Consider the following 457,027-nt stretch of genomic DNA (forward strand, 5'->3'; position numbering starts at 1 on the left):
CAGCACGGTGCCGTCGTAATCGCCGATCACCTCCTGCAACAGGTCGAGCGTCTCGAGATCGAGATCGTTGGTCGGCTCGTCGAGCACCAGCAGGTTGGACGGCTTGGCGAACTCACGCGCCAGCAACAGCCGCGAGCGCTCGCCACCTGAAAGCGAGCCGATCTTCGCGTCGACCATGTTCGGGTCGAACAGGAAGTCCTTCAGATACCCGTGGATGTGTTTCCGAACGCCGAGCACGTCGATCCATTCGCCGCCATCGACGACGACCTCGCGGACCGTCTTTTCGGGCGCCATCAGGCTGCGTTGCTGGTCGATCACCACCGCATCCAGCGTCTGGGCCAGCTTGATCGAGCCGCTGTCGGGCTGGATCTCGCCGGTCAGCAGCTTCAACAGCGTCGACTTGCCTGCGCCGTTGCGGCCGACGATGCCGATGCGGTCGCCGCGAGTCACCCTCAACGTCAAGTCGCCGATGATCGTGCGGTCGCCGTACACCTTGGTGACGTTCTTCGCGTCGATCACGACCTTCGATTTGGTGTCGTCGCTTGCGGTCGTCAGGTTCGCCGAGCCCTGCGGCCCGATCATCGAGGCGCGTTCGGCGCGCATCTCGTGCAGCTTGGTGAGGCGGCCCTGGTTGCGCTTGCGCCGGCCGGTGACGCCGCGGAGCAGCCAATGCTCCTCCAGCTTCAAGCGCGCATCGAGCTTCTCAGCCTGGCGCTGTTCCTCGGCATAGACCTGCTCGGTCCAGGCCTCGAACCCGCCGAAGCCGATCTCGGCCCGCCGGATTGCGCCGCGATCGAGCCACAAAGTCTGCTTGGTCAGTCGCGTCAGGAAGGTACGGTCATGGCTGATCACGACGAACGCGCCGCGGAACCGCTTGAGCCAGTCCTCGATCCATTCGATCGCGCCGATGTCGAGATGGTTGGTCGGCTCGTCGAGCAGCAGCACGTCGGGGTCCTGCGACAACGCGCGGACGATTGCCGCGCGGCGGCGTTCGCCACCCGACGCGGAGGCTGCCTCGCGCGACAGGTCGATGCCGAGCTGGTCGGCGATCGAATCCGCCTCGTAGTTCACCGGCGCATCGTCGCCCGCCATCACGTAATCGCGCAGCGTCGCGAAGCCGCGCAGATCGGGCTCCTGCTCCAGGATCACGACGCGGGTGCCGGGGACGATCGTCCTGCGTCCCTCGTCCGCCTGGACGCTGCCGCCGAGCAGTTTAAGCAAGGTCGTCTTGCCGGCGCCGTTGCGGCCGATCAGCGCGAGCCGGTCGCGCGGTCCGATATGGATGTCGAGATTGCGAAAGAGCCATCCCGAGCCCTGGACGAGTCCGAGGCCTTCGAATGCTAAGATTGGTGCTGCCATGTTCGCGCCACGTAGGGGCGGCGGGTGATGCAGGCAAGTTACACCGTGATGCTAACCTGCGTCAGTACCTTGCGCGGGGCCATTCACTGGCTGTTCAATGCCGGGCCGCTATGCCACGGCCATGAAGATGTTGCTCCTCCTTGCGACCCTGACCTCGGCGCCGTTACTGATGGCTGCGGCACCGATGATAGCGGGCGCGGACCAGCGCCGTAGCGACCAGATGTCCGCGTTCCAGGCACGCAAGACCGGCGGGCTGTCGCTGCGAGAAATCGAGGGACGCGTGATCCCGACGATGAAGGGTGCGCAGTATCTCGGTTCCGACTATGATTCGGGCAGCGCCATTTACACGCTGAAATTCCTGCGCGATGGAACCGTCATCTGGGTCGACGTCGATGGCCGGAGCGGCCAGATCGTCGGCCGCACCGGTCGCTGACCCCTTAATCGAGAGGACTATCATGCGCGTTCTGATCGTCGAGGACGAGCCGAATCTCGGCCAGCAACTGAAGAACACCCTTGAGGGAGCCGGCTACGCGATCGATCTCGCGGTCGATGGCGAGGAGGGGCATTTCCTCGGCTCGACCGAGAATTACGACGCGGTCGTGCTCGATCTCGGCCTGCCGGAGATCGACGGGCTGACCGTGCTCGATCGCTGGCGGAAAGAGGGCAAGACGATGCCCGTACTCGTGCTGACCGCGCGCGACAGCTGGTCCGACAAGGTCGCCGGCCTCGATGCAGGCGCGGACGACTATGTGGCGAAACCGTTCCAGAGCGAGGAACTGATCGCGCGTCTGCGCGCGCTGATCCGCCGTGCGTCGGGCAATGCCTCGTCCGAGCTGACTGCGGGCGACATCCGCCTCGACACGCGCAGCGGCAAGGTCACGCGCGCCGGCGAGCCGGTCAAGCTGACTGCGCAGGAGTACAAGCTGCTGAGCTACCTGCTCCATCACAAGGGCAAGGTCGTCAGCCGCACCGAGCTGATCGAGCATATCTACGACCAGGATTTCGATCGCGATTCGAACACGATCGAAGTGTTCGTGACGCGCATCCGCAAGAAGCTCGGCCAGGACGTGATCACGACGATCCGCGGCCTCGGCTACAGCCTCGAAGACCCGGCCGCCTGATCGGCTGACGATGGATACCGCGCCGCCGACAGACCCACTCAAGACCGACACGCCGATCCGCGTCCCGGCGGCGGTGAAGGGGTCGCTGTCGCGGCGCATGATCCTGATTGCGGCGGTATGGATCGGCGTGCTGCTCAGCGGCGGCGGGTTCGCGCTCGATAGGGTGCTGTCGGCGGCGGTGACGCGCAATTTCGACGACCAGCTCGAATATGTCCTGCGCTCGCTGCTGAACTCCTCCGAGATCGGCCCCGACGGCGAAGTGATCTTCACCCGCGACGCCGCCGCCGATCAGCGTTTCGTCGAGCCCTATTCGGGTCTGTACTGGCAGGTGTCGGGCAAGGGGCACGAAGATTTTCCGTCGCGGTCGCTGTGGGACCGGCATCTGGCGTTCGGCGGGACGCATGACGACCGCAACGCGCATTTCTACGACAGCTCGCAATTCCCCGACGAGCAGCTGCGGATCGTCGAGCGCGACGCGGTCATCCCGGGTTCGAAGGTGCATTGGCGGTTCCAGGTCGCGCAGAGTCGCGACGGGCTGAACGCGCAGATCACCACGTTGCGGCGTACGCTCGTCCGCAGCTTCGCCTTGCTCGGGCTGGGGTTGATCGTACTGGCGGCGCTCCAGACGTTCTACGGTCTCTGGCCGTTGCGGCGGGTGCGCGAGGAGATCGCGCGGATGCGTGCGGGGCAAGCGAACCGCGTGTCGAGGGCGATGCCGGTCGAGGTCGCGCCGATGGTCGAGGAGCTGAACGCGCTGATCGAGCATAACGAACGCCAGGCGGAGGAGGCGCGGCGGCATGCCGGCAACCTCGCGCATGCGCTCAAGACCCCGCTGACGGTCATCATGAACGCCGCCACCGCGCAGTCCGACGACCTCGCCGACACGGTCATCCGCGAGGCGCGGACCATGCGGCGCCAGGTCGATCACCACCTCGCGCGCGCGCGCGCTGTCGGGCGTCGCGGGTCCGCGCACAGCCGTGCGGAGGTATGGCCGAGCCTCGAATCGGTCGAGCGTGCGGTCGGGCGGCTGTATCGCCACGTCCGCATCGACGTGACCGGGCCGCGTGGACTTCAGGTCCATGTCGAGCGGCAGGATCTCGACGAGATGCTCGGCAATCTAATCGAGAACGCGGCAAAATATGGTGGCGGCAGCGTGTTCGTGACGGTCGGCGCGCAGGCGGGCTTCGTAGAGTTCCTGGTCGAGGACGACGGCGTCGGTATTCCGGAAGAGGAGCGGGTGCGTATCTTCGATCGCGGCGTGCGGCTGGATACGGGGAAGCCGGGGACCGGGCTTGGGTTGGCGATCGTGCGCGACGTGGCGGAGATCTACGAGGGGACCGTGGCTCTCGAGGAGAGCGAGGATCTTGGTGGGTTGCTGGTCCGGCTGCGGTTGCCCGCGGCGAATTAATCTTCCCCTCTCCCTGAAAGGGAGGGGCTGGGGGTGGGTAGGCCAGCTTGAGTCACAACGGTTCGGCCATGCGGAACCCGACCCACCCCCAACCCCTCCCTTCCAGGGAGGGCGAAAGCAGATGGCTACCCCCGCGAGCGCGCCTGGCGATACGTTCCCAGCACCCGCAGCCATTTCGAATGGAACCCCAGTTCCTCCAGCGCATGGTCGAGGTTCGCGTCGCCCGGCTTCCCCACGACATCGGCATAGAATTCCGTCGCGGAGAAGCTGCCGTTCCGCTGGTAGCTCTCCAGCTTGGTGATGTTCACGCCGTTGGTCGCGAAGCCGCCGACCGCCTTGTACAGCGCGGCGGGGACGTTCCTGACCTCGAAGATCAGCGTCGTCATCCATTCGCCGCCGACCGGCTCTTGCGCCGCGGGAGGCTTGCTGCCGCGTGCCAGTACGACGAACCGCGTCGTATTGTGGTCCGCATCGGCAATGTCGGTCGCGAGCAGGTCCAAGCCGTACAGCCCGGCCGCAGCAGGGGGCGCGAGCGCGGCGATTGCCGGATCGGCAAGCTCGGCGACCTTGGCGGCGGCCCCCGCGGTGTCGGGATAGCTCACCGGCTCGATCTCGTGCGCCTTCAGCCAGTGCCGGCACTGCCCGAGCGCCTGCGGGTGGCTCATTGCCTGACGAATACCGTCGCGCGGCCCTGCGCCCATCAGCGCATGGCGGATCGGCAGGAAATGCTCGCCGGTGATGACCAGCCCCGATTCGGGCAGCAGGAAATGGATGTCGGCGACGCGGCCATGCAGCGAATTCTCGATCGGGATGATCGCGCAATCGGCGCGGCCGTCCTTCACCGCGTCGATCGCGTCGGAGAAATCGAAGCAGGGCAGGGGCAGGCCGTCGGGGAACGCCTCGACCGCGGCGACGTGGCTGTTCGCGCCCGGTGCCCCCTGGAACGCGACGGCGCGCGCTGGCTCGGCGGCGGCGGCGACGGTCATCCGCGCGACGATCGGGCGGGCGGGTGCGGCGAAGTTTTCCATGCGCTGGCCGCGTAAAGGGCCGCCGTCCGCCATACAAGCGCGGCTTGCGGTGCGCGCCTGCGTTTTCTATGGCTATCCCAAACAGAACAGGGCGGATGCACAAGATGGACAATCGGACCAATACGATCGCCGGCTGGGTGCTCGCAGGCTGTGGTGCGGCGCTCGGGTTGTCGATCGTCGGCGGGATGATGTTCCACGGCGAGCGCCCCGAGAAGATGGGCTATGCGATCGAGGGTGTCGTCGCCGAGGGCGGCGAGGGTGCCGCCGCCGACGTGCCGATCGCCTCGCTGCTGCCGACCGCCGACGCCGCCAAGGGCGCCGAAGTGTTCAAGAAGTGCGCCGCCTGCCACACCATCAACCAGGGCGGCGCGAATGGTGTCGGCCCGAACCTGTACGGCACGGTCGGCGAGGAGATCGCCAAGGGCAAGGCCGGGTACGCGTTCTCGTCGGCGCTGGCCGGGATCGGCGGCAAGTGGGACTTCGACAAGCTGAACGCGTGGCTGACGTCGCCGCGCAAGTTCGCTCCGGGGACGAAGATGACCTTTGCGGGGCTCGGCAATGCGCAGGACCGGGCGAACGTGATCCTGTATCTCAACCAGCAGGGTTCGAACCTGCCGTTACCGGCGGCACCTGCGGCTGGCGCTGCTCCGGCGGCTGGCAAGGATGCGGCGGCGAAGGATCAGCCGGCGACGGCGAATGCGGCGGAAGCTGCGGCGACCAAGGGTGCGCCGACTGCGGACATCGCCAACACCGGAACGCCCGCGTCGGGTGCGCCATCGGTGGATCCGGAAGCAGCTCGCAAGGGCGCCCGCTCGGAGAAGTAATCTTCCTACTCCCTCTCCCCTCCGGGGAGAGGGTCGGGGTGAGGGGCTGCCAAGCAGTGCGGCGCCTGGAACAGCCCCTCACCCCAGCCCTCTCCCCGGAAGGGGGAGAGGGAGCAGAAGGGTTCCCCTCTCCGGATGGCTCAGCCCTCAGCCGCTTCCTTCTCCGCCCGCTCGCGGTAGAACGACTGCACCGCGTCCCATGCCTCGTCGGCGGTCTCGACGTAGCGGAAGATCCCGAGGTCCTTCTCGCTGACGACGCCTTCCTCGACCAGCGCGTCGAAACTCACGACCCGCTCCCAGAACTGGCGGCCGAACAGCAACACCGGGATCGGCTGGATCTTGCCCGTCTGGATCAGCGTCAGCAGCTCGAACAGCTCGTCGAACGTCCCGAACCCACCCGGAAACGCCGCCAGCGCGCGGGCGTGGAGCAGGAAGTGCATTTTCCGCAGCGCGAAATAGTGGAACTGCACGGACAGCGACGGCGTGACATACGGGTTCGGCGCCTGCTCGTGCGGCAGGACGATGTTAAGCCCGATCGACTCGGCACCGACGTCGTCCGCGCCGCGGTTCGCAGCTTCCATGATCGACGGACCGCCGCCCGAGCACACCACGAACTGCCGCCAGCCACGCTCGTCGCGCGGCAGCACGCTGACCTTGGCGGCCAACTCGCGCGCCACATCGTAATATTTCGATTTTTCGACCAGCCGTTCGGCGATCTTCTTCGACTTCTCGTCGGTGGCCAGCTTCAGCAGCGCCTGCGCCTTCGACGGCTCGGGAATGCGTGCTGACCCGTAGAATACGAACGTCGAACCGATCTTCGCTTCGTCGAGGACGAGTTCGGTCTTCAGCAGTTCGAGCTGGAACCGCACCGGCCGCAGGTCTTCGCGCAACAGGAAATCCATGTCCTGGAAGGCGAGCCGGTAATGCGGGTGCTGCGTCTGGGGGGTGGAAACGGAGTCGCGAGCGGACTCGGCATCCTGGCTGGCGTTCGGAAAAACGCGCGATGGTACTCGTGTATCGGTCATTCAGGCGCGATTAGAGGAAACGCGAGGGGAGGGCTAGAGCGGTGCGCTAGCGGCAGAAATTGGCGTGATCGTCTTCGAGGTGGAGGTGGTTGCGGTGCGCGGCGTTGTAGTCGGGGCTGAGCACCGTGCCGAACCGCTTGCACGCCGACGCGCGGATCGTCTGGAGGAATTGGCGGACCTGCGGGTCGGACGAGTTCCAGTCGTTGAGCACCGTGATCCGCCGCCCGTCCTTCAGCACGAACCCGCCGATATCGATCGCGTTGGCGATCGCGTGACCCGAGCGGCGGGTGGGACCGCGCGTGGAGCCGACGATGTTGCGGCAGGCATAGCTCCCCATGCTGTCGACCCGCGCCAGTTCGCTGCCGAGCATCTGGTACGCGGCGGGCGCCACCGCGTTGCGCGTCCAGCCGATGAACGCGCGCGCTTCGCCGCAGCGGACTGCGGTGAGGTTGGCCACGGGGACGCCGATATCGACCAGCTTCACGGTGCCGTTCAGCCCGCAACCGGGCCCCGTTTCGCGGTCGGGCAGGACCTGGAACGAGACGTAGAGTTCGCGCAGGTCGGCGAGACACTGCGCCGTTTCGCGATTGCTCGGGACGGAGAGATTGGGGCGGGTCTTGGTTGGCGCCGTGGGGCGATCGGAGCGTCCGCAGCCGGCTAAAGTCAGTGCGAAAGTCGCTACTACCACCCACTCCGTCATGCCGGGCCTGTTCCGGCATCCACTCATCGTCTTGTCCCCCATGCCTAAGGCCGTGCGGCACGGTGGACCCCAGGACAAGCCCGGGGTGACGGAGCGAGTTTGGTGCACGGTGGGGCGAGTCCCGTCGCCACGCGCTCGCAGTCGAACGCGGTTGACACCCCCGTGAACGCCGCTAGGGCCGGCGACGGGCCACGCGGTCCCAACGCCGCGCGTGCTCTCTGTGAGGAGAGATACATGACTGATACGACCTACGCACCCGCTACAAATGCGCCTTCACTGCCCGCTACGAAGCCGGCACGTCCCTTTTTCAGCTCCGGTCCCTGCGCGAAACCTCCGGGTTGGTCCGCGGACAAGCTCGCCACCGCCTCGCTCGGTCGCTCGCATCGCTCTAAGATCGGCAAGACCCGCCTCCAGTACAGCATCGACCTGATGCGCGAACTGCTGAAGCTCCCGACCACGCACCGCATCGGCATCGTCCCCGGCTCCGACACCGGCGCGTACGAGATGGCGATGTGGACGATGCTCGGCGCCAAGCCCGTCACCGCGCTGGCGTGGGAAAGCTTCGGCGAAGGCTGGGTCACGGATGCGGTCAAGCAGCTCAAGATCGACCCCACGGTGGTGCGCGCCGATTACGGCCAGCTGCCCGACCTCGACGCGGTCGACTGGTCGAACGACGTGCTGTTCACCTGGAACGGCACCACTAGCGGCGTGCGTGTCCCCAACGCGGACTGGATCCCCGCCAACCGCGAAGGTCTCTCGTTCGCCGATGCGACGTCGGGCGTGTTCGCCTACGACATCGACTGGACGAAGATCGATGTGGCGACCTTCTCGTGGCAGAAGGTGCTTGGCGGCGAGGGCGCGCACGGCGTGCTGATCCTCGGGCCGCGTGCGGTCGAGCGGCTTGAGACCTACACGCCCGCGTGGCCGCTGCCGAAGGTGTTCCGCCTCGTCTCGAAGGGCAAGCTTACCGAGGGCGTGTTCAGGGGCGAGACGATCAACACACCGTCGATGCTGGCGGCCGAGGATGCGATCTTCAGCCTCGAATGGGCGAAGTCGCTTGGCGAGGACGGCCTGATCAAGCGGTCGGATGCGAATGCTGCGGCGTTGGACAAGATCGTTGCGGAACGCGATTGGCTTGGTCATCTGGCGGTCGATCCGGCGACGCGGTCGAAGACCAGCGTGTGCCTCACGGTCGAGGGTGCGGACGAGGCGCTGATCAAGGCGATGGCTTCGGCGCTCGAAAAGGCTGGCGCGGCGTATGACGTGGCGGGTTACCGCGATGCGCCTCCGGGCTTGCGTATCTGGTGCGGCGCGACCGTCGACACCGCCGATATCGAAGCGCTCGGCCCCTGGCTCGACTGGGCCTACGCGACCGCCAAGGCGGCCTAACCAGCTACCGCGTCTTTTACGTCTTCCTTCCAACAACCACCCCCATTCCGTCATCCCGGCGCACGCCGGGACCCATGGACACGGAGCGCCCGCTCATGATGCGGACCGCAACCGTGGGTCCCGGCTTCCGCCGGGATGACGGGGAGGGGGCAGGATCGGAACGGAAGGCGGCACCCCAATTCACCGAATTCCCAGGAGCAATCCCATGCCAAAAGTCCTTATTTCCGACAAAATGGATCCCCGCGCTGCCCAGATCTTCCGCGAGCGCGGCGTCGAGGTCGACGAGATCACCGGCAAGACGCCCGCCGAGCTGATCGCGATCATCGGCGAGTATGACGGCCTCGCGATCCGCAGCTCGACCAAGGTCACCAAGGAAATCCTCGAGCACGCGACCAACCTGAAGGTCGTCGGCCGCGCGGGCATCGGCGTCGACAACGTCGACATCCCCGCCGCGTCGGCAAAGGGCGTGGTCGTGATGAACACGCCGTTCGGCAACTCGATCACCACCGCCGAGCACGCGATCGCGCTGATGTTCGCGCTCGCCCGGCAACTGCCCGAGGCCGACGCCTCGACCCAGGCCGGCAAGTGGGAGAAGAACCGCTTCATGGGCGTCGAGTTGACGTCGAAGACGCTTGGCCTGATCGGCGCGGGCAATATCGGTTCGATCGTCGCCGACCGCGCGCGCGGCCTCAAGATGAAGGTCGTCGCGTTCGATCCGTTCCTGACGCCCGAGCGCGCGATCGAGATCGGCGTCGAGAAGGTCACGCTCGACGAACTGCTCGCGCGCGCCGACTTCATCACGCTGCACACGCCGCTGACCGACCAGACGCGCAACATTCTCTCGGCCGAGGCGCTCGCCAAGACCAAGAAGGGCGTGCGGATCATCAACTGCGCGCGCGGTGGCCTGATCGACGAGGTCGCGCTGAAGGCGGCGCTCGACTCGGGGCAGGTCGGCGGTGCCGCACTCGACGTGTTCGTCGAGGAGCCCGCCAAGGCATCGCCGCTGTTCAATACGCCGAACTTCGTCAGCACGCCGCATCTTGGCGCGTCGACGACCGAGGCGCAGGTCAACGTCGCGATCCAGGTCGCCGAGCAGATGGCCGATTTCCTGATGTCGGGCGGCGTCACCAACGCGCTCAACATGCCGTCGCTGTCGGCCGAGGAAGCGCCGAAGCTGAAGCCGTACATGGCGCTGGCGGAGAAGCTCGGGTCGCTGGTCGGTCAGTTGACGACGGGCGCTGTGTCGCGGATTTCGGTGCATACCGAGGGCGCGGCGACCGACCTGAACGCGAAGCCGATCGTGAGCGCGGTGCTCGCCGGGTATCTCCAGACGCAGACCGCGACCGTCAACATGGTCAACGCGCCGGTGCTGGCGCGCGAGCGTGGTCTCGAAGTTCGTGAAGTGCGTACCGAGCGCGAGGCGGATTACCACACGCTGCTGCGCGTCGCGGTGAAGACCGAGGATGGCGAGCGGTCTGTCGCGGGTACGCTGTTCGGTGATTCGGCGCCGCGTCTGGTGGAACTGCTCGGGATCAAGATCGAGGCCGATCTGGCGGGGCCGATGCTGTATGTCGTCAACGAGGATGCGCCGGGGTTCATCGGGCGTCTTGGGACTGCGCTGGGCGAGGCTGGGGTGAATATCGGGACGTTCCACCTCGGGCGTCGGTCGGCGGGCGGTGAGGCTGTGCTGCTGCTGTCCGTCGACGAAGCGGTGACGCCTGACTTGTTGACCAAGGTCCGCGCGCTGCCAGGCGTGAAGACCGCAATGGGCCTCAACTTCTAACCCTGCTACGCTCTTCTAAAGCCCTCTCCCCTCCGGGGAGAGGGTTGGGTGAGGGGCAGTTGGGAGGGGCAGCGCTCGCGGCGCCCCTCACCCCGACCCTCTCCCCGGAAGGGGGAGAGGGAGCAGTGAAGGTCGACGACCTACTCTTGGATCGCGCAAAGCGGATGCGGCGCGAGCCTACCCCCGCCGAAGCGAAACTCTGGCGCCATCTCCGTGATCGCCAAATCTCAAACACCAAATTCACCCGGCAACTCGTCGTCGGCCCCTACGTCGCCGACTTCGCCGCACGCGACGCGAAACTGATCATCGAGGTTGACGGCGATACTCATGTTGACCAAGCGCGCGACGGAAGCCGAACGGATTGGCTGCAACGACAGGGATATCGCGTGATACGGTTCAGCAACGCCGACATCATGTCCGAGATGGACGGGGTCTGGCAGGTCATATCTGCAGCCCTCACGGCGGAGTCTGCGAAGTGACCGCACTCCTCCCCGAAGGTTTCCGAGATCGCCTCCCCCCGTTCGCCGATTCGGCCGCGGCGCTGGAAGCCCGCGTACTCGAAGCTGCTCGTCTCCACGGCTACGAGCGCGTCGATCCGCCGCTCGCCGAATTTGCCGATGGGCTTGAGATGCGCCTCAAAGCCGGTGGCCTTCACGACGCGGTGCGCTTCGTCGATCCGGTGTCGCAACGCACCCTTGCGATCCGCCCCGACATCACCGCACAGGTCGCGCGGATCGCCGCCACGCGGATGGGGCATCACCCTCGGCCGGTCCGGCTGAGCTATGCTGGCTCCGTGCTGAAACTACGCGCGTCGCAGCTCGCGCCCGCCCGTGAGACCCGGCAGATCGGCTGTGAGTTGATCGGGCTCGACTCAGTCGCCGCTGCGCAGGAGCTCGTCGCAGTAGCAGTCGACATGATCGCCGCCGCCGACGTTACCGGTGCGTCGATCGACTTCACGCTGCCCGACCTAGTGCCGACGCTCGCCGCCGGCCCGCTTCCCGTCGCACCTGAGCAGATCGCCACCCTGCGCGATCGCCTCGACGCCAAGGACGCCGGCGCCGTCGCCGCACTCGCGCCCGCCTACCTCTCCCTGATCGAAGCCGCCGGCCCGTTTGACCAGGCAATGGACCGCCTCCGGGCGTTCGACACCACCGGCGCTCTCGCTTCGCGCCTCGACGGCCTCGCGCGCATCGCCGAAGCACTCGACGGCCGCGTCGCGCTGACGCTCGACCCGACCGAGCGTCATGGCTTCGAATACCAGACCTGGCTCGGCTTCTCGCTCTTCGCCGACGGTAGTGCGCGCGAAGTCGGTCGCGGTGGCACCTACACCATTGTTCACGAAACCGGCGCCGAGGAAGCTGCTACCGGCTTCTCGCTGTTCGCCGACGCCTTGGTCGAGCGTGTCGCCACCGTCGATCGCCGCCGCCTCTTCCTCCCGTTCGGTACCGCTGCCGGCGAAGGCGCAGCGATGCGCGCGCAAGGCTGGGTCACCGTCGCCGCTCTCGACGCCGGCGACACCCCCGAAGCACAAGTCTGCACGCATCTATGGGTAGCAGGCGAGCCCCGCGCGCTGTAGGCGCTGCGCGTAATCTCAGGAGATAGAGTTTGGCCAACGTAGCAGTCATCGGCGCGCAATGGGGCGACGAAGGCAAGGGCAAGATCGTCGACTGGCTCGCCGAGCGGGCCGACATGGTCGTGCGCTTCCAGGGCGGCCACAATGCCGGCCACACGCTGGTCGTCGGTGACAACGTGTACAAATTGTCGCTGCTGCCGTCGGGCATCGTCCGCGGCACGCCGTCGTTCATCGGCAATGGCGTGGTGCTCGATCCGTGGGCGCTGAAGGACGAGATCGCGCGGCTCGGCGCGCAGGGCGTCGTCGCGACGCCGGAGACGCTGCGGATTGCCGATACCTGCGCGCTGATCCTGCCGTTCCACCGCGACCTCGACGGTCTGCGCGAGGACGCCAGCGGTGCCGGCAAGATCGGCACCACGCGTCGGGGCATCGGTCCTGCGTATGAGGACAAGGTTGGTCGCCGTGCGATCCGCGTCTGCGATCTCGCGCATCTCGACGATCTGGGGCCGCAACTTGATCGCCTTACCGCCCACCACGACGCGCTGCGCGCCGGCTTCGGCGAGTCGCCGATCGACCGCGCCCGCCTGATCGCGGAGCTGCGCGAGATCGCCGGCTTCGTGCTGCCGTTCGCCAAGCCTGTATGGCGCGATCTCAACGCCGCGCGCTCGGCCGGCAAGCGCATCCTGTTCGAAGGAGCGCAGGGCGTCCTGCTCGACGTCGACCACGGCACCTATCCGTTCGTCACCTCGTCGAACACGATTGCGGGCGCAGCGGCTGGCGGGTCGGGCCTCGGACCATCGGCGGTCGGCTTCGTGCTCGGTATCGCCAAGGCGTACACGACGCGCGTCGGCTCAGGGCCTTTTCCGACCGAGCTAGAGAACGAGACCGGGGAACGCCTTGGCGTACGCGGCCATGAGTTCGGCACCGTCACCGGGCGTAAGCGCCGCTGCGGCTGGTTCGACGCGGTGCTGGTGCGCCAGGCGGCGGCGGTCGGTGGCATCACCGGGATCGCGCTGACCAAGATCGACGTGCTCGACGGGTTCGAGACCGTGTCGATCTGCACCGGCTACAGCTTGCGCGGCGAGACGCTCGATTATTTCCCGGCGCATGCGGCGGACCAGGCGCTGGTCGAGCCGATCTACGAGACGATGGAAGGCTGGCAGGAGACGACTGCCGGTGCGCGCAGCTGGGCCGACCTGCCCGCACAGGCGATCAAGTATATCCGCCGGATCGAGGAGCTGATCCGCTGCCCGGTGACGTTGGTGTCGACCAGCCCGCAGCGTGCCGACACGATCCTTGTCCGCGATCCATTCTCGGACTGAGCGGACACGAAAAAGCCGGGCGATCGCTCGCCCGGCTTTTCAGTTATCCCAAGACGGTGGGATCAGCGCGGAGTGGTCGTGCCGGTCGTCCCGCCCGTGGTCGAGCCCATCGTCCCAGTGCTCGTGCCACCCATCGTGCCGGTGGTGCCGCCCATGGTACCCGTGGTGCCGGTCGTACCACCCATCGTGTCGGCACCCATCGTGCTGCCGGTCGTGCCCGACATCGTGCTGCCCGTCGTGCCGGTACCGCTCATCGTGCCCGACGTCGTACCGCGCGTACGGCTACGCGCTTTTGTGCCACGCTGGGTGCGCGTCGTCGTGGTCGATTGGGTGCTGGTCGAGGGGCTCGCCTGATCCATCGTACCGGTCGACATGCCGCCGGCCGTGCCGCCCGCGGTCGAGCCGCCCATGGTGCCACCGCTCATCGTGCCACCGGTAGTGCCACCCATCGAGCCGCCGGTGCCCGTCTGTGCCAGTGCCACGCCCGGGATGATCAACGCTGCTGCTGCGATTGAAGTCAGAATACGCATTTCGCTCTCCTATGTTATTGAAGAGCAAGCGCTTCAGTCCTGCTTATGTTCCGTCGTCAGCCGCACTGGCCCCGATGCAGCAGCGCCTGGTCGGCCAGCACGAGAGCGACCATCGCCTCGACCACGGGGACTCCGCGTATGCCCACGCACGGGTCGTGACGCCCCTTGGTGGCGATCGTCGCGGCCTCGCCGGTCGGGCTGATCGTCTCGACCGGGGTGAGGATCGAGCTGGTCGGCTTGAACGCGACGCGGAGACGTATCGGCTGGCCGGTCGCGATTCCACCGGCGATCCCGCCAGCATGGTTGGCGAGGAACTCCGGACCGTCGACGCCCGGTCGCATCGGATCGGCGTTGGCCTCGCCCGACAACGCGGCGGCGGCGAACCCGTCGCCGATCTCGATGCCCTTGACCGCGTTGATGCTCATGCACGCAGACGCGAGTTCGGAATCGAGCTTGGCGTAGAGCGGCGCGCCCCAGCCAGCGGGTACGCCGGTCGCCTCGCACGCGATCACCGCGCCGAGCGACGAGCCCGATTTCCGCGCGGCGTCGACGAGTATCTCCCAGCGGGCGGCGGCGGCGGCATCTGGACAGAAGAACGGGTTCTGATCGATCTGCGCGTCGTCGAAACTCGCCGGATCGATCGCATCGCCACCGATCGCCTCGACCCATGCGCGGACACGGACCTGCGGGACGACGAGGCGTGCGACCGCACCAGCGGCAACGCGGGCGGCGGTCTCGCGCGCTGACGAGCGCCCACCACCCCGGAAATCGCGAAACCCGTATTTCGCGTCATAGGCATAGTCGGCGTGGCCGGGGCGATAGGCCTTGGCGACGTCCGAATAATCCTTCGAGCGCTGGTCGACATTCTCGATCATCAGGCTGATCGGCGTCCCTGTGGTGCGCCCCTCGAACACGCCCGAGAGGATGCGGACCGTATCCGGCTCGCGCCGCTGCGTCGTGAAGCGCGAGGTGCCGGGGCGGCGCTTGTCGAGCCAGGGCTGGATGTCGGCCTCGGTCAGCGGAATGCCAGGAGGACACCCGTCGACGATCGCCCCTAGCGCAGGCCCATGCGACTCGCCCCAGGTGGTGAAGCGGAACAGCCGTCCAAACGTATTGAAGCTCACTTATCCCTCTCCCCAACGGGGAGAGGGAGGGGCCCGTGCGAAGCATGGGAGGGTGAGGGCACGCACGTAAGTCCATCAAGGATCGCGGCGAGCACGCCGTCCATCCGCTGCATTACGTCGTTGTTCCAGACACGGATCACACGATATCCCTTGGTCGCGAGGAAGGCGGTTCGGTCGTCGTCATAGGCGACGTCCTCGATATGTTGGCTGCCGTCTACCTCCACGACCAGCCTCGCGTCCATGCAGAGGAAGTCCGCGATGAAGGGGCCGATCCAGACTTAGCGGCGGAACTTGAAGTTGCCGAGACGACGACTGCGGAGGCGGTACCAAAGCCGGTCCTCCGCTTCGGTCGCATCGCGACGTAGCTCTCGGGCTCGGTTCAGTGCTTCGGTACCGTCGCGTTGCCTCACCTTGCCCTCACCCTCCCATGCTTTGCATGGGCCCCTCCCTCTCCCCGAAGGGGGAGAGGGGTTTAGACCAACGCGATATCGGGGGCGTCTTCGGCCTTCATGCCGATCACGTTGTAGCCAGCGTCGACGTGGTGCGTCTCGCCCGTGACCCCCGAAGCCAGGTCGCTCAGCAGGTACAGCCCCGCGCCGCCGACGTCGTCGATCGTCACGTTGCGCTTCAGCGGCGAGTTCAGCTCGTTCCACTTCAGGATCAGGCGGAAATCGCCGATGCCGCTTGCGGCCAGCGTCTTGATCGGCCCCGCCGAGATCGCATTCACGCGGATGTTGTCGCGGCCGAGGTCGACCGCGAGATACTGCACGCTCGTCTCCAGCGCCGCCTTCGCGACCCCCATCACGTTGTAATGCGGGATGACCTTCTCCGCGCCATAATAGCTGAGCGTCAGCATCGCGCCGCCCTCGGTCATCATCTTGGCCGCGCGCTGCGCCACCGCGACGAACGAATACACCGAGATGTTCATCGTCATCAGGAAATTGTCGAGGCTGGTATCGACGAACCGCCCGCGCAGCTCGTTCTTGTCCGAAAAGCCGATCGCGTGGACGACGAAGTCGATCGTCGGCCATTCCTCGGCGAGCTTGTCGAAGGTCGCATCGAGCGCACCCATGTCCGACACGTCGCAATCGAACAGCCGCGCCACGCCCAATTGCTCGGCGAGCGGGCGGACGCGCTTCTCCATCGTCTCGCCCTGGTAGCTGAACGCGAGCTCGGCGCCCGCTTCGGACAGCTTCTTGGCAATCCCCCAGGCCAGCGACTTGTCGTTCGCCAAGCCCATGATCAGCCCACGCTTGCCCGCCATCAAACCGTTCACGCCGTCCCCGCCTATACCTGCATATCCGTAGCAGGCTGCTCTAGCGTTGTTTCGGGTGGTTCCGCCAGTGCTGCGTTCAGATGCGCACCGAATACGAGACCGAGCCCGATGACATAGAAAAACAACAGCATGATGACGACACCCGCCAAGCTGCCATAGGTGAGGTCGTAGCCGCCGAGCCGCGACAGGATCACCGGGAGCAACGCGGTCGCGCTGACCCACCAGGCAGTGGTGAACAATGCGCCCGGCCATTTGCGGCATTTCGAATAGCGATAACGCGACGGCGTCACCGAATAGAAGAGCAGGTACAGCGCGCCGAACATCAGCAGGCCGGGGATGAGGCGAGAGAGCCCGACCCAGCCGGCTGCGTCCTGCGCGAACGGCACGAGCCGGTAGATGAACTGCTCTGCGGCGGTGAGGATACCCTGGACAAGGAACGACAGCAGCGCGATTACCACCGACAGGATGATCACGGCGGATGACCCTAACCGCGATTTCCAGAACGGCGCGGTCGCCTTGATCCCGTAGGCGCGGTGGAAGATATCGCGGATCGTCTCGACGAAGCTGCCGACCGTCCACAGTCCGACCAGCGCGCCGAGCCACAATAGCGACCCGGTCCGCGCGGCAAGCACGTCGGCGATCGGCTTGCGCAACAGGTCGCCGACGTTGGGCGGCAGGACGTTCAGGAACGACTCGACCGCGCGCAAAGTCTCGACGCTCTGCCCGAAGATCGACAGGATCGCCGCCGCAACGATAAAGAACGGAAACACCGTCATCAACGCGAGATAGGCGAGGTTTCCCGCGTGGATGAAGCCATCGTTGAACACGCCGACGGCTGCACGTTTGAAAACCTCGAACGCGTAACTGCCTGGCCTGACCTTCGCCATGCCACGAGTGAGACGGGCGCGCGTCGCACTATGATCATGCGCGCGCGCTTCGGGCGTTAGGGTATTATCATTCACAAGGCGTTCAGACGCCCATGGCCCCCCGCGGGTTCCCCGCGTTGCGCCCATCCCAGCTTTCGACGAACGCGGTAAGCGCCGCATCGCTCGCGGGAATGTCGATCATCAGCGTGACCAACTGATCGCCCCGCGTGCCGCCCTTCTTGTGGAAACCCTTGCCCTTGAGGCGCAGCGTCTTGCCCGACGTCGTACCCTTGGGGATGGTCAGCATCACCGGCTTGTCGACCGTCGGAGCCTTGACCGAGCCGCCCAGCACCGCTTCGGCGAGCGTGATCGGCAGGTCGAGGCGGACGTCGTCGCCGTCGCGCGTGAAGAACTTGTGCGGCTGGACCTCGATCGTCAGGATCGCATCGCCTGCGCCGCCCGGACCCTGCTCGCCCTTGCCGGCCAGCTTCATCTGCGTGCCGGTCTCGACCCCGGCGGGGAGCTTGAGATCGAGCGTCTTGCCGTCCGCGAGCGTCACGCGCTGCGGCTCCAGCGTCGCCGCCTCGACGAAAGGCACCTGCAGGCGATACGCGGCATTCTCGCCCTTGGGCTGCGGCCTACGACCGAAGCCGCCGGAGAACCCGCCGCCACCGCCACGCTGCGCGCCGCCGAACAGCCCTTCGAAGATGTCGCTCATGTCGGCCCCGCCGGCGCCGCTTTCATAGCCCTCGCTGCGGAAGCCGCCACCGGGCTGGGGTCGCCCGCCGCCGCCGCCGCCGAACCCGAACGGCGACGCGGGATTGCCGTCGCCGTCGATCTCGCCGCGATCGAACCGCGCGCGCTTGTCCTTGTCGTTCAGCAGGTCGTACGCGTTGGTGACCGTGCTGAACCGCTCCGACGCCTTCGGGTTGTCCTTGTTGCGATCGGGATGAAGCTCTTTCGCGAGCTTGCGGTACGCCTTCTTGATGTCGGCTTCGGTCGCGTCGCGCGCTACACCCAGAGTCTTGTACGGATCGGCCACTTACGTCCCCATTCTAACTTGCGCGTCTATGTGGGGCGGTGCGCAGCGCAACGCAATTGCGCGCGGGGTGTTTGGTTGCACGAGAGGAACGATCATGACCAAACAACCGATGCAGGGCGTGCCGAAGAACGACGATGGCGCGAAGGAGAAGGACGGCGAAAGCGGCGGCGGCTCGTACCCGAACCCGCACGACGAGAAGTAAGGCGCGTTCCGTCATTCCCGCGCAGGCGGGAACCCATACTGGCAGGCCTGCGAGATAAGCGCGAACGTCTGCCTATATGGGTCCCCGCCTCCGCGGGGATGACGAACGTGGTCCATGCTACCTAGCGATCGGCGGCTCCGTCTCGTCCAACGGCGCAACATCGACGCTGACGTCCATATTCTGCGCCCCTGACCCGAGCACCACCCCGTCCACTGGCGCAATCTCGGCATAATCCCGCCCGACCGCCATCACGATGTGATCGCTCGCCATCCAGATTCCGTTGGTCGGATCGACCCCGACCCAGCCGCGCACCGGCCCGCACCACAGCAGGACCCACGCATGCGTCGCATCCGCCCCGACCAGCCGCGGCTGACCCTCGGGTGGGATCGTCCGGATATACCCCGACGCATACGCCGCGGGCAGCCCCGCCGCGCGCAGGCCCGTGATCATGATCTGCGCGAAATCCTGGCACACGCCCTTGCGCTGGAAGAACGCCTCGTGCGGCGGCGTATCGACCAACGTCGCGTCCGCATCGAATTCGAACTCAACCTGGATCCGGCGCGCAAGCGCGATCCCGGCTTCCAGTGCGCCCCGGGAAGGATCGAGATCCACCGCGCAATAGTCCGCGATCGCCTGGTCGAGCGGGATCAGCGGCGAGGGATAGATGTAATTCGCCGGGCTCGCCGCGGAGAGGTCGGTGCTCGCCCGCGCCATCGCCGCGATTTCACCCAGCGTCGGATCGCTCGCGTCGGGCACGGGCACGAGGCGATCCACCGTCATCCGCGACCGGCTCTCGATCGTCAGGTGGCGGACCGGACTGTCGACCACCAGCCGCGTGACATTGGCGAGCCCCGCTTCAGCGCGCGCCGGACTGGTACGCCCAGCCGGATGTACCGACAGCGCGTAGCTATCCAGCCGCTGACCCGGCCAGTCGATCGGCTTCAACCGCAGATTGCACCGCGCGAACTTGACGCTCGCGCCGTAATCGAACGTCGTGACGTGGCGAATATCGTAGATCATGCAAATCCTCCCCGGCACGGGGAGGGGGACCGCCAGCTTGCTGGTGGTGGAGGGGGGGCGCCACGAACGGTGCGCTGGTGGAGAGCCCCCTCCACCATGCGCTGCATGGTCCCCCTCCCCGTACCGGGGAGGATTTGCACGGTCACGCCCCTCACGCCAACGTCAGCCCGCTAGTCCGCAACGGCTCAGCACCCTGCAGGAAATACCGCCGCGCCAGCGCATCCGACACCGCGCCAAGCCGCCGCTCGATATCCCCCAAGGTCTCCGCGTCTAGCTCCGCCGCCGTTGCGGTCATCACGATCGCCTGCAACCCGGTCGCTTGCGCCTGTTGCGGCTCCGCCATCTCGTCGTCGCTCAGTACCGGCAACTCCGCCAACCGCGCCGCGATCCGCTCTGCCGAAAAGGCGAGACTGCGCGGATTGCCCGGATCGAGCGCCACCAGGTCCATCACCGGCACCCGCGCGATCCCGGTCGGATAGCGCTGGCGATAACTGATCTGGCTGTCGGCAAGGTCGAGCAGCACCGACAGATCGTCCGGCGACGCGCCCGGCATCCCGAACAACCGGATCGCGCGCGCCATCGCCATCGCCCGCTCGATCCGCCGCCCGAGATCGTGAAAGCGCCACGCCGCCGTCCGCCCCATATGCTCCGCCGACAGCCCGGCGATCGCCGCATAGCGCCGTTGCAGCGAGCCGGCCCGCTCCAGCATGCCACGGTGGGTGGGGAAGGGCGCCTCGAGCAGCCGCACCATGTCCGCCGACAAGCGATCGCGCGAGCCTTCGCCGATCTCACGCGCGTGGCGGTTGAGCGTCAGGATCGACTGCCAGCGCTCGTCCTCCATTGCGGTCCGGGCGAGCGCGGTCAGATCGGCGCGGCGGAGCGACGGCGGGTGCGGCGCGCTGCCCGCCCCGACGATCAGCCCGACCAGCTTGCCGACCGTAGTCGGCGACAAGACTGCACCCCCGTCGACGTCGATCGAATTGCCGAGCATCACGCGGATCGCGCCGAGCAGCGCTTCGCCGCGCTCCAGATACCGCCCGAGCCAGTAGAAATTGTCCGCCACCCGGCTCGGCAACGTCCCCGGATTGCGCCGCACCTGGAGCGAGTCCGCGGCGGTCAGCAACGACACGGGCGCGACCGGCTCGGCACCATAGATGCAGACGTCGGCGGACCAGATGCCTTCGCCCATGACGGCCGCCCGCGCGTCGGGATGCTCGCCGATCCGCGCGAACCCGCCGGGGAGGACGGTCCATTCGCCATCGCCGTTACGCGCCGCGAAGACGCGCAGGGTGAAGGGGCGGGGGACCAGCGCATCGCCGACCACGACCGGCATCGTCGAGAGCTGGACCAACTCCTGCCCGACATAATCCTGCGGCCGGTTCGCCATGTCGGCGAGCAGACGCCCCCTGTCTCCGCCGGTGATGTCGGCGCCTGTGGTCGGTGCACCGGTCATGCCGAGAGGCCGCGCGTGGAACGCCGGACCGATCAGCAGACGGTCGAAATTGGCTTCGACCTGCGCGCGCGCGCCGTCCTGCCCGCACCACCACGTCGCGATGTTGGGGAGCAGCAGCTCCTCTCCAAGCAGCGACTTCGCGAGTTGCGGCAGGAACGCCGAGAACGCAGGCGCTTCCAGCACGGCCGAGCCCGGCGCGTTCGACAGCACGACGTTGCCCGCCGCGTAGGCGTCGATCAGCCCTGGCACGCCGATCTGCGAATGCGTGTCGAACGCCAGCGGATCGAGCAGCCGCGGGTCGAGCCGCCGCCACAGCGCATCGATCCGCTTGAGCCCACCGATCGTGCGGACATAGACCTTGTCCTCGAGCGCGGCGAGATCGGCGCCCTCGACCAGCAGCAGCCCGAGATAGCGCGCGAGATGCGCCTGTTCGGGATAACTCGGGTTGAACCGGCCGGGCGTCAGCAGCCCGATCCGCGGGTCGGTCCGCTTGCACATCGCCGCGATCCCGGCGCGGAAGGCTGCAAAGAACGGCGCATGTCGCTGGACGTTGAGCCGGTCCTGCAACCCGCCGAGCGTGCGGCTGACCGCGATGCGGTTCTCCAGCGCATAGCCGGCGCCGGCGGGTGCGCGAAGGTGATCGGCGAGCACGCGCCATTCGCCGGTCGGCCCGCGACCGAGATCGATCGCGATGAAATCGAGATGGCGGCCGCCGGGCGGGTCGAGCCCGACCATCGGCCGCAGGAAGAACGGGCTGCCGGTGACGAGCGCGGCGGGGATATGGCCGTCCGCGACCAGCTTGCCCGCGCCGTAGAGGTCGGCGATCACCGTCTCCATCAGCGTCGCGCGTTGGATCACGCCGCGCTCGATTTCCGCCCATTCGCCGGCCTCGATCAGCAGCGGGACGGGCGAGACGGGCCAGGGGCGCTCATCGGGTTCGTCGGCGATCCGGAAACCGGTGCCGATATCGACCGCATGCCGCTGGACGCGTTCACGGATGTGGCCGAGGTCGTCCGAGGCGACCATCGCGAGTTCGGCGAACATCGCGGCCCAAGCCGGATCGGCGCTCCCGTCATCGGCTGGGCACAGCACGTCGGCGCCGGTGGTGCGCGCGCAATAGTCGGCGATCCAGCGCTCGGCATGGATCATCGCGTCGAAAAGGGGCGCGGTGTGCGTCGCCGTGTCCAATGCCTCAAGCCCCCGAATGCAGGCGGCGGTGTTTCACCTTTAGACGCGGCGGTGCAACATAAATTGTCGCGAAGGCCGCGCGTTACTCCTGTTCCCTCGCGAAGGCGGGGGAGCAGTAAGGGGGCGAGCTGTCGCCTCCACGAACCACCACCCCGGCGGAGGCCGGGGCCCAATTGGGGGACGGCGCTAATGACGGGCATCGCGCCGTTACCGCCACCTTCCCAATTGGGCCCCGGCCTTCGCCGGGGTGGTTACGGTTGTGATTGTGGGGAGGGGGAATGGCTCACAAATCCGGCAGCACCTGATTCGCCACACCCCAACCCGCCAGCGCCCGCGACTCAGCCCGCGCGATCAATTCCGCCCCATCCTTCACACCCCACCGCGCGGCCATCTCGATATCCCGCAACTCGGTCCAAGACACCGGTGCCGCCACCGGCGCGCCCGCTCTCGCCCGCGCCGAATACGGCATCACCGCGGTCGCCCCGCGCTGGTTCCGCAGCCAGTCGATGAAGATTCGCCCCTTGCGCTTGGCCTTCGCCATCGTCGCGACGAAGCGGTCGGGATCTGCGCCCGCCATCGCCCGCGCGAAGCGATCCGCGAAGTCCTTCACCGCAGGCCATTCCGCCTCCGGGGTCAGCGGCACGACCACGTGCACGCCCTTGCCGCCCGAGAGCATCGGGAAGCTGACCAGCCCCAGTTCGGCCAACTGGTTCTTCAGATGCTCCGCCGCCTTCTTCGTGTCGCCGAAATCGAGCCCCTCGTCTGGGTCGAGATCGAATATCAGTCGGTTGGGCTTCTCCAAGGTCGCGTTCGACGACCCCCAGCCGTGGAACTCGATCGTCCCCATCTGCACGCACGCGACCAGCCCGTCCGCATCGTCGACATACAGATAGTCCTCGGTCGAGCCGTCCTTCTCGCGGATCGGCACTTTGTGGACCGCGTCGCCGAAGCTCCCCGCGTCATGTTTCTGGAAGAAGCACGCGCGCGATCGACCTTGCGGACACCGCACGAGGCTGATCGGGCGGTTGCCCGCGACCGGCAGCATGATCCCCGAGACCGCGACGTAATAGTCCGCGAGATCGCCCTTGGTGACGTCCGACTTGTCGAAGATCACGCGGTCCCGGCTGCTGACCTTGATACTGGTTGCCGGCGCGGCGCTGTCCTCCACATCGGGCAATGGCGCGGGCGTCTCGGCGACGACGTCCTTCGCCGCCTTGTCCTCGCGGAGGCCGATGAAGCTCGAATGCCGCAGCACACCGTCGGGCGTGACTTCGGCGAACGCGACCTCCGCGACCAGTTTCGGCGTCACCCATTTCGCGCCGCGGACCGCTGCCTTTGGCGCCTCGACCGTTGGCGTCTTGCGATCGAGCGCGACGAGCTTGTCGCGAATCTCGTCCATCAGCGCCTGGTCGAAACCGGTGCCGACTTTCCCGGCGTACCGATAGCCCTTGCCCTCGTGGACGCCGAGCAACAGCGACTTGAACCCGCGTTTTTTGTCGGACGGCAGCCAGCCGACGATCACGAATTCCTGGCGGTGCGTGCATTTGACCTTGAGCCACGCCTTGGTCCGCTTGCCCGCATAGGGTGCGTCGGCGCGTTTCGAGACGATGCCTTCAAGGCCTTCGCGGCACATCGTCTCGAACAGTTGCTCGCCCGCACCGATGACGTGGTCGGAATAGCGGAGGCGATCCTCGTCCTCGGGGATCAGCGGTTGCAGCCGCGCCTTGCGGTCGAGGTTGGAGAGGCCGGTCAGGTCTTCGCCGTCGAGTGCGAGCAGGTCGAACGCGAACAGCGTCATGTCGCCGCCCGCGGAGATCGCATCCTTCAGCGTCGAGAAATCGGGATGGCCGTCCTTGAACGCGACGATCTCGCCGTCGATCAGCGCGGATTTTACCGGCAGTTTGGCGGCGGCGTCGGCGATCGCGGCGAACTTGTCGGTCCAGTCGAGGCCTGTGCGGGTGAAGACTTTCGCCTTGCCGTTGGCGACGGAGATTAGCGCGCGGTAGCCGTCGTATTTTACCTCGTGCAGCCAGGCGGAGCCGGTGGGGACGGCGTCGACGAGGGTGCAGAGCTGGAGGTCCTGAAATTCCTCCCCGGCACGGGGAGGGGGACCGCCGCGACTTTTCGCGGGGGTGGAGGGGGGCTTGGCACTGGCGATACCTTTACGGCTGGCGGTTCTCTTGCGGGCCGCCCCCTCCACCAGCTTCGCTGGCCCCCCTCCCCGTGCCGGGGAGGATTTGCCTTCCTCGATCTCTACCATCGTTCGGCCGGTCGCGACGCTGGTGAGCGCTTCTTCGACCAGCGTGTCGGTGCCGCCGGCCGCGGCGTCGTCGATCTTCCGCAGCAGCCAGTTCTCGCGCTTCTCCTTCGCGCGGGGCTTAAGGCGGATGAGCAGCCATTCGCCCTTCATCCGTTCGCCGTCGAGGACGAAGTGGAGGTGGCCCTTATCGAGATCCTTGGCCGACTTGCCCTTGATCGGCGACCATGTGCCGCGGTCCCACAGCATCACCGTGCCACCGCCATATTCGCCCGCGGGGATGGTGCCTTCGAAGGTGGCGTAGCTTAGCGGGTGGTCCTCGGTGCGGACCGCGAGGCGCTTCTCGTTGGGGTCGAGGCTGGGGCCGCGGGTGACCGCCCAGCTTTTCAGGACGCCGTCGGTTTCGAGGCGGAAGTCCCAGTGGAGGCGGGTGGCGTCGTGCTTCTGGACCATGAACGAATTGCCGTTGCCGGGGGCTAGCGTGCCCGCGGGTTCGGCGGTCTTCGTGAAGTTTCGCTTGGAATTGTAGAGGGCTAGCGGGTCTGGGGGCGTGGCCATCAATAGCGTCCCGTCTTCGTCATCCCGGCGAAAGCCGGGACCTCGCGCGGCAGGGGTACGGTCTGCAAAGGGGAGATCCCAGCTTTTGCTGGGATGACGGGGTAGGGGGTGGTGACCTCAACAAGTTTGTTCTCCCCCGAAGGCGGGAGTCCAGTCTGGGCCCCCGCCTTCGCGGGGGAACAAGGGAGGGGGTTACGCACGTTTTTTGGCTGGTGCTTTGGCCGCCGTCTTTGCCGGCGCGCGCTTGGCGGGGGCTTTCTTCGCTGATGCCTTCTCCGCCGCCGCACCCCCACTCTTCTCCATCGACTTCTTCAACGCCGCCATCAAATCGACCACGTTCGACCCCGTCTTGCCGCCCGTATCCTTATCCTCGATGATCTTCTTCCCGTTCGACTTGCGCTTGCGCTCGATCAAGTCCTTCAGCGCATCGACATAGCGATCGTGGAACTCCTGCGGGTGGAAGTCGCCACTCCGTTTCCCGATCAGCGCCTCCGCCAGTTCGAGCAGTTCTTCCGACGGCTTGTCGTCGGGAATATCGCGGAAATAGCCCTGCGCCTTGTGCACCTCGTCGGCATAGCGAAGCGTCTCCAGCACCATCCCGCGCCCGCACGGCTTCAGGCTCACGACATATTCGCGCCCGCGCATCGCAAGCTGGCCGAGCCCGACCTTCTTCGTCCGCTTCAACGCCTCGCGCAAAACGATGAACGCCTCCTCCGCCAGATCATCGGCAGGCACCACGAAATACGGCTTCTCGTAATAGAGCACGTCGATCTCGCTCGCGTCGACGAACTGCGTCAGTTCCAGCGTCTTCTTCGACTCGAGCTTCACCGCATCGATCTCGTCCTGCTCGAGCAAGACATATTCGCCCTTCGAGACCTCGTATCCCTTCATGATCTCGTCGGCATCGACCGGCCCCACCCCAGTGACGACCTTGTCGTAATGGATCGGCTGGCCCGACGGCTCGTGGATCTGCTTGAAGGACACCGCGGCGCCGGACTTGGTCGCGGAATAGATCTCGACCGGGATCGAGACGAGGGCGAGACGGATCTGCCCCTGCCAATACGCGCGCGCTGCCACCTTGGGTGTTCCTTCGTTGCGGAAACGATTCGATTATCTGGATCAATCATCGGCGAGGGCGAGTCGTTCCAAAGTTTCGTTCCGCGCCAAATCCCGCTAAGGCGCGCGCATGTCAGACGATCCCTTCACGCTGTTCGATAGCTGGTACGCCGAAGCCAAGCAGTCCGAGCCGAACGACCCGAACGCGGTCGCGCTCGCGACGGCGGATGCCGAGGGGCGGCCGTCGGTGCGCATGGTGCTTTTGAAGGGGCACGGCCCAGACGGCTTCGTGATCTACACCAACCGCGAAAGCCGCAAGGCGGGCGAACTCGCCGCCAATCCGCAGGGTGCGCTGCTGTTCCACTGGAAGTCGCTGCGCCGCCAGATCCGGATCGAGGGGCCGGTATCATGGGCGACGGACGAAGAGTCGGACGCCTATTTCGCCTCGCGTGGTCGTGATTCGCAGCTTGGCGCCTGGGCGTCGGAGCAGTCGCGGCCGCTCGACAGTCGCGAGACGTTCGAGCAGCGCTTTGCCGAAATGACCGCAAAGTTCGACGGGCAGGACGTGCCAAGGCCGCCGCATTGGGGTGGCTACCGTGTCACGCCGACGCGGATCGAGTTCTGGCAGGACCGTGCGCATCGCCTCCATGAACGGCGGCTGTTCACGCGCGAAAGCGGCAACTGGAACGAAGGGCTGTTGTTCCCATGACGCAGGACGAACGGCGCAGGGTCATACCTCTCGCAACCCGTGCGGCGCTCGCCAGCGTCGCGATGGCGTGTTTCCTGCTGTTGCTGAAGGGCTTTGCCGCCTGGTCGACGGGTTCGGTGGCGATGCTCGGCTCGCTCGCCGATACCGCGCTCGATCTGCTCGCGTCGCTGGTCACGCTGTACGGCGTGCGGCTGGCGGCGACGCCGGCGGATCACGATCACCGCTTCGGCCACGGCAAGGCGGAGGCGCTCGCCGCGCTGTTCCAGGTCATGCTGATCACCGCGTCTGCGGTCGGGATCGCGTGGCGCGCGATCCTTGCGTTCGGCGATCCGCAGCCGACGACCGGCGCTGATTTCGGTATCGGCGTATCGGTGATCGCGATCGTCGCCACGGTGTTTCTGCTATCCTATCAGCGTCGCATCATCCGTCAGACCGGCTCGGTCGCGATCCTGGCGGACAACGTCCATTACCAGTCCGACGTCCTGCTCAACGGCTCGGTGATCGTCGCGCTGGTGCTCGATCAATATGTCGGGTGGAGCGGTGCGGATCCGATCTTCGGCATCGTCATCGCTTTGTGGCTCGCTTGGGGCGCGTTCCAGGCATCGTCGAACGCGATCGACCAGTTGATGGACAAGGAATGGCCGGAGGATCTGCGCACGCAATTCCTCGACGTCGCCGCGCGCCAGCCCGGCATCCGCGGCATCCATGATTTCCGCACACGGCGCTCGGGCAGCCACGATTTCGCGCAGTTCCACATGGAGGTCGCGCGCGACCTGACCGTCGAACACGCGCACGACATCGTCGAGGCGGTCGAGCGCAACCTGCGCACCGCGTTCCCCAAGGTCGAGGTGCTGATCCATCTCGATCCGGAGGGTCATGTCGACACCGACAATCCGCTGGTCGAGGCGGACGTGACGCCGCATTGGTTCGGTAAGCGGGTATAGTCCGCTCGAGATTCGGCAAACGCGTTTGAGGATTTAGGCATGAGAATACCGTTCGCGCAGATCGATGCGTTTTCCGACACGCCGTTCGGCGGCAATCAGGCGGCGGTAATGCCTCTGTCGGCGTGGCTCGACGACGCTGTGTTGCTCAACATCGCGCAGGAGAACAACCTCAGCGAGACTGCGTTCATCGTCGCATCGGATGACGAGGGCGTCGATTTCGACCTGCGCTGGTTCACGCCGGGGGCAGAGGTGGCCTTGTGTGGGCATGCGACGTTGGCGAGCGGGCATTTCGTGCTGTCGTCGGATACCGCGCTCGACCGGGTGCGGTTCCGGACGCGGCAGGCGGGGATACTGGAGGTCGCTCGGGCGGACAGCGGCTACACGCTCAAGTTGCCGGCATGGGGACCAAGCCCGAAGACGATCCCGGAAATCGTCGCGGCGCTGAATGTGACCGAGCCCGTCGAAACCCTGTGGCACGACAAGGGCTATGCGCTCGTGATCGTCGAGAACGAGGCCGTCGTGCGCAACCTCAAGCCGGATTTCGCCGCGCTAGCTGCCTTCCCGATCGTCGCGATCGTCGCCGCGCGGGGCGAAGCGACCGACATCGTCAGTCGCGTATTCACGCCCTATTACGCGATCAACGAGGATTCTGTGACGGGTGCGGCGCACGCGGTGATGGTGCCGTATTGGGCGCCCACTTTGGGGAACAGCTTCACCGCGTATCAGGCGAGCGCGCGGGGCGGGAAGTTGACGTGTCGGCTTGAGGGGGACCGCGTGGTGCTCGGCGGATCATGCGTGACGACGATCGAAGGCACGTTCCTGCTGCCGTAAACGCGGCCAAATTATCTCCGTCATCCTGGCGAAAGCCAGGACCCAGAGCCACGAGCGTCGTCGGTTGTTACCCTGGATCCTGACTTTCGTCAGGATGACGTGGACTGAGGGGACCTACCGCTTCCGCCCCTTGGTCATCGGATCGGGCTTCTTCGGCTTCACCCAGCCGGGCGGTGGCGTCATCCGCTGCTGGCTGGTGCCAAGCCCCATCGCCCCCGGCTGCTGACGGGTCAGACCAGCCGTGTCCGCCACTTCGCCACCGCCGCGCAAAACGCTGATCTGATCGCGCAGCCGGCCTGCGGTCTCGAAATCCATCGCCGCGGCGGCGGCTTCCATCTGGCGGCGTAGATCTTCGATATCCATGCCGCCCCAACGCGTCAGGCGGCGACGAGTGCCGCTTCGGTCTCCGCAATCCAGCCGCCGCCGAGCACGCGCTCGCCTGCGTAGAGTACCGCCGCCTGGCCGGGCGCGACGCCGTATTCTGGCGCATCGAACACGATCCGGTCGCCGACCAGACGGGCAGGGGCGGGCTTGGCCATCGACCGGACCTTCGCGGTAAGCGGCCCGGTGAAGTCGCCGCCGAGCCAGTTGATGTCCGTCATCCGCGCCGCCTCGACCGCGAGCGCACGCCGCGGACCGACGACGACCCGCTTCGTGGCGGGCTCGACTCGCACGACATAAAGCGGCTCGGGACTACCGCCGATCTCCAGCCCGCGCCGCTGGCCAACGGTAAAGTGGATCAGTCCGCGATGCTCGCCGAGTTTGGTGCCGCCGAGATCGACGATGTCGCCCGCCGTCTCCGCCGCCTCGGGCCGTAGCTTCTTCACCAAGCCTGCATAATCGCCGTCGGGTACGAAGCAGATATCCTGGCTGTCCGGCTTGGCCGCGACGCCGAGCCCAAGTTCGGCCGCGATCTCGCGTACCCGCGCCTTGGGCAGCCCGCCCAAAGGAAAGCGGAGGTAATCTAGCTGCGTCTGCGTGGTCGCGAACAGGAAATAGCTCTGGTCGCGCGCCGGATCGGCGCCGCGGTGGAGTTCGGCACTATGTACGCCTTCGACTCGCCGGACATAATGCCCCGTGGCCAGGCAATCCGCGCCGAGATCGCGCGCGAGCTTCAGCAGGTCGGTGAACTTCGGCCCCATGTTGCACTGGACGCACGGGATCGGCGTGCGGCCGGCGAGGTATTCGTCGGCGAACTTGTCGACGACCTGCTCGCGGAAGCTGGTTTCGTGATCGAACACGTAATGCGCGATGCCGAGTCGGTCGCACACCGCGCGGGCGTCGCGGATATCGCGGCCGGCGCAGCACGATCCCGCGCGGCCGACCGCCTCGCCGTGATCGTATAGCTGGAGCGTCACGCCGATCGTCTCGGCACCGGTGGCATGCGCGAGTGCGGCGACGACCGAGCTGTCGACGCCCCCCGACATCGCCACGACGATGCGCTTTCCGGCGGTGTCCCGCCCGAGCTGAAAATCGGTCTGATCCATCGCCATCACATAAGCGCGACGGCGTGCGGTTGCAAAAAGATGCGGCGATTGACGTGGATCAGGGTGAAGCGAACGGAAAACGCGACCAGCGATTGGAAAAAAGCGACAGGTTCACGAAGTCTTTCACGACGTTTTACGGTCCATTCACCCCCTTGCGCTACACCGGGCTTCCCAGACGTTGTCGTGAGTATCCCGTTGGACCTGAGTTTCTCCCGTTTCGATCGCGATGCCGAGCTTACCGTTCTCCCCGGTGAGCTCGCTGTCCTGATCGTCGGCATCGCCGCCCGCCAGGCGGCGAGCCCGACGGCGGCGGTGCAGGCGGGGTTCGTGCGGACGACCGTCGATGCGACGCTGTTCGCGCCGCTCCACGGGGCCTTCAACGGTCCAATGGCAAAGGCCTTAATCCGGTGGAAGGACGAATGAAGATGCTGTTTACTGCGGCGTTTCAGCCGATCTTCAAATCTAGCGACTATCTTTCGCGTGTGCGTATCGAGAGGGGGCCCCCCGCCCCGATCAGAGGTTTCAAATGATCGAGAACCAGAAAATCCGTCCCGGCAAGGTCATCGGGCCGCTTGGCGAGCAACTCACGTTGGATACGCTGCCGCCGCCCGGTACCACGCGCTGGGTGGTGCGGCGCAAGGCCGAGGTGGTCGCCGCGGTGAATGGCGGGCTGCTCAGCGTCGACGACGTCTGCGCCCGCTACGGCCTGACCGTCGAGGAGTTCGCCAGCTGGCAGCGCGCGATCGATCGCTCGGGGATGCCCGGCCTGCGCGTCACCCGCATCCAGCACTATAAATCGCTGTACGAGCGCCAGCAGAAGTATTGAGCGGCAAAACTCAAAACGCGGGCGGAACAAATATCGCCGCTCGCACGTCTTTCCGCCATCGCCCCGGCAACGGGATAAACGGAGGGAAATACAATGGGTCTCATTCTTTGGCTGATCATCGGCGGCGTCATCGGCTGGATCGCTAGCATGATCATGCGCACCGACGCGCAGCAGGGCATCCTGCTGAACATCGTCGTCGGCATCGTCGGCGCGTTCATCGGCGGCCTGATCCTGTCGGGTGGGTCGATCAACAGCGCACCGCTGACGCTGACCTCGTTCCTCGTGTCGCTGGTGGGTGCCGTCATCCTGCTCGCGATCGTGAACCTCGTCCGTCGCGGCAGCGTTCGCTAAGCTTCGCTCTCGTCACGCGAAACGAAGGGCCGTCCGGGCAACCGGGCGGCCCTTTTTCGTGGGCGGCGATCGTCGCCGGATCGGTCGCGATCCTCCCCCTGGCGAGGGAGGATCGCAGACCTTCAGTTCAGCAGGAACCGCACCGACACCGTCACGGTCACATCCTTCTCGCCAGGCGCGATCTGCGTGCTGTCCTTGGCCATCGACGCGCGGGCCATCATGAACATCGGCTGCGCCGGGCCGCCCGCATCCTGGCCCGATTCGGCGATCGAGACGATCCGCGACACCCGCAGCCCCGCCGCCTTGGCGTACAGATCGGCGCGGCGCTTGGCCTGCGCGATCGCATCGGTCCGCGCCTCGTCGAGCGCCGCGTCGGGCTTGTCGATCGACAGGTTCGGCCCGTCGATCTGGTTCGCACCCTGCGCCACCAGCGCGTCGAGGATCGTGCCGGACTTCGCCACGTCGCGGAAGCGGATCGAGACGGTGTTGGTCGCCTGATAGCCGGTGATCACCGGCGGCTGGTTGTCCGCGTAGCGATACTGCGGCGAAAGCTGCACCGACGACGTCGCGATATCGCGCGGCGCCACGCCCGCGCGCTTCAGCGCGGCGAGAACCTTCGCCATCCGCTGCGCATTGTCGGTCAGCGCCGCCGCGGCGGTCGACGACTGCGACACGACGCCTGCGCGAATCGTCGCGAGATCGGGCACGCGCGTCGTGCGGCCCTCGGCGGTCACGTCGAGCACGGTGCCCGCGGCCGGCACCATCGGCTCGACCGTGGTCGGCGCGGCCTGCGCGAGCGCGGCGCATGGCAGGACAGCCCCCGGCAAGGCGACGACGGCGAGGGCGGCAAGGAACGAGGCGGTCTTCATGAAATCTCTCCCGGGTAACTACTGGTGTGCGTGTCGCGCGGATCAGGTCAACGCAAGCTGAACGTCGCGCAAACTCTTTGCACCGCCAACTCTTCGCACCGCATTGCGAATAGATCGAATTCGAAGCATGTCTTCGTTCCATGCTCGTCGAAGGGCTTGAGCATGGTGACTTATTCAGATAACACAGCGTGCGAACGGCGAAGCGGGTCGAGACAAGACCGGTCGAAATGGGGATTGTGACGCGCATGAATTACGAGACGAAGATGGCGGGTCACCTCGGCGCCAGCGAGAGCGAAGAGCAGCTGGCCCTGCCGGATTACACCGCGCCATCGCATCGCCGTCGTAACATCATCATCGCCGTCCTCGCCGTGCTGGCGATCGTCGCCGCCGTGGTCGCATTCAAGTCGGGGAAGAAGGAGGCCGCCGCCGGTCCGGTGATCGAGCAGGTGCCGACCGTCTCGGTGGTCGTGCCCGGTCGCAAGATCGTCGACCGGACGATCTCCGCCACCGGTACGATCGCGGCGCGTCGCGAGATGCCGGTCGGAGTCGCGGGCGAGGGCGGGATGATCACGCGCGTGCTGGTCGAGCCGGGCCAGTGGGTCGCGGCGGGACAGGTGCTCGCGACGGTCGATCGCTCGGTCCAGACCGAGACCGCCGCGTCGCTGGCGGCGTCGGTCAACGTCGCGCGTTCGGACGAGACGATCGCGCAGGCCGAACTCGATCGCGCGCAGCAGTTGGTCGATCGCGGGTTCATCTCGAAGGCCGATCTTCAGCGCAAGGCCGCGACCCGCGATGCCGCCGCCGCGCGCGTGAAGGTCGCGCAGGCGTCGCTCGGCGAAGCGCGCGCGCGCAACGGTCGGCTCGACATTCGCGCGCCTGCCGCCGGGTTGGTCCTGACCCGCGGCGTCGAATCGGGCCAGGTCGTCGGCGCCGGGACGGGCGTGCTGTTCCGCATGGCCGCGGCAGGCCAGATGGAGATGCGCGCGCAGTTGAGCGAATCCGATCTCGCGGGTCTGCATCCCGGTGCGCGCGCGACCGTCGTGCCCGTAGGCACGACCCAGGGTTTTCCGGGTGAAGTGTGGCAGGTGTCGCCGGTAATCGACCCGCAGAGCCGCCAGGGCATCGCGCGGATCGCGGTAAAATACGATCCTGCGCTGCGTCCTGGTGGTTTCGCGGCGGCGACGATCGTCGGCGGGGCGACCCAGGCGCCGCTGCTGCCCGATTCGGCGTTGCAGAGCGACGAGAAGGGCAGCTTCGTGTATATCGTCGGCGCCGACGACAAGGCGGTGCGACGCGCGGTCAAGATCGGTCAGGTCTATGACGAGGGCGTGACGATTCTCAGCGGGCTCGACGGGTCCGAACGCGTGGTTTTGTCCGCCGGCGGATTCCTCGCCCCCGGACAAAAGGTGAAGCCGGTCACGAAGAAAGCGAGCTGATCGCATGAACTTCCGCAACATCTCGGCTTGGGCGATCCGCAACCCGGTGCCGCCGATCGTGCTGTTCCTGGCGCTGACACTGGCCGGCATCGTCAGCTTCATGCGGATGGACGTGAACAACGATCCGGACATCGATTTCCCGATCGCGATCGTCGTCATCAGCCAGCCGGGCGCGGCGCCGACCGAACTCGAGACGCAGGTCACGCAGCGCGTCGAAGCCGCGGTGCGGTCGATCCAGGGGATCGACGAGATCACCTCGACCGTGACCGAAGGCCAGTCGCAGACCGTCGTCCAGCTCAGCATCGGCACGCCGATCGACCGCGCCGTCACCGACGTCCGCGATGCGATCGCGCAGATCCGCAGCAACCTGCCCGAGGGTATCCTCGAACCGCAGGTGTTCCGCGCGAACACCACCGACAACGATCTCGCGAGCTATTCGGTGATCGCCAAGGACATGACGGTCGAACAGCTCAGCTGGTACATCGACAACAACGTCGCCAAGGAACTGCTGTCGGTCCCCGGCATGGCCGCGGTCAACCGCAACGGCGGCGTCAGCCGCGAAATCCGCATCATCCTCGATCCGCTCAAGCTCCAGAGCCAGGGTCTGACCGCGAGCGAGGTCAATAATCAGATCCGCCAAGTCAATCTGAATGCAGCCGGCGGTCGCGCGGAAATCGCCGGGTCCGAGCAGTCGGTTCGCGTGCTCGGCAACGCCAAGGACGCGGTCGCGCTTGCCCAGACCCAGATCAGCGTCGGCAACGGCCGCACCGTGCGCCTCGCCGACATCGCGCAGGTCCGCGATCTCTATGCCGAACAGCGCAGCCGCGCCGCGATCGACGGTCGCCAGACGATCAGCTTCGATTTCCAGCGCTCGAAGGGCTCCTCGGACGTCACCGTCTTCAACGAGGCGGTGAAAAAGCTGGCGGCGATGGAAAAGCGCAACCCGAACGTGCATTTCGTGCTGCGCTCGAACAGCGTCAAATACACCGAAGAACAATATGAGAGCGCGATTCATGCGATGATCGAGGGCGCTGTGCTCGCGGTGATCGTGGTGTTCCTGTTCCTGCGCGACTGGCGCGCGACGGTGATCTCGTCGCTCGCGATCCCGCTGTCAGCGATCCCCGCCTTCTGGTTCATGGACCTACTCGGCTTCAACCTGAACCAGATGACGCTGCTCGCGCTCAGTCTCGTCGCGGGCGTGCTGGTCGACGATGCGATCGTCGAGATCGAGAACATCGTCCGGCACATGCGGATGGGCAAGTCCGCCTATCAGGCGTCGATCGATGCCGCGGACGAGATCGGTCTCGCGGTGCTGGCGACGACGATGGCGATCGTCGCGGTGTTCCTGCCGGTCGGTCTGATGCCGGGAATCTCGGGACAGTTCTTCAAGAATTTCGGCCTCACCGTCGTCGCATCGGTGCTGATGAGCCTCGCGGTCGCGCGGCTCGTGACGCCGATGCTCGCTGCCTATTTCCTGAAGTCCGCCGGCCCCGCCACGCACGGCGAGGGCATGCTGATGGACGGCTATATGGCCACGCTCAAATGGACGCTGGAGACGGGCATGGCAAAGGCATCCGCCGCTCGGGGTGGTTTCCGCCGCCTTACCAGCCGTGTCCTCGACCACCGGTTCTGGGTGCTCGGGCTCGGCGTCTTCGCGTTCCTGCTGACGATCGTCATGTTCGGCGTCCTCCCGATGACGTTCCAGCCGGCGCAGGACAGCGACACGTCGATGGCGGTGATCGACATGGTCCCGGGCACGACGCTCGCCCAGACCGAAGCCGTCGTCACGAAGGTTGCCGCGCTGATCGGGTCGCAGCCCGACGTCCAGTCGGTCTATGCGCGCAGCGGCGCCAACGGCTCGGTCAATGCCGGCCGCGTCACCGCGACGCTCAAGGACGACCGCAAGATGAAGAGCACGGAGTTCGAGCGCAGCCTCGCGCCCCAGCTCGCGGCGATCCCCGATGCACGCGTGTCGTTCCGTTCGCAGAATGGCTGGGGGGGCAGCACGCGCGACATGAGCGTGACGCTCGGTGGTGACGATCCCAAGCTGCTCGACGAGACCGCGCAGAAGATCGTGACCGAGATGTCGCGCCTGCCGACGCTGGTCGCGCCGCGCGTTGCCGGCAATCTGCAGCGTCCGGAAATCGTCATCAAGCCACGCTTCGATCTCGCCGCCAACCTAGGCGTGACGACGCAGGCACTGTCGTCCGCGATCCGGATCGCGACGCTTGGCGACATCGACCAGAACTCGGCGCGCTTCTCGCTATCGGATCGCCAGATTCCGATCCGCGTCGCGCTCGATCAGGGTGCGCGCAGCGAGCTGTCGACGATCCAGAACCTGCCGGTGTCGACCGCGACGGGTGGCTCGGTGCCGCTCAACCTGGTCGCCGAGATCACGCTCGGTTCTGGCCCGACCAAGATCGACCGCGTCAATCAACAGCGTCAGCTGACGATCGGTGCCGATCTCGCCCCCGGTATCGTTTCGGGTGTCGCGCAGAAGCAGATCGACGCGCTGCCGACGATGATGAACCTGCCGACCGGCGTGAACAGGCTCGTGCTCGGCCAGTCAAAGTTCCAGGCGGAGATGGTCAACAACTTCATCCTCGCGGTGATCGCGGGCACGTTCCTCGTGTTCGCGGTGCTGGTGCTGCTGTATCGCCGCGCGCTGCCGCCGTTCGTCAACATGGGGTCGCTGTTGCTGGCCCCGCTCGGCGGTCTGCTGGCGCTGTGGGCGACGGGTAATCCGGTGTCTATGCCGGTATTCATCGGCATCCTCATGCTGCTCGGGATCGTCGCGAAGAACTCGATCCTGCTGATCGACTTCGCGCTGGAGGAGATGGGCAAGGGCGTCGACGTCTGGACCGCGGTGGTCGATGCAGGCCACAAGCGCGCGCAGCCGATCGTGATGACTACGGTGGCGATGGTCGCAGGCATGATCCCGACCGCCCTCTCGCTCGGCGGCGACGGATCGTGGCGCGCGCCGATGGGCATCGTCGTGATCGGCGGGCTCGTCCTGTCGACCATCCTGACGCTGTTGATCGTCCCCGCGGCGTTCAGCCTCGCGGTCGGGATCGAGCGGTATATCGGGCCGCGGTTGGGCCGCAGCCTGCTCACCTATCGTCCCGGCGACGACGGCAGCGAGGTCATCGGCCTGGCCGATCCGCATCCGTCGGGCCCGCCCTTGTCCGGGCCGCATTCGCCCGGACCGCGGCTCGGGCCGGCAACACCCAAGCTCGGCGACGGCACGCAGCCGGCCGAGTGACGCGCCCGCTCCGTTCGTGCTGAGCGAGGTCGAGCCATCGAACGCCGGGATGGCAGTGCGACCTTGCCCGGCACGAACGCTGGCACCGATGGCGTCTGACGGACCGGATTTGCGGCGATCGTGCCGCACCTGGATCCGGTCGGCGAAACCGACTTGAACTATCCCCGTGTTGAGGGATTGTTTCGGGTATGACGCTTTTACCCCGCACGCGCCCGATCGGCGAAGCTCCGCCGGCTGCTCTCGTCCGTATGCGGATCGTCGCCACCGGCCTGCTCGTGCTGATGGCCGCGACGTTCTTCGTCAGCCGCGCACTGATCCCCGTGCACCCCGCGTTCGCGTTCGTCCGCGCGTTTGCCGAAGCGGCGATGGTCGGTGGCTTGGCCGACTGGTTCGCGGTGACCGCGCTGTTCCGCCATCCGCTCGGCCTGCCGATCCCGCACACCGCGATCGTGCCGCGCAACAAGGACCGGATCGGCGACACGCTCGCGCAGTTCCTCCGCGCGAATTTCCTGATCCCCGTCGTCATCGCCAGGCGAACCCGCCGGCTCGACGTGGCGGGCGCGATCGCCCGCTGGCTGACCGATCCGCCGGAGGGGGCAGGGGGGCGCTTTCGCCAGGGCGCGTCGAAGCTGGTCGCACAGGTGCTCGAGGGTCTCGATCCGGCGCGGCTCGGCGGGATGGTCAAGGCCGGGATCGGTGCCCGGCTGCGCGCGACGGAGGTGTCGCCGATCCTCGGCCAGTTGCTCAAGGCCGCGATCGCCGAGCGTCGTCACGCGCCGTTGCTCGAAAGCGCGATCCGCTGGGCGGCAAAGACGCTGGCGGCGAACGACCACCTCGTCCGCGCGATGGTCCACGACAAGGCCGGCTCGATCCTGCGCTGGACCGGGCTCGACACGACCGTCGCGGACAAGCTCATCAGCGGTTTCGACCGGCTGCTCGCGGAGATGGCCGAGGACCCCGAGCATCCGCTGCGGCTGAAGGCGGAGGAGGGGCTCGATCGGCTCGCCTGGGACCTGCAATATGATCGCCGGATGCGCGAGCGCGTCGAGACGATGAAGAACGACCTGCTCGACAATCCGGCGATGCAACGCTGGCTCGACGGTCTGTGGGAGCAGGCGCGCGGTGCTTTACTCGCGATCGCGCGCGATCCGGAGCGCGCGATGGCGGGCAAGCTCGGCGACATCCTGCGTCAATTAGGCGAGACGTTACAGCATGATCCCCGCATGTCCCGCACCATCAACCGCTTCGTCCGGCGCGCCGCTGTCGGTGCCGCCGCAGACTACGGCGACAACATCGTCAAGCTGGTCTCGGAAACGGTCCGCAGCTGGGACGCCGACACGATCACTAGCCGTTTGGAGAACGCCGTGGGCCGCGACCTGCAATATATTCGCGTGAACGGGACGATCGTCGGCGGGCTGGTCGGGCTGGTGATCCACAGCATCGATGTGCTGTTGTGATGGGGACTGCGTAGGACGCTTCCTTTCGGTTGCCCTTGCTAAGAGCAGCCACATTTGCGATCCTGTCTCATCAGCGAAAGCACTTCTAGGGTGCGAGGCTAGACTAGATAATCGGGTGGGCTTTGCTTGATAACCAGAATTGAAATTGACGGTTTTAAAACCTTCAGAAAGTTTTCTGCTGATTTAAAGCCATTTATGGCTGTCATTGGTCCAAACGCCACTGGCAAATCGAACCTATTTGACGCGCTGAAATTTCTCTCGAGGCTTGCGCAGGTTGATGTGCGCCAAGCCATGCAAGAACTGCGAGGAGAGCCGGAGGAGCTTTTTCGTCAAACTTCTTCTGGTCATGAGACTGTGATGGCCTTTGCGGTCGAAGTTCTATTGCCTGTTCGAGGAGTGGACGATTTCGGCGCCGACTTTGAGACCCCAGCCCAGCGTCTTCGTTATGAGATTACCGTTGAAATGAGGGATAATCCTCAAGGTATATTTGTGACGCATGAGGACTGCAGGGTAATTCGCGCTGAAGACGACAAAATGGATTTCCGAGCGACAGCAAAAATCAGTCGCTCAAGCCGGAAGACGCCATTTTTGGAGACAGAGAAGGACGCACAAGGACGCTCAAGGGTTTTCACCATAAGACAAGACGGTGTTGCAGAGAGCGGAACTTCCAAAAGAGGAAATCCGCTTCAACTTCCCGCGGCTGAGGCAGCGCGCAGCGCCCTCTCAACTATTGCCACCTCTGAATTTAGGCATTTGTACGCGTTAAAAAAGTTAATCTCTGGCCCACAATTTCTTGAGATTAATCCGTCTGAAGCTCGCAGAGCAAATGATCGTTTCGAAGATAAGCGATTGCGGAGTAATGCTTCCAACCTTGCCGCAAGCCTTTCCGAAATTCAAAGGCTTTCAGCTACATCGAATAGGCCTACGGGAGCGATTGCCGACATATCCGCGGATTTAGCTTTGCTAATTCCGCAGGTTCGAACGGTAAGAGTTTTAGATGATGCGCGAAGTCGAGAATATGCCTTTGACGTGCAAGTAAGGGATGGAACAGCTTTTAGTTCTAGGGTTATCAGCGACGGTACTATTCGCCTGTTGGCACTTCTAACTGTAATTGACGACCCAAACCGCCGAGGTATTCTATGCTTTGAGGAGCCGGAAAATGGTGTGCATGAGGGAAGAATTCCTGATCTACTGAATTTGTTACGCGAGGCCACCGAAATTCAAGATTCTCAAGGCGACTATTTTCAGGTCCTTATTAATACTCATTCTCCCGCAGTCATGCGGACGTTAAATCCCGAAGAAGTTCTATTTGCTGATATGGTTCGCGGCGTGCCCGTCGATGGGACAATATCTGAAGCTCGTACTCGAATGAGGCGGATAGCCCCTTCAAAGGGACTTTTTGATGATGAGCACCACTTATACCCGGAGAAGATTGAGGAAATACTGCGGAATAGAGCGGGTGGTATCTAATGTATTTGTCTTGGTCTGCCTACTATGAGGGTGCAAGTGACGCGCAGTATTTCAATGTTCTTATTCCTCGGTTGTTGGACGAAATAATCCGGGATACTGGGAAAAGGCCTTGCGATGTAGGTGAATATCCTACGCTGGAATTAGGGATTGGAAATCGATCATTCGATGATGTTGCTGCTAAAATCTGCGAGCGGAAGAACGAATTCCATATCATATTTGTCCATGCCGATCTCGGTGGGCGCGGACAGGCTGCAAACGTAGAGCGGCGTAGGGAGCAACTCATCCAGAAGGCGCAGGAGATATGCGGCTTTGATCCGCGAATTGCTGTCATGCTATCTCCCGAGAAAGAACTCGAAGCTTGGGCGTTGGCAGACCATTCCGCAGTCAAGGCAGCGCTAGGGGTTAATGTGATTTCGGCGGACCTAATGCCTAATACGCCCATTGCGGCCGAAAACCTCGCAGATCCGAAGGCGAGTCTTGATGCAATAGTCAAAAGCGTAACAAATCGAAGATCTGCTGCGCGAAATATATTAGTAAGGATCGCGCAGGAGCAAAGTATTGACGAACTCCGTCGAGCAAATTCATTTCAGGCGTTTGAGGCCAGCCTGCGGAATGCGCTCGGTCATGCCGGTTTTCTTCAATGAATTGATAACGATGGTTGTGAGGGTGGCTAGGTTTTGCGCGCAATGCTGATGAGTCGAAAGCTGAATGCCCCGCACCCGGACCAAGCGTGCTCTTGCGGAATGGAGATCTCCGAAGTTCCTGTAATATCAGCTCCTGCCAATACCTGACATTCACTGTCGAGCCTGAGGACTACATCTTAGTTCCAATCGCAAGCGTCGCGAACATATGAACCAAAGACGGCTTCTGAGGCGACGGTCAATTGAATTGATGGCGAGGATTGGGCGATCGCTACCGGATAGGGTAGCTTAACTTGGCGCTCGTCGCGCAACGGAGCTACCGCTCCCAATCCGGCATCGGCCAGCCTTTCGCCTTCGCCAGCAGCCGCAATGGGCCATGTGCATTCACCGCGAAGGGTTCGTCGGCCCACTCGAAGGTCGGGGCGTCCGAAACATGGTCGGAGTAGAAGCGGATGTGGGCGTGGTCTCGCGCGATGCCTTCGCGGTCCATCCAGGCCTGTATCATGCGCAGTTTGGCCGGGCCGTAGCAATTCTCGCCTTCGATGCCGGCGAGCAGTACGCCGTCGCGGTCGCGCAGGCTCTCGGTGCCGATCACCGCGTCGAAATCCAGTCGCCGCGCTATCGCCTCGACGTAGAACCGGTACGACGCGGTCGCCATCACCAGTCGGTAGCCGGCGGCGCGGTCCGCCTCGATCTGCGCGCGGGCGCTGGCGAAGACGCCGTCGCGCATCACGCGGTCGGCGAAGGCTTCGGCCGCCCGGCGTTCCTCGGCGGCCGTCATGCGCTTGCCGAGCATCATCCGCTGCATCAGATATTTGAGCCGGCCGCGGCTGATCAGCTTGCCGACATAGCCGAGCGCCGCCACTCCCGCGAACGGGACGAGCGCCAGCCGCCACGGCGCGCCGCCCTTCTTCGCGGTGTGGAGCAGGAACGGCGTCCAGGTCGGCGCGTGCGTGATCGTCTTGTCCATGTCGTAGATCGCGAGACGGATCGCCGGCGTGCTCGAGGGCGCGATCGCCGGCATGGTTGCCGGTTCGGCCGAGGGGGAGGGACTGGCAGTCGAGGGGGCGGTCGAGTGCCCGGTCGATGTGGCGGGCGAGGGGGCCGGGGAAGAAATAGTCATCGTCGCGACTTACGCCGCATTCACCTTGCCGATCCAGTCGGTTTGCCGCAAAGGTGCGGCCGATGAGCGCGATGGCCGATTTCGAACAGGACGGTGCCGATACCGGCACGCTTCGGTTTACCGGCGATCTGTCGCTGGCCACGATCGGCAATCTGCCCGATCGACTCGAAAAGATCGATGCGTCGTCCGTCCGCCACGTCGATCTTAGCGGAGTCGACCGGATCGATACGATCGGTGCCTGGGTCGTTCACCGCTTCGCCGCGCGCAACGATGCGACGATTGACGGGCTCGACCCGGATGACCAGACGCTGTTCGACCAGGTCGTCGCCTCCGACCAGCCGATCGCGGCGAAGCCCGCCAAGGTCAGCGCGCTTTCCCGTGTGGTCGGCGAGATCGGCGACGCGGTCGTGCTGTCGGGCAAGACGATGTTCGGTCTGCTTGGGTTCCTCGGCGCGACGACGATCGCGTTCGGCAGCGTCATCCGCCACCCGCGCCGCTTCCGGTTCAATGCCGTGGTCCAGCGGTTCGAGGTCGTCGGCGTCGCCGCGCTCGGCATCGTCGGGCTGATGAGCTTCCTGATCGGCATGGTCATCGCGCAACAGGGCGCGGTCCAGCTGCGGCAGTTCGGCGCGGAGGTCTTCACGATCAACCTCGTCGGCCGCCTGACGATCCGCGAGCTCGGCCTGCTGATGACCGCGATCATGGTCGCGGGACGTTCGGGCTCGGCGTTCGCGGCGCAGCTCGGCACGATGAAGCTCACCGAAGAGATCGACGCGATGCGGACGATCGGTGTCTCGCCGATGGAAGCGCTGGTGTTGCCCCGCGTGCTCGCCGCGATCGTGATGATGCCGCTGCTCGGCTTCTACGCGTCGATCATCGCGATCATCGGCGGGGGGCTTTTGTGCTGGATCCAGCTCGGGATACCGCCGGTGACGTTCATCGCGCGCATCCGCGAGGTCGTGCCGATCACCGATCTGTACATCTCGCTGATCAAGGCGCCGGTGTTCGGTGCGATCATCGCGATCGCCGGGTGTTTCCAGGGCATGCAGGTCGAGTCGGACGCCGAACAGGTTGGTCTTCGTACGACGTCGGCGGTGGTCCAGGGCATCTTCCTGGTGATCGTGCTCGACGCGTTCTTCGCGGTGTTCTTCACCTGGTTGGGTTGGGACTGATGCCCCGCAAGCAAGACGATATCATCATCTCCGTGAAGGGGCTGAAGAACGCGTTCGGCGACTCGGTCGTGCACGACGGGCTCGATCTCGACGTGCGGCGCGGCGAGATCCTCGGCGTGGTCGGCGGCTCGGGCACCGGCAAGTCGGTCCTGATGCGCTCGATCATTGGCCTTCAGATGCCGGTCGCCGGCGAGGTTACCGTGTTCGGCGAGCCCAATATCGGCCGCGAGGAAACCGAGGCCACCGAGATTCGCAAGCGCTGGGGCGTGCTGTTCCAGGGCGGCGCGCTGTTCTCGACGCTGACGGTCGCGGAAAACGTCGAAGTGCCGTTGCGTGAATTCTATCCCGATCTGTCCCCGGCGCTGTTGGCCGAGATCGCCTCGTACAAGGTGGTGATGACGGGGCTGCCAGCGGACGCCGCGAACAAGTTTCCCGCTGAGCTGTCGGGCGGCATGAAGAAGCGCGCCGGGTTGGCACGGGCACTGGCGCTCGATCCGGAACTGCTGTTTCTCGACGAGCCGACCGCGGGGCTCGACCCGATCGGTGCGGCGGCGTTCGATGGCCTGATCCAGTCGTTGCAAAAGACGCTGGGGCTGACCGTGTTCCTGATCACGCACGACCTCGATACGCTGTATGCGATCTGCGACCGGGTCGCGGTGCTGGCCGACAAGAAGGTCATCGCGGTCGGCACGATCGACGAACTGATCGCGCTCGATCATCCGTGGATCGAGGAATATTTCAAGGGGCCCCGCGGTCGTGCCGCGGTCGCGACGCAGGAGGCGCATGAACGCGCCGACCAAGAAGCTGCCCAACATCCTACCGAAGTCCAGTCCAAGCAGTCCGCGCCGGACGACGCCGACGCGACATACGCCGAGAAAGAAGCAAGGACGCGCTGATGGAAACCCGTTCGAACCACGTCCTAGTCGGCGCCGTCGTGCTGATCCTGCTGGCCCTGCTGGCGCTGTTCACCGTGTGGATCGCGCGGCTGGGCGGCAAGGAAGAGAAGGAATACGACATCTTCTTCCGCCAGTCGGTCGACGGGCTTGCGCGCGGGTCCGCGGTGACGTTCTCGGGCGTGCCGTCGGGCCAGGTGAAGACGATTTCACTGTGGAAGAACGATCCGCAGTTCGTTCGCGTCCGGATCAGCGTCGATGAAGCCACGCCGGTACTGCAGGGTACGACCGCGTCGATCTCGGGCGTCGGATTTACTGGCGTGAGCCAGATCTCGCTCGACGGTGCACGCAAGGGTGCGCCGGCGATCGGCTGCCCGGAGACCAAGACGCCGACCGAATGTCCGTACGGCGTGCCGGTGATTCCGACCAAGCTTGGTGGCCTCGGCGCGATCCTGAATTCCGCGCCGCAGCTGCTCGAGCGGCTCTCGACGCTGACCGAGCGGCTGACCGGCTTGCTCACGGACAAGAACCAGGCGTCGATCGCGGGCATTCTTGCGAATACGAACCGCCTGACCGATGCGCTCGCCGATCGCGGTCCGGAGATCGCGGCGACGCTGGCGCAGACGCGGATCGCTATCCAGCAGGCCGGCGATGCCGCACAGCAGTTCGGGGTGCTCGCCAAGACCACCAACGGCGTGCTCTCGGAGGACGTGAAGCCGGCGATGGCGAACCTGAACAAGGCGATCGTTTCCGCGCAGCAGAGCGCCGACACGCTGAATTCGGCGATCGGCGATGCGCGGCCGGGGTTGCAGGCGTTTTCGAAGACGACGATTCCCGAGGCCAACCGTCTGGTGCACGATCTGCGGACAACCGCGGCAGCGCTGTCGTCGGTCGCCGAGAAGGTCGACCAGCAGGGTGCGAGTTCGCTGATCGGGCAGCAGAAGCTCCCGGATTACAAGGGTAAGTGAGGCACGCCATGAAGACACCGCTCATCCTGATCGCGATGCTGCCACTTGCCGGGTGCATCAGCTTCGGCGCGAAACCGCCCCCCACATTGCTGACGCTGACGAGTGCATCGTCGGTGCCGGTCGGCCAGAACCAGGATTCGGCGACTGCGAAGTCGATCACGATCCAGGTCCCGGTCGTGCCGCAGGCATTGGCGACCGCGCGCGTGCCGGTGCAGGCGACGCCGACCTCGATCGCGTACGTGACCGACGCGCAGTGGGCGGAACCGCCGGCGCGGCTGTTCGCGCGACTGGTTTCGGATACGGTGGCGGCGCGCACCGGGCTGGTCGTGTTGTCGACGGCGCAGTCGGTCGGTGATCCGGGTGCGTCGCTGGGTGGCGAACTGCGCAACTTCGGGCTCGATGCGACGGCGCGGCAGGCGGTCGTGACGTTCGATGCGTCGCTGACGCGCGCGGGCAAGGCCACGGTCGAGAAGCACCGCTTCGAAGCGCGCGTGCCGGTATCGACGATCGATGCGGCGTCGGCGGCGGCGGGAATCAACCAGGCGGCCAACCAAGTCGCGACCGAAGTGGCGGACTGGATCGGTCGATGAACGCCCCTTCGTTCTGAACGCGGGGTCGGCCTGAGCGTTGACGCTCTCTGATAAGGAGAGCGACGATGCCACAGGGCGACAAGAGCGCGTATACCGACAAGCAGAAGCGCAAGGCCGCGCATATCGCGGACGGCTATGAAGAGCGCGGCGTTCCCGAGAAGGAGGCCGAGGCGCGGGCCTGGGCTGCGGTGAACAAGGATTCGGGCGGGGGCAATCTGTCCGGCTCGGGTCGCGGCAAGCCCGATACGCATGCGTCGTCGCACGAGGGCGGGGAGCGGGCGGCTGGGCGTAGCGATGTGGCGAAATCGGCGGCTGCGAAGAAGGGTTGGGAGACCCGGCGGAAGAACGCGGGGTAAAGCCGGAGCGCATCATCGAAGCGATCCGTCATCCTGACGAGCGTCAGGATCCAGGGTAACGCTTGGTGCGCTTCATGGCTCTGGATCCTGACTTTCGTCAGGATGACGGACTGTATCTGTGGGCCGTTCTTGTCGGGGCTTCAGCGAGCCAGCGTTGCTTCAGCCTCGGCTAGATGCAGGCGCTCCACCATCTGGCCATTGAGGCGGATGGCGCCCTTGTCGGCATTCTCCGGTTTCGCGAATGCGGTGACGATCGTGTGTGCCCATGCCAACTCTTCCTCGCTCGGCCCGAAACCGGCGTTGGCCGCATCGATCTGAGAGGGGTGGATCAGCGTCTTGCCGTCGAACCCCAGCGTTGCGCCTTGGGTGCATTCTGCGGCGAAGCGGGCCGGGTCGTCCAGCGCGTTGCAGACGCCGTCGAGCGCGACGATCCCGGCAGCACGGGCGGCCATTATCGTTGCCGTGAGCGCCGGGATCAGCGGCATGCGATCGGCTCCGAGCCGGCAGCGCATCTCCTTGGCAAGGTCGTTGGTGCCGGCGATCAGTGCGGTGAGGCGCGTTTCGGCTGCTGCTGCGGAGAGCGAGGGGAGCGCGAGGATCGCCGCGCAGGTCTCGATCATCGCCCAGATCGGCGGGCCGTCTTCGCCGAGCGATGCGCGGACTCGCGTAAGGTCAGCGACCGACGAGACCTTGGGGACGAGCACTGCATCGACGCCGCTCGCGTGGATCGCGGCGATGTCGTCGGCATACCAGGGGGTGTCGAGACCGTTGACGCGCACGACAAGTTCGCGCGCGCCGAACCCGCCTTCGCGCACTGCCTCGCCGACGCGGTCCCGCGCCGCGGCCTTTTCGTCGGGGGCGACGGCATCCTCCAGATCGAGGATGACGACGTCGCACGCTAGCGTTCTAGCCTTGGCGATCGCGCGCGCGTTCGAAGCGGGCATGTAAAGCGCGCTGCGGCGGCGTCGGAGCGTCATGGCCGACCGGCCATCAGCGCTCGCGTCACCCCGTTGGTCCAGCCGAAGCCGTCTTGGTTGGGATATTCGCCGCCGCCGCCTGGCTTGCGCTCGACGACGTCGTATTTCTCGAGCAGCTTGCCGCTTGCCTTATATTCGCGGTCGACCGACGCGAGCCAGGCCTTGGTGATCTGATCTGCGAGGGCTGTTTCGCCGTAACCGCGTAGGCCTTCGATCGCGATCCACTGGAGCGGGGCCCAGCCGTTGGGGTCGTCCCATTGCTGGCCGCTACCGATCAGCGTCGTGCGGAGGCCGCCTTCGCCGACGAATGGGCGTAGGGCGGTGGCGGTCGCCTTGGCCTGATCGGGCGTGGCGACCTTGGTGAATAGCGGGAACGCCATCGCCGCGCTCGCGAAGTCGTTCGCACGGTTGGCATCGAGGTCGTAGTCGGCGAAGAAGCGGCCGTTCCACAAATGCTTGCGGATCGCGGCGGTGCGGGCGGTCGCCTGGGCGGTGTAGGACGTGGCGCAGGCTGTGTCGCCGAGCGTGCGGCAATTCGCGGCGATCGCCTGTTCCATGCCCACCATCAGGCTGTTGAGATCGACCGGCGCGAACCGCGTGGTGCGGATGGTGGCCAGCGTGCGGCCGTCGGCGAGCCAGCGCGAGGAGAAGTCCCAGCCGCTCTCCGCCGCTGCGCGCAGGTCGCGGAAGAGTTCGCCGCGGTTGCGCGACGATGTGCGGTCGGCGAGTTCGGCGTCTTCGCGATAGCTCTCGTCGCGCGGATCGGCGCGATCATCCCAATAGCGGTTGAGCAGCGCGCCGTCGGGGAGGCGGACGGCGCGGCGCGATTGCTGGCCGGGCTTGAGCGTGTCGGCGCCGGCCATCCAGAACGCGTGTTCTGCCCGGAGCTGGCGGGTGCGGGTGGCGAGCGTGCTGGGATCGCGTGACAGGCCGGCGATCAGGTAGAAGACCGGCGGTTGCGAGCGGCTGAGATAATAGGTGCGCGTGCCGTTGGGGATGTGGCCGTAGCGGTCGATCAGGCTGCCGAAATCGACGACCATGTCCTCGACGAGATCCTGCCGCCCGGATCGCTGGACGCCGAGCAGCGTGAAATAGCTGTCCCAGTAATACATCTCGCGAAAGCGACCGCCGGGAACGACGTAGCGTTTCGGCAGGGTCAGCGCGGAGGAGCCTGCCGGGACGCTGGTCTGCGTGCGCGTGAGTTGCGGCCAGAGCGCATCGATATGCGCTGTGAGGGTAAGGCGCTCGGTGGAAGGGCGCGCGGCTGGCGTGGTCGGGATCGCGAAGTTCTGATCAACAAATTTGCGTAGTGCCGGTTCGGCATCGCAGCGACATTTGGCGTAGTCGGCCAGGATCGCCTTCGCCGGACGCTTGGGTGTCGCGTCGGCGAAGGTCTTCGAGTCCGGGAACAGCCCGCGCATCTGGACGGCTTTGTAGAGCGGACCGAACAGTTGCGCTGGCGATTGCGGCGCTGGCGATGCCGCGACCAGCACTGTCGACAGCGCGAGCAGGCCGTACCGCATCAGGTGACGACGTCCGGCGCGCTACGGCCGGTGTGCTCGGCGATTCCCGCGATCGACTCCGCTGCGGCGACGATGCTGGCGAGCATCTTGCCGGTGTCTAGGTCGAGGTCGCCGCCGACGGGCTCGTAGCGTTCCAAGTACACGCGGAGCGTCGCACCGGTGGTGCCGGTGCCCGAGAGGCGGAACACTACGCGGCTACCGCCTTCGAACAGGATGCGGACGCCCTGGTTGCGGCTGATCGAGCCGTCGGTCGGGTCGGTATAGGCGAACTCGTCCGCAGTCTCGACGGTGAGGTCGCCGAATTGCTGGCCGGGGAGGGTGGCGAGGCTGGCGCGCAACGCCGCCATCAACGCGTCGGCGCGCGGGGTTTCGATGCCCTCGTAATCATGGCGCGCGTAGTAGTTGCGGCCGAACTTCGCCCAGTGATCGCGGGCGATCGTGTCGACGCTGTCGCCGCGGACCGCGAGGATGTTGAGCCAGAGGAGGACCGCCCACAGGCCGTCCTTCTCGCGGACGTGGTCGGACCCGGTACCCGCGCTCTCCTCGCCGCAGATCGTCGCCATGCCGGCGTCGAGCAGGTTGCCGAAGAACTTCCAGCCGGTCGGGGTTTCGTAGGCTGGGATGCCCAAGGCCTCAGCAACGCGGTCGGCGGCGGCGCTGGTCGGCATCGAGCGGGCGATGCCCTTGAGGCCGGCTGCGTAGCCGGGTGCGAGGTGCGCGTTCGCGGCCAGCATCGCGAGGCTGTCCGAGGGGGTGACGAAGCGGTGCTTGCCGATGATCAGGTTGCGGTCGCCGTCGCCGTCCGACGCTGCGCCGAAATCGGGCGCATCCGGCGCCATCATCGTCTCGTACAAGGCGTGCGCGTGGACGAGATTGGGGTCGGGGTGATGACCACCGAAATCGGGCAGGGGCTCGCCGTTGCGGACGGTGCCGGGCGCGAAGCCGAGGCGGCGTTCGAGGATCTCGGTCGCGTAGGGCCCGGTGACGGCGCTCATCGCGTCGAACGCCATCGTCAGCTTGGCGGCACGGATCGCGTCGAAGTCGAACAGCGTCTCCATGAGCGCGGCATAATCCTCGACCGGGTCGACGACCTCCACGGGCATCGTGCCGACCGTGATTTCGCCGTCGGTGTCGAGGTCGATGTCGTCGGCGTCGACGGTCAGCCAGCGGTCGATCTCGAGCGTGCGCGCATTGATCCCGTCGGTCACGGACTCAGGGGCGGGGCCGCCATTGGCGATGTTGTACTTGATCCCGAAATCCTCGTCGGGGCCGCCGGGGTTGTGGCTTGCCGAGAGGACCAGCCCGCCGATCGCGCCACGCTTGCGGATCATGTGGCTCGCGGCCGGCGTCGATAGGATGCCGCCGCGGCCGACGATCACGCGGCCGAAGCCGTTGGCCGCCGCCATGCGGATCGCGACCTGGATGACCTCGCGGTTGAGGAAGCGGCCGTCTCCGCCGATGACGAGGGTCGCCCCGCCCTTGTCTGAGACCACGTCGAACACGCTCTGGACAAAATTCTCGGCATAGTTCGACTGCTGGAAGACCTTTACCTTCTTGCGCAGCCCCGAGGTGCCGGGCTTCTGGTCGGTATACGGCGTGGTCGATACGGTGCGGATCATGCGGTCCCCGTCAGGCTTGCGTAAAGGTCTGCGTAGCGGCGGCCACTCTCGTCCCACGAGAAGTCCGCGCGCATCGCGTTGCGCTGCAACATGGACCAGCGATCGGAGCGTGCATAGAGGGCCATCGTTCGGCGTAGCGCGTGGCTGAGCGCTTCGGGCGTGACGCCGTCGTGCTGGATGCCGGTAGCGACACCCGCCGCGATCGCGGCTTCGTTGGCGTCGATCACGGTATCGGCGAGCCCGCCGGTCCGCGCGACGACGGGGATGCAGCCGTAAGCGAGGCCGTAGAGTTGCGTCAGGCCGCAGGGTTCGAACCGCGACGGGATCAGGATCGCGTCGGCACCGCCTTGGAGCAGGTGCGAGACGGGTTCGTCATAGCCGATGCGGACGCCGATCCGGCCGGGGTGACGCTCGGCGGCGGCGAGGAAGGCGAGTTCAAGCTCGGTGTCGCCCGAGCCGAGCAGCGCGAGACGGCCGCCGAGCGCGACGAGCTCGTCGAGCGCACCGGCGAGGACGTCCATGCCCTTCTGCCAGGTGAGGCGGCTGATGACGGTGAAGATCGGGCCGTCGCTGGCGTCGAGGCCGAACAGGGTTTCGATCGCGCGCTTGTTGGTGCGGCGGCGGGCTAGCGTGCGCGCGGTGTAGCGGGCGGGGAGGGACGCGTCTGTCACCGGGTTCCAGACGGCGGGGTCGATGCCGTTGACGATGCCGGTCACGCGGCCGGCGCGGTCGTTGATGAGGCCCTCGAGGCCCATGCCGAATTCGCCGCGGCGGATTTCTGCGGCGTAGGTCGGGCTGACGGTGGTGATCGCGTCGGCGGCTTCCAGACCCGCCTTGAGGAAGCCGACGCCGCCATAATATTCGATGCCGTCGAGCGCGAAGGCTTTGTCGGGGAGTGCGAGGTCGGCGAAGATGTCGTGGCCGTAGCGCCCCTGGAACGCGATGTTGTGGATCGTGACGACTGTCTTGGCGGGGGCGCCGGGGCCGGGGGCGTAGCGGAGGTACGCGGGGGCCATCGCCGCCTGCCAGTCGTGCGCGTGGAGGATGTCGAACGCGTAGCCGGGGACTGCGCCAGAGGCGAGGTCGGCGGCGGCGCGGCTGAACGCGGCGAAACGGCGCCAGTTGTCGGACCAGTCCGCGCCGGTCGCGTCACCGTACGGGCCGCCGCCTCGGGCGAACAGCGCGGGGGCGTCGAGGACCAGCAGCGGGTGGTCGCCGATTTTTGCCTTCAGGATGCGGGCTTCGGTGCCGAGCAGGTCTGTGTAGCGATGAATTACCTTCGCGCGCTTGGTGACGGCGGCGAGCGCGGGGTAGCCGGGGAGGAAGGTGGTCAGCGCGACGTTATGCGGCGCGAGCGCGGCCGGGAGCGCGCCGACGACGTCTGCGAGACCGCCGGTTTTTATGAGGGGGTAGGCTTCCGAGCCGACAGAGAGGACGCGCATCAAATCCTCCCCGGCACGGGGAGGGGGACCATGCACCGCATGGTGGAGGGGGGCTTCCGCAGATGGTACGCGTTCGATCGTAGACGGTATGCTCGAAGGCGGTACGCTTGCGGTCGCAGACGGTACGCTTGCCGTGAGCCCCCTCCACCCTTCGCCGATGGCGAACGGTCCCCCTCCCCGTGCCGGGGAGGATTTGCGTTGGTCTTCACGCGGTGAGCCGGTCGATCATGGATTTGGTTACCAGCACCACGCCGTTGTCGGTGCGGCGGAAGCGTTGGGCGTCGGATTCTGCGTCCTCGCCTACGACCAGACCGTCGGGGATTTCTACGCCGCGATCGACGACCACCTTCGACAGGCGCGCGCCGCGGCCGATCACGCAGTGCGGGAGGATCACCGCCTGATCCAGCATCGAGTAGCTGTGCGCGCGGGTGCCGGTGAAGATAAGGCTGCGGTGGATCGACGAGCCGGAGATGATGCAGTCGCCCGACACGAGGCTCGACACCGCCTCGCCGCGGCGGCCGTCGTCGGCGTGGACGAACTTCGCCGGTGGTGTGACCTCCGAATAGGTCCAGAGCGGCCAGCTCCGGTCGTAGAGATCGAGCTTGGGCACGACGTCGGTGAGGTCGATATTTGCCTCCCAATACGCGTCGACCGTGCCGACGTCGCGCCAATAGGCGTCGACTTCGCTGCCCGAGCGGACGCAGCTGTCGGAGAAGCGGTGCGCGACCGCCTTGCCGTGCTTGACGAGGTACGGGATGATGTCCTTGCCGAAATCACGCGACGACCCGGGCGTCTCGGCGTCGCGGCGGAGTTCGTCGAACAGCAATTTGGTGTGGAAGACGTAGATCCCCATCGACGCCAGCGCGATGTCCGGGTTGCCGGGGATCGCGGGCGGATCGGCAGGTTTCTCGACGAACGCGGTGACGTTGTCGTGCTCGTCCACGGCCATGACGCCGAAGCCGACGGCCTCCATCCGCGGCACTTCGAGGCAGGCGATGGTGACGTCCGCGCCGGTCTCGCAATGCTGTTGCAGGATCAGCTCGTAATCCATCTTGTAGATGTGGTCGCCAGCCAGGATGACCATGTATTCGGGCGCGTGGCTCTCGATGATGTCGATGTTCTGGTAGACCGCGTCGGCGGTGCCTTCGTACCATTGGAACTCGCTGATGCGCTGCGACGCGGGCAGGATGTCGAAGCTCTCGTTGCGTTCCGAGCGCAGGAAGTTCCAGCCGCTCTGGAGATGGCGGATCAGCGAATGCGCCTTGTACTGCGTCGCGACGCCGATCCGGCGGATGCCCGAGTTGATCGCGTTGGACAGCGCAAAATCGATGATGCGCGCCTTGCCGCCGAAATACACCGCGGGTTTCGCGCGCGTATCGGTCAGCTCCATCAGGCGACTGCCGCGGCCGCCGGCCAGCACATACGCCATCGCGTCGCGCGCCAGTGGCTGTCCTCGCCGTTCTACCATCGTAATCTCTCCATAATCGTCGGTGGTATAACCTCCCGGCACCCGCGGGTTGTTCCGTCGTTGCGCCGGATCGGTCTTGGAACTCGATCAGCCTTCGTATTCGAGCATGATCGTCGCGAGCGGCGGCAGCGTGACCCAAGCCGCCCCGTTCTCGGCGACGACGCCACCGAGATTGCCGAGGCCGCTGCCCCAATAGTCGTGCGCGTCGCTGTTGATGATCTCGCACCACCGGCCGTCAAGCGGCAGCGGTACGCGGTAGGGCGCGCGGGCGATCGGCGTCATGTTGGCGACGATCGCGATCGGCTTCGCGCCGGGGGCCTTGCGCAACCACGCGAACACCGAATTGGCGGCGTCGTCGGCGACCAGCCATTCGAAGCCCTCCGCCTCGCAGTCGCGCGCGTGCAACGCCGGCTTCTCGCGGTAGACGGTGTTGAGGTCGCGGACGAGGTTGCGGATGCCCTCATGACTGCGGGAGTTGCGCAGGTCCCAGTCGAGCGCGCGCGCTTCCGACCATTCGCGACGCTGCGCGAACTCCTGCCCCATGAAAAGCAGCTTCTTGCCCGGATAGCCCCACATGAACGCGTAATAGGCGCGCAGGTTTGCGAATTGCTGCCAGTCGTCGCCGGGCATCTTGGTCAGCAACGAGCCCTTGCCGTGGACGACTTCGTCATGGCTGAGCGGCAGGACGAAATTTTCACTGAACGCGTACACCAGCCCGAAATTGATCTCGCCGTGGTGATGCTTCCGATGCAGCGGATCGCGCGCCATGTACTGGAGCGTGTCGTGCATGAAGCCCATGTTCCACTTGAACCCGAACCCAAGCCCGCCGCTCTTGCCGTCGTCGCTCACCGGCGCGGAGACGCCCGGCCAGGAGGTCGACTCCTCGGCGATCGTGAAGACGCCGGGATGCTGGCCGTAAATTTCGCGGTTCATGTCGCGCAAGAAAGCGACGGCCTCCCAGTTCTCGCGGCCGCCGTCTGCGTTGGGGATCCATTCGTCGGCTTTGCGCGAATAATCGCGGTACAGCATCGACGCGACCGCATCCACGCGCAGGCCGTCGATATGATAGCGCTCGGCCCAGAACAGCGCGTTGTTGACGAGGAACGACGCGACTTCGCGCCGCCCGAAATTGTAGATCGCGGTGTTCCAGTCGGGGTGGAAGCCGAGCCGCGGGTCCTCGTGCTCGTACAGCGCGGTGCCGTCGAACTTGGCGAGGCCGAACGCGTCGGTCGGGAAATGCGCAGGCACCCAGTCGAGCAGCACGCCGATCCCGGCCAGATGTGCGCCATCGACGAACCGCGCAAAGCCATCGACGTCGCCGAAGCGCGCGGATGGCGCGTAGAGGCCGGTGGTCTGGTAGCCCCAGCTCGGGTCGTACGGGTGTTCGCTGATCGGCAGGAATTCGATGTGCGTGAAGCCCATCTCGACCACGTACGGTATCAGGCGATCGGCGAGCGCGTCCCAGGTCAGGAACCAGCCGTCGGCGTCGCGTTCCCACGATCCGGCGTGGACCTCATAGATGCTGATCGGCACGCGACGCGGATCGACCGAGGACCAGTGCTTGCGGTGATCGGTGTCGGCCCAGTCGTGCGCGAGTTTGCGCGTGATCGAGGCGTTGGCGGGGCGGAGTTCGGACGCGAACGCGAACGGGTCGGCCTTGAGCGGTTGTAGCTGGCCGTCGGGGCCGACGATCTCGAACTTGTACGCGCGGTATTCGGCGATGTCGGGGATGAAAATCTCCCACACGCCGACGTCGCCGCGCTTGCGCATCGCGTGGCGGCGGCCGTCCCAGTCGTTGAAGTCGCCGACCACCGACACGCGCTGCGCGTTGGGGGCCCAGAGCGCGAAGTGGACGCCGTGCGCGCCTTCGTGCTCGATGAGGTGCGCACCCATCTTGTCGTGGAGGCGGCGGTGCGTGCCCTCGGCCATCAGCAGGTCGTCGATCGGGCCGAGCACGGGGCCAAAGCTGTAGGGGTCGGTGACCCACCACGACGTGTCGCCCGCCTCGGCGTGGTATTTGACCGGCTGTTGCGTGCCGTCGATCGGCCCCTCGAACAGGCCGCGGTCATCGATCCGGGGCAGGGTGCCGAGCGCGGTACCGTCGAGCGCATGTGCCTCCGCCGTGTCCGCGCCGGGCAGCCAGACACGTGCGAACACGCCGGTCGGGCCGCTGTGGACGCCGAGCAGCGAGAACGGATCGTCGTGACGCCCTTCCAGCAGGGCAACGATGGCGCCTTCGGGTGGCTTCACATCACCGTCCAGATTTCCCGCGCATATTCGCGAATCGTGCGGTCGGACGAGAACCAGCCGACGCGCGCGACGTTGCGGACGGTCGAGGCGACCCATGCGTCGCGGTCGTTCCAGCGCGTGTCGACCGCACGCTGGGCGGTGGCATAGCTGTCGAAATCGGCGGCGAGCATGAACCAGTCGCCCTCGTACAGCCCGCCCATCAAGCCGGCGTAGCGCGTCTTGTCGTCGGGCGAGAACACGCCGGACGCGATCGCGGACACCGCCTGGCGCAGTTCGTTCGAGCCATCGATGACGCTGCGCGGATCATAACCGTTGGCGCGCTTCGCCTCGACCTCGTCCGCGGTCATGCCGAAGATGAAGATGTTGTCGTCGCCGACGCGGTCCTTGATCTCGATGTTCGCGCCGTCGAGCGTGCCGATCGTCAGCGCGCCGTTCATCGCGAACTTCATGTTGCCGGTACCCGACGCCTCCAGGCCGGCGGTCGAGATCTGTTCGCTGAGGTCGGCGGCGGGGATGATCTTCTCCGCCAGCGACACGTTGTAATTGGGCAGGAACGCGACCTTGAGCAGGCCGCCGACCGATGGATCGGCATTGATCCGGCGCGCGACGTCGTTCGCCAGCTTGATGACGAGTTTCGCGTTGTGATAGCTCGACGCCGCCTTGCCCGCGAACAGCTTCACGCGGGGCGTCCAGTCTCGCTCCGGATGGCTGCGGATCTGGTCGTAGAGCGCGACCGTCTCGATGATGTTGAGCAGCTGGCGCTTATACTCGTGGATGCGCTTGATCTGGACGTCGAACATCGCGTCGGGGTCGATGCGGAGCCCCATCGTCTCCTTGATGTGATTAGCCAGTGCCACCTTGTTCGAACGCTTCACGCTCGCAAAGCGCTCCCTGAAACCGGAATCGTCCGCGAAAACATCCAGATCGACCAGCTTTTCGGCGTCGTCGAGGAAGCCGTCGCCGATCGCATCGCGGATCAGCGCGGTGAGGCCGGGGTTGCACTGCTGGAGCCAGCGGCGCGGCGTGATGCCATTCGTCTTGTTGTTGATCCGCGTCGGATACAGCTTGTGCAGATCGGCGAAGACCGTCTTCTTCATCAGCTGCGTGTGGAGCGCGGCGACGCCGTTGACGCTGTGCGAGCCCGCAAAGGCGAGGTTCGCCATCCGCACGCGCCGCTCTCCGCCCTCGTCGATAAGGCTGATCGCCGAGATCGCGCGGTCGTCGATACCGTCCGCCCCGCGCGCCTCACGCAGCAACTTGGCGTTGATCGCGTAGACGATCTGCATGTGCCGCGGGAGCAGGCGCTCGAACAGCGGCAGCGGCCAGCTCTCCAGCGCCTCGGGCAACAGCGTGTGGTTGGTGTAGCCGAAGGTGGCGCGCGTGATCTTCCACGCCTCGTCGAACGCGAATTCGTGGTGGTCGATCAGCAGCCGCATGAGCTCTGCGACGGACACCGCGGGGTGCGTGTCGTTGAGCTGGATGGCGGCCTTGTCGGGTAGCGTGCGGATGTCGCCGAAATACTGGATGTGGCGGCGGACGATGTCCTGGATCGACGCGGACGAGAAGAAATACTCCTGACGGAGACGTAGTTCCTGCCCCGCCGCGGTGGAATCGTTGGGGTAGAGGACGCGGGTGAGCGTCTCGGCGCGCGTCTGATCGGCCAGTGCGCCCGAGAAATCGCCAGCGTTGAAGCGGTCGAGCTTGATCGGATCGAACGCGCTGGCGGTCCACAGGCGGAGTGTGTTGACGTGCTTGCCGCGCCAGCCGACGACGGGGGTGTCGACTGCGGTGGCCTCGACCGCCTCGGACGGGCTCCAATGGACCTGGCCGTTGTCGGCCGCCGTGACCTCGCCGCCGAAGCCGACGAAATACGCGCTTTCGCGGCGTTCGAACTCCCAGGGGTTGCCGTGCGCGAGCCAGTTCTCGGGCATCTCGACCTGCCAGCCATCGTCGATCCGCTGGCGGAACATGCCGTTTACGTAGCGGATGCCGTAGCCATAGGCGGGCAGCGCGAGGCTCGCCATGCTCTCCATGAAGCACGCGGCGAGCCGGCCGAGGCCGCCATTGCCGAGCGCCGCGTCGGGCTCGATCTCTTCGAGTTCGGCGAGGTCGACGCCGTGGAGCTTCAGGGCCTGCGTGACTTCGTCGTTACGCTGGAGATTGGTCACCGCGTCGCGCAGCAGCCGGCCGATCAGGAATTCGAGGCTGAGATAATAGACGCGCTTGGCGCCGGCCGCGTGCGCCGCCTTGGTCGAGGCCATCCACCGTTCGACGATGTCGTTGCGGACGGTCAGGATCGTCGCGGCGAGCCAGTCGTGTGGCCTCGCGGCCTGCGCATCCTTGCCGATGCGGTGGACCAGCGTGTCGAGGATCGAGTCGGCCAGATCCTGGATGACGGGTGCTGGAACGGGCGGCTGTACGGCAGGATCTGAGGTCACGCGGTTTCCGAAATCGTTACGGTCGCGGCGATCCTAGCCGTCCGCGAGCCGATGTCACGCGGACTTCCTTCCCGTGACGGAAAAGAATGTTGCCGATCAATGCTTTGAATTTGGGATGATCCATCACCGCGCTGGGGCGGTGGTGGACAGGGTAGGGTTCGAACCTACGTAGGAGAAACTCCGGCAGATTTACAGTCTGCTGCCTTTAACCACTCGGCCACCTGTCCAGGCCGCTTTTGCAAGCGCCGCTCTTTCAAGCGAGGCGGCTCAATGGCGAAGCGCGCCCGGTGTGTCAACGCAGGTTTTGCGAAGTTTCGCGCTTCGGTGTTGCCGCGCAGGCCGAATGCCGACAAGGACGCGGCATACACAGACACGATAGAGAGCGAATATGGCACGCAAGGGACACAGGCCGAGCAAGGCACCGGCAGGCCGCCCCCGCTTCTGGGGCAAGCACGCGGTGGGCGCGGCGCTCGCCAATCCGGAGCGCACGGTGCGCAAGATCCTCGGCACCCGCGAGGCGCTGGCCGGGTTCGACCTGCCGGCCGACGTGCCGGTGACCTATGCCGAGGCGATGGATCTGGCGCGGCTGGTGCCGGGCGATGCGCCGCACCAGGGCGTGGTGATCGAGGTCGAGCCGCTCGAGGACATGTGGCTGGCCGACCTGCTCGAGCACGGCAAGGACGACAACCGCCCGCTGGTGATCCTGGACGGGGTGACCGATCCGCATAACGTCGGCGCGATTTTGCGTTCGGCGGCGGCGTTCGATGCGCTGGGGATCATCACGCCGGATCGCAACGCGCCGCCGGAATCGGGGACGATCGCGCGGGCGGCTTCGGGTGCGCTTGAGTCGGTGCCTTGGATCCGGGTGGTGAATCTGGCGCGCGCTCTGGAAGAGATCGCGGCGGCGGGGTTCTGGCGGATCGGGCTTACGGGCCACGCGACGCAGACGCTGTCGGAAGCGATGGGCACGCAGCGGATCGCGATCGTGCTCGGCGCCGAGGGCGAGGGCATGCGCCAGAATACCGAGCAGCATTGCGACGAGCTGGCGAAACTGCCGATCTCGGAGAAGGTGGAGAGCCTGAACGTGTCGAATGCCGCGGCGATCGCGTTGTACGCCATCACCACGCGGTAAAATTGCTCCCTCGCCCCTACGGGGAGAGGGAAGGGGCCCGCCGCCCTTGCGGTGGGAAGGGAGAGGGGCGTGAGGCTCGGGACTTGGATCCCAACGCCCCTCTCCCTTCCGGCGCAAGGGCGCCTCCCTCCCTCTCCCCGTAGGGGCGAGGGACTCGGGAAATCAGTCCTCTTCGGCGATTCTTACCTTCAGGCCGTCGAGCCCTTCGGTCAGCTCGATCTGGCACGACAGGCGTGAAAACTCATCACGATCACTCGTCGAATCGAGCAGATCATCCTCATCCGGCCCCATCGGCTTCAATTTGGCCGCAAAGTCCGGGTCGACATGGACGTGGCAGGTGGCGCACGAGCAGCAGCCGCCGCACAGCGCCAGGATCTCGTCGATCCCGGCGTCGCGGATGACTTCCATCACCGAAAGGCCCGCCTCGCCGATGATCTCGCGTTCTTCCCCTTCGCGCGTCACGACGATAAGCTTGGGCATGTCATTCTCCGAAAAATCTTCGTGCGTTCATGCCGTTGCGCGAGCCAGGGATCAAGCATCATGGGCCTGAGCGCAGAGCAACTCGAAACCGCGATGGCGGCATTGTGCGAAATCGAGCCGGCGTTCGCGGTCGCGGTGGGCAATGCCGGCCACCCCGCGCCGCGGATCAGCGAGCGCGGCTTTGCGACGTTGTTGCGGACGATCGTCGGGCAACAGGTGAGCGTCGCCTCGGCCGCGGCGGTCTGGAACAAGCTCGACGCGGTGGTCGGCGGTGCGGGTGATCCGGCGAAGATCGCCGCTGCCAGCGACGAGTTGCTGAAGAGCGCCGGACTGTCGCGCCAGAAGCTCGGCTATGCCCGCAGCCTCGCCGACGAGGTTACGAGCGGGCGGCTCGATCTGACCAACCTGCCCGAGGACGACGAAGAGGCGATCGCCGCGCTGGTCCGGGTGAAGGGGATCGGTCGCTGGTCGGCAGAGATCTACCTGCTGTTCGCGGAAGGTCGGACGGACATCTGGCCAGCGGGCGACCTCGCGATCCAGATCGAGGTTGGGCGGATATTGGGCCACGAAACCCGCCCGAGCGAGAAACTGACTCGCGAAGTGGCGGAGGCATGGCGCCCGCACCGCGGCGCGGCGGCAATCTTCGCGTGGCATCATTATCAGGCGGACATGAAGGTGATCTGACCTCCTTGCTCCCCTCCCTGGAAGGGAGGGGGCGGGGGATGGGTCGGTTTCCACATGTTCGGACATTGGTGGCTCAAGCGGGCCGACCCACCCCCAGCCCCCCGTCTTCCAGAGAGGGGAGAACGTTCCCATATATTCCTTACGCACACCCGCACTCGTCATCACGGCGAAAGCCGGGATCTCTCCATTCGAATGGCTACACCCGCCAACCGGAATACCCGAGTTATCGCTGGAGTGACGGGCCGGAGGTGAACGCATTGTCACCCGACTCGCCAGCCACGCCTTGTCCCCTCTCCCTCGTTCCGGCAAAGCACCCCCCGATGTCAGCCCCCAATCTCCCCGCGTCCGGCTTCGCCAACTCGCTCGCCGAGAGCCACCGCACCGTAGTCGTCCCCGAGGGCGCGTCGTTCTGGCGTCGCCTGTTCGCGTTCGTGGGGCCCGGCTACCTCGTCGCGGTCGGCTATATGGACCCCGGCAACTGGGCGACCGACATCGCCGGTGGCTCCGCGTTCGGCTATACATTGCTGTCGGTCGTGCTGCTGTCGAACCTGATGGCGATGGTGCTGCAGGCCCTCTCCGCTCGCCTCGGCATCGTCGCCGGGCTCGACCTCGCGCAAGCCTGTCGCGCGCATTATTCGAAGCCGGTCTCGGTCGCGCTCTGGTTCCTGTGCGAGATCGCGATCATCGCCTGCGATCTCGCCGAAGTGCTCGGCACCGCGATCGCGCTGAAGCTGCTGTTCGGTCTGCCACTCGTCTACGGCGTCGTCCTCACCGCGCTCGACGTGTTCCTGATCCTTGCGCTGCAACGCTTCGGCTTCCGCAAGCTCGAAGCGTTCGTCGTCGCCTTGCTCGTGATCATCGCGGGCTGCTTCATCTTCGAGCTGTTCCTCGCGCGGCCCGAATGGGCGGGCGTGCTTGGCGGCCTCGTCCCGACGACGCAGATCGTCACAAACCCGGCGATGCTCTACATCGCGATCGGCATCCTTGGCGCGACCGTGATGCCGCACAATCTCTACCTCCACTCGTCGATCGTCCAGACCCGCGCCTTCGCTAAGGACACCGCGGGCAAGCGCGACGCGATCACGATGGCGACGATCGACGGCACCGTCGCGCTGGGCCTGGCGTTCTTCATTAACGCGGCGATCCTGATCCTCGCGGCGGCGACCTTCCACGTCGCAGGGCGGACCGACGTTGCCGAGATCGACCAGGCGTACCAGCTGCTCGCACCGATGCTGGGGATGGGCGCGGCGAGCGTATTGTTCGCGGTCGCGCTGCTGGCGTCGGGGCAGAACTCGACGGTGACTGGCACGCTCGCCGGTCAGATCGTGATGGAGGGCTTTCTCAACCTGCGCATGCCGGTCTGGGCGCGGCGGCTGGTGACGCGGTTGCTGGCAATCGTGCCCGCGGTGTTCGTGGTCGGTGCTTCGGGCGATGCGGGGGCGACGAAACTGCTGGTGCTGAGCCAGGTCGTACTCAGCCTGCAACTCCCGTTCGCGGTGGTGCCGCTCGTCAAGTTCACCGGCGACCGCACGATCATGGGCGACTTGGTCAGCCCGGTCTGGCTGAAGATCCTCGCCTGGGTAATCGCCGCGGTGATCATCGGGCTGAACGGTACGCTGCTCTACGGCATGCTCTAGGCGACCGGCGCACCCGCGTTAGGCAGGGAGGGGGCGTCGGCCTTCGGCTTCTTGGCGAACAGCGCGCGGTCGGCTGGGCCGAACGCGTATTTCCACAGGATGTAGAGATAGGTCGCGGCGATCGCGGGTTCGCCTATCGCGAGTTCGACCCATTCGTAGCGCTTGGGAAGCGCAGTGAAGGCGCCGCCGACGATGATCGCGGCGAGCGCGGCCCACACCAGCGGCCAGCGCCACGGCGACACGTTCGCGCCGAGCAGATGGCCGAGCAGCTTCGACTTGATGATCGAGGTTAGGCCTACCGACAGCATCAGCGCGATGGCCGGGCCGGCCGCCTGGTAATTGACCGGATAGCCTAGCGCGCGGATCGTGAAGATCAGGGCGAAGCTCAGGCCAACCTGGAACGCAAGCATTGCGGCCGAGATCATCAGGTTGCGGTGTCGGGCGATGTAGACGAGTGCGGATTCGCTGACCGCGCCGGTCGAGGCGAGCACTTCGGCGGTGAGCAGGAACGCGAGCGCGGCGGTGCCGGCGACGAACTGCGGGCCGACCACGCCCATCACAGCTTCGCCGGGGATCGAGCCCATCAGCGCGAGCCCGCCTTGCGCGGCCATGATCCAGAACGCGACTTGCCGTACCTGGTTGGCGATCGCCGCGCGGTCGTTGATCGCGAGGCTGTGGGTGATGACGGGGCCGAGGATCGGGTCGAAGCTGGTCTTGAGTTTCTGCGGAAGGCTCGCGACCTGCTGCGCCATGTAATAGATGCCGACGATCTTGGGCTCGAACATCACGCCGAGGATGAAGCGATCGACGTTGCGGCTGCCCCATTCGAGGATGTCGGCGCCGGCCAGCGGCACGTTGGCGCGGGCGAGTGCGTATAGCGGGCGGAGCTGGGGTTTCCAGCCGCGCGGCACGCCATAGCTGCGCAGGAACGGCACGAGGCTCGCGATCAGCGCCGCGGTCATCGAGGCGACGTAGCTGAGGACGAGGCCGTCGCGGATCGTGAAATACGAGAACGCCCAGGCGGCGATCGATATCGTCCAGGGCTCGACGACGGCGCGGGCGGTGACGGCGGCCTTGACGTTCAGCCTGTACGCTAGCGCTGCGAGGCTGACGTCGGACCAGGCGATCGCGACGATGATCAGCGGCAGGAACCGGTCGAGCCCGGTAATCGCGCTGTTCGGATACATGATCTGCGGGAAGGTGCATAGCACGGCGCTGGCGATGAGCGAGGCGACGAACGCCACGGCCATGGCGTCCCAGACGACGTTGGCGTGCGGACGGTCGGCGCTGCTGAGCGCTTGGGCGAGCCCGCGCTTGAGGCCGAGCGTGGCGAGGAGTGCGGCGAGTTCGACGACTACGACGGCGATTGCGAAGCGGCCGACGAGGTCAGGGCCGTAGATGCGGCCGGCGATGAACAGGAACGGGATTCGCGCGGCGAGGCGGAGGACGAAGCCCGCGATGTTGGTCCGACCGCCCTTGGCGAGCGTATCGATATCCTGCGTGGCTTCGGTCACCGCCAATAGCCTCCGTCACCCCGGACCAGTTCCGGGGTCCACGGTTCCGCGCACTCATAGGCCGGCGAGTACGCGGCACGGTGGATGCCGGAACAAGTCCGGCATGACGGGGGGGGCTGGCTCAATGCGCTGCGCCCCAGCTGAGCCCGGTACCGATTTCGATGCCGAGCGGCACGTCTAGCGTCACCGCGGGTTGCGCGGCGTTGGCCATCACGCGTTCGATCACAGGCTTGGCTGCCCCCACGTCACCTTCCGGTAATTCGAACACGAGTTCGTCGTGGACCTGGAGGAGCATGCGGACGTTCGGCAGCCCCGCTTCGAGCAGCGCCGGTCCCATCCGCACCATCGCGCGCTTGATGATGTCGGCGCTCGTCCCCTGGATCGGCGCGTTGATCGCCGCGCGCTCGGCGCCCTGCCGCTCGTGCTGGATCTTCGAACGGATGCGAGGGAAGTGCGTTTTGCGCCCGAACAGCGTGGTGGTGAAGCCGCTCGCGCGAACGCTTTCCGTGGTCTCGACGATGTAGTTCGAGATACCGGGGAAGCGGTCGAAATAGCGGTCGATCATCGCCTGTGCTTCGTCCGCCGACACGTCCAGACGCCCTGCGAGGCCCCAGCGTGAGATGCCGTAGAGGATCGCGAAGTTGATCGTCTTCGCACGGCCGCGGGTGTCGCGGTTGACCTCGCCGAACAGTTCCTGCGCGGTGAGGCTGTGGATGTCGTCGCCGTTCGCGAACGCGGCCTTCAGCGCGGGGACGTTCGCCATGTGCGCGGCCAGCCGCAGTTCGATCTGCGAGTAATCCGCGGCGAGGATTACGTTGCCGGGCTCGGCCACGAACGCGTCGCGGATCTGGCGGCCGATCTCGGTGCGGATCGGGATGTTCTGGAGATTGGGATCGGTCGACGACAGCCGCCCCGTCTGCGCGCCGGTCAGCGAGTAGGACGTGTGGACGCGGCCCGTCGCCGGGTTGATCTGCGCCTGCAACGCGTCGGTGTAGGTCGATTTCAGCTTCGACAACTGGCGCCAGTCGAGCACCTTCCGCGCGATCACTGCGCCGGGCGAATCCTTGTCCGCCGCGATCCGCTCGAGTTCGTTGACGTCGGTCGAATAGACGCCGGACTTGCCTTTGCGGCCGCCCTTGATGCCCATCTTCTCGAACAGCACGTCGCCCAGTTGCTTGGGGCTGCCGATCGTGAAGGGCGCGCCGGCGAGCGCGTGGATCTCGGTCTCCAGGCTCGCCATCTGACCGGCGAACTCGGTCGAGAGCTTAGACAGTTTGGCGGCATCGACCTTGATCCCGTGCATCTCCATCTGCGCGATGACGGGGACGAGCGGACGATCGACCATCTCGTAGACGCGCGTCGAGCCTTCCGCGGGCAGGCGGCGCTTGAACCGGCGCCAGAGGCGGAGCGTCACGTCGGCGTCCTCGGCCGCATAGCGCGTGGCGGCCTTGAGGTCGATTTCGTTGAAGGTCCGCTGCGTCTTGCCGGTGCCGACGACGTCCTTGAACGCGATGCAGCTGTGCGAGAGGTGCGTGGCGGCGAGTTCGTCCATGCCGTGGCCGTGCAGCCCGGCGTCGAGATCGAAGCTCATCACGATCGTGTCGTCGAACGGCGCGATTCGCACGCCGCCGGTCGACGCATAGGCGCGGCCGAGGACGATCATGTCGTATTTAAGGTTGTGGCCGATCTTCAGGACGCTCGGGTCTTCCAGCAGTGGCTTCAGCTTCTCTAGCACGAGCGCGCGATCGAGCTGGACCGGGTTTTCTGCGAGCAAATCCGTCCCGCCATGCGCGATAGGTACGTAGCAGGCGAGGTTCGGATGCAGCGCCATGCTCACCCCGACGAGATCGGCGCGCGTCGCGTCGATGCCGGTGGTCTCGGTGTCGATGGCGATCCAGCCTTGATGGCGGGCGACGGTGATCCAGCGATCGAGTGCGGCTTCGTCGACGACGGTTTCGTAGTCGTCGTGCTTGCAGGGCTCGTCCTCGTCGAACTCGGCTGTGCTTGCCGGTTCGGCAACAGGCGCTTCGGCGACCGCAGAGAGCTTGGCGATCAGCGACTTGAAGCCGTGGTGCTCCAGGAATGCCCGCAACGGCGCATCCGGGATGCCCTTAAGTTCGAGATCTTCGAGCGGCTCGGGCAGCGCAACGTCGCATTTGAGCGTGACGAGCACCTTCGACAGCCGCGCCATTTCGGCATGCTCGATCAGATTGTCGCGGAGCTTGCCCTTCTTCATGCCGTCGGCGGCGGCGAGCACGGATTCGAGATCGCCGTGTTCGAGGATCAGTTTTGCCGCAGTCTTCGGGCCGACGCCGGGGACGCCGGGGACGTTGTCGACGCTATCGCCCATCAGCGCGAGCACGTCGCCAAGCTGCGCGGGCGAGACGCCGTGGAATTTCTCCGCGACATGCTCCGCGCCGAGCCGGCGGTTGTTCATCGTGTCGTACATGTCGAGACCGGGCTCGATCAGCTGCATCAGGTCCTTGTCGGACGACACGATCGTGACTTCCCAGCCTTGGGCTAGCGCGGCTTTCGAGTAGCAGGCGATGATGTCGTCGGCTTCGAGCCCCTCGGTCTCGATGCACGGCAGCGAGAAGGCACGCGTGGCGTCGCGGATCATCGGGAACTGGGGGACGAGATCCTCGGGCGGGGGCGGACGCTGCGCCTTGTACTTGTCGTAGAGATCGTTGCGGAAGGTCTTCGACGACTTGTCGAGGATGACCGCCATGTGGGTCGGGCCGTCAGCTGCGTGGACCTCGTCGGCGAGCTTCCACAGCATCGTCGTATAGCCATAGACCGCGCCGACCGGCTCGCCATGCTTGTTGGTGAGCGGCGGCAGCCGGTGATAGGCGCGGAAGATATAGCCGGAGCCGTCGACGAGATAGAGATGGGGCATCGCGCGCGGTCTAGCGGATGCGGGGGCGGGCTCCAATGGGCGAAGCGTGGTTGTTGGGTATCAGGTGGGGAGAAAAGCGGTGGGGTGTTTTGCTCCGCTTTAACCGATCAGAACAGGCTCCACTCCGGCGGAGGCCGGGGCCCAACTGGAAAGGTGGTCGTAACGGCGCGCTGCGCTTCGTTATCACCGTCCCCCAATTGGGCCCCGGCCTTCGCCGGGGTGGGGGCGGTGGTAGCGGAGGTTTGAGGCGTGCCCGTCTTCTCAATCCTCCCCCGCCAGGGGGAGGTGGCACCGTAGGTGACGGAGGGGGAGGATACGGAACGTCGGTTCCTCCTTTCCTCCCCCGCCGTCTGGCAAGGGCCAGCCACCTCCCCCTGGCGGGGGAGGATTAATAGGGCCGGCCTACTTCTTGATCAGCCCGATCTCGACCAGCCGCTCGTACAGATAATCATGCGCGGTGATCGGGTTGGGATAGCGGTTCGCATTGTCCGGCGTGATCGTGCCCGGCAGCGTCTCGATCAGGAAGTCCGGCGCGGGGTGGAGGAAGAACGGCATCGAATAACGCGAGTGGCCGCGGCGTTCGGGGGGCGGGTTGACGACGCGGTGCGTGGTGGAGGGCAGCACGTTGTTGGTCAGCCGCTGGAGCATGTCGCCGACGTTGACGACCATCGCGCCTTCGGGCGGCTTGATCGACAGCCAGCGGCCGTTGGCGCGATCGAGCAGCTCGAGCCCGGCTTCCTCGGCACCGAGCAGCAGCGTAATGAGGTTGATGTCCTCATGCGCACCGGCGCGGACGCCTTCCGCATCGGCGGGGATGGGCGGGTAGTGGAGCAGACGAAGTATGCTGTTGCCGTCCTTCACCGCCGGGTCGAACCAGTCCGGCTTGAGCTTCAGGTGGCGTGCGATCGCCGAGAGGAGCTTGTCGCCGGCGCGGTCGAATGCGGCGAACAGTTCCAGGAAGACCGGCTTGAAGCCCTCGGGGCGCGTCGGCCAGACGTTCGGCGCCATCGTGTCCGCGTAGCGATGTCCCTCGGGGAGTTCGCGACCGACGTGCCAGAATTCCTTGAGGTCGACGACCTTGGCGTCCTTGGCGATCTCGGTCTTGAACGGCGTGTAGCCGCGCGCGCCGCCGCCGCCGGGGATGTGATAGCCACGCTTCTCGTCTTCGGGGAGGTCGAACAGGAGCTTGGTCTCGGCCCAGGCGCGCTCGATCAGGTCGGCGGGGATGCCGTGGTCGGCGACGATCGCGAAGCCGTACCGCTCGAACGATTCGCCGAACGCGGCGGCAAAGCCATCGGGGTCGGTGTCCTGCGTGGCGAGGCTAAGCGTCGGGACCTGAGCGGCGGGCGTATCGAGCATGGGGTGCGTGTCCGGTTTGGGGGATGCCCGATATAGGCGATCGGGGGTGGCGTGCCAAATGCCTGGGTTAGGGTGGGGCGAGATTTCAATCCTCCCCTTGGCGGGGGACGATCGTAGACTAGCCGCTGATGACGATCGTGCCGGTCGCCTTGTCCTTGCCGTCGGGGGCGAGTTCGAGGCGGAAGGGTTTGTTCTCGTCGGTGGTGCCGATCAGGTTCGCGCCCTCGGGATGGACCTGGTAGCCGACCTTGCCGAGCCGCTGTGCGAACCAGTCGCGGACGATAGTGGGTGTTGCCGGGCTGGCGAAGGCGACGCGCAACCCGCCCGCCTTGTCGTCGCCGACGATGTTGAGCGTCTTGATCGACGACCCCGGATACAGGCGCACGCCGTTGAGATCGAAATTGCTCGTGTCGATCTTGATCTTCGGCAGCTTCACCGAGCCCTGGAAGCCGGGCACGTCGATCTTCATCTCGCCGGTCTCGCCGTTGATCGCGCCGAGGACGTTCCCGCCATCGGCGTTGATCGAGACCGATGCGCCCTCGTTCGAGCGATCGCAGGCGGACAAGGCGAACACGCTGGTAAGGCCGACGGTGGCGAAAAAGAGCGTACGGATCATGACTGTCTCCGAAGTGTGTTGTTCTGACAATACAGATAGGGGGCGTCGACCTGTCGCGCAATCATCTCCGAACTGAGCCGGTTAGCGGGTTCCGCAAGACCGGCCGAGCGGGTAAAGGCGCTCGCATCATGCAGACCCAGGATCCCCAATCCGACGCGCCAGCGATGCGCGGCGCGCCGATCGGTTTCGTCGAGTTCGTCGCGCTCGTCGCCTCGCTGATGTCGCTGACCGCGCTCGGTATCGACTCGATGCTGCCAGCGTTGCCGGCGATCGGCGACTCGCTCGGTGTCGCGACCGAGAACGGCCGGCAGTTCGTCGTGACCGCGTTCGTGATCGGGTTCGGCGTGGCGCAGCTCGTCCACGGGCCGCTCGCGGATCGGTTCGGGCGGCGGACGGTGCTGCTGTGGTCGCTGGTGCTGTACATCATTGCCAATGTCGCCTGCGCGACTGCGGGAAGCTTTACGCTGTTGCTGGCCGCGCGCGCGTTCGGTGGCGCGGTGATCGCCGCGGCGCGGGTCGCGACGATCGCGCTGGTGCGTGACTGCTATCACGGGCGGGCGATGGCGCGGGTGATGTCGATTGCGTTCATGGTGTTCATGATCGTCCCCATCCTCGCGCCGACGTTCGGTTGGACGGTGCTGCAGTTCGGTGACTGGCGCGCGATCTTCTGGACAGTTGCGGTGCTGACGCTGGGCGTGCTGGTCTGGTTCTACCTGCGGATGCCCGAGACGCTCGCGCCGGAGAACGTCCTGCCGATCACGCCGGGGCGCATCGTCAGCGATTGGCGGCAGACGCTGAGCGATCGCAATTCGCTGGGCTATACGCTCGCGTCGACCGCGCTGATGGGGGCGCTGTACGGCTATCTCAATTCGATCCAGCAGATCATGGCGGATGTGTTCCACAAGCCGACTTTGCTCGCGCTGATCTTTGCGACGACGTCGGTGACGATGGCGGCGTGCAACCTGCTCAACTCGCGGATCGTGATGCGGCTGGGGACCCGGTTGATCAGCCACGGCGCGCTGTCGGTGCTGATCCTCGTGTCGCTCGTCCACCTGTTTGCGATCGAGATCGGGTTCGAGACGCTGGTCAGCTTCGCGGTCTTCCAGGCGCTCACGCTCGGCTGTTTCGGGCTGGCGACGTCGAACTTCTCGGCGATGGCGATGGAGAATATGGGGCGGATCGCGGGCACCGCGTCGAGCGTGCAGGGGTTCCTGAGCGTCACGGTCGGCGCGGTGTTCGGTGCGCTGATCGGGCAGGCGTTCAATGGTACGACGGTGCCGCTGGTCGCGGGCTTCCTGCTCGCGGGTCTCGCCGCGCTCGTCGCCATCCTAATCACGGAACGAGGTCGCCTGTTCCGGCCGGCGTCGACGGCGGCCGTCCGCGCTTGAAGGAACCACCGCGCACGTCCACCGTTCGCATCCGGTAGGCCCGCATTATGCGGGCGTCGTTGACGAGGGAGTGTGACGATGGGCGGACATCAGGTGCCGAGTGCCGGTTCGGGCGACGACGGCTATGACGAAGAGGGCTATGACGAGAGCCAGCGTGCCGAGATCCTCGAAGCGACGCGGAGCGGCCCGACCGACGGCATCATCCTGACCGATCTCGATCCGGATCTGGGCGAGGACGATATCGACGACGAGTCGATCGACGAGACCAAGATGGACGCGGAAGAGGTCGGTGAGAGCGATGCCTCGGTCACGATGGACGAAGACGACATGGACGAGGACGACGTCCAGGACGAACTCGACGATGGCAGCATCGACGACGACGAGGACCTGAAGGACGCCGACGATGTCGCATTGAAGCCCTGACCAAAGCGCGGGATGGCGGCGCTGGATCGTCCGGTACCGTCAGTCCGCGTTGGCGAGAATTTGCAGATCGTGCATATCGAACGCCGAGCCGGTCGCGTCTTGAGCGTCTGGCCTGGCGTTGCCGGCGCGGGCCGCGGCCGAATTCGGCGGCGGGGTTTCGGTGACCGCCGATGGGGCGGCGCCGGCGACGTCGTACGCCGTCCATAAGATCCCGGCCGACCAGAAGAGGGCCGCCCATCGACTGCGGAAGAGACGCGCGAAGCCCATGGCCTCGCCTATCCAGTCGTGATTACCACGACGTCGACGCACGCGGTTAATAGCGAAGACACGCTTGGCGCGGCTGCATTTTCGCCACTATTGCCTTGAGATTGCCGGTATTTGTTCATCTCGGCGACAGGAAGCGTTGCTGCATTGCAACACCTTCCGGAGGTTCCGAGGTCTGCGGTCTTTTTGGTGCAACAAAGCGGACGCCCACCGGTTTCGACTTGCCTGGACCAAGCCGTCGCATCGTGCGGCCGGGGGCCACGTAATCAACGATAGAAGGTCTGTTTCTCCATGCGTACGCTTTCCCTGGCCCTCGTCCTCGCGGCCACCGCATTCGCAGCCCCTGCCGTCGCGCAGGACATGGCCGCCCCCGCCCCGACCGACAACAGCGCAGCCCCCGGCGAAGCGGCTGCACCCGACGGCTCGAAGGCGTTCGGGATCGAGCCTTATGTCGGCATCATGGGCGGTTGGGAGCAGTTCGACAACGTCGGCAACCACGGCATCCCGCGCGCGCTGAACTCGGATGGCTCGGTCCGTAACAACTACCGCGCRGACGGCGCGCTGGTGCAGGGCGTCGTCGGCGTCAACGTGCCGCTCGGCCCGGTCTTCGTCGGCGTCGAAGGCAACGTCATCAAGGGCGTCGATGGCAACATCGATTGGGAATATGGCGCAGCAGGCCGCTTCGGCTTCCGCGCCGGCGCGCTGGTGCAGGGCGTCGTCGGCGTCAACGTGCCGCTCGGCCCGGTCTTCGTCGGCGTCGAAGGCAACGTCATCAAGGGCGTCGATGGCAACATCGATTGGGAATAYGGCGCAGCAGGCCGCTTCGGCTTCCGYGCCGGCGACAGCGGCATCTTCTACGGYAAGGTCGGCTACCAGTGGGTCAATTTCGACCACTTCGCGCAGTTCTCGACCAATGGCGGCCGCACCAACCGTGACTACAACGCGGTGACCTACGGCATCGGCGCAGAAGTCGGTCCGCAGAGCATCGGCCTCAAGGGCATCACCGGCAACGCCGGCTTCCGCATCCGCGCCGAGGTCAACACCTTCGGCACGGCGCAGAGCTTCCGTCCGATGCTCGGNCGAAGCCGCGCGTTGGTGCGCCAGAACAGATATGAGTCGGTCCGCAGAGCATCGGCCTCAAGGGCATCACCGGCAACGCCGGCTTCCGCATCCGCGCCGAGGTCAACACCTTCGGCACGGCGCAGAGCTTCCGTCCGATGCTCGGTATCATCACGCACTTCTGAGCCTTGCGCCCGTCACCGGGCATGAGTTGAACGCGTAACGGGGGCGGGGAGTGGCAACACTCCCCGCCCTTCGTGTATCTGGCGTTTTCAACGGGTTGGGCGCTGGAAGTGCACGAAGTGCAGACGCTGGCGCGATACCGTGCATGTCCTGCACACGGTGTGGATCGGTTAGGGGTCGATCCGGTTGGGGAGGGTGCGGGGCCATGCGCCGATTTGCGCACGGTCGCGCGGTGTAGGACAGCAAAACCTCGTCACGCACAGGGGGCGCCGATGCCTCTCGGTGTGTCGATCGCTTTCGTGGCCGCCACGATGCGCTCGCCATGTCGAGCTACCTCTCGCAGATCGTCCCGCAACCTTTCGGCGTCGTTGCTAGTGTAGATCGGGGCCAGCCGGAGAGCGTGACTGGCCCGCGCGCTGTCGTCGCCGGCACCGTTCGCACACTGGACGCGGATCCTTGCCAAGCGGATTCACGGGGGGCGCAAGACGTCATTTCCTAATCGCGACCGCACTTCCCTGATTTTCTCGTATCGTGCCCCCCGTGAAGCGTGGAGGCGGTTTCGCGATATGCCTCCCCCCGCGTTGGTGCCCGGCGGCTTCCCGCCTTGACGGGCGCTTTCGGCGAGCATGGCAAGGGGCCGGACGGGATGCTCGCGAAAAGCCATGAGGAGCGATCTCGGAAGGTGTGGCGGGAGCGGTTTGCCGTCGGTGACGGGCAGCGCGCGATGTTCACGATGCGTTCGCCTCGTTTCCGACTCCGCTCGGCGCAATGCGACGGGGGGTGAGGGTGACATCCTCGCGCGCGCGCGTACGCGCGACGGACGATGGAGTATGTGTTTGATTTCATGCGGTTGCTCAGTGGCGATCGTGGCGGTGCCACGCGCCGCGGCGGCTCGGGCCGCAGTGCCGCGCCGGGGGTGCTGCTGCAGCTTCGCCTGGTGTTCTACGGCGTGCTGCTCGGGCTTATGATGCCGGTGATCCGCCAGATCGACTGGTCGGCGCTGGTGCCGCCCGGATTGAAGATCGAATGGCCGACCGGGTTCGGCATCGCCTGGCCCGCCGGACATCTGCGTGTGCCGGGTGGCTGGAGCAAGGCTGCGGATGCGGCCAAGGCGGAGGCGTCGTCCGCTGCGGCGGCCGCTGCCGGCGCCGCGACCAATGCCGGGGCCGCCACCACCGCTACCGGAGCGCTCGCCACCGCGGCGGGCGTCGCCAGCGCGGCGTCGACCGTTGCGGCGGCGGCGTCCGCGCTGTCGGGCGGCAAGGCGGTCTCCGCGCGCTTCACGATCTGCGGGCACGCCAAGCGGATCGACTGCATGGTCGACGGCGACACGTTCTGGATGGCGGGCACCAAGATCCGCATCGCCGACATCGACACGCCGGAGACCCACCCGCCGCGCTGCGCCCGCGAAGCGCGGCTGGGGCAGGCGGCGACGGTGAAGATGCAGGCGCTGCTCAACGCCGGCCCCTTCACACTGGCCCCGATCAAGCGCGACGTCGACCGCTACGGGCGGAAGCTGCGTCTGGTGGAGCGGGATGGGGTGTCGCTGGGCGCGGTATTGGTCCGCCATGGACTCGCGCGCCGTTATGGTGGCGGCAAGCGCTCGCCTTGGTGTGGATGGAGTTAGGCTTACCGAAAAGCCGATATTGCGCTATGATCTTCCTATGGCCACGCACGTCGATGAATTCGAAAAGCTGGAAGCCGATCACGGTACGGTCGACCATGGCTATGAAAGCTGGAAGCGCGCGAAGATCGAGCGTGGCCTGAGGCAGGCGCAGGACCGGTCGTCGATGATCCCCGTCGAACAGGTGCTACGCGACCTGACGATTGATCGTTAACTTCACGCCGCAAGCGCGCGATGACCTTCGCGCTATCCGCGATTGGATCGCCGAAGATGACTCCAGAGCCGCGGAACGAGTGGTTGTGCGCATCGTCCAGACGGCGATGATGTTCGGGCAATTTCCGCTTTTGGGTCGTGCGGGGCAGGTCAGCGGAACGCGAGAGTTTTCGGTCGTCGGATTGCCGTATCTGATCGTGTATGCACTGACCGCCGATGGGGAGGTCGACGTGGTGACTGTGCTGCATACGCGTCGACGGTATCCTGCCGATTGAAGGACGGGGTCTTTCGGGGTCAGGTGGCGGAGAGGGCCTGTTCGTCCGTCAGACTCAGTCGGCGATGGAGGCTGTCGGCCGACAATTCGAACCCGTTGGGCCAAGCGAGCGCGCCGCCTTCGATGATGGCGCGGGCGAAGTAGTCTGGGTCGGAAAGAGGGCGCGTCATGACCGTGTCGCGTGCGATGAGATCGGCGGCCGACCAGAGCGCCGCAGCGCCATCCGAGAATACGAGCTGCAGGGCGTCGTCACCGACCGCGGCGAGGCGAACGAGTTTAATCATCGAGGTCTGCACCGGCGATCATCTCTAGCGGCAAAAGGTCTGCGCAGCCTTTGGCATGAAGCTCATGCTGCCTTCGCGGTGAGTTCGAGACCGAGCGCCTTGAGCGTTCGAATGACCGAGTCGAGCGCAATGTCGGGTTGGGGTGTGGGCTGTTCGGCGATGCCGCGGACGTTGGATATGTCGGCCAGCGCGGCGGCGATCAGTGCGGGGTCGCCGTCTTCGAAGACCGCTTCGAGATAGGCGAGGATTGCGGCATCGCTGTCGAGATGGTCGGTGGCGTTCCAGCCGATTGTTTCAAGGGCCATCAGTTAGACTCCCAAGCCTTGGCGATTTCGCGGGCATGCTGAATATCGCGCTTTGCCGGGATTTGTCACCTCCCGTCAGCGAGACGCTGGCGGGAGGTTGATCTGCAATGAGTAAACGACCGCGGCTGGACTATCCGCTGAACGTCCAATCCTCCAATTAATCAGTGGCTTTCTATCCGCCCTTTTTGGGAGGTGGCGGTGGCATTGTCGGGGCTGCCGATCTTGTGACGGAGCCCAGAGCTTTGTCCATGGAGAGGTTGGTCTGAAGCGGCGGCGGCGGCGGCGGCGGCGGCGGCGGCGGTGGCGGCGGCGGCGGTGGCGGTGGCGGCGGCGGCGGCGGTGGCGGCGGTGGCGGCGGCGGTGGCGGCGGCGGTGGCGGTGGTGGCGGCGGCGGTGGCGGCGGTGGCGGTGGCGGGATGTTGTTCGGCATTTCTTTTCGCTCCTGCTTCAAAAATTGCAAATGTGCTCAACGAAAGCAGGGAGGCGACAAATAAGGCGAAAGCCGCAACTTGCGATCGCCTTACGTTTTTATTTGAGGGCGCGTCCGCGAATTCGCTTATATATTTCCCATAAAAATCCTCAAGCGTTCTTTGCTGTTCTTGATAGGCCTTCGACGAAAAGAACTGTTCCGCAAGGCCGCAAAGTATCGCGAGCGTAAGAGAAATTATTGAAAAAGAAAATAGCGTTTTAGGCAGTCCAATTATATCGACTTTAGATTGCGTAATAAATCCGGCCATTAAAACGATTAGCGCAGATGAAAGCTGAATTATAGTTTTTATAAGGTTGTCTTCGGAATCCCGTCGCGCGGTTATCAAAATAGTTCGCTCGGCCATCATGACTTCGTAGCATTTGTCCTCATCGCAACCGTCGTTTGGATGAGGCGAAATCCGTGGCCGAGCAACCATTAAGTTATTCCTTGAGTTATTCAGCCGCGACCTGCGTATCGCTGAACATATCCCGAACCTCACTCAAGTCCACATTAGCAATCGGCCCCTTCTTCGCGGTCTGGCGCTTGTCGAACGAGTCCCAGACGTCGTTCCACTGGCCCTTGGTCGCGGCCTTCGAATATTCGGTCGCGCGCTGTTCGAAGAAGTTGGCGTGCTCGACGCCGTTGAGCATCGGGGCGAGCCAGGGCAGCGGGTGCTCGTCGATCATGTAGATCGGCTTCAGGCCGAGCTGAGTCATGCGCCAGTCGGCGATGAAGCGGATGTACTTCTTGATCTCCTTGGGAGTCATGCCGTTGACCGGGCCCATCTCGAAGGCGAGGTCGATGAAATTGTCCTCGAGGCGGATCGTCGTCTGGCAGACGTCGGCGATGTCGTCCTTGACCGCCTTGGTCAGGCACTGGCGCTCCTGACAGAAGGTGTGGAACATCTTGATGATGCCCTCGCAGTGCAGGCTCTCGTCGCGGATCGACCAGGTGACGATCTGGCCCATGCCCTTCATCTTGTTGAAGCGCGGGAAGTTCATCAGCATCGCGAACGAGGCGAACAGCTGCACGCCCTCGGTGAAGCCGCCGAACATGGCGAGCGTGCGGGCGATGTCCTCGTCGTTGTCGACGGTGAACTTCTGCATGTAGTCATGCTTTTCCTTCATCTCGGCATATTCGAGGAAGGCGCCGTACTCGCTCTCGGGCATGCCGATGGTGTCGAGCAGATGGCTGTAGGCGGCGATGTGGACCGTCTCCATGTTGCTGAACGAGGTCAGCATCATCTTGATCTCGGTCGGCTTGAACACGCGGCCGTACTTTTCGTGGTAGCAATCCTGCACCTCGACATCGGCCTGCGTGAAGAAGCGGAAGATCTGCGTGAGCAGGTTGCGCTCGTGATCGCTGAGCTTCTGCGCCCAGTCGCGGCAATCCTCGCCGAGCGGCACTTCCTCGGGGAGCCAGTGGAGCTGCTGCTGGCGCTTCCAGAACTCGAACGCCCAGGGGTATTCGAACGGCTTGTACTGCTTGGAGGCGTGAAGGAGGGACATGGTAGGCCTTTCGGGGAATTGGTTTTATATCGGGAAACTGGTGGGATCAGGTCGCGCGTTTCATGTCTCGGTGCTCCATTGCCACATCGCGGCGGCGGACATCGCTAGGACGATCGCGCCCGAGGTGAGCATGATGCCGATCATGCGGAACGCGTAGGTCTGCGGTTCGGAGATGGTCGGGCTGCGCAAACGAAGCAGCAGCGCGACGCCGACGATTCCGAGCACGCCCGCGACCACGAACATGATAGCTGAACCATACGTCATGCGACCAACTCGCCCGGCGCGCGTTCAGCACCCGAACCCCAAACAGGAGAACGACCATGGTCGATGCAACCAAGATCCAGGAACATGCCGAAGTCATCGGTGCGGACGGCGTCCATGTCGGCACCGTCGACAAGGTCGAAGGCAACCGCATCAAGCTGACCAAGAAGGACTCGGGCGCGCAGGTCGTCGAGGGCACGGGCAGCCATGAAGGGCATCATCACTTCATCTCGCTCGGGCTGGTTGCGGATATCGAGGACGGCAAGGTCCGGCTTTCCGCCAACGCCGACGTGGCGGTGACGTTCGAAGAAGAGGCCTGAACTCTTAGCGGCGCGTGCAGAACGCGCCGCCGAGTCTGCCCGAACCCCGGTCCGCTTCGCGCGGGCCGGGGTTTTTGCGTCAGGCGTCCCCCGGTCCGTATTTCACGGGCCGGGGTCACGCTTGAACGCCGAGAGGCCTTACTGGCAGGCAAGGCACTCATCGTAATCCTTCGACTCGACGTCGATCTGGCGCAGGTCGATCGTGTTGTCCGCCTCGACGCCGCCGGCGAAGCCCGCGCGCTGGACCGACTTCGAACGCAGGTAGTAGAGCGACTTGATGCCGAGCTCCCACGCGCGGAAGTGAAGCATGAGCAGATCCCACTTCTCGACGTCCGCCGGGATGAACAGGTTCAGCGACTGCGCCTGGTCGATGTACGGCGTACGATCCGCGGCGAGTTCGAGCAGCCAGCGCTGATCGATCTCGAAGCTCGTCTTGTAGCAGTCCTTTTCCTCGACCGAGAGGAAGTCGAGATGCTGGACCGAACCGCCCTGCTCGAGGATCGAGTTCCACACGGCGTCCGAGTTCTTCGACTTCTCGCTTAGCATCTTCTCGAGATACGGGTTCTTGATCGAGAAGCTGCCCGACAGCGTCTTGTGCGTGTAGATGTTCGCCGGGATCGGCTCGATGCACGCCGACGTGCCGCCGCAGATGATCGAGATCGACGCCGTGGGCGCGATCGCCATCTTGCAGCTGAACCGCTCCATCGCGCCGACATCGGCGGCATCGGGGCAGGGGCCGCGCTCGATCGCGAGCTGCATCGAGGCTTCGTTCGCCTGGCTGCTGATGTGCTTGAACATGCGCAGGTTCCACGACTTCGCCATCGCGCCCTCGAACGGGATGCCGCGCGCCTGGAGGAACGAGTGGAAGCCCATCACGCCGAGCCCGACCGAGCGTTCGCGGCCCGCGCTGTAGGCGGCACGCTCCATGCCGGGTTCGTGGCGATCGATGTAATCCTGCAGCACGTTGTCGAGGAAGCGCATGACGTCCTCGATCAGGCCCTTCTCGTCCTTCCACTGATCCCACGTCTCGAGGTTCAGCGACGACAGGCAGCAGACCGCGGTCCGCTCGTTGCCGAGGTGATCCTTGCCGGTCGGCAGCGTGATCTCGGAGCACAGGTTCGAGGTCGAGACCTTGAGGCCGAGTTCGCGGTGATGCTTCGGCATCGCCTTGTTCACGTGATCGGCGAAGACGATGTACGGCTCGCCGGTCTGGAGGCGCGTCTCGACGAGCTTCTGGAACAGCGAGCGCGCGTCGACGGTGGCGCGGATCGCCTGGTCCTTCGGCGAGCGGAGATGCCATTCCTCGCCGTTGCGGACGGCTTCCATGAAGTCGTCGGTGATCAGCACGCCGTGGTGGAGGTTCAGTGCCTTGCGGTTGAAATCGCCCGAGGGTTTGCGGATCTCGAGGAATTCCTCGATCTCGGGGTGCGAGACGTCGAGATAGACCGCGGCCGAGCCACGGCGGAGCGAGCCCTGCGAGATGGCGAGCGTCAGCGAATCCATGACGCGGACGAACGGGATGATGCCGCTGGTCTTGCCGTTGAGGCCGACCGGCTCGCCGATGCCGCGGACGTTGCCCCAATAGGTGCCGATGCCGCCGCCGCGCGAGGCGAGCCAGACATTCTCGTTCCAGGTGTCGACGATGCCGCCGAGGCTGTCGGGGACCGAGTTGAGGTAGCACGAGATCGGCAGGCCGCGGCCGGTGCCGCCGTTCGACAGAACGGGGGTGGCGGGCATGAACCAGAGCTTCGAGATCGCGTCGTAGAGACGCTGTGCGTGACCGGCGTCATCGGCGTAGGCCGACGCAACGCGGACGAACAGGTCCTGATAGCTTTCGCCCGGGAGCAGGTAGCGATCCTTGAGCGTGTCCTTGCCGAATTCGGTCAGCAGCGCGTCGCGGCTGTGATCGACCTCGACCGGGTAGATCTGCGCGCGCACGGAGTGGCTGTCCTGCGCCTGGCGCGGGGCCTTCGGAGCCTCGGCTTCAGGCGTTGCGATGGTCTGTTCGATCGTGTTCGTGGTCATGTCGCTATCCCGGCTGCTGTCTCTGAAATCCATCGAAACCGCTCCTAGTGTTCTGTATTCGTTCGAATCGGCGTCATGTCACCATGCTACCATCGGACGGCCCCTAACGGGAGAACAAAAAGTGACCATCGCGGCGGTGGAAGGCGCGCTTACGGTCATATCGCATATGACTATGCGAGGGTTGTTCTACCAGCGATTGGGTCCGCCCCCGAACGCAACCCCAAGAGATTGTGCCAAAGCGCGAAGAGACGCAAGGGGGTGCGGGGATGGTCGGGGGCTCGGTTCGTCGTGTTCGGGTGCGGGTTGGGCGAGCGGGATATTCGCGACGCGTGGACTTCTGCGGGGTTCGCGAAGCGCAAGGGGGCGAAGCGGGAACGAAAATTTATTTAGAGCGGAAAGATGGCAAATGTTGCTCGCGGGATCTGCGCGCGCTGTCTGAGGCTCTAGGCTCCGACGAGGCGGTCGGCGAGCGCTGTAATGCTGGTGGCGGCATGATCCCAGTCCTGTGCCTGATCCGCGTCGGGTGCGGGGCGGCCGCCATATTCCATCGGCCGATCGATATACGCGGTCACCAACCCGCAGGCGCGCGCTGCGGCGAGGTCGCTGTGATGCGCGGCGACGAGGCAGAGTTCACCGGGATCGAGGCCGAGCAAGCGCGCGGTGGCCAGGTAGGCTTCGGGTAGCGGCTTGTAGACGCGGCTGACCTCGGCGCCGAGGATCGCATCCCAGGGGAGCGCCGCACGCCGCGCCATCTCGACCATCAGCGCGATGTTGCCGTTGCTGAGCGTGACGATCGGAAACCGCGTCTTGAGGCGGGTCAGGCCCTCGACCGAGTCAGGCCACGGATCGAGCCGGTGCCAGGCCTTGGTCAGATGCACCAGTGTCGCCTCGTCGATCGTTGTCGGATCGATCGCGTACTCACTCAGCAGATCCTCGAGCGCCTCTCGGTGGAGCGTGTCGAGGATGACGAACGGTCGCCGCCCGCTGCGGACCTGTTCGAGCGCTGGCTGATAGCGATGCCGCCAGCCGTCCGCGAAGCGATGCGGGTCGATATCGGATCGGCCGAGAGCTGCCAGAACTGGGCCTGCATCGCGCGCGATCCCCGAACGCCAGTCGACCACCGTGCCGAACACGTCGAAGGCCAAGGCTTTGATCGGCATGGGCAATCTCCTTCGGCACCTGTACCGTTCGACCCTGTATCCGTCATTCCCGTGCAGGCGGGAACCCATACGGGCATGCCTCGCGGTTAAAATGCTGGCGCTACAGAATATGGGTTCCCGCCTCCGCGGGGATGACGATGGGTTACATATCCGACGGCGACCGGCGCCGTTTCCTTCAAGGCATATGGGGCACCCGCAGTTCCGCCTTCGGGTTGCGCGGCCGGCTTACCCTGTCCGGCGCAGACGGAAGCCCTGCGTCTGGTTCAGCTTCGCGAGATTGAATGCTTCGTGAAACTCGATCCCGGCCTTGCCGTTATGCGCCCAGCGGATCCGGGCGGGCACCATCTGATCCTCGACCAGTTCGATCAGCATCTCGAGACCGTCGGGATCGCCATCGACCGCGATGCCGTCGATCATCGCGCCAGAGGTCGAGATATCGCGGATGCGGACGTCGCCGCGGACGCCGTCGATCAGGATGCCGGCCGAGCGCAGCATCTTGGTCCGCGGCGCGCGACTGACCTTGAAGCCGCTCGGGGTGGCGATTCCGTTTTCCGCGGCCAACTGGAGCAACGCGTCCTCGGCGCTGACCGGGCGGCCATAGACATAGCCCTGGATATGGCTGCACCCGAGGTCTCGGATCAGATCGATCTCGTCCTGGATCTCGACGCCTTCCGCCGTCGTCTCCATGCCGAGCGTGTCGGCGAGCGTGACGATCGCCTTGATGATCGCGGCGTTGCGATTGCCGGGTTCGGCGGCGCCCTTCACGAACGACTGGTCGATCTTGATCTTGTCGAAGGGCGCGTTGCGCAGGTAGCCGAGCGACGAATAGCCGGTGCCGAAATCGTCGAGCGCAAGCCGGACGCCGATCCCCTTCAGCGACTTGAACATCTGTTCGGATGAACTGGTCTCGTCGAGGAAGACGCCCTCGGTGATCTCGAGTTCGAGGCGGTTGGCGGATATCCCCGACCGGGCGAGCGCACTGGTGACGAGCGCGGGCAGGATCGGGTTGGCGAACTGGATCGGCGACACGTTGACCGCGACGCGTATGGCGTCGGGCCAGCGTGCGGCCTCGATACAGGCGGTGCGCAGCACCCATTCGCCGATCGCCTCGATCAGCCCGCACTCCTCGGCGACCGGTATGAAATCGGCGGGGGAGACCAGGCCGCGGGTCGGATGGTTCCAGCGGATGAGCGCCTCGTAACCGACCACCCGGGTCGTCTTCGTGTTGACGACGGGCTGGTAACAGAGGTGGAACGCGCCGGTCGCGACGGCGGTGCGCAGATCGTCTTCGAGCAGTTTGCGCGTCTTGGCGCCCGCGAGCATGTCGTCCGAAAAGAAGCGATGGACGCCGCGGCCGTCGGCCTTGGCGGCATACAATGCCAGATCGGCATTGCGGACGAGCGTTTCGGTATCGTTGCCATCGCCGGGTGCGATCGCGATGCCGATCGAGCATCCGATCGTGACGGCGGTGCCGGCAACCGAATAGGGCTGCGACAAGGACGCGATCAGGTCGCGCGCCAATGCCGCCAACGTGTCGCGATTGTCCATGCTGGGCAGCACGACCTCGAACTCGTCGCCGCCCAGACGCCCGACCAGACCGGCATCGCCGACCCCGCGCTGGAGCCGTTGCGCGACCAGCTTGAGCAGCGCGTCGCCGGCCTGATGACCCAGCGTGTCGTTGACAGCCTTGAACCGATCGAGATCGATCAGCAGCAGCGACGTGGCGCGGTACGGCCCGGCCAGCTGCGCCAGCGTCTTGTCGAGCGACAGCCGCATCCGCTGGCGATTGGCGAGCCCGGTCAAGCCGTCGAACAGCGCGAGCCGCGTGATCTCGGCTTCGGACCTGCGCTTTTCGGTGAGGTCGCTGCCCGAGCCGATGAACCCCTGGAAGCGGCCGAGTTCGTCGACCACCGGGCGTCCCGAAATCGACCACCATTGCTCGCCGTCCGAGGTCGCCGAACGCACCGAATAGTCGGAGAACGAGGTTCGCGATGCGATGTGGAACGCCAGCGTGCGTTCGGTGCCGGGGGCATCGCTGTCCATCTTGAACAACCCGGTGAGCGGCTGGCCGATCGCGCCGCCGGCAAGACCCAGATCGTCGACGACCTTGGCCGACAGATAGGTGATCTTGCCCTGGCGGTCGGCTTCCCAGAACCAGCCGGTGCCTTCGCCCTCGAACTCGGCGATCATCCGGACCGCGAGATCGCCGGCGCTGGCCTGTTCGGCGCGATCGAGTTCGCGATCATGGTCGACCTGTGCAAGCTTGCGGGTGACGATCGTGAGACCGACGAGGCCCAGCAGCGCCATGACGAGCGCAACGCCCGGCCCGGTCAGCGCCGCCACCGCGAGGACCGCGCCGACACCGAAGCCGAGGGTCGCCGCGCGAACCGCGTGAATGCTCACCGCGGAGACGAGGATCGTCCCGGCGACCGCGGTGAAACAGGCGATCTGAAGCGGGCCTGACGGCATCCGCATGGTGGTCCAGAGCAGCGACGCCAGCAGCGCCGACATCGCGACGACGCCGAGCGTGATCATCCGGTTGCGCCGGAACGGGCGCCATCGCCGCAGCGCCGGAACGCGCAGCACGCACAATAGCGCGACCGACACCGTAGCGACGACCGCCACGTGGATCCCGACGAGGGAAGCGAACGCGGCCAACCCGGCGCCGGCGGGTGCGCAGACGCAGGTGGCGATCAGGATCGCGCCCGCGACCACCTGCGTCGCCAGCGTATACGGCCACACTGCGGCGACCTGATCGATCTTGCGATCCTGCAATGCGGCGATCTGTTCGCGCGTCTCCTCCGCCAGACCGAACAGCGCGGTCGCAGGTGCTCGATCTCGAGCGCGGCGATCGGCAACGGGGAGGGGAGCATACATAGCCCCGGTATGGCGTGGATACCTTGCCGAGATGGTCTGCGATCTAGGTTAACGAACCATTCGCGATCGGCGCCGGACCGCCGCCAACTGTATGCCGATGTGAGGGCCATGGGATAGCTATCGCGGCTGCCGCGTTGAGCGGGGGACTCCCAGCATCACGAGGTATCCCCATGACTACGGTTTCGACGATCGCGTCCGCACTCGGTCTCGGCAAGAAGAAGGTCCGTTATGCGATCGTCGGGCTCGGCGATATCTCGCAGGCGTCGATGATGCCCGGCGTCGCGCATACCGGCAATTCGGAGATCACCGCGCTCGTCACCGACGATCCGGAGAAGGCGCGGGAGCTGGCCAAGATGTACGGCATCGATGCGACCTATCGCTACGACCAGTTCGACGAGCTGCTTGCCTCGGGGCTGATCGATGCGGTCTATCTCGGGACGCCGAACTGGCGGCATGCCGAGTTCGCGATCCCTGCGCTGAAGGCGGGAATCCACGTGCTCTCGGAAAAGCCGTTGGAGATTTCGGTCGAGAAGGCCGAGGCGATTCGTGACGCCGAGCGTGCATCGTCGGCCAAGCTGATGACCGCGTACCGGCTGCATTTCGAGCCGTCGACGCTCGATGCGATCCGCCGCGTCCGGGCCGGTGAACTGGGCGAGCTGATCGCATTCACTTCGTGCTTCACACAGAAGGTCGATCCGGCCAACCACCGCGTGAAGAACGGCGTCATCGCCGGGCCGCTGTTCGACATGGCGCCGTACCCGATCAATGCGACGCGCTATCTGTTCGGCGCCGAGCCGACCGAAGTGGTCTCGGCGGTCGCGACGCGGCATCCCGACCTGGGGCTGGGCGATCTAGACGACACGTTCGCGGTGACGTTGCGCTTTCCGGGCGACCGCCTCGCGCAGTTCACCGTCTCCTACGCGGCCAACAACGTAGACAGCCTGACGATCTCGGGCACCAAGGGCAGCATCCACATGGACCCTGCGTACGGCTTTGGCGACGCGATGGAACAGCGCGTGACGATCGGCGAGAAGAAGAGCCATGAGAGCTTCAAGCCGACCGACCAGTTCGGCGGCGAGATGCGCTACTTCTCCGATTGCATCCTCGAAGATCGCGATCCCGAGCCCGATGCGGAGGAGGGGCTTGCCGATCTTCGCGTGATCGAGGGCGTGCTGGAGGCGTTGAAGACGCGCGGGCCGGTGACGTTGCCGCCGTTCGTGCGCTCGCGCCGGATTTCGGCGGATCAGGAGCAGACCTTGTCGCCGATTAAGGAGCCCGAGCTCGTCAACGCCGCCAGCCCGACCGGCTGAGCGCGATGCTCGTCTTCCTCGATTTCGAAGCGTCGTCGCTGGGGAAGAAGAGCTATCCGATCGAGGTGGCGTGGGTGTTCGAGGACGGGTCGTCGGAGAGCCACCTGATCAAGCCTGCGCCGGAATGGACCGACTGGGACCCGGCGGCGCAGGCTATTCACGGGATCGAGCGACGGGTTTTGGAGGAGGAGGGCGAGGATCATGGCATCGTGGCGGCGCGGATGGTCGAGGTGCTGGTCGGCCACGATCTGCTGGCGAGCGCGCCGTCCTGGGATGGGAAGTGGCTGAGCACGCTGTTGCGTGCCGGCGGCCAGCCCCGGCGTGTGCTGCGGTTGCGCGATAGCGACGAGGCGCAACTGGAGGCGGCGCGGGCGTGTCTTTCGGGTGTCGAGCCGGCGGCGGTGCGCGAGGCTCTGACGCGCGAGGTGGTCGGCGTGGTGTCGCAGCGGCGGAACGGGCGGGTGCCGGATCACCGGGCGCTGGCCGATGCTATTGAGGAGCGAGAGCAGTGGCTGGAGGTGCAGGCTGAGGCTTCGCGGCGGGCGGGGTTATGGGTTTCGCCGGACGCCGAAGCGCTAAATGCAACCTAACGCTTGTTTCCCCGCGAAGGCGGGGACCCAGACTGGGCTCCCGCCTTCGCGGGAGAACAAGGAGGCGGTTGCCACGATTATCAGGACCATTACGCCACCCCGGCGAAGGCCGGGGCCCTGTTGGGGGACGTTGCTAACGAAGCGCGGTCCGTCGTTACTGCGACCTTTCCAACTGGGCCCCGGCCTCCACCGGGGAGGTGGCAGTTGGCCGACGGCAACGAGGCCCGACGGGCGCCGGTACCTCTACGCGATACCCTTGCGTCAATTCGTCTCCGCGCGCGGTGCGCCGCTCATCGTTACCGGTTGCGGTCCGCCGGCGGTGGTTTCCAGCGTCGAGTCCCCGCCAAGCACCCGGTAGAGCGTCACGCGGTTGCTCGCACCGACGAGCTGCGTCGCGACGAGGTTTCGCTGCGCGGTGTAGAGCGAGCGTTGCGCGTCGAGCGAGTTGAGGAAGGTGTCGATCCCGCCGCGATAGCGCGCATCCGACAGTCGGTAGGTGTCTAGGGCCGCTTCGGAGAAATTCTGGTTCGCCTTCAGCTGGTCGGCGATCGTGCCCTGCCTGGCCAGTGCGTCGGCGGTCTCCTGGAACGCGGTCTGGATCGTCTTCTCGTAGGTCGCGAGCGCGGCGTCGCGTTGCGCCTTCGAATAGGCGACACCGGCGATCCCGGCACCGGCGCGGAAGATCGGATAGCTGACCGAGGGCGCCACCGAATAATTGAACGCGCCGCCGCTGAACAGCGAGGTCAGCGACGTGCTGGCGAACCCGAGGATGCCGGTCAGTGAGATCTTCGGGAACAGTTCCGCGCGCGCTGCGCCGATCTCGGCGTTGGTGGCGCGGAGTTCGTACTCGGACTCGACGACGTCGGGACGGCGCAGGAGAATGCTGCTGTCGAGCCCGGCCGGCAGCGTGGCGACGGTCGGTAGCGCCTGTTCGATCGAGGCGGGCAACAGCGTGGCGTCGACCGGTGCGCCGACGAGCAGTTGCAACGCGTTGACGTCCTGCGCGAGCGCGGTGCGCTGTTGGGCGAGGTCGGATTGCGCGGTGAACAGGATCTGTTGCGCCTGGCGGAGATCGGTGCGCGGCGCGACACCGCCGCGCAGCCGCGCGTTGGTCAGCGTGACGCTGCGCTGCGAACTCGCCACCGTATCCTGCGCGATCTTGAGCAGGCTCTGGTCCGACGCGTAGGTTAGCCACGCGTCGGCGATGTCGCCGACCAGCGTCAGGCGCGTGGCGCGCGCGGCGGCTTCGGTCGCGAAATAGCGATCGAGCGCGGCGCTGGTGAGCGAGCGGATGCGGCCGAACAGGTCGAGCTCGAACGCGGTCGTGCCGAGGTCGACCGAGAAGGCGCTGTTCGAGCTCGACGAGCTGACGACCGATCCGGTGCCGGTGCCGGTGCCGGTGCCTGTACCGCCCGCACCAGTACCGGTTCCCGTATTGCCGGTTACCGTTCCAGTTCCAGTTCCAGTTCCAGTGCCTGTGCCACCACCCGTGCCGCTCGTAACGGTGTTGCGCGTACCTCTGCCGCCGCCCGAATAACTGTAGCGGCCGCTTGCATCGACCTGCGGCAACAGGTCGGCGCGCTGGATGCGGTACTGCGCGCGGGTCGACGCGATGTTGGCGGCGGCGACGCGGAGATCGCGGTTGTTGGCGAGCGCCTGGACGATGATCTGCTGGAGCCGCGGATCCTTGAAGACGTCGCGGTAGGTGATCGCGGGCAGCGTCGCCTCGGACTGGCGCAGATACGCGTCGCCGACCGGGAGCGACGGCGGCACGGGGAGTTCGGTCCGCGCGTATTTGGGCGCGAGCGAGCAGCCGGCGAGCGCGGTCGAGGCGGCGAGGATCAGGATTAGCGAGCGCATCATGCGGGCTCCGGCCGGTTAGGGCCCTGTGGTTCGGGCGGGCCCAATGGTTCGTTGTGATCGCCATCGGATCCGTGGCCGTCATGGCCCTGGAAGCCGGTCGGCTTGCCACGCAGCTTGGCGATGCCGTCGCGCGCGCCGCGGCGGACGAGGACGAAGAACAGCGGGATGTAGAAAATGGCCAGGATCGTCGCGGTCAGCATGCCGCCGACCACGGCCGTCCCGATCGCGATGCGGCTGTTCGCGCCCGCACCGGTCGACAGCGCCAAGGGCAACACACCGAGGATGAACGCGAACGACGTCATCAGGATCGGGCGCAACCGGATCTTCGCCGCGGACAGTGCCGCCTCGATGACGCGCTTGCCCTTCTTTTCCTCCTGCTCGGCGAACTCGATCATCAGGATCGCGTTCTTCGCGGCCAGACCCATCGTCGTCAGCAGACCGATCTGGAGATAGACGTCGTTGATGAGGCCCCTCAGCGTCACCGCGAGGATCGCGCCGACGAGGCCGAGCGGGATCACGAGCAGCACCGCGATCGGGATCGACCAGCTTTCGTACAGCGCGGCGAGGCACAGGAACACGACCAGTAGCGACAGGCCATAGAGGAACGGCGCCTGGCCCGAGGACAGGCGTTCCTGATACGACAGGCCGGACCAGGCGATCGAGGTCCCCGGAATCTGGCCGGCGAGCTGCGCGATCTTCTCCATCGCGTCGCCGGAGCTGACGCCGGGCGCGCCCGAGCCCTGGATCTCGTACGAAGCGATGCCGTTGAAGCGCGACATCGTCGTCGGTGCCTGGCCCCAACTCGTCTTCGCGAACGACGAGAACGGCGCCATCTGGCCGTTCGAACCGCGCACGAACCATTGGCTCAGGTCGGAGGGCTGCGCGCGGAACTGGGCGTCGCCCTGGACATAGACGCGCTTCACGCGGCCGCGGTCGATGAAGTCGTTGACGTACTGGCCACCCCAGGCGGTCGACAGCGTCGAGTTCACGTTCGCCTGAGTCAGGCCGAGCGTCGATAGCTTCTGCTGATTGGTATCGACGTGGAGCGTGGCGACATCGGGCAGTTCGGTGAGGCGGATCGCGGTGAGCGACGAATCCGCTCGGGCAAGCGCGAGCAGCTTGTCGCGCGCGGCGTTGAATTCGGTCTGGCTGAGGCTGCCGCTGTTCTGCAACTCCATCGTGAAGCCGTTCGACGAACCGAGGCCGCGCACCGCCGGGGGCACGAGCGAATAGACCTGCGCGTCACGGAAGCCGGCAAAGGCCTTCGACGCGCGACCGGTGATCGCGTCGGCGGTGTTTTCCTTGCCCTTGCGGTCGTCCCACGGTGCGAACGCGATGAAGCCCTGGCCGGTGTTCTGGCCGCTCGCGCCGCCACCGCCGCCGCCGCTGACGGTGAACATCGTGGCGACGTTGGCCTTCTCGTTGGTGTAGTAATATTGCTCGATCTGCTTCTGCAACGCGAAGGTGCGGCCTTGCGTGGCGCCCGCGGGAAGCTGGAACTGGACGATGCCCGAGCCCTGGTCCTCGGTCGGCAGGAAGCCTGTCGGCAGTCGCAGGAACAGCACCGCGAGCACCGCGACGATCACCGCGTAAATGAGCAGGAACAACCACTTGCGGTCGATCACCGACTGCACGGCATTGGTGTATTTCTGCGTGCCCTTCTCGAACCCGCTGTTGAACTTGTCGCCCGCGCGCGTGAAAAAGTGCGCGACCTTGGGGAATTCACGTTCGCCCCAGCTCTTCTCGGTATTGCCGTCCGCGTCCTTCTTCTTCTGCTTGAGCAACGTCGCGGTGAGAGCGGGCGAGAGGATCAGCGCGACCAGCACCGACAGGACCATCGCCGACACCATCGTCAGCGAGAACTGGCGGTAGATCACGCCGGTCGAGCCGCCGAAGAACGCCATCGGCAGGAACACCGCCGACAGCACCAGCGCGATCGCGACCAGCGCGACGGTGATCTCGTTCATCGACTCGATCGTCGCCTCCCGAGGCGTCATCTCGGGATTTTCCTCCATCAGGCGCTCGACGTTCTCGACCACGACGATCGCGTCGTCGACCAGCAGGCCGATCGCGAGCACGAGCCCGAACAGCGTCAACGTGTTGATCGAGAAGCCCGCGAGATAGAACACGCCGAACGTGCCGAGCAGCACGACCGGGACCGCGATCGTCGGGATCAGCGTCGCGCGCCAGCTTTGCAGGAACACGAACATGACGATGACGACGAGAATGACGGCCTCGATCAGCGTCTTGACGACCTCGTCGATCGACAGCTTGATGAAGTCCGTCGTGTCGTTGGCGTAGGCGAACTTCAGGCCGGGTGGGAAGCTCTTGGCGGACTTGGCGACGAACGCCTTGACCAGCTCGGCGGTCTTGAGCGCGTCGGCGCCTGGTGCGAGCAGCACGGCGATACCGGCGCCGGGATGCGCGTTGACGCGGCTGCGCGCGTTGTAGTTCTCGGCACCCAGCTCGATCCGGGCGACGTCACGCAGCTTGACCACGGCGCTGTCGTTGGTCGTCTTCAGGATGATGTTGGCGAACTGCTCGGGCGTCTGGAGGCGCGACTGTGCGGTGACGGTCGCGTTGAGCATCTGCGTGTCGGGCTGAGGTTGCCCGCCGAGTTCGCCGGCGGCGACTTCGGTGTTCTGCGCCTGGATCGCGGCGGTCACGTCGCTCGGGATCAGCTGGTAGCTCGCCAGCTTGTTCGGGTTCAGCCAGATCCGCATCGCGTATTGCGCGCCGAACACGTTGCTGTCGCCGATGCCCGGAATACGGCCGAGCGGGTCCTGCAGGTTGGAGACGAGATAGTCGGAGACGTCCTGGTTGGTCAGCTTGTCGGTCTCGTCGTAGACGCCGACGATCAGGAGGTTGTCCGGGTTCGATTTGCGGACCACGAGGCCCTGCTGCTGCACCTGCGTGGGGAGGCGGGAGAGCGTCTGCTGGACCTGGTTCTGGACCTGGACCTGCGCGATGTCGGGATCGGTGCCCTTCTCGAACGTCACGGTGATCGTCACCGAGCCGCGCGACGACGAGGACGAGCTGAAGTAGATCAGCCCGTCGATGCCGGTCAGCGATTGCTCGACGACCTGCGTGACGCTGTTCTGGATGGTCTGTGCGTTGGCACCCGGGAAGGTCGCGCGGACGGTCACCTGCGGCGGTGCGACGTCGGGGTACTGCGCGATCGGCAGGCTCATGATCGCGCCGATGCCGCCAAGCATCACGATGATCGCGAGCACCCAGGCGAAGATCGGGCGATCGATGAAGACACGGGACAACATAAGGGCTTAGCCGGCCTTTTTCTGGCTGGAGTCGCCACCGGAGGACCCGTCATCAGAGGTGCCCTTGGGCGCTTCGATCTTTTGCGCGGTGTTTTCCGGCACCGGCTTCACGCCCTGGTTCGGCGCGATCTTCGACAGGCCTTGCGTGATGATCCGATCGCCGGGGTTGAGCCCACTGGTCACAACCCAGAACGCGCCCTGCGTGCGGTCTGCCTTGATCTTCTTCTGTACCGCCTTGTTGTTCGCATCGACGACGTAGACCGTCGCATTGCCCTTCGCATCGCGCGAGACGCCCGCCTGCGGCACGAGGAACGCGCGCTGGTTGATCGCCTGCGCGAACTTGGCCTGGACGAACATGCCCGGGAGCAGCAGCCCCTGCGGATTGGGGAAGCGCGCGCGCAGCGTCACGGTGCCGGTCTCGGTATTGACCAGCGCTTCGGCGAACTCGACGCTGCCGGTCGCGCCATATTCGCTGCCGTCCTCAAGCGTCAGGCGGACTTCGGCGCGGGTCGCGACGATGCCGTTCTGGCCGAGCGAGCGGCGCAGCGCGAGCAGGTCGCCGGACGACTGCTGGATGTCGACGAACATCGGATCGAGTCGCTGGATCTGCGCGAGCGGATCGGCCTGCGTCGCCGAGACGAGCGCGCCGACGGTGAACAGCGAGCGGCCGATGCGCCCGGTGATCGGTGCGGGGACGGTGGTGAACTTGAGGTTGATCTGCGCGGTCTCGAGCGCGGCGCGGGTCTGCGCGACCGAGGCTGTCGCCTGGCGCGAGGTGGCGACCGCGTTGGTGTAATCCTGCTTGCTGATCGCTTCCATCTCGGCGAGCGGCTTGTAACGCTGCGCGAGGATGGTCTGTGCCTGCTGGTTGGCGCGCGCGCTCTGGAGGTTGGCCTGCGCCTCGTTGGCGGCGGCGCGGTAGAGGCGCGGGTCGATCTCGTAGAGCGGCTGGCCCTTCTTGACGAGCGTGCCCTCGGTGAAGAAGCGGCGGCGGATGATGCCGGTGACCTGGGGGCGGACGTCCGAGCTTTCGAACGCAGTGGTGCGGCCGCTGAGTTCGGTGGTCATCGCGACGCTGGTCGGCTGGACGACGACATAACCGACGGTCGGTGTGCCCTGGCCCGGTTGGCCGCCGCGGCCGGCCTTGCCTTGCGCCTTGTCGTCGCCGCCGGAGCAGGCCGCGAGTGCCAGTGCGGGCACCAGCAGAATGGCGCACCGCCGCGCAGAAAATCGTGTGGCTATCAAGTTTGGTAATCCGCGATCATGTGTTGGCCGGGCTAAACCACGAGGATGTACCAGAAGTATGTCAGTTGAAAAGCAGGGGTGAGAAATAGGGAAGAAAGAGTAACCTGTTTGATTGTGTGGGGGGTGAAGCGCTCGGCAAACCAAGAAGATTCTTTCCCCGCGAAGGCGGGGACCCAGACTGGACTCCCGCCTTCGCGGGAGAACAAGGAAGAGTGCGCTCCCGCAACCACACGGACTACCATGCAGCCACCGTACGTGCCCTGAGCCACGGTGCCACCCCGGCGGAGGCCGGGGCCCAATTGGAGAGGTCGTGGTAACGAGGGACTGCGCTTCGTTAGCGACGTTCCCCAATTGGGCCCCGGCCTTCGCCGGGGTGGTGCTTTGTGTGCGAGTCCTCCAAACCAAATTGTCGCGAGGGCGTTGAGCAGTGGTTGCCGGAACGAGCCCGGCATGACGGATGGGGTGGGCTGATGGCTTCGATCGACGATGACAAGAAGACCGCCGCCGTTGCTGCAGTGGCGGAAGTTCGGGACGGGATGCTGGTTGGACTCGGGACTGGCTCGACCGCGGCGTTCGCAATCCAGGCGCTCGGCGAGCGGGTCGCCCAAGGGTTGCAGATCCGCGCGGTCGTGACATCGGACGCTTCCGGCAAACTCGCCCGCGAGCTCGGCATCGAGATCCTCGACTTCGCCGCCATCGCCCAGGTCGACCTCACGATCGACGGCGCGGACGAGATCGACTCGCGCTGTTTCGCGATCAAAGGCGCAGGCGGCGCGATGTTGCGGGAGAAGATCGTCGCCGCAAGCTCGGCACGGATGGTCGTGATCGCCGACGGCTCCAAGCGCGTCGACCGGATCGGCGCCGCCAAGCTGCCGGTCGAGGTGCTCCCCTTCGCCAGCGCCTACGTCATGCGCGTTCTCACCGACATCGGCGCTGCGCCTGTCATCCGCGACAACTACCGGACGGACCAAGGCAATCTCGTCGTCGACTGCCACTTCGCGACCCTCGAAGACCCCCGCGCAATCGCCGCCACTCTCGCCGCGATCCCCGGTATTCTCGGCCACGGGCTGTTCCTCGACGAGGTCGATGCCGCGTATATTGCTACGAACGGCGTCGTTACGCGACTGGAACGGACGGGTGCATCCGACTAAAGGCATCCTATGTTGGCAACCAGATCGGATGCGCGGCGTTCGGTCACCGTCTAGAGCGAGGCTTCTTCCATGACCGATACCGCAACCGCCGCCCCCAAGGCGGACCCCATGCTGCACGAGGACGGCTCCCCCGAGCGTCTGGCGATCGATACCATCCGCACGCTGTCGATGGACGCGGTGCAGAAGGCCAATTCGGGCCATCCCGGCACGCCGATGGCGCTCGCGCCGGTCGGCTACACGCTCTGGTCGAAGTTCCTGCGCTACGATCCCAAGCACGCCGACTGGCCCAACCGCGACCGCTTCGTGCTGTCGGTCGGCCATGCGTCGATGCTGCTCTATTCGCTGATCCACCTCGCCAAGATCGAAGAGATCGACGCCGAGGGTAACAAGACCGGCAAGGAGGCCGTCAGCCTCGCCGACATCGAGCAGTTCCGCCAGCTGTCGTCGAAAACCCCCGGTCACCCGGAATATCGTCACACCACCGGCGTCGAGACCACGACGGGTCCGCTCGGCCAGGGTTGCGGCAATTCGGTCGGCATGGCGATCGCCGAGCGCTGGCTCGCGGCGCGCTACAACAGGGACGGCTTCACGCTGTTCGACCATGACGTCTACACGATCTGTGGCGACGGCGACATGATGGAGGGCGTCTCGGCCGAGGCGGCGAGCCTCGCCGGCCACCTCAAGCTCAGCAACCTGTGCTGGATCTACGACAGCAACCACATCTCGATCGAGGGCGCGACCGATCTCGCATTCGACGAGGATGTCGGCCTGCGCTTCGACGCCTATGGCTGGAACGTCATCCACATCGACGACGCGAACGACACTGCTGCGCTGAGCCGCGCGATCGAGACGTTCAAGGCGACCACCGACAAGCCGACCTTCATCGTCGTGCATTCGGTGATCGGTTACGGCAGCCCCAAGGCGGGTAGCGAGAAGGCGCACGGTGAGCCGCTCGGCGAGGAGAATATCCGCCTCACCAAGCAGGCGTATGGCTGGCCCGAGGACAAGTCGTTCTACGTGCCGGACGGCGTGATCGAGCATTTTAACGGTGCCATCGCCGAGCGTGGCGCCAAGCTGCGCGACGAATGGGTCGCGCTGACCGACAAGTATCGCGGTGCCTATCCAGAGCTTTCCGCGGAACTCGATCTGCTGCTCAAGGACGAGCTGCCCGAGGGCTGGGATGCCGACATCCCGACCTTCGAGGCGGACGCCAAGGGAGTCGCCAGCCGTGATTCGGGCGGCAAGGTGCTCAACGCGATCGCGGCGAAGGTGCCGTGGCTGATCGGTGGTTCGGCCGATCTCGCGCCGTCGACCAAGACCGACATCAAGGGCCAGCCCTCGTTCGAGGCGGAGAATTACGCCGGCCGGAACTTCCATTTCGGCATCCGCGAACACGGCATGGGCGCGATCGTCAACGGCATGGCGCTGTCGCACCTGCGCTCCTACGGCTCCACCTTCCTGGTGTTCGCCGACTATATGCGCGCGCCGGTGCGCCTGTCGGCGATCATGGAGGTCGGCGCGATCTGGGTGTTCACGCACGATTCGATCGGCGTCGGCGAGGACGGCCCGACGCATCAGCCGATCGAGCATCTTGCCACGCTGCGCGCGATTCCCGGCCTCGACACGATCCGTCCGAGCGACGCGAACGAAGTCGTCGCGGCATGGAAGGCGGTCCTGAAGGACGCCAGCACGCCCGCCGCGCTGATCATGTCGCGCCAGGCTTTGCCGACGCTCGACCGGACCAAGTACGCAAGCGCCGATGGGCTCGAAAAGGGCGGCTATGTCCTCGCGGATAGCGACGGCACGCCCGACGTGATCCTGATCGCGACCGGCAGCGAAGTGTCGCTGGTCGTCGAGGCGCACGAGAAGCTGACCGCGGACGGTGTGAAGAGCCGGGTCGTGTCGATGCCGAGCTGGTATCGCTACGAACTGCAGGATGCCGCGTACAAGGAAAGCGTGCTGCCGCGCGAAGTGCGGGCGCGCGTTGCGGTCGAGATGGCCGGGTCGATCGGTTGGGACCGCTATGTCGGGCTCGACGGCGCGACCGTGACGATGTCGACGTTCGGGGCTTCGGCACCGCTCGCCAAGCTGCAGGACAAGTTCGGGTTCACCGTCGACAATGTCGTCAAGGTCGCCCGCCAAGTGATGGAGACCAAGTGATGGGTGCGCTCAACGATCTCGAAGGCTTCGGCCAGGCGGTATGGCTCGATTTCGTCGACCGGAAGTTCCTGGAGGCCGGTGGTCTCCAGAAGCTCGTCGACGAGGACGGACTGACCGGCGTCACGTCGAACCCGTCGATCTTCGAAAAGGCGATGGGTCACGGCGATGCCTATGACTCGACGCTGGCCGAATACGACAAGCAGCATGCCGGCGCGGCGACGATCGACCGTTACGAGCATCTGGCCATTCAGGACATCAAGGCGGCGGCAGAGACGCTGAAGCCGGTCTACGACAAGCTCGACGCCAAGGACGGCTATGTCAGCCTCGAGGTGTCGCCGTATATCTCGGACGATACCGACGCGACGATCGCCGAGGCGAAGAAGCTTTGGGCTGCGGTCGACCGGCCGAACCTGATGATCAAGATCCCGGGTACGCTTGCGGGCGGTCCGGCGATCTCGTCGACGATCGCTAGCGGCATCAACGTCAACGTCACGCTGCTGTTCGCGCTCGACGCGTATATCCGCGTTGCCGAGGCCTATGCCGCAGGGCTTGAGGAGCGCGTCAAGCAGGGGCAGCCGATCGACAAGATCGCCAGCGTCGCCAGCTTCTTCGTGAGCCGGATCGACTCGTCGATCGACAAGGAGATCGATGCACGCCTCGAGAAGGGCGATGCCGAGGCCGAGGCGCTCAAGGCGGTGCGCGGCAAGGTCGCGATCGCCAACGCGAAGATGGCGTATCAATGGTATCTCGACTTCCTGAAGTCGGATCGCTGGCAGGCGCTTGCCGCCAAGGGCGCGCAGCCGCAGCGTCTGCTGTGGGCGTCGACCGGGGTGAAGGATCCGAGCTATCCCGACACGCTCTACATCGACACGCTGATCGGCAAGGATACGGTCAACACGATGCCGCCAAAGACGATGGACGCGTTCCGCGACCACGGCACCGCGGCGGAGACGATCACGCAGGACGTCGAGGGTGCGAAGCATATTCTGGCGGAAGCCGAGCGGCTTGGGCTCGACCTCGACGGCGTGACCGGCAAGCTGGTCGAAGAGGGCGTCGCGTCGTTCGTCAAGGCGTTCGACGACCTGCTCGGCTCGATTGCCAAGAAGCAGCCCGCGACGGCGTAAGTCTACGTCATGCCGGGCTTGTTCCGGCATCCACGTTCCGCGAATCCGACAGGTTCGATTTCGCGGAACGATGGACCCCGGAACAAGTCCGGGGTGACGGGATTTGGCGTTGCACCCCCTACACAAGGAATTCCCCATGAAGATCGGACTGATCGGCCTCGGCCGGATGGGCGGCAACATCGCGCGCCGGTTGATGAAGAACGGCCACGAAGTCGTCGCGTTCGACCGCGATGCCGAAGCCGTGAAGAAGCTCGCCGCGGACGGTGCGATCGGTGCGGACTCGCTCGACGACATGCGCGAGAAGCTCGACACGCCGGCAATCTGGTGGGTCATGGTCCCGGCCGGCGAGCCGACCGAGAGCACCGTCCAGGCGATCGCCGCGAAGTCGAACTCGGGCGATATCATCATCGACGGCGGCAACAGCTTCTACAAGGACGACGTCCGCCGCGCGAAGGAACTGGCCGAGAAGGGCATCCACTATGTCGACGTCGGCACGTCGGGCGGCGTGTGGGGCCTCGAGCGCGGCTATTGCATGATGATCGGCGGCGACAAGGAAACGGTCGACCTGCTCGATCCGATCTTCGAGACGCTCGCGCCGGGCATGGGAACGATCGTCCGCACGCCGGGCCGCGTCGAGGGTCAGGCCGATCCGCGCGCCGAGAAGGGCTATATCCACGCTGGCCCCTCGGGCGCCGGGCACTTCGTGAAGATGGTCCATAACGGCATCGAGTACGGCCTGATGCAGGCCTATGCCGAGGGCTTCGACATCCTCAAGGGGAAGTCGGGCGAGCATGTCGTCGAGGAGGAGCGCTTCGACATCAACCTGACCGACGTCGCCGAAGTCTGGCGTCGCGGCAGCGTGATCTCGTCATGGCTGCTCGACCTGTCGGCGATCGCGCTGGCGAAGGACGGCACGCTCGAAGGGTTCAGCGGCAGCGTCGCGGACTCGGGCGAGGGGCAGTGGACGATCGATGCGGCGATGGAGGAGAAGGTGCCCGCCAACGTGCTGAGCGCGGCGCTGTATGCGCGCTATCGCAGCCGCGTGGACCACACGTTCGGCGACAAGCTATTGTCGGCGATGCGCTATGGCTTTGGCGGTCACGTCGAGATGCCGCAGTGAGCGGTGGCATGAGCGATATCAAGCTCCTCGTCTCCGATGTCGACGGCACGCTCGTCGACAAGGAGAAGAAGGTCACGCCCGCAACCGTCGACGCGGTCAAGCGGCTGAAGGCGGCGGGCCTCGGCTTCACGATCATCAGCGCGCGGCCGCGCTCGGGGATGATGCCGATCGCGGACTTGCTCGGCATCGACGAGCCGATGGGCGCGTTCAACGGCGGCATCGTGTTCAAGCGCGACGGCACCGTGATCGAGCACCACATGATCGACGTTGACGTCGTCCGCGGCGCGATGGAGATCATCGGCGATGCGCCGGTCGATACGTGGTTCTTCGCGGACGACGTCTGGTACGCCAGCACCGACCAGGGCGGCCATGTCGGCAGCGAGAAGAAGGCCTCCGCGCAGGATCCGGTGATCGTCTCCGACTTCACCGAGCTGCTCGCCAAGGCGGACAAGGTGACGTTCGTCAGCGATGACGAGGACCTGTTGCGCGACCTGCACGCGAAGGTCGCCGCGAAGTTCGATACCAAGGCGACGATCGTCCAGTCGCAGACCTATTATCTCGATATCACGCCGGTGGCCGGCAACAAGGGTAGCGGGATCGAGGAACTGGCGGACGCGTTCGGCATCAGCTTGACGCAGACCGCGGCGATCGGCGATCAGGCTAACGACATTGCGATGCTCAAGCGCGCCAAGCTGGCGATTGCGATGGGCAACGCGCCGCAGACTGTACGCGACGTCGCGCACGAGATCACCAGCGCGAACGATGCCGACGGCGTCGCGCACGCGATCGACACGTTTATCCTTACTGGAGTTTCCGCATGAAAGACCTCGTTGCCTTCGACCTTGATGGAACGCTGGCCGAGAGCAAGCAGCCCTTGCAGGAGCCGATGGGCGAGGCGTTGGCGAACCTGCTCGACGTCGCGCATGTCGCGGTGATCTCGGGTGGCGACTGGCCGCAGTTCGAAAAGCAGGTCGCGTCGCGCCTGCCCGAGCGCGCGGACCGCACCAAGCTGTGGCTGATGCCGACGACCGGCACCAAGCTGTACCGGTTCGATGGCGAATGGCGCGCGGTGTATGCCGAGCTGTTCGAGGACGACGAGAAGCAGAAGATCCTCAAGGCGTTCGACGAGTCGCTTGAGGCGACCGGCTTCGTGCCGGAGAAGACCTGGGGCGAGCGGATCGAGGATCGTGGCAGTCAGATCACGTTCTCTGCCTTGGGCCAGGAAGCACCGATCGATGCCAAGCACAGCTGGGATCCGGACTTCGCCAAGCGCAAGGTGATCCAGGCGGATCTGCAGAAGCGCCTGCCGGGGCTGTCGATCAACATGGGCGGCGCGACTTCGATCGACATCACGCGTGAGGGTGTCGACAAGGCTTACGGGCTGAAGAAGCTCAACGAGGCGAGCGGCATCGCGCTCGACAAGATGATGTTCATCGGCGACGCGATCTTCCCGGGTGGGAACGATTATCCGGCAGAGCAGCTTGGGCTGGACGTCGTGAAGGTGAAGAACGTCGACGGCACGCTGGCGGCGATCGCCGGGATCGTTGCGTGCCTGAAGTGATGGCATGAGCGTCGCGTTTCGTCGCGAGAGTGACGAGGAACATCTCGAACCCAAGTTCGAACAGCCGATCGCGCCGGGGCCTAATCTGGTCACGGCGCGTGGGCTGCGGTTGCTCGGCGAGCGCGTGACCGAGATCGAGGCTGCGGTTGCGGCGGAGACGGACGAGGAGGCGCGCAAGCTGCTGTTGCGCGACCTGCGCTATTGGCACACGCGCCAGACGACCGCCGAACTCGCGCCTTCGCCGGAGGATGATGAAGTCGGAATCGGTTCGCGCGTCCGTGTTCGGATGAACGGGGCGGAGCGGGTTATCGCGATCGTCGGTGGCGACGAGGCCGAGCCTGGCGAGGATCGGCTGGCATTCTCGGCACCGCTGGCGCGTGCGCTGATGGGCACGGCGGTTGGCGAGACGGTCGCGTTTGCGGACAAGCCGGACGCGATCGAGGTGCTGGCGATCGATAAGGATGATGGCTGATGGCTGAAGCGAAATTCGAGCGGCATCGGCAGGCGTGGACGCAGGACGAGATCCAGAAGCTGCATACGCTGGCGAAGAAGGGCATGGCGTTGAAGGCGATCGCCAAGGCGCTGACGCGGAGCGAGGAATCGGTGAAGGTGCGGGCGAAGGAAGATTCGCTGAATATCGCCAAGCTGCGGTGAGGTGACGAAGAGCCCTCTTCCTCCGGGGAGAGGGTTGGGTGAGGGGCTGTTCTTGGCGGTGCATTGCTTGGCTGCCCCTCACCCCGACCCTCTCCCCGGAGGGGAGAGGGAGTAGAAAGGCCCGCAGCAACCTTCGCCATATCGTCGGAAAATTCGGCCCCCAATGGCACCACCCCGGCGAAGGCCGGGGCCCAATTGGAAAGGTCGTGGTAACGGCGCGTGACGTGCGTCATTTCCATCTCCCAATTGGGCCCCGGCCTTCGCCGGGGTGGTTCTGGTGTTGGACGCGGTGTGGCCAACAGTTATGCGGGGCACTCCCTATGTGGCACACCCCGAACACGCTACAGCGACCACCCCTTCTTGTTCTCCCGCGAAGGCGGGAGCCCAGTCTGGGTCCCCGCCTTCGCGGGGAAACACTCTTAATTGGCGGCTGCTGACCGAAGCAGCACGGAGCTACACTTGTCCGACTACGACGCGATCATCCTCGGCGCAGGCGCAGCCGGCCTCATGTGCGCCGCCGTCGCCGGGCAGCGTGGGCGGAAGATCCTGCTCGTCGATCACGCCGACCAGGCGGGCAAGAAGATCCTGATCTCCGGCGGAGGACGGTGCAATTTCACCAACGTCCACACCGCCGCCGACCGCTACATCTCCGCCAACCCGCATTTCGCCAAGTCCGCGCTCGGCCGCTATACCGCGCAGGATTTTCTCGCGCTCGTCGAATCCTACGGCATCGCGTGGCACGAGAAGACGCTCGGCCAACTCTTCTGCGACGGCTCCGCAAAGCAGATCGTGGAAATGCTGCTCGACGAATGCGACAAGGGCCGCGTCGACCTGTCGCTCGGGCGGGCAGTCACAAGCGTCGAGCATGCGGACGGCCAATACCGCGTGTCGCTCGACGGCCGCACCGTCACCGCACCCGCGCTGGTGATCGCCACCGGGGGGCCGTCCATCCCGAAGATGGGCGCGACCGGGTTCGCATATGACCTCGCCCGCCAGTTCGGCCTGAAGGTCGTCGAGCCACGCCCCGCACTCGTCCCACTGACGCTCGGCGGCGACGAGACGCTGTTCCGAGAATTGTCCGGAGTCGCCGCCGAAGTCGTCGCGACCGCCGGCAAGACCGCGTTCCGCGAAGCCGCGCTGTTCACGCACCGTGGCCTGTCCGGCCCCGCGATCCTCCAAGTGTCGTCCTATTGGCGCAACGGTCAGCCTGTCGGGATCGATTTTCTCCCCGACCGCGAGTCCGGCTGGCTGCCCGCCGCCAAGCGTACCACGCCGCGCGCGACTCTCCGAAAACTGCTCGGCAACACGCTCCCGGACCGACTCGCGGAGACTTTGAGCGAGCGTTTGGGCATGACGAACGAGATTTCCACGCTCACCGACCGCAAGCTCCAGGACGCCGAACGTGCGCTAAGCCATTGGCAATTCACGCCAAACGGCTCCGAAGGCTATGCCAAGGCCGAGGTCACCGCGGGCGGAATCAGCACCGCGGAACTCTCTTCGCAAACAATGCAAGCCAAACGCGTACCAATGCTGTATGCAGTCGGCGAAGCGGTCGATGTCACAGGGTGGCTCGGCGGCTACAACTTCCAATGGGCATGGGCGAGCGGGTGGGCCGCGGGTCAAGTCCTGTAGGGACCACCACGCCAGTGCCTTGCCGTTGCGTAAGCCGGCCACCAATTAGGACGTACATGCCTTTTACAAATATTCCGTCGCTTCTTTCCGAGGCGCTCGAAGCGCGCGGCTATACCGCGCTCACCCCCGTCCAGGCTCATGTGATCGAGGACAATGCGATCGGTCGGGATCTCGTCGTGTCGGCGCAGACCGGCTCGGGCAAGACCGTGGCGTTCGGCCTGGCGATGGCTGGCGAGCTGCTCGGTGAAGCCGGCGAGGACGGCGTCCAGCGCCTGCCCGCGCCGCACAAGCCGCTCGTGCTCTGCATCGCGCCGACTCGCGAGCTCGCGCTCCAGGTCAGCCGCGAGCTGATGTGGCTCTATGCCAAGGCCGGTGCGCGCATTTCGACCTGCGTCGGCGGCATGGACGCCTCCAAGGAGCGTCGTTCGCTCGCGCACGGTGCGCATATCGTCGTCGGCACGCCGGGCCGTCTGCGCGATCACCTTGAGCGTGGCGCGCTCGACCTGTCAGCCCTCAAGGTCGCTGTGCTCGACGAAGCCGACGAGATGCTCGACATGGGTTTCCGCGAAGACCTCGAGCAGATTCTCGACGCGTCGCCTGAAGCGCGTCGCACTTTGCTGTTCTCGGCGACGATGCCGCGGCCGATCGTCGCGCTCGCCAAGCGCTATCAGAAGGACGCGCTGCGGATCTCTACCGTCGGCGAGGATCGCGGTCATGGCGATATCTCGTACCAGGCCGTCACGGTCTCGCCGTCCGAGATCGAGCATGCGGTGATCAACCTGCTGCGCTTCCACGAGGCGGAGACGGCGATGCTGTTCTGCGCCACGCGCGACAATGTGCGTCACCTGCATGCGAGCCTCGTCGAGCGTGGCTTTGCCGCCGTCGCGCTGTCGGGCGAGCATTCGCAGAACGAGCGTAACGCGGCGCTTCAGGCTCTGCGCGATCGTCGTGCGCGCGTCTGCGTCGCGACCGACGTTGCGGCTCGCGGTATCGATCTGCCCACGCTGAGCCTCGTCGTTCACGTCGAACTGCCGCGCGATGCCGAGACGCTCCAGCATCGCTCGGGTCGTACCGGTCGTGCGGGCAAGAAGGGCACCGCCGTCCTGATCGTGCCGTTCCCGCGTCGCCGTCGCGTCGAGATGATGCTCCGTGGTGCGAAGATCAACGCGGAGTGGGTCAACGCCCCGACCGCGGAGGACATCCGCAAGAACGATCACGAGCGCTTGATCGGCATGCTGTTGCAGCCGGTCGAGGTCGAGGAGGAGGATCGCGCACTCGCCGTCCGCCTGATGGCCGAGAAGACGCCGGAGGATATCGCCGCCGCGCTGGTGCACATGCACCGCGCGACGATGCCGCAGGCCGAGGATCTGATCGACCAGAGCAAGCAGCCGACGCAGGACGAGCGTTCGCAGGGGCCGCGCGCGGGCTTCGAGGACACCGTCTGGTTCCGCATGGACATCGGTCGTCGCCAGAATGCCGATCCGCGCTGGATCCTGCCGCTGATCTGCCGTCGCGGGCATATCACCAAGTCCGAGATCGGGGCGATCCGGATTGGGCCGAACGAGACCGCGTTCGAGATTCCGCGTGCGGTTGCGTCGCGGTTCTCGGCGGCGATCCAGCGTACGGCGCAGGCTGGCGAGGAAGAGAGCGGCGTGGCGATCGAGGCGATGCAGGGTGCGCCCGAGAGCGGCGCTCGGCATGACGGCGGCGGCGGTGGTCGCAGCAATGCGAGCGGTCCGCGCTCGACGCTGCACCGTGCGGCCCCGCGTGGCGGCCCGGCTCCTGCTCGGAAACCCCCGTACCGCGGTAATCGCGAGCGGAGCTGAGGACCTCGGCGCGTGCTTCCCACTAGGGGAGAGCGCGTCGCCCTCCAGAACTCCGTCATCCTGACGAAAGTCAGGATCCAGAGTAACGAACGCCGCCCTGCTTGATCCTGGATCCTGACTTTCGTCAGGATGACGGGAATGAGTGGGGCGGTTTGGGATGTGTACGATGACGAACGTATCTTCCAGCACGATCCGCATTCTCGTCGATGCCGACGCATGTCCCGTCAAAGACGAAATCTACAAGGTCGCGTGGCGCCACGAAGTGCCCGTGACGATCGTCGCGAACAGCCATTTCCGTATCCCCGTCCATCCGCTGATCTCGCGCGTCGTGGTCAGCGACGGCTTCGACGCCGCCGACGACTGGATCGCCGAACAGGCCGATGCGAAGTCGGTCGTGATCACCGCCGACATCCTGCTCGCCGATCGCTGCGTGAAGGCGGGCGCGACCGTGCTCGCCAACACCGGCAAGCCCTTCACCACCAGCTCGATCGGCGGCGCGATCGCTACCCGCGCGATCATGGCCGACCTACGCGCGGGCGGTGACATCATCGGCGGGCCGTCGCCGTTTTCTAAAACCGATCGCTCGGCGTTCCTGTCCGCGCTCGATTCCGCGCTTGTGCGGCTGAAGCGGCGCTAGCCATACCGCTTCTATCGCTCGACTTATCGGAGCGGTTTGGGCAGGTATCCCAGCATGCAATCGCATCTTCTCGACCGTGACGAATTGCTGGCACGGCAGGCGTTTCAGCTGGCCCTGGTCGATCTGCTGCGCGGGCTCGACGGCCCCGACCTGATCATGGCGGCAGCCGCGGCGACGCTCGGGTCGCATCTCGGCGTGGCGCGGTGCGGCTATGGCGAAGTGGTGCCGGACGGCACGGCGATGCATATCGCTGGCGACTGGACGAGTGGTGCGCTGCAAAGCCTGGCGGGCGAGACGCGTCTGCTGAGTGCGTTCGGTACGGGGCTGCTCGACGATCTGCGTGCGGGCAAGACGGTGATCGTCGACGATTGCCATACCGATCCGCGATCGAGCGATCCTGATTACGGCGCGGCGTGGACGAGCATCGGTGCGTGCGCGCTGATCGTGTTTCCGCTCGTGCGGCACGACGAACTGACCGCGATCCTGTACGTCCATGAACCCGCCCCGCGGATCTGGACGCCGGCCGATATCGCGCTGGTCGAGGATGTCGCGCTGCGGACCGCGGATGCGGTCGAGCGGAGTCGCGCCGATGTTGCGCTGAAGGCGAGCGAGGAACGCTTCCGGTCGCTGTTCAATTCGCTGGACGCCGGGTTCTGCCTGATCGAGCTCGTGTTCGAGGGCGATCGTGCGGTCGACTATCGGTTCATCGAGACCAACGCGGCGTTCGAGCGCGAGACCGGGCTCAGCGACGTCGTCGGCAAGTGGATGCGCGATCTCGTGCCCGATCTCGAGGAACGCTGGTACGCGATCTATGCGCGGGTCGCGATTACCGGCGAACCGGCCAGGTTCGAAGATCATGTCGAAGCGTTCGACGGACGCTGGTACGATGTCCACGCCTACCGCGTCGATGAGTCCGGGACCAACCGGGTCGCGGTGCTGTTCAACGATATCAGCGAGCGTCGTCGCAAGGATATCGCGCTCGCCGAAAGCCAGAACGAACTCGAGCTGGCGACCCGGGTCGCGCAGCTTGGCCGGTTCGACTATCGGCCGATTGAGGGCACGCTGACCTGGGACGACCGCTGCCGCGCGCTGTTCGGGATCTCGCCGGGCAAGCCGGTCGACTATGCGTCGTCCTTTCTCGACAATCTCCATCCCGACGACCGGGTCGCCGCCAACGCCGCAGTCCTCGCGTCGCTCGATCCGGACGGCACGCGCACGTTCGAGGCCGAATACCGCACGATCGGGCAGGAGGACGGTGTGGAGCGTCATGTCTCCGCGCACGGTGCCGCGTTCTTCGACGACGACACGCCGATCCGGTTGATCGGCACGGTGCAGGACGTCTCGCGCGATCGGCAGGCGCAGGCGGCGCTGCGCGAGACGAGCGAACGGCTGCGGCTTGCTGCGCGCGCGACCAACGATGCGATCTGGGACTGGGATCTGCGCCGCAATTACGTGTTGTGGAACGAGGCGCTGACCACCGCCTATGGCCATGATCTTGCGAGCGTCGACCCGACCGGCGACTGGTGGATCGACCACATCCATCCCGAGGATCGGGGGCGGATCGATCGCAGCATCCATGCGGTGATCGACGGCGGCGGCACCGAATGGACCGAGGAATACCGGTTTCTGCGCGCCGACGGCCACTATGCCGACGTGCTCGACCGCGGCTATCTGATCCGCGACGAGGCCGGCCAGCCGCTGCGGATGATCGGTGCGCTGCTCGACCAGTCCGCGCGCAAGGCCGTCGAGCGACAGCTGCGCGCGGTCAACGAGGGGCTCGAAGAGGCGGTCGTGGCGTCGAAGGCGGACCGCGACCGGCTGTGGGACCTGTCGACCGATATTATGCTGCGCGCGGAATATGACGGTACGATCGTCGCGGTGAACCCGGCCTGGACCGAGATGCTCGGCTGGGAGATGGAGGAGATCATCGGGCGGCCGCTATTCGCGCTGCTCCATCCCGACGACGTGGACCATACCAGCGAGGGCGCGGCGGGGATCGCGCGCGGCCAGATCATCACGCGGATCGACAATCGCTATCGCTGCAAGGACGGGAGTTACCGCTGGATCAGCTGGGCCGCGCAGCCGGGCGACGGGATGATCAACGCGGTCGGCCGCGACATCACCGAGGAGAAGGAGAACGAAGCCCGGCTCGCGCGCGTCGAGGATGCGCTCCGCCAGGCGCAGAAGATGGAGGCGGTCGGCCAGCTCACCGGCGGGATCGCACACGACTTCAACAACATGCTGACGGGGATCATCGGCGGGCTCGACATGGTTCGCCGCAATCTTCCCGAGGTCCGGCATGAACGCGTCGATCGGTATATCGAGGCGGCGACGGTGTCGGCGAACCGTGCCGCCGGCCTGACGCAGCGGCTGCTCGCGTTCTCCCGCCGGCAGTCTCTCGATGTGAAGGCGGTCGATGTCGGCGAGCTGGTCGACGGGATGGAGGATCTGCTGCGGCGGACGCTTGGCGAGAATGCCGGGCTGGAGGTGCGGCGCACGCCGGGGATATGGCCGGCGCATACCGACGCAAACCAACTCGAAAGCGCGCTGCTCAACCTGGCGATCAACGCGCGCGACGCGATGCCCGAGGGCGGGTTGCTGACGATCGAGACCGAGAACGCGCATCTCGACGCGCATTATACCGAGACGATCGAAGACCTCGAGCCGGGCGATTTCGTCGTGATCGGCGTGTCGGACACCGGCACGGGCATGAGCGCATCGGTGATCGCCAAGGCGTTCGATCCGTTCTTCACGACCAAGCCGATCGGGCAGGGTACCGGGCTCGGCCTGTCGATGATCTACGGTTTCGCGCGGCAATCGGGCGGGCATGTGCGGATCTATTCGGAGGAAGGGCAGGGCACGACCGTCAAGCTGTACCTGCCGCGGTTCCGCGGCACGGTGGAGGCGCCGGTCGAGATCGCCGATGCCGAGCTGCCGCGTGCCGACGGCGAGCAGGTGCTGCTGGTCGAGGACGATCCGGCGGTGCGGATGCTGATCGTCGACGTGTTGCAGGGGCTGGGGTACGGCGTGCTTGAGGCCGCGGACGGGCGCGCCGCGGTGCCGTTCCTGGAGAGCGAGCAGCGGATCGACCTGCTCGTCAGCGATGTCGGACTGCCGGGGATCAACGGCCGGCAGGTCGCCGAGATCGCACGCGTGCATCGGCCCGGGCTCAAGGTGCTGTTCGTGACGGGCTATGCGGAGAAGGCGGCGGTGCGCGGCGATTTCCTCGGCGAGGGGATGGACATGATCACCAAGCCGTTTGCGCTGGATGTGCTGGCCAACCGGATCCGGGCGATGATCGGGCGGTAGTCGGAACGGGTTGATACGATGTGTCGGCGTACGACCATACCTCCCCGGCGGAGGCAGGGGTCCAGTTGGGAGGCGATGCTAACGGAGGCCGACCCGTCGTCATTGCCACCTTTCCACCTGGACCCCGGCCTCCGCCGGGGAGGCGCTTTGGGGACGGCGGCGAGGTTATTTGGGTGCATTGGGGATTGGCTTTGGGCGGGTAGAAGTGGCCCGAAACCGACTTTACCGGTTGCCATCCCGCCCTCCGCATCGGCATAGGCGCGCGTTCATTGAAGGACGACGCATGCAGATGGACGCTGGCGGCCCCGCCTTGGGGCTGGACTTCGGCACGACCAACAGCGTCGTGGCACTTGGGACTAAAGGTGGTTCGCCGGAGCTGGTGACCTTCGCGGCCCCCGCCGAGACGAGCCCGGTGTTCCGCTCGGCGCTGTGCTTCTGGCAGGACGACAGCGGCAAGGGGCTCGCGTCGGATGCGGGGCCGTGGGCGATCGCGGAATATATGGAGTATCCGCTCGACAGCCGGTTCATCCAGTCGTTCAAGTCGGTCGCGGCGATGAAGACGTTCGAGCAGGCCTCGGTGTTCGACAAGCGCTATCGCTTCGAGGAGATGGGCCAGCTGTTTCTCGAAAAGCTGATTTCGCATGCGGGCGGCAAGCTCGACACGCGGCCGCACCGGATCGTCGTCGGCCGCCCGGTCGAATATGCCGGTGCGCGGCCCGATGAGGCGCTGGCGCGCACGCGGTACGACGCGATGTTCAAGGGTTTTGGGGCGGAGATCCATTACGTCTACGAACCGCTCGGCGCGGCCTACAGCTATGCGACGCGGTTGACCGAGCCGGCGACGATCCTTGTGGCGGATTTCGGTGGCGGTACGAGCGACTTTTCGGTGGTGCGCGTCGCGGAGCCGGGCACGGCGCGGCGGTGTACGCCGCTCGGGCATGCCGGTGTCGGGATCGCGGGCGATCGGTTCGATTACCGGATCCTCGACCGGCTGGTGCTGCCGATGCTGGGCAAGGGTGGCGCGTACAAGTCGTTCGGCAAGGAACTGGAGATTCCGCGCGCGTATTTTGCCGATTTCGCGGACTGGTCGCGGCTGGCGTTGATGCGCAACCGCAAGACGATGACCGAGCTCGAGCGGTTGCAGAAGACCGCGGTCGATCCGGACGCAATCGGGCGGATGATCGCGGTGATCGAGAACGAACTCGGCTATCCGCTGTACGATGCTGTCGGGTCGCTCAAGCGCGCGCTGTCGAGTGGCGAGGATGCGCATTTCCACTTTGCGGGTGCGGGGCTGGAGATCGAGGCGGACGTGACGCGGGCGCAGTTCGAGGGCTGGATCGCCGACGATGTCGTGCGGATCGAGGCGGCGGTCGACCGGGCCTTGGAGGTGGCGAACGTCGGTGGCGACGAGATCGACCGGGTGTTCCTGACCGGCGGATCGTCGCTGATCCCGCGCATCCGGCAAATCTTCGTCGAGCGGTTCGGCGAGGCGGCGATCATGAGCGGCGGTGAGCTGACCTCGATCGCGCACGGGCTCGCACTGATCGGCGAGCAGGACGATATTGCGGCTTGGTCGGCATGATCCCTCGGGTTCTGCTCGGAACGGCACAGGTGCCGGGTGGGGGTGAGCTTCGCTTGCTCCAGCGTGGTGCCGAGTTCTCGATCATGCTCGGTGCGAACGAGCTGATGAACAGTCGGCTTAGCGGGTCGGAGGAAGCGCTGGCGGAGCAGGCTTGCGACCGGATCGGTGGGCGGCCGGGCGTGCGGATGCTGATCGGTGGGCTTGGGATGGGGTTTACCCTCCGCGCGGCGCTGGCCCGGCTTGGCGCGGACGCGGAGGTGGTGGTTGCGGAGATCGTGCCGGCGGTGATCGAATGGGCGCGGGGACCGATGGCGGCGCTGCACGGGGACAGCCTGACCGATCCGCGGACGCGCATTTTCGAGGGCGACGTCGCCGCGGCGATCGCGCAGAGTGATTGGGATGCGATCCTGCTCGATGTCGATAACGGTCCGGACGGGATCTCGCGGCCAGGGAACGATCGGCTTTACGGAGCCCGCGGATTGTCTCTGGCGCGTGCGGCTTTGCGGCCGGGCGGGGTGCTTGCCGTGTGGTCTTCTGCGCCAAGCAAGCCTTTCGCTACCCGGCTTGCCGAAGCAGGATTCGCGGTCGACGAAGTGATCGCGCGGGCGACGCGGAAGGGCGGCGCGCGGCACACGATCTGGTTCGCCACCAAGTCATGATCTGGCGCTGGGCCGTCTTGATCGCGCTGTCGGCGGTGATCGCCGCGCTGCTCGAAGTCGTCGGGCTGCCTGCGGGGTTGCTGCTCGGGCCAATGGTCGCCGCGGTCGTGCTGGCGGTGCGGGGGTGGTCGCTGAGCGTGCCGACTTCGGCGTTTCGGGGTGCGCAGGCTGCGGTCGGGACTTTGATTGCAGGGTCGATTACCACGGGGATCGTCGCGACGGTGGCGGATCACTGGCCGGTGTTCCTGATGGTGAATTTCGTCACGCTCGCGGCAAGCAGCGTGCTCGGGTATCTGCTCAGCCGGTGGCAGGTGTTGCCGGGGACCGTCGCGGTGTGGGGATCGACGCCGGGCGCGGCGAGCGCGATGGTGTTGATGGCGCAGGCGTATGGCGCGGACTCGCGGCTGGTCGCGGTGATGACGTACACGCGGGTCGTGAGCGTGGCGGTGGTCGCTTCGGTGCTGGCGGCGGTGATGGTCGGTGGCGGGAGCGGACATCACGTTGCGGGCACGTGGTTCTCCTCCGTGGACCCGATCGCCGTGCTGCGGACGATCGCGATCGCCGGGGTCGGCGCAACCGTCGGGGTTGTGCTGAAGCTTCCCGCCGGCGCGCTTCTCGGGTCGCTGGTCGCGGGGGCTGCGCTCAACGTTACCGGCGTGGCACAGCCGGTGTTGCCGCAGTGGCTGCTGGCGATCAGCTATGCGGTGGTCGGGTGGCGGATCGGACTGTCGTTCACGCGCGATACGCTGCGGGTGGCGGGTAAGGCGATGCCGCGGATACTGTTGTCGGTGGCGTTGCTGATTGCGTTCTGCGGCGGCATCGCGGCGGCGTTGACGCGGTGGTGGGGGATCGATCCGGTGACCGCGTATCTGGCGACCAGCCCCGGCGGGATGGATTCGGTCGCGATCATCGCTGCGTCGAGTCCGGTGGATGTGCCGTTCGTGATGGCGTTGCAGGTGTTGCGGTTCCTGGGGGTGCTGTTGATCGGGCCGCCGCTCGCGAAGTTCGTGGCGACGCGGCAGGGCGGTGTGCCGCCGCCGGTCATTCCGACTTAGCGCGGCGCTTGCCGCCGTAGCCAAGTCGTGATCCTCCCCCGCAAGGGGAGGTGGCTGGCACTTGCCAGACGGAGGGGGAGGCATACGAAACCACTGTTCCGTGTCCTCCCCCTCCGTCACCTTCGGTGCCACCTCCCCCTGGCGGGGGAGGATTGAGAGTTAGCTCTTGGTCGGGCGGTAGGCCTCGACGTCGATGTCGTGGCGCTTGAGCTTGTCGTAGAACGTCTTTCTCGGGATGCCGAGTGCGGCCAAGGCCGAGCGGACGTCGCCGCTGACCTGTTGCAGCACGGCGCGGATCGTCGCTTCCTCGAATTTGTCGACGCGGGCGGGGAGGGGGATGTCGCTGTCTTCGTCGACCGCCTCTTCCGCCTCGACCCGGAGCACGAGACGCTTGGCGAGGTTGTCGAGTTCTCGGACGTTGCCGGGCCAGTCGTGCTGGCCGAGATACGCTAGCGTCGCGGTGTCGATCGTCGGGACCTCGCGGCCGAACCGTTCGGCGGCCTGGTGAAGCAGATGGCCGAACAGCAGCGGAATGTCGTCGCGGCGTTCTCTGAGCGGCGGGATGCGCAGGCGCACCGCGTCGAGGCGGAAGAGGAGGTCGGCGCGGAACCGGCCTTCTTCGACTGCCTGTTCGAGACCGGGTTTGGCGGCGGCAATCACGCGGAGGTCGAGCGCGCGTGGGAGGTCGCCACCGACCGGCATCACCTCGCGCTCCTCCAGTACCCGGAGCAGTTTCGCCTGGAACGCCGGCAGCGTGCTCTCGATCTCGTCGAGGAACAGCGTGCCGCGGTTCGAGGCTTCGATGCGGCCGGTGCGGGGGAGGCGGGAATCGCCGTCGTGGCCGAACAGCTCGATCTCCGCGACCGCCTCGGGCAGCGCGGCGCAGTTGACCGCGACGAACGGGCGGGAGCGGCGGTTGCTCCAGCGGTGGAGTAGGACGGCAACAAGTTCCTTGCCGGTGCCGGTCTCGCCCTCGACGAGCACGTCGATGTCGGCCTGAGCGATCTGGCGCATTGTTTCGCGGAGGCGGACCATCACTGGGGTCTCGCCGATCAGCGGTTCGGCGCCGATCGTTTCCTCCGCCGCGGCGCGGAGGCGGCGGTTGTCGAGGACGAGGCGGCGCATTTCGAGCGCCCGGCGCGCGCCGGCGATCAAATGGTCCGTCGCGAAGGGTTTCGGGATGAAGTCGAATGCGCCGTTCTTGAGCGCGGCGACCGCCATCGCGACGTCGCCGTGGCCGGTCATCAGCAACACCGGAATCTCGTGGTCGATCGCGGCGATCCGGCGGAAGAGCTCGAGGCCGTCCATCTTCGGCATGCGGATGTCGGACACCACCGCGCCGTCGAACCCTGCGGTCACGCGAGCGAGCGCGACGGTCGGGTCGCGCTCGGCGATCACCGCGATGCCGGCGAGTTCGAACGATTGCTCCAGCGCCCCGCGGAGGACGTCGTCGTCGTCGACGAGCAATACCGCCTGCTCGCTCATGCCTTCACCAGGATCATACGGAAGATGGCGCCTTCTGGAGCAGGGACGAGGTCGAGCGTGCCGCCGAACTCGGTCATGATGTCGCGCGCGATGCCGAGGCCGAGCCCGAGGCCGTCCTTCTTGCTCGTCGCGAACGGGGTGAAGAGGTGGTCGGCGATGTCGGCCTCGATACCGGGACCGTTGTCGGCGACGGTCAGCACGACGTCGCGGCCTTTCCGCCCGACCGTGACGCTCACACGGGCATCGCGGCGGTCGGCGACCGCGTCGAGCGCGTTCTGGAGGAGGTTGACCAGCACCTGCTCCAGGCGGACGCGGCCGGCGATCACCGTCAGTCGCGCCTCGGGGCCGTTCGGCAGGTCGAGCGTAACGCCCTTGGCGCGGAAGCGGTCGCCGATCAGCAGGCGGACGCCGTCGATCGCCTCGTCGAGCGCGACGGGGCCGATCGATCCTGCGCCGCGCCTTGCATAACGGCGGAGGCCCGCGGTGATCGTTCCGATCCGGCTGGTGAGGTCGACGATCGACTGGAGGTTGGTCGCCGCGCGCGCCGGTTCGCCGCGGTCCAGGAAGGCGGCGGCATTGTCGGCGAAGGTGCGGATCGCGGCGACGGGCTGGTTGATCTCGTGCGCGACGCTGGCGGTGATCGTGCCGATCGAGCCGACGCGGTTGGCGTGCGCCAGTTCCTCGCGCGCCTGGCGGAAGCGCTGGTCGGACGCTTCGCGCTGTTCGACCTCGATCTGGAGGCGATCGGCAGTGGCGCGGAGTTCGGCGGTTCGGCGCGCGACCTCCGCCTCCAGTTCCGCCCGCGCGCCGACGTTGCGCTTGCGCCGTTCGTACAGCCACCACGCGCCGAGCATCGCCGCGATCGTCAGCATCGCGGCGATCGCGGTGGCCCAGCGCGTGCGCGCGGCGGCGGTGCGCAGGGCAGCGTCGAGCGGTTCCATATGCACCAGCCGCCAGCCCGAGATCGGTACCGGCAGCGACACCGTGATCGCAGGCGATCGGTCGGGCAGTCGTGAAACCCCCTCGGCAAGCGTCAGTGGGGCGGGGGCCAGCGGCGACGATCCGAACTGGCGCGTCTCGACCAGCTCAGCGCGCCGCGAAGGCGAAAGCCGGCGGGTGGTCCGGAATTCGAGCTTCGGATCGCTGGAGATCAGGATGACGCCGTCGGGATCCGTGACGAAGGTCGCCATCCGGTCCTGGATCCACGCGCGCGCGATCTTCTCGAACTCGACCTTGACCACGACCACGCCGAGCGGTCGACCGGCGCGGTCGATCCTCCGCGAGAGGTACAGGCCGGGCCGCCCGCTGACGCTGCCGAGCGCGAAGAACTCGGTTGCGCCCGACGCCATCGCCTTGGTGAAATAGTCGCGGAACCGGTAGTCGTGGCCGAGGAAGCTGTCCGGACGCCCGGCGTTCGAGGCGGCGATCGTCATGCCCTGCGTATCGAGTGCGTAGATGACCGGTGCGCCGGTGCGCTCGGCCAGCAGCGCGAGCTTGGTGTTGAGCGCGGGGTCGACCTTGCCCGACGCGAGTGCCGCGCGGACGTCGGGATATTCGCCGAGCATGATCGGCAGCAGGCGATAGGTCTGCAACTCGGCTTCGAGCAGGCGAAGGTTGCTGCGCGTCTGCTGGACCGCGCGCATCCGCACGCCGGCGCGCGCGTCTTCAGCGGCGCGCTGGCCGTAGATCGAGGCGACTCCTGCGACGATCGTGCCAAGCGCAGCGAACGCCATCAGCACCGTCAACGCCGTGACGAAAAGGGGGGATCGGAGTCGCGTCATTTTGTGCGGATTATCACACACCCAACGGCCGCGCCATTGATGAAACGCGGCAATTTCCGCACGTCCGAACAATGGGTACGCTGATAAATGGCTAAAAACCAACGTTCTAAGCGCTGGAGGCGCTGCTCTTGTAGTCCTGGGTTCGGCCCGGCATTACCGTCGCACACAACGTCCCGCGTGAGTGGACGAGAATACCAGGAGGCGATGTTGACCCTACCCACCCAGACATATGGCGTCGGGGAAACGCCCGCGCGGAAGCGCTGGAGCGGCCAGCTCTATATCCAGGTCCTGATCGCGATCGCGCTCGGCGCGGCGCTCGGGCATTTCTATCCGACCTATGGCGCGGCACTGAAGCCGCTCGGCGATGCGTTCATCAAGCTGGTGAAGATGATCATCGCACCGGTGATCTTCCTGACGCTCGTCACCGGTATCGCCGGGATGAAGGAGCTCGGCTCGGTCGGCCGCGTCGCGGGCAAGGCGTTCGCCTACTTCCTATTCTTCTCGACGCTCGCGCTGATCGTCGGGCTCATCGTGGCCAATGTCGTCCAGCCGGGCGCGGGGATGAACATCGACGCCGCCACGCTCGATACCAAGGGCATCGCCGACTACACCGTGAAGGCGCACGAGACGACGATCACCGGGTTCCTGATGAGCATCATCCCGGACACGATGGTCAGCGCGTTCACCGAGGGCAACATCCTCCAGATCCTGCTCGTCGCGATCCTGTTCGGCATCTCGCTGAGCCTGGTCGGCGAGCCTGCCAAGCCGGTGCTGAACTTCCTCGAGCGCCTCAGCCTCATCGTCTTCAAGCTCGTCGGCATCCTGATGCGCGCAGCCCCGCTCGGCGCATTCGGCGCGATCGCGTTCACGATCGGCAAATACGGGATCGGCAGCCTCGCCAATCTCGGCGCGCTGGTCGCGACCTTCTATCTGACCGCGGCGCTGTTCGTGGTCGTCGTGCTCGGCACGGTCGCACGGCTGACCGGCTTCTCGATCTTCAAGCTGATCCGCTATCTGAAGGCGGAACTGTTGCTGGTCCTCGGCACCTCGTCGTCGGAAGCTGCATTGCCGAACCTGATCCAGAAGATGGAGGCGGCAGGCTGCGAGAAGTCGGTGGTCGGGCTGGTCGTGCCGACGGGGTATTCGTTCAACCTCGACGGTACCAACATCTACATGACGCTGGCGGCGCTGTTCATCGCGCAGGCGACCAACACGCACCTGACGCTCGGTCAGGAATTGCTGCTGCTGGTCGTCGCGATGATCTCTTCGAAGGGTGCGGCGGGCGTGACCGGCGCGGGCTTCATCACGCTCGCCGCGACACTGTCGATCGTGCCGACCGTGCCGATCGCGGGCATGGCGCTGATCCTTGGCGTCGACCGGTTCATGAGCGAGTGCCGCAGCCTCACCAACTTCATCGGCAACGCGGTCGCGACGATCGTCGTCGCCCGTTGGGAAGGTGGTCTCGACCGCGACAAGCTCGATGCTGCGCTGTCGGGCAAGCTTCCCGAGTTCGTGCCGGCGGCAATCCCCGCCGCTGCTACCGCCCATTGATGCCGGCGGGGACGGCCAGTCCGTCCCCGTTCGCCAGTACCGGAACTTGCTTATGACTTCGATGACGATGCGCCGCTTGCGGCACGCGGCTGGCCTTGCCACGTCCGCGCTCTCGATCTTCGCGTTCGCGAATGTCGCCACCGCGCAGGCCGAGGCGCCGCCTTCGCGCCCGGCCAATATTGGCGCCAAGGACGTGTCGAGCACCGCCGAAGCCTCGCCGATCGCCGAGAGCTATCCCAATGCCGCGGTCGGCGACGGCGTGACGGCGGGCGGCTACAACCAGTCGCGCTGGGCAGAGGACTGGTCGAAGCTGCGCGATCCGAAGAAGCGCAAGGATATCGTCGACCAGCTGAAGTTCATTTCGCTGGCGGGCGACGGCGACGTCTATCTGACGCTGTCGGGCGAGGCGCGGTTGCGCGTCAACGAGACGACCAACCCCAATCTGCGCGATGCCGAAGCGCAGCGACAGGATATCCTTCGCCTGTTCGGGGGTGCCGATCTGCACGTTGGCAAGCATCTCCGCTTCTATGGCGAACTCGCGCACGGCACGCTGGAAGGGCAGAATCTCGGCACCGCGCTGCCGAACCTGCGCAACAAGCTAGCCGTGCAGCAGGCATTCGTCGATCTGACCGGGACGGTCGCCGATGTCGATGTCGGCGTGCGCTATGGCCGCCAGACGTTTGCGGACGGTCCCAACCTGCTGGTCGTGCCGCGCGACAACAACACGTTGTTCTTCGGCTTCAACGGCTTCCGCGCCTGGGCGCGTGCCGCCGGCGTCCGTGCCGACGTGTTCGACTTCAAGCCGACCGCGTATGGCAATGGCGGTACTCAGGATGACAATGCGGAGAGCGCGCGGCGGTTCTCGGGCATCTCGACGGGCATCGTCGTGCCGGAGACGCTGTTCGGGGGCTCGAAGCTGTACGTCGATCCGTTCCTCTGGCGCCTGCGCAATCGCGCGGCGGTATGGGGCACGGACAATGCACGCGAAGTCCGCAATTTCTACGGCCTGCACGTCTGGGGCGATGCCGGGCCGGTCAATCTCGACTGGACGATCAATTACCAAGGCGGTTCGTACGACAATCGCTCGATCAAGGCGTGGCTGATCCTGCTGGCGCAGACCTACAAGCTCGGAGAGGGCAAGTCCGCGCCGCGCGTCGGTTTCCACGCCGATTATGCGAGTGGCGGTGGCGCTTACGGCAAGGGCACGCTGCGCAACTCGTTGGCGCCGTTCGGCAACAACATCTATTACAGCTATCAGCTGTTCGCGACGCCGACCAACCTGATCGCGCTGGCGCCGAACGTGACGTTCAGCATGTTCGACAAGCTGCGGCTGACCGCGGAATATCAGCGCTCGTGGCGCGATTCGACGAGCGATGCGGTGTATCGCGCGAACGGCTCGGCGTTTGCCGGCACGCAGAATTTCGGGGGCAAGAAGATCGCCGATACGCTGCGGTTCCAGGCGGTGTACCCGTTCACCTCGCGGCTGTCGTTCACCGGGCGCTACGAGCATCTGATCGCGGGGCCTGCGCTGACGAATGCGGGGTACAAGAACTCCGACTTCCTCGCCGGCTGGATCAGCTATCGGTTCTGAAGGGGCGATCGCCCCACTCCACTCCGTCATCCTGACGAAAGTCAGGACCCAGGGTCACGGGCGCTAACGTTCCTGGCTCTGGGTCCTGACTTTCGTCAGGATGACGGGAGGGGCCGCGATACCGTCCGGATTAACCTGCGTCGTTCGGCACTGCGTTTTCTTCGTTTCGGACCATACCGGTCCTTCAATTCCGCGATCGACTGTGGCACACAGGCTCCAACATCAGGAGTCACATGGTCATGGATCTCAGCTTCACGCCCGAGGAAGAAGCTTTCCGCGAGGAAGTCCGCAGCTTCTTCCGCGACAAACTGCCCGCCCGCCTCTCGACGCTCGTCCGGGAGGGCAAGCGGCTGCGCAAGTCGGACATGGAGGAATGGCACGCGATCCTCAACGAACGCGGCTGGCTGGCGAACCATTGGCCAGAGGAGTGGGGCGGTCCGGGCTGGAGCGTGATCCAGCGCTTCATCTTCGACAATGAATCCGCACTCGCGCACGCCCCCCGCGTGGTGCCATTCGGCGTGAACATGCTCGGGCCGGTGCTGATCAAATACGGCTCCGAAGAGCAGAAGAAGCAGTGGCTGCCGCGGATTCTCGGTGGCTCCGATTGGTGGTGCCAGGGGTATTCCGAGCCGGGCGCGGGCTCCGATCTCGCCGGCCTGAAGACGACTGCCGTGCGGAAGGGCGACGTCTATGTCGTCAACGGCCAGAAGACCTGGACGACGCTCGGCCAGCATGCCGACATGATCTTCTGCCTCGTCCGCACCGACGCGACCGCCAAGAAGCAGGAGGGCATCTCGTTCCTGCTGATCGACATGAAGTCGCCCGGCATCGAGGTCCGCCCGATCACGCTGATCGACGGCGAGCAGGAGGTGAACGAGGTGTTCTTCACCGACGTCGAGGTGCCCGTTGCCAACCTCGTCGGCGAGGAGAATTTAGGCTGGACCTACGCAAAGTACCTGCTGACCTATGAGCGGACCAACATCGCCGGCGTCGGCTTCTCGATCGCGTCGTTCGAGCGGCTGAAGGAAGTCGCGCAGATGCAGAAGAAGGGTGGGCGTGCGCTGGCGGACGATCCGCTGTTCGCGGCGCGGATGGCGCGGGTCGAGATCGATCTGGCGAACATGCAGACGACCAATCTGCGCGTGCTGGCGGCGGTCGCGGGTGGCGGTGCGCCCGGCGCCGAGAGTTCGATGCTCAAGATCAAAGGCACCGAGATCCGCCAGGAGATCACCTCGCTGACGCGTCGCGCCTATGGCTCGTACGCGGCGCCCTACATACCCGAAGCTCTGGAGGCCGGGTGGAACGGCGAGGATGTCGGCCCGGAGGACGCGGCGATGGCGGCGCCGAGCTATTTCAACAACCGAAAGCTGTCGATCTTCGGCGGGTCGAACGAGATCCAGAAGAACATCATCTCCAAAGCCATTCTGGGTCTGTAATACCATGAACTTCGAACACACCGACGACCGCCGCATGCTGGCCGACACGCTCGTGCGGGCGTTGCGCGACGGCTATCCGATCGAAACGCGCAACGTGGGCGCGTATGGCGAGACGGGGTATGACCCGGCAGTCTGGAAGCAGTTGAATGAGCTTGGCATCGTGTCGGCGCTGTTCGACGAGGCGGCGGGTGGCTTCGGCGGCAGCGGGTTCGACATCATGGTGGTGTTCGAGGCGCTCGGCCGCGCGCTGGTGGTCGAGCCGTTCCTCGGCGCGCTGATGGCCGGGCGGGCGCTGGCCAAGGCTGGCGGGCATGACGAGACGCTGGCCGGGATCGTGTCGGGCAAGACGATCGCCGCGTTCGCGCATGAGGATGGCGCGACGCCGGTGACCGCGACGAAGAGCGGCGATGGCTGGACGCTCAGCGGGACGAAGGCAGTTATTTCGCAGGCAGGAGCGGCATCGGTGTTCGTCGTGACGGTCGAGCAGGATGGCGATCCGCTGGTGTTGCTCGTGCCGGCGGATACGGCCGGGGTGTCGGTTCGCAGCTTCAACGTCGTCGAGGGCGGCGCTGCTGGGGACGTGACGTTCGAGAACGTGGCGCTCGGCACCGATGCGCGCGTTGGTGGCGAAGGGCAGGGGCAGGCGATCGTCGATGCGGCGGTCGGGGCAGGGCTGCTCGCGCTGTCGGCCGAAGCGGTCGGCGCGATGGAGTTCGTCAAGGAAGCGACGCTCGGCTACCTTCGCGACCGGAAACAGTTCGGCGTGCCGATCGGCAAGTTCCAGGCGCTCCAGCACCGCATGGCGACGGTGTTGCTCGAGATCGAGCAGGCGCATTCCGCGGTGATCAACGCGGCGTCAGCGTTCGACGGCGATGATGCGAAGGCGCGCGAGCGGGCTTTGGCGGCGGCGAAATACACGATCGGGCGGACCGGAGCGCTCGTCGCGGAGGAGACGATCCAGCTCCACGGCGGCATCGGCATGACGTGGGAGTACGCCGTGTCGCACTACGCCAAGCGGCTCGTGATGATCGATCACCAACTCGGCGACGAAGACTATCACCTGCAGCGGTACATCGCGCTGGGCTGAGCGCCCGTTACCCTGACGCGCTCCGTCACCCTGACGAAAGTCAGGGCCCAGGGTTACAAGCGTTGTCCTCCTCGGCTCTGGATCCTGACTTTCGTCAGGATGACGGTCGGGGGATGGCGCGAGTTATCGCCGGCGCTTCCCGATCATCGGCCGCAGCCGCACGCCAAGGCAGATCACCGTCGGCCACAGCAGCGTATTGAGGATGTCGAGCGAGGTATCCTCCCACCGCCACGACCCGAACGTCAGGCGGTCCATGATCTCGTTGAACGCCTCGCCCGCGACGACCACCCACCACGGAATGAACGTCCCGAACGACCGCCGCGTCACCAGTCGCGCGAGCATCAGCAACGCCATGCCGGCATGGATATGGAGGATCGTGTCGGGCAGTCCGGTGCCGTCGCCGATCCAGTCGATCATCTTGTGGTACAGGGTCGGGGTCACGCTGTTGCTCCGGACGAGCGGAATGCCGCCGCCGCGCGCTATAGGTGCGTCACTCCGGCGCGGCAAACGAGCGGGAGGCGCCGCCCAGCATCAGCGGCTTCAACTCGCCGATGGTCGCGTCCAGCCAGCCGATGAACCGATCGATCCGCGCGATCCGCCGGACGTCGCGGTGGACGACGAGCCAGAACGAGCGCTGAATATCCACCGCTTCGGGCAGCACGCGCACCAGTCCTGGCATTTGGTCGCCGATGAAGCACGGGAGTATCCCGCAGCCCGCCCCCGCCGCGATCAGCTCGGCCTGCGCGACGATGCTCGAACTGCGGATGGACGCATCGAGCCGCCCGTCGATTTCTGCGAGATAACGGAGTTCTGGAGCATAGATCATGTCCGGGACGTAGCCGATCAGCCGGTGCCGCATCAGGGCCGAGGTGGTCGTGATCGGCCCTGTCCGCGCGAGGTGGTCGGGATGCGCGTAGAGGCCGAGGTGATAATCGGTAAGTTTTCGCGCGACCAACGGTCCGCTTTTCGGGCGCGCGAGCATCACCGCGATATCCGCCTCTCGCCGTGAGGGATTGAGGAAGCCGGTCGATGCGATCAGGTCGACTGCAATCCGCGGATGCTGGTTGGTGAACGACGCGAGCCGCGGGGCGAGGATGCGGCTGCCGAAGCCTTCCGAGACGCTCAACCGGATCGGCCCCGCGAGCACGCCTGCGTCGGTGCCGACGACTTCCTGGATGCCGAGCGCGGACGCCTCCATCGTCTCGGCATGGTCTAGCAGCGCCGCGCCACGCTCGGTCAGCGCGTATCCCGCCACGGTCTGCTCGAACAACGTCGTCTGGAGTCGTCGTTCCAACCTTTGCAACCGTCGCGAGACCGTCGTCGCGTCTTGCCCGAGCAGTTTCGCGGCTGGCCCGAGCCTGTGCGTGCGTGCCAGAGCGAGGAAATACCGGACGTCGTCCCAATCCATGAACGCCTCACCCCATGCTGCACATTTGCAGAGCGTATCTGCAAACAGCCCCACTTGGCTGCGAAACGCTTATGGCGGACGATGCGGGCAACTAGAAGAGGATGCCCATGCGAACGATCGAGAATTTCGTGAGCGGTGCGGCCAGCACGGCCGAGCGCTTTGGCGACGTGTTCGACCCGAATTCGGGCGAGGTTCAGGCGCGCGTGCGGCTGTCGGGCGCGACCGATCTGGATGCGGCCGTCGCCGCCGCGCAGAAGGCGCAGCCGGGCTGGGCCGCGACCAACCCGCAGCGTCGCGCCCGCGTGATGTTCGAGTTCAAGCGGCTCGTCGAAGCGAACATGGACGAACTCGCGCGGCTGCTGTCGTCCGAGCATGGCAAGGTGATCGCGGATTCGAAGGGCGACATCCAGCGTGGGCTCGAGGTGATCGAGTTCTGCTGCGGCATCCCGCACATCCTCAAGGGCGAATATACGCAGGGCGCAGGGCCAGGCATCGATGTCTATTCGATGCGCCAGCCGCTCGGCATCGGCGCGGGCATCACGCCGTTCAATTTCCCGGCGATGATCCCGCTGTGGATGTCTGGCGTCGCGATCGCCACCGGCAATGCTTTCATCCTCAAGCCGAGCGAGCGCGATCCGTCGGTGCCGGTGCGGCTCGGCGAATTGTTCGTCGAGGCGGGGCTGCCCGAGGGCATCTTCCAGGTCGTCCACGGCGACAAGGAAATGGTCGACGCGATCCTCGATCACCCGGCGATCTCGGCGGTCAGCTTCGTCGGATCGTCCGACATCGCGCATTACGTGTACCGCCGCGGCGTCGAGGCGGGCAAGCGCGTCCAGGCGATGGGCGGCGCGAAGAACCACGGCATCGTCATGCCCGACGCGGACCTCGACCAGGTCGTCGCCGACCTGTCGGGCGCGGCGTTTGGCTCGGCGGGCGAACGCTGCATGGCGCTGCCGGTCGTGGTGCCGGTCGGCGAGAAGACCGCGATCGCGCTGCGCGAGAAGCTGATCCCGGCGATCGCGGCGTTGCGCGTCGGCGTGTCGACCGACAACGACGCGCATTACGGGCCGGTGGTGAACGCGGCGCATCGTACCCGGATCGAGAACTGGATCCAGACTGGCGTTGACGAGGGCGCGGAACTGGTCGTCGACGGGCGTGGGTTTGCATTGCAGGGGCATGAGAAGGGCTTCTTCATCGGGCCGTCGCTGTTCGATCACGTGACGACGGAGATGTCGGCGTACAAGGAAGAGATCTTTGGGCCGGTGCTGCAGATCGTCCGCGCCGCCGATTTCGAAGAGGCGGTGCGCCTGCCGAGCGAGCATCAATACGGCAACGGCGTCGCGATCTTCACGCGCAACGGCCACGCGGCGCGCGAGTTCGCGGCGCGGGTGAACGTCGGGATGGTCGGCATCAACGTGCCGATCCCGGTGCCGGTGGCGTATCATACCTTTGGCGGGTGGAAGCGCTCGGCGTTTGGGGACACCAACCAGCACGGCATGGAGGGCGTGAAGTTCTGGACCAAGGCCAAGACGATCACGCAGCGCTGGCCGGACGGGTCTGCATTGCCGGCGATGGCCGAGGATGGCGGCCCGGCGCGGAATAATGATGCGTTTGTTATTCCGACGATGGGGTGATTGGGGTGCGGTCTGCCTCCTCCGTCATCCTGACGAACGTCAGGACCCAGAGCCACGGGCGTAGGGGCTCGTGGCTCTGGGTCCCGGGTCAAGCCCGGGATGACGGCTGGGGGAGCGGATCGAAGCCCCAGTCCTCTGCCAGATCGCGCCACGTCGGATTGTCAGCTTCGATCAGTTCGATTTTCCAGGCGCGGTGCCAGTTCTTCAACTGCTTCTCGCGAGCTATGGCCCACTCCATCGTGTCCGCCATCTCGAACCAAACGAGCCGTTTGACGCCGTACATTCGCGTAAAGCCGCCAAAGGATCCGGCACGATGCTGAACGATCCGCGCCATCAGGTTGGACGTGACGCCGATGTACAACGTCCCGTTGCGCCAGCTGGCGAGGATGTAGACAGCCGGTTGCCGATCCACGTCATTTCCCCCAATCGTCATCCTGACGCAAGTCAGGACCCAGAGCCACGAACACCGGCGTCCGTGGCTCTGGGTGCCGGGTCAAGCCCGGCATGACGGAGATAGGACCACGATGAACCAGTTCACCTCCAACCAGTTCGACCTCACCGACGACCAGCGCGAGATCCAGGAGCTGGCGCGCCGTTTCACTGCCGACCGGATCACGCCGCATGCGGCCGAGTGGGACGAGAAGCACATCTTCCCGCGCGAGACGATCAAGGCGGCGGCCGAGCTCGGCTTCGCGGCGATCTACGTCAGCGAGGAAAGCGGCGGGATTGCGCTGGGGCGGCTCGAGGCTGCGCTGATCATGGAGGCGATGTCGTACGGGTGTCCTTCGACGTCCGCTTTCATCAGCATTCATAACATGGCGGCGTGGATGATCGATCGGTTCGGATCGGCCGCGGTGAAGGACAAGTATCTGCCCGATCTGGTGACGATGGATCGGCTCGCGAGCTATTGCCTGACCGAGCCCGGCTCCGGCTCCGACGCCGCGGCTCTGAAGACCCGCGCGGTTCGCGATGGTGACGACTGGATCGTGACCGGCTCGAAGCAGTTCATCTCGGGTGCGGGCGAGAACGAGGTGTATGTGACGATGGTCCGCACCGGTGAGGACGGGCCCAAGGGCATCTCGTGCCTCGTGATCGAGAAGGACATGCCGGGCGTGTCGTTCGGCGCGAACGAGAAGAAGCTCGGCTGGCATTCGCAGCCGACGCGGCAGGTGATCTTCGACGGCGTCCGCGTGCCGGCGGCGAACATGGTCGGGGGTGAGGGCGAGGGCTTTCGGATCGCGATGATGGGGCTCGATGGCGGGCGGCTCAACATCGGTGCGTGCTCGCTTGGTGGTGCGCAGCGGTGTCTCGACGAGGCGATTGCGTATACCAAGGATCGCAAGCAGTTCGGGAAGGCGATCGCGGACTTCCAGAACACGCAGTTCATGCTGGCGGACATGGCGACCGAGTTGGAGGCGGCGCGGGCGCTGCTTTACATGGCAGCGGCGAAGGTGACGGCGAACGCGCCCGACAAGACCAAGTTCGCGGCGATGGCGAAGCGGCTGGCGACCGACACCGGCTCGTCGGTGGTCGACCGCGCGTTGCAGCTGCATGGCGGCTACGGGTATCTGCAGGACTATCCGATCGAACGCTTCTGGCGCGACCTGCGTGTGCATTCGATCCTCGAGGGGACGAACCAGGTGATGCGGATGATCGTCGGTCGCGAACTGACCCGGCAGTGAGTCCGCGCAGCTACAAGTCTTTCTTCTGCTCCGCGCCTCTGCGCCTCTGCGCGAAAAAGAATCTTGTTCGCGCAGAGGCGCAGAGGCGCGGAGATGATGTTCGGGAGGTGAACGCGTGACCGATGATCTGATCGTCGAGAGTGAAGGGCCTGTCGGCCGTATTCGGTTGAACCGACCGAAAGCATTGCACGCGTTGAATTTGGCGATGTGCGAAGGCGTGCTTGAGGCACTGGAGGCATGGCGGGGCGATGCGGCGGTCGAGGCGATCGTGGTCGATCATGCCGAGGGGCGTGGGTTCTGCGCTGGCGGGGATATCCGCATGCTTGCCGCGTCCGGCGCGACCGATGGCGTCGAGGCGCGGGCGTTCTTTCATGCCGAGTACCGCATGAACCATCGGCTGTTCACCTATGCCAAGTCGATCGTGGCGTTCATGGACGGCATCACGATGGGCGGCGGCGTCGGCCTTGCGCTGCCGTGCCGGTTTCGCGTCGCGACCGAGAACACCAAGTTCGCGATGCCGGAGACGGGGATCGGGCTGTTCCCGGATGTGGGCGGCGGCTGGTATCTGTCGCGATTGCCGGGGCGGATCGGGCAGTATCTGGCGCTGACCGGGCACCGGCTCGACGGCGCGGAGTGTCTCGCGCTCGGGTTGGCGACGCATTTTCTCACGAGCGATGCGCTCGATACGGCCAAGGCGCGGATTGGGGAGACGCCGCAGGATATTGCGGGCGTGCTCGACGCGTTGGCGGTGCCGGCGCCCGACGCGAAGATCCTCGCGCGGAAGGACCAGATCGACCGGCTGTTCGCGTCGGACGTGCTGGAGGAAATCTACGCCGCGCTCGAAGCCGATGGCGGCGAGTGGGCAACGCAGACGCTCGCGACGCTGAAGACCAAGTCGCCGCAGACGATGAAGGTGTCGCTCCGGTTGCTCCACGAAGGGGCGGCGATGGCGAGTTTCGCGGACGAGATGCGGCAGGAATATGCGGTCGGCGCGCATGTCGTGCAGCGGCATGACTTTATCGAGGGCGTGCGGGCGGTGATCGTCGACAAGGACAATGCGCCGCGCTGGGATCCGGCGACGCCCGAGGATGTGACCGATCACGTGATCGACCAGATCTTTGCGCCGTTGCCCGAAGATGAGGCGTGGACGCCGGGCTGATCTAACGATGTTCTCCCGCGAAGGGTTTCCCTTCAAAGTATTACTTTGAAGGGGCCTTGAAGGCGGGAGCCCAGACTGGGTCCCCGCCTTCGCGGGGATACAAGGAGTAAGCGAATGACCTACGAAACGATCCTGGTCGAGCAGCGCGGTGGCGTTACGCTCGTCACGCTGAACCGGCCTCAGGCGCTGAACGCGCTCAATTCTCAGGTGCTCGCCGACCTAATCGCCGCATTCGCCGCGTTCGATGCGGATGCGTCGCAGGGCTGCGCAGTGCTGACCGGCTCGGCCAAGGCGTTCGCGGCGGGGGCGGACATCAAGGAGATGCAGTCGCAGGGCTTCGCGGAGATGTACGCGAGCAACTTCTTCGCGGGCTGGGAGAATTTCACGCGCACACGCAAACCCGTGATCGCGGCGGTCGCGGGCTATGCGCTCGGGGGCGGGTGCGAGCTGGCGATGATGTGCGACTTCATCCTCGCCGCCGATACCGCCAAGTTCGGGCAGCCCGAGATCAAGCTCGCGGTGTCGCCGGGCATGGGCGGATCGCAGCGGCTTACGCGCGCGGTCGGCAAGGCCAAGGCGATGGAGATGTGCCTGACCGGGCGGATGATGGATGCCGAGGAAGCTGAGCGCGCGGGGCTGGTCTCGCGGATCGTGCCGGCGGACGAGTTGGTCGAGGAGGCGGTTAAGACGGCGACCACGATCGCTGCGATGGCGCCGCTGGCGGTGCTGGCGAACAAGGAAATGGTCAACGTGGCGTTCGAGACGGGGCTGGCGATGGGCGTCCAGTTTGAGCGGCGGCTGTTCCACGGGTTGTTCGGGACCGCGGACCAGAGCGAAGGTATGGCGGCCTTCGTCGAGAAGCGCGCCGGGACCTGGACGGGGAAGTAACGAATTCCCCTTCCGCTTGCGGGAGGGGTCAGGGGAGGGGCGTGCCGCGACCACGCGCGACGTGTTTGCGCCACGCCCCTCCCCCAACCCCTCCCGTGAACGGGAGGGAGCAAGATTAGGAGAGAGAACATGGCACGGATCGGTTTCATCGGGCTCGGCAACATGGGCGGCGGCATGGCGGCGAACCTTGCCAAGAAGGGTCACGACGTCCGCGCGTTCGATCTGAGCGCGGACGCCTTGGACAAGGCGAAGGCCGCTGGCTGCCTGCCGGTCGCGTCCGCTGCCGAAGCCGCCCATGGCGCCGAGGCGATCGTGACGATGCTCCCCGCCGGCAAGCATGTCGCCGAGGTCTACGACGCGCTGTTCGGCATCGCGTCGCCGTCCGCTATCCTGATCGACTGTTCGACGATCGACGTCGCCACCGCCAAGCAGGTCGCCGCCGCCGCGCAGGCCAAGGGCCTTGTCGCGGTCGACGCGCCCGTCTCTGGCGGGATCGGCGCGGCGAATGCGGGGACGCTGACCTTCATGGTCGGTGGCTCGGCGGAGGCGTTCGACCGGGCGCAGGCGATCCTCGCCGACATGGGCAAGGCGGTCATCCACGCGGGTGCGAACGGCGCGGGGCAGGCAGCGAAGATCTGCAACAACATGATCCTCGGCGCGACGATGATCGCGACCTGCGAGGCTTTCGTGCTGGCGGAGAAGCTCGGGCTCGATGCGCAGGCGTTCTACGACATCGCCAGCGTGTCTTCGGGGCAGAGCTGGTCGATGACGACGTATGCGCCGCTGCCGGGCATTGGTCCCGATACGCCCGCCGATCACGACTATCAGGGCGGCTTCGCGGCGGCGCTGATGCTGAAGGACCTACGGCTCGCAATGGCGGCGGCAAAGGACATCGGCGCGGATACTCCGATGGGCGCGAAGGCGGCCGAGCGTTACGAGGCGTTCGCCGAGGCCGGGCAGGGTGGCCTCGACTTCTCGGCAATCATCCGTACGCTCTGAGCCTCAGAGGAAGCGGATCAGCATCAGTAGCAGACCGAGAATCGAGCCTAGCCAGCACAGGCTGCGGACGTACTTAATTCCGAACAGATAGAGCGGGATGTAGGCGATCCGCGCACCGAACCAGACCCATGCACCGATCGCACCGATACCGCCGGTGCGACCGGTCACGGCCAGCCCCAGCGCGAGCGCGATGAAGACCGGGTAGGTTTCCTGGAAATTCTTGAGCGCGCGTTCGGCGCGGCCGGCCATCTCGCCGAGCGGTTTCTGATCGCCGTCGCGGGGCCCCGCGTTCCAGTCGAGCCCGCGGTCGCGCGTCGCGGTCTGCCCCTGGATCATGACGTAGGCGAACAGCAGGACCGTCGACCAGCCCAGCAGCAGCATTTCGGTAGGCAGCGTCATGATCGATCTCCGCGGGGCAGCGGGTCTCGAACGCCGCTATGCGCGCGAGGTTGCGCTCTGTCGCAAAGGAATGGCAAGCTGCTGCGCATCGCGGGCGCGGTGGAAGGCTCGGTCTGCATCGTCGATCGCACCGAGCAGGCTGCCGAAGCACGGCATCTCGTCGATCGGATAGACGCGCGACAGATCATGGCCGAGCGCGAAGACGTCGCGCTGCGTGAGCAACCCGATCGCGACGATGCGGTCTTGATCAGGCATATGTCACGCTCCTATGGTTTAACACATGTTAACACATTCGCGCGATTATGTATCCTTATTGTCGGACAAAGAGGCCAGTCGAGCCTTAGCCGAGGCCAAGTCGTTCGCGCGCCTGCCAACGGGCGATCATCAGTACCGATACCACCGCCAATCCGGTCGCGAGCCCGGTCCAGATGCCGACTCCACCCCAGCCTCTGCCGAACGCGAGCCATGCGCCGACGCCGATGCCGATCCCCCAATAGCCGATCGCGGCGAACAGCATCGGCACCTTGGTATCGCCCAGCCCGCGCAACATGCCCGCGCCGATCACCTGCGCGCCGTCGACCACCTGGAACACGGCGGCGACCGCGAGCAGCGAAATCGCGAGCGCGACGACCGGCGCGTTGGCGGGCGCGTCGACGTCGAGGATGATGCCGATCAGCATTTGTGGTGCCAGGATCAGCAACGCTGCGGTTAGCACCATGAAGCCTTCGCCGATCGCGAATGCCGCCCAGCCTGCACGGCCGATCCCCGCACGGTCGCCGCGTCCGGAGGCGAGACCGACGCGGACGGTGGCGGCTTGGGCGATGCCGAGCGGGACCATGAACGTGACGCTGGCAATCTGGATCGCGATCGCGTGCGCGGCGAGCGGCACGGTGCCGAGCAGCCCCATCAGGAACACGGCGGCGATGAACACGGTGGACTCGAACCCGAGCGTGATCGCGATCGGCAGGCCAAGCTTCCAGACCGCGCGGTATCGCGGCCAGTCGCTGCGCCAGAACCGGCCCAGCAGGTGGTAGCGGCGGAACGGCCTGGCATAGACGATGACCGCCGCCATCGCGACGAAGCTGAGGCCGTTGGCGATGCTGCTCGCCATGCCCGAGCCGAGCAAGCCGAGCGCGGGGAGGCTGGCGTGGCCGAAGATCAGCAGCCAGTTGAGCCCGGCGTTGACGACCAGCAGCCCGACCATCACCACCAGCGACCAGGCGGGCTTCTCCAGTGCAGCGACGAATGCGCGGAGAACCAGGAAACACAGGCTCGGGAGCATTCCCCACATCACGGCGCGGACGAACCTCGCCGCCTCGTGCGCGAGCAGCGGGTCCTGATCGAGCAGGTGGACGAGGATCGGTTCGGCGTTCCACAGTACGATCCACGACGGGACGCAGAGCGTGGCGGCGACCCAGATCGTCTGGCGCACGGTCCGCCGGATATCGCGCACCGCATGCGGCCGCGCGCCGCGCTCGCGCGCTATCATCGGGACGGCGGCGGTGGTGAGGCCCATGCCGAAGATCAGGAAGACGAGGTACAGGTTGAGGCCGAGCGTCGCCGCTGCCAGCGTGTCCGACCCGAGGCGCCCGAGCATCGCCACGTCGGTCGCGCCTACGAGTGCCTGGGCGAGATTGGTCGCGACCAGGGGCCAGGCGAGTTTCAGCGTGGCGGCGAACTCTGTGCGCCAGGGGCGGGGCGGGGTGGACGTCATGCTCTGGCTTTAGCCGGGTTGGGTGGCTTGTCGATGATCCGTCTATCCTCCTCCTGCTAGGGAAGGCGACGCATGGGAGGAGATGCAACGGATGCCGTCCATGCCGCCCCCTCCGTCAGGCGAAGTGCCTGCCACCTCCCCCTAGCGGGGGAGGATCAGGGCGCGATGCGGTGTGAACGGGCTCTGGCCGCGCGACCTTTCCCAACCACTCCGTCATCCTGACGAAAGTCAGGATCCAGGGTAACGGATGGTGGTCCATATGGCTCTGGATCCTGACTTTCGTCAGGATGACGGGTGGGAGTTGGCGGGAGTGCACCCAACAGCTAGCCGATGCCTATCCTACCGCATTAAACCGGCCGCCCGGAGCGCGTTCTCGATCGTCGCTTGGATACCGGTGGGCGCTTCGGCGCGTGGCCTCGCCGCAGGCTTTGGCAGCACGGGTATTGCGATCTTGGCGACGCGTTCGACCGGGGCCGGCTTGGCCGCAGTCGCCGTCCTCCCAGCCGCAACCAAGCCCCAGGACTTCGCGATCACCGCCGTGCTCGAAAGTCCGACGTCGAGCATGAACGGCCCTGCGGCGCCCAAGCGCTCGCCGTGCAACGGATTGATCGGCGTGCCGTGGCCCATGCCCGGCACGGTCCAGTCCTCGACGACGTCACGCCCGTCCGCGTCGGACCAGATCCGGTGGACGGCGGTGCCTACCCGCTCCGTCCGCACGGCCTTCGCATCGACGTCGTGGATGCCGCGCCATTGCCGCGCGATCGTGTCCGCGTTCGCCACGCTCACCGTCGCGTCCGCGCCGCCGTGCCAGATCGCGAGCGTCGGCCAGCGCCCGTTATGGCCACGCGCGCCGCTGCGGACCAGATCGACCAGCGCTGTGTCGCTGGTATCGCCGTGCCCGCGCATCCGGTCGAGTGCCTGCGACACGCCGGTGGCGGTGCCGTAGGCGAGGCCGCCGATCACCGCGCCACCCGCGAACAGGTCCGGCCGCGTGGCGAGCATCGCCATCGTCATCGCGCCGCCCGCCGACAGGCCGGTAACGTACACGCGGCTGCGGTCGAGGCCGTGGTGCGCGATCATCGTCTCGGTCATCTGCGCGATCGATTCGGCCTCGCCGCCGGCTTGTGCAGTGTCCTCCGATGCGAACCAGTTGAAGCAGAGGTTAGGGTTGTTCGCACGCGTCTGCTCGGGGAAGACCAGCGCGAAGCCCGCGCGATCGGCGAGCTTCGACCAGCCTGCACCGTGGTCATACCCGGCCGCGGTCTGCGTGCAGCCGTGCAGGACGACGACCAGTGGCGCGTTCGCTGGTAGGTTGGCGGGAACGTAGCTGAAGCCCAGCAGGGCACCCGGGTTGGTCCCGAACTCCACTAGTGGCGTCAGGCGACTCTGTACGGTGTCGCGCGGGGTCGGTGCTCCGGCGCGCGCCATGCGGGCGAGGGTATCGGCGATGTTTCTCACGTGACTCGAGCCTTTCGTCGCCAGCGTACTCGGCCGCGATCTTATCTCAACGTTGCATGTACATCATTTGTTGCTGCAATGCAGCAATAGCGTCAGGAGTCTTGCCTGATCGTGTCGCATGCTTCGGCGATCGCCGCGTAGATTCGGTCGAGATCGGAATCGTCGATGCAATAGGGCGGCATGACGTAGACGGTGTTGCCGAGCGGGCGGAGCAGCAGGTCGCGGTCTCCGAAGAACGCGAGCAGGCGCGGGCCGATCTGCGACAGATAGCCGTCCTCGCCGCGGAGTTCGACCGCGGTGATGGTGCCGATCTGGCGCGCGTTGGCGATGCGGGGGTGGCGAGCGAGGGTTTCCAGGCGCGAGGCCTGGCGTGTGCCGAGGTCGGCGATCCGCTCGCGCACCGGTTCGTCGCGCCAGATCGCGAGGTTCGCATTGGCGGCGGCGCAGGCGATCGGGTTGGCGGTGTAGCTTGACGAGTGGAAGAACATCCGCGCGCGGTCTGTGCCGTAATGCGCCTGGTAGATCGCCTCGGTCGCCATCGTCACCGCGAGCGGGATCGCGCCGCCCGTCAGCCCTTTTGACAGGCAGAGGATGTCGGGCACCACGCCCGCCTGCTCGCACGCGAGCAAGGTGCCGGTGCGGCCCCAGCCGGTCATCACCTCGTCGGCGATGAACAGCACGTCGTGGCGCGCGCAGATCCTCCGCATCTCGGCGAGGATGTGCGCGGGATAGATGTGCATTCCGCCGGCGCCGAGTAGCATTGGCTCGACGATGAACGCGGCGGGGTGTGCGGCGCAGGCTTTCTCCAGCGCGTCGAGCGTTGCTTGCGCGCATCCGGCGGCGGGGAAGGGGATCGTGCCGACGTCGAACAGCAGCGGCGCGTAGGCACGGTTGTAGACGCCGCGCGCGCCGACCGACATCGCGCCGATCGTGTCGCCGTGATAGCCGTGTTCGAGCACGAGGATGCGGTGGCGATCCTCGCCGCGATCGAGCCAATAGCCGAGCGCCATCTTCAGCGCGCACTCGACGCTGGTCGAGCCTGAGTCCGAGAAGAAGACTCGCGTAAGGTCCGGCGGCATGATCGCGGTCAGGCCGCGTGCAAGGTCTTCGGCAGGCTGGTGCGTCCAGCCGGCGAAGATGATCTGGTCGAGCTTGCCCGCCTGTTCGGCGATCGCCGCCATGATCTTCGGGTTGGCGTGGCCATGCGTGGTGACCCACCAGGACGAGATCGCATCGACGATCCGCCGTCCGTCCGACGTGTAGAGCGCGGCGCCCTCGGCATGCGTGACGAGCGGGATCGGCTCGCGCAGGCCGTGCTGCGTGAAGGGATGCCAGACGGGGGAGTCGATCATCGGAACGCTTCCAGGTCGAAGTTCGCTGCGAACGCTTCGGCCAGGGTGGCGGCGTTCAGCGGATCGAGGCGGGGCAGGCGGCCCAGCCGACGGACTTTGCCGAGCGTGGCGATCGTCGCCTCGCTATCCTCGACCGCATCGCCGACGAAGGCGATGCCGAGGATGGGGACAGCGCGGCTGCGCAGTGCCTCGATCGAGAGCAGGCTGTGGTTGATCGTGCCGAGCCCGGTGCGCGCGACTAGCACGACCGGCGTGTTCCACCGCGCGAACAGGTCTGCGAAGATCAACTCGCGTGTGACGGGGACCATCACGCCGCCCGCGCCTTCGACCACCAGCGGACCATCGACCTGGGGTAGCGCAAGCCGGTCCGGATCTATCGTCACGCGGTCGATCTCGGCGGCGAGATGCGGCGAGCATGGCGTCGTCAGCCGGTATGCTTCCGGCAGGACCCGGTCCGCGGGGACGCCGAGCGTTACGACCGAGGCTGCATCGCTGCCATCGGCGAGCCCGGCCTGCACGGGCTTCCAGTAGCGTGCGCCGAGTGCGGCGGTGAGCCCGGCGGCGAACACGGTCTTGCCGATATCGGTGTCCGTTCCGGTAACGACGATCGTCATTGCAATGCCTCTTCCATGACCTCGGCCAAAGCCTCGATATCCGCGACCGTGGCGTTGAGCGTCAACGAAATCCGCAACCGCGATCCGCCCTCGGGCACTGTCGGCGGCCGGATCCCGCGCACGTCGAACCCGGCCGCCTGAATCGCGCCGGCGACGCGCATCGTCCGCGCGGCATCGCCCAGCACCAGCGGCAGGATCTGCGATCCCGTCGCCGCGACGCCGTAGGGTGCGAGCACGCGCTCCGCCGTGGCGATCAACGTCCAGAGCCTCTCCCGGCGCGCCGGTTCGTCTGCGACGATCCGCAGTGCCTCGCCGACCGCCAGTGCCATCAGCGGCGACGGTGCGGTCGAGAAGATGAACCCGCGGCCGCGATTGACGATGAACTCGCGCATCACAGCGGGCCCGCACAACAGGGCACCCTCGCACCCCAGCGCCTTGCCGCAAGTCCTCAAGGTGATGACGTTCTCTCGGCCGTCGAGCGCTTCGGCCAGTCCGCGGCCGTCGGTGCCGAACACGCCTGTTGCGTGCGCTTCATCGATCAGCAGGACGGCGTTGTGCCGATCCGCGATCTTGGCGAGCGCTGCGAGCGGGGCTTGGTCGCCGTCCATGCTGTAGAGGCTCTCGACCGCTATCCACACGCGACCTGTGCCGCCCGACGCGCGCCACGCGGCGATCGCATCCTCGAACGCATCGGCATCGTTATGCGCAGCGGCGACGCAGGTCGCTCGCGTGAGACGCATGCCTTCGTGCGCGCTGGCGTGGATCAGCGCATCGTGGACGATCAGGTCGCCGCGCTGCGGGAGCGTCGCGAACAGGATCGTGTTGGCGACATAGCCGCTCGCGAAGAACAGTGCAGCCTCGGTCCCGAAGAACCGCGCGGCGTCCGCCTCCAGCGCCTCATGCTCGGGCGCATTGCCGCGCAGCAACCGCGACCCACCCGAGCCGACCGGTACGCCGCGCGACAGGGCCTCGATCATCGATGCCCGCAGCCGGTCCGATCCGGCGAGACCGAGATAGTCGTTCGAGGCGAAATCGATGCCGCGGCGGGGGGCGAGCGTTCGGCGACGATCCGCTGCGGCGAGGTTGGCAAGGTCTCTGACGTGGTCCGCGAACATCATCGTGTCGCCCTAGTCGCAACGTCGGCCGAAGACGATCCCGCGATGCGCACGTCGGCGCAAATCACGCTCGCGCAATCGCCTGACGTAGTTTATCCGATAAATAAACCGGGAGAGACTGATTGCCACATCCTACTCGCCGTGCGGTGCTCGGCCAGAGCGCCGCTGCGCTCACCGTTGCCGCCACGCCAGCATTCGCGGGCTCGGCGGCGCAAGCGCCTGTACCGCGCTCGCCACGATCGACGGAGCGGCTCGACGTCTGGCGTTTCCATCTTGGCCATGCGGCGGATCTCGACCGCGATTTCGGGTTCGGACGCAACCAGCGGACCTTCGCCAAGGCAGGCGCGGCGACCGCGGATGCGGCGATGCCGGCGTTCGACGACGGCGCGTGGCAACAGGTGCGCGTGCCGCACGACTGGGCGGTGGCGCTCCCGTTCGCACCGCCTGCAACGCCGGCGTCGAAGGATACCGAGGATGCCGTCGCCGCGCACGGGTTCAAGGCGATCGGCCGCAACTTTCCTGCCAACAGCATCGGCTGGTATCGCTGTCCGATCGCGGTCACCGCACGGGATCGCGGACGTCGGCTATGGCTCGAATTCGACGGCGTGTTCCGCGACTGCCTCGTCTTCGTGAACGGCCACATCGTCGGGCGCAACGAGAGCGGCTACGCGCCGTTCCGCGTCGAGATCGACGATTTCCTCGATTATGACGGCGGCCGCAACGTCGTGACCGTCCGTGTCGACGCGACGTTGGGCGAGGGCTGGTTCTACGAAGGCGCGGGGATCTATCGCCACGTCGACCTGGTCCGCGCCGATCCGGTGCATGTGCCGCAATGGGGGACCGTGGTCCGTGCCGAGGTGGGGTCGGACGGCGCGCAGGTGTCGACCGCGACCGAAATCCTCAACCGCGGCGATGTGGCGGTCGAGGGCGTGGTGCGCCAGCGGATCGTCGGCCCGGATCGCCGCCCGGTCGCGGACTTGCCAGAAACCCGCTTTACGCTGCTGGCAGGCGAGCGGCGCGTGCTCGACCAGCAGGCGCACGTCGCGACGCCGGTGCTGTGGTCGGTCGAGACGCCTAAGCTCTATACCGTCGAAGCCGAGATCGTCATCGGCGGGCGGGTGGTCGACCGGTACGACACGCACTTCGGTATCCGCACGATCCATTTCGACGGTGCGCGTGGGTTCCTGCTCAACGGCATGCCGGTCAAGTTGCTCGGCAGCTGCAATCATCAGGATCATGCGGGGGTCGGCACCGGCATTCCCGATGCGCTGCATGCGTGGCGCGTCGCGCAACTGAAGGACATGGGCTCGAACGCGTGGCGGAGCGCGCACAACCCGCCGGCGTCCGCGCTGCTCGACGTGTGCGACGCGGCGGGCATGATGATGATCGTCGAGGCGCGGCTCAACAGCAGCGACGACGAGGCGATGGCGCAACTCGACCGGATCGTCCGCCGCGATCGTAACCGGCCGAGCGTGATCGCCTGGTCGCTCGGCAACGAGGAGCCGCAACAGGGCTCGGCCAAGGGCGCGCGGGTTACGTCCGAGATGCAGGCGGCGGTGCGGAAGCTCGACCCGACCCGGCCGACGACGTTCGCGTTCGACAATAGCTGGGACAGTGGTGCGGCAAAGGTGGTCGACGTGATCGGCTTCAATTACCGCACCGACAAGATCGAGGCGTTCCACCAGCGCTTTCCCGACGTACCGACGATGGGCACCGAGACCGGTAGCACCGTCAGCACGAGGGGGGCGTATTTCAACGACGCGGCCGCTCACGTGGTACGCGCGTACGACACCGAACATCCGTGGTGGGCGTCGACGGCGGAAGCGTGGTGGTCGATCGCGGCGACGCGGCCGTATATTGCGGGTGGGTTCATCTGGACCGGCTTCGACTATCGCGGCGAGCCGACGCCGTTTGCGCAGTTCCCGAGCATATCGAGCTATTTCGGCGTGCTCGACACGTGCGGCTTTCCGAAGGACAATTTCCATTACTACCGCGTATGGTGGCGACCGGATCTGCCGCAGGTCCATCTGTTGCCGCATTGGAGCTGGCCCGGTCGGGAGGGCCAGCCGATCGAGGTGTGGGCGCACGGCAATTGCGAGGCGGTCGAGCTGTTGCTCAACGGGCGATCGCTCGGGCGGAAACCGATGCCGCGCAACGGGCATCTCGCGTGGAGCGTCCCCTATGCGCCGGGCAGACTCGAGGCACGTGGCTTCAGCGCGGGGCGGCGCGTGGCGTCTTCGGTGCGGGAGACTGCGGGGGCGGCGACAGCGGTGCGGCTGACCGCGGATCGGCGCCTGGCGAAGGCGGACGGCAACGATGTCGTCATGCTCAAGGCGGAGGTCGTCGATGCGCGCGGTCGGCCGGTGCCCGATGCGGATACGCTGCTGCGGTTCGAGACCAGCGGCGGCGCGGCGGTGATCGGGGTCGGCAACGGCAATCCGACCAGCCTGGAGCCCGACGTCGCGACGCAGCGCCGTGCGTTCCACGGGCTCGCGCAGGCGATCGTCCGGGTCGGCGAGCAGCCGGGGCCGTTTGCGGTTCGCGTGAGCGGCGAGGGGATCAAGCCCGCTTCGCTGCGGATCATGGCGATGCCCGGGGGAGACCGTTGATGCGTCGTATCGCTCTCGGCCTCGTGCTGTTTGCCTCGACCGCGACCGCGCAGCCGCTTGCGCCCAAGCCGGCGCACGGACTCTACCTCGGTGCAGACCTGTCCTACGTCAACGAGATGGAGGATTGTGGCGCGGTCTATCGCGCGCAGGGGAAGCCGGTCGGTCCGTTCGTCCTGATGAAGGCGAAGGGCGGCAACATCGTCCGCGTCCGGATCTGGAACGACGCGAAGTGGACTAAATACAGCGATCTTGCCGATGTGACGAAGACGATCCGGCGCGCGAAGGCGGCGGGGATGCAGGTACTGCTCGACTTCCATTATTCGGACGATTGGGCGGACGGCGAGAAGCAGATCGCGCCGGCGGCGTGGGCGACGCTCGACACTGCGGCGCAGGCCAAGGCGCTCTATGCGTACACGCGCGACGTGCTCGGCAAGCTCAATGCCCAGGGACTGATGCCGGAGATGGTGCAGGTCGGCAACGAGACGAATCCCGAACTGATGGGGGGCGTGAAGGACCGCACGATCGACTGGACGCGCAACGCGACGTTGCTCAACGCCGGGATCAAGGCGGTGCGCGATACGGGGAAGGTTGCGACGATTAACCCGCGGGTCATGCTCCACATCGCGCAGCCCGAGCATGTCGCGGCGTGGTTCGACGCGGCGGCGAAGGCGGGCGTGCGCGATTTCGACGTGATCGGGATCAGCTATTACCGCAAATGGTCGACGCGGACGCCCGCCGAACTGGGCGCGACGATCGCGGCGGCGAAGGCGCGGTACAAGGCGGACGTGATCGTCGTCGAGACCGCCTATCCGTTCAGTCCGGCTGGCGAGGACGCGTCACCCGATCTGCTCGGTGCGGATTCGCTGCTGCCGGGCTATCCCGCGACGCCGGTCGGGCAGCGGGACTATCTCGTCGACCTGACGCAGACGGTGGTCGATGCGGGCGGGATCGGCGTGGTGTATTGGGAGCCGGGCTGGGTCTCGACCGGGTGCAAGACGCGCTGGGGGACGGGGTCCAACTGGGAGAACGCGGCGTGGTTCGGGCTGAAGCGCCACGAGGCGCTGCCCGCGTTCGAGTTTCTTGGGCGGCGGTATGTGAAGCGGGGGAAGTAGGGTTACCCTCTGTAGGGTTACCCTCTGCAGGGTTATCCTTTTTCCGTTCGTCCCGAGTAGCCGTCGAGTAGCTCCGTAAGGAGCGCATCGAGACGGCGTATCGAAGGACAGGTTGGCGCGCGGAACCTGTACCTCGATACGCGCCCTCGATACGCCCTTTGCAGGACTACTCGATCCCTACTCGGCACGAACGGGGGCGGGGGCGGAAGGCGGAAGGCGCGTTACTCGGCCTTCAACGCCGCGATGAAGCCCGCCGCCCGTTCGCCGACGTCCGCCGCGGTCATTCCCGGTGCGTACAGGGCGGAACCGAGCCCGAACCCGGCTGCGCCCGCCTGAGTCCACGCCGCCATGCCTTCCGGCACGATTCCGCCGACCGGCAACACGCGCGTATCCTGGGGGAGGACGGCGCGCATCGCCTTCAGGACGGTCGGGCTGGCGGCTTCGGCGGGGAACAGTTTCAGCGCGGCGGCGCCTGCGTCTAGCGCGGCGAACGCTTCGGTCGGCGTGGCGATGCCGGGCAGCGCGACATAGCCGCGCTCGGCCGCCGCGGCGATCACGCGCAGGTTCGCGTTGGGGGCGATGATCAGCGTGCCGAACGCCGCGCCAACGGCTTCGACGTCTTCGACGCGCAGCACGGTGCCGGCACCGACCACCGCGCGACCCTCGAGCTTACGCGCCAGCCGGGCGATGCTGTCGAGCGGATCGGGCGAGTTCATCGGCACTTCGAGGATCGTGAACCCGGCCGCGACCAGTGCCTCGCCGATAGCCTCGACCTCGTCGGGCTTCACCCCGCGCAAAATCGCGATCAGCGGGCATTTGGCGAAGGCGGCGTCGAAGGCCTGGCGGTGGTCGGTCATGCGGCAAGGTCCTGGATGCGAGTGATGCCGGCTACGAATGCGGCCTGGCTATCTATATGGTGTGCGGTGCCGCCGAGCGCATCGATCGCGCCGGCATACAGCGCGCCGAGCGCGGGATCGGCGAGGATATGGACGGTCGCGCCGGGCTCGATCCGCGCGGCGGTATCCGCGCCGATCAGCAGTCCGCTCGCGAACGAGGCGGCGTCCGCGTCGTCGGCCAACCCGAGCACGCCGCGCGCGCGGATCGCGAACAGGCTGGCGGCGAGATCGCGTTTCGCGCCTTCCGCGACGCCGTCGAGGAACGCCGCGCCCGGCTCGACCGGGTGGCCGAGCTGGCGCGAGAGGACACCGTGCGCGCGGAGCAGTGCGAACAGTTCGCCGGTCATCGCGGTGGTGAACCGGACGATCGCGCCAGCTTCGACGGTCGCCCATTTGCAATGCGTGCCCGGCTGGCACAGCAGAGCGTCGGGCGGGACCAGCCCGGCGGCGACCGCGCCGAGCAACTGGACTTCCTCGCCGCGCATCACGTCCGCGTGCAGGCCGTCGCGGTACGACAGGCCCGGCACGATCGCGGTGCGCGCGTCGATCCGGTCGAGCGCGGCGGCGATCTGCGGCAGGCCCGCGGGCGCGGCGACATAGGGTACGCTGCGCCAGCCGATGTTCGATCCGACCATCCCGGCGAGCAGCATCGGCAGGTCGCCGAGCCGGTCGCGAATGCCCGCGACCTCCGCGTCATACTCGTCGAACGCGACGTTCGCTGCGCCGCGATCGTCGCGTTCGGTCGCCACCACGCTGCCGTTCTCGATCCGGAATGCACGCCGATTGGTCGTGCCCCAGTCGACGGCGATAAATGGGCTCATGGTCACGTTCTCGATTCTAGCCCGATCTTGCGATCGCATCTGGCCAGATATTTATACGATAATAGGAGCAAGTCCAGTAAGGAGCCTGGAAACGTGACAGCAGGGGCATGTTGCGTCAGAACCCGGGCGATGGCTACCGACATGACAGACAGCGAGACATTTCCGCCCGGCGCCGTCGCGGGTCGCAACCTCACCCACGGCATGCTTGATACGCTGGGGCGGGCGATCGTGACCGGGCGTTACGAGACGCGGCCGTTCCCGACCGAGGCGGAGATCGCCAAGACGCACGGGGTCAGTCGCTCTGTCACGCGCGAGGCGGTCAAGATGCTGACCGCCAAGGGTCTGGTGAGCGCGCGGCCGCGGCAGGGGACGGTGGTGCAGCCGGCCAGCGCCTGGAACCTGTTCGATACCGACGTGCTGCGCTGGACGCTGGAGCGCAAATTTTCGGTCGAACTGCTGCGGCACTTCAACCAGTTGCGCGTCGCGATCGAACCCGAGGCGGCGGCGCTGGCGGCCCGGTTCGGCGACGCGGCGGACCTGCAGGCGATCCGCGGCGGGCTGACGCAGATGGAGGCGGGCGAAGCGGGGCTGACCGATCCGCTGGAGGCCGATATCGCGTTCCATGTCGCGATCCTGCGCGCGTCGAAGAACCCGTTCTACGCGCAGTTCCAGTCGGTGGTGTCGACCGCGCTACGCACGTCGATCCGCTTTACCAACCGCATCAAGGGGCGGTCGGCGAACATTGCCGACCATGCCGCGGTGGCCGACGCGATCATCGCGCGCGATCCTGCGGCGGCGAGAGTGGCGATGACGCGGATCATCGGCGACGTGCTGGTGCTGATCGGCGAGGACTGAGGCGTATCGACGTTCGGTTTTAACCGCCAACTCCGCTTTTTCTTTGCCATGCCGGACCATTCGGGTTTGCTTGGGAGAGGCTGAACCCGGCATTCGCGGTGCTGCGAAATCCATGAGATTTGGCGTATGGAACGGACCCCGGAACTCGTCGACAGGTATACCTCTCCGACATCCCATGCTCCGTCATCCCCGCGGAGGCGGGGATCCATAAGCTCAAACGGTCGCGATTCTATCGCGAGGCTTGCCAGTATGGGTTCCCGCCTCCGCGGGAATGACGGTTACATGTTTGACGGGAATACGCGTCGAGCCAGTTCGAGGTGACAAAGTGTTAGGACGGCGCGCCCAACGCGCTGCATGTCGGTCCGTACTGGCGAAAACCTTGGTGAAAGCGTTTCACCAAGGCGTGACGTTTCGCAAGACGGAGCGATGCGGGTTACCGTTGATCGCCGACCTCCTGCCCCCTATGAAAAGTAAGACAAATCTTAGAGGATTCCTGCATGGCTGTTGACCCGTCGTCCCCGAAGCCGATCCGCCTCGCCATCGTCGGGGTCGGCAAGATCGCGCGTGATCAGCATCTGCCGGCGATCGCGCAGGATCCCCGGTTCGAACTGGTCGCGGCGGTCAGTCGCAACGCGGTGGTCGACGGCGTCGCGAACTACCGCGATATCGCCGAACTGGTGGCGGCAGGGCATGACCTCGACGCGGTGTCGCTCTGCACGCCGCCGGTGGGTCGCGCCGAGATCGCGATGGCGGCGATCGATGCCGGGCTCGATGTGATGATGGAAAAGCCGCCCGCCGCGACGCTGTCGGAGGTCGCCCGGATCGAGGCGCATGCGGTCGCCGCGAGCCGCACGCTGTTCGCGACCTGGCACTCGCGCGAGGCGGCGGGCGTCGCGCCGGCGCGCCAATGGCTCGAAGGACGGCGGGTCGAGCGGGTCACGATCGACTGGCGCGAGGATATCCGCCGCTGGCATCCTGGCCAGGACTGGATCCTGGAGGCTGGCGGGTTCGGCGTGTTCGATCCGGGGATCAACGCACTGTCGATCGCGACCGAGATCCTGCCCGGCGGCTGGACGGTCGACGATGCCGAGATGCACGTGCCCGAGGGGCGGATGTCGCCGCTCGCTGCCGATCTGCGCCTGTCGTGCGACGGGGCGGCGGGGGCGCGTGTGCCGGTGACTGCGACGTTTGATTTCCTCCACGAAGGACCGCAGCAATGGGACCTCGTCGTCGATACCGATGGCGGTCGACTGACGTTGCGGATGGGCGGATCGGTGCTCGAGGTGGACGGCGACGTCAGCAAAGCGCCCGATGCCGAATATGCGCGATTGTACGGCAAGTTCGCCGAGCTGGTGCGGACCCGGTCGAGTGCGGTGGACGTCACGCCGCTGCGGCTCGTCGCGGATGCCTTCCTGGTCGGCCGCCGTACGATCGTTCCTGCGTTCGCCTGGTAATTGCGCGCGGAAGATCGATTTCCGCGCGCCAAGTAACGCAGGATACAAATGCCTTGATCGACGATAAGCGGTCAGGAACGCGCCGATAGGCCCCACGTTCTGTCCTTATGCGAGCCCGGCAAGGGCCGAGGATAAGGATGCGTATCGGTGCTTCAGGTCAGTCCGCAGATCGAGCAGGAATACGGCATCGCGATGGAGGCGATCGCGGTGGCGCCACTGGCAACCGCGATCGCCGAGCGATTGGCGGACGCTAACCTCGTCTACATCGCGTCCGACGATCGGCGCGCGACCGAGATCGCCGCGATCGTCGCTGCGCTTTCGCCGGCCGCGCTGGTGGTCCATCTGCCGTCGAGCGACGCGCTGCCCGGCGATGACGCCCCCGCCTCACCGGCCAATGTCGGTCTGCGCGTGGCGGCGTTGCGGCGGTTGCGCGCCGGCGTCGAAGCGGGGCGCGCATCGATCCTGCTGGTGACGACCGCGGAGGCCAGCGCGGTGCGCTATCCGGCGCCTGCGATGTTCGACGTCGTCCCGCCGAGGCTCGCGCCCGGCGATACGATTGATCTCGATGCGTTCGCCGCGACCACCGCGGAGATCGGCTATGTCATCGACGATCGCGTCGACGAACCCGGCGAGATCGCGGTGCGCGGCGGTGTCGTCGACATCTTCCCGGTCGATCGCGACCTGCCCGTTCGCGTGGAATTCGCCGATGGCAGGATCACATCGCTGCGCCGCTACGATCCCGTCTCGCAGTTGAGCCAGGGCGACCTGGATGCGATCGAGATCGGTCGCGCGACCGAGCCCGCCGTCGAACAGGGCGCGACGATCCTCGCGCATCTGCCCGGCGCGGCGGTTGCGCTCGATCCCGATTCCGGACGTCGTCGCGAGCGTTTTCTTGCGGTCGCCGCCGATGGTCTGCCGCGGCGCAAGGCGGCTGCCGAACTGGTCCTCGACAAGGCCTGGGCTGCGGCGATGGCCGAGCGCGAGACGACCGCGTTTCGGATCGCCGACGACCTGCCGCCGCGCTTCATCGAGCGTCGCGATCCGACCCGCGCCTTTGCCCGGTTTGCCAAGGATGTGCTCGCTGACGGACGGCTGGTGATCGCCGGGTCGTCGCGCGACCTGCGGTTCCTGCGGCCTCGGCTGGAGCGCGCCGCCAAGACCGCGTTCGAGCCGGTCGACGAGTGGGCCGGTGTGCTCGCCGCCAAGCCGGGACACGCGCTGCTGCTCGACGCGCCGATCGATCGCGGGTTCGTCGTCGGCGGGATTACCGTCGTCGCGGCCGCCGATCTGCTCGGCGGGCGGGCCGGCAGCCATGAGATGTCCGACGGTCGTGTTGCGCAATCGATCCTGTCGAGCGAGCTGCGGTGTGGCGACGTCGTCGTCCACGAGACGTTCGGGATCGGGATCGTCCGCGGGTTGCAGGCGCTTTCAGACAGCGACGGCGATGCGATCGTTCTCGAATATGCCAAGGGCGGACGCCGGCTCGTGCCGGTCGCGGAGGCCGACCGGATCTGGCGCTATGGTGCCGACGAGGACGCGGTGACGCTCGATACGCTCGACGGCGCGTCGTGGCAGAAGCGCCGCGGGGCGATCGACGCGACGATCGCCGAGAGCGCGCGCGATCTGGCCACGCTGGCCGCCGAACGCGATGCGCGGACGACCGATCCGATCGAGCCGGACCGGGCGGCGTATGAGCGCTTCGCTGCCGGGTTCGCCTTTACCGAGACGCCCGATCAGGCGCGGGCGATCGCGACGACACTGTCCGATCTCGCGAGCGGGAAGCCGATGGACCGGCTGGTGATCGGCGATGTCGGCTACGGCAAGACGGAGGTCGCCTTGCGCGCGGCCGCCGCCGTCGCGCTCGCCGGGCGGCAGGTCGCTATCGCCGCGCCGACGACGGTGCTGGTCCGCCAGCATATCGAGACGTTCACCAAGCGGTTCGAGGGCACCGGGATCGTCGTCGCCGGCCTGTCGCGGCTGTCGAGCAGCGCGGACAAGGCGCGCGTCCGTGCAGGCCTGGCCGACGGATCGATCGGCGTCGTGATCGGGACCGGTGCGATCGCCGGCAAGGGCGTGACCTACCGCGATCTCGCGCTGGTGGTGATCGACGAGGAACAGCGGTTCGGGACCGCGGACAAGGCCAAGCTCCATGATTTAGGCGCCGGGCATGTCCTGACGCTGAGCGCGACGCCGATCCCGCGCACGCTGCAATCGGCGATGGTCGGTCTGCAGGGCCTGTCGATCATCGCGACCCCGCCGGCACGTCGCCAGCCGATCCGCACCGCGGTCTCCAGCTTCGACGACAGCGTCGTCCGTGCAGCGTTGCGGCGCGAACGCGCGCGGGGCGGCCAGAGTTTCGTCGTGGTGCCCCGGATCGAGGATATGGCGCCGCTCGCGGCCAGGCTCGCCAAGCTCGTACCCGAACTCGGGCTGGTGCAGGCGCATGGCAAGATGCCCGCGGCCGAGATCGACGAGGCGATGGTCGCGTTTGCCGCGGGCGATGGCGATGTGCTGCTCGCGACCAACATCATCGAGGCGGGGCTCGACGTGCCGCGCGCGAACACGATGATCGTCCATCACGCCGATCGTTTCGGCCTGTCGCAGCTCCACCAGTTGCGCGGGCGGGTCGGTCGCGGCGGGCGGCGCGGTCAGGTGATGCTGTTGACCGATGGCGATGCGACGATCGCGCCGGCGACCCTGAAGCGGCTGAACACGCTCCAGGCGTTCGACCGGCTGGGGGCGGGGTTCGCGATCAGCGCGCGCGATCTCGATCTGCGCGGCGCGGGCGATCTGGTCGGCGAGGCGCAGGCCGGGCACATGAAACTGATCGGCATCGATCTGTATCAGCATCTGTTCGCGCGGGCGTTGCAGCAGGCGCGGATCGATCAGGACGGCGGGGAGCCGATCGACGACTGGGTGCCCGAACTGCATCTCGAACTGGGCGGCAGCCTGCCCGAGGACTGGATCCCCGAGGAGGAGGTCCGGCTGGCACTGTACGGGCGGCTCGCGCGGATCGCCGATGTGGCGACGCTCGATCGGTTCGAGGCGGAACTCGACGACCGCTTCGGCGCGATGCCCGATCCGGCGCAGCGCCTGCTGCACGTCGCCCGAATTCGGATGCTCGCGCGGCAGGCTGGTATCCAGCGGATCGATGCAGGGCCGGCGGCGATCGCGTTCACCCCGCATGATCGACACGCAGCGAAACCGCTGGAGGAGCTGGTCGAGAAGACCGGGCGGTGGATCGCGCGCGAGACGATCGCCGATCCGGTCGAGCGCGGCGCGAAGATCGCCGATCTGCTGGGCGCGATGACCGACTGAGGGGGCTATTCCGCGGCGAAGGCTAGCGGCGCGAGGCGGGCTTCTTCCGCCAGTGCGTCCAGCATGACGCGGACGAGGTCGACGACGCGGGCGAAACCGGCGCCCGGCGCATGGTGCTTGCGATCGAGATATAGCGTGCGGTCGAGCTCCAGCTGGATCGCGTGAATTCCGGTGCCGGGCGCGGCGTGCCGTTCGAGGATATGCCCGCCCGCATACGGCGCGTTGCGCGCGACCGAAAAGCCGTGTCCTACGCAGGCCGCTTCGACGACTTCGACGAACCGACCGTCCGCCGCATGGCCGAAGCGGTCGCCAATCACGATGCGGGGACCGCCGGGCGCGAGTGGCGGCATCGAATGCACGTCGAGCAGCACCGCGATCCCGAACCGTGCGCGCGCCGCCTGGAGCGCGGCGCCGACCGCGTCGTGATACGGGCGATGATCCTCGACGATCCGCGTGGTGATCTCGGCATCGGTGAACCGCCGCGCCCAGAGATCGCCGGCAGCCGATGTCCTGCGGGGGACGAGGCCTAGGCCGCTGCGCAGCTTGGCGGATTGCTGCGCCAGCGGAGTCGTCGTCGCCCCCTCGTCGATCAGCGGATCGCGTTCGTCTTCGCGGCGGTTCAGATCGATCCACGCGCGCGCGCGCGTCTGGACGATCGTGGTCTGGTGCGTGCGTGCCGCCTTGGCGACCGCATCGACGAGCCGATCCTCCAGCGGCAGCAGCCCGGCCAACGGCACGCGCAACGCGGTCTTCAGCGCGAGCGGATAGTCGCGGCCCGCATGCGGCACGGAGATCACCACCGGGCTCGACGGGGGCGTCGTGCCGAAGCGTTCGAACGGGAGCGAGGTAAACGGGGCGGATGGCATCGATCCACGCTAGGGCGACCGCGCGATGCGGGCAATCGATCTGGAAATCTTAACCGCTTTGCGGCTAGGTCGGCTGCAACGATGCTGTGCGAAAACGGGACTTTAGATCGATGTTGCGAATCCTGCTGGCCGAAGACGATCAGGTCATGCGTGAATATCTGACGCGTGCGCTCGAACGGTCGGGCTATGCCGTGACCGCGGTAGACCGCGGCACCGCGGCCATCCCGCTGCTTGAAACCGAGACGTTCGACCTGTTGCTGACCGATATCGTCATGCCCGAGATGGACGGGATCGAGCTTGCGCAGAAGGCGGGGGAGATGTGCGCGGACCTGCGCGTGATGTTCATCACCGGCTTCGCGGCGGTCACGCTGAAGGCCGGGCGGGCGATGCCGAACGCCCGCGTCCTGTCGAAGCCGTTCCATCTGCGCGATCTCGTCGCCGAGGTCGATCGGCTGTTCGAGATGGATAATGCGACGGGCATGCATTGAACGCTTGCACGCCGCGATAACCGCGGCTAGTGGAGCCGTCCGGCGGGCGTGTAGCTCAGTGGTAGAGCACTGTGTTGACATCGCAGGGGTCGCAAGTTCAATCCTTGCCACGCCCACCATAGAAAGCCCTGGTAGCTCGATGAGTTACCAGGGCTTTTTTGCGTCTGGCGGGATTGGCCTCGGCGCCCATCATCGACGCGATCGGCTGATCCCCGGCATAATCGCGCGTCCGGACGCCAACTATACGCCAGCTATATGCGAAAGGGGGCAATCGCTCTCGAATTGCTACGCGTCCTGCGCCTAATCGCCAGGCTCCACGGCTTCCGCGCATCATTCGCGGGGCGTCTTCGGTTGGGGTGTAGTGATGAAGCGTTTATATTCGGCGGTCGCAGGGGTTTTGCTGGCGGTTCCGGCACTGGCGATCCCGGCGGCAGCGCAAGCACAGTCGGCGCCCGACGACACGACCCCGGCGGCCCCGGCTGCAGCCAACCCGGCCGCGCCGCCGTCGGCAATCACCGTCAGCGGATCGGTCGCGATCGCGTCGGACTATCGGTTTCGCGGCGTGTCGCAATCCGACCGCCAGATGGCGGTGCAGGGCGGTCTGACGATCGCGCACGAGAGCGGCTTCTACGTCGGCACCTGGGCGTCGAATCTCGCCGGCTGGGGCACGTTCGGCGGCGCGAACATGGAGCTCGACCTGATCGGCGGCTACAAGGCCAAGCTGGGCAATGGCGCCACGCTCGATACCGGGCTGACGTGGTACATGTACCCGGGCGGCGCCAACAAGACCGACTTCGCCGAGCCCTATGTCAAGCTGAGCGGCACCACCGGTCCGGCGACGCTGACCGCGGCGGTCGCCTATGCGCCCAAGCAGCAGGCGATCGGCAAATGGTACGCGACCGGCGCCGACGCGGCCGCGGGCGTCTACACCCGGCCGGGCGCGAAGGACGACAACCTCTATCTGTCGGGCGACGGCGCGTTCGCGATCACGGGCACGCCGATCACCGCCAAGGCGCATATCGGGCATAGCTGGGGGCAGGACGGCCTTGGTCCGAACGCGACCGCAGTCACCCCGACCGGCAACTATTGGGACTGGTCGCTGGGTGCCGACACGACCTGGCGCACCCTGACGTTCAACGTGTCGTACGTCGACACCGACATCTCTCGCCGCGACTCCGCCTATCTGCAGCCCAGCTTCAGCAAGGGGCAGGACGGTACCGGCACGATCGCCGGCGGCACCGTCGTCGCTTCGCTCACCGCCGCTTTCTGACGCCGCCAACTAACAAGGATCAACCGATGGAAGACCTGTTCTGGATCCTCGTCATGGTCGGGCTGGTGGCGGCTACGCTTGCTTATGCCCGCCTGTGCGACAACGCATGAGGGGGATGCGATGACTCTCGATCTCTGGCTCGCGGCACTGACCGCACTTGGCCTGCTCATCTACCTGGTGGCGGTCCTGATCCGCCCCGAACGCTTCTGAAGGAGGCGGCATCATGACATTCCAGGGCTGGTTCCTGATCCTCGGCTTCGTCGCCATCCTCCTCGCGCTGACCAAACCGGTCGGCCTGTGGCTGTTCGCGCTGTACGAAGGCCGCCGCACCCCGCTCCACGTCGTCCTCGGACCCGTCGAGCGCGGTTTCTACAAACTCGCCGGGGTCGATCCGCAGGCCGAGCAGGGCTGGCGGCGGTACGCGCTGCACATGCTCGTGTTCAACGTCGCGTTGATGGCGTTCACCTATGCGGTGCTGCGTCTGCAAGGTGTGCTGCCGGGTAACCCGCAGGGGCTCGCCGGGCTGTCGCCGAACCTGGCGTTCAACACCGCGGTGAGCTTCACCACCAACACCAACTGGCAGAGCTATTCGGGTGAGTCGACGATGTCGAACCTCAGCCAGATGCTCGGGCTGACGATCCACAATTTCCTGAGTGCGGCGACCGGCATTGCGCTGGCGTTCGCGCTGTTCCGCGGGTTCGCGCGGCGTGAATCGAAGGCGATCGGCAATTTCTGGGCCGATATGACGCGCATCACGCTGTATCTGCTGCTGCCGTTGTGCGTCGTCTATACGGTGTTCCTGATCGCCAGCGGCGTGCCGCAGACGCTGGCCGCGACCGTCAACGTGACCACGCTCGAAGGCGTCAAGCAGGTCCTCGCGATCGGGCCCGTCGCCAGCCAGGAAGCGATCAAGATGCTCGGCACCAATGGTGGCGGCTTCTTCAACGCGAACTCGGCGCATCCGTTCGAGAACCCGACCGCACTCGTCAACCTGATCCAGATGCTGTCGATCTTCCTGATCGGCTTCGGCCTGACCTGGACGTTCGGCAAGGCGGTCGGCAACACCAAGCAGGGCTGGGCGATCCTGTCGGCGATGGTGATCCTGTTCCTCGCCGGCGTCACCGTGACCTATTGGCAGGAAGCCGCCGGCAACCCTGTGCTGCATCATCTCGGCGTCGCGGGCGGCAACATGGAGGGCAAGGAGGTCCGCTTCGGGATCGCCGCGTCCGCATTGTTCTCGGTCGTCACCACCGCGGCCTCGTGCGGCGCGGTCAATTCGATGCACGACAGCTTCACGGCGCTCGGCGGGATGATCCCGCTGTTCAACATCCAGCTGGGCGAGGTCGTGATCGGCGGCGTCGGCGCCGGCATCTACGGCTTCCTGCTGTTCGCGATCCTGGCGGTGTTCGTCGCCGGGCTGATGGTCGGTCGTACGCCCGAATATGTCGGCAAGAAGATCGAGTCCCGCGAGGTCAAACTCGCGGTGCTGGCGATCGCGGTGCTGCCGTTGATGATCCTCGGGCTCACCGCGCTGTCGTCGGTGCTGGCGCAGGGGCTGGCGGGGCCGCTCAACAAGGGGCCGCACGGCTTCTCGGAGATCCTCTATGCCTTCACCAGCGCGGTCGGCAACAACGGGTCGGCGTTCGCCGGGCTGAGCGCCAACACGCCCTATTACAACGGTCTGCTAGGCGTTGCGATGTGGGTCGGCCGGTTCTTCATCATCGTGCCCATGCTGGCGATCGCCGGCAGCCTGGCCGCGAAGAAATACACGCCGGAAAGCGCGGGTTCGTTCCCGACGACCGGCGGCCTGTGGGTCGGCCTGCTCGTCGGCATCGTGCTGATCCTGGGCGGCCTGACCTTCCTGCCGAGCCTCGCGCTCGGTCCCATCGCCGATCATCTCGCGATGATCCGCGGCACTTTGTCCTGACGGGGGCGCCATCATGGCCCAGAATTCGCAAAGCCGTTCGCAGAGCAAGAGCCTGTTCACCGCCGATCTGGTGGTGCCGGCGATCACGGCGTCGTTCGTCAAACTCAACCCGAAGGAGCTGATCCGCAACCCGGTGATGTTCGTCACCGCGGTCGTCGCCGCGCTGATGACCGTGCTGCTGGTCGTCGGCCATGACAGCCTGAGCATCGGCTTCAAGCTGCAGCTCGTCATCTGGCTCTGGCTGACGGTGCTGTTCGGCACCTTCGCCGAAGCGCTCGCCGAAGGACGCGGCAAGGCGCAGGCGGCCTCGCTGCGTGCCACCAAGGCGGACCTCGTTGCCAAGCGCCTGAAGGGCGACGGTCGCGAGCATGAGAGCGTGCCCGCCAGCGCGCTGAAGGTCGGCGACGTGGTGCTGGTCGAGACCAACGACCTGATCCCGTCCGACGGCGAGGTCGTGTCGGGTGTCGCGTCGGTCAACGAGGCGGCGATCACCGGCGAGAGCGCGCCGGTGATCCGCGAGGCGGGCGGCGATCGCTCGGCGGTGACCGCGGGGACGCGAGTCATCTCCGACGAGATCCGCGTCAAGGTGACGGTCGAACCGGGCAAGGGCTTTCTCGACCGCATGATCGCGCTGGTCGAAGGCGCCGAGCGGCAGAAGACGCCGAACGAGATCGCGCTGACTCTGCTGCTGGTCGGCCTGACGATCATCTTCCTGATCGCGGTCGGCACGATCCCCGGCTTCACCAGCTATGCGGGTGGCTCGATCCCGGTCGCGATGCTCGCGGCGTTGCTGATCACGCTGATCCCGACGACGATCGCCGCGCTGCTGTCGGCGATCGGCATCGCGGGCATGGACCGTCTGGTTCGGTTCAACGTGCTGGCCAAGTCGGGTCGTGCGGTCGAGGCGGCGGGCGACATCGATGTCCTGCTGCTCGACAAGACTGGCACGATCACGATCGGCGACCGCCAGGCGAGCGAGTTCCGCGCGGTCGGCGGCGCGAGCGATGCCGAGATGGCGGAAGCCGCGCTGATCGCCAGCCTCGCGGACGAGACGCCCGAGGGCCGTTCGATCGTCGTGCTGGCACGCGAGCGGTTCGGCGTCACGACGAGCGTGTTGCCCGATGGCGCGGAAGTGATCCCGTTCACCGCGCAGACGCGGATCTCGGGCGTACGGACCGCGGACATGCTAGTCCAGAAGGGCGCGGTCGACTCGATCCTGAAGGCCAATCCAGGGGTCGGCCAGACCGCGGCGGCGACCGAACTGCGCCGCATCACCGACGAGATCGCGCGTGCCGGCGGGACACCGCTGGCGGTCGCGAAGAACGGCCGGTTGCTCGGTGCGATCTTCCTGAAGGACGTCGTCAAGGCAGGGATCCGCGAACGCTTCGGCGAGCTGCGGACGATGGGCATCCGCACGGTGATGATCACCGGCGACAACCCGCTGACCGCGGCGGCGATCGCGGCCGAGGCGGGGGTCGACGACTTCCTCGCGCAGGCCTCGCCCGAGGACAAGCTGGCGCTGATCCGCCAGGAACAGCAGGGCGGCAAGCTCGTCGCGATGTGCGGCGACGGCACCAACGACGCACCCGCACTGGCACAGGCCGATGTCGGCGTGGCGATGAACACCGGCACGCAGGCGGCGCGCGAGGCGGGCAACATGGTCGATCTGGACAGCGATCCGACCAAGCTGATCGAGGTCGTCGGCCTCGGCAAGCAGCTGCTGATGACGCGCGGCGCGCTGACGACCTTCTCGGTCGCCAACGACGTGGCGAAATACTTCGCGATCATCCCGGCGATGTTCGTCGTGCTGTATCCGGGGCTCGGCGTGCTCAACGTGATGCGGCTGGGGTCGCCCGAAAGCGCGATCCTGTCGGCGATCATCTTCAACGCGGTGATCATCCCGTGCCTCGTGCCGCTCGCGCTGCGCGGCGTGAAATACACGCCGATGGGGGCGGGCCCGCTGCTCGCGCGCAACCTCGCAATCTACGGACTGGGCGGGCTGATCGCGCCGTTCGTCGGCATCAAGATCATCGACCTTGTGGTCGGTGGCCTCGGCCTCGCATAAGGACAATAATATGGGCAAGGATCTCACCTCCGCACTGCGACCCGCGATCGTCATGACGATCCTGTTCGCGGCACTTCTCGGGCTGGCGTACCCGCTGGCGATGACGGGGATCGGTCAGGCCGTGTTTCCGTCGCAGGCGAACGGCAGTCTGGTGACGCAGAACGGCCAGGTGGTCGGCTCGACGGTGGTCGGTCAGGCGTTCGTCGGGGACAAATATTTCCAGACGCGCCCGTCCGCCGCGGGCAAGGGCTATGACGGGCTGGCGTCGTCGGGGTCCAATTTCGGCCCCGCCTCGCACGCGCTGGTCGACCGGGTGACGCCCGACATCGCCAAGCGCCGTGCCGAAGGGGTGACCGGGCCGCTGCCCGCCGACCTCGTCACCGCGAGCGGATCGGGGCTCGATCCCGATCTGTCGCCGGCCGCCGCCGCCGTCCAGGCACCGCGCATCGCGCGGGTCCGCGGCATCCCGGTCGACCGGGTGAGGACGATCGTCGCCACCGCGACCGAGACGTCAATCCTGGGCGAACCGCACGTCAACGTGCTGGCTATGAACCGCGCGCTGGACGCCCTGCCGCGCTGATGCCGGTCAGCGATCCGGGCAACAGCGACAATCGTCCGGATCCGGATGCCCTCCTGCGTCAGGCCGAGCAGGAGGGAAGGGGGAAGCTCAAGATCTTCCTCGGCGCGGCACCGGGGGTCGGCAAGACCTTCGAGATGCTGTCCGAAGGCGCGGCACGGCGGCGCGACGGTGTCGATGTCGTCATCGGCATCGTCGAGACACACGGCCGGGTCGAAACCGAACGGCTGACCCGCGGACAGGAAATCGTCCCGCGTCGCGACGTCGCCTATGAAGGGCGCGTCCTGGCGGAAATGGACATCGACGCGATCCTGGCGCGTGCGCCGCGGCTCGCGCTCGTCGACGAACTCGCGCATACCAATGCCCCCGGCAGCCGCCATCCCAAACGCTATCAGGATGTCGAGGAACTGCTGGCGGCGGGGATCGACGTCTACTCGACGATCAACATCCAGCACGTCGAGAGCCTCAACGACATCGTCGCCAGTTTCACGCGGGTCCGGGTGCGCGAGACGGTGCCCGACCGGATCCTCGAACTCGCCGAGATCGAGGTCGTCGATATCCCGCCCGACGAGCTTATCGAGCGGCTCAAGGCGGGTAAGGTCTACCTGCCGCACGAAGCGACCCGTGCGCTCAGCCATTTCTTCTCCAAATCCAACCTGTCGGCGTTGCGCGAACTCGCGTTGCGCCGCGCCGCGCAGGCGGTCGACGCGCAGATGCTCGATCATGTCCGCGCGATCGGCATCGGCGGGACATGGGCGGGCACCGACCGGATCGTCGTCGCGATCAACGAACTGCCAGGCGTCGACGGCTTGGTCCGCGCGGCCAAGCGGGTCGCGGACGGGTTGCACGGGCCGTGGACGGCGTTGTTCATCGAAACGCCGCGCACCGCGCACTTCACCGATGTCCAGCATCAGCGCGTCGCTGCCGCCATGACGCTGGCGACGCAGCTCGGGGCGGCGGTCGCGACGGTGCCGGCCGCGTCGGTGGTCGAGGGTATCCAGGGCTTCCTGATCCACGCGCGCGCGACGCAGCTCGTCGTCGGCAAGTCGCGCCGCTCGCGTGCGTTCGAATTCATCCACGGATCGATCGTCGACCGGTTGATCCGCGGTACGAGCGGCGTGACCGTCCACGTCCTGCCGATGGAAACCGAAACCAGGACGTCGGCGCTGGCATGGCGGCGGTCGAAGGCGGGCTGGGGCTCGCCGACCGGCTATGCCATCACGCTCGCGCTGGTCGCGGCGATCACGACGGTCGCCAGCGCGTTGTTCCATATCCTCGATCTCGGCAACGTCGCGCTGTTGTACCTGCTGCCGGTGATGGCGGCGGCCAGCCTGTTCGGGTTGCGCACCGGGCTGTTCGCCGGAATCGCGTCGAGCCTCGCCTACAACTTCTTCTTTCTGCCGCCGGTCGGCACGCTGAGCATCAGCAATCCCGAAAACCTGATCTCGATCTTCGTCCTGCTCGGCGTAGCGATCGCGACCAGCCAGCTCACCTCGCGGGTGCGGGCGCAGGCCGACCTCGCCGCGGCGAGCGCACAGACCAACGCGACGCTGGCGGGGTTCCTGCGACAACTGAGTGCGATCAACGATCCGGCGGTCGCCGCGCGGATGATCTGCGACGACGTCGCGCAGGTGTTCGCGGTGCAGTCGGTGCTGCTCGCCCCGACGACGGGCGCCGGGCTGACCGTGCAGGCCGCGAGCACCGCGGATTACCGGCTCGACACGATGGATCTGGCCGCCGCGAACTGGGCGTTCGATGCCGGCGCGGCGGCGGGCAAGGGGTCGGCGACGCTGGCCGCGTCCGAATGGCTGTTCCAGCCGGTCAAGGCGGGCGGGCGGACGCTCGCGGTGCTCGGAATCGCGCGCGAGAACAGCGGCGATCCGGTTCGTGCCGATCAGCTGCCGCTGCTCACCAGTCTGGTCGATCAGTCCGCGCTGGTGCTCGAACGGCTGCGGCTGGAGACCGAGATGCGCGATGTCGATGCGGTGCGGACGCGCGATCGGCTGCGCGCGGCGCTGCTCTCGTCGGTCAGCCACGACCTGCGCACGCCGCTGACCGCGGTGATCGCCGCGGCGAACGAACTCGACCACGGCGCCACTCCCGACCTGATCGCGACGATCAAGACCGAGGCGGCACGGCTCAACCGGTTCGTCGCCAATCTGCTCGACATGGCGCGGGTCGAGGCGGGGGCGCTCAAGCTCAACATCGAGGCGACCGATCTCAGCGATGCGGTCGCCGGTGCCGCGCACGACGCGCGCCGGGCGCTGGAGGGACATGCCGTCCGGCTCGACGTGCCGCCCGACCTGCCGCTGGTCCGGGTCGATCCGCAGCTACTGCATCACTGCCTGCTCAACCTGCTCGACAATGCCGGGCGCTACGGCGATCCCGGTACCGAGATCGTCGTCGAGGGGCGGCATCGCTACGGCGAACTCAGGCTGGCGGTGCTCGACCACGGTGCGGGCCTGCCCGCGGGCCGCGAGGCCGAGGTGTTCGAGACGTTCCGGCGGCTCGAAGGATCGGACCGCGAGATCGTCGGGACCGGGTTGGGGCTTGCCATCGTCAAGGCCTTCGCCGAGGCGATGGGGATGATGGTCGAAGCCGGCAATCGCGTCGACGAGCCCGGCGCCGCGTTCACGCTGGTGTTCCCGTCCCCTCTCATCGTGCGCAACGTCGCACCCGAAAGCGCGATCTGATGCCTGCCAAGATCCTGGTCGTCGACGACGAAATCTCGATCCGCCGCCTGCTCCGCAACACGCTGGAGCGCGCCGGCTATGCGGTGGTCGAAGCGGTCGATGCGCGCAGTGCGATCACCTGCGCGGCGGCCGAGCACCCGAGCGCGATCCTGCTCGACCTGGGATTGCCCGACCGCGATGGCCTGAGCCTGATCCCGGTGCTGCGACGCGATGGCGATGCGGTGATCCTGGTGGTGTCCGCGCGCGACGCGACCGACGAGAAGGTCGCCGCGCTCGATCTCGGTGCGGACGATTTCGTCACCAAGCCGTTCGACAGCGACGAGCTGCTCGCACGGTTGCGCGTCGCGCTGCGGCATCGGGCCACCGCCGACACCGCGCCCAAGCTCGTGCGGAAGGGTGGCCTGACGATCGATCTCGATCGCCGCGTCGTCACGCGCGACGGCGAGGAACTGCACCTGACGCGCAAGGAGCACGAGGTGCTTGCGGTGCTGGCGCGGCACAGCGGGCGGGTCGTCACGCACGACAAGATCATCGCCGCAGCATGGGGTGGCGACGAGGATCCGCGGATCGAATATCTCCGCATCGTGATCCGCAACCTGCGCCAGAAACTCGAGGCGCCGGATCCGGTCGGCAGCGTGATCGCCAATGAATTGGGGGTCGGCTATCGCCTGCGCACCGATAGCTGAACGGCGATCGGGCCGGTCTGCCCGCTTTCCAGACACGGGGTAAAGCTGCCATGCGCCGGCGATGATTCGCCTCCCGATCTCTGCACTCGTTTGCGTCCTCCTGTCGTCCGGCGCTGCCATCGCGCAATCGACCCCCGAACCTGCACCCGATATCGTCGTGACCGGGCGCGGGCTGGCGCCGGCACCGGGCGATCGCGCCTACGACATCGTCACGATCGAGCGCGACCGGATCGACGCCAATGCCAGCAACCGGCTGGAGAGCGTGCTCGCCGATGTCGCCGGTCTGCAGCAGTTCCGCCGCTCCGATTCGCGCAGCGCCAACCCGACCAGCCAGGGCATTTCGCTCCGCGGAATCGGCGGCAATGCGTCGAGCCGCGCGTTGCTGATCCTCGACGGCGTACCGCAGGCGGATCCGTTCGGCGGGTGGGTCGCGTTTCCCGCCTATGCGACCGGGCGGCTGGGGCGCATCCGCGTGACGCGCGGCGGCGGCAGTGGCTATCAGGGGCCGGGGGCGCTGGCCGGCACGGTCGAACTTGAAAGCGCGACGCCTGGCGACCTGACGCCGTTCCAGGGCAGTGTCGCCTATGGCAGCCGGGACTCGGTCGATGCGCAGGGTTCGGCGGCGTTGGTCCGTGAGGGCGGGTTCGCGACGCTGTCGGGCGCGTATGCGCGCGGCGACGGTTTCACGCCGACGGTGGCCGACAGTCGCGGGATCGTCGATCGGCCTGCGCCGTACGAACAGGCATCGGGCGCGATCAGAACCGTCGTCGGGATCGGCGCGAAGACCGAGTTGCAGATGAACGCCAGCGCCTTCACCGACCGGCGCGATCGTGGGTCCGATTTCACCGATAATACAAGCGAGGGCGCCGATGCGAGCATCCGGCTCATCGGGCGCGGCGACTGGGGCTATTCAGCGCTCGCCTATCTCCAGACGCGCGCGTTCGCGAGCAGCTTCAACAGCATCAATGCTACGCGCACGACCGCGATACAGTCGCTCGACCAGTATAATACGCCTGCCACCGGGCTGGGCGGGCGGATCGAGATCCTGCCGCCGCTGGGCGAGAGCATCACGCTGCGGCTGGGTGCGGACCTGCGCGACGTCAGCGGCAAGACGCAGGAACTCTACACCTTCGTCGCGGCGGTCCCGACGCGGCGCCGCGAGGCGGGCGGGAGCACGACGACGACGGGCGTCTTCGCGGACGGCAGCCTGGTCGCGGGCGACGTGACCTTCAGCCTGGGCGGACGCGTCGATTGGTGGTCGATCGACGGCGGCTATCTGTCCGAACGGCCGCTCGCCGTCGGACCTGCGCTTACCAACCAGCGCTATGCCGATCGCGACGACAGCGAGACGACCGGCCGCGTGGGTATCGCCTACCAGCCCGCTGACGCGATCACGTTGCGCGCCGCGGGGTATCGCGGGTGGCGGTTGCCGACGCTCAACGAACTGTATCGCCCGTTCCGCGTCGGCAACGACGCCACCGCCGCGAATGCGCTCCTGTCGCCCGAGCGGCTGACCGGGGTCGAGGGCGGTGTCACGCTGACGCCCATTGCCGGTGTCAGCGTCGCCGCAACCTATTTCTACAACCGGCTCAAGGATGCGATCGCCAACGTCACGACCACCAGCCCGGCGCAGGTGTTGCCCGGCGTGACGACCTACCGCGTCCGCCAAAATCTCGATGCGATCCGCGCGCACGGGTTCGAACTCGATGCGGCGTATCGTCCCGGCCCGTTCGGCGTGCAGGCGTCGTGGTCGCATACGAATTCGACCGTCGAGGGATCGGGGATCACCGCGGCGCTCGACGGATTGCGGCCGGCGCAGACGCCGCGCGACGCGGTGTCGGGAACGGTCGACTGGCGCCGCGATGCCGCCGCGCTGTCGCTGACGGTGCGCCATATCGGCCGGCAGTTCGACGACGACCAGAATACGCGGGTGCTCGCGCCCGCGACCACGCTCGACGGCTATGCGGCACTGCCGATCCTGCGGTCGCTGGTGGCCGAGTTGCGCGCCGAAAATATGGTGAACGAGCGGGTCGAGGCGGGGATCAGCGGCGCCAACATCGTCGAGCGCGCGACGCCGCGGACGATCTGGGTCGGGCTCCGCTATGGCCTGCGTTGACCCGTGTCTGGGCTGCGACTAATGGCGGTGACGTGAAGGGTTCCCGGCGACGGGATCAAAAGGGAAGTCGGTGCGCGGGAAGGTCGTCATGACCAGAGCCGCAAGACCGGCGCTGTACCCGCAACTGTGACCGGATAGCGGCCACCCCGAATAGGCCACTGGGTGACAGCCTGGGAAGGCGGGGTGGGTGCGAAGACCCGGAAGCCAGGAGACCTGCCTCTCACGGTCGATCCACTGCGCGGGCGGGTGTCCGGCGCGGACGAGAGGCCCCCATGGGGCATCCTCGAGCGAGAGACGTCTGGCCGCTCTGCGAATGGTCGCAGGCGGTTCTGTTCAGGACGTGCCCGATGACGAAAACATTCCTACTTCTGAGCGCGGCGGCGGCGATCGCGTCGCCCGCCTACGCACAATCGATTCCCGATGGCGATACGCCCGAACTGGTGGTCACCGCCGCCCGCGTCGCGCAGCCGGCGAGCGAAGTCGGTCAGGCGGTGACGGTGATCGACCGCGCCGAGATCGAGCGCCGCCAGACCACGGTGGTATCCGACCTGCTCGCGACCACACCGGGCGTCACCGTCACGCGCAACGGCTCGGTCGGCGCGCTGACCGGCGTGCGGATCCGCGGCGCCGAATCCGACCAGACCTTGGTCGTGATCGACGGCGTCCGCGTCAATGATCCGTCGTCGACCGGTGGCGGTTTCAACTTCGCCAACCTGTTGTCGAGCTCGGTCGAGCGGATCGAAGTGTTGCGCGGGCCCAATTCGGTGCCGTGGGGCAGCCAGGCGATCGGCGGCGTCGTCAACATCATCACCGCGACGCCGACCGAAGGCGTGCAGGCTCGCGCCAATGCCGAATATGGCTATGCCGACAGCGTGTTCGCGAGTGCGGGCGTGTCGGGCGCGAAGGGGCCGGTCTCGGGCTCGCTGACCGGCGGTTACCTCAGGACCGATGGCATCTCGTCGGCGGCGAGCGGCACCGAGCGCGACGGCTATCGCCAATATGGCGCGGCCGGGCGGCTGGGCGTCGAGTTCGCGCCGGGGATCGGCCTCGACCTGCGCGGCTATTATGCGGACAGCAAGGTCGACATCGACGGGTTTCCGGCACCCGCTTTCGTCCTGGCGGACGACCCCGAATATTCGAAGACGCAGGAGATCTATGGCTATGCCGGGCTTCATGCGAACTTCGCCGATGGCCGGTTCAACAACCGCGTGGCGTTCACGATCGCCGACATCAACCGCGACAATTACGATCCGACCTTCGGCACGGACCCGAGCTTCATCGGTCGCGGCCGCAGCGAACGCTACGAATATCAGGGCGACTTCCGCCCGCTCGACCAGGTTCGCGTCGTCGCGGGCGTCGAGCGCGAGAACAGCCGGTATAACGACGGCTTCAGCTCTGCCGACACGGGCATCACCAGCGTCTATGGCCAGCTGATCGTCAAGCCGATCGACATCCTCACGCTGACCGGCGGCGTCCGCAACGACGATCACGACGATTTCGGCAACCACACGACGTTCGGTGCCAATGCCGCACTGGCGTTGCGGACCGGCACGACGCTCCGCGCGAGCTACGGCGAGGGCTTCAAGGCACCGACCTTGTACCAGCTGTTCTCCGACTACGGGAACCGCGGTCTCGATCCCGAGACCGCGCGCAATTTCGACGTCGGCGTCGAACAGGCGTTTCTCGGTAATCGTGCCCGCGTCGGCGTTACCTATTTCAATCGCCGCTCGCGCAACCAGATCGACTTCCGCGATTGCAGCCCGACCGAGCTGACGACGCCCAATTCGATCTGCGCCAATCGTCCGTTCGGCGTGTACGACAACGTCGCGCGTGCCGAGGCCGACGGCGCCGAGTTCACGCTGGCGCTGCGCCCGGTCGATGCGCTGACGCTGACCGCGAACTACAGCTATATCCACACCGAAAACCGGTCGGTCGGCGACGATTTCGGCAAGACCCTCGCGCGGCGACCCGAGCAGACCGCGAGCGTCAACGCGGATTACCGATTCGCGTTCGGGCTGTCGATCGGCGGTACAGTGACGATGGTCGGCGACAGTTTCGACGACTCCGCCAATGCGGTGCGGCTCGATGGCTATGCGCTCGGCGGCGTCCGGGCGGAGTTTCCGATCGGCGAGCGGTTCGCCGTCTATGGCCGCGTCGATAACATCACCGACGCGTCGTACCAGACCATCGCCGGCTACGGCACCTATGGTCGGGCGGCCTATGGCGGCGTGCGGTTGCGTCTGAAGTGAACCGCGCGGCGATCCTCCTTGCGCTGCTGGTCGCGTCGACGCTTGGGGGCTGCTCCGTGCCGCCGGGCGGACGCGGCGGCGGGGGGATCGTCTCGACCAATCCGTGCGTCGATGCGGTGCTGGTGCGGATCGTGCCCGCATCACGGATCGCGGCGATCAGTCATTATTCGCAGGATCCGGGGGGGACCTCGATCCCGCTGGAGGTCGCGCGGCGGTTTCGCGCGACCGCCGGCACCGCGGAGGAAGTGATCGCGCTGCACCCCGATCTCGTCATCGCCAGCACCTACACGCCCGCGGCGACGCAGGCGGCGTATGCGCGCGCCGGGTTGAAGACGTTGCTGCTCGGCATTCCCGATTCGATCGCGGAGAGCCAGGCGCAGGTGACGCAGATCGCCGATGCGGTCGGCGCGCCGTCGGGTGGCAAGCGGATCAATGCCGATATCGATCGTGCCGTCGCCAGATGGACGCGGCACAGCGCCAATCCGCCGAGCGCCCTGCTCTATATCACCGGCGATCTGGCGACTGGCGACGGTACGTTGCTGACCGACATGATGACCCGCGTCGGGTTGCGCAATGCGGCGGTGCGCTACGGCCTGACGCATACCGGCACACTGTCGGCGGAGACGATCGTCACGCAGCCGCCCGATGTCGTCATCGCCTCGGAGCGGGTCGGGCGGGGGGCGGCACTACGGCACCGGCTGTTGCCGACGACGCCGCAAGCGGTGTTTCCGCGTGTGCTGATCAATTGCGGCGGCCCGACGATTCCGCCGGCGCTCAAGCGGCTGGCTGCGATAAGGGCGGGGCTGTGATGGCCTACGTCTACCACCCCGGAGAAGGCCGGGGCCCAATTGGAATGGCCGAAGTAACGGAGCGCTGTGCGCAGTCACGATCGTCTCCCAATTGGGCCCCGGCCTTCGCCGGGGTGGTGGAATTGGGTACGAGCGGGGATGCGCGGCGGTGACTCGCACGCTGAAACTGCTCGCGCTCGGCCTGCTCGTGATCGCGCTGTTCGGTGTTTCGCTCGGCTGCGGGAAAGTCTCGGTGCCGCCGTCCGCGTGGTTCTCGGCCGATCCGCGCTGGTGGATCATCCTCGAACTGCGTCTGCCGCGTGCGGTGCTCGGGCTCGCCTTGGGGGCGACGCTCGGTCTGTCGGGTGCGGTGCTGCAAGGCTATCTGCGCAATCCGCTGGCGGACCCGGCGGTGGTCGGGGTATCATCGGTCGCAGCGCTCGCCGCGGTCGCCGCGATCGTCTTCGGGGTCGGCACCGGACCCGGCATCTTCGTCGCGGCGATGCTCGGGGCAGGGGGCGCGGTCGCGCTGCTCGCCGCACTGACCTGGCGATCGTCGAGCGCGATCACCTTCATCCTCGCCGGGACCGTGCTGACCAGCCTTGCCGGCGCGCTCACCGCGTTCCTGATTTCGATCGCGCCGAACCCCTATGCGGTGGCGGAGGTCATGGACTGGCTGATGGGTGCATTGACCGATCGCGGGTGGACCGACGTATATTCCGCGCTGCCGCCGATGCTGCTCGGGACGATCCTGTTGCTGACGACCGGGCGATCGCTCGATTCGCTGTCGCTCGGCGAGACGGCGGCGCGGTCGTTGGGCGTACGGATGGGCCGTATCCGCGTCCTCGTCGTGCTGGGGACCGGCCTCGTCGTCGGGGCGGGGGTGGCGGTAACGGGCGTCATCGGGTTCGTCGGTCTGATCGTGCCGCACCTGCTGAGACCGCTATTCGGGCACCGGCCGGGCGCGCTGCTGCTGCCGTCGGCGTTGGGCGGCGCGGCGCTCGTGCTGGCCGCGGACAGCCTCGTGCGGCTTGCGCCCGGCGCGGGCGAAGTGCGGTTGGGCGTCGCGATGGCGATGATCGGCGCGCCGTTCTTTCTCGGGCTGCTGTTCAGGGAGCGAGGACGCGCATGGATCTGATCGTAGATGTTCTGAGCGTGAAGCTCGGCAAGCGCACCGTCCTGCACGACATATCCGCGCATCTGCGCCCTGGTCGCGTGACCGCGATCCTCGGGCCCAACGGTGCTGGCAAGAGCACGCTGGTCAAGGCGGCGGCCGCGCTCGTCGGCTATGCGTCCGGCAGCGTCAGGCTCGGCACGCAGGAGGTCCGGGCGATGGACCCGAAGGTGCGGGCGCGCGCGATCGGTTATCTGCCGCAGGATGCGACGGTGCATTGGAACATCGTCGCGCGCGACGTCGTGGCGCTCGGTCGGCTGCCGCACCGGGGCGCGCATGCCGGCGCGTCGCCCGCCGATCACGCGGCGATCGCACGCGCGCTGCACGACACCGAAACGACGCATCTCGCGGATCGCCCGATCGCCGAACTGTCGGGCGGCGAGCGCGCCCGCGTCCTGCTCGCGCGCGTGCTGGCGGGGGAGCCGCGTTGGCTGCTGGCCGACGAACCGCTCGCCAGCCTCGATCCGTCGCACCAGATCGACCTGCTTGCGCGCCTGCGTACCTATGCGGCGGGTGGGGCGGGCGTGGCGATCGTCCTCCACGACCTCGTCCAGGCCCAGCGCACCGCCGATGACGCTCTGCTGATAGCGGACGGTCGGGTCGTGGCGTTCGGCCCGGTCGCCGACGTTCTCACCGCCGGCACGTTGGGCCGGGTATTTGGTGTTAGCGTCGCGACGTTGGAGGACGAGGACGGTCGCCTGTTCGTGCCCGTCGGCCGCATCGAACCGGCATAGACGGTCGACGGGCCCCGTTCGGCGCACTATCCCGCACCCGGTGATCGACATTCCTGCCCCGCTCCGTTTGCGCCTCGACGCCGATGCCCTTGTCCAGAACTGGCGCACGCTCGACCGCATGAGCGGGCGCGCCGCCTGCGGTGCCGCGGTCAAGGCGAACGGCTACGGCCTCGGCGCGATCGAGGTCGCGCGCCGCCTCGCCGATGCAGGCTGCCGCGATTTCTTCGTCTCCAATTGGCAGGAAGCCGCCGAACTCGCCCCGCTTGGGCTGACGGTATCGGTGCTCCACGGCGTCCGCGACGAGGACATGGCGGCGGCGTCGGCCGGGTTCGCCCGCCCGGTCCTCAATACCCCCGGGCAGGTCGCGCGCTGGAAAGCCGCGGACGGCGGCGCTTGCGACGTCATGGTCGACACCGGCATGAACCGGCTCGGGGTGTTCACCGATGACATTGCCGCGGGTCTGCTCGACGGCCTCAAACTCGAAACGCTGATGAGCCACCTCGCCTGTGCGGACGAAGAGTCGGCGATGAACGAGGTCCAGCGTAATCGCTTCGCCGCGCTTGCCGGTCGCACGTCGGCGCGTCGGCTGAGCCTCGCCAATTCGGCGGGGATCGGCCTGGGGACGGACTATGCGTTCGACCTGACCCGGCCTGGGCTGGCGCTGTATGGCGGCGTGCCGCGATCGAGCCTTGCCGCCGCGATCGAGCCCGTCGCGACGGTCGAGGCGCAGGTGTTGCAACGGCGTCGCGTGTCGGTCGGCGAGACGGTCGGGTACAACGCGACCTGGACGGCAGCCACGGATACCGACGTCGCGATCGTCAACCTCGGCTATGCGGATGGATATTTCCGCGGGTTCTCGGACCGCGGCACGGCGTGGGCAGGGACGATCGAGCTGCCGGTGATCGGCCGCGTCTCGATGGATCTGCTCGCGGTGCGCGTCGACGACGCTGCCGGGCTGGTCGAAGGCGACTGGATCGCAGTCGACCGCGATCTGTCACGGGCTGCGACGCGGTCGGGCATGTCGCAGTACGAGTTGCTGACCTCACTCGGCCGACGGCTCGACCGACTATGGTCGGACGCGTGATCAGGCCTGTGTTTCCGGCCCCGTCCAGGCATCGAACGGCCGTTTGCGGATCCACCGCGTCGCCAGCCATTTGACGCCCTGCACCACGGGAAGTCCGGCGTGCAGCGACTGGGGATCGGTCGTATCGTCCGCCAGCGTGTTGGTGAAGGACACCGCATCGCCGGCCTTCGGGCGGATCGTGACGCCGAGTTTGGGGAAGTGCGTCTCGCCACCGGCAAAACCTTCGTTGAGGTAGATCAGCACGGTCTTCGTGCGCTGGTTGCGAGCGTTGCCGATGGCGTCGAAATGCGGGCGGAACTGTTGTCCTGGGCGATAGCGGAGGATCGTCAATGCCTCGCCCTGGGCGATATCCGTCGCGGTGATGGTCGCGAGCCGCTGGTTGATCGCGCGCACGACGAGGCTCTCGCGCATCGGCCCGATCACCGCGGCATCGGACGTGCGGACGGGGTGGGTAATGGCACGCCCGGTACGCGGATCGACCACGCCGGCGGGCAAAAGCAGATCGTTTGCGGCGTTGGCCAGATGTGCGCATTCCTCCCTAGTCAGCAGCGCAGGAAAATGGCGGATTTTCGGCTGCGTGGCGAGTCGAGCCGATGCCGGTTCGGCGGCAGGGTGGCCATCTGCGGTCAGGCGCATCGCGTCGAGCAGGGCTATGTGCTGCGCGGCGACGGGATCGGAACGTGCAGCGACTGCCAATAGCGTCCGCGCGGCGTGCCACGACGCGGGCGAACCCGATCCGTTCGCGGTCAGCGCGATTTCCAGCAAGGCGGCATCGACATGGCCGATCGCCACCGCGCGACGCAGGATTTCGCGTGCCCGGCGAAGATCGCGCGGCACCGGGCCGCCGGTCAGGTTCCAGCTTGCAAGCCGGAACAGCGCGTCGACGTCGCCCTGTTCCGCCGCGGCTGCGACGATCGACACGGCTTGCACGGCCTGCCCGGCGGCGAGCAACCGGTCGGCTTCGATCAGGAGCGTTTCGCTGTTCATCCAGCGGGTTATATCCGCAATGGCCCGGGGCGGGCAAAAAAAAGGGGCCGGCGACATCGCCGACCCCAAGAGTGATCATCGCAAAACGGCGATCAGAACTTCGCGGTGAAGCCCGCATAGAAGCGACGGCCGACCGGCTCGTAGATGCCGGTGCCCGCACCGATACCCGTCGAGCTGAGCGGCGGGCGCGTGTTGGTGAGGTTGTCGACGCCGAGATAGAAGTTCGAACCACCATCGACGTTCATGCCCAAGCGCAGGTCGTGATAGGTGACCGACTTGTAGTACAGAATATCGGCATAGTCGGCGTTCTCAGGCGGACGACCCTGCAGCGAATTGACGTCCTCATACGTGTTGAGGTTCATGCGCGACAGATACCGGAACTGATAACCGACATACACCGTCCCGGCGCTGGCGTTCACGCTGACGTTGAAGGCGTCCTTAGGCTGGCCGACTTCGCCGAGCAGACGGTTTGCCCGGTTAGGATCGGTCGGGTCGAGGAACGAGTCGTTCTGGAGCGCGTGGGTCCAGATGAAGTGGGCCGTGACGTTCTTGTTGTCACCGAAACGACGCGTGTAGCTAAGGTCGGTGTTGATGCCGCGAACCTTCAGCTTGGCGTAGTTCAGCGTCGTCTGCTGAAGGCTGCCTTCGATGATCCGGAAAGCCTCCTCACCGCCGGGACCGGTCGCGCCCGCTGCGACGCGCTGGAACAGACCGCAGAACTGGTTCTGCAGGTTTGCCGCGTCGTAGCAGCCATTGACGATCTGCTGCGCGCTTGGCGCGGTGATCACGTCGTTGACCTGAATGTTGTAGTAATCGACCGACAGCGTCAGGCCTGGGACGTAGCTCGGCTGGTACACGCCGCCATATGTGTACGAGTCGGACTTCTCGACCTTCAGCGTGGGGTTACCGCCACTCTGGATCTCCAGCGACTGCTGGTAGATGTAGTCGTACGCACCAGCACCCGTGGTGGGGATACCAGCCGCCGCGCAGTTCGCTGCACGCGTCGAAGACCCCGTGCCGATCTGACGCGCCGCGCAAGGATCGACGAAGAGAGGCGCGAAGTTCTGACCCAGTGGCGAGTACAGATCCTGCAGGTTCGGCGCCCGCACAGCCCGCGCATATTGCGCACGGAAGCGAAGATCGGCGATCGGCGAGTAATCGATGCCTGCGTTGTAGGTATAGTTGGTCCCTGCCGCACCCTTGTAGTCGGAAACGCGACCAGCACCGCTGAGCGTCAGCTCCTTGATCAGCGTGATGTCGGCCAGCAACGGCACGCGAAGCTCGCCGTAAGCTTCCTTCACGGTGAACGACGTCGGATTAAACGCGGCGATTGCATTGTAGAAGGTGTAGCCGGATGCCACCAGCGGATCGGCCTGGAAGGACGCGGTCTCACGACGATATTCGCCGCCGACCGAGAACCCGACAGGACCGCCCGGCAGGGTCAGGAACTGGCTCGTGTCACCCGAGATGTAGCCGATCAGATCGAGCTGCGTGATCTTGCCGACCGATACCGTGTCCTGAAGAACGTAGTTCTTCGCAGCCTGCGAGATGTTGCCCTGGCCGAACGGATTGACCGGCTGGCACGCAGCGATGTCTGCGGCGAGCACCGCCGGATTACCCCCGACATCGGTGCCGCCGGTCAGGCCGAGATTGGCGCGGGTCGGATCGATCTGCGAACCGCAGACGATCTGGCCGGCCGCATTGCGGACCGCGTCCATGCCCAGCAGGAAGCGCTGGGTGTTCAGGTTGCCGAGGACCTTGGTGCGCTCCTTGAACTGACCATAGTTGCCCGACAGCTCGTACTTCCAGTCGCCGTTGAACGTGCCACGCACGCCGCCGACGATCCGGTAGGTTTCGCGCTTGGCCTCCTCGGTGCGAACGCCGAGATCGAGCAGGTTGCGACGGAGAGGAATGCGCGTTGCGGCCGTCAGCGGCAGCCCGGCTGCAGCATATTGCTGGGCAATGACACCACGTGCCTGATCGGTCAGATACGGGTTGTCGTAGCGAGGGCGCTCATAAAGGGCATCGATCGTCGAGCCCTGGAAGAAGGCCGGGCCGCTATTGCCGGAACCGACCGAATTGGTCCGAACGTACTTCGCTTCGATAAAGGGGATGAATGCATCCGAAACATCGAAGTGCGCGATCAAGTTAGCCGAATAACGATCGAGCTGCGGCAGGATTTGGACGTTCTTGCCTTCACGTAGCGTATCGCCGTTGCCACCGATCAACGAGCCATTCGGCGACAGGCCTGCGCGCGCGCCGGTCTGCTGAATGAGCGTGCCGTCGGGCTGGAAGAAATAGGGGCAGTCGAACGCCGCGTTGGTCGAGTCGCGACCGCAGCGACCTGCGCCGGCGCCGGCACGGCCGTTGAACAGGATCGTCCCCGAGTTGGAGATCGTGACCGGGCGGACATCGCGGTAGAAGACGCGATCGGGAATGCCGTCGCTGCCGTTCGGCGTGCCAGCGGGGTCGGTATCGACGACGACGAAGTTGTTGACGGTGCGCAGATCCTTGCGCTGCGACGCGTAGAGGCTGTTCTGGCGGGCATATTCGAGGTTGACCGCGACGTTGCCGCGACCGTCGGCGAAGTTCTTGCCGGCCAGGATGCTGCCGTAATACGAGCCCGCGTCACCCTTCTGGCTGATGCCACCCTGGCCGTGTGCGACCAGACCTTCGTAGTTCTGCTTGAGCTTGAAGTTGACCACGCCCGCGATCGCGTCCGAACCGTAGATTGCCGAGCTGCCGCCGGTGATGACGTCGACGCTGTCGATCAGGTCGGTCGGGAACGTGTTGACGTCCGGCGACACGGCGTTGTTCAGGATGTCCGCGCCGACGTGACGACGACCGTTGACGAGCACCAGCGTACGCTGCGTGCCGAGGCCGTAAAGGTCGACCAGGCTCAGGCCCGACGTGCCGAGAAAACGCGTCGAGTTCTGCTGGCTGAACGTGTTGGCGAGCGCTGGCAGGTTGTTCAGGACGTCGCCGACCGAGATGTTGCCGGTCTGCTGCAGTTCCACGGCGCTGATCGAGGTGATCGGTGCAGTCGAAACGCCGTTGGGGTTCGAAATGCGCGAACCCGTGACGGTGATTTCCTGGGTATTGGTATCTTCAGCGGGCGCGGCCTGCGGCGCCACGGTGGGCGAAGCCGTAGCGGTGTCGGTCGCCGTTTGCGTCGTGGTATCCGGCGCGGTCTGCGCTGCCGCGTAGCACGGAAGGCCGGCCAGCACGCTCACGAGCGCCGTGGCGCCGAGAAGACGATACATGTTCATGGTTAAAGTTGCCCCGTTTGTAATTTTGATACCGAATACAAACGGGTATGAAGTGTTAGTGCAAGCTCCGGTTCATGTTGACGTCATTCGCACACTGTTTTGTCGAGCAATGTGACATAAGCGTCACATTGCTACCAAAGTGGTTTTAACGCTCGACGCACATCGCGATGCCCATGCCGCCGCCGATGCAGAGCGTGGCGAGCCCCTTCTTGGCATCGCGCTTCTGCATTTCGTAGATCAGCGTCGTCAGGACACGCGCGCCGCTGGCGCCGATCGGGTGGCCGATCGCGATTGCGCCGCCGTTGACGTTGACCTTGCTCGCGTCCCAGCCGAGTTCCTTGCCGACCGATAGCGCCTGGGCGGCAAACGCCTCGTTCGCCTCGATCAGGTCGAGGTCGGCTAGTGTCCAGCCGGCTTTCTCCAGCGCGCGCCGGGTGGCGGGGACGGGGCCGATGCCCATGACCGACGGGTCGACGCCGGCCGAGGCCCAGCTCCTGATCGTTGCGAGGATGGTCGAGCCGCGGCGTTCGGCTTCGTCGCGGCGCATCATGACGAGAGCTGCGGCGCCGTCGTTGAGGCCGCTGGCGTTGGCGGCGGTGACCGTGCCGTCCTTCTTGAAGGCGGGCTTCACGCCCGAGACGCTCTCGATCGTCGCGCCGGAGCGGATGTATTCGTCGTCGGCCACCACCGTGTCGCCCTTGCGGCCCTTGATCGTAACCGGGGCGATCTCGTCCTTGAACCGTCCTGAGCCGCGGGCGGTCTCGGCCTTGTTCTGCGAGGCGACCGAGAAGGCGTCCTGCTCGCCGCGCGTGACCTGGTATTGCTCGGCGAGGTTCTCGGCGGTGATGCCCATGTGATAGCCGTTGAAGACGTCGGTCAGGCCGTCGCTGACCATCGTGTCGACTAGGCTCAAGTTGCCCATCTTCTGGCCGCCGCGGATCGACTGCGCGTGGGCGGAAAGCGACATCGATTCCTGGCCGCCCGCGACGACGATGGTCGCGTCGCCGGTCTGGATCGCCTGTGCGGCAAGTGCGACTGCACGGAGGCCGGAGCCACAGACCTGATTGACGCCCCAGGCGGGGATTTCCTTTGGCACGCCGGCGGCCATAGAGGCCTGGCGGGCGGGGTTCTGGCCTTGGGCCGCGGTGAGGACCTGGCCGAGGATGACTTCGGAGACGTCTTCGCCAGCGACGCCGGCCTGTTCGAGCGCGGCTTCGATCGCGATGCGGCCGAGTTCGTGTGCGGGTGTGGTGGCGAACGCGCCAAGGAAGCTGCCGACGGGGGTGCGCTTGGCGGCGGTGATGACGACGTCGGTGGGAAGCTGGTCGGTCATGTCGGGATCCTCTTTGTTTGGACCCCATGTAGGTCAGTCGAGTGCGGCGATCCAGTTGGCGAGCGGTTCCCAGAGGCGCGCGCGGGCGGAACGGCCGACGATCATGCCGACATGGCCCGCGCCGAGATCGCGGCGGTCGACGAGGCCGATCGCGGTCGCGGCGGGGACGATGCGGTCGCTGAGCGAGACGAACTCGACGGTGGGGCAGGCGAGCGCGCGCGGATCGACGGGGGTGCCGGCGATGACCCAACCACCTTTGCCGGGCAGGTCGTTGGCGATGCAGTCCTCGAACAGCGACGCGGCGGCGGCGTAGGGCAGGGGGGCACCGGCGTTGGCCCAATCCTCGAGCCGGACGAACGCGCGCGCTGCGTCGCTGTCGGGGGGGAGGTCGGCGAACGTTTCGTATTTGGCGATGGTCCGTGCCGGGTCGAGTTGCCAGAAGCCGGCTTGCAGGACTTCCATCGGCAGGACGCCGAGCATCGCCGCGGCGGGCTGGACCGCGGCCCAGGTCGCGGCGAGGGTGGGACGGCCTTCGCCGTAACCCGCGAAGTGCCACGGCGCGGCGATCGTCGCGACTCCGGCGGTCGGCGTCATCGCGGCGGCACTGAGCGCCAGCGTGCCGCCGAGGCAATAGCCGACCAGCACCGGTGGTTCGGGGAGTGCTTGGAGCAGCGGGACCAGCAACCGTTCGACATGCGCCGCCAGATCGAGATCGCGATCCTCGCCGCCGGGCGATCCCCAGTCGACCAGCCAGACGTGAAACCCCTGCGCGGCGGTCCATTGCACCAGCGAAGACTCGGGCGAATGATCGAGAATGTCGGGGGGGTTTATCAGCGACGGGACGAACACCACGGGGCGGCCAATGCCTCCGTAGTCGCGCAACGACACTCGCCCAGAACGGTGGATCGCGGGCATCGCATCGGCGCGTTGCTCTCGCGGCGCGCCTTGATACGCGCGCAATCCCGCTAGCGCGCGGGCCATCCGGTCGGGCGATGCTGCGGTCTCGCTGCGCAGCACGGACAGGAACAAGGGTAAGGGCCTCGGACCTTGTTGCGGTGCGTCATCAAAGACTGTAGCCTCCGTTTCAAACATAAGACGGGGGATCCATGAAGAAGCAACCGGCTGCCGACGGAATCGTCATCATCAAGAAGTACGCCAACCGGCGGCTCTATAACACCGAGTCGTCATCCTACATCACGCTGGATCATCTCGCGACGATGACCCGCGAGGGGCGCGACTTCAAGGTGGTCGATGCGAAGACCGACGAGGACATCACGCACAACGTCTTAACACAGATCATCATGGAGGAGGAGAGCCGCGGCGAGACGATGATGCCGGTGAACTTCCTGCGTCAGCTGATCTCGATGTACGGCGATTCGATGCAGACGATGGTGCCGGGGTATCTTGAGGCGTCGATGGACAGCTTCCGCCGCAACCACGACCAGTTCAAATCCGCGGTCGAGGGCGCGTTCGCGAACTCGCCGTTCGCCGATATCGCCAAGCGCAACCTCGAGATGTTCGACGTCGCGACCCAGGCGTTCAAGCCCGGTGCCGCGGGTGGCGTCGCACCGGCGGCCGCGCCCGCCAGCAAGGACGACGAGATCGCCGCGCTGCGCAGCGAACTCGCCAAGTTGCAGGAAAAGGTCGAGAAGCTCGGCTGACTGATGGCGCCGGCGTTGTGGGGTGCGAGTGGCGGGCTGGCCGCGCTCGCCATCGTCGCGGGATTCGGGGAACGGCGCAGGCGACGGCGGCGCGATCCGGACGCGGTCGGCTGGGTAGACTGGCCGAGGGTGCAGATGCTGGCGCTGATTGCACTTGCGGTGACGGTGGGGCTGGCGTTCAAGACCTGAACGCGCGGTCATTCCGGAGATAGACAACGGTGTGCCAGCTGTTCCGCGGAGTCGAGAGGACGGGGCGGTAACCGCGCGCGAGCGCCGCCTTGACCGCGCGCAGACTGCCCCGGTTCCAGATCGACAGGCGCCGGTCTGACGTGACGATGACCGGTGGTCGCCTGGCGAGGATGCGGCGGACTTCGGCGGCTTCGTCGATCCCGGTCGCGCCCTGTTCGGTGTCGTAGGCGAGCAGATTGGGGAAGGCATAGGCGGTCGGCAGGCACGCGTGCGCGAGATGATAGGTGACGGTGTCGCCGATGAAGACGTACGGGCATTCGCGGCCGCTGTTCGCTTCGACGACATGCGCGACCGCGTAGGCGCCGGCAGCGTCGCTGGGATGGAGCAGGCGTTTGGCGATCAGGATCGCGATCGCCACGCCCAGAGTCAGGATCAGCAAGCGGATCGAACGCCCGAGTGTCGGCGCGGCGAGGATCGCCAGGGGCGCAACCAGCGGTAGCGCGTAATGGTCGAAGAACGTGCCGATCGCGAAGAATCCGGCGAGCGCGAAGCCGAGCCAGGCGTAACCGACCAGGATCGTTTCGCCTGCCACGCCGCCCCGCGGTCGTGTCCGCCAGGTTAGGACGGCGCCGAGGATCAGCGGCGACAGCTCTGCTGTGATGCCGAGCAACCGCATCGCGAGATCGCTGGCCGAATAGCCCCTGCGCAGCGCGATCGACGTGACGTTGGCGAACCAGAACGCATCGAACGCCGCCGGCCCCTGCGCGCGATACCAGCCGATCGCGGCGAGCGTCGGTGCCAGACCCATCACCGCCCACACCGTCGCCGCCAGCATGACGTGCCGCCATTTTGCGCGGGCGCGCGCGAGAAACCAGATGTGCGCGAGGCCGAACGCTGCGCCTTCGAACATCGGCGTGTATTTCAGCTGGATCGCGATTCCTGCGAGCAGGCAGGCGGCGATACCGCTGACGACGATCGCGCGGGTGCGGCTGGCAGCGGCTTGCGCAGGGAGCTGGAGCGTCAGCAGACCGGCGACCGCCATCGGCAGATTGTAGAAGACGGGGGCCTGCCCACCGATGCCGCCTACCAGCGCGATGACCAGCAGGTAGGCGGTCCCTGCACCCAGCGCGCCGCGATCGCTTGCACCGAGAGTTTTCGCCGCGCGGCCGACGACGACCGCGGTCGCCCAGGCGCACAAGGTCGCCATCAGCTGGTAGGCTAGGATGCCGTTGCCAGGGAGCGTCCGGATGCCGGCGAACAGCAGGAACAGCCCGATCGGCTTGCGATCCCAGATGTCGATATACGGCACCGCGCTGTGCAGCAGGCGATCGCCGACGAGCAGGTAATATTGCTGGTCGGGATCGATCACCGGATTGCCGAAATCCCATGCCCGGACCGCCAGCGCGACCAGCAGCAGGATCAGCGCCTGCACCCACCGATTGCGCGGCATCAGTAGAAATTCCGCAGAGTAAGGGCGCGCGTCGAACCGTCGCACAGCCCGAGGCGGACGACACGTCCGGGCGCACCGGCAGACCAGGCGGCGATCGGATTTGTCGCGTAATCTCGGGGTACCGCCGCGCCATCGATCGTGCAGATCATCTCACCGTCCTGCCAGCTAGCGGCTGCGGGGCCGCCGCGCATGACGTGGAGCACCTTGAGCCGATTGTTCTCAATGCCGACGAGCAAGCCGCTGGTCGAACGCAGCGGCGGCCGGTTGGCGCGCGGGCCTCGGCGGAGGATCATGCGGCGTGCGCCGGGATCGAGCAGCACGCGGTAGTTCTGGAGAAAGCCCGAGCCGATCCGGCCGGCGGTGCCGATCGCCTGGGAAAATCCGCCTGCGGGCTCGATCCGCACTTCGGTTTCGCGCGCGACCAACGCGCCGACGCGCAGGTCGGGGACGATCGCGAGGCCGCTGACGGTGGGGCCGGCCAAGCCGAACGCGATCGCGGTGGTGGTCGGCAGCGCCTTCAGGTTCGCGGCGTGCCATCCGGCGGCGGTGACGGTGATCGACGAGCCATCGCCGGTATCGACGACGATCGGCGCAAGGCGTCGGCCGCCGAGCGTGATCGCGCTCTCGTAGACGGTGCGCTGTGTGGAAATTCTCAGCGGTGCGGTCTCGCCCTTGAACGGCATGCGGCCCGAGCGGAGCAGGCGAAAGCGGTGCGCGGCGTAATCGATATCGAGCGCATACCCCGCGAGCAGGTCTGCGCCGACCAGCAGGTCGACCGCGGCGGCGCTGCCGGTGGCGATCGCAGGAAGGCTCGCGACGGTCACGCCGCCGCCGGTCCGCGCGAGCCCGCCGAGTGCCATCGAGCGCGTTGGCATCCAGCCGAGCGCGACCGATCCGCCGATCGCGCTGGCGCTGCCGCCGGCGACTAGCTTGGCGGTGTCGACCGCGGGGGAGGCCTTGGCGAGCAAGGTATAGCTGACGCCGGTATCGAGGATCGCGGTGACCTTGCGGCCTTCGAGCTGCATCGTGAAGCGGATCTGGTTGCCGGGGGTGAGATCGAACGGCACCCAGCGCGCCTCGGCATCGGCGGCGAGGTGGTAGACGCCGCGGTCGCGCGCCTCGGGGGAGATGGCGGGTGTGGGCACGGTCGGCTCGCGTGCGGAAACGGTGAAGACCGCGAGGAGCGGGACGAGCGTGAGAAGAGCGCGACGCATGTGGGGGTGTCCGTAGCGGGTCGGTGGCGGCGTACAAGCTGGCGCTTCGCCGGGCGGGGTGGCGACCGGGTGTGCGCTGCGCTGGTTATGTGGATTTGATCCTGCCAATACGATGGAACACTCCTCCGCGAAGGCGGGAGTCTAGGGTTACGGGCGGCGGCGTTCGGGATCCTGGCCCCCCGCGTTCGCGAGGGAACAGTAGAAGGCGGGCGAGCCTTCCGAAGCTAACCCTGCGAAACTGGGTCGATCAAAATTAGGCTGATGCGGAGCGATCCGCGATACGCGCAACGCTCGCAAAGCCCACCACCCCGGCGAAGGCCGGGGCCCAATTGGGGGACGGTGCTAAGCGGTCGCAGCACGTCGTTACTGCCACCTTTCCAATTGGGCCCCGGCCTTCGCCGGGGTGGTGGCGGGGAAGGTTAGCGATGTTTTCTATAGGCACGCTTCCAACATTACAGACACGCCTCAAGATATGCCTGATCGAACCCGAACTGCTTGGCCTTCTCCAGCGTATACGGCCTCAACCCCATCGAGCGGTACTCGCCCAGGATCTTCCCGTCCGCCGACTCGTCCATATATTCGAACTTGAACAGCTCCTGCGTGACGATCACCGGGCCTTCCATGCCGATCACCTCGGTGATGTTGGTGACGCGGCGCGAGCCGTCGCGCAGGCGCTTCACCTGGATGATCAGCTCGACCGAGTCCGCGATCTGGCGCGAAATGGCTTCCTTCGGCACCTTGATGTCCGACATCATCACCATGTTCTCCATACGCGCCAAGGCTTCGCGGGGAGAGTTGGCGTGGAGCGTGCACATCGAGCCGTCATGACCGGTGTTCATGGCCGCGAGCATATCGAAACACTCGGACCCACGAATTTCGCCCAGGATGATCCGGTCAGGCCGCATACGCAGTGCGTTCTTGACGAGATCGCGAATCGAGATCTCGCCCTGGCCCTCCAGATTGGCCGGGCGCGTTTCGAGCGGGAGCCAGTGGGGCTGCTGCAGGCGAAGCTCGGCGGCGTCCTCGATCGTCAGCACGCGTTCGCCGGGATCAATCATTTTCGACAGCGCGTTGAGCATCGTCGTCTTGCCCGAGCCGGTACCGCCCGAGATCACGACGTTGAACCGCGACGCGCCGGCAATCTTCAGCGCGGTCGCCATCTTCGGCGACATCGAGCCGAAGCCCGCCATCATGTCGAGCGTGATCGGTTTCGCGGAGAACTTACGAATCGAGATCGCGGTGCCACGAAGCGACAGCGGCGGAACGATCACGTTGACGCGCGAGCCGTCCTTCAGGCGCGCATCGGCGAGCGGCGAGGTCTGGTCGACGCGACGACCGACCGAATTGACGATCCGCTGCGCGATCTGGAACAGATGCTCCTCGTCGCGGAACTGGATCGGCGCCAACTCGAGCTTGCCCTTGCGCTCGACGTACGTTTGCTCGGGGCCGTTCACCATGATGTCGGTGATGTTCGGATCCGCCAGCAGCTCCTCCAACGGCCCGAGCCCGAGCAGTTCGTCGACCAGCACTTTTTCCAGCGCGAATTGTTCGCGGCGATTGAGCGTCAGCTTCAGTTCGGCGAGCACTTCGCCGATGATCGGGCGGAATTCCTCGGCCAGCTCGTCCTTGTTGAGCGTCGCCGCCGCTTCCGGGTCGACGCGTTCGAGCAGGCGCGGGAGGACCTGTTCCTTGATTTTGTGGATCGACTGTTCGAAGCCCTCGACGCGGCTGTTGCCCGCCTCGCCGCTCGCATTCTGGCGATCGGACAGGCGCTGCATCGCGTCCAGCTGTCCGGCGGGCATCGTACCGGGGCCGAAGCCGTCGCTTTCGCCGGGCATCGGCAGCGAGTCTATCGGCGGAAATTGCGCGCCGCCTTCGGGCTCGGGCCGCGGCGCGGGGCCGCTACCCTGCATGGGACGGGCGACGCCGAATGCGGGACGCACCGCTTGCGCCCCGTTCTGCCCCCCGCTCATGCCACTACGACGCCCGAATGCGCTCATGCCCAAATCCCCGGATGATTGCCTAAGGGGTTACGCGCCAAGGCTTGATAATTCGCTAACCAAACCGGACTTGCGGGGAGCGGCCTATAAGAGCCGAGGGTTGATCGCCGCGCATAACTCCCCGAAGGCTGGTGCATGATCCGCCTGCTCCTCCTTCTCGCGCTGACTTTCGGGTTGGCGAGTTCCGCGTCTGCGGACGACATCGCCGCCACCGGGCGCGGCGTCGTGCGCGTCGTGACGATCGCGGTGGTCGATGATCAGGTGGTCGGCTTCGGACATGGCAGCGGCTTTGCGATCGCGCCCAACCGGATCGTCACCAACGCGCACGTCGTCGATCTCGCCGAACGCTATCCCGACAACGTCGTCGTCGGCATCGTACCGACGGAGGGCAGCAAGTCGTACCAGGGCAAGGTGATCGCGTATGATTCGCAGCGCGACCTGGCGCTGATCGAGTTCACCGGCGCACGCCTGCCGCCGAGCGCGCTGTATACCGGGCCGATGACCGAGGGCGATGCGGTGGTGTCGCTCGGCTTCCCGGGGAACGTCGACCTGGCGACGGCGCGGTCGGCGGCGGATTATATCCGGCCGATGACGCCGGTGCGGTCTGAGGGCGTGCTTTCCGGGCGCCGCGTGTTGAGCGGCGTCGAGGTGCTTCTCCATACCGCCAGTATCGCGCGCGGCAATTCGGGCGGGCCTTTGCTCGACCGGTGTGGGCGGGTGATCGGGGTGAACTCGGCGATCACGCGCGGCGAGGAGGGCGATTCGACGTTCGGGTTCGCGATCGCGGATACCGAGCTTGCCGGGTTCCTCCACGATGCGAAACAGCCTTATGCGTCGATCGGGACGGGGTGTACGTCGATTGAGGATCGCTTGCGGCAGGACGCCGACGCGGATGCGCGGGCGACCGCCGATGCGGCGTCCGCCAAGCGCGATGCTGCGACGCAGGATGCGATGACCCGCGAGGTTGCGCTGGAGAAGGCGCGGACCGAGGCGTCGCGCAGCCGCGAGAATGTGATGGCGCTCGCCGGGCTGCTGCTGGTCGCCGGGGCGCTCGTGATCGGGAGCGCGGGGCTGCTCGAATCGCGCGGGCAGCGGCGGCAGGCGGTTTGGGCGCTGGGCATCGGCGGGCTGAGCGTGCTGGTCGCTATCATCGTGTTCGTGCTGCGGCCTTCGGGTGAGGTCGATGTGCCGCTGTCGGCGCTGCCGAAGACGCGGATTTCGACGCCCGATGCCGCGCTTGGGAAGCTGATGTGCACGCTGATTCCCGAACGCAGCCGGATCACGATCTCCTCGAGCGAGGACGTGCCGATCGACTGGGGCGCGAAGGGGTGTGTGAACGGCAAGACGCAATATGTCGCCGCGAATGGTCGCTGGGATCGCGTGCTGGTGCCCGATGCCGAGCAGACCGTGTCCGTATTGTCGTTCGATCCGGCGACGCGCGTCTATTCGAACACGCGTTACCTGATGTCGGCGGCGGGGATGGAGGCGGCGCGGACCGCGCGGGGCGTCGTGCCGAACGTGTGCAATATGGACGAGGCGGCGTTGGGTCGGTTGGCGGGGCAGCAGGCGGCGGTCCGGGCGGTGTTGCCGCCGTTGCCGAACGAGAAGCTGGTTTATTCCTGCAAGTCTGCGCGCTGAGCTTCGGTCGCGAGTAGCGCGCGCTTGCGGTCCAGCCCGTAGGCATAGCCGCCGAGCGCGCCGCCGATCCGCTGCGCACGGTGGCAGGGGATGACGATCGATACCGGATTTTGCCCGCAGGCGGTGCCGGCGGCGCGGACTGCGGCGGGGCGGCCAGCCAGGGCCGCGAGTTCGCTGTAAGTGCGGGTTTCGCCGATCGGGATGGTCCGCAAGGCTTGCCAGATCGCTTCCTGGAAGGCGGTGCCGCGGACGTCTAGCGGGAGGTCTTGGTCGCGGTCGGGGGACTCTACGGCTGCGACCACTTGCGCCGCCAGGTCCGCGAGGGCTTCGTCGCCGGGTTCGATCGTGGCGTTGGGGAAGCGGCGGCGGAGTTCGTCCGCGTCTTCGTCGAACGATACGCGACACAGGCCTTTTTCGGTGGCGGCGACGAACAGTGCGCCGAGACTCGTATCGGCGACCGTCCAGCGGATCGTGACGCCTTCGCCGCCGCGCGCCCAGGCGCTGGGGGCCATGCCGAGCCGTTTCGCGTCGGCTTCGTAGAAGCGGCTGGGGGCGGAATAGCCGGCGTCGTAGATCGCTTCGGTCACGGTCGAGTCCTCCGATAAGGCGTTGGCCGCGCGGCTGGTGCGGAGCGCCCGCGCGTAGGCGGCGGGGGTGACGCCGGTGGCGCGCTTGAACAGGCGGTGGAAATGGTGCGGGGCGTAGCCAACTCTGGCGGCGACCTCGTCCAGCGAGAGGCGGTCTTCGGCCGCTTCGAGCAGCGCGACCGCGGCGGCGACGGCGATGCGGTCGCGGCCGACTTCGTCCGGGGTGCAGCGCAGGCATGCGCGGAAGCCGGCGGCGCGCGCGCTTGGCGGGTCGGGGTGGAAGGTGACGTTCTCGCGCTTGGGGTGACGCGCGGGGCAGCTTGGCTTGCAGTAGATGCCGGTGGTCTTCACGCCGACCACGAACCGACCGTCCCACGCGCGGTCGCGGGCTTCGAACGCTGTCCAGGCAATATCGGTGTCGGGGGCGATGCTCATTGGATCGGTATAGCCGGTCGCGACGTGCGCGCATCCCGTGGCTTGCGCTCAAAGCGGGAGCCAATCGGCGGTCCGGCCGTTCTTCCGTGCATACCCCATAACGAAAGACGTCTCATGGCCTCCGACACGCCCGTCTGGTTCATTTCCGGCTGCTCGACCGGTTTCGGTCGCGAACTCGCCAAGCTCGTGCTTGCGCGCGGCTGGCGTGCGGTCGTGACTGCGCGGGATGCGGATCGTGTCGCCGATCTGGCGGAGGGTGCCGAGGATCGTGCACTCGCGCTGTCGCTCGACGTGACGGAGCAGGCGCAGATCGACGATGCGGTCGCGCAGGCCAAGGCCAAGTTCGGGCGGATCGACGTGCTCGTGAACAATGCGGGCTACGGCTATCAGGCGTCGGTCGAGGAGGGCGTCGAGTCCGAGATCCGTGCGCAGTTCGATGCGAACGTGTTCGGGTTGTTCGCGCTGACCCGCGCGGTGCTGCCGATCATGCGGGGGCAGAAGACCGGCCATATCATTAATATCACGTCGGTTGCCGGTCAGGTCGGGTTCCCGGGGTCGGGTTATTACGCCGCGTCGAAGCATGCGGTCGAGGGGTGGTCCGACGCGTTGCTGGCCGAGGTGAAGCCGCTTGGAATCGACGTGACGTGCGTCGAGCCGGGGCCGTTCCGGACGGACTGGGCTGGGCGGTCGCTGAAGCAGACGCCGGTGAAGATCGCGGACTATGCGGATACGGCGGGCAAGCGGCTGGACGGGACGCGGGAGGTTAGCGGGACGCAGGCGGGTGATCCGGTGCGGGCCGGCGAGGCGATGATCGCGCTGACCGAGCATGCGAACCCGCCGCGGCATCTGGTGCTGGGGGCCTGGGGGTATGATGCTGTGACGACGAAGCTGGCGGCGCGGCTGAAGGAGATCGAGGCGCATAAGGCGGACAGCCTTGGGGCTGATTTTCCGGCGGAGTAATCTAGGAGGAGCGAGAGAGAGTTGTTTCCCCGCGAAGGCGGGGACCCAGACTGGGCTCCCGCCTTCGCGGGAGAACAAGGAAGTAAGGGGTGGCCTTCGCGTCTGAAGTGCCGGCCTGCGCCGAGGCCTTCGACTGTCCTTTAGCCCCTCTACCAGAGCCACCACCCCGGCGAAGGCCGGGGTCCAATTGGGGGACGTTGCTAACGAAGCGCATCCCTCAATTATTGCCACCTTTCCAATTGGGCCCCGGCCTTCGCCGGGGTGGTGCCAAAGGGAATGAAGTGGCTCAGCCGCCGTTGGCGCGGAACAGGTCCAGCGTGCGCTGCTTCGCCAGATCCGCACTCGGCTCGTGATAATCCTTCCGCCGGTCCGAGTTGAACCCGTGGCCGGCCTCGTAGACGTACACCGTCGCGTTGGGCCAATCCTTGGCGATGACCTGCTCGACGCCCTCCATCGGGATGCCGTGATCGTGGCGACCGAAGTGAAGGATGACCGGCACCTTCGGTTCCTCGTCCGCCGCCGCCGGGATCATGCTGCCGTAATAGCCGCTCGCCGCCGCGACGCCGGTGAGCTTGGTTGCGGCGAACCACGCGACCGAGCCGCCATAGCAATAACCAACCACGAACACCGGGCCGGCGGGGGCGAGCGTGTCGATGCAGGTCTGGACGTCCTTCAGCGACAGGTCGAACGGGTGGAGTTGCCGTGCGAGTTCGACGCCGCGCGCGAGACCTTCCCCCGAATAGTCCGCCTCAAATCCCGGATGCTCGCGATCGAACAGCGCGGGGGCGAGGACTTCGTAGCCGTCGGCGGCGTATTCGTCGCAGAGGTCACGGATGTGGTCGGTTACGCCGAAGATCTCCTGCACCAGCACGACGCCGCCGCGACGCTCGCCGGTCGGCTGCGCGTGATAGACCGCGACGCTCGCGCCGTCGGACATCGTCATCGTTTCCATCGTGCCGGTCATTCTCTCGTCCTCGTCCTATGATCCCATGCCTGCCCATTATCGTCATTCCCGCGGAGGCGGGAACCCATACTGGCAGGCTGTGCGATGAAAGCGCCGGGTCCGGAGAATATGGATCCCCGCCTGCGCGGGGATGACGAGTTAAGGTAAGGATACCGATCAAGGCGAGGATGACGCGGAAGGAGAATCGAGGCCTCCCAACCCTCGATCAATGACAAAACAGTCACAAACCCGTCCCCACGATCCTCCCGCCGGGTTGCCAATCCGACAACCCGATGCTAACCGCGCCGCGTCCCAGGAGAGGTGCTTTCGCGCCCTCTCTTCCTTTGGGTCGGTTATTCGTTGCAGGCGAGGATAGAGGTTCCGTGGAGACATCCGGCGGTATTCAGGCGAGCTTAGGCGGGCGTTATGCGCTGGCCCTGTTCGAACTCGCGCGTGACGCGAAGACGATCGATGCGGTCGAGTCGAGCCTGGCGAACGTGCGCGACGCACTCGCCCAGTCCGAGGACTTCCGCAATCTGACGGTGAGTCCGATGGTGTCGCGTGGCGCCGCGGTGAAGGCGGTCTCCGCGGTCGCCGACGCGCTCGGTGTCGATGCGACCACCAAGAGCTTCCTCGGCGTCCTCGCCGAGAACCACCGGCTGGGCGCGCTGCCGAAGATCATCAAGGCATTCCGGACACTTGCCGCGCAGCATCGCGGCGAGATCGCAGCCGAAGTGACGTCCGCGCATCCGCTGACCGACGAGCAGGTGATCGAGCTGAAGCATCAGCTCCGCCAGCGCGTCGGCCGTGAAGTTTCCGTCGACCTCAGCGTCGACCCATCGTTGCTGGGTGGACTCGTCGTCCGCGTCGGCAGCCAGATGATCGATTCGTCGATCAAGACGCGTCTCAACACTCTCGCGCACGCGATGAAGGGCTAAGCTAATGGATATCCGCGCCGCAGAAATCTCGAAGATCATCAAGGATCAGATCGCCAATTTCGGCACCGAGGCCCAGGTCAGCGAGACCGGCCAGGTGCTGAGCGTCGGCGACGGCATCGCGCGCATCTTCGGCCTCGACAACGTCCAGGCCGGCGAGATGGTCGAATTCTCGAACGGCGTGCAGGGCATGGCGCTCAACCTCGAGGCCGATAACGTCGGCGTCGTGATCTTCGGGAGCGATTCCGAGATCAAGGAAGGCGACATCGTCAAGCGCACCGGCACGATCGTCGACGTGCCGATCGGCAAGGAGCTGCTCGGCCGCGTGGTCGACGGCCTCGGCAACCCGATCGACGGCAAGGGCCCGATCCACACGACCGAGCGCAGCCGCGTCGAAGTGAAGGCGCCGGGCATCATCCCGCGCCAGTCGGTCAGCGAGCCGGTCCAGACGGGCCTGAAGGCGATTGACGCCCTCGTTCCCGTCGGCCGTGGCCAGCGCGAGCTGATCATCGGCGATCGCCAGACCGGCAAGTCCGCCGTCGCGATCGACGCGTTCATCAACCAGAAGATCGCCAACGCCGGCGACGACGAGTCGAAGAAGCTGTATTGCGTCTATGTCGCGATCGGCCAGAAGCGCTCGACCGTCGCACAGCTGGTCAAGACGCTCGAAGAGAATGGCGCGATGGAATACACCATCGTGATCGCCGCGACCGCGTCGGACCCCGCACCGCTCCAGTATCTCGCGCCCTACACCGGCGTCGCGATGGGCGAGTATTTCCGCGATCGCGGCATGCACGCACTGATCTGCTACGACGATCTGTCGAAGCAGGCCGTCGCGTACCGCCAGATGTCGCTGCTGCTGCGTCGTCCTCCGGGCCGTGAGGCGTATCCGGGCGACGTGTTCTATCTGCACAGCCGCCTGCTCGAACGTGCGGCGAAGATGTCGGACGCGAACGGCGGCGGCTCGCTGACCGCGCTGCCGATCATCGAGACGCAGGCGGGCGACGTTTCGGCGTACATCCCGACCAACGTGATCTCGATCACCGACGGCCAGATCTTCCTCGAGACCGACCTGTTCTTCTCGGGCGTGCGTCCGGCGATCAACGTCGGCCTGTCGGTGAGCCGCGTCGGTTCGGCCGCACAGACCAAGGCGATGAAGAAGGTGTCGGGCTCGATCAAGCTCGAGCTGGCGCAGTACCGCGAGATGGCGGCGTTCGCGCAGTTCGGGTCGGATCTCGATGCGTCGACGCAGAAGCTGCTCAACCGTGGTGCTCGGTTGACCGAGCTGCTGAAGCAGGCGCAGTTCTCGCCGCTGCCGTTCGAAGAGCAGACCGTGTCGATCTTCGCCGGCACCAGCGGCTATCTCGACAAGGTGCCGGTCGCTGACGTGACCCGCTACGAGCAGGCGCTGCTGGCCGACATGCGTGCGAACCATGCCGACGTGCTGAAGCTGATCCGCGATACCCGCGATTTGGGTAACGAGGCGAAGGACAAGCTGAAGGCAGCGCTCGAAGCGTTCGCTAAGACGTTTGCATAAATAACTTGTGTCCCCGCGAAGGCGGGGACCCAGACTGGGCCCCCGCCTTCGCGGGGGAACAAGGGAACGAGAATGGCGAGCCTTAAGGCCCTCAAGATCCGCATCGGCTCGGTGAAGTCGACGCAGAAGATCACCAAGGCGATGAAGATGGTCGCCGCCGCGAAGCTGCGCCGTGCGCAGGACGCGGCGGTTGCCGGGCGTCCGTATGCCGAGCGTCTCGAAGCGGTGATGGCGAGCCTCGCGGGGCGCGTCGGCATCGCGCCGGGCGCGTCGCCGCTGCTCGCGGGGACCGGCAAGGACCAGGTCCACCTGATCGTCATCGCGACGTCGGAGCGCGGCCTCGCGGGTGCGTTCAACACCAACATCGTCCGCGCGGCGCGTCGCAAGGCCGAGGAGCTGATCGCGGCCGGCAAGACCGTGAAGTTCTACGTCGCCGGCAAGAAGGGGCGCGTGATCAAGCGCTTCTTCCCGAACGACATCCTCGCCGATCACGAGATGGGCCAGATCAAGCGGCTCGCGTTCAGCGATGCGCAGGAAATCTCCGAAGACCTGATCAAGCGCTTCGGCGAAGGTCAGTTCGACGTCGCACACCTGTTCTACGCGAAGTTCGTGTCGGCGCTGGTGCAGGTCCCGACCGGTATCCAGATCGTCCCGATTCCGTTGTCGACGATCCCGGGTGCCGAGGCCAAGCCGAACGCGCCCGCCGAAGCCGTGGTCGAGTATGAACCCGATGAGGAAGCGATCCTCGCCGATCTCCTGCCGCGCAACGTCGCGATCCAGATTTTCCGCGCGCTGCTCGAAAACGCCGCGTCGGAGCAGGGTTCGCGCATGAACGCGATGGACAACGCCACGCGCAATGCCGGCGACATGATCACGCGTCTCTCGATCCAGTATAACCGCACGCGTCAGGCTGCGATCACGACCGAGCTGGTCGAGATCATCTCGGGTGCCGAAGCGCTGAAATGAAGGTCGCGGTCGCCCTGACCCTTACCGTGATGCTGGCTGGCTGCGGCAAGCCGGCACCGTCGGTGCGCGAGCAGGAGGCGGCGCAGACCGCGTCCGTCGCGACGCTGTCGGGCTGGGATCGGCTGTTCGGCGCGCCGCAGGAAACGGTCGGCGCGATCAACCAGGCGGGTTTCGCGCTGGGCGAGTATGCGGCGAAGGACGGTGGCTTCATCGCGACCGGCCAGCCGCGAATGTTCTCCAATTCCAACGCGGCCAAGCCCAACACGACCTCGGTCGCTGTTACCGGCAAGACCGCTGCGGCGATCGAGACCGTGGCCTACACGTTGACGCTGACCGACCCGGTCGACGCGACCACCGCACGGATGCGGCTCGCGCAGACCGTCGGCGAGTTTCTCGGCCGCTTCAAGATCAAGGCGTCGCCCGACCTCTTGCGGGCGATCCGTCTCGGCCAGCCGCTCGATGCGGCGCCTGCCAAGGTCGCGATCGTCCCTGCTACCAACACCACGCCGGCGCGCGTGGACGTGACTTTTACCCGTTCTCCGGCTACCAGCCCGGCCAACAACAAGACCCAAGGATAGTGTGATGGCAACCGCCGCTGAAGACATCCGCCCGACCGAGGGCAGCTCGAAGGCCACGAACAACACCGGCCGCATCTCGCAGGTGATCGGTGCCGTCGTCGACGTGCATTTCCCCGACAATTTGCCCGCCATTCTGTCGGCGCTCGAAACCGACAATAACGGCAACCGTCTCGTCCTCGAAGTCGCGCAGCATCTCGGCGAAAACACGGTTCGCACGATCGCGATGGATGCCACCGAGGGTCTGACCCGCGGCCAGACCGTCACCGATACCGGCTCGCAGATCCGCGTGCCGGTCGGCCCGAAGACGCTCGGCCGCATCCTCAACGTCATCGGCGAGCCGATCGACGAGCGTGGCCCGGTCGGCGCAGAGACGACCGCCCCGATCCACGCTTCGGCACCGCTGTTCGTCGACCAGTCGACCGAGAGCGCGATCCTCGTCACCGGCATCAAGGTCATCGATCTGCTCGCGCCGTATGCGAAGGGCGGCAAGATCGGCCTGTTCGGCGGCGCCGGCGTCGGCAAGACCGTGCTGATCCAGGAACTGATCAACAACATCGCCAAGGGCCACGGCGGCACCTCGGTGTTCGCAGGGGTAGGCGAGCGTACCCGTGAGGGTAACGATCTGTACCACGAGTTCCTTGACGCGGGCGTCATCGCCAAGGACGCCGACGGCAATCCGCAGTCGGAGGGTTCGAAGGTCGCGCTTGTGTTCGGCCAGATGAACGAGCCGCCAGGCGCACGCGCCCGCGTCGCGCTGTCGGGCCTGACGATCGCCGAGTATTTCCGCGACGTCGAAGGCCAGGACGTGCTGTTCTTCGTCGACAACATCTTCCGCTTCACGCAGGCGGGCGCAGAGGTTTCGGCACTGCTCGGCCGCATCCCGTCGGCGGTGGGCTATCAGCCGACGCTGTCGACCGACATGGGCGCGCTGCAGGAGCGCATCACGTCGACCAACAAGGGGTCGATCACCTCGGTGCAGGCCGTGTACGTGCCGGCTGACGATCTTACCGATCCGGCGCCGGCGACGTCGTTCGCGCATCTCGATGCGACGACCAACCTCAACCGTGCGATCTCGGAGCTGGGCATCTACCCGGCGGTCGATCCGCTCGATTCGACCTCGCGTCTGCTCGAGCCACGTGTCGTCGGCCAGGAGCATTACGACACCGCGCGCGCCGTTCAGTCGACCTTGCAGAAGTACAAGTCGCTTCAGGACATCATCGCGATTCTCGGCATGGACGAGCTGTCGGAAGAGGATAAGCTCACCGTCCAGCGTGCGCGTAAGATCCAGAAGTTCCTGAGCCAGCCGTTCCACGTCGCGGAGGTCTTCACCGGCATCAGCGGCAAGTTCGTCCAGCTGGAGGACACGGTCCGGTCGTTCAAGGCGGTGGTCGAGGGCGAGTATGATCACCTCCCCGAGGCCGCGTTCTACATGGTCGGCGGCATCGACGAAGCCGTCGCCAAGGCCGAGAAGATGGCTTCCGAGGCTTAAGCCTTTTTAGCTCCCTCTCCCCKMCGGGGAGAGGGAGAAGGCGAACAAGATGCTGCATTTCGAACTCGTCACGCCAGAAAAGCTCGTCCGCTCGGAGGAGGTCTACATGGTCGTCGTCCCCGGCACCGAAGGCGATTTCGGTGTCCTCGAAGGCCACGCGCCCTTCATGTCGACGGTCCGCGACGGCGGCGTGCAGGTATACCGCACGCAGAACGGCACTCCCGAGGTCATCGCGATCAAGGGCGGTTTCGCCGAGGTCAACGCCAAGGGCTTGACGGTGCTTGCCGAACATGCAGGCGAGTAAGCGTACCTAACAAACGTGTTTCCCCGCGAAGGCGTGGGTCCAGACTGGGCACCCGCCTGCCGCCTTGTCCGTCATCCTGACGAAAGTCAGGATCCAGAGCCACGCAACGCCACCCTCTGTTACCCTGGATCCTGACTTTCGTCAGGATGACGGGAGGGGGGGCGCGACCGCCAGCCGCTACAAGAAGTTGTACGGGTCGACGTCCACCGTCACACGGACCTTCGACGGCCAGTCCAGCTTCCCCAACCATTCCCGGATCACATCCTGCACATCCAGCGCGCGCCGCGCATGGACCAGCAGCCGATACCGATGTCGCCCCCGCAACATCGCCAGTGGCGCCGGCGCGGGGCCGTAAACGTGCATCCCCTCGACCTCGGGTGCACTCCGCCCCACCAGCTTGGCGGTATCGTGCGCGCAAGACTGGTCCTCCGACGACACCACGATCGCCGCGTACCGCCCGAACGGCGGCGCGCCTGCGTCCTTCCGCGCGTCCGTCTCCGCCGCGTAGAACGCATCTGCGTCGCCGGTGATGAGCGCCTGCATGACCTGCGCGCCGGGGCTATGCGTCTGGATGAACACGTGCCCCGGCTTCTCGCCGCGCCCCGCGCGCCCCGACACCTGCCGGATCTGCTGGAACGTGCGCTCCGCCGCGCGCAGGTCGCCGCCGTCCAGTCCGAGATCCGCATCGACAACGCCCACCAAGGTAAGGTTCGGGAAGTGATAGCCCTTCGTCACGAGCTGCGTGCCGACGACGATGTCGATATCTCCCGCCTCCATCCGCCCGACGAACTCCGCCGCCTTGGCGGGCGACCAGATTGTGTCCGAGGTCACCACGGCCGTCTTCGCCTCGGGAAACAGCGCGGTCACCTCGTCGGCGATCCGTTCGACTCCCGGCCCGCAGGCGACGAGCGTGTCCTCGCCCTTGCACTCTGGACAGACGCGCGGGGTCGGTTCGATGTGGCCGCAATGGTGGCAGGCCAGCCGCCGCGTCAGGCGATGCTCTACCATCCACGCGGTGCAGTTCGGACACTGGAACCGGTGGCCACAGGTCCGGCATAGCGTGAGCGGCGCATAGCCGCGGCGGTTGAGGAACAGCAGCGATTGCTCGCGCCGCTCCAGCGTTTCCTGCATCGCCTTGACGAGCCGCGGGGCGAGCCAGCGGCCGCGCTCGGGCGGTTCCTTGATCAGGTCGATCGGCTCGATCGTCGGCATCTCCGCCGCGCCGAACCGACCGGGCAGCTTCAGCTCCGCATACCGCCCGGTCACGACCTGTTGCCGAGTCTCGATCGCGGGCGTGGCGGAGGCGAGGATGACAGGACACCCCTCGAACTTGCCGCGCATCACGGCGACGTCGCGCGCGTGATAATGCACGCCCTCTTCCTGTTTGAAGCTGGTCTCGTGCGCCTCGTCGACGACGATCAGCCCGAGATCGCGGTACGGCAGGAACAGCGCGGAGCGTGCACCCACCGTCACCAATGCCTCGCCGCTCGCGATCGCTCGCCAAGCCCTACGGCGCTGGGTCGAGCGCAGCCCCGAATGCCACGCGATCGGCTCGCAGCCGAACCGATCATGGAAGCGCTTCAGGAACGGCTCGGTCAACGCGATTTCGGGTAGCAGGACGAGTGTTTGGCGACCGTCGCGGATCGCCTGCGCGACCGCCTCGAAATACACTTCCGTCTTGCCCGAGCCGGTGACCCCGTCGAGCAACGTCGGGTGGAACGCATGTTCCGCCACCCCCGCGACTAGCGCGTCCGCAGCCGCGCGCTGATCGTCCGACAGCGTCGGCTCGTGATGCGCTGGATCGGGCACGGGGTAGGGGCTATCCAGGCTGACCTCCACCGCCTTGATCGCACCCACCTTCACCAGCCCCCGGATCACCGCGTCGCTGACGTCGGCGGAGGTGGCGAGTTCGCGGATCAGGCCCTGGCGATCGCCGATCCGCTCCAGCGCCTGCTCGCGCTGCGGGGTCAGGCGGGGCGGCACGACGCCGGTCGCACGATACTCGACAGCGGTCCGCGCGCCTTCCAGTGCCGACGTTGACGCCAACGTCATCCGCAACACCGACGCCGCGGGCGCGAGGTAATAATCCGCCGTCCACTCCACCAGCCGCCGCAGCGGTGCACCCAGTGGCGGTACGTCGGCAACCGCGAGCAGGTTGCGCAGCCGATTGTCGCCGACCTCGGCATCGGACGGCATCCGCTCCGCTTCCCACACCACGCCGAGCAACTGCCGTGGCCCCAGCGGCGCGACCACGACCGAACCCGGCTCGACGCTCATGCCGGCGGGCACGCGGTAGTCGAGCGGCCCGAGGGCAGCGTTGAGGATCAGGACACGGGCGCGGGACGACATCGTACCCGTATATGGGGACAGATCGACTCCACGTGAACCGTCTAAGCAGGTACCGACTTGATGGCGTCAAGTGTCAGGCGGCAGCCCGGCGATCGCCGCCCCGGCGGCGTTCGCCGACCCGCGCGCGCTTCGCCTTGTAGAGGATCGTATCGGCCTTGTGGATGAAGTCGCGGATCGCATGGCAATCCGGCTCCAGCGCGGTGATCCCGACCGTCCCGGCGCTGATCATCGCCAGACCGTTCAGTGCAATCGGAAAGCGCAGCGCTTCCTCCAGTCGCGCACTGATGTAGCCGGGCGTTGCGGTCAGACCCGGATCCTCGATCAGCAGTCCGAATTCGTCGCCGCCCAGCCGCGCGGCAAAGCTCTGCTTGAGCCAGGGGGCCTGCAATATCTCGCCGACCGCACGCAGCACGTCGTCACCCGAGGTGTGGCCGAGCGTGTCGTTGATCGCCTTGAACCCATCGAGGTCGATGAGTGCGAGCAGCAGCGGCGTGCCGTCGGTGTGCGAACGGGTCATCGCGGCGTCGAGCGCCCGATCGAATGCCGCGCGGTTGGATATTCCGGTGAGCGAATCGGTGTCGGCGGATCGGCGCAGGTTCAATTCGAGCGCATAGCGTTCGGTCACGTCCTGGAAAACGCCGACGAACCCGATGGTCGTACCCGCGTCGTCCTCGAGTTCGCCCAGCACGCGGACGCGTCGCGGCTCGCCCTGGGCGGTGGTGAAGTCGACCTCGATGTCGAACGGTATGCCGGTTTCCAACGTCGTCGTGAGACACGCGCTCAGTATGTCCCGGGCATGGGGCGGATAGAACGCCATCGCGACCTCCATCTCCGGCACCGGGCCGACCGGCAGGCCGTAGATGTGAAAGACGCCGTCCGACCAGTCCAGATGCTGGTGATCGAGCGAGGTCCGCCACGATCCAATCGCCGCCATCCGCTCGGCCTGGCGAAAGATACGATCCTGCCGCGCGAGCGTCGCGGCCTGTCGGTCCGCGGTGGTCGCGATCGCGATCGCCTGATGCGCGGCCGACCGTGCCGCGACGGTCACCTCGGCCAGCGTCGCGAGATGCGTGAGCGCGCGACGGCCTGCGTCGTTCAAGCTGCGCGGCACCGAATCGATGACGCAGATCGAGCCGATCGCATGACGCTCGCCGCGATCGTCGACCGCATGGATCGCCGCTCCTGCGTAGAAACGCGCGCCGTGATCCGCCAGCACCAGCGGGTTTTCCACGAACCGCGAATCGGTGTCGAGGTTTTCGATCACGAGGGGGGCTTCGTTCTGGATCGTGTACGCGCACATGCCGATGTCGCGGCTGATCTCGCCGCGTTCGCCGCCGGCCGCGGCCTTGATCCACAGCCGGTCGCTATCGACGAGGGTCATCAACGCGGTCGGGCATCCGAGCATCTCGGCGGCGAGTTCGACGAGCGCATCGAACTCGCGTTCGGGTGCGCTATCGAGCAGCGCTAGCGCATGGAGTGCGGCAACGCGCCGTTTTTCGTCTGCGAATGCGTTTGTGACGAGGTCTTTCGGCGACATGGCTGTTGGATACCCAAGGTATGTTAATTTTCCTTTGCTGCTGGAGCAGGTTAGTGTCGATCATGGGGACCACGACAGACCTGCCGCCGTCGATGCTCTGGGCGGATCATTTGACGCGAGATCGGCGACGGTCGGTGCACACGGTGCGGGCCTATCAGGCGTCGGCGGAACGCCTGACGGCATTTCTGATCGATCATTGGGGCCAGCGTGTCGAGCGCGCGACGCTGGCGCGCGTGACCGCCGCCGATCTGCGCGCGTATCTGGCATATCGTCGGGACTCGGGGCTCGGCAACGCATCGGCGGCGCGCGAGTTGTCCGCGGTGCGGGGCTTCCTGGCCTGGGCCAACGACGGCGCGGAGCAGCCGCGGATCCGGGGGCCGCGCGTGAAGAAGGGCCTGCCGCGACCGATCTCTCCGGGCGAGGCGATCGCGCTTGCCGAAGACGTCGCCGAGGATGCCGCCGAGCCGTGGATTGGCGCGCGGGATTGGGCGGTGCTGTTGCTGCTATACGGTGCGGGGCTGCGGATCGGCGAGGCGCTCGCGTTGCCGGGAGCGATTGTGCCGCTCGGCGAGACGCTGGTGGTCACGGGCAAGCGGTCGAAGGCGCGGATGGTGCCGCTGCTGCCCAAGGTGCGCGCGGCGATCGAGGCGTATGTCGCGCAGACGCCGTGGCCGATCGCCCCCGACGCGCCGCTGTTCCGGGGCGCGAAGGGCGGGCCGCTGTCGGCGGTGGTGGTACGGCGCTCGGTGCGCGGCGCGCGCGCGCGGCTCGGGCTGGGCGATCGGACGACGCCGCATGCGCTGCGGCATAGTTTCGCGACGCATCTGCTGGGGCGGGGGGCGGACCTGCGCGCGCTGCAGGAGTTGCTGGGGCATGCGAGCCTGAGTTCGACGCAGATCTATACGCAGGTCGATGCCGCGCATTTGATGGATGTGTACCGCAACGCGCACCCGCATGGCGGCGTTTAGCCCTTGGGTTTCCAGGTCAGCACGCGCCAGCCATAGCCGATGATGATTACGACGAAGGTGGCGACCGCGACGGGCCCGACATAGCGATCGAGTTCCTCGAAATGCGAGCCCAGCAGGATGCCGGCATAGGCTAGTACGGTGTTCCAGATCGCGCTGCCGGCTGCCGTCCAGATCACGAACTGCCAGATCGGCATGCAAGTCATCCCCGCGGGCAGCGAGATGACCGTGCGGAACGTCGGCATGAACCGGAACACGAAGATCACCCAGCCGCCGCGCTTCATGAAGAAGCGGTGGATCTTCTCGACGTCGGACCATTCCATCGTCAGCCAGCGGCCGTTGCGCTCGATGAACGGGCGGAAGCGCTCGTAGCCGATGTTGCGGCCGATATAATACCAGAAGTAGTTGCCGACGACCGAGCCCGCGGTGCCCCAGGCGATCAGCGGCACGACGCTCATGTCGCCGCGCGCGACGGCCATGCCGCCTAGCCCCATGATGACTTCGGACGGCACCGGCGGCACGATATTCTCTAGTGCCATCAACAGGAAGATACCGAAATATCCGCCCCAGGCGATGAGATCGAGGATGAATTCGGTCATGGGTATCACATACTGCCGGGATGCCGGATGTGTTCCGTCGACATCACACCACCCCGGCGAAGGCCGGGGCCCAATTGGGGGACGGTTATCACGGAGGACGGCGCTCCGTTACCGCGACCCTGCCAATTGGGCCCCGGCCTTCGCCGGGGTGGTATCCTGTCCGCCTACCGCGCCGCGACCTTCGCCTCGATCGCATCCCAGATCATGCCGGCAACATCGGTCCCATCGAAGTTCGAGATCGCGACTATCCCGGTCGGCGAGGTCACGTTGATCTCGGTAAGCCACGTGCCACCGATCACGTCGATCCCCACGAACAGCAGCCCGCGCTTCTTCAGCTCCGGCCCGAGCACCGCGCAGATCTCGCGCTCCTTGTCGGTCAGCACCGACTTCTCCGCCGAGCCGCCGACCGCGAGGTTCGAACGGATCTCGCCTTCGCCGGGCAGGCGATTGATCGCACCCGCGACCTCGCCGTCGATCAGCACGATCCGCTTGTCGCCCTTCGCGACGTCGGGGAGGAACGCCTGCACCATGTGCGGCTCGCGCCACGTCATGTTGAAAACCTCCATCAGCGCCGACAGGTTCGCGCCGTCCGACTCGACCTTGAAGATCGCCTTGCCGCCATTGCCGTGCAGCGGCTTGATGACGATCGCGCCGTGCTCGGCGAGGAATTTCCGCGCCTCGTCGAGCGAGCGCGTGACGAGCGTCGGCGGCATGAACTGCGGATAGTCGAGCACGAACACCTTCTCGGGCGCATTCCGGACCTGCGCGGGGTCGTTCACGACGAGCGTTTTGTCGGCGATCCGCTCGAGCAGGTGCGTCGCGGTGATATAGCCGAGATCGAACGGTGGATCCTGGCGCATCAGCACGACGTCCGCCTCGTCGCCGAGATCGAGGTTGACGGGTTCGCCGACGCTGAAGTGATCGCCGACGACGCGCTGCACGGTGACCGGATGCGCCTTCGCCCAGACCTTGCCGTCGCGGTAGTTCAGGTCCTCGGCGGAGTATTGGAAGAGCTTGTGGCCACGGTCCTGCGCGGACAGCATTAGCGCGAAGGTCGAATCGCCGGCGATGTTGATGCTGTCGAGCGGGTCCATCTGGACGGCGACGGTGATGCTCATGCGTCTTCCTTCTGTTCGGTCGAGCGCATGTAGGCGCGGGCGGACGTGAAGTCACCGGGCGGCGTCGCTTCAATCAGCCCCGTCATCCTGACGAAAGTCAGGATCCAGGGTAATTGAGGGCATGCCTTAGTGGCTCTGGATCCTGACTTTCGTCAGGATGACGGAAGCTTTGCGAGGTTTCGCCACGAACGGTCGAGGCATCACCCGATCCAGGCATTCTCGATATGGCGCGGGCGGGTGCCGGGGGCGAGCAGGATCACGTCGACGCGGATGTCGTCGCCGGGTCCGGCATAGCGCGGCATCAGATATTCCGCCGCCGCCGCGACACGGGCGAGGCGGCGTTCGTCGATCGCGAAGTCGAGTTCGGCGGCGGTCGCGCGGGTTTTTACCTCGACGAAGGCGACGAGGTTTCCCTTTCGGGCGACGAGGTCGACCTCGCCGGCGGGCGTGCGGACCCGGCGATCGAGGATGCTCCAGCCCTTGAGGCGCAACCACCATCCGGCGAGGCGCTCGCCGCGACGGCCGGTAGCTTCCGCAACCTGGCGGTCGAGCGTGTTCCCCTTCCGCTTGCGGGAGGGGCTAGGGGAGGGCGGGGGCGGCACGTCCATGGCATGCCCTCCCCCGACCCCTCCCGCAAGCGGGAGGGGAGATCAGGGCTTGGGCTTCAACTCCAGCGCCCGAGCGTAGAGCGCCTTGCGATCGAGCCCGAGCTTCTTCGCCACCTCACTCGCAGCCTGCCCGGTCGACAAACGCGTTAGCGCTTCGATCAGCGCCGCGTCACCGTCCTCGACACTAGCCGGCGGCGCCTCCCCCGGCGGTGCGACGACGATCACGATCTCGCCCCTGGGCGGCGCATCCGCATAGCGCGCGGCAAGCGTCGAGAGCGTCCCCGTCACCGCCTCCTCGAACTTCTTGCTGATCTCGCGCGTCACGGCCGCCTCGCGGTCGCCGAGCCCCTCCGCCAGCGCCGCGAGGCATGCCCCCAGCCGCGGCCCCGACTCGTACATCACCAGAGTCGCGCGGATCGTCGCCACCTCCGCGATCGCCTCCGCCCGCGCGTGCATCTTCGACGGCAGGAATCCCACGAACAGGAACCGGTCGGTCGGCAGCCCCGCCAGCGTCAGCGCCGCCACCGCCGCACACGGCCCCGGAATCGTCACCACCAGATGCCCCGCCGCCCGCGCGTCGCGCACCAGCTTGAACCCCGGGTCCGAGATCAGCGGCGTCCCCGCATCCGACACCAGTGCCACCGCCTGCGTCGCCATCCGCGCGATCAGGGCGGGTCGGACCCCCTCCGCGCTGTGATCGTGATACGGCACCATCGGCGTCTTCGTGCCGATGTGGCGGAGCAGCCCGGCGGTCACGCGGCTGTCCTCGACCGCGATCACGTCGGCGCGGCGGAGGATGTCGGCGGCGCGCGGCGACAGATCGCCAAGATTGCCGATCGGGGTCGCGACGATGTAGAGGCCGGGATCGAGAAGAGTTTCAGGGTTCATGGGGACGGTCATGGCAGACGCGACGACGATAGGGCAATCGACACGTACCATGCGACGAGGGGCCATCGGTCGTTGGGCGACGCTTGCCGCAGCGTGTCTGCTCGGCGCGTGCCAGACGATCGTGCCGCGCGGCCCCGTCGAGCCGTCGCAGCAGCGCCCGACCACGCGCCCTGCCGATCACCCCAACATCGGCGTCGAGACCGGTATTCCGCGCGATGCCGAGCGTAACCGCGTCGCGCTGCTAGTGCCGCTGTCGGGCAGCAACGCGGGCGTCGGTACCTCGATCGCCAACGCGACGATGCTGGCCCTGCTGGATACGCAGAACCAGCGCGTCCGCATCACCAACTACGACACCGCGACCGGTGCCGCCGCCGCCGCGCAGCGCGCGATCGCCGAGGGCGCGCAGCTGATCCTCGGGCCGCTGCTCGCCGACGACGTCCGCGCCGTCGCGCCGATCGCGCGCGCCGCGAACATCCCGGTGCTGAGCTTCTCCAACGATCTCGGCGTCGCGGGCGACGGTGCGTATCTGATGGGCTATGTCCCGACCCAGTCGATCGCGCGCGTCGTCGATTTCGCGAAGGAGCGCGGCGTCAGCAACTTTGCCGGGCTCGTCCCGAACGGGCTGTACGGCGAACGCGCATCGACCGCGTTCCTCCGCGCGGTCGAAGGTGCGGGCGGTCAGGTCGTCTCGCTTCAGACCTACGCGCGGGGACCTGGTGGCATTTCCGGCGCGGTCACGCGGCTCGCGGCGAAAGCGCCTTATGACGCGGTCCTGATCGCCGACGGTGGCGCCACCGCAGCTTCGGCGGCGGCGATGGTCAAGCGCGGCAGTGGCGCGACGACGCGCATCCTCGGCACCGAACTCTGGAACTCCGACGCGGGGATCGCCGCCAAGCCAGCGCTGTCGGGCGCATGGTACGCCAGCGTCTCCGATACGCTGTACCGTCAATACGCGGCCAAATACCGCGCGCGGTTCGGGGCAGGGCCATACCGCTTGTCGAGCCTCGGCTATGATTCGGTGCTGCTGACGGTCCGCATCGCGCGCGACTGGAAGCCCGGCACGCCGTTCCCGGTGAAACGCCTGCGCGACGGCGATGGCTTCGCCGGCATCGATGGTGCCTTCCGCTTCGGCAAGGACAACGTCGCCGAGCGCGCGCTGGAGGTGAAGGAAATCCGAGGGGGTACGACGACGGTGGTTTCGCCCGCGCCGGCCGGGTTCGGGAAGTAAACTTGTTCACCCGCGAAGGCGGCTGCCCAGTCTGGGCACCCGCCTTCGCGGGTGAAAAAATTAGGCGGTAACGATCTCCGGCAGGATCGCGTCGAGGAGTAGGGCGCCGGCCTCGGTAACCCGCAATCGGCTCGGCGTGTGTGCGATCAGCCCCAACTCCTCAAGCCGAGCCACCGCAGCCAGATTCACCGGCATGACACCCGCGTTCAGCGCGGTAATCCGGTCGAGGTCGACCCCTTCGGCAAGCCGCAATCCCATCAACAACGCCTCGGTCGCTCGCGTCGAGGGGGTCAGCGGGTCCTCGACCTCCATGCCGTGGCCATTGCGTTCGATCGCCGCCAGCCAGTTCTCCGGCTTTTTCCGCCGCACCGTCGCCAGTCCGCCGCGACGCCCATGAGCGCCGGGGCCGATCCCCGCGTAATCCTGATAGCGCCAGTATGCGAGATTGTGGCGGCTCTCCGACCCCGGCCGCGCGTGGTTCGACGTCTCGTACGCCGGCAGCCCCGCGGCTGCGGTATCCGCGCGCGTCGCCTCGAACAGGTCGGCCGCCGAGTCGCCGTCCGGGATCACGATCCGGCCCGCGAGCGCTTCGGTCGCGAACCGTGTGCCCGCTTCGATCGTCAACTGGTACAGCGATAGATGCTCGGTCCCGAGACTGAGCGCGCGCGCGAGTTCGGCGCGCCAGTCGTCGAGCCGCTGGCCCGGCAGCGCATAGATCAGGTCGAAACTGACGCGGGGAAACACGCTTTGCGCGGTGGCGAGCGCGGCCTGTCCCTCGTTCACATCATGCGCGCGGCCGAGAAACTTCAAAGCCTGGTCGTCGAGCGATTGCAGTCCTAGCGACACCCGGTTCACCCCGGCGCGCGCCAGGTCGGCGAACCGCGCGGCTTCAACCGAGGAGGGGTTCGCCTCCAGCGTGATCTCGATTCCTTCCGCGAACCCCCAAGCCTTTTCCGCCGCATCCAGCACCGCAGCGACGGTCGACGGCGGCATCAGCGACGGGGTGCCGCCGCCGAAGAAGATCGACTGCAGTTTCCGCCCCGGCAATACCCTCGCCTCGTGTGCGAGATCGGTCAGGAGTGCGGCGCGCCACGCAGCCTGATCCACCTCCTCGCGAACATGGCTGTTGAAGTCGCAATACGGGCATTTCGATACGCAGAACGGCCAATGGACGTAGAGCGCGAGATCGCCCGCTGGAGGAGCGTCGGGGCTTGGTGTTTCGAAGACGGGCATTATCTGGCGCATATGGTCGCACGGGGCGGCCGAAGGAAGCGCAATGACTGCACGGTTGGGTTGGGCGCTTGCCGCGATGCTTGCGATCGCGGGGTGTGCACAGGGTCCGGAACGCGTCGTCGAGCGCCGCGATACGATGAAGCCGGCCCCCCGCGGGGCGGCGCTGCTCAAGGCGGCGATGATCGACGGCCACAACGCCGCGCGGGCCGCGGTCGGCGTTGCGCCGTTGACGTGGAGCGATACGCTGGCGACTACCGCGCGTGTCTATGCCGAGCAGATGGCGCGGACCCGGAAGTTCGCGCACGCACCGCAGCCGCAGGGCATGACGCGCGAGGGCGAAAATCTGTGGACCGGCACGCGCTATGCGTACGCGTACACCGAGATGATGGGCCACTGGGTCGCGGAGAAGCGCGATTTCATTAACATGCCGACCCCCGGGTTCAGCCGCACCGGCAATTTCGAGGACGTCGCGCACTACACGCAGATCGTCTGGCGCGGCTCAACGCAGGTCGGCTGCGCGATGGCGAGCAACACGACCGACGACTATCTCGTCTGTCGCTATTCACCGCCGGGAAATGTCGTTGGCGAGCGTGCGTATTGATCTGGAGCAAGCGATGACCGCGGTGGCGGTCGCACTTTCTTAAGTGGACCTAGGTTAACCTGGCTTAATGACCTCACCATCTCATTCTGATGTGCCGCGTTCCGGTGGTTGTGCCGGTTGCCGCGACGGCGCTGGCCTGACCTTCGGCTTCTCGATGGCGTTCCAGCCGATTGTCGATATCGAGACCGAGACCGTCTTCGCCTATGAAGCGCTGGTGCGCGGGCCCGAGGGGCAGTCGGCGGCGAGCGTGCTCTGCCAGGTCGATGCGGAGAACCTCTACGCGTTCGACCAGCAATGCCGGGTGCGTGCGATCGCGGCGTCGGTGAAGGCCGGGCTGCTCGATACGCCCGCGCGGCTGTCGATCAATTTCCTCCCGAACGCAGTCTATTCGCCGGCGGCGTGCATCCAGCTGACGCTGAAGACGGCGCGCGCGGTCGGGTTGCCGACCGATCGCCTTATCTTCGAGTTTACCGAGAACGAGGAGATGCTCGATCCTGTGCATGTCGCGAACATCATCGCGACGTATCAGAAGATGGGCTTCGGGACGGCGCTCGACGATTTCGGTGCGGGGCATGCCGGGCTTAATCTGCTCGCGCGGTTCCAGCCTGGCATCATCAAGCTCGACATGGAGCTGATCCGCGACATCGATACGAGCCTGCCGCGGCGGATGATCGTCGAGGGCATGCTGCGGATGTGCACCGCGCTGGGGATCACGGTGATCGCCGAGGGGGTCGAAACGCTCGGCGAGTTCGAGGCGCTGCGGGGGCTCGGTGTGCGGTACATCCAGGGGTATCTGCTGGCGAAACCGGCGTTCGAAGCGCTGCCTGCGGTGACGTGGCCGGTGAAGCAGGCGATCGCAGTCTGATCCGCACACCTCCTCCGTCATCCTGACGAAAGTCAGGATCCAGAGTAACGGGCGGTGCCCTTAATGGCTCTGGATCCTGACTTTCGTCAGGATGACGGGACGGCGAGGGGCTTCCCCCGCCTGGCCGCTCAGAACACCGCGGCTTCGAGCAGCTTGAACGCCTCGTTTCGATGGCTGATCGCGTTCTTCGCCTCGTGCGGGAGTTCGGCGTAGGTCTGGTCGTAGCCCAGCGGCACGAACACGGGGTCATAGCCGAACCCGACATTGCCGCGCGGCGGCCAGGTCAGCGTGCCCTCGGCGCGACCTTCGAACCATTCGACGTGACCATCGGGCCATGCCAGCGCCAGCACGCTGACGAAGTGCGCGCCGCGCGTTGCGTCCGGACCCTTGGCGACGACCGCGTCCTCGACCTTCTGCATCGCCATCATCCAGTCGCGGCCGTTGGGGGTTTCTGCCCAATCCGCCGTGTAGACGCCTGGGTCACCACCCAGCGCATCGACGCAGAGCCCGCTATCGTCGGCGAGCGCGGGATAGCCCGACAGGTCAGCGGCCGAGCGCGCCTTCAGTTCGGCGTTCGCGAAGAAGGTCGTGCCCGTCTCGACGGGCTCCGGCAGATCGAGCTCGGCGGCGGAGACGACTTCGAGTCCCCGTCCTTCCAAAAGCGCCGCAATTTCGCGAACCTTGCCCTTGTTGTGGCTGGCGATGACCAGTTTGCCCGGCTGCAGCTTGCGGATCGCCTGCGGTTCCTTGCCCTCGCCGCTCACTTGGCGACGGCTTTCGCCTGCGCCGCGAAAATGTCGGTGCAACCGATCCGCGCGAGACGCAGCAGGCGGAGCAGCGCCTCCTCGTCATAAGTCGCGCCCTCGGCGGTCGCCTGCGCCTCGGCGATGTTGCCGTTCTCCAGCAGCACGAAGTTCGCGTCCGCATCCGCGCCCGAATCCTCGATATAGTCGAGGTCGAGTACCGGATTGCCCTGGTAAATCCCGCAGCTGATCGCCGCGACCTTCTGCGTCAGCGGGTCGGCGGTCAGCTTGCCGCTCGCGAGCAAGCCATCGATCGCGAGCCGGAGTGCGACCCAGCCGCCCGAGATCGACGCGGTGCGCGTGCCGCCATCCGCCTGGATCACGTCGCAGTCGATCACGATCTGGCGCTCGCCGAGCAGCTTGAGGTCGACGACGGCGCGAAGGCTACGCCCGATCAGCCGCTGGATCTCCTGCGTGCGGCCCGACTGCTTGCCCTTGGCGGCTTCGCGGTTGTTGCGCGTGTTGGTAGCGCGCGGGAGCATGCCGTATTCGGCGGTCACCCAGCCTTCGCCCTTGCCGCGCATGAACGGCGGGACCTTCTCCTCGACGCTGGCGGTGACGAGCACCTTGGTGTCGCCGAAGCCGATCAGGACGGAGCCCTCGGCATGCTTGGTGAAGCGCGGCTCGATCGTGATCGCACGCATCTGGTCTGGGGCGCGGCCGGATGGGCGCATAGTCTTATCCTAACGGGAGTGAGTGGTTGCCCGCTGCCTAGCCTTTCGTTTGGTCGCTCGCCAGCCTTCCCCGTCATCCTGACGAAAGTCAGGACCCAGAGCCACGAAGGATAGCCCTCGGTTATTCTGGATCCTGACTTTCGTCAGGATGACGGGTGAGGAGGGTGCATTCCTCTTTGTCCGTCCGTCGATCCGCCCTAGATCAAAGCGATGGCCACGCCCCCCGTCACCGAACTGACCGATCGCGCGCGCGACATTTTTCGCGCCGTCGTCGACAGCTATCTCGCCAGCGGCACGCCGGTCGGGTCGAAGACGATCGCGCAACTCACCGGTCTCAGCCTCTCGCCCGCCTCGATTCGCGGCGTGATGGGCGAGTTGGAAGGCCTTGGCCTGCTTGCCAGCCCGCATACCAGCGCCGGCCGGATGCCGACCGACAGGGGCTTGCGGCTGTTCGTCGACGGCATGATGCAGGCGATGGAGCCGTCGTTCGAGGAGCGCCAGACGATCGAGGCCCGCGCCGGCGTCGGCGGTCCGGTCGAGGAAGCGCTCGCCGCGACGACGCTCGCGCTGTCGGGGCTGTCGGCCTGCGCAGGGCTGGTGATGGTCCCCAAGCGCGAGCTGAAGCTGCGCCAGATTGCGTTTGTGGCTTTGTCGCCCGAACAGGCACTGGCGGTACTGGTCAGCGAGGACGGTTCGGTCGAGAACCGCGTGATCGCGCTGCCTAAGGGCATGTCGCCGTCGGCGCTGGTCGAGGCGGGAAATTACATGTCGGCGACGCTCGGCGGCCTGACGCTGGCGGATGCGCGGACCCGGATCGAGCGCGAGCTGGCGGACGGGCAGGCGGCGCTCGACGGCGCGGCGCGGACGCTGGTCGAGCGCGGCATCGCGGTGTGGAGCGAGGATGCGGATCGTCGCCCGGTGCTGATCGTGCGCGGGCAGGGGCGGCTGATCGACGCCGCCGCCGCCGCCGATCTCGACCGGGTCCGCGACCTGCTCGACGATCTCGAGGGAAAGCAGGAAGTCGCATCGCTTCTGGACAGCGCGCGGGCCGGGGATTCGACGCGGATTTTCATCGGCGCGGAGACCAAATTGTTCGCGTTGTCAGGGTCTTCGGTGATCGCCAGGCCGTTCCGCGGATTGGACGGGCGGGTGGTCGGCGTGGTCGGTGTCATAGGCCCGACGCGGTTGAACTATGCGCGCGTCGTGCCCATGGTGGATTTCACGGCTGCAACGCTCGCCCGGTTGATGGGTTGAGCCGGCCCAAATTATAGGGAAAACCATGTCCGACATCGACCAGAACACGCCTGCAGACCTGCGCGAAGAGACCGGCCTTCGTGAGGAAACAGCCGGGGCCGCGCCCGAAGTGGCCTCGAACGACCGCGTCGCCGAGCTCGAGAACCAGCTGGCGGAAGCCAAGCAGAACGTCCTCTACGCGCAGGCCGAGATCCAGAACGTCCGCCGCCGCGCCGAGAAGGAAGCCCAGGACGCCCGCGCCTATGCCGCGACGGCGTTTGCGCGCGACGTGCTGTCGGTTGCCGACAACCTGTCGCGGGGCCTGTCGGCGATCCCGGCCGACTTGCGTGCGGACGACAAGATGAAGGGGCTCGTCACAGGGCTCGAGGCGACCGGTCGCGAGCTGGAGAGCGTGTTCCAGCGCCACGGCATCACCAAGATCGTCGCGGAGGGCCAGATGCTCGACCCGAACAAGCACCAGGCAATGCTGGAAGTCCCGAGCGATCAGCCCGCGGGTACGATCGTCCAGGAGATGCAGGCGGGCTACATGATCAAGGACCGCCTGCTGCGTCCCGCCATGGTCGGCGTCGCCAAGGCCGGCTAATCCTCCCCGGAACGGGGAGGGGGACCGCCACGCGCTTGCGTGGTGGTGGAGGGGGTTCACCTCCCACGTACCATCTGCGGCCGGGGCGCTGTTACGTCGAGCGTTACGAACGCGGCACGCCCCCTCCACCAGCTGCGCTGGTCCCCCTCCCCTTGCAGGGGAGGATTTGAAAGTCAGTTCATGAACCAGAACCTCACCGCTGATCGCCAGACCTTCGTCACGCATCTCGAATGCTCGATCACCGGCGAGCGGTATGAGGCGGATCAGCTTCATGGGCTGTCGCGCGCCGGGCGGCCTTTGCTCGTCCGCTACGACCTCGACGCGGTGCGGTCCGCGGTTTCGCGTGACACGATCGAGGCGCGGCCGACCGACCTGTGGCGCTGGCGCGAGCTGCTGCCGGTTCGCCACACGTCCAACATCGTCAGCCTCGGCGAAATCGAGACGCCGCTGGTGCCGCTCACCAAGTCCGGCGGCCCCAACGTACTGGTCAAGGACGAAGGCCGCCTCCCGACCGGCTCGTTCAAGGCGCGTGGCCTCGTCATGGCGGTCGCGATGGCGAAGGAACTGGGCGTCACCAAGATCGCGATGCCGACCAACGGCAATGCGGGCGCGGCGCTCGCCGCCTACGCCACCCGCTGCGGGATCGAGACGATCGTGTTCTGCCCCGACGACACGCCCGAGATCAACGTCCGCGAGATCGCGATGCAGGGCGCGCGGGTCTGGCGGGTCAACGGCCTGATCGACGATTGCGGCGCGATCGTCGGCAAGGGCGCCGCGGAAGGCCGCTGGTTCGATTTCTCGACGTTGAAGGAGCCCTATCGGATCGAGGGCAAGAAGACGATGGGGCTCGAACTCGCCGCGCAGTTCGGCTGGAAACTGCCGGATGCGATCTTCTATCCGACCGGTGGCGGCACCGGGCTGATCGGCATGTGGAAGGCGTTCGACGAACTTGAGAAGCTTGGCTGGATCGGCTCGGAGCGGCCCAAGATGTTCGCGGTGCAGGCAAGCGGCTGCGCGCCGATCGTCCGCGCGTTCGAGGCGGGCGAGGAGCATGCCGAGCGCTGGGAAGACGCCAGCACCGTTGCCGCCGGCATCCGCGTGCCGAAGGCGGTCGGCGACTTCCTGATCCTCCGCGCGGTACGCGAGAGCGGAGGGCAGGCGCTCGCGGTCGGCGATCCGGCGATCCTGAAGGCGGTCGACGCGGCGGCGAAGCAGGACGGGCTGCTGCTGTGCCCCGAGGGCGGCGCGACGCTCGCGGCGTATCATCAGGCGCTGAACACCGGGTTGGTCGACGAGGACGACAAGGTCGTTCTTTTCAATTGCGCGACCGGCTTGAAATATCCGATGCCCGAGGCGCCGCAAGCGCTTGATAGAACACGACCTATCGATTTCGACGCGCTGTAAACGGCGCATTTCTGCCGATCGGGTGGTCTCGATATACCAGATCGGTGGTTGAAATTGATCCATGTTGGCTGCAACGGGGCGCCCTTATTTACAAAAGGGGTTCCCAATGCAGAAAATCATCCAGGTCGTTTGTGTCGTGCTCATCGCCGCCGCGGTGATGTTCGGCGGGCGTTGGTACATGTACGTCGCGCGCGGTTCGAGCCCGTATGACGAGGTCGGCATCGCGTTGAACGGCTATGCACCGGGGCCGATGCGCGCTTGGGGCTGCCACAAGATGCAGGCGCGGTTCTCGGGCCAGTTGCCGCCTTACGGGTGTGCCGGGCCGGATGGTCGTAGCTGGCTGTAACGTTAGGCCCGTCATCAAATACTCCGTCATCCTGACGTAAGTCAGGATCCAGAGCCGCAGCCGTCGCGCTTAGTTACTCTGGATCCTGACTTTCGTCAGGATGACGGGCGGGTTTGAGGTTACGCGCAGGCGTGAAGGGCAGCACCGTCTCGTATTGCGCGAGCGGCGGTGCGCCCGCCACCTTCGCGCCCGCACGCAGCAGGAAGGCATGCCGCACGATCTCGCCCTGTTGCTCGATACCGTAGCGGTGCAGCGCCACGCCCGGCCGGAACGCGTAGTCGTACCGACACCAGGGATGCCGCGCCAAGGGCAGGAACACGCCGCGCTGGTGCTGCCAGATATGCGTCATCTCGTGGACGAAAAGCCCCTGCAACGTCAGGTTCGCGTGCGCGAAGTCGTCGCACCAGAGGTCGCCCTTGGGGTGGAAGTGGATGCAGCCGCGGGGCGCCATCACCGTATCGCGCGGCTGAAAGAACGCCCATTTGCTGCGCGCCAGACTTACCGAAGAGTAATCGATCGCACCCCCGAACACCGATGCCGCGAGCGCCGTCTCCCCCTCGGTAAGCCCGCGCCTTGAACCCACTCGGGTCACTTACCCGCCGGGGTCCCCGCCGCGACCACGGTCGCGTTGTTCAAGATCCGCGTCCCGTCTGCGAACGCGAACGTCAGCATCACGCGATCGGCAGGCTTGATCCCGGAATTCATGTTGAACAGCATCACATGCCGCCCACCCGGCGCGAACGCTACGTCCGTGTTCGCCGGAATCTCCACGCGGGTCAGCGGCGTCATCGTCGACAGGCCGCCCTTGTCCATCGTCTCGTGCATCTCCGACTTGATCGCGACGTCGGTGGTGGCAGAGATCAGCGTCGTCGGAACCGGCCCGCCATGCACCGTGAAATACGCCGCCGCCGGTCGGCCCGTCACCGCGCCAAGCCGCACCCAGGCCCCGTCCACGGCGAGTTCCTTCGGCTGCGAACACGACGCCAGTGCCATAGCGGCAACACCCAGTCCGAAAACGATACGCATAGGTTAACTTTCCCCGGGGGTTGCCTCTTGTGCATCCTATGACCGGTACAATCTTGCGGCAAGCGCGAGGCCACCTATATCGCGCCCATCATCAGAAAGGTTCCGCCTCCGAAACGGGGTGGAGCGGATTTCGTATTTTCGTTTCAAGTGAGGGGCTAATCAGAACTCATGGCTAAAGTAATCGGTATCGATCTCGGCACGACCAACAGCTGCGTTTCCGTCATGGAAGGCGGCAAGCCCAAGGTCATCGAGAATTCCGAGGGCGCGCGCACCACGCCGTCGATCGTCGCGTTCGCCAAGGACGGCGAGCGACTGGTCGGCCAGCCGGCCAAGCGCCAGGCAGTGACGAACGGCGACAACACCATCTTTGCGGTGAAGCGCCTGATCGGCCGTCGCTTCGACGATCCGATCACCAAGAAGGACACCGAGCTGGTCCCGTACAAGATCTCGCGTGGGCCGAATGGCGACGCTTGGGTCTCGGCCGGCGGCAAGGATTACTCGCCGTCGCAGATTTCGGCGTTCACGCTGCAGAAGATGAAGGAAACCGCCGAGTCGTATCTCGGCGAGACGGTCACGCAGGCGGTCATCACCGTTCCCGCGTACTTCAACGATGCCCAGCGTCAGGCGACCAAGGACGCCGGCCAGATCGCTGGCCTCGAAGTGTTGCGCATCATCAACGAGCCGACTGCGGCGGCGCTGGCTTACGGCCTCGACAAGCAGGACGGCAAGACGATCGCGGTCTACGATCTCGGCGGCGGCACGTTCGACATCTCGGTGCTCGAGATCGGCGACGGCGTGTTCGAGGTGAAGGCCACCAACGGCGACACGTTCCTGGGTGGTGAGGATTTCGACAACAAGATCGTCCAGTATCTCGCCGACGAGTTCAAGAAGGCCGAGGGCATCGACCTCGCCAAGGACAAGCTGGCGCTGCAGCGTCTGAAGGAAGCCGCCGAGAAGGCGAAGATCGAGCTCAGCTCGGCGCAGTCGACCGAGGTCAACCTGCCCTTCATCACCGCGGACCAGAACGGCCCGAAGCATCTGGTGAAGTCGATCACCCGCGCCGACCTGGAGCGGATGGTCGAGGACCTGGTCAAGCGTACGCTCGAGCCTTGCCGCAAGGCGCTTGCCGATGGCGGCCTGAAGCCCGAGGACATTTCCGAAGTCGTGCTGGTCGGCGGCATGACCCGCATGCCGCGCGTGCGTGAAGTCGTGAAGCAGTTCTTCGGGAAGGAGCCGCACACCGGCGTCAACCCGGACGAGGTCGTCGCGATGGGCGCCGCGATCCAGGCCGGCGTGCTGCAGGGCGACGTCAAGGACGTGCTGCTGCTCGACGTGACGCCGCTTTCGCTCGGCATCGAGACGCTGGGTGGCGTGTTCACCCGGATGATCGATCGCAACACGACGATCCCGACCAAGAAGTCGCAGACCTATTCGACCGCCGACGACAACCAGGGCGCGGTGACGATCCGCGTGTTCCAGGGCGAGCGCGAGATGGCCGCCGACAACAAGATGCTCGGCAATTTCGATCTCGTCGGCATCCCGCCCGCACCGCGCGGTGTGCCGCAGATCGAGGTCACGTTCGACATCGATGCCAATGGCCTCGTCAGCGTTTCGGCCAAGGACAAGGGCACCGGCAAGGAGCAGCAGATCCGCATCCAGGCTAGCGGCGGCCTGTCGGACAACGACATCGACCAGATGGTCCGCGACGCGGAGACCTTCGCCGAGGAGGACAAGAAGCGTCGTGCGGGCGCCGAGGCGAAGAACAACGCCGAGTCGCTGGTCCACACCACCGAGCGTCAGCTGGCGGATAACGGCGACAAGGTCGACGAGTCGCTGAAGACCGAGATCCAGGCTGCGATCGACGCGACCAAGGCTGCGGTCGAGAGCGGCGATGCGGACGCGATGACCGAGAAGAGCACCGCGCTCGCTCAGGTCGCGATGAAGCTTGGCCAGGCGATCTACGAGAAGCAGGCCCAGGCGGACGCATCGCCGTCGGCCGACGGTGACGCGGCGAAGAAGGACGACGACGTCGTCGACGCCGAGTTCTCGGAAGTCGACGACAACCCGAAGGCGTAACCGACGTCCCCCTCTCCCCGTCGGGGAGAGGGTCGGGGTGAGGGGCAGTACCGAGAGGGGCCGCGTGTGGCGCCCCTCTCCCAACCCTCTCCCCGGAGGGGAGAGGGCTTGAGATCATGAGTACCCAGACAGATTATTACGAACTGCTCGAATGCGAGCGGACCGCGGATGCGGGGACGATCAAGTCGTCCTACCGCAAGCTCGCGATGAAATATCACCCGGACAAGAACGCCGGCTGCAAGGATTCCGAAGCGCAGTTCAAGGCGGTCAGCGAGGCGTACGAGTGCCTCAAGGACCCGCAGAAGCGCGCGGCCTATGATCGATTCGGCCATGCCGCGTTCCAGAACGGCGGCGGCGGTGGTCACGGTGGCGGCGCGCAGGATTTCGGCGGCTTCAGCGACATCTTCGAAAGCGTCTTCGGCGAGTTCATGGGCGGCGCACAGCGCGGCGGTGGCCGGTCTGCGGCACGACGCGGTGCGGACCTGCGCTACGACATGGAAGTCAGCCTGGAGGAAGCGTTCCATGGCAAGACGACCGAGATCACGATCGACGTCTCCGCGCTCTGCGACACCTGCGACGGGTCGGGCGCCAAGGCCGGGACGCGCGCGAAGACCTGCCAGCATTGCGGCGGGCATGGGAAAGTCCGTGCGCAGCAGGGCTTCTTCGTGGTCGAGCGTGCCTGCCCGGTCTGCAACGGCGCGGGCGAAGTCATCGCCGACCCATGCCCGGATTGCCGCGGCGAAGGTCGCGTCGAGAAGACCAAGACGCTGTCGATCAACGTCCCCCCCGGCGTCGACGAAGGCACGCGGATCCGCATGTCGGGCGAAGGCGAGGCGGGCGCCCGTGGCGCACCGTCCGGCGATCTCTACATCTTCCTCCACGTGACCAAGCACAATCTGTTCGAGCGCGAAGGCACGACCTTGTTCGCGCGCGCACCGATCAGCTTCACGGTCGCGTCGTTGGGTGGATCGCTCTCGATCCCCGGCCTCGACGGTCGCACGCACGAGGTGAAGATCCCCGCCGGCATCCAGTCGGGCAAGCAACTCCGCCAACGCGGCGCCGGCATGCCCGTCCTGCAAGGCCGCGGCCACGGCGACCTCGTCGTCCAGATCGACGTCGAAACCCCCACGCGTCTCAGCAACCGCCAGAAGGAACTACTCGAGATGTTCCGCGAGACGGAAACAGGCGACGAATGCCCGGCCAGCCAAGGCTTCTTCGCCAAGCTGAAGGGCGTGTTCGCGGGGGAATAAGTTAGACTAGGATACTGAACTAAAGGGGGGCGCAATGCTGGCATGTCTTTTCACCGCGATCACCTGTTGGCTGGTCATGGCCACCGCCCCCCAGACGCCGATCGGCAAGGCACTGCGCCAAGCGCTGATCGATAGGCCTGCGGCGCGGTTGGCACGGTGCACGCGGGGCGATGCTGCCGTCATGTTCCTGCTCATGTTGACCGCCGCGATGGTCACGCTCGTCGGCGAAGGCGACGGTATCAGGCTGCTCACGCTGGCCGCCCCCGATGTCGCGATCTGGATCACGACGTTCGAAATTTCAGCCTATGTCGACATTCTCATGGCGCTGGCCGCTGCAGCATCCAGCTTGCGTTTCCGGAGCTTCATGACCCGCCAACTCAGCGTATTCACTCGCCGCCCGGCTGCAAAAGCGCACAAGCGCGCGATCCGCTCGCGGAAAACGCGATCGACGAATGCAGACAACGACGAAGACAGACATTGGCGTCAAACCGCGCTCGCCGCCTGACGTGGGGAATGAGTTCGGGCTTGCCTCATCCGCATCATCCGCCAAAATGAATCCCGAACACCGAGGAATGATATGCGCGGACAGGTTTTAGGCGTCGATCCCCGCACGGGCGAAGGGCTCGTCGCAGGACAGGACGGACAACGTTACCGGTTCGCTCGCGAGGATTGGGCGCATCGCGGCGAACCCGCAATCGGTCTGGAAGTCGATTTCGAGGCTGCCAACGATCGCGCGCTCAGCGTCTTCCCGATGCCGACTGCGCCGGGCCCGAGGCGCGCCGTGCCGCCCGAGACACTCCCGACCAACGATCGCAACAAATACGTCGCGGCGGTGATGGCGTTCGTGATCGGCACGCTGGGCATCCACCGCTTCTATCTCGGCCGGACCGGCTCGGGAATTGTCATGCTGGTGCTCACCATCACGGTGATCGGTCTGGTCATCAGCGCGCCCTGGGCGCTGATCGACATGATCCGCTACCTAATGATGTCCGACGAAGAGTTCGCCGCGCGCTATCTGCGCAAGCGGTAATTATGCGCGGGTCTTGAAACTGCCGGCCTAGCCGCGCCCCCTTGGAAGGGGGCGGGCGGGCCGATGGATCAGAAGGCGGTAATGACCACCCCGACCACCAGCGCTTGAGCCGCGATCGCCAGCATGGTGCTGGTCACGGTTTCGAACATGCGCATGGGTAGGTCTCCGATGCCGGAACAATATCCGGCAAGCGGCATATGGGCTTAGTTGCGCGTTGTCGCAATTTTGTAACACGTAATCGCAATTGCGTTGCGTGCACTTTGGCGCGGATCGGTTACCGTCCAGCTTCATCCGTCATCCTGACGAAAGTCAGGATCCAGAGCCAAGCAGGACGGTGTTTCGTTACTCTGGAACCTGACTTTCGTCAGGATGACGAGGGGAATCAGGCCGCGCCGAACACCCGGGTGAAGATCGTGTCGACGTGCTTCAGGTGATAGCCAAGGTCGAACTTGTCCTCCAGTTCGACATCGCTCAGCGTCACTTCCGGATCCGCCTTCAGCAGTTCGAGCAGCGACAGCGCGCCGTCCGAATCCCACACCTTCATCGCATTGCGCTGGACCAGCCGATACGCGTCCTCACGGCTCACACCCGCCTGAGTCAGCGCCAGCAGCACGCGCTGCGAATGGACGAGGCCGCCCATCTTGTTGAGGTTCTTCAACATCCGCTCGGGGTACACGACCAGCTTGTCCATCACCCCGGTCAGCCGCGCGAGCGCGAAGTCGAGCGTGATCGTCGCATCCGGGCCGATGTAGCGCTCGACCGACGAGTGCGAGATATCGCGCTCATGCCAGAGCGCAACGTTCTCCATCGCCGGCGTCACATACCCGCGGACCATCCGCGCGAGGCCGGTGAGGTTCTCGGTCAGCACAGGGTTGCGCTTGTGCGGCATCGCCGACGAACCCTTCTGGCCGGGCGAGAAGAACTCCTCCGCCTCGAGCACTTCGGTACGCTGCAGATGGCGCACTTCGGTCGCGAGCCGCTCGATCGAGCTGGCGATCACGCCCAAGGTCGCAAAGAACATCGCATGGCGATCGCGCGGGATCACCTGCGTCGAGACCGGCTCGACCGACAGCCCGAGTTTGCCCGCGACATACTCTTCCACGAACGGATCGATGTTCGCGAACGTCCCCACCGCGCCCGAGATCGCACACGTCGCGACATCCTCGCGCGCCGCCACCAGCCGTGCGCGGTTGCGCGCGAACTCGGCGTGCGCCTGCGCCAGCTTCAGCCCGAACGTCACGGGTTCTGCGTGGATGCCGTGGCTGCGGCCGATCGTCGGCGTCATCTTGTGCTCGCGCGCGCGGCGTTCGAGCACCACCAGCAACGCGTCGAGATCAGCGATCAGGATATCGCTCGCCTTGGCCAGCTGCACCGCGAGGCACGTGTCGAGCACATCGGACGAGGTCATGCCCTGGTGCATGAAGCGCGCTTCCGGCCCGACATGCTCGGCGACGTTGGTCAGGAAGGCGATGACGTCGTGCTTGGTCTCGCGCTCGATCTCGTCGATCCGGTCGACTTCGAACGCACCCTTTTCCCAGATCGCGGCGGCGGCGTCCTTGGGGACTACGCCGAGTTCGGCGAGTGCGTCGGTGGCGTGCGCCTCGATCTCGAACCAGATCTTGAAGCGCGCTTCGGGCGTCCAGATCGCGACCATGTCGGGGCGGGAATAGCGGGGGACCATCGGGTTTCCTCGGTGCTGATATCGGGCGTGAAAGCGATGCTGCGGTGGCGGTCCCCGTTACGAGGCCTCGCCGATGCAGGCTGAAAACGCGGTAGCAGGACGCAGGAAAAGGTTCAAATACCCCTCGCTGCGTAGCAAGCCGGCGATCGTGCGCGTATAAGGTTGGTGAGTGGTTCGCGGTGCGGAGTATATATAAGGCTCGGTCGTCGAACGACTTAGTAGATGCGTAGAACAGTACCGGAGAGACGCAATGTTGAAATATGCTATCCTGGCTGGCGCGGTGATGCTTGCTGCACCCGTATTGGCGCATACCGCTGCAACATCCCCACAAGCGCCCGCGTCCGGTGGCGGTGTTGCTGCGCAGGCGGCGCAGTCTGATCCGATGGCGACTCCGCAGTCCGGTACGCCGACCGACCCGGTGCCGATGCAGTCCGCCGCACGCGAGCAGCCGGCGACGGGGAGTCAGGTCGCCCAGGTCGTCGACACCGAGTTCCCGACCTATGACAAGAACGGCGACGGCAAGCTCAGCGCGGCGGAATTCGCTGGCTGGATGGTCGCGCTGAAGACCAAGACCGATCCCTCGACCAAGCCAGATGCGCCCGAGACCAAGAAATGGGTCTCCGCCGCCTTCGCGCAGGCCGATACCGACAAGAACAAGTCGCTGACTAAAACCGAAGTGACCAGTTTCCTGACGCAAGGCTGATCGATACAGCGGATCAGGGGGCGACTTTCAACAATCCCTGATCCGCCAAGGCCGCAAGACAGGCCTGCCGATCAACTCGATTTGCGAGCCGCGCGTTCCTTTTCGGCCTGCGCCTCGATCAGGATCTGGCCTTGCGCTTCGACCGCGGCATCCAGCAGACGATCGGAGGTCTCGACGGCGGCATCGGGCGTCAGCGATACCGCGACGCCGTCCGGCCCATCGACCAGAACCTGACCGTGTTCCGCGGTTACGGTCGAGGCTTCGTCGTGTAACTTGTTGTCCACATGCAATTCCTTCGATGAGACAACGAAGGCGCGCGCGAAACGGCCCGGACTTTGAAGGAACTTACACGCTTATCTAGTTGCGTCAGATCAACCCCTGCGCGCGCAGGCTGACATGGCCGCCGGTGCCCATCACGATATGGTCGTGGACGGTGATGCCGAGCCGTTTGCCTGCCTCGGCAATCGTCCGCGTGATGTCGATGTCGGCGCGGCTGGGGGAGGGGTCGCCGCTCGGGTGATTGTGAACGAGGATGATCGACGCGGAGCCGAGGTCGATCGCGCGCCGGATCACCTCCCGCACATACACCGCGGCCTGGTCGATCGAGCCCTTGCTCATCACCTCGTCGCGAATCAGCATGTTCTTGGTGTTGAGATGGAGCACGCGAAAGCGCTCGATCGCGTGGTGCGCCATGTCCGCGCGAAGATAGTCGAGCAGCGCCCGCCAGTTGGCGAGCACCGGCCTATCGCTGACGTGCGATTGCAGCAGGCGGATCGCGGCGGCATGCGCGATCTTGATCGCCGCGGTCGAGATCTCGCCCATGCCCTTAACCCGGCCGAGCGCCTCGGCATCCGCGGTCAGCACGCCGCCGATCCCGCCGAACTCGCGCATCAGCGCCTTGGCGAGCGCCTTGGTGTCGCCGCGGGGGATGGCGATCGCGAGCAGGTATTCGATGAGTTCGTGGTCAAGCAGCGCGTCGCCGCCGCCTTCGAACAGGCGTTTGCGGAGGCGACCACGATGTCCCTTCAGATCGTCCCCCCGGACGTCAGCGTCTTCGTCCGGATCGGCCATTTTGCGATGCTAGCACATCCCTGGGCAATTGCATGACGCCCTCGCTCCCGCCTATGCAGGCCGCGAAAGCGTAGCGGAGTGAGTGGGTGACCGAGACGAGCGAGACGGGGGCCGACCCCGGGGCCCATCCTCGCCGTCCTGCGACTGCTCGCCGCGTCGCGCTGGGGATCGCGTTGCTGCTGATCGCCGCGCTGGTCGTGCTGTGGCTGGTACGGAAGCCGATCGCCGAGGGGTTCATCGACCGCGAACTCGCCAAGGCGGGCGTGCCTGCGCGCTACGACATCGCCGACCTTGCGCTGGGCGGACAGCGTCTGACGAACGTCGTGATCGGCGATCCGGCGCATCCCGATCTGGTCGCCGACTGGGTCGAGACGCGGACCGGCGTCGGCTTGTCGGGGCCGTATCTGGAGGGCGTACGCGCGGGGAAGGTCCGGCTGCGCGGGCGACTGGTGGACGGCAAGGTCTCGCTCGGCGCGATCGACAAACTGCTGCCGGCGCCATCGGGGAAGCCGTTCGCGTTGCCCGCGCTCGACGTGTCGGTTGCCGATGGGCGGATGCGGTTGGAGACGCCGCAGGGGATCGTCGGGTTGAAGCTGGCAGGCTCCGGCAAGCTCGACGACGGGTTTCGCGGGTCGTTGGCAGCGATCAGTGAGCGGCTCGATGTCGGCGGGTGCGTGATCAACCGGCTCGCGGCGACGATGAAGTTGCGGATCGATGCGGCGAAACCGACGATCACGGGGCCGGTGCGCGTGTCGCGGTTCGCCTGCGGGACGACGCAGGCGGAGCGGATCGTGGCCGATCTGGACGTCGGACTCTCTGCGGCGCTCGATCGCTGGCAGGGCAAGGCGACGCTCAAGACTGGCGCGGCACGGACGCCGGGTGCGACTTTGGCCGGCGCCGGGGGCACGATTGACTTCACCGGAACCGCGGCGGCGACCGGGGGCAAGGCAGACATCGCCGCCGATACCGTTCGCACCACCGAGGGCGGCGCGCGCCGGGTGGCGTTCGCGGGTACCTACCGGATCGGTAAGCAGATCGCGTTCGACGGGCGCGTCCAGGCGAGCGGTGCCGCGGTGGCGCAGAAGCGACTCGCGGGGCTAGCGGGCATCGGCGGTGCGGCCGCGGGGACGCCCGTCGCGCCGTTGGCGAGTGCGGTGACACAGGCGATCCAGAAGGCCAGCCGCGGATTTGCCGCGGACGCCGACCTTCGCGTGCGGATCGATGGCGGACGCGGCAAGGCGATTCTGTCCCGTCTCGCGCTGGCCTCCGCCAGTGGTGCGCGCGTGGCGCTTGGCGGCGGGAGCGGGGTCGCGTTCGGCTGGCCGAACGGCGGCGTGCGGCTCGATACGGTGCTCGCGATGCGCGGCGGCGGTTTGCCCGAGGCGCGCGTGTCGCTGGCGCAGGCGAAACCCGGCGCGGCGATCCGCGGCGTTGCCACCATCGCGCCCTATGCGGCGGGCGGCGCGCGACTGGCGCTGACGCCCGTCACCTTCAGCGCGACGCCGGGCGGGGCAACCTCGATCGCGACGCGCGTCACGCTCGGGGGACCGATCGGTGCGGGCGGTTCCGGCAACCGGGTCGATGGTCTGTCGATGCCGGTTGCGGCGCTGTGGGATGGACGCGGACGGCTGGTCGTCAACACCGATTGTGTGCCTTTGGCAGTCCAGCGCTTCGCGATATCCGGGTTGGTGCTCGATCCGTCGCGGCTGACATTGTGCACGCTTGATGGCGCGCTGGTGCAGGTCAATGGCGCGCGGGTCAGCGGCGGCGCGAAGATCGCCGCGGCCAAGCTGGGTGGGCGACTCGGCACTACCCCGATCACGCTTGCGACCGCGGGAGCGACCGTGCGGCTGGCGGATCGCGGCTTTGCGATAGACGGCGTGCAGACCCGGATCGGCGCGCCGGAACGTGTCACGCGACTCGATTTCGCCACCGTCACGGGCCGCATTACCGGTCAGGGCGTGACGGGCGCGTTCACGGGTGGCTCGGGACAGATTGCCAACGTGCCACTGCTGCTCGGCGAAGCCGCCGGCGACTGGACGCTCGTCAAAGGCGCGCTCAACCTCACCGGCGCGATGGGGGTATCCGATGCCGCGCCGACCCCGCGCTTCAAGCCGCTTGCTGCCCGCAGCGTTACGCTGGCGCTCGTCAATGGCACGATCACCGCGGCGGGCACGCTGTTCGAACCGACCACCAACACCAAGGTCGCCGACGTTACGCTGACCCACGCTCTGGGTGCCGGCGCAGGCAAGGCCGACCTCGCCGTACCCGCGATCGCGTTCGCCAAGGACAGGCTGCAACCCGACGCGCTGACCCCGTTGACCTTCGGCGTGATCGCCGACGTCAACGGATCGGTCAGCGGCGAGGGGCATATCGCCTGGAACCCCGACGGCGTGACCAGCACGGGCGTGTTCCGCACCGCCGGCACCGATCTCGCCGCTGCGTTCGGCCCGGTCACGGGAATCGCCACCGAGATCCGCTTCACCGACCTGCTCAACCTCCAGAGCGCGCCGGGGCAGGTGGCGACTATCCGCACGCTCAACCCCGGCATCCCGGTCACCGACGGCACGGTCCGTTACCAGACGCTGCCCGGCGCGCGCGTGCAGGTCGAGGGCGGGTCGTGGCCGTTCGCGGGCGGATCGCTGACGCTCGACCCGACGCTGCTCGATTTTTCCGCGCCGAAAGAGCGGCGGATGACGTTCCACGTCGTCAACATGGCCGCCGACCAGTTCCTGCAACAGTTCGATTTCAAGAATCTCGATGCGACCGGGATCTTCGACGGCGTGCTGCCGATGATCTTCGACGAAACGGGCGGCCGGATCGAAGGCGGCGATCTGCAGGTGCGCAAAGGCGGCGGCACGCTCGCCTATGTCGGCGATCTCAGCCAGAAGGATCTCGGCATGTGGGCGAACATCGCGTTCCAGGCGCTGAAGTCGCTGCGGTATCAGTCGTTGCGCGTCGGCATGAACGGGCCGCTCGCGGGCGAGATGGTCACCGACGTGCGCTTTGCCGGGATCAGCCAGGGTGAGGGGGCGAAGTCGAACTTCATCGTCCGCCGCCTGCAAAAGCTGCCGTTTGTGTTCAATATCCGGATCAAGGCGCCGTTCCGCGGGCTGCTCGACTCGGCGCAGAGCTTTTACGACCCGAAGCGGCTGATCCAGCGCAACCTGCCGGCGTTGTTGCAACAGCAGGCCGCGCCGCCGCCGCCCAACCCAACGCCCAAACTTCCAACCATTCAGCCTCCCGCAAGCAGGATCGTGCCATGACCGAAACAGGATTGAAGAAGCTGGAGCAAAGGCCGATCTTGCGCAGGATGACGAGGACGATCGCGATTTTCGGGCTGACGGCGGCCTTGCCGGGCTGCATCAACGTGTCGGCGCCCGACAAGCCGATCGAGATCAACCTCAACATCAACGTCACGCAGGAAGTGGTCTATCGCCTCGATGGCGAGGCGAAATCGTTGATCCAGCAGAATCCGGGGATATTTTGATATGAAGAAGGTCATTGCCATGATTGCCGCAGCCGCGGTTCTCGGCGGCCTTTCGGTAGCGGCGTCGGCGCAGCGCGATCCGGCTTACGCGGCGGCGCGTGCGGGTGGCGAGGTCGGCGAGCAGCCCGACGGCTATCTCGGCCTGGTCGGTGCGGCGAGCGGCGACCTGCGTGCGCTGGTCAACAACATCAATATCCAGCGCAAGTCGGCTTACACGGCGAAGGCGCAAGCGAGCGGCGCGACGGTCGAGCAGCTTGCGTTCACGAGCGGCTGCAACCTGATCCTGCAGACTAACCCCGGCGAGAAGTACAAGACGCCCAACGGTGTCTGGAAGACCCGCACCGCCGGCGCCCCCGAACGCGATTCGCGCTGCGTTTGAGCTGAAGTGCTCCCCTCCCTGACAAGGGAGGGGCTGGGGGTGGGTAGGCTGCTTGGGATCCGTGACGCCAGCCAACCGGCCGACCCACCCCCGGCCCCTCCCTTCCAGGGAGGGGGGAAGAAGTCGGCTTCCATCTAACCGGAGCCGTCGCGGCAAATCCCATCCGTCCTCCCATTAATGACGCCCGTGTCACACCGGTTGACTTGCACCCCCCCCTTTTCTAAACGGACCGCGCCTTGGCGGGATCGCTCGTCGCTGCTTGCTTCCTCCCCGATGCGTAATCAGGTGGAGGAATGTGCGTGGCGGAGATCGAACCCGGACAGGACCCCCAGGGTGTTGAAGATCCGCGACTTTCCGCGCTCGATGAGCGATTGCGAGAGGCGCAGCATCGGGAAACGCTCGCAAAGGGGCAGAAGGGGGCGGATGCCGAGCGGGGTTACTCGCAAGGCAATCGCGTCATTTCCGCTCTCATCGGGAGTCTTGTCGGCAGTGCGCTGATCGGGTGGTTGATAGACCATTGGTTCGGCACTGGCCCTTGGGGGCTGATCGTGCTGCTGTTCCTCGGGATAGCGGTCGCGTTCAGGCAGATCATTCGAATTTCAGGCGAACGCCCGGAGTAACCGGGCGTTTGTCGTATCAAGACGGCAGGGATTCCACGTGGCGGCAGAACAGGGCGGCAAGATCGATCCGATGCACCAGTTCCTGATCGAGCCGGCGTTCGGCTCGCACTGGATCGTTGGTGGCTATGACCTGTCGTTCACCAACTCCGCATTGTGGATGGTGGTGACGCTGGTCGCGCTTTGGGCGTTCATGATCGGTGGCATGAAGCGCGAGCTCGTGCCCGGTCGCTGGCAGATGGCGGTCGAGGGCTTCACCGGCTTTATCTCGGGCATGCTCGAGCAGAATGTCGGCCCCGGCGGCAAGCGCTTCGTGCCGTACGTCTTCTCGCTGTTCATGTTCATCCTGTTCGCGAACATCATCGGGCTCCTGCCGTTCGGCATCGTCCCCGGCGTGCACCCGTTCACCGTGACCAGCCACATGACCGTCACCGGCGTGCTGGCGCTGATCAGCTTTGCGATCGTGTTGCTCGTTGGCTTCGGCAAGCACGGCTTTCACTTCTTCTCGCTGTTCGTGCCGAGCGGTACGCCCGCACTGATGATCCCGCTGATCTTCGTGGTCGAGCTGATGTCGTTCCTGGTGCGTCCGTTCTCGCTCGGTCTGCGACTGTTCGTGGCGATGACCGCGGGGCATATCCTGCTCAAGGTGCTGGCCGCGTTCGTGATCAACGGCCTGAACCTCGGCGGGATGTATATCGGCCTGGTGAGCGCGCCGAGCATGCTGCTGATGATCGGCATCACGCTGCTCGAGCTGCTGGTTGCCGCGATCCAGGCATATGTGTTCGCGTTGCTGACGTCGGTATATCTGAACGACGCCGTAAACCTTCACTAAGTTTTCTATTTACCTAACTGATTTTCAAAGGGAATTTATCATGGACGTCAACGCAGCAAAGATGATCGGCGCCGGCCTCGCAGCGATCGGCATGGGCCTCGCGGCACTCGGCGTGGGCAACGTGTTCGCTCAGTTCCTCGCCGGCGCTCTGCGCAACCCGGGCGCAGCCGACAGCCAGCAGGGCCGTCTGTTCATCGGTTTCGCAGCAGCCGAGCTTCTGGGTCTGCTCGCATTCGTCACCATGATCATCCTGGTGTTCGTCGCCTAACCACTCGCTGATTTGGCCGGGCAACCGCGCCCGGCCGGATTAACGCAGGACAGACCAATGCCCCAGATTGCCCAGATAGCCGCCACCTACGCTTCGCAGATCTTCTGGCTGCTCCTCACCTTCGGCATCCTGTATTTCGGGATCGGCAAGGGAATGGTGCCGAAGATCGTGTCCAACGTGGACTCGCGCGAAGGCAAGATCGCAGGCGATCTGGCGGCGGCGGTCGCTGCCCGTACGCAGGCCGATACGGTCCAGGCGAACTGGCAGGCCGAAATGGACGCGGCCCGCGTTGCGGCGCAGGCCGAGACCGCGGCAGCAGCCAAGCGTGCGGCGACCGCGTTCGAGCAGCAGGTCCATGCGGCCGATGCCGAACTCGCCGAGCGTCTGGGTCATCACGATCTGGCGGTCGCGAACGCAAAGGCCGAGGCACTCTCGAACTTGCAGGGCGTAGCGGCCGAAGCAGCACAGCAATTGGCCGCCAAGGTCGCCGGCCTCCAGGTCAGCCTGGACGCGGCGACCGACGCGGTACGCAGGACGACGGCGCATGGCTAATCCAGATTCGGCCGCAAAGGTCATCCACGAAGAGGGCATGGCGCCCGAAGGTGCGATCGACAACCAGGGCCTCCAGGGTCACACGACCGCGCCCGGCGGCGTCGAGCATGTGCCCGATCCGACCGCGCTCGGCCTGACCTCGACCGGCTGGGTCGCGGTGGCGATGATCGTCGTCATTCTGCTGATGATCTGGAAGAAGGTTCCAGGCATGATCGGCAAGATGCTCGATACGCGCATCGCCGGCATCCGCACGCAGCTCGACGAAGCCAAGGCGCTTCGTGCCGAAGCCGAAGCGATCCGCAGCGAATACGAGGCGAAGGCCAAGACCGCGCACGTCGAGGCTGAGGCGATGAAGGCCCATGCGCACCACGAAGCCGCGGCGATCATCGCCAAGGCCAAGGCTGGCGCCGAAGACCTCATGACCCGCCGCGCGAAGATGGCCGAGGACAAGATCGCCGCCGCCGAGCGCGCCGCGATCGCCGAAGTCCGTGCGCGGGCCGCCGATGCCGCGGCCAAGGCTGCCGGCATCCTCATCGCCGAGCATCACGACGCCGCCGCCGACCGAATGATGGTCGACCGCTCGATCTCCGGTCTCAGCCGCCTGAACTAATCCTGCTCCTCTCCCCTTGGGGAGAGGAAGGGGCCCGCTGCGAAGCAGGGGGAAGGTGAGGGCACGCCCCTCCCACGACCATCATTATTGACGGCCGTCTCTTCCCGGGTTTCCGGCGGCCGAGTCTCCAATCTGAGCCCGTTGGAGAATACCTATGTCCTGGCTCATCCTGGCGGTCGCCGTCGTCACCGAAATCTGCTGGGCGCTCAGCCTGAAATGGGCGGCCACCGTCGCCACGTGGCAGGCCTCCACCGTCCCGATCATCCTCAGCTTCGTCAACATGGGCCTGCTCGCGCTCGCGATGCGCGGCCTCCCCGCCGGCACCGCCTACGCAATCTGGACCGGCGCGGGCGCGATCGGCGTCATCATCGGCGGCGTCATCCTGTTCGGCGACAAGGTCAGCGGCATCCAGGCCTGCTTCATGGCCCTGACCGTCGTCGGCATCGTCGGCACCAAGGTCTTCGCCCAAACCTAACTCTCGTTGCCCGTAGGGCATGAAGAAGGTTGATTCACGCGAAGGCGCAAAGGCGCGAAGAGAAGGTGGGTTCACGCAGAGACGCGGAGACGCGGAGGTGTTGGACACGGGGCTGACGGACCGGCTAGCTTTAAGCCGATACAAGCCTTCGGCAGTTTGAGAGCGACCGCCGCACTGCTCGAATCTTCTCTCCGCGGCTCCGCGTCTCCGCGTGAACGAACTGCTCCTTTCTCTTCGCGCCTTTGCGCCTTTGCGTGAACATCACTGCCTTAAGCTGGCATAACCCCCTCGCACTCCCTAGATTCCTTCGCGATGTCCTCCCCCAATTCCCCCGACCGGTTCAACGAAGACAAATCGACTTTCGCCGTCCGCGGTGGTGGTGAAGCGCCAGACCTCGCGGCCGGCGTTGCGGCGATCCGCAACGTGCTCGACACGCTGCCGATCCGCCCCGGCGTCTACCGCATGCAGGACGCGCGGGGCGACGTGCTGTACGTCGGCAAGGCGCGCGCGCTTCGGAACCGCGTGGCGAACTACGTCCAGGTCGAGCGACTGACGAAACGCCTACAGCGAATGGTGTCGCAGACGCGGTCGATGACGATCGTTACCACCAATAACGAGGCCGAGGCGCTGCTGCTCGAATCGCAGCTCATCAAGCGGTACCGCCCCGCCTACAACGTGCTGCTGCGCGACGATAAGAGCTTCCCGTTCATCCTCCTGCGCGACGACCACGCCTTCCCACGTGTCCAGAAACACCGCGGCGCGCGCCGGGCGAAGGGCAATTACTACGGCCCGTTCGCCAGCGCCGGGTCGGTCAACAACACGCTGAACGCGCTCCAGAAGCTGTTCCTCCTGCGCAGCTGCACCGACAGCTTCTTCAAGACCCGCGACCGCCCGTGCTTGTTGTATCAGATCAAGCGCTGCTCCGCGCCGTGCGTCGGCCGGATCGACGAGGCCGCGTACAGGGAACTGACCGAAGATGCGAAGGCGTTCCTCGGCGGCAAGTCGACCGGCGTGCAGGCCAAGCTCGGCGCGCAGATGCAGGCCGCGGCCGAGAACATGGACTTCGAACTCGCGGCACTGCTCCGCGATCGTCTTCGCGCGCTCACCTTCATCCAGGGCACGCAGGCGATCAACGCGGAGGGCGTGGGCGACGCCGACATCTTCGCGATGGCGTGCAAGGACGGGCTGATCGGCATCCAGGCGTTCTTCATTCGCGGCGGCCAGAACTGGGGTCATCGCAGCTTCTTCCCGCAGCATACCAACGACGTCCCCGAGGACGAGGTGCTGACAAGCTTCCTCGGCCAGTTTTACGAAGAGGTCCCGCCCCCCAAGCAGATCCTGCTCGACCGCGAACTGACGGAAGGCGCACTGCTGGCCGAAGCGCTAGGCGAGCGCGCCGGCTACAAGATTGCGTTGCAGGTCCCGCAGCGCGGCGATCGCCGCCGCCTGATGGACCAGGCCAAGCGCAACGCGATCGAGGCGATCGAGCGCCGCCAGGCCGAATCGACCACGCAGGCGAAACTCCTGCGCGAAGTCGCCGACCTGTTCGACCTCGCCGAGCCGCCAGAACGCATCGAGATCTACGACAACAGCCACATCCAGGGCACCGCCGCGACCGGCGCGATGGTCGTCGCGGGTCCCGAGGGGTTCCGCAAAGGCCAGTATCGAAAGTTCAACATCAAGAACAAGGATACCGCGCCGGGCGACGATTTCGCGATGATGCGCGAAGTCTTCACGCGGCGGTTTTCGCGCGCGCAGGCCGAGGACCCCGATCGCGATTCGGGCGACTGGCCGGATTTGGTCCTGATCGACGGCGGCAAGGGACAACTCAATACGGTCAAGGCCGCGCTCGAGGAGATCGGCGTCGAGGACGTGTGCCTGGTCGGGATCGCCAAGGGCCCCGAACACGGTCGCGATGGCCGTGAGGTGTTCCACATGCTCGACGGTCGCGAGTTCCAGCTCCCCGTCAACGCGCCGGTCCTGTTCTACCTCCAGCGTCTTCGCGACGAGGTCCACCGGTTCGCGATCGGCGTCCACCGCGACAAGCGCAGCAAGGCGATCGGCGCCAGCCCGCTCGACGAAGTGCCCGGCATCGGTCCCGCACGGAAGAAGGCGCTGCTGATGCACTTCGGCACCGGTCGTGCCGTGCGCAACGCGAGCCTCCAGGACCTCCAGCAGGCGCCGGGCGTCTCGGCTGGGGTCGCGCAACAGGTCTACGATTTCTACCATTCGCGCTGACCTCAGTTGAGGATCGGGCGCCGCTCGACCGGGCTAAACCTAATCTTCATCATGAAGTGTTACAGGCTGCGGCAGTGACGACATCCGTTTTCCTCACCGTCGATACCGAGTTCGCCTGGCGGCATCACGCGGCGGGTCTGGACTGCGAGGCGATCTACGCGAAGTCGCTCGAACCCGCGGGGGTCGGGCTCGGCTATCAGCTTGCCGAGCTGGCTCGGCACGATCTGAAAGCCTGTTTCTTCGTCGATCCGATGCCCGCGATCACCTTCGGGATGGCGCCGGTCCGCCGGATGATCGAGACGATTCTCGAGGCGGGGCAGGAGGTTCAGCTTCACATTCACCCCAACTGGACCGGCGCCAAGGCGGGCGATCGCGGGGCCGCGCATGCGCGCTTCGAACTGTTCGACTACAGCCTGACCGAACAGCTCGACCTTCTCGGTCAGGCGAGAGATCTGCTGATCGACGCCGGCGCGCCCAAGCCGATCGCCTTTCGCGCCGGAAGCTACGCCGCGAACGACGATACGCTGACCGCGTTGGCGATGCTCGGTTTCAGCTATGACAGCAGCCATAACGGGTCGGAAGCGCCGAAGACGAGCCGGATTTCGCTGGCGGCGGAACAGATCGCGCCGGTCGCGTGGTGCGTGGAGGACGAAACCGGCAGCGGCGAACGCTGCATCGTCGAAGTCCCGGTGACCGTGATCGAGGATGTCCGTGGGCGGGTGCGGACGTTCCAGCTCTGCGCACTGTCGGCTGGTGAAAGTTACGACGCGCTGGAGCATGCGGCGGTGGCGGGGCATTCGGCGGTGACGATCGTCAGCCACGGCTTCGAACTCGCCAACCGGCGCGGCACGCGGCCGAATGCGGTCCATGTCCGGCGTTTCCAGGCGCTGTGCGGCACCTTGTCGGAGATGCGCGAAGTCCTGCCCACCATGCACTTCGCCGATCGCCCGACTCTGGCGCTGGGGCGCGCCGACCTCCCGCTCGGTCCGGATGCGCTCCGCACGCGCTGGCGGCAGGCCGAACAGCTCTGGTCGAACTGGGTCGAGGAGCGACCGGGATCGATGCGTCGGGGATGACGCCGCGTATCGCGCTTAAGTTTCAGGTTGGTGCGCGGACTCTGGCGACGATCCCGCGACGGCTGGTGCGCGTGGCGTTCTCGCTCGAAGCCGTGCTGGCGCCGGCGGCGGCAGCGACAAGGCTGGTCCTGCCGCCGCTGCCCGACGATGCCGACGGATATATGGTGACGTCGTTGCCCGAACCGATGCTTGCCGGTCTCGATAGCCGCGGCCTGCTCGCGTTCGTCCGGCAGCGATACGTGCGGTATCATGTCGATCTTGCGGCGGGCGAGGCGGCGTGGCTGGCTGGTCTGTCCGGCAGCGCAAGATCGGGGATCAAGCGCAAGGCGAAGAAGCTGGCGGTGGCGAACGGCGGCCTGCTCGACATCCGCCGCTATCATGATGCCGCGGCGTTCGCCGAGTTCCATCCGCTCGCGCGCGCCGTGTCGGCGACGACCTATCAAGAGAGGCTGCTGGGTTCGGGGCTGCCCGACGATGCGGCTTCGGTGCGCCATCTCGAGTTGCTCGCGGCGCAGGACGGATTGCGCGCCTGGCTCATGTTTATCGCGGACACCCCGGCCGCCTATCTGTGCTGCACGGCCGACGGCGAGTCGCTGTGCTATACCTATGTCGGGCATGATCCGGCGCATAACGACCTGTCGCCGGGGGCGGTCTTGCAGGTCGAGGCGATGCGCGAGCTGTTCATCGAGAGGCGGTTTGCGCGGTTCGATTTCACCGAGGGCGAAGGACAGCACAAACGCCAATTCTCGACCGCGGGGACGGCGTGCATAGATGTGCTCCTGTTGCGGCCGACGCTGGCGAACCGCGTGACGGTGGCGGCGCTGCGGGGGTTCGATAGTGCGATAGCCTCGGCAAAGCGCGCGGCGACCCATCCCGCCCTAGCCAAGCTCGCGCAGAACATCCGACGCTAGGGTCGGACTAGTTTCTCGTCATCTACGCCTTGGACCGCACTCTTCTAACGACCCACCACCGTTCTAAAGACCCACCACCGTCATCCTGACGAAAGTCAGGATCCAGAGCCCCGCAGGGTGGCAATCGTTACTCTGGATCCTGACTTTCGTCAGGATGACGGGGCAGGCGGAACAAGAGGCCTCCCACGCACCGCAGGAGAGGCTAAGAACACCCCATGCACCTCCGCGCAGCCGCCATCGTCGTCGCCGTCCGCCAACATGGCGAGCATGGCGCGATCGTGCGGGCGCTCACCCGGAACGATGGTGTCCAGCCCGGCTATGTCCGCGGTGGACGGTCGCGAGCCATGCGCCCGGTGCTGCTCCAGGCGAACGTCATCCAGGGCGAGTGGCGCGCACGCACCGGCGAGCAACTCGCCTCGCTGACCGCCGAACTGATCCACAGTCGCGCGCAGATGCACGGCGAGCCGCTCGCCGCGGGCGCGCTCGAATGGGCCACCGCGCTCACCGCCGCCGCGCTGCCCGAAGCGCAGCCCTATCCGCACATCCACGATGCGCTGGAGGGGGTGCTCGGCGCGATCGAGGCGGCGCCGTCCGCGCGCGGCTGGGCGGCGGCGCTGGTCCGATACGAATTGCTGCTGCTCGCCGAACTTGGTTTCGGCCTCGATCTGGATCGGTGCGTTGCCAGCGGCATCGAGGACGATCTCGGCTTCGTCAGCCCCAAAAGCGGCGCGGCGGTCTCGCGTGGGGCGGCGTTCGGCTATGAGGCCAAGCTGCTGAGATTGCCGCCCTTCCTCAAGGCCGGGGGTGAGGCTGAGTGGTCCGACATCTTCGACGGGCTGCGGCTGACCGGCCATTTCCTCGCGCGCGACATCCTCGTCGACCGTCGCGCCGACCCGTTGGCGGCGCGCGACCGGCTGGTCGATCGACTCAAAAGGGCGGTTGCGTGAGCGCGCCTCGCCCGGCAAGGCCCGCGCAGGAGGAACGCACATGCCTTTGATTGCGATACTGGCCGGCGACGGCATCGGACCCGAAGTCACCGCGGAAGCGCGGCGGGTGCTCGATACGCTCGGTCTCGACCTCACCTACGAAGAAGGCCTCGTCGGCGGCGCCGCGTACAAGGCCGCGGGTCATCCGCTGCCGCCCGAGACGCTCGACCTCGCCCGTCGCGCCGACGCGATCCTGTTCGGTGCGGTCGGCGATCCAGACTGCGATGCGCTCGAACGCCAGTTTCGCCCCGAACAGGCCATTCTCGGCCTGCGCAAAGAACTCGGCCTGTTCGCCAACCTTCGCCCTGCCAAGCTGTTCGCGGGTCTTGAGGATGCGTCCGCGCTCCGTCCCGAGATCGCCCGCTCGATCGACATGGTGATCGTCCGCGAGCTGACCGGCGACGTGTATTTCGGCGCGAAGGGCATCCGCACGACCGCCGATGGCCTTCGCGAAGGCCATGACGAGATGCGCTACGACGAGACCGAGATCGTGCGCATCGCCCGCGTCGGCTTCGAGACCGCGCGCACCCGGAAGGGCAAGCTGCTCTCGGTCGACAAGGCCAACGTGCTGGAGACCTCGCAGCTCTGGCGCGACGTCGTGATCGAAGTGTCGGCCGACTATCCCGACGTCGCGCTCAGCCACATGTACGTTGACAATGCGGCGATGCAGCTGGTGCGTAATCCGGGGCAGTTCGACGTGATCGTCACTGGCAATTTGTTCGGCGACATCCTTTCGGACGAAGCGTCGATGTGCGCGGGCTCGATCGGCATGCTGCCGTCCGCCGCGCTCAACGACTCGAACAAGGGTATGTACGAGCCGATCCACGGTAGCGCGCCGGACATCGCCGGGCAGGGCAAGGCCAATCCCTGCGCCGCGATCCTGTCCGCGGCGATGATGTTGCGCCACTCGCTCGACCTGCCAGACGCCGCCGACCGGATCGAGGCCGCGGTCGCCGCCGCGATCCTGAAGGGCGCGCGCACGCCCGATCTCGGCGGCACGCTCTCGACCTCTGCGATGGGCGACGCCGTTCTCGCCGAACTCGGCTGACCCGGTGATCGCCGACCTTCTCGAACTTGCGATCGTCATCCCGACGTTCAACGAGAAGGCCAACGTTCCGACGTTGATCGCCAAGCTCGACCAGGCGCTGGCCGGGCGCAACTGGGAGGCGATCTTCGTCGATGACGACAGTCCCGACGGTACGGCGGATGCCGCGCGCGAGATCGCCCGGCTCGACAAGCGCGTCCGCGTGATCCAGCGGATCGGCCGCCGGGGGCTGTCGTCGGCCTGCATCGAGGGGATGTGCGCCACAGCCGCCCCGATCGTCGCGGTGATCGACGGCGATCTCCAGCACGACGAGACGCTGTTGCCGGCGATGCTCGACCTGTTGAAGGTCGGCGAGACCGATGTGGCGATCGGCTCGCGCTTCGTCAGCGGCGGCGGCACCGGCACGTGGGACAGCGACCGTGTCGCCAAGTCGGCGCTCGCCACCAAGCTGTCGCGCCGCGTGCTGAAGTGCGACCTCAACGATCCGATGAGCGGCTTCTTCATGATCCGCACCGACATCGTCCGCCGCCTCGCACCGTCGCTGTCGGCGATCGGCTTCAAGATCCTGCTCGACCTGCTTACCGCGTCGCCGATGCCGCTGCGTTTCGTCGAGGTACCCTACACCTTCCGCTGCCGCACCGAGGGCGAGAGCAAGCTCGATCACGTCGTCGCGATGGAATATCTGATCGCGATCTACGACCGGATGTTCGGGCGGGTCGTGCCGGTGCGGTTCGCGATGTTCTCGGCGATCGGCGTGTTCGGCGTCGGCATCCACATGGCGGTGCTGACCGCGTTGTTCGTCGGGTTCGGTGCGAATTTCCTCGTCGGCGAGATCGTCGCGACCTTGGCCGCACTGACCTTCAACTTTTTCCTCAACAATGCGCTGACCTATCGCGATCGGCGTCTGAAGGGGTGGCGGCAACTGGTCGACGGCTGGGTATCGTTCGCGGTGATCTGCTCGGTCGGCGCGATCGCCAATGTCGGCATTGCCGCGTTCCTGTACGAGATGCGTGACGGGGCGTGGGCGGCATCGGCGCTGATCGGCGTGCTGGTCGGCGCGGTGTGGAACTACGCGCTGTCCTCGAAATTCACCTGGGGACGGTACTGAGCGAACTCTCGATCCTCCCCCGCCAGGGGGAGGTGGCTGGCGCTTGCCAGACGGAGGGGGAGGAAAAGGTAACCGCGGTTGCGTGGTCCTCCCCCTCCGTCGCCTTCGGCGCCACCTCCCCCTGGCGGGGGAGGATCGAAACGTTCGTACCGCCCTCCGACACCCGTAAGGCTTGTCATCGCGGCTCCCCCCCGGCAAAGCGGCGCGCATGAAGCGCAAGACCGGCCAGGATCGTTCGATCACTCAGCATTGGCGTCCCGCGACGCGCGCCATCCGCGGCGGCACCGCCCGCAGCGAATATGGCGAGACGTCGGAGGCGTTGTTCCTCACCTCGGGCTATTGCTACGACAAGGCGGGCGACGCCGCGGCGCGCTTTGCCGGCGAGCAGGAGGGGATGACCTATTCCCGCCTGCAGAACCCGACCGTCCAGATGCTCGAGGAGCGGATCGCGCTGCTGGAGGGCGCAGAGGCGTGCCGGACGATGGCCACCGGCATGGCGGCGATGACCGCGTCGCTGCTGTGCCAGCTGCAGACCGGCGATCATCTCGTCGGCGGCCGTGCGGCGTTCGGGTCGTGCCGCTGGCTCACGGACACGCTGCTGCCGAAGTTCGGGATCGCCACGACGATCGTCGACGCGCGCGATCCGCAGGCGTTCCTCGATGCGGTCCGCCCCGAGACGAAGGTGTTCTTCTTCGAGACGCCCGCCAACCCGACGATGGACATCGCCGACCTCAAGGCGATCTGCGACATCGCGCGTGAGCGCGGGATCACGACGGTGGTCGACAATGCGTTCGCCACGCCCGCCTTGCAGCGGCCGATGGAGTTCGGCGCCGACGTCACCGCCTACAGCGCGACAAAGATGATGGACGGGCAGGGCCGCGTGCTTGCCGGCGCCGTCTGCGGGACCGAGGATTTCATCACCAACACGCTGTTGCCGTTCACGCGCAACACCGGCCCGACGCTGTCGCCGTTCAACGCGTGGGTGGTGCTCAAGGGCCTCGAGACGCTCGACCTGCGCATTAATCGCCAGTCCGAGAACGCGATGAAGGTCGGCGAATTCCTTGAAGGCCGCGTCCCCCGCGTGCTGCATCCCTTCCTGCCGAGCCATCCGCAGCATGAGTTAGCCAAGCGCCAGATGGACGCATGCGGGCCGATCTTCGCGTTCGAGGTCGAGGGTCGCGAACAGGCGCACGCGTTGCTCGACGCGCTGGAACTGGTCGATATCTCGAACAACATCGGCGACTCGCGCTCGCTGATGACGCATCCCGCCTCGACCACGCACGCGAGCGTTTCGCCCGACAAGCAGATCGAGATGGGCGTGACCGAGGGGCTGTTGCGGATCAACGTCGGACTTGAAGATGCGCAGGACGTGATCGACGATCTCGACCAGGCGCTGCGCCAGGCGGGTCTATGAAAGCGCTGTTCCCCAACGCGGCGACGACCGATGGGGTGACGGTGCGCGTGTCGGTCAGCTATTTGCCCGAACAGTCCGAGCCTGAACGTGGCCGCTGGTTCTGGGCCTACCATATCCGCCTCGAAAACGAGGGCACCGATACCGTCCAGTTGCTCACCCGGCACTGGGTCATCACCGACGGCCGCGGCGCACGCCATTCGGTCGAGGGTGAAGGTGTGGTCGGCGAACAGCCGGTGATCGAACCGGGCGCGAGCTTCGATTACGTCTCGGGCTGCCCACTCGCCACCCCATCGGGTGCGATGCAGGGGAGCTACCAAATGGTCCGCGAAGACGGCGCCGTGTTCGCAGTCGAGATTCCCCGCTTCTCGCTGTTCGCCCCCGCGGTGCTCAATTGAAGCGCACGCATCTCCCGCTCAACGGCCTGCGCGTGCTCGACGCGGCGGCGCGGCATCTGTCGTTCACGCGCGCTGCGGACGAGTTGGCGGTGACGCCGGCGGCGGTCGGGCAGCAGATCCGCGCGCTGGAGGATACGCTCGGTGTCGTGCTGTTCCGCCGCACCACGCGCGGGCTCGAACTGACGCCCGAGGCTGAGGCAGGCTTGGGCGCGCTGCGCGGCGGGTTCCTTCAGTTCGAGGAAGCCGTGCGCGCGATGCAGGCGGGGCAGTCGTCGAAATCGCTGACGATCGCCGCGCCGCGCGACCTGACCGAGAAGTGGCTGATGCCGCGTCTCGCGCAGATCGCCGAGGCCGATCCCGAACTGCGTTTCGTGCTGATCACGGCGGACGAGAATGTCGACTTCACCGAAGCCAATCTCGATCTCGCGATCCGCTGGGGCGATGGCCCGGGCGAGCACGAGGGCGAGGCGCTGGAATCGGAGGGCATGGTGACGATCGCCAAGCCCGGCACCGATAGCGAAGCCGCGATCGCATGGTCGGGCGAGGACGGCGTCGCGCTGGTCCGCGTCACCGATGCCGGGCTCGCGATCGACGCGGCGGCGGCGGGGCTAGGCCGCGCGACCGTGCCCGAACTGCTCGCTCGTCGCGATCTCGCGCAGGCCCGCGTCCGGCTCATCGGCGAGTCGCAGCCGTCGAAGGGGGGGTATTGGCTCGTCGCCCCGCTCCCGCAGTGGCGCCAGAAGAAAGTCCGCGCGCTCGTGGATGCCCTGACCGCGTGAGGCAACCCGGGCGCAGACCACGGCGCGCCGGCGTATCGCCGGTGCTGAAGACGCGTCGGCTGCGCCTGCGGCCGCTCGTCGAGGGCGACGCGACCGCGTTGCACCCGATGCTCGCCGATGCGGAGCTGATGGCCTATTCTGCGGACGGTCCCCTGGGCTCGGTCGACGACGTCCGCACCTACCTCGCCGAAGAGGCCGCGCCGGGCAACCAGCGTACCTGGGCGATCACTCGCACCGGCGACGACCGCGCAATCGGCTGGGTCTCGGGGAGCGAGGCGGACGGCGCAGGGGTGACGGAGATCGGTTTCATCCTCGCGCGGGAGGCCTGGGGGCGAGGGATCGCGCGCGAGGCTGTGTCGGCAGTGATCGATCGGTTGTTCGCGGAAGGCCGGAGTAGGGTGTTCGCCGACGCGGACACTGAGAATACTGCGTCGATCACGTTGCTGGAACGTCTCGGTTTCCGCCGCGAGCGGCTGCTGCGCGACGAGTGGGAAACGCATCTGGGGTTGCGCGACAGCCTGATCTACGGGCTCTGCGCTGATAGCTGGCAGGCGACTGCGCGGGCCTGAGCCACCGCCGCTATCCCCTCTGATAACACCACCCCGGCGAAGACCGGGGCCCAATTGGGAAGGTGGAAATAACGAGGCGCTACCCGCCGTTAGCAGCGTTCCCCAATTGGACCCCGGCCTTCGCCGCGGTGGCGGCCCTTGATATGGGGCGGGGCAGCGAACCCTACCGCGCCGCCAACAACGCCAGCGCCCGCCCCATCAGCCCCGCGAACCGAACCTCGTTCACGCCATCATCAGCCCGGTGCCAGTTCCCGGTCGCCGCATACCAGCGCCCGTCCTTCGCCTGCACCAGATAGTTCAAGGTCAGCACGCCAGGCTCGCCACCACCCTTGAACCCGACATACCCAAACCGCTTGGCGATAGCCGGATCGACCCCGGCATTGACCGCCATCACCGCGTGGGTCGTGACGTCCGCCCGTCGCAACCGATCCAGCAGCCCCGCCATCGCCGAAGGACTTGCGAACCATTCGACGCTGTCGATCGCTACCGGCTTGCCGGCGAACACGGTCGGATCGAGCTTGGCGGTGGAGATCTTCACCGCATTGTCGACCAGCAGCGCTCGCCGCTCGTCCACCGACCCCGCCGCCCAAGCCTTGGTCAGCGCCGGATCCCCCTTCAACGCGAACATCTCTCGCGTAGTCATCACCGGCGCGCTCCCGCCCGCCGTCTCCGCCATCGCATCCACCTTCGCGCGTCCGAGCGTCGTCAGCAGCGTATCCGTCGCGGTGTTGTCGCTGATCGAGATCATCATCGTCGCGAGCGTCTGCACCGTCACCGGCGATCCGGCGGGCCAGGTCTGCAACACGCCCGACGGCAAGGACGGCGCTCCGACCTTCACGACGTCCTCCCAATGCCGCTCGCCGGCTGCAACCTGACGCGCCAACTCCGCCAGCACCCAGAGCTTGAACGCCGACCCAAGTGGCGCCGCCACATCCGCTCGATATTCCAGGATCGGGGTCGGTCTGCCGTTGCCCAGCGCGTAAAGCCCGAACCCGCTAGCCCCCGGCAGCGCGCGAAACTCCGCTTCGAGCTTGGCGAGGCTGTCGTCACGCGGCGCTGTGCCGGTAATCAGCAGTCCGGTCGCGGCATGCGGCGGGGCGGGATCGATCACCAGGCGGACGCTCGCCGTACCGCGCGCGTAGCCAACGGTCAGGTCCGCCGACCATGCCGAGGTCGCGGTCAACGTCTCGATCTTCTGCGGGGCGCCGAGCGCGGTCTTCAATTGCGCAGCGATGACCGACAGTTGCGCCGCGGGGACCTTGTCGCGGAAGCTCGCCGCGAAATATGTTTCGTACGACCCCCGACCGTCCAGTATCGCGACCAGCGCGTCCGCCTTGGCGCGCAACGCCGGGTCTGGCGCTATGCCCTGCGCCGCGACCCCGACCGGCAGTACCGCCAGCAGGAGCGCGAACAGCCGGAGCGCCAGTTTCTTCATTAGTTCTTCAGCTTCCAGCCGCTCTGCAACAGTCGGTAGCACAGCGTCGCCAGCACAAGATCGATCACGAGGATCACGATCCCGCCGATCATCACCGGCGAGTCGGCGATTCCGAGGAACCCGTATCGGAACCCCGAGATGATATAGAAGAACGGGTTGGCATGGCTGAACGCGCGGAACGCCGGTGCGAGCTTGTCGACCGAATAGAACGTCCCCGACAACAGCGACAGCGGCGCGATCACGAAGTTGGTGACCGCCGCGGCATGATCGAACTTGTCCGCCCAGATCGACGTCAGCACGCCGAGCAGCGCGAGGAACGTCGCGCCCAGCAACCCGAACCAGACGATCGCGAGCGGTGCATGCGGCGTCACGTGCACGCCCGGATACAGCGCCATCGCCGCCCAAACGACGATCCCGACGATCACCGCACGCGTGATCGCGCCACCGACCAGCGCGGCGAGCAACTCACCCGTCGACAGGGGCGGCTGGAGATAATCGACGATCGTCCCCTGCATCTTGCCGGCGAGCAGCGAGAAGCTGGCATTGGCGAACGCCGGACCCATCATGCCCTGCGCGATGATCAGCCCCGGCGCGATGAAATCGGCGAAATCGACGATCTGGCCATCGACCGGTACCGGGCTTTTCGCGCCCGTCGCAATGGTGAACACGATCAGAAACAGCAGCGTCGTGATCGCCGGCGCCCACACCGTCTGAAGCTGCACCTTGAAGAACCGGCGCACCTCCTTGATATAGAGGGTCCGCAATCCCTCCCAGTTCACGCTCTTGATGACGGGAACGCCGGGGGCGGAGTGCACCGCCGAATGGATTTCACCGATTGGGGGCTGGCTGCTCATAGGCGTTGCGGGTAATCGCTGCCGCTGCCGCCCGCAACCCGGCTGACGTAGACTAAGGAACGAACATGTCCTGGACCGACGAGCGCATCGCGACGCTCAAGACGATGTGGGAGGCCGGCCAGACCGCCAGCCAGATCGCCGAAGCACTGGGTGGCGTCAGCCGCAACGCCGTCATCGGCAAGGCGCACCGCCTCGAGCTACAGGCGCGCCCGTCGCCGGTGAAGCCGAACGATCCCGAGGCGAAGGCGGCGGCTGCGGCCGACGCATCGGCGTCGGCAGCAGCGGCGGCGCCCGAGCCGGTCGCGGCACCGGAGCCGGTCGAGGTCGAGGCCCCCAAGCCCGCGCCGGTCGCACCGCCCGTCGTAGCGGCGGCCAAGCCTGCGGCACCGGTCGAACCAGAGCCGGTCGCCGAAGAGCCTGAGGACGACGAGGATGAAGACGAGGACGAGGCTGCTCCGGCGGTCGCTGCGCCCGTCCGCGCGCCGCAGCCAATCCTGCGCTCGGTCGGCCCAGGCGGGTTCCTCCGTCAGGCTCCCGGTGAACAGCAGCCGCCAAGCACGCCCGCCCCGCCGCGTCGCCTCGTGCCTGCCAAGCCGTCGGCCGAGATGGCGAACAAGACGAGCCTGCTCGAGCTGAACGACCGCATCTGCAAATGGCCACTCGGCCATCCCGGCGAGCCCGACTTCCACTTCTGCGGCAAGGCGGTGAACCCCGGCTTCCCGTATTGCGTCGACCATTGCGGCCACGCGTACCAGGCACAGCTGCCACGGCGTGACCGCCGCCCGACTCCGCCGCTTCCGTTCGGCGGTCCGCGGCCCAGGTGAGGCGAAGGGCGGCCTGCGCCAACCTGGCGCAGGACTCGCCCAAGCCCGGCCGGCGCGGCTAGCCGCGACCGACGACATGGGCTTTGCCCATGGCTAGCTTGGTATAGAAAAGGCCGTTTCCTCGGGCGAGGAAGCGGTCTTTTTTCCAACAGGCTCCACCCCGGCGAAGGCCGGGGCCCAATTGGAAAGGTCTCGGTAACCGAGCGCTGCGCCCGTTTGGCAACGTTTCCCAACTGGGCCCCGGCCTCCGCCGGGGTGGTGCTCTATAGCTCAGCGCCTACCGCCCCTTCCTTGTTCTCCCGCGAAGGCGGGAGCCCAGTCTGGGCCCCCGCCTTCGCGGGAGAACAAACTTTGCATGGAATCAAAAAAGGCCGCTTCCCGTGTGAGGAAGCGGCCTTTTTTCATATCACGCTAGCCATGGGCAAAGCCCATGTCGTCGGTCGCGGCGGGCCGCGCCGGCCGGGCTTGGGCGAGTCCGCTGCCAGCGTGGCAGCGGCCGCCCTTCGCCTCAAAAACGGAACGCCGCCGTGGCGCGCAGGCTGTGCCAGCGGAAATAGTCGAAGTTGCGACGGAAGTCGGTGCCCGAGGCATTGCCGCGCGTGAACGGGCCGCCGGCGGGGCCGCCCGACGCGCGGACGCGGTAATCGTCGTCCTTGTAGCGGTGGAACAGATATTCGAGACCGATCGAGAAGTTCTTGCCGAGCTTTTGCTCGATGCCGCCGCCGCCGACGAGGCCCCACTGCTTGCTGTCGCCGTTGGTGGTGAAGGTGTTGGCGGTGTTGCCGGTCGTGAAGCTGTTGTCGATGTTGGCGTAGCCGCCGCCCGCCGTGCCGTAGAACAGCGTGGTGTTCGCGGCATAGCCTGCGCGAACGCGGGCCGAGGCTTCCCATTTCAGGTCGCGGGTCATCGTGTAGAACGCCGGCGTCGTGCTGAACGCGGAGACGCTGTCACTGATCTCGCTCTTGCCGAACTCACCGACCACGCCGAACACGATGTTGCCGCGCTGGATGTCGGCGCCGACACGACCGTAATAGGCGATGCCGTCCTTGTCGTTGCGGCACCCTGGGCCACCTCTGCTGGGGGCGACGTTGTTGGTCGCGCGACCATTGCAGAAGCCCGGCGAGAAGGCGTTGGCGACGGTCGCAGTCGAGATGGTGTCGGTGAAGACGCCGTCCAGATTGCGATCGAACTCGATCGTCTCGCCGACATCGTTGGGCTGCACGTCATAACCGAACGATCCGCCGATATAGACGCCGCTGAACGGCGCATCCGCGGTCGTTTCCTGTGCGGCAGCCGGTGCCGCCAGCCCGAGGGCCGCACCAAGCGCCGCTGCACCAGCAAGGGCCGCCTTCATCGTTTCGTTCATAGTCCACTCCCGGAAAGTTTCATGACAGGTTTGTTAGAAACGGCGGATGCAGAGAAAATTATCCTGCGTTCCCAACAATAAACGGTAGCGTGACTTTTTTGTAACAGGTGGAACAAACAGAGGCTGTGGCTTTGTCCGACGGCTGCGGCTACGCTTGCGCCATGGCTGAAGATCTGTTCGCGTCTCCGGGCGCACCCGGCGCCGGCAAACCCGCCGCCAATACCTATGACGCCTCCTCGATCGAGGTGCTCGAAGGCCTCGAGCCGGTCCGCCGCCGCCCCGGCATGTACGTCGGCGGCACCGACGAGCGCGCGCTGCATCACCTCGCCGCCGAAGTGCTCGACAACGCGATGGACGAGGCGGTCGCCGGCCACGCGACGCGTATCGAAGTCACGCTGGAGGCGAACAACCGCCTGACGATCGTCGACAACGGCCGCGGCATCCCGGTCGATCCGCACCCGAAGTTCCCTGACAAGTCCGCGCTCGAGGTTATCCTCTCGACGCTCCACTCGGGCGGCAAGTTCGCCGGCAAGGCCTATGCGACATCGGGCGGCCTGCACGGCGTCGGCATCAGCGTCGTCAACGCGCTGTCGTCCGACACCGTCGTCGAGGTCGCGCGCGATCGGCAATTGTACCGCCAACGCTTCGCCAAGGGCTTGACGCTCGGCCCGATCGAGCATCTCGGCCCAACGCCCAATCGGCGCGGGACCAGCGTCGCGTTTACGCCCGATACCGAGATCTTCGGCACCGAACTGAACTTCAAACCGCAACGCCTCTACAAGCTCGTCCGCTCGAAGGCGTATCTGTTCGCTGGCGTCGAGATCCGCTGGCACTGCGCGCCCGACCTGATCGGCGACGACACCCCTGCGCAGGCCGTGTTCCAGTTCCCCGGCGGCCTCGCCGACCACCTCCGCGACCAGATCGCCGGCCGCGAATGCGCGACCTCCGATTTCTTCTCCGGCTCGCAGGACTTCCCGAGCGCGAACGGCGAAACGCAGGGCCGCGTCGAATGGGCGGTCGCGTGGCCGCTGTGGAGCGACGGTTCGTATAGCTGGTATTGCAATACCATCCCGACCCCCGACGGCGGCACGCACGAACAGGGCCTCCGCCAGGCACTGGTCCGCGGCCTGCGCGCATTCGGCGATCTCGTCGGCAACAAGAAGACCAAGGATATCAGCGCGGACGACGTCATGGTCGGCAGCGAACTGATGCTGTCGGTCTTCATCCGCGAACCGCAATTCCAGAGCCAGACCAAGGATCGCCTCACCAGTCCCGAAGCCGCGGGCCTCGTCGAAAAGGCGGTGCGCGATCATTTCGACCATTTCCTCAGCCACAACATGGAGCGCGGCAAGGCGCTGCTGAACTATGTGCTAGAGCGGATGGACGAGCGCCTGCGCCGCAAGCAGGAGCGCGACGTCAAGCGCAAGACCGCCACCTCCGCGCGCAAACTCCGCCTGCCTGGCAAGCTGACCGACTGCTCCGCCAACTCGCCCGAAGGCACCGAACTCTTCATCGTCGAAGGCGACTCGGCTGGTGGCTCGGCCAAGCAGGCGCGTGACCGGAAAACGCAGGCGATCCTCCCGATCCGTGGCAAGATCCTCAACGTGGCGTCGGCGACCAGCGCGAAGATCTTCGCTAACCAGGAAATCGCCGACCTGACGCTCGCGTTGGGCTGCGGCACCCGGAAGGACTGTACGCCGGATACGCTGCGCTACGAACGCATCGTCATCATGACCGACGCCGATGTAGATGGCGCGCATATCGCCACGCTGTTGATGACGTTCTTCTTCCAGGAGATGCCCGAACTCGTCCGCCGCGGGCACCTCTACCTCGCGCAACCGCCGCTCTACCGCCTCACCGTCGGCACCAAGAGCGTCTATGCGAGGGATGACGCGCACCGCGCCGAACTCGAGCGCACGGTGTTCAAGGGCAAGAAGGTCGACGTCGGCCGCTTCAAGGGCCTCGGCGAGATGAACCCGAGCCAGCTGCGCGAAACCACGATGGACCCCGCCACCCGCGGCATGCTCCGCATCACGCTCCCGCAGGAATACGAGGAGCGCGCGCAGGTGAAGGACCTCGTCGACCGCCTGATGGGCAACAACCCCGCGCACCGCTTCGCGTTCATCCAGGAGAATGCGGGGCGGATGGACGAGGAAGCGATCGACGCATGATGGTTTGGCTGCTGTTGCTGGCGCAGGCCGCGCCCTCCACCATGCCCGTCCAGGGCGCGCCGCCGATCGGGCCGCAGGCCCGGTCCGTAGCGCCGGATACGGACCGTGCGATCGTCGTGGTCGGGCGTCGTCTGGAGGAGACGCGATCTGCGCTGGACGCGTGCCTGGCGCGAAAGTGTCCGCCTATGGACGATATGCGCGCGACGCTAGCGCATGCCGATAACCAGTTCGTCAAAGGCGATATCGCGGGATCGCGCGAGACGCTGATGAAATCGATCGGTCGCAATCGTCGATTCGCCAAGACCTATCCGATCGCGGTGGCCGGGTTGTTTCGGGCGAACGGTCGGATCGCGGCGCACCTCGGCGAGGGCGACAGTTACCGCATGTCGACGCTCGACGGTTACAGCGCGTTGAAGGCGGGACTGCCCGATACCGATCCGCACGTGCTGTCGGGGAGTCTCGAGCTCGCCGACATGTTCGCGCGGCTGGGGCAGACCGATACCGCGCTCAGTCGCTATCGGTCGGTCGTCAAGACCGCGCATCAAAGCGGCAATCTGGTCGTCGAAGGCTTTGCCCGCTTCCGGATCGTGTTGCTGCTCGATGCGCAGGATCGCGAGACCGGGCTGTACGGCACGGCGCTCAAGACCGCGATCGGCGATCTGGCGAGCACCACGGAGCCGGCGTTGCAGCCGTTTCGCGATGCCCTGCAGTCGGTTACGGCGCTGCGGGCGGCGCGCAAGGGCGATATGTCGGTCGTCGACGGGGTCGTCGCCAAATACAGGTCGCTCGGCTTGAGGACTCCGTTGCTAGTGTACGCACCGACGCTCGACATGATCGATGCCCCGGTGAGCACGTCCGCCAATCTTCGCAGCAGCGCGCGCGACGTGGACGGTCAGTGGGTCGACTTCAGCTACTGGATCAAACCCGATGGCACCGTGGGCGACATCGATATCGTCCGGGAAAGTCCGAGATTGCAGCGTTGGTGGGTCGGCCCGGTGCAGAAGATGCTGGGCGGACGTCGCTATGCCGCGCTGGCCTTGCCGGCGACCGATCCGGGGTTGCTCCGGGTCGAGCGGTTTTCGCGGACGGCGTTCTGGGTGACAGGGTCGGACAGCCGGATGCCCGTTCGCGCCGCGCAGTCGAGACTGGAGTCGCTCGACCTGACCGAGCCCGACGCCAAGCCGACCACATTAGCCGAGCCCAAGTCCTAAGGTCATCAGCCCGCCATTCCGCACGCAAGCGGTGTTGCCCCGCGCGTCGTGCGCTCGTATTAGGCCTTCCGGGCGGCCAGTTGGTCGCCCGTCTCGTTTCGGAAAGGAAGCGCTTGTGACCATCACCCCGCTCATGCCCGTCTACCCGCGGTGTGGCGTGCGTCCGGTCCGAGGCGAGGGCGCGTACCTCTTCGGCGAGGACGGCCAGCAGTATCTCGATTTTGCGAGCGGCATCGCGGTCAACGCGCTCGGCCACGCGCATCCACGCCTGACCAAGGCGATCGCGGATCAGGCGGCGACGCTGATGCACGTGTCGAACCTGTACGGGTCGCCGCAGGGCGAGCACCTCGCACAGCGCCTCGTCGACAATACCTTCGCTGACACCGTGTTCTTCACCAATTCGGGCGCGGAGGCGGTCGAGTGCGCGATCAAGACCGCGCGGCGCTATCACTTCGCCAACGGCAACCCGCAGCGCCACACGCTGATCACGTTCGACACCGCGTTCCACGGTCGTACGCTCGGCGCGATCTCGGCGACCAACCAGGCGAAGATGCGCGACGGGTTCGAACCGCTGCTGCCGGGGTTCGCCTATGCGAAGTTCAACGATCTCGAAGGCGCGCTGGCGCTGATCGACGACAACACTGCCGGTTTCCTGGTCGAGCCGATCCAGGGCGAGGGCGGTATACGCCAGGCGAGCCACGAGTTCCTGACGGGCTTGCGGAAAGCGTGCGACGAGCACGGCCTGCTGCTGGTGCTCGACGAGGTCCAGTGCGGCTATGGGCGCACCGGCAAGTTCTTCGCGCACGAGCTGTACGGCATCACGCCGGACATCATGGCGGTCGCCAAGGGTATCGGCGGCGGCTTCCCGCTGGGCGCGTGCCTGGCGACCGAGGAAGCGGCCAAGGGCATGGTCGCCGGCACGCACGGATCGACTTATGGCGGCAACCCGCTGGCGATGGCGGCGGGCGAAGCGATTCTGGACGTGATGCTCGAGGACGGGTTCCTCGAGAACGTCACCGCGATGGGCGATCGGTTGCGGCAGGGGCTCGAGCAGATGATCCCGAACCACGATCATTTGTTCGACAGCGTCCGCGGCACCGGGCTGATGCTCGGGCTGAAGCTGAAGAGCGACAGCCGCGCGTTCGTCGCGTTCGCGCGCGACAACCATAATCTGCTGCTGGTGTCGGCGGGCGAGAACGTCGTCCGCATCCTGCCGCCGCTGGTGATCGACGAGAGCCACATCGCCGAGTGCATCGACAAACTGTCGACCGCCGCGCGCGTCTACGTGCCCGCTGCCGACGATTGAACTGATCCTCCCCGGTACGGGGAGGGGGACCATGCGAAGCATGGTGGAGGGGGCTTTCCCCGCAGCGTGGCGCCCGTGGAGGTCCCCCCTCCACCCCGCTCTGCGAGCGCGGTCCCTCTCCCCGTGCCGGGGAGGATATTATGACCCGCCATTTCCTGAATCTCACCGACGCCGGAGCCGACGGCATCGCCGCGATGCTGTCCGATGCACTCGACCGCAAGGCGGCGCGCGCGGGCTTCCCCAAGGGCCGCGCCGACGCCGACGCGCCGCTCGCCGGCCACACGCTCGCGATGGTCTTCGAGAAGAGCTCCACCCGCACGCGCTTCTCGTTCGACATGGCGATCCGCCAGCTCGGGGGTACGTCGATCGTGTCCGACGGCGGCTCGATGCAGCTCGGCCGCGGCGAGTCGATCGCCGACACCGCGCGCATCCTGTCGGGCTATGTCGACGCGATCATGATCCGTACCGACGATCATGCCAAGACCGAGGAGATGGCGCATTACGCCTCCGTCCCGGTCATCAATGGCCTGACCGACGCGTCGCATCCGTGCCAGATCATGGCCGACCTGCTGACGATCATCGAGAGCGGCAAGACGCTGCCCGGCCTCAAGATCGCATGGCTCGGCGACGGCAACAACGTCCTCGCCTCGATCGTCGAGGCCGCCGGGCTGATGCAGTTCGACGTCGTCGCGGCGTGCCCGCAGGGGTTCCAACCGGAAGAAGAGGCGATCGTCCGCGCGTCGGGCCGTGCCCGCGTCGTGGCCGACCCGCGCGAGGCGGTCGAAGGTGCGGACATCGTCGTCACCGACACCTGGATCTCGATGGGGCAGGCCCACGCCGAGGCCAAGCTGAAGGCGCTCACCCCGTACCAGGTCGACGCCACGCTGATGGCGCTTGCCAAGCCCGATGCGAAGTTCCTCCACTGCCTGCCTGCGCACCGCGGCGAGGAGGTCACGCCAGAGGTCATCGACGGCCCGCAGTCGCTGATCTGGCAGGAGGCCGAGAACCGCCTCCACGCGCAGAAGTCGGTCCTGCGCTGGTGCTTCGGGCAGATCGGTTGACCTGAACGGGCAGGGTCACCATTTGGCGGACGATGAACGATACGCCAAAATTCGATCCCAACGTGACCGATCTCGACCGTGCGCTGGCCTTCGCGATCCCCGCGCGCAGTGCGCGCGGCCGGATCGTCCGGCTCGGCACCGCGCTCGACGAAGTGCTTGCCGCGCACGCCTACCCGCCCGCGATCGAGAAGCTGCTCGCCGAGGCGCTCACGCTCGCGGCGCTGATCGGTTCGACGCTCAAGGATTCGAGCGGCCAGCTGACGATGCAGACGCGCACCGACAACGGCGTCGTCCAGCTGCTCGTCTGCGATTACCGTGGCGGCGAAGTGCGCGGCTATATCGAGTACGACGCGGACAAGCTTGCCGAGGCCCCCGCAGAGCCCTCGCTGTTCGCACTGTTCGGCGCCGGCTATCTCGCGATCACGTTCGACATGGCGACCAGCAACGAACGCTATCAGGGCATCGTCCCGCTCGACGGCGACACGCTGTCGCAAGCCGCGCAGAGCTATTTCACGCAGTCCGAGCAGATCCCGACGATGATCCGCACCGGCATGGCGAAGGGCGCCGACGGTCGCTGCATTTCCGGCGGGCTGTTCCTCCAGCATCTCCCCGAGGGCGAGGACGGGCGCGAGCGCCTGCATACCAAGCTCGATCATCCCGAATGGGAGCATGTCGCCACGCTCGGCAACACGATGGGCGTTGACGAACTGACCGATGCGACGCTGCCGCTCGAGACGCTCGTCTGGCGCCTGTTCAACGAGGAGGAGGACGTCCGCATCCTCGCGGATATCCCGATCACGCGCGGGTGCCGCTGCGATCCCGAGTACATCAAGGGCGTGATCTCGAAATTTCCGATCGAGGAGCGGCGGTCGATGGCTGACGAGACCGGGTTCATCATCGTCGATTGCGCGTTCTGCGCGACGAAATTTCCCGTGCCGGTCGACGAATGATACACTTTTGCCGGTCGATCGAGCCGCTAACGTAAGGAATTAACGCCCCATTTACTTATGTTAGGTATAGATCGGGCTGTGCTTTTTATTCAGCACGTTTTTCTCCCTTGTGGCGCGATCCGCGCCAACCTCAGGGGCTGCCTCACCGGGCGGCCCCTTTCTTTTTGCGCGCCGCTGGCCTAGCGCACTCCGCATCATGACATCCCCTGCTCCCTTTGCGGTCGCGCTCGTTTCGGGCGGGCTCGACTCGATGATATCCGCCGCGATTGCGCGCGAAGCCGGCCAGCGGCTGCTCGCGCTGTCGTTCGACTACAACCAGCGCCACCGCATCGAACTCGATGCCGCGCGTCGCGTCGCCGCTGCGCTCGGGGCCGAACGCCATATCGTCCTGCCGATGGACCTGTCCGCGTTCGGTGGCTCCGCGCTGACCGCAGATATCGACGTGCCGAAGGACGGCGCAGGCACCGAAGACGGTGGCGGCATCCCCGTCACCTATGTGCCCGCGCGCAACACGATTTTCCTCAGCCTTGCGCTCGGCTGGGCCGAGGCGGCGGGCGCGCGCGACATCTATATCGGCGTCAACGCGCTCGATTATTCTGGCTATCCCGACTGCCGTCCCGAGTTCATCGCCGCGTTTGAAGGCCTCGCCGAACTCGCCACGAAAGCTGGCGTCGAGGGCGAACCGTTCCGCATCCAGGCGCCGCTCCAGCATATGACCAAGGCGGATATCGTCCGCGAAGGCACGCGGCTCGGGCTTGATCTCGGGCTGAGCTGGTCGTGCTACGATCCGACGCCCGACGGCAGGCATTGCGGCGAGTGCGACAGCTGCCGGCTGCGCGCGCGGGGCTTCGACGAGGCCGGGATCGCAGATCCCACCGTCTATGCCGTGAAGCCCACCTGACATGAGCTATGCGGTCAAGGAGATGTTCCTGACGCTGCAGGGCGAGGGCGTGAACGCCGGTCGCCGCGCGGTGTTCGTACGGTTCGCCGGCTGTAACCTCTGGTCGGGCCGCGAACAGGATCGCGCGACCGCGGTATGTCGGTTCTGCGATACCGAGTTCGTCGGCACCGACGGGCTCGGCGGCGGCAAGTTCGCCGACGCACAGGCGCTGGCGGCGGCGGTCGCCGGCTTCTGGGGCGAGGGTGTGCGCGACCGCTTCGTCGTGCTGACCGGCGGCGAGCCCATGCTCCAGATCGACCAAGCAATCGTCGATGCGCTGCATGAACACGGGTTTCGGATCGCGATGGAGAGCAACGGTACGATTCCGGCGCATCCCGGGATCGACTGGGTGTGCATCAGCCCCAAGGCCGGCAGCATCGTCGTCCAGCGCACCGGCGACGAACTGAAGCTGGTCTGGCCGCAACCGGGGACCGATATCGAGGATATCGAAACCTGGGACTTCGCCAACCTGCTGCTCCAGCCGCTCGACGATCCGCGGGCCGACGCCAATCGCGCGGCGTGCGTCAATCTGGTCATGCAGCGGCCGCAGTGGCGGTTGTCGTTGCAGACGCACAAACTGCTCGGGTTGCGCTGAGCGGCGCGGGGTCGGCGGTTCGTATCCCGTGATCCCGGCGTAGGTGGGGGTGGGTTTGACGTCCATCGCCCCTTGACATCGGGACAGGAAGGTGAGGGCGGCTACCGGGGTTCAGCCGATATCCCTCGCCGATATGTGCCCGTCATCCCCGCGGAAGCGGGGACCCAGATGGTCAAACGGTCGCGGTTATGTCGCGACCGTTTGCCACTATGGGGTCCCACCTGCGCGGGAATGATCATATCTTCGGGGATAGGGTCCCGGTCTTACTGCCCGGCCATCCCTACGCCCGCTGGCGGCCAGTTCTGCGCGCCGCACTTCTTCTGGACCCACTCGCCCTTCTTGTTCCAGCAGATCGCGTCGAGCCGCGGCATCGTCGCGCGGTCGCGGCCGATATAGCGCGGGAAGCGCTGTTCGCCCCACGGGATCAGGCTGTTGCGCAACTCGCGCGAGCGCGCCAGCGCGACCTCGAACAGGTGACCACGCGGCGCGAAGACCGCATCGCGACCGATCGACGAGGCGGTCTTGCAGAAGCCGAACTGTGCGGCGACCGTGGCGAAGCTGGAATAGGTGCGCGTGCCGAACTGGTCGAGCGCAGTCTGGCCAGCCTTGACCCCGGAGGCCTTGTTCACGCGCGCGAAGTATTTGGTCAGCGTCGTGAACGAGTTCTTCAGCTCTTCGCTGTGATCGGAGATCATCGCGTTGTAGTTGGGCACGGTCAGCAAGGTCGGCTCGAACTGGCATTGCAGCGCCGCCACGTTGAGCGCGGCGCGCATGTGCCACACCAGTGCAGCGCGTATTTCGTCCTGCGTCGCGCCGGGCAACACTTGGCCGAGATCGGCTTCGTCGCCGACCACCGCCGCACCCGAAAAATCGCGCGACTGCAAGAAAAACTGCGCCGACGCCGACTGGGCTACAGCCAGTCCACTCGTCGCCACGCATAGCGCAAGCGCGGTACGCAACACCTTCATTCCAACCTCCCCGGGATCTTCAAGTTATCGATTCTAAAGCGTTTCGACGCCGCTCCCAAGTGAATTTAACTATAGAAGGCGGGCGGCAGCGTCCATGTTTGCCGATCGCGTCAGTTTTTCGTCGCAGGCGAAATGATTCCGCGGTCGACGGCGGGTATATGACCTGCCTGATCGGTCGGCGTGGCCGCGTGTCTATCCCGCGGACCGCGCGAGCAAACGCGAGGAGCCCGCAAACGCAAAGGGCCGCCCGGTCGCCCGGACGGCCCTTTCGCAGCACGACGTCCCTTCCGGGCATGCCGTACCGCAGCAGTAATTTCCTTGCGGAAATTACATTGCGTTGTTGGTCACCGCGGTGTCGTTCGACATCATCGTGTCGTTCGCCATCATGGTGTCGTTGGCCATCATGCCACCGTTCGACGCACCGTCGACTGCGGTCATGTTGTCGGTCATCGTGTCCATGCCTTCGCTGGCATTCATGTCGGTAACCATCGTGTTGTCGGTCGTCGTCTCGGTCTTCGGACCGCATGCCGAAACGGCAAGTGCTGCGCTGGCGATCAGCGAACCGGTCAGGACCTTGGAAATGAGTGCACGCATGTGGAAGCTCCCTAGATAGAGGATTTGGCTGGCTGCTCGCCCTTAATACCCAAATCGTAGTGGACATTAATCCGATAACGCTTTGCCCTCAAGCCTCGTTTTCTCAAGGACAAGAAACTGTTTCAAGGAAAGCATCGGCGGTCAACGCCAGGGCGGCGTCGAAGGTTGCAAGGTCGGCCGGAATACCCAGCGATTGCAGGCTGGTAACGCCGTACTCCGGCAGTCCGCACGGGACGATGCCACCAAAATGGGCCAGATCGGGTGCCACGTTCACCGAGAAGCCGTGGAGCGTCACCCAGCGCCTGACCCGCACGCCGATCGCGCCGATCTTCGCCTCGCGGCCCCCCGGAGCATTGGGATCGAGCGTCCATATGCCGACCCGGCCATCGACTGCGAACGCCTCGACGCCCAGTTCGCCCAGCGCCGCGATCACCCAGGATTCGAGCGCGTGGACATAGCGGCGGACGTCACGCCCGCGCTTGGTCAGGTCGAGCACGACATAGCCGATCCGCTGCCCCGGCCCATGATAGGTGTATTTACCGCCACGCCCGGTCGGGATCACCGGAAAGCGCGCATCGATCAGATCGCCTGGTTCTGCGCTCGTGCCCGCGGTGTAGACCGGCGGATGTTCGAGCATCCACAGCAGTTCGCGCGCCTCGCTCGCGCCGACCGCCGCCGCGCGCGCCTCCATCTCGGCCAGCGCGTCGGCATAGGGGGTCAGGCCGGCGCTGGTCCGCCATTCGATATCGTCGGGCAGGGGGATCGTCACCGACCCCAATTGCGCACCCGCACCCCGACTTGCAAGCGGGCGTGCAACCTGTGGTCAAGCGCAAGGGCTTCGGCTAACCCGCGCGCTACAGGAACCCGGGGGAGTTTGGCGCATGGTGAAGATGGGGACGGTCTGGGATCGCACGATCGAGGTGCTCAACGGGCGCACCGGCATGATTGCGCCGATCGCGCTGCTCGGCATGCTGCTGCCCAGCGTAATCCGTGACGGCTATGTCGCGTTCGCTGCACAGGGCACGATGAGCTTCGCGCTGATCGGCAGCATTTTGGCGATCGGGACGCTGGTCGCGATGCTCTGGTCGCAGCTCGCGATCGTCGCGATCGCCACCGATCCGGCCACCGATGCCGCGTCGGCGCGCCGAGACGCGGGCGCGCGCGTGCTCCCGGCGCTCGGCATCACCGTCCTCATCACGCTTGTCGCGGCGCTCCTCGTCGTGCCGCCGATAATCGTCCTCAGCCAGTCGGGGTTCGATTTCACGGCTGCCGCCAATGGCCGCAGCGCGCAGATGACTCCGCCGAGCGCTGGCGTTGCGGGTTTCATCGCGCTGTACAGCCTCGCATATCTCCTGGTCGCGATCTGGGTCGGCGCGCGGCTGGTGCTGCTCAACCCGGTCATCCTCAACGAACGGCTCGGGATCGGCGCGATCCGCCGCTCGGTCCAGTCGACCAGGGGGCTGACGTGGCGGATCATCGGCGTGCTGATCCTGTTCGCGATCGTCATGCTCGTCTCGACCTGGGCCGCGCAGTCGGTGACCGGGATCGTCTTCCGCCTCGCGCTTGGCGCTGATGGGATCGCCACAGCGACCTTCCTGTCGGGTGTCGCCGCGACGGTCGTCACCACCGCCTTCACCGCGCTCGCCGCCGTCTTCACCGCGCAGCTCTACGTCGCGACCAGAGAGAAACACGCCGTTCCATGAAGCTCGATTTCGCGACCGTCCTCACCGACGCCTGGACGCTGTTCAAGCGCGACCGCGACCTGCTGCTGCGGATCGCCGCACCGTTCCTGTTCCTGCCCGCGTTCGCGCTCGCGCTGGTCGTACCCGATCCGCCGATGCCCGATGCCGCGGCGGGCAACAACGAAGCGCAGGCGATGGTCTGGGCCGACGCGGTGCAGACCTGGGCGGCGGCGTATGGCGGCTGGTATCTGCTCGCCTATGTGATGAGCTTCTTCGGCACGTCGCTGTTCTACGCGCTGTATCTCGATCGCGAGCAGCTTGATCTGCGGCAGGCACTGACCCGCTGCCTGCGGATCTTCCCGCGCTTCCTGCTGGCGATGGTGATCGTGTCGCTGCCGGCCGGGGCGGGGCTGCTGCTGTACGCGATCCCGGGTCTCTACATCCTCGGCCGGACCATGCTGACGGGGCCAGCGCTGTTCGCCGAAGCCCCGCTCGGAGCGTTGGGCGCGATCCGCCGCAGCTTCGCGCTCAGCCGCGGTTCGGGGCTGCCGCTCATGGGGCTAGCCGCGTTCAGCTACATCAGCGGCTGGCTCGTCGGTGCCCCCTTCATGATGGCCGACAAAGCGTTGCGCGACGCCGGCGAGGCCAACCCGGTCGCGCTCGCGATCGTCGACGCCGGCGCCGCGGTGGCGGCGATGGCGGCAGGCATCGCGATGGCCCTGATCGCGATCTCGGCCTACCGCCGCTTGGCTAGGTAGGGGGGCCGGGCCGCCGAATAGAAAAGCACCTCCCCGGCGGAGGCCGGGGCCCAGTTGGAGAGGTCGCAGTAACGGCGCGCCACCTTCGTTAGCAACGTCCCCCAACTGGGCCCCGGCCTCCGCCGGGGAGGTGAACATGGTCGAACGGCATCGGTAACAAGTCGGCTCAGTTGCCGAGTGGGTTAGGCCCCACGCCCCTTAGCCAAATACGGGATCTGCGGCGCCGTCTCCGGCGGCAGCAACCCGGAAGCCCGCGGATCGGGAAACGTCTCGATCGTCCGCTTCACCGCCACGAACCCCTGCGCCCGATAAAACCCCAGCGCGCTCGGATGATCGAGCGTGCAGGTATGCAGCCACACCCGCTCGACCCCCTTGGCCCAGGCCCGCGCGCACGCCTCCGCCATCAGCCACCGCCCATGCCCTTGCCCGGCAAGCTCCGGGATCAACCCGAAATACGAAATCTCGCACGCCCCCGCCTCGCGGAAATCGAGTTCGAGCATCCCGATCTCGATCCCCGCCGGATCGAGCACCGCATACACCGCGATCCCCGGATCATGCACGATCGCCGCCAGCGCATCGTCCGCCATCACCAGCCGCGAGAACCACAGCCACGGGCTCCCCACCCGCCGGAACAGCGCGCGATATTTCTCCAGAGCGGGCCGCTCCCACTTCACCAGCCGCAACCGCGATCCCGGGCTCGGCCGCAGCGGCGGTCGCTTGCGCATTTCCAGCGTCGTGACGATCGTCGCGAGGACGTCGTCGGCAACCGGGATCAGCGCCACGTTAGGACCAAGTCGCGCGTGGCGGCAGGCTCATCAGGATCGCGTCGATGTTGCCGCCGGTCTTCAGCCCGAACAAAGTCCCCCGGTCATAGACGAGATTGAACTCGGCATACCGCCCGCGCCATTCGAGCATCTGCGCCTCGTCGGCCGCATCGAACGGCGTATCCATCCGCCGCCGCACGATCCGCGGATAGGCGTCGAGGAACGCCTCGCCGACATCGCGCGTGAAGGCGAAATTGGTCTCGAAATCGCCATCGAGATGGTCGAAGAAAATTCCGCCTGCACCGCGGCTCACTTTCCGGTGCGGGATGTAGAAATAAGTCTCCGCCCAGTCCCTGAACCGCTCGTAATGCGCCGGATCGTGCGCGTCGCACGCCGCCTTCATCGTTGCGTGAAAGTCGGCCGTATCCTCCTCGATCGGCAAGGGCGGGTTGAGATCGCCGCCGCCGCCGAACCAACGCTTGGTGGTGTTGAGGAAGCGGCAGTTCATGTGCACCGCGGGCACATGCGGGTTGGTCATGTGCGCGACCAGACTGATGCCCGTCGCGAAGAACCGCGGATCGTCGCCGGCGCCGTGGATCGACTTGGCGAAGTCGCCCTCGAACGTGCCGCCGACGGTCGAGACGTTGACGCCGACCTTCTCGAACACCTTGCCCTTCATGACGCCGCGGACGCCGCCACCACCCGGTTCACCCGACGGATCGATCCGGTCCCAGGGCGCGTACTCGAAGCTCGCGTTGGAACCCGCCTCCCGCTCGATCGCGACGAACTCCGCACAGATGCGATCGCGCAGGGATTCGAACCAGGTTCGGGCGGCGGCTTGCTGGGGGTCGAGATCGGTCATGAGCGGGTCCCTACCAAATCCTCCCCGGAACGGGGAGGGGGACCGTTCGGCTACTTGGCCGAAGGGTGGAGGGGGAGTTCCGCGAGCGTTACGGTTGCGATGACGAAGCGGGACGCTCGCGGTGAACCCCCTCCACCATGCTTCGCACGGTCCCCCTCCCCGCGTGCGGGGAGGATTAGCTGGGCCAGCCGCCCGTCTGCCGCAACGCCTCGGCCGCGACGATCCCCGTCGCCACCGAAATGTTCATCGACCGCAGCCCCGGCCGCATCGGGATCAGCACGCGCACGTCGGCGCGCGCATGCACGTCCTCCGGCACCCCCGCCCCCTCGCTTCCCATCAGCAACACGTCGTCCTCGGAAAACTCGGCGACATCCAGCCGCACCGCGCCCTTCGTCGTCAGCAACACGATCCGCCCGCTCACTTGGCGCAGGAACGCATCCCAATCGACATGCCGCACCACGTCGACCGCGCCGACATAATCCATCCCCGAGCGCGCGACGGCCTTCTCGCTCCAGGTGAATCCCATCGGTTCGATCAGGTCGACGCCGATCCCCATGCACGCGGCGGTCCGCAGGATCGCGCCGACATTTCCGGCAATATCGGGCTGATAGAGAGCAATACGCATACCCGATCCTCTAGCGCCCCCAGGGTCCGGAGGTAACCCAAAGCAAAATGCAGTTGGCAAACCCGCGCCCCGCCGTCTATCAAAGCACAGCCTCCGTGGGGACGGTCGGACGGATTGGGGATATGGTTTCGCGAAACCGAAAGCCCAGCCCGTCACGAAAAAAATAACGTGCAAGGGCGAGATGAATGGCGACAGTCGACGACATGGTTCCCCCCGGCGAATCGCCAGAGCCGTTTCACGAAGAGGCCCATGATCCTCGCCGCCGTGATTTCATCAACATCGCCGCCGTGTCGTTCGCCGGCGTCGGCGCGATCGCGATCGTCCTGCCGCTCATCAACCAGATGAATCCCTCCGCCGACGTGCTCGCACAGTCGACCACCGAGATCGACCTGTCGAAGATCCTCCCCGGCCAGGCGATCAAGACGTCGTTCCGCAAACAGCCGTTGTTCGTGCGCAACCTGACGCCGAAGGAAATCTCGGAAGCCGACGCGGTCGACATCTCGACGCTGCGCGATCCGCAGACGCTGGAGCAGCGCACCAAGGCGGGCAAGAAGAACTGGCTGATCACGCTGGGCGTCTGCACGCACCTCGGCTGCGTCCCGCTCGGCGCGGGCGAGGGCGAAAACAAAGGGCCGTTCGGCGGCTATTTCTGCCCGTGCCACGGCTCGGCCTACGACACCGCCGCGCGCATCCGCAAAGGCCCTGCTCCGTCGAACCTCCACGTTCCGGACTATGCCTTCAACTCCGACACCGTCGTCACGGTAGGCTGAGGAACGACCATGAGCTTTCCCTGGGCCAAGCAATACGAACCGAAGCTGCCGCTGACGCGGTGGCTGGATGAGCGGCTTCCCGTTCCCCGGCTCGTCTACAATTCACTCGGCGGCGGCTATCCCGTCCCGCGCAACCTCAACTATTTCTGGAACTTCGGCGTTCTCGCCGGTGCCGCGCTGGCGATCCAGATCGTCACCGGCATCGTGCTGGCGATGCATTACGCCGCCAACGGCTTGGTCGCATTCGACTCGGTCGAGAGTATCATGCGCGATGTCAACGCAGGCTGGTTCCTCCGTTACGCGCACGCCAACGGCGCCTCGATGTTCTTCATCGTTGTCTACACGCACATCTTCCGCGGGCTCTATTACGGCTCGTACAAGGCACCACGCGAGATGGTGTGGCTGCTCGGCGTCGTCATCTTCCTGCTGATGATGGCGACCGCGTTCATGGGCTACGTGCTTCCCTGGGGCCAGATGAGCTTCTGGGGCGCACAGGTCATCACCGGGTTCTTCTCGGCGATCCCGCTGGTCGGCGACACCATCCGCATCTGGCTGCTCGGCGGATTCGCGCCGGACAACGCCGCGCTCAACCGCTTCTTCTCGCTGCATTACCTGCTTCCGTTCGTGATCGCGGGCGTCATCATCCTGCACATCTGGGCGCTGCACATCCCGGGCTCGAACAACCCGACCGGTGTCGACGTCAAGGGTGAGCAGGACACCGTCCCGTTCCACCCCTATTACACCGCGAAGGACGGCTTCGGGCTCGGCATCTTCATGCTGATCTTCGCCGGCCTGCTGTTCTTCTTCCCGAACTATCTCGGCCACCCGGATAACTACATCCCGGCGAACCCGCTCTCGACGCCCGCGCACATCGTCCCCGAATGGTATTTCTGGCCGTTCTACGCGATCCTGCGCGCCTTCACCGCGGACTTCATCCTGCCGGCCAAGCTCTGGGGCGTGCTGGCAATGTTCGGCTCGATCCTGCTGCTGTTCTTCCTGCCCTGGCTCGACAGCTCGCCGGTCCGTTCGATGAACTATCGGCCCAAGGCGCGGATCGCGTTCTGGGTGCTGGTCGCCGACATCCTGATCCTCGGCTATTGCGGCGGTGCACCGGCGACGGCGACCTATGTGATCCTGAGCCAGATCTGCGCGGCGTACTACTTCGCGCATTTCCTGATCATCCTGCCGCTGATCTCGCGCTCCGAGCGTCCGCGGCCGCTGCCCAACTCGATCACCGAGGCCGTCCTGGCCAATCACGGTGGCACGAGCCCGGCCCAGACCGCGCTGTCGACGGCTTCTGCGCCGCACACCGCGCACTGATACGAACTAGAGGACACACACATGGTTCGTCTCATCGCATCCCTGGTCGGCGCGGCCTTCGTGCTGGTGCTCGGCATCGCGCTGTTCGGCAGCGTCTACGGGGCCATCACCGACCCCGTCGCACCGACCGCCGAGAGCGAGTATCATCTCCATCCGAAGGAGCTGGACCTCGCCTCGAACGGCGTGTTCGGCAAGTTCGACCGTCGCCAGCTCCAGCGCGGTTTCCAGGTCTACAAGGAAGTCTGCGCCGCCTGCCACTCGCTGCGCCTGGTGGCGTTCCGCGACCTGCAGAAGATCGGCTATTCGGAGCCCGAGGTTAAGGCGATCGCCAACCAGTGGGTGATCGAGCAGCCGTCGATCAACCCGGAGACGGGCGAAGCGGCGACGCGGAAGAACATCCCTTCGGATCACTTCCCGCTGCCGTTCGCCAACGACGTCGCTGCCCGCGCCGCGAACAACAACGCGTTGCCGCCCGACCTGTCGCTGATGACCAAGGCGCGTCACGATGGCGGGGCGTACATCCACTCGCTGCTGACCGGCTATCAGCCGCAGTCGGCTAAGATGCTGAAGGAATTCCCGGACATCAAGACGCCAGAGGGTCTGCACTACAACCCGTATTTCGCGAACCTCAACATCGCGATGCCGCCACCGCTGACCTCCGATGGCCAGGTCGGCTACGCGGACGGCACGAAGGCGACCAAGGAGCAGATGTCGACCGACGTTGCGGCGTTCCTGACCTGGACTGCCGAGCCCAATCTCGAGGCGCGTCATGCCGCCGGGTTCGCGTCGATCATCTTCATCCTGATCTTCTGCGGCCTTGCCTGGGGCGCGTACCAGAACGTCTGGCGCGACGTTAAGCATTGATGACGGCCCGGCTCCCGCGGTAAGGGCGCACGGATACAGGGAGCGGCGGACGGGCGAACAGCCTGATCCGCCGCTTTCGTTTTGGCCGTCGCGCAGCACCGCGTCTCGGCACGTCTGCCGCCGCTGCGCGGAGAGAAGGGAACGCCCATGTCCGATACCGACGCGCGCAACGCCGACCTGAAGGCCCTGATCCGCACCATCCCGGACTTCCCCAAGCCAGGCATCCAGTTCCGCGACATCACGACTTTGCTGCTCGACCCGCAAGGTTGGGCGACCGCGATCGAGCGGATGGTCGCGGCGGTCTCCGGTCCCGTCGACCTGGTCGCCGGTATCGAAGCCCGCGGCTTCCTCTTCGCCGCCGCGCTCGCCGCACCGCTCAAGGCCGGCGTCCTGCTGATCCGCAAGGACGGCAAGCTCCCCGGCGCCACCATCGCCGAAGACTATGCTCTGGAGTACGGCACCGACCGCATCGCAATCCACGCCGACGCCTTCGCCCCCGGCGCTCGCGTCCTGCTGGTCGACGACCTGATCGCCACCGGCGGCACCGCCCGCGCGGCGGTCCGCCTGCTCCACAAGGCCGGCGCGGTCGTCACGCAAGCCCAGTTCCTGGTCGACCTCCCCGACCTGGGCGGCGCAGACGCGCTTCGCACCGATGGCATAGAAGCAACCGCCCTGATCCACTTCCCCGGCCACTGACCGCCTGCCGACACTCACTGCCTAATAGAGGTCACACGTACCCCAATACGGCACCACCCCGGCGTAGGCCGGGGCCCAATTGGGAAACGCTGCTAACGGATGACTGCGCGCCGTTACTTCTTTCATCGCTATTGGACCCCGGCCTTCGCCGGGGAGGTAGTAGGTTAGCGGTTTGCTTCACGGATTAATCCCCGCCGACTGCGAGGCCTGGTCGGATTGAACAGATCGCGCGCGCGCCAACCCCAAACCGCGTCAGACCCCATTCATGGAACTCGCGATACACCGACTCCGTTGTACGACGAATAGGGGCGCGTTGGGTCCGCTCTCCACGTACGGGAGACTCTCCATGTTCATGAAGCGCTTCGGCATCATCGGCCTAGCCTTGGGCCTCGGACTCGGCGTCGCGGGCTGTACCGACGGGTACGGCTATGGCGGCGCGGGCGTCGGTTACGCCAGCGATCCCTATTACGGCGGCGGCGGTTACGGCGACGGCTATTACGGCGCGGGCTATGGCGGACTCGGCGGCGGGTATGGCGGCTACGGCCTTGGCGGGCTGAACTCCTACTACGGCTGGAGCGGCGATTATTATTATCCCGGCTCGGGCGTCTACGTCTACGATCGCTATCGCCGCCCGCATCGCTGGAACGGCAACCAGCAGCGCTATTGGCAGGGTCGCCAGCAGTATCGCGGCAACGGCTTTGACGGGCGCGGCAACTGGGGTGGGTTCGCCAACCGCGGTGACCGCGGCAATCGTGGCCGAGACGGCGGCTGGCACGGTAACCGCCCGGGCAATCCCGGCACGCCCGGTCAGGGCCAGTTCGGCAACCGCGGTCCCGGCCGCGGCTGGGATCGTGGGCGTGGTCCCGATAGCGGCCAGTTCGGTCAACCCGGCCAGCCTGCGCAGCCCGGACAAGTCGCCAGCCCCCAGCAGCCACAAGCGCAAGGCGGCTTCCGCGGCAATCGCGGCGACGGTGCGTTCCGAGGCAATCGTGGCGGCGGAGGCCAGCGCTTTGGCGGCGGACGGCAGGGCGGCGGTAACCGCGGCGGCGGTCGTCCGTCGCGATAACTGGGAAACGTTGGGTTCACGCGAAGGCGCAATGGCGCGAAGAGAAGGGTTAGATTTCGCGCAGAGGCGCAGAGGCGCAGAGGGTTGTTTGGGGCTAGGGCGGCGAGCCTTCGCGGTGGCAGCGAAACTCACCCGAGGCTCTGCCATGCAAAAATCTCTCCGCGCCTCTGCGCCTCCGCGCGAACAAACCTTCTCTTCGCGACTTAGCGCCTTCGCGTGAATCAATACTCGATGACAGCCCGTCGCCCCTCAGGGCCAAAGCTCGCCAATCAATCGGCCCGCGCATCCGTGGGGCGCGTCGCAACGAGGCCGTTCGATACGAACGTCATCACCATCACGTCGTCCTGGTTGAACACCCGCATCCGGCTCTTGAAGATCCCCATCTCCGGCCGGCTCGCCGACACGCGCTTCTCGAGGATCTCGGTCTCGCAGCGCAGCGTGTCCCCCGGATACACCGGCTTCACCCACTTCAATTCGTCGATCCCCGGCGACCCGAGCCCCGCCTGCCGGTTCTCCTTCAGATGTGCGACCAGCATCGACATCACCATCGCGCACGTATGCCAGCCGCTCGCCGACAACCGCCCGAAATGCGTCTGCGCCGCCGCTTCGTCGGACAGGTGAAACGGCTGCGGATCGTATTTCGCGGCGAAGTCCATCACCTCCTCGCGCGTGACCGCGTAGGAGCCGAACGACGCGGTCCGACCGACCTCGATATCCTCGAAATACTGCATAGCCTATCCTCTTATCGTTGCAGCACCTTCTGGAAGGGTGCGTCGGTGCCGTCCAGCCCCGCTTCGGCCGGCAACCCGACCAAGTCGCGCAGCAAAGGCTCGATCGCCACGTTGTCGAAGCTCGCAATCGTCTTGCCGCGCGCAAACGCCGGCCCGTTGGCGATGAACAGCGCGCGCATCTCCGGCGCCATATTGTCATAGCCGTGCATTCCGCCCACCGAAGCCTTGGTCGGCGCGCTCGGATCGACCCGCCAGCCGACATCGGCAAGGCACAGATAGCTCGGCACCCGCGGATTGCGCCCATAATGGAACCGCGCCGGGATCTCCCCCTTGCGCCAGCATTGCAGATGATCGTGAGGCTTCAGCAACCGCGCCTCCAGCGCCGCCTCATGCCCCGGCACCGCGAACAGAGTCGCATACGGCCCCGTCTCGACGGTCCGATAATCCGCCTTGTCCGCGATCGCATCGAGCGCCACCACCCGCGTGCTGCTCGTCGCCGCCATGCCGTGATCGGCGACGATCACCAGGTTCGCCCGCTGCCCCAGCACGGCAAGCCCATCGACCAGCGCGCCAATGCTCGCATCGACATCCGCCACCGCCTGAGTCACCCCAGCGCTGTCCGGCCCACCCGCATGACCCGCACTGTCGACCGTATCGAAATACAGTGTCACGAGCTTCGGGCGTATGGCGGCCGGCCGCCGCATCCAGTCGAGCACCGCGTTGACGCGCTGCGTCCCCGACACCTGCTGGTTGAACTGCTGCCAGTCCTCCGGCCGCGTCCCCCCCTCGATCGCCCCGTGGCTGTCGGGCTTCACCTTGCCGCCGACCGCAACGTTCGCGCCCGGCCAGAACATCGTCGCCGTCCGAATGCCCGCCTTCTCCGCATCGACCCAGATCGGCGAGCTCTCGCTCCACCAGAACGGATCGTCGGTCGCCATCGTGAACGTCTCGCCCGGCCGCGCGGGATCCTCCATCCTGTTCCCGACGATCCCGCTGCGATCGGGCCGCAGCCCGGTCACCAAAGTCCAGTGATTGGGAAAGGTGATGCTCGGAAACGACGGCCGCATGCTCGCGAACACGCCGCCCGCGCGCAGCCGGTTGAGGTTCGGCGTCACCCCCCGATCGAGATAATCCGGCCGGAAGCCATCGATCGACACGAGGATCGTAACCGGCGCGCGAGCCTCTTCGGGCATCGCAGTTGCTGCCGTGGTGGTCGGAGCAGGCGCAGTGATCGGCGCGAGGGCAGGGGGCGTGTAGGGATACGCGCATCCAGTGAGCGTCAGCCCGAGTGCAGAACCGAGGAGAGCCAGCGCGTTCTTCATCATAACCGTTCGTCCCGAGCAGGTGGCGACTTCGCGCGATCCCTACTCGGCACGAACGGTGAGCGAAACCCATCCAGGGCTCCTCTCCCGCTTCCTTGTTCTCCCGCGAAGGCGGGAGCCCAGTCTGGGTCCCCGCCTTCGCGGGGAAACAAGCTTACCTACAACCCCGCCGCCAGCTTGCTGAACAAGGTCCAGCTCACCGGCGTCTTCCCATACGCCGCCTCCAGCGCCGCCGGCTTGGCATACGCCGCGACGGTCCCGCCAAGCGCCAACCCCAGTGGTCCGACGATCGGCAGCCGGTACGCGTATCCGACCTCCGCCTTCGTCACCCGGAACTTGGTATCGTGCAGCGAATCGTCCTCGTCCGGAAAAAGCTCGTCGTTCGCCACGTTCTCGACCCGACCGAACACCGCATGCCGCGCCGAAAGCTCATACGTCGCCTCCGCTAGGAACGCGCTGAGCTTCTCCCCCGGCACCCGGTCCTTGAGGCTGTACGCAAACATCGTCGCCAGCCCGCCCCGCGCATATTGCACGCTCGCGGTCGAGCGGTTCTCGTCCTCCCCCGGATGCTGCGCCTCGGGTTCCTTCAACCGCCCATGGCTAACCTGTACCGCCCAGAACGGCGACGGCGTCCACGTCCCCCGCACGCTCCACGAATCGAGCCGCGGCGTCTCGATATTCCAGCGATGCTCGTCCGGCTCGCGCCCCTTGAACGCCGACGCCTCCAGCTGGAACGCGGGGGTCGCATACCCCGCCGTCACCACGCCGTAGGTGATGTGAGTCGAATCGAACCAGTGATGCGTGATCGGCGACATCGGCTGATACCGCGCCGACCCGCGGTGCATGAACGCGCTCGGCCCCAGCGCCGGCTCGCCGACCGGCCCGCCATACAGGAACACCGTGTTGCCGTTCCCCAGCCGGTAATCGACCTTCGCGGCAAGCTCCATAAACAGGTCGTGCGGATGCTGCCGATCGACCAGCGGCCGGTCGTTCGCCAGTTCGCCGGTCGCAAACAAGTTCGTGTAGCCGCGCGCGCCCATCAGCGGCTCGAGGCTGTTCATCGTCCGCAGCTGGATATGGAACCGCTCGCCCAGATCGCGGTCCGCCATCAGCATCGCCATCGACTCGACGAACGCCTCGCTTTTCCCGCGCGGCCCCCCCTGGTCGGTCGCGACGCCCCACGCATAGCCATGCGCCATCAGCATCCACTCGCCCGCCTGGACCATATACCCGCGCATCGGCCCCTCGGCCGCCGGCAGCCGCGACGTCCCGCTACCCTGGCTGTAGAAGCCCGCCGACGTCCCCATCGCCATCCCCGACCCCGCCGGTATCTTCGACAACGCCGCATCCGACGCTGCTCGATAGGCCGGATCGGTGATCATCATGTGACCCATAGCGCCATGATCCATCGCGCCATGATCCATCGCGCCATGATCCATCGCGCCATGATCCATCTGGGCATGGTCCATGGCTGCATGATCCGTTGGAGCGTCAGGCATCGGCCCCTGATCCATCGGCATCATGGACATGGACGGCGTCGCGCCCGGTGCCGATGCGGCCTGTTGGTCGACCGCTCCAAGCTCTTCGAAGACGTGTCCGTGTGTTGCCGGCGTCGGCTTGGCAGCCCTGGGCTTAGTCATACGCTGGGTGGGCGTCGTCTTCTTGGTCTTATTGGGACGCACGCGCGCGTCCGGCATCGGCATGGTCATGCCTGCACCATGTTGCGCAGCCGCGGCATGGGGCAGGCACAGCGCCGCGGCACTCGCCGCGAGCAGCATCGATCGTGTCATCGTCTGAAATCCCGATAAAGCATGAAGGCCAGGGTGCGGTTGCACCCGACGATCATGCGGTTCGGGGTGGTGGCAGCGCTGGGGCGGCGGTCATGCCGATGTCGAATACCGCGGCTCGCTCGACCGGTATGGCGGCCGCGGCCGGCAGGGCGTGGTCGATCTGGGCTGCGGTCCAAGCCGAAGGTGGAATGCAGCCGATGCAGCCGTGCGGCGCGACCGCTTTGTGATCGGCCTCTTGGCCCATGCTCTCCGTCAGCGCGCCTGCCATCGCCGGCATCGCATGCGGAGTTGCCGTCGACCTGCCATGACACGCCGCGGGCGCTGCGGCGGGAAGCGCGAATGCGGCAAACAGAAGCACCAAGAAAAACCGCATCAGCATATGATCCGGGTAAGGACGCACCGCCGCGCGATCAACCCCGTTGCACGGTGGCGTGTCCGATCCGGCTGTGCTTGGCTTGCCACCGTTTTCAGCAAGCGCGACCGCATCGGTATCATGATCGTGTCATCCGAATGCCGTACGCACCTCCTGCCCTGCGCTGTCTTGCGTGCCTGCATTCATCCGAAATATCCGCTAATCGGCCGGATACACGGGCCCGCCGGACTGCGCGGACTTGAACGCGGTACAGCGTATGCGGCAGGAGTAATGGCATGACTCGTCCTCTCGAACTTCATCCCGACCGGCTGTTTCCCGCCGATCCTGCCACCCGCAACATCGCCCGCGCGCTGTACGCGGAGATCGCCGACCTGCCGATCGTCAGCCCGCATGGCCATACCGATCCGACGTGGTTCGCCGACAACCGCAACTGGACCGACGCGACCTCGCTACTGCTCGCGCCCGATCATTACCTGTTCCGGATGCTCTACAGCCAGGGCGTCGATCTCGATGCGCTGATGATCCCGCGCAAGGATGGCGCACCGACCGCCGATCCGCGATCGGCATGGCGGACGCTCGCCGCGCATTACCCGCTGTTTCGCGGTACGCCGTCGCGGATGTGGCTCGATCATGTGTTCGCCGAGGTGTTCGGGTTCGACGTCGCGTTCGAGCCGGCCACCGCGGACCTGTATTTCGACACGATCGGCGAGAAGCTCGCGACCGAGGCGTTCCGACCGCGCGCGCTGTTCGACCGCTTCCGGATCGATTTCCTCGCCACCACCGAAGGCGCGCACGACAGCCTCGACGCGCACCACCGCATCCAGGCCAGCGACTGGAACGGCCGCGTCGTGACGACCTATCGGCCCGACGGCGTGATCGATGTCGAACACGAGCAATTCGCCGGCGCGCTGCGGCGGTTCGGCGAAATCACCGGCGAGGACGTGTATGACTGGCAGGGCTATCTCGCTGCGCACCGCAAGCGTCGCGCCGATTTCCGCGCGGCCGGCGCTACTGCGACCGATCACGGCCACCCGACCGCCGCGACCGCGAACCTGTCGATGCCCGAGTGCGAGGCCTTGTTCGCGCGCATAACCGGCAACGCCTGGACCGCAGCCGACGCCGAACTCTTCCGCGCGCAGATGCTGACCGAAATGGCCGGCATGAGCATCGACGACGGCATGGTCATGCAGATCCATCCCGGCTCGGTCCGCAACCACAATGCCGGGCTGTTCGCGAGCCACGGCCGCGACAAGGGGGCGGATATCCCCGGCCGCACCGATTACGTCCACGCGCTGAAACCGCTGCTCGACCGGTTCGGCACCTCGACCGCGCTGTCGATCATCCTCTTCACGCTCGACGAGAGCGTCTACGCGCGGGAGCTGGCGCCGCTCGCGGGTCATTATCCGTGCCTGAAGCTGGGGCCGAGCTGGTGGTTCCACGACAGTCCGGAGGGCATGCGACGGTTCCGCGAGATGACCACCGAGACCGCAGGCTTCTACAATACCGTCGGCTTCAACGACGATACGCGGGCGTTCCTGTCGATCCCGGCGCGGCACGATGTCGCGCGGCGGGTCGATTGCGGCTTCCTCGCGCGGCTGGTCGCGGAGCACCGGCTGGAGGATTGGGAGGCGGCCGAACTCGCGCACCAGTTGACGAGCGACCTCGTGCGCAAGGCGTACCGGCTGTGAGGCTGTCCCGCGCCACCCTGACCGCACTCGCCAAAAACGTCGCGCAGCCCGCGGCATCGGATGCGCCCGTGCGGCGGCCCGTGCGGCGGATCGTCCATCTCGGGATCGGCGCGTTCCACCGCGCGCACCAGGCGGTCTACACGCAGGATGCGATGACGCCCGACGATGGCTGGCGGATCACCGGCGTGTCGCTGCGCTCAGCCCAGGTCCGCGATACGCTCGCGCCGCAGGACGGTCTGTACACCGTGACCGAGCGATCGAACGGTGCGACCTCGACCCGGCTGATCACCGCGATCGACACGGTGCTGGTCGCCGCCGAGGACCCACGAGCGGTGATCGCCGCGCTGGCGGACCCAGACACGCATGTCGTCACGCTGACCGTGACCGAGAAGGGCTATTACCGGCATCCGGCAAGTGGCGCGCTGCTGACCGACGATCCCGCGATCGCCAACGATCTCGGCGGCGGCGTGCCACGGACGATCTTCGGCTATCTCGCGGCGGCACTCGAGCGGCGGCGCAGCACCGGGGCAGGGGGGCTGACGCTCGTCTCGTGCGACAATCTGTCCGGCAACGGCGCGCTGTTGATGAGCCTGCTAACCGCGTTCGTCGACCACCGCGATCCCGATCTGGGCGCGTGGGTCCGCGCGCATGTCGCCGCCCCCGATACGATGATCGACCGGATCGTGCCGGCGTCGACTCCAGCTGAGCGCGCGAGCGTGGCGAAGGCGATCGGCGTCGACGACGCCGCAGCGATCGTCACCGAGCCGTTCCGCCAATGGGTGATCGAGGACCGCTTCGCCGGCCCGCGCCCGGCCTGGGAGACCGCAGGCGCGCAGATCGTCGACGACGTCGCGCCGTTCGAACTCGCCAAGCTGCGGCTGTTGAACGCGAGCCATTCGACGCTCGCCTATGTCGGGCTCCAGCTCGGCCACGGCTTCGTCCACGAGGCGATCGCCGATCCGGTGCTGCGCGCGTTCGTCGTCGCGCAGATGCGGGAGGAGGCGGTGCCGAGCCTGACCGCCGCGGCGGGGCTCGACCCCGACGCGTATATCGACGCGATTCTTGATCGCTTCGCCAACGCCGACCTGCATCACCGGCTTGATCAGATCGCGATGGATGGATCGCAAAAGCTGCCGCAGCGCTGGATCGCGACCGTGACCGACCGGCTGGCACAAGGACTGGACAGCCCGCGGCACAGCCTGAGCCTCGCCGCATGGATCGCCTACACCGCCGACGCCCCAGGTATCTCGGACGATCCGCTGCGCGATCGCTTCGCCGCGATCTGGGCGGAGTCGGCAGGCGATCCGCGCCAGGTCGTCGCGCGCTTCGTCGCCGAGCTCGGCATATTCCCCGCACAGTTCGACGCCGCGATCGTCGATTCGCTCGCCCAGTCCGTTGCGACATGGCGTGCGGAAGGTCCACGGGCCGCGCTGCTAGCAGCGGTAGGGGAGTTCGACGCATGACCGGCACGGTGCTCTGTTTCGGCGAGATGCTGTTGCGTCTCGCCGCACCTGATCGCGGGCATCTGTTCCAGGAAGCGCGGCTCGACGCGCATTTCGGCGGTGCGGAGGCCAATGTCGCGGTCGCACTCGCGCGGCTCGGCGAATCCGCCGCGGTGATCACGACGCTGCCGCAAGGAACGCTTGGCGACGCCGCGCTCGAATCGGTCCGCGCCGCCGGTGTGGATGTCGCGCGCGTACAGCGCACCGACGGCCGGTTGGGGCTGTATTTCCTGTCGCCGCCGAGCGGTCCGCGCGGCGCGCACATCGTCTACGACCGCCTCGACAGCAGTTTCGCGGTGGCGCCGTCCGACGTCTATGACTGGCCCGCGCTACTCCAGGGCGTGGCCTGGCTGCACCTGTCGGGTATCATTCCCGCGATCGCCCCCGAGGCGGCACGGCTGTCGCTCGACGCGATCGCCGCGGCGAAGGCAGCGGGCGTACAAGTCTCGTTCGACGGCAATTTCCGTGCGAGCATGTGGGCGCGCTGGTGCGTCGATCCGCAGCAGATCCTGCTCGATCACGTCGCCGGCACGGACCTGTTGTTCGGCAGTCACCGCGATATCTCGCTGTTGCTCGGCGAGGACTTCGCCGGCGACACCCCCGACGCCCGGCGGCGCGCGTGCGAGGCAGCGTTCGCGCGGTTCCCGAGCCTGACCTGCATCGCCTCGACCGCGCGCCGGGTCATCGATGCCGACACGCACGAACTGTCCGCCCGCGTCGATCGTCGCGACGCCGCGTTCGAGACCGAGACGATCCTCGTGACCCAGATCGTTGACCGGATCGGCACCGGCGACGCGTTCGCCGCGGGCGTGCTGTCGCGGCTGGACGAGGGTTGCGAGGCTGCTGCCCACTGCGGTCTGGCGATGGCGGCTTTGAAGCACGCGACCGCCGGCGATCACAGCCGGACGACGCCCGCCGATCTCGCAGCGTTCACCGGAGCGCCCGCCGACGTTCGACGCTGACCTCAGCCCGGGTTCGGCGTTTCCGAAACCGGGGTGAGCGCCTTGCCGGTGTCGAACCAGGCGCGGATATTGTCGACGACGAGCTTCCCCATCCCCTCGCGCGTGTGCTGCGAGGCCGAACCGATATGCGGCAGCAACACCGTGTTGGGCAGTGCGCGCAGGCTGTCCGGCACGTTGGGCTCGTCGGCATAGACGTCGAGGCCGGCCGCCAGAATCGTCCCGTCCTGCAACGCCGCGATCAGCGCGTCCTGATCGACCACGCTGCCACGCGCGACGTTGATGAAGATACCGTCCGGGCCGAGCGCGGCGAGAACGGCGGCATCGACCAGATGCTGCGTCCCCTGACCGCCGGGCACGATCGCGATCAGCACGTCGCAGGCGGCGCCCAGCGCGACCGGCGTCGCGTGATACGCATAGCCGATGTCCGACTGCCGCGAGCGGCCGTGATAGGCGACCGCGACGCCGAACGCCTCGAGCCGCCGCGCCACCGCCTTGCCGATCGCGCCGAGCCCGAGGATGCCGATCCGCCGCCCGCGCAACGTCGGTGACAGCGGAAAGGGACCTTGCGCCCATGCACCGGTGCGGACGTGGCGATCGGCCTGTGGGATTCGGCGCAGCGTCGCGAGCAGGAGTCCGAGCGTCAGGTCGGCGACCTCCTCGTCGAGCACGCCGGGCGTGTTGGTAACGACGATCCCGCGCTCGGCGGCGGCGTTCGCATCGATGCCGTCATAGCCGACGCCGAAATTCGCGACGATCTCGAGCGCGGGGAGCTGGTCGAACCAGTCGCTGCCGATCCGCCCCGCCAGCGAACTCGCCGCGAGGCCGCGAATGCGGGGCGCGACGGTCGCCAGGAAGGCGTCGGGATCGGCATGGTCGCGCAACTGGTGGACGACGAATCGCTCGCTCAACGCGGCGGCGACGCTCGGAAGCATGGGCGCGGGTATCAGTATCTCTGGTCGGGTCATGCCGTGGCTTTAGGCGTTACCCGGCGCGCCGGCATCCCCTTTTGCAGCGCCAATCGTTCAGCCGGGGATGCCCCAATTGGCTTCCTCGTTGGCCGCCGCCGCGGTCTTGACGAGATGCTCGACATAGTTCTGGAAGATCGGGACGGTGAACGTCACCAGCGTCGGCTCGCCCTTGGGCTCCTTGAACGTCAGGATGACGAACCGCTGGCCGTCTTCGTCGAGCACGAGGCCCGCTTCCATCGCGCCGGGGCCGCTGGGGGTGATGACGGTCGCTGCCATGTGTCTCGCCTTTACGAAATGTCCGTGGTTATCGCCGAGCCCTTAGCGGTGCTTGCCGCCAAGCAGAAGGATCACACGCGGTAGCGCGCTTCGAGCAGATCCAGCTCGCGCATCATCTTCTGCGCGGTGGCGCTGCCGATCCGCCGGTCGCGGACCCGCTCGACGACCGAGGCGCGTTCGGCCTTGATCCCGGCCAGCCTGAACGTCCGCTCGAGCTGGTCCTGGAGCCGCGCCTCCGCGGACGCCTTGGCCGATCCGGTGCGGCTCTCGATCCGTTCGCGGTACAGGTCCATCACCCGGGTCCCCGCCGCGGAATAGAAGTCGGCGTTGCCGTCGCGCTCGGCCAGATCGTGTTGCGCAACCTCGATCGCGCCGATCGCCGCTTCGGCCGCCGCGACGCGGGCGGCATCCTCCTCGGCCTGCAACGAGGGTTCGGGTGGCATGGTCAGGCCGTTGAGCAGGATCGGCAAGGCGATGCTGGCGACCGCGAGCGATACGATGATCACCCCGGCGGCGAGGAAGATCGCGAGATCGCGCGCCGGGAACGCGGTGCCGTCGGTCATCGTGAGCGGGATGGTCAGGACACCCGCCAGCGTGATCGCGCCGCGCACGCCGGCCAGCGACATCGCCGCCACCAGCCGCAAGTCGGGGCTGTATTCGGGCTTCTCCGAGCCGCGATGACGCCGCCGCAGCAGCGTCAGTCGCAGCGAAACCCACACCCAGCCGAACCGCAGCGTCGCCAGCCCCGCGACGATCGCCAGCACATACAGGCCGAGCCACCACGTGCCGTGATGCCCGGTCAGCAGCACCGTCGCCTTGGCCCCGGCCAGGATCGCGGGAAGCTGTTCGCCGAGCAGCACGAAGATGATGCCGTTGAGTGCGAACTGGATCGTGTCCCACACCGAGTTCCGGCGCATCCGGGTGGCGGCCAGCGCCTGCCGCGAGATCTCCGCGAAGGTCATCGTCACGCCTGCCGACACCGCCGCGAGGATACCCGAGGCGTGCAGGTGCTCGGCCATCAGATAGGACCCGAACGGGATCAGCAGGCTGACCAGGATCTGCGACCCTGGCTCCTCGCCGAACCGTCGCGATACCCACGCCTTCGCGCGCGTCGCGGCGAGTGTGACGAGGACGCCGACCGCCAGGCCCACGCCCGCGACCCACGCGAAATTCGTCGCCGCCGCGGACGCGGAGAACGTACCCGTCAGCGCCGCGGCGATCGCGAAGCGCAGGCACACCAGCCCCGACGCATCGTTCAGCAGCGATTCGCCTTCGAGGATATGCATCATTCGCTTGGGGATCGGCACGCGCGCGGCGATCGCCGAGACCGCGATCGGATCGGTCGGGGACACCACCGCCGCCAGCGCGAACGCGACCGCCAGCGGCATCGCCGGGATCATCCAGTGGATGAAGAACCCCATCCCGACCACCGTCAGCAGGACGAGCCCGAGCGCGAGTTCGACGACCGTCGACAGATCCTTGAGCAGTTCGTCCTTGGGGATTCGCCAGCCATCGAGAAACAGCAGCGGCGGCAGGAACAGCAACAGGAACAGCTCGGGCTCGAGCTCTACGCGATACGAGGTCGACAGCCCGATGACCGCGCCGAGCAGGATCTGCACCAGCGGGGTCGGCACCGACACCGGCACCATGCGCGACACCGCGCCGCTCATCACCACGGCGAGCAACAGGAACAGGACGATCGATACGGCTTCCAAACGGCACTCCCAGCGTTGGCTCACACGTCAGTACCGGGCGCGGTCGGGGTAGAACAACCCCGCACGGACCGAAGCTGCCGGCCAACTGGGCAGGAACGCGTGGCCTTCGATGCGGCGTTAGGGCACAACTCCGCGATCCAGCACCCGCTGGCCGCACGCTTTGGGATCGGGACGACGCATGGGCGACAGCGAGGCAGGCGAAGGGTCGAGGAAGACGGGGCCGCTCGCCGGCGTCGTGGTCATCGAGTTCGATGCGATCGGGCCGGTACCCTTCGCCGCGATGATGCTCGGCGACATGGGCGCGGACATCGTCCGCATTGTCCGGCCGGGCCGCACGTACAGCGCCAGCGCAGATGGGCCGGCCTTGGGGCGGGGAAGGCGGACCGTCGAACTCGACCTCAAGACGCAGGTGGGGCGCGCCGATGCGCTGGCGCTCGTCGCGACCGCCGATGCGCTGCTGGAGGGGACGCGGCCGGGCGTGATGGAACGGCTCGGGCTTGGCCCCGCGGACTGCCATGCCGCCAATCCGACGCTGGTCTACGGCCGGATGACGGGCTGGGGGCAGACCGGACCGCTGGCGCAGGAGGCAGGGCACGACATCAATTATCTCGCGCTGACCGGCGCGCTGCACGCGATCGGCCCGGCGGAGCGTCCGATACCGCCGCTCAATCTAGTCGGCGATTATGGCGGCGGGGCGATGATGCTCGCGCTCGGCGTCGTCGCGGGCGTGCTGGCCGCGCGCGGCGGCGGGCCGGGCCGGGTGGTCGATGCGGCGATGACCGACGGCGCCGCGTTGCTGTCGAGCCTGTTCTACACGCTCGGCGCAGTGGGGCAGTGGGACGACCGGCGCGCGGCCAACCTGCTCGACGGCGGCGCGCCCTTCTACCGCTGTTACGCATGCGCGGACGGCAAGCATGTCGCGGTCGGCGCGATCGAGCCACAGTTCTTCGCCGCCTTGCTCGCCGGGCTGGACGTCGCGGACTGGCGCACGGTGCAGCACGATCGCGCCCGCTGGCCCGACATGACGGCGGCGTTCGAAGCCGCGTTCGCCACGCGTCCGCGCGATGCCTGGGCGGACCATTTCGCCGGCACCGATGCCTGCGTCACCCCCGTCCTCGATCTCGCCGAAGCACCACACCACCCGCACAACGTCGCGCGTGGGACCTTTGTCGATGGCTACCCGGCGCCGGCGCCCCGCTTTGCCGCCGCGGTCTCGAACCAGCGCTAGATCATCGGCCTGCTCACGGCGTGCCGACCAGCGCCTGTCGGATCGGCTCGACCCAGCGGTCGCGATCGATATCGTAGACGATGAAATCGCTGTCGAACTGCCAATAGGCCCAGGGGAAGCCGTGTGCTTCGGCGGCCTTGCGGACGATCGCGGCATAGCGCGCGCGATCGGCGATCGGCGTGCCGCTCTTGTCGTAGGCGCCGAACTCGCCGAGCAACACCGGCCGCGCGTGGGCCTTGCTCCACGCCGCGACGGTGTCGATGTCGGCGCGGATCCGGGTCTCGTCGGCGGGCGTCAGCGGAATGCCGTGCAGATCGCGATTGTCGGACCACGCGGCACCCTGGTGGGTAAACCGGAACGGCTCGTAATAATGGAACGTGACCAGGATATTGCGATCATCCGCTGGCAGCGTCAGCGTGTCGAGCTTGCCCAGATTGTTCCAGTTGGTCGGCCCGACCACGAGCGTACGATCCGGGTTGCTGGCGCGCACGACCGGGATGATCTGCGCGAGCAGCGCGTTCCAGCCGTCGGCATCGAGCTTGCCGTGCGGTTCGTTCAACAGTTCGAACAGCACGGTCCGCGGCGCGGTCCGATAGCGGTCGCCGATCTGCTGCCAGAACGCCTTGAGCTTCGGCGCGCAGGCATCGGGGTCGTCCGAGCACAGGTTGAAGTCGTGCTCGTCGATGATGACCGACAGCCCGGCATCGGTCGCCTGCTTCACCACGCGGTCGAGCGTCGCCAGCCAGCGCGGATCGAGCCTGTTGGCGGTGTCCATATGGCTGAAGGCTTGCAGGACCAGCCGGATGAAATCGAAGCCGCCTTTGCGGATGATCGCGAAATGACGCGGCTGAAAGCGTGCGCGCGACGGGTCCTTCCACAGGGGATCATAGCCGAGCACGTTGACCCCGCGGTGCAGCCGGGCTGCGGTCGCGAACGCGTCCCCGGCAGGGGCCGTGCGGGAAGCGGCCGATGCGCTGACCGTACACGCCATGCTCGCCAACAGCGCCGCTGCCATCGCAGCCAACGGTTTCCACCTGATCATCGCGCTCTCCCGATCCGCCTGCGACTCAGCGCGCCGACGTCGGTGCGGGGTGGTCTGGCGATCGTATCACACAGGAGCCTGCCGAGGCTGTCAACGCACTGTCGTCGCGCGTTTGCAGCCGCTATCGTCCCGGACGATGTCGTCCGTCCCACCGCCCGCAACCGATCGCTCCGCCACGGATCGCCCCGCGACCGATTGCCGCGTCGCGGAGCGCCCTGCCGTCGATGCAGCCGTGTTCGCCAGCGAGGTGGTGACGGCGTTCCAACCCGTCGTCCTGCGCGGACAGGTGCGCCATTGGCAGGCGGTCGCGGCCGGGCGCGGCGGCGACCGCGCGATGGCGGAGTATCTCGCCGCGTTCGGTGCGCCCGGCGGCAAGCCGCTCGACGTGATGATCGCGCCGCCCGAGGTCGAGGGTCGGTTTTTCTACGCCGACGAGACGCTGACGCGCTTCAACTTCCACCGCCAGCAGGTCCCGATCGGCGCGCTGGTGGCGGAGCTTCTGCGCTACGCCGAGACCGACGCGGCTCAGCCGCACACGCTGTACGCCAACGCGGCGACCGCGCCCGAGCATCTGCCCGGCTGGGAAGGCGCCAATCCACTCGATCTCGGTATCGATGCGTCCGCGCGGTTGTGGATCGGCAACGCGACGCGGATCGCGACGCATTACGACACGTCGATCAATATCGCATGCGTGGTGGCGGGGCGGCGTCGCTTCACGCTGTTCCCGCCCGACCAATTGCCCAATCTCTATGTCGGGCCGCTCGATCATACCATGGCCGGCCCGCCGTCGAGCATGGTCGACCCCGATGCTCCCGATCTTACGCGCTACCCGCGGTTCGCCGATGCGCTCGCGCACGCGCAGGTTGCCGAACTCGAACCCGGCGACGCGCTTTTCATTCCGCCGACCTGGTGGCATCACGTCCGTGCGTTCGGCCGGCTCAACGTGCTGGTCAACTACTGGTGGGAGCATCGCTCGGGTGCTGCGTTCCTTGCGCTGGTCCATGCGATCGGCGCCGTCCGTGATCTGCCGGTCGCGGAAAAACAGGCGTGGCATAGCTGGTACGAGCATCTCGTCTTCGCACCGGACGCCGCGCAGGCCGCCGATCATCTGCCGCCGTCCGCGCGCGGCATTCTCGGACCGGACAGCACGGACCGCACCGGCAGGATCCGTCAGTTCCTGATCAACATGCTGCAACGGCAGTAGTGCACGTCAGGACCGGTTGAGGCTCTGTCGCAAGGCTGCGCGCATCTGTTCCAGCCCGTCGCGGTCCGGCTCGCCGAGCACGCCCCTGACGTGGGGCGGCAAATGCGCGGCGGGATCGCCTTCGGTACGGAACACGAGATGGTCGAACATGGTCCGCCACACCCGCCGCTGGTCCTCCGGCAGCGTCCGCAGCGAGAACAGCGCGAGCAGCAGCGCGTCATAAGGGTTCGCCATGCCCTGGGGTGCGGGATCCCACCAGTAATTGCACAGCATGTTGACCGGCGCGAGCGATGCGACCGCGTGCCACCAGTGGAACGGGATATACAGCGCGTCGCCCGGTTCGAGTGTCGCTTCCCAGGCGTTCTCCATCGCTTGGGTGAACTGCGGATAGCGCTCCAGGTCCGGCGAGTCCGGGTCGACCATGCTGACCGGCGTGCCTGCGGGCGTCAGTTCGTACGGACCCATGTACAGGTTTGCGACCTGATCGGGCGGGAAGAGCGTGAAGCGGCGGCGACCGGCGATGACGACCGCGATGTTCTCCATCAGATCGTAATGCGTCGCCACCCGGATCGCGTTGCCGAGCCAGAGCCGCGGCACGACCTGCGTATCGACCAGGTCGATCCCCTGCTCGGCGACAAAGCCCGGCAGCAGGTCGGGGGCGGGGATCGACTGCACCGCCATCGCGTACGGTTGCGGCACCGTGCGATCGCGCAACAGCCGGTCGAGGAACGGATCGAGCGGCGAGCGTCCGCGGGTGAAGTTGAGTGCGGTCATGTCAGGCTGGTAGAAGAAACGCCCTTCGATTTCGGGCGGCCCGACGATCGCGCCTACCGGCTCGGCATGGCTGAAGGTCTTGAGATAATCGACCAGCGCCTCGTCCGAGGTCCGGGCGGCGCGAACCGCGGGCCAGTCGGCGGCCAGACCGCGCAGGACCACAGGCTGCGCGGCGGGGCGTATCTCGGCGTCGAAGCGCGCGCGGTCGATGCCGTGCAGTTCGGCGATCGGGGAAGGGGTGGCGAGACGCGTCACGCGTGGGCAAGCTCCGTGGTGCGCCAAGGTGCCGCTCGCTCATAAGTCTGCATCACAACGGCGAGCCCCCGCCGCCGACATCGAAGGGCGACTCCGCGGTAAAGGCAAAGAACGGAAGGTCGTCGGACGAGGTCGGGGCCGGGGCCGAAGCAGGCGTGGTGGGGGGAGATGCAGCCTGCGCGGCGAGCGGGGACAGCGCGGTCCGCCGCAGGAACTCGCCGTGCGTCGGCAGGCGCTGCGCGGTGTCGAGATACCCGCGCCGCATCTGCTCGAGCGCGCTTGCGACCTTCTGCTCGTCGAGCGCATCGGCGGCGGGTTCCCAGCCTTGCGGCGTGATTCCCTGGCCGAGACAGACCGCGACCCAGCTCGGGTTGCTGAACAGGTCGTAGCCTTCGCGGAACAGCCGACCCTTGCCGGCGAACAGGTCGATCTTGCGTTGCAGACTCTCGGGCACGTCCATCGTCCGCACCTGGTTCCAGAACGGCGAATCGTCGCGGCGCGTCGCCTTGTAGTGCAGGATGATGAAATCGCGGATGTCTTCGTACAGATCGTGCATCTGCCGGTTGAACTCGTCGCGTTCGACCGGATCGAAGCGCTTGTCGGGAAACAGCGCGATCAACCGCTGGATTCCCGCCTGGACCAGATGGATGCTGGTCGATTCGAGCGGTTCGATGAACCCGCTGGACAGGCCGAGCGCCACGACGTTGCGGTTCCAGCAGTCGCGGCGGCGACCGGCGGTGAATTGCAACCGTCGCGGCTCGGCGAGCTGTTCGCCTTCGAGGCTCGCGAGCAACTGTGCTTCGGCCTCGTCGTCGCCGAGATATTTGCTGCAATACACCAGGCCATTGCCCATCCGGTGCTGCAACGGGATGCGCCATCGCCAGCCCGCCTTGTGTGCGGTCGAGCGCGTGAACGCATCGGGCTCGCTCGGGTTGGGCAATGCGCAGGGGACCGCGATCGCACGGTCGCACGGCAGCCACTGCGCATAGCTCTCATAACCGGTGTGCAACGTTTCCTCGATCAACAGGCCCCGGAAACCCGAGCAGTCGATGAACAGGTCGCCCTCAATCCGGCGCCCGTCCTCAAGCGTGACCGCGGCGACATAGCCGTCCGCGGGGCGCTGGTTCACTTGGGCGATCTTGCCTTCGATCCGGACGATGCCGGCGCGCTCGGCATAGTCGCGCAGATATCGCGCATAGAGCGATGCGTCGAAATGGAACGCGTAGAACAGCTCGCGCACGGGCGATCGCGCGTCGCCGGTCGCGCGCCCAAACTTGCCGTTCGCGGCGGCCATCGCGCTCATCGACCAGGCCGAAATGTCGTCGATCGGCCGCCGGGCCTTCTCGCGCAGCCAAAGCTGGTGGAAATGGACGCCTTGCAGATCGTGGCCGTAATTGCCGAACGGGTGGAAATAGCGTTCGCCGAGCGCGCCCCAGTCGACGAACTCGATCCCGAGCTTGAACGTGCCCGACGTCGCCGCCAGGAACGCGTTCTCGTCGAGCCCGAGCATCTGGTTGAAATTGATCAGCGGCGGGATCGTCGCCTCGCCGACGCCAACCGTGCCGATCTCCTCGGATTCGACCAGCGTGATCTCGGTATACCCGTTGTTGAGAAACCGCGCGAAGGCCGCCGCGGCCATCCAGCCGGCGGTGCCGCCGCCGACGATGACGACGCGTCGGATCGAATGCTCGTTCATGGCAGGAGATGTCTCGTCTGGGCCGCACGATACGCGGCGTGGGTGGGAATATGCGGCAAGGCGGCGGCAATCTCGGTGGTCAGTCGTGCCATCGCGGTCTGCGCGGCAGCGGCCGGGACCGCCGCGACGAGCGGATCGATCCGTCGTGGCAGGACGCCCTGACCGATCAGGACGGCAGCCCAGCTATCGCGCGCGAACGTTTCCTCTTCATAGAAGGGAAGCCGGCCACGCTCGGTGAACTGCGCGAGCGTGTGCGAAAGGCTGGCGGGTGGCACGGCAGCGGCGGCGACCGCCTGCCACAGCGGATCGTCACGCTGCGCAACACGATAGTGCAACGCCAGGAAGTCGCGGACGCGTTCGGCCTCGGCCAGCGTCTGGCGGTTGAACTCGGCCGCTTCACCTCGGGTCGGCGTGCGACCGGGGAGCATCGCGATCAACCGGTCGATCGCGCTGAGCGCGAGGTGGAGGTTGCACCATTCGAGCGGTTCGACTTCGGTCGCGGCGTCACCGATCGCGATGCAATTGCCCAGCCACGGGTGCGGCCTCGTTCCCGGACGAACCCGGATCGGCTCGCCGGGCGCCGTGCCTGCGGCATTGCGCAACACGCGCGCGGCCTTTGCGTCGCTGATCTCCCCCGACGCATAGGCAAAGCCGCTTTGCGCGCCGCTGCTCCAGCGCCAACCCGCCGGATGCGCGACCGCAGTGGTGAGCACCAGCGGTTCCGCGCTACCCTCGGCGAGCAGGACGCGGTCGCACGGCAGCCATGCACTCCAGTCGTCCCTGACGTCGTCGAGTGCGCCGCGTAATTTTGCGTCGGGGCCGGTCGCGTCGACGAACAGGTCGGCGACGATGCGTGATCCGCTCGCAAGCTCCACCGCGGCGATTCCGTCGCCGGTATCGCGAACGAAGTCGGCTATTTCGCCGACGATCTCGCGCACGCCGACATGCAGCGCGAAGGCCCGCATCATCGTCTGATACCGCGGAAGGTCGAGCGTCAGCCCATATTCGTGATCCGCAAACGGCGTCTCGGGCATCGGCGGCGCGAACCGCCCGGCGCGGGCGAGCGCTGCGGCGGGCGAATGGCTGTCGAACGGTGCTGCGCGCGCGCCCTCCAGCACGGACCGGACCCAGTGAAGATGGAACGCGGTCGGACCCAGCGATCGGCCATAACGGCCATAGGCATGGACATAGTCGGGCAATACCGTCGCCCAGCCGCTGAACAGCGTCCCCAACCGATAGCCGCTCGCGGTCCGGGCGATGCCATCGGCGGCACCGATGCCGAGATCGTCGTGGAATCCGAGCAGCGACGGCAGCGTGCACGCGATCCGGTCCGCCAGCGCGTCGCGTGACGGCGTGCAGCGCAGGATAGCCACGTCGAGGAACGGCGCGCGGCGTTTCAGCGCGGCTGCCGCGCACCACGCGGTGATGCCGCCGCCCGCGACCAGGACGCTCCGGAGCTGCTCCTGCCGCATCAGGCCGCCTGTGCCATCGCGCAATAGCGTTCGATGAAGCTGCGGTGATCCGGGCGTCGCGCGACGTCGCTGGCGATCTCCCCGCGCAGTGCGTCGAGGCTGCGCGCCAGCGCGTCCGACGCGACCGGATCGGCGCGCGGGTCCCAGCCTTCCGGAACGATTCCCTGGCCGAGATACACCGCCACCCAGCTCGGATCGAGAAAGACGCCCTCGCGGTACTTCACGATCCGTGCGCGCGTGCGCCACAAGTCGAGCTTTTCCGACAGCGTGTCGGGGATCGGCATCGTCCGGACATAGTCCCAGAACGGCGAATCGCTGCGCGTCGTGGCGTGGTAGTGGAGGATCAGGAAATCGCGGATCCGATCATATTCGAGGTCGATCACGCGGTTGAACTCGTCGCGGTCGGCCGCGGCGATGCGGGGTTCGGGGAACAGCTCGATCAACGTCGTGATCGCCTGCTGGACCAGATAGATGCTGGTCGACTCGAGCGGTTCGAGGAACCCGCTCGCGAGCCCGATCGCGACGCAATTGCCGACCCAACTGCGGCGGCGGCGCCCGGCCTTGAACCGCAGCACGCGTGGTGCGGCCAGCGCCTCCCCCTCGACCGCGGCTTCGAGTGCGCGGCGCGCATCGTCGTCGGCAACGAAGCCGCTGGCATAGACATAGCCGTTGCCCGTGCGATGCTGCAGCGGGATCCGCCAGCGCCAGCCCGCGGGCATCGCGATCGCACTCGTATACGGCGTGACCGCGGTGCGCGTGCGGCACGGCATCGCCACCGCACGGTCGGTCGGCAGCCAGTGCGACCAGTCGACGAACGGTTCCGCCATTGCCTCGCCGAGCAACAGCGCGCGGAACCCCGAGCAGTCGACGAACAGGTCGCCTTCGATCCGTTCGCCGGTGTCCAGCACGATCGCGGCGATGTCGCCACTGTCGCCGTCACGCTCCACCCGGACCACGACCCCCTCGGTCCGGCGGGCGCCCATGCCCTCGGCAATCTCGCGGAGATAGGGTGCAAAGAGCAGCGCATCGAACTGATAGGCATAGCCGAACGTGCCGGCGAGCCGGTGCGGATCGGTCTCGGGACGATCGAACTTGCCGGCGCGTGCCAGCGCACACGCGTAGGACACAGTATCGAGCGACGGCAGAGGCGCGCCTTCGCGCAGCAAGCGCGCCCAGTAATGCTGGAAATCCACCCCGGCAGCGCCGCGACCGAACGTGCCGAACGGATGGATATAGCTGTCGCCGAGGCGGTTCCAGTCGCGAAACTCGATACCCAGTTTGAAGGTCGCCCGGGTGCGCGCCATGAAGTCGGCCTCGTCGATGCCGAGCCGCTCGTTGAACGCGCGGATATGCGGCAACGTGGCCTCGCCGACGCCGACCACGCCGATCGCCTCGGACTCGATCAGGTGCACCGAACACTGGCCCGGCAGCAGGCGCGATAGCGCTGCCGCGGTCATCCATCCGGCCGTGCCGCCACCAACCACAACCACGCGTGTTTTTGGTTTTGCCATGACCGGCACTCGATACCCCCCCGACGCGCCTTATGGTGGCGCTCTCACACGATGCTCCCTCATTCGACCCGTTGCGTCAACCGCGGATGGATTGTTGTGACGGCGTTGCTGGATTGTCACATTCTAAGTATTTACCGTTTGATTTCCGCACTATGTTACCGCAAACACACGCTGCACGCCGAGGCCCGGGACACTCGGCGGCGACAGGGAATCAGGCGCGATTACAGCGCTGCGTTTAGGAGGGGTCATAATGCGCCGCATTGCGCCGTCGAACACTGCCGTTCGTCATCTTGTTCGTTTTTTACATAGCGCGTCGGCGACGACGTTGTGCGTAGCCTTGGCTGGAGTCGCGCAGGCGCAGGCCGGTCCGGACCCTCAGCAGACTGCTGCAACCGCCGCCAATCAGACGTCGCCGACCGGCGCGAAAACCGGGCAGGGCACCGCCGGGTCGGCCAGCCCCGCGACCGCAACGGCCGATCCGTCCGCGACCGATACGCAAAGCACCGCCGCCGCCGATACCAGTGATGCGCCAGGCGAGATCGTCGTTACCGGAATTCGCCAGAGCCTTGCCAACGCGCAGAACATCAAGCGTAATTCCGATACCGTGGTCGACGCGATCACCGCGACCGATATCGGCGCCTTGCCCGATCGGTCGGTGACCGAAGCCTTGCAGCGCGTACCTGGCGTGTCGATCAGCCGCTTCGCCGGCGCCAACGACCCCGACCATTTCTCGGTCGAGGGTTCGGGCGTCGTGATCCGCGGCCTCAACTTCGTCCGGTCGGAATTCAACGGCCGCGACGCCTTCGCCGCCGGGATCGGCGGGCAGGCGCTCAACTTCAGCGACGTCCCGGCCGAACTGCTGGGGTCGGTAGAAGTCTACAAGAACGTCACCGCCGCTTCGATCGAGGGCGGGCTCGCCGGAACGGTCAATCTGAACACGCGCAAGCCGTTCGACAATAACGGCTTTCATATCGGTGCCGATGCCGAAGCGAACTACGGCGATTTCGCGAAGAAGTGGACGCCGACCGGGTCGCTGCTCGTCAGCAACACCTGGGATACGCCGATCGGTAAATTCGGCCTGCTCGGCGACGTGTCCTATTCGCGGATCCGCAGCCGTGCGGATGGCGTCCAGATCACCAATTTCCAGGCCCGTGACAACAGCCAGGTACCGTATCAGAACGGCAACGGCGTGCTTGTCTGTCGCAACCCGCTGCCGAGCAGCTCCGACACCACCACGCTGCCCGCCGCTGGCGCCGCGTGCAACGCCGCCTCGACCCCCGGGGCGGACGGCTTCGCCGATCTGTCGACGGGGCAATATTCGCCGCTCGGTGGCCAGTATCGGACGCAGACCTTCGATCGCAAGCGCGACGGCGTCGCCTTGGCCGCGCAGTTCGAGTCGACTGATCGCTCCTTCCTGCTGACCGGGCAATATCTTCGCTCGCACACGACGAACTCGACCAGCGAGCATACGTTCGAAGCGGCTCCGGATCTGTCCGAATACAGCACCTTCCCCAACGGCTGTCAGCAGAACAGCAACGGTCCGCTCTACAACAACAACGGTACGACGCGGGCGGAATGCCCGGTCGGCGGGTTCACGAACTATACCTACGATGCGAACGGGCTGTTCAAGAGCGGCTATATCACGACGCCGGGCACCGGTTTTCGCACCAACCGCAGCGGCGCGCCATCGACCACGTCGATCCCGACCGGCGGCGCGCCGATCTCCCTGTCGCGCGGCCAGACCTATGAGCGGAACCTCATCAACGATTACGGCCTGAATGCGGAAATTCACCCGACCGAACGGCTGACGATCGCGCTGGACGCGGACTACACCCGCTCGGAGCACGAAACGTTCAGCCTGAACATCTTCGGCGAGACGTTCGCTGACCAGGAACTGGATCTGTCGGGGAGCGTGCCGAACGTCATCTCGCACAAGCCGAGCACGTTGTCGGCGGCATGGGCGACACCGGCGAACGCCGTCCTCGCCGGCCAGACCGACAGCCAGTATTTCGCCGATCCGAGCACGACCTTCTGGCGCGCCGCGATGGATCATGCCGAGCACAGCGTCGGCAAGGAGTTCCAGTTCAAAGGCGATGCGACGTACGACTTCGCCGATGGCGGCTTCTTCACCAAGGCACGGTTCGGCGCGCGCTATGCCGACCGCGATCAGACGGTGCAGTATTCGACCTACAACTGGGGCATGGTCAGCGAAGTCTGGGCAGGGTACCCGGTGACGGTGAACCAGTTCGGTGGCGACCGGGCGGACTATTACACGTTCCCGAACTTCTTCCGCGGCGCGACGAATTCGCCACCAGGCGCGTATTACTACAATGGCGACATGATCAAGGACTATAACGGCGCCGTTGATTTCATCAAACAAGTCGAGTCCACCGCGCAGACGCAGAACGGCAACACCCAACAGCAGTGGCGGCCGCTCGCCGAGCGCCCTGGTGTCGTGGCCGGGACGAATTACCTGCCCAGCGAGATCCAGCGCGTCCACCAGCGCGACTTCTCGGCCTATGCGATGGTGTCGTTCAAGACCGAGTCCGACAGCAACGGGCTGAACTTCAGCGGCAATGTCGGTGCGCGCTATGTACGGACCGGGCTGGACTCGTTCGGCACGAGCACGATTCCGAACCAGGCGACGTTGAACATCACCAACCCCTATGACACACGCTGCGCCGTTTCCGCGGTGCCGGCGGGTGCACCTCCCGGTACGAACCCAACGCGTCCTGGGGGTGTCTGCAATCTCGGGGCAACCGGCTATGCCCAGCTGCAGCAATTTGCCGGTGTGGATACGGCCAATCTCTTCAACCAAGCCAAGAACAACTACAATTACCTCCTGCCGAGCGTAAACCTGAAGCTTGGCATCACGCCGAAGCTGCTCGCTCGCCTGTCGGGATCGAAGGTGCTGACCCGCCCGGATTCCGCGCTGATCCGCAATTACCAGCAGATCTCGATCGACGGGAACGGCAACTTCCTGAGCACGGTGGGCAACCCGTATCTGAAGCCCGCGACGGCGTATCAGTTCGATCTCACCGCGGAATGGTACTTCTCGAAGGTCGGCTCGCTGACGATCGACGCGTTCTACAAGGACGTGAAGAACTTCTTCTATCAGTCGGTCGTCAACCTGCCGCTGCAGAACAACGGGATCACCTTCCCGCTGCTGACGCGCGGCCCTGCCAACTACAACGGACACGGCAAGATCAAGGGTGTCGAGGTCGCGTATCAGCAGACCTTCGATTTCCTGCCGGGTGTTCTGAGCGGCCTTGGCTTCACCGGGAACTATTCGTTCATCCAGAGCTCGGGGCTGCCGAATTCGTTCCTGAACGGGGGGACGCCGGTCGGTAACGTCGCGCCGCAGACCAAGACCGGCAGCCTGCCGCTCGAGGGTCTGTCCAAGCACAACGTCAACGCGACGCTGTTCTACGAGAAGGGGCCGGTCTCGGTTCGTGCCGCGTATAACTGGCGGTCGAAATACCTGCTGACGGCGGCCGACGTGATCTTCCCGTATACGTCGATCTTCCAAGCCGCTGCCGGGCAGCTCGATGCCTCCGCCTTCCTCAACGTCAACAAGTACATCAAGGTCGGCGTGCAGGGCGTGAACCTGACCAACTCGGTGACCAAGACGCTGCAGGCGTATAGCGGTGACCCGAGCGCGCTCGCACCGCGGTCCTACTTCGTCAACGACCGCCGCTTCTCGTTCATCCTGCGCGGCAATTTCTAAGCTCCCCGGGGGGAGGGCGATCCAACGCTCGCTTTCCCCAACGGCGTTTCATCAGGGTGCGTCGCTGCACGCAGGACGGCATATCGGATAGCGGCCGTAACACGGCAAAGGCGACGATCCGGTTATGACGGGCCTTGTTCCCAAATGGGCACGATCACCGCGGCCCAGGCGGGGCAGCGACGTTCTGATCGAAGTTTTGGACCTTCTATTCCCATGACACGCGACGACAGCGTCAGTTTGCCGGCCATTTTCGCAACTAAGGCGACCAGCGACCAGCGACCAGCGACCAGCGACCAGCGATCAGCGATCAGCGAGCGTCGGCGAGGTGGCGTGCCGGTCGGTCGGAGTTCGTGTCGGTGGGACGGACTGAAACGATCTTCGGGACGCACCCGCTCATCAGCTGCTCGGCGACGAGCGGCCAGCCGGTGATCCCCCAGTCGACCGGGGACTCTTCCCGAACGATCTGATCATGCCCGAGATCATCGTCGAGGACGAGGTCCAGCAGCGGCAGTTGGGTGCGTTCGCGTGCACAGAAAAAGACGCGGACCTTTGGCCGTGACGTTCGGCGGTCATTGGGCATGGTGACGGCCAGCCGGTTGGAGCTGAGATACACGAGCAGACCGGGCGGGTAGACGCCGATCGTCTTCATGAACCCCAGAAGCAGTTCGCGATCGAAATTCCCGTCCCAGTCGTACATGCGGCCGATGGCCTCCTCGGCTTTCCAGGCGGCCTTGTAGCTGCGGTTGGAGGTCAAGGCGTCGTAGACATCGCAGATTGCAGCGATGCGGGCGGCCCGGCTGATCTGATCGTCCTTGAGCCCAAATGGATACCCCGAACCGTCGAGCCGTTCGTGATGGTGACGACACACGTCCAGGACGACGTCCGACGCACCGGCATGTCGGGTGAGCAGCCGATAGCCATGTTCCGGATGAGTGCGGACGAGCGCGAATTCGGCGTCGGTCAGCGGACCCGGCTTCTGCAGGATCTTGTTGGGGACGACGATCTTGCCGATGTCGTGCACCATGCCGGCAACACCATAGTCGAAGACCTCGCTCTCCGGCATGTCGAGATGACGCGCAAAGCTCGTCATCAACGCGCTCACCGCGAGCGAATGCACATACGTGTATTCGTCCTGCTTCTTCAGTCTCGTGACGGCGATGAGCGCGTAGGGATTGCGCGCCACCGAGGCCATCACCTCCGCTACCAGCGGCGCGAACGCAGTCAGCCGGACCTTCTCGCCGGCATGCGCTTCGGCGAACAGGCGCTTAATCTCACGCGCGGAATGCTTGACGAGCGCTACGGCGCGTTCCCGTTCCTCCGCGAAACCGTGCCGTCGTTGAGCGGGGAGCAGCGATGGAGACAGCAGCTCGTGCCCGGCGACCGAGGCGGCGCCATCCTCGGCGGCGGCCCCGCTATCGGCGCTATCGAGCGCCAAGCCCCGTCCTTCGTCGATAACGACGCCGGTGACGGAGCTTTCGCGAATGCGTGCGAGATCTTTCGCGTCGGTCAGGTGAAAACGCGGAAGCCAGAAGGGATGGTCGAGCCAGGATCCTTCGAACCGGTGCACGAACATGCCAAGCGTTACCTGGTCGCGCCGAATGCGTCGCAACACGTCCTGTCTCCTTTCAAGCACTTCTGGGATACAGGCATGAAGGAAGCGTTATGCCGTTACCGGCAGCCTTACGCGATTTACTTACAATCGTGTCGCTGGTCTGATCGATCGGGCGTGTATTCCAGTATTGCGCCGAACCTGGTTCCGCGCGCTCGTGCAGACGGGCCCTCCACCGCCGATGCGACTGCAGTGCTAGCTAGAAGGCACGATCGCGATCATCGGCGAGGAACCCGTCGAGCCTTGTGACCGACCGCCGCTCAGTGAGCAGCATCCCGCGGATCAGAAGAGTTTCGCGTATCCCCATCCGTCCCCGTGCAGGCGATCCGTCACTCGGTGTCCTCGAACGTGACCCTTGCCGTGAAGGCGAGTTGCAGCACCTGCGCCACGGTCCGGAGCTTGAGCTTCGTCATCATCTTGGCGCGGTGAATCTCGACGGTGCGGGGGCTGAGCGCGAGCCGGCTGGCGATGATCTTGTTCGGCCAGCCGCCGATCAGGCCATTGAAGACCGAGCGTTCGCGGGGCGACAAGCTGTCGATCCGCGCGCGCGCAAGGCGCGTCGCGGCCCCGACGTCGTCACGCTGCTGCGTGCGTTCGACCGCGGCGGCGAGCGCCCGCAGCAGTTGTCGGGCATCGACCGGCGACTCGAGAACGTCGGTCGCGCCGGCTTTCATCAATTCGACGGCAAGATTGGTTTCGCAGGTGTCGACGATAACGATCGGGACGACCGCGGACTGGCGTTCGACGATGTCCTTCAGGATCGCGAACTCGTCGACGGCCGGCCGGCTGACGTTGATCAACAGGATCGCTGCCAGCGCCGGGTCGTGATGCATCGCAAAGGTCTTGAGATCCGCCGCGATCGCCGAAAGGCCCTGGAGCGGCAACGCGATGGCATCGCCTGCGACATAGATCGGCAGGGCAGCGTCGGCGCCGAACGGGCTCAAGATCGGGGGTCCCAAGGGATCTCCCCCCTTGCTGCACGGTGTGGGCAAAACACAATCGATTGTGGCCGCGGCTACGGGAATGGCCGAACAGTCAGTGGTACCGTCGTCTGAACAATCGGTCAGGCGGACGGTAGCAGCAGTATTACGCATCGCCGGTTCCCCTTTGTGCCCCGCATCTAACGGAAATCCGGCGTTTATGTCATCAGATCACTATAAGATATCTAATTTATGTTATTAACATAGGTTGTAAATAAATTCCTTACACGCCTGTGCCGAAGCTTTTTACCAGGGATCCGGCGACTAGAGCCCATCCGTCGACCAAGACAAAAAAGATGATCTTCATTGGTAGCGATATCGTTGGCGGTGGTAGCATCATCATGCCCATCGCCATCAATACTGCCGCAACCGCGAGGTCGATCACGAGGAACGGGATCAGCAGTAGAAAACCGATCTCGAACGCGCGGCGCAATTCCGAGATCATGAACGCCGGCATCAGCGTCGACAGGCCGGTGTCTGCCCGCGCGACTGGCGGCTTGTGCGCGAGTTCGGTGAACAGCGCGAGATCCTGATCGCGGACCTGAGACAGCATGAAGCGGCGGAACGGCTCGATGGTCCGGTCGAACGCTTGAGTCTCCTGGATCTTGCCTGCGGTGTACGGCTGGACGCCGTCGTGCCACGCCTGTTCGAAGGTCGGCGCCATCACGAAGAACGACAGGAACAGCGAAAGGCTGATGATGACCGGGTTGGGCGGCACGCCCTGCGCGCCGAGACCGGTGCGGAGCAGCGACAGCGCGACGACGATGCGGGTGAACGACGTGACCGTCATCAGGATGCCCGGCGCGAGGCTCAGCACCGTGAGCATCAGGATGAGCTGGATCGCGCGCGCCGACAGACTGCCCTGGCCGAACGTCACCGATGCGCTCTGCGCCATCGCCGCGGTCGGTGCGAACAGCATCGCCGCGCCGAGGATGAGTGCGAGTGCGCTGCGCTTACGCATTGAACCACGCCTCTTCGAGTGACTTGCACAGCACGGGACTGTGCGAGCCTTCCGCCTGTTCGAGATCGGCGATCGCCTGCGCCTCCTCGTCCGCGCGAACGATGCGCGTTTCGAGGATCGTGGCGCGGTCGGGGTGGAGCACGAACAGATGTTCGCGGTCGTCGCGGCGGACGAGGATGATCGACCGCTTGCCGTCGATCTGGATGCGTTCGACCAGCTCGACGCGGCGGCCGAGCTTGACGCCGACCCGGCCGGGCAGCGCGATATCGTAGCGGCGGACCAGCCACAGCGCGGCCGCGAGCATGCCCAGCACGACGCCGAGACCGCCCATCGTCCGCAGCAGCGCGGCGATATCCATCAACGATGCTCCCGCGGGATGACCTGGGTCACTTCGAGCGACATCTGGTCTTCGTCGACCAGCACGCGGCCCTTCGCGACCAGCTTGCCGTTGACATAGACCAGGGTCGGGTCGTCGTGACCGCAATCCAGCGCGATCATCGCGCCGCGCCCCATCGCCAGGATCTGGCGGATCGGCAGATTGGTCGATCCCAGGACGATCGACAGATCGATGGTGATATCCTCGAGTACGGACATGAATGTTCCTTCCTTGAGGCCATCATAGGAAAGAATTGCCGGGTCCCGACCGGGGCCGGAACTTTTTGCCTATTAGGGAAAGGTGGGTGTCATCACGGCGCCCGACGGAGACAATCATGGACCTGACCGACGCGGTACAGGTGTCGGCATCCGGACTGCGCGCGCAGTCGTTGCGGATGCGCGTCATTGCCGAAAACCTCGCCAATGCGGATTCCGTATCGGCATCGCCCGGCGGCGATCCCTATCGCCGTAGGGTCGCGAGCTTCAGTGCCGACGTCGATCGCGCGAACGGCACCAACGGCGTCAAGATCCGCTCGGTCGAGGCGGACAAGACCGCTTTCCAGCGTGCGTATCAGCCGGGCAGTCCGGCGGCCGACGCCAAGGGCTATGTGCTGATGCCGAACGTCAATCCGCTGATCGAAGCGGCCGACATGAAGGCCGCGCAGCGCGCCTACGAAGCCAATCTCAACGCCATCGAAGCGGCCAAGAGCCTGACGATGCGCACCATAGACCTTTTGAAGTAAGGACGAACAACGATGTCCATCGGAGCATTGGATGCGACCTCCGCCTATGGCCGGGCGCTTGGTATCGGCAAGGACTCGGGCGGGCTGCTCGGCAAGGCCGGCGGCGTCGGCGCGAGCACGGGTGCGGGCGGGTTCGGCGACATGGTCGAACATCTCGTCGGCGATGCGGCAGGCTCGATGCGCGCCGCCGAGTCCGCGAGCGCGAAGCAGGTCGCGGGCAAGGGCGACCTGATCGACGTCGTCACCGCGATGGGCGCGGCGGAAACCGCGCTCGACACCGTCGTCGCGGTGCGCGACCGCGTGGTCAGCGCCTATTCCGACATCATGCGGATGCAGATCTGACATGTCGCCGACCGACGTCATCGAAATCACGCGGTCCGCGCTGGTCGTCGTGCTGACGGTCTGCGGACCGTTGCTGCTGACCGCGCTCATCGTCGGCGTCGCGGTCAGCCTCATGCAGGCGCTGACCCAGGTGCAGGAACAGACGCTGACCTTCGTCCCGAAACTGGTAGCAATGGGCGTCGTGCTGATGCTCACCTTGCCGATGATGGGGCATGCGATGGCCGATTTCACGCACCTCGTGGCCGACCGCATCATCCATGGCTGACACGCTCAACGGCATCCCGATCTGGGCGGTCGCGTTTCTCGTGCTGTTCGCGCGGGTCGGCGCGGTGCTGATGGTCCTGCCGGTCTTCTCGGAGGATGCGATCCCAGCGCGAATCCGGCTGATGATCGCGTTCGGGATGACCGCCGGGCTGTGGGGTATCCTGTCGCCGCACGTCCAGTCGGTGACGCAGAACATCGATGCGCTCCCCGGCGTGATCCTGTGCGAGTTGCTGACCGGCCTTGGCCTCGGCATGCTGGTGCGGATCATGTTCATGGCGATGGCGATCGCGGGGTCGATCGCCAGCCTCCAGGTCGGGCTGACCTCGGCGATCGTCGCCGACAGTTCGCAGGGCGGGCAGGCCAGCATCCTGTCGAAATTCGTCGGCGTCGCCGCCGGCGTGATCTGCATGGCGCTGCTCGTCCATCATCTCTGGATCGCCGCGATCGTGCGGTCCTATGATGTGTTCCCGGTCGGCGGCGTGCCGGCAGCGGGCGATTTCGCCGCGCTCGCGGTCAAGACCGTCAGCCGGTCGATGGCGCTCGGCGTCAGCCTGGCCGCGCCGATGATCGTCTACGGGATCGTCTTCAACGTCGCGCTCGGCCTGTCGGCGCGGCTGGCCCCCGCGATCCAGATCTTCTTCGTCGCGCAACCGCTCAACCTGCTGTTCGGCCTCGCGCTGTTCTCGACGCTGCTTGGCGTGATGCTGACCGTGTTCGCAGCGTCGATGGGCAGCTGGATCCAGGCGGGCTGGGGCTGATCGATGGCGGACAAGGACCAGAAGACGCATGACCCGACCGGCAAGCGGCTCGAGGATGCGCGCAAGAAGGGCGATCTGCCGAGCGCGCCGGAGATGCGGCATGCGGCGATCTTCGCGGCAATGCTGGCGGTCATGGGTGGTCTCGGTGTCCACGCATTCTCGCGGTTGGCGACGATGCTGGTGCGGCTGTGGGGACAGGCGGAGGATTATTCGCTCGCGCCGGACGGTGCGCAGAATATCGCCAGCGGGATCATCTTTCAGATCGGCGTGGTCTTCGCCCCGCTGTTCGGCGCGCTGGTCGCGTTCGCGATCCTGGGCGGCGTGATGCACGGGCGGCCGACGATCTCGTGGTCGCGGGTCTCGCCCAAATGGAGCAAGCTGTCGCCGATTTCGGGCGCCAAAAAATTGTTCGGCAAGCAGGCGCTGGTCGAGTTCGCCAAGACGCTGGCGAAATTGTCGGTGATCGTCGGGGTCGCGGTGTGGGCGTTGTGGCCGCGCGCGAACGCGCTCGACAGCCTGGTCGGTGCGGATGCGGCGGATATCGGGACGACCGCCGCGGGGCTGGTCGTGATGCTCGTCAAGACGGTCGCGGTACCGGTCGGCGCGATCGCGCTGGCCGATCTGCTCTGGCAGCGCCGCACCTGGTTCTCGAAGCTGAAGATGTCGCTTCAGGAGATCAAGGACGAGCACAAACAGAGCGAGGGCGACCCCAAGATCAAGGCGAAGATCCGCTCGATCGCGATCCAGCGGTCGCGGCGGCGGATGATGGCCGCGGTGCCGGGCGCCAGCGTGATCATCACCAACCCGACGCATTATGCGATCGCGCTCAAATACGACCATGGTCGGATGGGCGCGCCAGTGGTGGTGGCGAAGGGTGTCGATACGATCGCGCTCAAAATCCGCGAGATCGCGACGCAGGCGGGGGTGCCGATCGTCGAAAATCGTGTGCTGGCGCGCGCGCTGTACGCCAGCGTCGAGATCGACCGGCCGATCCCGACCGAACATTACGCGGCGGTCGCCGAGGTGATCGGCTACGTGATGCGGATCGCCAAGCGCCTGCGCTAGGCTGCGCTAGGCTGCGCGCGTTACGTCAGGCGTTGAGGTCGAGCTTGGCGAGTTCGACGCGGACGCGCACTTCCAGGTCGCGTGCGACCTTTGCGAACTCGGGCGTCACGGCGGCATCGTCGGGCACGACGAACGCCTCGACCCACGTCGCCAGCTCTTGCACGCGTTCGGGAGGGGCGGCACCGTGCGCAAGATCGTCGCGCAACCGCTCCAGCAACGTCAGGCCGCGATCGGCCTCCACCGCGATCTTCCGTCGACGTTCCGAGACCGGATCGACCGCGGCGAGCGCGACCATCATCTGAACCGAGGTCGCCGATGTCGGGACCACTGGCGGGGGTGTCGATGGCGGTGCCTCGGCGGTGGCCGCGGCGGCCGAGGCGACAGCGGCAGGCAGCGCGAAACCATCGCGGGTGCGCGTGTCGGCGAGCATCGATTGGAGCAGCGGCGTGATGCCGTCGATCCGCATTATTCGTCCCTTCGGTCGGCGGGCGCCATTCCTATCCTATAAGAAATTTGATGTCCAACGTCTCGCGAAAGCCCCGGCCATGCGCCTCCGTCTTGTTTCTCTGATCTGCGCCGCCCTGGCTGCTGCGCTTGGCGTGGTGCCGGCGTCGGCGGGCACGCGCGTGAAAGACATCGTCGATGTCGAGAACGTGCGGTCGAACCAGCTCGTCGGCTACGGGCTGGTGGTCGGCCTTGCCGGCACCGGCGACCGGGTCCGCAACGCGCCGTTCACCGAAGAATCGCTGCAGGCGATGCTCGAGCGGATGGGCGTCAACGTTCGTGATTCCTCGATGAAGCCAGCCAACGTCGCTGCGGTATCGGTGATCGCGACGATGCCGCCGTTCGCGCGCAAGGGCTCGACGATCGACGTCCAGGTCGCCGCGCTCGGCGATGCCACCAATTTGCAGGGCGGCGTGCTGCTCGTATCGTCGCTGCGCGCGCTCGACGGCAAGATCTACGCGGTCGCGCAAGGGCCGGTCGCGGTGTCGGGGTTCAAGGCGCAGGGGGCCGGCGCGAGCGTCAGCCGCGGCGTCGCGACCTCGGCACGGATCGCCGGCGGCGCGATCGTCGAGGAGGAGGTGCCCTACGCGCTGCGCTCCGCGACCAGCCTCAAGCTTGCGCTCAAGAATCCCGATTTCACGACCGCGCGGCATATCGCGGTGGCGATCAACGGCCGGTTCGCCGGGACCGCCAAGGTGCTCGATCCCGGCACGGTCGAGATCGCGCCGGCGGCGTCGTTTACCGGCGACTCGGTCGACCTGCTCGGCGAGATCGAGAATCTGCCGATCGCGGTCGATCAGCCCGCGCGGATCGTCATCAACGAGGCGTCGGGCACCGTCGTGATGAGCGCCGATGTGCGGATCAGTCCGGTCGCGATCGCGCAAGGCGGGCTGACGATCAGCGTCAGCGAGACCCCGGTCGCGTCGCAGCCCGCGCCGTTTTCGAACGGGCAGACCGTGGTGCTGCCACGAACCCGCGTGGCGGTCGACGATGGCGGCGGCGCGTCGCTGGCGATGGTCGGCGGTTCGGCCTCGCTGCAATCGCTGGTCAGTGGGCTCAACACGCTCGGCGTGTCGCCCCGCGACCTCATTACCATTCTCCAGGCGGTCAAGAGCGCGGGCGCGCTCCAGGCCGAGATCGAGGTCCAGTGATGCCGATCGATACGACCATTACAGCAACGCCGGTCGCAATACCGTCCGTCACGCCGAAAGCGCCGCCTTCCGCAGCGGCGAAGGGTACGGAGGCGAAGACCGCGAAATCGTTCGAGGCGGTGTTCCTCGGCCAGATGACCCAGATGATGATGGAGACGGTCGAGACCGACGGTCCGTTCGGGGGTGGTCACGGCGAGGAAATGTTCCGCGGCGTGCTCGCCGAAAAGCTCGGCACCGCGATCGCGGCGAAGGGCGGCATCGGTCTGGCACCCGCCGTCATGGCGCAGATCATCAAATTGCAGGGAGGAACGACGCGTGATTGAACTGGTCAAGAGCCTGACGTCGTTGGCGATGATCCTGGACGAGGAAAACGACCGGCTGACTCGCCCGGCCAATGCCAGCGACCTGCCCGAACTCGTCGCCGCGAAGATACGGCTGGCGGGGATCGTCGAGGCGGAATCGATCCGGCTCGCGCGCGAGCGGCCGCGCTGGCTCGACGACCTGCCCGAGGAGGAGCAGGACGAAATCCGGTCGTTGCTGGAGACGCTGGTCCGCCGGCTGGGCGTGAACGCGAACCTGCTCGAGCGGCGGATCGCGATGTGCGACGAAATCATGGGGGCGATCGCCGCCGAGGCGCGGCGTCTGACCGGCGCGAAGAGTGCGGTGTACGGCGTCCGCGGTACGCTGCTGTCGAGCGAGCAGGCCACGCCGATCTCGATCAACGGCCATTTCTGACCCACCGCGACGCCGTTCCGACACGTCACCGCGACAATGCCGCGCCGCTGCGACCGGTAGGTCCGGCGACCCCCTATAAATCAGAGTGTACGGGGCGGGAGCCTCTTGGAGATCCACATGAAATTCCTCGACAATATCAAGATACCGACGAAAATCGTTTCGTTGCTGCTGATGCTCGGCGTGATCACGATGTTCATCGCCTGGAGCGGGTCGCGTCAGATCCTCATCGCCGATGGTGCCAATACCGAAATGGTCGGCACGATGGCGAACACCGTCAAGATGGTCCGAGCGAGCCGGATGGTCGTGCAGATGACCAACGGAGCCTTTGCAACCACGGTCTATAATGGCACCACACCGGAGGCCCGGGAGGCCGCGCAAAGCGAACAGTCCAGCTACAATTCTGCGCGCGAATTTTTCGGTACGGTCGAGAAGGCGGATCCGGCGCTTAAAGCTCAGATGACGACGTTTGTCGGCCAACTCGACAGGGTCCACGCGCTGACATCGCGCGCCACCGCCTTGGGTTTGCAGAACCGTAACGAGGAAGCCGCAGCCGTCATTGCCGAGGCTCGTCCTCTTATCGCGAAATTCACAGCTGAACTCGTGGCGTTCAATGACTCGCGGATCGAGGCGGCCAACAAGGCCGCAGACGAACTTACGATCGTCGCGAACTCGACGTCGACGATGCTGATCGTGATGGGCATCATCGGTGTGGTGGCTGGCGTCGGACTTGCGCTGATCGTCACGCGCACCGGCATAACCGGCCCGCTTGCCCGACTGCAGAGCCGGATGGGCGAGATCGCCGGCGGCGACTATACGCAGGACGTGACGGGGATCGACCGTGGCGACGAAGTCGGCGCGATGGCCAAGGCGGTTAAGGTGTTCCGTGAGAACGGCATCGCCAAGGATGCCGCCGACGCCGCCAAGGCACGCGCCGATGGGGAGCAGAAGATGGTCGTCGACACCGTGTCGACGCATCTGTCCGAACTGTCGGCGGGTGACCTGACCGCGGCGATCAAGGCCGACTTCCCGCCCGAATACGGCGCGTTGAAGAGCAACTTCAATGAGGCGCTCGACAATCTGCGCGGGCTGATCAGCTCGGTCAGCGAAAGCGCACTGACCATTCGCACCGGCTCGGGCGAAATCGCGCAGGCGTCGGAAGATCTCGCACGCCGCACGGAAAGCAACGCCGCTTCGCTCGAGGAAACCGCAGCCTCGGTCACGCAGATGGATGGCCGCCTGAAAGCCAGCGCGTCGGCATCGACGAAGACCGTCGAGCGCGCCGATCAGGCGATCGCCACCGTCGGTGGTGGCCGTGCGGTCGCCGACGAAGCGGTCCAGGCGATGGGGCGTGTTTCGGAGAGCGCCAAGGGCATCGACAGCGTGATCGAAGGGCTCGACAAGATCGCGTTCCAGACGCGCGTGCTGGCGATGAACGCCGCGGTCGAAGCGGGTCGTGCGGGTGACGCAGGGCGTGGTTTCGCGGTGGTTGCCGATCTCGTCTCCGCGCTGGCGATGCGTGCCGAGGAAGAGGCCAAGCGCGCGCGCGACCAGCTGACCGTGACGCAGACCGATATCGTCACCGCGGTCGAAGCGGTGCAGAAGGTCGATGGCGCGCTCGCCAATATCTCGGGCGACGTCGGCCAGGTCCACGAGCTGCTCGCGACGATGGCCGCGGACAACCAGGCGCAGTCGGCGGCGATCACGCAGATCTCCGCAGCGATCGGCACGATGGACCAGTCGACGCAGCAGAATGCGGCGATGGTCGAGGAAACCTCGGCAGCCGCGCGCAACCTGGCGAGCGAAGTCGGCAACCTCGCCGATCAGGCGAGCCGCTTCAACGTCGGCAATGGCGGCGCAAGTAGCGGCGCACGCGCGAAGATCCAGCAGACGTTCGGCAAGGCGCTGAGCCAGCCGGGCGCAGGCTATGCCTCGCCGGTCAAGCCGCTGCCGGCCGCGGCGATCCCCGCGCTGGTCCGTTCGGACGATGATTGGAACGAGTTCTGATCGAGGCTTAGCCGCAAGGCTGAACAGGAAGCCCGCGTTCCCAACCAGGGACGCGGGCTTTCGTGCGTCTGATAAAGATCGGATATCGAGCTCTGGCCTAAGCCGCGGGCAACACGCGCAACTTTAACAATTGTTCCCTTCGCACCCGAATAATCCGCGCGCGTCCTATCATGAAGGAGACACACCCTCCCACCCAAAAGGCCTCGCCATGGTCTCTCGTACCCTGGCCCGCATCGCGTTGCTGCTGGCGCTCTCCCCGATCTCCGCGACGCCGGTTCTGGCCCAGGCCAAGGATTCGGTGGTCGCGACGGCGACGCCCGATACCGCCGCGCAGACCACCACGCGGGCGACTCCGATCGCCACGGTCTATCCGGCCGAAGCGGCGGGCGATGGTGCGGTGAGCGCGGGGTATGCGATCGCGCGCTGGGCGGAAAACTGGACGCGGTACCGCGATCCCGCGCTGCGCGACGATCCGCTCGATCGGCTGAAGTTTATCCCGATCGCTGGCCGCGACGACGTCTATCTGACACTGTCCGGCGAAATCCGTGGCCGCGTCGATACCGTCACCAATCCCGGTGCGCGCGACGCCGAGAAGATCCGGCAGCGCGAGCTGCGGCTGTTCGCGGGCAGCGATCTCCATCTGGGATCGCATGTCCGCCTTTACGGCGAACTGGCGCATGGCGGTGTCGCCGGCGATCGTGCGACGCAGGCGGGCGCGAACATGCGCAACACGCTGATCGTCCAGCAGGCGTTCGCCGAGGTTTCGACCGCGCTGGACGGCGGCGATGTCGGCGTCCGCTATGGTCGCCAGATCTTCGCGGACGGGCCTGGCGTGCTGGTCAGCCAGGGCGATGCGGGGAACATCCAGGTCGTCCTGAACGGCGCACGCGGCTGGGCGCATTTCCACGCGGTCCGCGCCGACGTGTTCGACTTGCGGTTCACGCGCTACGGTAACGGCGGCACCGGCGACGATCGCGTCGATCATGCGCGGCGTTTCTCGGGCGTCACGACCGGCATCGTCCTGCCGCAGAGCTGGTTCGGTGGATCGAAACTGTATTTCGAGCCCTTCGTGTGGCGGTTGCGCCGCGACGCGGTCACCTTCGGCAGCGACACAGCGCGCGAGGCACGCCGGTTCTACGGGCTGCGACTGTGGGGCGATGCCGGGCGGGTGACGCTCGACTGGAGCGCCAATCGGCAGAGCGGTCGGTTCGGCCCGCGCGCGATCGACGCGTGGCACGTGTTCGCGGCGCAGACCGTCCGGCTCGGCGACGCGGGAACGTCACCGCGGATCGGCCTGCACGTCGATTACGGATCGGGCGGCGGCGCCTATCGGAACGGTTCGCTTCACAACGCGGCGGCACCAGTGCTTGATGGCGGCTATTTCAGCTATCAGGATGCCTTTTCGCCGACCAATTTCGTCGCGGTGGCGCCCAACTTCACGCTGTCGCCGATCACCCGCGTCCGCCTCACCGTCGAAGCGCAGCGGGTGTGGCGGGCGAAGGTCGACGACGCCGTCTATGCGGCGAGCGGGCGCGCCTATGCGGGCACGCAATCGGTGCGCGGCATGCACGTCGCTGACGTCGCCCGCGCGCAGCTCGTCTGGTCGGTTGCGCCGCGGGTCTCGATCACCGGTCGCTACGAACATCTGATCGCACGATCGGTGCTGACGCGCAGCGGGTTCGACAATTCCGACTGCCTGAGCGGCTGGATCAGCATGAAGCTGTAGCCGCACGGCCATCCGGTCGAACGAATTCATAACAGTCCGAGGTTTTGCGCGATCTTCCGCGTGGCCAAGGTCGAACAGGAGAGACGTTAAATGGGAATGCTCAACAACGCGAAGATCTCGACCAAGGTCGTGTCCTTGCTCGTGCTGCTGGGATGTATCACGCTGGCGATAGCGTGGTTCGGATCGTCCAAGATCGCGACGGTCGATGCGTCGTATTCACGGCTGATCGACCAGAAGCTGACCGGCACGATGTTCCGATCGCGGGGCAACACCCGGATGAACGCGATGATGTACGACGGCTACAAGATCGCCGTGGTCGGCGCGAACAGCGAGGAGGGGCGCAAGACGCTCGCGAAATTCCAGGTCGATGCCGACAAGATCGCATCCGATCTCGAACGCGGCAAGGTCGCCAACCCGCCGGCCGTCGCCGAGCTCAACGAGACCCTGCGCGGAATGCAGCAGGTCCGCGCCCTGGTCGAACGCGCGAACCAGCTGAGCGCGCAGAATCGTGCGGGCGAGGCGATCGCCGTGCTCGGCCAGGCGGACGCGGTGATGACGCCCACGTTCGAAAAGTCGTTGTCGCTGGTCGATCGTAACGCCGATCAGGCATCGGTCGAGTCGGCCAAGCTGACCGACGTGAGCATGGCGACGGTCAGCATGCTGTATATCGTCGCGATCATCGCGATCATTGCGGGCGTCGGTCTGGCGATGCTGATCACGCGCTTCGGGATCACCGGGCCGCTCAATCGTCTCCAGGCGCAGATGGGCGACATTGCCGGTGGCAACTATGCCAAGGACGTCGAGGGCACGGATCGTGCGGACGAAGTCGGTGCGATGGCCAATGCAGTGAAGGTGTTCCGCGAGAACGGCATCGCCAAGGACACCGCCGACACCGCCAAGGCACGCGCCGATGCCGAACAGAAGATGGTCGTCGACACCGTGTCGACGCATCTGTCCGAACTGTCGGCAGGTGACCTGACTGCGGCAATCAAGGCCGACTTCCCGCCTGAATACGGCGCGTTGAAGAGCAACTTCAACGAAGCGCTCGACAATCTGCGCGGGCTGATCAGCTCGGTCAGCGAAAGTGCGATGACGATCCGTACCGGCTCGGGCGAAATCGCGCAGGCGTCGGAAGATCTCGCACGCCGTACGGAAAGCAACGCCGCCTCGCTCGAGGAGACCGCGGCTTCGGTCACGCAGATGGATGGCCGCCTGAAGGCGAGTGCGTCGGCGTCGACGCAGACCGTCGAGCGCGCCGACCAGGCGATCGCCACCGTCGGTGGTGGCCGTGCGGTCGCCGACGAAGCGGTCCAGGCGATGGGGCGTGTTTCGGAGAGCGCCAAGGGCATCGACAGCGTCATCGAAGGGCTCGACAAGATCGCGTTCCAGACGCGCGTGCTGGCGATGAACGCCGCGGTCGAGGCCGGTCGTGCGGGTGACGCAGGGCGCGGTTTCGCGGTGGTTGCCGATCTCGTCTCGGCCCTGGCGATGCGCGCCGAGGAAGAAGCGAAGCGTGCGCGCGACCAGCTGACGGTCACGCAGACCGATATCGTCACCGCGGTCGAAGCGGTGCAGAAGGTAGACGGCGCGCTCGCCAATATCTCGGGTGACGTCGGCCAGGTGCACGAGCTGCTCGCGACGATGGCGGCGGACAACCAGGCGCAGTCGGCGGCGATCACGCAGATCTCCGCGGCGATCGGCACGATGGACCAGTCGACGCAGCAGAACGCGGCGATGGTCGAGGAAACTTCGGCCGCCGCGCGCAACCTGGCGAGCGAAGTCGGCAACCTTGCCGATCAGGCCAGCCGCTTCAACGTCGGCAATGGCGGTGGCAACAGCGGCGCACGCGCGAAGATCCAGCAGACCTTCGGCAAGGCGCTGAGCCAGCCGGGCGCAGGCTATGCCTCGCCGGTCCGCCCGCTGCCGGCGGCCGCGATCCCGGCGCTGGTCCGTTCGGACGACGACTGGAACGAGTTCTGATCGAGGCTTAGCCGCAAGGCTGAACAGAAAGCCCGCGTCCCCCATCAGGGACGCGGGCTTTCGTGCGTCTGCGGGCTTCGGGGCAGGCACCCCGATCGGCATGCCAAGTCGACATTAACAACGCCCATGTAGGCTCCTCCGTCAGAAAGAAGTGGCCCCACAAGCAGCGGAAGGAGTGAATGGCACGGGGCCTTGGTTACGCGGTGCGCCCGTCGCTTGCCGCCCGCTCCGTCAGGCTTCGCCCAAGAACTGTCGTTCGATGAGCGAAAACCCAAAGCGAGAAGCAGCCGTTCGTTCATCTCGATCCCGCCGGCTACTGACGGGTGGGATTAACTATCGAGGCCGCACGGGCGGCGGATAGCGGACAGGCGCCTCGGGACACACAGGGTTCGTGGGGTCGTTGCGACCGCTACTCTGCCCGACCTAATTCCGGGCAGCGACCGCTCTACAAACTGGTCAAGTTCCGGCTCGTGACCTACAGTAACCGAACAACAAGGGGGTATGCATGCAGCTAATCAGTCAAGAGAAGATCGAGCAGGCGCTCGATTGGGCCTACGACAAGTCGGTGAACGGGGTCGCCGGCTTGGACTCCGCGTTCGAAATGGCCGAAAGCTATATGAAGGGGGACGCTGCTCGCATTGATCAGGTCAACGCGCTCATCCGGTTTCAAAATGCTAAAGCAGGGACGTCCGGATTCCTTTCCGGTCTGGGAGGTCTGATCACCCTTCCCGTCGCATTGCCCGCAAATATCACCAGCGTGCTGTACGTGCAGATCCGGATGATAGCGGCGATCGCTCACATGGGCGGGCACAACATCAAAGATGATCGCGTGAAGACACTGGTTTATTCGTGCTTGGTCGCCAACAGCGCCAAGGACGTGGCAAAGAACTTCGGAATCACCGTGGGCGGAAAGCTGGCCACGAACGCGATCAAAAACATTCCGGGAAAGACGCTCATCGAGATCAACAAGCGGGTAGGTTTCAGGCTTATCACCAAGTTCGGCGAGAAAGGCGTCATCAACCTAGGTAAGGCCATCCCGCTGCTGGGCGGCATTATCGGCGGATCCTTCGACGCTTACGCAACCAATAAGGTCGGCAACGTCGCGCGCGACACGTTCATCTCTTTGACGCCGCCCGCGGACGTGGAACCGAAGCCCGAGCCCAAGCCAAAACAAGAGCCGGCACCGAAGGTAGTACGCGTTGTTGGGAAAACGACCCGGCGCACTCGAAAAACGGGCCCAACTTCGGTGGAGGATTAAGCGTCGGGCATTCGTGACGCGGCTATGATCGCCTGACCGGATCGAAGGCGCTTCGGATGAAGCCGAAGCGTGATTCAGGGGGGCAGTTGCTCCCGCTCGGTTGTAAGGCTCGCAGAGGCAATAAGCTTTCGCGTCAAGCTAATAACGGCAGGGGCGACCCGTGGCAAACACGCGGTCGCCACTCCGACATCGGGGTAATGCACCGATGGCACAGCGGCGATCGGACACTCGCGGACACTCAGACGCCCGCTGCACCGCTTGGGCTCACGGCACCCGATCGCCCGGCGATCAGCCGTTTACATAGATTTGGTGCCGCAAAGCGGACGGTCCGCTTTCCTTCCCAATCCGGCCATTTAGCTTACGCCTGCCAGATCCTATGACGAGGGAGACTCTGGACGCCGCGACCGTTTTCCGAGAGGCTTGGCGTCGCATGCGCTCGCAACAGTCGCGGACATGTGAAAGCCCCGGCGTGCGGGGACACGCCGGGGCTCGCTGACGGCCGGTCCGGTGGATCTCAGCTGGCGGTGAGGCGGATCAGTTTGTCCATCGGCAGTTGCGTGCCGTTGACGCCGAGCGTGACCGAGCCGCCGGCGCCGCCGCCGACGACGTCCTGAACAAGGCCGGTGCTGGTGATGCCGACCGGCACCGCCTGGCCGTTCGCATCGATGCCGGTCAGCGACAGCGTGTAGGCGCCGTCCGATGCCTTCGATCCGTTCGCCAGCGTCCCGTCCCAGGCGACGCGGCCGGTCAGCCCGTCGGGCGCGATATCGCGCGTCGCGACGGTCTTGCCCGACGCGTCCGCGAACGTCGCGGTCAGCGTGGTAATCGCGCGATCGGTCTTGTACCCCCATTGCGCAGGGCCGGTCGACGACAGGCCGGAGACGGGCGTGTCGAACGACGCCTGCCGGCCGATGAAGCCCGAGGCCTGCGCCATGTTCTGCGTCGACAGCTGAGTCAGGATCTCCTGCAACGTCGAGGTCTGCTTCGTGGTCTGCTGGACCTGCGTGTATTGCGCGAGCTGTTGCGTGTATTCGGTCGAATCCATCGGCTTCAGCGGATCCTGGTTCTGCATCTGCGTCGTCAGCAGCTTCAGGAACAGGTTGAAGTCGGAGGTCGCGCCCGAGACCGTGCCGTTCTTATCCTGCGCGGTCAGGGCGGTGCCGATCGTGGAAACTGTCATGCTGTTATCCTCAGGCCATCAGGTCGATGCGGCCGCGCGGATTGAGCGGTCGCCAAACGGGATCGACGTCGGCGCCGCCATCGGCGTCGACTTCATCGGAATAATAGGGGCTCGCGGGCTGGTGCTGGCGCGGCTGGCCGTCGGCCGTGCCGTTGTTGCCGCCACCGGTCCCGGCGCGCGTATCGAAGCGGAGGCTCTGCTGATCCGCGCGGACGCCGGCATCGCCGAGCGCACGGTTGAGATCGGCACTGTCGCGGCGCAGCAGGTCGAGCGAGGCGGGGTTATCCGCCGAGACGACCGCGCGCAGCACGCCGTCGTCGTCGAAATGCATCCGCACCTCGATCCGGCCCAGGTCGCGCGGATCGAGCCGTACCGTCATCGCCTCGCCACCGTCGGTGCGAACGTGGCGCGCGATCGCGACGCCCATGTCGTGGCCCATCTGGCCGGGGGTGGGCGTGACGGTAACGGTGGGCGTGGCGGGGGGCGGTGTCGACGCGGTGGCGAGCGGCTGGGCGCTTGCCGCGGTCGGTATGGCTTGGGCGTGCGGGGGCGTGACCGCGGACGGCATTGCCGTAGCGGTGTCCGCCTGCTGTCCGACGATCGGGGTACCGGCAGGTAGAGCGTCGGTTTTCAACAACGGCGCAAAGGGCGTGACGGAGTCCGTGGGGTCCGCCTGCGTCACCGCGTCGGCATTGCGCGAGGCTGCGATCGAGCGTGGCGTGGTCCGACCGGCACTTGGCGATGGGGGCGTTGTATCGTCGTCGGAGCGGAGATTGACGCCGGCCTGATGCGGCGCAGCCATCTGCGCCAGGGCGTTTGCCGGTGGTGTCACGAGGACTGCCGCAAGTGGCGCCGACGCGTCGGGTGCCGGCGTCTTCTCTGCGGTGCCCAGGTTTTCGGCATTCGGTGCGGATACGGGGGCGGTCTTTTCGTCCGGCACCGTCTGCATCACGCCGGCTTTCCCGCCGCGTGTCGCTGTGACGGGACGTCCCGTTATCGCAGCGGCAGCAGCCGGGACTGCCGCCGTTGGAGCTGGCGTCGTTGCGGGGTTGGCGGACGCCGCCGCGGTGAGGACCGGAACTGTTGCGATCGCGGGCGAAGGCTGTGTCGTCGACGGCAGCGTGCGATCCGCCACGGTCTCGTCGTCGGAGGCCGGCGTGTTCTTGATCGCGCCGCGCACCGAAGTCGACGGTGCCGTCGCGGGCGCGATTGGCCCCGATTTCGGAGACGGCGGCGAAGCGGTTTTCGATGCCAATATCGCGTTCGCCGACGCCGATCCCGGCGCGGGCTTCGCGGCGATAGAAGGCGAGGCTGCGTCGCCGGTACCATTAGTCGTCGGCGTGGACGGCTTAGCGTTGGCCTCGATTGGCGTCGTTGTTGCGGGCAGCGCGGTCTGCGATGGTCGATCGCCGATAGCTGCCGCCGCGAGGTCGATGAGTGCAAGTTTGGCGGTTGGCGCAGGCGTAGCGATAGCGGGCGACACGGCTGCGTCCGTCGAATCCGTCCTCGCGTCACTCGGCACGGGGGCCGAGCCTTCTGCATTCGAAGCGGCCGTCGCCGGGCTGGGCGGGGCAGGGACCAACGGCGCGCCGAGAGGCGACGTCGCGGGCATAGCGGTCGCGAGCCCGTAGGTGTCAGCGATCAGCCGCGCGGCGGGGGGCGACGACGCCGTCGCCGTTTGTGCCAGCACTATCGGTGCGCCACCCGATCGGGCGGCGGCGAAGGGCAGCTGTGACGTCGCGTCGGCAGTCGTCGCGCTACGCGACCCTTGCCCGGTCTTCGTCGGGCCGAACCCCGTTCCGGCGAGCGCCGCGTCGAAGCCTACGCCGGGCGACGTCGCCGGCCGCTGACCGGCAACCGCGACGGTGTCGAGACCTGGCAACACGGAGAAGCTCGGCGGGGTCATGCGTGTCCTCGACGCGGTGATCGGCGTATCATGGTCTTATTATAGGCGGTTCGCGGGCTGTCGGGCGCGGCGGTCACCCGACCACCCCGAGCGAGCGGATGCGGGCTCTCGCGTGGACTTCGTTCTGCGAGAGGACGACGGTGGCGGGGCGGACGCGTTCGATGATCGAGCGGACGAACGGCCGGATCGCCGGATTGGTCAGCAGGCACGGAATCTCGCCCTCGGTCGCGAGCCGGTCGAAGGTTTCGCGGATCGCGGCGAGGAACGCGTGCAGGCTCGACGGCGCCATCGCCAGATGCCGGTCGTCGCCTTGCCCGACCAGGCTTTCGGCGAACGCCTCGTCCCACTCGCCCGACAGCGTAACGATCGGGATCGCTCCTTCGCGTGTCTGCTGCGCGGAAATCTGGCGCGCCAGCCGGCCGCGGACATGCTCGGTCATCTGGGTGATGTTGGCAGTCAGCGGCGCCGCCTCGGCGATACCCTCGAGGATCGTCGGCACGTCGCGGATCGAGATCCCCTCGGCGAGCAGGTTCTGGAGAATGCGCTGCACGCCCGACACGCTGATCTTGGCGGGCACGATATCGGCGACGAGCTTCTCCGACTCCTTGTGGACTTCATTGAGCAGCTTCTGCGTCTCGGTATAGCTCAGCAGGTCGGCGATGTTGTCCTTCACCAGCTCGGTCAGGTGGGTGGTGATGATCGTGCCGCAATCGACCACCGTCAGCCCGCGCATCCCCGCCTCGTCGCGCAGTTCGCGGTCGATCCACAGCGCAGGCAGGCCGAACACGGGTTCGCGGGTCGCCTCGCCCGGCAGCGACAGCGAGTCCTGCGGCGGGTTGATCACGAGCAGGCGATCGAGCCGGATCTCGCCGCGCGCGGCCTCGGTCTCCTTGATGTGGACGACGTATTCGTTCGGCTTCAACGCCATGTTGTCGAGGATCCGTACCGATGGCAGCACGAAGCCGAAATCGACCGCCATCTGCCGGCGTAGCGCGCGGACCTGATCGTCGAGCCGGGGCTCGCGGCGTTCGTCGTTGATGATCGGCAGCAGCGCATAGCCGATCTCGATCCGCACCGCGTCGATCGCCAGCGTGCGCGAGATCGGTTCCTCGTCGGGCATCGCATCGGCATCCGCCGCGGCCTTGTCCATGCGATCCTGGACGACGCGGGTGCGCGCATCGCGATCGAGCTTGTACGCCGCCCAGCCGCAGGCCGCCGAGAACACCGCGAACGGGATGAACGGCAGGCCGGGGATGATCGCCAGCATCCCCATCATCACCGAGACCATCCCGAACGCCTTGGGATAGCGGCCGAGCTGGTCGCCGAGCGCAGCGCCGGTCTTGCCCGCGACGCCGCCCTTCGAGACGAGCAGGCCGGCGGCGATCGAGACGATCAGCGCGGGGATCTGGCTGACCAGGCCATCGCCGACCGTCAGCAGAGTGTAGGTGTGGAACGCCTCGCCGAACGGTACGCCGTGGACCGCGACGCCCATGATCAGGCCGACGAAGACGTTGATCGCGGTGATCAGCAACGCGGCGACCGCGTCGCCCTTCACGAACTTCGACGCACCATCCATCGCGCCGTAGAACCCGCTCTCGGCTTCGACTTCGGCGCGGCGTTCCTTGGCTTGGCGCTCATCGATCGTGCCGGCGTTGAGATCGGCGTCGATCGCCATCTGCTTGCCGGGCATCGCGTCGAGGCTGAAACGCGCGGCGACTTCGGCGATACGCCCGGCGCCCTTGGTGATGACGACGAAGTTGATCACGATCAGGATCGCGAAGATGGTGAGGCCGATCACGGTCTCGCCCCCGATCAGGAATTCGCCGAACGCCGCGATCACGCCGCCGGCAGCGTGCGAGCCCTCATGGCCATGCGCGAGGATCAGCCGCGTCGAGGCGAGGTTGAGGCCGAGCCGGAGCATCGTCGAGATCAGCAGGATCGTCGGGAACGCCGACAGCTGGAGCGGCTTGTCGATGAACAGCGCGGTCATCAGGATCATGACCGACAGCGTGATCGACAGCGCCAGGCCGAGATCGAGCATCCAGCCGGGCATCGGCAGGATCAGCATGCCGATGATCGCGATCACCCCGACCGCGAGCGCCATGTCGCGATTGGCGCCGATGCGCTGCAGGAAATTGGCGATGACTGGCGGCATGGCGATGCGGGTCCGGATCAGATGGAGGGGGCAGGGGGCAGGTAGCGGGCCGGATCAGGTGGCGGGGATGATCGCGATCCCCGCTTCGACGAAGCTCTTCAGCTTGTTGCGCATCGTCCGGACCGAGATGCCGAGGATCCCCGATGCGGAGGTGCGGTTGCCGCGACAGCGTTCGAGCGTCTTGAGGATCAGCGCGCGTTCGACATCCTCGACGGTATGGCCGACGAGACGGTCGACGCCGGGCGTCGCCTCGTCGGTGGTGCGTGCCAGTCGCGTGCCGTCGGCGAGCACCAGATCGTCGGGACCGACCACCGGGCCGCGTGCGAGCACGGTGGCGCGGTGGACGACATCCTCGAGTTCCTGGACGTTGCACGGCCAGCTGTGGCGCGCGAGCAAGGCGAGCGCGGAGTCGGCGATCGGGCGGACCGCGATCTGCTCCACGCGGGCGGCTTGCTCGGCGAAATGCGCCGCCAGCGCGGGGATATCGCCGACCCGGTCGCGCAGCGGCGGCAGTGCGATCCGCACCGTGCCGAGCCGCGCGGCGAGGTCTGCATGGACCGTCCCGGCGGCGGCGGACACCGCCAGATCGGCGTGCGCGGAGGTGATGATCCGGGTGTCGGCATAGCCCGACGCTAGCGCGTGCGCGAGCCGGGTCTGCGTGTCGAGCGGCAGGCGGTCGACCTCGCGCAGGAACAGCGTGCCGCCGCGTGCCTCGTCGAGCTTGCCCCGCCGCGGCGGCAGGGCGCCACCGGCCGCGCGGCCGAACAGGTCGGCTTCGATCGCGGTCGGGGTGCCGTGCGCGGCGTCGACGATCAGGAACCGCCCGGTGCGTCCGGAGATGGCGTGGATCGAGCGCGCGAGCATCGTCCGCCCGGTCTTGGGTTCACCGACGATCGACAAGGCGATCCGGCTCGGTGCGATCGACCAGGCATAGCCGACCGCACGGACGAAGCTCGGGTCCTTGCCGATCAGCGTGCCCGGTGGTGCGGCCGCCGCGTTGGTGAGGATCGCGGCGATCAGCGCGTGGTCGGGCGGCAAGGAGACGTAGTCGCGGGCACCCGCCCGGATCGCGGCCACCGCCTGCTCGGCCTGGACGTCGATCCCGCAGGCGATCACCGGCATCACGAACGCCTCGATGCGGAGGCTGGTGATGAACCCGGCGACATCGGCGGCAACGTCGATCATCACCAGCCCGACGCTGGTCTCGCGCAGGATCGCCAGCGCCGTATCGATATCGTCCGCGATCGAGACGGTCGCACCGTTGTCGCGCGCCATCTGCGCGGCTATCTTCAGGACCGCATCCGCACCGATCAACAGCAGATGGGGGTCGTCGCCGGTGCGGATCACGCGCGATTTTCCTGCTGGAGGATTTCGGTCAGCGTGATGCCGAGCATGTTGTCGATCAGCACCACTTCGCCGCGGGCGATCAGGCGATCGTTGACGAAGATGTCGACCGGTTCGCCGACGCGACGATCGAGTTCGACGACCATACCGGCCTTCAGCTTGAGCAGGTCGCCGATCAGCATCTTCGATCGGCCGAGGACGGCGTGAACCTTGACCGGCACGTCGAAGACCGCCTGGAGATCGGCATTGCCGGACATCGCCGCGGCGGCGACATCGGCGGGGTCGTCGAACTCCTCGAGGAACGCGACGGGCACGATGTCGTCGGGGTCGGTAAGATGCGGCACGGGGTTGGTCATCTGCGTATCCATCATGCGTTCATCCATTGGCGAATTACGGCGGCGGCTTCGGGCGGGGCCGCGGTGATCGCGTCACCCACCCGGCGAAGCGCGCCGAATTTGACTTGGCCATCGACCTGCGCGAGCGCGATTTCCTCATCGAGCGCGGGGCCATTGGCTTCGAGCAGCGGGCGCTGGACGCTGCCCGGCACGGCGCCGGACTGGTCGGGCAACGCGGCCAGCTCCGCGGTCTGCGCGGTGAGCAGGCGCTCCGCCGCAGTGCCGGTTTCGCCGCTCGCCTGCGGCCGGATCATCCTGAGCGCGACCAGCCCGACCCCGGCGATCAGCAACAGCTTGCCCAGCATCCACAGCTGATCGACGGGCAGCCGCGACAGGAAGCCGGAGTCGGTATCCTTGAGGCTGTCGTCGGCGGCGAACGCCATGCTTTCGATCACGACGCTGTCGCCGCGTGCGGTGTCCGCGCCGACCGCATTCTCGACCAGCCGCGTCAGCCGCTGGATCTGCGCCGCGGGCAGCCCCTTGGCGCCGCCATCGACCATCACTGCGACCGACAGCCGCTTGATCCGGCCGGGCGCGCGGTCGACGACGCTGTGCGTCTTGCTGTTGTCGTAGGTCGTATCCTCCGACGTCTCGTCATGCGCTTCGCTGCGGTTGGTCCCGGTGCCGCCGGCCTGGGGCTGTGCGTCGGGGAGCTGCCTGGCGATGCTGGCGCCTTGCGGGGCGGCCTGCGTGTCGGCGTTCTGATCCTTGCCGGAGACCGACACCTGATGCGCGATCACCTGCTTGTCGGGATCGAAGACGTTGGATTCCTCCTGCGTGCGGTCGCGGTCGATCTCGGCGGAGACTTCGGCGCGAACCTTGCCCTGGCCGACGATCGGCGCGAGCATCGCCTCGATCTCGTCGCGCATGCCGGACTCGACGGTCGCCTGACGTTCGTCGATGTCGCTCGATCCCATCGTTCCGGCGTCGCCCGCGCGGGCGAGCAACGCGCCGGTCTGATCGACGATCGAGACGGACTCGGGCGACAGGTCGGGCACCGAGGACGAGACGAGGTAGCGGATCGACTGGACCGCTTCGGCTCCGAGCCGACCCTTGGTCTTGACGGTGACCGCGGCGCTCGCCTTGGTGGTCTGGGTTGCGAACATCGCGCGGTCGGGCATGACGATATGGACGCGCGCGCGGGAGATGCTCTGCAGCGTCTCCACCGACTTCGCCAGTTCGCCTTCGATCGCGCGCGTCTCGTTCATCTTGGCGCGGCTCGCGGAGACGCCGAACGGCTCCTCCTCGTCGAGCACGTCGTAGCCGATCTTGCCGCCCAGCTTCTCTCCGGCCATGCCCATCCGCAGTTCGGCGAGCTTGTCCTCGGGCGCCATGATCGAGGTGCCGTCGGCCGACAGCTGGAAGGCGACGTTCTGCGCCTTCAGCTTTTCGGCGATCGACTGTGCCGCGCTCGGGTCGAGGTCGGTGTAGAGAAACCCCATCGTCGAGTCGCCGCCGCGCGTCGCCACCACCGCGAGAACGGCGAGCAGCGCAGCAGCGATTCCTCCCATCAGGAGCAGGCGCTGGCGACCGATCTGCCCCAACACTGTCCGTATCTGATCCAAGCGAAACCCCATTCGAAACGGCAGCAATGCCTGATTTCATTATAGGAGAGACGCGAGGCGGCAGTTCTTGCCGGGCGGAAACTTTTGCCGACCGGTGATCGGGTGGTCGTCTGAAGCGGCGTCGTCAGGCCGGGCGGTGCGATGGTTCGTCATTCCCGCGCAGGCGCGAACCCATACTGGCAGGCTTCCGAACATGATCGCCAAGACCGGAGCATCTGGGTCCCCGCCTCCGCGGGGATGACGAGGACGCTCTACGACGGATCGATCCACAGGCGTCGAATTTCGATCCTCCCCCGCCAGGGGGAGGTGGCTGGCGCTTGCCAGACGGAGGGGGAGGACAGGGAAACCTCTGTTCCGTGTCCTCCCCCTCCGACACCTTTGGTGCCACCCCCCCTGGCGGGGGAGCATGCAGGATCAGCCGTCGACGCGTTCCAGGACCGGACCGAGCGCTGCTTCGACGGCGGCGATGCGCGTCGCGGCTTCGAGGACGACGCCGCCGCGATCCCAGTGGATATGCGCGTCGCCGATCGCCAGCGCGGCATCCGCGTGGACGGTCAACGCGAGATGGCGGCGGTCGCCGTTCTGGCGGATCGCCACGAGGCGTTCGATCTCGGGGACCAGATCGGGTGCGACGGCGACGCCGATCTCCTGCCCGCGGGCGACCTGTTGCAGCGCGCGGCCGATCGCCGCGTCGATCGCGCCGCCGGGATATTCGACGAGCGCGCGACCGGCGAGCAGTTCCGCGGCGACGATCGCGACCGACGCCGCCTCGCGTGCGGCCTCCTGTGCCACGCTTTCGAGCTCCGCCTCGACCGTTTCGATTGTCGCATGAAGCGCGTCGACCGCGGCAAGCAGCGCGGTATCGCGATCGGATTGCGCCTGGGCGAGCCCTGCGTCGAACCCGTCCGCGCGGGCGACCGCGACGTGGCGGTCGCAATCGGCACGGGCGAGCGCGAGTTCGGCCTCCAGCGTCGCAATCATCAGCTGGAGGTCCTCGGTCTCCGCATGCGCGGTACGGAGCGGAACGGCGGTTTCGAACACGCGATCGAACGCGAACGGACGGATGTGGAAGGCTGCGTCCATGATCTCAGACGATCATCGCATCGTTGCTCTTCGGATCGACCAGCAGGATATCGCCGCTGTCGGCGAGCTGCTTGGCGAGCCGGACGAGCGCGGTCTGCGCTTCCTCGCAATCGCGCGCGCGCACCGGGCCCATCGCGGCCATGTCCTCGCGCATCAGCTTGGCCGAGCGCTCGGTCATCGTACCGAGGAACAGGCGGCGGATTTCGTCGGTGGCTCCCTTGAGCGCCAGCGCCATCTGTCGCTTGTCGGCCTGACGGACGATCACCGCGGCAGCCTGCGGGACCAGCCCGCCGAGATCCTCGAACGTGAACATCAGCGCGCGGATCCGCTCGGCGGACTCGGGCGCGTGTTCATCGAGCGCGTAGAGCATCGCCTCTTCGGTCGACCGGTCCATCGCGTTGAACACCTCGGCCATCGCCTCGTGCGGATCGTGGCGTTGCGCGCGCGACAGGTTGTTCATGAACTCGCTGCGCAGCGTCTGCTCGACCTGGAGCAGCACGTCCTTCTGGACGGTCTCCATCCGCAACATCCGCTGGATGACCTCGGTGGCGATGTCCTGGGGCAATTGCGCGAGCACGCCGGCGGCGTTTTCGGGCTTCAGCTTCGACAGGATGACCGCGACGGTCTGCGGATATTCGTTCTTGAGATAGCGCGCGAGCACCGACTCGCTGACGTTGGACAGCTTGTCCCACATCGTCCGGCCGGCGGGACCACGGATGTCCTCCATGATCTCGCGGACGCGGTCGGTCGGCAACACGCCGTCGAGCAGGCGTTCGGCGGTCTCGTACGAGCCGTGGAGCGCGTTCATGCTGGTGACTTCGCCGGTGAAGCTGACGAGCAGGTGCTCGGCGACATGCGACGGCACGCGACCGAGCTGGGCGATCGCCGACGACAGGTCCTTGACCTCCTCGACCGACAATTGATCCCAGATCGGTGCGCCATGCTCCTTGCCGAGGGTCAGCATCAGCGCGGCGGCGCGCTCGATGCCGGAATAGCGCTTGAGTTCGGGCGGTTCGGCCAGCGTCATGGTCCGCGTGTGCTCCAAAAGATCGCGTCGGGAACCGGCCCGTACGCTTCCCCCCTATTATAGGAGAGAGCGATCGATCCGGACGGCGCTCGAAGAGGAAGACATGAGCAATTTCTCGAATGGCCTGATCGGTCTCAGCGTGTTGACGGGCAGCGATGCCTTTACGGCCTTTGCCGCGTCCAACGCGGCGACGCCGATCGAAACCAAGGCGCAGCGCAAGGCGAAGGCGGCGTTCACCACGCCCGTCACGACGCCGCCCTGGAAGCAGAAGGCCTCGACGCTCAGCGACTCCTCGCAGGTGTCGCTGATCAAGAGCATGAAGACGATCATCGACAAGGCGAGCAGCAGCAGCGCCACCGTGCCCGGCGACGTGCAGACGACCTTCGTCGCGTACAAGGCGCTCGATCGCCTGCGCCTGCTCGCCGAAAGCGCGGCCAAGGACACCACCGCGTCGAGCGAACGCACCAATCTGGAAAAGGCCTTCGCCAAGGGGTTGGCCGATCTCAAGACCTATCTGGGATCGGCGCCGTCGGACAAGATGGACCTGTCGTTCGGCAGCCTCGCACGGCAGGCGCAGACCGTCGGCGTCAAGGCGGCGTCATCGCTGAGCACCGCGACGATCGTCGGGACCGGCGTCAACGACACGCGCACCGCGCCGCTGGCGGGGATGACCGGCAAGGAAATCCTGCGTATCGACCTGTCGCAGCCGGGCGTATCGGACAGCGTCACGGTCGATCTGTCGGGGACGCCGCAGCCGCCGACGCTCGACAGCGTCGCCGACGCGATCAATGCGAAGATCGCCGCGGTGCCAAAGCGCGATGCGAGCGGCAATGCGGTGCTCGACGACACCGGCAACCCGGTGCCGCGCTGGCCCTCGGTCAAGTTCGTCCCCGCCAAGACCGGCGAGAAATGGACGCTGTCGCTCGAGCGGGCCGGCTTCGAGACGGTGTCGATCGACCAGGTCGGCGCGAGCGATGCGCTGATGGTCGCGAGCGGCGTCACCGAACCCGATACCCCGACCAATACGCGCATATCGCGGTTCGACGATCTGACGACCGACCCGACGCGCAAGACGCTCGGGACGATCAGCGCGGTCGATCGGGCGGCGACCGCGCGGCAGGAGGTCGTCGCCTCGACCGATACGACCGGCAAGGCGAAGGCGACGACGATTTCGGCGGCGGCCAATGCACAGGCGATCGCGACCGACGCGAACGGTTTCAGCTACGTCGTCGGCACGACTGCAGGCGATATCGGCGGTAATCTGTCGCACGGTGCCGACGATCTGTTCCTGACCAAGGTCGACAGCGAAGGCAGCGTCGTCTGGCAACGCAATCTGGGCGCGGCCGGTTCGGCGCAGGGCGCGGCCGTCACGATCGCGCCCGACGGCGGAATCGTCGTGGCGGGGACCGTGACGGGTGGGTTCGACGGCGCCAACAGCGACGGCGACATGATGGTCGCGCGCTATGACGCGTCGGGCGGCGAGACGTTCTCGACTCTGGTCCGCTCGCTCGGCGCGCAATCCGCGACGGCGGTGGCGGTCGGCGCGGATGGTTCGATCTATATCGGCGGCCAGACCGAGGCGAACGGCGGCGATGCGTATCTCGCGCGGCTGGACGCGACCGGCACGCTGAAGGAGACCCGCACGATCGGTGGCGCCGGTGCGGACTCGGTCAAGGCGCTGGCGATTTCGGGCGACGGACAGGTGCTCGCGCTGACCAGCGAAAGCGGTCAGGCGACCCTCCACAAGCTCGACGCCGGATCGCTGGCGACGGACATCGCAACGCTCGGCCTGGGCAGGGCGGATGCGCGCGCTATCGCGGTGGCGGCGGACGGCACGATCGCGGTCGGTGGCGCGACCGATGCCGCGCTGTCGGGCACGCAGGCGAACGCCGGCGGGGCGGGGCGCGATGGCTTCGTCGCGCGGATCGACGCAGGGTTGTCGGGTGCGGCGATCACCTATGTCGCGACGGCGGGCGAGGATCAGGTCGACAGCGTCGCGTTCCTCGGCGGGGAAATCTACGCCGGCGGCCGCACCAACGGGATGCTCGGCGCCGCGAAGACCGGGACCACCGACGGCTTCGTCGCGCGGATCGACGCATCGACCGGCGCGATCGGGACGACCAGCCAGTTCGGCGTGATCGGCGCCAAGACCGAGTCGGTGCGCGTGTCGGCTATCGCCGGCGGCGACACCGTACTCGGCGCGATCGGCTTGCACCGGGGCACGCTGACGCCGAGCGATTCGGTGACGCTCGAGGCACAGACCAGCCTGCGCGCCGGGGACGAGTTCTCCGTGCGGATCAACGGCGGTGCGCTGCGCAAGATCGTGATCGGCGACGACGATACGCTGTCTACGCTCGCCGACCGGGTCCGGCAGCTGGTCGGGACGAAGGTCGCGAGCGTCACTACGCCGCTGAAAGGCGTCGGTCGCAATCTCCGCATCGACCTGAAACCGGGTAACGAGATCGAATTCGTCGCAGGGACGGCGGGCAAGGATGCGCTCGCCAAGCTCGGTCTCGACGCGCGGCGGATCTCGAGCCCGGCATCGATTCCCGACGATGCGCCGAAAGTCAGGCCCGGCGGTGCGTTCGCATTGGGGCTGAACGAGGCGCTCCGGCTCGATACGAAGACCGAGGCGGCCAACGCGCTGTCGCGGATCACGCAGGCGATCTCGTTCGCGCAGTCCGCGTATCGATCGCTTTATTGGGACGATACCAAGGCGTTGCTCGCCGACACCGGCGTGTCGAACGGGCGCAAGCCGGGCTCGACCGCGATCGAGCAGGCACAACTCGGCAATTATCAGGCCGCGCTGACCCGGTTGTCGGGCGGTTCGTCAAGCTACACGGGATTCTAGACATGGGCGTTCCCTCGATCCTCGCCGGCATGACGCGCGAGATGAAGCATCTGGCGGACCGTCAGCGCGTCATCGCGCAGAACATCGCCAATTCGGAGACGCCGGGCTTCAAGGCGCGCGACGTCGCGGCGCCCGATTTCTCCGAACTGCTCGCGCAACAGACCGGCGGGCGCAGCGGCAGCCCGAGCGTTGCGCGTCCGCGCGTGATGCTGACAGGGGCTATGAGCGCGCTGGGTGCGCGCGCGCCTCGAGGTAGCGGGGGCATCCAGCTCGATCACGACGTCAGCGAAACCAAACCCGACGGCAACAACGTGACGGTCGAGGATCAACTACTGAAGATGGGGCAGATTCAGGCCGACTTCACCGCGATGACCAATCTCTATCGCAAGCAACAGTCGCTGCTGAAGACCGCACTGGGCCGTAGCGGCGGCTGAGCTGTGGCTTGAGCCGGTCTGCACTCGGCTTGTATCTACAAATACGATCTAACTCCGCCGTGCCGTGCTCTTCGGCTAGGCTGAGGAGAGCCTTGTTCCGACATCCAAGGACGCGTTGCGTCGATCGGTATTCGGCGAAGAGTGGCTCAGAAACTAGTCTGGGCTTTAAACAAGGGTCGGGCCGCGTTCGATCGTCAGTCCTCTCCTCCTTGTTCTCCCGCGAAGGCGGGAGCCCAGTCTGGGTCCCCGCCTTCGCGGGGAAACACTCTGCCGTTTGTTCGACGAGTTAGCGCCGAGCCGTCCTAGACGTGATACGCCGCGATCACCGCGACGGCATCGGCGGGGGCGAGCGTGTCGAGCGCGACCGAGTCCGCCGGATCGAGGCCGTGCGCGGTCATCGCACCCCTCGGATCCAGCGAGACCGCCATCAGGCGGTGGCCTTCGCCCGATTTGACGAGCGCGATGCCGCCAGCCTGCGGATAGCGGTCCGGATCGACGATCACCGTCGCGTGTCCGGGCAGTCCGCTGCCGAGCGGGGCGCGGCCGACGCGGAGGCCGAATGCGCGCGGCCCGGCGAAACTGGGCAGTTCGACGGTTGCGCCGGTCGGCTGCATCGCGATCGCGCCGTCGGCCAGCGGCACGCCGTAGACCGTCGCGAGCCGGACCGACGCGCCGACCGTCTGACCAGATGGCAATGCACTCCGGACGCTGGCCGGCGCGACGGGCGCGGAAATGCGTTCGGCGTGGGCAAGCTCTTGACGGAGCGCGGCGATGCGTTGGCGGGTCCGCGCCCTGCGATCCTCGGGACCGCCGATTTCGTGCAGGAACTGGTCGAGCGCACCGCAGGCGTGCATCTGGTCGAGATGCGCGCGCAACGCGGTCTCGTCGGCGACGTGGAAGAACCGGCACAGCGAGGCGACCGTCGGTGCGCCCCAGCGAAGCAGGCCCTTCTGTGCGTTTTCGAGCCGCGACAGGATCACCGGCGCGATCCCGAAGTCGGAATCGATCACTGCGGGCGATAGCGTCGGGTCGCCGGCGCGCGTGGCGCGGATCGCCGCGGCCAGCGCGACCGCGGTCTCCGCTTCGCGCTGGTCGTCGAGCACCGCCGTATCGGCGAACGGGGCAAACCAGGTTTCGAGGTCGAACTGCGGCGATTGCACGTCGATCAGCAGATCTTCGGGCTCGACGTCCAGCGTTCCCGCGATCCGGACAAGCTCGATCGCGCGCGGGAAGACCTCGCCACGCTCGATTTTCGACAGGCGGATATACGGGATTTCGGGGATCGACCCGGCAAAGGCGAGGAGCTTGGGATGGCCGCGCTTCAGGCGATGTTCGCGCACGCGATTGGGGAACACGACCGAACGATAGCGGTCGGCCACGATAACGCTGCCGCCGGTTCCGCCATTCGCCAAGACGCCGGCAGCCAACGGCTTCGAATGGCCCTTACGCGGCCGATCCTGCCGAGTGAGGACGGTCACTCACGCTGCTCCACTGCTCAATTCCCCTATACGTCATGTTCCTATCAAGAATTACGGATCGATGACAACGGAAACACAGCGGTATAGGATGTATCGGAGCCGGATATCGGACCGGTCGAGTGTCGGATCAGTTGAGTGGGGCGTAAAGACAGTCGGCGGCCATCAGCGTCCAGATGCTGTCGGGTGCTGGCGGAATGATGGCGACCGCCGTACCGCGCCGATCAGCGGCAGCGATCAGCGCGCTTGAGTCGCGCGGTGGCCGCCCCGTCATCAGGACCACACCCGTCCCGTCGGTGACGATACAGGAGAAGGCGGCGCCGTGGCGTGCCGTCCGGATCGCGGCCAGTCGAGCGAACAATACGATGGAGGCGCGCTCGAGCGTGGCCACGGCGGGACCCAGAAGATGATCCGGACGAGCGCAGCGCGGATCGCGGTAGGGGACGAGGGTCTCGTCCCACAATGTAAGGACAAGCGCGCCCTCGCTGGTGTGGGCCGGTAACGCCAGCGTCAACAGGACCGCACCCTGGCACTGCATCAATCCCGATCCGATCAACGCAATATCGCGGGCGGCACCGATCAGGCGTTCGTCGATGTCGGATGGACTGTCGGTGGCCAGCAAATCCGTCATATCGTGCACCGGCATCTGAACCTCCCGTAAACCTTGTTCTATTTTAGGAGGGTTTAGGATGCCTGTGGCGCGGATAACACAAACTATCTTGGGCATGCGGAAAAAGCGGGGCCGGCGCGCTGTCACCGGCCAGCGTCAGATTACAGCGCGACCGACCCGATAGATTCGCGGCGGGGGCGTGCTGGAACGGGCGTCGACAGCGCTGCGGCGAACCGTGGCGTGCGATCCGCCATTTCGGCGATCGCCGCGGTGGCGCGCTTGGCGACCTGGCGAGTCCGCTCGCGGACCGCCTCGTCGTCGATCCGGGCATCCTGCTCGGCATCCTCGGACAGGCGGCGTTCGATCGCCTCGCGGTGGAGCGCGATCTTGGCTTCCAGCGCGGCGAGGTCCGACGGATCGATCGGATGGACGGACGAGCGCAGGCGCGGCCCGGCGATCTCGCGTGCACGCTCCGGAGTCGCCTTGCGGGCGCGACGTGCGAGCTGATCGGTGCCGACGTCGCGCAGGTGATCGACGTAATCCTCGATCAGCTTGGTCCGCGTGAGCGTCGCCATGTGCGCTGATGCGCCCGATTCGGTCAGCTCCACCGCATTTTCGTCCATGATCATCGTCTCGAGCGTCATATCCTCGCCATCGGCGTTCGACATCACGGCATGGAGCGACACGGTCGCGGCCGAGACCTTCTTCGCCGAGGGGCGCTGATCGGTCATCAGGCGGAAGCGGAGGCCCTGGAGCTCGCCGCGAAGCTGCCAGTTCACGAAGGTCGTGAATTGCGCCTTGGTCGGGTCATAGCCCTGGATCGCACGGTGCACGCCGATCGCGCAGCACTGCTCGGCGTCCTCCCAATGCGAGACCAGCCCGTATTGGCGAATGAAGTGGCGGATACGCGGGGCGATGAGCTTCAGGATCCCGGCAAAGGCGCGGTCACCATACACGCGCTGGCGGTTGGTCATCGCTGCGCCATCGGCCGGTGTGTTTTCGATAACGATTGCGACGGCGGCCTCTAGCGCGGCGGTGATCTTCGACATTGGTAGTCCCCAAACCTCGGTCGCTACAGCGCTTCCGAACAATCTCCTTTTGGGGTCAATTAGTTAACATCCTGTATCTCCCATATAGGATGTAATTGGATTGTACGGAATCGTCAGCCGGAAATGTTTGCGAACTGCTGCGGACGGATTTTGCGGTCCATGAAATCGAGCAGCCAGTTGCGATGCGCGACCGTGGCGTCGCCGGTCGAGGCGATTCGACGGCTACTGTCGCCGGCGCCGATCTGGGCATTGAGCAGCGTATGCGCGCGCGATTCGGACAGCCCGCCGTCGCGGACGAACCGCACCGCGTCGCCCAATCCGAGATGGTGGCCGAGATACGCGAGACGCGCGGTTGCGCCGACCTCGCCGTGCGCCGAAACGCCCGCGCGATCGAGTCCGTCGAGATTGCGCCGGGCGAAGTCGGCGATGCCGTTGATCGCCGCGGTCGGATCGTAGCGCAGCGACAGCACCGTCGCCCGCGCGCTCGCGAGCACCTTGCCGTTCTCGCCGAGCAAGCCATTGGCGCGCGCGAATCCGTTCAGCCAGGTTCCGCCGGTTTCGGCCATGCCTTCCCAGGTCCGGCTGAGGAATTGACCGAGGCCAGCGGCGCTCGATCGTGGATTGCGCGAATAGGTCTGCCAGGTTCCGTCGCGCGCCTTGCCGGCTTCGGCATCGACGATCGCGGCCAGTGCCGCTGCCGGAATACCGGTGCGCGCCGCAGCGGCCTGCAAGGTCGGCGCGTGCCGGGCATTGCGCCCGAGTCCGTCCACCGCAGCTACCCCCGTATGCGGGGCCGAATCGATTGCAGGACGATGTAGAGCGGGACCCAGGTCGGCGGTTGCAAAGCGGGCGCGAACCTCCGCGGCTCCGGCGACCGGATCTGGCGTCGTCGCAGGAACCTTGGCTTCCGGCATCAGCAGCGCGATCAGCGAATCGAGCGAGGTCGGCGACGATGCGTCGCGTGCCGTCACCGAGGCGGAGTCGTCGTGCGATCCGGTCCCCGATCCGCCGAGTGCGGCCTGCCAGAGATGCTTCGCCATCTCGGCTTGTGCGGCACCATAGATGATCGCGGCCCGGCGATCGCGCGGGACGCTCGCCAGACCTGTCGGATCGATCACGGCGTGGGCGTCTGGTTGGTCAGAGCGGCGCGCGCGTTCGCGACATGGGCCGCAAATCTGCGGCCGCGCCGTGACGCGGGACGGGCCGCGGTGAGGTCGTCGAGCATCGCCTGTTCTGCGGCGGCGAGACTGCGGGCCTCGGCCTCGCGGTGCGCGCCGACGGCACCTTCGATCGCGGTGCGCGAGCCATAGACCTCGACCGCCTTGCGACGCAGCGACTCGAGATGCAGGTGTGCGGCGGCGCGGTGCTCGGCGAGTTGGCGACGATGGTCGCGGGCGCGGACGAAGTAGCGATCGGTGGTCAGGCGGGGTTCGCCGAACGCGACGAGACCTTCGCGGATCATCGCGTTTTCGACCGCGATATGCGCTTTTTCGATCCGCTCGAGCTCGTCGATCGCAAGGCCGATCGCGGCCCGGACCGCGTCGAGCTTGCGTTCGACTACGCGCAACGCGGTATCGTAAGGCGTCGTCATGCTGCCATCTCCAGCGTGGGTTCAGGGCGCGCGTCCGCCGTCGCTGCAGGCTCGACAGCCAGCAACTCGGCCAGGATCGCGAAGGTCTGTGCGGCGTTCGCCTGATCCTGCTTGCCCTGCGTCAGCAGCGCCTCGATCTGCGGCGCGAGGCGGATCGCCTCGTCGACTTCGGGGCTCGACCCAGGCTTGTACGCGCCGAGCCGGACCATTTCCTCCATGTCGCCATAGGTCGACAGGATGCGGCGCGCAGCGAGGCGGATGTCGTTCTCGTCGGGCGTGTGGCAGCGCGGCAAGGTGCGCGAGACCGACTTGAGCAGGTCGATCGCCGGATAGCGGCCGCGCTCGGCGATTTTCCGCGTGATCACGACATGGCCGTCGAGGATACCGCGTACCGCATCCGCCACGGGTTCGTTGTGATCGTCGCCATCGACGAGGACGGTGAACAGACCCGTGATCGTACCCTGACCGGGAAGACCCGGCCCCGCGCGTTCGAGCAACCGCGGCAGTTCGGCGAAGACGGTCGGGGTATAGCCCTTGGTCGCGGGGGGTTCGCCCGAAGCCAGACCGATCTCGCGCTGCGCCATCGCGAACCGCGTGACCGAATCCATCAGGCACAACACCTTGAGACCCTGGTCGCGGAAATGTTCGGCGATCGCGAGCGTCGTCCAGGCGGCCTGGCGGCGCATCAGCGCGGGCTCGTCCGAGGTCGCGACGACCACCACGCTGCGCGCGAGACCGGCGGCGCCGAGATCGTCCTCGACGAATTCCTGCACCTCGCGGCCGCGCTCGCCGATCAGCCCGATCACCGCGACGTCGCAGTCGGTCCAGCGGGCCAGCATCGACAGCAACACCGACTTGCCGACGCCCGACCCGGCGAACAACCCAAGCCGCTGGCCCTCGCAGAGCGGCGCGAAGACATCGAGCGCACGCACGCCGGTCTCGACCTTGGCACCGACGCGCGCGCGCCCGGCGGCGGGCGGGGGCGTCGCGCGGATCGGCCGCGGTACCAGCCCGGTGGGCAACCCACCCTTGCCGTCGACCGGGCGACCGAGGCCATCGACCATCCGGCCGAGCCAGGCGGCGCAGGGGCGGATCGCGAACTCACCTGCGGCGACGACCGCGCGGGCGCCCGCCGCGACACCCTGCGGGTCGCCGAACGGCAGGCACAAGGCGCGGCCATTTTCGAGCCCGGTGACTTCGGCGTCGATCGTGCCGGTGCGGATGGCGATGCGGATCCGCGAGCCGATCTGCGCGGCGTTGCCAAGCCCGTCGACTTCGATCAGCGCCCCGCGTGCGGCGACGACGGTGCCGTAGCGCTCGTCGAACGGCATCTCCGCCAGGGTGGCGGTCGCCGCCGCAAGGACCTGCATCGTCCGCATCTCAGGCGGCGCGGCCGGCGAGGCGATCGAACGCCGCGGTCTCATAGTCGATCAGCCGGCGGCAGATGCCGAGCGCGCGATAATATTCGGCGGTAGCGACGCAGTGCGCGAATTCGAGGCACAGCATGCGCGCCGCCGCGGTTTCGAACGCCGACAGTAGTTCGCCGAGCAGCACGACGATGCGATCCTGATGCGCGTCGCGTGCCGTATCGTCGATATAGGCCATCATACAGGCGAGATAGAGCCGCCGGGCGGGCGTGGTCGCCTCGTCCGGCGCCATGATCTCGCGACCGCGGAGCAGCGCGACCTGGTTCTCGACGATCAGCTCCACGCGACCGTTGGCGCGGAGCACCGCGCCGTTGACGATCATCTTTTCCCCGTCCCGCAAGGTTATCCGCAACGTCATCCAACCACCCTTCATGTGTCTGGATCGTTATAGGATGGATTAACGAAGTCCGGTCGCGACCCGGCAAGATTTGCCGCCTTGCGATCCAGGGGCACGTCCCCGCGATGCTGCGTCGCCGGCATCCTCACGACCGGCATCTTCACGAAACCCGCGCGCTCCCGACCGGCGATGCGTGGACGCCCCTATAAAGTGACGAGAAGGGGCGCGTATCCGCCCACCCTGTCGTCGATGTTCGCTTGGAGACGTATTCGCATGAGCCTGTATTCAGCCCTGTTTTCCGGCGTGTCCGGCCTGTCCGCCGAAGCCAGCGCGATGGCCGCGGTCGCGGACAACATCACCAACGTGAACACGGTCGGCTACAAGGCCGTCGAAACCCAGTTCAGCACGCTCGTCGGCGACGGCCGCGCCTCGAACAGCTACACCGCGGGCGGCGTGACCGCGCAGCCCAAGGCGCTGATCTCGAACCAGGGCCTGTTGCAGGCGTCGAGCAACGCAACCGATCTCGGCATCGAGGGGCAGGGGTTCTTCATCACGCGGTCGAGCAGCGACGCGAAAAGCGGCGTGTCGCTGACCCGGTCGGGCTCGTTCTCGCCGGACAAGGACGGCTTCCTCAAGAACACGTCGGGTCAGTATCTGCAGGGCTGGCGGCTCGATACCAACGGTGCCTACGTCAACACGGGCAGTGTCAACGCGCTCGAACCGATTCGCGTCAGCGACCTGACCGGTACCGCCGCCGCGACGAGCAAGATCGAGATGCGGGCGAATTTCCAGTCGACCACGGCGGCCTATACGGGCGCCTACACCGCGGGCGACATGGCCAACGGTACCGTAGCGGAGCCGAGCTTCTCGCGGTCGGTCGACGTCTACGACCAGCAGGGCGGCGCACACCGTGTCGCGCTGAGTGCGATCAAGACCGGCCCGAACAGCTGGAAGGCCGAAATCTACGCGCAGCCCGCGACCGACGTGACCGCGGCCAACGGCCTGCTCGCCAGCGGCGACATCAAGTTCAACGCCGACGGCAGCCTCGATCGCGCGAACAGTTCGCCAGCGCTGTTCTCGTCGGTCACGCCGACCTGGACGAACGCGGCGGGTGCCGATCCGATCAAACTGTCCCTGGGGACCGACGGCAAGGTCGACGGGCTGACTCAGTTCGGCACCCCGTCCTCGCTGGTATCCTCGTCGGTCGATGGCGGTATTCTCGGCAACGTCGCGTCGGTGTCGGTGTCGAACCAGGGTGTCGTCAGCGCGACCTTCGACGACGGCCGCACGCGGGCGATCTTCCAGCTGCCGGTCGCGACGGTGCCCAATCCGAACGGCCTGACGCGCATCAGCGGCAACGGCTATAGCGCCTCCAGCGTGTCGGGTGCCTATGCGATCAACGCACCGGGGTCGCTCGGCGCGGGCAACATCAAGGGCTTCGCCCTGGAGGCCTCGACCGCCGACCTGGCGCAGGAGTTCACCAACATGATCCGCTTCCAGCGTGCCTATAGCGCGTCGTCGAAGATCATCACGACGGTCGACGACATGCTCCAGGAAGCAAGCAACCTGAAGCGATAAGCCCGACTAGCACCCGGCTCAACAAAGGTACTGCGCGTGTCGCTCAGCGAAATCCTGTCTTCCGCCCTGTCCGGCCTGAATGCCACGCAGGCGGCCATGCGGACGGTGTCCAACAACATCGCCAATGTGAACACCGCGGGATACGCACGCGAAAAGGTGTCGCTGACGACCAGCGTCACCGCGGGCCGGGTCACCGGCGTCGTGGTCGGCGAACCGAGCCGCGTCGCCGACAAGTATCTGGAGACCACCGTCTACGCGCGATCGGGCGATGCCGGTCGCGCGGAGGTGGTCTCGACCTATCTGGATCGGTTGCAGTCGGTGCTGGGTGCGTCGGATTCGGATTCGGGCATCTCGGCGCGGCTGAATGCGGTCGCATCGGCGGCGACCGCGATGACCGGCAGCGCGGGCGGTCCGCAGACCAGCGCGGCGTTCGTCGGATCGGTCGCCGATGCGGTCGGCACGATCCAGCAGCTCGGCACGGACGTCTCGGCGATCCGGTCGGACGTCGAAGGCGAGGTCGGCTATTCGGTCGACCGCGCCAACACGCTGTTGCGCAATATCTACGACTTGAACGATTCGGTCGCGCGGCTCGAGGGGCTCGGGCGGAGTTCGGCCGGCGTCGCCGACCAGCGCACCAGCGCGATCCAGGAATTGAGCGGCCTCATCGGCGTGAACGCGCGCGAACAGTCCGATGGCCGCGTGACGATCGAAACGACCACCGGCGTCCAGCTGGTCGACCGGCGGCTGCGTCAATTGTCCTATGCGGACAGTGGTGCCGGATCCTCGCAGCCGATCTATGCGCCGATCGAGGTGCGGTTTGCCGCAGCCGACGGCTCGCCCGGCGCCACGACCGGCGAGAAGATCGACAGCCCGTCGATCGGCGGCAAGCTCGGTGGTCTGCTCGACCTGCGCGATCATCAGCTTCCGGGGTTTTCGGATCAGGTCGCGGACGTGTTCGCGGGGATGGCACAGGTGCTCAACACCGCGTCGAACGCGGGCACCGCGGTGCCGCCGCCCGCGACGCTGGAAGGGCGCGCGACGGCGTTGACCGGCAGCGACCGGCTTGGCTTCACCGGCGCGGCGACGTTCGCGGTGACCAAGAGCGACGGTACGCTGGTGGCCAAGACCAAAATCGATTTCTCTGCACTCGGGGCGAACGCGACCGTCGACGACGCGGTCGCGGCGATCAATGCGGGCCTGGGCAGCGCGGGTACCGCGAGCTTCGTCGGTGGCAAGCTGACGATCGCGGCGAGCGCGAGCGGTAACGGCGTCGCGATCGGCCAGGATGCGACGAGCCCGAGCGCCCGCGCGGGGATCGGGTTCTCGCAATATTTCGGCCTGAACGACGTCGTTCGCAGCGACACGGCGATGCTCGCGCCGTCGGGCTTCAAGTCGGGCGACGCGCATGGTTTCGCCGCGGGCCAGTCGGCGGACCTCGCATTGCGCGATACGTCCGGGCGAGTGCTGGCGCGGTATACGCTGGGCGCGACCGGCTCGACCTTCGGCGATCTCGTCACCAATCTGAATGCGAGCCCGCTCGCCGGCTATGGCAGTTTCGCGATGGACGATGCGGGGCGGATCAGGTTCTCGCCGACCGCCAGCAATGCAGGGGCTGCCTTGTCGGTGGTCTCGGATACGACCGATCGCGCGGGCACGGGCCGCAGCCTGTCCGAGATCACCGGGCTGGGCGGTGCGACCGCTAGCCTTGCTGGTGCCGAGGTGCGCCGCGATATCGTCGCCGATCCGAGCCGCCTTCCGCTCGCCCGTCTCCAGGACGTTGCGGTCGGGGCGAAGGCACTCGGCGCGGGCGATCGTCGCGGCGCGTCGGGGTTTGCCGATGCTACCGAAGCGGTCGTCGATCTCGGCAGGAACGGCGTGACGTCGGTGTCGCGGCTGACCGCGAGCGTGCTCGGCAATGCCGCCACCGCCGCGTCGCGCGCGCAGACCATGCAGACGACCACGACGACGCGCCGCGACGACGCGGTCGCCAGCCGCGACAATTTCTCGGGCGTCAGCATCGACGAGGAACTCGGCCAGATGGTCGTGCTCCAGAACAGCTATTCGGCCGCAGCCCGCGTGATGAGTACCGCCTCGGCGATGTACGACACGCTGCTGGCCATGGTGAGATAAGAAGGATGAACCGATGATCCGCGTCGCCACCGTTCCGTTCCAGAACACCCTGTCGCAGGCTATCCAGCGTGCGCAGAGCAAGCTGGCCGCGACCCAGACCCAGCTCAACACCGGCAAGAAGGCGTCGACTTTGGCGGGGCTTGGCACCGATGCGGCGCGGACTCTGTCGGCACGTACCGTACTCGCCCGCCAGGAATCGCAATCGGCATCGGCGACGCGGCTCGGGACGACCTTGTCGTTGTACGATGCCAACATCACGTCGATCGATACCGGCGCAACCGATCTCCGCCAGAGCATCCTGACCGCGATCGGCACCGGGAGCGGGGCGGGGCTCCAGGCCTCGATCGACAGCGCGTTCGGGCAGTTCAGGACCGCGCTGAATGCGACCGACGGCAGCGGACCGCTGTTCGGCGGCTCGCAGACCGGCGACGTGCCGTTCAAGCCCGCGACGCTTGCCGACACGATCGGCGCCACCCCCGCGACCGCGTTCGCCAACGACCTGGTCCGTGCCTCGGCCCGCGTCGCCGAAGGCACCGACCTGACGTACGGCGTCGTCGCCAGCGATCTCGGCAGCACGATGCTCGCGGCGTTCCGGACGTTGGCGGAGGCGGGCACGATCGGCGACAAGATGACCGCGGCGCAAAAGGATGCGCTCGGCACCGCGGTCAACCAGATCGCGACCGCGCTGACCGGCGTACGCGCGGTGAACGCCGAGAATGGCCGCAAGCAGTCGCAGGTCGAGACGCTGGCGACGCGCGGCGAAGAGCGCGCGACGCTGCTCAAGGACTCCATCTCGCGCGTCGAGGACGCCGATTTCGGCCAGATCTCGACCGATCTCGCTCAGCAGCAGAGCGTGCTGAAGGCGAGCTATTCGGTGTTCGGCCAGCTGACCAGCATGAGCCTGGTCGACTATCTGAAATAGGGCGGGCCAAGGTCACAGGGGCTAAATTCCGATCCTCCCCCGCCAGGGGGAGGTGGCAGGCGTCAGCTTGACGGAGGGGGAGGGATGCGGCGACTATCGTTTCGCGTGCCGCCCCCTCCGTCGCCTTTAACGCCACCTCTTCCTGGCGGGAGAGGATTTTGAGGCGGCCGACATTTAGTTTGGGGCGCCGGTTCAGCTTACTTTCCCGGGATGCCGGACCCTTGGGTTTTGCTCAGGGAGCCTGATTTCGGCCTCCACGGTGTCCCAAACCGACAGACGTCGGATCGCGGAACTGTGGACCCCCGAACCAGTCGACGGCTACCATTTTCGGCCAAGTAGACTTGTTTCCCCGCGAAGGCGGGGATCCAGACTGGGCTCCCGCCTTCGCGGGAGAACAGGGAAGGGCGTGGTGCCATACGACCGCGGACTCGTACTCGTTCGAGGGGGACAGGAACCGAGCCAGTCCGGGGCGACGGAATGATTTTGAGGCCGTCACGCCCTCACCCGCTACATATCGATCCGTCTCGGTATGGCACGGCCGCTGGCACTTAGGCGCGCCTTCCGTATCAGCCCGCCTTCGTCGGATGGCTCATCGCCGCGCTGCCCTGATCGAGCAGGTCGCCGAATGCGCCCGCGGGGCTGGCGGCGGGGAGGGCGGCCATCGCGTTGCTGAGCGTCGCCGGATCGATCGAGCCCGACTGCGCAGTCAGCGTCGCGAACGCCGAGCCGGTCGGCAGCGTTTCGAACGCGCGGCCATACCGGCTGCGCAGCGCGGCAAGTTCGGATTCGCGGCCGAGCATCGCCAGCGCGATCGCCTGCCGCAGGACGATCGCCTGGCCGACTTCGCTCAACGCGCTGCGACCCACGCCGGGCAGCGATTTCGGCAAGGCCTGCTCGCCGACCGCGGCAAGACGCGCCCAGTCGTGCGCACGCCAATACAACTCGGCGGTCAGCGCACCGCCGCCGGGGACATCCTCGACGGTCGCCAGCGCCTCGGCGGATTTGCCGAGCAGTTGCAGCGCGGCGGCCTCGACCCGGCGCCGATCGGCCAGGGTATCGGGCGGATAGGCGAGGATGTCGGTACCCCGCAGCGTGCGGATCGCCGCGTCGGGTGTGCCGGCGAGGATCTGCAGGCTGGCGATGCGGACGGTCAGCGGACCGCGCTCGACGTCGCTGGCCTGCGTGTCGAGGCGGTGGTCGAGCAGATCGGCGGCGCGACCGTAAAGCCCCGCGGCCTGGAGCCTGTTCACGAGGTTTTCGACGAGCTGGTTGCCGACCGGGCCGGCGGGCGCGATGTCGCGATAGTCCCAGAACATCCCGGCGGCCTGGACCAGCGACAGCGCCGAGCCGGGCGCGAGCGCCTGCGCGAGTTGCGTCTGGAGCTGTGCCACGAGCGGGCCGGAGGCCGCGCCGAGATCGAAATAGCGGAACAGCGTCGCGCCGCTCGCGAGCATGCGACCGGTATCGTGCGTGGCGGTCGCGAGGCGGACCGACAGCTCGAGAGCGCGACGTTCGATCCGGTCGCCGCGCCAGGTGAACAGCAGCGTCTCGAGCTGGCGGGTCGCTTCGCCGACCGGCAGCGTGTGCGACGCGACGCCGTTCTCGATCGTCGCCAGCCGGGCATCGGCTTGCTCGACGTCATCGCCGCTCAGAATGACGCGGTCGAGACGAAGCCGCGCCGGCTGCATCTGGCCGAGCAGCGCATACGCCTTGCCGCGCAGCAGATTGGCGGCGGGATCGTCGTCGGGCACCGCGTTCAGCCACGCCATTGCAGGTGAGGCGCGGCCCAGATCCACCGCCGCACTCCCAGCGGCGATGACGAACGGGCGGCGGGCAGCCGACGTCCGGCCTGCGAGCGCGGGCATGGCGCAGCGCAACTGGCCAAGCGCCTCGGCGGCGCGATATGAGTCCGCGAGCGTGCGCATCCGCCATAGACAGGCTTCCGAATCGCCGAGCAGCGTGTCGTCGCCGAGCATCGTCAGCGCTTCGCTGGTGTGCCGGGCCATCGCGGCTGCAACGCCGCGCGCGCGCATCCACGCGGGGACGAGCGCGAGATCTGGATCGTCGGCGCGCATCACGTCGAGCACGCCGATCGCCTCCGCAGCTAGGCCGCGTGCGATCAGGCTGGTCGCATAATCCCATCGCAGCGCCTGCCGGGTGGCGGGCGTCGCCGCGGCGAGCGAAGCCCAGGCGGCCTCGTCGCGCTTGGCCGACCAGGCGGCGGCGCCTGTCGGCAAGGGCCGCTCGGCCAGCGCTGCCGCGAAACCAGGCAGGCGCGCGGGGGCAAGAGTCGTTTTGGGAGATGCGCTGACGAGCGCGGCGGCTCCGATCAGGAGACCGATCACGCGAAGAACACCGCGACGGCCGCACCGCCGGCACCACATCCCAGCACGAACAACAGCGCCAGGATCATGCCGGCACGGCTGGACATCGCCGACGACAGCGCGCCGGATGTCGCGACGGGCACCGGGGCCGGCGACGCGGCGCCTGTTCCTGCGGCGGTGCCGTCGATGACGATCGGCGGCGTGTCGCCGCGACGCCGGGACTGCGCGCCGCTGGCGTCGAGCAGTCGGACCTTTCCGGGTTTCTGATCTTGGCTCATGGCGTAAACGTCCCTTATCTTCATCCAATTATAGGATGTCGGAGCTACCGAGGGGCGTCGTCCCGCGCGAAACATGCTGTTGGCGGGCTATGCGTTGCGAGTAGGAATTTCGATGGCTGCGTTCCGTTCCCTTCTGCACATCGCGGCGGCCGCCGTGGCGATCGTCGCGGCAACCGGCTCGTCGGCGTCGGAAGGCGAGTCGCAGCCGGCGATGGACGCGACGTTCGTGGCGATGCCCGAACTGGTCGTGCCGATCATCGACGGCGATCGCGCGGATGGCCGGCTCAAGATCAAGATCGTGCTGAGGGCGGCGGATGTCACGGCGGCGGCGCGGCTCAAGGCCGCGATTCCGAGCCTCCGGGAAAGCGCGCTGGCGTCGGCGAGCGAGTTCGCGCGGCTTCGCGCCTCGCCCTACAAGCCGGTCGATGTCGCGCGATTGGCGCAGGACATGACGCGTGTGCTGCGCGGGCGGAACCCCGATGTCGCAAGCGTGCTGGTGGTCGAAGTATCGGCCCGCCCCGCCTGAGCCGTTCGGCGTAGGCGGGCGGTCGAGGTTGTGGTCGAAGCCACGGCCGAAGCCGAGGCCGAGTTACTCGGCGATGCGGACGGCGCGGGAAAGCTCCGCTGCGACCCGTGTATTCCAGGTACGCAGGAACGGCGGCGGCCGGACGGCGCCGATCGCCACGGTGGCGGCCCGCGGTTTGATCTCGGCGGTCGGTACGGAAATTGCCGGTACGGAAATCGCGGCGCCAACCGAGTCGCAGCTCAGCGTAACGAGGTCGCATCCCGCCACCGACGGTTGCAGCAGGAGCAACAGGCACTCCGCGATTTCGGGATCCTCGCGCGGGCCGATCATCTCGACGACGGTCTCGGGCGTCATGTCCGGATAGGTCATCGCCTTGGTCGCCGCGGAGTCCCACAGCGCCGACGCGTCGTCGATGTTCAGCTGGCACCGCAGCTCATATAGCGCGTTGCTCACGATCGATCCGATCCGTAAGCCGGATGCCTGTATTGTACCGTCACGTTTGAACCCTTGCTTGTACGCGTATGTCACTAGAAATACTCGATGTTGTTCGAGATATGGGGCAAAATGGGTTTGACGGAAATTAGGTAGTTATACGTAATACGATTTTAATGTCGGGTTGTGACGTTCGGGTAACACAATGAAACGTTACGAAAAAACCGGGACCGACTTTCGCCGATCCCGGTTCCCGGTAGCCCGCCGACGGTTTGGGGGTGCCGACGAGGCGCCCGCTCCCGTTTTACCGGAAGAGCGACGTGATGGTCTGCGGCGCCTGGTTGGCGATCGACAGAGCCTGCACGCCAAGCTGCTGCTTGACCTGCAATGCCTGAAGCTTCGCCGATTCCTTGGCCAGATCCGCATCGACGAGATTGCCGATGCCGCTTTCGATGGTGTCCGACAGCTTGCTGGTGAACGTCGTCTGGGCGTCGATCTTGCGCGATGCCGAACCCAGATCGCTGAGCTTGCCGTTAAGCGACTTGCTCAGTGTATCGAGGGTATCGACCATCTTCTTGGACGTTGCCGAATCGGTCAGCTCCGAGTTCTGGCCGAGGGTGCCGGTACCGGCGCCGGTCGACTGAGTCTCGGTCGTCGCCAGATCCAGACCCTGGTTGGCAATCGACAACGTGTCGGGGGTGTACGACGTGCCGCTGCCCGTTGCGGTATTCGACAGCGACTGAAGTGCGCTGACTGCGCCACCGCTGCTCTTCAGCAGGTTGGTGCCGTTGAACTCGGACGAGTTGACGATCGTGGTGATCTGATCGCGAAGGGCCTTGAAGTCCTTGTTGTAAGCAGAGCGCGTATCGGTCGAGATGCCGTCATCCGACGCCTGCTTGGCAAGCGTCTTCATCTGGTTGACCACGTCCGAGATCTGCTCTGCCCCTGCGACAGCCACGTCGGTAACGCTCTTCGCCCGGCTGAGCGACGAGCTGACCGCCTTCAGACCGCCCAGATCGCCACGAAGGCCCTGTGCGATGGTGAAAGCTGCCGAATCGTCCTTGGTCGAGCTGACGTTCAGGCCGCTGTTGATGCGGTTCTGAACGGTGGCGAGACCCTTGCTGGTCGCGTTGAGAGCCTGGAGGGCTGCCATTGCGCCAGAGTTGGTGTTGACGGACAATGCCATGATGATTTCCTTCTGGAATAAATACGCTGGCTTCTGCCGACGTGGACCGGTTCGCCGATCCTCGACAGCCTCGGTGCGAGGCCGGTTCTTTATTCTGGGAAGAAATTCGGGAGTTCGGTCGGGCTTGTCGGAAATTTGGTGGTTAACGAAAGGTTAGCCACCGCGCGGGTTCAGAACGGGAACAGCGCGTCGTAGATCTGCTGGCCCCAACGGGCCTGCTGCGCACTGCTGAGCTGGCCACGGCCGCCATAGCTGATCTGGGCCTCGGCGATCTGGGTATGGCGAATACTGTCGTCGCGGGCGATATCCTGCGGTCGGACGATACCGGTCACGATCAGTTCGCGCAGTTCGTAGTTCACGCGAATCTGCTGCCGGCCGCGGATCACCAGATTGCCGTTGGGCAGCACATCGGTGACCATCGCCGACATCGTCATGTTGATCGTCTCGCTGCGGCTGATGTTGCCGCTGCCGTTGAACTTCGAGGCCGAGTCGCCCGCCACCAGCTTGGCCGGATCGACCGACCCCGGCAGGATTTTCGCGAGCGGAGCCTGGAGCCCGAGCAACGCCGACAGGCCCGCGGACTCGGACCCGCCCTGGCTGCGCGCGGTGGTGTTGCCGACCACCGCCTTGTCGGCGACGTTGATCCGCACCGTCAGGATGTCGCCCGCGCGCGAGGCGCGCTGATCGCCGAGGAACGCGCCCGCGCCGGCGCGGAACAGCGAGGCGTTGGGGGCGGATGTCGCCACTGCCGCCGTCCGTCCGCCGATCATGCGCGGCGTCGATCGGCCGAGCGAATCCTCGATCGGCGGGCTGTCGACGGGCAGCGCTTCGGTAAAGGTCGGCGCCTTGCCGACTTCCTTGAGGCGTCCGACCGCGCCGCAACCGGACAATGTCGTGACCGCGAGCGTCAGGCCGGCAAGCGTCAGCACGGGTTTCAGAATAGGGGAAAACATGGAGGTCTCCGGAAGAAAGCTCGGCAGGAAAGGGCGGCGGCTCAGAGCAGTCGATTAGGGCCGTCGATCAGGGTAGGGGGACGTGCACGGCCCCGGAGCCCTCGACGGTGGCGTCGAACGTGCGGTTGGTCGATTGCGCGACGACGCGGACGAGATCGCCCATCCCGCCCGCCGACAGCGCACGGCCGGTCGTGGCAATGACGAGCCCGCGACTGCGCAGGTTGATCGTCACCGGATCGCCGCGTCGGACGAGCCGCGGCGCGACCACGTCGCCCGCGCGCACCACCGCGCCGGCGACGAGATTGCGTGCCGCCTCGCGGCCAGCGGCGACATCGGGTGCGATCGCACCGATCGCGTAGCCGGGGGGACGGGGCTGCGCCTCGAAGTCGGTGGCGGCGAGGATGTCGCCGCGCGCGACGGCGTGCGACAGGACCGAGGTCGCGACCGGCTCGGCCGCGGCCATGACCGGAACCGCGAGGCCGAGGCCGGCGAGCGCGACGATCGTTGCGGTGCGGAAGCGCATGGCGATCATCGCATCTGGCTGGAGGTCGCCAGCATCTCGTCCGCGGTCTTCACGACGCGGCTGTTCATCTCATACGCACGCTGCGCGGTGATCAGAGCGGTGATCTCCGAGACCGGGTTGACGTTCGAGGCCTCGACGAACCCCTGCATGGTAGTGCCGAAGCCCGGATCGCCCGGCGCGGCAATCGTCGCGGTGCCCGAGGCCGAGGTCTCGGTGAAGACGTTGCCGCCCTGCGCCTCGAGACCGGCTTCGTTGATGAACGTCGCGAGCTGGAGCTGACCGACGGTCTGCATCTCGGCGGCACCGGCGACCTTGATCTGGACCAGCCCGGTCTTCGAGATCGCTACGTCGACCGCGTCGGCCGGGATCGTGATCCCCGGCTCGACCGCGTTGCCGTCGGCGGTCACCAGCTCGCCCTGGTCGGACAGCTGGAACGAGCCGTCGCGCGTGTAGCCGGTCTCGCCACTTGGCAATCGCATCTGGAAATAGCCACGGCCCTGGATCGCGACATCGTAGCGGTTGCTGGTCTGGTTCGGTGCACCCTGTTCGGTGATCCGGTAGACGCTGCCGGTCTTGACGCCCGAGCCGATCTGGATCCCGGTCGGAATCTTCGCGGTGCCGCTGCTGTCGGTCGAGGAGCCGGCGCGCGTTTCCTGCTGATAGAGCAAGTCCTGGAACGCCGCGCGCTGGCGCTTGAACCCGGTGGTGTTCATGTTGGCGATGTTGTTCGAGATGACGTCGACGTTGGTCTGCTGTGCCAGCATCCCGGTGCTGGCGATCGAAAGAGTGCGCATCGCGTGGTCCTTTGCTGAAATTGGCGTTGATTAAGGGGAAGGTCAGCCGAGCTTCGACAGGCGGTCGATCGCGCGTTTGCGCATGTCGTCCATGTCCTGCGAGATCTTCATGCTGGTCTGGTAGGCGCGCAGGATGTCGACCATCGAGGTGGTCTCGACGATCGGCTCGACGTTCGATCCCTCGATACCGCCGGTCCGCAGCTTGGTCTCGTTGGCGGCCAGTTCGCGCCCCCCGGTGGCGGTCATCAGGCCGTCGCCGCGCGGGGTGACGCCGCGCTCGTCGTCGAACACGGTCACCGCAATCCGGCCGACCGGGCCGGCCTTGCCCATGACCGAGCCATCGTTGCCGATCGAGAGCGTCGGCAGATCCTCGGGCGTGACCGCGATCGGCTTGCCGCCCTCGCCGAGAATACGCTGGCCGCCCGCATTGGTCAGCTCGCCGGCCTCGTTGACCTTGACGAAGCCTGCGCGCGTGAAGGCGGTGCCGCCGTCGGGGGCCTCGACCGAGAGATAGCCGGGGCCGTCGATCATCAGGTCGAGCGGGTTGCCGGTCGACTGGAACGCGCCGGCGCTGGTGTCGTGCATCGCGCCCATGTCGAGCACGAACGAGGTCGTCCGCGTGATGTCGGGCGTGCTCTCCTTCTGCTGCTCGACGAATTCGCGGAACACCGGGCGTTCGCGCTTGAACCCGGCGGTGCTCATGTTCGCCATGTTGTTGGCAGCGACGTCCAGGCGGCGACGCAGCGCCTGCTCCTGGCTCAGCAATATAAAGGAGGAGATGTCCATCGGGGCCTGGTCCAAATTTTCCGCATTATCGGCGCCGGTAGGCAAATTCTGCCTGCCGTCTCTCCTATAATAGGTTGGTACGAGGGGTGCCGGTTGGCGCTTCCCCTCGAAATCGCGAGCACCGGCAGCGCCGGGACCAAGGGGACGACGATCGTGGCGACTAAGGAAACGGCGCAGGACATTGGTGACGACACCGATGGCAATGCGGGCGAGGGTGACGCCGTCGCCGCGGCAACCAAACCCAAGCGCGGCAAGAAGAAGATGATCGTGCTCGCAGCGGTCGGCGGCGTGCTGCTGCTCGGCGGTGGCGGCGCGGGCTATATGATGCTCGGCGGCAAGCCGGCGGCGGCGCATGATGGCGCCGCAGCCGAGACCGAAACTGCCGACAGCGAGGGTTCGGGCGAGGGCGGCGGGCATGAGGCGGCGGCGCCGCTCGATGTCCCGCCGATGCTGGTCAACCTGCGCTCGGCCGATGGTGCTCCGCATTTCCTCAAGGTCCACGTCATGCTCGTCCCCGGCGCGAAATCGAACGTCGAGGCGCTGAAGACCGACCTGCCGGTGCTGCTCGATGCGTATCAGCCGTTTTTGCGCGAACTGCGCCCCGAGGACCTGTCCGGGTCCGCGGCGGTGTTCCGGATCAAGGAAGAATTGCTGATCCGTGCGCGCACGACGATCGGCGCAGACAAGGTGAAGGACGTCCTCGTGCAGGATCTGGTGCAGCAATGAGCGACGATTTCGAAGACCTCGAAGACTTTTCGCTGCCCGATCCGCCGACCGCGGAGCTTGGCGGCGCGGCGTTCGACCAGGCCGGCATCGACGCGTTGTTCGGCACGTCGGGTGGCCCCGAGAAACCCCGCAGCGGCCTCAAGGCGGTCATCGAATCCGATGTCATCAGCTATGAGCGGCTGCCGATGCTGGAAGTCGTGTACGACCGGCTGGTCCGCACCTTCGCGACGTCGATGCGCAACCTGACCTCGGACGCGATCGACGTCAGCCTCGAGGACATGAGCTCGATCCGGTTCGGCGATTTCGTCAACCGGCTCGCGCTGCCGGCGATGATCGGCGTGTTCCGGGTCGAGGAATGGCGCAACTACGGCCTCATTACGGTCGAGCCGAGCCTGATCTATTCGGTGGTCGATGCGCTGCTCGGCGGACGCCAGAGCGGCAACCGGTCGATGATCGACGGGCGCGCGTTCACCGGAATCGAAGTCGGGCTGGTGTCGCGGATGCTCGAACTCGCGCTCGCCGATCTCAGTGCGGCGCTGCAACCGATCGTCGCGACGACGATGAAGCTCGAGCGGATCGAGACCAGCCCGCGCTTCGCCTCGATCGCCGGACCGACCAACATCTGTACCGCAGCGACGCTGCGCGTCGACATGGACGGCCGCGGCGGCTGTTTCAGCGTGCTGTTGCCGTATGCGACGATCGAGTCGGTCCGCTACCGGTTCGGCCAGCGCTTCATGGGTGATACCGATGGCCCGGAAAACGTCTGGGGCGCGCACATGGCCGCCGAACTGCGCAAGACCGAGGTCGCGGTCGACGTGGTGCTCGGCGAGGCGACGATGAGCTTGGGTGATGTCCGGTCGCTGCAGGTCGGCCGCACGATCGCGCTCGGCACGCGGCCCGACGATCTGCTCGGGATCCAGGTCGGCGGGGTTTCGCTCGGCAGCGCGCAGATCGGCCAACGTCGCAACAATATCGCGGTCCGTCTCGCGACCGATATCGTCAGGGGAGCAGGCGCATGAACTTTTCGACGGTCGCGAACATCGCGACGATCATCCTGTGCGCCGCGGTCCTGGTGCAGAGCGTGCGGATGATGCGGTCGCTGAAGGCGGTCCGCGGTGGCGCGATCGCCGATGTGGTCGAGGCGCTCGACCGCTCGACCGGGCAGGCGCGCATGGTTCTGTCCGAACTGCGCGATGCGCTGGGCGAATGCGCCCACAGCGCGCGCGCGGTGTCCGACGGCAAGGCGATCGCCGACGAACTGACCGTGATGATCGGGATCGCCAACGCGTCCGCCGATCGCATGGCGGACGCCGCCGATGCGGCGCGTCGTCAGCAGACCGCGGACTATGGCGCCGCGGATCACAACGCGGGGGGCTGGGCATGATCGGACGTCCTTCGTTGTTGATGCTGACCGCGGCGTCGGCGGCGGTGGCGATGGTCGGCAATGCCGTCGGGCTGGCGGCGATGCCGAGCGGCGCGCAGGCGGCGGGATCACCGGCCAGCTCGCGACTGGGCGTGGCGATCGCCGACGATCTCGGCGCGCGCGACCAGGCGGCGGTGCGGCGTGGTCGCGCACTCGACATGCGCGAGCAGGCGGTCCGCGCGACCGAAGCGCGGCTCAAGGCGGACGCCGGCAGCCGGCAGGACGCGGCGGCGGCGGCACCCGCCCAGCCGAGTTCGCCGGGCGCGCCCGCCGGGGCGACGCCGCCGACGGATCAATATGACGATCTGGCGCGGATCTATCAGGCGATGAAGCCCGCCTCGGCGGCGCTGGTCCTCGAACAGCTCGATCTCGACGTGCAGATGCGGGTCGCGCAACGCATGCGCGAGCGCTCGACCGCGCTGGTACTGGCGGCGATGACGCCGCGCGGCGCAGCGGCGCTGACGATGGCGCTGGCACGGCGCGACGCGCGGCGTCCGCCGAGCGCGGTCAGGCCTGCGGGGGCGGCGTTGTCGAAGCGCTGAACCGCGGTGGCAGACGGATGACACGAGAAAGGGGAACGTACCGGACCGGTACGCTCCCCTTTTTTACGTGCGGCGCGGTGTCGCTTGGTCGCGTGTCAGATTTCGGCGCGGTCGGAGGCGAAGCGAACCGATCGGTCGGTCTGCCACGCCGATACCTCGGCGAACGACAGCATCTCGAGGAAGGCGAAGCCGACGCTCTCGCCGTTCGACCAGCGCATCCGCGCACGACGCGGTGAAAGGCCCGGGATCGTGATCCGGACTTCGCTGTCGCGGGGCAGTGGGCTGGCGATCAGAATCCGGCATCCCGATTGCGACAGGTCGCACAGCACCGAGGCCGACAGCGTTCCCAGATGCCAGAGCACGGTGGGGCAGTTGGCGGCGATGCGCGGAGTACGGGCGATGATCGCCGAGGTATCCGGGACCGTGCTGAGTACCGCATCGATCACGATCGGGCCGTCGAGCTGCAACCCGGCGCGCCCATCGCGCGCCCAGGCGACCCGCGCGTCGACCGCTTGCAGGTTGCGCAATTCGACGCGGACGCGATCGTCCTCGGCCAGGACGGTCGAGCATTCGATCATCATCCCCGTCTGCGACAGGTTGCGGACGCGGCAGACGTGATCGATCCCCGCGGCCTCGAGACGCGCGACGAGGAGGATCGTCATCAGCCGCGTCTCGCGCCGTCCGAACGTGCCACCGGCGGGTTCGGCATGGGGAAGTCTCGACGCGCCGGTTGCGTGGACCGGGCTCGACGTTTCGGGGGGCAGAACGATCATGACCTGTGTCCTTCAGGACGGTTCGGCACGCGTGATCGCGGCGCGGCGTACGATGCCTGGGCCGAAAGCCTCGGGGGCGGCGGTCATCACGACCTTCCGCAACGCGGCGATGTCGGGCAGCATCCCGTCGGGACCGGCGGCGAGCGGCGTGCGATAGGTCCGCAGGTTGATCGCGTGGAGCAGCAACGGCAGCCGCGCGGCGACCAGCGCACCGTCGTCGACCGACACCTGCAATTCGACATCGAACGAGACATAGCCCGCCAGACGACCATCGCCGAACACCAGCGGCGCGACGATCTTCTCCGCCTTGACGAACGTCAGGTCCGGAACCGAAGTTTCGCCCGCGTCCGCCTTGCCGTGGGCAGGCCCGAGTATCGCTCGCGTCGCAAACGCGGCACCGCCGCCGACGCCGGTACCGGCAATCAGAACGGCGAGCGGGAACAGGATCTTTTTCATCGCAAGGGTCCTAGAACCGGAAGCTGGCGTCGCTCGGCAGGGAGGCGGCCGCCCCCTTGACGACGATCGTGATACGGCGGTTTTCGGGCCGGGTCGGCTGGTCGGGATAGACCGGGCGGGTGTCCGCCATCGCCACCATCTCGGCAAACCGACCGGGGGCGAGCCCCGCGCCGATCATCGCCGAGCGCGCGGCGATCGCGCGTTCACCCGACAATCGCCAGCTCGAATCGTCGCTGCCGCTGCCGTCGCCGTCGGTGTGCCCCTCGATCGCGATCTGCGCGTCCGAACGCGCGAGCTTGCCGGCGACGCGCGCCATCATGTCTCTCGCATACGGGTTGAGCGTCGCCGTGCCGACCTTGAACATCGATCGCTTGGCGGTGTCCATCAGGCTGATCCGCAGGCCGTCGCGGTCGTCCTCGACGCGCATCGCCTTGTGGCCGTCCTCGGCGGGCGGCAGGCTGTCGATCGCGACGCGCAGTTCCTGCGCGAGGACCCGCAGCGAGGCATCGGGAATATTCGCGGTACCGCCGCGCGCGGTGCCTGCGGTCGCGGCATTGGCGCTCGGCTGGCCGGTCGGCGTGCCGGTCGCGCTGGCCTGGCTACGGCTGCCATGCCCGCCCGCGCCCGGCATCGAGCCGATCCCGCTGGCCGAGGCGGTCGCATCCGACGTCTGCGACATCGCGGTGGCGGCGGGCGAGAAATATTCCGCCAGCCCCTTCAGGCGTTGCTTGTCCGGATTGCTGATCAGCCAGAGCAGCATGAAGAATGCCATCATCGCGGTCACGAAATCGGCATAGGCGACCTTCCACGCGCCGCCATGATGCGCGGCGGCGGTCTTCTTGATCTTGCGGATGATGATCGGGCGGGTGTTGGCACCGGCGACGGCCATGGTCAGGCGGCCTGCGCGGCGAGCGCGTGCGCGACCGGGCTGTGCGCGGTGGGCGCGTGCGGCACGGCCGCGAGCGCCAGCGCGGCGTGCAGGCGATCCTTGATTGCGCTCAGCCGGACCGGCGCGACCGCCGCCTCGGGCGCGGTGCCACCCGCGACGCGGTCGAGCACCGCGGCGCTTTCGTCGGCGCTCTGCACGATCAGGTCGAACACCTGAAGCTGGTCGATGTGCCGCATCACGAAGTCCTCGTCGCCGACCAGCGTCTCGGCGAGTTGCTCGACGAGCGCACTGACGCGACGCAGTTCGCTCGCCAGAGCGATGTGCAGGGCCGCATGGGAAGGGGACTGGATCATGATGCGCGCACTCTGGTTGTCTGGCGGGGTGGGTAGGGCAGTCCGAACGATTCCGGACATCAGAAGAGTTCGAGTTCGCCTTCGGACTCGGGCATCGGCGGACGGACGATCGGACGGACCGGCACGGCTTCGGCGACGCAGGTCGACCGTGCCTTGCCCTCGAACGGCAGGAACTCGATCTTCCGCGCGCAGACGCCGCCGACATCGACATGGCCGATCGCGAAGCCCTCGGTCTCGATGAAGCGGCGCGCGAACGCGGCGTTGTCCTGGCCGATCCCGCCGAGCCCGGCGATGATCTTGGCGCCGCCATAGATGTGCGCGCGCAGTCGCGACCGCATCGCGCCCTTCTTCATCATCGCGTTGATCAGCAACTCCATCGCGTGGACGCCGTAGCGCTGACGGTCCTGGATCCCGACGGCATGACCCGCTTCCGGCTCGCCGAGCAGGAAATGGTTCATGCCGCCGACCCGCGCCTTGGCATCGTACAGGCACACCGCGATGCACGAGCCGAGCAACGTCGTCAGCATCGTGTCGGGCTCGGCCATCGCCATATGGTCGCCCTGGATAAGGGGGATCCTGCGCATGCCGATCAGGCCAACGCGCCGAAGACGCGCTCGATCTTTTCCTTCAGCGCGGCCGGGGCGAACGGCTTGACGAGATAGTTGTTCACGCCGAGCGCCGCGGCCTTCTGGACGATCTCGCGATCGGACGAGCCGGTGAGCATGATGAACACCGTCTTGCCGATCACCGGATCGTTGCGCACTTCCTCGAGGAACTGCAGACCGTCCATGTCGGGCATGTTGTAGTCCGAGATGATGAGATGCACGCGGTCGCTCCTGACCGCCGCGAGCGCTTCGGGCGCACCGCCCTTGTCGCGCACGTCGCGAAATCCCAGGTCCTGAAGGGACCGGCGGATCATCGCGCGCATACTGGCCTGATCGTCCACGACCATGACCTTGATTTGAGATGCAGCCGGCATCGTCTTCCAATCCCTGTGTTTACTTGCCGCACGCCGCGAGGATCGCCTCGGGCAGTGCAGACAGACTCAATTCACGCTCGACCGCGCCAAGTTCGACCGCCGACCGCGGCATGCCGTAGACCACGCAGGTGTCCTTCGACTGGCCGAAGGTCCTCGCGCCAGCCTGGCGCATTTGCAACAGCCCCTCGGCACCGTCGGATCCCATCCCGGTCAGGATCACCCCGACCGCCTGGGCGCCGCGTTTGGCGACCGACCGGAAGAGGATGTCGACCGACGGACGATGGCCGCTGACGAGATCGGCGGCCTTGAGGCGAACAACCCCCTTGGCACCACCGACGAGCTCCATGTGTCGCGGCCCACCAGGTGCAATATAGGCGGTTCCAGGCATCAACGGGCTTCCGTCGACCGCTTCGCGCACCGTAATCCGACATTCGCGGTCGAGCCGTTCGGCGAAACTCGCGGTGAACGTGCCGGGCATGTGCTGGACGATCAGGATCGGCGGGCAACCGGGCGGTAGTGCCGCGAGCAGCGAGAACAGCGCCTCGACGCCGCCGGTCGATGCGCCGATCGCGATCACCACGTCGTCGCGCGACTGCACCGTCATCTTTGCGGGACGGACGGTCGGCGTGACGCGGACCGCAGACCGTGCCGCGGCCTTGACCGTCGCACGCAGCAAGGCCGCATCGCGCGCCAGCTCCTCGGGATTGCCCGACGGCTTGGCGATGCAGTCCACCGCGCCCAGCCGGAGCGCCTCGATCGTCACCGCCGCACCCTGCGCGGTCAGCGTCGAGCACATGACGACCGGCATCGGCCGCAACCGCATGATGCGTTCGAGGAACGACAGGCCGTCCATCCCCGGCATCTCGATGTCGAGCGTGATGACGTCGGGTTCGAGATCCTTGATCATCTGTCGCGCGATGCTCGGCTCGGGGGCCATGCCGACCACCTCGATCTCGGGATCGGCGGATAGCACGCGGTTGAGCGCGGCGCGGATCGCCGCGCTGTCGTCGACGATCAGCGTACGGATGCGCCGCATTATTGTCCCCCTTGCTTGACGTAGATGGTCTGGCCGCAGCTCTGCATGATCTGCGCGGCGGACCCGAACAGCCGTTCCGAATGGCCGATGTACAGGTGGCCACCGGGGACGAGCAGGTCGACCAGCCGCTCCTCGAGTTCGGCCTTCGCGCGATCGTCGAAATAGATCATCACGTTGCGGCAGAAGATCGCGTCGTAGCGCTGGCGCATCGGCCAGGCGTCGAACAGGTTGAGCACGCGCGCCTGGACCAGCGCGCGCGCCTCCGCGGCGATCTCGAACTCGCCACCGGGAGCAGGCTTGACCCAAGCCGACCGATAGTCGGCAGGGATCGCCGCGACGGTCTGTTCCGCATAGGTCGCGCGGCGGACGCTCTCGACGACATGCGGTGCGAGGTCGGTCGCCAGCAGCTTCAGGTCGGCGTCGCGCAGCCAGCCGGCTGCCGAGCGGTCGCGCCCAAGCAGGCACATCGCGATCGAATACACTTCCTCGCCGCTCGAACAGCCCGCCGACCAGATCCGTACCGGCGCCTGCCGAACACGCTGTTTGAGCGTCGGGATGACGACGTTGCGGAAATGCTCGAAATGATGGTTTTCACGGAAGAAATGCGTGTGGTTGGTGGTCAGCGCGACGACCATCGCCGCGCGTTCCTCCTTGTTGGTCTGGACCAGACGCACATAGTCGCGGAAATTGCCGAGACCGTGCATCCGCAGGCGACGCGACAGGCGGCCGTGGACCAGCGTCTTCTTGATATCGGTCAGGTGGATCCGAGCGTCGCTCTGCATGATCGTCGCAATCGCGGCGAACTCGGCGGCGGCGAGCGGCGGACCGCTCCCCGAGCCTGCGACGTCGGCTCCACCTGGCAGGGTGGCAGTGGTCACGCCGCGATATCCATCTGCCGGGTCAGACCGAGCGCCTCGAGATCGAGCAGCAGGACCATGATGTCGCCGGCAGCGCCCTGCGCTTCGGAGGCGCGGGTCTGCGTCTTGACCAGACCGGCGATCACGCTGGGTTCGCCGATCTCGACGTCGGGCGCGGGGCGGATCTCGTTGGCGTCGATCAGCACGATGTCCGACACTTCGTCGACCAGGAACCCGGCCTGCTTGCCGGCGATGCTGACGACCAGGATGCACGACCGCGAGTGGATCGCGCTGGGCTCCCATCCGAGGCGCTCGGCGAGGCCGATCACGGGGACGACGGTCCCGCGCAGGTTGGTGACGCCCTTGATATAGTCGGGGACGCCGGGAAGCGGGGTCGGCTCGTCCCATTCGCGGATCTCGATCAGCGACGACATGTCGATCCCGAAGATCTGCGTGCCGAGCGAGAAGGTGACGATCTTGCGTTCACCCGGGGCGTTGGTCGTGGTCATGCGGCGAGTCCTTTGGTGATGTGGCGAACGGAGGAAGACGGACCGACGAGCGCTTCGATGTCGAGGATCAGCGCGATCGAGCCGTCGCCGAGGATCGTCGCGCCGCCGAGCCCGCGGATCGGATGCAGGTTCTGCTCGAGGCTCTTGATGACGACCTCGCGGCGGTCGTCGATCGTGTCGACCATCAGCCCGACATGGCCGGCGGTCTCGCTCTCGACGATGATCACCAGCGATTCCTCGGGCGAGCGGGCGTCGTTGTCGGCGAACCCGAAGGTGCGGGTAAGACGGCGGACGGGGACGTAGTTGCCGCGCAGTTCGATCACCTCGCCGGTGGTGGTGGTCGGGCGGACCTGGCCGGGTTCGGGCTGGACCGTCTCGACGACGTTGGCGAGCGGCAGCACGAAGCGCTGGCCGGCGAGCCGCACGATCATTCCCTCGAGGATGGCGAGCGTCAGCGGCAGCACCATCGTGAAGGTGGTGCCCTTGCCGGGTACCGAGCTGATCTCGACGCGACCGCCGAGCGCCTCGACGTTCGAGCGGACCACGTCCATGCCGACGCCGCGCCCCGAGATGTTCGAGATCGTCTCCGCGGTGGAAAATCCGGGTGCGCAGATCAGCTGGTCGATCTCCTCGTCGGACAGGACCGCGTCGGCAGCGACGATGCCCTTCTCGACCGCCTTGGCGCGAACGCGGACGCGGTCGATACCGGCGCCATCGTCGGCGACCCGGACGAAGATCCGCGCGCCCTTCTGTTCGGCGGACAGGCGGATCGTCCCCTCGGGGGGCTTGCCGCAGGCGATCCGGTCGGCCGGGCTCTCGATGCCGTGATCGACCGCGTTGCGGATCATGTGCGTCAGCGGATCGCCGATCTTCTCGATCACGCCCTTGTCGACCTCGGTCATCTCGCCGGTCGTCTCGAGCGTCACGAGCTTGCCGGTTTCGGTCGCCAGATCGCGCAGCATGCGCGGCACGCGGCTGAACGACTGCTTGATCGGCTGCGCGCGCAGCGACATCACCGTGTCCTGGATCTCGCGCGTCAGCCGCGAGAGCTGCGGCAGTTCGACGCGTTCCTGGTCCTTCGGGCTCAGGCGATCGGCGAGGATCGAGCCGCGGATGACGAGCTCGCCGACCAGGTTGAGCAGCATGTCGAGCTTGGTCAGTTCGACGCGGATCGTCTGCGATGCGGGCTCGACGCGTGGCGCCTCCGGGCTGACCGGCGCGGCTACCTTGGCGGCAACGGGAGCGGCGGGCGGCGCGATGCTGGCGATCGACACGACCGGTGCGACGGGCGGCGGCGCCTGCGTTACCGGAGCGGGGGCTGCCGGGGCGACGCTGTCACCGCGGACGATGCTCACGACCGAATCCGGATCGACGAAATCGAAGCAGTCGGTGATCGCCGATTCCTCGATCGCCGCGGGCACGCTGACGGTCCAGCCAATATAGCTGTGCTCGGGATCCATGTCGCGGAGCGAAGGCAGCCGCGACAGGTCCGCGCCGATCACCGAGCCGCCGAGCAGTTCGAGTTCGCGGATGATCAGCATCGGCTCGCCGCCGTTGGAGAGCGCGGCGTTGGACGGCAGGAACGTCACCGTCCAGGGCGCAGCCACGTCGGGGGCGCTGTCGAAGTCGTCGAGCGAGACGCCGACGGGCTCGAACCCGAACGGATCGAACGATTCGATCGCGCCGGCGATCGGCACGAAGCCGAACGGATCGGCATCGACCTCCACAGGGGCGGGGGCGGCGACAGGCGCGGCCGCATCCGGCGCGCCGCCGTTCTTGAGGACCTCGTCGAGCGCCTCCAGGGCTGCGGCATCGTTCGGGAGGCCGCGCGTGCCCTGCGCGGCCGCGACGTGATCCGACAGGATGTCGAACGCGGTCAGCATGACGCCGGTGACGCCGGGGGTCGGCGCGATGCGGCCGGCGCGAACCTCGTCGAGGACGTTCTCGAACCGGTGCGAGAAGGCGGTCAGCGCGGCGTGGCCGAACGCGCCGGCGCCACCCTTGATCGAATGGACCGCGCGGAACACGCCGGCGATCACGCCGGCCGACACGTCGCCCGCGTTCATCGCGGACAGGCCGGTCTCGGCGGTCGTAAGACCTTCGGCGCATTCCTCGAAGAAGATCGCCTGGATATCGTCGAGATCGTCGCTCATGGACATACCCGGCGGATCGCCGTCCCCAGTTTGGCGGCGTCGAACGGCTTGGTGATCCAGCCGGTCGCGCCGGCGCCGCGTGCGCGGGCCTTCTTCTCGTCGGAGAATTCGGTCGACAGGACCAGGATCGGCAGGCCGCGGAATTCGGGCACTGCACGAACCGCCTCGATCAGTTCGAACCCGTCCATCTCCGGCATGTTGATGTCGGTGATCAGCAGGTCGGGCTTGACCTCGTGCATCCGCTCGAGACCGTGGCGGCCGTCATTGGCCGCCTCGATCGTGAAGCCCTGCGCGGTCAGCGACGCTTTCAGGAGCATCCGCATGCTCGCCGAGTCGTCGACGGTAAGGATGGTCTTGCTCACGAATGGATTTCCTTCTGGTTGTCGAGACCGATGGCATCGGCCAGTCGGCAGGCCGTCACGCGCTCCACGAATGCGGGGCTGGGCGCGGCAATGGTGAAGCTGTGGCCGTTGGCGATCGCATCGGCATGCGCGGCGACCAGCAACTGCAGCGTCGCATGGCCGATGCTCTCGACCCCCGAAGCGTCGATCACGATGTCGCCGTCGAAATCCGCCGCGAGGACCAGGCGTACCCCGATGTCCTGCGCGTGAACCGTCGTGCACTGGCCGGGCAGGACGACCGTGCGATCCTCCTCTGGCACGTCTCCGGTGGCGGCGAGTGCCATGTCAGGCGGTGAGAGCGTTGAAATCATTTTTCGCCTCCTCGAGGGCGGTTTCTAACTGTTGGAAGGTCGGTGCCTTCGTCGATGGTGTCATGCGGCGGGCGATCTCGATCGCGACCTGCGTCGGCAGCCCCTGCGCGTGCGCGACGATCGCGCTCTTGACGATCAGGAACGGCTTGGCGTCGGCGTCGATCGTCTCGTGCAATTTCGCGGCAAGCGGGCCGACCAGGCAATAAGCGAGCATCACGCCGAGGAAGGTGCCGACCAGCGCGCCGCCGATCATCGCGCCGAGCACGTCGGTCGGCTGGTCGATCGATCCCATCGTCTTGATGACGCCGAGCACCGCGGCGACGATGCCGATCGCGGGCAGGCCGTCGGCCATCAGCTGGAGCGCGTGCTGCGGCGCGAGTTCCTCATGGTGATGGTTCTCGATGTCGTTATCCATCGCCTCGGCGATCTGGTGCGGATCCTCGAAGCTGACCGTCATCATCCGCAGATAATCGCAGATGAACGCCACCAGATGATGGTCCGCCAGGATACGCGGATAGCGGCTGAAGATCGGGCTTTCCGCCGGCGTATCCAGATGCGGCTCGATCCCGATCGCGCCGCTCCGCTTGAACGTCGACAGCAGTCCGAACAACAGAGTCAGCAGGTCGCGATAGTCGCTCTCGGTCCAGCGACCGCCCTTGAAGGTGCGGAGCAGACCTTTGCCGGCCTGCTTCACCGTCGGCACCGAGTTGGAGACGATGAACGCGCCGATCGCCGCGCCGCCGATCGCGACCAGCTCGTGCGGCAGCGCGTGCATCACGATATCCATCTTGCCGCCGGACCAGATGAAACTGCCGAACACGCAGGCGAGGATGATGATGAAACCTATACCATTTACCATGGTCCGCGACCGTTCCTTCGTACCGGGTTTATGTTGTTATAGGAGGGCCGCAGGGCCTTCGGTCCGGCGTGCGGCATTAAGCGGCGACCGGATGGTCACGCGTCATGTGGCCGTCCTGCCAATCGATTACCGCGAGGTAGTTGCGCAGGCGGCTTTCCTCGATCCGCGCGAGCAACGCATTGTCGTGCAGGGGTAGCAGCAGCGCCGCGACCGCCTCGCTCCAGGGTGCGTCGGCAGCGAACACGACGCCAAGGCCGAACACCGCGGGGAGATAGGCGAAGGCCAGCGCGCGACCGTCGGCGGTGGCGTCGGCGACGAAATCCTCGACTGCGGTCAGCACGCCGTTGCGCGGGCCGCCGGCCTGCAACGCGAACGCGAACTGGCCCATGCCGCGGAAACCGCGACCGGGGGTCAGGTCGTCGCGATCGAGCAGTGCGCCCGCGGTGTAGCTGTGCGGATGGCGGTGCTCGGCGGGAATGCGGTCGGGCGCGTAATACATGTCGCGGCGCGCGCACGGCCAGCCGACGTCGTGGAGGAAGGCGAGCAGCGGCTTGCCGTCGCGGCGTCCGATCCGGTCGATCTCGGCGAGTTCGCGCGAGACGGTGTGATAATTGTGATCGCCGTCGATCAGCCACGCATCGATCCCCGCCAACCCAGGCACCGCGTCGAGGCTCGGCTGGGCGATATGGCGGACGCAGGGCGTGGCGGCGGCCCAGGCGGAGAAGCCGGGCGCGGGGGAGGGGTCGATGCTCGTCAGATGCCCGTCGATCGGCGCGAGGTGATCCGCAAGCCGGTGCGACATGCCGCCGAACTCCGCACCGATCTCGGCAACGTCGCGCGCGTCCGCCGCATTCAGGCACGCCAGGATGGTCGCCGAGAATTCGGCCATCGAATGGATCAGCAGCTCGCTCATGCGACGGCTCCTGCGAGGACGGGGGCGTTCTGGTCGGTGCGCGGCGCGACGGGATCGCGCGGCACGAGCGGACGGAAGACGATCGCGAGCATCATCGGGACGGTCTCGCTGCCGGGCGTGAGCGGGGGCGGCGGGACCATCAGGAACGCGTCGGGGTCGGTGCACTGGAACAGATGCGGGGCGACCTGTTCGAGCCCTTCGCACGACGGCATCGCGGGGACCGCCCGGGCGCTGGCCCTGGCGTCGCCGACGAGGAACGCCTCGACCGGGAGAAAATGCGCGGACTCGATCTGCAGCCATTCATGCTCGCGACCGAACTGCACGCCGACCGTGTAACGGCACGCGCCGACCGGGATCGCGGCGACGTGATAGCCGTCGTGCGTCGGCGTCGCGCGCACGCTGTCCGCGAACGCATCCTGCCCGTCGACCATCAGCACCGGGATATCGATCCCGGAATCGCAGAAATCGGCATAGCGGAGGTCGAGCCCGAAGCGGCGCTGCGCGAGATAGGCGAGGCTGGTCGGCAGGCCCTGGCCGCGCAGTTCGGCGGGCAGGTACATCCGGTCGCTGTTCTTCAGGTAGAACAGCCCGCGTTCGCGCAGGCCGCGGCTGGCGGTCGCCGGATCGAACAGCGTGATCATGTGATCGGTACCGAGATTGGCGTCGTGTTCGAAGCGGGCGAACAGCGCGATCTCGTGCGGGAGCGGCAGGAACAGCAACCGGGCCAGTGCGGCGACCGCCGCCGGTTGCGTCGTCGTGGCCGCGTCGCGATCATGGCGGCGGATCGTCGCCGACCGCTCCGCCTGCGCAAACACGACGCAGCCCGCCTGGACGCGTTCGCGCGCTTCGCTTTGCTGGCCCTTGATACCGGGCGTGCCGCGGACCGCGACGCCGTCCGCATAGTCGATCACCGACCCCTGCGACGCGGTGCAGAGCTGTTCGACGACGGCGATCGATCCGATCAGTGCGTCGAGCACGCCCTGGTCGTAGGTGGTCGCATCGATCATGCCGCATTTGTCGAGCCCGCTCGGCAAGGTCTCCGCGAGCAGCAGGTAGCGGCCGGCGACATGCACCCCGAACGCGTCGGACAGCACGGCTTCGATATTGTTCTGGACGCTGCCGTTATAGCCGAGATCGACGAGCATCAGCGTGTCGCCGGGCGCTGGATCGACGAGGGCGCGGATATAGGCGATCAGCCGGTCGGCGAACGCGCGTCCACGGTGTGCGATGCGCTCGGCCCAGGGCGCGGCGCCGATCGTTTCGGCGAGCGAATAGGCGCCGTTCTTGGTCGCGGCGTCGGCGACCAGCGCGTCGGCTTCGTCCGCGTCGATCAGCAGCTGGCGAAGGAAATCCTTGCCCGATCCGTCGCCGATCTCGTCGACCACGAACCGTCGCGCGGCGCCGTCGCGGCCGAGCCCCGCGGCGATCGCGGTGAAGCGGCTGATCTCGACGGCGTGCGTGGTGCGATCGGGAAAGGCTGCGTCGAACACGAGCCGCGGCAAGAAGCCGTCGCGCATCAGGAACAGCAGGTGCGTGGTGCCGCCGCGCTCGGCCTGGTTCGCGTCCGCTTCGGTCGCGATCCAGTGCGCGAACGGCGTCATGATCGGGCCCAACGTGGCGAACCCGAGCGCCGCGGCGGGATCCTCGATCGCGGGCTCGCCGAGTGCGACGGCGGCACGGTGCGGCTGGAAGATCGCATCCGTGTCCGGCCCGGCGACGAGCGTGGCGACGCTGCGCTCGAGCCGGTGACGCTGGACCGCGGTTTCGGTGAACTGGACCAGATGCAGCGCGCGCAGGCCGTGGCGAGCCGCGGACACTGCGTCCGCGACCGGGTTGTCGCCGATGTGCAGGATGCGGTCGGCGCGGACCGCGGTCTGGCGCAGGACGGTGTCGAACAGCGCTTCGGCCTTGGCACTGCGATGCTCGCACGAGCAGACAATCCGGTCGATCAGGTCCGCGACCTCATCGCCCGCCGCCGCGCGGATCAGCGTTTCGAGCTGATCGCGTTCGAGATAGGTATCGCTGATGATCACGACCTTCAGGCCGCGCCGCTTGGCTTCGCGCATCAGCGCCACCGTCGGCGCGAACGCGTAGCAATGCTGCGCCTCGACCAGGATCTCATGGTTCACATAGCGCTCGCGCGTGGCGGTATCGGCATCGGGGAGCAGCGCCGCGTAGATTTCGCGCAGCGTGACTTCGCCCGAGCGGCGATGCTCCAGCAATCGCGCTTTCCGCGCCGCGGCCTCCGCCCGGATCCGCTGGTCGGGCGACACGCCGTCGAGCAACGTGAAGATATCGGCCGGCCTGTGGGTATCGCGCCACAACAGCGTATCGAAACAATCGAGCGACAGCATCGACAGTCCGCGATGGCCATCCAGGGCGTGCGGCAACTGGTGAGGCAGGATGGTCTGCATGGACGGGCTTTCCGGCTAAATGGCGTCCCGTGGTGCCGCCCGCAGCGGACCTGTGTGGAACCCCGCAGTGGGACATGACCATCTTATAGGACGCAACCGGCACCGCCGGCCGCTGCTGCGTCCTAGAATAGGGGAAAGACCGAACGGAGCTGCCCGATGTCCACATCCCCGATGTCCCTCAACGCGTATCAGCGCACGCGCACGATTACCGAGAGCCCGCGCGCGACCGAATGCCGGCTGATGCGCCAGATCACCGGCGAGATGATCGCCGCACGCGATGCCGGCGTGGTCGGCGTCCCGCTGACCGCGATCCTGTTCCGCAACCGCGAGGTCTGGAACGCCTTCTCGACGGCGTGCGCGGCGCGCGGCAACCGCCTGCCCGATTCACTGCGCGCCTCGATCGTATCGCTCGGCCTGTGGGTCGATCGCTTCACGAGCACGGTCGTGGCCGGTCGCGACGACATCGACGGCCTGATCGACGTGAACCGCGCGATCATCCAAGGGCTCGAGCAGGACTGACGCGGTCGATCGTCGCATACCCGAATGCGACGACTTGGTGGCGATGCGCGGCATCGGGCCTAGCCGCCAAGCGCGCGGTGGAGCTGGATGTGCGCGAGCGTCGACGCGACGCGCTGGCGAACGACCGCGAGCTCTGCCGTTAGTGCGGCTTGGCGCGTGTCGAGCAGGGGCAGTGCGCCGATATCGCCGCGGGCGTAGCGCGCCTCGACCATCGCGACCGTTTGCCGCCGCGACGCCAGATCGCGATCGTAGAGCGTGGTGCGTTCGGTTGCGGCGCGCGTTGCGGACAGCGCGTCGTCGACTTCGCGCCAGGCGTTGAGGACGGTCTGGCGGTAGGCGATCGCAGCGCTGCGGTCTTCGGACCGACGCAGGTCGAGTTGCCGTTGCAAGCGCCCGCCGGAGAAGATCGGTAGCGACAGGCTGGGGCCGATGCTCGTGCTGCGCGCGTTCCAGCCGAAATCGGCCAGGTTCAGCACGTCGATGTCGAACAGCCCGGTCAGGCTGATCTTCGGATAGAAATCCGCCTGCGCGACGCCGATCTGCGCGGTCGCGGCATGAAGCCGCGCTTCGGCCTCGACGATATCGGGGCGGGTCCGCGCGACCTCGGAGGGCAGACGCGCTGCCGTCATCGGGAGCGCCCTGAGGGGTGCCAGGGTCGCGCGGTCGAACGGGACGGTATCCGGCGTGGCCCCGACCAGGATCGCCAGCGCGCGCTGCGTCGTTGCCGCCTGATGGTCGAGCTCGACGATATCGCCGTGCAGCGCACGCAGCTTCTCCTCGGTCGCCGCGAGATCGATCGGCGTCGCGAGACCGCGGTCCAGCAGTGCGCGCGCGATCGCGGCGTTGCGCTCGGCGAGCCCGACGCCGTCCTGCGCGATGCGGCGTTCTTCCCACAGGCCGCGGAGCTGAACATAGCTGCGCGCTACCTCGGCCTCGATCGAGAGGCGTACGCCGCGCGCGGCGGCTTCGGTGGCTGTGACCGACGCCTGCGCCGCCTCGGCCTGGCGACGATGACCGCCCCACAGGTCGAGCTCCCAGCTTGCGCCGACGCCGACGCTGTAGAGATCGAAGTCGACGCCCTTCGGCGGGGCGGTCGTCGGGGTGACGCCGAGCAGCGTCTGCGTCACCGAGGCGATCCCCGCGGTGCCGACCCGCTCGCGGCTGTAGCCCGCCTGACCCTCGACCTGCGGCGCCCCGGCGGCGCGGGCCTGTCCCCGTTCGATCCGTGCGGCGGTAATCCGCTCGATCGCCGCCGCGATATCGAGGTTGTCCGAGCCCGCGCGCGCCTCCAGCGCGTCGAGCACCGGATCGTCGAAGCTGCGCCACCAGCGCGCATCGGTGCTAGCCGACGCCGGGGTCGCCCCCTGCCAGACGGGCGGCAGGATCTGCGCGGGGGGCGTGAAGTTCGGGCCGACCGTGCACCCCGCCAGCGCGGCGGCGAACAGCAGCGGCAATGCCCGCGTGATTTTCGGATCATGCATCGTGGTGGTCCTGCTGCGGAAGGCTGGATGTGCGGTCGAATGCGAGCGCGTAGAGCGCGGGCAGGGCGACCAGCGTGAGGATCGTCGCGCCGATCAGCCCGCCGATCATCACGATCGCCATCGGCCCCCAGAAGATGTTGAAGCACAGTGGAATGAACGCGAGTACCGCCGCCAGCGCGGTCAGCACGACCGGGCGCGAGCGGCCGATCGTCGCGGCCCGGATCGCTGCGTGCAGGTCCATGCCGTCCGCCTGGTTGTGCGTCACCTGATCGACCAGGATGATCGAGTTGCGCATGATCATCCCCGCCAGCGCGATCAGCCCGAGCAACGCGACGAACCCGAACGGCGCGCCCGTCACGACCAGCGCGACCACCGCGCCGATCAGCCCGAGCGGCGCGGTCGCGAGCACCAGCAAGGTGCGGCCGATGCTCTGCAACTGGATCATCAGCAGCACGAGCATCAGCGCGAAGGTGACCGGCAGCAGCGCATAGATCGCGTCGTTCGCCTTGGCCGACAACTCGCTGTCGCCGCCATCCTCGATCCGGTAGCCAGCGGGCAGCGAGGTCGCGATCGGGGCGACGCGCGCGGCGGCGGCGTCGACGACTTCGGACGCCTGCACGTCGCCGGTCATGTCGGCCTGCACGGTCATGCAGAGTTCGCCGTTACGCGTCCACAGGATCGGCTGTTCGGTGGTCGCGCCGATCCGCGCGACCTGGCCTAGCGGGACCGGACCGCCCGGCGTGCTCACCGCCATATCGGCGAGCCGCCCCGGATCGGCGCGATCCGCCGCCGTGCCGCGTACGACGATGCCGATCCGCTTGGTCCCGCGGAGCACGTCGCCCGCCGGCTGGCCCGACATCATCGTCGCGACGTCGCCCGCCAGCCGCGCGCGATCGAGCCCGAGCCGCGCGACCCGCTCGGCGTCGAGATCGAGCCGCAGGGCGACCGACGGCGTCCCCCAGTCCGCCTGGACCGCGGTCGTCCCCGGCGTGGTGCGCAGTACCGCCTCCAGTCGTGCGGCGATGGTCCGCAACATTTCCGGATCGGGGCCGATCACGCGGTATTGCACGGGAAAGCCCGCACTCGGCCCGAGCGACAGGCGGCGGATGTGGAGCTTGGCCTCGGGGGACGCGTGGTTCGCGAGCAGCCGCGCGATGACGCGTTCGCGCGCGTGAAGGTCGGTCGCGACCAGCACCATCGTCGCGGTCGCCGGGTCGGGCAGCGAGGGACCGTAAGGCAGATAGAAGCGCGGCGAGCCCTGGCCGATATAGCTGTCGGCCTGCGCGATATCGCGGTTCTTGGCGATGCTCGCCTCGATCCGCTTCACCGCCGCCGAGGTGGCCGCGAGCGAGGACCCCGGGCGCAGGCTGACGTCGACGATGATCTCGGGACGGTCCGATACGGGAAAGAATTGCTGGCGAACCAGCATCGCGCCGGCGAGACTCGCGACCAGCAGCGCCGCGGTCACCGCGACCACCGTCTTGCGCCGCGCCATGCAGGCATCGACGACGCTGCGCAGTCGTCGATAGACCGGCGTGTCGTACATCGCGTCCGCGTCGTGATGCGCGTGCGCCTCGGGGAGCAGCCGCACACCCAGATACGGCGTGAACACGACCGCGACGACCCAGCTGACCAGCAACGCCGACCCGGTCACCCAGAAGATCCCGCCGGCATATTCGCTGGTCGTCGATTGCGCGAACCCGACCGGCAGAAAGCCGACGATAGTCAGCAGCGTGCCGGTCAGCATCGGGAACGCGGTGTGCGTCCAGGCATACGCGGCGGCATCGGCCCGGCTCGCGCCCTTTTCGAGCTGGACGACCATCGCCTCGACGCTGATGATCGCATCGTCGACCAGCAGCCCGAGCGACAGGATCAGCGCGCCGAGCGAAATCCGCTCGAGCCCGATCCCGCTCGCCCCCATGAACAGCGCGACGATCGCCAGCGTCAGTGGGACGGACAGCGCGACGACCACGCCGGTCCGCCAGCCGAGCGTCACGAACGCGACTAGCAGGACCACCGTCAGCGCGCAGAAGAACTTGATGAGGAACGCGTTCACCGCCTCGCGGATGTTCTGGCTCTGGTCCTCGACCTGGGTCATCGTGATCCCGGCGGGCAGCGTGCGGCCGAACGTGGCGGCGACCTGCGACAATTGCTTGCCGAAACCCAGTCCGTCGGCACCCGGTGCCATCGCGATCGCCAGCACGACCGCAGGCTTCGCCGCATGGCGGACCAGCCCGTCGGGCGGATCGGCATAGCCGTTGCTGACGACGCCGACGTCGCCGACGCGAATCGCGCCGTCCGCGCCGGGAATGGCGGTGCTCTCTACCGTGTCGACGCCGTCGACCGTACCGCCGATCCGGACGGGGACGCGCATCGACCGCTCGACCACCCCAGCGGGTGCGACGCTGCTGCGCTTTGCCAGCGCCTGCACGACGGCGTCCGGCGACAACCCCAGCGCGGCGAGCCGGCGGGAGTCGACATCGACGAACAGCCGGCGCGGTACCTCGCCGGTGATCTGCACCTTGCCCACGCCGGGGATGCGGAGCATCGCGTCGCGCGCCTGCTCGGCCAACGCCACCAGCCGCGCATTGTCCGCGCCGGTCAGCGTGAAGACATAGCCGTAGACGTCGGCATAGTCGTCGTCGGCGGCAACCGTCGCCCCCGCGGGAAGCCCCGGCTCGAGATCCTTCAGTTGCTTGCGGACCTGTTGCCAGATCACCGGCACGCGGTCCTTCGGCGCGCTGTCCTTCAACGAAACGCGGATCGCGCAGCGACCGTCGACGCAGTAGGTCTGGAGAAAATCGAGGTCTTCGGTCGCCCGCAGCCGGCGTTCGATCGGGTCCGCGACCTGCGCGCGCATCTGCGCCGGCGACGCACCAGGCCACGACGCCGCGACGATCATTTCCTTCAGCGTGAAGGTCGGATCCTCGTCGCGCCCCAGCACGAAGAACTGCGCGGCGCCGGCCGCGAACAGCAACGCGATCAGGAAGCCGACGAGCGCGGGGTGACGGATCGCCCAGCGCGACAGGTTGAAGCGGTCCATCGCTCAGTTGCCGCCCGCGACGAGGCCGGCCATGACGACGCGCTGCCCTTCCGACAGCGTGTCGCCACCGCTTGCGACGATCTGCTGGCCATCGGACAGGCCCGAGACGATCGCGTCGTCGCCGCGCAGTTCGACCAGATGTACCGGCTGGCGGTGGACACGGTCGCCGCCGCCGTTGCCGGCCCCGCCGCCGCCCCTGTCGCCGCCGCTCGACAGCGACCAGACGTGCGGCTGGTTGCCCCGTGCGCCGAGCGCGGTCAGCGGCACGCGGATCGTCGCCTTCGGATCGGGCATCCGCAGTGTGAGCGTCGCCGAGCTGTTGAACGGGATCTGCGAGACGTCGCCGAGCACGCTGAACCGCGCAGTCCGCAACCGCAGCGCTCCGTCTGCCGCCGGTCCGACCAGTCTCAGCCGCGCCTCTGCGATCGTGTCGGGGGCGGACCAGAAGCTCGCATCCGCCATCGTCCCGCTGGCAACCTGCACGCGCTCGGGCAGGCGCACCTCGATTTCGGGACCGCCCGCGGCCAGCCTGACGACGGTGGTGCCGGCATCGACGACGGTACCCGATTCGACCGCGCGTTCGGTCACGACGCCGTCTTCTGGGGCGATCAGCACGGCATCGGCGAGCGTCGCTCGGCTGTGGTCGAACGCCGCGCGCGCGGCGTCGCGCTTCGCCGCAGCGGCGCTGGCCGCCAGCGCGCGGTCGCGAACTTCGGCGGCTGACAGCGCGCCGATCCCGTCGAGGCCGGTGGCACGTCGTGCCGCGTCGCTCGCGCGGATCGCCTCGGCGTTGGCGGCGGCGAGGTCGGCACGCGCCTGTCCGGTATCGGCGATCGCCTCGGCGTGCGAAAGGCGGGCGAGGACCTGCCCGGCGCGGACGTGATCGCCGACCTGGACGGTCAGCGCGAGGACGCGGCCACCGGTCTTGAACCCGAGCGGGATTTCGCGGCGCGGGCGCAGGACGCCGTCGAACGTCGCGGTCTGTCCGCCCGCGTGATGGATGGTGACCACGTCGACCAGCGTGGCGTCGGATCTGGGCGATACGACCGGCTCGGAGGAACAGCCGGCGCAGGCGAGGAGGGTAAGACCGGCAGTAATTAGCCTGGTCGGCAGCTTGCTCGGCAGCCCGGTCGGGGCAGTGGAAATCATCGGCATCGTCGCGTCCCGTTATGAACGCGGTCGCCCTGCCGCTCCGAGGCGATCCTGGCCTGCCGATCCTCGAAACCGACCAGTCAATTTTGAAAACGACCGGTTCTGACGCTTGAGAACCGGCTTCGCTAGCCGTCCAGGTGCCGCCGTCGAAACGCGCTGGGGGTTTCGCCGAGACGGTCCTTGAACACCCGGTTGAACATCACGAGGCTGCCGAACCCCGCATCCATCGCGATCGTCAGGATCGGCACGTCCTTCTGCGAGGGGTCGGCGAGCGCGCTGCGGACTTCGGCGATCCGGTGTTCGTTGAGGTAGTCGCTGACGTTGCGATAGCCGAGCCCGCCATTGATGTGCCGCCGCACGCGGTATTCGGGCGTCTCGACGCGCGCGGCGATCATCCCGATCGTCAGGTCGGGATCGCGGTAGGCGCGGTCCTGCGTCATCATCGCCGCCAGGCTCTGGCCGAGACCGACGTCGAGCGGTTCGGGCGCCGCGACCACTTGGACCTCGCCGACCACCGGGGCGGCATCCGCGCTCAGGAAAACCTCGGGGTGGCGCAATCCGAACAGCAGCGCGCTGATCACGAACGTGCCCATGAACAGCCCGGCGGCGGCGGTCATTCCGGAAACGGCCAGTTCGCCGGTCGCGCGACCGACGATCTCGCTGCCCAGCAGCCACAGGATGATGAGCCCGATCGACACCACGAAGATCGTTCGCGCTCGTCGCCGCGCCTCGACCAGATCGCCCTGCCGATTCCGCCATGCGAGCCACTGCGCGTGGATCGCAAATGCCATTCCCCCCAGATAGACTGCGATATCGAGCCCACGGATCGGCGCGGCCAGTCCGCGCCCCTGCAGGCTGACGTACAGCGTGCAGCCCAGGAACGCCGCCGCCAGCGCCATATCGATCGGCTTGGGCCTGAACGCATCGTCGAACCAGGCGCGCGCGAACAGCCAGAACAGGGGAATCGCGGCGCTCGAACTCAGATCGAGCAGCGGATCGAATGCGGTCGGTGCATGCGGCAACCCCGCCAGGGTGCCGACCACCGTACACAGCGTCAGCGCCAAGCCGAACCGGCTCGGCAACGACGCCGGCGAGCGCGCGAACACCACCGCCGCCAGCATCAGCAAGCCGATCGCACCGCCGCGAAACAGGAGATCGAGCTGAGGAATCACCGTCGACGATACCGGGTCATGCTGGCCATCAGCGGCGACAACCATGCCGTCGCCGGTATGTCCAGTCCTACCGTTTGCGGCCGTTTGCGGACGGAGACGTGCGCGGGCGGGGTCGCCACCGGGGCAGGCAGGCGACATGTCGCAAATCCGGACTGCGGGTCATGTCCGTGCCGCGCGAAGGCGCCAACGAAGCAGCATCGTCACGATCGGCTGGGGAAGGACAGTGGCGACGCGGACAAGCCAGCTTATCGCAGCCGGAAAGCGATAGTCGCTTCGTTCGGTGCGGAGCGCGCGGACGATATGCGCGACGCCGCGTTGCTCAGAGATTTCGAACGGCGAAGGCATGGCATGCGCCTGCGTTCGCGCCGTGGCGACGAAGCCGGGGTAGATGCTGACGAATCGGATGCCGTGATCGGCGAATTCGACGCGGCACGTGTCCATCAGCAGCCGCATCGCGCCTTTGGCGGCAGAATACGGCCCTTGCAGCGGCACGCCCATCAGGCCGGCCAGCGAATTGGTATGCGCGACCATGCCGGAACCTTGGCGCATCATTTGGTGAAGCACCGGGAAGAGGTAGTTGACGCAGACGTCGTAATTGCTGCGCATATAGTCTTTGACCGCGCCGACGCCGATCGTCCGCAGGTCGAGATCGGGAGCGCCGCCGACGTTCATCAGCAGCAGGTCGATGCGACCGAACCGTGCGATCGTCGCCTCGACGACCGCGGCGGCTTCGTCTTCGCGCAGTGCGTCGGCGGGGTGGATCATGCAGACACCGCGGTCGAGCGCGATCTCGGCTGCGAGGCTTTTCAGTTCGCCGGCCCGTCGCGCGGTCGCGACGATCGTTGCGCCTTCCGCGGCTAGCCGTCGCGCGACACCGCGGCCCATGCCGCTCGACGCGCCGACGATCAGCACGACCTTGCCTGCGAAGATCACCGGCCGTCGCCGAGCGGCTTCAGCCCGGCCACCAGCCGCATCGTCAGCCGCGCAGCCGTGCCCCAAGGCGGGCCGATCCGTTCGAACATGTTGATCGGCCCGGCCTTGTGCACCGCGCGCGCATGGCTGAACCGGAGAAAGCCGTCGCGGCCGTGATAGGCGCCCATGCCGCTTGCGCCGATGCCGCCGAACGGCAGGCTGTGCTGCGCAACATGGAGCAGCGTGCCGTTGATCGTCACGCCGCCCGAGGTCGCGCCATCGAGGATCCTGCGCTGCATCGCCGCGCCATCCGCAAAGCAGTAGAGCGCGAGCGGTCGCGGACGTGCGCGGACGAAGGCCAGCGCCGCGTCGAGCGTGTCATAGGGTTTCACCGGCAGGACCGGGCCGAAGATCTCCTCACGCATCAGCGTGCAGTCGTCGGGCGCGCCGAGCACCACGGTCGGCGCGATACGATGTCCGGTCGGTGCCGGTGCCGGGTGGGTGAGGATCTCCGCACCACCGTGCCGAGCCTCCTCGATCGCGTCGGTCAGCCGCTGGTGGTGCCGCGCGTCGATGATGTTGCTGTAGTCGCCGTTGCGCTCGATCGTCTGGTAGCGGTGCACGGCAGCGGACAGCACGCCGTCCGCGAACCGGCGCGCCGAGGCGGCCGGCACCAGCGCGTAATCGGGTGCGACGCAGGTCTGGCCGGCGTTGAGATAGCGACCGAAGGCGATCGACCTGGCGGCGCGGTCGATTGCGAAATCGGGGGCGACGATTGCCGGGGACTTGCCGCCAAGCTCCAGCGTCACCGGCGTCAGATGATCGGCGGCGGCACGCAGGATATGGCGCCCGACTTCGGTTGATCCGGTGAAGACGAGGTGATCGAGCGGCAGTCCCGACAAGGCCTGCGACACCGCGACGCCGCCCTGCACGACGGTCAGGCGATCGGCGTCGAACCGGTCCGCCACCAATCGGGCCAGCAGGGCGGCGAACGCCGGGGAGGCTTCGGACGGCTTGACGATCACGCGGTTGCCCGCCGCCAGCGCATCGATCGCCGGTCCCAGCGTCAGGAACAACGGATAGTTCCAGGGCGCGATCACGCCGATGACGCCGAGCGGCTCGTAGCGGACCCACGCGGTGCCCGGTTGCAGGCTGAGGTCGACGCGGCGCGGCGAGTCGCGCATCCATGTCTTCAGGCGCGCGCGGCTGTGGCCGATCGCGGTGATCAGCGGCACGATCTCGAGGATGTCGGTTTCGGTCCTCGACCGCCCGCCGAAATCGTCGGAGATCGCCTCCACCAATGCGGCGCGTCCCTCGATGAGCAGCCCGTGCAGCGAATCGAGCAGCGCCTGACGGATCGACGCACTCGCCGCGATGTCGTCGCGGGAGGCGCGATGTTGGCGATCGAACGCGGTGCGCAACGCCTGCACTTCGGGGGTCATGGCAATCCTTTCATGGCGTCTCGGCGACTTCCTTCGATCGTATGGCGAACGCTGTTAGCTAACAAGAGCGATGATCATATTTAGGTGTAGCTATCTATATTAAGGTTGATAGGATGATCACATCGACTCGGCAAAGAGGTCGATGACACGAGGGAGAGGATTGCTATGGACGACCGCGACAGGTTCGCGCCGGCAACGGCTGGTACGCCGACGTCCGATCCCTATCGGCGCTATGTGGATGCGCTGGGCACGGTGCGTCTGCCCGCAGCGTTCGTCGATCTCGACGCGCTCGACCGCAATGGCGACCGTCTGGGCGTGCGGGCGCGCGGCATGCCGGTCCGGCTCGTCACCAAGTCGATCCGGTCGGTGGGCGTGCTTCGCTATCTGCTCGACCGGTTTCCCTATCTGCAAGGATTGTTGTGCTTTTCGCCGGCGGAGGCGGTCTGGCTGGCATCGCAGGGGTTCGATGATCTCGTCGTCGCCTATCCGACGGTCGAGCCGAGCGAGATCGCGCGCGTCGCGGCGGCGGTGCAGGGCGGCGCGTCGATCACGCTGATGGTCGACGATGTCGCGCAGCTCGACGTCATCGATCGCTGTGCGGCGGCGGCGGGAACCTCGCTCGCGGTGGCGATCGACATGGATGCCTCGACCAGTTTCCCCGGTCTGCGCTTCGGCGTCTATCGGTCGCCGGTCGCGACCGCGAAGGCGGCGCTCGCGCTGGCCGACGCCATCGCACGGCGACGCCATCTGCGGCTCGACGGCGTTATGGGTTATGAGGGCCAGATCGCCGGGCTCAACGACGCGGTGCCCGGCCAGCGGGTGCGCAACCGCATCATCCGGACGCTCAAGGCGCGCTCGATCCGCGACGTGCATCGGCGGCGCGGCGCGATCGTCGCGGCATTGACGGCTGCGGGGCATAGCCTGCGGTTCGTCAATGGCGGCGGCACCGGCAGCTTCGAAAGCACCGCGCGCGATCCGAGCGTCACCGAGCTGGCGGCGGGGTCAGGCTTTTATCTGCCGGGGCTCTTCGATCATTATGCGGTCACGCTGGGCGAGCCCGCGGCGGGCTTCGCGCTGCCGGTGACGCGGCGCCCGGCACCCGGGATCGTGACCTGTGCGGGCGGCGGCTATCCCGCGTCCGGTCCGATTGGCCCCGACCGTCTTCCCAAGCCGTGGCTGCCGACCGGTGCCACGCTGATCGACAACGAGGGTGGCGGCGAGGTGCAGACGCCGGTGCGGCTCGGCACTGCCGACGCGCTGCCGCTCGGTGCGCCCGTCTTCTTCCGTCACGCCAAGGCGGGTGAGCTGTGCGAGCGGTTCGACACGCTGCTGCTCATTCGCGGCCACGACATTGTCGACCGCGTCGCGACGTATCGCGGCGACGGGCAATGCTTCTTCTGACCTGCAACGACAGGCGGGCCGTCGACCGGACCCGCGAGGACCGACGCCAACGCAAAAAAAGGGGATGACGATGAAACGGTCTATCTTGCACCATAGTGTGGTCCTCGTCGCGCTTGCCCTATCGGCCGAGGCGCACGCGCAGCAGGCCGCGGCCGATCAGCCTTCCGCGCCCGCACCCGCCTCCGCGCCCGGGGACGGTGATATCGTCGTGACGGCACAGCGCCGCGCCGAACGCCTCCAGGACGTGCCGATCGCGGTCACCGCGATCACCGGCGACGACCTGCGCGAACGCCGCATCGCCGACGTGCTCGACCTGTCGGGCCGCGTTCCCGGTCTCCAGATCCGCTCGGCGGACAATGGCGCCAACCCGCGCATCTTCATCCGCGGCATCGGCCTCAACGACTTCAACCCGGCGACGGCGAGCGCGGTCGGCATCTACGTCAACGGCGTCTATGTCGCCTCGACGCTGGCGCAGCGCGACGCGTTCTTCGATCTCGGCCAGGTCGAGGTACTGCGCGGCCCGCAGGGAACGCTGTACGGCCGCAACACTACCGGCGGCGCGATCAACGTCACCACGCGCCAGCCGGGCAACACGCCCGAAGCCGACCTGTCGCTCGATTACGGCCGGTTCAACGCGGTGACGCTGCAGGGCGGGATCAGCGCGCCGGTCGCGACCGACCTGGCGGCGGTCCGCATCGCCGGGCTCTATCAACGCGACGACGGGTACATGCGGAACACGTTGACCGGAAACCGCGGCAACAACGTCGACCGCTGGGCCGTGCGCGGCAGTGTCCATTTGACGCCGTCGAGCACGGTGACCGACGATCTCACCGTCAATGCCAGCCGTTCGACCGGTGGATCGCTCCAGGCGTATGCGCGCACGCTGATCCCGCAGACCGCAGCGGCGACCGGCGCCGACGGCTTGTGCACGCCCGCCTTCTACACCTCGGGCCAGTGCACCAACATCCTGGGTTACGCCAACACCAGCCGCAATCTGTACGAGGGCGCCTATCGGTTCGAAGGGCGCGACCGGGTCAGCCTGTTCGGCACCGGCAACACGCTGTCGATCGATCTCGGGCCGGTCAGCCTGATCGCAGTGACCGGATTCCAGCATGCCAGCCGGAACGACCAGGAGGATACCGACGCCAGCCCGGTACCGGTCGTCGCCGCCTCCTACATTACCCGGCAGGACACGGTCAGCCAAGAGCTTCGCGTGCAGTCCAACGGCCACGACCGGCTGCGCTATGTCGCCGGCGTGTATTACGCACACGACCTGATCCGCAACGCGTCGTCGCTCGACGTGCTGCCGGTATTGCGCGCGCCGACGCCCGACAATCCGAGCGGGGTCGATCTCGTCGCGGGGATCGGCGACTTCGCGTGGCCGTCGCGGCAGGTGACGAACAGCTATGCCGGTTTCGGGCAGCTCGATTTCGATCTCACGCCGCGGCTGACGCTGACCGGCGGGCTGCGCTATTCCGCCGATCGCAAGCGTTTCGACTATCGCGCCGAGGCGGCCGGCGGAACGATCCCGCTGTTCACCTATGCCGATGCCAAGACGTTCGGGTCATGGTCGGGGCGCGCCGGGCTGCAATATCGCTTCAGCGACGCCGCCAATATCTATGCGAGCTATAATCGCGGCACCAAGAGCGGCGGCTTCTTCAGCGGGTTCGCGCAGGACCCCTCGCTGATCGGGCCCTACAAGGACGAGACGGTCGACGCCTATGAAGTCGGGGCCAAGACGCAGTGGCTCGACCGACGGTTGGGGCTCAACGTGTCGGCCTTCTATTACGACTACCAGGATCTGCAGGTCTACACGTCGGTGGTCCAGGGGCTGATCACCACGCAGCTCTTCACCAACGCCTCGGCCGCGCGGATCTACGGTGCCGAACTCGAACTGACCGCGCGACCGGTCGATGGCCTCAACCTCACTGCGTCGACCTCGCTGCTCAGCGCGACCTATCGCGACTTCATCTCGCAGGGGGCCGACTATTCGGGCAACCGGCTGCCCTCGGCGCCCAAGGTCAGCGTGCAGGGGAGCGCGGAGTATCGCAAACCGATCGCGACCGGGGCGATCGTCGCGCGCGCGGATGTCTCCTATCGCAGGAAGGTGTTCTTCGACACGTCCAACGACGCACGGCTCACCGATCGCGCGCGCGCCTTCGTCGACGGGCGGATCGGCTGGCAATTCGCCAAGGATCGTTACGAGGTCGCGCTGTGGGTCCGCAACGTCTTCGACGTACCGGTCATCTCGGACATCACGCCGCTGCCCGCGCTCGGCTTCGATGCGGTCGTCGTCGGACGGCCGCGGACCTTTGGTCTGTCGTTGCGGGCGAACTATCGATGATCGCGCCGGATACGGCCCGCTCGGCCTATGTCGCCGCGTTCGTCGTCGGCGTGTACGGCGTCCTGATGGCGGGCCTTGCACCGTTGCTGCTCGGCACACTGGTCGCGGAGGGGCATCTGACCGCGGCGCAGCTCGGGCTCGCCGCCACGGCCGAGCTGGTGACGATGGGGCTCGCGGCGGGGGCGGCGGGGTTCCTGACCGAACGCGTCGCGCCGCGCATGCTCGCGCTGGCCAGCGTGGTGGCGATCATCGTGCTCGACGTCGCGACCGCCAGCGCGACCGGCGGCACGGTCATCCTGCTGCGCGCGCTAGCCGGTGCGCCCAGCGGCATGCTGGTCGGCATCGTCACCGCGATGATCGTCCGATCGGCGCAGCCCGCGCGCCAGGCCGGGATGTATCTGACGATCCAGACGGTCGCGCAGCTGGCCTGCGCCGCGCTGATCAGCGGCCTGGTCGCGCAGCATCACGGCGCGGCGACGGGGTTCTTCGCGATCGCCGCGCTCGGCCTGCCGGTCGCGATCGTCGCGATGGGGACGCCGGTGCGGCTGGCGCCGTTCGCGGCAAACCTCGGCATGGGACTGCCCGATATCCGGGGATGGCTCGCGCTCGCGGCCGCGTTCTGCTTCTTCGCCGGCATTCTCGGCATCTGGATCTATATCGAGCCGCTCGCGCATCAGGCCGGACTCTCGTCCGGCACCGGTGGCCTCGCGGTGGTACTCGCGCTTGCCGGACAGGTCGCGGGCGGGGTCCTGGGCGCGGCCACGGTCCAGCGCTGGCCGTGCCGGTTTGTGCTGATCGGCGCGACCGCGGCGTTGATCGTCGCGGCGGCGATATTCGCGACGTTGCCCGGTCAGACTGCGTTCCTGGCGACCGCGATCGGCTTCGGGATGCTCTGGGCGTTCGCGAGCCCGTATTTCACCCGGCTGCTGATCGATGTCGACCCGACCCACCGTGCCGCGATGCTCGGGTCGGCGGCCCTGCTGCTGGGGTGCGCGACCGGTCCGAGCGTCGCGGCGCTGAGCGTCAGCGATGGCGACGTCCGTGGCTGCCTCACGCTTGGCACCGGGCTGCTCATCGTCACCGGCGGCATCGTGCTGCTGCTTCCCCTACTCCGGCGCGTGGGGTCCCCTGCGTTTGCCGTGCAATCGAAAGACCGATCATGACCGAGTGGACCAACTGGTCGGGCAGCGTCGTCGCGCGGCCCGCCACGATCGCGCGTCCGCGCGGGCTCGACGAACTGGCCGAGGTCGTCACGGGTGCGCGGCAGGTGCGGATGGTCGGGGCCGGGCATTCCTTCATGCCGCTGTGCCAAACCGAGGGTACGCTGCTGTCGCTTGCCGATCTCGAAGGCGGGATCGAGGTCGCCGCGGATCGCCGGTCGGTCTGGGCCCCCGCGGGCTGGAGCCTTGCACGACTGACCGACGCGTTGTGGGCGGAGGGGCTGTCGCTCTACAACCAGGGCGACGTCAACCCGCAGTCGCTCGCGGGCGCCGCCGGCACCGGCACGCACGGGACCGGCGAGACGCTCGGCAGCATCTCGACGCAGGTGACCGGCGTCCGCCTGATGCGCGCCGACGGCACGCTCGTCACCTGCAACGCGCAGACCGAGCCCGCGCTGTTCCAGGCGCAGCGCCTTGGTCTCGGGCTGCTCGGGGTCGTGGTCGCGATGCGGCTCGCGGTGCTGCCCGCCTATCATCTCGAGGAACGCGTCGAACGCTGGCCGCTCGACACGGTGCTCGACCGGTTCGACGAACTGACCGCGGCGTCGCGGCATATGGAGTTCTGGGTCTTTCCTTACGCCGACTACGTGATCCTCAAGCGGCTGCATCCGGTCGAACCCGAAGGTCCCTATCGCCATGCCAACGACGTCAACGAGGGGGCTTTCCGCCTGGCGTGCAACATCTCACGCCGCGTACCGGGGCTGATCCCCAAGCTGCAGCGCGGGATGATGCAGGCGATCGGGGGACCCAAACGGCGTGTCGGCCCGGCCTATCGGATTTTCGCACAGGAGCGGACGGTGCGTTTCGAGGAGATGGAATACGAGGTGCCGCGTGCCGAAGGGCTGGCGACGCTGCGCGAGGCTATCCGCTACGTCCGCCAGGCGCGGCTGCCGCTCGCCTTCCCGTTCGAGGTCCGCACCGTCGCCGCGGACGATATCTGGCTGAGCCCGTTCCATGCCGGGCCGTGCCTGTCGATCTCGGTGCATCAATATGCCGGCATGCCGTGGCAGAAGGCGTTCGCGGCGCTCGAGACGATCCTGCGCGAGGCCGGCGGTCGTCCGCATTGGGCGAAGCGCCACACGCTCGATTCCAGGGCGGCGCATGCGCTGTATCCCCGGCTGTCCGACTTCCTGACCGTGCGTCGCGACGCCGATCCGGAGGGCAAGCTCGTCAATCGCTTCTTCGACCAGCTGTTCGCGATCGGCGGGTGAGCGGGCGAACGACCACCACCGGTTTGCGTTTGGCAACGGGGTGAGCCAGAGCGACGGCGTTATGGTCGAACCCCGCCGCCTACCCATGCAGGAGCGCAGCATGCGCCGCCGCGAGGCGATCCTCGTCGCGGCGCAGGACCTGCTCGTCACCGAGAACCCCGAGGACCTCGCGATGCGCGAAGTCGCGCGCCGCGCCGAGATCTCGATCGGCTCGCTCTATCAATATTTTCCGTCGAAGCCGGCGATCCTGCGCGCGCTGGTGCTGCGCAACCTCGACAAGGTCGGCGCGCTGCTGCGGACCGAGGTGCATGCGCTGCTCGAGGATCATGGCGGCCGTCCGACGATCGCACAGGCGGTCGACCGGATCATCGACGCGTATGTCAGCCATTATCGCAGCCATCCCGAAGCGATCGCGGTGTGGGCCGGCGCACAAGCCGATCTCGAACTGCGCCGCCTCGACGTGATCGACACGCGCGCGACCGCCGACTTCATGGTCGCACCGATGATGATCCTGTTGTCGTCGTCCGACCGCGACAAAATCCTGTCGGCGGCGTTGCTCATCACCGAGCTCGCCGGCCATGCGATACGGCTGGCGATCGCGCTCGAACCGCCGCTGACCGACCGGATCGTCGCGCAATTCAAGACGATGGTGATCGCTGTCCTCGAAGCCAATCGCGAGCTGAACTAGGACTGCAAACGACCAGTTTGCCGCAGATGGCGCGTGCGGGATCAAGGTTGGTCGCGCCGCCCTGCGAGAGGCGCCGCGTGAAATGGCGATGTCGTCGAGCAGGCGAAGTCGGGCCGGTCGTTTGCGCTCCTGTCTCGGACAGCGCAAAGCCCGCCAACCGCGGTACACCGGCGCCCGCGCACCGCCTGCATCATTCTTCATGATCGTGTCACCATAGTTTCATCTTGCACCACTCCGACTGCCGTCTATGAGACGATGTATCGTAACGCGAAAGCCTGAGAGCTTTACGTTTCTGCATGAGATTGGAACAATGGTGGTCAGGGCAGTGTCTAACGTCACGCGGTATTCGGAGCGAACGCGCTCGTCACGCCGGAGCCGCGTCGCGCGTGTCGCGCTCTGCGCGATGGCCTGTTCGGGGACGCCGGCGTTTGCGCAGGACGCGGGGCAGCGGCGTGATCCAACGGTGGACGACATCGTCGTGCTCGGCCAGCGTCGCCTCGATCGCACCAGTGGATCCGACATCGTGACCGAACGGATGTCGCAGGCCAGCATCGCGCTCGATCGCAGTATTCTGGACGACTACGGCGTACGCCGCCTGGCCGATGCGCTGGAGCTGGTCAGCGGTATCTCGCAGCAGAACAATCTCGGCGGCCTGCGCGACAATTACGCGATCCGCGGTTTCCTCGGCACGCCGGACACGGGGGCCGAGTATTTCGTCGACGGCTTCCTCGCCAATCGTGGCTTCGGGCCGCCGCGGGACCCCGCCAACGTCGAACGGATCGAGGTGCTCAAGGGGCCGGTGGGTGCGGTGTTCGGATCGGTCGATCCGGCGGGTGTGATCAACGTGGTCACCAAGAAGCCGCGATTTCGTAACGGCGGCGATGTGACGGCGAGCGGGGGCTCGTTCGGCACCTATCGGCTCGAAGGCGATGTCGAATCGGCGCTGTCCTCGACGTTCGCGATCCGCCTGGTCGGCGCGATCGAGAACAGCGACGGCTTTCGCGACCATGTCGATCTCAGGCGGCGCCTGTTCGCACCATCGGTAAGCTGGCGGCCGATGGACGGCACCACGCTGACGTACCAGGGCGAATATATTCAGTTCCGCGCGCCGTTCGACCGCGGCATCCCGGCGATCAACGGAAATAGCGAGGCAGTCCCGCGCGATCGCTTTCTCGGAGAACCCGGCGACGGGCGCGTATCCTCCAGCAACTGGCGACACGAACTGACGCTGGAGCAAAGCCTGGGCGGGAGCTGGACCTTCGTCGGCGGCACGGCCTATCGCGACGCCCGCATCCGGGGCTTCTCCAGCGAAGCGTCGACGCTGCTGGCGGATGGAACGGTTCGTCGTCAACGCCGCCTCCGCGACTGGAACCTGACCGACTGGTCGGGGCGGGCGGAAATCCGTGGCACCGTCACGGCCTTCGGCACGCATCGACCGAGCATGGGCGTGACACTCTACGATCTCGACTTCGACACCTTCCAGACGCGGTTCCGGCCGACCGCTTCCCAACCTTATCCGATCGACGTCTTCGACCCGGTCTACGGGGGCGTCGCCGGGCCGCTGACGCCGTTCACCGCGACCAACGAACGCCGGAAAGCCGTCGCCGTCTACGGCCAGGATATGTGGGACCTGACCGACTCGCTCAGCGTGGTCGGGGGCCTGCGCTACGAGCACCTCGACCAGCGCATCGACAATCGACTGTCCAGGCAGCTGAGCCGTCTGGAGCGTGATCCGATCGAGTTTCGCGCCGGCATTCGCTACCGTCCCGACCCCCGGTTCGCCTTCCACGCGAACTGGGGCGAGGGCTCGCGCGCTAATTCGAGCGTCGGACGACTGGGCAACGCGTTCGCGCCCGAAACCGGCCGTGGCTACGAAGTCGGCGCCAAGCTCGTCCTGGCATCGCTTCGGGTTGGGGCCAGCTGGTTCGATGTCTCCAAGCGCAACATCCTCGCGACCGATCCGGCCGACGTGAACTTCCTCGCGACGGTCGGACGGATCAGGTCGCGCGGCGTCGAACTCGATGGCGAAGTCGATCTGGCGCCACGCGTGCGGCTGATCGGCAACTATGCCTTCACGGACGCTGCGGCCCGCGATCCCGCATTCCCCAGCGCCGACGTGCTCAACGTGCCGCGTCACGCCGGCACGCTGCAATTGTTCGCGACGGTTCCTCTCGCGGCCCGCGACCTCGCTCTGAGTGCGGGCGGGACCTATGTCGGCGCGCGTGCCGCGGCGCTCGATGGCGGCAACCTGCGACTGCCGAGCTATGTGAAGGCCAAGGCCAGCATCGCGTATCCGCTGACCAAAAGGCTGACCGCTCGCGTCGAGGTCGACAACATCCTCGACCAGACGTACGCGCAGAGCAGTTACAGTGCGCTGTGGATTTCTCCCGGCGCGCCTCGATCGGTCTTGTTCTCGCTGGCGGCACGGCTTTGATGGCTGGCCAGGGGAATCGCTCAAGAACAGCAGCCGCGCTTGGCTGACGATCTCGCTGCACGGTTGACGATCGGTCCCCCGTCGCGCGGCGGCGGTCAGGTTTGCCGATCCACGCCTGCTGTCCGAATGCAGGGTTCTCATCCATGCTTTGAGGAGGTCGTGAGGGAACGACTCAGCCGATCGCATTAGCGACGGTTTTTAGAGAGGAGTCATCTCGCAGGTCCGACGAACGCGGCGAGTTGCTGCCCGGACAGCCAGGCGGCTTCGATCCGCGGACCGAGCAGCCAGTCGCCGCAGGCGCCCAGCCGGATCTCCGCGTTCCAGAACGCACCGCGCGCCGACGTCCCGGTCTTCGCATACCGCCAGCGGTGGACGCTGGTCGCGATGATGGTAGGTGACCCGGCGCCGATGTGATCCGCGAACGCCGTGAGAAGCGCCCGCGCGATCGTGTCCGGCTCGTCTTCGAGGTGCGCACGCGACCAGCCGGCATTGGCCTGCAGCACCCAGGCCTCCGGTCCGGTCCGTCCCGGCTTGGCCGAGTTGCGGACGGCGGATCCGATGATCCCGATATCCGCAAATCGATCGCAAACGGTCGGCACCGGACCATCGAACGCTGCCATGACGGTCCAGCACGGATCGGAAACCGCGGCGCGGGCCGCATCGGCCAACGTACCGTCATAGTCCGCGATCAGGGGGGCGACCTGCTCCGCCGGCACCGCGACGATCACCGCGTCGAACCGTTCGTCGCCGATCCGCCATCCACCGTCATGGCAAAGACCGGCGATGGCGGTGTTCCAACGAACGTCGCACTCGGCCGCCATGGCGCGGATCGGCGCGTTCATCGCGGGTGTCCCGACCCATGCATCGAGCCCTGCGGGCGACCAGCGCGCGACGTGGCCGTCCTGCGCCCAGCGGTCGACCTGCGCCACGAACGCGGGATCGCGCGCCGTCAGATATTGCGCGCCGTGATCGAACGTCGCCTCGCCCAGCAGTGTATCGACACGGCGCGTCGACATCCTGCCACCCGGCCCGCGGCCCTTGTCGAACAGGATCGGGTCATGACCCTGACTGCGTAGCGCGTGTGCGCAGGACAAGCCTGCCATTCCCGCACCGATGATTCCGATCCGCATGATACCCCCGTGCCGGCATGCAGCAACCGAACGTGCCGCTGACCGGACACCCTCAAACGCGACGCATGTCGATTGGAGCCGGACGGGTGCAGATTTTCGGTGATGTCCCAGGCCACCGGCCGAACAATGGTGCCTTAGCCCTGAACCTCTAGCCTTAACATCGCCGCGACCGAAGATGATCTGGTTCCGCACGACAGGATCGAACAGGCGGAGAGACGGCAGGCTGCCACCGCTCACCGCATCGAGCGTGGCACTTGGGCGTAGGTGAAGGCTAACTGCTGCGACATTGTTGGTCACCTGTCGGGCCGGCTTACGCCCGCACCGCTACCTGCTCCGACGATTAGCGTCGCGAACCCATCGCGGATTACGAGAAGCTTTATCCATCACCCGCAGCGTACTGCGCCTACCTAGCAGGAGGCGTATTTGGCCGACACCGTCTGGGAAATGCCACCACGAGACACGCTCGTTTCATCCACCAGTCATTGCTTGAAAATGCGACGATGGTGACCCCTACGGGAATCGAACCCGTGCTTCAGCCGTGAAAGGGCCGCGTCCTAACCGCTAGACGAAGGGGCCTGCGTGGTTGGAGGCGCCTAAAAGGAAGCCGCCGATGCGTCAACCCCTCAATCGGCCCAGGCGGCGTCTTCGACGTGTAATTCCGCCGACGGTCGGGAGGACCAGTCGTCGATCTTCGCGCGACCGGCGAGCCAGAGCTTGCGGTGGGGGGCGGCGCCGAGCAGCGCCTGACCAAGTGCGCTCTCGGCCGAGCGGAAGGCCATTGCCTTGATGCTGCGGCCGTCGTCGCCCGCGACGATCGTGCGGACGTGGCCGTTGCCGACGATATCCGCCTTGATGACGCGGACCGGGCCCATCGCGACGCGCGGTGCTGGCCAGCCCATGCCGTAGGGGCCGCCGGCTTCCATCGATTCGACTAGTCCGGGGTTGACGCCGCCGGCTGCCAGCACTGCGTCCAGCAGGAGCGCGCGGTCACCGTTCGAGCGTTCGACAGCGGCGGCGAGGCGCTCTTCGAGGAAGTCGGTGAAGGCGGGGATCGCCGCCTCGCTGATCGTCAGCCCGGCGGCCATCGCATGGCCTCCGCCCGCCACGAGCAGGCCGTGTTCGCGGGCTGCCATCACAGCCGCACCGAGGTCGACGCCGGGGATCGAGCGGCCCGAGCCCTTGCCGATGCCGTTCTCGTCGATCGCGATGACGATCGCGGGGCGGCCTAGCTTCTCCTTCAGGCGACCGGCGACGATGCCGATCACGCCGGGGTGCCAGCCATGGCCGGCGACTACGGCGACCGCGCGGTCTCGGCTGGAGAGGAGGTCGGCGGCTTCCTGCACGGCGGTTTCGATCGCGCGACGTTCTTCGTTGAGGCGGTCGAGTTCGGTGGCGATCTGGCGGGCTTCGTCGGGGTCTTGGGTGGTGAGCAGGCGGACGCCGAGGTCTGCGCGACCGACGCGGCCGCCGGCGTTGATGCGCGGTCCCAGCGCGAAGCCGAGGTCGGTGCAGGTCGGGTTGCGGGTCAGGCGAGACGCCTCGATCAGCGCGGCGACGCCGATGTTCTTGCGTGCGCCCATCACCTTGAGGCCCTGCGACACGAACGCGCGGTTGAGGCCGCGGAGTTGCGCGACGTCGGCGACGGTGCCGAGCGCGACGATGTCTAGCAGCTCGATCAGCTTGGGCTCGGTGCGGTCCTTGAAGAAGCCGCGGGCGCGGAGTGCGCGGACGAGCGCGGCGGCGGCGAGGAAGCACATGCCGACTGCGGCGAGATGGCCGTGCGCGGCGCCTTCGGTCTCGTCGAGGCGGTTGGGGTTTACCAGCGCGAGCGCGTGCGGGAGCGCGGTCGAGCATTTGTGGTGGTCGATGACGATGACGTCGACCTTCGCGTCGCGGGCGGCGTCGAGCGCATCGAACGCCTGCGCGCCGCAGTCGACCGTGACGATCAGCGTGGCGCCTTCGCCAGCGAGGCGGACGAGCGCTTCGCCCGATGGGCCATAGCCTTCGAGCAGGCGGTCGGGGATGTAGGGGCGGGCTTCGATGCCGAGATCGCGCAGGACGAGGACCATCAACGCGGCGGAGGTGGCGCCGTCGACGTCGTAGTCGCCGAAGATCGCGACCTGTTCGCTGGCTTGCACGGCGTCGGCGAGGCGTTCGGCGGCGCGGTCCATGTCGCGGAAGATCGACGGGTCGGGCATGAACGCGCGGATCGACGGCGTGCGGTGCGCGTCGAGCGCGTCGCGCGGGCAGCCTCGGGCGAGGAGGAGTTGGGTGACGAGGTCGTCGCCAGAACCGCCGACGCCAAAGCCGTCCCGTCCGTCCGCGGCGAGTGCGCGCCAGCGCCAGGGTTGGCCGAGGATGGAAGAGGTTACGCCGAGAACTGTCATGCCTCGGACGTAGTGGCTCTGGGGGGATTGTCGAGCGGGGAGGGGTCTTGTGGTTAGAGCGATATCGCAACCGCGTGCACCACGTGCGTCTTGTTCTCCCGCGAAGGCGGGAGCCCAGTCTGGGTCCCCGCCTTCGCGGGGAAACAGTTTTGCGCGGACTGGCGGAAGGTAAACTCTCCCCCCCCCCCGTTCGTGTTGAGTAGCGACCGAGTAGCTTCGTAGAAGCGTATCGAGGGTGCGTATCGAAGCATGGGTCCCGTGCGCCAACCTGTCCTTCGATACGCCGTCTCGATACGCCGCCTTCGGCGACTACTCGACGGCTACTCAGGACGAACGGGGGGAGGCGACGGGATTTGGAGAGGGGACTTCGCTACGGTGGAAGGGGGCCGAGCCATCTGGCAGTCGTCTGGCCCCTTCACTTGATCCAGGGACGCTCGCGAAACCACTTTGTCACGATATACTTCACGCCCTCGACCACCGGCATGCCCTCGTGCAGCGTCAGCCCGTTCGGCGTCCCATCCGGGTTCATGTTGTTCCACGCGAGCAGCATGCCGCGCTTCGGCGCGATCTTCACGCCGGCCTGCGGGAACCAGGTCGCGCCGCCCTCGGGGACGTCGTTGAGGAACACCATCGCGGTCCAGGTGCGTTGGCCGCCCTGCTCCTGCATCTTCGCCCAATAGCTTTCGGACTCGTGGAAATAATCATGGTGCGCGCGGAATTGCTGGCCGGGGGCATAGCGCTGGCCCTGCATCGTCTCGCCGTGGAGCAGGTCGATCCCGAGCAAGGTCGCGATCGCCTCGTCGGTCGGCTGCACGTCCGGCGACCAGCGATCCATGTCGCAGCTCTCGCTGGTCCGGAAATTGCTGTTCGGGCGATCGGAGAGCAGCGTCGACGGGCGCCGCTTGGAATCGATCACCGCGATCAGCTGCTTGCAGGTCGCGGGATCTAGGAACTTGTCCTGATAATAGAACTGTACGGTGTCCATCGCGATGCGCTGCACCGCGGGATTGGCGTCGAGGCGCGCGGCGACCTGCGATCCGAAGGCTTGGCGGAGTGCCGCGGCCGGATCGACCTTCTTGGCTTTTGAAAAGATACCCACGCCGCAGGATTTGGCGAACTTGCCCCGAAAGGCAAGAGGTGTAAACGCAAGAGCCCCGCGGCGATCCAGACCACCGCGGGGCTCTCCCCTGTTACTGCGTGAAGGCAGGCTGGAGCCTACCAGAAGATGTCGTACACCGTGTCGACCACGCGGCCGCTGTCGAGATCGACCAGCAACGCGTCGTTGTAATAGCGCACCCAGCGATACGCGCCGTACGCTTCGGGCAGGCGGTAGGTGTACGGGTCCTGGATCCAGTAGGACTGGTTGTAGAGAATCCGGTTCAGCGAGAAGCCGACGTTGAAGCGACGGTAACCCGATCCCCAGCCGCTCGGCGCATAATAGCGCGGGAGGCGGTAGGCGCCGCGGTTCGACGCGCGGTAGTTGCTCCAGGCGTAGCGGTTGTCGTTGCGCCAGCCACGGTTCCACGGGCCGCCCTGGTTGTACCGACCTTGGTTGTAGCCGCCGCGGCCATAGCCTTGAATATTGCCGTAAGCGCGGTTGGGCTGGCGGTTCAGATAGCCGTCGCGGCCGCCGTTGCGCCAGTCGCCTCGGTTGTCATTGCGCCCGTCGTTACGCCAATCTCCGTGTCCGCCGTTGCGATCGAACTGGCCGCGATCCGCTTGCTGGTTGCCGCGATCGAAACCGGGGCGTCCCTGGTCGTGGTTCCAGTCGGGGCGGTTTTGGCCGGCCTGCGGGTCGGGACGGATTTGGCCGTTCCAGCCCTGACCGTTGCCACGCTGGCCGTTCCAAGCCTGTCGGTCGCCACGCTGTCCGCCGCGCTGCCCGTTCCAATCGGGACGGCCTTGACCATCTGGGCGGTCGCCGCGGACTTGCGGCTGCGTTCCGAGATCGGCGCGTTGCGGGCGCGGGCCTTGATCGGGCGCGGCGGGGCGATCGGGGCGCTGTTGCTGGAAGGGTTGCCCGTCTGGGCGCGGGCCGCGATCGCCGCGGTCGGGGCGCTGGCCACGATCCGGGCGTTGTCCGCGGTCGCCCCGATCACCGCGATCCTGGTCGACCTGCTGTGCGGTGGCGGTCGTCGCCATCGTTATTGCCGGCACCAACGCGGAGGCCGCCATCAAGAGTTTGAAAAACCTGCCCGTCATCGCGGATGTCCTCGACTGCCGGCGCACGAGCCGACTCCTATGATGGGTCGTGTATAGGCACCGCGGCGTGTGGAGAGGCTGAATGGGTTCGTCAGCTATTAGACAGGTTTAGTCGGGATCAGTTGTTACTCACCCGAAAGTATCCACCCCGGCGAAGGCCGGGGCCCAACTGGGGGCGGCAAGTAACGAAGTGCGCGCTCCATCACCTTGGACGTTCCAATTGGGCCCTGGCCTTCGCCTGGGTGGTGGAAGCCGCCGACGTGTTCATCGTAAACCTTGTTCTCCCGCGTTCGCGGGAGAACAAGGTTTGGTTCCGAGCGGACGCGCTACCGCGCTGGCGGCGGCACCAACGCCGGCACCAATCGCGCGGAGTCCGCGGGATCGATCCCCGGTCGCGGCCCTGCGGGAATAACCTCTTCCCCCCGCGTCGCACGCCCGGCACGCTGGATCGCCTCGACCACGCGCGGATACACCCCGCACCGACACAGGTTGGTGATCTGCTCGCGGATCAGCGCTTCGCTCGGGTCGGCATTGCGCTTCAGCAACGCCGCCGCCGCCATGATCATCCCCGGAATGCAGAACCCGCATTGCGACACCGACTCCGCGATAAAAGCCAGCTGCACCGGGTGGTTACGCTCACGCGACAGCCCCTCGATCGTCGTGACATACGCACCCTCGATCGACCCGATCGGGACGCGACAGCTCCGCACGGCGCGCCCATCGATATCGACCGTGCACGCGCCGCAATGCCCCGTGCCGCAGCCATATTTCGTCCCCGTCAGGTTCGACGCATCGCGCAGCGCCCAGAGCAGCGGCGTAGCATTGTCGAGCTTGTATTCGATCGGCTCGTTGTTGACGGTGAAGCGGCTCATGCCGCCGTCCTAGCCCGCCGCGACGGATCGCACCACGCGGCATTGCCACGCGTCGCCACCCCGGCTTATGTCGCACGCAAATACCGCGAGAGGGCGCAACACAGATGCACGTCGATACCAAATCCACACCAGCGGCCGGAGGCGATGCCAGCCACGGTTACGACGCGCCCGACCTGCGCGTGTTCGTGTTCGCGCTGTTCTTCATCTTCGGCGGCATCACCTCGCTGAACGACATCATCATCCCCAAGATGAAGGAACTCTTCACGCTCGACCATGCGACCGCGATGCTGGTCCAGTCGGCGTTCTTCCTCGCCTATGCGCTGTTCTCGATCCCCGCCGCGGCGATTGTGCGCAAGGCTGGCTATATGCGCACCGCGTCGATCGGCCTTGTGACGATGACCGCAGGCTGCCTGTTGTTCATCCCCGCCGCAGGGCAGGCGAGCTTCGGCATGTTCCTGTTCGCGCTGTTCGTGCTCGGCGCAGGGATTACGGTCGTGCAGGTCGTCGCCAACCCGCTGATCTCGGCGCTCGGCCATCCCAAGTCCGCATCGAGCCGGCTGACGTTCGCGCAGGCATTCAACTCGCTCGGCACCACGATCTTCCCGTATGTCGGCTCCGCGCTGATTCTCGGCGGACTGGCGACGGTCGACTCTTCGAAGCTCACCGGCGCCGCGCTCGACGCGTACCGGACGGAGTCGTCGCGGACCGTCGTGCACACCTATATCGGCCTCGCGATCGCGCTGCTGATCGTCGCCGCGGTCGTGTGGACTCGCCGCAACCGGCTCAATGAAGAGCAGGACCAGACCGGCAGCATCTTCCACGCCTTCACGCTGTTGAAGCGCCCGCGCTTCGCGATGGGGACGGCGTGCATCTTCCTGTACGTCGGCGCCGAAGTCGCGGTCGGCTCGCTGATCGTCAATTACCTGATGCAGCCGAGCGTGATGGGCCTGAGCGACGTCGCGGCGGGCAAGCACGTGCCGTTCTACTGGGGCGGCGCGCTGGTCGGCCGGTTCATCGGCGCGTACGTGCTGAACAAGGTGTCGCCGGGCAAAGTCCTCGCGGGCGTCGCGACGGGCACGCTGGCGCTGATCCTGATCTCGGCGAACACCGAGGGCGCATTGTCGGGCTGGGCGTTGCTCGCAATCGGTCTGATGAACGCGGTGATGTTCCCGACGATCTTCTCGCTGGCGTCGGAAGGTCTCGGCAAGCGCGCGGCGGAAGGCTCGGGCGTGATCGCTACGGCGATCGTCGGCGGCGCGATCGTCCCGTATCTGACGGGCATGCTCGCGGACAAGTCGGGCAGCCTGCACTTCGCGCTGCTGCTCCCCGCGATCTGCTACGCGCTGATCCTGGCGTATGGGTTGTATGCCCGGAAGCCAGTGGCGGAGGTCGCGGCCTAACCCCATCCGTCATCCTGGGCTCGACCCAGGATCCAGAGCCAAGAACGCTAGCGCACGTGGCTCTGGATCCTGACTTTCGTCAGGATGACGGTGGTTTTGGCAGCATTGGCGCCGCCCGCCCGGTCGCGAGATCGGCATCGGAAAACCGGATCGGCGTACGCAGCCCCGGAACCAGAGACCCATCAGGCCGCGCGACGTCTATCGCCATCCCCCGCGCGACGACCTGCGGATCCTCGAAAGCCTGCGCAACGGTATTGATCGGCCCGGCCGGCACCCCGACCGCCCCCAGCTGCGCCAGCAACTCGAGCTTAGGCACCAGAGACGTCGCCGCCTCGATCCCCGCGAACAACACATCCTTGAACGCCAACCGCCCGGCATTGGTCGCGAACCGCGGATCGTCGCGCATATCCGGCAAGCCCATCGCGTCGCAGAACCGCCGGAACTGCCCGTCATTCCCGACAGCCAGGATGAACCACCCATCGGCACACGGAAACACCGCATACGGACACACGTTCATATGCGCATTCCCGACCCGCGTCGGCGACACGCCGCTCGCGAACCAGTTCATCGCCTGGTTGGCGAGCACCCCGGTCATCGTATCGAGCAGCGCCATGTCGATCTGCTGACCCCGGCCGGTGCGCTCGCGCATCGCCAGCGCCGCCTGGATCGCGATCACCGCATACAGCCCGGTCATGATGTCGGCGAACGCGACCCCGATCTTCTGCGGCGCGCCATCGGGCTCGCCGGTCAGGTCCATGATCCCGCTCATGCCCTGCACGATGAAGTCGTAGCCTGCGCGCGGGGCGTAGGGCCCGTCCTGGCCGAAGCCGGTGATCGAGCAATAGATCAGCCGCGGGTTGATCGCGGCGAGCGAAGTGTAGTCGAGCTCGTATTTGACCAGCCCACCGACCTTGAAGTTCTCGATCACGACGTCGGCATCGGCGATCAGGTCGCGGACGACAGCCTGTCCTTCAGGCGTGGTAAAATCAGCCACGACCGACCGCTTGCCCCGATTGGCGGCGTGGAAATACGCTGCATCACGCGTGCCGTCGGGGTTATCAATAAATGGCGGCCCCCAAGTGCGGGTGTCATCCCCGGCGGGGCTCTCGATCTTGACGACGTCGGCACCGAGATCTGCGAGGACTTGCCCCGCCCACGGGCCTGCGAGGATACGCGCGAGTTCGACGACCTTGAGACCGGCGAGAGGGGAGGGCTTACGCTCCTTCATCGTAGCACCACCCCGGCGAAGGCCGGGGCCCAATTGGAAAGTTCGTAGTAACAACGCGCAGCGTCAGCCAAGGCGCGTTCCCCAATTGGGCCCCGGCCTTCGCCGGGGTGGTAGGACGTAGGGGTTGAACTCAAAACGCAGCGATACCCGTGATCGCGCGCCCGAGGATCAACGCGTGCACATCATGCGCACCCTCGTACGTGTTCACCGTCTCCAGGTTCATCAGGTGACGCATCACCTGATACTCCCCCGAAATCCCGTTGCCGCCATGCATGTCCCGGCTCATCCGCGCGATATCGAGCGCCTTGCCGACGTTGTTGCGCTTCACGATCGAGACCATCTCCGGCGCGAACCGGCCCTCGTCCATCAACCGCCCGACGCGCAACGACGCCTGCAACCCGAGCGCGATCTCGGTCTCCATATCCGCCAGCTTCTTCTGGAACAGCTGTCGCCCCGCCAGCGGCGTCCCGAACTGGTTCCGGTCCAGCCCGTACTGCCGCGCCGCATGGAAACAGAATTCCGCTGCGCCCAACGCACCCCACGAGATCCCGTAACGCGCACGATTGAGACAGCCGAACGGCCCCTTCAATCCCTGCACGTCGGGGAGCAGCGCATCGTCGCCGACCTCGACCTCATCCATCATCACCATGCCGGTGATCGACGCGCGGAGCGACAGCTTGCCCTCGATCTTGGGCGTCTCCAGCCCTTTCATCCCGCGCTCGAGGATGAAGCCGCGGATACCGCCACCATGCTCGTCGGACTTCGCCCAGATCACGAACACGTCCGCGATCGGCGAGTTCGAAATCCACGTCTTCGCCCCCGAGATCACATAGCCGTTGGCCGTCTTCTTCGCGCGCGTCGTCATCCCGCCGGGATCCGACCCCGCATCGGGCTCGGTCAGCCCGAAGCAGCCGATCCATTCGCCGGTCGCGAGCTTGGGCAGATACTTGCGCTTCTGCTCCTCGGACCCGAACGCGTTGATCGGGTACATCACCAGGCTCGACTGCACCGACATCATCGAGCGATAGCCTGAGTCGATCCGCTCCACCTCGCGCGCGACCAGCCCGTACGCGACATAGGACGCGCCGACGCCACCATATTCCTCGGGGATGGTCGGCCCGAGCAACCCCAGCGCGCCCATCTCGCGGAAAATCGCGGGATCGGTATGCTCGTGCTGGAACGCATCGATGATCCGCGGCGCGAGCTTGTCGTCGGCATAGGCCTTCGCGCTGTCTCGGATCATCCGCTCGTCCTCGCTCAACTGATCGTCGAGCAGGAACGGATCCGCCCAGTCGAACTTGCCCATCCCGGCCATATAAATCTCCTTCGTTGACCGCCGACTTCGTGGTTCGGCCAGCGAAAGTCCACCCCTGACGAGACGTTTACGCGTCGATCAGCGTCAGGACCGCGATCGTCACATGCTCGCGGTCACCGATCGACTCGATGCGGTCGACCACCAGATCGGCGACGATATGCCCGCGCATCGCGAACTCCGCTTCGGGCAGTCCGTCGATCCAGTCTCGAAGACCGGGTACGGGCATTGCCGCGATCGTCAGCCGGTGCAGCGTGCCGACGAACGTCGCGCTCGCCCAGGGCATGCACGCGATCAACTCGACGTGCATCGTCAGGCTTGCCGCCGCTGCATGGCCGCGAAGCGCGCGGATCAGCAGCGTGCCCGCATCGGGGCCACGGATCGCGTCCATCCTCACGATCCGTTCCGCGCGATGAACGACTCGATCCGCGCCACCATCGGTTCGCGCGCCTGACGACCGCGGCGCAGGTCGTGCACCAGCCGCGGATCGCCGACCGCCAGCCGTCCGAACTTGGTCATCGGCATGCCCGTCTGCCGCAGATATCGATCGATCTTCATCAGAATCGTCACCGTCGTTCCTCCCGAGTCCCTTGCTTCGTTCTTGATCTGTTCCGTCAAATCCTACTTGTCTAGGAAATTTCCTGCGCTAGGGTCGCGTGATGTCGAAAACCGCATCCGATCCCGATCCGAGAGCCGCGCTGGCAACGCTGGCGGCGGCGCGGGGCGACAGTCTGGCGGCGCTGTCGGCGATGCTCGGGCGCAACGCGGCGTATCTCCAGCAATATGTCCGTCGTGGATCGCCGCGCATCCTGGGTGAACGAGACCGGCGATTGTTGTCCGCCTATCTGGGGGTGAGCGAGACCGTGCTCGGCGCGCTACCCGATCGCGGGACGGGTTTTCGCATCCGCAAGCTCGACATCGCCGCGTCGGCAGGGCCGGGCGCGCAGGTCGACGGCGAGATCGTGCTCGGCACCGATACGCTAGACCCCGGCCTCGCGCGGAAACTCGGGCTACGGGACGGGCAGGCGGCGATCATCCGCGTGCGCGGCAGTTCGATGGAGCCGGGGCTGTTCGACGGCGATCACATCGTGGTCGACACCGCCGACCGGACGCCGCGCGCGAAAGGCGGGTTGTACGTCATCCGGATCGACGACGCGGTGATGGTGAAGCGCGTCGCGCTGGCCGGCGGGGCGCTGGTGGCGACGAGCGACAACCCGGCGGCGGGACCGGTCCCGCCGGGGCGGATCGTCGTGATCGGCCGCGTGGTGTGGCAGATGCGCGAGCCGCGTTAGGAGTGGCTACTGCCCTTTCCGTTCGTGCTAAGTAGCGGCCGAGTAGCTCCGTCAGGAGCGTATCGAGGGCGCGTATCGAAGCATCGGTTCCGTGCGCCACCCTGTCCTTCGATACGCCGTCTCGATACGCCGCCTGCGGCGACTGCTCGACGGCTACTTAGGACGAACGGAAGAGGGGGCGGACGAGCGAAACGGGCCCCCTACCGCCGGTCCCGCAACCACACCAGCACCGCCGCCAGCACGCCCACCCCGGTCCCGATCAGGAACCCCGGAGTCGCCTGCCCGATGGCAAAGCCGACACCCGCGCCGCCCAGCATGCCGAGCGCCACGAGGAACCCGCCCGCGGCGCTGGGGTCCTTGTGGGGAGGGAGGGTGTCGCGGGAAGTGGGGTCGGCCATCGCCCCGTCCTGCCACGCACCGCGCCGGGATGCCAGCCGCGCGCGTTCGCGCACCCGCCGGACGACCTGCGTCAGGACGCCCCGCACCAGCGCAATCCCCACCCGGACGAAACGTGGCGGAAATGCGGCGTTAGATACTGTTCCGCAACGACAAGCCCGGCTAGGAGCCTGACATGGTGTTCCGCGTCGGGCGAGCCGGGCCGGCCGCCGCCTTTTTCGTTCTGACGACAGCGGGGGCGGTTTCCGGTGCCGGCGTATCGGCCGCGCGTGCGCAAACCGCACCAGCACCCGCGCCTGCACAGATACCGGCCCCGCCGACCGCGGACACGCCGATGTCGCTCGACCCCAATTCGCCGCTCGCCGCGCTGCCCGATATCGGCGTCGCGTGGCCCGATCTCGCGAACTCGCCGATCGACCCGGCCGCCACGGTCGCCGCGGTCGATGCCAATACCGAAAGCCGCTACGCCTGGCGGATCGACGGTATCGACGGGATCGACGACACGCTGCTCCGCCAACGGTTCGCGGCACTTTCGACGCTCGACGCGAACGATCACCAGGCCGCCAACGCCGCGCAGCTCGATCGCCGCGCGCGCGAAGATGCCGACCTGCTCAACAGCCTGCTCCGTGCCGAGGGCTATTACGACGCCAACGTCGTCACGCGGGTCGAGCCGGGCACCAAGCCGATGGTCGTGCTGTCGGCCACCCCAGGCACGCTCTACAAGTTCAAGGACGTGACGATCGACGGCATCGCCGCGGCCGGCGACAAGGCGCCGGGGCTGACGACCGCATTCGGCGTAAAGCCCGACGACCCCGTCAATTCGGATGCGATCGTCGCGGGCCAGGCCAAGCTGACGACGCAGATCGGTCGCGAGGGGTTTCCGTTCGCCAAAATCGGCGATCCCGCGATCGTCGTCGATCACGCCACGCGCACCGCGACGCTCGACCTGTCGGTGCAACCCGGCGGCGCGCGCAAATTCGGCACGATCCGCGCGCTGCCCGGCAACCGCGTGTTCGGCGCGGATCATGTCGCCGAGATCGCGCGCTTCTCGCCCGGCGACCTGTACGACGCGGCCAAGCTCGACGATCTGCGCCGCGCGTTGATCCAGACCAGCCTCGTCTCCGCGGTCGACCTCAAGCCGGTGCAAGGGGCAACGCCCGATACCGTCGACGTCGCGGTGAAGCTCGACCCGGCACCGCCGCGCACCGTCGCGGGCGAGCTCGGCTACGGCACGGGTGAAGGCGCGCGCGCGGAACTCAGCTGGACGCACCGCAACCTGTTCCCGCCCGAAGGCGCGCTGACGGTGCGCGGCGTACTGGGCACGCAGGAACAGCTCGGTTCCGTCGTCTTCCGACGCAACAATTTCGAGGGCCGCGACCGGGTGCTGACGTTCCAGGCGTCGGGCGTGCACACCAACCGCGACGCGTACGACGCGAAGACCTTCACGCTCGCGGGCAGTCTCGAGCGCCAGACCAACATCTTCTTCCAGAAGACCTGGACCTGGTCGGTCGGTGCCGAACTGCTCGCGTCGGACGAGCGCGACGTGATCGTCTCGACCGGCGCACCGCGGCGACGCACCTTCTTCATCGGCGCGTTGCCGACGACGCTCAATTACGACGGTTCGGACGATCTGTTGAACCCGACCAAGGGGTTCCGGCTCGGCGCGCGGCTCAGCCCCGAGGTGTCGTTGCAGAACTCGGTGTTCGGCTATGCGCGCACGCAGTTCGACGGCAGCGTGTACCAGCCGTTCGGCGACCGCGTAGTGCTCGCGGCCCGCACCCGGCTCGGGACGATCGTCGGCGCGCCGCGTGACGAAGTCGCACCGTCGCGGCGTTTCTATGCGGGCGGCGGCGCGTCGGTGCGCGGCTATGGCTATCAGTCGATCGGGCCGCGCGATCCCAACAACGACCCGATCGGCGGCCGCAGCCTGACCGAATTCTCGATCGAGGCGCGGGTGAAGGCGTTCGGCAATTTCGGCATCGTGCCGTTCCTCGACGCGGGCAACATCTACACCTCGCCATTGCCCAAGTTCACCGGGCTGCAATACGGTACCGGGATCGGCGTGCGCTATTATTCGAACTTCGGCCCGATCCGCCTCGACGTCGGCACGCCGATCAACCCGCAACCGGGCGACAGCCGCGTCGCGGTGTACGTCTCGCTGGGACAGGCGTTTTGAGCGAGGCGGCAGCTCTTCCGAAGCGCCGGATCGCGTGGTGGCGCTGGATTGCCAGCGCGGTCATGGCGCTGCTGGTGATCGTCGGCACGGCGTTGCTGATCGTCGACACCGGCATCGGCCACCGCTTCGTCGCAGACCGGATTGCCGCGATCAGGACTGCCAACGGGCTGCGTTTCACGGTCGGGCGGATCGAGGGATCGCTGTACGGCGATACGCGGCTGATCGACCTGCGCGTGTACGATCTGGAAGGGTTGGTCTTCCAGGCGCCCAATGTCGAACTCGACTGGTCGCCGTTCGACTGGTTCTCCAACCGGCTGGAGATCCAGCGGCTGATCGTCGATCGCGCGATCCTGACGCACACGCCGCGTACCAGACCGTCAAGGACGCGTGGTCCGATCCTGCCCGATTTCGATATTCATATCGGCAAGCTGTCAGTCGGGCGGCTGACCTTGGCAAAGCGCGTGCTGGGAACGCAGCGGATCGGGACGCTCGAAGGCCGCGCGGACATTCGCTCCGGCCGGGCGCTGGTCGATCTCAGGGCGCGCGTTGCCGGCAGCGACGACCTGAAGCTCCGGATCGATGCCGAGCCCGCGCGCGACCGCTTCGACCTCGACGTCGCCGCGAAGGGGGCCGCGGGCGGTGTGCTCGCGCGGATGGTCAAGGCGAAGGGCCCGGTCGCGCTCGCAGTGACCGGCGACGGTAGTTGGGCGAAGTGGAACGGCCGCGCCAACGGCATCGTCGGCACGACGCGCGTCGTCGATCTCGCGCTCGCGCAGGTCGCCGGGCGCTACACGCTGTCGGGCACGCTCGCGCCGTCGTCGCTGCTCAAGGGGCGGCTGCAACGGCTCACGGCACCGCGCATCCTCGTCAACGGCAGCGCCGGGTTCGCCAACCGACGCCTCGACGGTCAACTCTCGCTCCGCACGCCCGCGCTCGCGGTCGACACGACCGGCGTCATCGATCTCGCCGCCAACGCCTACCGCGACGTCCGGATCAAGGCGCGGCTGCTCCGACCGCCCGCATTGTTCGACAACATGACCGGCAACATGGTCGAGCTTCGCGCGATCCTCGACGGCCCGTTCGCGACCGCGGCGTTCGACTACCGCCTCGACGCCAGCCGGTTCGCGTTCGACCAGACCGGGTTCGAGAATGCGCACGCCGCCGGCAAGGGCCGCCTCTCCGCGGCGCCGGTCACCGTGCCGATCCGTTTCACCGCGGCGCGCGTCACCGGCGTCGGCACCGTCGCGGGCGGGATCCTGCGCAACCTGTCGGTCGACGGCCTGCTCCGCGTGACGCCGACGCTGCTGACCGGCGATGCGCTCAAGCTCCGGTCGGACAAGCTCACCGGCAGCATCAATCTTGCGGTCGACCTGCGCAACGGCCAGTTCGAGGTCGGCATCAACGGCGGGCTCGGTCGTTATCTGATTTCCGGTCTCGGCATCGTCGACGTGAAGTCTACCTTGCGCGTCGTCCCCGGCCCGAACCGCCACGGCACGCGCGTGATCGGCCAGGGCAGCGCGCAGATGGTGCGGCTCGACAACGCGTTCTTCCGCAGCCTCGCAGGCGGGTTGCCGCGGATCACCACCAACCTCGAACGCACCACCGACGGCATTCTCCACTTCACCAACCTGGTGCTGACCGCGCCGCAGATCCGGCTGACCGGCAACGGCTATCGTCGGCGCGACGGGACCTTCCATTTCGAGGGGAGCGGGCGCCAGCAGACCTATGGCCCGGTTCAGCTCGTGCTCGACGGCCAGATCGACAAGCCGACGCTCGACCTCGTCTTCGCCAGCCCCAATGCGACGCTCGGCCTGACGAACGTCCGCGCGCATCTCGATCCGACGCCGCAGGGGTTCGCGTTCACCGCAGCCGGCGGATCGCGGCTCGGGCCGTTCACGACCAGTGGCGCGATCCTGTTGCCGCCGGGGGCCGGCGCGACGATCGCGATCGCGGCGCTGAACGTCGCGGGGACGCGCGCGAGCGGGAATATCGCGGTGGTAGACGGCGGCTTCGACGGGCGGCTCGCGGTCGCCGGTGGCGGGATCTCGGGCGATCTGTTGTTCCGTCCGGTCGGCACCATCCAGCGGATCGAAGGCCATCTCTCTGCCAAGGCCGCGACGCTCGACACCGTCGCGCTGCGTGCGGGCAAGCTCGATTTCGTCACGCTGCTCGATCCGGCAGGCACCTCGATCGAGGCGACCGCGACCGGCCTTGGCCTCCGTCACGGCGCGCTCAGCCTCGCCCGGTTCAACGGCGCGGCGTCGCTCAGAGGCGGCGTCGGGACGATCAAGGCGTCGATCGCCGGCTCGCGCGGCCGCGCGTTCGATATCCAGAGCGTGACGCAGGTCACCGCGACCAGCTACGCGATCTCCGCGCAGGGCACGCTCGATGGCCGCCCGCTGAAACTGCTCACCCCTGCGGTGCTGACGCAGGCGGAGGACGGCTGGCACCTCGCACCGACCAAACTCAGCTTCGGCGGCGGCGAGGCGCAGGTCGGTGGCCATTTTACCGGCACCAGCACGGCGGTCGACGCCAGCCTGGCGCGGATGCCGCTCGCGCTGCTCGATATCGGCTATCCCGGGCTCGGGCTCAGCGGTTCCGCGTCGGGCCGCTTCAACATCGCCACCGCGAACGGCGCCGCGCCGACCGGCAAGGCCGATCTCACGATCCGCGGGCTCAGCCGCGCCGGCCTAGTCCTGTCGTCGCGCCCGATCGACGTCGGCGTCGCAGCGGTGCTCTCGCCCGACAAGCTCGGTCTGCGCGCGGTGATCGCGTCTGCCGGCAAGACCATCGGCCGCGCTCAGGCCCAACTTGCGCCGCTGGGGCAGGGGGACTTGGCATCCCGGATCAGTAACGCCCGCCTGTTCGGGCAGCTTCGATACAGCGGCCCGGCCGATACGCTCTGGCGGCTCACCGGGGTCGAGTTGTTCGACCTGTCGGGCCCTGTCGCGATCGGTGCGGATGTTGTCGGGACGCTCGCCAACCCGACGCTGCGCGGTATCGTCCAGGCGAACGGTGCGCGGATCGAGAGCGCCACCACCGGCACCGTCCTCACCAACGTCCAGGCGACTGGGCGCTTCGGCGGCTCGCGGCTTGTGATCGACCGGTTCGGCGCGGACGCGGGCAAGGGCGGCCGCGTCATCGGCACCGGCCAGTTCGAATTCGCTGCCGCCGCGGGAGTGGGGCTCGACCTCAAATTGCAGGCCGACAAGGCGGTGATGATCAACCGCGACGACATCGGTGCAACCGTCTCCGGGCCGCTGACGTTCAAGTCGAACGGCTCGGGCGGCACGATCGCGGGCGATGTCGTGCTCGACAAGAGCCGCTACCGCCTCGGCCAGGCCACCGCTGCCAGCGCCGTTCCCCAACTCAACATCCGCGAAATCAACCTGCCCGACGGCGGCGAGGAAGTCGCGACCCCGACCAAGCCTTGGACGCTCGCGATCAAGGCCCGCGCGCCTAACCAGGTGATGGTCAGCGGTCTGGGCCTCACCAGCGAATGGTCCGCCAACCTCCAGATCGCCGGCCAGCCCGAGAACCCGGCGATCACTGGCCGCGCGACGCTGATCCGCGGCGACTACGAGTTCGCGGGGCGGCAGTTCGAGTTGGCGCGCGGCGTGATCCGCTTCGACGGGCAGGTGCCGGCCAACCCCGCGCTCGATATCGAGGCGAATGCGGATTCGACCGGGCTCAGCGCGTCGATTCGGGTGACTGGATACGCGCTGAAGCCCGAGATCGGCTTTACCAGCACGCCCGCGCTTCCCGAGGACGAGCTGCTCTCGCGGCTTTTGTTCGGCACCTCGATCACCAACCTGTCCGCGCCCGAAGCGTTGCAGTTGGCAGCGGCAGTCGCGGCGTTGCAGGGCGGCGGCAGTGACTTGAACCCGATCAACGCGGTTCGTCGCGCCGCCGGACTCGATCGTCTCCGCATCCTCCCCGCCGATCCACAGACCGGGCAGGGCACCTCGATCGCGGCGGGCAAATACGTCACGCGGCGCCTGTACGCAGAGATCGTCACCGACGGTCAGGGCTATTCCGCCACGCAGGTCGAGTTCCAGGTCACCCGCTGGCTTTCGCTGCTGTCGAGCATCTCCACGCTCGGCCGGCAGAGCGCCAACGTCCGCGTGTCGAAGGATTATTGAGGACATGGCCCCATTGCCGTTCGGGCTGAGCGAAGTCGAAGCCGCTTCCGATACGCAGGCCCTTCGACTTCGCTCAGGGCGAACGGTAAGGGGGGGCTTTCGGTTTAGGACCCAGTCATGAAGCCCGTCATCTTCGGCCTGTCCGGCCCCGTCCTTACCCCCGCCGAACGCGCGTTCTTCGTCGAGTGCGAGCCCGCCGGCTATATCCTGTTCAAGCGCAACATCGTCGACCGCACCCAAGTCCGTGCGCTGACGGACTCGCTCCGCGCGCTGGCCGGACGCCAGGACCTGGCGATCCTGATCGACCAGGAGGGCGGCCGCGTCGCGCGGATGGGACCGCCCGAATGGCCCGCATTTCCCGCTGGCCCGGTATTCGATGCAGCCTACGAACGAGCACCGATGACCGCGATCCAGGCGGCACGCGCCAACGCGCAGGCGCTCGGCGTCATGCTCAGCGAGGTCGGGATCACCGTCGACTGCCTGCCGCTGCTCGACGTGTCGCAGCCCGACACCACCGAAGCCGTCGCCTCACGCACGTTCGGCTCCGATCCCATGCTCGTCGCAGCCCTCGGCCGCGCAACGCTGGAAGGGCTGGCGGAAGGCGGCGTGGTCGGTGTCGTCAAGCACATGCCCGGCCACGGCCGCGCCAAGGTCGACACGCACCACCACCTCCCGACCGTCACCGCGACCGACGCCGACCTCGAGATCGACATCGAACCGTTCCGCACGCTCAACCAGGCGCCGATGGGCATGACCTCGCATATCGTCTTCGACGCGTGGGATGCCGACCGCCCCGCCACGCTGTCGCCGATCGTGATCGACGAGATCATCCGTGGGCGGATCGGCTTCGACGGCCTCCTGATGACCGACGACATCGACATGAAGGCGCTGTCCGGCACCGCCGGTGACAAGGCGGCGGGCGCGATCGCGGCTGGGTGCGACCTGGTGCTCGATTGCTGGGCACAAATGGACGAGATGGTCGAGATCGCCGGGCGGCTTGGGGAAATCTCGGAAGCGTCGCGCGTGAGGCTCGATCGGGCGATGGCGTCGGTCGGCGCGGCCAAGGGTGACTTCGCGGAGCTGATCGCAACGCGAGACGCGCTGTTGGCACGCGCCTGAGCTGGTTTGGTACGAGTAGCGCGCGTCTTTTCTCGCACCTCCCCGGCGAAGGCCGGGGTCCAATTGGAGAGGTCGCAGAAACGGGGCGCGATCCCCAGTTACCACCGTCCCCCAATTGGGCCCCGGCCTCCGCCGGGGTGGTGTTGGTAGAAAGGACGTTGCCGTTCGTCCTGCGTAGCTGCTAAGCGGCATATCGAAGACAGGTTGGCACGCGAAACCTGTGCTTCGATACGCGCCTTCGATACGGCTCTGACGAGCCTACTCAGTCGCTACTCAGCACGAACGGAAAGGGGATGCGACGTCCCCGTCCCCACGATCACCCCAACCCCCGAGCCCGCTCGTCCCCGCGCAACGTCAGCACCTCGACACCGCCGCGCGTCACCGCCACCGTATGCTCGAACTGCGCCGAAAGCTTGCCGTCGTCGGTCACCACCGTCCACCCGTCATCCTCGGTCGACACTTTCCGCGTCCACTGGTTGATCATCGGCTCGATCGTGAACACCATCCCCTCGCGCAGCGTCATACCGGTCCCCGCGCGCCCGAAATTGAGCACCTGCGGCTCCTCGTGCATCTCCCGACCGATGCCGTGCCCGCAATAATCGCGCACCACCGCATAGCCGTGCTTCTTCGCGTGCCGCTCGATCGCGAAGCCGATATCGCCGAGATGCGCGCCCGCCCTGACCTGCCGAATGCCCTGCCACATCGCCTCCTGCGCGACCCGCACGAGGCGCTTCGCGGCAGGCGGAACGGTACCCACCATATATGTCTTGCTCGAATCAGCGATGAAGCCGTTCTTCTCCAGCGTGATGTCCAGATTGACGATGTCGCCGTTGCGGATGACATCGCGAACGTTCGGCACGCCGTGACAGACGACGTGATTGATCGAGCTGTTCAGTACATATTCGAAGCCATATTGCCCCTTGCTCGCGGGTCGGGCGGCGAGGTCGTCGGTGATGTAGCGATCGACCATGTCGTTGACCTGCAACGTCGACAGCCCGGCCAGATCCTGCTCGTCGAGCATCTCGAACACCGACGCCAGCAACGCGCCCGATACGCGCATCAGCGCCAGTTCCGCCGCCGTCTTCACCATCTCAGGCTGCCGTTTTGTCGGCGACGCGCACCGAGGCCGCGGCGAGTTGCGCGGTGACGATATCGTTGAACGACAGCGTCGGGTTGGCCTCGGCGAGCATGCCGATCTTCATCCAAAACTCCGCCTGCGCATTGATCGACCGGCACAGCACCTGGCTCGCTCGCCGCGCATCCTCGTGCAGCGCGTCGTCGATCTTCACGATACCCATTCAAGCCTCACATCAACTATGACCATATGAAACGTATACGGTTTATATGGTCGTGCGTCAAACGTGAAGGCTGGATGCTCGTCAGCGCGCGCTGTAGCGTCCGGCGATGGACGACGCGCAACTGACCCTGGATCTCGACGGATGGGAGGGGCCGCTCGATCTGCTGCTCTCGCTCGCGCGCGGGCAGAAGGTCGATCTGCGAAAAATCTCGATCCTCGCGCTGGTCGAGCAGTATCTTGCCTATGTCGACTCCGCGCGCGCGCTGAAGCTCGAACTCGCCGCGGACTATCTCGTGATGGCGGCATGGCTGGCGTATCTGAAGTCGGCATTGCTCCTGCCACGCGACCCGCTCGCCGAGCCCGACCCGGAGGAACTCGCGCTGCGGCTCCAACTGCGGCTCGAACGCCTGAGTGCGATGCGCGAGGCCGGCGCGCGGCTGATGGCGCGCGACCGGACCGGGCGCGACGTGTTCCTGCGCGGCGCGCCCGAGGGGTTGCGGACGGTGCGCAAGGCCGCATGGCAGGCCGAGATCTTCGACCTGATCGCGGCGTACGGCCGCATTTCCGCGCGGACGCGTCCCGTGATGCACGTGGTTGCCGACCGCGAAGTGATGACGCTGGAGGCGGCGCTAGAGCGCGTATCGATGCTGGTCGGCGAGCGGATCGACTGGAGCGTGATCGAAAGCTTCCTTCCCGAAGCGGGCGAGCGTCTCCGACGGTCGGCGCTGGCATCGAGCTTCGTCGCAGCGCTCGAACTCGCGCGGCAGGGCAAGATCGAATTGCGCCAGGCGTCACCCTTCGCGCCGCTGTATCTGAGGGCCCGCGCGTGACCCCACCGGACGACTTCACCCGCGCCGTCGAGGCGGTGCTGTTCGCGGCCGAGACCCCGCTGACGCTCGACGCGATTCGAGCGCACGTCGGCACGGGTGACGTACGGGCGGCACTCGACCAGCTGACGGCCGACTATGGCGGCCGCGGCATCGCGATCGTCCGGCGCGGCGAGCGCTGGCAGTTCCAGACCGCGCCCGACATGGCGCACATGCTCCGCCGCGACCGCGAGGAACCGCGCAAGCTCAGCCGCGCCGGGATCGAGACGCTGGCGATCATCGCCTACCACGAGCTCGTCACCCGCGCGGAAATCGAGGCGATTCGCGGGGTACAGATCTCGAAGGGGACGCTCGACGTCCTGATGGAAGCGGGCTGGGTGAAGCCGGCCGGGCGGCGCGAAGTGCCGGGGCGGCCGCTGATGTTCGCGACCACGCCCGCATTCCTCGTCCATTTCGGCCTCCAGAGCCGCCGCGACCTGCCCGGGATCGACGATCTGCGCGCCGCCGGGCTGCTCGACCCGGTCGATCTGGCGTTCGATCGCCTCGAAGGTGACGGCGATGGTGACCGCGACGCGGACGCTGATGGCGAGATGGCTGGCAATGAGACGGGATGAGGCTTAGGTAGGGTCCAGTTTCCAGGAGAATTGCCATGGGCGGTTTCAGCCCGATTCACTTGCTAGTCCTCGCGGTCGTCGCGATCCTGCTTCTCGGCGGTGGCCGATTCTCGAACCTGATGGGCGACGTCGCCAAGGGCGTGAAGAACTTCAAGAAGGGCATGTCCGAGAACGACGACGAGACGCCGGCCAAGCCGTCGGCGCGGATCGAAGCGCAGAAGACCGCCGATCCCGCGTTCGATCGCGACGGCAATCGCGTCCGCGACGACCGTCCCGCTTGAAACCGGTTGAGTTGACGTCTCCGAATAGGCGCTGCTGATGTTCAATATCGATGCCTCCGAGTTCCTGCTCGTGGCTTTCGTTGCGCTCATCGTGATCGGTCCGAAGGATCTGCCCAAGGCGATGCGCGTGGTCGGCTATTGGGTCGGCAAGGCGCGCGGCGTCGCGCGGCAATTTCGCTCGGGCTTCGATTCGATGGTCCGCGAGGCCGAACTCGAAGAGATGGAAAAGCGCTGGGCGTCGGAAAACGAACGCATCATGCGCGAGCATCCGCAGACGATTACGGACGCTGCGGCCGATACCACGCAGGTCGTGCATTCGCCGGAGACGGAGGAGCATCGTCGCGATTATCGGTCCCTCGACCACGCGGACGATCATACGGACGAGCCGGTGATGGTCGAGAAGCCGGTCGTCGCCCCCGCCGTGCAGGTTGATCCTTCGGGTCACGATACCGGTCACGGCGATCGGTATGGGGTGGCCGCGCTTTCTGCGGATCGCGCTCCAGACCTGTTCGATACGCAGACGACCGCTCCAATTCCTGCGCCCCAAGCCATCGACGACAAGACCGGCAAGTCCGACGTCGCGTCGTCGTGATCGGTCTCAACCTCCGCGCCCCATTGGCGGCTGAAAGCATGACATGAGCGAGATCGACGCCAGCCGGGCACCGTTGCTCGACCATCTGATCGAGTTGCGGCGGCGGTTGCTGTACTGCATCGCCGCGCTGGTCGTGACGTTCGCGATCTCGATGTATTTCGCCGAGGATATCTTCGGCTTCCTGGTCCACCCGCTGCTCGCGGCGGGGCAGAACAAGGTTATCTACACCGAGATCTTCGAGGCGTTCTTCGTCCAGATCAAGGTGGCGTTCTTCGCGGCGATGATGCTGTCGTTCCCGGTGATCGCGAACCAGCTGTGGCAGTTCGTTGCGCCTGGCCTGTACAAGAAGGAGAAGCGCGCGCTCCTGCCGTTCATCCTCGCGACCCCGGTGCTGTTCCTGACCGGCGCGGCGATGGCGTATTACGTCGCGATCCCGATGGCGCTGCACTTCCTGCTCGGGTTCGACGGGATGGTCGGCGGCATCCACCGCGAGGCGCTGCCGGGGATCGGCAATTACCTGTCGTTCACGATGCAGTTCCTGTTCGGCTTCGGCATATCGTTCCTGCTGCCGGTGCTGCTGATGCTGCTCGAGCGGGCCGGCATCGTCACGCGCAAGCAGCTGATCGGCGCGCGGCGTTATGCGATCGTCGCGGCGTTCGCGATCGCCGCGGTGCTGACGCCACCGGATATCGGCTCGCAGCTGCTGCTCGCGATCCCGCTCGTCATCCTGTACGAAATGGCGCTGGTCGGAATCTGGTTCACCGAGCGCAGCCGCGCGAAGGCGCAGGCTACGGACGGTGAGGACGAGGCCGACGCCGGCACCGATATCGTCGAGCGCTGATACGAAAACGGGGCCCGGTGCATGTGCACCGGGCCCCGCATTGCAATAAGCGTGAAGGCTTACTTGGCGTTGTCTGCGGTCTTCGCGACGGTCTTGCCGGCCGAAGCCACGTCCTTGCCCGCACCCTCGACGGTGTTGCAGGCCGATACCATCAAAGCGCTAGCCACGATCGCCAGTCCAACCAACTTACGCATAATACTTCCTCCAAGGGCTTGAATGCCACCGGAGATGCAATGTTCGGGCGGGAATTTCGTTCCGGCGGCGAAACTCGCCAACACAGTGGTTTTAGATAAATTAAAGGCCCGACAGCATCACCGGGGGGGGAGGGTGATGCGGCCGGGCCTGTGTTCGGGATAGCGAGAGCGGGGGGCATAAATTCGCTATCCGAATTATCAAACGGTGGTCGCGGCACTCGGTTCCCCGTTTTTCCGAATTTTATCCTGCGAACCGGAAATACTGGTTCGCTCAATCGCGACCGGTGACCGCAAAGGCGATCTCGTACGCGCCGACCAGCGGATCGTGATGGAGGGGCGAGCGCAACTGGCGCGAAAGACCCTCCATGACGCGCCCATAGCGCGAGACGGACTCGCGCAGCGCATCGCTCTCGACCAAGGCGCGCGACACGACGCGCAGCAATCCGCGGTCGGGTTTGTCGGCGATCTTTTCGGCGGGTTTCACGACGATCCGGATCTGCGCGACCGGATCGCAACTGATCGCCAGCTCGATCATTTCGGTGACCAGGAATGCGATCGCGACGGCGACGTCCTGGTTGACGAGATACGGGTCGATATCGAGCGTGATGCCGAGGCCGTGCGACCGTTCGGACGCGGTCGCGCGGATGTTGGCGGACAATTCGCCGATCATCGTGCGCAGGTTGAGTCCGCGATTTTCCTCCAGCTCGGCGAAATGATTGCGGTGCACTACTGCCAGAGCATCGACGCGACGCTGGATCGAGGAATAGGCCGCGGTCGCATCTGCGCTCGGCGCGCTACGTGCGTGAAAGTTGATGAGGCTCGAGATCACCTGCAGGTTGTTCTTCACCCGGTGATGCACTTCGCGGGTCAGCTTGGTCTGGCGGACTAGGCCTTCGGCAAGCCCCGCTTCGTGCAGTGCGACCGTCCGGCTGATCGACTGGAACGTCTCGCCGAGTTCGCGGATTTCCTGCGCGGGCAGCGTGCTGACGACTCCGAAATCGAGTTCCTCGCCGGGCGTGAACGCCGCGACCGCGCCGCGCAGCCGCCGCAACGGCCGGATCAGCAGCCGATCGACCACGAACCACGCGATGCTGGCGGCCGCGAGCCACATCAGCAGCGGCAACAGCATCGCGACGATCAGCGACGACGTGACCGGCGCGCTGCGGACGCTCGTGCGCAGTGCGAGGCCTGCTACGCCCAGATCGGTGCGGGTCGTCTCCATGCGATCGAGCGGCCGTTCGTCGGGGATGGTTTCGAGATGGAGCGCTTCTTCGTCGAGGACGATCGCGCTGCTGACCGCCGAGGCGCGCGTCGACGGCGTCGCAATCTTTTCGAGGAACGCGCGGGGGAAATAGGCGCGTGCCGAGGTGCCGCCGCGTCGGCCGGACGTGGGGCCGGAAATCGCCAACAGCAGCCCGGTGTCCGGCACGATCGCCGCCGAGATCGGCATGTCGTCGCGGCGCAACGTCACCGGGTTGGGCAGCGCGACGCCGCACAACACGTGGCCAGCGCGGTCGGTGATGATGAAGCGGGTCCCGGCCGAAGACTGCTGCGCAAAGACGCCCTGCGCGCGTGCGCAGCTCGGTGCATCGGCAGGATCGTTGCCGAGCGCGTTCACGGCGACGCGCAGCGCCGTCATGTCGCCCACCAGCTCGATCGCGATCGCACGCGCACTCTCGTTGGCGGTGACACGCAGCCGTGCCCGCGCTTCCTGATCGGCCAGTCGCGTGGTCTGCAACGTCGCGAAGACCGCGATCAACGCCAGCGGCAGTAGTGCCGCACTGAGGATGAGGAAGAGTTTTGCACCGGTCGGCAGGCGCCGCATCGTTGCAAACAGTCGATGTTCGGGGCGTTCTGCGAGCGGCGATCGCTCGTCGGACAAATCGATCGGCGAGGCCATCCGGCCCGCCGTCAGTCTAGCTTGCCGAGAAGATCGAGCAGATCGTCCGGAATCGTCTCGTCGACAGTTTTCTGGTAGACCGAGCGCAAGGCCGACCCCATTTGCTGATCCTTGTTGGGGATAGCCTTCGGGATCTTGGCAGACGAAGTCTTCTCCGTGTCGTGGCCCAAACTCAAAACTTCCCCCTGCACGACGCATACCGATGGTGTGGTTGCGAGCATGGCACTATCCCTGACACAGGTCGCCTACTCACAAAAAGCTGTTCGTGAAACCAAATAGCATCTCGATAGTTCCGTGTCCGAGCGAAATTTCCCCGGCTCCGTACAACGTTGTCATATTTTAAGACGATCGGGCGACGGATCCGGGCCATTTTCGACCAACGCCATTGTAATGCTGCGAGCCGCCCGACACATGAGGGGCCGCATAGGATCAGGGAGTATTCGTTACCCATGTCGCTTGGACAGCAACTCGCACCGCACCTTCCCTTTTTGCGGCGCTATGGCCGGGCACTGACCGGTAGCCAGATGCATGGCGACAAGTATGTTCGCGCCACGCTCGAGGCCATCGTCGCAGCCCCCGAGGAGTTTCCTCGCGATGTCGATCCCCGCCTCGGCCTGTACCGGATGTTCCAGGCGATCTGGAATTCGGCGAACTTCGACGAGGTCGCCGACGAGGGTGTCGACGAGGCGAAGGGGCATGAAGCCGTCGCGCGTGCGCGTCTGGCCCGCATGACCCCGTTGTCGCGGCAGGCCTTGTTGCTGACCGCGATGGAGGGTTTCACGCCCGAGGATGCCGCGTATCTGATCGAAGTCGAGCCGAGCGAGGTCGACGATCTCGTCGCCGATGCGCTGTCCGAGATCGAGAACCAGACCCGCGCGAAGGTCCTGATCATCGAGGACGAGCCGATCATCGCGATGGATATCGAGACGATCGTACGTGATCTCGGCCATGACGTGACCGGTGTCGCGGTTACCCGCGACGAAGCCGTCGCATTGGCTATGGAAATGCGGCCGGGCCTCGTGCTCGCCGACATCCAGCTTGCCGACGACAGTTCGGGTATCGACGCGGTCAAGGACATCCTGGCCGAGTTCGAGGTCCCGGTGATCTTCATCACCGCGTTCCCCGAGCGCCTGCTGACCGGCGAGCGGCCCGAGCCGACCTTCCTGATCACCAAGCCGTTCCAGCGCTCGACCGTTAAGGCGGCGATCAGCCAGGCGCTGTTCTTCGATCAGGCGACCGTCCCGGCAAACTAAATCGGTTGGGTCAGGGGCAGTCAACGCCTTGATTAGGGCGTATTTATAATTCAGTATGGGTTCGTGTTCGTTACGGCTGCGGACCCAAAACTGTTCCCGGGGGTTAAACATATCATGGCTGACCCGAACGATCGTATCCACGTCAAAACCGACGACGCGCGCGCTGGGGCAACGCCTCATATGACGCGGTATATTCTGGCGATCTCCTTGGTGTTGGTAATCGTGATTTTCGGTTTTCTCGTCCTTCGTTAACTTTTGTTGGGTGCGCGTTGTTGGTAATGACCACAGCGCATCCTTATGCTTGTCACGTGTCGACGGCATCGCTCCATCGGGATTGATCGGATTACCATGACCCAGCCTGCTCCACGCACCGATGTCGACGACGATATCGACGAAGTCGTCGTGCCGGTCGAGCATGTCTCGTTGTCGGATGCCGAGTTCAAGGTTCAGCTGGCGCAGGTGATCCCGCATCTGCGCGCGTTCGGTCGGTCGCTGTCGGGTAGCCGCGATCTGGCCGACGATTTGGTCCAGGAAACGCTGCTGAAGGCGTGGGCGGCGCGTCTGCGGTTCCAGGCCGGCACCAACATGCGCGCGTGGACGTTCATCATCCTGCGTAACCTGTATCTGTCGCAAATGCGCCGCGCGCGCTTCAAGGGCGAGTGGGACGATCTGGTCGCGGATCGCATCCTGGCAGCACCTGCTAGCCAGGACCGCCATGTCGAACTCGGCGATATGCAGCGGGCGCTGATGCACCTGCCGCAGCCTCAGCGCGAGGCGCTGATCCTGGTTGGCGCAGGCGGGTTCGCCTATGAGGAAGCCGCCGAAATCTGCGGCGTCGCGGTCGGAACCATCAAGAGCCGTGTCGCGCGCGGTCGCGTAGCGTTGGAGACGATCCTCAACGACGGATCGCTGCCGTCACGTCGCGATCACGAGACCGATACGACCAAGACCGCGCTGGATTCGATCATGGGTGACGTCGAGGAACTCAGCCGCGGTCGGTGATCGCGGCTACTCGACTGGTATCGTCAGTGCAGGCGACTGGGAACGGCGTCCAGTCTATGAAGCAACTCTGTAAAGTCTGACGGCGTCGCGTTCGGTTCGTCGAATGCGCCGCGCAACGCATAACCGATCACGTCGGTGACCCGCGGACGGTACACGGTCTGTCGACCATCCTCTTCGCGCTTGATCGTGAGAAATGCATAAGACATGGCCTGATAACGGCCAAAGGTGCTTTTTGTTGCTTTGTAGTTACAGGCTGTCGCCGCGGTCTGTATCATTCCGACATGGCCGAAACATTCTCCGATCCTACGCGCGCTGAGCGTCCCGCTCCCGCCGATCGTATCGTCGACGCGACGATCCGTGCTCGACACTGGTCGCCGTTCCTGTCGATGGTGCTGGACCGCGAGCCGGTGTTGGCGACAGCGCTTGGTGAAGGGCGGCTCGATTTGTCGCTGTCGAGCGCCGAACCCGATATGCCGACCGCCAAGCGATTGCGGCTCGAACGTCGCGCGATGGCCTTGACGGTCGCGGTCGGCGATCTGTCAGGCGTCCTCGATCTGACCGCGGTGACCGGCGCGCTCACCAGGTTCGCGGACCATGCGCTCGATACCGCGATCCGCGCCGCGATCGAGGAGCGCACCCCCGGCGCCGAGGTCCGCGGCTTCACCGCGATCGCGCTGGGCAAGCAGGGGAGCGGCGAACTCAATTACTCGTCGGATATCGATCCGATCCTGCTGTTCGATCCCGCCACGCTGCCGTGTCGTCCGCGTGAGGAACCCGACGAGGCCGCGGTGCGGATCGGCAAACGCGTCGTCGAACTGCTGCAGGCGCGCGATGGCGACGGGTATGTCCTGCGCGTCGATCTGCGGTTGCGGCCTTCGCCCGAGATCACGCCGATCGTCCTGCCGGTGGAGGCGGCGATCGGCTATTACGAGGCGCAGGCGCTGCCTTGGGAGCGGGCCGCGTTTATCCGCGCGCGCGCCGCGGCGGGGGATATCGCGCTCGGCTTGAAGTTCCTGGAGACGATCCGCCCGTTCATCTGGCGCCGCGCGCGCGATTTCGGGGCGATTCGCGAAATCCGCGGCATGTCGCGACGGATCCGCGATCATCATTCGCAGGGGCAGGCGTTCGGTCCGGGCTATGACCTCAAGCGTGGGCGCGGCGGAATCCGCGAAGCCGAGTTTTTCGCGCAGATCCACCAGCTGATCCACGGCGGACGCGATCCGGCGCTGCGGGCACCCGCGACGCGCGACGCCTTGGCACGTCTTGCCGATGCAGGCTGGATCGCGGGTGACGAAGCGACCGCGTTGATCGACGGCTATACGCTGCTCCGCACGATCGAGCACCGCGTGCAGATGATCGACGACCGCCAGACGCACACGCTGCCGACCGGCGACGCGCTCGACCGGGTGGCCAAGCTCCACGGCGTGCGGGATGCCGAGGCGCTGCTGGCGCTGCTCCGACCGCGCGTGACCGAAACCGGGCGGATTTACGACGCGCTCGACGATACCGTGCGGCCCGCATTCTCGCACGATCCTGTCACGCTCGATGCGGATCTGACGCTCGCGGGATACGCCGACCCGGAAGCCGCACGACGCCGGATCGAGGCGTGGCGTGGCGGCGCTTACCCCGCGCTGCGTAGTCCCGCGGCGCGCGAGGCGCTGGAGGCGGTGCTGCCGACGCTGGTCCCCGCGCTGGCGACCGCGCCCGAGCCGCAGTCCGCGCTGCTGAGGCTCGATGCGCTGCTCGAACGGTTGCCGAGCGCGATCAACATCTTCCGCCTGCTCGAGGCGCGGCCGGGGCTCGCGACCTTGCTCGCGGCGATCCTCAGCCATGCGCCGACGCTGGCGGACGATCTCGGGAGACGCCCCGGTCTGCTCGACGGACTGATCGATGCGACCGCGTTCGAGGCGGTCGGCGACGTCGCGGCGCTGGAGGCGATGATGCGCGCCGGCGATGCGGGCGCGGACTATCAGGCGCGACTCGATCATGTCCGCCGTGTGGTCGGCGAAATGCGGTTCGCGCTCGGTGCGCAGATCATCGCGGGAACGTCCGATCCGCTCGCGGTCGCGGCGGGCTATGCGCGGGTCGCGGAGGCGGCGATCGGCGTGCTCACGCAGGCGACGATCGACGAATTCGCCAAGGTTCATGGCCGCGTCCCCGACAGCGAACTGGTCATCCTGGCGCTCGGTCGGATGGGCGGGGCGATGCTCACCCACGCCTCCGATCTCGACCTGATCTATCTGTTCACCGGTGACTTTTCGGCCGAGTCGGATGGTGCGAAGCCATTGGGTGCAACGCTCTACTACAACCGGCTGGCGCAACGGGTGACCGGGGCGCTGTCCGTCGCTACGGCGGCGGGGCCACTTTACCAGATCGACACGCGGTTGCGGCCGTCGGGCGGGCAGGGGCCGCTGGTCGTCACGCTCGACAGCTTTGCCCGCTACCAGCGCGAGGACGCGTGGACCTGGGAGCATATGGCGCTGACCCGCGCCCGGCCGGTGTTCGGATCGGCAACCGCGCGAAAGGCAGTGGCGACGATCGTGCGTGATGTCCTCGCCGGTGACCGGCCGCAGCGCGACGTAATGACCGATGCGCGGTCGATGCGCACCGAGATGGCGACGCACAAACCCGCCAAGGGCCCGCTCGACGCCAAGCTGTTGCCGGGCGGACTGGTCGATCTCGAATTCGCGGTGCACGTCGTCCAACTCGTCCACCGTACCGGGTTCGACCCCAACCTCGGCGTAGCGATCGACCGGCTGATCGAGGCGAAACTGATGCCCGCGACGATGCGCGCGGCGCACGATGTCCTGACCCGGCTCTTGGTGACGCTGCGGCTGGTCGCGCCCGATGCCACCGCGCCGGGGGCCGCGACCGAAGCGCTGATCGCGCGCGCGATCGGCGTGGCGGACTGGCCCGCGGCGATTGCCAAGCTCGACTCGACGCGGCAGGAGGTCCGCGAATTCTGGATGCAGCTCACGGGAGACCATGATGGATGACGGTTCGCCAATCCCCGACGTGACGGTGACGATCGACGACACCGAGGTGTCGCTGGCCAGCCTCGGCGCGCCGCTCGTGGTCTATTTCTATCCGAAGGACGACACCACGGGCTGCACCACCGAGGCGAAGGACTTCTCCGCGCTCGCGGATGCGTTCGCGGCTGCTGGCGTCAGTGTCGTTGGCATCTCCAAGGATACGCCCGCGTCGCACGCGAAGTTCACCGCGAAACACGCGCTTACCGTGCGTCTCGCCAGCGATGTCGACGGCGTCGCCTGCGAGGCGTTCGGCGTGTGGGTCGAGAAGGCGATGTACGGCAAAAAGTACATGGGGATCGAGCGCGCGACCTTCCTGTTCGGCGCCGACGGCACGCTGGCCAAGGCGTGGCACAAGGTTCGCGTGCCGGGTCATGCGGAGGCCGTCTTGGCTGCCGCCCGCGCTCTCTAAAAAGACCGCGATAACCCGCGAAGATCCGCGCGTTTTTCCGGTCGTGACGTCACTGTTCCATCGACTCGCCGTACCGACGCGGCACTCCGCCGCGCGGTGGGCCGCGTGCTATTGCTGAAATCCATTGTATCCGGCCTAAACCCAACTGTCTGACGCGCGGAGGGGCTGCGAATCAGGACCGCGTTTCGGAGCCGTCCGCTTGGGGGCGAACGGCCCTGTATTATTTTGTCGGGGACCAATGGTCGAAATTTCCGCTGCCGCTCTCGGAACGCGCCTCAAGGCGCTGTTCGCACCGCGCGATGTTCTCTTTCACAATGGTACGACGCTGCGGCGCATCCGCTTCGGCGGCAAGCGCCAGGCTGCGATTGCCGCCATCGGTGCGGTCACGCTCGGCTTTTCCGGCTATGGCGCGGCGCAGGCGGCCCATGACGCGGCTGCGGCAACCGGCGTGGTCGTTCCGGCTACCGCCGATATCAAGCTCGCCCAGATGCAGCATCAGATCGGGCAGATGCGCCAGCGCGTCGCGACGATCCGCGAAACCGCCGAGGCGCACGCCAAGCGTATCGAACAGCGTCAGGCGCTGATCACCGCCGCGCTGACCGGTAGCGGCGATGCCAAGGCGCTGTCGCTCGCGACGCCGTCGATCGATCCTGCTGCCGACAAGCTCGCCGCCGAAATCGTCAAGCCGCTGGTCAAGCTCGAGGGACGCCAGGTCAAGCTGGCCAGCGTCGCGCAGGACCTGCTCGACCAGCGCTATGCCGAGACGACCGCGACCGTGCGCAAGCTCGGGCTGCGTCCCGAACGGATCGCCAAGCGGTCGCGTGGAGCCAGGGCGGCAACGGCCATGGGTGGCCCGATGATCGCCGCCAACAGCGAGGAAGCCTCGGCCGATCTTCGTGCCGATGCGCAGTTCCGGACGCTGTTCCAGACATGGAAGAAGCTCGACACGTTGCAGCAGGGCGCGATCGCGATCCCGTCGGTCCAGCCGGTGCATGCGCTGTCGTTCACCAGCAATTTCGGCATCCGCTCCGATCCGTTCCGCGGTACCGCGGCGATGCATGCCGGCGTCGACATCCCCGGCCCGATCGGCACGCCGATCTACGCGACCGCCGACGGCATCATCGCGCACGCGGGTCGCCAGGGCGGCTACGGCAACATGGTCGAGATCAACCACGGCAAGGGCATCGCGACGCGCTACGGCCACCTCTCGAAGATCCTCGTCGCGGACAACGCGCGCGTGACTCGCGGCCAACTCATCGCGCTGATGGGCTCGACCGGGCGTTCGACCGGCTCGCATCTGCACTACGAAGTCCGGATCGATGGTCACGCAGTGAACCCGGTACCGTTCCTGACGACCGCCGATTACCTGCTCGCGGCGCAGGACCGCTCGGTGAATGCCATCCCGGTGTCGACCACCGGCCCCGCCGCACAGGACTGATCCGACTTCTTTGCGCCCCTCCCTGAAAGGGAGGGGGGAAGGAGTGCATCGAGACGCTACGGCAGTTTGATCCACACCCCCGTCATCCCGGAGAAGCCCGGGACCTCGATCCGCGTGGACGGACTCACCGCATGAGATGCCAGCGTTCGCCAGCGTTACGATAAGGTGCCCTACGCCCCGAGGTTGCCGCGGGTAGCGCGACCGCCTATCTCTCAGTCATGGCAACGCTGGCACCCGACATCATCCTTACCCCCTCCGCAGCGGCGCGCGTCGCGGCGATCGCCGTCAAGCAGGGGAAGCCCGCGATCCTGCGTCTGTCGGTCGATGGCGGCGGCTGTTCGGGGTTCCAGTACAAGTTCGGATTCGCCGATTCGGTCGAATCCGACGACGTGATCGCCGAGCATGACGGCGTTCGCCTCGTCGTCGACAGCGTCAGCATCGATCTCGTTCGCGGGTGCGCGGTCGATTACGTCGAATCGCTCGCAGGCGCTGCGTTCAAGGTCGAGAACCCCAATGCCGCGTCGGGTTGCGGCTGCGGCTCCAGCTTCTCGGTCTGACACTGCCATGAAAATCGTCACGTACAACGTCAACGGCATCAAGGCGCGGTTGCCGCGGCTGATCGAGTATCTCGTCGAAGAACAGCCCGACATCGTCTGCCTCCAGGAATTGAAGTCGAGTGACGACACCTTCCCGATCGCGGACATCGAGGCGGTCGGGTACGGCGCGGTCTGGCACGGGCAGAAGGCGTGGAACGGCGTCGCGATCCTCGCGAAGAGCGGCACGCCCGTCGTGCGCCAGCGGGGACTTGAAGGTGAACCCGAGGACGAGCAAAGCCGCTACATCGAAGCCGATATCGACGGGCTGATCATCGCCGCGCTCTATCTGCCGAACGGCAACCCGCAACCCGGTCCCAAGTTCGATTACAAACTCCGCTGGATGGATCGCCTCGCCGCACGCGGGCGCGTCCTGCTGGACGAAGAGAAGCCAGCCGTTCTCGCGGGCGACTACAACGTGATCGCCAACGACGACGACACTTTCTCAGTGCGTGCGATGCAGGACGACGCGCTGATGCAGCCCGAAAGCCGCGAGCATTACCGCGCGCTCGTTGCACAAGGCTGGACCGATGCGCTGCGCACGCAATTCCCCAAGGGCGGCGTCTGGACGTTCTGGGACTATCAGGCGGGGGCGTGGCAACGCGACGCCGGGTTCAGGATCGATCACCTGCTGCTGAGTCCGCAGGCGGCGGACCGAATGATCGATGCAGGCGTCGACAAGGCGTATCGCGGTCGGGAAAAGGCCAGTGATCATGCACCAACCTGGGTTCGGTTGCGCTAGCAATCCCGATCGCCCACGCGCATGACGCTCCGAACAGGGGAGCGTTGGCGTTGGGGAAGTTTGGGATAATGGCCGTCTGCTGGACGGCGGCAGCGATATTCGGGGCGGCGCCTGCATCGGCACAGGATGATCCAACATTCTGCCCGAACCGGCCGAGTCTTGGGTCATCGGCCTGCATCACCGCTCCGGGGCATGTCCAGTTCGAACTGTCCGCGCTCGACTGGCAGCGCGACGATACTTCGGACGAGCGCGAGGACACGATTCTGGCGGGCGATTTCGAGGCCCGGTTCGGCGTTGCCAAGGCTACCGAGCTTCAGCTGTCGTGGGCGCCGGTCGGTCGCGTAAGGACGCGCGACAAGGCGACCGGCATGATCGACACCACGACCGGGATCGGCGACGTCCGTCTCGGGCTACGGCAGAATTTCCGGAATCCCGACGGCAAGGGTCTGTCGTTCGGCGCGGAGCCGTTCGTGACGCTGCCGGTCGGTCGCGATCCCGTCGGCGCGGGCGACTGGGGGGCGGGTATCGTCCTGCCGGTCACATACGAGGTGAGCGAAAAGGTCCAGCTGTCCTTCACCGGCGAGGGCGATGCGGCGGTCGACGACGACGGCGATGGGCGGCATCTAGCGTATAGCGGCATCCTCGGTGTCGGTTATTCGCTGACGGAGACGGTAACCGCGACCGCCGAACTGTTCGTGCTGCGGGACGACGACCCGACCGGGCACCATACGGAGACGGCGACCGCCGGATCGGTCGCATGGCAGCCGCGCAAGAATCTGCAGCTTCACATGCTTGCGGTGGCCGGGTTGAACCACGATACGCCGGATGTACGGGTCGTAACCGGCGGGGCGGTGTTGTTCTGAGCCGGCCTCGGTTTCGCGTGGCTGTAGGGGTTGCCCGGTCACGCTTGACTTGATCCGCGTTAGGCCGTTCCTTCGGTTTCGATGCTCGCGAGCCTGACCTTCCTGCTCCAGTCGGTGGCCGGGCCACCGCTGCCGCGCGAGTTACGCAAACCAACGCCGCGCGTCGCGACGCCTTGCCCCGTCATCCAGCCGGGCGAGGAGATCGTCGTCTGCGCGCGTCCGACCGATCAGCGGATTGCTCCACTACCCGCACCGACCCAGCCGGCGCGCGGTGATCCGTTCTCGTTCCGGCTACCCGGTGGTGGCCAGGGGAATGTTCATGCGATCCGAACCGAACTGCCGGGTGCGAGCGGGCAGGGCGCGGCGGTCACGCTGCAGATCCCGTTCGGCAAGGGCAAGCGCGATTAGATGCGGGATCCGCTTGCGCAATTCGCCCGCGCGACCGCGGCGGATGGACTTCGAGCCGTCTTCAATTCTGCTCCCCTCCCTAAAAGGGAGGGGGCGGGGGTGGGTCGGCTTCCGTATTATCAGACGTCGGCGGCGCAAGCGGACCAACCCACCCCCAAGCCCCTCCCTTCCAGGGAGGGGAGAGATTGCCAGCCCCTTACTCCTAGGGCGGGGAGACAGCTGGCCCAGCCCTCCACAGACGGGAGCCATCCCAAATCAATCCAGCGCGCCTAGAGCGTCTTCTCGTACACCTGGTACACCTTGTTGACGCGGCTCTCGATCGTTTCGGCAATCGAGCGCATCCCCTGGTTGTCGTCGAGGATCCAGCCGATCTCGCCGCGCACCGCACCGTAATGCTCGACCGAGGCTCGGCGGATATATTCGATCATCATGAAGGCGAGCTGGCTGGCAAGCCGCGACGCCTGGAGTTCCTTGACCACGCCCATCAGCGGCACACGTACCGTTTTCGCCTTCGGTTTGCGCAACCACAGCAGCAGTTTCGCCCAGCCGAACGGGAGCAGGCTGCCGTTGAGCGGCTTGATCGCCTCGTTCAGGTCGGGGAGCGTGATCATGAACGCGGCGGGCTTGCCGTCGACTTCGGCGATCCGGATCAGGTCGTTGTAGACGATCGGCTTCAGCTTGACGCCGACGTCCTTGACCTCGGGTGGTGTGAGCGGGACGAAGCCCCAATTGTCCTTCCACGCGTCGTTGAGGATCGCCAGGATGATCGCCGCCTCTTCCGCGAACTTCGTCTTGTCGACCTTGCGGATGACGATCCGGGGATTCTTCTCGCCCGACTTGATGATGCGCTGGACGATAGGCGGGAACTGCTTCGTGATATCGACTTCATAGGTCAGCAACTGCTTGATCGGGCGATACTGCGCCCATTCGATCCAGCCGCGATATTCGGGCTTGGCATGCCCCATCATGATCGTCGGCGCGTGATCGTATCCGTCGATCAACAGGCCCGGCTCCTCCCAGATTGACATGCTGATCGGTCCGACCGCGCGCGTCATGCCCTGGTCGCGGAGCCATTGCTCGGCACGATCAAGCAGCGCCTGGAAGACGTCCTGCCGTTCGGCTTCCATCAGGCCCCATTGGCCGACACCGGGCCCGAAACCCTGCTCGGGCGGCATCGTCAGCGCGAGCGTGTCGATATGCGCCGAGATGCGGCCGACCACGCGACCGTCCTCCTCGGCCAGGAACAACTGCGCCTTGGCATGGCTGAACCAGCCGTTCTTCTCGGGCGTGATCAGTCCGAGCGCCTCGGACTTCAGCGGCGGCACCCAGTTGGGATCGTCGGCATAGAGGCGGAACGGCAGATCGATGAAGATCTTGCGATCCTTCTTGGTCTCGACCGGTCGAATGGTAAGCTTGGCCATGTGTCGTTCCTGTGTGCCTGTCGCGCGTGTCTAACCAGCCGCGTCGACAAAGGCGAGCGACTCGCACGACGTCCGGGGCGCGTCCGAGAAACGGTTCGAACGGGTCAGGGATCGGCCATCGCCGAATGCGGTCACGGTGATCGCCTTTCCCGCGGAACTGGTGCATTCCCGATGACTGTAAATGCCACGCTGCGGCCACTATGTTCGAACAATGGATACGCCCATGGACACTTCGCTCAGCCTGCCTCGTGGCACGGCCGCTCAAGCCTCGCCGGTTGCGGCGGTCAGCACCGTACGGATCGCCGACGACAAGGCGATGCTGCGCGCTGCCGCCGATCTCACCCGCGACCTCGTGAAGCCGCGACCTGCGGTCTATTGGGCCGATCTGATCGGCTCGGTCGTCATCGGCTATGGTGCGCTGGTGGTGGCGGCGACGTCTGGATCGACCGCGGTGGCGATCGTCGCCGGGATCGTGGCGATGCTCGGCTTGTACCGTGGTTTGAGCTTCATCCACGAAGTCAGCCACATGAAGCACGCCGCGGTGCCGAACTTCCGGCTCGGCTGGAACATCCTGGTCGGCGTGCCGCTGCTGACCCCGTCGTTTATGTACGAAGGCGTCCACAACCTTCACCACGCCAAGACGCGGTACGGGACGGTCGAGGATCCTGAATATCTGCCGCTCGCGCTGATGAAACCGTGGACGCTGCCGCTGTTCATCGTCGTGTCGGCGCTGGCCCCGATCGCGCTGCTGTTCCGCTATGCGGTGCTGTCGCCGCTTTCGCTGCTGTCGCCCAAGCTGCGGACGATGGTGGTGGAGCGGTACTCGGCACTCGCGATCAACCCGCAGTTTCGCCGTCGCAGCCCCGAGGGGGACGCGAAGGCGTATTGGAACCGGCTCGAGGTCGGCGCGAGCGTCTGGGCGCTGACCTTGATCGGGCTCACCGTTAGCGGCGTGCTGCCGCTGCGCGCGTTCCTGACCTTCCTCGGCGTGGCATCGGCGGCGGCGGTGATCAATCAGGTCCGGACGCTGGTCGCGCATCTGTGGGAGAACGACGGTGAAGTGATGACGGTCACCGCGCAGTATCTCGACACGGTCAACGTGCCGCCGCCTGCGTTGCTGCCGGCTCTGTGGGCGCCGGTGGGGCTGCGCTACCATGCGCTGCACCATCTGCTCCCGGGCTTGCCGTATCACGCGCTGGGCGAGGCGCATCGGCGGATTTCGGCGGAGCTCGATGCGATGTCGCCCTATCACAAGGCGAGCTATCCGGGGCTCCCCGGTCTGGTGAGCAAGATCGCGCTTAGCACGATGACCCGCCGCTGACGCTCTATCGTCGGATAACCGAGAAGGAGAGGGACCGCGGCGTCATGCCGCGGTCTCTTTTTTATTCTTCGGAGCGGATGAGGACCGCTTCGCCGATCAGGAAGAACAGCAGGAACGGCGCCCAGGCGGCAAGGAACGGCGGGTAGACGCCGAGATTGCCCATCGCGAGCGCGAAGTTGTCGGCGACGAAGAACGCGAAGCCGAGGCCCATGCCGATCACCGCGCGGACGAACAGCTTGCCCGACCGGGCGATCCCGAATGCCGCGACCGCGCCGAGCAGCGGCATCAGGACGGCGGACAACGGCCCCGAAAGCTTGTGCCAGAGCGATCCTTCGAGGCCCTTGGTCGGCCGTCCGGCATCGGACAGATCGCCGATCGCGGACTTCAATGCGCCGAACGACAGCCCGTCCGCATCGACCGAGGCCAGCGTGAACTGATCGGGACGCACGTCCTTGGCGACCACGACCGAACCGAGGTTGGTCACGGTGCCGTGCGCCACCTCGAACCGCGTCGCCGGCCCTACCAGCCAGCCATTGGCGACGCGCCGGCCATGATCCGCCCGCAAGATCGCGACCAGATTTCCCCCGGTGCGATCGTACAGCGTAATCCCGCCAAGCCGCGTCGCAGTCCCGCGTCCGCGGATTTGCGCCACTTCGATCAGGTCGTCGCCGTCGCGCACCCAGACGTTCGCCCGGTCGCCGCGATCGATCGGCAGCTTGCCGTAATTGACCTTCTGCCACTGGTTGAGCGTCGCGGTCGCGCGCGCGACGACGTGGTCACTGAATACGAAGCTGATCACCGCCACGCCCAGGCTGGCGACGAGCAGCGGTGCGAGCACCTGGTGCGCGGACAGGCCGGAACCCTTCAGCGCGACGATCTCGCTGTTCTGGTTCATCGTGATCAGCGTCAGGATCGTCCCGAGCAGCACCGAGAACGGCAGGAACCGCGCGATGATCTGCGGGATGCGCAGCGACACATAGTGCCAGATCTGCGCATCGCCGTTTCCGGGGAAGGCGAGGATATCGCCGGACTCGCTCAGCAGGTCGAGCGCCTGCAACACGAGCACCAGCGCAGCGAGGACGGCGAACGTCCGGAGCAGGAACATCCGCCCCATGTAGATCGCGACCGTACGCGACGGGAAGAAGCTGACGAGTTTCATGCGACGCTGGCCTTGCGGCGTCCGGGCATACGCTTGGCGATGGCCTTGAAGGACTTGGAGAAGACGCGTTCGAGCGCGCCGATCGGCTGACCGCCGGGGACATAGGCGATCGTGTAATACATCCACAGGACGAGCCCTGCGAAGATCGTGAACGGCACCCACAGCGCGACGATCGGGTCGATCCGCCCGAGCTCGCCGACATCGGCCGCGTACTGGTTCACCTTGTGATAGGTGACGATCATCACGATCGAGAGGAAGACGCCGAGCGCCGATGTCGATCGCTTCGGCGGCACGCCCAGCGCCAGCGCGAGCAGTGGCAGCAGGAACATCGAGGCGACCTCCGCCAACCGGAAATGGAATTCCGAACGGCTGCCTTCGCGTTGTTCGAGCGTGGCGCCGCGTTGGCCCTGCCGCGCGAGTTCGGGCAGCGTATATTCCAGATTGCGCCCCCCCCGTACGCGGAAGCTCTCGAACTTCGGCAGGTTGATCGGCAGGTCATGGCTGCTGAAGGTCAGCACCCGGGGCGTCTTGAACTCGGGCCGATTGTGGATCAGCGTGCCGTTCGCCAGTCGGAAGATGATGACGTTGGGATCGTCGGTCGCAAGAAACTTGCCGCGCTCCGCGGTAACCCCCAGCCAGTCGCCATTCTGGCTCTGAGCATGGACGAAAATGCCCGACAACTCGCGGCCCTTGTCCTTGCTCTCCTCAATCCGCAGCGTCATGCGGTCGCCCAATTGGGTGAACTCGCCGACCTTGATCGACGCGCCCAGCGCGCCTGTCCGCAGTTCGAACCGCAGGCCTTCGTAATAGTAGCGGGCGATCGGCTGGACATAGCCGACGATCGCCAGGTTCAGCAGCGCCAGCGCCATGGTATACATGTACGGTACTCGGAGCAGCCGATTGTAGCTCATGCCGACGCCGCGCAGGACGTCGAGTTCCGACGAGGTCGCCAACCGGCGGAACGCGAGCAGGATGCCGAGCATCAGCCCGATCGGAATCCCCAGCCCGAGATATTCCGGCAGCAGGTTCGCGAGCATCCGCCAGACGACGCTGATCGGGCCGCCCTGTGTCGCGACGAAATTGAACAGTCCTAACATGCGATCGAGCACGAACAGCATGACGGCGATCAGCAGCGTCGACAAAAGCGGCACTGCGATCAGCCGGGCCATGTAGCGGTCGATGGATTTCATGCGGAATTGGGGCTCGGGCTGCTGGGCTGGCGATGGTCAGGCGGGGTATAGGCGGGCGCACGCTAGGCGTCATCCTCAATCGCACCGTGCCGACGGCGCGCTACGGGGCATTATTCGGCGGCGATCAAGTCGCTTGCGCTCGGTCGATCGGATGCCATCGCGGTCGCGACGGCGCGTTCCAGCCCAGTCAGCGTAAAGGGTTTGCGCAACACATCGTGGCCGCCGAACTGCGCGACGTTCACCTCGCCCGCGAACCCGGTCACGAACAGGACCGCGATATGCGGGTAGAGCGGGCTCAGCGCCGCGATCATCTCGGGGCCGGTCTGGCGCGGCATCAGCACGTCGGAGATGATCAGGTCGATCGCCCCGTTCGCTGCGAGCAAAGCCGGCGCGGCCAGCGGATCGTCGCACGGGATCGCGTGGTAACCGAGTTCCTCCAGTGCATCGATCGTTGCCGCGAGAACGCGAGGATCGTCCTCGACGACCAGAATTTCGCGCTGGGTGGGCGGCGTCGGCGCGGCTGTAGCGGCGGCTGCAACTGGACCGGCGGGCAGGATCTCAGCCGGTGAGCCCGGCAAGGCCACGACATCGGCGGTTCGCGGCAGGTACAGCGTCACCGCGGTACCCTCGCCGGGCTCGGATGCGATCGCAACCGCCCCGTGCAGCTGCTGGACCAGCGCGAAAATCTGACTGAGGCCCAGCCCGGTACCCTTGCCGACCGCCTTGGTGGTGAAGAACGGCTCGAACACGCGATCGGCGACGTCAGGCGTCATGCCGCAGCCGTCGTCGGCGACCGTGATCGTGACGTGCTCGCCGGCCGCGCATTCGCCGATCTGCTGCGCTTCCAGCATGGCGCCCCCCGTGACGATGGTCAGCGTGCCGCGGCCGTTCATCGCGTCGCGCGCGTTGACCGCCAGGTTGAGGACCGCGTTCTCCAGCTGGACTCGGTCGCCGCGAATGCAGCAGTCGGTCGCATCGCTCCGCGTCACCAGCGTGATCGCATCGCCCAACGTGCGGTCGAGCAGGTCGGACATTTCGGCGACCAATGCGGCGGCATCGATCGTCTCGGGTTTCAGCGCGTCTTCCCGGCTGAACGCCAGAAGCCGGCGGGTGAGTGCGGCGGCCCGGTTGGCACCCTCGGTGGCGCTGTCGATATGCCGCCGCGTGGTGGCCGGATCGCTAGCCAGGTTGCGGCGCGCGAGTTCGAGCCCGCCGAGGACGACGGCCAGCATGTTGTTGAAGTCGTGCGCGATACCGCCGGTAAGCTGCCCGACCGCCTCCATCTTCTGGACCTGACGAAGCTTGGCCTCCTGCATGCGCAGCTCGGCGGTCGCCACGGCGACGGCGGCGGTCAGCTCGTCGGCACGCTCGCGCTCCAGTTCGGCGTCCGCCAGCGCGGTCGCGCGTTCGCCGACGGCGCGGATCGTCAGCCAGCCGAGCATGATCGCGCCCAGCACGATCAGCACGCCAAACACGGCGAGCACGCCTGCGACCCAGCTGGAGCGCTCGACCGATCCCATCGCGGCGGCGGTGCGGTCGTCGAGCAGCCCGCGCTCGCCTGCGATCAGCGTGTCGAGCGTGGTGTTGATCTCGGCGAGCGTCGGAGATTTTCGTGATTGATAATAGCGCGCGAGCGCCTGGCCGTTTTTGCCGTAGCTCGTGTTGAGCGCGGTCATCGACAGCTCCTGACCGCGCGAATCATAGGCAGCGCGGAGCCGGTCGACGCGCGACTGCTGCTCGGGATTGTCGTTGGTGATCCGGTCGAGCCGGTCGATCTGCGTGCCGGCCAGCAGCCATTCGTCGAAATAGAGCTGACCGAGCTGCTTGTCGCCGCTGATGACGTAGCGCCCGAGCGACGCTTCGGACTGCGCGATCGTGCCCGACAGCGTGCGGGCGAGGATCATTACGTCATAACTGTGCGCCTGCAGTTCCAGCGCGCGATCGCGCTGGCGGTTGGCGTTGCCGAGAGTCACGATGAGCGCGACGAGCACCGCGGTGCCGAGCAGACCCATCGCGACGAGCATGGCTACGCGCCACCTTTCCCCGCCCCCCTGGGCCGCAGTCTCGACCTCGTCATGGTTCACGAGCGGCATCCTAACGCGTCGTTGCCAACGCGCAATGACTCGGAGGACCGGTGCGGCCCCAACATTTCACCGGTGTTTCAATCCTCTCCTTCAGGGGGAGGAAAGAGGCTTAGCCGATCACCCCGACGGCACGGCCAGCGGCCTCGAACATCCCGAGGATCGTCGTGATCTGCTCGTCGGTATGCTCCGCGCACAGCGAGCACCGCAGCAGGAACGTCCCCGCGGGTGTCGCGGGCGGGCGCGCCATGTTCACGTACAGCCCGCCCTCGAGCAGCGACTGCCAGATCGCGATCGCCTGTTCCTGGTCGGTCAGGATCACCGCGATGATCGCCGAGTCGGACGTCTCGGTGCCGAGCTTGAACCCCATCGCCTTCAACCCACCGTGCAGCCGACGCGCGTTCTTCCAGAGCTGCGCGCGCTTGTCGTGTGCGGTCATCAGCTTGCGGATCGAGGTCGCGGCTGTGGCGACCACCGACGGCGGTAGCGACGCGGTGAAGATGTACGGACGGCAGGCAAACCGCACCATCTCGAACTTCGGGTGGTTCGACACGACGAACCCGCCGACGGTGCCGACCGACTTCGAGAACGTCCCGACGACGAAATCGACCTCGTCGGTCAGCCCCATCTCCTCGTACACGCCGCGCCCGTTGGGGCCGAAAAAGCCCATCGAATGCGCCTCGTCGACCAGCACCATGCAACCATGCTTCTTGGCGACCGCGACCATCTCCTTCAGCGGGGCGATGTCGCCGAGCATCGAATAGACGCCTTCGAGCACCACCAGCTTGCCGGCTTCCTTCGGCAGGCGACCAAGCCGCTTGTCGAGATCGGTGACGTCGTTGTGGCGGAAGCGGACGATCTCGGCATTGCCCTGCTTGCAGCCGTCGTAGATCGACGCGTGGCTGTCGGCGTCGAGGATGACGTATTCGCCCTTGCCGGCGAGCGTCGAGATGATCCCGAGATTGGCCATGTACCCGGTCGAGAACACGATCGCGCCGGTCATGTCGTAGAACTCGCGCAACGCCTGCTCGACGTCGATATGATCGTGGAACGTGCCGTTGAGCATCCGGCTGCCGTTGGTGCCCGAGCCGAACGCGTCGAGCGCGTCCTTGCCCGCCTGGATCACGTCGGGGTCGAACGTCATGCCCATGTAGTTGTAGGTGCCGAGCAGGATCGTGTCCTTGCCGCGGATCACAGCCTGGGTCGGCCCCTTCACCTCGTCCATCACGATCGCGAACGGATTGCGCACGCCACTGGCAATCAGCGCCTCACGTTCGGCGATCAGCGCGTCGAATTTCGACATCAGGTCGCGTTCGGGGGCGACCTCCGGAGCGTCGACGGGGAGGGCGTGGGCAGTGGTGGCGGCTTCAGTCATTCTAAGGATTCCATGAGGTTGGAATGTGTATCCCAACCGTTCGTCCCGAGTAGCCGTCGAGCTTGTCGAGATGGCGTATCGAAGGACATGTACCTCGATACGGGCTCTCGGCTACGCTCGATCCCTACTCGGCACGAACGGCAAGGGGGGTCAGGCCTTCAACTTCGCGACCGCGTCGACCAGCTGGCCGACCGTCTCGATCTCGGCCTGCATGTTCATCGTGATGATGATGTCGAATTCGTCCTCGATCGCGGCGACGAAATCCATGACGGTCAGGCTATCCCACTCCAGGTCGCCCTGGAACGTCGTCGCATCGGCGAGCGCGACGCCCTTCTTGTTGAACGGCTCGATCTGCGCGGTGACGGTGTCGTAGATCTGCTGGCGGTCGCTCATGATAATCCCTTCGGTGTCGCAGCGATCCCTGACAGGGAATTGCGGCGGCTTTTCGGCGCTATAGCAGCCCGGCGGCGCGATACCACGCCGCGGTTTGCGCGAGCGCCTGCGGTGTCGGGACGGACGGCGTCCACAGCGCGGCCGGTGGCGGCTTGTGAGAGACCCAGTCGGGGTGGCAGAAATAACTGACCCGGTCGCGCGTGAGCTTCGCCTTGCGACGGCGAACGAGCCGGTCGGCGGCGGACGCCAGTTTCAGGAGCGCGCGCGGTGTCGAGAAGACCTTGACCGGCTTGCCCACGGCCACGCCGATCGCGCGTGCGAAATCGCGGTTGTCCCAGCCGTTCGGCACCCCGTCGTCGGGCTCCATGACCGACGGCGCGTCGGCACTCTCGGCGAGCGCGAGGAGCAGCGCGGTCAGGTCCTCGACGTACAGCAGCGAGACGCGCGTGCCGGCCGGGGGCATTGGCACATAACCCGACCGTGCCGCCTTGAAGACGTCGAGCAGTTCGTGGTCGCGCGGGCCGAAGATTGCGGGCGGGCGGACGATCGTCCAGTCCAGCCCCGACGTCTGCACACGCGTCTCCGCCTCGGCCTTCGACCAGCCATAATTCGACAGCGTCGGCTCGCGAGCGGCGAGCGAGGAGACGTGGACGAAGCGGCGGATGCCGGCAGCCCGCGTCGCCTGGAGGATGCCTTCGGTGCCGGCCACGTTGCCCTTGCCAAAGCCTGCGCGGTCGGGCGCGTTGACGACGCCGGCGACGTGGATGACCACGTCGGCGCCCTCGACCAAGGTCGCGAGGCTCTTCGGCCGATCCAGCGCGCCTTCGATCCAGGTCACGCCGATGCGCTTGGCCTGCGGCTTCCGCGCGAGCGCACGGACGGTGTGCCCGGTCTCGAGCGCGTGGTCGATCAGGTGGCTACCGACGAACCCGGTGCCGCCAGTGATCGCGAGAATCATGAGCCCATTCCCCAGACAGAAGATTGTTCACCCGCGAAGGCGGGTGCCCAGTCTGGGCACCCGCCTTCGCGGGTGAACAAGGCTTGGCCGATCATACGAGCGCCAGGTGATTGCGGTGCACCAGCGCAGATCGAGGCGCATAGCCAAGGATCGCCGCATGATCGTCGCTATGCCGGCCGAGCAGGCGCGCGGTATCCGCCGCATCATATTCCGCAAGCCCCCGCGCGACAGTCCCGGCAGGCCCTTCGATCGTCACCAGATCACCCCGCGCGAAACCCCCGTCGATCCGGGTCGCACCAGTCGCCAGCAAACTCCGCCCTCGTCCAAGCGCAGCCGCAGCCCCAGCATCGACATGGATCGCACCCTTCGCGGTCAGTCCCCCCGCTAACCAAGCCTTCCGCGCAGACGACGTCCGCTCGGCCGTAAAGATCGTATGGCGGGCAGGGGTGGACAGCGGATGCTCGATCCGCCCCGAAGCGATCGCCAGCGGAATACCCGCACCCGTGGCGATCCGCGCCGCGGCGATCTTCGAGGCCATCCCGCCCGAACCCATCCCCGAGCCCGAACCGTCGTCCGCCATCCCCGCAACCGCATCGATCCGCGGCACACTGGCGATATGGGTAGCGGACGGATCGGTATGCGGATTGGCGGTGTAGAGCCCATCGACGTCGGACAGCAGGATCACGCCCTGCGCGCCGGCGGCCTGCGCGACCCGCGCGGCGAGGCGGTCGTTATCGCCGAACCGGATTTCCTCGGTCGCGACGCTGTCGTTCTCGTTGATGACGGGCACGACCTTCAGCGACAACAGCCGGTTGAGCGTGGCCGCGGCGTTGAGATACCGCCGCCGGTCTTCGAGATCGTCCAGCGTGACCAGCATCTGCGCCGCGTTCAGCCCCTGCGCGGCGAGCAGTTCGGCCCAGACCTGGCTGAGCGCTATCTGGCCCGTGGCCGCCGCAGCCTGCGCGTCTTCAAGACTTGCTCGGCCGCCCTTCGACAAGCCGAGCCGCCGCGCACCGAGCGCGATCGCGCCAGACGACACGATCGCAACCTGCTGGCCTTCACCAGTCCGCGCAGCAATGTCGGCAACGAGACCGGTCAGCCACTCCCGCCGAACGCTCCCGTCCGGATCGACCAGCAACGCCGACCCGATCTTCACGATCAGCCGCGCGCAAGACGAAGGTGGAAACATCACTGCTCCCTCTCCCCGTCGGGGAGAGGGTCGGGGAGAGGGGCGGCCAAGCAATGCAACGCCCGGAACAGCCCCTCACCCAACCCTCTCCCCGCAGGGGAGAGGGCCAAGCAAGACGTCAGAGCGGCGACCATGCGACCGGCACTTCGCCTTCTTCCAGTTCCTTCGCCGCGCCCGGAGCCGGCCCGATCGCCTCTATCAGCTGGTCCAGCACCGCCTCGATACCAGCGCCACTAGCCCCCGAAATCGCCATCACTTCGGCACCGCTGGCTTCCGCCAGTTCCGCCGACAACGCCGCGATCAGCTCAGGATCGAGCATGTCGATCTTGTTCAGCGCGACGATCACCTTCTTGTCGGTGAGCCCCTCGCCGTAATTCTCCAGCTCGTCGCGCACGATCCGGTACGATTCGGCCACGTCACGGTCGTTCGCATCGACCAGATGCAGCAGCACCCGGCACCGCTCAATATGCCCGAGGAACCGGTCGCCGATCCCCGCACCTTCGGCCGCACCCTGGATCAGTCCCGGAATATCCGCGACCACGAACTCGCGCTGCTTGTGGCGCACCACGCCCAGCTGCGGGCGGGTGGTCGTGAAGGCGTACTCGCCGACCTTGGCCTGCGCGTTCGTCACCTGGTTGATGAAGGTCGACTTGCCCGCATTCGGCAGGCCGACGAGGCCCGCATCGGCAAGCAGCTTCAGCCGCAGCCAGACCCACGCCTCGCCGAACGGCCAGCCGGTGCCGTGCTGGCGCGGGGTGCGGTTGGTCGACGTCTTGTAGCTCGCATTGCCGCGCCCGCCATCGCCGCCACGGAACAGCACTTCGCGCTGGCCGACCTCGGTAAAGTCGATCAGCACCTCTTCCTTGTCCTCCGACAGCACCTGCGTGCCGAGCGGAACGCGGATGACGAGGTCCTTGCCGCCCGCGCCGGTGCGGTTCGAACCCGACCCGCCCGAGCCGCGCGGCGCGCGAAAATGCTGCGTGTAACGGAAGTCGATCAACGTGTTCAGGCCGGCGATGCATTCGAACACGATGTCGCCGCCCTTGCCGCCATTGCCGCCATCGGGGCCGCCATATTCGATATATTTCTCGCGGCGGAAGCTGACGGCACCGGGGCCGCCCTCACCCGAACGTACGTAGATCTTGGCTTGGTCTAGAAAATGCATCGCCGCCCCATAGCGAAATTGGCGAAAATCTCCACCCTCTGCGATTCGGCTCGCGATTCGAAGGAGTCAGCAGCGGGCAGGGGCAGCCGCGTCCTTGCTGGCGAGCAACGCATCGAGCGCGAGTTCGCGCGCCTTGCCGACCGGCAACCCGAGCGCACGCGCCATCGGTGCCCCCATCAGCGCATCGCCGAGCGCCATCAGCACCAGCGTCAACGTCTGTTCCTGGATCGGCTGGTCGCCGGGCATGTCACCCTCCGCCAGTTCGTCGACCAGATCGTGGATCGCGGTCAGGATCGGATCGAGCGCGTTGGTATTGCCCGACAGGATCATCCAACTCGCCAGCGCGCCCGCGCCGCCCTTGCCGAACGCGTCGAAGGTCATCTCCACCACCTCGCGCGGATCGAGTTCGCCTGCCCGCACGCGCAGAACGGCTGCACCTATAGTGCCGACGATATCCGCCGCCATCCGCGTGATCAGCGCGGTATGCAGCGCCTCCGCCGAGCCGAAATGGTGGAGCAGGTTGGCGTGCGTCCGCCCGACGCGACCTGCCACGGCCTTTAGCGTGACGGCGCTGGGGCCGCTCTCGACGAGCAGGGCTCGCGCAGCCTCGACGGCGGCTTCACGCGATTCGGTGGGGGAGAGTCGCTTGCGCGGTGTTGACGTCACGGACCGGGAAACCTATTTACATCGATGTAAGTAACGAGTGTTCATTCCTGTTTGGAGGTTTCCGTGGCGAAAGCAACCACGCCTGCCGATCTGACGATCACCCCGCGCGACCGCCGCTTCGGCCGCGGCGCCGCGATTCGCCGCTGGTGGCTGAACGACGATCCAATCGCGACGGCGTTCTACAACGCGCTGTCGGTGACGTTTCCGAAGGGCGAGGGTTATTTCGTCGACAGCGTCAGGAAGTTCCGCGAGGGCACGCCGCCCAAACTCCACGCCGAGATCAACGCCTTCATCAAGCAGGAGGTGATCCACACCCGCGAGCACGTCGCGTTCAACCGCCACGTCACCGACCAAGGGTACGACGTCGCGCCGCTCATCGTCGATGTCGACGCGGCCCTGGCGCTGACCCAGGGGCGGCCGGAGATCGCGAGCCTCGCCGCCACCACCGCGCTCGAGCATTTCACCGCGATGCTCGCGCACGAACTGATCGCGAATCCCAAGCACCTCGCGGGCGGAGACCAGCAGGCGGCGGCGCTCTGGCTCTGGCATGCGGCCGAGGAGATCGAGCACAAGGGCGTCGCCTACGACACGTGGCTGCACGCGACTCGCGACTGGCCGCGGTTCACGCGCTGGCGGGTAAAGTCGCTGGTGATGCTGATCACGACCTGGCGCTTCTTCACCGGGCGTGCGCGGGGGATGGCGGAACTGTTGCGGCAGGACGGGCTGACCGGACCGAAGGTGTGGGCGCGGATGGCGTGGTACGCGTTCGGCAACCCCGGGATGGCGCGCAAGATCGCCGGCGTCTGGGCCGCGTATTTCCTGCCGGGGTTCCATCCCTGGAAGCACGACGACCGCGCGCTGATCGGGCTGGCGGAGAGCGAGTATGAGGCGGCGGTGCTGCCGATTGCGAAGCGGGCGGTTGCGGTCGCCTGAGCCTCGGCCTGCAAGCTCCGAGCTTCTACGCTACTTCCTAGTTCTCCCGCGAAGGCGGGAGCCCAGGGTACCAAACGTCGCGGCCCGTGACTCCTGGACCCCCGCCTTCGCGGGGGAACAGCTATTGCTGAGGGGCTACCCACATAAACTGAAGCACCACCCCGGCGAAGGCCGGGGCCCAATTGGGGAACGTTGCTAACAGAGTACATCGCTCCGTTACTGCGACCTTTCCAATTGGGCCCCGGCCTTCGCCGGGGTGGTGTGCGATTGTGTGGCGACGGTGCTGCGAATCACGCCGCCAAAGGCATCGGCGAACATCGATCTTCATCCAGATCCAGCTCGAACATCACTGCAGGCGCTTCCCCACCACGGCCCCGCGAAGTCCGAGCCTCAACCCGCCCCGTAGGCCGAAACCCGAGCTTGGCCAGCACGCGCCCCGACGCCGGGTTGTCCACGAAATGAAAAGCATCCAGCCGGTGCAGGCCCAGCGCATGCCGCGCCATCGCAACGACGGCTTCACCAGCCTCGGTAGCATACCCGCGCCCCCAGGCATCCGGCGTCAGCCAATAGCCGAGTTCATGGCCCGGTTCGGCAACCTGAAGTCCGATCCCACCGACGAGTCGCGGCGCACCGGTCTCCATGGTCTCGATCAGGAATCGCGGCTCGTGCCCGCCGCGCGGCTCCGAGAGAAACGCCTCGGCATCCCCCAGCGCATATGGCCAGGGCGCACGCGCCAGCTTGGCGACCACCGACTCGTGGCCGATCGCCCGCGCCAACGCAGGCGCATCTTCCGGCCAACCCGGCCGCAATGTCAGTCTCTTGGTGCGCGCGAACACGGCTCTCTCCTTCACGCATCGCGCCCGACGAATACCATGTCCGGATGACACGGCGGCGACAGGCGAGGGGGGAGGGAGCAATAAAAAAGGGAGCCGGGGTGACCCGTCTCCCTTGTTCAGGTTCGCTTTCGCGACCCGGGTCACCCTGGTGGGCAACCCGGATGGTTACCCGATGTTATTCGGCTGCTGCTGCCATGTCGGCAGTGTCGTTCGCTGCCAGCTCGACCGAGCAGAACTTGCGACCAAGTTTGCCCTGGCTGAACACGACGCGGCCATCGACCAGCGCGAACAGCGTATGGTCGGTACCGATACCGACGTTCGTGCCCGGGTAGAACTTCGTCCCGCGCTGACGCACGAGAATGTTGCCGGCGACGCACGCCTGGCCACCGAACTTCTTGACGCCGAGGCGACGACCGGCCGAATCGCGACCGTTGCGCGAAGAGCCGCCTGCTTTCTTATGTGCCATCTGAAGCTACTCCTTATGCCTGAGCGGCCGGGGCGGTGTCGCCCTCGTTGCGCGCCGAGTTCGCCTGGGCAGTCTGGCCGCCGACCGACACGATCTTCAGGATCGTGTGCTGCTGGCGATGGCCGTTCTTACGACGATAGTTATGACGACGACGCTTCTTGAAGACGATGACCTTGTCCGCCTTCGCCTGCGCGATGATCTCTGCAGAGACGACGAAGCCCTCGACGGACCGCAGCTCGGAGCCTTCGCCCGCCAGCAGCACGTCACCCAGCGTCACCGACGCACCTGCATCGCCCTCGATCTTCTCGATGACGATCTTATCTCCGGCGGCGACGCGATACTGCTTGCCGCCCGTGCGCACGACTGCGAACATGGCCCTTGTCACTTTCCAAATACGTGTATCCCACGAACGCAGGGTCCGCCGGAAGAAGCCGGGCAGCTAAGCGAGGGGGGGAGAGTTGTCAACCGCGAAGGGGCGGGAAGGGGTCGTTTAGCGCGAAGCGCTGCCCACCGGTGAGGTGGGAAATAGCCTCCTCGCAAAGGCGGTGACCCAGACTGGGCTCTCACCTTCGCGCGAGAACAAACTTCTACGAGCGAGCGATTCGCTCAGTGCCGATGAACCTGCCGAAGCGCGTACCGCCCATCAGCATATTCACTGAACAGCCCATCGATCGCCGGATGGTCGACCGGCTCGTCGCTATCGTCGGGCACCAAGTTCTGCTGGCTGACATAGGCGACGTAGCTCGACTCCATGTTCTCCGCGAGCAGATGGTAGAACGGCTGATCCTTGCGCGGACGAATGTCCTCGGGAATCGCCGCATACCATTCGTCGCTGTTCGCAAACACGGGGTCGACGTCGAAGATCACCCCGCGAAAGTCGAACAGCCGGTGCCGCACGACGTCGCCGATCGAGAAATTCGCATGCGAGATCGGCGGTGCGATCACCTCGGCGGGAATAAGCGGGCCGGTGATGTCGTGAGCGATACTGTCGTGTCGGGGCATATCCGCCAATTTAGGGTCTGTTTTGCGCTGCACAAGGAAAACGCGCCCGACGGTTCCCCGAACCTCGAAATCCGCTTGCGTCCCCAGGGGCACTTCATTAGAGGCCGCGCTTCGACCGATCGGAGGAACTGTTCGCAGCGCCTTGGATGACCTGCGGAGAGGTGGCAGAGTGGTCGAATGTACCGCACTCGAAATGCGGCGTACCCGCGAGGGTACCGTGGGTTCGAATCCCACCCTCTCCGCCAACTTCCTAGATCAACCGGTCTCATGCCGTCCTACACGGCGCAGATTAGCCGTGCTTTTTCTCGTGCGGTAGTCTCTCACCGATCAATCGTGTCTCAGCCGAGCGCGGGCTGGGTGAGGGTATTCTGGGGTACGCCAAAGACGTCCTAGGGGTATCAACTTCGCTGCCATCAGGCCAAGTCAGCGTAGAAGCACTCGTGCAGCTCGGCAAGCCGTGTCGGCTAGGGTCGCTTGTCGGGAGGGAGGTCCAGCGCGGACCAGGGGATGATGGCCCAATCCGGGCTGTCGCACGGCCGCTGCGCTCGGGCGAAATAGGCGCCGAGCCAAAGCCCCTTGTCCGACAGAGCCCAGGCTGGGAATTGCCACACCTCCGGGTCCGCATAATTGCAGTCGTCATCGCTCGTGCCCGGCGGCGCCATCTCGTCGGGGTGATAGCGCTTGAGCAACGCGACCACGCCGGGAGCGAAGCTTTTGCCGCGATATTTGTACCAGGCGTCGCTGTCTTCATCAGGAATGGGACCCGATCCGAAGTGCAGCAACTCGTCCAGCGTCAGCGCGTGCCCGGTGCGCATGTCATAGCTGTAGCCCTGGGTTCCGAAATCCGGATGCGCGGCGCCGGCACAACTCCAGCTCGTGGTCCACACATAGCTCATATGACTCACACCGAGCCAAGGCTTGCCGGCCTGCGTCACCTCGATGCCGGGTTTCCCGCCCATGTCGGTACAGGCGAACCACGCTGCCACATTCTGCCATTGGCTGCGGGCAAGCGCATGGTTGACCGCGGCCATTGCCGGCGCAGCATAGCCGCGTTCGAGCCGGAACAGTCGGATGCCGGACAGCGGCTCGCGGTACCAGCGAATGGTCCTGCCGCCGATCGTCTCGCTTTGCGCGGGCGTGAAGCTGAGCCCGGCGAAATGCCAGCGCTCATAGGCGGTCAGCTTGGGCGGCAGGTCGTCGGGCAGCTCGACCGGAATGCCCGCAGGATGCAGACTCACCGGAAGGCGTCGCCCCTTCGACGTCGTCAACGCACCAGTAAGGTTGGCCCCCTGCCGGATCAGGACCAGTTGATCGCCCGTCGTCCGCGATTCCAGGCGCAGGGTGGTACCCGCCATCTTGCCGGAAAGATCGATGTCGAGCCGCGACGTCCGGTAGAAATACTGGCCGGACACCTCCCCCTCGTTTTCCTCGATCGACAGGACGACGCGGGCGGTGCCGACCGTCCCTTCATACATCGTCTCGGGTGCGTCAATCGCGCTCGCTGGCAGCGCTAGAAGGACAAGCATCCCGGCAAGAAAGCGGAGGCCGTGCATGGGAAGCCTGTCGAGCAAGAGGAGTTGGGGGCCTTGGCTGTACGGCATCGCTACCGGGAGAGCGATGCGAATCGCAGCGACCGAAACCCCGGCACGATCGCATCAAGGCCGGTCCACCGCCGCCTGAAGTCTGATACGAACAGACGGTATGATCTTTTCCCTTCTGGTCAACACTGCGACGTTGCTTCTCGCTCTCGTCCTGGCACCTGCAAGCGGGCCCACCGTCGTCACGCCCGCGCCGGGCAGCCCCGAACGAAGGGCCATCCTGGGGGTGCTGCACCACGGTGACGCACGACCGGAGGCACGTTTCCGCATCAGAGACTTTCGCGTCTTTCGTAACGGACCGCGAGCCATCGCCTATATTCAGGGCGAGGGCGAAGTCGGCGCATTTCGAACCATCCTTACCCAGGAAGCGCGGATGCCGTGGCGCGAGGTGTGGGGCGAGAGCGACGGCGGCAGCAACAGCTGCGACGCAGGCGCACGCCATTATGCCTGGGTGGTTCGCCTGATCCGTACCTACAAGATCGATCCCGACATGCTGTTTCCTGGGGTGGCCGCGCAGGCGCGGGACCTGAAACGGATGGCGGTGGACGATCCTGACGCGCAATGCGTTGGCGATCTAGAGGGCGGGCCGGGTGGCTAAGGCGGTGCTGGCGCTGCCGAGACTATGGCGCGGGGCGGAGACTTTAGACAGAAATGGGAAAATCGCGGATCGCAACCGCGCTCGCGGGACCGGGCGGACAGGCCGCGCCTACCGCACCATCCGAGGCGCCGGTGGCCGCGCGCACCATCGACCTTGCACCTAGCATGCGCCATTCGGCTTCTGGATGACGGTGAGCCGGATCGGGCCGGACAAGTGCTATGCGGAGGCGATGCGCTATCGAAGTGCAACGCGCTATGGGGCGGCAAAACGCTAGCGGTGATCGATTCCGAGATGCCGAACCTCCAGCGGCGGGCGGGCCTCTGGCATCCCGAGTCGCCGATGCCGCTTCCCGCGAGCCCCTGCGCGAACCCTCACCTGGTCAGCGGCGCGCCCTGGTGCTGTTGAGGCGGGTGCTGCCCGCATAGAAGGGTGCTTGCGCCCGGCATCTCATACCTGCCGAAGCGTGATCGGTCAGGCACTCGCCTGCGCTACCGGAGAGCTGGCAGTCATCTTTGCCTCCATTTCTGCCGCCGTAACGCTAGACGCCAGTTGGACTAGCCGGAACGGGCATTTTAAAGGTCGGCGATGATCATATCCCCACGTTTTTGCTCGTCAGATCACGACAAAAAACGGCTAGTTTATCGCATAACGAATATCGAAAATGGGGGGCGTGAACGACCGGAAGAGTTACTAGGAACACGACATTGTCGCCGTCGCGCCCAAGCTGCGGGTATTCGTCAATCAGATGAACTACAGTCTACTGCCAATCAGTGAATAGTAATTATCGCTAGCCTTGGGCGGCAGCGCGACACGCCTTCGCCAGAAATGCAAACAGCGCTTCCTCGTCACACATCGACACGTTGAAACGAAGATAGTCGCTCCACGCGCCGCTGGTGCTGAACACGTTGCCAGGTGCGAGCACGATGCCTTCCGCCAGCGCAGCGCGGGCAAGCGCGACCGCGTCCATTCCGTCCGGTAACCGCGCCCAGAGGAAGATGCCAGCGTCGGGCTCGATCCACGGTTCGATCCCGACCGCGCGGAGTCGCTTCGCCGTCCGCGCCATCGCGCGCGCCAGTCGGGCGCGGACGGTCTCGACATGCCGGCGATAGCTGCCGACGATCAGGACGCCGTGAAGCAGGTCGGCCGACAGCGGATTGCCTGACATCGATGTCGCGATCCGCAGATCGGCGAGCGCCTCGATCCAGTCTGGCCGCGCGACGATATGGCCGCAGCGGACGGCCGCGGAGAGCGACTTCGAGAAGCTGCCGATGCGGATCACGCGGTCGAGCCCGTCGAATGCAGCGAGCCGCGGCGCGACGATGTGTTCGAAATCGGCGAAGATGTCGTCCTCGACGACGACCAAGTCATGCGCCTCTGCGAGCTTCAGCAGCTTGTGCGCGGTCGCTGCCGCCAGCGTGGCGCCGGTTGGATTATGGACCGCGGAATTGGTCAGGTAGAAGCGCGGGCGGTGCTCCGCGAGCGCGGCGGCGAACGCCGCTACGTCCGGCCCCATTGGCGTCATCGGGACGCCAACCACCTTGACTCGGTGTGTGCGGAGCAGAGCGAGGAAGTTGAAATAGCACGGATCGTCGACCAGCACGGTGTCGCCGGGTTCGAGCAGGAAGCGGCAGACCATGCCGTTGGCCAGTCGCGCCCGGTAGCGCAGTACCGCATCGACCGTGGCGTAGCTGGGCGGAAATGCCGAGTTGGCGGTGTCGATGGCGATCCGGCTGGAGGCGGTGATGCCCGAGCCCGCCGCCAGTCCCTTGAGCGCACCCGACCTGATCTCGTACGTGCCGAAGATCGAGCCCTTGTCGGTGGGTACATTGACGAAGCGATTGCCGCCGAGCGTCGGATCGTCGCGCACCTTAGCATCGAGATAGGTGTAGCTGGCGGTCAGGTTGAACGCCGGCGTGACCTGACCCGAGACCGTCAGCTCGCCGCCCTGCGCGCGCACGCTGCCCACGGTCGAGGTAACGTCGTCGGACGTGGTCAGCACGTTGGTCTTGTCGATCCAGAACAAAGCGGCGGTCGTCAGCAACTTGCCACCGAGAAATTCCGCCTTTGCGCCGGCTTCCCAGCCTTCGCCCTTTTCGGGTGCGAACGGTCCCGAGGCGGGGACCGGCCCGGCGGCGGGGACCGATGCGTTCGGATGGTAGGATGTGCTGTAGCTGCCATAGACGCTGACGCGATCGGTCAGGCGGTAGAGCAGCGACGCGCTCGGCAGGAACACGCCTTTGCTGGAATCGTCGCTGACCTCGCCCTGCGCCGCGCCGAACAGCAGTTCATGCTTGAGCGCGCCGGTGGCGAACGTCGCGACGCCGGTTTCCCGAAGATAGGTGTTTTCCTGACGGCCATGATGATTGGCGAGGACGAACCGCGTCAGGTCACCCTGCGCGTTCAGCCGTGACGCATTCACCTGAACGTCGGAGGTGAGATAGTTCATGTACGCCGCGCGCGTCCGCAACGTGAGCCAGTCGGTGGCTTCGTAATCGAGATTGCCGCGGACGAAATGGCTGACGCTGTGATAGCGCGAGAAATCCTCCGAAAAGCTTCGCTTTGCCGGCACCGCGACGGGCTTGCCGTTTGCAGGATCGTGCCGCGATCCATCGGCGCGGTGCTGTCGTTATACTCGTACGCGAGCACCAGCTGCGTGTTGTCGCCGTGCCAGCCCAGCGATGGCGCGATCAGCAGGTTGCGCATGTCGTGGCCGACATTGCGCCAATAACCCTGCTTCTCACCAGCGACCACGAGACGGTAAGCGGTTTCGCCACCGGCAAGCTGGCCGATCGGTCCCGACACATCGCCGACCGCGCGGTACTGGCCGTAGCTGCCGATATTGCCCTCGAACGCGCGATACGCGGTATAGAGCGGCTGCTTGCGGACGATGTTGATGACGCCGCCGGGCTCGGTGCGGCCATAGAGCATCGCCGAGGGGCCGGGGAGCAGTTCGACCCGGTCGGTATTGGCTTGGAAGCCCCTCGCCATCGCGCCGCGCACGCCGTCGATCAGGATGCCCGGATTGGTCGAGGCGACCGAGGAATAGACGCGGAAGCCGCGGATGTTGAAGCTGTCCTGCGTGCCCCCGAAGCTGTTGTTCTGGCTGACGCCCGGCAACGTCTTGAACGCCTGTTCGAGATTGACGACGCCGCGGTCCTGCAGGACCTGCTGGCTGGCCATGCTGATCGAACGGGGCGTGTTCAGGACATCGGCTGCAACGCCGGATGCGACGTAGGAATCCGTCGGCCGATACCCGTCCGCGGACCGGCTGGCCTGGACGATGATCTCGGCGCCGGTGGCATCAGCCGTCGGAACGCTGGCCTGTTCGATCGCCTGCGCCAAAGCCGGGAGCGGCGGCAGTATCGCCAGGGGCAGTCCCCCAGTGCGGCGTTGCGCGAAAATCGGCGCGTCGTTTGAAGCCTCATGTTTGCGTACCCCTTTTGTTGGGTGGCAATTACGCTAATGCGAATGAGTTGCATCTATTGTTTCGGATAGGTAACGGTGATCAGCGTAGAGGTGCTGCTTGTGCTACGGAGTGCACCCGGTTCCCCTTTTACCAACGGACGAGACATGAAGCTTGGGTTTGCGTTTCTGGCCGTCATTGCGGCGGCATGGGCTGGTCCTGCCTTCGCCGACATGACGGCGCACTATGTCGGTTCCGACGACAGCAGAATGATGACGATCGAGATCGCCACCGAGGGTGATTACCGGGTGACGATCGGCGACGCTTCCCATTATTTCCTGACGAAGGCGGGGCGAGACTATATCGTAGAGACCAATGCTGCCGGCCCGACCGTCATGCGGCAGGAGGACATCGCCACCGTGATGATCGAACAGGTGAAGCCCAATGTGCGACCATCGCCGCACAAGAGCGAGGCCGACGCGCGTCTCGTCGCACGCGGCGCGGTCAGCATCCGGGGGCGCAAGGGGGTGGCCTATGGCCTGATCTTCGACGGCAAGAGCGGGGGCGACGACGAACCCTATCTGGTCGTCAGCGACGATCCGACCCTGGCGCCGCTTGCCGCAGTGATGCGCAAGCAGTTCGCCGCGTCGATCGGCACGATGCACGGCATTTTCGGCGCCGAAAACCCGTGGGCTTTCATGGAGGGTATGCTGGACAAGGGTGCGCCGCTCGTCTTCCTCGGGATGACACTCGACACGATCGACCACGCGCGCATACCGGCGTCGCGCTTCGTGTTGCCCGCCTCGCCGATCTCGCTCGACGCGGTCAGGCGCGACTTGGCCACGACCCCGTAGGCAATGTCGAGGGGCTGCGTCGGTAAACGTGCATCACTTGCACCGGTTCGACGGTTACTCCGGTGTCAGGCGGGACGTCATGAAGTCGATGAACGCCCGCAACCGCGCTGTCACCTGGCGGCTGGCTGGCCACAATACGTTGAACTGATCGACGGCGTGGACATGCTGTTCCAGCAACGACACGAGCCGACCGTCGAGGATTTCCTGCCGCACCGCGAACGGCGGCAGGCAGGCGATGCCGTGTCCAGTGATCGCCAAGTGGATCAGCGGATCGACGACGTTGGCGCTCATCGTTTCCGGCACGACCGACGCAGCCCCGGCGAGGGGCCAGGGGCGCAGCTTGCCCGTACTGGGGGAGCGTTGTCGCAGACAGCGGTGGGTTGCCAGATCCTGCGGCGACGCCGGGCTGCCGTACTCGGCCAGATAGGCGGGGGCGGCCACGAGCAGTAGCCGGAAGCGCCCGGCGTTGCGGCTCATCAGCCGGCTGTCCGTGGGGTATCCCGTCCGCACTACGGCGTCGAAGCCCTCATCGATCACGTCGACCAGCCGATCGCTGAAGTCCAGATCGAGCTGGACCTCGGGATATGCGGCCATGAAGTCGGCCAATACCGGCGCAAGGAACATCGCAACCAGCGGCAGGCTGACGCGGAGCCTGCCCCGAGGCATGGGATGGGTCTGGCCCAATTCCGCGCGGGCCGCTTCCATCTCGGCCAGGATGCGGCGGCATCGCTCGAGGAACATGCGCCCTTCCTCGGTCAGCGCCATCTTGCGGGTATTCCGGTGGAACAGGCGCGTCTGCAGCTGCTCCTCCAGCCGCACGACCGCCTTGCCGACGGCAGATGCGGTCAGTCCCAATTGACGGCCGGCGGCGACGAAGCTGCCGGTCTCGGCAGCTTGGGCGAATGCGGTAAGCGCGGCGAACTGATCCATCGAGCCGATATACCGGAACGATGTTCCGCAGTCATCGGAACATCGGCCCGTTTTTCCCCGTCGCCGACTGGCCTAACTCCGGCGCTCCAGGCACGATTGGGAGCGCGACATGGCCGCCACGTTTACACATTCAACCAGGCCGACGACGTTCATCGTTGATGTCATCCACGCCCATCCCGGCAAACAGGACGAGGCGTTCCGTATCATCCAGGACGTCGTCCACTATGTTGCCGAGCGAAAGCCCGGGTTTCTCTGGAGCAGCCTTGCCAAAAGCACCGATGACCTGACCGTCGTGAACGTCGAAGCCATTTCCGATCCCGGCAATGTCGAACTGCTTTTCTCGGACCCCGCCTTCGTCGAGAAGTTCGAGCAGCTGAACGCCGTATCGAGCAGTGGATTTCATACCTATACCGTCGGTGACCTCGTGCTGCCGCCGGTCGCCGCATGACATCTGCATCCGATCGACTGCCGCTGTCAGGGCTGCTTGCCTTGGCCGCCGCGGGGTTCGTCACCATCCTGACAGAGGCGCTTCCCGCCGGTCTGCTGCCGCAGATCGGGCGCAGCTTTAGCGTGAGCGAGGCGCTGGCCGGGCAGTGGGTCAGCGTTTTCGCGCTCGGGTCGCTGCTCGCCGCGATACCGCTGACGGCCGCGACCCGACAATGGCAACGACGCCCGCTGCTGATCGGTGCGATAGCCGGGTTCGCCGTCGCCAATCTGCTCACCGCGATGACGGGCAGCTTCGTCGTGTCGCTCGTCGCACGCTTCGTCGGCGGCGTATCGGCGGGTTTGCTGTGGGCGCTGCTGGCTGGTTATGCTCTCCGCATGGCGCCCGATCGCATGGCCGGGCGCGCCATGGCGGTGGCGATGGCCGGCACGCCGCTGGCATTGTCGATCGGAATCCCCGCCGGAACGATGCTCGGCACTCTGGCGGGGTGGCGTACGGCGTTCGTGCTGCTGAGCGCGATTGCCGTAATGCTGGCGGGCTGGATGGCGCTGCGACTGCCGGATTTTCCGGGCGAGGACGCGGTGGACCGGCCCTCGCTGGGGCGCGTCTTCGTGCTACCCGGCATGCGTCCGGTGTTGCTTCTGACGCTTGCCTTCGTCCTCGCGCACAACATCCTTTACACATACATCGCACCGCTGCTGGCACGGGCCGGCATGCCTGCGCAGATCGACCGCGTGTTGCTCGCCTTCGGTGTGGCCGGGCTGGTGAGCATCGTGCTGACTGGGATGCTGGTCGACCGCCATCTCCGCCTGCTAATCGGCATCGGCATCGTGCTGTTCGCCAGCGCCGCGATGCTGCTGGCGGCGTCCGTCGGACCCATCGGCGTCTACGCGGCGGCTGCGGCCTGGGGGCTGGGCTTCGGTGGCGCAGCGACCGTGTTGCAGACCGCTTCCGCACGTGCAGCGGGCGCGTCGGCGGATATCGCGCAAGCCATGATCGTCACTGCCTGGAACCTAGCGATCGCCGGCGGTGCGGTTGTCGGCGGGTATTTGCTCGACGGGTTTGGCGCGGGCGCATTGCCATGGGCAGCGTTGATGTTGCTTGCGGTGGCGCGGGTAACTGCCCTGCAGCCCCATCAAGACAGCACGCCCTTGCCGTAGTGGTCACGCTGTAGCAGACCATCGACATGCGTCTTCTGTCCAATCTCCTTTTTGCGTTGTCGGCCTTTGTCAGCGGCTGTGCGGTCCTATTCTACGTTTACCTGTCAAATTTGGCATGTGGGTATTCGCCAGGTGCCTCAAGCTGTCATGCTTGGCCTTGGGATCTCGGCAGCGATGACAGGTTCTGGTTGGTACAGATGCCGGGAGGTATCGTGATTGTCCTCATAGTTGGTGGCTTATTGTTCCGCCGTAAGGCGACGCTGAGGGGAATGCGACAGTCCAGCTGAGGATGTACTTCGTCGCGTAAGATTATCGCTGCCCCGGCGGTTTGAGGCCGTGCCCGTGGGACTATTCTGTGCCCGTTACGTTTCCCGAAGTTTGATCCCTTTTGAGAAAGGCCGCAGCGTCATGCGACGTCCGCTAACGCCATCTGCCTTCCCAATAGCGGACGGGCCGTTTTCCTCCCCACAGCGGCCCAACTGCGGACGCTGACGCATCAAATTTGCGGATTGAGAACTGGCGTAGCTTTCGTGCGCAAAGCCTGACATCGTTATAGGATGAGAATCAGGTTAGCGCAGTTGCGGTGGACCTTTGCCGCATGCGCCCTTGTTATCACATCGTGCGGATCCAAGGGCTTGCAGCGAGAAGATCAGTTCGCTTGGGCGATGGAAACGGGAGCCGGTTCAACGTCACCGCCAGTCGTCCGGATACGGCTATTCGATACACAAGGCGGCTCCGGTTCTATCCGCTGCGTGTTCAGCGACGAGTTGATCCATGCAGTCATGCTAGAGAACCGCATACCGCTGACCAAAGAAGGTTACGATAGGGCAATTTCTATTGCGCTTGCCTCCCGTGACCATAGCTTCCGCTTCGATCAGCCAGCGGCTCGCAACGTGATTACGGCGACACACGGCATGACCGATGCCGGGCTGTCCAAGGCCTGCAGAATGATTGAGCAAGGCAAGTCGGCGCTCTGGGCGGACATGCAGGCGCGGGTCGTCGAAGGACCGCACTTTCCGCGTGGGACCGAACGCAGATAGGCGGTGGTTATTTCTGCGGCAACTTCGCCAAAACCGGCCAGTCCGCTTTGCTTCCCATCAAGACATTCTCGAGTAGATAGCCGGGTGTCAAAGTTGGTCGTATCGCAAAGGTGAACCAGTGTCCGAAGTTGGGAAGCGGGGATAGTGACGTGAATATCCGCTTCTAGGTCCAAACGTAAGGCTATCGCCTGCCATGCTCTTGACCGAGTGTCGCAAATGCAATGATGGCCTGCCGTTACCGCGAACGTTCTGTCAGCAGGGCTGCGGTATGGAACGCACTAGTCAACTGTACTACCGATGCGGCGACAACGGCGCGCGTCAGCGCCGTTGCGATCAAGCCGCGGGTTCGTGGGATAGCGCTGTTGAACCCCGATGCGGTGCCGATCACGATCGAGAAGGGGAGCAACGCGAAACCCACCTGGTCGGTGTGTATTCCGCCGCCGACGATCAACCAATACGGCAGCAACACCAGCAATCCGCCCAGCGCGCCGTACAGCAGCAGCGTCAGCAAGGTCAGCCAGACGAACGGCGTGACGCGAACAGCGTCAACAGCGTCAGCGGCATCATCGCGCTGTCGCCTAAACGGTGGTTCTGGATGCCACCATCGTCGCGGCGATCGCCCTGCCGGGATAGCGAACAGCTATGGTCCGTAGGGCCCCTGCATGAGAGTGTCGCCAGATCCCGGCGGTGGCGCCTTCATGATCCGGCTCGACGGAAACAGCATGTCTCGTGGTCGTTCACGAGACCGCAGGCCTGCATCCAGGCGTAGACGATGACGGGGCCGACGAACTTGAACCCGCGCTGCTTGAGCGCCGCGGATAGGGCTTCGGAGGCAGGCGAGCGGGTCAGCGCCTTGGCACCGTCGCCGATCACCGGCGTACCATCGACGAAACTCCAGACGAAGCCACCGAAATCCTCGCCGGCGTCGCGCATCGCGAGATAGGCGCGGGCATTGCCGATCGTCGCCACGATCTTGGCGCGTGAGCGGACGATACCGGCGTTGCCAAGCATCGTCGCGACGTCCGGCTCGCCGAACCGCGCGACGATGTCCGGATCGAAGTCTGCGAAAGCAGCCCGGAATGCGTCGCGTTTGCGCAGGATCGTGATCCAGGCGAGCCCGGCCTGAAATCCGTCGAGCATCAGCTTTTCCCACAGCGCGCGCGGGTCGCGTTCGGGCACGCCCCATTCGGCGTCGTGATACGCCGCAAGCAACGGGTCGCTCTGCGCCCATCGGCAGCGGGATAGCTCGGCGCGAGTCATGGCGGGCATTGCCCGGTCTTTGCTGTCGATCTGCATGCTGCCCGGGACGATGCTCGCTCGGTGCCGGCGTGTCGATGCCGTTCGCCATCGGCGGCGCGGATCAGGCCTTGATGACGTTCAGCAGTGCGGCGTTGATCCGGTCGAAGCGGGCCGATTGCTATCCTCGCCTTTCAGGCCGTCCAGGCAGCTGGTCGGCCGCCGCGCGCTGCCGCCCAACTGGATGAACGAGTTGCCGAAGCTGGGATGCGGGGAAGGGCGGTCTGAGTGTCTGCGAGTGGTCTCGGTGCGCGGAAGTAGTAGATCAGCCGGCGACGATGAGCGGCGCACCGTCGCCAGAAGAGACATGGCGAGACGTAGGTGCGCACCACCAGCGTCGGCCCGAGTCCCACAAAGCTCACAGCCTATCTCGGATCAGGCATAGTACGCCCTTGCCTCACCGAACGGGAGGGCAAGAGCTATCCATGCTAAGGCTGAACGAACGTCCAGAGGTGGGATGCGCGCTGCCGCCCCGAATGTCTGGAAGTGGGGCCGCATTGAGATTGCCGCCCGGGATCGAGCGCTGAAACTATGATCGCGGGCACGCGTGGGGACGAGGCAAAAGCCTTGCGTGCAAGGGTCGACGGCATCGCCTCTGCGGTAATTCAGCGACCCGCAAAATACTGTGCAAGCGGATCAATCATATCCTCAGGGATGCGACGGGCGATGACCGGCATCGTCGATTGCGACTGGCGGGCATCGACCACCGTCTCGTCGCCACGCCAGTTGCGGAGGCGTTGCGCGATGTAGCTGGCGCGCTGGCCAGCGAGCACCGGGTAGGGTTTGCCGGGGGCGTGGCAGCTTGCGCAGGCGGGAAGCTGGACCTTGGGGAGACCCTCGCGGTCTATCCTGGCGGCCTCTGCCGATCCCGACGGCGTGACGCCGCCGATCCCCGGCATCGCCGCGAAGTGATCCGCCAACCGCGTCATTTCCTCTGGCGTCAGCGTCGCGCCGGCGTTCGCCATCACTGCGCTCTGGCGCTTGCCGGTCGCATAGGCCTCCAGCGCAGCGCGAAGATACGCCGGGCTCTGGCCGCCGAGCACGGGCATGTCGGGCTGGCCCCGGCCGCGTCCGTCGGCACCGTGACAGCCTGCGCAGGTGGCGATCTTGGCATCGGTGACACCCGGCACTTCGGTCAGCGAGCGATAGGTCGCGGGCGACATCTCGGGCAGCAGGCGGACGAAGGCGACCATGCGGCGGACTTCGTCGTCGCGGTCCTTGGCGGCCCAGCCGGGCATGCCGGTGTATTTGACGCCGTGCTTGAGGATCCAGAAGATCTGCTTGTCGGTCCACTCCCGTGCGTTGATCGACAGGTTTGGGGCAGGGGGCGTCGCGGCCTGCATTACGGGCAGCGGGCGGACGCCGGGCGCGCCGTGGCACGAGGCGCAGCTTGCCTTGAACAGGCCGGCGGCGCTGACGAGACCCTCTTTAACCTTGGGATCGTCGGGCGCTGTGAAGGCAGCGTGGGTGCGGACCGAGTTGCGCATCGTCCAGTGGAGGAACCAGTCGGTGATCTTCCAATGGCCCGACGATGCGGCGATGTTGAACACCCCCGACCACGCGAACAACAGCCCGGCGAGCGCCAGCGCGACGATAGTAGCGGCGGCGCGCGCCCAGGTTATCCGGATCGTCATGCGGTCGCGCTCCGTGTCTTCAACAGTCCGCCGAGCATCGCCAGCCCGCCGATGAAATAGCTCGCCGCGCCGACCATCAGCATGACGACTCCGCCGAGTTGCTGGTCTTCGAGTGCGTCGAGGCCGTGGATCGCCGGGTGCCCCCCCGACATTTGGGCCATCATCGCGTAGAGGGGGCGTGGGGCGAGGCCGATCAGCGCTCCGAGCAGGGTCATGTGCATCGATGTCAGCAGCAACGCGGCAACACCCGACGCGCGACGGTCGGTGGCGCCGCCAATGCGGGTGCCAAGTACCGCGCTCCAGAGGAGGATGCCGGCAATTAGGAAGCTGGCCTGCTCGATAAGCAGCGCGAGGGGCTGCATGTCGACGCGGAGTCTCAGCGCAGGGAGGTGCCAGAGCCAGACGACGACGAGTTCGACTAGCGACATCGCGAGCGGGGTCACCACCGCGGGCCAGCGCTCGGCGGGATCGAAGCGGCTGCCGGCGATCCCGTACGCCAGGAACGGCGCGGCGACGGCGACCGCGATCATGTGACCCGCCATGTGGCCGACCATCCCGAGCGGTGCTGCGGCGAAGGCCCAGCCGAGCGGGACTAGCGCAACGCCCAGGATGAGGCTCGCGCGTCTCATCGGCAGTCGCCGAACATGATGACTGGCAAGGCCGTGAAGATCACCGCGACGAAGCTCAGTCCTGCCAGCAACCGCGTCGACAGCGCGAGGAAGCGCAGGCGATCGATCGCGGTGCCCTCGTCATGCGGCGCGGGATCGCCTGGCGTCTCCGACTGGACACGCGCGATGTAGCCCGCCGCGACGATTCCCAGCAGCGCCACGATCGTCGCGATCAGCGTCGCGAGCGGGAAGCCGGTCAATGCCGTTCCCGGGGTCGGCGATTTCGCGCACGTCACCGCGACCCACAGATAGCAGAACAGGAAATGCACGGCCCAGATCGTCGGCGGGACGATCAGCGTCCACAGCGTCACTTTGAGGTCGCGCGCCCAGTGCTTCCGCTCAGCGTCGGGCTTCCGCTCGGACTTCTTCATGCGACACCCGGGAACAGGCCGATCGTGCAGAACGACACGATCCCGGTCAGCGCGAGGAAGTGATGGTACACGGTGATGTTGCGCAGGTCCGCGTCGTAGACCGGCGTCATCTTCCCCGCGAGGCTACGCGCGAGCGTATACGTCTGCATGATGACCCCGATTGCGGCGTGCACCGCAGTCCAGATCGCCAGCGTCCAGACGATCGCCGGATAGACGTGGAGTTCGGGATCGAGCCCCGAATACCACGGCCCGGCGAGCCCCGCGAACAGGCTCGACAGCGTCGCGACGATGCCGACGACCAGTAGCATGCGACCTGCAGCGACGTTGCCGCGGCGATGCACTTCGCGCGCGCCGACGGTTGCGGCCCAGCCGATGAGGGTCAGCGCCAACGCGACCATCGGCCAGAACACGCCCGGCCCGTTCAGCCCGACTCCGCTCGGCGGGAAGTCGTTGTGGATCGTCCAGAAGAAGAAATAGCCGAACACGAGCCCCGAGAACGCGGTCGCGTCCGCCATCATCGTGATGAACATCGCCCACCAGCCCGGTGCCGATGGACCCGACGTGTAGAGCGGCACCTCGATGCCGTGGCCGATATGTTTGGTCGGCTTCTCTGGGATCTCCGCGGTGCCGGTCCACAGCCACCAAAGCACGCACGCAAGCGTCGCGACGCCGCTGACCGCCGACCAGATATAGAGGTGGTACGTCGTCAGGATGAACACGCCCGCGAGCGCGACCGCGGTCATCATCGGCTTCACGCTTGGCGTACCGAGGCGGATCACCTGCAGGGGGCGAGCATCGAGCACGGTGGTGATGATCGACTCGCGCCGCATCTCCTCCGCGTCGGGCAGGAAGAAGCGGCCCTCGTCGACCTTCTGGACGAAGTTCTTCTGGTCCCAGATCGGATAGCGGCTCTCGATCAGCGGCACCGAGCGGATACCCCAATCCTCGTCGTCGGGCAGCGCGAGCCATTCGAGCGTGCCTGCGTTCCACGGGTTGCGCGGCGCCTTCGGGCGACGCGGCGATAGCGCGAGGTCGATGCAGACGATCAGCACGCCAGCTGCGAACATGTACGAGCCCACGGTCGAAGCGAGGTTGAGCCCGCCGATCCCGAGTTCCTCCGGGTACGTAAACACGCGCCGCGGCATGCCGAGCAGGCCCGACAGATGCATCGGGAAGAAGGTCAGGTTCATGCCCACGAACATGATCCAGAACGCGATCCGCCCGAGCTTGTCACTCAGCTTCTTGCCCGTCACCAACGGCCAGTAATAATAGAGCCCGGCGAACAGCGGCAGCAGAGTGCCGCCGATCAGCACGTAATGGAGATGCGCGACGATGAAATACGTGTCGTGCGCCTGCCAGTCGAACGGGGCCACGGCCACCATCACGCCGGTCAGCCCGCCGATCACGAACACCGCCAGACTCCCGCTCGCATACAGCAAAGGCGTCGATTTCTTGACGTTGCCCGCCCAGAGCGTCGCGATAAACACGAAGATCTGCACACCGGTTGGGATCGCCACCGCTTCCGACGCCGCCGCAAAAAACGCGAGGCTGATCTTCGGCAGTCCGGTCGTGAACATGTGGTGGACCCACAGTCCGAAGCTCAGGAACGCGGTGCCGACGGCGGCCAGCACGATCCACGGATAGCCGAGCAGATGCCGTTGCGCGAAGGTCGGGATCAGCATCGCGAACAGCGCGATCGACGGTAGGAATACGATGTAGACTTCCGGGTGGCCGAAGATCCAGAACAGGTGCTGCCACAGCAGCGGATCGCCGCCCTTCTCCGCGTTGAAGAACGGCCAGTTGAGCAGCCGTTCCATCTCGAACAGCACGTCGCCCGCGATCAGCGGCGGGAACGCGAACAGGATCATCACCGCGACGACCAGGATGTACCAGGCGTATAGCGGCATCAGGTTGAGCCGCATGCCCGGCGGGCGGCATTTCAGGACGCCGACGATCAGCTCGACCGCGGCCGCGACCGAGGACACCTCGATGAAGCTCAAGCCGAGCATCCAGATGTCCGCACCGAGCCCGCTGAGGTCGGTCCGCGTCGTCAGCGGCGGATACATGAACCAGCCGCCATCGGGCGCCGCGTCGAAGAAGATCGAGCCCGACACGAACACGCCGCCGATCAGGAAGCTCCAATATCCGAACCCCGACAGCCGCGGAAACGGCAGGTCGCGCGCGCCGAGCAGTTGCGGCAACAGGATGATCGACACCGCCTCGAACATCGGCACCGCGAACAGGAACATCATCATCGAGCCGTGCAGCGTGAACAGCTGGTTGAAGGTGTTCGCCGTGACGAGGTCGTTGTTCGGTACCGCGAGCTGCGTCCGCATGATCAGCGCGAGCACGCCCGCGAACAGCATGAAGCCGAACGCGGTCAGCGTGTACCACACGCCGATCCGGTTGTTGTTGACGTCGGTCCAGCGGAAGAACCAGCCGGTGGGCGGCTTCCACACTTCACGCAGACGATCTTCCTGGCCCTTGCGGACCGCGGGATCATTCTGGTCGGGTGCGATATACTGGGTGCTCTCGGTGGTCATTTGAGCCCCTGAAGATAGCTTGCGATCTGGTCGGCTTCGGCGGCCGACATCTGCGGGAAGGCGGGCATCCGCACGCCGGGCTTGGTCTTGCCCGGATCGCGGACGAAGCCGGCGATGTTGGCGTGCGTCATCGGCAGCACCCCCGCGGCGAGCGTCGGGCGCGACCCGAAGTGGGTGAGGTCGGGGCCGATCTTCGCGACCGGGCCGACGCCGCGAACGCTGTGGCACCCGCTACAGCCATAGCTCGCAAACAGACGCGCGCCGGGCGAAGCGGTGACGATAGCGGGCTTGCGTTGTTCGGAGAGCCAGCGCTCGAATGCGGCGGGCTCCATCGCGATCACGTCGAACGCCATCAGCGCATGGCCGAGCCCGCAGAACTCCGCGCAGACGCCGCGGTACGTCCCCGCCTTGGTCGCGCGGACGACGAGCCGGTTGGTGCGGCCGGGGATCATGTCCATCTTGCCCGCCAAGCCCGGCACCCAGAAGCTGTGGATAACGTCGGGGCTACGCAGCGACAGTTCGACCGTGCGGCCGACGGGGAGGCGGAGTTCGTTCGCGGTCTCGACCATCGATCCGCCCGGCGGCGCATAGCGGACGCGCCACCAGAATTGCTCGCCCTCGACCCGGATGCGCAGGTCGCCGTTGGCCACCTCGCGCGGCCGCATCGCGGGCAGGGCGTAAAGCAACAGACCCAGCAGCAGGATCGAAGGCCCGATACCGCCGAGCCAAAGCACCAGCTTCATCCCGCCCTTGTGCGTCAGCCGACCTTCCGGCGCGCGCATCGCGTGGCGCATCAGCAACGCGAGCCCGCCCGCGAGAATGATCGCGCCGATGACCAGAACGATGGTGATCGAGAGGACCTTGTCCGCCTCTTCGCCGAACGGCGCCAGCGTCGACTGGTGCCGGTTGCATCCCGCCAACAGCGGCAGGCATGCGCCCACGGAAAGAAAAATAGCCTTCCGCATCATCACCTTGCCACTCTTGCGAAGCGCGTCCCTAACCCGGCTGGCGGGGGTGCGTAAACCCAAAATGACAGAAATGTCATGTAGGCCTGTCAACCAGAGCAGTCGCGTAGGCGGGTCTAATCCATACGTTCAGCTCGTGCCGCCGGAGGAACCGAGCTGAAGATCGATTGGGCATTGGCCGCATTCGGTGTGCTAGCGGATCGTGCATGAACTATCTCATGCTAGCAATCGCGATCGTCTCCGAGGTTAGTGCCACGACTGCAATGAAGCAGTCGAATGGTTTTACCCGCATGCCTTGGACGGTTGTTACGGTCATCGGCTACGGTATTGCCTTCTACTGCCTGTCGCTGACCCTTCGAACGATACCGACAGGCATTGCCTACGCTATCTGGTCAGGCGCCGGCATCGTCCTGATTTCGGCGGCTTCATGGGCATTCCAGGGTCAAAAGCTCGATGCTGCTGCTGTATTTGGCATGGGCCTGATCATTGCCGGTGTCATTGTCATGAACGTGTTCTCGAACGCGTCGAGCCATTGAGCGGACGGCCGAAGCTGGGGAGCGGCAGAGGGCGCTCCAATGGCCGGGTATGGGGCGTCTGACGGGGGGCGAGCGTAGAGCCGCAAGGCATCGGCAGAGGGCTACGTTCGAACGCCACGGTGCAACGACGCTGTCCCCGTCGTGTAAGAATACCGGGCTAGGCGGCTCAGCATGGCTTCTGGAGCATGTGTTGAGCTGGCTGCGTGACATCGATCGGTGGTTTCTCGCAGAGGTGCTGCCGCATGCGCCGGCCTATCGCGCGAAGGCGGCGTATCTTTGCGGCCGCGACAACGCCGAGGATCTTGTCCAGGACGCCTATGCGCGGGTCCTCAAGACGCCGGATTACCGCGCGATCGTCACGCCGCGCGGCTTCGTCCTGACGATCGTGCACAATCTTGCGCTCGAACGACTGCGTCGCGCGAACGTGGTGCGGATCGACATGCTCGCGTCGCTCGACATGCTGGGTGTCGCCGACCCGGCGCCCGACGCCTTTGCGATCGCGTCGGGACGATCCGAGTTGCAACGCCTGCTCGACCTGATCGACGCGCTGCCCGCGCAATGCTCGCGCGTCCTGCGCATGCGGAAGGTCGAGGGGATGCCGCCGGGTGACATCGCCGAAGCGCTTTGCATATCGGTCTCGACCGTGGAAAAGCATATCGCTAAGGGGCTGGCGCTCATCACGAGAGCCCGGCGCGATAGCGAAGCGCAGGCGGAGGAAGCGTGCCAGGCCGTTCCGACATTCCGCAGCGTCATGCCGACCTGACCGACGAGGCTGCCGGCTGGCTGGCCGCGCTCGACGCGGGATCGGCGGATGTCGCGGCATTCGAGGCGTGGCGCGACTCCGATATTCGCCATGCCGTGGCTTTTGCCGAGGTGGCCGGGACGTGGCGCGATCTGGATGGCCTGCGTGGCTCACGGGGCGAGACGAGGGCTTCGTCTGAAGCGCAGCCCGTGCCGAAAACCGTCGCACGGCCGAACCGGCGCCAGCTCCTGCGTGCTGCCGGTTCGGTCGTCGGTGTCGCGGCGGTTGGCGGGGGAATCGCCTACCGCGCTGCGGCGCGCGACATGGCCGAGACCCGGGTCGGTCAGCGGATGGCGGTCGCGGTGACGCCCGGCATCTCGCTCGATCTGAATACCGATAGCCGCGTCTACTGGCGCAACGAAACGCCTGCACGGCTCTGGCTCGATCGCGGCGAGATCGCGCTGCGGCTGACGGCCGACCACCGCCTGCAGTTGCTGACGCCGGGGGGGCAGTTCCAGCTCGATCCCGGTGCGTACAACGTCCGGCTGCGCGGCGCGGGGTGCGAGCTGGCGGTGCTGGCGGGCGGCATTGCCGATGGATCGACGCTGCGCATCGGCTCGGGCGAAGTTGCGCTCGTCACGGCAGGGCAGGTCAGTGTCCAGGCGCGTGACGATATCGGCGGGGTCACCGCGTGGCAGCACGACACGCTGGTGCTCAACGGCGAAAGCCTCGACTATGCGGTCGCGGAGATGAACCGGTACCTGCCGAACAAGATCGTGATCGGCGACCCCGCGCTGTCGCGGCTCCGTGTGGGCGGCAGCTTCGCGACCACCAGGCCGGCGGAATTCCTGCGCGCGCTGCGTAGTTCGTTCGGCATCCGCGCGACCGCAGGCCGGGCCGGAGGGATAGTCCTGACCCGCGCGTAAAGTTTATTTTCGCGGTCGATGGCGGTTTGTCCGCGCTCATCCATCCCTGCTCCGACACACGGTGCGATGCGGGGATTTCATGTTCAAGTTTCTGACGACGACGGCCATCATGGCGGTGGTGGCGATTCCCGTTGCCGCCAGTGCGCAAACGCAGGCGGCAAGCGTCGCGTTCGACATCAAGGCGTCCGACACCGCGACCGCGCTCAACGCGTTCGCGCGGCAAGCGGGTGTGCATGTCAGCTTTCCCTACGATGCCGTCGCCAATCGTCGCACGGCTGCATTGCGCGGTCGGTTCACGCGCGGCGAGGCGCTCCGCCGTCTGATCGCCGGGCAGGGGCTGATGATCGCGGAGGAGACCCCCTCGATGATATCGCTGAAGGTCACTCCGGTCGAAACGCCGCAGGACTCCACCGATGCTGCGACCACCAGCCCCGTGGGACAGGATATCGTCGTGCTCGGCCAGGGCCAGTCCCGCCAGGTCCAGACGGTGTCCGCCAAGGCGATGGCGAAGCTGACCGGCGGCTCGTCGCCGTTGCGCTCGCTCGGCAGGTTGCCCGGCGTGAACTTCGACTCCTCCGACGCGCACGGCACGTACGAGGCGGCGACGCAGCTCTCGATCCGCGGCTTCCTCACCGACCAGATGGGCTTCACGCTCGACGGTGTGCCGCTCGGCAACATGCAGTACCGCAACAACAACGGCCTTTCGATCAACCGCGCGCTGCTCAGCGAGAACAACGGTGCCGCGACGCTCTCGCAGGGGAGCGGCGCGCTCGGCACCGCATCGACCAGCAATATCGGTGGCACGGTCGACTTCACCTCGATCGATCCCACCGACAAACTCGGCATCGATCTCGAGCAAAGCTACGGCAGCGCCAGTTCGTGGCGTTCGTTTGCTCGCGTCAACAGCGGCGAGCTGCCATGGGGCGGGCGGCTGGCTGTGTCCTACGCGCATGATCGTCAGGGCAAGTGGCGTGGCTGGGGCAAGCAGGTGCAGGACCAGATAAACGCGAAATACGTCCAGCCGCTTGGCGACGCGGTCAAGTCGACCACGTTCCTCAACCTGATCGATCGACGCGAGGACGATTATAACGACGTCTCGATCGCCCGCCTCAGGACCTATGGCTACAGGTTCGACAACATCCGCGATTTCGCGCTGGCCGAGCAACTCGCGACGATCGTCCAGAACGGCGGCACCCCGCCGGCACCGTTCGCGGCCGCCGACGACACGATCTATCAGGGCGGCGGCGTACGGCGCGATCTGCTGGCGTACGAGAAGCTCGACTATGCGCTCGGGGCCCGGCTGAGCGGTTTCACGACCGGCTACATCCATCTCGACAAGGGGATCGGCACCTATGCGAGCCCCTACGACGCGACCCCCGCGGCGTTCGGCGGCTCGCCCGTCTCGGTGTCCGCGCTCCGCTACGCGATCAACCGGAAAGGGGTGATCTCGCGCCTCAAATTCGCGGCCGGCGATCACAAGATCGAGGGGGGCATCTGGTACGAACGCAATGCCTTCGATCAGGGTTCGTATCTCTACGGCCTGCAAAAGGGCGTCGCGCCAAGCGAGTTCCAGCAATTCTACACCAATCCGTTCAAGACCAATTTCTACAACGAATACGTCACGAACACCGTCCAACTCGATATCAGCGACACGTGGCAGGCGACCGACGCGCTGCGGCTCAACGCGGGCGTGAAGGGCGTGGTGTCGACCAACCGCGCGCACAGCGTCGTCAGCACCAAGCCGATCGACGGCTCGATCCAGGCGAAGAACTGGTTCCTGCCGACCGTCGGCGCGCTGTATACACTGGACGGCAACAACGAGGTGTTCGCCGACTATACGCGCAACATGGCGGCGTTCGTCGCGTCGACCTCGAGCGGCCCGTTCTCGAGCAGCTCGCAGGCCGGGTTCGATTTCATCCGCAGCGACCTGAAGCCCGAGATGACCAACACGTTCGAGGCCGGTTATCGCTTCCACGATCGTGATCTGCAGCTCTCGCTGACCGGCTATTACGTGAAGTTCTCCAACCGCCTGCTCGCCTCGTCGATCAGCGCGACCATCGTCGGCAACCAGAACGTGCTCCAGAACGTCGGCGGCGTCTCGTCGAGGGGCGCCGAAGCGGCCGCCAACTGGAAGTTTGCGCGCGGCTGGTCGCTCTACGGCAGCTATGCCTATAACGACGCGACCTATGACGACGATGTCCAGCCGCTCGGCGGCGCGCTCGTCGCCACCAAGGGCAAGCAGGTCGTCGCGTCACCCAGGAATGTCGGCACTGCCGAGCTCAACTACGACGACGGCACGATCTGGGGCGGGGTCAACGCGCATTATCGCAGCGCCCGCTATTACAGCTATCTCAATGACGCGAAGCTGCCCGGCGCGGTCAACGTCAACCTGTCGGCAGGCTATCGGTTCAGCCGCATGTTCGACGTCCAGTTCAACCTGACGAACGTGTTCGACAAGCAATACATCGCCTCGACCGGGACCGCCGGTTTCGTCACGTCCGATCCGAACGGCACGTACACGACGCTGCAAACCGCCGCACCGCGCCAGGTGTTCGGCACCGTTCGCGTCCACTTTTGACCTTTGCCGCGTGTCGGGAATGCCCCCTCATCCTCCTGTCGACAGGTGCCCCATGGAACGCCGCAATCTTCTGAAGCTCGCGCTTGGCGCGCCGCTCGTCCCCCTGGCAGCCCGGGCCGCGGCGACGGTGCCGGTAGGCGGCGGCGACAGCTTCAGCTTCGCGTTCGTGGGCGATTGTCACATCCGGCCGGAACTTGGCGCGGATCGCGCCTGCGCGCAGTGCTTCGAACAGATCTCCGCGTCGCCCGTCGATTTCGTGATCCTAGGCGGCGACCATGTCGAGGATGCGCTCGAAACGGGGCGGGAGCGTGCGACATTGCTGATGGATCTCTATCAGCGCACCGAACGCGCGCATCTGCGCAAGCCCGTGCATCACGTCATCGGCAACCACGATTGCCTGGGCGTCTTCCCCAAGAGCGGTATCGATCCGTCGGCGCCCGATTACGGCAAGCAGTTCTATATCGATCGGTTCGGGCCGCGCTATTACGCCTTCGATCACAAGGGCGTGCATTTCGTCGTGCTCGACTCGATCGGCCTGACCGCGGACCGCAATTACGAAGGCCGCGTCGATGCCGCCCAGCTGGCATGGTTGCGCGCGGATCTCGCGGCGCAACCCAAGGGCACGCGGATGGTCGTGGTGACGCACATCCCGCTCGTCACCGCGATGCGATGCTACGAACCCGAATCCTGGCTCGACACCCCGCACAACTGGACGTTCGTCGTCAACGGCCGGGAAGTGCTGCGCATCCTGCGCGACTATGATGTGCTGGCCGTGCTCCAGGCGCACAGCCATGTCTATGAGCGGATCGAGCTCAATGGGATATCCTTCATCACGACCGGTGCCGTCGCCGGCGCGGACTGGCGCGGATCGTTCCTCGGCACGCCGGAGGGGTATACCGACATCACGATCTCCGGTCGCAAGGTGGAAAGCCGGTACAGGACCTATGGCTTCACTAGTGTCGATCGACAGGATGTGCCGATCTGAGCCCAACGTGCGGAAGCCTATGCGGACTAGGCCGGTCCGAAGCCGTTGGGCAGGGTGCGTCCGCCATAACCGGACGCTTGGGTTAGTGTCGCACCAGTCGTCAGCGTGATCGACCGTCAGCGTGATCGACGGAGAAGGCGTATTCAGTCGAGGCCGGCCTTGTCCGGCGTCCAGTAATTTCGCGCGACGATCCTGTTCGAAGGCACGCCCAGGGATGCGAGCCTGCACCGCAAGCGCTGCACGGTGCTGGCTTTGCCGGCCAGAACGAATGTGCATTCCGCTGCGAGCGCGGGCAGGCCTTGCTCGATACGGGTGATATGACCGTCATCGGGTTCGCGCGCGATCAGTTCGAAACCAAGGAGCGCTAAATCGTCGAGAACCGTGCGGCAGGCATCGATGTCATCGACCTCGAAGCCACCGACGAACCACGCCATGGGATCGCGTCGTACCAGCGTCGTCGATTTAGTGAATGCTCAGGCTGCTGCCGACCTCTTGCGCGCTGAAATCATTTCCTCGGCAATCTGGGATGCTTCCTCGTGTGACGAGACCAGCTTCAAAGGATAGCCCCAGAACTTGGCGAAAGCCACGCCGAAGGGTTTGGAGGCCAATCGCTTGATGGCACTGGGCTCGATCACGATCATTGCGAGCACGAGCGAACGAAGTTCCACCTTGTGCTTCTTCATCCACAGCGAGGTGCGTTTCTTCTCTTCCTGATTATGTTCATGCTCCTCGTTTGGAGCAGAGTCGGTCAGGATCACGAACGGTGTGCCGCGCTTCAGATTCGCCTCGAATGCCTCGAAGTCCTGGTCGTGGTCGTGGTCGGGGCCTTCGTCGTAACTTATCCAGACGAGCGGAAATTCGTACTGTCGAAAGGCATGTTTCGTCTCCTTTTCAATGCTTTCAATGGAGGCGGATGTGCCGCCACGACATGACCAGCGCGATTGCGGCGGGGAGCGTGACGGCGAGCAGTTCCAAGGCAACGAGATGGCCGCCGTCGCGCAGGCCATCCGATACGCCGCCAAGCGTACTCATGGCGGAAACACCACCACCGATGACGAGCATCGCCCAGTCGGTTCCGCGCTTTCCGGCAAGCGCCAGCACTGGAGGGACGACCCAGGCACCGTAGAAAATGGATACTGCCCACAATGCGGTGGGGCCGAACGTGATAGCCTTCATCGTTCCGCCGCTGCCGACATAGCCGTTCAGGTAGGAGAAGCATTGGATCGTGACGAAGAGTGCGGCGCCGACCGCCGGGACGAGCCACGCGAGTGCGAGTTCAACTGGCTGCTTTCTGATCACGTCGACATTCCCATCCGGAGGCATTTGGTGGGCTGCTGAATGTTGCCCTTCTCGAAGAGGAGCGCGATCGTGATCGCCGCTTCTCCCTTCCGTTCGAACGGCATATGGCGATTAACAGATGGCGTCATTGCGCAATCCGGCCATGATATGTTTTGATTCGGCCGAACCCTCAGATTGCCGAGTCTCTTGATGCATATCGATGTCCGCAGTGACTGGCTTTCCTATGTCGATCAGGTTCCTCGGGCCCTTGTCGCGGCCAACACCGTCACCAGTCTCGATGCCCTTGAGCAATCGTCCCGGCACCAGCATCAGAAAGCGCAGCTGCTCCTGACCGTCCGTGGCGTCATCAATTGTGAGGTGGAAGACGCCGTCTGGATCGTGCCACCACAATGCGCCGTGTGGATCCCCGGCGGTCTGCCCCATACCGCTTTCGGCTCGGGCGAAGTGGAGTGCATATCCCTTTTCATCGAGCCTCCCGCAGCTCTGGCCCTGCCGAGCAAATGCTGCACGATCACCGTATCGCCGTTGCTGCGTCATTTGCTGATGCGAGCGAACGAACTGGCCGAACGCTATGATGTCGATGGTCCAGACGGCCGGATCGTGTCGGTTATTCTCGATGAGTTGGCTGCCGCGCCAGTCGAGGACCTCCGCCTTCCGATTCCCAGCGATCCGCGGCTCAGGAAACTTACCGATCTGTTGATCGCGACGCCGGCGGATCATGCCACCGTCGCACAATGGGCCTCGCGGATCGCGCTCAGCGAGCGCAGTCTGAGCCGTATGCTGGCGGAAGAGGTCGGCATGAGTTTCGGCCGCTGGCGGCGACAGTTGCATATCGTCCTTGCCTTGCGGCATCTGAGTGCCGGTCAGACGGTCCAGGCCGTCGCAATGGATCTAGGCTATGAAAGCGCCAGCAGCTTCGTGACCATGTTTCGAAAGATGGTCGGCAAGCCACCAAGCCGCTATCTCCTCGATCGACTTCGGCCTGCCCTCCTCGATCAGGGCCAACGATAGGCGCTGGCGGAGTTTAGACGATCGCGGTGCAGCCCATGCTCCGCGGATCGCCGTCCCGTATACTGCGTACATGCTCAAAAGTTCTTGGTGATTACCGGATCGGACGCTTGCCCGGGCCCCAAGTTCAATGCTTGGCGGCGATCTTCGTACCGAAAAAGCGGGTCCGAGCGCGAAATCGGAACATGAATGAACGGCTGGCTTCGGTGAGAGGCGGGCCCGGCCCGAATGTCACTTTGTGGATCAGATTGCGGGAACCGGCCAGATCGACGCGAGACATTCATGATGTCCCGCTCTCGCGCCGGATCAGATTGGCGGCTTCGGCCTCTCCCGACTTCTGATCGGTTTCACGCGCCGCGATATCGTCGGCGAGCAACATCAACTGGTGGCCGGTGGTCGACCCATTCGACGCATCTTCCGCAACCCGCAGGCCTGAGTTGTTCGCGATCGCGCGGTCCCAGTCGGTGCGGACCGCGGCCCAATAGTCCTTCGTCTTCGCCCAATACGTGTCGGCCGCCGCGACGGCGAAGTCGGTCGCGGGGGTGTAGGTGTTGATGACGTATTCGTGGACGTACGTGGCGGGCCTGCCGTCCTTGAGGCCGATCTTGGCGTTGTCCTGCTCGTGGACCCAGCCGGCGGGGGTCAGCACGTGGCGGTTGCTGCCGATATAGTGATCATAGGGTGGATTTCGGGTCGCATCGCGGCGCGCGAGCGGGCGGCGGGTCTCGTCGCTGGTCCAGCGGGTGGCGCCGTCATCGTAACGCCAGCGCCCGATCCCGCCATAGCGCGGGGAGTCGTCGGTCTGCCAGACTGTCTGCGACCATGCGCCGCGCCGTTCCGCCTCGGCGAGCGGACGCAATGTCCAGCGGCCTGCCGCGGTGTAGACGAGCACGGTCGACGGTTGCCACGTCCAGTCCTGTCGCCAGTGCTTGATCACCATCGTCTTGGCGTTGCCGTCGGTGACGACCAGCAGATGCTGGAGCACGACGTGGTCGGGCGTATCGACGATCGCGCGGACGACCTCGTGCCCGCCGCTGAGCTTTGCAGGGTAGGGTGGATAGCCCGCGACCAGCGGCGTGGTCTCGCGCATGTCGAACGTCACCTTGAAGGTGCCGGCCATCGCCAGGATCGATGCGTGGTCGCGGGCCTGGTCGCCGTAGACGGCCTGCGTCTGCGCGGACGCGATCGTCGACGTGAGGGGGAGCGCGGCCAGCGTCAGGCCGGTCGCGAGGAGAAGGGAACGGAACATCAGGGGCCTCACAGGTTGAGCGAGAAGGAGAGCCCGGCGTTGCGGCCGGGTTGCGAATAGGCGTCGCGGACGACCGAGGTCGAGGTCAGTCCGCGGACGTCGCTCCACCAGAAATACTTCTTGTCGGTGATGTTGAAGATCCCCGCGCGCAGCGTCGCATGATCCATCACGCGCAGCGACGCGGTGGCGTCGAGGATCCAGAAGCCCGACGGCGTGAAGCAACTGGTGGCCGCGGTGTTGCAGGTGTTGTTGGTGTCGCCGACCTTCTTGCCCGCAGAGTGCGTGGCGATGACCTCTGCGCGGAACGGCCCGGCCTCGGGTTGGTAGAACACGCCTGCGACGACCTTGACCGGTTCGATGCTGTCGAGGGGCTGCGTGCCGGCGACACCGGTCGTCCGCATCGTGCCCTTGGCGTAGGACGTGGCGGCGCGGACGCCGACGCCGATCGGCAGGCGCGCCTCGCCGCGTGCTTCGAGGCCCTCGATCTTGACGCGGCCGCGGTTGATATACTGGTACACCGCCGGGTTCGCCGCGGTAAATGCGCCGCTGACCTGGACCTGGTCGATGAAGTTGCGGAAGCGGCTGCTGAACGCGGTTCCGCTCAGCGACCAGCGGGTACCGCTCAACCGTATACCGCCCTCGACGCTTTTGCTCGTTTCGGGTCTGAGATCGGGATTAGGAACCGAGCGGTAGTTCTGCGTGATATTGGCGAAGCCGTTGTTGATCTGGTTCGGCTCGGGCGGCTTGAACCCTTGCGCGTAGTTGGCGAACAGCCGGACGCCCTCGGTCAGCTTGGCGACCGCACCGATCCGCGGCGTCACCTTCGAGCCACTCTGCTCGCGCGGTACGAAGGTCGTGAACAGTGGATCGTTCTGCGGGTTCAGCTTGTAGTGATCGTAGCGGATCGATGGGAACAGCGTCAGCAGTCCGTCTGCGATGGCAATCTCGTCCTGCGCGAACACGCCGACCAGCGTGTAGTCGGTCGTCGGGAAGGCGCGGGTCGGATAGATTTCGCCCGCAGGCGCGACGGTGCCGTCTCGCACACCCGTCTGGCGGGTGTGCGAGTAGTCGGCGCCATAGGCGAACAGGTGCGTCAACGGCCCGGTCGCGGCGCGGCTTTCGAGCTGCAGCGTGCCGCCGTACACTTCGTTGTCGAAGCGGTTGATGCGCGTGCGATCGGCAGCGGTGTTGCGGTTCTCCGCCGCGGCCTGAAGCGTAAGGCTCTTCTGGTAATAGCCCGCCGCGCGGATACCGCTGACGATGCCGTCGCCGATGTAGCGGTAGTCGAGCGTGCCGCGGTTGCGCTCGGTCGTGTCGTGCGCGGTGAGGCCGATCACAGATGTTGCCGCGAGCGGAGGCTTGGCGATCGCGCTGAGCACGTCGGTGTCGACCACGGAAGAGAAATGTTCATAGGTGAGGCGCAACCGGCTGGCATTGTTCGGTGCCCAGACGAGGCGGCCGAGCAGCGCGTTCGATTCGATGTCCTGCGGGTTGGCGGTGGTGCGATCGGTGGTCGCGGTGTCGTTGCTGCCCTTGGTCTCGGTCTCGTGTCCGTCGCGACGGGTATAGGCGACCATCGCCTCGATATCGCCGGTCTTGCCCGCGACCACGAAGCCGTTGGTCCAGCTGTCGTCCGAGGAATCGTAGCTCGAGCGAAGTCCGCCGCCGACCAGCTTGCCGTCGGCCAGGAAATCGCGCGGGTCCTTGGTGATGAAACTGACCGCGCCCGCGACACCGTCGCTGCCATAGAGCGCGGAGGCGGGGCCGCGCAGGATCTCGACCGATTTGAGCAGGTCGAGATCGACGTAATCGCCGCGGCCGACCGATTGCGCGCCGAAGCTGAACGCGTCCGGGACGCGGACGCCATCGACGGTGATGAGGACGCGGTTGCCCTCGAGCCCGCGGATGTTGAACCCACTGTCGCGGTCGCGCCCGGTCGAGGATCCGGCGGCGGTGAAGCGCGACGGCGCGCGGCGGACGGTGACGCCCGGCTCGTAGCGCACCAGATCCTTGATGTCGGAGATGAAGCGATCCTCGATCGTCTTCGCGTCGATCACCGATACGGTCGCGGGAACGTCTTCGACCGCCTTTTCGGTGCGCGTCGCGGTGACGGTGATCGTCTTGTCCTGCCCTCCGGATCGTCAGCGGGCGCGGTGGCAGTCGGCTTGTCGGCCGCCGAAGCAAGCGCAGCTTCTGCGAGAACTGGCTTTGCATGGGCAAGGGCGCCGGTGCCCATCATCAGCGCGACCGGCGAGATGCCGGCCAGCAATTTGGTCAATGTCATGTTCGTTATCCCCACGGTCTGCGGGCTTGCTAGTGCGAATCATTCTCGTTATCAAGTGGCATTGAAAAGGAGCATCGCGATGACGAAGATCAGGGGAAATTGGCGGACGGCGCGAGCGACCGGGGCGCTCGCCCCCGCCATAGCCACCGTGCTCGCCCTCGTATCGGGGCCTTCGGCGGCACACATGCCGTATGTCCTGCCGAGCGTGTTCGACGCGGCAGGGCGTGATCGCGTCACGCTCCAGGCGTCGTTCACCGAAGACGCCTTCCGGCCTGAGATCGCGATGAAGGACGCGCCGTTCGAGATCACCGGGCCCGACGGAAAGACCGTCAAGCTGGCCGCACCGACGCTGACCAAGGACTAGGCGATCGTCGAGGCCGCGCTACCGGCGGACGGTGTGTACCGGCTGTCGTCCGGGCAGCGGATCGGCCGGTTGAGCAAGATGTACCGGACCGGCGAGGCCTGGACGATCGTCGGCGAAGGGAAGACGCCACCGCCCGGCGTGACGTCGGTCGACGTGCGCAGCACGACGCTGGCCGACGCCTATGTGGTGCGCGGCAAGCCCGGTGCTGCGGGGGCGATGGCGGCGCGCGGCAAGGCGCTGGAGATTCACCCGCTCGGCGACCCGACCAGCTATGCGCCGGGCACGGCGGCCGCGTTCGAAATGCTGTACGAGGGCAAGCCGCTCGCTGGCGAACCCGTGACGTTGTTCCGCGAGGCGGGGTTCTATGACGGCCGCAAGCAGGTCGCGGTGGTGAACAGCGACAAGGCCGGGAAGGTGATGCTGACCCCGTCCGATGCCGGGCGGTACCTGATACTCGTCCGGCACCGCGCAGCTACGCCGGGCGCGGCGGATGCGTATTCGAGCTTCACCGTGACGCTGGCGTTCGAGGCGATCTGAGGCGACGTCGCTGCTTCCGTATCCTCCCCCTGGCGGGGAGGATTTCAGCGTACCGCTATTTGTTTTCTATGGTGGGCTTCACCCCGTTCGGCAGAGCTGGATCTTTGGTCCGCTGCGAGAGAGTAGGAACGGACCCTATTTAATCGGGCTATCTCCGACGTCATCTTGCGCTTCCTTGTTCTCCCGCGAAGGCGGGAGTCCAGTCTGGGTCCCCGCCTTCGCGGGGAAACAAGTTCTACCAGAATAGACACCCATCCGGGGATGTATCGAGAGGCGGCAATTAGTCGCTCAGCATCGCGGATAGACCGGGAGTAAAATATTCTCGGACGGTGCCGTCGATCTCCGTGACGAGCCGAGCGGCGATCCCTTGGTTGTGCGCAAGGTCAAGGCCGTCCGGGCCGAGCACGGTCAGCGCGGTCGCCCAGGCGTCGGCGTCGAGCGCGGTCTGGTGGATCACGCTGGCGGAGACGACGAGCGTTTCGATCGGGCGTCCGGTGCGTGGATCGAGCGTGTGGGCGCCGCGGCGATAGTCGCCTGAGGTCGCTACCGCTTGGCCGTGCAGCGCGATCCGGAGCGGGGGTAGTGTCAGGCCGGGTGGACTTTCGAGGTCGACCCACCAGGGATCGCCGTCGGGCTTGATACCACGACCGACGAGCTCGCCGCCGATTTCGACCAGTGCGTTCGCGATGCCTGCGTCGTGGAGCAGGTCCGCGATAACGTCGACCGCGTGTCCCTTGGCAATCCCCGACAGGTCGAGCGAGGTGCCGCCGGGTTGGCGGAGATGCGCGCCGGTTGCGGCGAACGAGAGCCTGGACCAGCCCGATGTCGCGCGCGCCGTCTCGATTTCGGGTGTGCTCGGGGGGCAGGCGACGGGGACGGGGCCGAAACCCCAGGCATCGACGAGCTTGCCGATCGCCGGATCGAACGCGCCGCCGGTTATCTCGGCGATCGCTAGGCCGCGTGTCATGACATGCGCGAAGTCGGGTGGGAGCGTCGTCCAGGTGCCGCCCGGCGACCGGTTGAAGCGGGACAGGAGCGAGTCCGGTGCCCAGTGGCTCATCTCCGCGACGATCCTGGCCAGCCGCGCGACGATCGCGGCGTGGATCGACGACGGATCGGTGCCGGCGGGCGCAGCGAAGCGCGCGCTCCACGACGTCCCCATCGTCTCGCCGTGCAGATCGAGCACCACCGCCGACGGATCGCGCGCCCCGAACGCCGCGGCGTCGATCGTCGGTGGCAGCGCGATCCTCATGCCGCCAAACTCACACCCGGACGCCTCAGGGCGTGAGGACTTCGAGTGTCGTGACGTAGCTCATTCGCCGCTCGGTCGCGCGCGGGGTGGTTGCCTTGGCGTCGGTGAGCGTCGCGTTGAGCCAGTACATCCCGGCGGTCGGCCACGAAACGCTCAACACGCCGTCCGCCCCGGTGGTCAGCTCGCGTGCGCCCTCGTCGTTGCGATAGCGCTTGCCGCCGGGAATCACCGTGACCTTCAGGCCGGACGCGGGTTTGCCGTCGACCAGGAAGCGGAACTTGGCGGTCTCGCCCGCGACCAGTTCGTCTGGGTGCGTGATCGGCGCGAATTCGAGGCCCTTGCCGGTCGTCTTGAAGACGGTGGTGGTCGGCGCGCCCGCGGTTACGAAGATCTCGTTGCGGCCCGAAACCTCGGTGACCTTCACGTCGGTCGCGTTGGCGGGGATGTCGGCGACGGTCAGCGGGGCGGGGGCGTTCGGCTGGGGTGGACCGCGACGACCGCCGAGACGCTTCTCAACGCCGTCGACCTTGAAGCTGCCCATGACCGCGGACATCTGCGTGCCGATCTTCCACGTGCCCGGCTTGTCGAGCTTCACGTCGAACACCGAGCGATAGCGGCCGGTCGCGCCGTTCTGGAGTGCGCCCTCGCTGCCGTCGGGCTGCCAGACCTTCATGCCGTCGAGGCGGAGCGGCTGGTGATCGAAGAAGAACAGGTCGTTCGAGACCGCGGCGTCGACCGTAACCCAGCCATCGGTCCCTGAGAACACGGTGGCCGAGGGCAACAGCCACATGCGGTGCGCAGACAGCGCGGCGGGGATCGACAGCAGCGCAGCGGCGGCCATCAGGCGTGCAACAAAAGGCTTCATGCTGTGATCCTTAGCGGGCGGAGATGGCGACGGCGCCGAGCTCGGTCTTGCCCGTGGTGCGGGCTCCGGCGGTAAGCGGTACGGACACGAGCTCGCGGCCGCCGGTTTCGCGCGCAGCCTCGACGTTCAGGACATACTGGCCGGGCTTGACGTCGGCGGGCAGCGGGATGGTGTACTGGCCCGGCGCACGCGTCGCGCCGCTGATGCCGTCGGCGGGCATCGTCATGCTGCGGCCGCCCTTGCGCCACCATGCGCGCAGGTCGGCAAGCCATTTGGTGCCGGGATCGTTGCCGCGCTTCTTCAAATCGTACCAGACCGCTAGCGTGCGCGGGGCGCCGCCGCCGACCGGCTCGAGCCAGACCGCGACATAGGGCTTGTGATATTCCGCGACGCTCAGCCGGGGGATGGTGATCGTGACGGTGCCCGCGGGCGCGGCGCTGGCGGGCAACGACAGCGCAGGCGCGGTGATCGCCCCGCCAAACAAAAGCAACGCGGTAGGACGCATGGCAGAACCCCTCAATGGACGAACAGGATGGCAAGCAGGACGGGAATGGCGAGCCCGGCGGCGACGATCGGCCAGGTCGTTGGCCGATGGCGCGCATGGAGCTGCAACAGGAGCAGTCCGGTCAGCGTGAACACGATGCAGGCGCCGGCGAAGATGTCGATGAACCACGCCCAGGCTTCGCCCGCGTTGCGACCTTTGTGGAGGTCGTTCAGGTACGAGATCCAGCCGCGGTCGGTCGTTTCCGCAGTGATGCGTCCGGTCGCGCGCTCGATGCTGACCCAGGCGTCGCCACCCGGGCGTGGCAGTGCGACATAGGCGTCGGTGTCGGACCACTCGACCGGCTTGCCGGCGGGATCGAGGCCGACCGTCGCCGCGACGCTTTTCGCGACCGGAGCGGGCAGGCGCGTGTCCGGGGTGTGCGGCGCGGCCAGCATGTGGCGCAGTGAGGGGAGCAGCATACCGCTCTTTTCGACCACCACGGGCCTGGCACCGATCGTCGCCGCATGGTTCAGCGTGATGCCGGTGATCGCGAACAGCAGCATGCCGACCAGCGACAAGGCCGCGCTGATCCAGTGCCAGCTATGGAGCTGCTTCAACCACCAGCTACGCCATTTTTTCCGGTTGCGGCTGACTGATGTGTGGCCAGGTGAAGAGGGAGATTGCGATGTCACACCTCCGCCTAACGCCTGTCGAAACGCGCATCAAGAATAATGCGAATAACTCTCATTATCGATCGCGCGCGCTCGTTGTCGTACGCTGAAAAGGACGTCTGCGCGATCGCCGCCCGCGGCGATAATACCGGCTACGCGCCCACCGCCTTGGTGAACTCGCTCGGCGAGTGGCCGAACGTCCGCTTGAACGCCGCACTGAACGCGCTTTCGGACTCGTAGCCGACGGCGGGTGCCACGGTCGCGATCGACACACGCCCGCTCGCCAGCCGATCGGCCGCCAGCATCATCCGCCAGCGGGTCAAATAGTCCATCGCCGGCTCGCCGACCGTTTGCTTGAACCGCACGGCAAAGCTGGACCGCGACATGCCGCCTGTTCGGGCGAGATCGGCGAGCGTCCAGCGCCGGGCGGGGTCCGCATGCATTGCCGAGATCACGGCGCGCATCTGCGTGTCGGCCAGCGCGAACAGCCAGCCCGCGCTGTGCGGTGAGCGTTCGGCGAGGTGAAGTCGCAGCGCCTCGATCAGCAGCGTCTGCGCCAGATGCCCCGCCATCAGCGTGCCGCCCGGTTGCGGGTCCCGCAACTCGCGCATCAACCGCTCGATCAGCCAGCCAAGTGCCGCCTTGGTCGCCTCTGCCCGGATGTGGACGATCGGGGGCAGGATGCCGAGCAACAGGTCGGTGTGGAGTCCGGTGAAGTCGAAGAAGCCGCCAACGCCCGAGCAACTGCCGCCGCCACCGAGGACACCGGTCTCGCCTGCCGGGAACGACGGGAAGAATGCAAAGGCGTCGGTCACCGGCGCGCCGATCGCGCTGTAGAGGCTGAACGCGACGCGGCCGGGCAGCAGGATGAAATCGCCCGCGTGAAGCGCCATCGGCTCGCTTCCGCCCTCCAGCGCGATCCAGCATGTCCCGGTGTGAATCGCGAAGCATTTGACTCCCTCGGCCGGCGGGTAGGCAAGCGCCCAGTCCCCGCCGGCATCCAGGCCTCGAAATCCGTAGCTGCTGGGCTTCAGCAGGGCGAGTACGTCCGACAAGGGATCCATTGCGACATTCCTGGACGCTGGCGATGAATTGGCGGACTTTGCAGCATGGGCCGTCCAGTGTCACGGGACTATCCCGGATCTCAGCGATGCATCTTCACCTGGCACCGCGGGAGACAGATCATGACCCACAACACCGCCCTCTGGCTTTCCTCCAAGCGCGCTGCCTTCACCGTGGGGGCAGCGCCGTTTCCGACCGCGCAGTCGGGTGAAATCGTCATCCGCACCCGTGCGATCGCGGTGAACCCGATGGACCGGCTGGTGCAGACCTCGGGCGACCTGATGACCCCCTATCTGCACTATCCGGCGATCGTCGGCTCCGACGTCGCCGGCGATGTGGTCGCCGTTGGCGCGGACGTGACCCGGTTTCGGGTCGGTGACCGGGTCGTGGGTTTTGCCGGGAGCACCGATAAGACGCGTAACCGCGCCGCAGAGGGCGCTTTCCAGACCTACGTCGTCCTGCTCGAGCATATGACGGCCGCGATCCCGGATGCGCTCGCCTTCGAGGATGCTTCCGCGCTGCCGCTCGGTATCTCGACGGCAGCCTGCGCGCTCTTCCAGCGCGATTTCCTCGCGTTGAACACGCCCGCCAAGGGAGCACCGGCGACCGGTCGGATCGTCTTGGTATGGGGTGGGTCGACCAGCGTCGGCGTCAATGCGGTGCAACTGGCCGTCGCCGCTGGCTACGAAGTGATCGCCACGGCCTCGCCGCGCAACTTCGACCTCCTCAAGCGGCTCGGCGCGACGGCTGTGTTCGACTATCGCAGTCCGACCGTCGTTGCCGACATAGGCGCGGCGTTGCGTGGGAAAACGGTCGCAGGCGCGGTCGCGATCGGCCTGGGATCGGTGCAGCCGTGCATCGACATTCTTGGATTGTGCAAAGGCAATCGCTTCATCGCGATGGCGACGCCGCCCGCGTCCTTCGACGCAGTCCCGGCAGGACGCGGTCATTGGCGCAAGTTGATTGCTGCGATGGCCGGCACGGTCGCCGGCAATATCGCACTCGCGCTGAGCGCACGCCGCAAGAAGGTGACCCTGAAAATGATCTGGGGCAGCACGTTGATCAGCAACGAGGTCGGGCCGATGATCTTCGACACGTTCCTGCCCGAAGCGCTGGCCGACGGCCGCTACGTGGCAGCGCCTGCAGTCGAAATTGCAGGACACGGGCTGGCCGCGATTCCGGCAGCACTCGAGCGGCAACGCCGCGGTGTCTCGGCGACCAAGCTGGTCGTGACGTTGTGAGCGGCTTCGTCGTCAGCGTCACCCGCTTCCGCGTTCGCAGTCTGCGGTTCCTGCCCTTCTTCCTCATTCATGCGCAGCGCTGCCTCGCGCAGATCAGGCGAAGCGACGGTTACATCGGCGGAGCGCTGCGCCACGATCGCGACCGCGCCTATTGGACGATGAGCGTATGGCGCGACGAGGCCGCACTGCTGGCGTATGTCACCGGCGGCGCCCACCGCAACGCGATGCCCAAGATGAGCGAGTGGGGCGACGAGGCCAGCACCGTTCGCTGGGTTCAGGACAGCGCCGATCTTCCGTCCTGGCCCGAGGCGATCGAGCGGATGCGCCGCGAGGGACGTCCCGTGCCGCTTCACCATCCGGGACCGAGGCATGCGGGTCTCGGCTTCGCGGCGAGCGAGCCTGCGCAGATGGTGCGGATCTGAAAGGAAGCCTATGCAGGGTCTCCCGGATCGAGCGCGTTCCCGGAGATCACATCCTTCGACGCCCTCCATCCACCGAACCGTGCGTAGAGCGTCGGCAGGACGAAGAGCGTCAGCAGCGTCGCCGAGATCAGGCCACCGATCACGACAGTCGCCAGCGGCTTCTGCACCTCGGCACCAGCCCCGTGGCCGAGCGCCATCGGCACGAAACCGAGGCTGGCGACGAGCGCCGTCATGGCCACGGGGCGCAGCCGGGCCAGCGCGCCATCGTGCGCGGCGCGGATCCTGTCCATGCCCCCCGCCATCAGGTCGTGGATCGATGACACCATGACCAGGCCGTTGAGTACGGCGATCCCCGACAGCGCGATAAAGCCGACCGCAGCCGAGACCGAGAACGGCATCCCTCGAACCACGAGCGCGAGGACGCCGCCGACCAGCGCGAGCGGCACGCCGGTGAACACGATTGCCGCGTCGCGGACCGAGCCGAGCGCGCCGTAGAGCAACAGCATGATGACCGCGAAGCAGACCGGCACGACCAGCATCAGCCGATCGCGCGCGGAGGCGAGATTCTCGAACTGCCCGCCCCATTCGACATTGGTGCCGGGCGGCATCGTCACCTGCGCGTCGATCGCCGCGCGCGCATCGGCGACCACGCCCGCAACGTCGCGGTCGCGCACATTGGCCTGGACGACCACGCGGCGCTTGCCGTTCTCGCGGCTGATCTGGTTGGGGCCGTCGACGACCGCGATGTCGGCGACGGTCGACAGCGGCACGAACCCGCCGGCCGATGTCGGCACGGGGATCTGAGCTACTTGGATCAGATCCGAGCGCGATGCTTCGGATAGGCGGATCACGACGGGGAAGCGCCGGTCGCCCTCGAAGATCACGCCGGCCTCGCGCCCACCGATCGCGGCGGCCACAGTGTCCTGCACGTCGCCCGCGGTGACGCCGATCCGCGACATCGCCATCCGGTCCGGACGAATGTCGAGCATCGGCAGACCCTCCGTCTGCTCGACGCGTACGTCGACCGCGCCGCGCGTCGCTCGCAGGACCTTGGCGATGCGGTCCGCGGCGGCGTTCATGCCCCCGAAGTCGTCGCCGAACACCTTGACCGCAATGTCACCGCGCACGCCGGCGATCAGCTCGTTGAAGCGCATCTGGATCGGCTGCGTGATCTCGTACGCGTTGCCCGGCAGCGTCGAGAGTTGCTTCGCCATCCGCGCGACCAGCGCTTCCTTCGCGAGGCCGGGGTCGGGCCATTCGGCCTTGGGCTTCAGTATGACGAAGGTGTCGGTGGCGTTCGGCGGCATCGGATCGCTGGCGATCTCCGAGGTACCGGTGCGCGAGAAGGCGAAACGGACCTCGGGTTGGCGGGCAAGGACCTTCTCGACCTGGAACTGCATCGCCTGGCTCTGGTCGACCGAGGTGCCGGGGATGCGGACCGCCTGGACTAGGATGTTGCCCTCGTCGAGCTGCGGCAGGAATTCCTGCCCGAGCGTGGTGAAGGCGATTCCCGCCAGCGCGAGCGCGCCGACGGCGATGCCCAGCGTGATGCTCGGGCGGCGCATCGCCTTGCCGAGACCCGGTTCGTAGCGTCGGCGCAGCCAGCCGATGATCCGGCTCTCTTTCTCGTCGACGCGCCGGCTGAGCGCTATCGCGATCGCCGCGGGGACGAACGTCATCGACAGGACGAAGGCGAAGACAAGCGCGATGATGACGGTCAGCGCCATCGGCTCGAACATCTTGCCCTCGACGCCGGTGAAGGTGAGCAACGGCGCGTAGACGAGGATGATGATCGCCTGGCCGTAGACCGAGGGCCGGATCATCTCGCGCGCCGATGCGGCGACCAGATCGAGCCTGTCCCGGAGCGACAGCGGCGCGTCCCTGTCATGCTGTGCCTCGCTCAACCGACGCAGGGCATTCTCGACGATGATCACGGCGCCGTCGACGATCAGGCCGAAGTCGAGCGCGCCGAGGCTCATCAGGTTCGCCGACACCCCGGCCTTCAGCATGCCGATGCTCGTCAGCAACATCGTGATCGGGATCACCAGCGCCGCGATCAGCGAGGCGCGGAAGTTGCCAAGCAGCACGAACAGCACGATAATGACCAGCACGGCCCCTTCGGCGAGGTTGCGCGCGACGGTCGCGATCGTCGAATTGACGAGTTCGGTGCGGTTGAGCACCGGCTTCACCACCACGTCGACGGGAAGCGCGCGGCCGATCTCTTCCAGCCGATTGCCGACGCCGGTCGAGACGGTGCGGCTGTTCGCGCCGATCCGCATGACCGCGGTGCCGACGACGACTTCGTGGCCGTTCTCTGACGCGGACCCCATGCGCAGCGCCTGGCCGGTGCGGACGGTGGCGATCTGGCTGAGCAGGATCGGCACGCTTTCTCGCGTCGCGACCACGGTGCGCGCGAGGTCTTCGGCGTTGCGGATCCGGCCGTCGGCGCGGACCGCGAGACCCTCGCCGTTGCGGTCGACGATGCCGGCGCCGGCGCTGGTGTTGTTGCGCTCGAGCGCAGTGGCGAGATTGTCCAGCGTGATCTTTATCGCCGCCATCCGCTGGATATCGGGAACGACGAGATATTGCTTGGTGTAGCCGCCGAGGCTGTCGACGCCGGCGAGACCCGCGGTGCTCTTCAGTTGCGGAGTGACGATCCAGTCCTGCACCGTGCGCAGATAGGTCGCCTTGTCCGGTTCGCTGACGAGATGGTCGCCCTCGGGCGTTATGTAGCTGCCGTCCTTCTGCAGGCCCGGCTCGCCGTTGCGGTGACGGACCTGATCGAGCTCGCGATATTCGACCGTCCACATGAAGATGTCGCCGAGGCCGGTGGCGATCGGCCCCATCTCGGGCGTCACCCCGTCGGGCAGATCGGCCTCGGCAGTCCGCAGCCGTTCCGCCACCTGGGCGCGCGCGAAGTAGATGTCGGTCTTCTCGTCAAAGACGGCGGTGACCTGCGCGAAGCCGTTGCGGCTGAGCGAGCGGCTGTAGGCGAGGCCGGGGATGCCGGCGAGCGCGGTCTCGACCGTGAAGGCGACCTGCTTCTCGATCTGGTCGGGCGAAAGCGCCGGCGCGACGACGTTGATCTGCACCTGGTTGTTGGTGATGTCGGGGACGGCGTCGATCGGCAGCCGCTGGATGGCGAACACGCCGGCGAACGCGGCGGCGAGGGTAAGCAGTAGGACGAGCCAGCGCTTCTCGACAGCGAAGGTTACGATGCGGGAGAGCATGGCCTAGTCCTCGTCCTTCGCCGCGCCCTTGCCGAGTTCGGCCTTGAGCGTGAACGAGTTGGTCGAGGCGATGCGCTCCTCGCCCGTCAGGCCGGCGGTCACGGTGACCGCGCCGCCATTGGTGCGGCCGAGCGTCACCGGCGTAGCGCGGAAGCCGGTCGCGGTGCGCACGAAGACATGCGGCTTGTCGGCGATCATCTGCACGGCGGCCGAGGGCACGGCGACGCTGCGATCTCCACTCGCGGGGAGCAGCACCGATACGCCGACATTCTCGCCGACGCGCCAAATGCCGCCCGCATTGTCGATCGTCGCGATCACCGGGACGAGCCGCGTGGTCTCGTCGAGGATCGGCGAGACGAAGGTGACGCGGCCGTCCTGTCGGCGGCCGGCGGACGTGACTTCCACGCGCGCGCCCGGCTTCACGCGGCCGGCGTCCGCAGGAACGAGCGACATCGTCACCGACACCTTGGCGAGGTTGGCGACGCGGAACAGTTCGGCGTCGGCCGCGACCTGTTGCCCGAGCGTGGCCGACCGCGCGATCACCTGGCCGGCGATCGGGGAGCGGACGGCGATGCGGTTGAGTGCACCGCCGCCCCCGCCGGTGGCCGACAGCTGCTGCCGCGCGAGACGGAGCGCGATGCCGGCCTCGGTCGCTGCGGTTCGGGCGGCGACAAGGTCCTGCTCGGGCGACACGCGCTCGGCGAACAGTCGCCGTTCGCGGCGGAGGTTAGACTGCGCGAGCGCGGACCGCGCACCCGCCGCCTCGACCTCGGCGTTGAGCGACGCCGCCTCGCGGCTTTCGATGATCGCCAACGTCTCGCCGCGGCCGATCGACTGGCCGAGGTTTCTGGTGAGCGCGACCAGCCGGCCGCCGATCGTGGCGGATACGACCTGCACGTCCTGCGGATCGCCCTCGATCGTCGCCGGAAGCTCGATCGCGCCGGCCACGCCCCCCACTGTCGGGCGGGTCACCTCGATGCCGGCATCGGCGATCTGCTGGACCGACAGAATGGCGACGGCAGGATCGCCCGCGCTCTCGTTTTGCTTGTCGCCCGCTTCGGCGCTCGCGTTGGTCGCTTGCTCGGACGGGCGTCCGCAACCGACGACCGCCAAGGCGATGGCGACGGGCACGATCGCCCGCAGGATGATGGTCATCGATCGGTGTCCTTGGGCGGGAGCGCGTCGGCGGTGAGTCGCTCGAACCGCGCCTGTGCGTCGTGATAGGCGGCCAGCGCGTCGATCGCCGCCGTCCGGGTGTCGAGCAGCGTGCGCTCGGCGTCGAGCAGATCGAGCTGGCCGAACTTGCCTTCGCGGTAGCCGATGCGGGCGATCCGCGCGGCCTCCAGCGCGGCGGCGAGCGCCGGGCCGGCGGCGTTGCGCGCCGTCGTCGCGGCGTTCGCGGCATCCACTTGCGCGCCGGCGATGCCCTGTTCGGCGTCGAACAGGGCGACGCGGCGCAACGCGTCCGACTGGTCGCGTTGGGCATCTGCCACAGCGACCGCCGCACGGCCGCCGTTGAAGATGGCGAGCGGGATCGAGACGCCGAAGACCGCGGCGACGTCGTTGGTCTGCTCCAGCCTGCGCGCGCTGGCGCTGAGCGTGAGGTCCGGCACGCGCTGACTGTGCGCGAGGCGGACCTGGGCGGTGGCGGTCGCCAGATCCGCGCGCGCGGCAGCGGCGGTCAGCGTATGCGTCGTGCCGGGAGCAGGCGACCGGCGGAGCGCATCGACGCGTTCGAACCAGGCGTCGTCGAGCTGTCCGACGGCTATGCCGACAAGCCGGGCTAGGTTTGCCGCGGCGACGACCGCCGAGCGCTCGGCGCGCTCCATCGCACCATCGGCGGCCACCTGCGCGACGTCGGCGCGCTGTTCCTCAAGTGGCGACGCCCGACCGGCCTGTACCCGCACCCGCGCGGCGCGAAGGACTTCGGCGGCGATGCCGCGCTGATCGCGGGCGATCCCGACGCGACGCTGCGCGGCGACCGCGACGACGTAGGTCTGCGTCACGCGCAGGCGCAGGTCGGCGCGCGCGATGGCGGCCTGGAGACCGGCGCGACCGATCTGCGCGTCGGCGAGCGCAATCCGGGCGCCGCGCTTGCCCCCGCGTTCGAGCGGCAGGGCGAGACCGACGGTCGTCTCGGATGACCGCAGTCCTTGATATATCCCGGTTCCGGCGACGTTCTCGGTCCCCGCGACGAGCGACGGGTTCGGACGCAGCGCGGCGACGCGGCGCTGCGCTTCGGCGGCACGGACTCCGGCGGATGCCGCATCCTGGAAGGGCGACGATGCGTCGGCGCGGGCCAGCGCCTCGGCGAGCGTGAGGACCGGCTCCGCCGAGGCCGGCGGACGGGTCTGGGCCTGCAGCGAAGATGCGCAGACCCCTGCGGCGATGACGGCCGCGATGATGCGATGCATGGGGATGCTCCTGACGACGAGGACTTGGGCGCGCACGGCGCACCCGATCGACGCGTCAGGCCTGCGGTGGTCTCAGCGCGGTGTCGGCATCGCGGCCGACGAGCGTCGCACCGTCGAAGGACGCGAGCATCGCGCCGGCGAGGACGGTCGCGCCGCAGAGCGTGTCGGCGTCCGGCGCGCTCATGTGATGCGCGTGGCAACTGCCATGATGGTGCGGATAGCCCTTGTCGGCATCGGCCGCGACCTGATCGCCGTCGCCATCGACATGGGAACCGGCGGCGTACTGGCTGGTCTCGATGCATCCGCCGACTTCGGCCGCATGCGCAACTCCGACCCACGTGGTCAGGACGAGCATCAGACAGGCAAGGAAGGGCAGAAGCCTACGCATCGATCGGCGAGGTAGCAGATAATGGCAGTGCTGTAACCGGGCACCGCGGAACGACCCGATCGCGGCGGATTTGGTAATCAACGGCGACCGCGGTTTGTGAAGGGCAAAGAAGGGCTAGCATCCGATTATGGGTCTGGCCGGAAGCTGCAGGCAAGGCCGCGTTCGCCAAAATGTCGAAGGTTCGGCTGGCGATTCCCAGTCATAAAACGGCCATCCGTCATAAACGACTGACCTGCCCCCGTTTCCCATCTCCAACGGGCAACTTCGCCATGCGTATGTACCGCGTCACGGCCGATCCGTTGCAAGGATGGCCCTCAGGATCGCTTCCGATCGCCGCTGGCCGTAGCCATGGCCGTAAGCACTCGACGTGACGGTAACGACCATGTGGCGGCTTGGAACCACGTACATCTTGTTACGGCCGTTGCCCGACGCGAATGAAACCGGGACCGACACGCCATCGATCTACTGGACCTTCGAATACCAGAAATAGCCATAGCCGTCGGCGTAAGGGTCGCTATCGGCAATGCCGACTTTCGGAGCGAATGCGTCTCGTAAGCCCCGGCGGGGTGCCCGGTCTGGCCGCCACGGGGCGAGCCTCGATGGTCCGCATCGGCTGGATTGAGCAAGACTTCGGCCAGCACGAAACACTCAACTGGACCATCATATAAAGATATAAGGATATCCTTATATGATGGTTGACAGCGCCGTCGTGATAGCGTTTATCCAGCGTGTCGAGGTTCCTTATCCCAGGCATGGCGATGAGGCTAAGACGGGAAGCCGGTGATGTCCTTCGGGGCAGAATCCGGCGCTGCCCCCGCAACTGTAAGCGGCGAGCGGCGGTTCCATTTTGCGTCACTGGGCTCGCGCAACGAGCCTGGGAAGGCCGGAACCACCGCGTTGACCCGTGAGCCAGGAGACCTGCCTCCGACGCGATAACGTTCCTCGGACGGGGGTTCCTCCGGTGGATCGCGCTTGACGCAAGGCTCGTGGCTTACGCCATCCGGGCCTGACTATGCCTTGCGCGCTCTTCCTTGGCCTCCTGACCGCAAAAGCAGGTGAGTCATGACGAATAGCAGGTTCACGTTCACGATAACCAGCATCCCGTTCGATGAGGATTATCGTCCTGCCGACAATACGCGGATCACCACCAATTTCGCGAACCTTGCGCGCGGGGAAAGCCGCCAGGAAAATTTGCGCAACACGCTGGTGATGATCGACCGTCGCTTCAACTCGCTGATGCACTGGGATAATCCCGTAGGCGATCGCTACGCGGTAGAACTGAAGATCATCTCGGCAGTGCTCAGGATCGTCGACGACGACCGCGACGAAGCGTTTCCGCTGATCGAAATCCTGCACACCACCGTCACTGACAAGAACAGCGGCCAGCGTACCGACGGGATAGTTGGCAACAATTTCTCGTCTTACGTGCGGGATTACGACTTCAGCGTCGTCCTGCCGGATCACCGCAAGACCGGAAGCGGCGAAGCGCCCGAAGGCTTCGGCGATCTCCACGGTAATTTGTTCAGTCAATTCCTCGGCTCAAGCGCCTACCAAAACCATTTTCGTAAGCCACCGGTCATATGCCTCAGCGTATCGAGCAAGGAAGTCTATCACCGGACGGCGAACGTGCATCCCATTCTCGGGGTGGAATACAGGCATGACGAGGCTTCCCCGACCGACCGGTATTTTGCGAAAATGGGAATGAAGGTGCGGTATTTCATGCCGCCGCACAGCGTCGCGCCGCTCGCGTTCTATCATATCGGCGATCTCGTCAGCGACTATACCAACCTCGAACTCGCCAGCACGGTCAGCACTATGGAGACCTTCCAGAAGATCTACCGTCCAGAGATCTATAACGCCAACTCCGTGGCGGCGGAACACTATCGCCCGAGCTTGGGGTGTCAGGACTATTCGCTGACGCGCATCGTCTACGACCGCGAGGAACGCAGCAGGCTTGCCGTGGAGCAGGGCAAATTCGCCGAAGAGACGTTCATCAAACCGCATGGTGCTGCGCTTCAGCGCTGGTCCGAAACCTGCGGCCTTTGATCCTCATGAACACAAGGTATTCTCCATGACGACATTGTTGCCGACAACGACTGCGGGCAGCCTGCCCAAACCCTCCTGGCTTGCAAAACCCGAGACCTTGTGGTCGCCGTGGAAGCTGGAGGGCGAGGAGTTGATCGCCGGCAAGCAGGACGCCCTGCGCCTGGCGGTCGACGATCAGCGGCAGGCGGGCATCGACATCGTCGGTGACGGCGAACAGACCCGCCAGCATTTCGTCACGACGTTCATCGAGCATCTGGACGGCGTCGATTTCGAAAAGCGCGAGGTTGTCCGGATCCGCGACCGGTATGAAGCCAGCGTGCCGACCGTCGTCGGCGCCGTCTCGCGGCCCAGATCCGTCTTCGTCGACGATGCGCGGTTCCTGCGCGCGCAGACCGATCAGCCGATCAAGTGGACGCTGCCGGGACCGATGACGATGATCGATACGCTCCACGACGCGCACTACCGCAGCCGCGAGAAACTGGCATGGGAGTTTGCCCGCATCCTCAATGAGGAAGCCCGAGAGTTGGAAGCGGTCGGAGTCGATATCGTTCAGTTCGACGAGCCCGCGTTCAATGTCTTTTTCAACGAGGCCAACGATTGGGGGATCGCCACGCTGGAACGTGCGGCCGAGGGGCTGAAGGTCGAGACCGCCGTGCACATCTGCTACGGCTACGGCATCAAGGCGAATACCGACTGGAAGAAGACGCTAGGCGCCGAATGGCGGCAATATGAGAAGACCTTCCCCAATCTCCAAAAGTCCAAGATCGATATCGTCTCGCTGGAGTGCCAGAACTCGCGCGTTCCCATGGATCTGATCGAACTCGTCCGCGGCAAG

The 457,027-nt window shown here is 66.4% G+C and carries 417 protein-coding genes, 4 tRNA genes, 3 pseudogenes and 2 riboswitches (2 of these 426 only partly in view); of the genes and pseudogenes, 214 read left to right on the forward strand and 210 right to left on the reverse strand.

Features of this window, described 5'->3' with window-relative positions:
• Window positions 1-1,359 carry the 5' portion of an ABC-F family ATP-binding cassette domain-containing protein gene (locus ASG20_RS15685; RefSeq protein ID WP_056054965.1) on the reverse strand. 423 nt of this gene lie to the left of the window's left edge, so 1,359 of the gene's 1,782 nt are visible here — the first part of the coding sequence; the start codon lies at window positions 1,357-1,359; its stop codon lies off the left edge, out of view.
• A 121-nt stretch (window positions 1,360-1,480) separates the two neighbouring features.
• On the opposite strand from ASG20_RS15685, the gene ASG20_RS15690 reads away from it, so the two are divergent.
• The 3 genes from ASG20_RS15690 (at window position 1,481) to ASG20_RS15700 (ending at window position 3,888) form a co-directional block, all read left to right on the forward strand.
• Complete coding sequence (locus ASG20_RS15690; protein ID WP_056055979.1) at window positions 1,481-1,792, forward strand: hypothetical protein; 312 nt, start codon at window positions 1,481-1,483, stop codon at window positions 1,790-1,792.
• 22 nt (window positions 1,793-1,814) lie between these two features.
• A complete protein-coding gene (locus ASG20_RS15695; protein ID WP_056054968.1) occupies window positions 1,815-2,480 on the forward strand; it encodes a response regulator transcription factor in 666 nt (221 codons plus the stop codon).
• Between the two features lie 97 nt (window positions 2,481-2,577).
• A complete protein-coding gene (locus ASG20_RS15700) occupies window positions 2,578-3,888 on the forward strand; it encodes a sensor histidine kinase (protein WP_056055981.1) in 1,311 nt (436 codons plus the stop codon).
• A 125-nt stretch (window positions 3,889-4,013) separates the two neighbouring features.
• Here ASG20_RS15700 and ASG20_RS15705 read toward each other — a convergent pair whose 3' ends face one another.
• Window positions 4,014-4,916, reverse strand: a complete 903-nt coding sequence (locus ASG20_RS15705) for a prephenate dehydratase (RefSeq protein ID WP_056054970.1) — start codon at window positions 4,914-4,916, stop codon at window positions 4,014-4,016.
• 104 nt (window positions 4,917-5,020) lie between these two features.
• Between ASG20_RS15705 and ASG20_RS15710 the strand changes: the two genes are divergently transcribed.
• Window positions 5,021-5,740, forward strand: a complete 720-nt coding sequence (locus tag ASG20_RS15710) for a c-type cytochrome (RefSeq protein ID WP_056055982.1) — start codon at window positions 5,021-5,023, stop codon at window positions 5,738-5,740.
• Between the two features lie 140 nt (window positions 5,741-5,880).
• On the opposite strand, the gene ASG20_RS15715 is transcribed toward ASG20_RS15710, so the two are convergent.
• Window positions 5,881-6,765, reverse strand: a complete 885-nt coding sequence (locus ASG20_RS15715) for a TIGR00730 family Rossman fold protein (RefSeq protein WP_056054973.1) — start codon at window positions 6,763-6,765, stop codon at window positions 5,881-5,883.
• A 46-nt stretch (window positions 6,766-6,811) separates the two neighbouring features.
• Window positions 6,812-7,465, reverse strand: coding sequence for an extensin family protein (locus tag ASG20_RS15720; protein ID WP_056054975.1), 654 nt, complete (start codon window positions 7,463-7,465; stop codon window positions 6,812-6,814).
• Between the two features lie 234 nt (window positions 7,466-7,699).
• On the opposite strand from ASG20_RS15720, the gene ASG20_RS15725 reads away from it, so the two are divergent.
• The 5 genes from ASG20_RS15725 (at window position 7,700) to ASG20_RS15745 (ending at window position 13,532) form a co-directional block, all read left to right on the forward strand.
• Window positions 7,700-8,854, forward strand: a complete 1,155-nt coding sequence (locus tag ASG20_RS15725; RefSeq protein ID WP_056054978.1) for a phosphoserine transaminase — start codon at window positions 7,700-7,702, stop codon at window positions 8,852-8,854.
• A gap of 205 nt (window positions 8,855-9,059) precedes the next feature.
• Window positions 9,060-10,637 carry a phosphoglycerate dehydrogenase gene (serA, locus tag ASG20_RS15730; protein WP_056054981.1) on the forward strand — a complete coding sequence of 526 codons (1,578 nt, stop codon included), beginning with the start codon at window positions 9,060-9,062 and terminating at the stop codon, window positions 10,635-10,637.
• Between the two features lie 125 nt (window positions 10,638-10,762).
• Window positions 10,763-11,116 (forward strand): endonuclease domain-containing protein, encoded by a 354-nt coding sequence (locus ASG20_RS15735; RefSeq protein WP_231420836.1) that lies wholly within the window; start codon window positions 10,763-10,765, stop codon window positions 11,114-11,116.
• Window positions 11,113-12,213: an ATP phosphoribosyltransferase regulatory subunit gene (locus ASG20_RS15740; protein ID WP_056054984.1), complete on the forward strand. Its 1,101-nt coding sequence runs from the start codon at window positions 11,113-11,115 to the stop codon at window positions 12,211-12,213. The genes ASG20_RS15735 and ASG20_RS15740 overlap by 4 nt, the downstream gene beginning before the upstream one ends.
• A gap of 29 nt (window positions 12,214-12,242) precedes the next feature.
• Window positions 12,243-13,532 carry an adenylosuccinate synthase gene (locus ASG20_RS15745; RefSeq protein ID WP_056054989.1) on the forward strand — a complete coding sequence of 430 codons (1,290 nt, stop codon included), beginning with the start codon at window positions 12,243-12,245 and terminating at the stop codon, window positions 13,530-13,532.
• Window positions 13,533-13,594: 62 nt separating this feature from the next.
• Here ASG20_RS15745 and ASG20_RS15750 read toward each other — a convergent pair whose 3' ends face one another.
• The 10 genes and pseudogenes from ASG20_RS15750 to ku form a co-directional block, all read right to left on the reverse strand.
• The gene (locus ASG20_RS15750) at window positions 13,595-14,062 is read right to left on the reverse strand and encodes a hypothetical protein (RefSeq protein ID WP_056054991.1); all 468 of its coding nucleotides are present in this window, start codon (window positions 14,060-14,062) and stop codon (window positions 13,595-13,597) included.
• 56 nt (window positions 14,063-14,118) lie between these two features.
• The gene (gene aroC / locus ASG20_RS15755; protein ID WP_056054993.1) at window positions 14,119-15,186 is read right to left on the reverse strand and encodes a chorismate synthase; all 1,068 of its coding nucleotides are present in this window, start codon (window positions 15,184-15,186) and stop codon (window positions 14,119-14,121) included.
• Window positions 15,183-15,596: pseudogene (locus ASG20_RS15760) on the reverse strand (endonuclease domain-containing protein). Before ASG20_RS15760 ends, aroC begins: the two are co-directional and overlap by 4 nt.
• A 62-nt stretch (window positions 15,597-15,658) precedes the next feature.
• On the reverse strand, window positions 15,659-16,450 hold the full coding sequence (fabI, locus tag ASG20_RS15765; RefSeq protein ID WP_056054995.1) for an enoyl-ACP reductase FabI: 792 nt from the start codon (window positions 16,448-16,450) through the stop codon (window positions 15,659-15,661).
• A 23-nt stretch (window positions 16,451-16,473) separates the two neighbouring features.
• Window positions 16,474-17,349, reverse strand: a complete 876-nt coding sequence (locus tag ASG20_RS15770; RefSeq protein ID WP_231420838.1) for a YihY/virulence factor BrkB family protein — start codon at window positions 17,347-17,349, stop codon at window positions 16,474-16,476.
• Between the two features lie 82 nt (window positions 17,350-17,431).
• Window positions 17,432-18,370 carry a DnaJ C-terminal domain-containing protein gene (locus ASG20_RS15775; protein ID WP_082471017.1) on the reverse strand — a complete coding sequence of 313 codons (939 nt, stop codon included), beginning with the start codon at window positions 18,368-18,370 and terminating at the stop codon, window positions 17,432-17,434.
• Between the two features lie 319 nt (window positions 18,371-18,689).
• Complete coding sequence (locus tag ASG20_RS15780; protein ID WP_056055002.1) at window positions 18,690-19,592, reverse strand: transglutaminase family protein; 903 nt, start codon at window positions 19,590-19,592, stop codon at window positions 18,690-18,692.
• 151 nt (window positions 19,593-19,743) lie between these two features.
• Complete coding sequence (locus ASG20_RS15785) at window positions 19,744-22,194, reverse strand: circularly permuted type 2 ATP-grasp protein (RefSeq protein WP_056055988.1); 2,451 nt, start codon at window positions 22,192-22,194, stop codon at window positions 19,744-19,746.
• A 322-nt stretch (window positions 22,195-22,516) separates the two neighbouring features.
• Entirely contained in the window at window positions 22,517-25,048 is a 2,532-nt protein-coding gene (ligD, locus tag ASG20_RS15790; protein WP_056055005.1) for a DNA ligase D, read from the reverse strand.
• Between the two features lie 192 nt (window positions 25,049-25,240).
• The gene (ku, locus tag ASG20_RS15795) at window positions 25,241-26,125 is read right to left on the reverse strand and encodes a non-homologous end joining protein Ku (protein ID WP_056055007.1); all 885 of its coding nucleotides are present in this window, start codon (window positions 26,123-26,125) and stop codon (window positions 25,241-25,243) included.
• 109 nt (window positions 26,126-26,234) lie between these two features.
• Here ku and pdxH point away from each other — a divergent pair, with 109 nt between their 5' ends.
• From pdxH to ASG20_RS15810, 3 genes are read left to right on the forward strand one after another with little or no spacing between them, the layout of a single operon-like run.
• Window positions 26,235-26,813 (forward strand): pyridoxamine 5'-phosphate oxidase, encoded by a 579-nt coding sequence (pdxH, locus tag ASG20_RS15800; protein WP_056055010.1) that lies wholly within the window; start codon window positions 26,235-26,237, stop codon window positions 26,811-26,813.
• A complete protein-coding gene (locus ASG20_RS15805; protein WP_056055013.1) occupies window positions 26,810-27,757 on the forward strand; it encodes a cation diffusion facilitator family transporter in 948 nt (315 codons plus the stop codon). The genes pdxH and ASG20_RS15805 overlap by 4 nt, the downstream gene beginning before the upstream one ends.
• Before the next feature lie 39 nt (window positions 27,758-27,796).
• Window positions 27,797-28,588 carry a PhzF family phenazine biosynthesis protein gene (locus ASG20_RS15810; protein ID WP_056055017.1) on the forward strand — a complete coding sequence of 264 codons (792 nt, stop codon included), beginning with the start codon at window positions 27,797-27,799 and terminating at the stop codon, window positions 28,586-28,588.
• Between the two features lie 114 nt (window positions 28,589-28,702).
• Here the strand turns inward: ASG20_RS15810 and ASG20_RS15815 are convergent, their stop codons facing one another.
• Window positions 28,703-28,951, reverse strand: a complete 249-nt coding sequence (locus ASG20_RS15815; RefSeq protein ID WP_055881551.1) for a UvrB/UvrC motif-containing protein — start codon at window positions 28,949-28,951, stop codon at window positions 28,703-28,705.
• A gap of 14 nt (window positions 28,952-28,965) precedes the next feature.
• Window positions 28,966-30,075, reverse strand: coding sequence for a tRNA 2-thiouridine(34) synthase MnmA (gene mnmA / locus ASG20_RS15820; RefSeq protein ID WP_056055990.1), 1,110 nt, complete (start codon window positions 30,073-30,075; stop codon window positions 28,966-28,968).
• A gap of 183 nt (window positions 30,076-30,258) precedes the next feature.
• Between mnmA and ASG20_RS15825 the strand changes: the two genes are divergently transcribed.
• The 3 genes from ASG20_RS15825 to ASG20_RS15835 all read left to right on the forward strand — a co-directional run bounded on the left by ASG20_RS15825 (window position 30,259) and on the right by ASG20_RS15835 (window position 31,252).
• A complete protein-coding gene (locus ASG20_RS15825; protein ID WP_231420839.1) occupies window positions 30,259-30,498 on the forward strand; it encodes a hypothetical protein in 240 nt (79 codons plus the stop codon).
• Between the two features lie 103 nt (window positions 30,499-30,601).
• On the forward strand, window positions 30,602-30,901 hold the full coding sequence (gene sciP, locus ASG20_RS15830) for a CtrA inhibitor SciP (RefSeq protein WP_056055024.1): 300 nt from the start codon (window positions 30,602-30,604) through the stop codon (window positions 30,899-30,901).
• A gap of 93 nt (window positions 30,902-30,994) precedes the next feature.
• On the forward strand, window positions 30,995-31,252 hold the full coding sequence (locus ASG20_RS15835; protein WP_056055026.1) for a GlsB/YeaQ/YmgE family stress response membrane protein: 258 nt from the start codon (window positions 30,995-30,997) through the stop codon (window positions 31,250-31,252).
• A gap of 122 nt (window positions 31,253-31,374) precedes the next feature.
• Here ASG20_RS15835 and ASG20_RS15840 read toward each other — a convergent pair whose 3' ends face one another.
• Window positions 31,375-32,121 (reverse strand): SIMPL domain-containing protein, encoded by a 747-nt coding sequence (locus ASG20_RS15840; RefSeq protein ID WP_056055029.1) that lies wholly within the window; start codon window positions 32,119-32,121, stop codon window positions 31,375-31,377.
• A gap of 245 nt (window positions 32,122-32,366) precedes the next feature.
• Between ASG20_RS15840 and ASG20_RS15845 the strand changes: the two genes are divergently transcribed.
• From ASG20_RS15845 to ASG20_RS19530, 5 genes are all read left to right on the forward strand, one after another.
• Complete coding sequence (locus tag ASG20_RS15845; protein ID WP_056055032.1) at window positions 32,367-33,557, forward strand: efflux RND transporter periplasmic adaptor subunit; 1,191 nt, start codon at window positions 32,367-32,369, stop codon at window positions 33,555-33,557.
• A gap of 4 nt (window positions 33,558-33,561) precedes the next feature.
• Window positions 33,562-36,819 carry an efflux RND transporter permease subunit gene (locus tag ASG20_RS15850; protein ID WP_056055035.1) on the forward strand — a complete coding sequence of 1,086 codons (3,258 nt, stop codon included), beginning with the start codon at window positions 33,562-33,564 and terminating at the stop codon, window positions 36,817-36,819.
• Between the two features lie 188 nt (window positions 36,820-37,007).
• Window positions 37,008-38,276, forward strand: a complete 1,269-nt coding sequence (locus ASG20_RS15855) for a DUF445 domain-containing protein (protein ID WP_056055038.1) — start codon at window positions 37,008-37,010, stop codon at window positions 38,274-38,276.
• Between the two features lie 126 nt (window positions 38,277-38,402).
• Window positions 38,403-39,746 carry an AAA family ATPase gene (locus tag ASG20_RS19120; RefSeq protein WP_082471018.1) on the forward strand — a complete coding sequence of 448 codons (1,344 nt, stop codon included), beginning with the start codon at window positions 38,403-38,405 and terminating at the stop codon, window positions 39,744-39,746.
• Window positions 39,746-40,390 carry a hypothetical protein gene (locus tag ASG20_RS19530; RefSeq protein ID WP_156364388.1) on the forward strand — a complete coding sequence of 215 codons (645 nt, stop codon included), beginning with the start codon at window positions 39,746-39,748 and terminating at the stop codon, window positions 40,388-40,390. Before ASG20_RS19120 ends, ASG20_RS19530 begins: the two co-directional genes overlap by 1 nt.
• Window positions 40,391-40,703: 313 nt before the next feature.
• On the opposite strand, the gene ASG20_RS15860 is transcribed toward ASG20_RS19530, so the two are convergent.
• On the reverse strand, window positions 40,704-41,510 hold the full coding sequence (locus ASG20_RS15860) for an HAD family hydrolase (protein WP_330218685.1): 807 nt from the start codon (window positions 41,508-41,510) through the stop codon (window positions 40,704-40,706).
• Window positions 41,511-41,572: 62 nt separating this feature from the next.
• On the opposite strand from ASG20_RS15860, the gene ASG20_RS15865 reads away from it, so the two are divergent.
• The 5 genes from ASG20_RS15865 to ASG20_RS15885 all read left to right on the forward strand — a co-directional run bounded on the left by ASG20_RS15865 (window position 41,573) and on the right by ASG20_RS15885 (window position 45,489).
• Complete coding sequence (locus tag ASG20_RS15865) at window positions 41,573-42,682, forward strand: ABC transporter permease (RefSeq protein WP_056055040.1); 1,110 nt, start codon at window positions 41,573-41,575, stop codon at window positions 42,680-42,682.
• A complete protein-coding gene (locus ASG20_RS15870) occupies window positions 42,682-43,578 on the forward strand; it encodes an ABC transporter ATP-binding protein (protein WP_056055043.1) in 897 nt (298 codons plus the stop codon). Before ASG20_RS15865 ends, ASG20_RS15870 begins: the two co-directional genes overlap by 1 nt.
• Window positions 43,578-44,543: an MlaD family protein gene (locus ASG20_RS15875; RefSeq protein ID WP_056055046.1), complete on the forward strand. Its 966-nt coding sequence runs from the start codon at window positions 43,578-43,580 to the stop codon at window positions 44,541-44,543. The genes ASG20_RS15870 and ASG20_RS15875 overlap by 1 nt, the downstream gene beginning before the upstream one ends.
• A gap of 8 nt (window positions 44,544-44,551) precedes the next feature.
• On the forward strand, window positions 44,552-45,133 hold the full coding sequence (locus ASG20_RS15880; protein ID WP_056055050.1) for an ABC-type transport auxiliary lipoprotein family protein: 582 nt from the start codon (window positions 44,552-44,554) through the stop codon (window positions 45,131-45,133).
• Between the two features lie 65 nt (window positions 45,134-45,198).
• Window positions 45,199-45,489, forward strand: a complete 291-nt coding sequence (locus ASG20_RS15885; protein WP_056055053.1) for a hypothetical protein — start codon at window positions 45,199-45,201, stop codon at window positions 45,487-45,489.
• Between the two features lie 140 nt (window positions 45,490-45,629).
• Here ASG20_RS15885 and ASG20_RS15890 read toward each other — a convergent pair whose 3' ends face one another.
• The 8 genes from ASG20_RS15890 to ASG20_RS15925 form a co-directional block, all read right to left on the reverse strand.
• Entirely contained in the window at window positions 45,630-46,466 is an 837-nt protein-coding gene (locus tag ASG20_RS15890) for an HpcH/HpaI aldolase/citrate lyase family protein (RefSeq protein WP_056055056.1), read from the reverse strand.
• On the reverse strand, window positions 46,463-47,989 hold the full coding sequence (treA, locus tag ASG20_RS15895; protein ID WP_056055059.1) for an alpha,alpha-trehalase TreA: 1,527 nt from the start codon (window positions 47,987-47,989) through the stop codon (window positions 46,463-46,465). The genes ASG20_RS15890 and treA overlap by 4 nt, the downstream gene beginning before the upstream one ends.
• The gene (locus ASG20_RS15900; protein WP_056055063.1) at window positions 47,989-49,608 is read right to left on the reverse strand and encodes an alpha-D-glucose phosphate-specific phosphoglucomutase; all 1,620 of its coding nucleotides are present in this window, start codon (window positions 49,606-49,608) and stop codon (window positions 47,989-47,991) included. The genes treA and ASG20_RS15900 overlap by 1 nt, the downstream gene beginning before the upstream one ends.
• A complete protein-coding gene (glgA, locus tag ASG20_RS15905; RefSeq protein WP_056055065.1) occupies window positions 49,605-51,050 on the reverse strand; it encodes a glycogen synthase GlgA in 1,446 nt (481 codons plus the stop codon). The genes ASG20_RS15900 and glgA overlap by 4 nt, the downstream gene beginning before the upstream one ends.
• Before the next feature lie 205 nt (window positions 51,051-51,255).
• A complete protein-coding gene (gene glgC / locus ASG20_RS15910; RefSeq protein WP_082471019.1) occupies window positions 51,256-52,518 on the reverse strand; it encodes a glucose-1-phosphate adenylyltransferase in 1,263 nt (420 codons plus the stop codon).
• Between the two features lie 87 nt (window positions 52,519-52,605).
• Window positions 52,606-54,768 (reverse strand): 1,4-alpha-glucan branching protein GlgB, encoded by a 2,163-nt coding sequence (gene glgB, locus ASG20_RS15915; RefSeq protein ID WP_056055067.1) that lies wholly within the window; start codon window positions 54,766-54,768, stop codon window positions 52,606-52,608.
• Window positions 54,765-57,161, reverse strand: coding sequence for a glycogen/starch/alpha-glucan phosphorylase (locus ASG20_RS15920; RefSeq protein ID WP_056055995.1), 2,397 nt, complete (start codon window positions 57,159-57,161; stop codon window positions 54,765-54,767). Before ASG20_RS15920 ends, glgB begins: the two co-directional genes overlap by 4 nt.
• 185 nt (window positions 57,162-57,346) lie before the next feature.
• Window positions 57,347-57,433 (reverse strand) — tRNA-Tyr (locus ASG20_RS15925).
• Window positions 57,434-57,594: 161 nt separating this feature from the next.
• On the opposite strand from ASG20_RS15925, the gene rlmB reads away from it, so the two are divergent.
• On the forward strand, window positions 57,595-58,338 hold the full coding sequence (rlmB, locus tag ASG20_RS15930; protein ID WP_056055070.1) for a 23S rRNA (guanosine(2251)-2'-O)-methyltransferase RlmB: 744 nt from the start codon (window positions 57,595-57,597) through the stop codon (window positions 58,336-58,338).
• Between the two features lie 162 nt (window positions 58,339-58,500).
• On the opposite strand, the gene ASG20_RS15935 is transcribed toward rlmB, so the two are convergent.
• On the reverse strand, window positions 58,501-58,818 hold the full coding sequence (locus tag ASG20_RS15935) for a 2Fe-2S iron-sulfur cluster-binding protein (protein WP_056055072.1): 318 nt from the start codon (window positions 58,816-58,818) through the stop codon (window positions 58,501-58,503).
• Window positions 58,819-58,878: 60 nt separating this feature from the next.
• Here ASG20_RS15935 and ASG20_RS15940 point away from each other — a divergent pair, with 60 nt between their 5' ends.
• Both ASG20_RS15940 and ASG20_RS15945 read left to right on the forward strand, forming a co-directional pair.
• Window positions 58,879-59,502, forward strand: a complete 624-nt coding sequence (locus ASG20_RS15940) for a DNA-3-methyladenine glycosylase family protein (RefSeq protein WP_056055074.1) — start codon at window positions 58,879-58,881, stop codon at window positions 59,500-59,502.
• A 320-nt stretch (window positions 59,503-59,822) separates the two neighbouring features.
• A complete protein-coding gene (locus tag ASG20_RS15945; protein WP_056055077.1) occupies window positions 59,823-61,139 on the forward strand; it encodes an Nramp family divalent metal transporter in 1,317 nt (438 codons plus the stop codon).
• Here ASG20_RS15945 and ASG20_RS15950 read toward each other — a convergent pair.
• The 4 genes from ASG20_RS15950 to ASG20_RS15965 all read right to left on the reverse strand — a co-directional run bounded on the left by ASG20_RS15950 (window position 61,136) and on the right by ASG20_RS15965 (window position 67,524).
• Window positions 61,136-62,653: a lipopolysaccharide biosynthesis protein gene (locus ASG20_RS15950; RefSeq protein WP_056055997.1), complete on the reverse strand. Its 1,518-nt coding sequence runs from the start codon at window positions 62,651-62,653 to the stop codon at window positions 61,136-61,138. The genes ASG20_RS15945 and ASG20_RS15950 overlap by 4 nt on opposite strands.
• Before the next feature lie 121 nt (window positions 62,654-62,774).
• Window positions 62,775-65,549 carry a DNA polymerase I gene (gene polA / locus ASG20_RS15955; protein WP_056055080.1) on the reverse strand — a complete coding sequence of 925 codons (2,775 nt, stop codon included), beginning with the start codon at window positions 65,547-65,549 and terminating at the stop codon, window positions 62,775-62,777.
• 402 nt (window positions 65,550-65,951) lie between these two features.
• On the reverse strand, window positions 65,952-66,908 hold the full coding sequence (locus tag ASG20_RS15960; RefSeq protein WP_056055084.1) for an isopenicillin N synthase family dioxygenase: 957 nt from the start codon (window positions 66,906-66,908) through the stop codon (window positions 65,952-65,954).
• Between the two features lie 118 nt (window positions 66,909-67,026).
• Window positions 67,027-67,524 (reverse strand): hypothetical protein, encoded by a 498-nt coding sequence (locus ASG20_RS15965; RefSeq protein WP_056055092.1) that lies wholly within the window; start codon window positions 67,522-67,524, stop codon window positions 67,027-67,029.
• Window positions 67,525-67,652: 128 nt separating this feature from the next.
• On the opposite strand from ASG20_RS15965, the gene ASG20_RS15970 reads away from it, so the two are divergent.
• Both ASG20_RS15970 and ASG20_RS15975 read left to right on the forward strand, forming a co-directional pair.
• Window positions 67,653-68,912: a multidrug effflux MFS transporter gene (locus tag ASG20_RS15970; protein WP_056055097.1), complete on the forward strand. Its 1,260-nt coding sequence runs from the start codon at window positions 67,653-67,655 to the stop codon at window positions 68,910-68,912.
• A gap of 78 nt (window positions 68,913-68,990) precedes the next feature.
• Entirely contained in the window at window positions 68,991-69,335 is a 345-nt protein-coding gene (locus ASG20_RS15975) for a hypothetical protein (RefSeq protein WP_056055100.1), read from the forward strand.
• Between the two features lie 39 nt (window positions 69,336-69,374).
• Here ASG20_RS15975 and ASG20_RS15980 read toward each other — a convergent pair whose 3' ends face one another.
• A complete protein-coding gene (locus ASG20_RS15980; RefSeq protein ID WP_056055103.1) occupies window positions 69,375-69,602 on the reverse strand; it encodes a hypothetical protein in 228 nt (75 codons plus the stop codon).
• A gap of 357 nt (window positions 69,603-69,959) precedes the next feature.
• On the opposite strand from ASG20_RS15980, the gene ASG20_RS19965 reads away from it, so the two are divergent.
• From ASG20_RS19965 to ASG20_RS15995, 4 genes are all read left to right on the forward strand, one after another.
• A partial coding sequence (locus tag ASG20_RS19965) for a hypothetical protein (RefSeq protein WP_443025961.1) occupies window positions 69,960-70,678 on the forward strand: 719 nt, incomplete at its 3' end.
• A gap of 995 nt (window positions 70,679-71,673) precedes the next feature.
• Window positions 71,674-72,468 (forward strand): thermonuclease family protein, encoded by a 795-nt coding sequence (locus tag ASG20_RS19970; RefSeq protein WP_236698789.1) that lies wholly within the window; start codon window positions 71,674-71,676, stop codon window positions 72,466-72,468.
• A gap of 37 nt (window positions 72,469-72,505) precedes the next feature.
• Complete coding sequence (locus tag ASG20_RS19545; protein WP_156364390.1) at window positions 72,506-72,679, forward strand: hypothetical protein; 174 nt, start codon at window positions 72,506-72,508, stop codon at window positions 72,677-72,679.
• Window positions 72,669-72,953 (forward strand): type II toxin-antitoxin system RelE/ParE family toxin, encoded by a 285-nt coding sequence (locus tag ASG20_RS15995; RefSeq protein WP_056055106.1) that lies wholly within the window; start codon window positions 72,669-72,671, stop codon window positions 72,951-72,953. Before ASG20_RS19545 ends, ASG20_RS15995 begins: the two co-directional genes overlap by 11 nt.
• A gap of 19 nt (window positions 72,954-72,972) precedes the next feature.
• Here the strand turns inward: ASG20_RS15995 and ASG20_RS16000 are convergent, their stop codons facing one another.
• The 5 genes from ASG20_RS16000 to ASG20_RS16020 all read right to left on the reverse strand — a co-directional run bounded on the left by ASG20_RS16000 (window position 72,973) and on the right by ASG20_RS16020 (window position 75,782).
• Window positions 72,973-73,248 carry a DUF2442 domain-containing protein gene (locus tag ASG20_RS16000; protein WP_056055109.1) on the reverse strand — a complete coding sequence of 92 codons (276 nt, stop codon included), beginning with the start codon at window positions 73,246-73,248 and terminating at the stop codon, window positions 72,973-72,975.
• 50 nt (window positions 73,249-73,298) lie between these two features.
• Window positions 73,299-73,541 carry a hypothetical protein gene (locus tag ASG20_RS16005; protein ID WP_056055113.1) on the reverse strand — a complete coding sequence of 81 codons (243 nt, stop codon included), beginning with the start codon at window positions 73,539-73,541 and terminating at the stop codon, window positions 73,299-73,301.
• A 161-nt stretch (window positions 73,542-73,702) separates the two neighbouring features.
• Window positions 73,703-74,374: a hypothetical protein gene (locus ASG20_RS19805; protein ID WP_156364392.1), complete on the reverse strand. Its 672-nt coding sequence runs from the start codon at window positions 74,372-74,374 to the stop codon at window positions 73,703-73,705.
• 88 nt (window positions 74,375-74,462) lie between these two features.
• Window positions 74,463-75,518, reverse strand: coding sequence for a ribonucleotide-diphosphate reductase subunit beta (locus ASG20_RS16015; protein WP_056055117.1), 1,056 nt, complete (start codon window positions 75,516-75,518; stop codon window positions 74,463-74,465).
• A gap of 60 nt (window positions 75,519-75,578) precedes the next feature.
• On the reverse strand, window positions 75,579-75,782 hold the full coding sequence (locus ASG20_RS16020; RefSeq protein ID WP_056055122.1) for a hypothetical protein: 204 nt from the start codon (window positions 75,780-75,782) through the stop codon (window positions 75,579-75,581).
• Window positions 75,783-75,838: 56 nt separating this feature from the next.
• Here ASG20_RS16020 and ASG20_RS16025 point away from each other — a divergent pair, with 56 nt between their 5' ends.
• Window positions 75,839-76,099: a DUF2171 domain-containing protein gene (locus tag ASG20_RS16025; RefSeq protein ID WP_056055125.1), complete on the forward strand. Its 261-nt coding sequence runs from the start codon at window positions 75,839-75,841 to the stop codon at window positions 76,097-76,099.
• A 138-nt stretch (window positions 76,100-76,237) separates the two neighbouring features.
• On the opposite strand, the gene ASG20_RS16030 is transcribed toward ASG20_RS16025, so the two are convergent.
• The 3 genes from ASG20_RS16030 to ASG20_RS16040 all read right to left on the reverse strand — a co-directional run bounded on the left by ASG20_RS16030 (window position 76,238) and on the right by ASG20_RS16040 (window position 82,161).
• Entirely contained in the window at window positions 76,238-78,157 is a 1,920-nt protein-coding gene (locus tag ASG20_RS16030; RefSeq protein WP_056055128.1) for a ribonucleoside-diphosphate reductase subunit alpha, read from the reverse strand.
• Window positions 78,158-78,567: 410 nt separating this feature from the next.
• Entirely contained in the window at window positions 78,568-79,284 is a 717-nt protein-coding gene (locus tag ASG20_RS16035) for a haloacid dehalogenase type II (protein ID WP_056055130.1), read from the reverse strand.
• Window positions 79,285-79,509: 225 nt separating this feature from the next.
• Window positions 79,510-82,161 carry an EAL domain-containing protein gene (locus tag ASG20_RS16040; protein WP_056055133.1) on the reverse strand — a complete coding sequence of 884 codons (2,652 nt, stop codon included), beginning with the start codon at window positions 82,159-82,161 and terminating at the stop codon, window positions 79,510-79,512.
• Between the two features lie 170 nt (window positions 82,162-82,331).
• Here ASG20_RS16040 and ASG20_RS16045 point away from each other — a divergent pair, with 170 nt between their 5' ends.
• Both ASG20_RS16045 and ASG20_RS16050 read left to right on the forward strand, forming a co-directional pair.
• On the forward strand, window positions 82,332-83,471 hold the full coding sequence (locus ASG20_RS16045) for a Gfo/Idh/MocA family protein (protein ID WP_056055137.1): 1,140 nt from the start codon (window positions 82,332-82,334) through the stop codon (window positions 83,469-83,471).
• A gap of 5 nt (window positions 83,472-83,476) precedes the next feature.
• A complete protein-coding gene (locus ASG20_RS16050) occupies window positions 83,477-84,061 on the forward strand; it encodes a 3'-5' exonuclease (RefSeq protein WP_056055141.1) in 585 nt (194 codons plus the stop codon).
• A gap of 261 nt (window positions 84,062-84,322) precedes the next feature.
• On the opposite strand, the gene ASG20_RS16055 is transcribed toward ASG20_RS16050, so the two are convergent.
• From ASG20_RS16055 to ASG20_RS16065, 3 genes are read right to left on the reverse strand one after another with little or no spacing between them, the layout of a single operon-like run.
• Window positions 84,323-85,924: an efflux transporter outer membrane subunit gene (locus ASG20_RS16055; protein ID WP_056055144.1), complete on the reverse strand. Its 1,602-nt coding sequence runs from the start codon at window positions 85,922-85,924 to the stop codon at window positions 84,323-84,325.
• A complete protein-coding gene (locus tag ASG20_RS16060; protein WP_056055147.1) occupies window positions 85,921-89,199 on the reverse strand; it encodes an efflux RND transporter permease subunit in 3,279 nt (1,092 codons plus the stop codon). Before ASG20_RS16060 ends, ASG20_RS16055 begins: the two co-directional genes overlap by 4 nt.
• 6 nt (window positions 89,200-89,205) lie before the next feature.
• Window positions 89,206-90,402, reverse strand: coding sequence for an efflux RND transporter periplasmic adaptor subunit (locus tag ASG20_RS16065; RefSeq protein ID WP_082471053.1), 1,197 nt, complete (start codon window positions 90,400-90,402; stop codon window positions 89,206-89,208).
• 512 nt (window positions 90,403-90,914) lie between these two features.
• On the opposite strand from ASG20_RS16065, the gene rpiA reads away from it, so the two are divergent.
• From rpiA to ASG20_RS16140, 15 genes are all read left to right on the forward strand, one after another.
• On the forward strand, window positions 90,915-91,595 hold the full coding sequence (gene rpiA / locus ASG20_RS16070; protein ID WP_056055151.1) for a ribose-5-phosphate isomerase RpiA: 681 nt from the start codon (window positions 90,915-90,917) through the stop codon (window positions 91,593-91,595).
• A 69-nt stretch (window positions 91,596-91,664) separates the two neighbouring features.
• Window positions 91,665-93,755 (forward strand): transketolase, encoded by a 2,091-nt coding sequence (gene tkt, locus ASG20_RS16075; RefSeq protein ID WP_056055153.1) that lies wholly within the window; start codon window positions 91,665-91,667, stop codon window positions 93,753-93,755.
• Window positions 93,755-94,879, forward strand: coding sequence for a transaldolase (tal, locus tag ASG20_RS16080; protein WP_056055156.1), 1,125 nt, complete (start codon window positions 93,755-93,757; stop codon window positions 94,877-94,879). The genes tkt and tal overlap by 1 nt, the downstream gene beginning before the upstream one ends.
• Window positions 94,880-95,015: 136 nt before the next feature.
• Window positions 95,016-95,999 carry a phosphogluconate dehydrogenase (NAD(+)-dependent, decarboxylating) gene (gene gnd, locus ASG20_RS16085; protein WP_056055160.1) on the forward strand — a complete coding sequence of 328 codons (984 nt, stop codon included), beginning with the start codon at window positions 95,016-95,018 and terminating at the stop codon, window positions 95,997-95,999.
• Window positions 96,000-96,007: 8 nt separating this feature from the next.
• Window positions 96,008-96,820 (forward strand): HAD family hydrolase, encoded by an 813-nt coding sequence (locus ASG20_RS16090; protein ID WP_201780738.1) that lies wholly within the window; start codon window positions 96,008-96,010, stop codon window positions 96,818-96,820.
• Window positions 96,817-97,560, forward strand: a complete 744-nt coding sequence (locus ASG20_RS16095) for an HAD-IIB family hydrolase (RefSeq protein ID WP_056055166.1) — start codon at window positions 96,817-96,819, stop codon at window positions 97,558-97,560. The genes ASG20_RS16090 and ASG20_RS16095 overlap by 4 nt, the downstream gene beginning before the upstream one ends.
• 4 nt (window positions 97,561-97,564) lie before the next feature.
• A complete protein-coding gene (locus ASG20_RS16100; protein ID WP_056055169.1) occupies window positions 97,565-98,032 on the forward strand; it encodes a GreA/GreB family elongation factor in 468 nt (155 codons plus the stop codon).
• Window positions 98,032-98,214 (forward strand): hypothetical protein, encoded by a 183-nt coding sequence (locus tag ASG20_RS16105; RefSeq protein WP_055881387.1) that lies wholly within the window; start codon window positions 98,032-98,034, stop codon window positions 98,212-98,214. The genes ASG20_RS16100 and ASG20_RS16105 overlap by 1 nt, the downstream gene beginning before the upstream one ends.
• 459 nt (window positions 98,215-98,673) lie before the next feature.
• Window positions 98,674-99,846: an NAD(P)/FAD-dependent oxidoreductase gene (locus ASG20_RS16110; protein ID WP_269083218.1), complete on the forward strand. Its 1,173-nt coding sequence runs from the start codon at window positions 98,674-98,676 to the stop codon at window positions 99,844-99,846.
• 56 nt (window positions 99,847-99,902) lie between these two features.
• The gene (locus ASG20_RS16115; RefSeq protein WP_056055171.1) at window positions 99,903-101,672 is read left to right on the forward strand and encodes a DEAD/DEAH box helicase; all 1,770 of its coding nucleotides are present in this window, start codon (window positions 99,903-99,905) and stop codon (window positions 101,670-101,672) included.
• Window positions 101,673-101,838: 166 nt separating this feature from the next.
• Entirely contained in the window at window positions 101,839-102,309 is a 471-nt protein-coding gene (locus tag ASG20_RS16120; protein WP_056056005.1) for a YaiI/YqxD family protein, read from the forward strand.
• A 54-nt stretch (window positions 102,310-102,363) separates the two neighbouring features.
• On the forward strand, window positions 102,364-105,618 hold the full coding sequence (locus ASG20_RS16125) for a PAS domain-containing protein (protein ID WP_056055175.1): 3,255 nt from the start codon (window positions 102,364-102,366) through the stop codon (window positions 105,616-105,618).
• A 289-nt stretch (window positions 105,619-105,907) separates the two neighbouring features.
• Window positions 105,908-107,200, forward strand: coding sequence for an Hsp70 family protein (locus ASG20_RS16130; RefSeq protein ID WP_056056007.1), 1,293 nt, complete (start codon window positions 105,908-105,910; stop codon window positions 107,198-107,200).
• Window positions 107,197-107,859 carry a spermidine synthase gene (locus tag ASG20_RS16135; protein WP_056056008.1) on the forward strand — a complete coding sequence of 221 codons (663 nt, stop codon included), beginning with the start codon at window positions 107,197-107,199 and terminating at the stop codon, window positions 107,857-107,859. Before ASG20_RS16130 ends, ASG20_RS16135 begins: the two co-directional genes overlap by 4 nt.
• Complete coding sequence (locus tag ASG20_RS16140) at window positions 107,856-108,914, forward strand: AbrB family transcriptional regulator (protein WP_056055179.1); 1,059 nt, start codon at window positions 107,856-107,858, stop codon at window positions 108,912-108,914. The genes ASG20_RS16135 and ASG20_RS16140 overlap by 4 nt, the downstream gene beginning before the upstream one ends.
• 159 nt (window positions 108,915-109,073) lie before the next feature.
• Here the strand turns inward: ASG20_RS16140 and ASG20_RS16145 are convergent, their stop codons facing one another.
• Window positions 109,074-110,399: a sigma-54-dependent transcriptional regulator gene (locus tag ASG20_RS16145; RefSeq protein ID WP_056055183.1), complete on the reverse strand. Its 1,326-nt coding sequence runs from the start codon at window positions 110,397-110,399 to the stop codon at window positions 109,074-109,076.
• Window positions 110,396-112,132: a sensor histidine kinase gene (locus tag ASG20_RS16150; RefSeq protein WP_236698796.1), complete on the reverse strand. Its 1,737-nt coding sequence runs from the start codon at window positions 112,130-112,132 to the stop codon at window positions 110,396-110,398. Before ASG20_RS16150 ends, ASG20_RS16145 begins: the two co-directional genes overlap by 4 nt.
• Before the next feature lie 252 nt (window positions 112,133-112,384).
• Between ASG20_RS16150 and ASG20_RS16155 the strand changes: the two genes are divergently transcribed.
• The 4 genes from ASG20_RS16155 (at window position 112,385) to ASG20_RS16170 (ending at window position 117,845) form a co-directional block, all read left to right on the forward strand.
• Complete coding sequence (locus ASG20_RS16155; protein ID WP_056055188.1) at window positions 112,385-113,731, forward strand: dicarboxylate/amino acid:cation symporter; 1,347 nt, start codon at window positions 112,385-112,387, stop codon at window positions 113,729-113,731.
• 61 nt (window positions 113,732-113,792) lie between these two features.
• On the forward strand, window positions 113,793-115,322 hold the full coding sequence (locus ASG20_RS16160; RefSeq protein ID WP_443025962.1) for an alginate export family protein: 1,530 nt from the start codon (window positions 113,793-113,795) through the stop codon (window positions 115,320-115,322).
• A gap of 239 nt (window positions 115,323-115,561) precedes the next feature.
• Window positions 115,562-116,758, forward strand: coding sequence for an acyl-CoA dehydrogenase family protein (locus ASG20_RS16165; protein WP_056056012.1), 1,197 nt, complete (start codon window positions 115,562-115,564; stop codon window positions 116,756-116,758).
• Between the two features lie 4 nt (window positions 116,759-116,762).
• Complete coding sequence (locus ASG20_RS16170; RefSeq protein ID WP_056055191.1) at window positions 116,763-117,845, forward strand: acyl-CoA dehydrogenase family protein; 1,083 nt, start codon at window positions 116,763-116,765, stop codon at window positions 117,843-117,845.
• A gap of 123 nt (window positions 117,846-117,968) precedes the next feature.
• On the opposite strand, the gene ASG20_RS16175 is transcribed toward ASG20_RS16170, so the two are convergent.
• On the reverse strand, window positions 117,969-118,286 hold the full coding sequence (locus ASG20_RS16175; protein ID WP_056055194.1) for a hypothetical protein: 318 nt from the start codon (window positions 118,284-118,286) through the stop codon (window positions 117,969-117,971).
• A 49-nt stretch (window positions 118,287-118,335) separates the two neighbouring features.
• Entirely contained in the window at window positions 118,336-119,253 is a 918-nt protein-coding gene (locus ASG20_RS16180) for a LysR family transcriptional regulator (protein ID WP_056055198.1), read from the reverse strand.
• Between the two features lie 107 nt (window positions 119,254-119,360).
• Here ASG20_RS16180 and ASG20_RS16185 point away from each other — a divergent pair, with 107 nt between their 5' ends.
• Window positions 119,361-120,887, forward strand: coding sequence for a CoA-acylating methylmalonate-semialdehyde dehydrogenase (locus tag ASG20_RS16185; protein WP_056055200.1), 1,527 nt, complete (start codon window positions 119,361-119,363; stop codon window positions 120,885-120,887).
• A gap of 88 nt (window positions 120,888-120,975) precedes the next feature.
• Here ASG20_RS16185 and ASG20_RS16190 read toward each other — a convergent pair whose 3' ends face one another.
• Complete coding sequence (locus ASG20_RS16190; RefSeq protein ID WP_056055203.1) at window positions 120,976-121,299, reverse strand: GIY-YIG nuclease family protein; 324 nt, start codon at window positions 121,297-121,299, stop codon at window positions 120,976-120,978.
• 112 nt (window positions 121,300-121,411) lie between these two features.
• Here ASG20_RS16190 and ASG20_RS16195 point away from each other — a divergent pair, with 112 nt between their 5' ends.
• The 4 genes from ASG20_RS16195 to mmsB all read left to right on the forward strand — a co-directional run bounded on the left by ASG20_RS16195 (window position 121,412) and on the right by mmsB (window position 125,615).
• On the forward strand, window positions 121,412-122,569 hold the full coding sequence (locus ASG20_RS16195; RefSeq protein WP_056055206.1) for an acyl-CoA dehydrogenase family protein: 1,158 nt from the start codon (window positions 121,412-121,414) through the stop codon (window positions 122,567-122,569).
• A 115-nt stretch (window positions 122,570-122,684) separates the two neighbouring features.
• Window positions 122,685-123,728: an enoyl-CoA hydratase/isomerase family protein gene (locus ASG20_RS16200; protein WP_056055209.1), complete on the forward strand. Its 1,044-nt coding sequence runs from the start codon at window positions 122,685-122,687 to the stop codon at window positions 123,726-123,728.
• A 114-nt stretch (window positions 123,729-123,842) separates the two neighbouring features.
• Window positions 123,843-124,616 (forward strand): enoyl-CoA hydratase, encoded by a 774-nt coding sequence (locus ASG20_RS16205; protein WP_056055211.1) that lies wholly within the window; start codon window positions 123,843-123,845, stop codon window positions 124,614-124,616.
• A gap of 129 nt (window positions 124,617-124,745) precedes the next feature.
• Window positions 124,746-125,615 (forward strand): 3-hydroxyisobutyrate dehydrogenase, encoded by an 870-nt coding sequence (mmsB, locus tag ASG20_RS16210; RefSeq protein WP_056055215.1) that lies wholly within the window; start codon window positions 124,746-124,748, stop codon window positions 125,613-125,615.
• Between the two features lie 3 nt (window positions 125,616-125,618).
• On the opposite strand, the gene ASG20_RS16215 is transcribed toward mmsB, so the two are convergent.
• The 7 genes from ASG20_RS16215 to ASG20_RS16245 all read right to left on the reverse strand — a co-directional run bounded on the left by ASG20_RS16215 (window position 125,619) and on the right by ASG20_RS16245 (window position 132,270).
• A complete protein-coding gene (locus ASG20_RS16215) occupies window positions 125,619-126,014 on the reverse strand; it encodes an MAPEG family protein (RefSeq protein ID WP_056055218.1) in 396 nt (131 codons plus the stop codon).
• Between the two features lie 36 nt (window positions 126,015-126,050).
• Window positions 126,051-126,269 (reverse strand): hypothetical protein, encoded by a 219-nt coding sequence (locus ASG20_RS16220; protein WP_056055220.1) that lies wholly within the window; start codon window positions 126,267-126,269, stop codon window positions 126,051-126,053.
• A gap of 85 nt (window positions 126,270-126,354) precedes the next feature.
• Entirely contained in the window at window positions 126,355-127,728 is a 1,374-nt protein-coding gene (locus ASG20_RS16225; protein ID WP_056055225.1) for an MATE family efflux transporter, read from the reverse strand.
• Between the two features lie 339 nt (window positions 127,729-128,067).
• Window positions 128,068-129,186: an extracellular catalytic domain type 1 short-chain-length polyhydroxyalkanoate depolymerase gene (locus tag ASG20_RS16230; RefSeq protein ID WP_231420848.1), complete on the reverse strand. Its 1,119-nt coding sequence runs from the start codon at window positions 129,184-129,186 to the stop codon at window positions 128,068-128,070.
• A 92-nt stretch (window positions 129,187-129,278) separates the two neighbouring features.
• Window positions 129,279-130,538, reverse strand: coding sequence for an adenosylmethionine--8-amino-7-oxononanoate transaminase (locus ASG20_RS16235; RefSeq protein ID WP_056055227.1), 1,260 nt, complete (start codon window positions 130,536-130,538; stop codon window positions 129,279-129,281).
• Window positions 130,535-131,152 (reverse strand): dethiobiotin synthase, encoded by a 618-nt coding sequence (bioD, locus tag ASG20_RS16240; RefSeq protein WP_056055229.1) that lies wholly within the window; start codon window positions 131,150-131,152, stop codon window positions 130,535-130,537. Before bioD ends, ASG20_RS16235 begins: the two co-directional genes overlap by 4 nt.
• The gene (locus tag ASG20_RS16245; RefSeq protein WP_056055231.1) at window positions 131,149-132,270 is read right to left on the reverse strand and encodes an 8-amino-7-oxononanoate synthase; all 1,122 of its coding nucleotides are present in this window, start codon (window positions 132,268-132,270) and stop codon (window positions 131,149-131,151) included. The genes bioD and ASG20_RS16245 overlap by 4 nt, the downstream gene beginning before the upstream one ends.
• 119 nt (window positions 132,271-132,389) lie before the next feature.
• Here ASG20_RS16245 and galA point away from each other — a divergent pair, with 119 nt between their 5' ends.
• Window positions 132,390-134,876, forward strand: a complete 2,487-nt coding sequence (galA, locus tag ASG20_RS16250; RefSeq protein ID WP_082471022.1) for a beta-galactosidase GalA — start codon at window positions 132,390-132,392, stop codon at window positions 134,874-134,876.
• Window positions 134,876-135,988, forward strand: coding sequence for a glycoside hydrolase family 53 protein (locus ASG20_RS16255; RefSeq protein ID WP_082471023.1), 1,113 nt, complete (start codon window positions 134,876-134,878; stop codon window positions 135,986-135,988). Before galA ends, ASG20_RS16255 begins: the two co-directional genes overlap by 1 nt.
• A gap of 221 nt (window positions 135,989-136,209) precedes the next feature.
• On the opposite strand, the gene ASG20_RS16260 is transcribed toward ASG20_RS16255, so the two are convergent.
• Together ASG20_RS16260 and ASG20_RS16265 are read right to left on the reverse strand one after the other, a co-directional pair.
• Window positions 136,210-136,845 carry a 2-dehydro-3-deoxy-6-phosphogalactonate aldolase gene (locus tag ASG20_RS16260; protein ID WP_056055238.1) on the reverse strand — a complete coding sequence of 212 codons (636 nt, stop codon included), beginning with the start codon at window positions 136,843-136,845 and terminating at the stop codon, window positions 136,210-136,212.
• Window positions 136,842-137,705 (reverse strand): 2-dehydro-3-deoxygalactonokinase, encoded by an 864-nt coding sequence (locus tag ASG20_RS16265; protein WP_056055241.1) that lies wholly within the window; start codon window positions 137,703-137,705, stop codon window positions 136,842-136,844. The genes ASG20_RS16260 and ASG20_RS16265 overlap by 4 nt, the downstream gene beginning before the upstream one ends.
• A gap of 141 nt (window positions 137,706-137,846) precedes the next feature.
• Here ASG20_RS16265 and ASG20_RS16270 point away from each other — a divergent pair, with 141 nt between their 5' ends.
• From ASG20_RS16270 to ASG20_RS16280, 3 genes are all read left to right on the forward strand, one after another.
• Window positions 137,847-138,560, forward strand: coding sequence for a FadR/GntR family transcriptional regulator (locus ASG20_RS16270; RefSeq protein ID WP_156364394.1), 714 nt, complete (start codon window positions 137,847-137,849; stop codon window positions 138,558-138,560).
• 497 nt (window positions 138,561-139,057) lie between these two features.
• A complete protein-coding gene (locus ASG20_RS16275; RefSeq protein WP_056055247.1) occupies window positions 139,058-140,014 on the forward strand; it encodes a Gfo/Idh/MocA family protein in 957 nt (318 codons plus the stop codon).
• A 192-nt stretch (window positions 140,015-140,206) separates the two neighbouring features.
• Window positions 140,207-143,332, forward strand: a complete 3,126-nt coding sequence (locus tag ASG20_RS16280; RefSeq protein ID WP_082471056.1) for a TRCF domain-containing protein — start codon at window positions 140,207-140,209, stop codon at window positions 143,330-143,332.
• Between the two features lie 5 nt (window positions 143,333-143,337).
• On the opposite strand, the gene ASG20_RS16285 is transcribed toward ASG20_RS16280, so the two are convergent.
• Window positions 143,338-144,198, reverse strand: a complete 861-nt coding sequence (locus ASG20_RS16285; RefSeq protein ID WP_056055249.1) for an N-formylglutamate amidohydrolase — start codon at window positions 144,196-144,198, stop codon at window positions 143,338-143,340.
• Window positions 144,199-144,308: 110 nt separating this feature from the next.
• Here ASG20_RS16285 and cpdR point away from each other — a divergent pair, with 110 nt between their 5' ends.
• The 15 genes from cpdR to alr all read left to right on the forward strand — a co-directional run bounded on the left by cpdR (window position 144,309) and on the right by alr (window position 162,049).
• Complete coding sequence (gene cpdR / locus ASG20_RS16290) at window positions 144,309-144,686, forward strand: cell cycle two-component system response regulator CpdR (RefSeq protein WP_056055250.1); 378 nt, start codon at window positions 144,309-144,311, stop codon at window positions 144,684-144,686.
• Window positions 144,687-144,730: 44 nt separating this feature from the next.
• Window positions 144,731-144,805, forward strand: a tRNA-Val gene (locus ASG20_RS16295).
• Window positions 144,806-145,050: 245 nt separating this feature from the next.
• Window positions 145,051-145,956: a TorF family putative porin gene (locus ASG20_RS16300; RefSeq protein WP_082471025.1), complete on the forward strand. Its 906-nt coding sequence runs from the start codon at window positions 145,051-145,053 to the stop codon at window positions 145,954-145,956.
• A 120-nt stretch (window positions 145,957-146,076) separates the two neighbouring features.
• Window positions 146,077-146,166, forward strand: coding sequence for a K(+)-transporting ATPase subunit F (gene kdpF / locus ASG20_RS16305; RefSeq protein ID WP_022685962.1), 90 nt, complete (start codon window positions 146,077-146,079; stop codon window positions 146,164-146,166).
• Window positions 146,167-146,179: 13 nt separating this feature from the next.
• Complete coding sequence (kdpA, locus tag ASG20_RS16310; RefSeq protein ID WP_056055252.1) at window positions 146,180-147,883, forward strand: potassium-transporting ATPase subunit KdpA; 1,704 nt, start codon at window positions 146,180-146,182, stop codon at window positions 147,881-147,883.
• A 13-nt stretch (window positions 147,884-147,896) separates the two neighbouring features.
• On the forward strand, window positions 147,897-149,948 hold the full coding sequence (kdpB, locus tag ASG20_RS16315; RefSeq protein WP_056055255.1) for a potassium-transporting ATPase subunit KdpB: 2,052 nt from the start codon (window positions 147,897-147,899) through the stop codon (window positions 149,946-149,948).
• Between the two features lie 10 nt (window positions 149,949-149,958).
• The gene (gene kdpC / locus ASG20_RS16320; RefSeq protein WP_056055258.1) at window positions 149,959-150,528 is read left to right on the forward strand and encodes a potassium-transporting ATPase subunit KdpC; all 570 of its coding nucleotides are present in this window, start codon (window positions 149,959-149,961) and stop codon (window positions 150,526-150,528) included.
• The gene (locus ASG20_RS16325; protein WP_056055262.1) at window positions 150,528-153,218 is read left to right on the forward strand and encodes a sensor histidine kinase; all 2,691 of its coding nucleotides are present in this window, start codon (window positions 150,528-150,530) and stop codon (window positions 153,216-153,218) included. Before kdpC ends, ASG20_RS16325 begins: the two co-directional genes overlap by 1 nt.
• On the forward strand, window positions 153,218-153,904 hold the full coding sequence (locus tag ASG20_RS16330; protein ID WP_056055265.1) for a response regulator transcription factor: 687 nt from the start codon (window positions 153,218-153,220) through the stop codon (window positions 153,902-153,904). Before ASG20_RS16325 ends, ASG20_RS16330 begins: the two co-directional genes overlap by 1 nt.
• Window positions 153,905-153,965: 61 nt before the next feature.
• Window positions 153,966-156,020 (forward strand): TonB-dependent receptor, encoded by a 2,055-nt coding sequence (locus tag ASG20_RS16335; protein WP_056055268.1) that lies wholly within the window; start codon window positions 153,966-153,968, stop codon window positions 156,018-156,020.
• 20 nt (window positions 156,021-156,040) lie between these two features.
• Window positions 156,041-156,255: riboswitch (cobalamin riboswitch) on the forward strand.
• Between the two features lie 112 nt (window positions 156,256-156,367).
• Window positions 156,368-158,269 (forward strand): TonB-dependent receptor plug domain-containing protein, encoded by a 1,902-nt coding sequence (locus ASG20_RS16340; protein WP_056055271.1) that lies wholly within the window; start codon window positions 156,368-156,370, stop codon window positions 158,267-158,269.
• Complete coding sequence (locus tag ASG20_RS16345; RefSeq protein WP_056055274.1) at window positions 158,266-159,078, forward strand: ABC transporter substrate-binding protein; 813 nt, start codon at window positions 158,266-158,268, stop codon at window positions 159,076-159,078. Before ASG20_RS16340 ends, ASG20_RS16345 begins: the two co-directional genes overlap by 4 nt.
• Window positions 159,079-159,226: 148 nt before the next feature.
• Window positions 159,227-160,195 carry a FecCD family ABC transporter permease gene (locus ASG20_RS16350; protein ID WP_056055276.1) on the forward strand — a complete coding sequence of 323 codons (969 nt, stop codon included), beginning with the start codon at window positions 159,227-159,229 and terminating at the stop codon, window positions 160,193-160,195.
• A complete protein-coding gene (locus tag ASG20_RS16355; RefSeq protein WP_056055279.1) occupies window positions 160,186-160,965 on the forward strand; it encodes an ABC transporter ATP-binding protein in 780 nt (259 codons plus the stop codon). Before ASG20_RS16350 ends, ASG20_RS16355 begins: the two co-directional genes overlap by 10 nt.
• 49 nt (window positions 160,966-161,014) lie before the next feature.
• Window positions 161,015-162,049: an alanine racemase gene (gene alr, locus ASG20_RS16360; protein WP_056056020.1), complete on the forward strand. Its 1,035-nt coding sequence runs from the start codon at window positions 161,015-161,017 to the stop codon at window positions 162,047-162,049.
• On the opposite strand, the gene ASG20_RS16365 is transcribed toward alr, so the two are convergent.
• From ASG20_RS16365 to ASG20_RS16380, 4 genes are all read right to left on the reverse strand, one after another.
• Window positions 162,050-163,036 carry a 2OG-Fe(II) oxygenase gene (locus ASG20_RS16365; RefSeq protein ID WP_056055282.1) on the reverse strand — a complete coding sequence of 329 codons (987 nt, stop codon included), beginning with the start codon at window positions 163,034-163,036 and terminating at the stop codon, window positions 162,050-162,052.
• A gap of 92 nt (window positions 163,037-163,128) precedes the next feature.
• Entirely contained in the window at window positions 163,129-166,305 is a 3,177-nt protein-coding gene (locus ASG20_RS16370; protein ID WP_056055285.1) for a TonB-dependent receptor domain-containing protein, read from the reverse strand.
• 145 nt (window positions 166,306-166,450) lie between these two features.
• Entirely contained in the window at window positions 166,451-167,638 is a 1,188-nt protein-coding gene (locus ASG20_RS16375) for an acetyl-CoA C-acetyltransferase (RefSeq protein ID WP_056055287.1), read from the reverse strand.
• A 33-nt stretch (window positions 167,639-167,671) separates the two neighbouring features.
• Complete coding sequence (locus tag ASG20_RS16380) at window positions 167,672-168,667, reverse strand: alpha/beta fold hydrolase (RefSeq protein WP_231420852.1); 996 nt, start codon at window positions 168,665-168,667, stop codon at window positions 167,672-167,674.
• A 77-nt stretch (window positions 168,668-168,744) separates the two neighbouring features.
• Between ASG20_RS16380 and phaR the strand changes: the two genes are divergently transcribed.
• On the forward strand, window positions 168,745-169,299 hold the full coding sequence (gene phaR / locus ASG20_RS16385; RefSeq protein ID WP_056055291.1) for a polyhydroxyalkanoate synthesis repressor PhaR: 555 nt from the start codon (window positions 168,745-168,747) through the stop codon (window positions 169,297-169,299).
• A 3-nt stretch (window positions 169,300-169,302) separates the two neighbouring features.
• Window positions 169,303-169,488, forward strand: coding sequence for a hypothetical protein (locus ASG20_RS16390; protein WP_056055293.1), 186 nt, complete (start codon window positions 169,303-169,305; stop codon window positions 169,486-169,488).
• On the opposite strand, the gene ASG20_RS16395 is transcribed toward ASG20_RS16390, so the two are convergent.
• From ASG20_RS16395 to ASG20_RS16405, 3 genes are all read right to left on the reverse strand, one after another.
• Entirely contained in the window at window positions 169,478-170,938 is a 1,461-nt protein-coding gene (locus ASG20_RS16395) for a hypothetical protein (protein ID WP_056055295.1), read from the reverse strand. The two genes, ASG20_RS16390 and ASG20_RS16395, sit on opposite strands and share 11 nt — an antisense overlap.
• The gene (locus tag ASG20_RS16400) at window positions 170,938-172,152 is read right to left on the reverse strand and encodes a hypothetical protein (RefSeq protein WP_056055298.1); all 1,215 of its coding nucleotides are present in this window, start codon (window positions 172,150-172,152) and stop codon (window positions 170,938-170,940) included. Before ASG20_RS16400 ends, ASG20_RS16395 begins: the two co-directional genes overlap by 1 nt.
• 452 nt (window positions 172,153-172,604) lie before the next feature.
• On the reverse strand, window positions 172,605-174,152 hold the full coding sequence (locus ASG20_RS16405) for a CpaF family protein (protein WP_056055300.1): 1,548 nt from the start codon (window positions 174,150-174,152) through the stop codon (window positions 172,605-172,607).
• Window positions 174,153-174,287: 135 nt separating this feature from the next.
• Between ASG20_RS16405 and ASG20_RS16410 the strand changes: the two genes are divergently transcribed.
• Window positions 174,288-175,790 carry a S1C family serine protease gene (locus ASG20_RS16410; RefSeq protein WP_056055304.1) on the forward strand — a complete coding sequence of 501 codons (1,503 nt, stop codon included), beginning with the start codon at window positions 174,288-174,290 and terminating at the stop codon, window positions 175,788-175,790.
• Here ASG20_RS16410 and ada read toward each other — a convergent pair.
• Entirely contained in the window at window positions 175,766-176,812 is a 1,047-nt protein-coding gene (gene ada, locus ASG20_RS16415; protein ID WP_056055307.1) for a bifunctional DNA-binding transcriptional regulator/O6-methylguanine-DNA methyltransferase Ada, read from the reverse strand. The genes ASG20_RS16410 and ada overlap by 25 nt on opposite strands.
• A gap of 114 nt (window positions 176,813-176,926) precedes the next feature.
• Between ada and ASG20_RS16420 the strand changes: the two genes are divergently transcribed.
• On the forward strand, window positions 176,927-177,772 hold the full coding sequence (locus tag ASG20_RS16420) for an oxidoreductase (protein WP_056055310.1): 846 nt from the start codon (window positions 176,927-176,929) through the stop codon (window positions 177,770-177,772).
• Between the two features lie 286 nt (window positions 177,773-178,058).
• Here ASG20_RS16420 and ASG20_RS16425 read toward each other — a convergent pair whose 3' ends face one another.
• Window positions 178,059-178,736 (reverse strand): dienelactone hydrolase family protein, encoded by a 678-nt coding sequence (locus ASG20_RS16425; RefSeq protein ID WP_056055313.1) that lies wholly within the window; start codon window positions 178,734-178,736, stop codon window positions 178,059-178,061.
• A gap of 362 nt (window positions 178,737-179,098) precedes the next feature.
• Between ASG20_RS16425 and ASG20_RS16430 the strand changes: the two genes are divergently transcribed.
• From ASG20_RS16430 to ASG20_RS16455, 6 genes are all read left to right on the forward strand, one after another.
• Entirely contained in the window at window positions 179,099-179,653 is a 555-nt protein-coding gene (locus tag ASG20_RS16430) for a F0F1 ATP synthase subunit delta (RefSeq protein WP_056055316.1), read from the forward strand.
• Window positions 179,654-179,657: 4 nt separating this feature from the next.
• Window positions 179,658-181,187, forward strand: a complete 1,530-nt coding sequence (gene atpA / locus ASG20_RS16435; RefSeq protein WP_055873607.1) for a F0F1 ATP synthase subunit alpha — start codon at window positions 179,658-179,660, stop codon at window positions 181,185-181,187.
• Window positions 181,188-181,259: 72 nt separating this feature from the next.
• Entirely contained in the window at window positions 181,260-182,153 is an 894-nt protein-coding gene (locus ASG20_RS16440) for a F0F1 ATP synthase subunit gamma (RefSeq protein WP_056055319.1), read from the forward strand.
• The gene (locus ASG20_RS16445; protein WP_056055322.1) at window positions 182,150-182,731 is read left to right on the forward strand and encodes a hypothetical protein; all 582 of its coding nucleotides are present in this window, start codon (window positions 182,150-182,152) and stop codon (window positions 182,729-182,731) included. Before ASG20_RS16440 ends, ASG20_RS16445 begins: the two co-directional genes overlap by 4 nt.
• Window positions 182,732-182,735: 4 nt before the next feature.
• Window positions 182,736-184,220: a F0F1 ATP synthase subunit beta gene (gene atpD / locus ASG20_RS16450; protein WP_056055325.1), complete on the forward strand. Its 1,485-nt coding sequence runs from the start codon at window positions 182,736-182,738 to the stop codon at window positions 184,218-184,220.
• A gap of 49 nt (window positions 184,221-184,269) precedes the next feature.
• Window positions 184,270-184,524, forward strand: coding sequence for an ATP synthase F1 subunit epsilon (locus ASG20_RS16455; RefSeq protein ID WP_056055328.1), 255 nt, complete (start codon window positions 184,270-184,272; stop codon window positions 184,522-184,524).
• A 177-nt stretch (window positions 184,525-184,701) separates the two neighbouring features.
• On the opposite strand, the gene ASG20_RS16460 is transcribed toward ASG20_RS16455, so the two are convergent.
• Window positions 184,702-186,873: a primosomal protein N' gene (locus ASG20_RS16460; RefSeq protein ID WP_056055330.1), complete on the reverse strand. Its 2,172-nt coding sequence runs from the start codon at window positions 186,871-186,873 to the stop codon at window positions 184,702-184,704.
• Between the two features lie 73 nt (window positions 186,874-186,946).
• Window positions 186,947-188,410 (reverse strand): diguanylate cyclase domain-containing protein, encoded by a 1,464-nt coding sequence (locus ASG20_RS16465; RefSeq protein WP_056055332.1) that lies wholly within the window; start codon window positions 188,408-188,410, stop codon window positions 186,947-186,949.
• Window positions 188,411-188,472: 62 nt separating this feature from the next.
• Here ASG20_RS16465 and ASG20_RS16470 point away from each other — a divergent pair, with 62 nt between their 5' ends.
• Window positions 188,473-189,378, forward strand: a complete 906-nt coding sequence (locus tag ASG20_RS16470) for a tyrosine recombinase XerC (protein ID WP_231420855.1) — start codon at window positions 188,473-188,475, stop codon at window positions 189,376-189,378.
• On the opposite strand, the gene ASG20_RS16475 is transcribed toward ASG20_RS16470, so the two are convergent.
• The 4 genes from ASG20_RS16475 to rsmI form a co-directional block, all read right to left on the reverse strand.
• Window positions 189,375-189,974 carry a DedA family protein gene (locus ASG20_RS16475; protein WP_056055335.1) on the reverse strand — a complete coding sequence of 200 codons (600 nt, stop codon included), beginning with the start codon at window positions 189,972-189,974 and terminating at the stop codon, window positions 189,375-189,377. The genes ASG20_RS16470 and ASG20_RS16475 overlap by 4 nt on opposite strands.
• Window positions 189,975-190,138: 164 nt before the next feature.
• On the reverse strand, window positions 190,139-191,092 hold the full coding sequence (gene gshB / locus ASG20_RS16480; RefSeq protein ID WP_056055340.1) for a glutathione synthase: 954 nt from the start codon (window positions 191,090-191,092) through the stop codon (window positions 190,139-190,141).
• Window positions 191,093-191,292: 200 nt separating this feature from the next.
• On the reverse strand, window positions 191,293-191,700 hold the full coding sequence (locus tag ASG20_RS16485) for a YraN family protein (RefSeq protein ID WP_056055343.1): 408 nt from the start codon (window positions 191,698-191,700) through the stop codon (window positions 191,293-191,295).
• A gap of 42 nt (window positions 191,701-191,742) precedes the next feature.
• Entirely contained in the window at window positions 191,743-192,588 is an 846-nt protein-coding gene (gene rsmI, locus ASG20_RS16490) for a 16S rRNA (cytidine(1402)-2'-O)-methyltransferase (protein ID WP_156364396.1), read from the reverse strand.
• A gap of 49 nt (window positions 192,589-192,637) precedes the next feature.
• On the opposite strand from rsmI, the gene ASG20_RS16495 reads away from it, so the two are divergent.
• On the forward strand, window positions 192,638-193,816 hold the full coding sequence (locus tag ASG20_RS16495; RefSeq protein WP_231420856.1) for a penicillin-binding protein activator: 1,179 nt from the start codon (window positions 192,638-192,640) through the stop codon (window positions 193,814-193,816).
• A 60-nt stretch (window positions 193,817-193,876) separates the two neighbouring features.
• Here ASG20_RS16495 and hemW read toward each other — a convergent pair whose 3' ends face one another.
• The gene (hemW, locus tag ASG20_RS16500) at window positions 193,877-195,049 is read right to left on the reverse strand and encodes a radical SAM family heme chaperone HemW (protein WP_056056025.1); all 1,173 of its coding nucleotides are present in this window, start codon (window positions 195,047-195,049) and stop codon (window positions 193,877-193,879) included.
• A gap of 43 nt (window positions 195,050-195,092) precedes the next feature.
• Here hemW and ASG20_RS16505 point away from each other — a divergent pair, with 43 nt between their 5' ends.
• Together ASG20_RS16505 and ASG20_RS16510 are read left to right on the forward strand one after the other, a co-directional pair.
• Complete coding sequence (locus tag ASG20_RS16505) at window positions 195,093-195,650, forward strand: CAP domain-containing protein (protein ID WP_056055350.1); 558 nt, start codon at window positions 195,093-195,095, stop codon at window positions 195,648-195,650.
• Between the two features lie 154 nt (window positions 195,651-195,804).
• Window positions 195,805-196,515 (forward strand): EAL domain-containing protein, encoded by a 711-nt coding sequence (locus ASG20_RS16510; RefSeq protein WP_056055354.1) that lies wholly within the window; start codon window positions 195,805-195,807, stop codon window positions 196,513-196,515.
• A gap of 128 nt (window positions 196,516-196,643) precedes the next feature.
• Here ASG20_RS16510 and rdgB read toward each other — a convergent pair whose 3' ends face one another.
• Together rdgB and rph are read right to left on the reverse strand one after the other, a co-directional pair.
• On the reverse strand, window positions 196,644-197,279 hold the full coding sequence (gene rdgB, locus ASG20_RS16515) for an RdgB/HAM1 family non-canonical purine NTP pyrophosphatase (RefSeq protein WP_056055357.1): 636 nt from the start codon (window positions 197,277-197,279) through the stop codon (window positions 196,644-196,646).
• Window positions 197,276-197,992: a ribonuclease PH gene (rph, locus tag ASG20_RS16520; protein ID WP_056055360.1), complete on the reverse strand. Its 717-nt coding sequence runs from the start codon at window positions 197,990-197,992 to the stop codon at window positions 197,276-197,278. Before rph ends, rdgB begins: the two co-directional genes overlap by 4 nt.
• 210 nt (window positions 197,993-198,202) lie before the next feature.
• Between rph and hrcA the strand changes: the two genes are divergently transcribed.
• From hrcA to ASG20_RS16540, 4 genes are all read left to right on the forward strand, one after another.
• A complete protein-coding gene (gene hrcA / locus ASG20_RS16525; protein WP_056055363.1) occupies window positions 198,203-199,246 on the forward strand; it encodes a heat-inducible transcriptional repressor HrcA in 1,044 nt (347 codons plus the stop codon).
• Between the two features lie 25 nt (window positions 199,247-199,271).
• Complete coding sequence (gene grpE, locus ASG20_RS16530; protein ID WP_056055366.1) at window positions 199,272-199,829, forward strand: nucleotide exchange factor GrpE; 558 nt, start codon at window positions 199,272-199,274, stop codon at window positions 199,827-199,829.
• A 180-nt stretch (window positions 199,830-200,009) separates the two neighbouring features.
• Window positions 200,010-201,233, forward strand: a complete 1,224-nt coding sequence (locus tag ASG20_RS16535; RefSeq protein ID WP_056055369.1) for a threonine synthase — start codon at window positions 200,010-200,012, stop codon at window positions 201,231-201,233.
• 106 nt (window positions 201,234-201,339) lie between these two features.
• Window positions 201,340-201,579, forward strand: a complete 240-nt coding sequence (locus ASG20_RS16540; RefSeq protein ID WP_056055372.1) for a hypothetical protein — start codon at window positions 201,340-201,342, stop codon at window positions 201,577-201,579.
• A gap of 73 nt (window positions 201,580-201,652) precedes the next feature.
• On the opposite strand, the gene ASG20_RS16545 is transcribed toward ASG20_RS16540, so the two are convergent.
• Both ASG20_RS16545 and ASG20_RS16550 read right to left on the reverse strand, forming a co-directional pair.
• Window positions 201,653-202,162 carry a hypothetical protein gene (locus ASG20_RS16545; RefSeq protein ID WP_056055374.1) on the reverse strand — a complete coding sequence of 170 codons (510 nt, stop codon included), beginning with the start codon at window positions 202,160-202,162 and terminating at the stop codon, window positions 201,653-201,655.
• Window positions 202,163-202,167: 5 nt separating this feature from the next.
• Window positions 202,168-202,605, reverse strand: a complete 438-nt coding sequence (locus tag ASG20_RS16550) for a copper chaperone PCu(A)C (RefSeq protein WP_056055377.1) — start codon at window positions 202,603-202,605, stop codon at window positions 202,168-202,170.
• A gap of 168 nt (window positions 202,606-202,773) precedes the next feature.
• On the opposite strand from ASG20_RS16550, the gene dnaK reads away from it, so the two are divergent.
• The 4 genes from dnaK (at window position 202,774) to ASG20_RS16570 (ending at window position 206,961) form a co-directional block, all read left to right on the forward strand.
• The gene (gene dnaK / locus ASG20_RS16555; RefSeq protein ID WP_056055380.1) at window positions 202,774-204,681 is read left to right on the forward strand and encodes a molecular chaperone DnaK; all 1,908 of its coding nucleotides are present in this window, start codon (window positions 202,774-202,776) and stop codon (window positions 204,679-204,681) included.
• A 116-nt stretch (window positions 204,682-204,797) separates the two neighbouring features.
• Window positions 204,798-205,931, forward strand: coding sequence for a molecular chaperone DnaJ (gene dnaJ / locus ASG20_RS16560; RefSeq protein WP_056055383.1), 1,134 nt, complete (start codon window positions 204,798-204,800; stop codon window positions 205,929-205,931).
• 76 nt (window positions 205,932-206,007) lie between these two features.
• Entirely contained in the window at window positions 206,008-206,436 is a 429-nt protein-coding gene (locus tag ASG20_RS16565; RefSeq protein WP_168371639.1) for a hypothetical protein, read from the forward strand.
• Between the two features lie 72 nt (window positions 206,437-206,508).
• On the forward strand, window positions 206,509-206,961 hold the full coding sequence (locus ASG20_RS16570) for a TM2 domain-containing protein (RefSeq protein ID WP_056055389.1): 453 nt from the start codon (window positions 206,509-206,511) through the stop codon (window positions 206,959-206,961).
• 68 nt (window positions 206,962-207,029) lie between these two features.
• Here ASG20_RS16570 and ASG20_RS20050 read toward each other — a convergent pair whose 3' ends face one another.
• Both ASG20_RS20050 and purB read right to left on the reverse strand, forming a co-directional pair.
• Window positions 207,030-207,158 carry a hypothetical protein gene (locus tag ASG20_RS20050; RefSeq protein ID WP_268795639.1) on the reverse strand — a complete coding sequence of 43 codons (129 nt, stop codon included), beginning with the start codon at window positions 207,156-207,158 and terminating at the stop codon, window positions 207,030-207,032.
• A gap of 185 nt (window positions 207,159-207,343) precedes the next feature.
• A complete protein-coding gene (purB, locus tag ASG20_RS16575; RefSeq protein WP_082471027.1) occupies window positions 207,344-208,642 on the reverse strand; it encodes an adenylosuccinate lyase in 1,299 nt (432 codons plus the stop codon).
• A gap of 250 nt (window positions 208,643-208,892) precedes the next feature.
• Between purB and ASG20_RS16580 the strand changes: the two genes are divergently transcribed.
• Window positions 208,893-209,345: a calcium-binding protein gene (locus ASG20_RS16580; RefSeq protein WP_056055394.1), complete on the forward strand. Its 453-nt coding sequence runs from the start codon at window positions 208,893-208,895 to the stop codon at window positions 209,343-209,345.
• 71 nt (window positions 209,346-209,416) lie between these two features.
• On the opposite strand, the gene ASG20_RS16585 is transcribed toward ASG20_RS16580, so the two are convergent.
• Together ASG20_RS16585 and radC are read right to left on the reverse strand one after the other, a co-directional pair.
• Entirely contained in the window at window positions 209,417-209,629 is a 213-nt protein-coding gene (locus ASG20_RS16585; protein WP_056055396.1) for a hypothetical protein, read from the reverse strand.
• An 82-nt stretch (window positions 209,630-209,711) separates the two neighbouring features.
• A complete protein-coding gene (gene radC / locus ASG20_RS16590) occupies window positions 209,712-210,416 on the reverse strand; it encodes a RadC family protein (protein WP_056055399.1) in 705 nt (234 codons plus the stop codon).
• Window positions 210,417-210,502: 86 nt separating this feature from the next.
• On the opposite strand from radC, the gene ASG20_RS16595 reads away from it, so the two are divergent.
• From ASG20_RS16595 to ASG20_RS16685, 19 genes are all read left to right on the forward strand, one after another.
• Entirely contained in the window at window positions 210,503-213,682 is a 3,180-nt protein-coding gene (locus tag ASG20_RS16595) for a YdbH domain-containing protein (protein ID WP_236698790.1), read from the forward strand.
• Window positions 213,683-213,729: 47 nt separating this feature from the next.
• Window positions 213,730-213,906 (forward strand): YnbE family lipoprotein, encoded by a 177-nt coding sequence (locus ASG20_RS16600; RefSeq protein WP_082471058.1) that lies wholly within the window; start codon window positions 213,730-213,732, stop codon window positions 213,904-213,906.
• A 1-nt stretch (window position 213,907) separates the two neighbouring features.
• Window positions 213,908-214,285 (forward strand): YdbL family protein, encoded by a 378-nt coding sequence (locus tag ASG20_RS16605; RefSeq protein WP_056055405.1) that lies wholly within the window; start codon window positions 213,908-213,910, stop codon window positions 214,283-214,285.
• Between the two features lie 293 nt (window positions 214,286-214,578).
• Complete coding sequence (locus ASG20_RS16610) at window positions 214,579-214,905, forward strand: AtpZ/AtpI family protein (RefSeq protein WP_056055408.1); 327 nt, start codon at window positions 214,579-214,581, stop codon at window positions 214,903-214,905.
• A 70-nt stretch (window positions 214,906-214,975) separates the two neighbouring features.
• Window positions 214,976-215,734, forward strand: a complete 759-nt coding sequence (locus ASG20_RS16615; RefSeq protein ID WP_056056028.1) for a F0F1 ATP synthase subunit A — start codon at window positions 214,976-214,978, stop codon at window positions 215,732-215,734.
• 40 nt (window positions 215,735-215,774) lie between these two features.
• Window positions 215,775-216,002 (forward strand): F0F1 ATP synthase subunit C, encoded by a 228-nt coding sequence (locus tag ASG20_RS16620; RefSeq protein ID WP_031394300.1) that lies wholly within the window; start codon window positions 215,775-215,777, stop codon window positions 216,000-216,002.
• Window positions 216,003-216,059: 57 nt separating this feature from the next.
• Window positions 216,060-216,554, forward strand: coding sequence for a F0F1 ATP synthase subunit B family protein (locus tag ASG20_RS16625; protein ID WP_056055411.1), 495 nt, complete (start codon window positions 216,060-216,062; stop codon window positions 216,552-216,554).
• Between the two features lie 37 nt (window positions 216,555-216,591).
• Window positions 216,592-217,164 carry a F0F1 ATP synthase subunit B family protein gene (locus tag ASG20_RS16630; protein WP_056055413.1) on the forward strand — a complete coding sequence of 191 codons (573 nt, stop codon included), beginning with the start codon at window positions 216,592-216,594 and terminating at the stop codon, window positions 217,162-217,164.
• Between the two features lie 154 nt (window positions 217,165-217,318).
• Window positions 217,319-217,639, forward strand: coding sequence for a DMT family transporter (locus ASG20_RS16635; protein WP_056055416.1), 321 nt, complete (start codon window positions 217,319-217,321; stop codon window positions 217,637-217,639).
• A 312-nt stretch (window positions 217,640-217,951) separates the two neighbouring features.
• Window positions 217,952-219,877, forward strand: a complete 1,926-nt coding sequence (gene uvrC / locus ASG20_RS16640; RefSeq protein WP_056055419.1) for an excinuclease ABC subunit UvrC — start codon at window positions 217,952-217,954, stop codon at window positions 219,875-219,877.
• A gap of 74 nt (window positions 219,878-219,951) precedes the next feature.
• A complete protein-coding gene (locus tag ASG20_RS16645; protein WP_056055422.1) occupies window positions 219,952-220,953 on the forward strand; it encodes a hypothetical protein in 1,002 nt (333 codons plus the stop codon).
• Window positions 220,950-221,864: a GNAT family N-acetyltransferase gene (locus ASG20_RS16650; RefSeq protein WP_082471029.1), complete on the forward strand. Its 915-nt coding sequence runs from the start codon at window positions 220,950-220,952 to the stop codon at window positions 221,862-221,864. The genes ASG20_RS16645 and ASG20_RS16650 overlap by 4 nt, the downstream gene beginning before the upstream one ends.
• A 215-nt stretch (window positions 221,865-222,079) precedes the next feature.
• Entirely contained in the window at window positions 222,080-222,811 is a 732-nt protein-coding gene (gene recO / locus ASG20_RS16655; protein ID WP_056055425.1) for a DNA repair protein RecO, read from the forward strand.
• Between the two features lie 40 nt (window positions 222,812-222,851).
• Entirely contained in the window at window positions 222,852-223,898 is a 1,047-nt protein-coding gene (gene leuB, locus ASG20_RS16660; RefSeq protein ID WP_056055427.1) for a 3-isopropylmalate dehydrogenase, read from the forward strand.
• Window positions 223,899-223,905: 7 nt separating this feature from the next.
• Window positions 223,906-225,003 carry a glycosyltransferase family 2 protein gene (locus tag ASG20_RS16665; RefSeq protein WP_056056032.1) on the forward strand — a complete coding sequence of 366 codons (1,098 nt, stop codon included), beginning with the start codon at window positions 223,906-223,908 and terminating at the stop codon, window positions 225,001-225,003.
• A gap of 208 nt (window positions 225,004-225,211) precedes the next feature.
• Window positions 225,212-226,417, forward strand: coding sequence for a trans-sulfuration enzyme family protein (locus ASG20_RS16670; RefSeq protein ID WP_056055430.1), 1,206 nt, complete (start codon window positions 225,212-225,214; stop codon window positions 226,415-226,417).
• Window positions 226,414-226,812 carry a Co2+/Mg2+ efflux protein ApaG gene (gene apaG, locus ASG20_RS16675; RefSeq protein ID WP_056055433.1) on the forward strand — a complete coding sequence of 133 codons (399 nt, stop codon included), beginning with the start codon at window positions 226,414-226,416 and terminating at the stop codon, window positions 226,810-226,812. The genes ASG20_RS16670 and apaG overlap by 4 nt, the downstream gene beginning before the upstream one ends.
• A complete protein-coding gene (locus tag ASG20_RS16680; RefSeq protein ID WP_056055436.1) occupies window positions 226,809-227,591 on the forward strand; it encodes a LysR family transcriptional regulator in 783 nt (260 codons plus the stop codon). Before apaG ends, ASG20_RS16680 begins: the two co-directional genes overlap by 4 nt.
• A gap of 41 nt (window positions 227,592-227,632) precedes the next feature.
• On the forward strand, window positions 227,633-228,160 hold the full coding sequence (locus ASG20_RS16685) for a GNAT family N-acetyltransferase (RefSeq protein WP_231420823.1): 528 nt from the start codon (window positions 227,633-227,635) through the stop codon (window positions 228,158-228,160).
• 163 nt (window positions 228,161-228,323) lie between these two features.
• Here ASG20_RS16685 and ASG20_RS16690 read toward each other — a convergent pair whose 3' ends face one another.
• Both ASG20_RS16690 and ASG20_RS16695 read right to left on the reverse strand, forming a co-directional pair.
• Window positions 228,324-229,595 (reverse strand): serine hydrolase, encoded by a 1,272-nt coding sequence (locus ASG20_RS16690; protein WP_231420822.1) that lies wholly within the window; start codon window positions 229,593-229,595, stop codon window positions 228,324-228,326.
• Window positions 229,595-230,449 (reverse strand): ABC transporter permease, encoded by an 855-nt coding sequence (locus tag ASG20_RS16695; protein WP_056055447.1) that lies wholly within the window; start codon window positions 230,447-230,449, stop codon window positions 229,595-229,597. The genes ASG20_RS16690 and ASG20_RS16695 overlap by 1 nt, the downstream gene beginning before the upstream one ends.
• Before the next feature lie 65 nt (window positions 230,450-230,514).
• On the opposite strand from ASG20_RS16695, the gene ASG20_RS16700 reads away from it, so the two are divergent.
• Window positions 230,515-231,273, forward strand: coding sequence for a GcrA family cell cycle regulator (locus ASG20_RS16700; RefSeq protein WP_056055451.1), 759 nt, complete (start codon window positions 230,515-230,517; stop codon window positions 231,271-231,273).
• Window positions 231,274-231,781: 508 nt separating this feature from the next.
• Here the strand turns inward: ASG20_RS16700 and ASG20_RS16705 are convergent.
• Window positions 231,782-232,639, reverse strand: coding sequence for an outer membrane protein (locus tag ASG20_RS16705; RefSeq protein WP_231420821.1), 858 nt, complete (start codon window positions 232,637-232,639; stop codon window positions 231,782-231,784).
• Window positions 232,640-232,800: 161 nt separating this feature from the next.
• On the opposite strand from ASG20_RS16705, the gene parE reads away from it, so the two are divergent.
• From parE to queE, 7 genes are all read left to right on the forward strand, one after another.
• Window positions 232,801-234,810, forward strand: coding sequence for a DNA topoisomerase IV subunit B (gene parE / locus ASG20_RS16710; RefSeq protein WP_056055454.1), 2,010 nt, complete (start codon window positions 232,801-232,803; stop codon window positions 234,808-234,810).
• Window positions 234,807-236,021, forward strand: a complete 1,215-nt coding sequence (locus tag ASG20_RS16715; protein WP_056055457.1) for a hypothetical protein — start codon at window positions 234,807-234,809, stop codon at window positions 236,019-236,021. Before parE ends, ASG20_RS16715 begins: the two co-directional genes overlap by 4 nt.
• 115 nt (window positions 236,022-236,136) lie before the next feature.
• Window positions 236,137-237,327, forward strand: coding sequence for an aspartate aminotransferase family protein (locus ASG20_RS16720; protein ID WP_056055460.1), 1,191 nt, complete (start codon window positions 236,137-236,139; stop codon window positions 237,325-237,327).
• A 140-nt stretch (window positions 237,328-237,467) separates the two neighbouring features.
• Entirely contained in the window at window positions 237,468-238,388 is a 921-nt protein-coding gene (gene argF, locus ASG20_RS16725) for an ornithine carbamoyltransferase (protein ID WP_056055463.1), read from the forward strand.
• A gap of 32 nt (window positions 238,389-238,420) precedes the next feature.
• A complete protein-coding gene (gene hslO, locus ASG20_RS16730) occupies window positions 238,421-239,338 on the forward strand; it encodes an Hsp33 family molecular chaperone HslO (RefSeq protein ID WP_056055466.1) in 918 nt (305 codons plus the stop codon).
• Between the two features lie 196 nt (window positions 239,339-239,534).
• Complete coding sequence (gene queC, locus ASG20_RS16735) at window positions 239,535-240,239, forward strand: 7-cyano-7-deazaguanine synthase QueC (RefSeq protein WP_056055471.1); 705 nt, start codon at window positions 239,535-239,537, stop codon at window positions 240,237-240,239.
• Between the two features lies 1 nt (window position 240,240).
• Entirely contained in the window at window positions 240,241-240,873 is a 633-nt protein-coding gene (gene queE, locus ASG20_RS16740; protein WP_056055475.1) for a 7-carboxy-7-deazaguanine synthase, read from the forward strand.
• Between the two features lie 263 nt (window positions 240,874-241,136).
• Here queE and ASG20_RS16745 read toward each other — a convergent pair whose 3' ends face one another.
• The 3 genes from ASG20_RS16745 to lipB all read right to left on the reverse strand — a co-directional run bounded on the left by ASG20_RS16745 (window position 241,137) and on the right by lipB (window position 243,204).
• Complete coding sequence (locus tag ASG20_RS16745) at window positions 241,137-241,841, reverse strand: hypothetical protein (RefSeq protein ID WP_056055478.1); 705 nt, start codon at window positions 241,839-241,841, stop codon at window positions 241,137-241,139.
• A 327-nt stretch (window positions 241,842-242,168) separates the two neighbouring features.
• The gene (locus ASG20_RS16750) at window positions 242,169-242,435 is read right to left on the reverse strand and encodes a hypothetical protein (RefSeq protein WP_056055480.1); all 267 of its coding nucleotides are present in this window, start codon (window positions 242,433-242,435) and stop codon (window positions 242,169-242,171) included.
• A gap of 103 nt (window positions 242,436-242,538) precedes the next feature.
• A complete protein-coding gene (gene lipB, locus ASG20_RS16755; protein WP_330218687.1) occupies window positions 242,539-243,204 on the reverse strand; it encodes a lipoyl(octanoyl) transferase LipB in 666 nt (221 codons plus the stop codon).
• A 112-nt stretch (window positions 243,205-243,316) separates the two neighbouring features.
• On the opposite strand from lipB, the gene ASG20_RS16760 reads away from it, so the two are divergent.
• The gene (locus tag ASG20_RS16760; RefSeq protein ID WP_056055482.1) at window positions 243,317-244,138 is read left to right on the forward strand and encodes a hypothetical protein; all 822 of its coding nucleotides are present in this window, start codon (window positions 243,317-243,319) and stop codon (window positions 244,136-244,138) included.
• The gene (locus ASG20_RS16765; protein ID WP_056055485.1) at window positions 244,135-244,875 is read left to right on the forward strand and encodes a hypothetical protein; all 741 of its coding nucleotides are present in this window, start codon (window positions 244,135-244,137) and stop codon (window positions 244,873-244,875) included. The genes ASG20_RS16760 and ASG20_RS16765 overlap by 4 nt, the downstream gene beginning before the upstream one ends.
• 182 nt (window positions 244,876-245,057) lie before the next feature.
• Here the strand turns inward: ASG20_RS16765 and ASG20_RS16770 are convergent, their stop codons facing one another.
• The 3 genes from ASG20_RS16770 to ASG20_RS16780 all read right to left on the reverse strand — a co-directional run bounded on the left by ASG20_RS16770 (window position 245,058) and on the right by ASG20_RS16780 (window position 247,126).
• Entirely contained in the window at window positions 245,058-245,657 is a 600-nt protein-coding gene (locus tag ASG20_RS16770) for a GNAT family N-acetyltransferase (RefSeq protein WP_056055488.1), read from the reverse strand.
• Window position 245,658: 1 nt separating this feature from the next.
• Window positions 245,659-246,501 carry an oxygen-dependent coproporphyrinogen oxidase gene (hemF, locus tag ASG20_RS16775; protein ID WP_056055492.1) on the reverse strand — a complete coding sequence of 281 codons (843 nt, stop codon included), beginning with the start codon at window positions 246,499-246,501 and terminating at the stop codon, window positions 245,659-245,661.
• A gap of 175 nt (window positions 246,502-246,676) precedes the next feature.
• Window positions 246,677-247,126 (reverse strand): tRNA (cytidine(34)-2'-O)-methyltransferase, encoded by a 450-nt coding sequence (locus ASG20_RS16780; protein WP_056055495.1) that lies wholly within the window; start codon window positions 247,124-247,126, stop codon window positions 246,677-246,679.
• 203 nt (window positions 247,127-247,329) lie between these two features.
• On the opposite strand from ASG20_RS16780, the gene petA reads away from it, so the two are divergent.
• The 5 genes from petA to ASG20_RS16805 all read left to right on the forward strand — a co-directional run bounded on the left by petA (window position 247,330) and on the right by ASG20_RS16805 (window position 251,842).
• A complete protein-coding gene (gene petA, locus ASG20_RS16785; RefSeq protein ID WP_056056038.1) occupies window positions 247,330-247,896 on the forward strand; it encodes a ubiquinol-cytochrome c reductase iron-sulfur subunit in 567 nt (188 codons plus the stop codon).
• A 9-nt stretch (window positions 247,897-247,905) separates the two neighbouring features.
• Window positions 247,906-249,216 carry a cytochrome b gene (locus ASG20_RS16790; protein ID WP_056055498.1) on the forward strand — a complete coding sequence of 437 codons (1,311 nt, stop codon included), beginning with the start codon at window positions 247,906-247,908 and terminating at the stop codon, window positions 249,214-249,216.
• A 21-nt stretch (window positions 249,217-249,237) separates the two neighbouring features.
• Window positions 249,238-250,080, forward strand: a complete 843-nt coding sequence (locus tag ASG20_RS16795) for a cytochrome c1 (protein WP_056055500.1) — start codon at window positions 249,238-249,240, stop codon at window positions 250,078-250,080.
• A gap of 147 nt (window positions 250,081-250,227) precedes the next feature.
• Entirely contained in the window at window positions 250,228-250,776 is a 549-nt protein-coding gene (locus tag ASG20_RS16800) for an adenine phosphoribosyltransferase (RefSeq protein ID WP_056056041.1), read from the forward strand.
• A gap of 346 nt (window positions 250,777-251,122) precedes the next feature.
• Window positions 251,123-251,842, forward strand: a complete 720-nt coding sequence (locus ASG20_RS16805; protein WP_056055504.1) for a hypothetical protein — start codon at window positions 251,123-251,125, stop codon at window positions 251,840-251,842.
• A gap of 269 nt (window positions 251,843-252,111) precedes the next feature.
• On the opposite strand, the gene ASG20_RS16810 is transcribed toward ASG20_RS16805, so the two are convergent.
• The 4 genes from ASG20_RS16810 to ASG20_RS16825 all read right to left on the reverse strand — a co-directional run bounded on the left by ASG20_RS16810 (window position 252,112) and on the right by ASG20_RS16825 (window position 256,058).
• On the reverse strand, window positions 252,112-252,573 hold the full coding sequence (locus tag ASG20_RS16810) for a MaoC family dehydratase (RefSeq protein ID WP_056055507.1): 462 nt from the start codon (window positions 252,571-252,573) through the stop codon (window positions 252,112-252,114).
• Between the two features lie 11 nt (window positions 252,574-252,584).
• On the reverse strand, window positions 252,585-253,895 hold the full coding sequence (locus ASG20_RS16815; RefSeq protein ID WP_443025960.1) for an alkaline phosphatase family protein: 1,311 nt from the start codon (window positions 253,893-253,895) through the stop codon (window positions 252,585-252,587).
• Window positions 253,896-254,053: 158 nt separating this feature from the next.
• Entirely contained in the window at window positions 254,054-255,685 is a 1,632-nt protein-coding gene (locus ASG20_RS16820) for a hypothetical protein (protein WP_056055513.1), read from the reverse strand.
• Window positions 255,686-255,737: 52 nt separating this feature from the next.
• Complete coding sequence (locus tag ASG20_RS16825; RefSeq protein ID WP_082471059.1) at window positions 255,738-256,058, reverse strand: hypothetical protein; 321 nt, start codon at window positions 256,056-256,058, stop codon at window positions 255,738-255,740.
• A 275-nt stretch (window positions 256,059-256,333) separates the two neighbouring features.
• Here ASG20_RS16825 and uxaC point away from each other — a divergent pair, with 275 nt between their 5' ends.
• Genes uxaC through ASG20_RS16840 form a run of 3 tightly spaced genes read left to right on the forward strand, consistent with a single transcriptional unit; the run spans window position 256,334 to window position 260,210 of the window.
• Window positions 256,334-257,746, forward strand: coding sequence for a glucuronate isomerase (gene uxaC / locus ASG20_RS16830; protein ID WP_056055520.1), 1,413 nt, complete (start codon window positions 256,334-256,336; stop codon window positions 257,744-257,746).
• Window positions 257,743-259,209 (forward strand): mannitol dehydrogenase family protein, encoded by a 1,467-nt coding sequence (locus tag ASG20_RS16835; protein WP_082471031.1) that lies wholly within the window; start codon window positions 257,743-257,745, stop codon window positions 259,207-259,209. The genes uxaC and ASG20_RS16835 overlap by 4 nt, the downstream gene beginning before the upstream one ends.
• Window positions 259,206-260,210, forward strand: coding sequence for a sugar kinase (locus ASG20_RS16840; RefSeq protein WP_056055523.1), 1,005 nt, complete (start codon window positions 259,206-259,208; stop codon window positions 260,208-260,210). The genes ASG20_RS16835 and ASG20_RS16840 overlap by 4 nt, the downstream gene beginning before the upstream one ends.
• Window positions 260,211-260,212: 2 nt before the next feature.
• Here the strand turns inward: ASG20_RS16840 and ASG20_RS16845 are convergent, their stop codons facing one another.
• From ASG20_RS16845 to ASG20_RS16855, 3 genes are all read right to left on the reverse strand, one after another.
• Entirely contained in the window at window positions 260,213-261,142 is a 930-nt protein-coding gene (locus ASG20_RS16845) for a 2-hydroxyacid dehydrogenase (protein WP_236698791.1), read from the reverse strand.
• Window positions 261,143-261,232: 90 nt separating this feature from the next.
• Window positions 261,233-261,454 (reverse strand): hypothetical protein, encoded by a 222-nt coding sequence (locus ASG20_RS16850; RefSeq protein ID WP_056055529.1) that lies wholly within the window; start codon window positions 261,452-261,454, stop codon window positions 261,233-261,235.
• Between the two features lie 71 nt (window positions 261,455-261,525).
• Window positions 261,526-263,169, reverse strand: a complete 1,644-nt coding sequence (locus tag ASG20_RS16855; RefSeq protein WP_201780741.1) for a Na+/H+ antiporter — start codon at window positions 263,167-263,169, stop codon at window positions 261,526-261,528.
• 178 nt (window positions 263,170-263,347) lie between these two features.
• On the opposite strand from ASG20_RS16855, the gene ASG20_RS16860 reads away from it, so the two are divergent.
• Window positions 263,348-264,397 carry a CaiB/BaiF CoA transferase family protein gene (locus tag ASG20_RS16860; RefSeq protein ID WP_056055532.1) on the forward strand — a complete coding sequence of 350 codons (1,050 nt, stop codon included), beginning with the start codon at window positions 263,348-263,350 and terminating at the stop codon, window positions 264,395-264,397.
• A gap of 13 nt (window positions 264,398-264,410) precedes the next feature.
• On the opposite strand, the gene ASG20_RS16865 is transcribed toward ASG20_RS16860, so the two are convergent.
• A complete protein-coding gene (locus ASG20_RS16865) occupies window positions 264,411-265,439 on the reverse strand; it encodes a glycoside hydrolase family 5 protein (RefSeq protein WP_236698792.1) in 1,029 nt (342 codons plus the stop codon).
• Between the two features lie 136 nt (window positions 265,440-265,575).
• On the opposite strand from ASG20_RS16865, the gene ASG20_RS16870 reads away from it, so the two are divergent.
• A complete protein-coding gene (locus tag ASG20_RS16870; RefSeq protein ID WP_056055535.1) occupies window positions 265,576-266,643 on the forward strand; it encodes a cupin-like domain-containing protein in 1,068 nt (355 codons plus the stop codon).
• 6 nt (window positions 266,644-266,649) lie between these two features.
• Here ASG20_RS16870 and ASG20_RS16875 read toward each other — a convergent pair whose 3' ends face one another.
• From ASG20_RS16875 to ASG20_RS16890, 4 genes are read right to left on the reverse strand one after another with little or no spacing between them, the layout of a single operon-like run.
• A complete protein-coding gene (locus ASG20_RS16875; RefSeq protein WP_231420818.1) occupies window positions 266,650-267,672 on the reverse strand; it encodes a cupin-like domain-containing protein in 1,023 nt (340 codons plus the stop codon).
• 52 nt (window positions 267,673-267,724) lie between these two features.
• Window positions 267,725-269,368, reverse strand: a complete 1,644-nt coding sequence (locus ASG20_RS16880; protein WP_056055536.1) for a tryptophan halogenase family protein — start codon at window positions 269,366-269,368, stop codon at window positions 267,725-267,727.
• Complete coding sequence (locus tag ASG20_RS16885) at window positions 269,365-270,840, reverse strand: tryptophan 7-halogenase (RefSeq protein WP_236698793.1); 1,476 nt, start codon at window positions 270,838-270,840, stop codon at window positions 269,365-269,367. Before ASG20_RS16885 ends, ASG20_RS16880 begins: the two co-directional genes overlap by 4 nt.
• Window positions 270,840-272,351: a tryptophan halogenase family protein gene (locus tag ASG20_RS16890; protein WP_056055543.1), complete on the reverse strand. Its 1,512-nt coding sequence runs from the start codon at window positions 272,349-272,351 to the stop codon at window positions 270,840-270,842. Before ASG20_RS16890 ends, ASG20_RS16885 begins: the two co-directional genes overlap by 1 nt.
• A 250-nt stretch (window positions 272,352-272,601) precedes the next feature.
• On the opposite strand from ASG20_RS16890, the gene ASG20_RS16895 reads away from it, so the two are divergent.
• Window positions 272,602-276,078: a TonB-dependent receptor gene (locus ASG20_RS16895; RefSeq protein WP_056055546.1), complete on the forward strand. Its 3,477-nt coding sequence runs from the start codon at window positions 272,602-272,604 to the stop codon at window positions 276,076-276,078.
• A 307-nt stretch (window positions 276,079-276,385) separates the two neighbouring features.
• Here ASG20_RS16895 and ASG20_RS16900 read toward each other — a convergent pair whose 3' ends face one another.
• The 5 genes from ASG20_RS16900 to ASG20_RS16920 all read right to left on the reverse strand — a co-directional run bounded on the left by ASG20_RS16900 (window position 276,386) and on the right by ASG20_RS16920 (window position 280,222).
• Window positions 276,386-277,690 carry an HD-GYP domain-containing protein gene (locus ASG20_RS16900; RefSeq protein WP_056055549.1) on the reverse strand — a complete coding sequence of 435 codons (1,305 nt, stop codon included), beginning with the start codon at window positions 277,688-277,690 and terminating at the stop codon, window positions 276,386-276,388.
• A gap of 326 nt (window positions 277,691-278,016) precedes the next feature.
• Window positions 278,017-278,631 (reverse strand): response regulator transcription factor, encoded by a 615-nt coding sequence (locus ASG20_RS16905; RefSeq protein ID WP_056055552.1) that lies wholly within the window; start codon window positions 278,629-278,631, stop codon window positions 278,017-278,019.
• A 259-nt stretch (window positions 278,632-278,890) separates the two neighbouring features.
• Entirely contained in the window at window positions 278,891-279,628 is a 738-nt protein-coding gene (gene fliP / locus ASG20_RS16910) for a flagellar type III secretion system pore protein FliP (RefSeq protein WP_056055556.1), read from the reverse strand.
• A complete protein-coding gene (locus ASG20_RS16915; protein ID WP_121885450.1) occupies window positions 279,621-279,986 on the reverse strand; it encodes a flagellar biosynthetic protein FliO in 366 nt (121 codons plus the stop codon). Before ASG20_RS16915 ends, fliP begins: the two co-directional genes overlap by 8 nt.
• A complete protein-coding gene (locus ASG20_RS16920; RefSeq protein WP_056055559.1) occupies window positions 279,986-280,222 on the reverse strand; it encodes a FliM/FliN family flagellar motor switch protein in 237 nt (78 codons plus the stop codon). The genes ASG20_RS16915 and ASG20_RS16920 overlap by 1 nt, the downstream gene beginning before the upstream one ends.
• Window positions 280,223-280,338: 116 nt before the next feature.
• Between ASG20_RS16920 and flgC the strand changes: the two genes are divergently transcribed.
• The 5 genes from flgC to flhB are packed head-to-tail and all read left to right on the forward strand — an operon-like array spanning window position 280,339 to window position 283,175.
• Window positions 280,339-280,746, forward strand: a complete 408-nt coding sequence (flgC, locus tag ASG20_RS16925; protein ID WP_056055562.1) for a flagellar basal body rod protein FlgC — start codon at window positions 280,339-280,341, stop codon at window positions 280,744-280,746.
• Window positions 280,747-280,758: 12 nt separating this feature from the next.
• Window positions 280,759-281,088 (forward strand): flagellar hook-basal body complex protein FliE, encoded by a 330-nt coding sequence (locus ASG20_RS16930; protein ID WP_056055566.1) that lies wholly within the window; start codon window positions 280,759-280,761, stop codon window positions 281,086-281,088.
• Between the two features lies 1 nt (window position 281,089).
• Window positions 281,090-281,353, forward strand: coding sequence for a flagellar biosynthesis protein FliQ (fliQ, locus tag ASG20_RS16935; RefSeq protein ID WP_056055568.1), 264 nt, complete (start codon window positions 281,090-281,092; stop codon window positions 281,351-281,353).
• Window positions 281,346-282,110 carry a flagellar biosynthetic protein FliR gene (gene fliR, locus ASG20_RS16940; protein ID WP_056055571.1) on the forward strand — a complete coding sequence of 255 codons (765 nt, stop codon included), beginning with the start codon at window positions 281,346-281,348 and terminating at the stop codon, window positions 282,108-282,110. Before fliQ ends, fliR begins: the two co-directional genes overlap by 8 nt.
• Window positions 282,111-282,113: 3 nt before the next feature.
• Window positions 282,114-283,175, forward strand: a complete 1,062-nt coding sequence (flhB, locus tag ASG20_RS16945; RefSeq protein WP_056055574.1) for a flagellar biosynthesis protein FlhB — start codon at window positions 282,114-282,116, stop codon at window positions 283,173-283,175.
• A gap of 25 nt (window positions 283,176-283,200) precedes the next feature.
• Here flhB and ASG20_RS16950 read toward each other — a convergent pair whose 3' ends face one another.
• On the reverse strand, window positions 283,201-283,641 hold the full coding sequence (locus tag ASG20_RS16950; protein WP_056055577.1) for a flagellar assembly protein FliX: 441 nt from the start codon (window positions 283,639-283,641) through the stop codon (window positions 283,201-283,203).
• Between the two features lie 79 nt (window positions 283,642-283,720).
• On the opposite strand from ASG20_RS16950, the gene ASG20_RS16955 reads away from it, so the two are divergent.
• The 7 genes from ASG20_RS16955 to ASG20_RS16985 all read left to right on the forward strand — a co-directional run bounded on the left by ASG20_RS16955 (window position 283,721) and on the right by ASG20_RS16985 (window position 292,533).
• Complete coding sequence (locus ASG20_RS16955; RefSeq protein ID WP_056055584.1) at window positions 283,721-284,830, forward strand: flagellar basal body P-ring protein FlgI; 1,110 nt, start codon at window positions 283,721-283,723, stop codon at window positions 284,828-284,830.
• A complete protein-coding gene (locus ASG20_RS16960; protein ID WP_056055589.1) occupies window positions 284,830-285,153 on the forward strand; it encodes a rod-binding protein in 324 nt (107 codons plus the stop codon). Before ASG20_RS16955 ends, ASG20_RS16960 begins: the two co-directional genes overlap by 1 nt.
• Window positions 285,146-285,565 carry a hypothetical protein gene (locus ASG20_RS16965; RefSeq protein ID WP_056055591.1) on the forward strand — a complete coding sequence of 140 codons (420 nt, stop codon included), beginning with the start codon at window positions 285,146-285,148 and terminating at the stop codon, window positions 285,563-285,565. The genes ASG20_RS16960 and ASG20_RS16965 overlap by 8 nt, the downstream gene beginning before the upstream one ends.
• A gap of 117 nt (window positions 285,566-285,682) precedes the next feature.
• Entirely contained in the window at window positions 285,683-287,569 is a 1,887-nt protein-coding gene (locus ASG20_RS16970; protein WP_056055596.1) for a methyl-accepting chemotaxis protein, read from the forward strand.
• A gap of 208 nt (window positions 287,570-287,777) precedes the next feature.
• Window positions 287,778-289,295, forward strand: coding sequence for an alginate export family protein (locus ASG20_RS16975; RefSeq protein WP_082471034.1), 1,518 nt, complete (start codon window positions 287,778-287,780; stop codon window positions 289,293-289,295).
• A 90-nt stretch (window positions 289,296-289,385) separates the two neighbouring features.
• A complete protein-coding gene (locus ASG20_RS16980) occupies window positions 289,386-291,275 on the forward strand; it encodes a methyl-accepting chemotaxis protein (RefSeq protein WP_056055599.1) in 1,890 nt (629 codons plus the stop codon).
• Between the two features lie 505 nt (window positions 291,276-291,780).
• Window positions 291,781-292,533, forward strand: coding sequence for an EcsC family protein (locus tag ASG20_RS16985; protein WP_082471035.1), 753 nt, complete (start codon window positions 291,781-291,783; stop codon window positions 292,531-292,533).
• 514 nt (window positions 292,534-293,047) lie between these two features.
• Here ASG20_RS16985 and ASG20_RS16990 read toward each other — a convergent pair.
• A complete protein-coding gene (locus ASG20_RS16990; RefSeq protein ID WP_056055603.1) occupies window positions 293,048-293,713 on the reverse strand; it encodes a flagellar hook assembly protein FlgD in 666 nt (221 codons plus the stop codon).
• A 10-nt stretch (window positions 293,714-293,723) separates the two neighbouring features.
• Complete coding sequence (locus ASG20_RS16995; RefSeq protein ID WP_056055606.1) at window positions 293,724-294,662, reverse strand: flagellar hook-length control protein FliK; 939 nt, start codon at window positions 294,660-294,662, stop codon at window positions 293,724-293,726.
• A 118-nt stretch (window positions 294,663-294,780) separates the two neighbouring features.
• Here ASG20_RS16995 and ASG20_RS17000 point away from each other — a divergent pair, with 118 nt between their 5' ends.
• Both ASG20_RS17000 and ASG20_RS17005 read left to right on the forward strand, forming a co-directional pair.
• Window positions 294,781-295,344, forward strand: a complete 564-nt coding sequence (locus ASG20_RS17000; RefSeq protein WP_156364400.1) for a hypothetical protein — start codon at window positions 294,781-294,783, stop codon at window positions 295,342-295,344.
• Window positions 295,345-295,563, forward strand: a complete 219-nt coding sequence (locus ASG20_RS17005) for a hypothetical protein (RefSeq protein ID WP_056055612.1) — start codon at window positions 295,345-295,347, stop codon at window positions 295,561-295,563. It abuts the gene before it with no gap.
• 129 nt (window positions 295,564-295,692) lie between these two features.
• Here the strand turns inward: ASG20_RS17005 and flhA are convergent, their stop codons facing one another.
• The 6 genes from flhA to ASG20_RS17035 form a co-directional block, all read right to left on the reverse strand.
• A complete protein-coding gene (gene flhA / locus ASG20_RS17010) occupies window positions 295,693-297,774 on the reverse strand; it encodes a flagellar biosynthesis protein FlhA (protein WP_056055616.1) in 2,082 nt (693 codons plus the stop codon).
• 54 nt (window positions 297,775-297,828) lie between these two features.
• The gene (locus ASG20_RS17015) at window positions 297,829-299,121 is read right to left on the reverse strand and encodes a sigma-54-dependent transcriptional regulator (protein WP_231420815.1); all 1,293 of its coding nucleotides are present in this window, start codon (window positions 299,119-299,121) and stop codon (window positions 297,829-297,831) included.
• Window positions 299,118-299,489 (reverse strand): flagellar motor switch protein FliN, encoded by a 372-nt coding sequence (fliN, locus tag ASG20_RS17020; RefSeq protein WP_231420814.1) that lies wholly within the window; start codon window positions 299,487-299,489, stop codon window positions 299,118-299,120. The genes ASG20_RS17015 and fliN overlap by 4 nt, the downstream gene beginning before the upstream one ends.
• Window positions 299,486-301,078: a flagellar basal-body MS-ring/collar protein FliF gene (gene fliF / locus ASG20_RS17025; RefSeq protein WP_056056055.1), complete on the reverse strand. Its 1,593-nt coding sequence runs from the start codon at window positions 301,076-301,078 to the stop codon at window positions 299,486-299,488. Before fliF ends, fliN begins: the two co-directional genes overlap by 4 nt.
• Window positions 301,079-301,492: 414 nt before the next feature.
• On the reverse strand, window positions 301,493-302,161 hold the full coding sequence (locus tag ASG20_RS17030; RefSeq protein ID WP_056055619.1) for a FliH/SctL family protein: 669 nt from the start codon (window positions 302,159-302,161) through the stop codon (window positions 301,493-301,495).
• A gap of 4 nt (window positions 302,162-302,165) precedes the next feature.
• Window positions 302,166-303,188: a flagellar motor switch protein FliG gene (locus ASG20_RS17035; RefSeq protein WP_056055622.1), complete on the reverse strand. Its 1,023-nt coding sequence runs from the start codon at window positions 303,186-303,188 to the stop codon at window positions 302,166-302,168.
• A 103-nt stretch (window positions 303,189-303,291) separates the two neighbouring features.
• On the opposite strand from ASG20_RS17035, the gene ASG20_RS17040 reads away from it, so the two are divergent.
• Both ASG20_RS17040 and ASG20_RS17045 read left to right on the forward strand, forming a co-directional pair.
• Window positions 303,292-306,039, forward strand: a complete 2,748-nt coding sequence (locus tag ASG20_RS17040) for a hypothetical protein (protein ID WP_056055625.1) — start codon at window positions 303,292-303,294, stop codon at window positions 306,037-306,039.
• A gap of 2 nt (window positions 306,040-306,041) precedes the next feature.
• Window positions 306,042-306,473 carry a flagellar basal body protein gene (locus ASG20_RS17045; protein ID WP_056055628.1) on the forward strand — a complete coding sequence of 144 codons (432 nt, stop codon included), beginning with the start codon at window positions 306,042-306,044 and terminating at the stop codon, window positions 306,471-306,473.
• A 302-nt stretch (window positions 306,474-306,775) separates the two neighbouring features.
• On the opposite strand, the gene ASG20_RS17050 is transcribed toward ASG20_RS17045, so the two are convergent.
• The 7 genes from ASG20_RS17050 to ASG20_RS17080 form a co-directional block, all read right to left on the reverse strand.
• Complete coding sequence (locus ASG20_RS17050; protein ID WP_056055631.1) at window positions 306,776-307,951, reverse strand: helix-turn-helix domain-containing protein; 1,176 nt, start codon at window positions 307,949-307,951, stop codon at window positions 306,776-306,778.
• A gap of 127 nt (window positions 307,952-308,078) precedes the next feature.
• Window positions 308,079-308,594: a hypothetical protein gene (locus tag ASG20_RS17055; RefSeq protein WP_056055635.1), complete on the reverse strand. Its 516-nt coding sequence runs from the start codon at window positions 308,592-308,594 to the stop codon at window positions 308,079-308,081.
• 125 nt (window positions 308,595-308,719) lie between these two features.
• On the reverse strand, window positions 308,720-309,607 hold the full coding sequence (locus tag ASG20_RS17060) for an RNA polymerase subunit sigma-70 (protein ID WP_056055638.1): 888 nt from the start codon (window positions 309,605-309,607) through the stop codon (window positions 308,720-308,722).
• 113 nt (window positions 309,608-309,720) lie between these two features.
• The gene (locus ASG20_RS17065; RefSeq protein WP_056055641.1) at window positions 309,721-310,725 is read right to left on the reverse strand and encodes a hypothetical protein; all 1,005 of its coding nucleotides are present in this window, start codon (window positions 310,723-310,725) and stop codon (window positions 309,721-309,723) included.
• Entirely contained in the window at window positions 310,722-311,198 is a 477-nt protein-coding gene (locus ASG20_RS17070; RefSeq protein WP_056055644.1) for a hypothetical protein, read from the reverse strand. Before ASG20_RS17070 ends, ASG20_RS17065 begins: the two co-directional genes overlap by 4 nt.
• Window positions 311,195-312,568 (reverse strand): flagellar protein export ATPase FliI, encoded by a 1,374-nt coding sequence (gene fliI / locus ASG20_RS17075; RefSeq protein WP_056056057.1) that lies wholly within the window; start codon window positions 312,566-312,568, stop codon window positions 311,195-311,197. The genes ASG20_RS17070 and fliI overlap by 4 nt, the downstream gene beginning before the upstream one ends.
• 10 nt (window positions 312,569-312,578) lie before the next feature.
• The gene (locus ASG20_RS17080; protein ID WP_056056059.1) at window positions 312,579-312,983 is read right to left on the reverse strand and encodes a flagellar biosynthesis repressor FlbT; all 405 of its coding nucleotides are present in this window, start codon (window positions 312,981-312,983) and stop codon (window positions 312,579-312,581) included.
• A gap of 252 nt (window positions 312,984-313,235) precedes the next feature.
• Here ASG20_RS17080 and ASG20_RS17085 point away from each other — a divergent pair, with 252 nt between their 5' ends.
• Genes ASG20_RS17085 through ASG20_RS17095 form a run of 3 tightly spaced genes read left to right on the forward strand, consistent with a single transcriptional unit; the run spans window position 313,236 to window position 317,592 of the window.
• Window positions 313,236-314,540 (forward strand): flagellar hook protein FlgE, encoded by a 1,305-nt coding sequence (locus ASG20_RS17085; protein ID WP_082471036.1) that lies wholly within the window; start codon window positions 313,236-313,238, stop codon window positions 314,538-314,540.
• A gap of 36 nt (window positions 314,541-314,576) precedes the next feature.
• On the forward strand, window positions 314,577-316,670 hold the full coding sequence (gene flgK / locus ASG20_RS17090) for a flagellar hook-associated protein FlgK (protein ID WP_056055647.1): 2,094 nt from the start codon (window positions 314,577-314,579) through the stop codon (window positions 316,668-316,670).
• Between the two features lie 13 nt (window positions 316,671-316,683).
• Window positions 316,684-317,592, forward strand: a complete 909-nt coding sequence (locus ASG20_RS17095; protein WP_056055650.1) for a flagellin — start codon at window positions 316,684-316,686, stop codon at window positions 317,590-317,592.
• A 566-nt stretch (window positions 317,593-318,158) separates the two neighbouring features.
• Here the strand turns inward: ASG20_RS17095 and ASG20_RS17100 are convergent.
• Window positions 318,159-319,937, reverse strand: a complete 1,779-nt coding sequence (locus ASG20_RS17100; RefSeq protein ID WP_056055653.1) for a hypothetical protein — start codon at window positions 319,935-319,937, stop codon at window positions 318,159-318,161.
• A complete protein-coding gene (locus ASG20_RS17105) occupies window positions 319,934-320,194 on the reverse strand; it encodes a hypothetical protein (protein WP_056055655.1) in 261 nt (86 codons plus the stop codon). Before ASG20_RS17105 ends, ASG20_RS17100 begins: the two co-directional genes overlap by 4 nt.
• Before the next feature lie 112 nt (window positions 320,195-320,306).
• Between ASG20_RS17105 and ASG20_RS17110 the strand changes: the two genes are divergently transcribed.
• Window positions 320,307-320,720, forward strand: a complete 414-nt coding sequence (locus ASG20_RS17110; RefSeq protein ID WP_056055657.1) for a hypothetical protein — start codon at window positions 320,307-320,309, stop codon at window positions 320,718-320,720.
• A gap of 63 nt (window positions 320,721-320,783) precedes the next feature.
• Here ASG20_RS17110 and ASG20_RS17115 read toward each other — a convergent pair whose 3' ends face one another.
• From ASG20_RS17115 to ASG20_RS17140, 6 genes are all read right to left on the reverse strand, one after another.
• Window positions 320,784-321,173 carry a hypothetical protein gene (locus ASG20_RS17115; RefSeq protein WP_056055659.1) on the reverse strand — a complete coding sequence of 130 codons (390 nt, stop codon included), beginning with the start codon at window positions 321,171-321,173 and terminating at the stop codon, window positions 320,784-320,786.
• A 283-nt stretch (window positions 321,174-321,456) separates the two neighbouring features.
• Complete coding sequence (locus ASG20_RS17120) at window positions 321,457-322,338, reverse strand: flagellin (protein ID WP_056055662.1); 882 nt, start codon at window positions 322,336-322,338, stop codon at window positions 321,457-321,459.
• 170 nt (window positions 322,339-322,508) lie between these two features.
• Entirely contained in the window at window positions 322,509-323,291 is a 783-nt protein-coding gene (gene flgH / locus ASG20_RS17125) for a flagellar basal body L-ring protein FlgH (protein WP_156364402.1), read from the reverse strand.
• A gap of 67 nt (window positions 323,292-323,358) precedes the next feature.
• The gene (gene flgA / locus ASG20_RS17130; RefSeq protein WP_231420811.1) at window positions 323,359-323,823 is read right to left on the reverse strand and encodes a flagellar basal body P-ring formation chaperone FlgA; all 465 of its coding nucleotides are present in this window, start codon (window positions 323,821-323,823) and stop codon (window positions 323,359-323,361) included.
• Window positions 323,820-324,608, reverse strand: coding sequence for a flagellar basal-body rod protein FlgG (gene flgG / locus ASG20_RS17135; protein WP_056055665.1), 789 nt, complete (start codon window positions 324,606-324,608; stop codon window positions 323,820-323,822). Before flgG ends, flgA begins: the two co-directional genes overlap by 4 nt.
• Window positions 324,609-324,650: 42 nt before the next feature.
• Window positions 324,651-325,394, reverse strand: a complete 744-nt coding sequence (locus ASG20_RS17140) for a flagellar hook-basal body complex protein (RefSeq protein WP_056055666.1) — start codon at window positions 325,392-325,394, stop codon at window positions 324,651-324,653.
• Window positions 325,395-325,487: 93 nt separating this feature from the next.
• Between ASG20_RS17140 and ASG20_RS17145 the strand changes: the two genes are divergently transcribed.
• From ASG20_RS17145 to ASG20_RS17160, 4 genes are read left to right on the forward strand one after another with little or no spacing between them, the layout of a single operon-like run.
• Window positions 325,488-326,120: a flagellar basal body-associated FliL family protein gene (locus ASG20_RS17145; RefSeq protein ID WP_330218688.1), complete on the forward strand. Its 633-nt coding sequence runs from the start codon at window positions 325,488-325,490 to the stop codon at window positions 326,118-326,120.
• Window positions 326,117-327,139 (forward strand): flagellar motor switch protein FliM, encoded by a 1,023-nt coding sequence (gene fliM / locus ASG20_RS17150; protein WP_056055669.1) that lies wholly within the window; start codon window positions 326,117-326,119, stop codon window positions 327,137-327,139. Before ASG20_RS17145 ends, fliM begins: the two co-directional genes overlap by 4 nt.
• A complete protein-coding gene (locus ASG20_RS17155; RefSeq protein WP_056055672.1) occupies window positions 327,136-327,504 on the forward strand; it encodes a DUF6468 domain-containing protein in 369 nt (122 codons plus the stop codon). The genes fliM and ASG20_RS17155 overlap by 4 nt, the downstream gene beginning before the upstream one ends.
• Entirely contained in the window at window positions 327,501-328,085 is a 585-nt protein-coding gene (locus ASG20_RS17160) for a MotE family protein (protein ID WP_056055677.1), read from the forward strand. The genes ASG20_RS17155 and ASG20_RS17160 overlap by 4 nt, the downstream gene beginning before the upstream one ends.
• 95 nt (window positions 328,086-328,180) lie before the next feature.
• On the opposite strand, the gene ASG20_RS17165 is transcribed toward ASG20_RS17160, so the two are convergent.
• The 15 genes from ASG20_RS17165 to ASG20_RS17235 form a co-directional block, all read right to left on the reverse strand.
• Window positions 328,181-328,858, reverse strand: coding sequence for a PilZ domain-containing protein (locus tag ASG20_RS17165; protein ID WP_056055680.1), 678 nt, complete (start codon window positions 328,856-328,858; stop codon window positions 328,181-328,183).
• A gap of 12 nt (window positions 328,859-328,870) precedes the next feature.
• On the reverse strand, window positions 328,871-329,314 hold the full coding sequence (locus ASG20_RS17170) for a hypothetical protein (protein ID WP_056055683.1): 444 nt from the start codon (window positions 329,312-329,314) through the stop codon (window positions 328,871-328,873).
• A 10-nt stretch (window positions 329,315-329,324) separates the two neighbouring features.
• The gene (locus ASG20_RS17175) at window positions 329,325-330,203 is read right to left on the reverse strand and encodes a flagellar motor protein MotB (protein WP_056055686.1); all 879 of its coding nucleotides are present in this window, start codon (window positions 330,201-330,203) and stop codon (window positions 329,325-329,327) included.
• Between the two features lie 2 nt (window positions 330,204-330,205).
• The gene (locus tag ASG20_RS17180) at window positions 330,206-330,556 is read right to left on the reverse strand and encodes a hypothetical protein (protein WP_201780742.1); all 351 of its coding nucleotides are present in this window, start codon (window positions 330,554-330,556) and stop codon (window positions 330,206-330,208) included.
• 59 nt (window positions 330,557-330,615) lie between these two features.
• The gene (locus ASG20_RS17185; RefSeq protein WP_056055689.1) at window positions 330,616-331,140 is read right to left on the reverse strand and encodes a chemotaxis protein CheD; all 525 of its coding nucleotides are present in this window, start codon (window positions 331,138-331,140) and stop codon (window positions 330,616-330,618) included.
• A 5-nt stretch (window positions 331,141-331,145) separates the two neighbouring features.
• On the reverse strand, window positions 331,146-331,535 hold the full coding sequence (locus tag ASG20_RS17190; RefSeq protein ID WP_056055692.1) for a response regulator: 390 nt from the start codon (window positions 331,533-331,535) through the stop codon (window positions 331,146-331,148).
• Between the two features lie 19 nt (window positions 331,536-331,554).
• Window positions 331,555-332,571, reverse strand: a complete 1,017-nt coding sequence (locus tag ASG20_RS17195) for a protein-glutamate methylesterase/protein-glutamine glutaminase (protein ID WP_056055696.1) — start codon at window positions 332,569-332,571, stop codon at window positions 331,555-331,557.
• Window positions 332,571-333,449 (reverse strand): CheR family methyltransferase, encoded by an 879-nt coding sequence (locus ASG20_RS17200; protein ID WP_056055700.1) that lies wholly within the window; start codon window positions 333,447-333,449, stop codon window positions 332,571-332,573. Before ASG20_RS17200 ends, ASG20_RS17195 begins: the two co-directional genes overlap by 1 nt.
• On the reverse strand, window positions 333,446-333,937 hold the full coding sequence (locus ASG20_RS17205; RefSeq protein ID WP_056055703.1) for a chemotaxis protein CheW: 492 nt from the start codon (window positions 333,935-333,937) through the stop codon (window positions 333,446-333,448). The genes ASG20_RS17200 and ASG20_RS17205 overlap by 4 nt, the downstream gene beginning before the upstream one ends.
• Window positions 333,934-336,090: a chemotaxis protein CheA gene (locus ASG20_RS17210; RefSeq protein ID WP_056055705.1), complete on the reverse strand. Its 2,157-nt coding sequence runs from the start codon at window positions 336,088-336,090 to the stop codon at window positions 333,934-333,936. Before ASG20_RS17210 ends, ASG20_RS17205 begins: the two co-directional genes overlap by 4 nt.
• The gene (locus tag ASG20_RS17215; RefSeq protein WP_056055708.1) at window positions 336,087-336,452 is read right to left on the reverse strand and encodes a response regulator; all 366 of its coding nucleotides are present in this window, start codon (window positions 336,450-336,452) and stop codon (window positions 336,087-336,089) included. The genes ASG20_RS17210 and ASG20_RS17215 overlap by 4 nt, the downstream gene beginning before the upstream one ends.
• A complete protein-coding gene (locus tag ASG20_RS17220; RefSeq protein WP_236698794.1) occupies window positions 336,449-336,802 on the reverse strand; it encodes an STAS domain-containing protein in 354 nt (117 codons plus the stop codon). The genes ASG20_RS17215 and ASG20_RS17220 overlap by 4 nt, the downstream gene beginning before the upstream one ends.
• Window positions 336,777-337,661 (reverse strand): flagellar motor stator protein MotA, encoded by an 885-nt coding sequence (motA, locus tag ASG20_RS17225; protein WP_056055714.1) that lies wholly within the window; start codon window positions 337,659-337,661, stop codon window positions 336,777-336,779. The genes ASG20_RS17220 and motA overlap by 26 nt, the downstream gene beginning before the upstream one ends.
• A 76-nt stretch (window positions 337,662-337,737) precedes the next feature.
• Window positions 337,738-338,574 carry a class I SAM-dependent methyltransferase gene (locus ASG20_RS17230; RefSeq protein ID WP_056055716.1) on the reverse strand — a complete coding sequence of 279 codons (837 nt, stop codon included), beginning with the start codon at window positions 338,572-338,574 and terminating at the stop codon, window positions 337,738-337,740.
• Complete coding sequence (locus ASG20_RS17235) at window positions 338,571-340,988, reverse strand: HAD family hydrolase (RefSeq protein WP_056055719.1); 2,418 nt, start codon at window positions 340,986-340,988, stop codon at window positions 338,571-338,573. Before ASG20_RS17235 ends, ASG20_RS17230 begins: the two co-directional genes overlap by 4 nt.
• A 156-nt stretch (window positions 340,989-341,144) precedes the next feature.
• On the opposite strand from ASG20_RS17235, the gene ASG20_RS17240 reads away from it, so the two are divergent.
• Window positions 341,145-341,507 (forward strand): flagellar biosynthesis regulator FlaF, encoded by a 363-nt coding sequence (locus ASG20_RS17240; protein ID WP_404969223.1) that lies wholly within the window; start codon window positions 341,145-341,147, stop codon window positions 341,505-341,507.
• 59 nt (window positions 341,508-341,566) lie between these two features.
• Here ASG20_RS17240 and ASG20_RS17245 read toward each other — a convergent pair whose 3' ends face one another.
• The 6 genes from ASG20_RS17245 to ASG20_RS17270 form a co-directional block, all read right to left on the reverse strand.
• Entirely contained in the window at window positions 341,567-342,988 is a 1,422-nt protein-coding gene (locus ASG20_RS17245) for an efflux transporter outer membrane subunit (RefSeq protein WP_056055725.1), read from the reverse strand.
• Entirely contained in the window at window positions 342,981-346,031 is a 3,051-nt protein-coding gene (locus tag ASG20_RS17250) for an efflux RND transporter permease subunit (protein WP_056055728.1), read from the reverse strand. The genes ASG20_RS17245 and ASG20_RS17250 overlap by 8 nt, the downstream gene beginning before the upstream one ends.
• A gap of 3 nt (window positions 346,032-346,034) precedes the next feature.
• Entirely contained in the window at window positions 346,035-347,186 is a 1,152-nt protein-coding gene (locus ASG20_RS17255; protein WP_082471037.1) for an efflux RND transporter periplasmic adaptor subunit, read from the reverse strand.
• Window positions 347,187-347,308: 122 nt separating this feature from the next.
• Window positions 347,309-348,400 (reverse strand): AraC family transcriptional regulator, encoded by a 1,092-nt coding sequence (locus ASG20_RS17260; RefSeq protein ID WP_056055735.1) that lies wholly within the window; start codon window positions 348,398-348,400, stop codon window positions 347,309-347,311.
• 114 nt (window positions 348,401-348,514) lie between these two features.
• Window positions 348,515-349,288 (reverse strand): SDR family NAD(P)-dependent oxidoreductase, encoded by a 774-nt coding sequence (locus tag ASG20_RS17265; protein ID WP_056055737.1) that lies wholly within the window; start codon window positions 349,286-349,288, stop codon window positions 348,515-348,517.
• The gene (locus ASG20_RS17270; protein WP_056055739.1) at window positions 349,285-350,709 is read right to left on the reverse strand and encodes a coniferyl aldehyde dehydrogenase; all 1,425 of its coding nucleotides are present in this window, start codon (window positions 350,707-350,709) and stop codon (window positions 349,285-349,287) included. The genes ASG20_RS17265 and ASG20_RS17270 overlap by 4 nt, the downstream gene beginning before the upstream one ends.
• Window positions 350,710-350,874: 165 nt before the next feature.
• Between ASG20_RS17270 and ASG20_RS17275 the strand changes: the two genes are divergently transcribed.
• From ASG20_RS17275 to ASG20_RS17300, 6 genes are all read left to right on the forward strand, one after another.
• Window positions 350,875-352,110 (forward strand): amino acid deaminase/aldolase, encoded by a 1,236-nt coding sequence (locus tag ASG20_RS17275; protein WP_082471038.1) that lies wholly within the window; start codon window positions 350,875-350,877, stop codon window positions 352,108-352,110.
• A gap of 70 nt (window positions 352,111-352,180) precedes the next feature.
• A complete protein-coding gene (locus ASG20_RS17280) occupies window positions 352,181-354,454 on the forward strand; it encodes a TonB-dependent receptor (RefSeq protein ID WP_082471063.1) in 2,274 nt (757 codons plus the stop codon).
• Window positions 354,451-355,617, forward strand: coding sequence for an MFS transporter (locus ASG20_RS17285; protein WP_056055745.1), 1,167 nt, complete (start codon window positions 354,451-354,453; stop codon window positions 355,615-355,617). The genes ASG20_RS17280 and ASG20_RS17285 overlap by 4 nt, the downstream gene beginning before the upstream one ends.
• Window positions 355,614-356,885: a D-arabinono-1,4-lactone oxidase gene (locus ASG20_RS17290; RefSeq protein ID WP_056055748.1), complete on the forward strand. Its 1,272-nt coding sequence runs from the start codon at window positions 355,614-355,616 to the stop codon at window positions 356,883-356,885. The genes ASG20_RS17285 and ASG20_RS17290 overlap by 4 nt, the downstream gene beginning before the upstream one ends.
• Before the next feature lie 100 nt (window positions 356,886-356,985).
• Window positions 356,986-357,573 (forward strand): TetR/AcrR family transcriptional regulator, encoded by a 588-nt coding sequence (locus ASG20_RS17295; RefSeq protein WP_162237259.1) that lies wholly within the window; start codon window positions 356,986-356,988, stop codon window positions 357,571-357,573.
• Window positions 357,574-357,883: 310 nt separating this feature from the next.
• Window positions 357,884-360,007, forward strand: coding sequence for a TonB-dependent receptor (locus tag ASG20_RS17300; protein WP_082471039.1), 2,124 nt, complete (start codon window positions 357,884-357,886; stop codon window positions 360,005-360,007).
• A gap of 209 nt (window positions 360,008-360,216) precedes the next feature.
• Here the strand turns inward: ASG20_RS17300 and ASG20_RS17305 are convergent, their stop codons facing one another.
• The 6 genes from ASG20_RS17305 to ASG20_RS17330 form a co-directional block, all read right to left on the reverse strand.
• Window positions 360,217-361,137, reverse strand: coding sequence for an NAD(P)/FAD-dependent oxidoreductase (locus tag ASG20_RS17305; protein WP_056055756.1), 921 nt, complete (start codon window positions 361,135-361,137; stop codon window positions 360,217-360,219).
• 501 nt (window positions 361,138-361,638) lie between these two features.
• Window positions 361,639-361,713: transfer RNA gene (locus ASG20_RS17310), tRNA-Glu, on the reverse strand.
• Between the two features lie 47 nt (window positions 361,714-361,760).
• Entirely contained in the window at window positions 361,761-363,524 is a 1,764-nt protein-coding gene (gene recJ, locus ASG20_RS17315) for a single-stranded-DNA-specific exonuclease RecJ (protein ID WP_056055758.1), read from the reverse strand.
• A gap of 415 nt (window positions 363,525-363,939) precedes the next feature.
• Window positions 363,940-364,623, reverse strand: a complete 684-nt coding sequence (locus ASG20_RS17320; RefSeq protein WP_056055761.1) for a prolyl hydroxylase family protein — start codon at window positions 364,621-364,623, stop codon at window positions 363,940-363,942.
• 116 nt (window positions 364,624-364,739) lie between these two features.
• Window positions 364,740-365,726 (reverse strand): RcnB family protein, encoded by a 987-nt coding sequence (locus ASG20_RS17325; RefSeq protein WP_082471040.1) that lies wholly within the window; start codon window positions 365,724-365,726, stop codon window positions 364,740-364,742.
• A 326-nt stretch (window positions 365,727-366,052) separates the two neighbouring features.
• The gene (locus tag ASG20_RS17330) at window positions 366,053-366,598 is read right to left on the reverse strand and encodes a (2Fe-2S)-binding protein (protein ID WP_056055765.1); all 546 of its coding nucleotides are present in this window, start codon (window positions 366,596-366,598) and stop codon (window positions 366,053-366,055) included.
• A 104-nt stretch (window positions 366,599-366,702) separates the two neighbouring features.
• On the opposite strand from ASG20_RS17330, the gene ASG20_RS17335 reads away from it, so the two are divergent.
• Window positions 366,703-367,998 carry a sugar MFS transporter gene (locus ASG20_RS17335; protein ID WP_056055768.1) on the forward strand — a complete coding sequence of 432 codons (1,296 nt, stop codon included), beginning with the start codon at window positions 366,703-366,705 and terminating at the stop codon, window positions 367,996-367,998.
• Between the two features lie 79 nt (window positions 367,999-368,077).
• On the opposite strand, the gene ASG20_RS17340 is transcribed toward ASG20_RS17335, so the two are convergent.
• From ASG20_RS17340 to ASG20_RS19730, 4 genes are all read right to left on the reverse strand, one after another.
• Window positions 368,078-369,226, reverse strand: coding sequence for a CaiB/BaiF CoA transferase family protein (locus tag ASG20_RS17340; RefSeq protein ID WP_056055770.1), 1,149 nt, complete (start codon window positions 369,224-369,226; stop codon window positions 368,078-368,080).
• A 130-nt stretch (window positions 369,227-369,356) separates the two neighbouring features.
• The gene (locus ASG20_RS17345) at window positions 369,357-370,541 is read right to left on the reverse strand and encodes an acyl-CoA dehydrogenase (protein WP_056055772.1); all 1,185 of its coding nucleotides are present in this window, start codon (window positions 370,539-370,541) and stop codon (window positions 369,357-369,359) included.
• Window positions 370,542-370,608: 67 nt separating this feature from the next.
• A complete protein-coding gene (locus ASG20_RS17350) occupies window positions 370,609-370,929 on the reverse strand; it encodes a hypothetical protein (protein WP_056055774.1) in 321 nt (106 codons plus the stop codon).
• Window positions 370,930-370,931: 2 nt separating this feature from the next.
• Window positions 370,932-371,108 (reverse strand): hypothetical protein, encoded by a 177-nt coding sequence (locus ASG20_RS19730; RefSeq protein WP_165899516.1) that lies wholly within the window; start codon window positions 371,106-371,108, stop codon window positions 370,932-370,934.
• Window positions 371,109-371,197: 89 nt separating this feature from the next.
• Between ASG20_RS19730 and ASG20_RS17360 the strand changes: the two genes are divergently transcribed.
• On the forward strand, window positions 371,198-371,830 hold the full coding sequence (locus ASG20_RS17360) for a S24 family peptidase (protein WP_056055778.1): 633 nt from the start codon (window positions 371,198-371,200) through the stop codon (window positions 371,828-371,830).
• Window positions 371,831-372,030: 200 nt separating this feature from the next.
• Here ASG20_RS17360 and ASG20_RS17365 read toward each other — a convergent pair whose 3' ends face one another.
• Complete coding sequence (locus ASG20_RS17365; protein ID WP_082444461.1) at window positions 372,031-372,228, reverse strand: hypothetical protein; 198 nt, start codon at window positions 372,226-372,228, stop codon at window positions 372,031-372,033.
• A gap of 173 nt (window positions 372,229-372,401) precedes the next feature.
• Here ASG20_RS17365 and ASG20_RS17370 point away from each other — a divergent pair, with 173 nt between their 5' ends.
• From ASG20_RS17370 to ASG20_RS17380, 3 genes are all read left to right on the forward strand, one after another.
• Entirely contained in the window at window positions 372,402-374,402 is a 2,001-nt protein-coding gene (locus tag ASG20_RS17370; protein WP_056055783.1) for an autotransporter assembly complex protein TamA, read from the forward strand.
• Between the two features lie 62 nt (window positions 374,403-374,464).
• Window positions 374,465-378,544, forward strand: coding sequence for a translocation/assembly module TamB domain-containing protein (locus ASG20_RS17375; protein ID WP_056056070.1), 4,080 nt, complete (start codon window positions 374,465-374,467; stop codon window positions 378,542-378,544).
• Between the two features lie 117 nt (window positions 378,545-378,661).
• Complete coding sequence (locus ASG20_RS17380) at window positions 378,662-379,663, forward strand: glycoside hydrolase family 3 N-terminal domain-containing protein (protein ID WP_056055786.1); 1,002 nt, start codon at window positions 378,662-378,664, stop codon at window positions 379,661-379,663.
• Window positions 379,664-379,979: 316 nt separating this feature from the next.
• Here ASG20_RS17380 and map read toward each other — a convergent pair whose 3' ends face one another.
• Window positions 379,980-380,753, reverse strand: a complete 774-nt coding sequence (gene map, locus ASG20_RS17385) for a type I methionyl aminopeptidase (protein WP_056055787.1) — start codon at window positions 380,751-380,753, stop codon at window positions 379,980-379,982.
• 1 nt (window position 380,754) lies between these two features.
• Window positions 380,755-380,961: a ParD-like family protein gene (locus ASG20_RS17390; protein WP_056055789.1), complete on the reverse strand. Its 207-nt coding sequence runs from the start codon at window positions 380,959-380,961 to the stop codon at window positions 380,755-380,757.
• 106 nt (window positions 380,962-381,067) lie between these two features.
• Here ASG20_RS17390 and ASG20_RS17395 point away from each other — a divergent pair, with 106 nt between their 5' ends.
• The 5 genes and pseudogenes from ASG20_RS17395 (at window position 381,068) to tatC (ending at window position 384,115) form a co-directional block, all read left to right on the forward strand.
• The gene (locus ASG20_RS17395) at window positions 381,068-381,790 is read left to right on the forward strand and encodes a segregation and condensation protein A (RefSeq protein ID WP_056055791.1); all 723 of its coding nucleotides are present in this window, start codon (window positions 381,068-381,070) and stop codon (window positions 381,788-381,790) included.
• Entirely contained in the window at window positions 381,787-382,401 is a 615-nt protein-coding gene (gene scpB / locus ASG20_RS17400; RefSeq protein WP_056055792.1) for an SMC-Scp complex subunit ScpB, read from the forward strand. The genes ASG20_RS17395 and scpB overlap by 4 nt, the downstream gene beginning before the upstream one ends.
• Before the next feature lie 35 nt (window positions 382,402-382,436).
• Window positions 382,437-382,682: a Sec-independent protein translocase subunit TatA gene (locus tag ASG20_RS17405; protein WP_056055794.1), complete on the forward strand. Its 246-nt coding sequence runs from the start codon at window positions 382,437-382,439 to the stop codon at window positions 382,680-382,682.
• A 37-nt stretch (window positions 382,683-382,719) separates the two neighbouring features.
• Window positions 382,720-382,930 (forward strand): annotated as a pseudogene (gene tatB / locus ASG20_RS20165) (Sec-independent protein translocase protein TatB); the annotation flags it as partial.
• 387 nt (window positions 382,931-383,317) lie between these two features.
• The gene (tatC, locus tag ASG20_RS17415; RefSeq protein WP_056055796.1) at window positions 383,318-384,115 is read left to right on the forward strand and encodes a twin-arginine translocase subunit TatC; all 798 of its coding nucleotides are present in this window, start codon (window positions 383,318-383,320) and stop codon (window positions 384,113-384,115) included.
• A 59-nt stretch (window positions 384,116-384,174) separates the two neighbouring features.
• On the opposite strand, the gene ASG20_RS17420 is transcribed toward tatC, so the two are convergent.
• The 3 genes from ASG20_RS17420 to ASG20_RS17430 form a co-directional block, all read right to left on the reverse strand.
• Complete coding sequence (locus ASG20_RS17420) at window positions 384,175-384,309, reverse strand: entericidin A/B family lipoprotein (RefSeq protein WP_056055798.1); 135 nt, start codon at window positions 384,307-384,309, stop codon at window positions 384,175-384,177.
• A gap of 271 nt (window positions 384,310-384,580) precedes the next feature.
• Window positions 384,581-386,134: a sensor histidine kinase gene (locus ASG20_RS17425; RefSeq protein ID WP_056056072.1), complete on the reverse strand. Its 1,554-nt coding sequence runs from the start codon at window positions 386,132-386,134 to the stop codon at window positions 384,581-384,583.
• Between the two features lie 86 nt (window positions 386,135-386,220).
• On the reverse strand, window positions 386,221-386,430 hold the full coding sequence (locus tag ASG20_RS17430; protein ID WP_056055800.1) for a NepR family anti-sigma factor: 210 nt from the start codon (window positions 386,428-386,430) through the stop codon (window positions 386,221-386,223).
• A 228-nt stretch (window positions 386,431-386,658) separates the two neighbouring features.
• Between ASG20_RS17430 and ASG20_RS17435 the strand changes: the two genes are divergently transcribed.
• Window positions 386,659-387,462 carry a response regulator gene (locus ASG20_RS17435; protein WP_056055802.1) on the forward strand — a complete coding sequence of 268 codons (804 nt, stop codon included), beginning with the start codon at window positions 386,659-386,661 and terminating at the stop codon, window positions 387,460-387,462.
• A gap of 348 nt (window positions 387,463-387,810) precedes the next feature.
• Window positions 387,811-388,464: a sigma-70 family RNA polymerase sigma factor gene (locus ASG20_RS17440; RefSeq protein ID WP_056055804.1), complete on the forward strand. Its 654-nt coding sequence runs from the start codon at window positions 387,811-387,813 to the stop codon at window positions 388,462-388,464.
• A 23-nt stretch (window positions 388,465-388,487) separates the two neighbouring features.
• Here the strand turns inward: ASG20_RS17440 and ASG20_RS19555 are convergent, their stop codons facing one another.
• Window positions 388,488-388,739, reverse strand: coding sequence for a hypothetical protein (locus ASG20_RS19555; protein WP_231420754.1), 252 nt, complete (start codon window positions 388,737-388,739; stop codon window positions 388,488-388,490).
• A 6-nt stretch (window positions 388,740-388,745) separates the two neighbouring features.
• Here ASG20_RS19555 and ASG20_RS17445 point away from each other — a divergent pair, with 6 nt between their 5' ends.
• The 7 genes from ASG20_RS17445 to ASG20_RS17475 all read left to right on the forward strand — a co-directional run bounded on the left by ASG20_RS17445 (window position 388,746) and on the right by ASG20_RS17475 (window position 395,949).
• Window positions 388,746-391,460, forward strand: a complete 2,715-nt coding sequence (locus ASG20_RS17445) for a bifunctional [glutamine synthetase] adenylyltransferase/[glutamine synthetase]-adenylyl-L-tyrosine phosphorylase (RefSeq protein WP_156364408.1) — start codon at window positions 388,746-388,748, stop codon at window positions 391,458-391,460.
• On the forward strand, window positions 391,450-391,905 hold the full coding sequence (locus tag ASG20_RS17450; RefSeq protein ID WP_056055806.1) for a peroxiredoxin: 456 nt from the start codon (window positions 391,450-391,452) through the stop codon (window positions 391,903-391,905). The genes ASG20_RS17445 and ASG20_RS17450 overlap by 11 nt, the downstream gene beginning before the upstream one ends.
• Window positions 391,906-392,143: 238 nt before the next feature.
• On the forward strand, window positions 392,144-393,343 hold the full coding sequence (locus ASG20_RS17455) for a M23 family metallopeptidase (protein ID WP_056055809.1): 1,200 nt from the start codon (window positions 392,144-392,146) through the stop codon (window positions 393,341-393,343).
• Between the two features lie 218 nt (window positions 393,344-393,561).
• On the forward strand, window positions 393,562-393,900 hold the full coding sequence (gene erpA / locus ASG20_RS17460; protein WP_056055811.1) for an iron-sulfur cluster insertion protein ErpA: 339 nt from the start codon (window positions 393,562-393,564) through the stop codon (window positions 393,898-393,900).
• Window positions 393,901-393,907: 7 nt separating this feature from the next.
• The gene (gene xth / locus ASG20_RS17465) at window positions 393,908-394,678 is read left to right on the forward strand and encodes an exodeoxyribonuclease III (protein WP_056055813.1); all 771 of its coding nucleotides are present in this window, start codon (window positions 393,908-393,910) and stop codon (window positions 394,676-394,678) included.
• A gap of 68 nt (window positions 394,679-394,746) precedes the next feature.
• A complete protein-coding gene (locus ASG20_RS17470) occupies window positions 394,747-395,541 on the forward strand; it encodes a transporter (protein WP_056055814.1) in 795 nt (264 codons plus the stop codon).
• 81 nt (window positions 395,542-395,622) lie between these two features.
• Window positions 395,623-395,949: a hypothetical protein gene (locus ASG20_RS17475; RefSeq protein ID WP_056055816.1), complete on the forward strand. Its 327-nt coding sequence runs from the start codon at window positions 395,623-395,625 to the stop codon at window positions 395,947-395,949.
• Between the two features lie 269 nt (window positions 395,950-396,218).
• Here ASG20_RS17475 and ASG20_RS17480 read toward each other — a convergent pair whose 3' ends face one another.
• Window positions 396,219-397,370 (reverse strand): hypothetical protein, encoded by a 1,152-nt coding sequence (locus ASG20_RS17480; protein WP_056055818.1) that lies wholly within the window; start codon window positions 397,368-397,370, stop codon window positions 396,219-396,221.
• A gap of 223 nt (window positions 397,371-397,593) precedes the next feature.
• On the opposite strand from ASG20_RS17480, the gene ASG20_RS17485 reads away from it, so the two are divergent.
• Window positions 397,594-398,691: a fatty acid desaturase family protein gene (locus ASG20_RS17485; RefSeq protein WP_056055820.1), complete on the forward strand. Its 1,098-nt coding sequence runs from the start codon at window positions 397,594-397,596 to the stop codon at window positions 398,689-398,691.
• Window positions 398,692-398,752: 61 nt separating this feature from the next.
• Here the strand turns inward: ASG20_RS17485 and lptG are convergent, their stop codons facing one another.
• From lptG to ASG20_RS17530, 9 genes are all read right to left on the reverse strand, one after another.
• Window positions 398,753-399,850 carry an LPS export ABC transporter permease LptG gene (lptG, locus tag ASG20_RS17490; RefSeq protein WP_056055827.1) on the reverse strand — a complete coding sequence of 366 codons (1,098 nt, stop codon included), beginning with the start codon at window positions 399,848-399,850 and terminating at the stop codon, window positions 398,753-398,755.
• Window positions 399,847-401,040 (reverse strand): LPS export ABC transporter permease LptF, encoded by a 1,194-nt coding sequence (gene lptF, locus ASG20_RS17495; RefSeq protein WP_183128819.1) that lies wholly within the window; start codon window positions 401,038-401,040, stop codon window positions 399,847-399,849. The genes lptG and lptF overlap by 4 nt, the downstream gene beginning before the upstream one ends.
• 110 nt (window positions 401,041-401,150) lie before the next feature.
• A complete protein-coding gene (locus ASG20_RS17500; RefSeq protein WP_156364410.1) occupies window positions 401,151-403,064 on the reverse strand; it encodes an ATP-binding protein in 1,914 nt (637 codons plus the stop codon).
• 169 nt (window positions 403,065-403,233) lie between these two features.
• Entirely contained in the window at window positions 403,234-404,496 is a 1,263-nt protein-coding gene (gene spt, locus ASG20_RS17505; RefSeq protein WP_056055830.1) for a serine palmitoyltransferase, read from the reverse strand.
• Between the two features lie 150 nt (window positions 404,497-404,646).
• Window positions 404,647-404,889 (reverse strand): acyl carrier protein, encoded by a 243-nt coding sequence (locus ASG20_RS17510; protein WP_056055832.1) that lies wholly within the window; start codon window positions 404,887-404,889, stop codon window positions 404,647-404,649.
• 58 nt (window positions 404,890-404,947) lie between these two features.
• A complete protein-coding gene (locus tag ASG20_RS17515; protein WP_056055833.1) occupies window positions 404,948-405,847 on the reverse strand; it encodes an NAD-dependent epimerase/dehydratase family protein in 900 nt (299 codons plus the stop codon).
• Window positions 405,848-405,938: 91 nt separating this feature from the next.
• A complete protein-coding gene (gene proB, locus ASG20_RS17520; RefSeq protein ID WP_056055835.1) occupies window positions 405,939-407,036 on the reverse strand; it encodes a glutamate 5-kinase in 1,098 nt (365 codons plus the stop codon).
• A 118-nt stretch (window positions 407,037-407,154) separates the two neighbouring features.
• On the reverse strand, window positions 407,155-408,201 hold the full coding sequence (gene obgE, locus ASG20_RS17525) for a GTPase ObgE (RefSeq protein WP_056055836.1): 1,047 nt from the start codon (window positions 408,199-408,201) through the stop codon (window positions 407,155-407,157).
• Between the two features lie 66 nt (window positions 408,202-408,267).
• Entirely contained in the window at window positions 408,268-408,867 is a 600-nt protein-coding gene (locus ASG20_RS17530; RefSeq protein WP_056055838.1) for a TetR/AcrR family transcriptional regulator, read from the reverse strand.
• Between the two features lie 63 nt (window positions 408,868-408,930).
• Here ASG20_RS17530 and ASG20_RS17535 point away from each other — a divergent pair, with 63 nt between their 5' ends.
• Window positions 408,931-409,800 (forward strand): metal-dependent hydrolase, encoded by an 870-nt coding sequence (locus ASG20_RS17535; protein WP_082471043.1) that lies wholly within the window; start codon window positions 408,931-408,933, stop codon window positions 409,798-409,800.
• 290 nt (window positions 409,801-410,090) lie between these two features.
• Here ASG20_RS17535 and ASG20_RS17540 read toward each other — a convergent pair whose 3' ends face one another.
• From ASG20_RS17540 to hspQ, 4 genes are all read right to left on the reverse strand, one after another.
• Complete coding sequence (locus tag ASG20_RS17540) at window positions 410,091-410,636, reverse strand: GNAT family N-acetyltransferase (RefSeq protein WP_231420753.1); 546 nt, start codon at window positions 410,634-410,636, stop codon at window positions 410,091-410,093.
• Window positions 410,637-410,811: 175 nt separating this feature from the next.
• On the reverse strand, window positions 410,812-411,102 hold the full coding sequence (rpmA, locus tag ASG20_RS17545; protein ID WP_056055842.1) for a 50S ribosomal protein L27: 291 nt from the start codon (window positions 411,100-411,102) through the stop codon (window positions 410,812-410,814).
• Window positions 411,103-411,115: 13 nt separating this feature from the next.
• Entirely contained in the window at window positions 411,116-411,475 is a 360-nt protein-coding gene (rplU, locus tag ASG20_RS17550) for a 50S ribosomal protein L21 (RefSeq protein WP_056055844.1), read from the reverse strand.
• 233 nt (window positions 411,476-411,708) lie between these two features.
• A complete protein-coding gene (gene hspQ, locus ASG20_RS17555) occupies window positions 411,709-412,104 on the reverse strand; it encodes a heat shock protein HspQ (RefSeq protein ID WP_056055845.1) in 396 nt (131 codons plus the stop codon).
• Window positions 412,105-412,259: 155 nt separating this feature from the next.
• Between hspQ and ASG20_RS17560 the strand changes: the two genes are divergently transcribed.
• Window positions 412,260-412,349, forward strand: a tRNA-Ser gene (locus tag ASG20_RS17560).
• 219 nt (window positions 412,350-412,568) lie between these two features.
• On the opposite strand, the gene ASG20_RS17565 is transcribed toward ASG20_RS17560, so the two are convergent.
• Complete coding sequence (locus ASG20_RS17565) at window positions 412,569-413,657, reverse strand: hypothetical protein (RefSeq protein WP_056055847.1); 1,089 nt, start codon at window positions 413,655-413,657, stop codon at window positions 412,569-412,571.
• 148 nt (window positions 413,658-413,805) lie between these two features.
• Here ASG20_RS17565 and ASG20_RS19560 point away from each other — a divergent pair, with 148 nt between their 5' ends.
• Window positions 413,806-414,300 (forward strand): hypothetical protein, encoded by a 495-nt coding sequence (locus ASG20_RS19560; protein ID WP_156364412.1) that lies wholly within the window; start codon window positions 413,806-413,808, stop codon window positions 414,298-414,300.
• 787 nt (window positions 414,301-415,087) lie between these two features.
• Here the strand turns inward: ASG20_RS19560 and ASG20_RS19145 are convergent.
• Together ASG20_RS19145 and ASG20_RS20055 are read right to left on the reverse strand one after the other, a co-directional pair.
• Window positions 415,088-416,869, reverse strand: coding sequence for a TonB-dependent receptor domain-containing protein (locus ASG20_RS19145; RefSeq protein WP_082471044.1), 1,782 nt, complete (start codon window positions 416,867-416,869; stop codon window positions 415,088-415,090).
• Window positions 416,870-417,207: 338 nt separating this feature from the next.
• Window positions 417,208-417,642, reverse strand: a pseudogene (locus ASG20_RS20055) (TonB-dependent receptor plug domain-containing protein); the annotation flags it as partial.
• 228 nt (window positions 417,643-417,870) lie between these two features.
• Between ASG20_RS20055 and ASG20_RS17585 the strand changes: the two are divergent.
• The gene (locus ASG20_RS17585) at window positions 417,871-418,557 is read left to right on the forward strand and encodes a hypothetical protein (RefSeq protein ID WP_056055854.1); all 687 of its coding nucleotides are present in this window, start codon (window positions 417,871-417,873) and stop codon (window positions 418,555-418,557) included.
• Window positions 418,558-418,611: 54 nt separating this feature from the next.
• On the opposite strand, the gene ASG20_RS17590 is transcribed toward ASG20_RS17585, so the two are convergent.
• Window positions 418,612-419,487 (reverse strand): LysR family transcriptional regulator, encoded by an 876-nt coding sequence (locus tag ASG20_RS17590; protein ID WP_056055855.1) that lies wholly within the window; start codon window positions 419,485-419,487, stop codon window positions 418,612-418,614.
• A 109-nt stretch (window positions 419,488-419,596) separates the two neighbouring features.
• Here ASG20_RS17590 and ASG20_RS17595 point away from each other — a divergent pair, with 109 nt between their 5' ends.
• The 3 genes from ASG20_RS17595 to ASG20_RS17605 all read left to right on the forward strand — a co-directional run bounded on the left by ASG20_RS17595 (window position 419,597) and on the right by ASG20_RS17605 (window position 422,132).
• Complete coding sequence (locus ASG20_RS17595) at window positions 419,597-419,935, forward strand: antibiotic biosynthesis monooxygenase (RefSeq protein ID WP_056055856.1); 339 nt, start codon at window positions 419,597-419,599, stop codon at window positions 419,933-419,935.
• Window positions 419,932-421,092, forward strand: coding sequence for an MFS transporter (locus tag ASG20_RS17600; protein WP_056055858.1), 1,161 nt, complete (start codon window positions 419,932-419,934; stop codon window positions 421,090-421,092). The genes ASG20_RS17595 and ASG20_RS17600 overlap by 4 nt, the downstream gene beginning before the upstream one ends.
• A gap of 752 nt (window positions 421,093-421,844) precedes the next feature.
• Complete coding sequence (locus tag ASG20_RS17605) at window positions 421,845-422,132, forward strand: hypothetical protein (RefSeq protein WP_056055860.1); 288 nt, start codon at window positions 421,845-421,847, stop codon at window positions 422,130-422,132.
• Window positions 422,133-422,367: 235 nt separating this feature from the next.
• Here the strand turns inward: ASG20_RS17605 and ASG20_RS17610 are convergent, their stop codons facing one another.
• From ASG20_RS17610 to coxB, 7 genes are all read right to left on the reverse strand, one after another.
• Window positions 422,368-422,643: a hypothetical protein gene (locus tag ASG20_RS17610; protein WP_056055862.1), complete on the reverse strand. Its 276-nt coding sequence runs from the start codon at window positions 422,641-422,643 to the stop codon at window positions 422,368-422,370.
• Between the two features lie 185 nt (window positions 422,644-422,828).
• A complete protein-coding gene (locus ASG20_RS17615) occupies window positions 422,829-423,392 on the reverse strand; it encodes a DNA-3-methyladenine glycosylase I (RefSeq protein ID WP_082471065.1) in 564 nt (187 codons plus the stop codon).
• Between the two features lie 641 nt (window positions 423,393-424,033).
• Window positions 424,034-425,062, reverse strand: coding sequence for a c-type cytochrome (locus ASG20_RS17620; protein ID WP_056055863.1), 1,029 nt, complete (start codon window positions 425,060-425,062; stop codon window positions 424,034-424,036).
• Window positions 425,059-425,691 (reverse strand): cytochrome c oxidase assembly protein, encoded by a 633-nt coding sequence (locus ASG20_RS17625; protein WP_056055865.1) that lies wholly within the window; start codon window positions 425,689-425,691, stop codon window positions 425,059-425,061. The genes ASG20_RS17620 and ASG20_RS17625 overlap by 4 nt, the downstream gene beginning before the upstream one ends.
• Window positions 425,688-426,101, reverse strand: a complete 414-nt coding sequence (locus ASG20_RS17630) for a hypothetical protein (protein ID WP_056055870.1) — start codon at window positions 426,099-426,101, stop codon at window positions 425,688-425,690. Before ASG20_RS17630 ends, ASG20_RS17625 begins: the two co-directional genes overlap by 4 nt.
• On the reverse strand, window positions 426,098-428,644 hold the full coding sequence (gene ctaD / locus ASG20_RS17635; protein WP_056055872.1) for a cytochrome c oxidase subunit I: 2,547 nt from the start codon (window positions 428,642-428,644) through the stop codon (window positions 426,098-426,100). Before ctaD ends, ASG20_RS17630 begins: the two co-directional genes overlap by 4 nt.
• Entirely contained in the window at window positions 428,641-429,609 is a 969-nt protein-coding gene (gene coxB / locus ASG20_RS17640) for a cytochrome c oxidase subunit II (protein WP_056056080.1), read from the reverse strand. The genes ctaD and coxB overlap by 4 nt, the downstream gene beginning before the upstream one ends.
• A 206-nt stretch (window positions 429,610-429,815) precedes the next feature.
• Between coxB and ASG20_RS17645 the strand changes: the two genes are divergently transcribed.
• From ASG20_RS17645 to ASG20_RS17665, 5 genes are all read left to right on the forward strand, one after another.
• Window positions 429,816-430,145, forward strand: a complete 330-nt coding sequence (locus ASG20_RS17645; protein WP_056055874.1) for a DMT family transporter — start codon at window positions 429,816-429,818, stop codon at window positions 430,143-430,145.
• Between the two features lie 190 nt (window positions 430,146-430,335).
• On the forward strand, window positions 430,336-430,908 hold the full coding sequence (locus ASG20_RS17650; RefSeq protein ID WP_056055876.1) for an RNA polymerase sigma factor: 573 nt from the start codon (window positions 430,336-430,338) through the stop codon (window positions 430,906-430,908).
• Window positions 430,866-431,813 carry a FecR family protein gene (locus tag ASG20_RS17655; RefSeq protein ID WP_056055878.1) on the forward strand — a complete coding sequence of 316 codons (948 nt, stop codon included), beginning with the start codon at window positions 430,866-430,868 and terminating at the stop codon, window positions 431,811-431,813. The genes ASG20_RS17650 and ASG20_RS17655 overlap by 43 nt, the downstream gene beginning before the upstream one ends.
• Before the next feature lie 79 nt (window positions 431,814-431,892).
• A complete protein-coding gene (locus ASG20_RS17660) occupies window positions 431,893-434,391 on the forward strand; it encodes a TonB-dependent receptor (protein ID WP_056055879.1) in 2,499 nt (832 codons plus the stop codon).
• A 52-nt stretch (window positions 434,392-434,443) separates the two neighbouring features.
• Window positions 434,444-435,376: a metallophosphoesterase family protein gene (locus ASG20_RS17665; protein ID WP_056055881.1), complete on the forward strand. Its 933-nt coding sequence runs from the start codon at window positions 434,444-434,446 to the stop codon at window positions 435,374-435,376.
• Window positions 435,377-435,519: 143 nt separating this feature from the next.
• Here ASG20_RS17665 and ASG20_RS17670 read toward each other — a convergent pair whose 3' ends face one another.
• Genes ASG20_RS17670 through ASG20_RS17680 form a run of 3 tightly spaced genes read right to left on the reverse strand, consistent with a single transcriptional unit; the run spans window position 435,520 to window position 436,675 of the window.
• Window positions 435,520-435,810 carry a hypothetical protein gene (locus ASG20_RS17670; RefSeq protein WP_056055883.1) on the reverse strand — a complete coding sequence of 97 codons (291 nt, stop codon included), beginning with the start codon at window positions 435,808-435,810 and terminating at the stop codon, window positions 435,520-435,522.
• A 39-nt stretch (window positions 435,811-435,849) separates the two neighbouring features.
• Complete coding sequence (locus tag ASG20_RS17675) at window positions 435,850-436,383, reverse strand: hypothetical protein (RefSeq protein ID WP_201780743.1); 534 nt, start codon at window positions 436,381-436,383, stop codon at window positions 435,850-435,852.
• On the reverse strand, window positions 436,277-436,675 hold the full coding sequence (locus tag ASG20_RS17680; RefSeq protein WP_056055885.1) for a hypothetical protein: 399 nt from the start codon (window positions 436,673-436,675) through the stop codon (window positions 436,277-436,279). The genes ASG20_RS17675 and ASG20_RS17680 overlap by 107 nt, the downstream gene beginning before the upstream one ends.
• Before the next feature lie 189 nt (window positions 436,676-436,864).
• Here ASG20_RS17680 and ASG20_RS17685 point away from each other — a divergent pair, with 189 nt between their 5' ends.
• Window positions 436,865-437,686 (forward strand): AraC family transcriptional regulator, encoded by an 822-nt coding sequence (locus tag ASG20_RS17685; RefSeq protein ID WP_056055887.1) that lies wholly within the window; start codon window positions 436,865-436,867, stop codon window positions 437,684-437,686.
• 277 nt (window positions 437,687-437,963) lie between these two features.
• Here ASG20_RS17685 and ASG20_RS17690 read toward each other — a convergent pair whose 3' ends face one another.
• Genes ASG20_RS17690 through ASG20_RS19810 form a run of 3 tightly spaced genes read right to left on the reverse strand, consistent with a single transcriptional unit; the run spans window position 437,964 to window position 441,216 of the window.
• Window positions 437,964-438,932 (reverse strand): DUF6607 family protein, encoded by a 969-nt coding sequence (locus tag ASG20_RS17690; RefSeq protein WP_082471045.1) that lies wholly within the window; start codon window positions 438,930-438,932, stop codon window positions 437,964-437,966.
• 8 nt (window positions 438,933-438,940) lie between these two features.
• Complete coding sequence (locus tag ASG20_RS17695) at window positions 438,941-441,049, reverse strand: TonB-dependent hemoglobin/transferrin/lactoferrin family receptor (protein WP_201780749.1); 2,109 nt, start codon at window positions 441,047-441,049, stop codon at window positions 438,941-438,943.
• The gene (locus ASG20_RS19810) at window positions 440,986-441,216 is read right to left on the reverse strand and encodes a hypothetical protein (protein WP_201780745.1); all 231 of its coding nucleotides are present in this window, start codon (window positions 441,214-441,216) and stop codon (window positions 440,986-440,988) included. Before ASG20_RS19810 ends, ASG20_RS17695 begins: the two co-directional genes overlap by 64 nt.
• Before the next feature lie 79 nt (window positions 441,217-441,295).
• On the opposite strand from ASG20_RS19810, the gene ASG20_RS19980 reads away from it, so the two are divergent.
• Together ASG20_RS19980 and ASG20_RS19985 are read left to right on the forward strand one after the other, a co-directional pair.
• On the forward strand, window positions 441,296-441,580 hold the full coding sequence (locus ASG20_RS19980; protein WP_231420932.1) for a DUF4198 domain-containing protein: 285 nt from the start codon (window positions 441,296-441,298) through the stop codon (window positions 441,578-441,580).
• A 33-nt stretch (window positions 441,581-441,613) separates the two neighbouring features.
• Entirely contained in the window at window positions 441,614-442,117 is a 504-nt protein-coding gene (locus ASG20_RS19985; protein WP_231420931.1) for a DUF4198 domain-containing protein, read from the forward strand.
• 280 nt (window positions 442,118-442,397) lie between these two features.
• On the opposite strand, the gene ASG20_RS17705 is transcribed toward ASG20_RS19985, so the two are convergent.
• The 5 genes from ASG20_RS17705 to ASG20_RS17725 form a co-directional block, all read right to left on the reverse strand.
• Window positions 442,398-443,369: an FAD:protein FMN transferase gene (locus tag ASG20_RS17705; protein WP_231420930.1), complete on the reverse strand. Its 972-nt coding sequence runs from the start codon at window positions 443,367-443,369 to the stop codon at window positions 442,398-442,400.
• A gap of 25 nt (window positions 443,370-443,394) precedes the next feature.
• The gene (locus ASG20_RS17710; protein ID WP_056055892.1) at window positions 443,395-444,234 is read right to left on the reverse strand and encodes a DUF4198 domain-containing protein; all 840 of its coding nucleotides are present in this window, start codon (window positions 444,232-444,234) and stop codon (window positions 443,395-443,397) included.
• 10 nt (window positions 444,235-444,244) lie between these two features.
• Window positions 444,245-444,739 carry a DUF2271 domain-containing protein gene (locus ASG20_RS17715; RefSeq protein ID WP_056055894.1) on the reverse strand — a complete coding sequence of 165 codons (495 nt, stop codon included), beginning with the start codon at window positions 444,737-444,739 and terminating at the stop codon, window positions 444,245-444,247.
• Window positions 444,740-444,750: 11 nt separating this feature from the next.
• A complete protein-coding gene (locus ASG20_RS17720) occupies window positions 444,751-445,410 on the reverse strand; it encodes a PepSY-associated TM helix domain-containing protein (protein ID WP_082471046.1) in 660 nt (219 codons plus the stop codon).
• 131 nt (window positions 445,411-445,541) lie between these two features.
• The gene (locus ASG20_RS17725; RefSeq protein WP_056055898.1) at window positions 445,542-446,453 is read right to left on the reverse strand and encodes an AraC family transcriptional regulator; all 912 of its coding nucleotides are present in this window, start codon (window positions 446,451-446,453) and stop codon (window positions 445,542-445,544) included.
• Between the two features lie 120 nt (window positions 446,454-446,573).
• On the opposite strand from ASG20_RS17725, the gene ASG20_RS17730 reads away from it, so the two are divergent.
• Both ASG20_RS17730 and ASG20_RS17735 read left to right on the forward strand, forming a co-directional pair.
• Window positions 446,574-447,692, forward strand: a complete 1,119-nt coding sequence (locus ASG20_RS17730) for a zinc-binding alcohol dehydrogenase family protein (protein ID WP_056055900.1) — start codon at window positions 446,574-446,576, stop codon at window positions 447,690-447,692.
• Complete coding sequence (locus ASG20_RS17735) at window positions 447,689-448,114, forward strand: DUF3291 domain-containing protein (protein ID WP_056055901.1); 426 nt, start codon at window positions 447,689-447,691, stop codon at window positions 448,112-448,114. The genes ASG20_RS17730 and ASG20_RS17735 overlap by 4 nt, the downstream gene beginning before the upstream one ends.
• An 8-nt stretch (window positions 448,115-448,122) precedes the next feature.
• Here ASG20_RS17735 and ASG20_RS17740 read toward each other — a convergent pair whose 3' ends face one another.
• The 4 genes from ASG20_RS17740 to ASG20_RS17755 are packed head-to-tail and all read right to left on the reverse strand — an operon-like array spanning window position 448,123 to window position 454,146.
• Complete coding sequence (locus ASG20_RS17740; RefSeq protein ID WP_056055903.1) at window positions 448,123-451,344, reverse strand: efflux RND transporter permease subunit; 3,222 nt, start codon at window positions 451,342-451,344, stop codon at window positions 448,123-448,125.
• Between the two features lie 3 nt (window positions 451,345-451,347).
• The gene (locus ASG20_RS17745; protein ID WP_056055906.1) at window positions 451,348-452,499 is read right to left on the reverse strand and encodes an efflux RND transporter periplasmic adaptor subunit; all 1,152 of its coding nucleotides are present in this window, start codon (window positions 452,497-452,499) and stop codon (window positions 451,348-451,350) included.
• The gene (locus tag ASG20_RS17750; RefSeq protein ID WP_056055909.1) at window positions 452,496-453,758 is read right to left on the reverse strand and encodes a TolC family protein; all 1,263 of its coding nucleotides are present in this window, start codon (window positions 453,756-453,758) and stop codon (window positions 452,496-452,498) included. The genes ASG20_RS17745 and ASG20_RS17750 overlap by 4 nt, the downstream gene beginning before the upstream one ends.
• A gap of 55 nt (window positions 453,759-453,813) precedes the next feature.
• Entirely contained in the window at window positions 453,814-454,146 is a 333-nt protein-coding gene (locus tag ASG20_RS17755) for a hypothetical protein (protein ID WP_156364414.1), read from the reverse strand.
• 717 nt (window positions 454,147-454,863) lie between these two features.
• A riboswitch (cobalamin riboswitch) is annotated at window positions 454,864-455,087 on the forward strand.
• A gap of 121 nt (window positions 455,088-455,208) precedes the next feature.
• On the opposite strand from ASG20_RS17755, the gene ASG20_RS17760 reads away from it, so the two are divergent.
• Together ASG20_RS17760 and ASG20_RS17765 are read left to right on the forward strand one after the other, a co-directional pair.
• Window positions 455,209-456,192: a DUF1852 domain-containing protein gene (locus ASG20_RS17760; protein ID WP_056055912.1), complete on the forward strand. Its 984-nt coding sequence runs from the start codon at window positions 455,209-455,211 to the stop codon at window positions 456,190-456,192.
• A 25-nt stretch (window positions 456,193-456,217) separates the two neighbouring features.
• A protein-coding gene (locus tag ASG20_RS17765) for a methionine synthase (RefSeq protein ID WP_201780746.1) crosses the window boundary here: on the forward strand, window positions 456,218-457,027 show its 5' portion. The gene runs 225 nt beyond the window's last position; the window shows 810 of its 1,035 coding nt (coding positions 1-810); it begins with the start codon at window positions 456,218-456,220; its stop codon lies beyond the right edge, outside the window.

This window comes from Sphingomonas sp. Leaf198 (genome assembly GCF_001424005.1).
Taxonomy (GTDB): Bacteria; Pseudomonadota; Alphaproteobacteria; order Sphingomonadales; family Sphingomonadaceae; genus Sphingomonas.

Bases quoted from the DNA above. Each gene is read 5' to 3' on its own strand.
- ASG20_RS15690 (WP_056055979.1), top strand. From the start codon at position 1,481: ATGAAGATGTTGCTCCTCCTTGCGACCCTGACCTCGGCGCCGTTACTG.
- ASG20_RS15695 (WP_056054968.1), top strand. From the start codon at position 1,815: ATGCGCGTTCTGATCGTCGAGGACGAGCCGAATCTCGGCCAGCAACTG.
- ASG20_RS15700 (WP_056055981.1), top strand. From the start codon at position 2,578: ATGATCCTGATTGCGGCGGTATGGATCGGCGTGCTGCTCAGCGGCGGC.
- ASG20_RS15705 (WP_056054970.1), bottom strand. From the start codon at position 4,916: ATGGAAAACTTCGCCGCACCCGCCCGCCCGATCGTCGCGCGGATGACC.
- ASG20_RS15710 (WP_056055982.1), top strand. From the start codon at position 5,021: ATGGACAATCGGACCAATACGATCGCCGGCTGGGTGCTCGCAGGCTGT.
- ASG20_RS15715 (WP_056054973.1), bottom strand. From the start codon at position 6,765: ATGACCGATACACGAGTACCATCGCGCGTTTTTCCGAACGCCAGCCAG.
- ASG20_RS15720 (WP_056054975.1), bottom strand. From the start codon at position 7,465: ATGACGGAGTGGGTGGTAGTAGCGACTTTCGCACTGACTTTAGCCGGC.
- ASG20_RS15725 (WP_056054978.1), top strand. From the start codon at position 7,700: ATGACTGATACGACCTACGCACCCGCTACAAATGCGCCTTCACTGCCC.
- serA (WP_056054981.1), top strand. From the start codon at position 9,060: ATGCCAAAAGTCCTTATTTCCGACAAAATGGATCCCCGCGCTGCCCAG.
- ASG20_RS15750 (WP_056054991.1), bottom strand. From the start codon at position 14,062: ATGCGTATTCTGACTTCAATCGCAGCAGCAGCGTTGATCATCCCGGGC.
- fabI (WP_056054995.1), bottom strand. From the start codon at position 16,450: ATGGCGGGCAAGCGTGGGCTGATCATGGGCTTGGCGAACGACAAGTCG.
- ASG20_RS15770 (WP_231420838.1), bottom strand. From the start codon at position 17,349: ATGGCGAAGGTCAGGCCAGGCAGTTACGCGTTCGAGGTTTTCAAACGT.
- ASG20_RS15780 (WP_056055002.1), bottom strand. From the start codon at position 19,592: ATGATCTACGATATTCGCCACGTCACGACGTTCGATTACGGCGCGAGC.
- ASG20_RS15785 (WP_056055988.1), bottom strand. From the start codon at position 22,194: ATGATCCATGCCGAGCGCTGGATCGCCGACTATTGCGCGCGCACCACC.
- ligD (WP_056055005.1), bottom strand. From the start codon at position 25,048: ATGGCCACGCCCCCAGACCCGCTAGCCCTCTACAATTCCAAGCGAAAC.
- pdxH (WP_056055010.1), top strand. From the start codon at position 26,235: ATGTCAGACGATCCCTTCACGCTGTTCGATAGCTGGTACGCCGAAGCC.
- ASG20_RS15805 (WP_056055013.1), top strand. From the start codon at position 26,810: ATGACGCAGGACGAACGGCGCAGGGTCATACCTCTCGCAACCCGTGCG.
- ASG20_RS15810 (WP_056055017.1), top strand. From the start codon at position 27,797: ATGAGAATACCGTTCGCGCAGATCGATGCGTTTTCCGACACGCCGTTC.
- ASG20_RS15815 (WP_055881551.1), bottom strand. From the start codon at position 28,951: ATGGATATCGAAGATCTACGCCGCCAGATGGAAGCCGCCGCCGCGGCG.
- mnmA (WP_056055990.1), bottom strand. From the start codon at position 30,075: ATGGATCAGACCGATTTTCAGCTCGGGCGGGACACCGCCGGAAAGCGC.
- sciP (WP_056055024.1), top strand. From the start codon at position 30,602: ATGATCGAGAACCAGAAAATCCGTCCCGGCAAGGTCATCGGGCCGCTT.
- ASG20_RS15835 (WP_056055026.1), top strand. From the start codon at position 30,995: ATGGGTCTCATTCTTTGGCTGATCATCGGCGGCGTCATCGGCTGGATC.
- ASG20_RS15840 (WP_056055029.1), bottom strand. From the start codon at position 32,121: ATGAAGACCGCCTCGTTCCTTGCCGCCCTCGCCGTCGTCGCCTTGCCG.
- ASG20_RS15845 (WP_056055032.1), top strand. From the start codon at position 32,367: ATGAATTACGAGACGAAGATGGCGGGTCACCTCGGCGCCAGCGAGAGC.
- ASG20_RS15850 (WP_056055035.1), top strand. From the start codon at position 33,562: ATGAACTTCCGCAACATCTCGGCTTGGGCGATCCGCAACCCGGTGCCG.
- ASG20_RS15855 (WP_056055038.1), top strand. From the start codon at position 37,008: ATGACGCTTTTACCCCGCACGCGCCCGATCGGCGAAGCTCCGCCGGCT.
- ASG20_RS19530 (WP_156364388.1), top strand. From the start codon at position 39,746: ATGTATTTGTCTTGGTCTGCCTACTATGAGGGTGCAAGTGACGCGCAG.
- ASG20_RS15860 (WP_330218685.1), bottom strand. From the start codon at position 41,510: ATGACTATTTCTTCCCCGGCCCCCTCGCCCGCCACATCGACCGGGCAC.
- ASG20_RS15865 (WP_056055040.1), top strand. From the start codon at position 41,573: ATGAGCGCGATGGCCGATTTCGAACAGGACGGTGCCGATACCGGCACG.
- ASG20_RS15870 (WP_056055043.1), top strand. From the start codon at position 42,682: ATGCCCCGCAAGCAAGACGATATCATCATCTCCGTGAAGGGGCTGAAG.
- ASG20_RS15875 (WP_056055046.1), top strand. From the start codon at position 43,578: ATGGAAACCCGTTCGAACCACGTCCTAGTCGGCGCCGTCGTGCTGATC.
- ASG20_RS15880 (WP_056055050.1), top strand. From the start codon at position 44,552: ATGAAGACACCGCTCATCCTGATCGCGATGCTGCCACTTGCCGGGTGC.
- ASG20_RS15885 (WP_056055053.1), top strand. From the start codon at position 45,199: ATGCCACAGGGCGACAAGAGCGCGTATACCGACAAGCAGAAGCGCAAG.
- ASG20_RS15890 (WP_056055056.1), bottom strand. From the start codon at position 46,466: ATGACGCTCCGACGCCGCCGCAGCGCGCTTTACATGCCCGCTTCGAAC.
- treA (WP_056055059.1), bottom strand. From the start codon at position 47,989: ATGCGGTACGGCCTGCTCGCGCTGTCGACAGTGCTGGTCGCGGCATCG.
- ASG20_RS15900 (WP_056055063.1), bottom strand. From the start codon at position 49,608: ATGATCCGCACCGTATCGACCACGCCGTATACCGACCAGAAGCCCGGC.
- glgA (WP_056055065.1), bottom strand. From the start codon at position 51,050: ATGCGCGTCCTCTCTGTCGGCTCGGAAGCCTACCCCCTCATAAAAACC.
- glgC (WP_082471019.1), bottom strand. From the start codon at position 52,518: ATGGTAGAACGGCGAGGACAGCCACTGGCGCGCGACGCGATGGCGTAT.
- rlmB (WP_056055070.1), top strand. From the start codon at position 57,595: ATGGCACGCAAGGGACACAGGCCGAGCAAGGCACCGGCAGGCCGCCCC.
- ASG20_RS15935 (WP_056055072.1), bottom strand. From the start codon at position 58,818: ATGCCCAAGCTTATCGTCGTGACGCGCGAAGGGGAAGAACGCGAGATC.
- ASG20_RS15940 (WP_056055074.1), top strand. From the start codon at position 58,879: ATGGGCCTGAGCGCAGAGCAACTCGAAACCGCGATGGCGGCATTGTGC.
- ASG20_RS15945 (WP_056055077.1), top strand. From the start codon at position 59,823: ATGTCAGCCCCCAATCTCCCCGCGTCCGGCTTCGCCAACTCGCTCGCC.
- polA (WP_056055080.1), bottom strand. From the start codon at position 65,549: ATGCCCCATCTCTATCTCGTCGACGGCTCCGGCTATATCTTCCGCGCC.
- ASG20_RS15960 (WP_056055084.1), bottom strand. From the start codon at position 66,908: ATGCTCGATACGCCCGCCGCTCAGGTCCCGACGCTTAGCCTCGCCACG.
- ASG20_RS15965 (WP_056055092.1), bottom strand. From the start codon at position 67,524: ATGATCCGTACGCTCTTTTTCGCCACCGTCGGCCTTACCAGCGTGTTC.
- ASG20_RS15970 (WP_056055097.1), top strand. From the start codon at position 67,653: ATGCAGACCCAGGATCCCCAATCCGACGCGCCAGCGATGCGCGGCGCG.
- ASG20_RS15975 (WP_056055100.1), top strand. From the start codon at position 68,991: ATGGGCGGACATCAGGTGCCGAGTGCCGGTTCGGGCGACGACGGCTAT.
- ASG20_RS15980 (WP_056055103.1), bottom strand. From the start codon at position 69,602: ATGGGCTTCGCGCGTCTCTTCCGCAGTCGATGGGCGGCCCTCTTCTGG.
- ASG20_RS19545 (WP_156364390.1), top strand. From the start codon at position 72,506: ATGGCCACGCACGTCGATGAATTCGAAAAGCTGGAAGCCGATCACGGT.
- ASG20_RS16005 (WP_056055113.1), bottom strand. From the start codon at position 73,541: ATGGCCCTTGAAACAATCGGCTGGAACGCCACCGACCATCTCGACAGC.
- ASG20_RS19805 (WP_156364392.1), bottom strand. From the start codon at position 74,374: ATGGCCGAGCGAACTATTTTGATAACCGCGCGACGGGATTCCGAAGAC.
- ASG20_RS16015 (WP_056055117.1), bottom strand. From the start codon at position 75,518: ATGTCCCTCCTTCACGCCTCCAAGCAGTACAAGCCGTTCGAATACCCC.
- ASG20_RS16020 (WP_056055122.1), bottom strand. From the start codon at position 75,782: ATGACGTATGGTTCAGCTATCATGTTCGTGGTCGCGGGCGTGCTCGGA.
- ASG20_RS16025 (WP_056055125.1), top strand. From the start codon at position 75,839: ATGGTCGATGCAACCAAGATCCAGGAACATGCCGAAGTCATCGGTGCG.
- ASG20_RS16030 (WP_056055128.1), bottom strand. From the start codon at position 78,157: ATGGATTTCAGAGACAGCAGCCGGGATAGCGACATGACCACGAACACG.
- ASG20_RS16035 (WP_056055130.1), bottom strand. From the start codon at position 79,284: ATGCCGATCAAAGCCTTGGCCTTCGACGTGTTCGGCACGGTGGTCGAC.
- ASG20_RS16040 (WP_056055133.1), bottom strand. From the start codon at position 82,161: ATGTATGCTCCCCTCCCCGTTGCCGATCGCCGCGCTCGAGATCGAGCA.
- ASG20_RS16045 (WP_056055137.1), top strand. From the start codon at position 82,332: ATGACTACGGTTTCGACGATCGCGTCCGCACTCGGTCTCGGCAAGAAG.
- ASG20_RS16050 (WP_056055141.1), top strand. From the start codon at position 83,477: ATGCTCGTCTTCCTCGATTTCGAAGCGTCGTCGCTGGGGAAGAAGAGC.
- ASG20_RS16055 (WP_056055144.1), bottom strand. From the start codon at position 85,924: ATGATGCGCTCGCTAATCCTGATCCTCGCCGCCTCGACCGCGCTCGCC.
- ASG20_RS16060 (WP_056055147.1), bottom strand. From the start codon at position 89,199: ATGTTGTCCCGTGTCTTCATCGATCGCCCGATCTTCGCCTGGGTGCTC.
- rpiA (WP_056055151.1), top strand. From the start codon at position 90,915: ATGGCTTCGATCGACGATGACAAGAAGACCGCCGCCGTTGCTGCAGTG.
- tkt (WP_056055153.1), top strand. From the start codon at position 91,665: ATGACCGATACCGCAACCGCCGCCCCCAAGGCGGACCCCATGCTGCAC.
- tal (WP_056055156.1), top strand. From the start codon at position 93,755: ATGGGTGCGCTCAACGATCTCGAAGGCTTCGGCCAGGCGGTATGGCTC.
- gnd (WP_056055160.1), top strand. From the start codon at position 95,016: ATGAAGATCGGACTGATCGGCCTCGGCCGGATGGGCGGCAACATCGCG.
- ASG20_RS16090 (WP_201780738.1), top strand. From the start codon at position 96,008: ATGAGCGATATCAAGCTCCTCGTCTCCGATGTCGACGGCACGCTCGTC.
- ASG20_RS16095 (WP_056055166.1), top strand. From the start codon at position 96,817: ATGAAAGACCTCGTTGCCTTCGACCTTGATGGAACGCTGGCCGAGAGC.
- ASG20_RS16100 (WP_056055169.1), top strand. From the start codon at position 97,565: ATGAGCGTCGCGTTTCGTCGCGAGAGTGACGAGGAACATCTCGAACCC.
- ASG20_RS16105 (WP_055881387.1), top strand. From the start codon at position 98,032: ATGGCTGAAGCGAAATTCGAGCGGCATCGGCAGGCGTGGACGCAGGAC.
- ASG20_RS16115 (WP_056055171.1), top strand. From the start codon at position 99,903: ATGCCTTTTACAAATATTCCGTCGCTTCTTTCCGAGGCGCTCGAAGCG.
- ASG20_RS16120 (WP_056056005.1), top strand. From the start codon at position 101,839: ATGACGAACGTATCTTCCAGCACGATCCGCATTCTCGTCGATGCCGAC.
- ASG20_RS16125 (WP_056055175.1), top strand. From the start codon at position 102,364: ATGCAATCGCATCTTCTCGACCGTGACGAATTGCTGGCACGGCAGGCG.
- ASG20_RS16130 (WP_056056007.1), top strand. From the start codon at position 105,908: ATGGACGCTGGCGGCCCCGCCTTGGGGCTGGACTTCGGCACGACCAAC.
- ASG20_RS16135 (WP_056056008.1), top strand. From the start codon at position 107,197: ATGATCCCTCGGGTTCTGCTCGGAACGGCACAGGTGCCGGGTGGGGGT.
- ASG20_RS16140 (WP_056055179.1), top strand. From the start codon at position 107,856: ATGATCTGGCGCTGGGCCGTCTTGATCGCGCTGTCGGCGGTGATCGCC.
- ASG20_RS16145 (WP_056055183.1), bottom strand. From the start codon at position 110,399: ATGAGCGAGCAGGCGGTATTGCTCGTCGACGACGACGACGTCCTCCGC.
- ASG20_RS16150 (WP_236698796.1), bottom strand. From the start codon at position 112,132: ATGGCGTTCGCTGCGCTTGGCACGATCGTCGCAGGAGTCGCCTCGATC.
- ASG20_RS16155 (WP_056055188.1), top strand. From the start codon at position 112,385: ATGTTGACCCTACCCACCCAGACATATGGCGTCGGGGAAACGCCCGCG.
- ASG20_RS16160 (WP_443025962.1), top strand. From the start codon at position 113,793: ATGACGATGCGCCGCTTGCGGCACGCGGCTGGCCTTGCCACGTCCGCG.
- ASG20_RS16165 (WP_056056012.1), top strand. From the start codon at position 115,562: ATGGATCTCAGCTTCACGCCCGAGGAAGAAGCTTTCCGCGAGGAAGTC.
- ASG20_RS16170 (WP_056055191.1), top strand. From the start codon at position 116,763: ATGAACTTCGAACACACCGACGACCGCCGCATGCTGGCCGACACGCTC.
- ASG20_RS16180 (WP_056055198.1), bottom strand. From the start codon at position 119,253: ATGGATTGGGACGACGTCCGGTATTTCCTCGCTCTGGCACGCACGCAC.
- ASG20_RS16185 (WP_056055200.1), top strand. From the start codon at position 119,361: ATGCGAACGATCGAGAATTTCGTGAGCGGTGCGGCCAGCACGGCCGAG.
- ASG20_RS16195 (WP_056055206.1), top strand. From the start codon at position 121,412: ATGAACCAGTTCACCTCCAACCAGTTCGACCTCACCGACGACCAGCGC.
- ASG20_RS16205 (WP_056055211.1), top strand. From the start codon at position 123,843: ATGACCTACGAAACGATCCTGGTCGAGCAGCGCGGTGGCGTTACGCTC.
- mmsB (WP_056055215.1), top strand. From the start codon at position 124,746: ATGGCACGGATCGGTTTCATCGGGCTCGGCAACATGGGCGGCGGCATG.
- ASG20_RS16215 (WP_056055218.1), bottom strand. From the start codon at position 126,014: ATGACGCTGCCTACCGAAATGCTGCTGCTGGGCTGGTCGACGGTCCTG.
- ASG20_RS16220 (WP_056055220.1), bottom strand. From the start codon at position 126,269: ATGCCTGATCAAGACCGCATCGTCGCGATCGGGTTGCTCACGCAGCGC.
- ASG20_RS16225 (WP_056055225.1), bottom strand. From the start codon at position 127,728: ATGACGTCCACCCCGCCCCGCCCCTGGCGCACAGAGTTCGCCGCCACG.
- ASG20_RS16235 (WP_056055227.1), bottom strand. From the start codon at position 130,538: ATGATCGACTCCCCCGTCTGGCATCCCTTCACGCAGCACGGCCTGCGC.
- bioD (WP_056055229.1), bottom strand. From the start codon at position 131,152: ATGACGATCGTCGTTACCGGAACGGACACCGATATCGGCAAGACCGTG.
- ASG20_RS16245 (WP_056055231.1), bottom strand. From the start codon at position 132,270: ATGATGTTCGCGGACCACGTCAGAGACCTTGCCAACCTCGCCGCAGCG.
- ASG20_RS16255 (WP_082471023.1), top strand. From the start codon at position 134,876: ATGCGTCGTATCGCTCTCGGCCTCGTGCTGTTTGCCTCGACCGCGACC.
- ASG20_RS16260 (WP_056055238.1), bottom strand. From the start codon at position 136,845: ATGACCGACCACCGCCAGGCCTTCGACGCCGCCTTCGCCAAATGCCCG.
- ASG20_RS16265 (WP_056055241.1), bottom strand. From the start codon at position 137,705: ATGAGCCCATTTATCGCCGTCGACTGGGGCACGACCAATCGGCGTGCA.
- ASG20_RS16270 (WP_156364394.1), top strand. From the start codon at position 137,847: ATGACAGACAGCGAGACATTTCCGCCCGGCGCCGTCGCGGGTCGCAAC.
- ASG20_RS16275 (WP_056055247.1), top strand. From the start codon at position 139,058: ATGGCTGTTGACCCGTCGTCCCCGAAGCCGATCCGCCTCGCCATCGTC.
- ASG20_RS16280 (WP_082471056.1), top strand. From the start codon at position 140,207: ATGGAGGCGATCGCGGTGGCGCCACTGGCAACCGCGATCGCCGAGCGA.
- ASG20_RS16285 (WP_056055249.1), bottom strand. From the start codon at position 144,198: ATGCCATCCGCCCCGTTTACCTCGCTCCCGTTCGAACGCTTCGGCACG.
- cpdR (WP_056055250.1), top strand. From the start codon at position 144,309: ATGTTGCGAATCCTGCTGGCCGAAGACGATCAGGTCATGCGTGAATAT.
- ASG20_RS16300 (WP_082471025.1), top strand. From the start codon at position 145,051: ATGAAGCGTTTATATTCGGCGGTCGCAGGGGTTTTGCTGGCGGTTCCG.
- kdpF (WP_022685962.1), top strand. From the start codon at position 146,077: ATGACTCTCGATCTCTGGCTCGCGGCACTGACCGCACTTGGCCTGCTC.
- kdpA (WP_056055252.1), top strand. From the start codon at position 146,180: ATGACATTCCAGGGCTGGTTCCTGATCCTCGGCTTCGTCGCCATCCTC.
- kdpB (WP_056055255.1), top strand. From the start codon at position 147,897: ATGGCCCAGAATTCGCAAAGCCGTTCGCAGAGCAAGAGCCTGTTCACC.
- kdpC (WP_056055258.1), top strand. From the start codon at position 149,959: ATGGGCAAGGATCTCACCTCCGCACTGCGACCCGCGATCGTCATGACG.
- ASG20_RS16325 (WP_056055262.1), top strand. From the start codon at position 150,528: ATGCCGGTCAGCGATCCGGGCAACAGCGACAATCGTCCGGATCCGGAT.
- ASG20_RS16330 (WP_056055265.1), top strand. From the start codon at position 153,218: ATGCCTGCCAAGATCCTGGTCGTCGACGACGAAATCTCGATCCGCCGC.
- ASG20_RS16335 (WP_056055268.1), top strand. From the start codon at position 153,966: ATGATTCGCCTCCCGATCTCTGCACTCGTTTGCGTCCTCCTGTCGTCC.
- ASG20_RS16340 (WP_056055271.1), top strand. From the start codon at position 156,368: ATGACGAAAACATTCCTACTTCTGAGCGCGGCGGCGGCGATCGCGTCG.
- ASG20_RS16355 (WP_056055279.1), top strand. From the start codon at position 160,186: ATGGATCTGATCGTAGATGTTCTGAGCGTGAAGCTCGGCAAGCGCACC.
- ASG20_RS16365 (WP_056055282.1), bottom strand. From the start codon at position 163,036: ATGAACAGCGAAACGCTCCTGATCGAAGCCGACCGGTTGCTCGCCGCC.
- ASG20_RS16370 (WP_056055285.1), bottom strand. From the start codon at position 166,305: ATGAACATGTATCGTCTTCTCGGCGCCACGGCGCTCGTGAGCGTGCTG.
- ASG20_RS16375 (WP_056055287.1), bottom strand. From the start codon at position 167,638: ATGACCGACCAGCTTCCCACCGACGTCGTCATCACCGCCGCCAAGCGC.
- phaR (WP_056055291.1), top strand. From the start codon at position 168,745: ATGAAGAAGCAACCGGCTGCCGACGGAATCGTCATCATCAAGAAGTAC.
- ASG20_RS16390 (WP_056055293.1), top strand. From the start codon at position 169,303: ATGGCGCCGGCGTTGTGGGGTGCGAGTGGCGGGCTGGCCGCGCTCGCC.
- ASG20_RS16395 (WP_056055295.1), bottom strand. From the start codon at position 170,938: ATGCCGCGCAATCGGTGGGTGCAGGCGCTGATCCTGCTGCTGGTCGCG.
- ASG20_RS16400 (WP_056055298.1), bottom strand. From the start codon at position 172,152: ATGCGTCGCGCTCTTCTCACGCTCGTCCCGCTCCTCGCGGTCTTCACC.
- ASG20_RS16405 (WP_056055300.1), bottom strand. From the start codon at position 174,152: ATGAGCGCATTCGGGCGTCGTAGTGGCATGAGCGGGGGGCAGAACGGG.
- ASG20_RS16410 (WP_056055304.1), top strand. From the start codon at position 174,288: ATGATCCGCCTGCTCCTCCTTCTCGCGCTGACTTTCGGGTTGGCGAGT.
- ada (WP_056055307.1), bottom strand. From the start codon at position 176,812: ATGAGCATCGCCCCCGACACCGATATTGCCTGGACAGCGTTCGAAGCC.
- ASG20_RS16420 (WP_056055310.1), top strand. From the start codon at position 176,927: ATGGCCTCCGACACGCCCGTCTGGTTCATTTCCGGCTGCTCGACCGGT.
- ASG20_RS16425 (WP_056055313.1), bottom strand. From the start codon at position 178,736: ATGACCGGCACGATGGAAACGATGACGATGTCCGACGGCGCGAGCGTC.
- atpA (WP_055873607.1), top strand. From the start codon at position 179,658: ATGGATATCCGCGCCGCAGAAATCTCGAAGATCATCAAGGATCAGATC.
- ASG20_RS16440 (WP_056055319.1), top strand. From the start codon at position 181,260: ATGGCGAGCCTTAAGGCCCTCAAGATCCGCATCGGCTCGGTGAAGTCG.
- ASG20_RS16445 (WP_056055322.1), top strand. From the start codon at position 182,150: ATGAAGGTCGCGGTCGCCCTGACCCTTACCGTGATGCTGGCTGGCTGC.
- atpD (WP_056055325.1), top strand. From the start codon at position 182,736: ATGGCAACCGCCGCTGAAGACATCCGCCCGACCGAGGGCAGCTCGAAG.
- ASG20_RS16455 (WP_056055328.1), top strand. From the start codon at position 184,270: ATGCTGCATTTCGAACTCGTCACGCCAGAAAAGCTCGTCCGCTCGGAG.
- ASG20_RS16460 (WP_056055330.1), bottom strand. From the start codon at position 186,873: ATGTCGTCCCGCGCCCGTGTCCTGATCCTCAACGCTGCCCTCGGGCCG.
- ASG20_RS16465 (WP_056055332.1), bottom strand. From the start codon at position 188,410: ATGTCGCCGAAAGACCTCGTCACAAACGCATTCGCAGACGAAAAACGG.
- ASG20_RS16470 (WP_231420855.1), top strand. From the start codon at position 188,473: ATGGGGACCACGACAGACCTGCCGCCGTCGATGCTCTGGGCGGATCAT.
- ASG20_RS16475 (WP_056055335.1), bottom strand. From the start codon at position 189,974: ATGACCGAATTCATCCTCGATCTCATCGCCTGGGGCGGATATTTCGGT.
- gshB (WP_056055340.1), bottom strand. From the start codon at position 191,092: ATGAGCATCACCGTCGCCGTCCAGATGGACCCGCTCGACAGCATCAAC.
- ASG20_RS16485 (WP_056055343.1), bottom strand. From the start codon at position 191,700: ATGGACGTGCCGCCCCCGCCCTCCCCTAGCCCCTCCCGCAAGCGGAAG.
- rsmI (WP_156364396.1), bottom strand. From the start codon at position 192,588: ATGAACCCTGAAACTCTTCTCGATCCCGGCCTCTACATCGTCGCGACC.
- ASG20_RS16495 (WP_231420856.1), top strand. From the start codon at position 192,638: ATGCGACGAGGGGCCATCGGTCGTTGGGCGACGCTTGCCGCAGCGTGT.
- hemW (WP_056056025.1), bottom strand. From the start codon at position 195,049: ATGCCCGTCTTCGAAACACCAAGCCCCGACGCTCCTCCAGCGGGCGAT.
- ASG20_RS16505 (WP_056055350.1), top strand. From the start codon at position 195,093: ATGACTGCACGGTTGGGTTGGGCGCTTGCCGCGATGCTTGCGATCGCG.
- ASG20_RS16510 (WP_056055354.1), top strand. From the start codon at position 195,805: ATGGCGTTCCAGCCGATTGTCGATATCGAGACCGAGACCGTCTTCGCC.
- rph (WP_056055360.1), bottom strand. From the start codon at position 197,992: ATGCGCCCATCCGGCCGCGCCCCAGACCAGATGCGTGCGATCACGATC.
- hrcA (WP_056055363.1), top strand. From the start codon at position 198,203: ATGGCCACGCCCCCCGTCACCGAACTGACCGATCGCGCGCGCGACATT.
- grpE (WP_056055366.1), top strand. From the start codon at position 199,272: ATGTCCGACATCGACCAGAACACGCCTGCAGACCTGCGCGAAGAGACC.
- ASG20_RS16535 (WP_056055369.1), top strand. From the start codon at position 200,010: ATGAACCAGAACCTCACCGCTGATCGCCAGACCTTCGTCACGCATCTC.
- ASG20_RS16540 (WP_056055372.1), top strand. From the start codon at position 201,340: ATGCAGAAAATCATCCAGGTCGTTTGTGTCGTGCTCATCGCCGCCGCG.
- ASG20_RS16550 (WP_056055377.1), bottom strand. From the start codon at position 202,605: ATGCGTATCGTTTTCGGACTGGGTGTTGCCGCTATGGCACTGGCGTCG.
- dnaK (WP_056055380.1), top strand. From the start codon at position 202,774: ATGGCTAAAGTAATCGGTATCGATCTCGGCACGACCAACAGCTGCGTT.
- dnaJ (WP_056055383.1), top strand. From the start codon at position 204,798: ATGAGTACCCAGACAGATTATTACGAACTGCTCGAATGCGAGCGGACC.
- ASG20_RS16565 (WP_168371639.1), top strand. From the start codon at position 206,008: ATGGCCACCGCCCCCCAGACGCCGATCGGCAAGGCACTGCGCCAAGCG.
- ASG20_RS16570 (WP_056055389.1), top strand. From the start codon at position 206,509: ATGCGCGGACAGGTTTTAGGCGTCGATCCCCGCACGGGCGAAGGGCTC.
- ASG20_RS20050 (WP_268795639.1), bottom strand. From the start codon at position 207,158: ATGCCGCTTGCCGGATATTGTTCCGGCATCGGAGACCTACCCATGCGC.
- purB (WP_082471027.1), bottom strand. From the start codon at position 208,642: ATGGTCCCCCGCTATTCCCGCCCCGACATGGTCGCGATCTGGACGCCC.
- ASG20_RS16580 (WP_056055394.1), top strand. From the start codon at position 208,893: ATGTTGAAATATGCTATCCTGGCTGGCGCGGTGATGCTTGCTGCACCC.
- radC (WP_056055399.1), bottom strand. From the start codon at position 210,416: ATGGCCGATCCGGACGAAGACGCTGACGTCCGGGGGGACGATCTGAAG.
- ASG20_RS16600 (WP_082471058.1), top strand. From the start codon at position 213,730: ATGACGAGGACGATCGCGATTTTCGGGCTGACGGCGGCCTTGCCGGGC.
- ASG20_RS16605 (WP_056055405.1), top strand. From the start codon at position 213,908: ATGAAGAAGGTCATTGCCATGATTGCCGCAGCCGCGGTTCTCGGCGGC.
- ASG20_RS16610 (WP_056055408.1), top strand. From the start codon at position 214,579: ATGTGCGTGGCGGAGATCGAACCCGGACAGGACCCCCAGGGTGTTGAA.
- ASG20_RS16615 (WP_056056028.1), top strand. From the start codon at position 214,976: ATGCACCAGTTCCTGATCGAGCCGGCGTTCGGCTCGCACTGGATCGTT.
- ASG20_RS16620 (WP_031394300.1), top strand. From the start codon at position 215,775: ATGGACGTCAACGCAGCAAAGATGATCGGCGCCGGCCTCGCAGCGATC.
- ASG20_RS16625 (WP_056055411.1), top strand. From the start codon at position 216,060: ATGCCCCAGATTGCCCAGATAGCCGCCACCTACGCTTCGCAGATCTTC.
- ASG20_RS16630 (WP_056055413.1), top strand. From the start codon at position 216,592: ATGGCGCCCGAAGGTGCGATCGACAACCAGGGCCTCCAGGGTCACACG.
- ASG20_RS16635 (WP_056055416.1), top strand. From the start codon at position 217,319: ATGTCCTGGCTCATCCTGGCGGTCGCCGTCGTCACCGAAATCTGCTGG.
- uvrC (WP_056055419.1), top strand. From the start codon at position 217,952: ATGTCCTCCCCCAATTCCCCCGACCGGTTCAACGAAGACAAATCGACT.
- ASG20_RS16650 (WP_082471029.1), top strand. From the start codon at position 220,950: ATGACGCCGCGTATCGCGCTTAAGTTTCAGGTTGGTGCGCGGACTCTG.
- recO (WP_056055425.1), top strand. From the start codon at position 222,080: ATGCACCTCCGCGCAGCCGCCATCGTCGTCGCCGTCCGCCAACATGGC.
- leuB (WP_056055427.1), top strand. From the start codon at position 222,852: ATGCCTTTGATTGCGATACTGGCCGGCGACGGCATCGGACCCGAAGTC.
- ASG20_RS16670 (WP_056055430.1), top strand. From the start codon at position 225,212: ATGAAGCGCAAGACCGGCCAGGATCGTTCGATCACTCAGCATTGGCGT.
- apaG (WP_056055433.1), top strand. From the start codon at position 226,414: ATGAAAGCGCTGTTCCCCAACGCGGCGACGACCGATGGGGTGACGGTG.
- ASG20_RS16690 (WP_231420822.1), bottom strand. From the start codon at position 229,595: ATGAAGAAACTGGCGCTCCGGCTGTTCGCGCTCCTGCTGGCGGTACTG.
- ASG20_RS16695 (WP_056055447.1), bottom strand. From the start codon at position 230,449: ATGAGCAGCCAGCCCCCAATCGGTGAAATCCATTCGGCGGTGCACTCC.
- ASG20_RS16700 (WP_056055451.1), top strand. From the start codon at position 230,515: ATGTCCTGGACCGACGAGCGCATCGCGACGCTCAAGACGATGTGGGAG.
- ASG20_RS16705 (WP_231420821.1), bottom strand. From the start codon at position 232,639: ATGAACGAAACGATGAAGGCGGCCCTTGCTGGTGCAGCGGCGCTTGGT.
- parE (WP_056055454.1), top strand. From the start codon at position 232,801: ATGGCTGAAGATCTGTTCGCGTCTCCGGGCGCACCCGGCGCCGGCAAA.
- ASG20_RS16715 (WP_056055457.1), top strand. From the start codon at position 234,807: ATGATGGTTTGGCTGCTGTTGCTGGCGCAGGCCGCGCCCTCCACCATG.
- argF (WP_056055463.1), top strand. From the start codon at position 237,468: ATGACCCGCCATTTCCTGAATCTCACCGACGCCGGAGCCGACGGCATC.
- hslO (WP_056055466.1), top strand. From the start codon at position 238,421: ATGAACGATACGCCAAAATTCGATCCCAACGTGACCGATCTCGACCGT.
- queC (WP_056055471.1), top strand. From the start codon at position 239,535: ATGACATCCCCTGCTCCCTTTGCGGTCGCGCTCGTTTCGGGCGGGCTC.
- queE (WP_056055475.1), top strand. From the start codon at position 240,241: ATGAGCTATGCGGTCAAGGAGATGTTCCTGACGCTGCAGGGCGAGGGC.
- ASG20_RS16745 (WP_056055478.1), bottom strand. From the start codon at position 241,841: ATGAAGGTGTTGCGTACCGCGCTTGCGCTATGCGTGGCGACGAGTGGA.
- ASG20_RS16750 (WP_056055480.1), bottom strand. From the start codon at position 242,435: ATGCGTGCACTCATTTCCAAGGTCCTGACCGGTTCGCTGATCGCCAGC.
- ASG20_RS16760 (WP_056055482.1), top strand. From the start codon at position 243,317: ATGGTGAAGATGGGGACGGTCTGGGATCGCACGATCGAGGTGCTCAAC.
- ASG20_RS16765 (WP_056055485.1), top strand. From the start codon at position 244,135: ATGAAGCTCGATTTCGCGACCGTCCTCACCGACGCCTGGACGCTGTTC.
- hemF (WP_056055492.1), bottom strand. From the start codon at position 246,501: ATGACCGATCTCGACCCCCAGCAAGCCGCCGCCCGAACCTGGTTCGAA.
- ASG20_RS16780 (WP_056055495.1), bottom strand. From the start codon at position 247,126: ATGCGTATTGCTCTCTATCAGCCCGATATTGCCGGAAATGTCGGCGCG.
- petA (WP_056056038.1), top strand. From the start codon at position 247,330: ATGGTTCCCCCCGGCGAATCGCCAGAGCCGTTTCACGAAGAGGCCCAT.
- ASG20_RS16790 (WP_056055498.1), top strand. From the start codon at position 247,906: ATGAGCTTTCCCTGGGCCAAGCAATACGAACCGAAGCTGCCGCTGACG.
- ASG20_RS16795 (WP_056055500.1), top strand. From the start codon at position 249,238: ATGGTTCGTCTCATCGCATCCCTGGTCGGCGCGGCCTTCGTGCTGGTG.
- ASG20_RS16800 (WP_056056041.1), top strand. From the start codon at position 250,228: ATGTCCGATACCGACGCGCGCAACGCCGACCTGAAGGCCCTGATCCGC.
- ASG20_RS16805 (WP_056055504.1), top strand. From the start codon at position 251,123: ATGTTCATGAAGCGCTTCGGCATCATCGGCCTAGCCTTGGGCCTCGGA.
- ASG20_RS16810 (WP_056055507.1), bottom strand. From the start codon at position 252,573: ATGCAGTATTTCGAGGATATCGAGGTCGGTCGGACCGCGTCGTTCGGC.
- ASG20_RS16815 (WP_443025960.1), bottom strand. From the start codon at position 253,895: ATGAAGAACGCGCTGGCTCTCCTCGGTTCTGCACTCGGGCTGACGCTC.
- ASG20_RS16820 (WP_056055513.1), bottom strand. From the start codon at position 255,685: ATGACACGATCGATGCTGCTCGCGGCGAGTGCCGCGGCGCTGTGCCTG.
- ASG20_RS16825 (WP_082471059.1), bottom strand. From the start codon at position 256,058: ATGCGGTTTTTCTTGGTGCTTCTGTTTGCCGCATTCGCGCTTCCCGCC.
- uxaC (WP_056055520.1), top strand. From the start codon at position 256,334: ATGACTCGTCCTCTCGAACTTCATCCCGACCGGCTGTTTCCCGCCGAT.
- ASG20_RS16840 (WP_056055523.1), top strand. From the start codon at position 259,206: ATGACCGGCACGGTGCTCTGTTTCGGCGAGATGCTGTTGCGTCTCGCC.
- ASG20_RS16845 (WP_236698791.1), bottom strand. From the start codon at position 261,142: ATGCTTCCGAGCGTCGCCGCCGCGTTGAGCGAGCGATTCGTCGTCCAC.
- ASG20_RS16850 (WP_056055529.1), bottom strand. From the start codon at position 261,454: ATGGCAGCGACCGTCATCACCCCCAGCGGCCCCGGCGCGATGGAAGCG.
- ASG20_RS16860 (WP_056055532.1), top strand. From the start codon at position 263,348: ATGGGCGACAGCGAGGCAGGCGAAGGGTCGAGGAAGACGGGGCCGCTC.
- ASG20_RS16865 (WP_236698792.1), bottom strand. From the start codon at position 265,439: ATGATCAGGTGGAAACCGTTGGCTGCGATGGCAGCGGCGCTGTTGGCG.
- ASG20_RS16870 (WP_056055535.1), top strand. From the start codon at position 265,576: ATGTCGTCCGTCCCACCGCCCGCAACCGATCGCTCCGCCACGGATCGC.
- ASG20_RS16880 (WP_056055536.1), bottom strand. From the start codon at position 269,368: ATGAACGAGCATTCGATCCGACGCGTCGTCATCGTCGGCGGCGGCACC.
- ASG20_RS16885 (WP_236698793.1), bottom strand. From the start codon at position 270,840: ATGCGGCAGGAGCAGCTCCGGAGCGTCCTGGTCGCGGGCGGCGGCATC.
- ASG20_RS16890 (WP_056055543.1), bottom strand. From the start codon at position 272,351: ATGGCAAAACCAAAAACACGCGTGGTTGTGGTTGGTGGCGGCACGGCC.
- ASG20_RS16895 (WP_056055546.1), top strand. From the start codon at position 272,602: ATGCGCCGCATTGCGCCGTCGAACACTGCCGTTCGTCATCTTGTTCGT.
- fliP (WP_056055556.1), bottom strand. From the start codon at position 279,628: ATGCGTAAGCGCAGCGCACTCGCACTCATCCTCGGCGCGGCGATGCTG.
- ASG20_RS16915 (WP_121885450.1), bottom strand. From the start codon at position 279,986: ATGGATATCGCCGCGCTGCTGCGGACGATGGGCGGTCTCGGCGTCGTG.
- ASG20_RS16920 (WP_056055559.1), bottom strand. From the start codon at position 280,222: ATGTCCGTACTCGAGGATATCACCATCGATCTGTCGATCGTCCTGGGA.
- flgC (WP_056055562.1), top strand. From the start codon at position 280,339: ATGGACCTGACCGACGCGGTACAGGTGTCGGCATCCGGACTGCGCGCG.
- ASG20_RS16930 (WP_056055566.1), top strand. From the start codon at position 280,759: ATGTCCATCGGAGCATTGGATGCGACCTCCGCCTATGGCCGGGCGCTT.
- fliQ (WP_056055568.1), top strand. From the start codon at position 281,090: ATGTCGCCGACCGACGTCATCGAAATCACGCGGTCCGCGCTGGTCGTC.
- fliR (WP_056055571.1), top strand. From the start codon at position 281,346: ATGGCTGACACGCTCAACGGCATCCCGATCTGGGCGGTCGCGTTTCTC.
- flhB (WP_056055574.1), top strand. From the start codon at position 282,114: ATGGCGGACAAGGACCAGAAGACGCATGACCCGACCGGCAAGCGGCTC.
- ASG20_RS16950 (WP_056055577.1), bottom strand. From the start codon at position 283,641: ATGCGGATCGACGGCATCACGCCGCTGCTCCAATCGATGCTCGCCGAC.
- ASG20_RS16955 (WP_056055584.1), top strand. From the start codon at position 283,721: ATGCGCCTCCGTCTTGTTTCTCTGATCTGCGCCGCCCTGGCTGCTGCG.
- ASG20_RS16960 (WP_056055589.1), top strand. From the start codon at position 284,830: ATGCCGATCGATACGACCATTACAGCAACGCCGGTCGCAATACCGTCC.
- ASG20_RS16970 (WP_056055596.1), top strand. From the start codon at position 285,683: ATGAAATTCCTCGACAATATCAAGATACCGACGAAAATCGTTTCGTTG.
- ASG20_RS16975 (WP_082471034.1), top strand. From the start codon at position 287,778: ATGGTCTCTCGTACCCTGGCCCGCATCGCGTTGCTGCTGGCGCTCTCC.
- ASG20_RS16980 (WP_056055599.1), top strand. From the start codon at position 289,386: ATGGGAATGCTCAACAACGCGAAGATCTCGACCAAGGTCGTGTCCTTG.
- ASG20_RS16985 (WP_082471035.1), top strand. From the start codon at position 291,781: ATGCAGCTAATCAGTCAAGAGAAGATCGAGCAGGCGCTCGATTGGGCC.
- ASG20_RS16990 (WP_056055603.1), bottom strand. From the start codon at position 293,713: ATGACAGTTTCCACGATCGGCACCGCCCTGACCGCGCAGGATAAGAAC.
- ASG20_RS16995 (WP_056055606.1), bottom strand. From the start codon at position 294,662: ATGCAGACGGTGCCGGACGAAAAGACCGCCCCCGTATCCGCACCGAAT.
- flhA (WP_056055616.1), bottom strand. From the start codon at position 297,774: ATGCCGCCAGTCATCGCCAATTTCCTGCAGCGCATCGGCGCCAATCGC.
- fliN (WP_231420814.1), bottom strand. From the start codon at position 299,489: ATGATGGATACGCAGATGACCAACCCCGTGCCGCATCTTACCGACCCC.
- ASG20_RS17030 (WP_056055619.1), bottom strand. From the start codon at position 302,161: ATGGACGCAGCCTTCCACATCCGTCCGTTCGCGTTCGATCGCGTGTTC.
- ASG20_RS17035 (WP_056055622.1), bottom strand. From the start codon at position 303,188: ATGACGCTGGCCGAACCGCCCGAACTCAAGCGCTATTCCGGCATCGAG.
- ASG20_RS17040 (WP_056055625.1), top strand. From the start codon at position 303,292: ATGAGCAATTTCTCGAATGGCCTGATCGGTCTCAGCGTGTTGACGGGC.
- ASG20_RS17045 (WP_056055628.1), top strand. From the start codon at position 306,042: ATGGGCGTTCCCTCGATCCTCGCCGGCATGACGCGCGAGATGAAGCAT.
- ASG20_RS17055 (WP_056055635.1), bottom strand. From the start codon at position 308,594: ATGCCGGTGCACGATATGACGGATTTGCTGGCCACCGACAGTCCATCC.
- ASG20_RS17060 (WP_056055638.1), bottom strand. From the start codon at position 309,607: ATGTCGAAGATCACCGCCGCGCTAGAGGCCGCCGTCGCAATCGTTATC.
- ASG20_RS17070 (WP_056055644.1), bottom strand. From the start codon at position 311,198: ATGACGACGCCTTACGATACCGCGTTGCGCGTAGTCGAACGCAAGCTC.
- fliI (WP_056056057.1), bottom strand. From the start codon at position 312,568: ATGCAGGTCCTTGCGGCGGCGACCGCCACCCTGGCGGAGATGCCGTTC.
- ASG20_RS17080 (WP_056056059.1), bottom strand. From the start codon at position 312,983: ATGACGTTGCGGATAACCTTGCGGGACGGGGAAAAGATGATCGTCAAC.
- ASG20_RS17085 (WP_082471036.1), top strand. From the start codon at position 313,236: ATGAGCCTGTATTCAGCCCTGTTTTCCGGCGTGTCCGGCCTGTCCGCC.
- ASG20_RS17095 (WP_056055650.1), top strand. From the start codon at position 316,684: ATGATCCGCGTCGCCACCGTTCCGTTCCAGAACACCCTGTCGCAGGCT.
- ASG20_RS17105 (WP_056055655.1), bottom strand. From the start codon at position 320,194: ATGAGCCAAGATCAGAAACCCGGAAAGGTCCGACTGCTCGACGCCAGC.
- ASG20_RS17110 (WP_056055657.1), top strand. From the start codon at position 320,307: ATGGCTGCGTTCCGTTCCCTTCTGCACATCGCGGCGGCCGCCGTGGCG.
- ASG20_RS17120 (WP_056055662.1), bottom strand. From the start codon at position 322,338: ATGGCATTGTCCGTCAACACCAACTCTGGCGCAATGGCAGCCCTCCAG.
- flgH (WP_156364402.1), bottom strand. From the start codon at position 323,291: ATGTTTTCCCCTATTCTGAAACCCGTGCTGACGCTTGCCGGCCTGACG.
- flgA (WP_231420811.1), bottom strand. From the start codon at position 323,823: ATGATCGCCATGCGCTTCCGCACCGCAACGATCGTCGCGCTCGCCGGC.
- flgG (WP_056055665.1), bottom strand. From the start codon at position 324,608: ATGCGCACTCTTTCGATCGCCAGCACCGGGATGCTGGCACAGCAGACC.
- ASG20_RS17140 (WP_056055666.1), bottom strand. From the start codon at position 325,394: ATGGACATCTCCTCCTTTATATTGCTGAGCCAGGAGCAGGCGCTGCGT.
- fliM (WP_056055669.1), top strand. From the start codon at position 326,117: ATGAGCGACGATTTCGAAGACCTCGAAGACTTTTCGCTGCCCGATCCG.
- ASG20_RS17155 (WP_056055672.1), top strand. From the start codon at position 327,136: ATGAACTTTTCGACGGTCGCGAACATCGCGACGATCATCCTGTGCGCC.
- ASG20_RS17160 (WP_056055677.1), top strand. From the start codon at position 327,501: ATGATCGGACGTCCTTCGTTGTTGATGCTGACCGCGGCGTCGGCGGCG.
- ASG20_RS17165 (WP_056055680.1), bottom strand. From the start codon at position 328,858: ATGATCGTTCTGCCCCCCGAAACGTCGAGCCCGGTCCACGCAACCGGC.
- ASG20_RS17170 (WP_056055683.1), bottom strand. From the start codon at position 329,314: ATGAAAAAGATCCTGTTCCCGCTCGCCGTTCTGATTGCCGGTACCGGC.
- ASG20_RS17175 (WP_056055686.1), bottom strand. From the start codon at position 330,203: ATGGCCGTCGCCGGTGCCAACACCCGCCCGATCATCATCCGCAAGATC.
- ASG20_RS17180 (WP_201780742.1), bottom strand. From the start codon at position 330,556: ATGATCCAGTCCCCTTCCCATGCGGCCCTGCACATCGCTCTGGCGAGC.
- ASG20_RS17185 (WP_056055689.1), bottom strand. From the start codon at position 331,140: ATGCGCAGGATCCCCCTTATCCAGGGCGACCATATGGCGATGGCCGAG.
- ASG20_RS17190 (WP_056055692.1), bottom strand. From the start codon at position 331,535: ATGCCGGCTGCATCTCAAATCAAGGTCATGGTCGTGGACGATCAGGCC.
- ASG20_RS17195 (WP_056055696.1), bottom strand. From the start codon at position 332,571: ATGCGGCGCATCCGTACGCTGATCGTCGACGACAGCGCGGCGATCCGC.
- ASG20_RS17205 (WP_056055703.1), bottom strand. From the start codon at position 333,937: ATGACCACGACCAACGCCCCGGGTGAACGCAAGATCGTCACCTTCTCG.
- ASG20_RS17210 (WP_056055705.1), bottom strand. From the start codon at position 336,090: ATGAGCGACGATCTCGACGATATCCAGGCGATCTTCTTCGAGGAATGC.
- ASG20_RS17220 (WP_236698794.1), bottom strand. From the start codon at position 336,802: ATGATTTCAACGCTCTCACCGCCTGACATGGCACTCGCCGCCACCGGA.
- motA (WP_056055714.1), bottom strand. From the start codon at position 337,661: ATGGTAAATGGTATAGGTTTCATCATCATCCTCGCCTGCGTGTTCGGC.
- ASG20_RS17230 (WP_056055716.1), bottom strand. From the start codon at position 338,574: ATGAGCGAGCTGCTGATCCATTCGATGGCCGAATTCTCGGCGACCATC.
- ASG20_RS17235 (WP_056055719.1), bottom strand. From the start codon at position 340,988: ATGCAGACCATCCTGCCTCACCAGTTGCCGCACGCCCTGGATGGCCAT.
- ASG20_RS17240 (WP_404969223.1), top strand. From the start codon at position 341,145: ATGTCCACATCCCCGATGTCCCTCAACGCGTATCAGCGCACGCGCACG.
- ASG20_RS17245 (WP_056055725.1), bottom strand. From the start codon at position 342,988: ATGCATGATCCGAAAATCACGCGGGCATTGCCGCTGCTGTTCGCCGCC.
- ASG20_RS17250 (WP_056055728.1), bottom strand. From the start codon at position 346,031: ATGGACCGCTTCAACCTGTCGCGCTGGGCGATCCGTCACCCCGCGCTC.
- ASG20_RS17255 (WP_082471037.1), bottom strand. From the start codon at position 347,186: ATGCCGATGATTTCCACTGCCCCGACCGGGCTGCCGAGCAAGCTGCCG.
- ASG20_RS17260 (WP_056055735.1), bottom strand. From the start codon at position 348,400: ATGGTTGTCGCCGCTGATGGCCAGCATGACCCGGTATCGTCGACGGTG.
- ASG20_RS17270 (WP_056055739.1), bottom strand. From the start codon at position 350,709: ATGACCCCCGAAGTGCAGGCGTTGCGCACCGCGTTCGATCGCCAACAT.
- ASG20_RS17275 (WP_082471038.1), top strand. From the start codon at position 350,875: ATGGACGACCGCGACAGGTTCGCGCCGGCAACGGCTGGTACGCCGACG.
- ASG20_RS17280 (WP_082471063.1), top strand. From the start codon at position 352,181: ATGAAACGGTCTATCTTGCACCATAGTGTGGTCCTCGTCGCGCTTGCC.
- ASG20_RS17285 (WP_056055745.1), top strand. From the start codon at position 354,451: ATGATCGCGCCGGATACGGCCCGCTCGGCCTATGTCGCCGCGTTCGTC.
- ASG20_RS17290 (WP_056055748.1), top strand. From the start codon at position 355,614: ATGACCGAGTGGACCAACTGGTCGGGCAGCGTCGTCGCGCGGCCCGCC.
- ASG20_RS17295 (WP_162237259.1), top strand. From the start codon at position 356,986: ATGCGCCGCCGCGAGGCGATCCTCGTCGCGGCGCAGGACCTGCTCGTC.
- ASG20_RS17300 (WP_082471039.1), top strand. From the start codon at position 357,884: ATGGTGGTCAGGGCAGTGTCTAACGTCACGCGGTATTCGGAGCGAACG.
- ASG20_RS17305 (WP_056055756.1), bottom strand. From the start codon at position 361,137: ATGCGGATCGGAATCATCGGTGCGGGAATGGCAGGCTTGTCCTGCGCA.
- recJ (WP_056055758.1), bottom strand. From the start codon at position 363,524: ATGACAGTTCTCGGCGTAACCTCTTCCATCCTCGGCCAACCCTGGCGC.
- ASG20_RS17325 (WP_082471040.1), bottom strand. From the start codon at position 365,726: ATGACGGGCAGGTTTTTCAAACTCTTGATGGCGGCCTCCGCGTTGGTG.
- ASG20_RS17330 (WP_056055765.1), bottom strand. From the start codon at position 366,598: ATGAGCCGCTTCACCGTCAACAACGAGCCGATCGAATACAAGCTCGAC.
- ASG20_RS17335 (WP_056055768.1), top strand. From the start codon at position 366,703: ATGCACGTCGATACCAAATCCACACCAGCGGCCGGAGGCGATGCCAGC.
- ASG20_RS17340 (WP_056055770.1), bottom strand. From the start codon at position 369,226: ATGAAGGAGCGTAAGCCCTCCCCTCTCGCCGGTCTCAAGGTCGTCGAA.
- ASG20_RS17345 (WP_056055772.1), bottom strand. From the start codon at position 370,541: ATGGCCGGGATGGGCAAGTTCGACTGGGCGGATCCGTTCCTGCTCGAC.
- ASG20_RS17350 (WP_056055774.1), bottom strand. From the start codon at position 370,929: ATGGACGCGATCCGTGGCCCCGATGCGGGCACGCTGCTGATCCGCGCG.
- ASG20_RS17360 (WP_056055778.1), top strand. From the start codon at position 371,198: ATGTCGAAAACCGCATCCGATCCCGATCCGAGAGCCGCGCTGGCAACG.
- ASG20_RS17365 (WP_082444461.1), bottom strand. From the start codon at position 372,228: ATGGCCGACCCCACTTCCCGCGACACCCTCCCTCCCCACAAGGACCCC.
- ASG20_RS17370 (WP_056055783.1), top strand. From the start codon at position 372,402: ATGGTGTTCCGCGTCGGGCGAGCCGGGCCGGCCGCCGCCTTTTTCGTT.
- ASG20_RS17375 (WP_056056070.1), top strand. From the start codon at position 374,465: ATGGCGCTGCTGGTGATCGTCGGCACGGCGTTGCTGATCGTCGACACC.
- ASG20_RS17380 (WP_056055786.1), top strand. From the start codon at position 378,662: ATGAAGCCCGTCATCTTCGGCCTGTCCGGCCCCGTCCTTACCCCCGCC.
- map (WP_056055787.1), bottom strand. From the start codon at position 380,753: ATGGTGAAGACGGCGGCGGAACTGGCGCTGATGCGCGTATCGGGCGCG.
- ASG20_RS17390 (WP_056055789.1), bottom strand. From the start codon at position 380,961: ATGGGTATCGTGAAGATCGACGACGCGCTGCACGAGGATGCGCGGCGA.
- ASG20_RS17395 (WP_056055791.1), top strand. From the start codon at position 381,068: ATGGACGACGCGCAACTGACCCTGGATCTCGACGGATGGGAGGGGCCG.
- ASG20_RS17405 (WP_056055794.1), top strand. From the start codon at position 382,437: ATGGGCGGTTTCAGCCCGATTCACTTGCTAGTCCTCGCGGTCGTCGCG.
- tatC (WP_056055796.1), top strand. From the start codon at position 383,318: ATGAGCGAGATCGACGCCAGCCGGGCACCGTTGCTCGACCATCTGATC.
- ASG20_RS17420 (WP_056055798.1), bottom strand. From the start codon at position 384,309: ATGCGTAAGTTGGTTGGACTGGCGATCGTGGCTAGCGCTTTGATGGTA.
- ASG20_RS17425 (WP_056056072.1), bottom strand. From the start codon at position 386,134: ATGCGGCGCCTGCCGACCGGTGCAAAACTCTTCCTCATCCTCAGTGCG.
- ASG20_RS17430 (WP_056055800.1), bottom strand. From the start codon at position 386,430: ATGCTCGCAACCACACCATCGGTATGCGTCGTGCAGGGGGAAGTTTTG.
- ASG20_RS17435 (WP_056055802.1), top strand. From the start codon at position 386,659: ATGTCGCTTGGACAGCAACTCGCACCGCACCTTCCCTTTTTGCGGCGC.
- ASG20_RS17440 (WP_056055804.1), top strand. From the start codon at position 387,811: ATGACCCAGCCTGCTCCACGCACCGATGTCGACGACGATATCGACGAA.
- ASG20_RS19555 (WP_231420754.1), bottom strand. From the start codon at position 388,739: ATGATACAGACCGCGGCGACAGCCTGTAACTACAAAGCAACAAAAAGC.
- ASG20_RS17445 (WP_156364408.1), top strand. From the start codon at position 388,746: ATGGCCGAAACATTCTCCGATCCTACGCGCGCTGAGCGTCCCGCTCCC.
- ASG20_RS17450 (WP_056055806.1), top strand. From the start codon at position 391,450: ATGATGGATGACGGTTCGCCAATCCCCGACGTGACGGTGACGATCGAC.
- ASG20_RS17455 (WP_056055809.1), top strand. From the start codon at position 392,144: ATGGTCGAAATTTCCGCTGCCGCTCTCGGAACGCGCCTCAAGGCGCTG.
- erpA (WP_056055811.1), top strand. From the start codon at position 393,562: ATGGCAACGCTGGCACCCGACATCATCCTTACCCCCTCCGCAGCGGCG.
- xth (WP_056055813.1), top strand. From the start codon at position 393,908: ATGAAAATCGTCACGTACAACGTCAACGGCATCAAGGCGCGGTTGCCG.
- ASG20_RS17470 (WP_056055814.1), top strand. From the start codon at position 394,747: ATGGCCGTCTGCTGGACGGCGGCAGCGATATTCGGGGCGGCGCCTGCA.
- ASG20_RS17475 (WP_056055816.1), top strand. From the start codon at position 395,623: ATGCTCGCGAGCCTGACCTTCCTGCTCCAGTCGGTGGCCGGGCCACCG.
- ASG20_RS17480 (WP_056055818.1), bottom strand. From the start codon at position 397,370: ATGGCCAAGCTTACCATTCGACCGGTCGAGACCAAGAAGGATCGCAAG.
- ASG20_RS17485 (WP_056055820.1), top strand. From the start codon at position 397,594: ATGGACACTTCGCTCAGCCTGCCTCGTGGCACGGCCGCTCAAGCCTCG.
- lptG (WP_056055827.1), bottom strand. From the start codon at position 399,850: ATGAAACTCGTCAGCTTCTTCCCGTCGCGTACGGTCGCGATCTACATG.
- lptF (WP_183128819.1), bottom strand. From the start codon at position 401,040: ATGAAATCCATCGACCGCTACATGGCCCGGCTGATCGCAGTGCCGCTT.
- ASG20_RS17500 (WP_156364410.1), bottom strand. From the start codon at position 403,064: ATGCTCGTCGCGATGGGTCTGCTCGGCACCGCGGTGCTCGTCGCGCTC.
- spt (WP_056055830.1), bottom strand. From the start codon at position 404,496: ATGACTGAAGCCGCCACCACTGCCCACGCCCTCCCCGTCGACGCTCCG.
- ASG20_RS17510 (WP_056055832.1), bottom strand. From the start codon at position 404,889: ATGAGCGACCGCCAGCAGATCTACGACACCGTCACCGCGCAGATCGAG.
- ASG20_RS17515 (WP_056055833.1), bottom strand. From the start codon at position 405,847: ATGATTCTCGCGATCACTGGCGGCACCGGGTTCGTCGGTAGCCACCTG.
- proB (WP_056055835.1), bottom strand. From the start codon at position 407,036: ATGTTTCCACCTTCGTCTTGCGCGCGGCTGATCGTGAAGATCGGGTCG.
- obgE (WP_056055836.1), bottom strand. From the start codon at position 408,201: ATGCATTTTCTAGACCAAGCCAAGATCTACGTACGTTCGGGTGAGGGC.
- rpmA (WP_056055842.1), bottom strand. From the start codon at position 411,102: ATGGCACATAAGAAAGCAGGCGGCTCTTCGCGCAACGGTCGCGATTCG.
- rplU (WP_056055844.1), bottom strand. From the start codon at position 411,475: ATGTTCGCAGTCGTGCGCACGGGCGGCAAGCAGTATCGCGTCGCCGCC.
- hspQ (WP_056055845.1), bottom strand. From the start codon at position 412,104: ATGCCCCGACACGACAGTATCGCTCACGACATCACCGGCCCGCTTATT.
- ASG20_RS17565 (WP_056055847.1), bottom strand. From the start codon at position 413,657: ATGCACGGCCTCCGCTTTCTTGCCGGGATGCTTGTCCTTCTAGCGCTG.
- ASG20_RS19560 (WP_156364412.1), top strand. From the start codon at position 413,806: ATGATCTTTTCCCTTCTGGTCAACACTGCGACGTTGCTTCTCGCTCTC.
- ASG20_RS17585 (WP_056055854.1), top strand. From the start codon at position 417,871: ATGAAGCTTGGGTTTGCGTTTCTGGCCGTCATTGCGGCGGCATGGGCT.
- ASG20_RS17590 (WP_056055855.1), bottom strand. From the start codon at position 419,487: ATGGATCAGTTCGCCGCGCTTACCGCATTCGCCCAAGCTGCCGAGACC.
- ASG20_RS17595 (WP_056055856.1), top strand. From the start codon at position 419,597: ATGGCCGCCACGTTTACACATTCAACCAGGCCGACGACGTTCATCGTT.
- ASG20_RS17600 (WP_056055858.1), top strand. From the start codon at position 419,932: ATGACATCTGCATCCGATCGACTGCCGCTGTCAGGGCTGCTTGCCTTG.
- ASG20_RS17615 (WP_082471065.1), bottom strand. From the start codon at position 423,392: ATGACTCGCGCCGAGCTATCCCGCTGCCGATGGGCGCAGAGCGACCCG.
- ASG20_RS17620 (WP_056055863.1), bottom strand. From the start codon at position 425,062: ATGACGATCCGGATAACCTGGGCGCGCGCCGCCGCTACTATCGTCGCG.
- ASG20_RS17625 (WP_056055865.1), bottom strand. From the start codon at position 425,691: ATGAGACGCGCGAGCCTCATCCTGGGCGTTGCGCTAGTCCCGCTCGGC.
- ASG20_RS17630 (WP_056055870.1), bottom strand. From the start codon at position 426,101: ATGAAGAAGTCCGAGCGGAAGCCCGACGCTGAGCGGAAGCACTGGGCG.
- ctaD (WP_056055872.1), bottom strand. From the start codon at position 428,644: ATGACCACCGAGAGCACCCAGTATATCGCACCCGACCAGAATGATCCC.
- coxB (WP_056056080.1), bottom strand. From the start codon at position 429,609: ATGCGGAAGGCTATTTTTCTTTCCGTGGGCGCATGCCTGCCGCTGTTG.
- ASG20_RS17645 (WP_056055874.1), top strand. From the start codon at position 429,816: ATGAACTATCTCATGCTAGCAATCGCGATCGTCTCCGAGGTTAGTGCC.
- ASG20_RS17660 (WP_056055879.1), top strand. From the start codon at position 431,893: ATGTTCAAGTTTCTGACGACGACGGCCATCATGGCGGTGGTGGCGATT.
- ASG20_RS17665 (WP_056055881.1), top strand. From the start codon at position 434,444: ATGGAACGCCGCAATCTTCTGAAGCTCGCGCTTGGCGCGCCGCTCGTC.
- ASG20_RS17670 (WP_056055883.1), bottom strand. From the start codon at position 435,810: ATGGCGTGGTTCGTCGGTGGCTTCGAGGTCGATGACATCGATGCCTGC.
- ASG20_RS17675 (WP_201780743.1), bottom strand. From the start codon at position 436,383: ATGGCCTGCGCGACGGCGGCCATCTCGTTGCCTTGGAACTGCTCGCCG.
- ASG20_RS17685 (WP_056055887.1), top strand. From the start codon at position 436,865: ATGCATATCGATGTCCGCAGTGACTGGCTTTCCTATGTCGATCAGGTT.
- ASG20_RS17690 (WP_082471045.1), bottom strand. From the start codon at position 438,932: ATGTTCCGTTCCCTTCTCCTCGCGACCGGCCTGACGCTGGCCGCGCTC.
- ASG20_RS19810 (WP_201780745.1), bottom strand. From the start codon at position 441,216: ATGACATTGACCAAATTGCTGGCCGGCATCTCGCCGGTCGCGCTGATG.
- ASG20_RS19980 (WP_231420932.1), top strand. From the start codon at position 441,296: ATGACGAAGATCAGGGGAAATTGGCGGACGGCGCGAGCGACCGGGGCG.
- ASG20_RS17705 (WP_231420930.1), bottom strand. From the start codon at position 443,369: ATGAGGATCGCGCTGCCACCGACGATCGACGCCGCGGCGTTCGGGGCG.
- ASG20_RS17710 (WP_056055892.1), bottom strand. From the start codon at position 444,234: ATGAAGCCTTTTGTTGCACGCCTGATGGCCGCCGCTGCGCTGCTGTCG.
- ASG20_RS17715 (WP_056055894.1), bottom strand. From the start codon at position 444,739: ATGCGTCCTACCGCGTTGCTTTTGTTTGGCGGGGCGATCACCGCGCCT.
- ASG20_RS17725 (WP_056055898.1), bottom strand. From the start codon at position 446,453: ATGGATCCCTTGTCGGACGTACTCGCCCTGCTGAAGCCCAGCAGCTAC.
- ASG20_RS17730 (WP_056055900.1), top strand. From the start codon at position 446,574: ATGACCCACAACACCGCCCTCTGGCTTTCCTCCAAGCGCGCTGCCTTC.
- ASG20_RS17740 (WP_056055903.1), bottom strand. From the start codon at position 451,344: ATGCTCTCCCGCATCGTAACCTTCGCTGTCGAGAAGCGCTGGCTCGTC.
- ASG20_RS17745 (WP_056055906.1), bottom strand. From the start codon at position 452,499: ATGACCATCATCCTGCGGGCGATCGTGCCCGTCGCCATCGCCTTGGCG.
- ASG20_RS17750 (WP_056055909.1), bottom strand. From the start codon at position 453,758: ATGCATCGCATCATCGCGGCCGTCATCGCCGCAGGGGTCTGCGCATCT.
- ASG20_RS17755 (WP_156364414.1), bottom strand. From the start codon at position 454,146: ATGCGTAGGCTTCTGCCCTTCCTTGCCTGTCTGATGCTCGTCCTGACC.
- ASG20_RS17760 (WP_056055912.1), top strand. From the start codon at position 455,209: ATGACGAATAGCAGGTTCACGTTCACGATAACCAGCATCCCGTTCGAT.